Source organism: Eubacterium uniforme (genome assembly GCF_900167115.1).
In the GTDB taxonomy this organism is placed as follows: domain Bacteria; phylum Bacillota; class Clostridia; order Lachnospirales; family Lachnospiraceae; genus Eubacterium_S; species Eubacterium_S uniforme.
This window is the reverse complement of record NZ_FUXZ01000003.1, coordinates 1-352,439: the sequence shown is the minus strand read 5'-3', so window position 1 is coordinate 352,439 and position 352,439 is coordinate 1. Positions and strand designations below refer to the sequence as shown.

Sequence of the window (352,439 nt, the reverse complement as noted above, 5' to 3'; positions counted from 1 at the left end):
ATAGAAACTGTACTCTTACCTTTTGAAACATCAATACCTACTGCGTTCATATATTTGTCACTCCTTAAAAATATAGTGCAATGGATATACACCAGTTTTACTCATTGCCTATTCAATCTACTGTGGTGTGACACGAATGCACCCTATGGTGAAACAACCTGCATAAAACGAACGCTGCTAATGAGGAGCTGGTTATCAGTCTAGTTTACGGACGCGAGGTCCAAGAAAGGAAGCCGATATACCTATTGCTCCCATCATTATACAGCTTAAGCAATAAGATAGATAACATCTTAACTAGATGTTAAGAATATTAACTATAAAACCATTGTAGTAGAAAGGAGGAAAATATGAATATTGTTGTAAATACTAAAAGTGGGATTCCGATATATGAACAGGTTTCAAAGCAGATTAGAGATGAGATAATTGGGGAAAGAATAAAAGAAGGAGAAATGCTTCCTTCAATTAGAGGATTGGCTGCAGATTTAAAAATAAGTGTTATTACAATAAAGAGGGCCTATGAAGATTTAGAAAAAGAGGGATTGATATATTCAGTGGCTGGAAAAGGATTTTATGTTGATAATCCGGATGTACAATACTTAAAAGAAAAGATGACACTTAGTATCGAAGAGAAACTAAGTGGTTGGATTAATGATGCCAAGCAAAGCGGAATGAGTAAGGAAGATGCTAAAGACATGATTGATATATTATGGTAAATAATATAGAAAACATCATAACAATTTAAGATGAGAATTTATAGGAGGATATAGTCAGTAATTGATTATATGATGAATATGATAAAGGTAAGAAATTTAAATTATAAATATAAGAATGATAAATTTGAATTAAGAGATATTAATTTAGATATTGAAGCTGGATTCGTAACGGTTTTAGTTGGAAATAATGGTTGTGGTAAAACAACTCTTATGAGAAACATATATGGATCTCTTATATCAAATAGTGGAGAAGTATATTTGGATGATGAAAAGATATCTTTTGATAATCTTGCAGATTTTCATAAGGATGTAATATATATTGGTAAAAGTATGTATGCGGATTATTATACAGTTGCTGATAATATTGAATTATTTAGAACATTATATGATAGATTTGATGAGGAAATCTTTTTAAAGTTAGCTAATAAATTTGGATTAGGTAACAGAATTGATTCGAAATATAGTATTTTATCAAGAGGGCAGAAAGTTAAGGCTGATATAGCATTTGCTATTGCGGTAAAACCAAAATACATAATTCTTGATGAACCATATGCTGGGCTTGATGAAGTATCTAAGCAGGACATTACGGAGATTTTGCAAAGTAGGGTAAGCGAAGATAATGTTGGTATTTTTATTTCAACTCATATTATTGATGAAATAGAAGATGTTGCTGATTTTATAGTTATGATGAAAGATGGGAAAATTGTAAAAAGTGGAGACAGGGATAGTGTTATTGGTATAGGAAAAACACTTACTGAAGAAACTATAGACTTTATAGAAGATGAGGAAATATAAATGGAAAAGTTTTATAAAAAAATGAGGAAGGATAATAAGCAGAATAAAATATGGATGATTATGTGGATTATTGCTGTATGTTCATTTGTTCTTGAATTAAATAGTAACAGGGTAATTGAATTATTGATTTTTGTTACGCTTTTATCTCTTTCGACTTATGAGTATTTAACAAAATATTTTTTCCTGTATAGGGAAGGAAAATATCAGTTTGAACGATTTAAGTTTTTGGTGTTTTTGAATTCAATCAAGTATTCAAATTTATCTGAAATATTAAGACAGCATGCTTTTTCACTTAAAGAATATATGGGAATATTGATACGTAATTTCGTTCCAGTACAGGTAGTAACTGTTATTGGTGCGATTGTCTATGAATGTTTATATTATTTGGGAAGTGGAGAGATAATCACAATATATGCTATTGTAAAAATAATGAGTATTGTTATTATACCTTTCCTTGTTGTAGGTTTATTTTACCTGACAAAACGTAAGGAATTAACAAGTGATATTTCTAAAACAAATAAATTTTTATTTGGTTTTGGTGATAAAATTCTACAGCTTATAAAAATAGGATTAACGATGGTGTTTTGTGCTGAAGTTGTACTTATAGGATATGCCGTAGTTATTAGCAAATTGATACTAAGTGCCAGTGAAGATAATAAATGGAAATTCGCTATGGTGTATACAAATGAATTTGCTATTGTTTTAATTGTTCTTGTTGGTTTGTTAGTATTCCTTTCCATATCAAGATATAGAACTACAACATTAAGAGTTTTCTTGGGATTTTTAACTATGGCAATGCTTATGGTCATGATAGTATTTATGTTTAAGAAAAACATAATAGTTGATAATGGTGGAATAACTGTTACGATGAAATATAAGAGTATACACTATGGATATAGAGATGTGGATTATTATAAGGAATATGTAAGTGAAGATAGTTCTACTTTACAGCCATCATATGTGTATATGTTATATATGAAAAATGGTAGGAAAGTAAAAATTGATTTTGATGAGATTCTTTCTGAAGATAATATTGAAGAAAACGGACAGATAACAGATGAGGCTAATGAAGAAAAAATAAGAAAGATTTTTGTGAAGACTTTGGAAGACAAGAAAATTCCAAAAAGGCAATAATATTACAAAAAATATTTATATTTGTAATATTAAAAAGCATATTTTAATATTATTTTAATATGTTGTTAACAAGTGAGAAATATGTTGAAAAATAAAGAAAAAATATGCTGGTATCCTCTTGAAATGTTAATTCATTATGCTAGAATTTATAGTTGATGGGTTATGGGGAGATGCTTGGGGCATCTCCCTTTTCGTTTCCATTTTTTAAGAAAGAGTAATAAAAGTGTGTTAATTGTTAGAAATATGTTCAATTATAAACATATTAATGTTATAATATAAAAGCCGTTTATGTGAAAAAATTAACACAACTAAACGAGGAGAGTGTAAGTCTATAAATTGGGGTTACATGAAAAAATAAAAAAAGGAGTATATGTATGAGAAACATGAAAAAATTTGGCAGAGCTGTTTCAAAGATTTCTAAAAAATCTATAGCCATAGCGATTGCATTTGCTATGAGCTTACCTAATGCAGCTTATGCTGAGGGAACACAAATTCCTGAAACTAGTTATACTAGTCAAACACAGGAAGAGAACTTTTTTGTAACACCTGAAGAACATCTTCAGGATATTATTGACGAAGCTAGAGCACTTAACGTGCCAGATGCTTTTATCAGACATTATTTAGCAAGTGATTTACAGGATGAAAAAATTGCTGCTTTTGATAAAAATATGTCTGTAGTAACTAACGACGAGGGCGTTGAAGGCGTTGAAATTAAAAGTGTAAAACTTACTAAGTTTGCAAAGAACAAGATTGATCTTGGTAATTTTGATTTCGGCGAGTATAAGGCTGGTAATATGGTTTATAACTTTATTGCTAGTAGAAAACTTAAAGGTAAAGCTTACCTTTATACTGAAAAATCAGAAGAACCAATTGCTACTTTCGAGATTAAGAGAACAGTTGATGATTCTTGGGGAAAGACAAAGAACTTAGCAGTTGATGTTAGAAAGGCAAATCTTACAGGAGAACAGCATTTATATTTAAAGGTTGTTCCAGATAGTGTTTTAAATACAGATGGAACAATTAATGAAAGTGCTAGTGGAAAAGGTAGTTTATATCTTGAAAGTCTTTTCTTCACAGAGGGAAGCACACCTGTTGTAAGCTTTGATATTGATAAAGAATTTAATACAATTGAAGATATTAATGGGTCGGAAACTCATACTACCATGGGATATGGTACTATGAATATTCAGGTTCCAGATGGCTATAGATCACCTGTTAATGATGAAGTTTTATCGGATAGAACATATGATCTTGATTTTATTAAAGGTAGAGGTAATTCTACATGGAAACAGACTAAGAAGCCTTATAAGGTAAAATTAGATAAGGCAGAAGAGGTTCTTGGGATGCCTAAGAATAAGCATTGGGGACTTCTAGCTAATTATTTTGATTATACACTTATTAGAAATAGATATTCATTCTATTTAGCTGATAAACTTGGACTTGATTATACACCACACAGTGTAGCAGTTGATGTTGTTATGGATGGTGAATTTTATGGAAGTTATCAGTTAGCTGAAACTGTAAGAATTGGTGAAAATCGAGTAGATATTGGGGATCTTGAAGAAGATCCATCAGATGTAACAGGCGGATATTTATTACAGCATTCACCTTCATGGTTAAGTGGTGAGTCACTTCCAGTAGTTGGTGATCCTAAGGGAACTCATCTTGTTGTAGAAAAACCTGAGTATGATGATGACTATGATGAGGATCTTAAGCAGGAACAGCTTAATTATATAGATGGATTTTTAAGAGATATTGATGCAGCTGTTAAAAAGACTGCGGAAAGCGACAGCGATGAAGTATCAGCTGAAGTACCTAATTGGAGAGATGTATTAGATGAAGAGTCACTTATTAAATATACATTAATGCAGGAATTTTCTTTAAATGGTGATGCATATGGTGGAAGCACATATTATTATAAGCCAAGAGGAGAAAAGGAAAAATTACATTGTGGTCCAATTTGGGATTTTGATTTTGTAGCTTGGGGTGCTTATCGTCCAGATTTTGAAAAACCACAATCAGAAGCTGGAGTAATAGACGGAGAAATTGAGATTGAAAATGTTGATGATTCAAAAGCTTCAGTAGCTCAAACTGAAGAGGATGAAGATATGGGCTATGGAGTTAAGAATTTTGGCCCAATAACAAGAGCACCTTGGTTTATGAAGTTATATTACCATGATGCTGATTTTAGAGAGAATGTTATTAAAACATGGGATGAGTTTTCAAAACTTTTAAAAGAAAGTGCTAAAGAAGGTGGCGTGCTTGATCAGATGGCAGATGAGACATATATGTCAGCACTTGCAAATTATCAGGTATCTACATCATATTTAAGTGATGGAATTGATTATTGGACTGAAAGTGAAATTCCTATGATTTCTGATGATGGAAGTAAGTACACACTTAATTACTATAATGAAATTAACAGATTTAAGAGTTTTGTAAATAACAGAGCAGATTGGGTTGATACTCATATTTCTGAATTAGATAAATATATTGGTGAAGAAGTACTTAATTTTGATTTTGATGATGTTGAATTTTATGTAGATGATAAGTTATATGCAACAGCTCCAGTATATATGGGATTTATATCACCTCTTGATATTCCAGCAAATCCAGAAAAAGAAGGATATATCTTTAGAGGATGGTATTACTACGATCAGAGCGGACAGTTACAGGAATTTGATCCATTGGGTGCTCATGTATCTGTAATTTATGATGAAAATGGTGATCTCGTTGATTATTACTCAAGAAAATATTATGCAAGATTTATTCCTGTTTCAGAAGTAGCTGCTGCTAAGGATTTTAAATTCGTTAGAGATACGGTATATGTACCTAAGTATGATAATTATGATGAAGAAGATGAATTTAATGAAGAATATGGATATGCAGTTGGAAATGTACCAGAGGATTTAGAGGATTCTGAAGGTGATGACCTAAATGAAGGTTATAGCAGGGCTGACTTTGATGCAAAGGATTTATTAAAGATTACTCCATTTGATGTAAATCCTGAGGATATTAAATTTGAATTGGTGGATGAAAAAGGAAATCCTGTAGGAAAATATAAGGCAGACTTTGAGTTTGATAATGATTCAGAAGAATTAAATGAAGAGTATGCAAAGATAGACGTTTCAAGAAATGGCCTTGTTGCAGTTAATGATTTAGGTGATTACTACATAAAGGCAACATATCTTGATAAGAGTGCAGTTCTTAAGATTTCAGTAATTGAGGGAAGCGAAGCTGTTTATCCAAAAGAACTTACTGTAGATAAAGAAGTTAAACTTAATGTTGGTGAATATGGTGATGTAAACTTTAAGTATGATGTTGAAGAGAAAATTCCATATTATTATTTCACAGACATTAGATTTAAAGCATTAGATAAGAGCATGGTTGAATTTGGATCATGTGGTTTATTTAAGGCTAAGAAGGCTGGCGAGACATCAGTTATTTCATTTGCCGAGGGGGACGATGAAATGCTTATGGATGTTACTAAGGTTATCGTATCAGAGAAGAATGCCAATAAGCCTTCACAGACAATGAAAAAAGATAAAAAGAGTGATGAAAAGAGAGCTCCTAAAAAAGGAACAAAACTTACAGATAAGACATATATTTATAAAGTAACTAAAGAGGCTTCTGATGATGGAAAGAAGGCTGGCGAAGTTGAAGTAACTAAGTTATTTAAGAAGAATCTTAAGAAGGCTACAGTAAAGAATACTGTAACAATTGATGGATTTAAGTATGATGTTACATCAATTGGTTCAAAGGCATTTACAAATCATAAGAAACTTACAAAGGTTACTATTGGAAAGAATGTAGAAAGGATTGGGACTAAAGCATTCTTTAAATTAAAGAAACTTACAAAGGTAGTTATAAAGAGTAATAAACTTCCAAAATTTGGCAAGAAAGTTTTCGTAAAGAAGGGCAAGAAGTTAACTATTAAGGTTAATAAGAAGCTTATTAAAAAAGCTAAGAAAGCTTTAAAGAAAGCTAAATGTAAGGGATATAAAGTTAAATAATATGTTTTTTAAGTTAGTTTTGAAAATAATATTTATTTAAACAAATAATAGGGAGATGTGATTTTCACATCTCCTTTTTGCTTGTTTCCATAGTATGCTTGTGTTATGAAAATGTTAGAAAATATTTATAAATCGTTTATAAAAAGATAGTACTATGTTATAATTACAGTGGCATATTAACGATTGTTAATATGTGTACAGGTAAGAGTGTAAATCTTTTATTAGGATTACATGAAAAAATAAAAAGGAGGATGTGTAATGAGAGACATGTCAAAGTTTAGCAGAACTGTGGCAGGTATTTCTAAAAAGGCAGTTGCAATTGCTATTGCATTTGCTATGAGTTTACCTAATGCGGCTTATGCGAATAACGTTACGGCAAATTATCAGACGGCTCAGTATGAAGAAGAGTTTGAAGATACTGAAGAATTTCATGCGGATCATATGCAGGAAATTCTTGATGAAGCCGAAGCGATGGGAGTGCCAAATGCATTTATTAGACATTATTTGGCAAGTGATTTAGAAGAAGGAAAAATCGCAAAACCTGCAAAAGCATTGAAGATTAAAAATGCTACAAATGCAGAAGGTGTTGTAGGTCTTTCAACTGGAAAGGTTAATCTTGCAACATTAGCTAACACTAAAATTGATCTTGGTAAGTTTGATTTTGGTGAGTACAGCCCTGCAAATTTAGTTTATAATTTTGCAGCAGGTAAGAAGGTAAAAGGTAAGGTTTACTTCTATTTAGATGGAAGTGATGAGGCATTTGCTGAGGGCGTTGTTAAGAGAAGTAACGATGATCCTTGGGCTAAAACTAAGAGTTTAGCAATAGATGTTAGAGATTTAAAACTTACAGGCGAAAAGCAGATTTCAATGAAGTTTGTTGCTGATAGTGTTCTTAATGGAGATGGAACAATTAACAGCGCTGCTACTGATGAAGGTAAGATTTATATTGAAAGTCTTTTCTTTACAGAGAGCAGTACACCTGTTGTAAGTTTTGACATTGATAAGGAAGTTAATACAGTTGATAGTATTAATGGATCACCAGTTCATTCTACTATGGGTTATGGTATGATGAATATTTCTGTACCAGAAGGTTATGTTTCACCTGTTAGCAAAAATGTAGTAACAGATAAAACATATGAACTTGATTATATTAGAGGTAGAGGCAATTCTACATGGTTACAGAGTAAGAAGCCATATAAGGTAAAACTTGAAAATTCAGAGGAAATTCTTGGAATGCCAGCTAATAAGCACTGGGCACTCCTTGCTAATTACTTTGATTATACACTTCTTAGAAATAGATACACATTCTATTTAGCAGAGAAGTTAGGTCTTGATTACACACCTAATAGTGTGGCTGTTGATGTTGTTATGGATGGTGAATATTATGGTAGCTATCAGCTTTCAGAAACAGTTAGAATCGACGAAAACAGAATTGAAATTGATAATCTTGAAAAAGAGAAAAATCCAACAGATCCAGATAAGATTACTGGTGGATATTTATTAAGTCATGGTTCAGGTTGGCTTAAGGGTGAGTCATTACCTACTGTAGGTAATGGAGATACAAGACTTTGTGTTGAAAAGCCAGAATATGATAGTAATACAGATGAAGAAGTTAAGCAGGCTGAACTTGATTACATGGGAGATTATTTAGCTCAGATTGATGAAGCGGTTGCTAATGCTGGTTCTAATGAGGAAGGTGTAGTTGATTGGAGAACTTTACTTGATGAAGATTCATTAATTACATATACACTTATGCAGGATTTCACAGATAATGGTGATGCTTATAGTGGAAGTACATATTACTATAAGCCAAGAAATGATAAATTATATTGTGGTCCTGTATGGGATTTTGACTTTGTAGCTTGGGGTGCATATGATACAGCTTATTCTGATTTTGAAGGATTTGGTATGTCAAAGGAAGCACCTTGGTTTACAGAACTCTATGGGAAAGATGAAAAATTTAGAGAGAATGTAGTTAAGAAGTGGAATGAATTTTCAGCTTTATTAAAGGACAGTGCAAAAGACGAAGGTTATCTTGATGAAATGGCAAGAGGAACATATATGTCAGCACTCGCTAACTATCAGGTTGTTTCATCATATTTAATTGATGGAATTAATTACTGGAGTTGGGAAGAAGACGAGCACTTTGAATGCTACGATGAAGATGGAAATCCATATACTCTTAATTACTTTAATGAAGTTAATAGATTAAAAGCATTTGCTACAAGAAGAGCTGCATGGTTTGATGAGAACATTGAAGATATGTCAAGCAACTACAATAATAATGATGATTATAAATTTGAATTATATGTAGATGACAAACTTTATGCTACTGTTTCTGTAGACGATTTTGGTGTAATAAAGAAAATGCCAGAAGAACCAAAGAAGGATGGTTATGCGTTCTTAGGTTGGTTCGCAAAGACTCAGGATGGAAATGAAATTGAGTTGAATTCTGATATTTCAATGGCAACATATGTTTATGATGATGAATTGAAAACTAAAATTCCTGCTCCAAGAAAGTATTATGCTAAATTTGTAAAAACTTCAGATGTTAAAGAAATAGAATCATTGAAATTTACTAAGGATACATTATATGTTCCTCTTTACTTTGATGATGAATTTGCATATAAATTCTATGATGGTGAATATGGAGATGACGTATTTGAAGGTGAATATCAGCGTGAAGTAGTTAAATTACGTAGATTCTTAGTAGTAAAACCTGATGATATGCTTAAAAAGAATGTTAAATGGGAACTCGTTGATGAAAAGGGTAATCCTATTGTAACAGAGGGTGCAACTCTTAAAGAGGAAGGTGTTGTAGATATTTCAGCACTTGGTACCTACTATGTAAAAGCATCTTATAAGAATCTTAGTGCTACTATTAAGCTTGTAGCATTTGATTCTAGTGAAGAAGTATATCCAACAAAGATTACTGCAACAAAATCTTTAGATATGGAAGTTGGTGATACTTCAAACATTGAAGTTAAATTTGATAAGGAAGAAAAAGTTTCATATGCTCTTTACGATAAATGTAAGTACATTGTTGCAGATGAAGATATTGTAAAAGTGGATGAGTTAGGTAAAGTTACTGCTAAAAAAGCTGGTGTAACATCAGTTATTACAATGCTTGATTTAGATTATGAGACTGGAGCTACATTAGTTGCTAGTACTAAGATTAATGTTTCTCCTAAGGCAAATGATATTAAGAGTGCTGATAAGAGCGTAGCTCCTAAGGCAGGAACAGTTCTTAAGGATAAGGCATTTACATATAAGGTAACTAAGGCAGCATCTGATGATAAGAAGGTTGTTGGTGAAGTTACACTTACAGGTTTAGTTAAGAAGAACATTAAAAAGGCTACTGTTAAGGGTAGTGTTGTAATTGACGGTTATAAGTATAATGTAACATCTATCGGTGCTAAGGCATTTGCTAAGGCAAAGAAACTTACTAAGGTAACAATTGGTAAGAATGTCAAGACAATTGGTGCTAAGGCATTCTTCGGACTTAAGAAACTTAAGAGTGTTTCAATTAAGTCAAAGAATATTACAAAGATTGGTAAGAAGGCATTCTTCCGTAAGGGTGGAAAGAAAGTTACATTTAAGGTTGTAAAGGCTAAGAAGAAAGCTTATAAGAAGCTTTTAAAGAATGCTAAGACAAATAAGTATAAAGTAAAATAATAGGAGGAATATAGATGAGACTTAAATCTAAGTTTGGTAAGTTGACAACTAAGGCAACTGCAATTGCTCTTGCTTTTGTGATGACTATACCAACAGCGGCATTTGCTAATGTGGATTTTGGCGAGTATAGCGAATATCCATATACAGGAATGCCAGAGGATGATATAACAGTTGATAATTTACAGTCTGTTTTAGATGAAGCTATAGAAAGAGGCGTTCCTAATGCTTTTATTAGACATAATCTTTCAGAGAATCTTGATATTTTAGCTGATTCAAAAATTGATTTAAATGATGGTGAGAAATTACCAAGTATAAAGATTTCTGATGTTGAAAATTCAGCTGGAATGCATGGATTGGAAATTAAGAAGATTGATACAGGTCTTCTTGCAAGAACAAAATTATATCTTGGAGAGTATGATTTTGGAAAATTAGAGGCTAGCCGTCTTGTTTATAATATGCTTGCAAAGAAGAATTTAAAGGCTAAAGCATATTTATATCTTGATGATAGTGAAGATGCATTTGCTGAAATTAAAATCAAGCGTTCAGGTGACAGCGATTGGGAAAAGACTAAGGCTTATACAGTTGATGTTAGAGGCGAAAATTTAAGTGGTAGTCATAAGGTTTACTTAAAGGTTGTTGCTAATGAAGCAGTTGATAATGAAGGTAAAATCATTGCTAAGACTGGTGTTAATACTAACTTATTCTTAGAAAGTTTATTCTTTATAGAAGGAAGCACTCCAGTTCTTGATTTTGATTTGGATTCTGATTTCGCTAGTATGGATGCTGTTAATGCATCAGAGAATCACACAGTTGAAAGTACTGGTGATATGATTACTGAAATTCCCGGTGTTGATAATGACCAGAAATATGAACTTGATTATATCAGAGGTAGAGGTAATTCTACATGGAAGGCAAGTAAGAAGCCTTATAAAGTTAAACTTAATAAGAAGGCTGATTTGTTTGGAATGGGTGCAAATAAGCATTGGATTCTTTTAGCAAATTACTATGATTATACACTTCTTAGAAACAGATTTACTTTTGAAATTGCTAAGGAACTTGGACTTAATTATACACCTGAGAGCGTGTGCGTAAATCTTGTAATTAATGGTGAATATTATGGTAGTTATCAGCTTTGTGAACAGATTAGAGTTGGAGAATCAAGAGTTGATATTGATGACCTTGAGGAATTAGAAGAAGGTGAAGATCCAGCTGATCCAGAAATTGTTACTGGTGGCTACTTAATTAACATGGGTGGATCATGGCTTACAAGTGATGGTAGTGAAGAGAGAATCACAACTACACCTTATGATTTTGTAATTGAAAGTCCAGAATATGATGCTGATTACAGTGAAAAAGGTAAGGAAGCTCAGCTTAAATATATTAATAATTATTTTGCTATTATTAATAAGTTAATATCAGACTTAGAACCAATTGAATCAGAAGAAGAGGAATTTGAACCAACAGCATTTACAACAAAGGATGCTCTTGATGATGCTGAAGAAGTTGATGAGGAAGAACTTGATATTCCTGATGGCGCAACTTGGAGAGATTACATGGATGAGCAGTCACTTATTGATTATTACTTAATTCAGGAATTTTCATTAAATGGTGATGCTTATTATGGTGGTAGTACATATCTTTATAAGCCAAGAAATGGTAAGTTATTCTGGGGTCCGGTTTGGGATTTCGATTTCGTTGCATGGAATGCAACAGAAACAGAAGCAGATAATTTTGATGGATATGGTCTTACTAATAGAGCACCTTGGGTTTCAAAACTTCTTTCAAGTGATGAACAGTTCGCTAAAAATGTTGAAAATAGATGGAAAGTTTTAAAACCAATTTTGGAAGAAATGATTTCAGAAGGTGGTAAACTTGATCAATTTGCAGAGGAAACATATATGTCTGCATTAGCAAATTATCAGGTAAAAAGATCAATCCTTATGGGTGATTATGAAGATTCTGATTATGCTGAAAGCGGTGAAAGGGTTAATTTTGATCCAGAAGGTAATGTTTATACACTTAATTATTTTAATGAAATAAATAGATTAAAAGATTTTGTGGCAAAAAGAATAGTTTTCTGTGATGAAACTATTGATGATGTTTTAGGAAATGCTGGTTCATTTGGCGAAGGTGCAAATGCGAGGTTCTTCTTAAATGAAGAAGATTGTTTCATGGATGTTGATCCATATGCAGAAATTCCAGTTGTTATGGAAGTTAGAGAAAATGGAATTTATGGATACATTAATGAAGAAGATATGCCAGAAGCACCTGAACGTGATGGTTATGAATTTAAGGGATGGTATTATAGAGATGAGACTGGTAATTACGTTAAGTATGTTCCTGGTGATAATATCTTTCTTACTGAAGAATGGGAAGGCCAATTATTCTATTACATTCCTTCGATTTTTGCACAGTATAAAGAAATTGGTGCAAAGGAAGTTGAGAAAGTTGAATTCCTTGCAGATACATTCTACCATTACGTAGAAAAGAGATATGATTCATATTATGAAGAAGATTATTATGCATATAATGAGATTAACTTATTGGATTTGATTAAGTATGAACCAATAGATGCTTTATTAGAAGATATTTCATTCAAGGTAGAAAAAGATGAAAATGCTGATGAATCAGTATATGCAAATATATATGGTTATTATCTTGAAGTAGGAGGTCCTCAGGAATTAACAATTATTGTTAAATATGGTGATAAAGAAATAAGTACAAAACTTGTGGTTATAGATGATAAGTCAAAATTCGTTGATGAAGAAAAATATTCTGTAGATAAAGAAATCAATCTTAAAGTTGGTGAAACTAAAAAGATTGAGGTTAAGTATGAAGATGGTAAATATAGAGATTATACAAATTTAGATTCATATTCATATGCTTCATCAGACGAAAGTGTAGCTTCAGTATCTAGAGATGGTGTAATTACAGCAAAAGCTGATGGCGAAGCAAGTATTGTTGTTGTTAATCATGCAACTTATAATAATAAAGCTAAAATTATAAAAGTAACTGTTGGTAACAAGAAAACTGAAGAAGCTAAGAAGGATGAAAAGAAATCTGAGGCTACTAAGGCACCTGCAGTAGGTACTACACTTAAAGATAAGACATACAAGTTTAAGGTAACAAAGGCAGCTTCTGATGATAAGAAGGTTGCTGGTGAAGTTAAGATTACAGGTCTCCTTAAGAAGAATACTAAGAAGGCTGTAATTAAGAGTACTGTAACTATTGATGGTTATAAGTATAATGTTACTGAAATTGGAGCTAAGGCATTCGCTAAGGCTAAGAAGCTTACAAAGGTTACAATCAAGGGAAATAAATTACCTAAGATTGGTAAGAAGGCATTCTTTAAGAAGGGCAAGAAAGTAACTATTAAGGTTAATAAGAAGCTTGTAAAGAAGGCTAAGAAGGCTTTAAAGAAAGCTAAATGTAAGGGATATAAGGTTAAATAATTGATGATTGCACGAATGTGTTTTATAAAGTTATTTAATATGAATTTGAGGAGATGCGATTTTTCGCATCTCCTTTTAAGTTTTATAATGCTTTTTATGTTTAAATATGTTAATATATAGGGGAATGTGTTTTTTTATATGTTCTATTTATAGAACTTTGTTTGGTGAGATTTATGGAACAAGTTTTGGGGATTGATAATGAAAAGATATTGTGAAAAATGTCAGAAGGAATTTGAATTTAATATAATCAGCATGAAGGATTTAGATAGTTTGGTATGTCCTGAATGTGGAAGTGAAATTGATAAGGAAAGTAGAAGACCAGTTGATCCACGTATTGAAGAGAATGAAGAAAAAATAGGAAGAATGATGTTTGGAATTCTTGGATTTAATTATATGTTTTTTCTGGTATTTGCTACAATTGGCGTAGTTTCATATTTTTTGGAAATATATCCGATTTTATATTTTACAACTGCAGTTAATCTGATTGTGTATTTAGCACATATATTCGGTGGAAGTACTAGGTTTAAAAGTGGAATTTTGTTTATTCCTGTAGGGGCAGCTCTATTTTATCTTTTTTATGGAACGATAGAAAGTGCTTGTCTAGGAGTTCAAGTTGTATTTATCATAAGACATATTATTCGAGATGTTTTATATACTTCAATTATTAAAATTGCAAGATGGGGCGGAAGAAATTAAAGGAGATTATCATGGGAACAGTCAGAAGAAATATTGGATTAAAGGAATATTTGTATATCATTTTTATAATTAATATTATGTATACAGTTCCTACTCTTTTGTATAAGGAATATAGAAGTTCTAATAATAATCCAAAAGATGCGGCAGCAGCAATGTATCTTTTTGTGATACCTATAGGGATTTTTATTGTTACATTTTTATATACGATATTTACAGGTGAAATACGTAAGGTTGTCATAGTATTTGCTGTAATTTATCTATTTTCAATTGTTATGCCATATGTTACTATTCAGTCTTTGATTGTAATGGGAATAGGTTATGTTTTAATAGTTTTTTTGGCAGCAGTTGCAGGCAATGTTGTATATGAATCCTTTGGTAGTAAGGTTGTTAATAAAGCGAATGATTTAATGGATAAGGCTGATGAAAAGAGCCTTGAAAAGCAGAAAAAGAAAATGGCTGTTAAGATAAAGGAAGAGGGCAAGTCTGAAGGTATTAAGGATAAGGCTATGAAGAATATAGATAATAAAAAGAAGAATAAGTAGAATATTGTTATTTTTTATAACAAGTTTTAGATATGTTAAGTAGCATTATGATACTAAGTCTAGAGTAGGGTTAATGGTATTGGGTGATTAATTAATCGCTTTAAGGAGAATAATAATGAAACGTGTACTTACAATGCAGGATATATCATGTTTAGGAAAGTGTTCAATTACTGTTGCATTACCTGTAATTTCAGCAATGGGTATAGAAACAACAATTCTTCCAACAGCTCTTTTATCCACACATACGATGTTTAAAAATTTTACGTTTAAGGATTTAACAGATGAACTTGTTCCGATTACAGAACATTGGAAATCTCAGGACGTAAAATTTGATACAATATATACAGGTTATTTAGGTTCTAAGGAAGAAATTGATATAGCCAAGAAAGTTATAAATGATTTTAAAACAAAGGATACTTTAGTTTTTGTAGATCCTGTTATGGGTGATAATGGAAAGTTATATCCTAATTTTGATGAAGACTATGCTAGGGAAAATGCTACTCTTTGTGCATATGCGGATGTGATTGTCCCTAATATAACTGAAGCGTGTTTCATGACAGGTATGCCATATAAGGAAAAGTATGATGAGGCTTATGTTTTAGAACTTATTGAAAGACTTTCTACATTTGGTAGTGATGTTGTAGTAATTACTGGTGTTTCTCTTTCTGAGGGGAAGACTGGTGTTTACGGGTATAATAAGAAAACTGAAGAGTATTTTATGTATCAAAATGATAAGGTTGATGCAGTATTTCATGGAACTGGCGATATATTTGCTAGTGTTTCAGTAGGGGCTCTTACTAGAGGATTTTCACTTGATGAGGCATTTAGTTTAGCAGCTGATTATACTGCTCTTACTATCGAAGCTACCAAGGATGATCCTAAGAGACCTTGGTATGGTGTTAACTTTGAAAGCACTTTACCAGAACTTATTAAGAGAATTGAAGATTAGTTTTAATCTTTTTATGTTTGTATTTATGCAGGGGGCATTTTTTAAAATATTTATTGCTAAAAAAGGAGGAGCTATGTTTCAGAAAGAGTTAAAGAAAAAAGAGATTCTTTCAATTAACTTAAGTGTTAAGGAAGAAGAAAAAGTTAGTGGTGTTAACGAAGAGATTATTAAGTTATCTCTTGATGGTAACACAAAAACAGAAACATACGAAGGAAGTGTTGTTAGTGGTAATGCAGTTATAACTAAGGCTAAGAGTTTATTTGCTAGTTACCGCTTCGGTATTGTTCTTAAAGGTAATGATGGTAGTAACGTATATGTTAATGCTACTGCTAATATTAAAACAAATGAAGAATATAAACTTATGGAGGATGATATCTATGATTCTTTAGGATATTATCCATGTGATGAAGATAAGTTTTTATCAAGTAGTGATAAATTGACGGAAGTATTTGCTAAGGATGCAAAGGCATATCTTGAGGTTAAGGGTAGTGATTATGTACTTCATGTTTATGTGATTGAAGGTAAGAAGCAAGCTGTTAATCCATACCTTCCACATTTTGAATATGTACCTGATGGAGAGCCATATGTTTTTGATGGACGTGTTTATGTTTATGGTTCACATGATATCTATAATGGTGCAGTGTTCTGTATGGGTGACTATGTATGTTATTCAGCACCTATTGATGATCTTGGTAATTGGAGATATGAAGGTGTGATTTATAAGAAAACAAAGGATCCAGCTAATACAGATGGAACTATGTGTTTATATGCGCCTGATATTACAATTGGACCTGATGGAAAGTATTATTTATACTATGTTTTAGATCATCTTCCAATTGTTTCAGTTGCAGTTTGTGATACACCTGCAGGTGAGTTTGAATTCCATGGTTATGTTCATTATGCAGATGGAACTAAACTTGGTGAGAAAGAAGGCGATGAACCTTCATTTGATCCTGGCGTAATTACAGAGGGTGATAAGACTTATCTTTATCTTGGATTCTGTGGCCCTGGAGATACATCAAGAACAGGTTCATTCGTTACAGTTTTAGATAAGGACATGGTTACTATTATTGAGAATCCAAAGCTTGTTGCACCTGGTTGCATGAACAAGGAATTTGCTCCAGATTTTAATGAGCATCCATTCTTTGAAGCACCTTCAATTAGAAAGCGTAATGGTAAGTATTATTTTGTTTATTCATCAGCTGCTATGCATGAGCTTTGTTATGCAATGAGTGATAGCCCTGTTGGTCCATTTACTTATGGTGGTGTTATTGTAAGTAACTGTGATTTGGGAATTGATACATACAAGGATGGTAAAACTCCAGTTGCTCCTGGTGCTAATAACCATGGTAGTATTATTGAAATCGGTGATGAATGGTATATCTTTTATCATAGACATACAAATAATACTTGGTACTGTCGTCAGGGATGTGCTGAAAAGATTTCATTCAATGAAGATGGTACAATCAATCAGGTTGAGATTACTTCTTGTGGTCTTAATGGTGGACCACTTGTTGGTAAGGGAAAGTATCCAGCATACATAGCTTGTCATGTATATAAGAAGGACATGGGAGTTTATATTGGTCAGTCAGAAGTTCCATTTATTAAGCAGGATGGAGCTGATGGAGATAAGAGACTTTCATTCGTTCATAATGTTACTGAGAATTCAGGTATTGGATTTAAGTATTTTGAATTTAATGGAGTTAAAAAGGTTAGAGTTTTTGCCAGAGGTTATGGTATGGGCTTTATTGAAATTAGAACTTCAATGGATGGTGAAGTTTTAGGCAAGGCTCAGGTACATCATACAAATCACTGGCAGGTTTATGATATTGATGCAGCAATTCCTGATGGTGTAAGTCCACTTTATATTACTTATAGTGGCGGTGGAAGTATTGAAATCCAGGAATTTGAGTTGGTGTAGATTCTTGATTTTGTGGCTTAGATCTTAGTTGGTTTAGAGCCAGGTTCAAAAAAGTGCAGTTTTTACTGCACTTTTTTGTTATAATATTTGTAAATAAGGAGGGACCCACTTGTGGGAGGTTTCCTTGTTTGCCCTGTGCATGGTTGATATTCTTACTTTTGACTGAAAAAGCATAAGAAGTAAGAAAAAGCAACTTGCTAATGATGAGTGGAGGTTGAGAAAGCCTTACTTTTGATTGGAAAATCTCTAAAAGTAAGAAAAAAACAACTTGCTAATGATGAGTGGAGAATGAGAAAGTCTTACTTTTGATTGGAAACTCTCTAAAAGTAAGAAAAATAAACTTGCTAATGATGAGTGGAGAATGAGAAAGTCTTACTTTTGATTGGAAACTCTCTAAAAGTAAGAAAAAACAGCTTGCTAATGATGAGTGAAGGTTGAGATAGTCTTACTTTTAGCTGAAAAAGCATAAGAAGTAAGAAATGATAACTTGGAAAATATATTATGGATGGTGGAAGATATGCACTATAGTGTTTTGATTGTTGATGATGAGGTGGAATTAACTGAATATACAGCGAAGTATTTTAATATGTCAGATGTTACTGCAAGTTATGCGTTTGATAGTAAGGGAGCACTTGAGTTTTTTAAGGAAAATACTTGTTCATTAATTTTACTTGATATAAATTTGGGTGGTGATTCTGGATTTGAATTATGCCAGGAGATTAGAAAGAGTATGGATATTCCTATATTCTTTATTAGCGCGAGAACATCTGAAGATGATATGTTACTTGGGCTTAGTATAGGTGGAGATGATTATATTTGTAAGCCATATTCACTTGGTGTTTTACTCGCAAAAGTAAAAGCAACACTTAAGAGATATGAAAGTGATGGTGTTAATACAGGTAATTCAAGTGGTAATGAAAATAGCACAGATGGAAATATAAATAATTTGGATACTAATACAGATAACAGGGATAGTAATATAAATAAATCTGAAAATGTTAATGACTATATTGTTGATGTTGGTAATGCAAAACTTGATAAGAGAAAAGCTTGTATTATAAAGAATGATGAAAGCATAATGCTTAAGGCAATGGAATATAAGCTTTTACTATATATGATAAATAATAAGAATAGAGTTCTTACTAAGGATGAATTGTTTGAAAAGGTCTGGGAAACAGATTATGTTGGGGATGTTACACTTAATGTTCATATAAGACATCTAAGGGAGAAGATTGAGGATAATGCCAGTGAACCAGAGTTTATAAAAACTGTATGGGGAAGAGGTTTTATGTTGGAGGATAAGAATTGAAGGTAAAGCAGGTTGTGATATTTGCTGTGTTGTGTATCTGTGCAATTATTGGTATGACCATTTATATTGAACAGAGTAAAAGCTGTTTGAAGCAAAGTGTTTATACCGTTGATATTAATAGGCAGATACAGGACATTGAAAGATCATGGGATGATTATAAAAATAAGAATAATGAATTAATTGATAAAACTACTAAGTATGATTACTGTATTATAGATAGTAATAACATGGTTTTAGAATATACAGATGCAGATGTTGCTAATAATATTCAGACTGCTACTTCAAGATTTGATGTTGTTAGAAATATTGAAGTTGATGATGAAGTTGTTGGATATCTTATTATCAAAAATGATTTAAGAGATAGATATAACAGTAAGATTGATAGTATTGCTTTATTCGCTGTATGCATATGTGGTGCAATGCTAATAGTATTTTTAGCAGGGTTCTATTATATAAATAGCAGAATGCTTAAGCCATTTGATAAGCTTAAGAAGTATGCAACAAGAATCGCAAGTGGAGATTTAGCAGTTCCGCTTGATATGGATCGAAATCATATATTCGGTGAATTCACTGAAAGTTTTGATATTATGAGAGAAGAACTTTTAAAAGCTCGTGAAATTGAAAAAAAGGCGGATGCTAGTAAGAAAGAACTTGTTGCTCAGTTATCTCATGATATTAAAACACCAGTTGCTTCGATAAAGGCTATGACTGATGTTTTATCTCTTGGTGATTTGAATGATGAGGAAAGAAAGACAATTAAATCAATAGATGAAAAGGCAGATAAGATTGATAGTCTTATTTCAAACCTTTTCCATGCAACACTTGAAGAACTCGAAGAATTAAATGTAACTGTCGGAGAAGTTAGTAGCAAAGAATTACTAAGTATACTTGAAGAGTCGGATTACCTTGATAAGGTTGTTGATGAAAAGGGAAACAGCATTAAGAAAGAAGGTTTTTTACCTATTAAAGACAGTATAGTAAATGTTGATAAGCTGAGAATATCTCAGGTCTTTAGTAATATTATTACTAATTCTTATAAGTATGCTGCATCTCAAATTGTTTTGAAATCAGAATATAAGGAAGGGTTCCTGCTTGTTGAATTAACTGATAAAGGCAAAGGTGTAAATCCTGATGAACTTGATAGTATAATGGAAAAGTTTAGCAGGGGTACTAATGCAAAAGGCAAGGATGGATCAGGCCTTGGGCTCTTTATTTCTAAGTATCTTATGGAAAAGATGGATGGAAGCATAGAGTGTGAAAACGTGGTTGATGAAAAGACAAACGAAGTAGCAGGATTTAGAGTGAAACTTTATATGAAGCTTTCCTAAGGTGAACTGAATATATATTAAAAGAAATACATGTATGATTTTGATGTAACGTTATAATAAATCTTTACCTAAAATGAGGACAATTATGAAATACAATTTTGATAAGATTATTGATAGAAAAAATACGGATAGCATAAAGTGGGACAGGGCAGGCGATGCACTTCCTATGTGGGTTGCTGACATGGATTTTGAAACATATCCTGACATAAAGGAAGCACTTGTGAATAGAGCAACTCATGGCATATTTGGTTATACCGAAAACAAAAAAGAATGGTATGAATCATATATGTACTGGTGGAGAGAAAAATATTCTTTTGACATAAAGAAGGAATGGTTGAATTTTTCAAATGGAGTTATGCCTGCATTAGCATGCGCTGTTAGAGCTCTTAGTGAAAAGGGAGATAATGTGCTTGTTCAATCACCGGTGTATTCTGCGTTTTTCAGCACAATATTTGGAAATGAAAGAAATGTTGTTGAAAATAAACTAATCTATAATGAGTTATCATATGATATAGACTGGGTGGATTTAGAAGAAAGGCTAAGTGATTCAAAAACCAAACTAATGATTCTTTGTAATCCTCATAATCCGACTGGTAATATTTGGAATGAGCAAATACTTATTAGAATCGGAGAACTATGTAAAAAGAATGGAGTAATAGTTATTTCTGATGAGATTCATTGTGATATAGTTGCACCTGGTGAAAAGTATGTGCCATTTGCTGCAGTATCTGAAGTTAATAAAGATATTTCAGTAACTTTGATTTCACCAGCAAAGACCTTTAATGTTTCTGCGATTCATTCGGCTGCGATGATTATAGCAAATGATGAGATTAAGAATAAGGTGAAATATGAAGTTGGTATAAGTGGAGTTGGAAGAGCTAACAGTTTTTCAATAGAAGTGGTTAAAGCAGCTTATACTAAAGAAGGTGCTGAGTGGGTTGATGAACTTTGCGAGTATATTTGGAATAATAGGAACTTTGCAGAAAAGTACATAAAGGAAAATATACCTAATCTTAAAACTGTCCCATCTCATTCAACATATCTTTTATGGGTTGATGTATCGGCGGTTGCTGATAATAGTGATAAGTTTGTTCGCTTCCTTGAAAAAGAAGCAAAGCTAATGCTTAATTCTGGAAGTGATTTTTTGGGCAATGGAGATAAGTTTGTAAGAATAAATCTAGCTTGTCCAATGGAAGTCTTAAAAGATGGACTTAATAGATTAAAAGAAGGAACAGAATCATATAAAGAAAGATCTTAAGTGAAAACTTAAGGTCTTTTTTTGTTTACACGACGAGGAAAATGCAGTAAGCTTGCTTACTAGCATTTGACGACCGTGATACAATCCCGAAACAAGCGTAGCGGTTTCGGTGATTATTCCAGTTAAAAAACAGTTAAAGATTTAATCCAATTTAAAAAATAATTAAAGATTGGACAAAGATTAAAAAAATAAAGATGTATATAATGAGTTTATAGAATCAAGTAGTTGGATTTGAAAGGAGCCATAACTTATGGGAAAAGATAAGGAAAAGAAAGAGGTAGTTATTAAGACTGATAAGCTTTCTAAGAGTTTTTCAATTGAAGGAAAGCAGCAGCACATTATTAAAAACATGGATTTGGAAATTTATAAAGGTGATTTTACTGTAATTATGGGGCCTTCAGGTGCTGGCAAATCGACATTATTATATGCACTTTCTGGTATGGATAAACCAAGTCTTGGAAAGATTATATATGATGGTGAAGATATTTCAAAGATGAATGATGATGCGCTTGCAGTGTTTAGAAGAAAGCATTGTGGTTTTGTGTTTCAGCAAATACATTTGGTTGAAAATCTTTCAATTATGGATAATGCGATTAGTACTGGAATGCTTACGGGACAAAAGCAGAAGTGTTTAGCTAAAAAGGCAGCGGAATTATTTGAAAAAGTTGGACTCGATGAAAAACTTCATAAGAAATTTCCAGCACAGTTGTCAGGTGGAGAAGCACAAAGAGCAGCGGTTGTAAGAGCTGTTATAAATAATCCGATGGTTGTATTTGCTGATGAGCCAACTGGTGCACTTAATAGTGCTGGCGTTAAAGCGGTGCTTGATATTTTGACCGATATTAATGAAGAGGGACAGTCAGTAGTTATGGTTACACATGACATGAAGTCTGCAAGACGTGGTAACAGAATTCTTTATATTCAGGATGGTGGAATAATTGGTGAGTGTAATCTTGGAAGATATGTAACTGGAGATAAGGAAAGACATGAAAAAGTAAGAAAGTTCTTGGGAGAGATGGGATGGTAAAATTAGTAAAAGCTAATATTAGAAAAGATAGAAGTATTCTAGCTATGTTCTTTTTAATCATTTTTGTCGCAACTATTCTTGTGAATTTTACGCTTTTCATGAGAGGTTATGGATCTTATTATAATGATAAACTTGATGAAAAAAATGTTGGTGAATATTTCAATTACGTGGATGCAAGTAAGGAAGATAGTGAAGAATTATTAAAAGATTTTAAGTGGATAAAAGAGATAAAATATACACCAATAATTGTAATGCAATCTTTTAAGATAAGCGTTAATGATGGTAAGGATACTGATGAATCTGGATTCTATCAAAGATACTCTGATGAAGTGCGTTTTAATAGAGTTGATTGGTATGAAAAAGATGAAAGTATAAAGGGTGAAAAGATATACGTTAACATGTATGTAGCTGCTTCTACAGGAATTAAAGTTGGTGATAAGGTAACTGTAGATACGGGAATGTTTGGTAAGGATGATTATGTGGTGGCTGGTATATACGAGGATTACATTGATGGTGGTATATACACATATGAATCTTTTATGATTGGTGATTCGAAGTTTGAAGAAATTAAGAATAGATTACCTGAAGGTAGGGATCAAAATCGTATTGAAATAATGAGTGATGGCTCACAGAATGATGAACGAGCTGTAAGGGAAATTAATGATGCATTTATTAAAAAAGGATTTACACCAAGAGCATGGGATAGAAGTATATTTAGATCAAGTTATATTTCAATTGTAGATATTGTGGCTGGTTTTATAGTAGCAATTGCAGCTGTCATTATGATAGTCTGTGTTGTGATGGTTATATTTACAATTAATAATAATATTAATAGAGACATTAAAAATATTGGTGCTCTTAGAGCGGTTGGATATACAACTGGACAGATTCGTAAATCTATTGCACTTGAATATAGTGTTGTTAGTGGATTAAGCGTGATTATTGCTACAATTATAGCACACATATTATTTCCACTTTTGGAAAGAAACTTTTTAAGAGGTTTGGTTGGATTTAGATGGAAAAATTCATATTGTTTGGGAAGTATGCTTATTGTCTTATCAATAATATTTGTTGTAGCAATAATTGCTTTTTTAGCAAGTGCAAAGATAAAGAATTTACATCCAGCGACTGCACTAAGATTTGGTCTTGCAGCAAATTCATTCAAGCATAATTACTTACCGCTTGATAAGAGTTTTGGTAATCTTAATATTTTGCTAGCTTTAAAAAATATGTTCCACAATAAAGTTCAAAATTTTATTATTTTTCTTGTAATATTAATGGTTTCATTTTTAACTATATTTACTGGTGTTTTATATTATAATTCACAGGTTGATACGACTCATTTGCAACGATTAGTTCAAGGTGATGTTCCACATGCAATTGTTGAGTTTGATTCACATGACATGAAAAAAACTAAAGAAAATATGAAAACCATAGAAAATATTGATGGTGTAAAAGAAGTTTATGGACTTGGTGGCATTGATGCCTATGTTGGAGATATGAAAACTATGGTTTTATTTAGCAACCATATGAACTACGTAAATTGTGAGATTTATAAAGGAGAAAATGTTAAGGAAGATAATGAAGTTATTATAGGTAGTGAAATTGCAAAGTATGCTAAGGTTGATGTTGGAGATAGCATAACAATTAGTACAGGTAAAGAAGCTAAAGATTATGTCGTTGTTGGTCTTTGCCAAGCAGTTTATAGTCAGGGTAAGAGAATCTACATGACAGAGGCTGGTGCAAAATCTATTTTTGAAAACATAGAATATAATAATGTTCGTATTAGAATGAAGACTAAAACAGTGGATTTTATCAATGATTGTTTGGATAAAATAAAGGATGAACTAGGTAGCAAATGTATTGATACACATAACTATTGGAGATATCAAAACAGTAGTGCTAATGAAATAGTTTATACTATTGGAACGGTTATTTATATTTTTGTTTTTATAAATATATTCATTATATTGTTGGTAATAAGAATGCTTATGAAAACAATCTTTGTAAAGAGTGAAAAAGAATTTGGTGTTAAAAAGGCAATTGGATATACAAGTAGACAGTTAAGAATTCAACTATCTCTATCATTAATTCCAGTTACATTTATAGCAGCTACTTTGGGTGGAACTATAGGATATTTTGGAGTTAATAAGGTATTTGATTTTGTATTTGCTGGATTTGGTGTTAAAAAGGCAGATTTGATAGTTAGATTATCTTTTGTACCTATTTCACTTATTTTGGTTACGTTATTAGTAGTAGTATTTAGCTACTTACTATCAAGAAAGATGAAGAAAATTTCAGCATATAAACTTATAACAGAGTAAAAAATGGGATTCAGATTAAATCTGAATCCAACTTTTTTTATATGCATTAGGCGTAAGGCCTGTATATTTTTTAAAGATTTCTGTAAAGTAACTCTGACTTGGAAATGCAAGTATTTGAGCTATTTGACCTGGTTTGTAATCTGAATAAAGAAGCATGTTTTTAGCAGTATCAATCTTTTGCTTTCTTATGTATTCACTTATTGAAATACCAACTTCTTTTTTAAATAATCTTGAAAGATAAGTTGGATTTATATTTACATATTTAGCCAGTTCTTCAACGGTAATTCTATTATGAAGATGGTCATATATGTAGTCGATGCATTTGACAATAGGTTTTGAACAAATTGTACTTTTCTTTAAATCCTTCATTCTTTTTGTATAGTCGAGACACATCTTTTGATGTAAATCTGAAACTTCTTTGGCGGTTTTACATTTGTCCGCTTTTTGAATGTAGTAGTCACTTAGGTTATAAGCAGTTTGTAAATCCATACCACCGTTTATGCAATATCTTGCCGCAAGAGCAGTTGTAACCACAAAGTGATATCTTATGTTTTGAACCTCGTTATCTGATAGTTTTCCAAGGCCAGATTTTTCAAGAAGTGTTTCTTTGCATAATTCGGTAATGGTTTTTACATCACCATTTTTAATTGAATTATAGAAGTTAATTTCTGGGTTGTATGGTGCGCGAAGAAAGTTGTTTTCTCTTTGTATGAAATTCTTATAAAACAATTCTTTTTTATATGATATTTCAGGATTTGAATTCTTATTATTTGTATTTTTCATATTTTTCTCCATATCCAAAGAATAAAACTAAAATTGAATAATTAATTTACAATTTTTCCCACAAATTTGGAAACTATTTTTATAAAAATATTGTATCATAAAAACGTAAAAAAAGATATGAAAATGATATAAATATATTTTTTATGTAATTATAATGAATTTGTAATTAAAGAGTAAAGACCAAACAATTAGGAAAGAAGTTTCATTAAAAAGAACAAAGAAAAAAGAAAAAAGAAAAATTTTTATTTAAAAAGGAGAAGATTATGGAGTTAAAGAAGGGTATAAACTTAGGCGGTTTCTTATCACAGTGCGTACATACAAAGGAGCATTATGATTCTTTTATAGTTAAAGAAGATATTGAAAGAATTAAAGGTTATGGCTTTGATCATGTAAGACTACCTATTGATAGTGAAGTTATAGAGTATTCTAATGGAAATGTGATTGAAGAAGGATATGAAAGAATAGAAGAAATCATAGGATGGACAAGAGAAGAAGGTTTAGATATTATTTTAGATCTTCATAAGGTTCAGGGATATGATTTTAATGATGCTAATAATGATAGTAAAAATAACTTATTTACAAGTGATTTGCTACAGGAAAGATATTTAAATATTTGGAATGAGATTTCAAAGAGATTTTCAAAATATGATAATGTAGCATTTGAACTTTTAAATGAAGTTGTTGAAGATAAGAATGCAGATGCTTGGAATAAGCTAATCATGCAGGCAGTTAAGACTATTAGAAATAATACTGTTGATAGTTATATCATTTATGGTGGTATTTTATGGAATAGTGCTTCTACATTAAAACTTTTAGATCCACCAGCTGATGATAAGATTATATTTACTTTCCATTTTTATGAGCCATTGTTATTTACACATCAGAAAGCATATTGGGTAGAAACAATGGATCCTAATTGGGAGATTTCTTATCCAGGAGATAAGGAAGAGTACATTGAAAAATCTGCAATTTTAGGTAATCAGGGACTTGCTGTTTCTGGCAGCAAATACGAATACTTCGGAATTGAGTTTATTGAAGATTTTGTTTTAGAAGCAATCAAGGTAGGAAAGGAAAGAAATGTCAGATTGTATTGCGGTGAATTTGGAGTAATTGATCAGGCACCAGTTGAAGATACATTAAGATGGTTTGATGATGTGTTTACAGTGTTTGAAAAATACGATATTGGATATGCAATCTGGACATATAAAGAAAAGGATTTTGGTCTTGTTGATAGACATTATGATCCAATTAGAAACAGACTTATTGCTAGAATTAACAACGAAATCTAGTCAAAAAATAATGGGTTAGTTCGGATAATGGGATAGTACGGAATGACAATTTAACGCCTCCTGTATGAGTGTGGGGGAGTGCAAAGTGGGTTGCACTCCCTGGCACTTTGGAAGTGTTAGTTTTCATATATTTACATAAACGAAAGGAGAGTACTATGAATCTTATGAAAAAGAACGGAAAAAGATTCAGTGCCCTTGCTCTTTCAGCAGCTATGATTCTTAACATGGTTCCTGCTGATAATATTTATGCGGCTGCTAAGAAGAGTAAGGCAGTAGTGTCCGTGACAGTAAAAAATGTTAAGGGCAAAACTTTAGTTTTGAAAAAGGGTAAAACATTTAAACTAAAGGTTAAAGTTAAGACTAGTGGAAAAGTGAGCAAGAAGGTTAAGTTTAAATCATCTGCTCCAAAGGTTGTTAAGGTTAGCAAGAAAGGAAAAATTAAAGCTCTTAAGAATGGTAAGGCAAAGATTACAATTACTAGTGTGGCTAACAAAAAGAAGAAAGTTACATTAAAGATTGTAGTTGGTACACCTGTTAAGAAAGTAGTCCTTGATAAGACAATACTTTCTGGTAAGGTGGGAGAAAAACTTAAGGTTCAGGCAACTGTTACACCTAAGAAAGCAAGCGTTAAGAAAGTTAAATTCTCAAGTAGTGATAAAAAGATTGTTACTGTTGATAATAAAGGTAACATCACCTTAATTGGGAAAGGTGAGGCAAAGGTAACTGCTACAGCCATGGATGGACATGGTAAAAAGGCAGAGGCTTTAGTTATTGTAGTTGAGAATAAGTCAGACGATTCAAAAAATAATGGGAAAACGGATGATAAAAAGTCTGATGAAAGCCAACTTTCTTACAAAGGTTATGAACTTAAGTGGGAAGATGAGTTCAATGGTAAAGAATTAAACAGAAATGATTGGAATGTAGAACTCCATGAACCTGGTTGGGTTAACAGTGAGTGGCAGGAATATGTTGATAGTGAAGAAAACATTTACGTTAAAGATGGTGTTCTTCATCTTGTGCCAGTTAAGAAAACTGTAGGTGAAGGTGAAAATGCTAAAACAACATATACTTCAGGTCGTGTTAATACTCAGGGAAAACATGATTTCAAATATGGTATGTTTGAAGCAACTTTAAAAGTTCCAACAGGTAAGGGTTATCTTCCAGCATTCTGGATGATGCCAACAGATGAAAACTTATATGGTCAATGGCCAAAATGTGGTGAAATCGACTGTATGGAAGTTATGGGTCAGGATACAAGTAAGTTATACGGTACACTTCACTATGGTGAACCACATGCTGAACAGCAGAATACATATGTTACTGCTGCAGGTGAAAAGGACTTTGCAGAAGAATTTCATAAGTTCTCAGTAGAATGGGAACCAGATCATATTACATGGTATGTTGACGGTGTTAAGTATCATGAAGTTACAGATTGGTTTACAGCAGCAGAAGGTTCGGATGAACTTACATTCCCTGCACCTTTTGATCAGGATTTCTATGTTATTTTAAACCTTGCAATTGGTGGTTCATGGGTAGGTTATCCAGATGACAAAACACCATTTGAGAATAATGATTTTGAAATAGATAACGTTAAGATTTATCAGAAAGATGCAGCTTACTATGCTGAGAAAGAAGCTAATGTAACTAAGCCTGAAAAGGAAGTTATTATTAGAGAACCAGACGAAGAAGGTAACTATGTGGTAAATGGTTCATTTGCTAAGGATATTAATGCTGATACTGATTTTGAACTTCATTTAGAAGCAGATACAAGCAAATCAACATATGATATAAAGAATAATACAATTAAGATTTACCCTAGTGCAGAAGGGGAAGTTACATACGCAGTTCAGTTAAAGCAGCCACATATTCCTTTATATCATGGTGCTGAATATACATTAACATATGATGCATACGCAGCAAATGATAGAACAATGATTGTTGACATTGAAGGTCCAGATAGAAACTGGAAGAGATATTTTAATGATACAACAGTTGAACTTACAAGGAATAAAAAAACATATAAGCATAAATTTACAATGAATGATAAGTTTGATGCTAATGGTTGTCTTGAATTTAATCTTGGTGCTCAGGGTAGTACAGCTCCTGTAACAATTAGCAATGTTAAACTTAAGATTACTGGTGGTGAAATTATTGATGATAGCAAGATTAAGGAAGTTAGACCTGATGGTAACTATGTTTACAATGGTAAGTTTGAAGAAGGTACAGGAAGACTTAAATACTGGGAAATCTCAGATGAAGAAAGTGATGCTGTATCAGTAACTAATGTTAATAATGTAAGAGAACTTAAGGTTGTTGCTCCTGAAGGAATAAGTGAAGAAAATCCTTTCATTATTAAGCAGAGTGGACTTCCACTTACAGAAGGTAAGTATAGATTAAGTTTTGATGCTTATAAGGAAAATGCAACTGAGGGTGATACATCATTAGAAATTAATCTTGATGGTAAGTCATATGGTGGTGAATTAAAATCTGAATTATCAACATATGAATATAAATTTGAATATTTAGAAAAAGATGGCGGAGATGGAAGCAATAAGGATTTATATATTGTTATTACAGCTCCAGGTACATATTATATTGATAACATTACAGTTAATGAAGATGCTATGATTAAGAACGGTTCATTTAATGCTGAAAAATCAGGATTTAATGAAGGTTTTTATGGTGAATCAAATTGTGCAGCAGTAGTTGATAACCAGAAAGAAGATCATGCATATTCAATTGATATTTATGATACAGGTGCAGAAGATTGGAATATTCAGCTTATGCAGGAAGGTATCACACTTGAAAAAGATAAGTGGTATAAATTTACATTAAAAGCTAAGTCAAATCTTGAAAGAGATATTTCAGTAGCACTTGATGGTTGTGAAGATAGCAATTGGGCTTGTTATAACGGAGATTCAAACAAGATAATGCATCTTGATGGTCAGAATGAATGGCAGGATTATGAAGTTGTTTTCAAGATGACTGGTGAAACAGACAGTACATCAAGACTTAGTATTTCAATGGGCGCTGTAAATAGCACAAGAATTACTGATTTACATAGAATATTTATTGATGATATTAGTTTGGTTGAAACAGAAGCAGTTGAAACTGAAGATGTTGAAGCAGGAGTAAACTTCTTAGTAAATCCAACATTTGCTGGTGAAAATCCAATGGATGGTTGGGTAGATACAATTGCTAACTGGGGTAGTGATGGCGCAACAGCTGAAGCTACAAAGTCATATGATGATGGTACTATTACTTATGATATTACAAATGTAGGTAATGAAGATTGGCATGTACAGCTTAAGCAGAATGATTTATCGCTTAAGGCTGGCAATACATATGAAGTAAGTTTTAAGATTAAGTCAAGCGTTGACAGAGTTATAAAAACAGGTGTTATGAGTGCTGCATACAAGTGGTATGGTGGAAGCGACGTAACATGTAATGCTAATGAAGAACAGACTGTAACATTTACATTCACTATGGATGGTGATGATCCAACAGCTTTCTTCTATGTATCAATGGGAAAAATCGCTGATGTAGATACTCCAGCAGGAATTATTGCATTATCAGATTTTTCGATTATTAAAAAATAGCAATTTTCTAAGGTTTGATCCTTTCCTAAATGGGCGGAAGTTTATCTTCCGCCTTTTTTGTGGTATAATTATAGTCATAATAAACGAATTAGTGAGGGTATTTGGGGCAAGATATCTTATTGCTAGTAGGGAGGTTTTACTATGAGTAGAGTTATATGGATTGTTTTAGATAGTGTAGGTATGGGAGAAGCACCTGATGCGGGAGATTTTGGCGATATAGGGTGCAATACACTAGGACATATTATGGAGAAATTTCCAAGTTTAAAAATTCCAAATTTAAAGAGTTTAGGTCTTGGAAATATAGATGGTATGATGGGGATTGACCCCGTTGAAAAACCACTTGCTTCTTTTGGTAGATTAACAGAAATTAGTGCTGGTAAGGATACTACAACTGGACATTGGGAGATGATTGGAATTCATACTAAAACTCCATTTCCAACTTATCCGAATGGATTCCCGGAAGAGGTTATTAAAGCATTTGTTACAAAGACAGGTGTACCTGGAGTTCTTTGTAATAGTGTTGCATCTGGAACGGAAGTTATTAAGCAATTTGGAGATGAACATAGGTTGAGCGGAAAGCCTATTATTTATACAAGTGCGGATAGTGTTTTTCAGATTGCTTGCGATGAATCTGTTTATAGTGTTGAACAGTTATATGAGATGTGTGAAGCAGCAAGAGAAATACTTGTTGGTGAACATGGAGTCGCAAGGGTTATAGCTAGACCTTTCGTTAAGGATATTATAAAGGGTTATGTTAGAACACCTAATAGAAGAGATTTTTCATTAAAACCTGATCCTGAGAATTTACTTACAGAGATTATGAAGAGTGAGTACATGAAACAGGAAGAAGGTAGAATTCTTCGTAAAAAGCAAAGTGTTTATGCAGTTGGTAAGATTGAGGACATATTTGCTGGAGTTGGAATTTCCGATGCCGTACATACTGTAAGTAATGATGATGGTATGGTAAAAACTCTTGAGGCGCTTGATATTGTTGAGAGTGGTTTGATTTTTACAAATCTTGTTGAGTTTGATTCTACATGGGGCCATAGAAGAGATGTTGTAGGTTATGCAAGAGGTCTTGAAGAGTTTGATGTAAGACTTGGCGAACTTATGAAGAAGATGGGAAGAATAGGCGATAAGAAATCAGATGATATTTTAGTTATTACAGCAGATCATGGATGTGATCCGACATTTAAGGGAACAGATCATACGAGAGAGTATGTTCCATTTTTGATTTATGGAAAGAAGATTTATCAGGGTCATAATCTAGGTACGCTTCCAACATTTGCTGATGCAGGTGCAACAGTTGGTGAACTTTTGGGAATTCCTGGAAGTACAAAGATTGGTGAAAGTCATTTTATGGATTTATATACTTTTTAATTAATTAAGAACTTCTTAATATCTTTTGTTGTATTATTAGTGCATAAGGGAAAGAAAGGAAGTTGTTTAAATGAAAAAAACAGTTTTATCAGCAAGGAACTTATGCAAAAGTTTTGCACATAACGGTGGGCAGTTACATATTTTAACGCAAGTAAATTTAGACTTATATGAAGGCGATTTTACAGTTATCATGGGGCAGTCTGGTTCAGGAAAGTCCACGCTACTTTATTCGTTAAGCGGTATGGATAGGGCAACATCTGGCGAGGTTATTTATAAAGATGAGAATGTTGTTAAGATGAATGAAAAGAAGTTGGCTACTATAAGACATGAGGATTTTGGATTTATATTCCAGCAAATGTATTTGGTTAGTAATCTAACATTGTTTGAGAATGTTGCTGTTCCAGGTTATTTAAACAAGGAGAAAACTTCAAAACAAGTTGATGAAAAGGCTAGTGGATTACTTGATAAGGTTGGCCTTACAAAAGTAAAAACACATTTGCCAAAACAGGTTTCTGGTGGTGAACAACAAAGATGTGCAATAGCAAGAGCGGTTATTAATGAACCAAAGTTGTTATTTGCTGATGAACCAACAGGGGCCCTTAACAGAAAAAATACAAAAGAGGTTTTAGATTTACTTACGAATTTGAATGAAAATGGACAGAGTATATTAATGGTAACTCATGATATGAAGGCAGCGCTTAGAGCTAACCGAGTTATATATTTAGAGGATGGAAATATAGTTGGAGAATTATCACTTCCACCGTATAAAAAAGAAGATGAAAAAAGCCGTGAAACACAACTTAATGCATGGTTGACATCTTTAGAGTGGTAAGATATTAAAGCAGTTGTTTAGACAGCTGCTTTAAAAAATTTTTGAACCTTTTTTTAAGTTATGAAAATATATAATGAAAGATTAAAAAATATAGGGGGGACGTATGTTTGAAGTTATAATAAAAAGGTTAAGTCTATTAATAGTGGTCATTAGTGTTTTGGTGGTAATTATTCAGCCTATAGCAAATGATATGGGAGAAAAAACAGAAGTATTAGAGAATAAAAAAACGGCTGAGATTTTTAGAAATCTTGTGGCATATGTTGATAGCAAAATTATGGATGATAGCTATGATATATATCCTTATTTTAAGTACCTTGAAAACCATGGATATTACGAAAGAACTTATACAACTTTTGACTATATGAAAAAAAGCCAAGGGGTTAAATTTATGGATGCATATGTTGATTCTATAAGTAAAGGTTTATCGACGCGTGCAGCACAAAGGATATATATGAGATATATGGATGATAAAAATCATAATTATTTTATTTGTTTTACTTATAGTGAAGTTTTTTTGGATGATATTGATTGGGTAACAGAACGATTGAAGACTAGGAATATAGTTCTTTCAGAGGAATATGATGATGTTATATTGAGAGAGATTTTTGATCCGAGTTGGTATGAAAGCCTTGTGGTGTATAGTGATTATGATGACGAGTTTTTAGGTATAGAAGAGGAGTATGAGGGAGCTAAGAATTATGATGAGTTTAAGGAAAATCATTTCGATAAGAGTTATTTTGGGGAAATTAATAGAATGAAAAATGAAAATGATAAGATAAGTAATTGCTATTATGAACTTACTGATCGTAATGAAGAAAACTTGATAATTACAAGAGAAAGCTTAGATGATGTTTGTATTGATAATGATTATATAAAGTATGCAAAAGATAGGTATGAAAAAATAAGGGAGTATGAAGAGAGATTATTAAAGAAATCTGCTAGGAATGAAAAGAAGATAGGAACTAAAATAAAGAGATTGGTATTTAAACTATATAATGAAGACCATAGTAAATATGCACCGAATGAAGAGGCTTACTATGCAGGTTTTATTGATGATTCATCGTCTCAAAAGGACGATGGAGTAGAACAGGAGAAAGACAGAAATATTGTCGTATTATTAAATCCTGAAAGAGAAGTTGATATTATGTTTTTATTTGATTTCTTTCAAATTATAGTAGTGGGAGTTATATGTGGACTACTTTCAAAAATGGTACCTAAAATTTTTGGTTATGAAAAGACTTCTTTTGGAGAAGGAATGCTATATGGGGGAATATTATTTTTTGTTGCTATATTACAATATGATAGACCGCATTTATATCTTGAGTATTCATTTTTATTAGGTATTGTACCAATGATTAAAGGAATTTTATTGGGAATCGCTGGAAAAAAGAAAAAAATGTCACACTAATATTTCTTTATGTGTATATATAGTGTAAGGGATAAATGATAAGGGGGCGTATTTATCATTTATTCACATAAAAAGCTCATTACAATTAAAAAGTTTTTTATTTTTCTTTTTTCTTTTTTCATAAGGAGGAGCAGTTGTTTGACTGCTCCTTTAAAAATTTTTGTAACGTTTTTAAATTATAGTTGTTAATATAGTATGAAAGAGATTTATAAAGTATTATAGATAGTAGAAAATTTATAATGATGTATTTTTGATGGGATGGGATATGTACTATGGAAAAAAAGTTAAATTGGATAATTAGATCGATTTTAATTGTGTTTTTATTGTTTGTAGTCGTTAGGTATGCGATTGTTAATGGTGTGTCTAGTCCACGTATAGAACAGAAGGAAAAAGATGAAAGCGTGGATATTTTTAAGAAGGTAGTTGCTCTGGTTGATAGCCGTATTACAGATAAAGAATGCACAATCGATGAAATATATGGTATTGGATATGGTAGAAACGATGATGGCGATGGAGAAATGACCAAGAAAAACTTTGAGAGAATGAAGAAATCTGCCCTAAAGCTTGTGGATGCAAAAGTTGAACATTTATTTAATTTTTATACTATGAGAGGGGCAGATATTTGGATTAGATACGTGGATGAGAATAATAAGAATTTTTATGTATATGTTAATTATTCTGAAGATGCAATGACAAAACGAGTAATGGATGATACAGAAGATAATTTTTGGAATGCTGTAGGAAATGGTTTGTTTATTTATAGCGATTATTATGAAATGACAGATAGAAGTTATGATTTAGCGTATCCAAGATTTCTTGATTATGAAAGTAAGCAAGATCCGGATACTGAATTCATAGAACTTGATGATATTAATAGTATTAAATCAGCAAATGATTATTTAGATCTTGCCAAAACAAGAACTAGTGAAATAAGAGATTATCTTAAAAGTGCTACAAAGAAAACTTCTAAGAATGAAAGACGAATTAGTAGTCGTATAAAAAGAGCAGTTTTATCAGCAATAAATAATAAGTCTTATGGTGATTATGCAGCTAACGAAGGTGTTTTTGAAGATTCAGGTGAAGAATATCATGTGGATATAGATAAAATAAAAATCATTAAATTTGAAGATCAGATTGAAAAAAGAAAAAATTATACATATCCAATTGGTGCAAAAGCACAGGAGAGTGTAAGAATTTTACTTATAGTTCAACTTGTAATATTTGGAATATTCTGGGGATTATGCACTAAGTTAATTCCTAAGTTATTTGGAAATGAATATTCATCATTTTTTAAAGGATTTTTATATGGTGCAATTCCTTTTTTACTAGCCATATTCTTGACTAATGAAATTCATTCATGGTTAGCTTATGGATTTTGGCTTGGAATTTTACCAGTAATAGAAGGTATTATATTAGGAATGAATAAATATGCTACATTCTCTTTTCTTAAAAAAATTGTGTAAGAAAATATGGAAATTGTTAAATATTTATTGTATTATAGCACTTGAAAAAGTCATGAAGGGATTAAAAAAAGGAGCATAAAATGTTTAATATCAAGAAAAAAGCGATTAGCTTGACAACGGCTGTAATGCTAGTGGCTACAGCAATGGTTCCGATGGGAACTCCGGTTTTCGCAGAAGAAAACCAACCAAAAATTAAGGAGGTTGTAGAATCAGATTGGACGATGGGTCTTTATTTATGCGGTTCGAATCTTGAAAGTGAAGGTGGTAGCGCAACGAGAGATCTTATCGAAATACTTGAGGCTGATGTACCAGAGCATTTTTCAGAACGAGTAAACATACTTATTCAGACAGGCGGTAGTTCATCGTGGCATTTTAAGGCGTTGTATGGTGATAAGCTCGAAAAAGAAGGCTTCAGTAAGAACGAAATTGATCAGATTATTCCAGAGGAAATTGATGGAAATAGGATTCAGGAATATAAGGTTAATTTTGAACATGAATATACGACAGACGAGGGTGAAAAGAACACAGTTCCAACTATTGAATTAGTTAAGGATGTTGCAAAATATCCTGAAGTTGGTAAAAAAGAAGAAATTCATGTAGATGAAAATACAGTAAGTATGGGCAATTCAAAATATCTTGAATCGTTTATTGAGGATATGGATAATGATTATCCAGCTAAATACAGAATGCTTGATTTATGGAATCATGGTGGTGGTATTACAAATGGTGTATGTTTGGATGAAAAACTTAGAGGTTTAGATTCACTCACTTTAAAAGAATTATTATCTGCACTTGATAATGCACAGGTAGAAGACAATAGATTTGAAATTATCGGATTTGATGCATGTCTTATGTCTAATTATGAAACATGGTGTAGATTAGCAGAATATGCATATTATGGTGTTGGTTCATTAACAGCTGAACTAGGATATGGATGGTATTATACACCGTTTATTGAAGATTTGGGTAAGAATCTTGACAATATAAATTATAATGGATTAGAACTTTCACAATCTATCGTAAAAGCATTTAAGAATTTTTACGATTTTGGCGGTGTATATGATAAGATGAAAGAAGATGGCATTATTCAAAGAATTAATTTAGAAGTCTATAATTCATTTTTGTGTGCTTTGGATTTAGATGAGTTCGCTAAGACATATGTACCATTTGCTGAGTTATCTGATTGTCTTGTTAAATTATATGCTGACAGAGAAGGAACTGAAAATCTAAAAAAATTATTAGAGAATTCAGAAGTATTTAAAGATTATAATATTACAGGCCTTGATAGTTTTGTTGATGCTGTAATTGCTAATGCAGAAAGTAGAATAGAGCATTATACCAAAGATGTTGATGATAATGATGGGTTCGCTAAATATGTTGTAGAGTTATATACTAGGGAAATAGAAAGTGCAAAAGAATTTAAAGAAAGAGTTAATAGTAATATTATTGAAGAATTTAGTGGTCGTAGATTTACTGATTATGAAGGTTTTGGTGTAATGTCATTATTCTATCCAGATCATGCTAAAACCACTAGTGAACTTGCATTCTTTACAACTGAAGAATATCCTGAGTATTCATTAAATGATAACTATTCATTATTTACATATTTCATTGCTTTAGAAAATGATTCATATGTAAAAGAAATGGCTAGAATGGAAATTGAAATTGATTTTGAAAATGAAGAGTTTACAACTGTATGTCCATTAGATGAAAAGGGATATGGTGCGTTTTGGGTTAAGAGATACCTTTATAAGGATGGTAAATACTATCATAATGGTTTCCCACATGATAATGGAAAAATCGTAGATGATGAATTTTACTCGACTTATGAATCTATGGATTATCATTTTGAAATTAATGATGAGCCTTTTGCAACTGAAGTAGTAATAGATTATAAAAGTGATGATAATTCGTATGTAGTTACGGGAACGTTGAATGGAAAGAGTGGAAATTTCTATTTTAGATGGAATGAGGAAGAACAGAAATGTACATTTTATCAATTCTTTAGTGATGATTTTACTGTATTGTGTAGTGATTTCAAAGAGAATGATGTAATTACATTTAAATCAGAATTATTTGATTCACTTGATAGAAAAAAATTGTTTTTTGCTTCAGAACAATTTATTGAACACAAATTTACAGTTAAGGAATCAGACTTAGTAGAACGAGATGGCAATAGACATGGTTGTATATTACCAGTGTCAAGAGTCGTAGATGATGGAAAAAATGTATCATATGTTGGAACGGTAGTATATAATGCCAGTGCAGTCTTTTCATATGACATTGATTTTGAAGATATGGAATATGAATATGTTTGTATCGATTTTAATAAGTATAGAGACTTTGAAAACGCAAATGTGTCTATAGCAGAAAAAGAATATGAACTTTCAGGTTACGCAATTGAACCTGAAATCATTTTTGAAGGTGTTGAAAGTAATCTTGAAAAAGACGTTGATTATGAAGTAATCTACAAAAATAACATTGGAATTGGTAGAGCAACAGCAACTGTTAGAGGCCTTGGTGTATATGCAAATATTCCGGATAGAGTCATTGAATTTGATATTGTTGAGGCTAAGAAGGAAGAGGCTAAAGAGGTAATTAAGACTGTTGAAGTAAAGACAGTTGAGGTTAAAACTGTTGAAGTTAAAAAAGTTGAAGTAAAGACAGTTGAGGGTAAGACAGTTGTAGTTAAAGTACCAAAACAGGTTAAGATTAAGTCAGTTAAGAATAAAAAGAAGAAAGCTCTTACAGTTAAGTGGAAGAAGATTAAGGATGCTAGTGGATACGAAGTTTGTATTGCTCGTAACAAGAAGTTTACAAAGGCTAAGAAGGTTAAGACAATTAAGAATGTTAATAAGGCATCTCTAAAAATTAAGAAACTTAAGAAAAATAAAACATACTTTGTAAAGGTTAGAGCATATACTTTTGATCCAAGTGGTAACAAGGTATATGGTGACTGGAGTGAAGTTGAAAAGATTAAAATAAAAAAATAGGTATAATAAGGAGCGGTCGTAAAGGCCGCTCCTTATTTGCTTATGGATTACAATTCTGACATGGATCATAACCCATACTTATAACTTCTTCTCTAGTTCCATAGTATTCAAGTTTGTTTCGGTCACTCATTTGTCTAACGCTTCTACAGTATTCCTCGTGGAATTTATATGTATTAGTATTAAGGACATAATGATGTTTGCTTGAATTATTGCTCCTATCTACAGCCTGATTGTCGGTTGAAGAGTTGTTATTTCTATTTGCTTGATTTGCCTCAGATTCTTTCTGAGCAATGATTCTTTGACCTTCCTTATTAGCTTTGGATTCGCCAGTTGCATAATCAATAGTTATGTATTTTTGAACATTATAAACAAATACACAGAACTTGATTTTATCGCCATTATCTTCAACAGACATGGCCTCTATTAAAACTCCACGAGCAACTAATTCAGATTTCTTATATATAGGCGTTACTCTATAAAGAACATGAACATCTTCTTTTGAATTTCTAACATAATCTAAAACTTTAAGTTCAAATGGCTCCATACCATCACAGTTCATGGAACGTGTTCCAGTGATTAAATTTTTCTCATTATCATTTTCACCAGCAAGGCTATAAGCAATTAGGTGACATCGATTATAAAGATATCTGTCCTCAATAAGCTCTGGGTATTTAACAGTGTGCCAGCCACTTGGCTTGATGTGTCCGATTTCGCCTCGCTCTTTGGTAGGCATAAGTTCCTTGCAGATATTAGCGTAGGCAACCTGACATCTTCCAAGGGAATCTAAATCACTATATTTTTCAAATGCAGTAGTAGTTAGTTCATCATCACTAAAATATGGAATGTTTCCATTTATTTCCACATATGGTTTTTTATCATATTTTGGAATTTTCTTATATGTGAATTTTTTGTTTTTGTTATTTGCTTTTTTATTATTCTTACTACTTTTTGAGGCCTTGTCTTGTTCGGTATTTTTTTCTTTTGTTTTAGTGTTTTTTTCTTCAGATTTAGCAGTTTCTTTTTTAGGCTTAGTAGTCTGCTCTTCTGACTTAGTAGTATTTTGAGACTTATTATCTTCTGTTTCAGGAATTGACTTGCTGATTGCAGAACTTGTTTCTTCTTGAGTTACAGTTGTTGTTTTATTTGTAAATTCACTTGTATCGCATGCAGTTGTAGTAATTATAATTAACATTATTACAGCAAATACATTTGAAATTTTTTTAAAAATTTTATTATTCATATTATCACCTCGGATGATAAAAGTGTATTTCTAGAGTGTTAAAAATTTCGTTTCCAAAACTATTTGAAAAGTTTGTTAATTTATTAATTTATATAATAATGATACCATATTTACATAATAAATGATATAATGTAAGACAAAGTTGGTAGAACGTAATTTACAAAGAAACTGATGGGGATAGGGGTATTTCACATTTATATTTAGGAGAGGTGTTATACTATGAAAATTGTTTTGGTTGCATTGAATGCAAAGTACGTTCATTCAAATCTTGCAGTTTATGATTTAGAAGCCTACTTTAAAAAGCATAATCCACAAGTGGATTGTGAACTTGAAGTATGTGAATATACAATTAATCATAATCTGGATTTGATACTTCAGGCACTTTATAAGCAAAAAGCGGACGTGTATGCTTTTTCGTGTTACATTTGGAACATAAAGGAAGTTCTTACGTTAACACATGAACTTAAAAAGTTATTGCCTGAAAGTCTCATATGGTTAGGGGGACCTGAGGCGTCTTACGGAGCTGATAAATACCTTAAGGAGAACAAAGAATTAGAAGGTATTATGGTCGGTGAAGGTGAGGCAACATTTGCTAAACTTATGAAGATATGGGTTAAACTTGGAATAGATGGTTTAGCAAGTGAAAATAGAAAAAAAGATCCTTACGAGAAGATAAATGGCATAGTCTATAGGAAGGATAACGGAGGAATAACAGAGAATAAAGGTACGGAAAGAATTGATTTAGATGATATTCCTTTTGTTTATAAGGATCTTTCAAAGTTTGAAAACAGAATAATCTATTATGAAACTAGTAGAGGATGTCCGTTTTCGTGTAGTTATTGTTTGTCTTCTATTGATAAGGCTGTTAGATTTAGAAGCTTTGAAATTGTAAGAAAGGAACTTGATAGTTTCTTGGAAAGAAAAGTTCCACAGGTTAAGTTTATAGACAGAACATTTAACTGTAATAAGATCCATGCAAGGGAAATATGGAGATATATTTCTGAACATGATAATGGAGTAACGAATTTTCATTTTGAAGTTGCTGCGGACTTAATAGAAGATGAAGATATTGATATCTTCAAGAACATGAGAGAGGGTCTTATTCAGTTAGAAATTGGATTACAGTCAACTAACATACAAACAATAGAAGCTATAAGAAGAAAGATGGATATTGGATCTGTAAAAGATACGTTACTAAAGATTAGAAATCTTGGAAATATTCATCAGCATCTTGACCTTATAGCTGGACTTCCATATGAGGGATTTGAATCTTTTAGAAAGTCATTTAACGATGCAATGGAAATGAAACCTAATCAATTACAATTGGGATTCCTTAAAGTATTAAAAGGTTCTTATATGGGAGAAATGACAGAAGAGTACGACATAAAACATAGTGATGTTCAACCATTTGAGGTTCTTAGTACCAAGTGGATTGATTATGATGAAATTATGGTTTTAAAGAATATAGAAGAAATGGTCGAAGTTTATTATAATAGCGACCAATTCGAGTATACGTTACCATATGTAACTTCGTTCTTTAAATCTCAATTTGATTTTTACAAGGAACTTGGAGATTACTATGAAAAGAAGAATCTTTTTGGAATAGGCTTTAAACGCGAGAATAGATATATTACATTAATAAAGTTTATGGAAAAGAAGATTGATGATGCAGAGAAACATAATGGAAAATCCAAGAGCTTTAAGATGATAACTCATTCCATAAATAAAAATGTTTCAATTGAATTTGATTATGATTTATTCATCGAACTTCTTACGTTTGATTATTATCTTAGAGAGAATGCTAAGAGTAGACCTATGTGGCTTAAGAGTAAGTCAATATATAGCAAGGATAAAACAACACACATAGAGTCAATGAGTGATGAAACATATAACTTTATTATGAGTTTAGGAGAAGTATATATTGAAATAGATGATGAGACAGGTGAAAAAGAAAAATCGAATCATCATGGAGAGTATGTACTTGCTGAATTTAATTATAATAAACGAAGCAGGTTGAGTCATAATGCTGCTGTTAAGTTTTACAAAAAATAAAATTATGAAAATGATTGCTATTACTAAATAATATATACGCTAAAGGAGGGGTTAAATATGGCAACACCACATAATAATGCAAATCCAGGAGATATTGCAAAAATTGTAATTATGCCGGGAGATCCGTTAAGAGCAAAATTTATTGCGGAGAATTTCCTTGAAGGAGCAGAAATGTTTACTGATGTAAGAAATGTATATGGTTATACAGGTACATACAAGGGTAAGCAAATTTCTGTTATGGCACATGGTATGGGTATGCCTTCAATTGGTATTTATGCATACGAATTATTTAATATGTATGATGTTGATGTGATTATAAGAGTTGGCTCAACAGGTGGACTTAAAGATGAAGTTCAGGTTAAGGACATTATTTTAGCACAGGGCTGTAGTACTGATTCGAATTTTGCAGATCAGTATGAAATGCCTGGAATACTAGCTCCAATTGCTGATTTTGGTCTTTTGAATAAGGCATATAATAAGGCGCAGGAATTAGGAATTAATGTTAGAGTTGGTAATGTTCTTACTTCAAATCATTTTTATAATGGATTTACAAATGCATATGAGAGATGGAGAAGCATGGGAGTACTATGTACAGAGATGGAATCAGCTGCTTTATATTATTTAGCAGCACAAGCTAATAAACGTGCTCTTTCAATACTTACGGTTTCTGATCACTTATTTAGAGACGAAGAAATGAGTGCAAAGGAAAGAGAACAAGGATTTACTGAAATGATTAATTTAGCTTTAGAAACAGCACTTGAAATATAGGAAACTATATTTTAAAACAAGTTTCTTGATTGGTTATAAAAATGGCTTATTTATAGTAAATCTTTATAAATATTGCGTTAGTTTTTTATCAATATTTTTTATTGTATGAAAGCTTTAAAATTGGTATAATATGTTTATGATGCAAAAGAAGGAATGGTTTGCGTTAAATAAAACTAAGTGAGGTAATGTAAAATGATTTGTAAGTATTGCGGGAAAGAAATTGCAGATGATTCTGAATTCTGCCCAGAGTGCGGACAGACTTTAGGAGAGGAAGTAGAAAAGCCAGAAGAGGAGACTCCAAGTAGCAAGGCTCAGGCTGTAAGCGCACCTGGTGAACCCCATATGGCATGCGTTTTATTACTTGACTCTTCATATTCAATGAACGGAAAGGCAATGGACAGTTTAAATAAAGCTATTAACATGTTCCAGAAGCAGACAGCTTTGGATGAACTTGCTCAGAAGAGAATTGATATTGCTATTATTGAATTTAATGAAGGCGCAAGAGTAGTTCAGGAGTTTACTCCATTATCACAGATGAAGCCAGTTAGACTTGTTCCAACAGGTGAGACATCAATGGGTGCTGGTATCAACTTAGCAATTGATAAAGTTAAAGAAAGAAATAGATTTTATGCAAGTATGGGTACACCTTGTTTCAAGCCTTGGATCTTTATGATTACTGATGGCGAGCCTACTGATGATATCTCTGTTGCAAGAGATAGAATCAGAGAGGAAGAAAGCAAGGGCAGACATGGAAAACTTAAGTTCTGGGCTGTAGGCGTTGGCGATTACAGTGAAGATGTACTTAAGTCACTTACAAATAGATGTATTTCTCTTGATGAAGCTAACTTTGAAGGCATCTTTAATTGGTTAAGTGAAAGTATGGTTGCAATTTCAGTTAGCCGTGTTGGTGACGAACCAGAAGCTGGTGGCTTACCAAAAGGTGCAAAAGCATTATCAACTGAATGGTAGAATGAATTAAATTATGCTTATGTAAGTTTATGTTATGTAAACTTACATAAGCATGTTTGTGTTTTAATGGATAATTAGATATTTGTGTAATTTTAGTACAGATAGTAAGAATACATACACGGTTTAATTACGAATAGAGGTTAATTACGGAGAGATAGGTATGATTTTTAGTTACGGTGTAAGCTTGAAGGGAAAATCGCACCAGAAGAGTGGTGTTGAATGTCAAGACTCACATCGAATTTTAAGAATGGATGATGGGAGAATCATTGCAGCCATCGCTGACGGCGTCGGAAGTGCTGATAATTCGGCGATTGGTTCGAGAATTGCAGTTGAGACAGTAGTGCAATTCTGCAAGGAATATATGCCGGTTGATAACGATCCTATAAGTATCAAGTCAATGATGAGAACGGCATTTAATTATGCATTCAAGAAAATCGTAGAAGAGTCAGAGAGTAGTAGAAGACCCATAGAAAGCTTTGATACTACATTATCAGTGGTTATATATGATGGAAGTAGGATTGTATATGGTCATTCGGGAGATGGGGCCATTATCGGCCTAAATGAATATGGTAATTTTGTGGAGATAACAAGACCACTTAAAGGCGCGGACGGATTTACCGTTCTTCCACTTAGAAGTGGTTACGCAAATTGGATGATTGATACTTATGATGAAAATCTCGTATCAATTTTGATGGTTACGGATGGTATGCTAGCTACGATTTGTCCATATTTACTAAGGGATATGGATAATTATGCAAATAGAGCATATGTTCCTTTGGGTTCATTCTTCGTTGATCCTCATGGTGTTCCAGGTGGAAAGAACGAAAGAAAGAAAACAAAGAGAGCCATTGAAGAATTTATGGTAGGATCTGAGAATTACAATTCAGATGATTTTTATGATAGGCTTTTAAAGATTTACAGAAAGCATATTCCAGATCAAGCGGAAGAAGTAATTGAAGATTTAAAGAAGGACAATTACCCTGTGGTAATGATGCAAAACGAGCAGGATGATAAGACGGTAGTAGGTATTATCAATACCAGCTTAGAACTTGATGATAATGAACCTGAGTACTATGCAGATCTTGATTGGGAAAAACTTCAGGAGGCATGGAACAGAAAGGCTTATCCTCACATGTATCCACAGGATGAGAGTGCTGCAAATGCTGAAGATGATGATTATAGCTATGAGAGAGACAGGAAGCGCAGCAAGAAGAGAACCATTATCGGTATAATAAAATTTCTCGCAACTGTTGCACTTACAGCATTAATTATTTTCGGTGTTATGTATTTTACTGAACAGGGATTTTTTGAAAAACGCTATAAGGATAGTAATAGTACTAGCACGGAAGAATCTTTAAACGAATTATTAGACGAATGCAATATTAAAATTTAGTTAATTTAATAGTGTGGGAGAATTAAAATAATTAGAAATAGTTTTCGTGAGATAAGGAGAAAAAGATGTCGATAGCATATGCAGGAATAAATGGAGAACCTTATGTTGCTGACGATGAGCCATTAGGGAAGGGTGGCGAAGGCACAGTATATAAGATTTTAGGTAAACCTGACTTAGTTGTTAAAGAGTTTAATGAAAATATCAGAACTGAAACAAGACATAGAAAACTTTTAGCAATGGCTCAGGCGAATCTTTCGGGCAATATGTTAAAGCAGCTCTGTTGGCCAATAGACGTTGTTTATTTAAATAAAAATTTCGTGGGCTATGTAATGCCTAAACTTGAAAACTTTATAGAACTTAATGTTATGTATCTTGATGATAGTGGCTATAATCTTGAGGAAAGACTTATGGTTGCTAAGAATCTATGTGCGGCTATTAATGCAGTCCATAATTCGGGTCAGGTATGTGGTGATTTAAATCCTAAGAACATTGTTGTTAATCCTGAGACATCAAGGGTTACACTTGTTGATACGGATTCATATCATATTACAGATGCAAGAAGTGGTAAGATTTATCGATGTGAAGTAGGACTTCCTGAATATCTTGCAGCAGAGATTCAGGAAAAGATGATGAATAATTATAATCTTATTAATGCACCGCTTCCTACATTTACTAAGGAGACAGACCTTTTCGCTTTGGCAATTCATATATTTGCATTGCTTATGAATGGTTGTCATCCATTTGCTAGTGCAGTTGATTATTCTGCAGCACTTAGTGTTATGAGTATGAGTAGAAGTTCTGTTGCTGCTCCACAGCCTATTGATAACATAAGAGGTGGACATTTTATATTCTATAAGGAAACAGGCGGATTAGTTAAACCTAAGTACGCTCCGGATTTTAATATATTGCCAGATTATATTCAGGAATTGTTTGTAAGAACATTTGTTGATGGTCATAATGATCCAACAAGAAGAGCGGATACATTAGAGTGGTATGATGCTTTATCAAAGATGCAGGATGAATTATCAGTTTGCCCTGATCATGAGGATCATATGTATTGGTCGCATTTAAAGGAGTGCCCTTGGTGCGCATTACAGAGAAAATTACAGGAATATGTTGCACCGGTTACGCCGGTTGATTCAAGATATGCCGCAGTTATAGAAGCTTCAAGAAAGGGTTATTCAGGACCTACGGCTGATGAGTTATTTGCTAGAGAAAAAGAAGAACTTGAAAAAGCTCTTAATACAACATGGTACCAGCAGATTGGTAACAAGGTTGGAGATGTTCTTTACGACTTTTCATTTGCTAAGGATAAGGTTGTTGATATAGCTGCTAAAACAAAAAAGGCTATATCAAACGGTAGAAAGGATGAGGCTTATGGTAGTGGACCGGTATCTGATAGATATGAAAAGGATCCATACTCATCGTTTTATCCAGTTAGTGATGGCAAGGTAGATGATAATAGTGAAGCAGCTAAAAAGGCAGCTGCTGAATTTAAGAAAACGAACGATGATATAAGAATTGAAAGTTATCGTAATGAAAGAATAAATGTTAGAGCTGAAGCTAAGAAAGAAGCTTGGGAACGTGAAAAAGTTCATACCGAAAGAACTGATATTTATGCCTTAAGAGATGAAAAGAGAAGTTCAAGTGATAGAAAACTTGAGCAGAAGATTTACGAGGAAGAATTAAAAGAAGAAATTCAAAAAGAAAAAGAAGGTAAGAGACGAGCTCAGGAGATTAGAAAGAGATATATTGCTTCTAAAAAGAGACAATATAAAAAGAAAGGTATAGCAGGTGTTATTCAAAGCATGGCATTGGCTTTACATGAAATTCTTGAAGCTCTTCAAAGAAAAGGAATATACATAAAATTAGTACTTCTTTGTTCTGTATTAATTCAAATAGGACTTAGAATGCTTGATGAAGAAAAACATTTTAATACAATAGCATTTTCTATTTGTGGTGTTGTCGGAGCTGGTATTTATATTTTCAAGAAGTTATGGACGAATACGGTGAGATTTAAATTAATGGATTATGTTTATGCTTTTCTTTATTCGGTTATAGGTCGATATGTTGGGACTTTTATTATTATATCCTTCTTTGGAGATATGATAAAATAATAAGATTTAAAAAAATATTACTTAATAGGTAAGCATGAATTTTTTTCATGCTTACCGTTATGGTTTTAGGGGATTAAGAGATTTGTAAAAATCTGATATTGTGTTTTGTAAAATATTTAGAAATAGGAAAGGATTTATTTTTTACGGGAGGATGAATATGAATAATAAGGCAAGAAGATTCTTAGCACTTTTCTTAAGTGTGGTAATGGTATTATCACTTCTTAATGGATTTGTGTTACCAGCTAAGGAGGCGCATGCTGCACCTACAACGCTTAATGGTTACACAGATTTTTCCGACAAATTAGTCAGTCATGAAATCATAGTCGATGGTAAAAAAATTAATAGCGGAGATACAATTAATCCAAGTGAAAGTTTTTCTTTAAAACTTAATTTTAAGATTGGTGATATAACTGATATGGCAGAAGGTGGACTTAAGTATTTCTTAAAGTTACCTGAGCATATCTCAATTGGCAATCAGGGATCAGTTGATAATCAAAAGACATTATATAATTCAAAACATGATGCCATTGGCTCATATTATATTTTGGATGATGTAATCTATATTGAATTTCCAGGTTACTATGATGGCGTTAATGCATTCTTTGAAATGGAAGCCTCATGGGAAGATACTGAAGGAAGATCAAAGGTTTCAATTCCATGGCCTGATGTTACTGATGAATACATGATTGATTTTAGCGATTTGGCTGTTGTTAAAAATCAATCTGGTTACGTTAATCAGGATGATGGAAGTCTAAAAAATAACTTTAATATTATTATCAGAGGCAAAAGAGATGATGTTGCAATTGATAATATTAAATTCGAAGATGTTTATAATCACACAGATAATGTAAAAATTTTAAAAGATGCATATGGTAGCGGAGCTGATATTAAGGTTTCATATTATGATAAAACAAATGCCTTAATTAGTAGTGAAACATATAAGTTATCAGATGTTGGTGATGATGAAGGATTTATCATAAATGGTTTATCCTTAGTTTCTGGTGGTTATATTAAGATAGAATACTGCGGTGTAATGGCATATGATAAACGAATTGAACTTGATGGAAAGCAAAAATCGGATTCATATAATAATGTAGCAAATGCTTCATATGATTATGATAATCCTGTAACAGGTGATGTAGAAACATTAAGTTCAAAGTCAGAAGTAAGGGGAACATATGAAGGCGGTACTGACTGGATTATGAAGGATGCAGGGGATGTTACCAAAATTAAACAGGATAAACCTGGTAAAACAATTGTTCCTTATACAGTTAATGTTAATAGACACCGTTTCTACAGTTTAGGTGGAAGTGCTGTTCATGATGAGATAACAGGTTATGTAGGTGGAGATGTTGTATATGATACTTCAAAGAATCCTACAGATTCTAGAGTAGAACCAACATCATATGTAGATAGAGTAGTGGATTCAAATAATAATCCAAATGGTGAAAGAATATTACAGGAATGGGTTATTTTAGATGATGAAACATATGCTGCTTTACAGGATTTATGTCAGAATGCTTCAGCTAAAACAGAGTATGAAGAAATAAATGATGATGCAACACTTAAAGCTAAATTAATTAGTGCAATTAAAACTCAGCAGGATTCAAGTGTTTCTGATTTTGATGAAGATACAGCACTTAAATATATTTTTACAGATGCTGGTAATCATAATTTTGTTTGGATTACTCCACCGGATAGTGAACCAACAACATATATAATTCACTATAATACATTAGCAGATACTGATATTGATACATTTAAGAATGGTGCATCACTTTGGTATACAGAGTATGATGTTACTTATCCAGATCCAGGTAATGGATGGCATAGACCAGTTAAAAAGGTATTAAATTCATCAAAAACAAACTTTGGTGTATATATTGGTGATGACGGAAATTATTACGTAGATTATAAAGTTACAGTTGGACTTGAAGCAGGTAGTGCTGGATTTGATGGTATTGCAATTGTTGATGAGTTTGCAAATCACAATGTTAATATTAATGGAAAAGATTATAAAGTTTATGACTTTTTATCGGGATTTAATGCAGATGATGTTGATTTTGCTAATTTAACGGGTGAAGAGAATAGACAGTTAGTAACTCCATGTTTTGAAATAACAACTGATAGCGATAATCCAAAAGTACAGGATGTTTGTAATAATGCATATGCAATGTTTTATCATAATGTAAATGGTGATATAAGTGCAGATGATTTTTACGATGGATACGATGCTTATGCTGAATTATTATTACGTGATTATAACTCTACAACTTATCATGGTGATGCAGTAGAAGCTGGTCAGTTTATCTTATATAGTGATGTATATAATTATGATAGAAGTTATTTGATAGCGAAAAAAGGTGAAACAGTAGCACCTAAGTCTACTATTGTCTGGCTTGGAGATTTACCAGCAGCAGAAGAAAGTAAAGGATATAATATTATCCTTAGATATACAATGCAGATTAATCCTGTATTAATTGAAAAAATACCAGAATTATTAGAACAAAGCGTAGATACTTATGTATCTAACGAGAACGTGGCTCATGTTTATGAAAAGTACTGGTATAACGGAAGATACATTGTTAACTTTAGAGGCTCAGGACATATTCAAAGTTCAGCTAGTTCATATTGGTTAGGAATTAATGATGATCATCCAGGACTTGTTAAAAATTTGGATGGATTAGCTTCTGATAATTCAAAAGCAAGTTACAATGTAACAATTGATCCTGATGAATCAATTGATGCAAAAGATGCTACTAGTGTAATAAGTGCTAAATATGAAATAGAAGATGTTTTAAATGTTCCAGGACTTAAGTATATAAAGAACTCTTTTGTTATTAAAGATAAGGATGGTAAGGTTGTTTGGACTAACAAGTCGGGCGTAAGCGTTGATGCTAGTTATTCTTCATATGAAGATAGTATCAATTTAGAACTAACTAATGAGGATTCTGCATCTAATAGATATAAGATTTTACTTGATAATAAGGATGGTAAATTTACAGATGCTAATGGAAAGCTTATGAAACTTACCATTTCATATGATATTGATACATCTGTAATTTCAACAGAAGAAACAATTATTAATAATTCAACTTTAGCTGAGTTAGTTAAGGATACAGATAGTGAACCTGAAAAAAAATCTGTTTTGGGTGAAGATAGCGTTGAATTTGCTATAGATAAGGCACTTGAAAAGAAGTTATCTAATAAAGCTAATGCAAGTAATGATTTTGTTTCATCATATTATGTTGATGTAAATCCTAATTCAGAAAATGCTAAAGAATTAAAGGATATTAATGTTGGCGATAAGATTACTATTGAGGATACTTTATCAGATACATTAGAAGTTATACCAGGTTCAGTTAAAGTATATCAGTATAAGGGTAGAGATTTTGTAAATGAAACAGAAATAACTAATAGTAGTGAAATCGCATATCATACAAATGATAATAATTTAGTTGTAACTTTAACGGTAGAGGATAAGGATTGTAGATATAGAGTTACTTATGATGCTAAGGTTTTAGGTGGCTCTAATGAATATGTTAAGTGTATAAATACTGCTAAGGTTAGAGGAACAACAGTTACTCTTGATCAGACTATAGATAAGGTTTTAATTCATGATTACAGAGAGGGTTCAGAAGCTGTTGTTAATCAGGTTAAAATTGAAAAGTTTGATGAATATGATGCAAGAAAACATTTAAATGCAACATTTGATTTATATAAAGGTACTGTTGTTAATAATCAGGTTACATGGGAATTACTTACAGATGAAGCTGTTACAGGATATGGACCTATAAAAACAGGTGATGACGGTATTATTTTAGTAAAGAATAAGGTTGAAAATTCATCTGCAATTAAAATTGTTGATGATAAAACATGGTATAAACTTGTGGAAACTGATGCTCCAGAAGATTACATGCTTAGAGAGGAACCTATTTATTATTATGTATCTTCAGATGGGGAAGATGCTGATGGCTTAAGTATTCCAGAAGGAATTGATAAGTATGTTTTAGCAAGAATGACTCCAGAAGATTTAAATGGAGATAAGGCCCCTGTCATTCGAGTATCAAATCAGAAGTTTGGATTTGATGTTAATAAGGTTTTAAAGGGAACAAGTAGAAATCTAAAAGGTGCAGAATTTGCTGCATATTCAGATGCTAATTGTACTTCATTAATCCAGAAGGTAAAGGATGGTGAAGGTCAGTACGATTTAAATGAAGATGGAATAATAGAATTTAGAAATATTGATATTTCACTTGATTCGGATGTTATTTACTTAAAGGAAACTAAGGCACCGGAAGGATGCGTATTAGATAGAAACGTATATGAAATAAGGATTTCAAATGGTTATGTAAGTAAAGTATCTGATGAGGATGGAAATAGCTTTACATATAGTGGACAGAGTATTTCAACTGATGGATGTGGACAGTTAGTTAAAATTGATGGTGAAAAAGAATTACCTACTTTTGAAATTTATAATGAAGAAAGTAAGGGACGTTTAGTTGTTAAGAAAACAGTAGAACAAGCAAGTGAAGAAACACTTGAAAAGAGTTTTAACTTTGGCATAACAATTAAAGGTGAAGATGGTAAAGAATCAGTAGATTCTTATGAAGCCATTAAGACAGATTCTGAAGGAAAAGAAACAGTTTCAACTTATTTAAGTAATCAAATTATTAGTCTAAAGAATGGTGAACAATTTGAAATTGTTGGAATTCCTGATGGATTTACATATGAAGTTAAGGAAGTAGTTGATAATGCTTTTGAAACTTCAATTAATCAGAGTGATTCAAATGGAAATGATAATAAAACTGTAGGCGGTAATGTTGTAAGTGGTGATATTGATGAATCTGGTATTGATACAGTTGAATATGTTAATAAGGGTACTATTGAACTCGATTTAACTAAGACTTGTGTTGATGGGGATGGTAATGAAATCGACATTCCAAATGGTTTTACTTTTGAACTTAAGTCAGGTTCAGATAGTTACTTTAAGATTACTTGGGATGCAGTAAGTAAGAAGTTTAAGTTACAGGAAGAATTTCCTGGTATTACTTTTAAGAATACTGATAATGGTGTAGTTATAGGTGGAATTCCTCTATATAGAAACAGATTATATTATTTATCAGAAAGTGGCGCAGACATAAGTGGGTTAGCTTGTGAATTGTCATATACAATTAATGGTTATAAAAATACTGTTTTAAATAATAATACAATATCTTTCTATCCGACTAGTAGAAAGAATTCTGCTGCAAGTGAGTATCCAGTTGATAATCATGTAGAAATTAAGGCTGTAAATAAATATGATAATAAGTTTACAGAAACTAATTTTGAAGCAGAAAAAGAATACAATAAGACATTAAAAGGAAATGAATTTGCTTTTGATTTATATCAGATTGGAAGCATGTATGGTAGTTTCGATGATGCAAAAGCCGTTTTACTTCAAACAGTTTTTGCAAAAGCCGATGGCAAGGTTTCATTTGATAATGTTAAGTTTGTAAAGACAGGAACATATTATTTCGGAATTAAGGAAAGAGTTCCTGAAGATGTTGATAGACGGAATAGGAAAGACGGAATTACATATGATAATAGTTTCAAGAGAATTAAAGTTGTTGTAAAACGTACTTCAAGTGGTGATCTTGATGCTAGTGATGTTACTTACGTTGATGAAAACCTTAAATTTGTAAATAAGTATGAAGCAAATGGTGATATTACTTTAGAAGGAACTAAGTCATATAATAAAGCTCAGGATAGGGATGCATTTAAGTTTAAACTTACTGAGTACACAGATAATACTTATGCAACTGTTAAGAAGGATAGCATGGGTGCAGATATAGTAAGGACAACTGGTAATACATCACAAACTTTAGCAAATGCTAATTCGACATTTGAGTTTGATTTGGATTTCTCATATGATGCAGGTGATGTAGGAAAGCATTACTATATCATTAATGAGATTGATCCAAATGAAAATGATGGAATAACTTATGATGATAGAGAAATAAAAGTTGTTGTTACTGTAAGTGATAATAATGATGGTACGCTTAATGTTACTAAGGAAGTTAGTGGCGCAAGTGGAATTCATTTTGATAACACATATGATGCAAATGGTAAGATTGCATTTGCTGGTACAAAGACATTAGTAAATCATAATATTGCTGATGATCAGTTTGAATTTGTAATTACTGAGTATACAGATGATACATATGCAACTCCTAAAATGGATAGTAGCAATAAGAATATAACTTATACTGCAGGTGTTGAAAGCGCAAATCTTTCAGATACTTCTAAGAGCGCAGTTGCTGATATTAAGTATCCAGAGATAAGTTACTCATTTGATGATATTGGAAGTCATTATTACATTATTGAAGAAAAGATTCCAACTGGTGCAACTAATAATAGTTATGAAGGTATCACTTATGATAGTACAAAGAATAGAGTAAGAGTTGATGTTACTGATGCTGGTAAAGGAAAACTAAATGTAAATGCTAATTATGTTTCTGGTGATGCAAACTTCACTAATACATATAATGCAACAGGTAAGTTAGTACTTAGTGGCAAAAAGATACTAAATGGCAGAAACATTAAAGATAATGAATTCTTGATTTATGGAACTAGAAAGGATGTATCAGCAGGCACTACATCGGATACTTCAATTTATGGTAGAGTAAATAGTGATGGAACAATTAGTTTTGACGAAATAACTTATGATGAAAATGATATAGGAAAGACATATGAGTATACTCTTTATGAGAATGAACCTAATGTTAATCCTGGTGGTATTACTTATTCATCTGAGGAATATAAAGTTACTGTTAAGATTTCAGACGGTAATAATGGTAGTTTAAGTATTTCAAAGACTATTGTTGATAAAGCAGGTAAGTCGGTAGATTCAATTGATTTTATTAATGAATATGATGCAAAGGCTTCAATTTCATTTACTGCTAAAAAGGCATTAAAGGGTCGTGAACTTACTGATGGTCAGTTTACTTTTGATATATATGAAGGAGATGAACTTGTTTCATCAGGTAGCAATGATGCTAATGGAAATATAGCATTTGCTGAAATTGAATATTATATTGATGGAAGTCAGACTGGCGTTAAACAAAATATTGGAACTCATAATTATATTGTTAAGGAAAGAGTTCCAAATCCTAAACCTGAGGGATACACATATAGTAATAAGACATATGAAGTTAGTGTTAATGTAACTGATAATGGTGATGGTACTCTTAAGGTGGTTGTTTCTGGTGCTTCTATTAAAGATGGAAGTGTTAGCTATGAAATTACTAAGAATGATGAAGATGAAGCAACATTCATTAATAGTTATGAAGCTTCTGGTAAATTATTATTAGAAGGAAAGAAAACTCTTATAGGCAGAAGTCTTGATGATAAAGAGTTTAAGTTTGAAGTTACTGAGTATAAGGTTTCAAGTAATGCAACAGGTGAAGAAGTATTAAATTTAACTGGTAGAACATATACTGCTTATAGTGATGCTAAAGGAAAGATTAATTTTGATAACATTGAGTATATTAAGAATTCTACTAAGAATGATGAAGGCTTATACAAATATGTAGTTAAGGAAGTTGTACCTGATGTTAAAGCTGGTGGTGTAACTTATGATGATACAATTTATGAAGTTTATGCTAATGTAGAGGATGCTGATGGTGGCAAGTTAAATGTTACTTCAACATCACGGTCAGGTGAAATTAACTTTACAAATACATATGAAGCTAGTGGAACACTTACAATTAAGGCTAAAAAGATGGCTATGATGTTTGATAGCAAGAAAGTCTATGATGATGTAAATAGCGACGGAAAGAATATGGGCAACGTATTTACATTTGAAGTATATGAAATGCTTGATAAGAATTCAGCAAATGCAACAGGCGGTGTGGCAGATAGTGATGATAGATTTGTTAACAAGCTTGTTAGTGAAGGCTCTTGTAAGGTTTCAGAAGAAGTTGATTTATCTGATATAGTTTATTCACTTAGCGATGTTGGAAATCACGTATACAAAGTGGTTGAAAAAGCTGGTAATGCTAAGGGATATGTATATGATAAAACTGAATATTATATCTTTGTTGGAATTGAAGATGGCAGAAAGGGTACTCTAATCATTACTGTTGAGGAAGATACTAAAGAGGAAGTTGTTAATAAGTTATTAGGAAATACATCTGGTTATTCAAGAAACTCAGTTGAGTATGGTGTTAATGCAGATGATAATGAAGGTGTTAATGACCCTAATGATCCAAGTCTTATTTCTAGCGGAGCAACAGTATTTGTTGATGGTAAGGCAAATTATGAAACTGAATTTGTTAATACATATAAGGCTGAAGTTAATTTAGAGCTTAAAGGTGAAAAAGAAGTTGAAAATCTTTCATTAAATAACTTTAAAAATAATATTATGAAAGATGGAGCGTTTAGATTTAGCTTTAAGGAATTTGATAAGTCAGGAAAAGAAATTAAGTCCAAAGAAGAAATATCTGGTAAGAGTTTAAGTGATGGTAGTATTTTATTTGATGCTATTCATTATACACTGCAGGATGTAGGTACACATTATTACCAGATTACAGAAGATACTGATAATCAGATTAGCAATGTACTTTACACAGCTAAAACAGTTTGTGCAAAGGTTGTTGTTAAAAACGAAGGTGATGGAAATCTTAGTACTGAAGTAAGTTATGCAAGAAATGCTGACATTAAGGACTTTATTAGTAATAATGAAAGTGGAAAATTAGAGAAGGCAGAATTTGTTAATAAACTTACAGAAGTTAAAATAAAGAAGATTACTGAGGATGGTAGTGGACTTGCAGGTGCTAAGATGGCAATTCTTAATAAGAAGGGTAAAGTAGTATTTAGATTTACATCTGAAGTTAAAGAGACCGTATGTTATGGACTTTTAAAGGATGTTGAATATACTCTTCATGAAGTAAAAGCACCTAAGGGATATGAACTTGCTGATGATATTAATTTCAAGATTGATGAAAAAGGAAATGTTCATATTCTTAATGAAAAGAAGTCGAAAAAAGTTGAGACTGTAAAGATGACTGATAAGAAATCAGTTAACTCTAAGAAGTCAAAGGATAAGGCTGATGGCGATAATGATGAGGATGATGACGACGATAATCCAGAAGATACACTTGATGCGCACAGACACAAGAGAGATAATGATAAAGACGAAAACAATGAGAGCAGAACAGTTGAAACTGGTGATAACTCTAGAATCGCATTAATGTTAGTAATCTTCATTATGTCAGGTTCAGCAAATGCATACTTATTAAGAAGTAAGCGTAGAAACAAAAAATCCATTAAAAAATAAATAAGAACTATTTTAAAAACTTTTTGGCAGGCACTCGTATTTGCGGGTGTCTGTTTTGCTTTTATGTATTTTCTCCATAATCCTTCTCGTTGAACTATAAATTCTGTAGTGGTAAAATATATATTATACGTATACTTTTATTAGATAGGAGAAGGATTATGGAGAAAATACAGGAATTAGCACAGATTTTAAGGGAAAGTGATAACATTGTTTTCTTTGGGGGAGCAGGTGTTTCAACAGCTAGTAATATTCCGGATTTTAGAAGCTCGGATGGACTTTATAGTAAAAAGTTGAATGCACATTTTACCCCAGAACAGGCTGTATCACATAGTTTTTATGTTAGACATACTGAAGAGTTTTATGATTTTTATAAGAAGAATTTAATTTATGAGGATGCTCTTCCTAATGATTGCCATAAGGCACTTGCTAAGTTAGAAGAGATGGGGAAACTTAAGGCTGTTGTAACACAGAATATAGATGGCCTTCATCAGGCAGCAGGTAGTAAGGTTGTTTATGAACTTCACGGAAGTGTAAAGAGAAATTACTGCACATCATGTCATAAGTTTTTTGACGAAAAATATGTGGTTAATGCAGAAGGTGTACCTACTTGTGATGAGTGTGGTGGGATTATTAAGCCAGATGTTGTCTTATACGAAGAAGGCTTGGATGATGAAGTTATAAGAGGAGCTGTTAATGCCATAGCAAATGCAGACGTTTTGATTATAGGTGGAACATCACTTATAGTTTATCCTGCTGCTGGATTTATACATTACTTTAAAGGTAGCAAACTTGTCATGATTAATAAATCAAAAACATCTGCAGATAAGGAATGTGATCTTGTTATTAATGATGATATTGCCATGGTTATGAAGAAAGCTTTAGAACTTATGTAATTATAAAGTGATTACTTCCATAACTGGTATGTCAAAATCTTCAGATTTTATAAAGTCAATTAATTGGAAATTGTAACATGGTGCAAGTGTGTATATTGAAGATGTGGTTTTATCAGTTATCTTTGTTTTAGTAGATTTATTATTATATTTATCAAGTAGATTTGAAAGATATGTATCATAGAATCCACCACCATAGCCTATACGATTTCCTGATTTATCAAATGCAACACCAGGAACTATTACAAATATTTGATCTGTTTCAGATATTTGTAATGGTTCCTTTTCTTTTGGCTCTAATATTCCAAAGTTACTAATTTCTAAATCATCTTTATTTGTATATCTATAAAATTCCATAGTATGTTTTCTTAGTACTTTTGGTATATATACTTTTTTGTCTTTACTTATTGCATCTTTCATTAAAACTTCTAAATCAATCTCACCATCTTGAGCCATATAGGCAAGAATGATGTTAGCATCCTTATATTTTGGATGATTAATTATTTTATTACACAGAAGTTCTGATGTATTTGCTATTTTATCTTTTGAAAGAGATTTTCTCTTATTTAAGATTTCATTTCTAAGTACAGATTTGTTTAAAATATTTGATGTATTTAATTGCATTTGATATAATTTCTCCTTGCTTGCTTAGATATAATAAATGTTTACGTTTATGTAAATATCATGAAATAACCTCAGATAATATATATTATACTAAATTTGATGTTGGATGATATGAATATTTAAAAAAATTTTTTCAAAGTAACTTACGTGTAACTTTACATATGTATAATTCATATTGTAAGGTGAAAAAAAGAGAGAAATTTATAAAGAGATTAAAGAATGAACATGAAAAATTAAAGAGGTCATGAAGAAATTATAAAGAGATGAAAAGAACGAAATCATAAAATTTATAATGAAGGAAAAGAACCGTTTTACCTTACAGAGAAGTTGGTAAGAATAAAAAGAAAAGATAGGAGATAGTGATGGAAATTTTAAAAGTTGAAAATCTTACAAAAATATATGGAAAGGATGAGGCTAAAGTTGTTGCGCTAGATAATGTTTCTTTTTCAGTGGAAAAGGGCGAATTTGTTGCCATTATCGGAGCATCCGGAAGTGGTAAATCAACACTTCTTCATCTTTTAGGTGGCGTTGACAGACCAACGAGTGGAAAGGTTTATATTGATGGAAAAGATATTTTTAGTTTTGATGATGAAAAGTTAGCTATTTTTAGAAGAAGACAGGTAGGACTTGTGTATCAGTTCTATAACTTGATTCCAGTTTTAAATGTTGAGGAAAATATAACACTTCCATTATCTCTTGATGGAAGAAAAGTTGAACAGGATCAGATAGAATCAATGCTTGATGTACTTGGATTAAAGCAAAGAAGAAATCATCTTCCTAATGAACTTTCTGGTGGTCAGCAGCAGAGAACAAGCATTGGTAGAGCGCTTATTACAAGACCTACAATTGTACTTGCAGATGAACCTACTGGTAACCTTGATACTAAGTCTAGTGATGAGGTGGTTGCTTTACTTAAGAAAACTAATAGAGAGATGAAACAAACTATAGTTATGATTACACATAACATGGAAATTGCCAAGATGGCAGATAGAGTTATTAAGATTGCTGATGGTAGAATTGTTAATGAATAGATGAAAAAATTTATATTAAACAATTAGATTGAATTGTAGAGGAAGATTGAAATGAAATTTTTAAAGATGCTTACTAAAAAGAATATGAAACTAAATAAAAAGAGAACAATAGTAACTATTATTGGTGTTATCTTGTCTGTTGCACTTATTACAGCTGTGGCTGATATGTATATGACGGGAGTTAATTCATTAGTTGAATTTGAAAAGTCAATTAAGGGTGCATTTCATTATAGTATAAAAGCAGTTGATTATGAGGATTTAAGTTATATTGAAAATAATCGACAGGTAAAGGATTATGCATATATAAAAAGTTTAGGATTTGCTGAACTTGAAGATGCAGAAAAACCATATGCAAATATTGTTAGTGTTGCTAAGGATGATTTTGATGTGTTAAGAGTGAATGTCTGTAAAGGTAAAATTCCTAGTGGTGATAATGAAGTTTTGATTCCTGAAAACTATAAAAATAACGATAAGAAGGTTGAGATTGGAGATACTATTACATTAGATGTTGGTCAGAGAACTAATTATAAAGGAGATGTGATTAATTATAATTCAGATATTGAACATCCCGATGAAGAAGAGAAAGTCGAAAATGATGTAGATGAAGAAAATGGCGACGAAAAGATCATCAATGCAGAGAAAAAAGAATACAAGGTAACAGGTTATTATTCTGGTTTATCTAATTATGTTGAAGCTTATGGAGCAGCTGGATTTACATTCTTTACGACTCCAAATTCAGCAAAAGTAAATATTACTGAAGGTGATAAGGTTGATGTGTATGTATATTTTAAGAAAAATGCTTTAAAAGAATCATATGATATCATTGGTGAATTGTTAGGTATTGATGGTGAAAGTTTAGAACTTGTAGTAACTGGAAATCTTGAAGGTAAAACTTCAGAAGATTTGGAAAAAGCAGAAAAAGATATAGATAAAGCTAAATATTCAATAAATGTAAATGCATATCTTATTAATTTGGAAATAGATCCAATTAAAGGAGCGGGTATCGAGATATTACAAAATTTTGCACTTATTATTTCTCTTATTGTTGTTGCGGCTTCTGTATTTTGTATTAAAAACAGTTTTGATATTTCAGTTACAGAAAAGACAAAACAGTATGGTATGCTTAGAAGTGTTGGAGCTACTAAGGCACAGTTAAGATTTAGTGTTTTATATGAAGCATATTATATTGGTATGATAGGTATTCCATTAGGTGTTATACTCGGACTTGTGGCTTCATTTATTTTATCAGTAATAACTAATACTTTATTACCAGCTGAGATGTTGCAAAACATGAAGTTAACATTTATTGTTTCAATACCAGCGATAATATTTGCTGTTGTATTAGCGATAATAACAATTTTATTGTCATCATTTGGAAGTGCAAGAAGAGCTACTAAAATTTCTCCGATAGAATCTATCAGAAATAGCGGAGATATTAAGATTAAAGGTAAGAAACTTAAGGTGCCATTTTTAGTAAGAAAAACTTGTGGTATTGGCGGAGAATTATCATATAAGAATTTAAAGAGAAATAAGAAGAAATATAGAACCACAATAATTGCAATGGTTATCACAATTATTTGTTTTATCATATTAAACAGTGTTGTTGGATGGTTATATAAATCGGTTAGAGATCAGGTTGGTAATGATAAGTATAATATTTCAGGTAGGATTTCCTATGAGAAATCTAATAAGAAAAATATTAAGGAAATTGCCAAATTTAAAGGTGTTGATGAAGTAGTTTATGCTATAAACTTAAATGTTTATGATTTTGATAAAGATTATTTCAGTGATGAGTATATGTATAAACTGACTCAGGATGCAAAGGATGCTGACTTAGATGTTTCAGAATTTATAAATCAGTTTTCAGAGAATTCAATTGAAGTAAATTGTGTTGATGAAGATACATTTAAGGATTATGCTAAGAAAATAGGCAAGAGTTATGATGATATAAAAGATGGAGCTATATATCTTGATGGATTAGAGTATTCTGTTTTAAATGAAAAAACAGATAGATATGAAAATTCTAAATTCAATATGCTTAATCTTAAAGCTGGAGATGAATTAAAGGCTAAAGTAGATATATATTCAGAAAGTGATATCGAGGAAGATTCTAGTGAAAATCCTAGTGAAAATCCTAAAAAAGATGTTACTATAAAAATAAGTGCATTAGCGTATAAGGAACCGGATTATATGAAGAGTCCATATTCTTATTCACCAACGCTTATTTTATCAGAAAAAATGTTTAAAGAATTATTTGCTGATACGGGGTATGATTATGATGTGAATTTTTATATTGCTTGCAAAAATGATACTGAATTAAGCAAAAAAATAGATGATTTTGTGAAGGATAATTATTCGTATAATTACATAAATGACCAGAATAAACAAGTTAAAATGATTAAAAATCTTTTGCTTATTATTTCAATCTTTTTATATGGATTTATCATTGTAGTTACTCTTATTGGTATTACTAGTATATTTAATACAATTACAACAAGTATTGGATTAAGAGCCCAGGAATTTGCTATGCTTAAATCTGTTGGAATGACTAAGAAGGAATTTAAGAGAATGATTCGACTTGAAAGTATATTTATGGGAATGAAGGCATTATTCTATGGATTGATATTAGGTATAGGCGCTTCTATCGTAACCTATAAGTTACTTGGTGGAGATAAGGAACTTGGTTATTATACACTGCCATACAGTGGAATTGGAATATCTATTGTAGCTGTTATAGTTATTGTTTCAATTATCATGGGATATGCGGTTAAGAAGAATAGTAATCAGAATATCATTGAAACAATTAGAAATGAAAATATTTAATTTATGGTAATTATTTAAATTGAATAAAGTGATTAGGTGTTAGATAAAAACCTCTAGTTTAAGAAATGGCTTAAACTGGAGGTTTTCTTATGATATGGAAAATAAAAAAATATTTTTTTATAAAAAGTGTTGACACTGATTTGGGGATATGTTATATTTACTACGACAGATATAGTACGACAGATAAAGTACGACAGATAAAGTAAAACTTGAAAGAAAAAAGGAAAAGAAAAGATACATGAAATAATTTAAAAGAGTAGAGTAAAAAAAGGAGGAAAGAAATGTTACAGATTAGTAGTGATGTAATTAGAGGATATAATGATACAATTATTCTTTATATCTTACAGAAAAATCCGTCATATGGTTATGAAATTTCAAAACAGATAAAACAGTTATCTGATGAGAAATATATCATAAAGGAAACAACGTTGTATTCGGCGTTTACAAGAATGGAAAAGAATGGTTACATTGAAAGTTTTGTAGCTGAAGCCGGAACAGAAGGTAATAGTAAAAGGAGAACCTATTATAGGATCACAGAGGCTGGAATAAATTATTATAAAGAGAAATGTGAAGAATGGAATCTCACAAAGGATGTAATTGAAAAATTCATTGAGAGTAATTAGGAGGGAAAATCATGGAAACTATAAAAAATTATCTTGATAACATGTTTGCAAATCTACCACATACTGATGAAGTTCTTAAAGCAAAGAATGAATTATCACAGATGATGGAAGATAAGTATAATGAACTTATCGAGGAAGGAAAAACAGAGAATGAGGCAGTTGGAATTGTAATTTCTGAATTTGGTAATTTGAATGAAATCGCTGATGATTTAGGAATTAATGAAACAGTAAAACAGGTTAATGAAAATCCAGTTTATGCTAATGCAAGAAAGTTAACACCTGTAGATGCTAAGCAGTATTTAAAGGATAACCATAAAGCATCCTTCTTAAGAGCATTTGGTGTATTCTTATGTATAATTGCTTATATTCCAGCTATTACTGTTAGTGCTTTAGTTGATGCGGATTATCTTGAAGAGTGGATAGAAGATGTCGTAGTTGTAAGTACTATTTTCCCAATTTTTCTTATCGCGGTAATACTTTTTGTTGTTTCAAGTTCAATTATGAAGAAATGGAAATTCATTAAAAATGAGTTATGTGTTTTAGATTATCAGACAGCTAGTCAGATTAAGTTTGATATGGATAGTAATTCAAAGGTATATGCAGTTATTAGAGCGATAGGAATTGTATTTTGTGCTATTTGCTGGTTCCCAGCAGCAGTTCTTTCAGAGATAGATTTTGATAAGGATGTAAGAGTTTTTACTGAGGAGATTGCTTCACCAGTTGCATTGTTTTCACTTATTGCATTAGGTGTATTACTTATAATCGTAGCAAATGGTGTTATGAAAGGATATAAGAATTTAACAAAGGCAAGTGATGGTAATACAATGGTTGGCTCTTATGTAAATGAAGGAGTTAAGGTTTATAAGGATCAAAAGACAGAAGATATCATGAAGTTATACTGGCCAACAGTTACTTGTATTTATTTAATTGAATCATTTTTAACTTTTAACTGGGGAACATCATGGCTTATATGGCCAATAGCTGGAGTTATAAAATATTTAATTGACACAGCAACTATGGAAAAGAAGAAATTTTAATTTTGGAGGGATGAACAAATGGAAAAGAAGAAGAGTGGATTTGGAAGTGTTTATATATTTGTATTAGGAATTGTTACGGTAATATGTGTTATAGTTGGAATTAAGATCCATGTAGTTGGTGCAGACTTAGGAAAACAAAAAAGTGGTAACATTGAAATTGGTGCATGCGAAGATTTAGATATTGATTTAGATAGATCGAGTGTTGAAATTGTAAAGGGAACAAAGTGGGATATTGAATATAAGAATGTACCAGAGAAATTGATTCCTAAGGTTTCGAATAATAATGGTAAGATGAAAATCACTCAGAAGAAAGTAAAAGGTTTTGTATTCAATTTTGGATTTATTGGTAATACGAATTCAGGTGGAAAGGTTATTATTTCTGTACCAGATGATGCTAATAAAATTGAATTAGATGCTAAGTTAGATGTGGGTTCTCTTAAGCTTAGTGATATTGCATTTGCTGATGTTACAGCTGATGTTGATGTTGGAAAAGTTAAAATTACAAATATTGAAGCAGATAAATTAACAGTTGATGCAGATACAGGAGAAATTCATATCGCTGATTCAACAGCTGTGGATTCAGAAATAAAAGCAGATGTTGGAAATATAGAAATAGAAAACTTTAAATGTGAAAAAATAGACGCTGAAGGAGATGTTGGTAATATTGATATAGAGGCTGCGTTTAAGAAACTTGAAGCTAAAGCAGATGTAGGTTCTATAGATGTACAGTTTAAAGATGATCTTTGTAGCGAAGATGAAGTAAAGGTTTCACTTAAGTCAGATGTTGGCACTGTAAAATATAACGGTGAAAAATATGGAAAGAAATTTGAAAAGTAATATATAAATCATATAAAACCACAGGAAAAATTTAAAAGATACATAAATAATATTGTAAAGATAAAGGGATAAGGGTTATAATCAGATGTACTTAGGTACATCTGATTTTTTATATGGTAACGAGTCAGGCACAATGGATTTTTATAAGAAATTGGTGGGTTGATAGGGAAGAAAGAAAAGGTGAAGTGATGAAAAAAGAAATAACAGTTCAGATGAAATTCTATATGTTTAAGTTTATGCTTAGAATAACAGCGTTTACGATAGTTTTGTATTTTTATGTTTTTCATAAGCAAATGTTATGGGAATTTGTTAATACACCTTTCTGGAAGGTGGTTACACCTATTCATGTGTTATGGTTATGTTTTATGACAATTATGATTTTACATATATTTCCATTTGATAAATTAACTATGGCTCTTCTTAAATCAAAGAAAGAGAAGTTTGTTCCAGTAGATAATTTAGATCATTATAAACTTTTGAAATTTGTTCAAGATATGAATATAAAAGCTTGGAGAGTAATGCTAGTTTGGTTACTTGGTAACGGTGTTTTAGGTGTACTTTACTTGGCTGGAATATTAGAAGATGTTGATCTTGTTATGGCAACAGTGTTCTTTTTTATATGCGATTATATTTGTATTTTAATATTCTGTCCATTTCAGACATTTATTATGCACAATAAGTGCTGTGTAAATTGTAGAATATATGATTGGGGACATTTTATGATGTTTACTCCAATGCTTTTTTTAAGAAATTTCTTTAGTTGGAGTTTGTTTTTTACATCATGCGTTGTTCTTATACACTGGGAGATAGTATATGCAAAACATCCAGAACGATTCTGGGAAGGAACAAATAAGAGATTACAATGTGGAAATTGTAAGGATAAAACGTGTAAACTTAAAATAAATAGAGTTAAACCTGATAAAATAGATTAAAAAGGAAACTTCTTAAAAATAATATAAAAATATGGTTTACATAATGCAAAAATCAGAATAATTTTATATGGTTGTTTAGTAGTAACAATCACTAAAAAAATCGCCCTATTTTAGACAATAAGACGATTTTTTTGAAATAGTTTCCAGGTTATTGAAAAATCAACATAAAATTGGTAAATTATAATTGAGGAGATGCGTGGTTAGAAATTTTAGTTTTACGCATTTGCTATAGTTGTGGATTTAAAGAAAGAGAATTGGAGGTACCTTATGTACAGAAGAAGGTTAACTACTAAGGTAATTACTACAATAATGGCAGCTGCACTTACTATGAGTAACGTGCCAGCATTTAATATGAACGTAAGAGCGGATGAGTCTTACGTTTCTTTTGATGGAGAAAGGGAAGCTGCTGAAGGTGAAGGTCTTGTAGAAGGTGAAGAAGAAAAATCACTTGATGAACTTAAGGAAGAATTAGAAGGAAAAAATAATGAATTATCAGATAAGACTAAAGCTTATGAAAAAGCTAAGTCAGATTTTGAAGCGGCTGATAAAGATTATACTGATACATTGAAAACTATTTCCATTCTAGAAAAGAGTATAGAGAATCTTCAGAAGGTAATAAAGGAGTATCCAGATGAAATAGAAAAATTAACAGGTCTTTTGGAAACTTCAGATGCAAAACTTACTGCTACTCGTGAAGAGAATGAAACTGAAATTACAAGACTTCAGGAATTACTAGCTCCTATACTTGAAGAATTAGGACCTAAGGAAGAAGTTTATAATGATGCAAAGACTGCTTATGATGAAGCAGCACTCGCAGTTACAAATAAGCAGACAGAAGTTGAAAATCTTGAACAGGCATGTGAGAATGCAGAGGAGGCTTTAAATAACGCTAATGATGCATGTAAAACAGCCAAAACAAATAGAGATAGTGCAAAGGCAGAATGGGATACTGCAAAAGCAAGTGTTACCGAAAAAGAAAATGCAGTAGAAGATTATCAGACAGATATTACAAATAATAACGCTGCATATGAAAAGGCATTAAGTGATAAGGATACATATGAGAGTAAAAATATAACATTAAATGGTGAGCTTGAAACCCTTAATGGTGAACTTGATGAATTGCTTGAGGCAAAAGAAGATAGTGATAAGGTTTTAGCTGTTAAGAATGCTGCCATTGAAAAATATAACAGAGGTAGTATAGCATTCTTTGAAGAAATTGGACCTGATGATGTATACACATACAAAGATGAAAATAACGTTAATGTAGATTGTGATAGTATTAAGACATTACTTGAAAATTGTAAGAAGAAGGATTTTATTCATATTATTGATACAGGTGCGACTGTTGAAGAAGCGCTTCAAAGTGCAACAAGCCTTGAACACATGAAAGTGTCATTTGACTATATTAGAAGTGCAAATGAGATTCGTAAGAAAGAAGGATTAAGTGAATTAAAGATTACAAACGAGTTAATGTTATATGCTCAGATTGATGCAGATTACTACGATTATAAGGGACATAGTCATCCACAGCAGTTTAAAGTAAATGAAAACCTGGCAAAGGGTAGTGAGGATCCATTCTCTAGATGGTATGATAATGAAAAAGAAATTTATGAAAATGCTTTGATAGAAACAAAGACTGATGAGCAGACAGGCGAAACTGTATTAGTATATCCAAATCTTGCAGAATTGTCTATGTTTGATATTCAGAAAAAATATCCTGATTTGCATAAGAAAATTGGGCATTATTTAAATCTTATATATGAAAAGAATACATGTACTGGATTCGCATATAGCGAAGGGGTTAATGATATATATAAATATATTTATGCCCAGGAATTTTGGACAGGTACAAGTAATGCATCATATACAGTTGATGAATACGAAGAAAAATTTAATGAGTATTATAATAAACTTGTTAAAGACATGAATTTGCCAGTTGAAGTTGTTGATGAGGATATTACAAATAAAGAAGCTGAGATAGAAGCTAAAAAGGAAGAAATACGTATTTGTAGTGAGAAATATACTGAATGTCTTGAAACTATAAGTGCATGTCTTGATAAAAAGATTGAACTTAATGATGCATTGAAAGATGCTAATGATGAGCTTACAGAAGCTAATACATATTTAAGAGTAGCTGAAGGTAATTATGAGATAAGACAGGATGAGTATTCAAAGGCTCTTACAGAAGTGCTTAATGCTCAGTCAAATGTAAGTGCTTGCAATGAAAAATATAATACTGCTTGTAATGAATTAAAAACTCTTAAATCAGCTAGTGCTGAAAAGAAGGGTGCATATGAAGATGCAAAGGCGGTTTACGATGAAATATCTGAAAGAGCAGATGAATATAGAAATCCTATTCAGGAATTAGAAAATCAAATTACTGAATTAGAATCAGATAATATGGCACTTAGTTCAGAACTTTCTGATAAGAAAGAACAACTTGAAAATGCTCCAACTGAACTAGAAGCAGATAGAGCAGAACTTAAAACATTAAATGAAGTCATTGAAGGCAAAAAGACGTTAAGAGATGAACTTGAAACTTCAGCAAATGCTTTAAAGGATGAGGTTGATACACTTAAAGAAGAGGTTACTTTACTAGCTACTACTGTGGCAGAAATTGAAGAAAGCGAACAGAACCAGGGTGGAAATCAAGGTGAAGGAAGTGAACAAGGCCAGGGTACAGAATCTGGTGAAGGTAATGAACAGGGGCAAGGTGGAGAATCCGGTGAAGGTAATGAACAAGGTCAAGGTGGAGAATCTGGCGAAGGCACCGAGCAGAACCAGGGTGGAGAATCTGGCCAAGGTAATGAAAACAGTCAGGGTGAAGAAAAACAGAATACTAACCAGACTGTTAGTGATACTCAGGATAAAACAATAGATAAAAGTATAGTAAAGGGTGAAAGCAGAACAGAAGATCAGAAAAAAACATCTACTGATTCTAAGAGTAAATCCGTAAAGGATGAATCAATTGATGGAATTAAACTTTCTGATATGACAAATGGTTTTGTATTTACTGACAGAGCAGGTGGCGTTAATTATGAAGTAAATAAAGATGGTTCTGTTTCAATTACAAATATTATTAAGAATGATGCAGAAACTGTAATTAAGGATTCAATTTTCGTTGAAGGAAGGAAAATTGTAGTTTCTGAAATCAAGGATGATGCTTTTAAGAGTAAGAAGAAACTTAAGAAAGTTGTTTTAGGAAAGAACATTAAGAAGATTGGTAAGAGAGCATTTTATAATTGCAAGAACTTGAAAGTTGTTGTAATAAAGACTAAGAAATTAAAGAGCGTTGGTAAGAATGCATTTGCTAAAACTTCTAAGAAAATTAAGGTTTATGTTCCTAAGAAATCCTTATTGAAGAAGTATAAGAAGATACTATCCAAATCAAAGATTTATAAGAATGCTAAATTTTTATACAATAAAAAGATGTTAAAGAATAGTTAGATTAAGCAATAAAAGAACTTATGATTATTCATAGGTTCTTTTATTATGAGATTTTAAGCGAAAAAATATATGAAAAATTATGATTTTAATGAGAATTTTTATAATTAGTTCTGAAAATGAAAAAATAGACTAGCATTTTTCCTTATATTGGTGTAAAATGGGACACAAATGTGTTATAAGAATAGGATGCAGTAGGGATTCCTATGATTCCTATAATACAAATAAAAATTAAAGATGAAAAAGTGAGGTTAGAAAAATGGCAAACATCGATTTAAGTAAGTATGGCATTACAGGTGCTACAGAGATCGTTTATAATCCTTCATACGAAGTATTATTCGAAGAGGAAACAAAAGAAGGTCTTACAGGTTATGAAATCGGACAGGAAAGTGAACTTGGTGCAGTTAATGTTATGACAGGTATCTACACAGGTCGTTCTCCTAAAGACAAATTTATCGTTATGGATGAAAATTCAAAGGACACTGTATGGTGGACAACAGATGAATATAAGAATGATAACCATCCAGCATCTGAAGAAACATGGGAAGCTGTTAAGAAGCTTGCTATCGCTGAATTATCAAATAAGAAACTTTTCGTAGTTGATGCTTTCTGTGGTGCTAACGCAGACACAAGAATGGCAGTTAGATTTATCGTAGAAGTAGCTTGGCAGGCACATTTCGTAAAGAACATGTTTATCGTTCCTACAGATGAAGAACTTGCTAACTTTGAACCTGACTTCGTAGTATATAATGCTTCAAAGGCTAAGGTTGAAAACTACAAAGAACTTGGTCTTAACTCAGAAACAGCAGTAGTATTCAATATTACAAGCCGTGAACAGGTTATTTTAAATACATGGTACGGTGGAGAAATGAAGAAGGGTATGTTCTCAATGATGAACTACTACTTACCACTTAAGGGTATTGCTTCAATGCACTGCTCAGCTAACACAGATATGGAAGGTAAGAACACAGCAATCTTCTTCGGTCTTTCAGGTACAGGTAAGACAACACTTTCAACAGATCCTAAGAGATTACTCATCGGTGATGATGAACATGGTTGGGATGACAACGGTGTATTCAACTTTGAAGGTGGTTGTTATGCAAAGGTTATTAACCTTGATAAAGAATCAGAACCAGATATCTACAATGCAATTAAGAGAGATGCTCTTTTAGAGAACGTTACTCTTGATGCTAATGGTAAGATTGATTTCGCTGATAAGTCAGTTACAGAGAATACTCGTGTATCTTACCCAATTCAGCATATCGATAACATCGTTAAGAATGTTAACCCAGTTTCAGCTGGTCCAGCTGCTGAGAACGTAATCTTCTTATCAGCTGATGCTTTCGGAGTACTTCCTCCAGTATCAATTCTTACACCAGAGCAGACTAAGTATTACTTCCTTTCAGGATTTACTGCTAAGCTTGCTGGTACAGAAAGAGGAATTACAGAACCAACTCCTACATTTTCAGCTTGTTTCGGTCAGGCTTTCTTAGAGCTTCACCCTACAAAGTATGCTGAAGAACTTGTTAAGAAGATGGAAAAGAGTGGCGCTAAGGCTTACCTTGTAAACACAGGATGGAATGGTACAGGTAAGAGAATCACAATCAAAGATACTCGTGGAATCATCGATGCTATCTTAAATGGTGATATTAAGAAAGCTCCTACAAAGAAAATTCCTATTTTCGATTTCGAAGTACCTACAGAACTTCCAGGTGTTGATACAGGTATCCTTGATCCTAGAGATACATACGCTGATGCTTCTGAATGGGATGCTAAGGCTAAGGATCTTGCTGAAAGATTTATCAAGAACTTCAAAAAGTATGAAGGTAACGAAGCTGGTAAGGCATTAGTAAGTGCTGGTCCACAGTTATAATTTGAAATTAAATATTTTATATATAAGAATCCGGTTTTTTAACCGGATTCTTTTTATATAAAAAGACTTAAACGAATTATGTAAACTGGTACGAATGTGTTAAAAAAATGACAAAATAAAAGTGGCTAAAATTTTGAACAAATATTGTAATTAGGATTTACAAAAAGGTTTTAAAATAGTAAAATAAATAAGGTATTTATTTTAGGAGGATGAAATTGTGAGAGGAAAAATAGGTGTTTTATTATTAATAATATTCTTATTAGCAATATTTGTTGCACCATCTGTTTGGTTTATTAATGAACACATGCAAGAGTTAAAGGAAGCAACAAGAGATCAAGTTGAAACAGAAAAAGTCATTGAGCTTGATAAGCTTGCTGATGTTAGTTATAAAATAGAGAACGGTATTTTAACACTTAAACCTAATGCTAAATATGGTAGACTTACATCTAATACAATTAAAGAAATTAAAAAAGGAAAGAAGAAGAAGACTACAGAGCTTGTAAGTTCAGCTCCTTGGGGTGAAAAGTCAGATACAATCTTTAAGGTTCAGGTTGAAGAAGGTTATACAGTATTCTTAGATCCAAGTGCTGAAGGTTTATTTATCAATTGTAAGTATTGTAAGGAAATGGATTTGAGTGGATTTGATACCAGATTCTGTACAAACATGAGTAGAATGTTTGAAGGATGTGCAGCTCTTGAAAAGGTTAATGTTGAAGGTTGGGATACGGATAATGTTCAGAACTTCACAGATATGTTCAAGGGATGTGATAAGTTAACAGAAGTTAAAGGTGCTGGTGAAAAGATTGATACAGCATTTAAGTCAAAATAAAAAATGGCTTTGGTTTATCCAAAGCCCTTTTTATTTATAGAAATATGTATAGCGATTTAATTTAAACAACAATAAAGTGAGATAGGTATATGGAAAACGAAAAAGTAGAATTAACAGAAAAAGTTGAAACAACAGAAAAAATAGTAAAAGATAAAGAGTCTGTTAATAGGAATAACAGATTACTCAATAATAAATTATTTTTATATTTGACAGAGTTCTTTTCCGGCATGGCCGTAATGGCTGTAGAACTTGGAGCAAGTAGATTGTTAGCTCCTTACTTTAGTTCATCACAGATAGTTTGGACAATTATAATTGGAACTATTATGATAGCAATGGCACTTGGAAATATCTATGGTGGTAGATATGCGGATAAGAATCCAGATCCAGATAAATTATATGGAAGAATAATTATAAGTGGAATTTGGATTGCCTTAATTCCAGTTTTAGGAAAGTACATAATCGTGGCAATTTCTGCAATTTTAATATTTACAGTTAATAGCAATTTCCTTATAATTGCTGGATTTATAGCGTGTATGGTTATTTTTGTATTCCCGTTATTTTTACTTGGAACGGTAACACCATCACTTGTAAAATATACAACAGATAGCCTTGATGATAATGCAAAAGTTGTTGGCAATCTTGGTGCAGCGAATACAATCGGTAGCATAATCGGAACTTTCGTTCCAACTTTTATAAGCATTCCGGCTGTGGGGACTAGCATTACTTTCTTGGTATTTGCTGGGATATTACTTGTGATATCTTTTGGATATTTTTTAATAGGAAAGCAGAATAATTCAAAAAGAAGACTTACATCTCTAACTATTTTTGGAATAGTTTATATTGTTGCATGTATATTTGGACATAATAATTCATATGCTTTTTGGGAAAATAAATTAACATATGAAGGCGAATCCATATATAATTACCTTCAGGTTTATGAGGATGAAGATGAAGTTGCATTATCAACAAATGTACTTTTTGGAGTGCAGTCGGTTTATATGAAAGATAAGAAATTGACTGGCATGTATTATGATATTGCAATGGCGTCTTTGTATTTTTCAGATGTAAAAAGAAAAGAAAACTTGGATATTTTGGTCCTTGGAATGGGCACAGGTACATATGCAACACAGAGTAATAGATATTTTGATAATTTAAATATTGAGGGCGTTGAAATAGATAAAAAGATAATTGATTTATCTAGAAAGCATTTTGATCTTGATAAGAATGTTAAGGTTACTGAATATGATGGAAGAGCTTTCTTAAATGTTAATAAGAAGAAATATGATGTTATCATGGTTGATGCTTATCAAGATATAACAATTCCATTTCAAATGTCATCAGTTGAATTTTTCGATAAGGTTAGAGAGCATTTAACAGACGATGGTGTGATGGTTGTTAATATTAATATGAGGAGTGATAAAAAGGGCAGTATAAATAATTATTTGGAAGATACTATTGCACAAGTATTTAAAAATGTGTATACTGTAAAGGTTGACAACAGTACGAATGTTGAATTATTTGCTGGAAATAATAAGGATATGCTAAAAGTCTTTAATGAAAATGTTTCATTAGAAGATAACGAAGAACTTATAGAATTACTAGAAAGTATTACTAACAGACTTGAAGAGTACGAAGCAGGTAATCTTATTCTTACTGATGATAAAGCTCCTGTTGAACTTTTAGGAATCGATATCATTGATGATTTGATTAAGGATGAAGTTGAATACTATAGGGAGATTTATAAAAAGGATGGTATAAAGGGATTAATTGACCAACTATAGTACTACAAATAAAAGGAAGAGAAAGATGAAAAAAGGTTTGCATAAAACAATACAAGCATCTTTTTTAGTTGCTAGTATGTGTTTTACTACAATTGGTGTAAATAGTTTTGATATTTTTGCCGATGACGCAGTTATTATTAAGGATAATAGTGGATTATATACTGTTTCGGTTGAAGAGAATTTAACAGATGGTAAACTTTATGAGTGCCCATATGAGAAAATATTAGTATCTGATAAAGTTGATAGCATTGGAAAGTATGCATTTGCTAAGAGCCTTAGTTTAAAGGAAATAGAACTTTCAGATAAGATAGAACTTGTAGTAAATGGCTTATGCTTTGGTTGTGAAAACTTAGAATCTATTAATTTAGATAGTGTTAAGGAAATTGGAAATTATGCATTTTCAGATTGTAAGAATTTGAAGGATGTTAAGTTTTCTAAGGATATAAAAAGAATTGGAGTTAGAGCTTTTTATAATTGCTCAAGCATAAAGAGTATTGAGGTTTCTGGAAATGTTGAAGAAATTGAAGATGAAGTTTTCAGTGGTTGCTCTAATTTATCAAACATTAAGTTAAATGAAGGAATAAAAACAATTGGTAAGGGAGCGTTCTTTGATTGCGATGGTCTTACTAATGTAAAAATTCCGGATGGTGTTTTAAGTATTGAGAATGTTTCATTTAAGAATTGTGATAACTTATATAATGTTGTGATTCCAGAAAGCGTAAACTATATTAGTGCGAGTGCATTTGCTGAATGTGGAAAGAAACTTGTAATTGTTGCAAAGAAAGATTCATATGCATATAAGTATGCGGTTAATAATGATATTAAAGTTTCTGAAAACATTGTGGTTGAAGCTAAGAAGGATGAAAAGATTGATATAAGTGATGCCAATGTTTCACTTGATTCTAACATCTATTATTATGATGGCAAGAGACATGTACCAAAAGTTACTGTTAAGATGGGTGGATACATTTTAAAACAGGGCATTGATTATAATCTTGTTTATACTGGTAATAAAAAACCTGGAATATGGAAGGCACAAGTTCTTGGGAAAGGTGATTATGAAGGTTCATTAAGTAAGGACTATAAGATTATTGTTACTCCTGTTAGAGGATTTCGAATCAAGAATGTTAAAAAGAGAAGCATTAAGATTTTTGCAAAGAAGCGTAATGCAAGTAAAAATATTACTGGTTATCAGATAGCATATAAGGATATTAAGAATAGAAGATTTAAGAGGATTAACACTCTTAATACTGGTAAACTTGAATATGTACTTGGTAGATTTAAAAAGTATAAGACATATCAGGTTAAGGTTAGATGTTTTGTAAACACTAATGGAAGAATGTCATATTCAAAGTGGAGTGGCATAAAACAGGTTAAAATTAAAAAATAGTTATAAAAACGACTTTGATTGGTTAAGTGATTAACTGATTAAGGTCGTTTTTTTTGGAATTATATCAGAAAGATTAATATGATATATGCCAATTAATTAAAGTCTTTTTATATAACGAGAAATGTCGGTATATTATTATCGTATAGCAAATATATATTGACAAAAAATATTCGGAGTGTTAATATCTTTTTTACAGAGCCCCGTTGCAAACAATTTAATGACAAGATTGGAGTGATGGGTATGATTAAAATGAGAAGGTTTGGTTTAGGAGGTTTTTGTAAAAGGGCCATAGCTTTTATGGTTATGTTGTGCTTGCTTTTATCTGACATGCTAGTTTTTAAGGTAGAGGCAGCAACGTTTAGTTATAAGTGGATTGGCAGTGCGAGCAGTAGTGGAAGTTTTAAATTCTCTGATGGAACAACGGATAGCGCAGGATATGGTTATTCCATATCTGGAATTGGCAAGGTGTTTTGTATAAATCAGGGATCGGAAATTTATAATAATGATAATTACACTGACAAGGGTAGTGCCAAATTTAAAAGTGAAGGAAAGAATGATTTTTCCTATGATGCTGTTATCGCTAAGATTTCTTACTACTGGGTAAGTAATAAGGACGATGATTTTGCAAGAAGTTTAGTTCAAGCACTTATATGGCAGACTATGGATAAGGGTTACACTTCAAAGTCTGCGCTTAAAAATATTATTAAACAGTCAAAGACAAAGGATGCAGATAAGTTATTTAAGGAAATCTTTGAAGTCGATGATGAAATAAGTGCTACACTTACAACGTATAAAAGTAGTAATTATGGAAGTACTCAGCGTATGGCTTTACTTAGTGCAAAGGCAATTGAGGATAATACACAGTTTAGCTTTGCAACATATAAAAGAAGCATGACTTATAGACAAATATTAAGTTTACATAAAACTGACTTTGATAATAATCCTGTAGCAAATGTCGTTTATGAAATTAAGCTATCTGAAGGTTTTGATAGGATGATTTCTCTATCAATGCAGAAGGGTGTTTTGTTAAAAGCTAATGATGTTAATGATTTAGCGAAAGGATTTGCTGAAGTTTTAGAAAGGGACGCGGAAGGTAATGCTACAGGTAGTAAGGTTACAAAGTCAGCTGACCAGTTAAGGGATATGTATCCAGGAAATGTTATTTACTTAAAGACTGATGCAAATGGTGATATTAGATTTAGAGTAGCTTTTAGGACTGAATCAAAAACATATGCCTATGGTAAGTACAAAAAGGATGGTAAGTGGATATATGTTGAAACTTATAAGCAGATGGAGAAATTATCTGATAATACGGATTCATCTGTTATGAAGGATGGACATACATATTACTATTGGATGAAGAAAGCGCATAGTGATTCAGGAGATGAAAGTGGATGGGCTGGATTTAAGGATAGAGCTAGAAACAATGCTCATGGCAAAAATCGTATGGATGCTGACGGAGAGATTATAAGCGATAAATTAAGTGATCTTAGAAATGAATATGAAAATGTTTCGACTTATTTTGGCATAAGTGAGTTAAAGGGAGTGTATGGAAATACATACTTTGATAATACACTTTCCATTAATCCATCTCTTGATGGTAATTATAAATGGGTTAACATAAAAAAGAATGAGAGTAGTATTTCTGTTGATGGAGCTGTAGCTGAAAGTAATAAGAAAAATGTAAACTATAGTACAATTGGAAATTATAATGGTAAGTCTGGTGGAACTTATACAAATTCTGATTATGTGGATGCTTCTAACAATAGTTGGCTAAGTTTAGCTAAACAGGAGAATAATGAAAATAGTTATTCTGTTGATGGTGCGAGAGTTACCATGATTGGCTTAAATGGACGACAGAATATTGTAAATGCATATTATAAATATGGTGTTGGAGCTGTAAGTCAAAATAAAAGTTATGATAGAGAATTTTGTTTACATAAAATAGATGAAGATGGAGCTCCTATAGCAAATGCTAAATTTGATTTAAAGGTTGATTTATTAAAATATGCATCGGAATTAAAGAGTGTTTATGTGAATGATAAAGTGTTTTATCTAGATGATAAAGAGATTTTTGTGAATGATAAAAAAGTTGATGTTAATGATGAATCAGATGGAGAGAAGAATAAAAAGGTTGTTATTAGCGATAAATCAGTTGATGAAAATGTAAAATTAGATGGTTCAATTTTTGAATTACAAACAATGTCCGATAAAAATGGAGATATAAAGGTAAGACTTGAATTTGAAAAGAAGTATGATAATTATTCATATGGATATGGAAAATACTTTGATTATAATACTTTTAAATATGTTGATGTGGTGAGTGCTGATAGTTATGTAAACTTAAGCGGTGCAGCAAAATCAGGGATTGCTCAGGTTGTAAATAATGCTTATATCAATAAAATGTTTAGCTATTATGATGATAAGACCTTTGATATTAATGGAGGAATGGCAAAGGCTAATGAGGCCATAGATAATGACTTTGATGGATTTTTGAAGGTATTTGCTGAAGAAAAAATAAAGGTTTCTATTAAGGAAGTTGATGTTGTTGGTAAGGACTATTATGCAATTAACAAGAATTATGCAGATTATAGGGACTGTAATTTAGCTGATAAGCAAATGGTTGAAATTGTTGATAAGCATAAATGTTTTTCAACGAAGATCATAAAGGTTGGACCGGATGGTGTTAAGAAACTTGATGGTGCAGTATTTGAAATATATGAGGATGCTGATTTTAAGATTCCGGCTAAGTTCTATGATAAGAATGGAAAGCTTATTAATAATGATGGTAAGGCGATTGCTTATACAACGAAGGATGGAGAGTTAGTTACTGATTACCTTAGATGTAGTATAGATGAGTATTACTTAAAAGAAGTTAAGGCACCTTTAGGTTATGTAAGTATTTATGAGGATTCTAATAAGGATAACGATGTTTTAAAGATAAAATGTGATGGGAGCAAAATAGCTGATACTAAGTATATGATCGATGAGACTGTTAACGTTGAAGTAAAGAATCAGGGCATAACTATTAGGTTTGAAAAAAGAGATAAAGAAACTAAGAAATATGTTGAAGGTGCTAAGATTGAGGTAAAAGATAAAGACGGAAAAGTTGTCAGCACTTTTGATTCAGTAATTGGTGGTAATGAGTTTGAGGGAGTATTTGCTAGTGGAGAAGAATATACATTTCATGAAGTGAAAGCTCCTAATGGATATGATGATGCCAATGATATAAAGATTATAGTTAAGGCGACGGATAAGATTCAGGTTGTTACCATGTATGATGAAAAGATTAGTATCGTTAAGACGAGTAAACGTGTTAGAGAAAAAGAAGATGAAGGTGGAGGAGAAGATATTATTACTCCAAAAACTGGTATTTTTATTGATGATTGTAGAGCTGTTACTAAGGCAGAAATTAGTAAGAAAGTACCTAGTAAAGATATGAATATGTACGTTGGGACATTTGCTTTTATGTGTAATATGATTGTTTATCTTTATAATGTTTATGGTGGAATGTTTGTTTTGATTGGTATGCTGTTATCTTTGTGCGTTTTTGCTGTAAATAGAAGGTTTAAGGGTAAAACATATGAAAATCAATAAGGTGATATCTCCATTAATTATTCTTATGATAGCCACAGGATTAGTTCTGTGGCTATATAAAACTAGTGAAATAGATGGTTTACATAAATTTATTGCTGGCGGCTTTAAAGGGATGGTTTGTGGAGAGGATAATAAAGAAAAGAATAATAAGGATAATAATGATAATAAAGGGAAGATTGTTAGTTATGGGGATAAGCTTAGTGATAGCAACTTAGGTGTGAGGAAGAAGATTAATAAAAACTATTTAGATTTTGAAGGGAGAGATGAAAACATTTCTGAAATATTTGCTGATATAAAAGATGAGTATGAGGAATTCAAGAATATAAATGATGATCTTTTTGGAATTGTTGATATAGAAGGGATGGATTTTAACTATCCGGTTATGATGAGTAAAACACCAAACTACTATTTGAATCATGACTTGTTTAAGAATTATAGTTTGTTTGGCTGCCCGTATATGGGGGAAGGGTATTCCTTGATTAATAACAATATAGTAATCTATGGGCATTGTATCAATAAGGATAAGATGTTTGGTAAATTGCTTTCTTTAAAGAATAAAAGCGTCTTGGACAGGTTGAAGCGTATATGTTTATATAGTGATGGAAAGTTATTTGAATATGAAGTAGTTGCGTTATTAAGCATTAATGTGGATATTACTGATTATAGGTATTGGGAGATTAAGGATTTTAAGGATGAAGAGGCATTTGCTGAATATGTGGATGGAATTATTGAAAATGGAATATATGTTAGTGAAGAAAAACTGAAGTACGGAAATTATCTGATGTTGTCGACTTGCGATAATGAACTGGGTGGCGGCTATAGAATTGTGCTAGTTGGCCGGATGCTAGAAAATGGTCTATAATGTTGACATTTAAATTTGATATGATAATATTAAGTAAGTGGTGAGTCCTACCGATTTAAGTGGAAACCATAACAGATAGTTCACGCTGATTGTGTGACTATAAAGATAAGACTACGTACAGAGTGCGTGGTCTTATTTTATATTGAAGAAAAGGCAGAAACTAGAAAATAGTATTTAACTGTGATATAATTTTTAGGTAGTAAAAATTGACAGGAGTTAAATATGGAGAATTTAAGGTTTGCCGTTTTGATTGATGGTGAGAATATTTCATCAAAATATGTTTCAGTTATGTTTGATGAGTTGACAAAGTATGGGGTTATTACATATAGAAGAATTTATGGTGACTGGACAAGTAGAAATACTGCCAGATGGAAAAGGGTGTTACTTGAAAATTCAATCACACCAATTCAGCAGTTTTATAATACAGTAGGAAAGAATGCATCTGATTCAACACTTATCATTGATGCTATGGATATTTTATATACTGGCAATGTTGATGGCTTTTGTATAGTTTCAAGTGATGGCGACTTCACAAGACTTGCAAGCAGACTTCGTGAATCAGGTATGTTTGTTGTAGGTATGGGTGAAAATAAAACACCTAGATCATTTAGAAATGCATGTAATGTATTTACTTCTCTTGAAAACCTTATTGAAGATGATGGTGCTGAAGTAGATAATGATGAAGTTCTTGAAAATGAACATGAAGAATTAGTAAGCTCTGAGAGTGAGCACGAAGATAAGAGTGGTAAGTCAAAGAAGAAATATAAGGAAGAAAAATCTCATATTGTTAGTAAGAAGGAAGTTGAAAATACAATTATTACTATGATTATGGAGAATGAAAATAAGGGTAAGCTTACAGGCCTTGCCGAAATTGGAAGCAGACTTCAGAATAAGTATCCTGACTTTGACGTTCGAAATTATGGATATAGTTTGTTATCGAAGTTCCTTGAAGAAATAGATAGTGTTACTGTAATTAAGAATAACAATATTGTTAATGTTGAGCTTAAGGAAAGCAGGAATGCTAGAGAAGAAGTCGATGAATATATTATTGATGTATTAAAGAAGCATGATAATAAGTTAGGTGTTACAGAAATTGGACATCTTATTCATCAGAAGTTTTCAAATTTTTCACCTAAGGATTATGGCTATTCACAGCTTACTAAGTACGTTCAGTCAATCCCGGGTATTAAGATTACTCATGATGACAAACAGAGAAAACTTGCTAAGTTGAAGAAGTAGTGAGTGGTCTATGTTGATTCAATATAGATTTAATATAGATTTAATATAGATTCAATAAGATAATAGTAGTTGGACTAGTTGTTGTGCTAGTAGGAAGTGAGGAAACATTCCTTTCTAGAAAGAAATTGTGATAATAAATATTTAAGTAAATAATTGTAAGAATAGTTTATGAAAGTAAGAACATGTTGATGTATAAAGAGATGTTACATTGATGTGTTCTTACTTTTTGTTTGTTTTTTGGTGGAAGTAAGAATTGGTATGGTGTGGGATGTGGTGTTTGTTTGGTTTATTTCTTACTTTTAGGGAAATTTTAGCTAGAAGTGAGAATTGTTGTATTGTGAGGTATGGGGTGTATTGGGTTGAATTCTTACTTTTAGGATATTATTAGTTAAAAGTAAGAATGTTAGGTTGAAATATCAAGAAAACTAGTTAGGAAGATTCTTACTTTTGGAGTATTTTTAAATAGAAGTAAGAATTTAAGGGATAAAGCTCAACTGGCCGGTTAGTAATAGTCTTACTTTTGGGCGTTTTTTGACTAGAAGTAAGACTTCGAGGAATTGAAACAAGAAAGCAAGTTGGTGAAAAGGTTACTTATCAGGGAGTTTCAGCTCAAAAGTAGCCAACTGAAGAAGAAAAAAGGAAGACACACTAAGACAAACAGAAAAGAACACTAAGAAAAGCTGGAAATGGTGTTATTTATAGCAGAAATAATAGGAAATCATAAACCAATATCCCAAGCATAATTCCAAATGTCATAACTTCTTCAAATATTTGACTTTATACCACTAATATGGTAAATTTTATGGGTAATACAGATGATAAGATGGAGGAAGAAAATCGATGAAAATTTATGACGAATTAGTTGAGCGTGGTCTTATAGCTCAGGTTACAGATGAAGACCAGATTAAAGATTTAATTAATAATGGAGGAGCAAGATTTTATATTGGTTTTGACCCAACAGCTGATTCACTTCATGTAGGACACTTTATGGCATTATGTCTTATGAGAAGACTTCAGCAGGCAGGTAACAAGCCAGTTGTACTTATTGGTGGTGGTACAGGTTATATTGGTGATCCATCAGGTAGATCTGATATGCGTCAGATGTTAACACCTGAGATTATTCAGCACAACTGTGATTGTTTCAAGAGCCAGATGGAAAGATTCATTGAGTTTGGTGAAGACAAGGCTATTATGGTTAATAATGCAGATTGGCTTTTAAAACTTAATTACATTGAACTTTTAAGAGATGTTGGAGCATGCTTCTCAGTTAACAATATGCTTAGGGCAGAGTGCTACAAGCAGCGTATGGAGAAAGGTTTATCTTTCTTAGAATTTAACTACATGATTATGCAGTCATACGATTTTTATTATCTTCATCAGAATTACGGATGTAACATGCAGTTCGGCGGCGATGACCAGTGGAGTAACATGCTCTTTGGTACTGATCTTATTAGAAAGAAGACAGGCGAAGATGCATACGCTATGACAATCACACTTCTTATGAACTCAGAAGGTAAGAAGATGGGTAAAACAGCAAATGGTGCCGTTTGGCTTGATCCTAACAAGACAAGTCCATTTGAATTCTTCCAGTACTGGAGAAATGTTGATGATGCAGATGTTATGAAGTGTATCAGAATGCTTACATTTATTCCACTTGAAGAAATCAAGGAAATGGATAACTGGGATGCATCTAGAATAAATGAAAAGAAAGAAATACTTGCGCTTGAACTTACAACATTAGTTCATGGTGAAGAAGAAGCTAAGAAAGCCCTTGAAGCAAGCCATGCTTTATTCGCAGGTGGTGGTGATGATTCAAATATGCCTACAACTGAACTTGAAGAAGGTGAAGTTCCAGCTGAAGGCTTTAACATCATGGACCTTATGGTAAGATGTAATCTTGTTTCAAGTAAGAGTGAAGCTAGAAGACTTATTCAGCAGGGCGGTGTATCTGTTGACGGTGAAAAGGTTTCAGATATTGGCCTTTGTTTTGATGCTACTAAACTTAAAGAAGGCATCAAGATTAAGAAAGGTAAGAAAGTATTCCATAGAGCTATTATTAAATAAATCTGGAATCAAATAAAAAAAGGTATTATGTATGATTAGGTATAAAGTTATAAAATACATAATAGAGAAGATATAATAGAGAAGATAATGGTTGATGATTAATAGTAATCATCATTGGAGGTTTTATGAAAATTAAAAAGTATTGTGCGTATGCTCTTATTGCGTCATTAAGTCTTACATTGACAGGGTGCGATAGTTCATCAAAAAAGGATAAGGCTGATAAGGAAACTAAGAAGACAGTTGTCCAGAAAGATGAAGAAGTTGAGATTGCCAGAAATCAAGGTGTTGATTTAAAAGAAGGTGATGTGGCCGTTGATGTAAACTTTGATGATGATAAAACAGATGGGTTTACTACATACATAAATGGTGGTAAAGCTAAACTTTTTGGAGAAGACGGTAAACTAGTTGTAGATATTACAAGTTGTGGTAGTAAGGATTATGCAAACCAAGCATATTGGGATGGATTTTTCTTATGTAAGGGAGCTGTTTATACATATAGTTTTGATATTAGTTCAGATATAGATAGACAGGTTGAGTATCGTCTTCAGATGAATGGTGGAGATTACCATGCGTATAAGGGTGAGAAGATAAAAGTAGGTAAGGATGTTACTCATTTTGAAACAGAATTTACTATGGAGGAAGATTCTGACCCAGCTCCTAGACTTGTGTTTAACATGGGTCTTATGGAGGATATGAAGGAAGACCCTGGCGCACATAAAATATACATTGATAATGTAAAATTAGTAGTCAAAGATGCAAGTAATGCACAGGTTATGGAAGGACTTCCAATATATAATAAGGTTGCTATTAATGAAGTAGGTTATTTACCTAATGACAAAAAGACTGTATTTGTTCAGTCAAAGACAGATACAAAGTTTGAAGTTATCGATAGGGAAACTAATAAATCTATTTTTGAAGATAAGTTACCTGAAGCTGTTTTTGATCCTGCAACTGATGAATGGATTCAGTTAGGAGATTTCTCACAATTAACTACACCAGGTAGTTATATTGTAAAATCAGAAAGCGGTGAATCTTATCCATTTGAAATAACAGATGGAATTTATGATAACTTATACAAAGATACAGTTCTAATGCTTTATTCACAGAGATGTGGTATGGATGTTAATGTTGAATCTGTTCCAGAGTTTTCTCATAAAGCATGTCATATGGATAAGGCAACAGTATATGAAAGTGATGAGACTAAGGATGTTACTGGCGGATGGCATGATGCAGGTGATTATGGTAGATATGTTGTTGCAGGTGCAAAAACTGTAGCTGATTTATTCCTTACATATGAGGATTGCAATGCTGATAGTGATGAACTTGGAATCCCTGAAAGTAAGAATGGAATTCCTGACATTTTAGATGAAGCAAAATATGAACTTGATTTCTTCTTTAAGATGCAGGATGAAAAAACAGGTGGTGTTTATCATAAGGTTACATGTGCTAACTTTCCTGAAACAGTCATGCCAACAGAAGAGAAGGATCCTTTAATCTTAGCGCCAATTTCCGATGCTGCAACAGGGGCATTTGCTGCAGTAATGGCTAAGGCTTCTGTTATTTACAAAGAGTATGATGAAGCCTATGCTACTAAGTGTTTGGAAGCGGCTAAAAAAGCCTGGGATTATTTGAAAGATAAGGATAAATATTCAGGATTCTATAATCCAAAAGATATTGTTACTGGTGAATACAGAGACGGTATTGCTGAGGATGAAGTATACTGGGCAGCAGTTGAACTTAATATCGCTGCTGATATGAAGATTGATCTTAGTAAGTATTTAACAGATAGAGTTTCAGTTAATCTTGGATGGGCAGACATTGGTGGATATGCAATGTATGATCTTATTGAAGCTGACATTAAGGGAAGCGATGTGGCTAAGGAGAAATTCTTTACACAAATCGATTTACTTAAGGATAAAGCTTCTAAGGACATGTATAACATTACTCTTGATGGTAAATATCCTTGGGGTAGTAATATGAGCGTAGCGAATGCAGGTATGCTTTTTAGAATGGCTGCACGTATTACTGGTGATAAGGAATATGATGTTCTTGCAAAAGAACAACTTGATTATTTACTTGGAGCAAATGTTATGTCATATTGTTTCGTTACAGGTTACGGTGAACTTTCACCAAAGCACCCACATCACAGACCTTCACAGGTCGCAGGTAAAACAATACCAGGTATGCTTGTAGGTGGACCTAACGATGCCAAGGAAGATCCATATGCAAAAGCAGTTTTGTATACAGAACAGGAAGCTAGATGCTATGCAGATAGTGACCAGAGTTTCTCTACAAACGAGATTACTGTATATTGGAACTCACCACTTATTTATCTGCTTGCATCTTCAATGAAATAATGGAAAGATGATAACGATGAATATAGTAAATTTTTTAGCAGATTTTTATTTGCCAGCGAAATCATTAAGTAAAATGATTATTGCTGCGCTTGCAATATTTTATATACATAAACAGGCTTATATTTTAATAGGCCTGTTTTTTACGCGTAAATTTAAACATACAAATAATTATCATAAGTACGCAATTTTGATTCCAGCAAGAAATGAAGAGATAGTTATTGGAAATTTAATTGATAGTATAAGTAAGCAGGATTATCCTAAGGAGTATTTAACTATTTTTGTTGTTGCTGATAACTGTACGGATAACACAGCTAAGATTGCTAGGGAAAAAGGCGCTATAGTTTATGAACATAATAACCCTGATGAAAGAACAAAGGGTTATGGACTTAGATATCTTTTTAATGAAATTGAAAGAGATTATGGAATAAAGAGCTTCGAAGGATATTTTATTTTTGATGCTGATAATCTTTTAAAGAAGGATTATATTAGTCGAATGAATGATACTTTTGATAGTGGTGTTAAGGTTGTAACTTCGTATAGAAATACAAAGAATTTCGATGAAAACTGGGTTGCATCTTCATATGCACTTCACTGGTTACATTCAATTAGATTTAGACATAGAGCAAGATCTGTACTTAGACTTGCAACGAACATTCAGGGTACAGGATTCCTTTTCGCTAATGAGTTAGTTGAAAATGGTTGGCCATATGTATCTCTTACTGAAGATAGAGCATTTACTGCAGATGCAGTAGCTAAAGGATATCAGATATCCTATAATGATGAAGCGATGTTTTATGATGAACAGCCTACAAGTATTAGGATTTCAATTAGACAGCGTATTAGATGGTCAAAAGGTCATCTTCAGGCATTTGTTCAGACGGGACCGCTTCTTGTTTATAAGATTATTGTAGGAAATATTCCTATGCAGATTAAGCTTTGGAAGGAAGAAAGACAAAGAAGAAAAATTGAACCTAAACTAATAGGTGTTAATGATAACGAGGAAGATAATATACCAAAGACTTGCCTTCAATCTGACATTGCAGGTGTTAGTTATAAAAAGATTCCTTGGTATTCAGTTATAATTGAGGAAATAAGAGTAAGATGGGCAGCATTTGATACACTAGCTCAGTTGTTCCCTCAGGTTATTATAAAGGCGTTCTTATGGATTTTCATATCGTTAATTTTATATTCCTTCTATAGAGGAGCAAATGGTCTTGATAATATATTTGTATTTAGTGGTGGAAATTGGCTCGCTAAGTTTATTAGAGATAATATATTTGGAGTAAAAGTTTCAATTGGGCCAGGATTTAAAGCAATGTGGGTTGCATTCGTATTGACAATTCTTTGGAGAATTATCATGCGAATTTCACTTGATTTGGAAACAGCACTTGCTGGTGCATATCTTTTCATTGTTGAAAGAAAACGAATAAAAAAGATTCCACTTATAAAGAAAATATTATATTGTTTTACATGGACTACATTCGACATTATGTATCGTTATTCCATGTATATGGCTTTATTTATGAAAGTAGAGTGGAAGGTTATTCCACATACAAGTAATATTAAAATTGAGGATATATCAGATTAGCTAAGGTGCGTAGATAATGAAAAAGTTCAAGGATAAATTAATTGATTTTTTGAAAAACAGGGCATTTGTTTTTGTTAAGGAAAATATAATTGAGTATTTTTTACTTATTTTACCTTTCTTTTTGATGGATGTTTTTATTAGAATAAAAGCACTTAAGATTGATTATGACAGAAAGGGTGTATTGCAGGCAAGTATTCTCTTTAGTGTTGTATTTGTTACATTTATGGTGTGTATTTCTAAATATTTAAAAGGATGGATTGGTAAAGCAGTTTATATATTATTTTATGGAATATCTTTATTTATGTTTTTAACTAATATGATTTATTACACTCTTACAGGATATTTCTTTAAGTTTTCGTTGATGTTTATGGCAAGCGAAGGAAGTGCATATATAGGTGATACTATTAAGTCTACTGATAAATCCATTTGGATTATGGCAGTGCTTATCATAGTAACAGGTGTTATTGCCATAGCTAAGTTTAAACGAAGTGAAAAGTATAATGTTAAGGGCATTATACTTGTTGCGATAGTATTTGCTGTAGGGCAGATTTTTATTCCAAATGTTTTAGGAAAGGGTAATGCTAATCTTAAATGGGATAGTTTTAGAAAGCCAGCAAATGTCTACAAAGAATTTAATGATGCAAATAAAAATATAAAGATATGCGGATTTTTTAAGTATACTGAAAGAGATTTTGTAAAAACTTTCTTTAAGGGTAAGACAAAAAAAGACCCTGATGAAATTAATTTTTTAAAGGATTGTTATAAGGATGAAAAGATTCATCAGAATAATCCTTATACAGGAATGTTTAAGAATAAAAATATTATCTTTTTACAGTTAGAAGGAATTGACACATGGCTTTTGACTAAGGAAGATATGCCAAATCTTTATGGACTTATGGAAAATAGTCTTACATTTAATGAGCATTATTCATATTATAATGGTGGTGGTTCAACTTTTAATTCTGAATTTGCTATTAATACAGGACTTATTACTCCTATTTCATATAACCAGAATGCATATACTTTTAGTTCAAATACATTTAAGGATACGCTTCCTATGTTATTTAAAGATGAAGGATATGAAGTTTATGCATATCATATGAATTCAAAAGAGTATTATAACAGAGGTTTGAATTATAAGGCTTGGGGATATGATGATTATTTTGGACTAAAAGATGAAGTAGAATATGATGAGGATGACTATGTATACGAGATGGATACCGAGTTGTTTGATAATGAGACTTTTAGAGAATTATTCTTTAATCCACCTAAACCAGAAAGAAAAGATGGAATTAAGCTTAATGGAAGATTCGTAAAATATCTTATAAGTTATACACCTCATACACCATTTGTTACAAATAAGGGTGTTGGTGAATATTTAGCTAAGAAAGTTTATGGAGATAATATTCCGGATATGGATGAGGAAGAGGTTGCTAGAATGATGGCAACAGAAACTGACAGAATGGTTGGACAGTTGATTGATGGTTTAAAGGAACATAACTTATATGAGGACACAGTGATAGTAGCGTATGCGGATCACTACCTATATACAATAAATGATAAGTCTGTTCTTGATAAGTATAAAACTACTTCTGATAATAGAATTAATAATACACCATTCTTTATTTGGAGTAATGATATTAGGGATTGCCTTTTAAGGACTGGAGTTGATAATGAAAAACTTATGACTGTTTCACAAAAGGTAAACTCGCAGCTTGATATTATGCCTACAATTCTAAATATGTTTGGAATCAAATATGATGAAAACAAGTATATTGGAAATGACATAATGGATGATAATTATAGTGGATATGTTTTCTTTGACGATTATTCTTGGTACGATGGTAGTGTGTATTTTGATGGCTCTGCAGGCGAGAAAGTTGGCGATAATCCAAACTCGAATGGAAATTCCATAGAAAATACGAACGGTTCCATTACGAAATCGATAAAGAAAAATGACTTGACACTAAAATATAATTGGTATAAAATGGAAATGTCGAAGGAATAGTAAACTATTTTTCGACTGAATCATTAGGTAATCCTAATGATGTCAATCTCTTTTTCTCTCTTTTTTAAATTGATGGTCATATAGTTTCTATATGACCACTTTTTATATTTATAGGGACTTGCAGTGCAAGTCCCTATAAATATAAAAAGTGATAGAATATGAAAAAATAAAGTATGAAAAGATGTAGTGATTTCGAGGTGTTTCTTGTTATGTCAAAAGTGCATAAAAAACACTTTGTCATTTAATTATAGGTATAAATGTTGAGTGTGACAAATTTTGTAAACTTTTTTTAAATCGTTAAAAATAACAAAAGAGGATAAACGATTAAGTAATTTTCTAGTATTTTCACTAATTGAAATTATTATATAGATTATATATAATATATAAGGACGTTGAGGGCGTCAATTGTTTTTATAAATAAGGAGGAAGATAATGGAAATCATTAAGAAGAGAGTAACTAGTGTTAAGTTACTTGCATCAATTGTAATGGCATTTGCATTCATGTACATTTTTAGTGTTAATGCATTTGCTGGAAACTTAAAGCAGATTGGAAACTCAGACAATTCTGTAACAATGAACTGGGAAGGCGTTAAGAGTTCTTGGACTTCAACAAGTACAACAACTTACACTTATGAAAATGTTAGAATCGGTTATGCTGAAATTCCTATTGGCGCTGATTATGCAACTCAGTCACAGTGTGAAACAACAGCTAAGAATAATGCTATTAACGGACAGATCGTATTACCTAATCCTAACGAATTTACATATACAATTCCAGGATTAAGAGCTCAGTCACAGTATATTATTTATGTTGCTTATAATGTACGTTCTACAAGTAAATATGGAACAACAAGAATGTATGAAAACAACTATCTTAGTTGTTATGCATTAACAAAGATTTCAAAAATTAATAATGTTGCACAGAAAAAATGGTGGAAATATGCATTAAGCGTTGACGTTTCATGGGATCAGGTTCCAACTATTGCTAGTAGTGATGTAACTTATGAAGTAAAATTCATGGATGTAAAGGGTAGAGATATTGAAACAAAGACTTCTAACTACATTGGTTATAGTCACGCAATTAAAAACAACAAGATTTATACTGTAAAGGTTCGTGCTACTCGTAGAGCTAATTCAAATTATCAGATGAATATGGGTGATGAAGTAACAGAATGGTCAGATGTTCAGTACTTATTTACACAGCCTACAGTTAAGTATGCTAAGTTAGCTAAGGGTAAACTTACAATTAGCTGGAACAAGATTTCAGGTGTTACAAGCTATGATGTATATGTTTCAACAAAGCAGAGCAAGGGATACAAGAAAGTTAAAACTTTAAAGGCTAAGAAGAAATCTTATACAATTAAGAAGTTCAAGAAAAAGAAATTAAAGAAGAGACAGTATTTTGTATATGTTGTTCCTAACAAGAAGGTAGCTGGTAAGGTTATTAAGAAGGACGTTACATATGTATACAAAGTACAGAAGGGTGTTTCAACACCATCAGAATGTTATAAATAAAATATAATTTATTAACATATAAAAGGCATGTGGTTTATCCACATGCCTTTTAATATTATTATGGAAATGAATACTTTATTTGAAAAAAATAAAAAAATTAAAGTGAAAAATAAATAAGTTAATGTTTTTTTATTTATTTTATGATATAGTAATATTCGTAGGTGTTAAGTTATAGTTAAGATATAGCTTTGCAAAAGGGTAGTATAAAATTTGATAGGGTTTTTTATACTACGGAATATGAAAATAGAAATTGGAGGAATGAACATGAAGTTATTTAAGAAGTTTGGACTTCTTGCAACAACTACAGTTGCAACAGTTATGTTTGGTTGCATGGCTTATGGTATGGAACAGACTGGTTCGTCAACAAGTCAAGCTACAGTTGAATTTGGATCAGCTAATAGGATTGTTTGGCAGTTGGCTGATGATAGCAATTTTTCTAGTATTACTAGACAGTCTGGTAGTAATGGGAAAAATACGGCAGAAAGAATATATGGTGGAAAGAAAACGTTTAATGATTTACAATCAGGAAAGTCTTTTTGGGTTAGATACAAAACCGAAAATGATGCAGATTGGCGTGAGTCTATAGAAATTGTTACAGCTCCAAAATTCGCTAGCGGTTCTAAATTATCAGAAACTGGCTGTGCAGTTGGATCAGCTACATTAGGTTGGGATGAGGCTAGTGGTGCAACAAGTTATGAAGTTATTTCTAATAACGTTGTTTTAGCTACTACACCAACTACAAGTGCGACTATAAATATTAACACTTCAACAGAAGTTAAAGTATATGCTATGAGAAAGTCATCTTCTAACTATGTTGCTAAAAATAGTAACTATTTATCATTAAGTGGTGTAAAACCAGTACCTGGTAAAATATCAAAAGTTAAATATGATGGTACAAACAGTTCTGGAATTAATATAAAGTGGGATTCTATCCAGGGTGCTGATGGATATGAAATGCAGTATTGTACTTATAAGGGTAAAGGTAAAACAATAGTAGATAGAACTAATTGGTATAATTATACATATGCATCTATTTCAAAGCCAAAGAGAATTCTTTATAGAGTAAAAGCAAGAGCTTATGTAAAAATTGCAGGACAGAAGTTCTATGGCGAATGGTCACCAGAAAAGTATGTTTGCAAAGATTTAAATTATGAAGATGTAAAATTAAAATCAGCATCAACTAGAAAGAGTAATAGAATAAGTGTTTCTTGGAATAAAATGTCAGGTGCTAAGAAGTATGTAGTATATATGGCAAAAGATAACGCAGCTGGTTTTAAGAAGATTAAAACTACTAAGAAAAGAGCTATAGTTGTAACTAAGTTTAAAGGTAGAAAGTTATCTACAAATACAAGTTATTATTTCAGAGTTATTGCAGTTGGAAAAGCTGGAAAGAAAAAATTTAAAACACCTAAAGATCTTTCAAAGGGTGGAACATTATACAGATATTATTATTAAAAATATTTTAAGAGGCTATGTAAAAGTAGCCTCTTTTTTGTTGCAAATAGTATGATAAATAAGGTATAATTTATGGTGGAGTGTAAATGATTATTAATACTTTGTGGGGCCGAGTATATATGATTTATTTTTGTATAAATGGGAATGTATAAAGCTACTACAAATTAGATTGGAGGATGAATATGAAAAAAATTAAAAAAGTAAGTATGGTGCTTACAACTATTGCTGCATCAGTATTATTTGGTTGTGCAGTATCAGCAACACCTACAGGATTAAAACAGATTGGTGATACTACTAATGCAGTAGCTATTGATTGGGATGATACTACGATAGCTGGTATTTCAAATTATGCTGTATTTGTTTCAACGGATAAGGACAGATGGGATGAAAGTACAATTGTTGAAAAATCTAGTGGATTTGTAAAATCGTCAGAAGCTAGTATAACAAATTTAACACCAGGATCAAGTTATTATGTTAAAGTTACAGAGGCAGCAGTTGATTCAGATAATAACTTACATTTAGGTAAATGGTCTGATTATATCGAAATTGTTACAAAACCAGATGATGCATCATTTACTGGTGCAACTGTTAAACAGACAGCTGCCAAAAAGGGTAAAGTTAGTATATCATGGCAAGCTGTTAATGGTGCAACAGGATATGAAGTTAAAGTCTCTAAGAATGATACAACTGCAGATGCGACTGTATATGCTGATGTAACAGGAACATCTTTAGATATTAGTACTAATAGTCCTACATATGCAGGAGTTTATTACTATAGAAAATCAAGCACAGGTTATGTTGCTAAGTGTAGTGAAGGGAAACAGGCTTATAGAGTTTCACTTAAGCCACTTCCAGGCAAAGCTAAGAAACCTAAGATTGTTAGCGAAAATGTTGTTGGTGGTGTAAATGTTAAATTTAGTGCTATAAACAATTGTGATGGATATCAGGTTCAGTATTGTAAGTATAACGGTAAGGGCAAGAAGAATAAATATACAGCTACATCACAGATTTCATTAAGTAGTTTAAACAAAAAAATGTTTTATAAAGTTAGAGCAAGAGGATATGTTGTTCTTTCAAGCGGTAAGAAGGCTTATGGAAAGTGGTCAAAGGCAAATGTATTTTGTATGGATCAGACTAGACATAACTGCAAAATAACTGATGCAAGTTCTTCAACTACAAAGAAGGTAAAACTTGCTTGGAAAAAAGTTAAGGGCGCAAAGAATTATACTGTTTACATGTCAAAGAGCAGATACAGTGGATATAAAGCAGTTGCAACTACTAAGGGTACAAGCGTAACATTATCAAGCTTTAATGGTAGTGGATTTGCTTATGATCAAAATTACTATTATTATGTTGTAGCGAATGCCAAAGTAGGCAAGAAAACATATAAGTCATTAAAATATAATAGAGATGGATTCCATTTCTATAGAAAATATTATTAAAATTTACATATTGTTTTAGGAGGTTGGTATGCAATATAACATTAAAGGAACTCCACTTCCAGTAGTGGAATGTATTTTAGAGGCTGGAGAATCACTTATCTGTGAAGGCGGAGCTATGAGTTGGATGAGTCCAAACATGCAGATGGAAACAAGTGGTGGCGGATTAGGCAAGATGGTTGGAAAGGCTTTCTCAGGCGAAAAGATTTTTAGTAATATTTATACAGCAATGGGTGGTCAGGGACTTATCGCATTTGCTTCAACTTTCCCAGGTCAGATTATGGCTATTGAAATTCAGCCTGGTCAGGATATTATTTGTCAGAAATCAGCATTCCTTGCTGCAACACCAGGAGTTGAACTTTCAGTATTTTGGCAGAAAAAGATAGGCACTGGTTTCTTTGGCGGTGAAGGTTTTATTATGCAGAGACTTTCAGGTAGCGGTTTAGCTTTTATTGAAATTGATGGATGCGTTGAAGAAAAATACTTAGAAGCTGGTCAGCAGATCGTTGTTGATACAGGCTATCTTGCAATGATGGACAATACATGTTCAATGGATGTGGTTACTGTAAAGGGTATTAAGAATAAGCTTCTTGGTGGTGAAGGTTTCTTTAATACAGTTGTAACTGGTCCAGGTAAAGTAACATTACAGACTATGCCAATTAGTCAGGTTGCTAAAACAATGATTCCATTTATGCCTGTTTCAGGTAGATGAACTGGAGTGTTTGAAGCGGTATCTGACAACCTATAATTTAGGTTCCAAATGGAAAATTGGTTCCAATAATTGGAAGATGTGCTAAAAAAGTGAGATTTTTGTTAAAAAACAAAAATACGAAATCGTTTAAATACAAGCGTTTTTGGAAACGCGATAGCATATAATTGCAAAAAACAGGTGGTACTATAACAAAATAGTGCTACCTGTTTTATTTATGCCATATGTCATAAACAATAATTAAATGATTCTAGCAAGTATAGTTTGAAAAAATTGTGGTAGTATTTAGTCGTGCGATAGATAAGTATTAAAATTTGTTTTGTGTGGGAGTCGAAGTTTTAATATAACGCACTAGGAAAAGGAAAAAAGACAACGACGTAAAAAGGAAGGATCAAAATGAAGAACAAAAAGATTATTGCCACATGCTCTTTAGTTGCATGTATGGCAGTTACTGGCGTTGCGTTCTCTACGATTAAGCATTTTATCGGTGCAGACTCTAACACAGTAACAGTTGAGTTTAAGAAAACAAGTGAAGGTAAAAAGGATATTACTGCAGGCTTAAAGAAAGCTATTGAAAATGCAAGCAGTGGTACAAAAATTGTAATTCCAGAAGGTGATTATATTATCACAGAAGGATTTGTTGTAGATAAGGGAGTAACAATTACTGGTGAAGGTAAGGTTGAATTAAATGGTCAGGGTGTAATTGCAAAAACAGCTGGATGGAAAAAACCAGCAGCTGATAAGGTTGTTACTTCAAAGAATTATGTACCTGAGTATTATGTGGTTAATAATTCAGATGATTTATTTAAAAAGGGTAATACAGATTATGATGTATTCCAGGTTGAAGCATCAGGTGTAACTATTGATAATATTCAGATTACAGGTGTTTATAATGATAGCACTTCAGTAGTTCCAGTTGGTATTAGAGTATGTGAAGGTGTTAAAAACACAACAATTAGAAATTGTAAAATACATGATATGGGTTGTGTATATAAGAAATTTAGTGAAGATTACAACGGACATGGAATTATTGTTGATGGAGCTGAAAAAGCTTCAAAATCTAATGTGATTATAAATACGGTTATTTCTAACTGTGAATTATATAATTTATATCTTGGACAGAGTGAAGCACTCGTTCTTAATGGAAATGTAGAAGGATTTGATGTAGTTAATAACTACGTACATGATTGTGATAATATTGGTATTGATATTATTGGATTTGAAAAGAATCAGAATAAAGATTTTGATCTAGCAAGAGGAACTGAAGAAAAGTATGCTACTGTAAGAAATAATGTAGTAATTAACATTTCATCTGGATCTAATACAGCGTATAGAGCTGATGAGGATGAAGATGGTACGGAATCTTGCTGCGCAGGTGGTATTTATGTTGATGGTGGTAAGTATGTAGATATTACTAATAACTATGTTGAAAACAGCGATATAGGTTGTGAACTTGCTAGTGAACATTATGGATTAGCAACATCATATGTTAATTTAGTGAACAATACTTTTGTAAAAAATGATGAATTAGCAGGTGTTAGTTTAGGCGGTTGTGATAAAGGAAATGGTGGTGCGAACAATTGTACTATTGCATATAATACAATTTATAATACTAGTGAAGCATGTTTAAATTTCCAGAATGATTGTTATGGTAGTGATAATAATATTAATAATAATATCATTATCGCTCCAAAGGAAAGTAAAGTATTTAATATTGAAGCAGAAGGTAAAGTTGATTTTAATATTGTTTTAAATAATAACTTATCAAATTATAAATTACCTAAGTCAGGTAGTAAAAACGTTACTGATTCAATTGAGGTTGAAGACTATAGTAATACAGATGTTATTCTTAAGACAAAAACAGCAATTAAAGATGGCGGTAAGAATATCTATGGTTCTAGTGTAACAAGAAGAAACACAGATGCAAAAACTGTAGGTGAAAAAGAATCAGAAACACAGAAGGCTACAGAAAAAGTAGAAAAAGAAAGTAGCACAAAGGAAAACATAGAAACAAAGCCATCAGTTAAAGAAACTGAGAAGAAAACAGAGAAGACTTCAGTTAAAGAAGAAACAACTAAAAAAGAAGAGAAAACAACTAAAAAAGAAGAAAAGACAACTAAAAAAGAAGAAACAAGCAAGAAGGAAGAATCATCACAGTCAGTTGTAGAAACAACAGGTAAGAAAGATGATGTTGTTGACAATGGTGGTGAGATTACAATTCCAGAAGCAATTATTAGCTCAAGTACTTCTTTCTACAACTTAGAAGAAAGAACTAAGGGCATGAGAATTAAATATACAAAGAGAAAGAATAAAGAAAACTGGAAGCATGTTGATTTGACATTCTCAAACCTTGATTTAACAAAATATAGCAAGGTTAAAATATATGTTATTCCTTCAAGAAATGGTATGAATTTAGGTGTAACTAACATGGATGAAGAAAATCCTATATTCTACAGAGACCATTGGACAAAAGAAGGAAAGTTTACTTCTACAGAAGAACAGGTAGTAACTGTTGATCTTAATGAAGATAACATCGATGGTTTATATTTATACTTTGATGCAACTAAGAAAGATGGTGCATCAGATGCTCAGAGATGTTACATTACAAAGATTGAGTTCGAGTAGAATGTAAATTAATTAATTTAGACTCCCCATTATTTTTTAGGTGCATGGAATCCCCCAATTAAAGGTTCCATGTGCCTTTTTTATGTTATAATGATATGCAAAGCATATCATTATGTTTTTACGAAAGTAAAATCATAAAATTGTGGAGCAAAATAAATCCGTGAAAATGTTTACATTTTCAAAGGATTTATTGCGGAACAATTTAATAACATATCGAAAAAACGACGTTTTTGAGATATGTAAATAAGGAGGGGCCCACGTAGTGGGAAGTTCCTTTGTTTGCCCTGTGCACGCCCAGTTTAGACTTCCAATAAAGTGAATTATTATTGTATAATAGGCGTAGGGATATTTGAAAGAACAGGAGGTATTATGAGGCTTGATAAATTTCTTTCAGAGACGGCAACTGAAAGCAGAAGTGAATTGAAAAAAATGATTAAGAAGGGTTGGGTAAAAGTTAATGGAGAAATCATTAAGGATCCTTCGGTACATATAGATGAGAATAGTGATGAAATTAGCATAAATGGGAAAGTTTTTGAATATAGGAAGTTTGTTTATTATATGCTTAATAAACCTCAGGGTGTGGTATCAGCTACTAAGGATAATCTGCATAAGACAGTTATTGATCTACTAAATGATGAGGATAAAAAGAAGGGAATATTTCCTGTTGGAAGGCTTGATATTGATACAGAAGGTTTGCTTATTCTAACAAATGATGGAGAGTTTTCACATAATCTTTTAGCACCCAATAAGCATGTTTCTAAGAAGTATTATGCAAAGGTAGAGGGTAAACTTGTCAGTGATGCAGTAGAAAAATGCAAGCAAGGAATTGATATTGGTACAGAAGAAGAACCAGAAGTTTGCAAGAGTGCAGAACTTGAAATTATAAGTGTAGATGAAGGAAGAAGTACAACTGAAATTTATCTTACAATTAGTGAGGGAAAGTTTCATCAAGTTAAAAGAATGATTAAAAAACTTGGTGGAGAAGTTGTATATTTAAAAAGATTATCAATGGGAAAATATGAACTTGATGATAATCTTAAATTAGGAGATTATAAGGAATTAGATAAATAGAAGTATATTTCAATTAGGAGTAATATCATTAGGCACATTTATGTAATGGGAAAACATATAGTTAACTTAGTCATTTAAAGTTATAAAAATTTAAATTAAAAAAATTATAAAAACCTATTGACAAGTTAAAATCATAAGAGTATAATTTGGAAACATAAAAGGCAACGGCGTCTTAGATGAAAATCTAAGGCGCCTTTTTCTTTGTAAATATTTTAAGAAAAATTTTATTAAACTGCGCAGAACATTTAAAAAAGTAAGGAGCTTAAAACTATGGAAAAACAAAATGTACCAGAATTGTTTGGATCACTTGTTTTCGATGATAAAGTAATGAGAGCAAGATTATCTGATGATGTATATTCATCACTTAGAAAAACAATTGACGAAAATGTAAAATTAGATGAAACAATTGCAGATGCAATTGCAAAAGAAATGAAAGATTGGGCTATTGAAAATGGCGCAACACATTTTACACATTGGTTCCAACCTCTTACAGGTGTTACTGCGGAGAAACACGATAGCTTTATTACACCTTCACCAGACGGTGGAGTATTGATGGAATTCTCAGGTAAGGAACTTATCAAAGGTGAACCTGATGCATCTTCATTCCCATCAGGTGGACTTAGAGCAACATTTGAAGCTAGAGGATATACAGCATGGGATCCTACATCATATGCATTTATTAAGGATCACACACTTTGCATTCCAACAGCATTTTGTTCATATTCAGGAGAGGCACTTGATAAGAAAACACCACTTCTTAGATCAATGCAGGCCATCAATAGAGAAGCAAAAAGAATTTTAAAATTATTTGGAAATGATGATGTTAAATATGTAAGAACAAGCGTTGGTCCAGAACAGGAATACTTCTTAGTAGATAAAGACGTTTTCAATAAGAGACCTGACTTGGTATATACAGGAAGAACACTTTTTGGCGCAATGCCACCTAAAGGACAGGAGTTAGATGATCATTACTTTGGTGTAATTAAACCTAGGGTTTCAGATTTCATGGAAGACTTAAATGATGAACTTTGGAAACTCGGAATCTTAGCTAAGACAGAGCATAACGAAGTTGCTCCTGCACAGCACGAACTTGCACCAATTTATTCAACAACAAACATTGCTACTGATGCAAACCAGTTAACAATGGAAATTATGAAGAAAGTTGCAAGCAGACATGATATGGTTTGTCTCTTACATGAGAAACCATTTGCTGGAGTTAATGGTTCAGGTAAGCATAACAACTGGTCAATCGCAACGGATACAGGTATCAATCTTTTATCACCTGGTAAGACACCATATGAAAATGCACAGTTCTTATTATTCCTTTGTGCAGTAATTCAGGCTGTTGATGATTATCAGGATCTTTTAAGATTATCAGTTGCTACAGCAGGTAACGATCACAGACTTGGAGCAAATGAAGCTCCACCAGCAATCATTTCAATCTTCCTTGGAGATGAACTTTCAGCTATCCTTGATGCAATCAAGAATGATACAGTTTACGAAGGAATGGAAGATACAAAGATTAAGCTTGGTGTTCATTCACTTCCAAGATTTAGTAGAGATACAACAGATAGAAATAGAACATCACCATTTGCTTTCACAGGTAATAAATTTGAATTTAGATCACTTGGTTCAGCAAATAGTATCGCATGTTGTAACATTATGCTTAACGCAGCAGTTGCAGAAAGCTTAAATCAGTATGCTAATGAACTTGAAAAGGCAGATAACTTTGAAGATGCACTTCATGAACTTATTAAGAGAGTTATCACAGAACATCAGAGAATCCTCTTTGATGGTAACGGATATAGTGATGAATGGGTTAAGGAAGCAACAGAAGTTAGAGGGCTTTCAAATCTTAAGACAACAGCTGATGCAATGCCAAAACTTCTTGATAAGAAGAATGTTGAAATGTTAATTAAGCATAAGGTATTTAATGAAGCTGAAATTCAGTCAAGATGCGAGATTATGCTTGAGAATTATGTTAAGACAATTAACATTGAAGGTCTTACAATGGTTGATATGGTAAGAAAGAATTACTTACCAGCAATTGAAAGATACTTATATAGACTTGCTCAGACTACATCACTTATGAAGTCAGTTAGCAGCAATGTTAAATGTAATTATGAAGTATCTACAATGGAAAGACTTTCAGAACTTACAGATCACATTTTAGAATCTGTAACAGAACTTGAGGAATCACTTGCTAAATTTAAAGAACTTGAAGATGTATTCAAATCATCAGCATTTGTTAGAGATGACATGCTTCCTAAGATGGAAACACTTAGAACATATGTTGATGAAGCTGAAATGCTTACATCTGAAAGAGATTGGCCATTCCCAAGTTATGGTGAATTATTATTCAGTGTTAAATAGTTTTAAGGTTAATTCATAGTTTTTAAGATTACATAGATATAAAGAAATTAAGCAAAGGCGCTTTGAGTAGTACTCGAAGTGCCTTATTTTTAAGGAAATATTAGGTATAGAATTTAAGGAAATGATTTAAAAAAAGAATTATTAAGATCGGAGGAAAGCATATGAAAGATGTTTTAGAACTCGTCAATGGACAATTATTTGCTGTATGGTTTTTAATTGGTGCAGCGTTAGTATTTTGGATGCAGGCTGGATTTGCGATGGTTGAAACTGGTTTTACTAGAGCAAAGAATGCAGGTAACATCATCATGAAGAACTTAATGGACTTCTGTATTGGATGTGTAGTATTTATCTTAATTGGTTTTGGATTATTATTAGGTAAAGATTTAGCAGGATTTATTGGAAAACCTGGATTTGATATTTTTACAAATTATAAAAATTTTGATTGGTCTAATTTTGTATTTAACTTGGTATTCTGTGCTACAACAGCAACAATCGTATCAGGTGCCATGGCTGAAAGAACTAAGTTCTTAAGCTACTGTGTATACTCAGGAGTTATTTCAGCACTTGTTTATCCAATCGAAGCTCACTGGATATGGGGCGGCGGCTGGTTAGCTGAAATGGGATTTCATGATTTCGCAGGATCATGTGCAATTCACATGGTTGGTGGTATCTCAGCATTAGTTGGTGCAACAATTGTTGGAGCTAGAATTGGTAAATTTGAACGTGATAAGAACGGTAAAGTAACAAAAGTAAATGCTTTCCCAGGTCATAACTTAGTAATCGGTGCTTTAGGTGTATTTATTCTTTGGCTCGGTTGGTACGGATTTAACGGAGCTGCTTGTACATCAGTTGAACAGTTAGCATCAGTATTTGTTACAACAACAATCGCTCCTTCAATTGCAACATTTGTATGTATGGTATTTACATGGATTAAATACGGAAAACCTGATGTTTCAATGTGTTTAAATGCATCACTTGCAGGTCTTGTAGCAATTACAGCAGGTTGTGATGTTACAGATGCAACAGGTGCAATCATAATTGGTGCGGTAGCAGGTGTGTTAGTAGTATTTGGAGTATGGTTCCTCGATTATGTACTTAGAATCGACGATCCAGTTGGTGCAGTTGCAGTACATATGATGAACGGTATTTGGGGAACAATTGCAGTTGGTTTATTTGCAACAAAGACAGCACCAGATAGTGAACTTGAAGGTTTATTCTATGGTGGTGGTGTTACACTTCTTAAATATCAGGTAATTGGTGTTGTTTCAGTAGCAGCATGGACAGTAGTTACAATGTTTATTGTATTCTCAGTAATTAAAGCAATCTTCGGTCTTAGAGTTTCAGAAGAAGAAGAACTTGAAGGTTTAGATAGTACAGAACATGGTCTTTCATCTGCATATTCAGGATTCTCAATTATGGATATGTCTGATGCAACATTGATTGAAAATGAAAACACAAGTCTTGGTGTTGCTGAATATGAAGAAGCTTCAGAAGCTAAGAAGAATGCTTCAGTTCCAGTAGTAAATACAGTTGGTGATATGACTTCAGCAGGAATTCCTGATTCAGGAATTTATAAAGTAGTTATCATTACAAAACTTTCAAGATATGACAAGATTAAGAAAGCTCTTAACAACTTAGGTGTTACAGGTATTACAGTAACACAGGTTAGTGGTTGTGGTATCCAGAAGGGTTCTGGTGAAAGATATCGTGGTGTTGAAATGGACGTTACATTACTTCCTAAGATTAAACTTGAAGTAGTAGTAAGTAAGATTCCAGTTGACAGCGTTATAGAAACAGCTAAGAAAACTCTTTATACTGGTAAGATTGGCGATGGTAAAGTATTCGTATATCCAGTAAGCAGAGTTGTTAAGATTAGAACTGGCGAAGAAAACTACGCAGCATTACAGGATGTTGAATAATCATAAGGATGATTGTTCAATAAAGAGTGATAGTAGCTCTTTACTACTAAGTGTTATCGAAAAGCAGAGTTTGTGTTGGCATAGTTTTACATACTTTGTTTTTCAATGGCACATAGTTTAGTGAAAGTTATTGTGATAAAAACATGATAAGTAAGTAGAGTTTGCGTTATGCTAACTTTACTTGCTTTGATTGTGTTTATAAATACTATAAAAAATAAGAGGAAAAAATATGTTTAAAGAATGTAGTTTGAATGACTTATCAAAAATGGACATAAGTGAAACAGAAATCAAGAATGATAAGCTTCATGAAGAGTGTGGTGTCTTTGGCATTTATTCACCATCTGGTGGAGAAGTTTCAAAGGATGTCTATTATGGACTTATAGCTCTTCAACATAGGGGACAGGAAGCATGTGGAATTGCCGTTTCTGATACTAGTGGTGAAAAGGGTAATTTAAAACTTAAAAAGGACATGGGTCTTGTAAGTGAAGTTTTTCATAAGGAAGATTTTAGTAATTTAAAAGGAAATATTGGAGTCGGGCATGTAAGATATTCAACGACTGGTGGTAGTGTTGTTGAGAATGCTCAGCCTATAGCAATGAATTACATAAAAGGAAGTTTAGCGCTTGTTCATAATGGAAATATTGTTAATGCCAATGAGCTTAAAGAGAAGCAAATGTATAGAGGTCTTGCTCATTATACTACTACTGATTCAGAGGTTTTAGCATATGAAATTATTGGTGACAGAGTTAATAGTGGTAGCATTGAGGAAGCGATAAAGAAAAGTGCTTCTAAATTAAAGGGTGGATTTGCTGTGGTTGTAATGAGTCCAAGAAAGTTGGTGGGAATCAGAGATCCATTTGGTATTAAACCATTAGTTTTAGGAGTTAAGAATAATTTCGTTGATGGAAAAGGTGAACAGGGTAGTCTTTTTGATAATGAAAAATTTGATAAGCATAATACTTATATTTTAGCATCTGAGAGTTCTGCTATAAGAGCTGTTGGAGGTAAGGTTATAAGGGATATTAAACCTGGTGAAATTATAAGTATTACAAGTAAGGGCATAACATCTGATTATGATTTATGTCAGGAGAAAAAAGCTCATTGCATCTTTGAATATATTTATTTTGCAAGAAATGATTCTGTTATGGATGGAATTGCAATTCATACTGCAAGGGAAATGGCAGGAAGAGCACTTGCAAGAAAGAGTAAGGTAGATGCTGATATAGTAGTCGGCGTACCTGAATCTGGAATACCTGCAGCAATGGGGTATTCAAAGGAAGCTAATATACCATATGTACAAGCGTTTTATAAAAATTCATATATTGGAAGAAGTTTTATAAAACCTACGGATGAAGAGAGAAGAGATGCAGTACATATGAAGTTGAGTGTATTAGAGGATGAAGTAAAGGATAAGAATATTGTTATCATAGATGATTCAATTGTAAGAGGAACAACTATGAAGCAACTTATTATTATGTTAAAACAGGCAGGAGCTAAGGCAGTACATGTACGAATTAGTTCGCCACCGTTTTTATATCCTTGCTACTATGGTACAGATGTACCAACATCAAAACAGCTTATAGCATCAAAGCATTCTAATGAAGATGTAAGAAAAAACATTGGTGCTGATTCACTTGAATATTTAAGCATTGAGGATTTTAAATACATGGTTGGTGATTTACAAATCTGTAAGGCTTGTTTTAATAACGATTATCCGGTATAGGAAAGAATGAGAGGAACTATATGAATAAATTAATGAATGAAATAGAGCAAAAAGGTTTATATAATCAAAATTTTGAGCATGACAATTGTGGTATAGGTGCAATTGTTAATATAAAAGGTAAAGCAAACCATGCACTTGTTGAAGATGCGTTAAGTATAGTAGAGAATCTTGAACATAGAGCAGGTAAGGATGCTGAAGGTAAAACTGGTGATGGCGTTGGTATTTTAACACAGATTCCACATAAGTATTTTAAAAAGATTTTAAAGAAGGAAGGTGTTAATCTTCCTAATAAAAGAGGATATGCTGTTGGTATGTTTTTCTTTCCACAAAATGACCTTGAAAGAAAACAGGCTAAGACAATGTTTGAAATCATTGTTAAAAAGGAAGGTTTTAATATCTTAGCTTGGAGAAAAGTTGAGGTATGTCCTAATGTACTTGGTAGCAAGGCTCTTGAGTGTATGCCAGTTATTGCACAGGTATTTATTGAAAGACCTGAAGGATTTGATACAGACTTAGATTTTGATAGAAAGTTATATGTTATAAGAAGAGAGTTTGAACAGAGTAATGTAAATACTTACGTTCCTTCATTATCATGTAGAACAATAGTATATAAGGGTATGTTCTTAGTTGGACAGTTACGTACATTCTTTAAGGATTTAATGGATAGTGATTATGAATCTTCAATTGCAATGGTTCATTCTAGATTTTCAACTAACACAAATCCAAGTTGGAATCGTGCTCATCCTAATAGATTTATGGTTCATAATGGTGAAATTAATACTATTAAGGGTAACGCTGATAAGATGATTGCAAGAGAAGAAACAATGCATTCTAAGTTATTTAATGAAGAAGACATGACAAAGGTATTACCTGTTATTTCATCAAGTGGATCTGACTCAGCTATGCTTGATAATACTTTAGAATTTCTTGTTATGAGTGGAATGGATTTACCACTTGCAGCAATGATTGCTATTCCAGAACCATGGTCACATAATGAGACATTATCACAGGAAGAAAGAGATTTCTATCAGTATTATGCAACAATGATGGAACCTTGGGATGGTCCTGCATCAATCATGTTATCAGATGGTGATATCATGTGTGCAATCCTTGATAGAAATGGCCTTCGTCCATCAAGATATTATATTACAGATGATGACAGACTTATTCTTTCATCAGAAGTTGGTGTGTTAAAGATTGATGAAGAACATATCATTAAGAAAGAAAGACTTCATCCAGGTAAAATGCTTTTAGTAAATACTGTTGAAGGTAGAATTTACAGTGATGAAGAAGTTAAGGAAAAATATGCTCATAAGAATCCATATGGTGAATGGCTTGACATGAGTTTACTTGAACTTAAGAATATAAAAATTCCAAATGAGAAGGTTGTTTCTTATACAAGAGAAGAAAGAAAGAAACTTCAGAAAGCATTTGGTTATACATATGAAAACTATTATGAAGGTATTAAGAATATGGCCATGAATGGTACTGAAAGTATAGGTTCAATGGGTGTTGATACTCCTATTGCTGCACTTTCAAATGAATACCAGCCATTATTTTATTACTTTAAGCAGTTATTTGCTCAGGTTACAAATCCACCTATCGATGCACAGAGAGAAAAGATTGTAACACGTACAACAGTTTATGTTGGTAAGAATGGTAATCTTTTAGAAGAAGATGCAAATAATTGTAGAGTACTTAAGATTCATAATCCTATTTTATCTGATCTTGATATGTTAAAAATCAAGAACATGAATAAGGATGGAATTAAGGCAGCTAAGGTTTCACTTCTTTACTATAAGAGTACTCCAATGAAGAGAGTTTTAGATCATCTTTTTGTTGAAGTTGATAAGGCATATAAGGAAGGAGCAAATATCTTAGTTCTTTCAGATAGAGGTGTTGATGAAAACCATGTTGCAATACCTTCATTATTAGCAGTTTCGGCAGTTCATAAGCATTTGGTAGAAACTAAGAAGTGTACAGCAATGTCAATCGTACTTGAATCAGGTGAACCTAGAGAAGTACATCACTTTGCAACACTTTTAGGTTATGGTGCATCTGCAATTAATCCATATCTTGCACATTCAACAATTGAGGAAATAATTGAGGATGGATTACTTGGTAAGGACTATTATGCAGCAGTAGAAGATTATGATGAAGCAATTTTACAGGGTATTGTAAAGATTGCATCTAAGATGGGTATTTCAACAATTCAGTCATACCAAGGTAGTAAGATTTTTGAAGCAATTGGTATTTCAAAAGAATTAATAGATGAATATTTCCCAGGTACAGTTAGTAGAGTAGATGGTATTACTCTTGACGGTATCGCAGAGAATATTGATAAACAACATAGCAAGGCATTTGATCCATTGGGACTTAGTAGCAATTTGGAACTAACTGAACTTGGTCGTCATAAGATGAGAGCTCAGGGTGAAACACATAGATATAATCCTAGAACAATTCATATGTTACAGACATCAACAAGAGAAGGTGATTTTGATAAATTCCTTCAGTATACACAGATGGTTGATGATGAAAAAACAGGATATATTAGAAGCCTTTTAGATTTCAATTTCGCTGATAAGGAAATTCCATTAGATGAAGTTGAAAGTGAAGAAGAAATTGTTAAGAGATTTAAAACAGGTGCTATGTCATATGGTTCAATTTCAGAAGAGGCACATACAACTTTAGCAATAGCAATGAATCATTTACATGGTAAATCAAATAGTGGTGAAGGTGGAGAAAGTGATGAAAGAATCGCTTCTGCTGGAACTAAGAATGATAGAAGTTCTGCAATTAAGCAGGTAGCTAGTGGTAGATTTGGTGTTACAAGTACATATCTTGTTTCAGCTAAAGAAATCCAGATTAAGATGGCACAGGGGGCAAAACCTGGTGAAGGTGGACACCTTCCTGGGAAGAAAGTATATCCTTGGGTTGCTAAGACTAGACATTCAACACCAGGTGTAAGTCTTATTTCACCACCACCACATCATGATATTTATTCAATTGAAGATTTAGCACAGCTTATATATGACTTAAAGAATGCTAATAAATATGCAAGAATTTCAGTTAAACTTGTTTCAGAAGCTGGTGTTGGTACAGTTGCAGCAGGTGTTGCAAAGGCAGGTGCTCAGGTAATCTTAGTTTCAGGTTATGATGGAGGTACAGGTGCTGCACCACTTAGCTCAATTCATAACGCAGGTCTTCCATGGGAGATGGGTCTTGCAGAAACACATCAGACACTTGTAGCAAATGGTTTAAGAAACCAGGTTGTTATTGAAACAGATGGTAAGCTTATGAGTGGTAGAGATGTTGCTATCGCAGCAATTCTTGGTGCTGAAGAATTTGGATTTGCTACAGCTCCACTTGTAACAATGGGATGTGCAATGATGAGAGTTTGTCAGAGTGATACATGTCCAATGGGTATTGCTACACAGAATCCTGAACTTAGAAAGAGATTCAGAGGTAAGCCAGAATACGTTGAAAACTTCATGATTTTCGTTGCTAGAGAATTAAGACAGTACATGGCAAAACTTGGTGTAAGAAAAGTTGATGAATTAATTGGTAGAACTGATCTTTTGAAAGTTAAGGATAACTTAAGTGGAAAAGAATCATTAATTAACCTTGATAAAGTTTTATATGACATGTCAAAGGTTGATAGAGAAGAACAGACATTCCATAGTGAAAAGGTTTATGATTTCAAACTTGATGAAACAAAGGACGAAGCAGTACTTCTTAAATCAAGCAAGATTCAAAAATCTATTAAAGATGGAAGTAAGAGCAAGATTGATATTGAACTTACAAATATAGATAGAACATTTGGTACATTACTTGGTGCTGAAATTACTAGAAACCATCCAGAAGGACTTACAGAAGATACAATTAAGATTAATTGTAAGGGTTCTGGCGGACAGAGTTTTGGCGCATTTATTCCTAAGGGCTTAACACTTGATTTAACAGGTGATAGTAATGACTACCTAGGTAAGGGCTTATCTGGTGGTAAGATTATAGTTAAAGCTCCAGCAAATGCTAAGTATAATCCAGATGAAAATATTATTATCGGTAACGTTGCATTATATGGTGCAACATCTGGTGAATGTTATATATCAGGTATGGCAGGTGAAAGATTCGCTATAAGAAATTCTGGCGTATCAGCTGTTGTAGAAGGTGTTGGTGAACACGGATGTGAATATATGACTGGTGGTAAGGTTGTTATTCTTGGTGAGACTGGCAAAAACTTCGCAGCAGGTATGAGTGGCGGAATAGCTTATGTTCTTGATGAAGAGAATAAACTTTATAAGAACCTTAATAAAGAAATGGTTAGCATGGAAAAAATTGAAAATAAGGCTGACTATGATGGACTTAAAGAAATGATTGAAAAACATGTTCGCTATACAGGTTCAAAGAAGGGTAAGAAGATACTTGATAATTTTGATGAATATATTGATCATTTCAAGAAAGTTATTCCTGTAGATTATAAAGAAATTCTTAGACTTATTGCAGAATTTGAAGAACAGGGTATGAAGTTAGAAGATGCTCAGATTGAAGCGTTTACAAAATTTGTAGGATAGATTAGATAGTATTAAATTACTACTAAGTGATAGCCATAAGAAAGATTTTTTGGCAAAGGATAGGAGGAATTATGGGTAAACAAACCGGATTTTTAGAATATGAAAGAGTAGATGGCCCTGTTGTTAGTGAAGCAGAGCGTATAAAGAATTTTGATGAATTTCATGGATTACAGAATATAAATAAGCAGCAAATACAAGCTGCAAGATGTATGAATTGTGGAACACCATTCTGCCAGGCTGGTACAATTATAGCCGGCATGGCAGTGGGATGCCCACTTAATAATCTTGTTCCTGAACTTAATGATTTAGTATATCAGGGATGTTTTGAACAGGCATATAGAAGACTTGAGATGACAAATAGTTTTCCAGAGTTTACTTCAAGAGTTTGTCCAGCACTTTGTGAACATGCTTGTACTTGTTCGCTTGATGGAGAGGCAGTTTCAACTAAGGAAAATGAAAAGACTGTAATTGAGTATGCATTCGAGCATAATCTTGTTAAGGAAGTTAAACCAGAATACAGAACAGGTAAAAAGGTTGCTGTTATTGGTAGTGGTCCTTCAGGGCTTGCTTGTGCGCAGCTTCTTAATAGCCGTGGACATGTAGTAACAGTTTATGAAAGAAATGATAGAGTGGGCGGATTACTTAGATATGGTATTCCTAATATGAAACTTGATAAAAAGATTATTGATAGAAGAATTAAACTTATGGAAGATGTAGGTATTAAGTTTATTGTTAATGCGAATGTATCTACTAAAAATGAAAAGAAAGAAGTTGCTTGTGCACATGTTGTAAGTGATAAAGTTAAAAACATTGATGCAAAAGAGATTTTAAATGAATATGATGCTGTTGTTTTAGCTTGTGGTGCTTCTAATCCAAGAGATATTAATGTGACAGGTAGAGATGCAAAGGGAATATATTTCGCTGTTGATTTCCTTTCAAAAGTAACAAAGAGTTTAGAAGATAGCAATTATGAAAAGTTCCCATTTGAACTTGCAAAAGATAAGAATGTAATTGTTATAGGTGGCGGTGATACAGGTAATGACTGTGTTGGTACATCGATTCGTCTAGGAGCAAAATCAGTAACACAGCTTGAAATGATGCCTTGTCCGCCAACAGAGAGACTTGAATCAAATCCATGGCCAGAATGGCCAAAGGTTTTAAAAACTGATTATGGCCAGGAAGAAGCTATATATAAGTTTGGTAATGATCCTAGAGTTTATCAGACAACGGTTAAAGAATTTATTAAGGATAAGAAAGGTAATCTTAAAAGTGTAATTACTGTAAATGTTGCGTTTAAGAAAGATAAGAAAACGGGATGTATGGTAATGAAAGAGGTTTCCGGAAGTGAGAAAGAAATTAAGGCTGAATTAGTATTAATCGCTGCAGGGTTCTTAGGAAGTGAAGAATACGTTACTAAGGCATGTGGAGTTGAAACTAATGAAAGAACTAACGTAAAAACAGCTGAAGGTTCTTTTGAAACTTCAAAGAAAGGTGTGTATGTTGTAGGTGACATGCATAGTGGTCAGTCATTAGTTGTTAGAGCTATTGCAGAAGGTAGAAAAGCAGCTAAGCAGATTGATTATGACTTAATGGGATATACTAATTTATAAGATTATTGATAATCACATTTATTTGAAGATTTATACATTTGCTCACTTAGTAGTTAAATGCTACTAAGTGGGAGACAAGAAAGATTCTTATATGAAGAATCTCTGACTCTTTTTTAAAATGCGGAGGAGTTCCCTAAAGTTGATTAGGGTGATTAAAGGAGGAAATATGACTAAGTATATATTTGTTACAGGTGGAGTAGTATCAGGATTAGGAAAGGGAATTACAGCAGCATCTCTAGGAAGATTATTAAAGATGCGTGGACTTAAGGTGGCAGCACAAAAATTAGATCCATATATTAATGTTGACCCTGGAACAATGAGTCCATATCAGCATGGTGAAGTTTATGTAACAGAAGATGGTGCAGAAACTGACCTTGACCTTGGACATTATGAAAGATTCATTGATGAAGATTTAAATAAGTATTCTAACCTTACATCAGGTAAGGTATACTGGAATGTACTTAATAAAGAGCGTAGGGGCGAATATTTAGGTTCAACAGTTCAGGTTATTCCACATATTACAAACGAGATTAAGGAGTTTGTATATAGAGTTGGTAATGAAACTGATGCAGATGTTGTTATAACAGAAATCGGTGGAACAATTGGTGATATCGAAAGTCAGCCATTTATTGAGGCTGTAAGACAGATTTCACTTGAAGTTGGTAAGACAAATAGTTTGTTTATTCATGTAACATTAGTACCATTCCTTAAAGGTTCTGATGAACATAAGACAAAACCAACACAGCATTCAGTAAAAGAACTTCAAGGTATGGGAGTTAGTCCAAATATTGTAGTTTTAAGATGTGATGAACCACTAGAAGAATCAATATTTAAGAAGATTTCTATGTTTTGTAATGTTAAAGAAGATTGCGTAATTGAAAACATTACTCTTGATAGTTTATATGAAGCACCAATTATGTTAGAAGATGCTGGATTAGCAAATGTCGTATGCCGTGAACTTGAGCTTAACTGCGCTAGACCAAATCTTGGTGAATGGAAAGACTTAGTCGATAGAATAGAAAATAGAACTAAAGATGTAACTATTGGATTAGTTGGAAAATATGTACAGTTACATGATGCATATCTTTCTGTTGTTGAAGCACTTAATCACGCAGGATTTGCTAATAATGCACATGTAAATATAGAATGGATTGATTCAGAAGAATTAAACGAAGATAACTATAAGGAAAAACTTAGTAAGGTAAGTGGTATTATTGTGCCAGGTGGATTTGGTGATAGAGGTATAGAAGGAATGATTCTTTCAGCTAGATATGCTAGAGAAGAAAAGATACCGTATCTTGGAATATGTCTTGGTATGCAGATTGCTGTTATTGAATATGCAAGAGATGTTGCAGGAATTACTGATGCGTGTTCAGGAGAATTTCATGATCCATCAAATAACAGAGTAATTGACTTTATGCAAGGTCAGTCAGATGACATCAATAAAGGTGGTACATTAAGACTTGGAAGTTATCCATGTGCCATTAAAGAATTAACTATGATGAAAGAGTGTTATGGTGAAGAATTGATTCATGAACGTCATAGACATAGATATGAGTTTAATAATGATTTTAGAGATGTTTTAACAGAGAATGGACTTGTGATTTCTGGACTTTCACCAGATGGCCAATTAGTTGAAACTGTTGAAGTAAAGGATCATCCTTTCTTTGTAGGTGTACAGTTCCATCCTGAATTTAAGTCAAGACCAAACCGTCCACACCCACTCTTTAACAAATTCGTTGAAAGCTCGTTGAAATAATTAATCAATAAAGATTGTTGCTTGTATGGACGATTCCATATATAATTATATTCAAAGCATACATAAATTACTTGCTATGCGAATATATATTATCTAGCTGGGACCATCGCGGGTCTCTACACTTAGTGAGAAAGAGGTTTACCACTTTCGAACTTAGTGTGGCTAGGGGTACCCGCAATGTGCGAGAGCAGTGTCCAAGATAGATAATATATATTTGCATAGCAGGAAACTGTGTATATTGCTTTGAATATAATAACAATAATGGAGGAAGATTTATGGCAGTAGTTAAGGTAGATAAAACAAATTTTGATGAAGTGGTGTTGAATAATGATAAGCCAGTGATTGTTGACTTCTGGGCATCATGGTGTGGACCATGTAAGATGTTATCACCAGTTATGGAAGAAGTAGCAGCAGAGAACGATACATTTGTTGTAGCAAGTTTAAATGTAGATGATAGTATGGATATTGCACAAGAATATGCAATAACTAATATTCCATGTCTTGTTGTTTTTAAGGACGGAGCAGAAGTTAACAGATCAATTGGAGTTATTTCTAAAGAGGAAATTGTAGCTTTAGTATAAAAAAATTTAGTTTCTAATAATAGACTATTTTAAGCCACCAATTTTTATTGGTGGCTTAATGTGCTTTAAAAACGTATAAAATTGGAAAATATTAGATTTGACATAGTTTTTTTGCTGTGCTATAATCCACTTTTGTAGACTAGAAACTAAGTATTTTCATGTTCGATAATTAGATATTTAGTTTTGTGTGGACACACTCGATTTTTTATTTTTTATGTGTGGTTAAATTGTCGGTGAATAAAAAATATGAGGGGATATCCATGAGTAAAGATTTTATTTTAAAATTTCAAAGGAGTTTAATAATAGGCATCGGTGTTGTGTTAGCGTTTGTGTTTTGGCTAATGCATGTATCTCAATATGGTATTTTTAACGACTTTTATTTAATTTTAATATATAATGTCGTTATCCTTGTTTTGTGGATGTTATTTGCTGCTAGTAGATGCGTTACAAAAAAGATGGATGATAAGATTAATTCTATTTTTGAGATTATGATTGCTGGGGAGATATTTTTCTTTATATATGCCCAGTTACGTGTATGTTATGACGATGCAGATTATTTGATAGCAATTCCTATAATTGCCGCGGGACTTTCAGTTTTATGGTTATATGCTGGTAATAAATTATCTGTTAATAGATTGCTTGTTACATTTATGTTCTCGCTCTTAGCACTTCTATTAGTTAGTGGAGCAGAGTACCATTTTGTATATTTATCTGGTGATACTCATAAAACTCATCATTTTAGTACAGATGATAATTATAAGAGATTTAAAAAGTTATATAATAAAGGTAGTGGAAAAGCATATATAATCGATAAGTATACTGATGATACATTAGTATTAAGAGATTTAAGAACTGATGAAAAGTCTTATCAGACATTTGATTCAAAAACAGATTATGATGATTTCATCCTTTATAATACGATGGGTAAGGATAATTATTTACCAGAAATTGGTGATAAATGTACATTTGATGATAAAGAAAGATGTATTCATTTTGAAATTGAAGAGGCAGCTATCACTAAAGAGCATAGACTTAAGGAAAACCATATATTCTATTATAGTATATGGGTAGGGGTTATGATTGCATTATGCTTGCTTTTTGGTATTGGCATAAGGACTGAAGTGGAAAAACCAATTCTTGATAATAAGAAGTTGGTAAATGAATGAAGTGAAGACGACAAAGAAGAAGTCGTCAAAGAAGCGGAAAAAGAAGAATTTGAGGTTGATGAAGAACCTAAAGATAATTATAATAAAAATAAGGAGTCGTAAGACTCCTTATTTTTATGTATAAAAACCAAATCTTTATAAATCTTTGTGGTGGAATTTCTTTTCACCACTAGCATAGTCAGCAACGATTTCTCCATCACCTTCAAGCTTATATTTATAAGTGATAAGACCGTCAAGACCTACAGGTCCTCTGGCATGAATCTTACCAGTACTAATTCCAACTTCTGCGCCGAATCCATATCTGAATCCATCAGCGAATCTAGTTGAAGCATTTACATATACGCTTGCTGAATCAACCATTGTTGTAAAGTAAGCAGCTCTATCTTTGTCTTCTGTAAGAATACAATCTGTATGATGTGAGCCATATGTATTAATATGTGTAACAGCTTCATTGATGTCTGAAACGAATTTGAGTGATACAATTAAATCATTGTACTCTGTACCAAATTCATCATCATGCATAACTTCAACATCAAATTCATTACCAAGTACTTCAGCAATATCTCTTGATCCACGTAGTTTTACATTAGCATCAATAAGTGCCTGTGCAATTGCCTTGATGTAGTTTTTATCAATCTTTCTGTTAAAGAGAATAGTTTCTACAGCGTTGCAAGCTGCTGCATACTGAATCTTAGAATCAACAATTACAGGAATTGATTTCTTTAAATCAAAGAATTCATCAACATAGATGTGGCAAATGCCGCTTGAATGTCCCATAACTGGAATCTTTGTATTCTCCATAATATAACGTACAAATGAATTAGATCCTCTTGGGATTAATAAATCAACGCTTTCATCACATGATAATAATTCATCGATTTCACTATGAGCTTCAGCCTGAAGTAAGCAGTTATCTGGAAGTCCTGAAGCAGAAGCAGCGTTTTTTATGATTTCAAAAAGTGTTCTGTTTGTATTAGTTGTTTCCTTGCCACCTTTAAGGATTGCACAGTTACCACTCTTTAAGCAAAGAGAAGAAATCTGAACAAGTGCATCAGGTCTAGCTTCAAATATAACACCAATAACTCCAAGTGGAACAGATACCTTGGTAAGAACAAAGTCCTTATCTAATTCTCTTTTTAAAAGTACCTTTCCTAATGGGTCTGGTAAATTAATTAAATCTTTGATACCTTGAATGGCATCGCGTAATTTAACGTCGTCAAATTTAAGTCTTTTAACAATTGAAGCAGCAATATTATTCTTTGCAGCTTCATCTAAATCAATTTTATTAGCAGCAAATATTGCGTCTTTTTGTTTTTCAAGTTCTTTTGCAATGTTTGCAAGTGCTTCGTTTCTCTGCTCAAGTGTAGTAGCAGCAAGAATTGGAGCAGCAAGTTTCATTGCTTTTGTTCTGTTTTTGATATCCATATAATCCCTTCTTTCTTTTTTTCCTTCCTTATCGTGAATATCTTTCTTCTTATGATAATGTATATGGTTTTAAACCAAGACATTGTAAAATATATAACTTATATTGAGTAAAATGTCAACAAAAAAATTTTTGTTATTTGTAGCAAATTCTTGTTATGTGTAGTTTTTTTATTGATAATTCATATGTTAAATTTGTTTTAAGAAATATTATAGAAAATAAAATTATGTTCAAAAAAGGCTTGATTTATAAGAGCTTTTAATTTGAAATTAATATTTGAGTACGTAATAATTTAGTAACAAATAGAAAAAATAGGTATTTACTGAGTAATGTGGTTTACATAAAACGGATTTACATTGCATTTTTAATGTGATATAATGTGCATGGTTAGGGAGATATATATTAGTGGATTAATTAAGAAATTTATAAGGGTATTGTATGTTTTATATTTAAGGTGGTAGGAGAGACATTATGAAACACATATACATAGTAATATCGCAAACAGAAACTGGGTTTGCAAAAACAATTAGAAAATTTGGTCATGTAAGATATAATCACGCTTCAATCGCACTTGATAAATCATTGTATCGTATGTATGGATTCGCTAGAACTGAACAATACGGATACTTATGTGCAAAGCTTGTAAGAGAAACAACTGATAGATTTATGGTTGGAGCTACTGATGGAATTCCGGTTGTTATTTTTGAAATTCCAGTAACGGACATTCAATATAAATGGGTGGAAGATGAGATTATCAGAATTAAAGATGATCCAACATATAGATATAATTTATTTTCTGTATTATCTTATCCAGTATTTAAGGGATTTTCATCATATAAATCATTTACATGCATAGAGTTTGTATTATATATACTACAGGAATTAGGTAAAGATTTTGATGAACCAATTGCAAAGTATACTCCAGATCAGTTACTTGAACTATTAAATAGTTACATATGTTTCGAGGGTGATCTTCTTAAGTACATGCCAGTATATACTAGAAGTGAAGATTATTTTAATCCAGTATCATTTAAATTACTTAAGGCATCAATTAAGGCATTTGGTATTATGTCTTATAGGTCATTAGGAACACTTAGAAGATATATACATAAAAAAATATCAGCATAGATAAAAATAAAGCAGATACAAAAGTATCTGCTTTATTTTTAATTAATATTTATGGACTTCTTTATCAAGATTTAAAAGGTTAAGTCTAAGTGCATTTGTTACGACACAGAAACTTGATAAACTCATTGCAGCAGCTCCAAACATAGGATTTAGTTTAAGTCCAAAGGCTGGATAGTAAACACCAGCTGCAAGAGGAATACCTATAATGTTATATATGAATGCCCAGAATAGATTTTCCTTAATGTTAGTCAAAGTTTTTCTGCTTAGAATAATTGCCTTTGCCACATCCAAAAGTGAATTTTTCATAAGAACAACATCCGCTGCATCAATTGCAATGTCTGTTCCAGCACCAATGGCAATTCCAGTATCAGCACTAGTAAGAGCAGGTGCATCATTAATTCCATCACCTACCATGGCAATATTTTTGTATTTATTCTTAAGTTCTTTTATGTGTTCTTCTTTTCCTGTAGGTAAGACACCGGAAATAACTTTATCTATATTACTTTTTGCAGCAATTGCTTTTGCAGTTTCTTCATTATCTCCAGTAATCATGACGCACTCAAGATTTAAGTTCTTTAAAGTATTAATAGCTTTTGCACTGTCTTCTTTAATAGTATCAGCAACAAGAATTACACCAAGTAGTTTATTATTTAGAGAAAAGAAAAGAGGTGTTTTTCCTTCGGCTGATAAATCTTTAATTCTATTTTTTATATCATCGCTAATAGGAGCAAATGCCTCTACATATTTTTGTTTCCCAGCGTGAATATCATTATCGCCGTCTTTTGCACTAAGGCCATTACCAACCTCAGTTATAAAATCAGTTAATTCATTTTTCGCTATGTTATTATTATTTGCGTAATCACATATTGCATGTGCTAAAGGATGCTCTGAATAGCTTTCAATTGAATAAGCATATTTAATTAATTCATCCTTACTAACTAAGCATTCAATTATATCTGTAACAACAGGAGTACCGTTAGTTATGGTGCCAGTTTTATCAAGAGCAACAATATTTGTATGTCCCATTTGCTCAAGTGATGTAGCATTTTTAAAAAGAATTCCGTGTTTAGCACCAACGCCACTACCTACCATAATTGCAACAGGCGTTGCTAAACCAAGGGCGCAAGGACAACTAATAACTAAAACAGAAATAGCTCTTGATAGTGAAAAACTAACAGAATATCCAGCAAATGACCATACAATAAATGTAATAATAGCAATTATAATTACACATGGAACAAATATAGCCGAAACCTTATCAGCAATTTTTGCAATTGGAGCCTTGCTTGAAGATGCATCACTTACCATTTGTATTATCTTTGAAAGAGTAGTATCTTTACCAACATTCGTTGCTTTACATTTAATAAATCCAGAAGTATTAGTCGTTCCCGAATACACAGTAGAGTCAACTGTTTTATCTACAGGAATGCTCTCGCCTGTAAGAGCCGATTCATCTAAACTAGCAAACCCTTCTAAAATTAGACCATCAACAGGGATGGCATCGCCGGCTTTTACAATGAAGATATCATCAACCTTAACATCCTTAATAGGAACACTAACTTCTTTATTATCTCTTATTACTAATGCTGTTTTAGGTGCAAGATTCATAAGTCCTTTTAACGCATTTGTAGTTTTTCCTTTTGAAATTGATTCAAGCATTTTCCCAATGGTGATTAATGTAAGAATCATTGCTGCGGATTCAAAATAGAAATCGTGAATTAGTTTATGAGCGCCGTGCATATCGCTACTTTGCTTCATTATAATTTGAATTAAAACGGCAATACTATAAACATATGAAGCTGATGATCCAAGAGCAACAAGAGTATCCATATTTGGAGACATATGAAGAATGCCCTTAAATCCATTAATAAAGAAATTTCTATTTATAATCATTATTATGCTAGCAAGAAGCATTTGTAATATGCCAATTGCAGCAGGATTGTTGGCAAATACTTTAGGTATCTTAAAATGAAACATTGTATGTCCCATTGAAAAGTACATAAGCACAAGCAAAAATCCAACAGATGATAATAATCTATTTTTTAATTTTTTTGTTTCTAATTGGTATGAGTCTAAATTGTTTTCATCGGATGAAGAAGACTTTTCATTAATTAATTTTGCACCATATCCTGCATCTTTAACAGCTTTAATAACATCTTTGCTATCAACATTACCTTCAACTGTCATAGAATTAGTAAGCAAGTTAACATTAACTTCATCAATCCCATCTAACTTACACACAGCTTTCTCAACTCTGGCCTGACAAGCCGCGCAACTCATCCCAGTCACCTTATATTTATCCATAAACTACCTCGAATGTATATTATCAGTTGTTTTATATTTTCTCATTTGTCAAATTAATATTATCTATCTGTGACTCAGCTCTCGCACATTGCGGGTACCCCTAGCCACACTAAGTTCGAAAGCATTCTCACTAAGTGTAGAGACCCGCGATGGTCCCCGATAGAGAATATAAAATTTGCCAAATGCTTACATATTAAAACAACTGATAATATACATTATACATTATAAATGGGAAAAAAAGATGAAATTATTTATCATTAAGGGAAAGGGTTAAGAAAAAGTTAATTTGCGTATAATTTGATTAGATGGTAGAATTAGATAGGATTGAATTGTAAAATGTGGGAAAGAGGATAGATATGAAGAAAGGTATTGTTATGGTGCTTTTGGTGTTACTAGGAGTTAGTAGTATAGCTTATGGATTATATGTTAGAAGAGCAGCATCAGGAACATCTTTTTTTATGGTGTGGATCTTGATGGGAATTGCATTGTGCTTTGTAGGAGTTTTGGCATATGTGGGTGTATTTGCTAAAATACCTAGTGTAGTTAAGGTGATAATTGGCGTGATGGTTACGCTTGGCTTAGTTATGTTAGTTGTAATTAATGGTTTGCTATTTTCGACATTTGCTAGTAAAGGAGATGACAATCTTGATTACTTAATTGTTCTTGGTGCACAGATGAAGAATAGCGGACCTAGTGTAGCGCTTAGATATAGACTTGATGCAACAATTGAATACATGGAAAAGAATAAGAATACTAAGTGCATTGTTTCAGGTGGACAGGGTTCTAATGAGCCTGTTTCTGAAGCAGAGGGCATGGAAAAGTATTTAATTGAGCATGGGATTGATGTTTCAAGAATTATTAAAGAAGATAAGTCAACAAGTACAAAGGAGAATTTTGATTTTTCAATGAAGGTTGTTGATTTAAAGGATAAGAAGGTTGGAATTGTAACTAATAATTTCCATACATACAGAGCTAGGGCGATTGCTAAAAAGTGTGGACTTGAGGATGTTAGTACAATTGCAGCAGGAAGTGTTAAAACATATCTTCCAAACAATATGTTTAGGGAAGATTTGGCATTTATAAAGGATTTCTTAGTTGGAAATATTTAAAGGTGAAGTTATCTAACTTATAAAAGGAGAAAGAAGAATATTATGGCAGAAACTAAAAAAAATGATTTGATGATTATGAAGAAAATTAAAATTTCAATTTTCATGTTTATATGTGCTTTGGTTTTGTGTTCGTTTACAAATGCGGAGAGTGCATATGCTGGAGAAACATACGTTATTAATAGTGGCGATGCTAAAGAGGCTAAGCATGTTCATAAAGTGTTATACAAGGGTAAGCCTATAACATTAAAACTTAAGGGAAATAAAGCTTTAGCTATTGGTAGAGTTAATAGTCTGGCGGTGAATTTAGCTAAAGCTAATAAGTATGGCGTTTGTTCAAAATTAAGTGTTGAGAATATTAAGGTAAATAAAAAAACAATTACCATTAAGTTTACTAAGGAAAATGCGAAACAGTATAGAGAAGTCATCTTATTATTAAAGAAGATGAAGAAGTTTTATCTTAATAAGAATGTTAAGTCTTTAAAGAGTAAATTAAAGTATTCAGAAAATTATGATAAATATGACTTTAGAAAGTCAGAGGATAATAGTGCTACACCTGAGCCAGGTACATATAGTGAAGGTGATAAGTTTGAAATCTACAACTTATATTATGGAGATGATAACAGTTTATTATCAATCACTTATTTTGTAGATAAGGGATATTATGATTTGGCTGATTATGGAAATTATTCCGATGACTTTGAAAATGGAAAGTATCTTGAATGTTTAAAGGATATAAAGAATTATTATTATACAACAGGTAGTAATGCTAAGCATTATAAAGTAGATCAGGCATATATTGATAGAATTAAGTTAGAATTAGAAACAGCAAATGCTTTAGTAGATGAAAAAGTAAAAACTGATAAGGCTAGCATTGATAATTTATCGGAGGATGCTGTTAAGTATTTAAAAGATAAGAGTTTAAAGGATGAATATATTGCATGCTCTAGAATTAAGAATAATGAATTTTGTGATGTAAGTGATGCTTTAAAGATATATATGATTTCAAAGTGTTTCGTATATGATGATGGAGCTAAGGAAAATTATAACCCATTTATCAAGTATGATTTGATTTATAGTGGCAGTGCAGGTGGCGTTGTTTATCATTATGATAGAAATCCTAATAAGTATTATTTTAAGGATTATTTCTATGAAGGTAACGATAGATTCTTCAGAACTCAGAAGAATGGTAAAGTTTCAACTGTCTTAAAGAAACTTAGAAAGGGCACATTAAAGGGTGTATGTCACGATTATACAACTGCTCAGGGTTATATCTATAGTTTATTAAATATTGAACACTATTATGGGTATTCAAAAATAGCAAATCATGCCATTTCTATTGTTAAGGCAAAGAATACTGATGGTAAGACATTTTGGGTTTACCAAAATTACAATATGTTAGGTGATGCTGACAAGACAGTTATGATTGATGGACTTTGTCTTAAGGGTAAACAGTATAGCGCAATAGGTTCAAAAAAGAAGAAACAAAAAATTATTAAAAAAACAAAATTCACAATGAGTGATATTAACTAAAAGCATTTGCGGATAGGTATAAAAAGTGTTGTTCTAATTATGTTAGAATGACACTTTTTTGCTTATATCAATAATTACTTTGCACTTGTGCTTTGATGGAAATTTTTATATAATATAACGTGAATGTTTAGGAAAAAAGGAGTAAAAGCTATGCCAAAAAGAACAGATATTAACAAAGTCCTTATTATTGGCTCTGGTCCTATTGTAATTGGTCAGGCGTGTGAGTTTGACTATTCAGGAACACAGGCATGTAAGGCACTCAAAAAGTTAGGGTATGAGATTGTACTTGTTAATTCAAATCCGGCTACTATCATGACAGATCCGGAGACAGCAGACGTTACTTATATTGAACCTCTTAATGTTAAGAGATTAGAGCAGATTATTGCTAAGGAAAGACCTGATGCATTGTTGCCAAACCTTGGTGGACAGTCAGGACTTAATCTTGCTTCAGAATTATATAAGGAAGGCATCTTAGATAAGTATAATGTTAAGGTTATCGGTGTTCAGGTTGATGCTATTGAAAGAGGCGAGGACCGTATCGAGTTTAAGAAGACTATGAATGAACTTGGTATTGAGATGGCAAGAAGTGAAGTTTCATATAGCGTTGAAGAAGCTTTAGAAATTGCCGACAGACTTGGTTATCCAGTTGTTTTACGTCCAGCATACACTATGGGTGGTGCCGGCGGCGGTCTCGTTTACAATAAAGAAGAATTAAAGACTGTTTGTGCAAGAGGTCTTCAGGCTTCACTTGTTGGACAGGTTTTAGTTGAAGAATCAATTCTTGGTTGGGAAGAATTAGAACTTGAAGTTGTAAGAGATAGCGAAGGCAACATGATTACAGTATGTTTCATTGAAAACATCGATCCACTTGGAGTTCATACAGGTGATTCATTCTGTTCAGCTCCAATGCTTACAATTTCAGAAGATGTTCAGAAAGAACTTCAGAGACAGGCATATGCTATTGTAGATAAAGTACAGGTTATCGGTGGAACTAACGTTCAGTTCGCTCATGACCCTGTAAGTGGAAGAATTATTGTAATTGAAATTAATCCACGTACATCACGTTCATCAGCACTTGCTTCTAAGGCAACAGGTTTCCCTATCGCTTTAGTTTCAGCAATGCTTGCAACAGGCCTTACACTTAAGGATATTCCTTGTGGCAAGTATGGAACACTTGATAAGTATGTTCCAGATGGTGATTACGTAGTTATTAAATTTGCTAGATGGGCATTTGAAAAATTCAAAGGCGTAGAAGATAAACTTGGTACTCAGATGAGAGCCGTTGGTGAAGTTATGAGTATCGGTAAGACCTACAAGGAAGCTTTCCAGAAAGCAATTAGAAGTTTAGAGACAGGTCGTTACGGTCTTGGTCATGCTAAGAACTTTGATCAGCTTTCAAAGGAAGAACTTTTAAATATGCTTATTACACCTTCTTCAGAAAGACACTTCGTAATGTACGAAGCTCTTAGAAAGGGTGCTACTGTAGATGAAATCTTTGAACTTACAAAGGTTAAACATTACTTCATTGAACAGATGAAGGAACTTGTTGAAGAAGAAGAGGAAATCTTAAAGAGCAAGGGTTCACTTCCAAGTGATGAACTTCTTACACAGGCTAAGAAGGATGGTTTTTCAGATAAGTATTTAAGCCAGTTGCTTGAAGTATCTGAGGATGAAATCAGAAATAAGAGAATTTCTCTTGGTGTTGTTGAAGCTTGGGAAGGTGTTCACGTAAGTGGTACAGAAGATAGTGCTTATTATTACTCAACATATAATGCAGATGATAAGTCTACTACAACTGATAATAAGAAGATTATGATTTTAGGTGGTGGTCCAAACCGTATCGGTCAGGGTATCGAGTTTGACTATTGTTGTGTACATGCAGCACTTGCACTTAAGAAGATGGGCTTTGAAACTATTATCGTTAACTGTAACCCTGAAACTGTTTCAACAGACTATGATACATCAGATAAATTATACTTTGAACCTCTTACACTTGAAGATGTTTTAAGTATTTACCATAAGGAAAAACCACTTGGTGTTATCGCTCAGTTCGGTGGTCAGACACCACTTAACTTAGCTGCAGATCTTGAAAAGAACGGAGTTAAGATTTTAGGTACATCTCCAGCAGTTATCGATCTTGCTGAAGATAGAGATTTATTCCGTGAAATGATGGATAAACTTGAAATTCCAATGCCAGAATCAGGAATGGCTACAACAGTTGATGAAGCTAAGGCTATTGCTAATAAGATTGGTTACCCAGTTATGGTTAGACCTTCTTACGTTCTTGGTGGTCGTGGAATGGAAGTTGTTTATGATGATGACGCTATGACAGACTATATGAATGCAGCTGTAGGTGTTACACCTGACAGACCAATTCTTATAGATAGATTCTTAAATCATGCTCTCGAATGCGAATCAGATGCTATTGCTGATGGTGAGCATGCATTTGTTCCAGCTGTTATGGAACATATCGAGCTAGCAGGTGTTCATTCAGGTGATAGTGCTTGTATTATTCCTTCAGTTCATATCTCAGAAGAGAATGTTAAGACTATTAAGGAATATACAAGAAAAATCGCTGAAGAGATGCATGTAAGAGGTCTTATGAATATGCAGTATGCCATTGAAAATGGTAAGGTATACGTTCTTGAAGCTAATCCAAGAGCTTCTCGTACAGTACCTCTTGTTTCAAAGGTATGTAACATTCGTATGGTACCTCTTGCTACAGAGATTATTACTTCTGAACTTACTGGTAAGGAATCACCAGTTGCTAAACTTAAGGAACAGAGCATTCCTTACTATGGTGTTAAGGAAGCAGCATTCCCATTTAATATGTTCCAGGAAGTTGACCCTGTACTCGGACCTGAAATGAGATCAACAGGTGAAGTACTTGGACTTTCAAAATCATATGGTGAAGCTTTCTTTAAGGCTCAGGAAGGTGTTGGTTCATTATTACCACTTGAAGGAACAGTATTAATTTCTGTAAACCGTAAGGATAAGGCAGAAGTTGTTGAAGTTGCTAAGTCATTTGCTGATAATGGATTTAAGATTCTTGCAACAGGTACAACATTTGATCTTATTACAGAAAGCGGAATTGAAGCTACTAAGATTAAGAAATTATATGAAGGCCGTCCAAATATTTTAGATGCTATTACTAATGGCGAAATTGACATTATTGTTAACTCACCAGTTGGTAAGGATAGTGTAAATGATGATTCATATCTTCGTAAGGCAGCTGTTAAGGCTAAGATTCCTTACATGACAACTATCGCAGCAGCTAAGGCAGCAATTGAAGGTATCGCTGCAGTTAAGAAGAATGGTAATGGAGAGATTAAGTCTCTTCAGGCATTACATTCTGAAATTAAGGATGCTGAATAATATAAATTAATGTACGGAGGTGTTTTTATGGACATTAAGAAAATAATTGAAGAAATCGTTGAGAAAATCAAAGGAGATAAGTCAATCGCTGACAAGTTCACATCTGATCCAGTAAAGACAGTTGAAGACCTTGCAGGTGTTGATTTACCAGATGGCGTTGTTGACCAGGTTGTTGAAGGCGTTAAGGCTAAACTTGGCGATGGTGGTGTTATCGGTGGTATCGTTGATAAAATCAAGGATATTTTCTAAGAATATATAGTTTACATAACTGAAGATATAGAGACATTGAGTTAGATTAGAAAATCTGATTTGATGTCTCTTTTATTTTGGATATTTAATAGTAATAGGGTTGTAAAAGGAGTATAATATAATTGTAGAATAATAAGTATAGCAGACATATACGTTTATAGTGTATTAGGATTTAAGGAGGATGTAATGAGAAATATTTTAAAAATATTTGGTAGTAGTCTTATTACTTTAATGCTTTTATCAACAGCAAATGTATATGCTAAAGATATAGATGTTAACAAAAAGAATTTTCCTGATGAAAAGTTTAGAAGTATAGTAAAGACATTTGATAAAAATAAAGATAATAAGCTTTCAAATAGTGAGATAAAAGAAGTTAAAAGTTTAAATGGAACTGTAGATTCATATGATGATGAGTACATACTTACTTTTCAATCTTTAAAGGGTTTGGAATACTTTTATAATTTGGAAAGTTTTAATTGTTGTACTGATGGCGTGAAAAAAATAGACTTAAGTTCAAATAAAAAAATAAAATCTATTATTATGGAAGATGCTACTGGATTAACTTCGATAAATATAAAAGAATGTAAAGATTTAAAAAATGTTTATTTGTGCTCGAATGATTTAAAGAATTTAGATGTAAGTCATAATGTAAAACTAGAGAGTCTTTCTGTATATGGAAAGATAGGTAGTGTGAATCTATCAAATAATAAAAAATTAAAAAAACTTGAATTAATTAATAATAATATTAAAACAATAGATTTAAAGAATAATACTGCACTTGAAGAATTAAACCTTGATGTGAATCCAATTGTAAATCTTGATATAAGCAAAAATAAAAATTTATATAAACTTAGTGTTCAGAATTGTAAATTGAGTAGTTTGAATCTAAGTAAAAATATAAAGCTTAGAAAAATCTTTTGTGGTGATGATATTTTTAACGCTTATTCGAATTATGATAAAACATATAATAGCATAAGGAATCTTGATTTAAGTCATAATAAAAAATTATTATATCTTTATTGTTCTGATAATAAAATTGAAAAATTAGACTTAAGTCATAATAAAAAACTTAAGGTGGTTTATGCTGAACGGAATAATATTAAAAAAATCAATTTGCGAAATTTAAGAAGTGTTAAAGAAATTATTTTAAATAATAACAAATTGAAAAAGATAAGTCTTAGTAGTTGTAAGAATCTAAAAGAACTTAAATGTGATAAGAATCTTTTAAAGAGTATTAATGTCAGAAGTTGTAAAAATTTGGAATGGCTTTCTGTATCAGGAAATGAATTAAGAAAACTTGATTTAAAGAATAACAAGAAACTTTCGCTTTTATTTTTTAATAATAATAAAAAAGACGTAAAATATTTAGATTTAACAAGTAATAAGGAAATGTTTAAGCTTTCTGTAAGAAATAGCAATCTTAAGAAGATTAATTTATTAGGATTAGAAAAACTATTTGAAGCTGATTTAAGAGGTAATAAAATAAGTAAACTTGACTTAAGTACAAACAAAGATATATATAGATTAAAGATATCTAAAAATAGTTTTAAGTATTTAGAACCAGGTTCATTTTTCCCAGCAGAAGATATAATGTATAGAATTAAGGATGATAATACTTTAGAAGTTTATTCACATAATCCAAGAGCTAAAAGACATATAGACATTAAGGATGAGATTAAGATTAAGGGAAAAATGATTAAGATTACATCTGTAGCGGATAATGCTTATGCTTATATTGAGGATAAAATTTTCAATGAAATAACAATAGGAAGCAATATTACAAGCATTGGGAAAGGAGCATTTACTAATTGTAAAAGGATTAAGAAGATTACAATAAAATCAAATAAAATTACTGACATTGGTGAAGGAGCATTTGCTGGATATAACAAGAATTTAGTTATAGAAGTGAATAAAGGCTATCTTGATTATTATAAGAATGTTTTAAAGGATGTATTTGATTTTAATGTAATTACAATTACAGAAATTTAGATTAATATATAAAAGAATCCATTTTGCGGGGGTTAGAGTTATGCAAAAAAAGAAAATAAGTATTTTATATCCAGATGGGGATATTGAAAAGTTTAATGAATTGCCAGATGTTACTATTCATGATTTGGCATTAGATAGTATCACAAAGAAACTAACTAAGGAACCAGAGGAGCAGCAACATATTTTAAGAATTATGTCGAGGATGAGTGGGGATCCTAGAGTTACAGATTTTAGATGCGGAGTTTTTGATGATATATATCATAATAAGGAAATGAGAAAGGATTTGATGGTAATTCTTGAAAAGATAAATTTTCTTAGAAGTTATGGTACATTTCGTCATGATTATGAGGAAAGTTCTAGTACATGGGATTTGCTCCATAGATTAGAAGAAATAAATGATTATATAGAGTGTGTTGAGGCTATGTCAAAGTGTCTTGAAGGTGTTGAGTTAAAGTCAGAAGGTTTGATTAAGTTAAAAGAATACGTTGATGGAATCTATAATGATAATGGATTTATTGAACTTAAGAAGGACATTAAGAATCTTCGTGCTACGACTAAGAATATTAAGAGTGTTACATTAGGGATTAATTTAAATTCAAGATTTGAGGCTTCAGAGATTGGAGTAGTATCTATTAATAGTAAGGCATTTACAAAGTCGGGTATTATTGATAATTTTCATGATAAGATTGTTACAAAGGAAGGGATTAAGCAGGATAATAAGTGGAATGGAGATTATAAGTTTACTACTTTTGACGTAGGTGATTCTAATACGGTAACAACAGGTGGAACTGGTAGTTTTTCAGGGATGATGGCAGCAAGGGCGAATCCTGTTATGGCGGCTTCAATGGCTAATGTTTCAAATGATATTCAGTCAAGAGAAGTTACTAAATACATGGATAAGATTACGAATAGACTTCTTGTTACCATAGTAAAGAAACTTAGAAGCGTTTTGACTAAGTATGTGACTATTACAATTACAGATATTACTGATTTGATTCCTGAATTTTTATATTATATAAGGTGGGCTGAATATATAGAAGCGTTGATTGAACAGGGCAATGTATTTAACAAGGCAAAGGTTGTAGGTGAAGGTGATGAATGTTTCATGGATGCAAAAGGACTTTATAATTTAAAACTTGCATCTTTCCAAACAGAGGAACATGAAAACATTGTTACTAATGATTTGGATTTTACAAGGGAGCATTTGGTTTACATTCTTACTGGAGCTAACAGAGGTGGTAAGACTACAATTACTCAGGCGGTTGGGCTTTTGTTTGTACTTGCTCAGGGGGGAATATATGTCCCTTGTGATGATTTTATATTTGCTCCAGTAGATAATATCTATACGCATTTTCCGGCTGATGAAGATAAGACAATGGATCTTGGTAGACTTGGAGAAGAGTGTAAGAGATTTAAGGAGATATATGAAAGAAGTACAAAGCAGAGTTTATTATTATTAAATGAGACGTTCTCAACTACTTCTTTTGAAGAAGGTTTTTATATTGCAAAGGATGCAGTGAAGGCCATTATAAGGAAGGGTGTTAGAACAATTTATAATACGCATATGCATAAACTTGCTTATGATATTGACGAAATAAATGCTGATTTTGAATATAAGGCAGCATCTCTAGTTGTTAAATCAGATGGTGGTAACAGATCATATAAAGTCGAAGTTGCACCACCACAGGGTATGTCATATGCTATGGATATAGCTAAAAAATATGGAGTTACTTATGATATGTTAATGGAACTTGGTAAGTAGATTATAAAATCGAAATTTGAGTTTGTTCTCAAATTTCGATTTTTTTTAAATAGTACTTGACATATTCGGTCTACAACTGTAAACTATACATAGGTTTACAGTTGTAGACTAATGGTGATTGATATTGCTTTTAGCATGCAGAGTGATGATATCACCTATCGGCCGAATAAAAAAGAATGGAGAATGATACGATGGAAGAATTATTATTAAGCGAAAGTGAGTATAAGTTAATGAATATAATATGGGATAATGCTCCTATTGAATCAGGTAAGCTTGTAAAACTATGTGAAGCTAATCTTACTTGGAAAAAATCAACGACATATACTATGCTTAAAAGATTATGTACTAAGAATATCGTTACTAATAAGGATTCTGTCGTTGAATATGTTATTCCAAGAGAAAAAGTACAGAAAGTAGAAAGTAAACATCTTATTGACAGAAGTTTTGGAGGATCTCTTCCAGCATTTGTTAGTGCCTTTTTAGGTGGTAGCAAGATTACTGAAGGAGAAGCTGATGAACTTATTGAATTGATTGAAAAATATAAGAATAATAATGAAAGATAAATAGTAATCCCCTTTACTAATATTGTTTTTTATGGAGAATAATATGAAAGATTTTTTTGATACTATAATTCAAATGAATATTTATGCAAGTATTGCTATTATATGCGTTATTTTATTAAGGTATATTTTTAAATCCATGCCTAAGAGATTTATCTGTTTATTATGGATTGTCGTAGCCGTAAGATTAGTTTGTCCATATAGTGGTGAATCAAACTTTAGTTTGTTGAATTTTAAATCAATATCTAGTTTTGTAGATAAATGTAAAGGTTCTAATTCTAAGGTTGAAAAAACAACTGATAATGAAACGACAGCTAGTAGTGGCAGTATATCTTTAAATAGAAGTAATACTGGTAGTGATAATGCTAATAGTGGTAAAAATTCTTCGCCTATTATGATGAAAAAATTATCAAGTGATTTTGGCTTTTCTTTGAAAAAAATAAACTATACTATTGTATGGCTTGTTGGAATGATGATGCTTTTATTACTTTATGTAGTTAATTATATAAGGATTTCTATTAGGTTAAAAAAGATTGATAAAACTGTTTGTGATGGTTATTTTGAATCTGAATATATAAATACACCATTTGCTGCAGGTATAATCAACCCTGATATTTATATACCAAAGGGTATTGAAGATGTTGAAAAAAGATACATTTTGTTACATGAAAAAGTACATATAAAGAATAAGGATTGTTTGATCAAAACTTTTGGTATGGTATTACGTTCGGTTAACTGGTTTAATCCACTAATATGGCTTGCTTACAAGTTGATGTGTGATGACCTTGAAATGAGATGTGACGAGGAAGTTATAAAGAGCATGGATGCTGATGTTGTGCAGGAATATTGCATTTCGATAGTTATGCATTCTATAGATTCGAAAGTTTCATATAAAATACCGGGTGTATGTTTTGCGAAAAAGAGTTTTGGTGGAATGGAGGTAAAAATGCGAATTAAAAATATGTTTTCAAAGAAAATATCTAAGTCTTTTGCTGTGGTTGCATTAGCAGCATCAGTTCTAACAGCGACTGCTTTATCAACTCAGGCTAAGACAGATGACAAAAAAGGTTCAGCAAATGAAACTGTGGTTAATACTCAAAACTCAGAAGAAGTAGAAACAAGTGTTGATACAGAGAATACTTCAAGTGAAGTATTAGAAAAATATGTTAAGGAATATCAGGATAATGGATATGTTTTATCAGAGGATTATAATGAAGGAGATACTGATATTTTCTTATTTGATAGTTTAACTAATAATAATGAATCAATTAACATTAAAATTTCTGATGAACAGTTTGATAGTTTAGATGCTTTTAAGGCAGGTTTTGATGAAATTGAGGGTACAGTTCTTAAATCAGAGTTTTCTGAAACAGATGATTGCTATGTGATGACAGAAAAAGATGATAAGTTAGGCTATTGTATGGAATATAAGTATTACAAAAATGATAATGTAATTGTTGTTTATTCTACAGGCTTACAGAATGGCGTTGGTTGATAATAGAATTTGATTTAAAAAGGGTTTGCGTATGTGCGCAAACTCTTTTTATATTGAAAATATGGAAATATAAGTTTATAATGGTAGGTGCGTGTTATCGCGGAATATAAGAATGGTTAGGAAGGAGAGCATGGCGAAATATAATCTAGAGTAGCTATGCGTAAGTAATTATGAGTAATTCACATGATGAAGTAGTTAAAAAGATGAGTTTTCAGACACAGGCAATTCATGGAGGTGTTGAAGCGGATCCTGCAACAGGAGCTATTGAACCATCAATTTACATGGCAAATAGTTTTGCGCTTCCTTATGATCCATCTTCAATGAACTGGTCAGCTTCTGAAGATAATATATATACAAGAAATGGTGGTGTTAACCAAGGAGCGCTTGAAAGAAGAATTGCAATGCTTCACGGAGCAGAGGATTGTGTAGCTTTAGCAAGTGGTGTCGCTGCACTTTCAGGTTTATTCTTCTCAAGATTAAAGAAGGGTGATCATGTTATATTCTCAACAGTAACATATGTTGCTACATATAGAATTTTTAATGAACTTTGGACAGAAAAGTGGGGCATTGAAACTTCAATTGTTGATTGTACAGATATTGAAAAGGTTAAGGCTGCAATTAAGCCTAATACAAAGCTTATTCATTTTGAAACACCTGGTAACCCTACACTTTGCATTTGCGACATTGAAGCAATTGTAAAACTTGCTCATGAGAATAACATTCAGGTTTCAGTTGATAATACATTCTCATCACCATATAATACAAAACCTTTTGAATTTGGCGTTGATTATGTTGTTGAGAGTCTTACAAAGTATATCAATGGTCATGGTGACTCAATGGGTGGTGCAATTTTAGGACCTAAGGCTGATATGGATAAGGTTAGATATGAATCACAGGTTAACATCGGTGGTGTAATCAGTCCATTTAATGCTTGGCTTATTCAAAGAGGTTGTCAGACATTCCCTCTTAGAATGCAGGTTCATAATGATAATGCATTATACGTTGCTAAGTGGCTTGAGAAACAGCCATGTGTAAGCTTTGTGGCTTACCCAGGTCTTCCATCATTTAAGGGACATGAACTTGCTAAAAAGCAGATGAAGCACGGCTTCGGTGGTGTTTTATCATTTGGTCTTAAGGGTGAACATGATTTATATAATAGAGTTGTTACTCATCTTAATGTGTTTACTTCAGCGGTTTCACTTGGTAATGCAGGAAGTCTTATTGTATTCCTAGGTGAAGATGATGAAAGAATGTATCTTTACCCTGAAGAATTCCATAATGGTTTTTATAGAGTAGCAATTGGTATTGAAGATAAAGATGATTTAGTTAATGACTTAAAACAAGCATTTGTTGCAGAAGGATTAGAAGTAGTTGATTAAGTAAATTATAAGTAAAAGGTGATTTATGTTTAACATGGATTACCTTTTATTTTTTTAGTAAAAAAAGTGAATATATGTTATAATATTTGTATTGGGGGGTGGAGTTTTAAGGTTTTGACAGGAGGATTATTATGGGTGAAAATAGTAGAGAAAAAGTAAGACACATATTAGCTGTTGGATATGAAAAAAACGAACGACCAAAGATATTTTCTAATTTCTACAAATTAGCACGTAATGATGGCAGAATAGTAATATCTATTGATACTAGCGATCTATTTAAAGATGTTTCAGAAATTGATGATATTTTGGTAGATGATTATTACTTCCAGTTCGATGAGGTTGAAGGTAAATCATATTTTTATATTCCTATAGACAGATTTGGTTGTGATAATCTATGCGAGATTATGAATTTAACAGAAGCGCAGAAAGATATTATGAAGATAATATATGATGTTGCTAAGGGTGAAAATTTAAAATTCGATGGCATTGATGATGTTAAGGATGTGCTTGATTATGCAGTTAAAAACGCAGCCAGTGTAGCTCCTAAGTATGGAAGAATTAACATGCTTGGTAAGGCGACATTTATTAAGGCAGTGGATGAGTTTAGTAAAACCCCAACAGGAAAGATTTTTAAAGAGTGTGATTTTGATATTGATGCTCTTTTTGATGTTGATAGTGATGATGGAATTACAATTATAAGATGTAAGGAATTATCTTTTAATGCACCATTATTTAAAAAGTGTATATTATGGTTATTAGATGAGATGAATCAGTTACATGAAGATGATGATAAAGAAACTAATATTTTTGTTTTGATTGAAAAATCTCATGAAGTATTTGCTGGGTTAGACCAGGAGTTTGATGCTAAGATGAAGACTGTATTAAATAGTCTATCAGATAAAGGAATACAGGTTTGTTTATCGGCACATTACATTACAGAAATTCCTGAAGAGATTGTACCTGATTTAGAATGTGTAGATGATGTTTATTCATACCTTACTGCACATGGTGTTGAGACAGTTAAGGAAGCACCAGGTTATGAGTATGATGTTGAAGGGATGATTGCAAAGATTAAAGCTGCAAGTGCTGAACATGATGAATACATAGCTGAACAGCGTGCAAATAAGAAGAAGAAAAAGAAGAAAAAGTCAAAGAGAGCTCAACAGCTTGAGGCTTTACAGAATGGACAGGATATTTCTTTAAGTAATAATGATAAAGAAGAAAGTGAAGAAGAATCGGAGAGTGAAGAAACATCTTCAGATTCTTTAATATAGAAGTTTTAGACATAAATATTTTAAACTGATATAAAAGGAGAAGTAAAATGATATTTGATGGAAAGATTTGGGTTGCTAATGATGATAAGGGTGAAAAGATTTTTTTAGATCCTAAGTATGCAAACAGACATGGACTTATAGCTGGTGCAACAGGTACTGGTAAAACAGTAACTGTTAAAGTGTTAGCAGAAAGTTTTTCAGAAATGGGTGTCCCAGTATTTTTAGCAGACGTTAAAGGCGACCTTGCTAGTATTGCTGATGCAGGAACTGAAAGTGAAAATATGAATGAACGTATTCAGAAATTTGGTCTTGCTGAAACAGGATTTAAATACCAGGAATATCCTGTAAGTCTATGGGATTTATATGGGCAGAAGGGTATTATGCTTAGAACAACTATTTCTGAGATGGGACCATTACTCTTATCAAGACTTATGGGACTTAATGATTTACAGAGTGATATTTTATCTATTGTATTTAAGATTGCTGATGATATGGATTTATTACTTGTTGATACAAAGGATCTTAAGGCGTTGCTTAATTATGTATCGGAGAATAACAAGGATTTTGAAATGCAGTATGGTAAGATGAGTCCTGCATCTATTTCGGCAATAGTAAGAGCTTTAGTTGCAATAGAGATTGCTGGTGGTGAACAGTTCTTTAATGAACCTTCACTTAACATTAGTGATTGGTTTACAGTTAATATGGAAGGAAAAGGTCTTATTAATGTATTAGATAGTGAAAGCCTTATTTCAGATGGAAAAATGTACTCAACTTTCCTTTTATGGTTATTATCAGAATTATTTGAAAATCTTCCTGAAGTTGGAGATTTAGATAAACCTAAGATGGTATTCTTCTTTGATGAAGCGCATCTTTTATTTAATGATGCACCTAAGGTTTTACTTGATAAGATTGAACAGGTTGTTAAGCTTATTAGAAGTAAGGGTGTTGGTATTTATTTCTGTACTCAGAATCCAAGCGATATTCCTGATGGAGTACTTGCTCAGCTTGGTAATAAGATTCAGCATGCACTTCATGCATATACACCTGCAGACCAGAAAGCAGTTAAGGCAGCAGCAGCTTCATTTAGAGAGAATACTGAGTTTGATACATATGAAACTATTATGGCTCTTGGTACTGGAGAAGCAGTTGTGTCATTCTTAGAGGAGGGTGGCGTTCCAGGTATTTGTAAGAAGGCTAGTATCTTACCACCTAAATCAAAGTTTGGTAGTATAGATGATACAAGAAGAGAAGCTCTTATTATGAGCAGTATATTATATAGTAAGTATTCTCAGAGTTATGATCCTGAATCTGCTTTTGAATTGTTAGGTAAGAAAGTTGAAGCTGATGCGCAGGCAGCTGAAGAAGCAAGACTTGAAGCTGAAGCAGCTAAGCAGGCTGAAAAGGAAGCAGCCGCAGCAGCTAAACAAGCTGAGAAAGATGCAGCAGCGGCAGCGAAAGCAGCAGCTAAGGAGAAAGAAAAAGAAGAGCGCGAGAAGAAAAAGGTTGCAGCTTCAGTTGGAAACACTGTTGCTGGTACTGTTGGAAGAGAGGCTGGAAAATCTGCACTTTCAGGATTTGGTAGTCTTGGTAAGAAGATTGGTGGTAATGCAGGTGCTGCTCTTGGAAGAGGTATATTTGCTACACTATTTAAGAAGTAAGAAAGAAAATATATTTATATGCAATATATAAAAATTTAATTAAAAAAATAATAATATTGTTTAAGATTAAGGGTGGTATTAAGCCACCCTTTTTGATATAATTGATATTTGGTGAAAGTTTTCTTTCACAGTTAGGGATTTATAATAAGAGGACTTAAATAATTATTATATCTGGAGGAAAAAAATGAGCGGATTATTTGGTGTTGTATCAAAAAAGAATTGTATAGTTGATGTGTTCTTTGGAACAGACTATCATTCACATCTTGGAACTAGAAGAGCAGGTATTGCAATGTTTGATGGTGAGAGATTTGACAGATCAATCCATAACATTGAAAATACACCTTTTAGAACTAAGTTTGACAAAGATGTTAAAGAGATGGAAGGTATTATGGGTATCGGTTGTATTTCTGATTATGAACCACAGCCACTTATCATACGTTCACATCATGGAACATTTGCTATTACTACTATTAGCAAGATTAATAATAAGGATGAAATTATTGAAGAAATCTATGCTAACGGAAATGTACATTTCCTTGAAATGAGTGGTGGCGAGATTAATTCTACAGAACTTGTTGCAACACTTATAAATCAGAAAGAAAATATCATTGATGGTATTAGATATGCTCTTGATAAGATAGATGGTTCATTAACTCTTATGGTTATGACACCAAAGGGAATATATGTAGGTCGTGATAATTATGGTCGTACACCTATGTTAATAGGTAAGAGAACAGATGAAGATGGTGATTCATATTGTGCTTCATTTGAAGATTTTGCTTATCAGAAACTTGATTATGAAAACTTTAAGGAACTTGCTCCTGGTGAAATTGATATTATTACACAGGATGGAGTTAAGGTATTATCAAATCCAGAAACAAAGATGAAGATTTGTACATTCCTTTGGGTTTATTATGGATATCCTTCAAGTTCATATGAAGGAGTTAACGTAGAAGAGATGCGTTATAGATGTGGTGCATGTCTTGCAAAGAGAGATGATGCAAAACCTGATATTGTAGCTGGTGTTCCTGATTCAGGTACAGCTCATGCTATTGGATATTCAAATCAGTCAGGTATTCCATTTACAAGACCATTTATTAAATATACACCAACATGGTCTCGTTCATTTATGCCAACAGCACAGAGCACTAGAAATATGGTTGCTAAGATGAAACTTATTGCTGTTACAGATTTAATTAAAGATAAGAAGTTATTATTAATAGATGATTCTATTGTTCGTGGAACACAGCTTCGTGAAACAACAGAATTCTTATATCAGAATGGTGCTAAGGAAGTTCATATAAGACCAGCCTGCCCACCACTTGTATATGGATGTAAGTACGTAAACTTCTCAAGATCAAATTCAGAAATGGATTTAATTACAAGAAGAGTAATTGCTCAGCTTGAGGGAACAACAGATGTTGCTGATGAAGTTCTTCAGAAATATACTGATCCAGATTCAAAAGAATATGAGGCAATGGTAGAAGAAATCAGAAAGCAGCTCAATTTCACATCGCTTAGATTTAACAGACTTGACGATATGTTAGAATCAGTAGGTATTGGTGCTGATAAGTTATGTACATATTGTTGGAATGGTAAAGAATAAAAAATATTAAGATAAATTATTAAAAAGATGGTAATAAATTAACGTTTGTTACCATCTTTTCTTTATTTTCGTAATAATTTGTTCATAATTTAATTGTATAAAATTACCTATAAATAACGAAAATGGTTAACATAAAAACGAACGTGACATACAAAATGCACAAAAAATGTAACTTTTCATCTTGAAAACTTGAAATTTTTCAAATATTTGGTATAGTATACATAGCGAAAAAATGTAACAATTTTGTAATAACTTTACGGGTGAATGAAATTCATGAGGGATGAACGTAAAGGTAAAAGAAAGGAATTATAAAACAATTCTTACTTACGGTAATGATTATTTCATTATTAAGGGTATTAATTGCGAAGTTATGAAGAAGATAAGAGAAAGTATTAAAACAGTTGGTATTTGTATGGTAGCATGTGCATTAGTTGCACAGTGTAATGTAACAAAGGTTTTTGCTGATGATTTTGAAATTTCAAAGATGGCTGATGAAGAAACAGTTGTTGGAAGTTCAAACGTGGTAGAAAGAAAAACTGAAGACAGTAAAGAAGTTAATGGTGATGACTCAATAAAGATGGCTAAAGCAACTAAGGTTGGTAAAGTAGTTAATAAAGTTACTGATATTAAGAAAGTTAAAAAAGTTATTAGAGTAAATCAGAAGATTAATCTTAATTCTGTTAAATGCTTAAAATCTAAAAAGATGAAGAATCTTAAATTTAACTTTAAAAAGAATGGTCTTATTTCTGTTTCTAAAAATGGAGTTGTTAAAGCTAATAAAGTTGGCGTCGCAATAATTAATGTTAAAGAAGATGGCGCTGTGATCGCTAAAGTTAATATTGAAGTAAAAGAGTCATATAAAGAAGAACAGCTTAGATTATTATCATCAATTATATTCTGTGAGGCTAATACAGAATCATATGCTGGTAAAAAAGCTGTAGGTATCGTCGTGATGAATAGAATGGCTTCATCAGCTTACCCAAGCAGTATGAAGGCTGTTGTATATCAGAGAGGACAGTTTGTACCTGCTCATACAGGTTTCTTAGATAGAGCATATAAGATGTATGATAATGGTTCAATTCCTAAGGATTGTGTTAAGGCTGCTAAAGATGTATTAAGCGGAAGTAGAAGTGTTATAATCAAGGGTAAGGAAAAGAGCATGAAAGGCTATTTATTCTTCTCAAGATATGTACCTAATAAGAAGTTGCAGATTGGTGCACATCAGTTTAAATAATTGAATATAGTTTATTAGAGTCCTGAATACCAGGACTCTTTTTTTACGATGAGGAAAGAACTGAAAGCTTGCTTTCTTGATTATCAAAATAATGTCATATATTTACATACCTTAAAAATGAGGATATAATCATATTAATGGTAGGAACGGAAGGAGAAGTATGGGTAAAATAATTGAAGTATTTTGCAAGTTGATTCCAAAAATCATTCCAGCAAATGTATATTTGCTGTGCGTAAATCTTATGGCATTAAGGAAAGTGCCTGAAGAAATTAGGCAGGAGCATTGTTTAAATAATAGGAAAATATGGAGAAGAATGTATGAAAAAAAATGGAGTGAATTGGATTTCGGCAAGTCCAATAATGTTATACAGCAATCAGAAGAAATCGTTGCAAAAGATAGTAGCAAAGAAATGGAAGAAAAAAAAGAAAGATTTAATAAAGCATGGAAAGTTTACGTATCTTTTATCGAGGAAAAAGAGAGAAAAGAAGCGAATAAATGGAGAAAAAAGAAAGAAGAGAAAAATGGCTTTATTAAAACTGATAAAAGTAATTATGAAGCCGATAATGATATTAGTAAAGATTCTAAGGGTGATAGTAAATATTCTAGTGAAGATATTGAAAAAGCTATAGTAATAATAAATGAAACGCTTAAACATAATAAAGATAAATTTTACATTGAAAGACAACCAGATTTAAAAGATTTATTATATGGAATGCAAAATGATAAATTGAGTAAAAAATATATTGATGGTAGGGAATTAAGAGCAAATGAAAACTCGTGCGAAGTTATTGCAGTGTATAATGCTTCTTTGGATGTTTTTAAATTTGAGGGTTTGCTATCAATAGACTCTTTTGTTACATATTTAGAATTATTCGAAAGTAAAGGGATTGTTAAATCGGGATATTTTGGAACATCAGGAATGGCAATATATAGATATTATAAAGATATATACAATTCTAGAGACAAATATTCAAAAGAAATATCTAAAAATAGAAATATAAAACTAGGTGTGGAAAAATTAACGGGAAGAAGAATAAACAAAAAGAATCTTGAAAGATTTGAAAAGGAATATAAATCATATATCTTGATGTCATATAATAATGCAAGAGATATAAGCGAAATGGTTCATACAATTTGCATTAGTAAAACTAAAGATAGATATAAGGCACATAATGATTATGAAGGATCGAGAGAATCGAAGACGCTTTACGATGCAGTATTTGGATATAATGAATATGCAAGTAAGCCTATTATGCTAATTGGTTTGGATGAGTATGATTAAATATAACTAGTTTATGTAATATAAATATAGAATATTAGTATAAAAAGAATAGTGACAAAATAAATATTGAGTGGTATAATGGTTGTGACAATAAATTTTATATATGTTTATTGATTGGAAATTTATATTTATTGTATTGGTTTATTGTATGATGCGGGCAAGTTTAATAAGTTTATAAAACGGAGGATATTTATGAATTTAGAAGAAGCATTAAAAGAAATAGAAAGATTGAATGAAGTAATAAAAGCAAAAGATGAAGAGTTAGAGATTTTGCGTAAAAAGAAAAATGCAGGCCGTCCACCTAGAGGTGCTAGTTGGCAGAAGACATATAATGAGTTTGTTAAGCTCTATGAAAAAGGACTTCCAATGGTTGAAATCGTTGCTAAGTCAAGTAGTAGTAGAAGAACATGTTATCGTTATAAAGCTTATTACGAATCATTAAAGAAGGAACAACAGGAAAAGGAAAACAATTAATATAAAAAAGACTTTCAATTGAGGTTAACTCAAAATGAAAGTCTTTTTTATTGTAATTATATTTATGATAATTCTAACATCTTATCAATACATTTTTTAGCTTTGATTCTAACATCTTCATCCATTGTGATTTCTTCGCCAGTTTTTCCTAAGAGAGCGTTATAAACATCAGCAAGGGTTGTAAGTTTCATGTTGTGACAAACGCAATCCTTTGAAAGTGGATAGAATAATTTATCAGGACACATATGCTGTAAGTGGCTTACGATGCTATTTTCAGTTCCTATGATAAATTCCTTCTTATCACTATTCTTAGCGTAATCCATAATGCCTGTTGTGCTTCCAGCGTAATCAGAAAGTTCTGTAACTTCCGGCTGGCACTCAGGATGAACAAGTAAGAGTGCATCTGGATGAGCCTTCTTAGCTTTGATAGCTTCGTCTTTCATAATTCTACAATGAGTAGGGCATCCGCCATTTACAAATTTGAATTCCTTTTCAGGAAGCTGTTTTGCAACCCATTTTCCAAGATTTGGATCTGGAATAAATAAAATCTTATCGTTATCAATGTTTTTTACAATACGAAGTGCTGCAGATGAAGTTACGCAAACATCACAGATGGTTTTAAGTTCGGCTGTTGTGTTAATATATGCAACAACTGTATGATCTGGATACTTTGCCTTAAGTGCTTCTAATAATTCAATGTCTAACTGTTCAGCCATTGGGCATCCGGCATCAGGTGCAGGTAATATAACCTTCTTTTCAGGTGATATGATTTTTACTGTTTCTGCCATAAATCTTACACCGCACATAAGAACGGTCTTTTTATCATCGTCTCTTGCGTTAAGTGCAAGTCCATATGAATCACCAACATAATCAGCAATTTCTAAAATTTCATCTGCCTGATAGGCATGAGCTAATATACAAATGTTTTTTTCTTTTTTAATTCGAAGAATCTCTTCTTGCATTTCAGCAATTGTCATTTTCTTATTTTATGACGTATAGTTACATCATAATCCTCCTAAAATATATTTAACATCTTCCATATATATTATTTAAATACGGAACAAATGCTTTCACTTAATAATATAGTAGATATATATTCTTGTCAATGCAAAAGAACATTAAAAAGTGCATAAAGATATTGAAAATATTAGCAAATGCTAGTGTATATTCACCTAACTTTACAGTATATACGACAGGTGTCTTGTCAGCTGTATAAACTTGTGATATACTGATGGATATTTATACAAGGGAGAGTGTCCTATGAATAATGAAAATGACATTATTAAAACTGATGTTTTAATAATAGGTAGTGGATGTGCAGGACTTATTAGCGCACTTCATCTTCCAAAGGATAAAAAAATTACAGTTATAACAAAAAGAAATGTTGAAAGAAGTGATTCATTTCTAGCTCAGGGTGGAATGTGTATGCTTGATGATGAAAGTGATTATGATGCATATTTTGAAGATACCTTAAAGTCTGGTCATTATGAAAATGATAAAAAGTCAGTTGAATTAATGATTAAGAATTCAAAAGAATTAGCTGAAGAGTTAGTTGGTCTTGGAGTAAGATTTACAAGAAATGAAGATGGCTCTTTTGACTTTACGAGAGAGGGCGGACATAGTAAGCCTAGAATTCTTTTCTATAAAGATATAACTGGTAGGGAAATAACTGAGAAACTTTGGGAAGAAGCAAAGAAGCGTCCTAACATCGAAATAGTAGAATATAAGAAGATGGTTGATCTTTTAATAAAGGATAATGAGTGCTTTGGTGCTGTTATAAAGGATAATTCTGAAAGAGCAACAGAAGAAGAATTTGTAAATAGAGATCATGGAAAGATTTCTGTTGTATTTGCTGATTATGTTATTCTTGCAACAGGTGGGATTGGTGGATTATATGTTAATTCGACTAATTTTAGAAATCTTACTGGTGATGCTGTGGCTCTTGCTCTTATTCACGATATAAAGACAAAGGATATTAATTATATTCAGGTTCATCCAACAACATTCTTTACAGAAGAAGTTGAAGATAGAAACTTCTTGATTTCTGAATCTGTAAGAGGAGAAGGGGCTAAGCTCCTTGATAAGAATGGTGAAAGATTTGTTGATGAGTTATTACCAAGAGATATTTTAACTGCAAAAATATTAGAGCAGATGGAAAAAGATGGAACTAAGCATGTATGGGAAGACTTACGTACAATTCCCGAAGAGGAACTTAAATCACACTTCCCTAACATTGTAAGACACTGTAAGGAAAAAGGTTATGATGTATTTAAAGAACCTATTCCTGTTGTTCCAGCTCAGCACTACTATATGGGTGGTATTGCAGTTAATTATAATAGCAAAACAAGTTGTGATAGATTATACGCTGTTGGTGAAACAGCATGTAACGGTGTTCATGGTAAGAACAGGCTTGCAAGTAATTCTTTGCTTGAGAGTATGGTATTTGCTAAGAATGCTGCTTTGGAAATTAGTGAAAGCTATAAGGAACAAAGAAGTGAAATTACACTACCTGACTTGAGTTTATATGAAGATAGTGAGAAACTTGAAAGAATCTATGGTGAGAAAGTTTTAAGAGCCATAGATGAAGCTGACAAATATGATAATGATGAAAATGCTAAGCTTGTTAGAAGTAAGATTAGCAGAAAATATAATTATTAGGAGGAAAATTATGTTTGATAAAGCAACACTTTTATGTAATGTAGATCCATTAATATTATCTGCTATTAAGGAGGATATAACAAGCGAAGATGTTTCAACTAACAGCGTTGTTAAGGGACCTGTTAAGGGAACAGCTGATCTTATCTGTAAGGAAGATGGTATCATATGTGGGCTTGATGTATTTAAGAGAGTTTTTACTTTGATTGATAATGAAATTGAAGTTGACTTAAAGAAAGAAGATGGTGATAAAGTAGCTGTTGGAGAAATACTTGCAACAGTTACAGGTGACATGAGAGTTATTTTAAGTGGTGAACGTACAGCACTTAATTACTTACAGAGAATGAGCGGTATCGCTACTTATACAAATAAGACTGCAAGTTTACTTGAAGGAACAAAGACTAAGTTACTTGATACAAGAAAGACAACACCTAATAACAGAGTATTTGAAAAATATTCAGTTAAAGTAGGTGGTGGTAATAACCATAGATATAATTTATCAGATGGAGTATTGCTTAAGGATAACCATATCGGTGCTGCAGGATCTGTAGCAAATGCTATTAAGATGGCAAAGGAATATGCTCCATTTGTTAGAAAGATAGAAGTTGAAGTAGAAAACTTTGACATGGTTAAGGAAGCAGTTGAGGCAGGTGCTGATATTATTATGCTTGATAATATGAAACCAGAACAGTTAAAGGAAGCAATTGCTTATATAGATGGAAGAGCTGAAATTGAAATTTCAGGTAATGTAACTAAGGAGAATTTAAACTTATATGTTGAGATGGGAGTTGATTACATTTCAAGTGGTGCACTTACACATTCAGCACCAATCCTTGATGTATCATTGAAGAATCTTCATCCAGTAGAATAATGTGAGGTAAGCCATGAATGCAATAGAAAGACAGGAGCAGATAATTAACATTTTAAATGAAAATTATGAATCTATCTCCGGAACTGATTTGGCAAAAAGATTATCAGTTAGCAGACAGATTATTGTAACTGATATTGCAATCTTAAGAGCTAAGGGTTTTGACATAACTTCAACTACAAAGGGGTACGTATTAGCATCAGAAAAAGTATGCCAGAGGATTTTTAAAGTTCATCATGATAAGGAAGCTTGTGAGGAAGAACTTAGTATCTTTACAGATTATGGTGCAGTAATTGTTGATGAGTTTATTAGTCATAAGGCATACGGGTTTATTAGAGCCGAACTTAATTTACGTTCAAGAATAGATGTTAAGGAGTTCCTAGAGCGAGTTGATGAAAGTAAGGGTATGCTTTTATCAAGTATGACAGGAGGTTATCATTATCATACTATTATTGCGCCATCAGTTGAGGTTTTAGATAAGATAGAGAACAAATTATGGGAAAAGGGATTTTTAGCGAAGATGCTTGAATATGAGCCGGAAGTATTTGCTAAGGATTTATCTAATAGACAGAATAAATAGTTTGTAAAAATAGTGATAAATACATATAGAAATGCTGAAAAAGACAGAGAAATCTGTCTTTTTTTTGTGAAAGTTTGACAGAAAAATAACGAAAATTAAGTCAATTTGTCGGGTATAAAAGTCAATTTGTCGGGTAAATTTCGTTAGATTTTTGTGATAAAGTGGATTTATCTTTATGAAGAAGGAGGTTTTTATATCATGAAGAAGATGTATAGTAAGGCGCTAGCGGTAATGTGCGCAGTTACTATGGCGCTTCCTTCAACAGTTTATACAAATGTATATGCTGATGGGGAGGTTACAAACAATCAAAATCCTGAGGAAGGAGGAAACGAGGAAGCCGAAGTTAAATATGAGAACGGAACACATGAATTGAGCTTGGGCAAATTTGGTGTTGCAGGAACACACAACGCTGAAATCGAAGTGGACGAAAACAAAGTACCAGTGCTTGATGATAAGGGAAATGCAAAAATCGATTTTAGTGCACAGTATGGACAAGTATATTTTTCATTACCTGAAGGAATTGATCCTAAAAGAGTAACAAATATTGAATTTCCTGATCTTGAAAGTGTAGCTGTTAAAGTTCAGCAGACACAGGGTGATGATGATAATGGTTGTCTAGTTAACTATTCAAATTCATTAAGTTTTGAAGAAGGAACTGATTTTTCAGTAATAGTACTTATGAATATGGCAGAAGGTGCCGTATCAAAGAATGTAGGTACTATAGTTATTACTTTAACAGATGCTCCAAATGACACTAGAGTAGTTACATACAAATTAAGTGAACTTAACTTAGCACTTAATGGTGGAGCTAAAATTGAGGATAACGAAGTAACATTTACAAATAGTTATCAAAGTGTATTCTTTGATTTTTCTTCAATATTTGAAGATGGTATGGCCCCAATTAAGATTGATATCAAGGGTGATGCTAACACATTTAACTATAAGGTTATGACAGAAGAACAGTTTGAAGATGAATCTGAAAGATGGGGCAATGGACTTGCTGTATCATATGGAAATCCAACAATTGAATTTGATGATGCTAGTGCAAAATATCTTATTGTTATGAGTGGTGATACACCAGATGATCCAGAGGCTGAGAATAAGACATATGGATCATTTGCAATGAATAGTGAAGTTGAATTTACATTAGCTCCATCTTATGGAGTACAGATGGATATCCCAGATTTAAGAAGTGTAGTTGCTACAGAGGAAGGACTTGGAGAAGATGCTTATGTTGGTTGCGCTGTTACAGGTACAGAAACGGCAGATGAGAAGGTTATGCAGCTTGCAACTAAACATTTTAATGCGGTTACATTAGGTAATGAACTTAAACTTGATTGTATGTTAGGATACAATAACGCAAGTTCAAAAGATGTTGAATTCACATATGTTAATAAAAATACATTTAAAGCATGTGATGAAGGCGACGAGAATGCTATGAAGGTTCCTGTATTAAATTACAAAAATGCTGAAGAAAGACTTGATATGTTCCTTAAGTGGAATGAGGAAAATCCAGATAAGCAGATTAAGGTTAGAGGACATGTTTTAGTATGGCATTCACAGGCACCAGGTTGGTTCTTTAAGAAAGATTATGCTGGATTATTCCAGGATAATACGGGTGCACCTGAGTTAAAGACTTCAGATGGTGTTACTGAAGATAAAGAAAATGGTACATACGCTGAAGATGCAACTAAAGAAGAAATGGATAGACGTCAGGAATGGTATATTAAGACTATGCTTGAACATTTCACAGCTCCTGGTAGCAAGTATGAAAATCTCTTCTACGGATGGGATGTTGTTAATGAAGCAGTTAGTGATAACTCAGGTACATACAGAAATGCTGCTGAAGGTTCTAGATGGTGGAATATTTATAAAGATCAGTCATTTATAACTAATGCATTTGTTTATGCTAATAAGTATGCACCTAAGTCACTTAAATTATATTACAATGATTATAATGAAACTGTTGCTACAAAGGTTAAAGGTATTGTTAAGTTGTTAGAGGACGTAAAGGCAACTAAAGGAGCTAGAATTGATGGATGTGGTATGCAGGCTCATTATGGTATTGATAACCCTACAATGGGACAGGTAGAAGCAGCTGTTAGAGCATATAGTGCAGTAGTTGATGAAGTTATGCTTACAGAACTTGATGTAAAAGCAAGTTCAGAATATGATGGTACAAAGGCTACAAGAGTTGCTGAATATACAAAACAGGCATATTTCTATAAGAATTTATATGACACATTAGTAAAACTTGATAAAGAAGAAGGAATCAATGTATCTGGTATTGTTGTATGGGGTACAGTTGATAAATATTCATGGTTAAATGATTCAAATAATGTTGGTGGTGCAGCAAATGGTGGTGCACAGTGTCCATTGTTATTTGATAGTAATTATCAGGCAAAACCAGCTTATTGGGCATTTGTTGATGCTGATAAGTTAGAGCCATACATTCAGAATGTATTTGTTGTTGAAAGTGCTGATGGTTCATTCGATAACGCTAATACATATTCATTTGGTAATGATAAAGTAATTTGTGAATTCTCACCAATTTGGGATGCAAAGAAATTAACAGTTAAGGCTTTAGTTAAGGGTAAACTTGCTGATACTGATAAAGTAACTTTATATTACTTTGATGGTGAAACAAAGAAAGTTGAAGTTGCTGCTAAAGATATGAAAGCAGTTGAAGGTGGTTATGAAGCAGTTCTTACACTTGATGGTGCTTATGCAGTAGGTGAAGCTAAACTTGATGTTGTAGTTTCAGTAGGCGAAGACAAGGTTGCATTTAACGATGTTAAACTTACACAGGAAGAAAGTGATCAGTACTATGCAAATGCAAACTTCAGACCATTTGCTGAAATTACAAAGGGTACAGTTAAGATTGACGGTGAAGTTGATGATGCATGGAAAGATGCAGTTTCAGTTCCGCTTACAATTAATTTAGGAGCAAATGTTACAGCTGAAGCTAAATTACTTTGGGATGAAGATAATCTCTATGTAAAAGCTGATGTTGTAGATCCTGTTCTTAATAAGGATAGTAATGATGCTTATCAGCAGGATTCTGTTGAAGTATTCATCGATGAAAACAATCATAAATCAGATTCTTATGAAGAAGATGATAAGCAGTATAGAATTAACTATGAAAATACACAGTCATTTAATGGTGATAAGTGTGTAGCTGATAATGTTAAGTCATTTGCTGTAGTTCCTAAGGATGGTAAGGGATATAGCATTGAAGCTGCATTTAAGTGGACAGATATTAAGGCTGCTGAAGGTAGCTTAATTGGTCTTGAACTTCAGGTTAATGATGCTGATGAATCAGGTAAGAGAATTGGTACATTAAGCTGGTATGACAAATCTGGTATGGGTTGGTCAGCTCCATCAGTATTTGGTACAGCTAAACTTGTTGGTGAAGCTAAGAAAGCTGATAATAAAGTTGATGAAAAGAAGACTGATTCTAAGACAACAGTTGAAACAAAATCAGTTGATGGTCCTAAGGTTGGAACAAAGGTTGAAGATAAGAAGTTCAATTATGTTGTAACTAAGGCTGGTACAACAGATGGTAAGACTGTAGGTGAAGTTGCTGTTGTAGCTTCAAAGAATAAGAAAGCAAAAGCTGTTACTGTTTCAGCATCAGTTACAATTGATGGTGTTAAATATAACGTAACAGAAATTAAGGCAAAAGCATTCTATGCTAATAAGAAGCTTACAAAGGTTACTATTGGTAAGAATGTTAAGAAGATTGGCTCTAAGGCATTCGCTAAATGTACAAGTCTTAAGACAGTTATCGTTAAGTCAAAGAAACTTAGAACTATTGGTAAGAGTGCATTTGCTGGCGATAAGAAGTTAAGAAGCTTCAAGATGAAATCAAATAAGAAACTTAAGAGTGTTGGTAAGAAAGCATTTAAGGGCGTTTCAAAGAAATGTAAATTCTACGTTCCTAAGAAGTTAAAGAAAGCTTATAAGAAGACTCTTAAGAAGGGTGGTTTCAAAGGTAAAATTAAATAGTTGATAATGGACTCACCGTCTAAATAGGCGGTGAGTTTTTTATGCATAACTTTGGTTGTTTTAGTAGAAAACTAAAGGAAGTCGTGTTATACTAAATTAGTGGGAGTGTGTCTTTAGATACGATGTGAAATATAGCTTAAAATTGTATTAAATCGTTAAAACCTTTATTGAGTATAAAGGTTATAAGAGGATAATATGGATAATAAGGAATTAGAAGAAAAAATCAAACAATTAGATTTCATGGCTAGCAATTTGGAAAGTCAGATTTATTCATTGAAATCGGAAATTAATATTCTGAAAATAAAAAAAGAACAGTTGATGCGTGAACAGAGTGAGCAGGCTAACGATATTAATAATGTTAGTAATCCTGCATATAGACAAGCGAGATATAGCAGCGGACAGTATAATGTTAACAATAATAATCCCGATCAAAATGTTAACTTAACTACGAATCAAACTCCAACTATGAATCAAGCATTAAGTTTAAATCAAAATCCAAGTTTGAACCAAAATCAAAATTTGAATCAAAATCCAGGTTTAAATCAAAATGTTTATGGATATGGAAATCCGATAAATGTAGTTAATAGTGGAAAAAGTAAGGATTTTGAAGATTGGTTTGGAAAGAATATGATGAGTGTTATCGCATCAGTTCTTATATTTATAAGTATTATTATATTTTCAACTGTATTTTATCCAAATTTAACAGATGAAATAAAGGTTGCTTCAATGTTTATTTTTAGTTTTGGATTAGAAGCATTTGGATATTTTGGAGTTAAGAAGAATAATAAAGATGGATTTAAATTGGCTATAATGGCATGTGGCGTTGGATGTATATTTGTTTCGTTATTAGTTACAAGAATACATTTTGAAATGATAACTGACGGCATTTTATTAGTTGGTGTATTATTATGGGCCATTGTGGTTATGTATCTATCGAGATATGCTAATACATTATTTGTTGTTATAGGTCAAATTGGAGTATTTATAACAATAAGTGTTGGCGTTAATAGGATAATAGAATTATCTGATGAATTGACTGATGGAAATATAATATATGCCTTGGTTATAATGTTTATATTAGGGCAAATAATACTATTTTTCGCTGGTAAGACAATAAAGTATAGTGTTTTAGTGAATTACATTGGAGCCAGTTTAGGATCAATAATATTATTCTTTAATTTTAATGGATTTGAATTAGCACTTTTAAAAGCGTTTGAATCTAAACAGCAATTAGTTGATTTGCTTTTGCTTATAGGAATTGTTGCTTTACTCGCATTTATTATGATTAATAATAAAGATGAATTAGTAAATATTAATTCCATATTTGTTTGTATAAATAGCGTAGAACTAATACTTTTTATATTAGGATTAATGCCAAATGATATTGATGTTTTAGTTGTATGTTTGATTATTGCGATTTGTATAACAGGACTTTTGATGATTTATACGTACAGATATAATAAGCATAAATCGGTTTATTCAGTTGTTGTTGTTTTATTGTGTGTTGAGAGTATAGTAGCTCTTGGTATTATAAATGAGTTATGGTCTTTAGCACTTATATCTTTATGTATTCTATTATATGCATATAAGGGATTTGTGAGAGATGATAAGACATTCCAATGGATTACAGTTTGGTCACCTTTTGCATATTGTATAAATATGGGAAGTTATCCAGGAACAACTTTATTATTTATTATTATAATATGTTTCGCAGTACCATATTTTATGTATAAGTATAAAAAAACATATCGACAGATTTATAAAATAATTTTATATGTAGAATTTTTATACTTCTTTGCAGTTTTATTTGAAATATTTGGCAAGAAGGTAGATATTACAAGAGTATATTTATCACTGATTAAATATATAATCGTATCAGTTGCAAGTGTATTTGCTATGAAGACGGACTATGCTAAGAGTTTTATTGATGGTTCGGATGAAACTGGATTTAGAAATACTGCATTTGCTATTAATGCAATAATAATGTTTAGTGGATTAACTCATATTTTAAGATACAATGATAATCCATTAGTTCATATTATGTATGTATTAGTTGTTTTAACATTATATTCAGTTAATTCGGTTTCGTTGTTTTACGAGTATGAAAGTAGATGGGTTCATGCATATGTGGGATTTAAATATACAGTTTTACTTATGGTTATTTTAAGTTCATTTAATGCACCAGATATAGTTATCAGTCTTGCATGTATTTTATTCGCTAGCCTATGTATAATATTTGGATTTAAAATATATAAAAAGGGTCTTAGAATATATGGATTATGGCTATCAATGATATTTGTATTTAAGTTGATTTTAGTCGATTTAGCGATAGATGATGCTATTTCTAAGGCTGTTGGATTTTTGGCAGCAGGTTTAATATGCTTTGCCATAAGTGCGTTATATAATTACGCAAAAGATAAGATAGGATAAAGATGAGGTAATATAAAAAGAAAAGAAAAAAGAAACTAAAAGGAGAAAAATAATGAAAAAGAATGACATCAAATTAAGTTTTGACAACAGTTGCAGTTTCAATAATTATGTTGATAGTTGTATTGGAACTGGACGTATGGGTCTTGCTCTTTTTAAAGAGTATCAGGATCAGTTAAAGCTTTGCCAGAAAGAAATCGGATTCAAGTACATAAGAGGACATGGACTTTTCTGTGATGATATGGCAATTTATCAGGAAAGAGATATGACAAGATTCGGTGGTGAAGTAACAATTGATTATAATTTTACTTACCTTGATTTGGTTTTTGATTTTTACCTTTCGATTAATTTAAAGCCTTATCTTGAACTTGGATTTATGCCATATAAGATGGCAAGTGGAGAACAAACTATATTCTATTGGAAAGGTAATACAACACCTCCAAAGGATTATGATGCGTGGAAGAAGTTGATTCAGGTTACATTAAGACATTTAATAGATAGATATGGCAGGGATGAAGTTATAACTTGGCCAGTTGAAGTATGGAATGAACCTAACTTACCAGGTTTCTGGGAGAATGCTGACATGGAAGAATACTTTAAATTATTTGAAGTATCATTCAATGCAGTTAAGGAAGTTGATAAAGACTTTAAGGTAGGTGGACCTGCAGTATGTGGTGGCTCAGATAGAAAGTGGATTAAGGCATTTCTTGAATTTTGTAAGGGAAAGAACCTTGAACCTGATGTTATTACAAGACATCATTACGCAACAGAATTACCTGAATATACAGGTCATTATGGATATGCAAAACTTATGGATCCTATGAATGAGGAAGATGGTTTTCCAGGACTTCATTCAACAAGAGAGATTATTGATAGTTTTCCTGAATTTAAGGGAAAGGATATTCATATTACAGAATTTAATACATCATATATTCCAATCTGTCCATTACATGATACAAACCAGAATGCAGCTTATATAGCTAATCAGTTATCAAAACTTGGTGATGATAATAAGCTATATTCATATTGGACATTTGGTGATTGTTTTGAAGAAATGGGTGTACCATATTCATTATTCCACGGTGGATTTGGCCTTGTTACATATGGTAATATTCCAAAACCTACATTTTGGACATTTGCATTCTTTAAATATTTAAAGGATAATTACAAAACATGTATTCAGAAGGATGATACAAGTATTGTAGTTATAGATAATGAAAACACAGTTAAGGGTGTGTGTTATAACGTGACTCTTGAACGTAGTGGAAATGACTTTATTAATTCATATGAAATCAATGTTAAAGATGGGAATTATGTACTTCTTACTAAGAGAGTAGATGAAGAAGTATGTAATCCACTTAAGGTATGGCATGATCTTGGTGAAAACAGAATTCTTAAGAAGGAAGATATTGAACTTATTAAGAGTGCTTCTTATCCACAAGTTTCTACTAAGGTTATAAGTGCAGTAGATGGCAAAGTAAGTTTTGATATTGAACTTAAAGAAAATGCTATGGTTTACTTTGAACTTAGGAAAGTATCAGTTATTTCTGATACAGGATATGATTATAATAGGGTTATGCAGTATAAATAAAAAGGGCTTTTATGATAGACAATACATATTTAAAACTGACACAAAATTAAGATGAGCGTTGATTTCAGTTTTAAAGGAATGGAGGATAATTATGAAAATAACAGCGATTGTTCCTTGTTATAACGAACAGGAAGCTCTTCCATATTTTTATGATGAAGCTACTAAGGTTTTATCAGGTATGGATGTCGAATATGAGTTATTATTTGTTAATGACGGTTCTAAGGATGGCACACTTTCAAAATTAAAAGAATTAGCAGGTAAGGATGAGCATGTAAAATATATTTCTTTTTCAAGAAACTTTGGAAAAGAAGCTGCAATGTATGCTGGTTTTTGTAATGCAAAAGGAGATTACGTAGCAGTAATGGATGCTGACTTACAAGATCCACCTTCACTTTTGCCTGAAATGGTAAAAATCCTAAAAACTGGAGAGTATGATTCAGTTGCAACTAGAAGAGAAACTAGAAAAGGCGAACCGCCAATTAGAAGTTTTTTCGCTAGAAAATTCTATAAAATAATAAATAAAATTTCGGATGCGGATGTTGTTGACGGTGCAAGAGATTTCAGACTTATGAAGCGAGAAATGGTTGATGCTATAGTTTCGATGAGTGAATATAATAGATTTTCAAAGGGTATTTTTGGATGGATCGGTTTTAGAACATACTGGTTACCATTTGAAAATATAGAGCGAGTAGCAGGTACAACAAAGTGGAATTTCTGGGGATTATTTAAGTATGCACTTGATGGTATAATTAATTTCTCTAACGCTCCACTTAGTATTGCATCATTATTTGGTATTATGATGACATTTGTTTCGTTTATCTTGATGATATTTGTATTTGTTAGACGTCTTGTATTTGGAGATCCTGTTGCTGGTTGGGCATCTTTAGTATGTATTATTGTATTCATAGGTGGAATGCAATTGTTCTGTTTGGGTATTATTGGTCAGTACATATCTAAGATTTATATGGAAACAAAGAACAGACCACACTATATTGCAGCTGAAACAAATGTAGAAGACGCTAAGATGTTATATTAATTAAAAAAAGCAGTATCAACTGTGTTAATGCAGAGTTTATACTGCTTTTTAATTTTGCGATTTGTGAGATTAGGAGATTAAAAAATGAAAAAAATAAAGAAGGTTTACGGTACTAATCCAATTACAAGAATGGATTATCCTGATCCGGATGTTATTAGAGTTAATAATACCTACTATATGGTTAGTACTACAATGCATTTTTATCCGGGATGTGAAATATTAAGGTCGTATGATCTGATTAACTGGGAACATTTTACTTATGTTTATGAAAGTATAGAGGGTACGGATGCCCAGAAACTTGAGAGTGCTAAAGATAATGATAATACATATAAGCATATATATGGCCAGGGTATGTGGGCACCTTGTATTAGATATCACGAAGGCTATTATTATATTATTTTTTCTTGTAACGATACTAAGAAAACATATTTTTATAAATCAGATAAGTTAAATGGTAAATGGAGCCGTGGAGAAATAGAAGGATTTTATCATGATCCTTCTGTGCTTTTTAAGGATGGTAGTGTTTATATTGTATATGGAAATACGGATATTCATTTAACACAGTTAGAAGAAGATTTGTCAAAGCCTAAGGAAGGTGGAATTGATAGAATCATTATTAGCGATAAGGGAAATCCTAATCTGGGATATGAAGGCTCTCATATATATGAGATAGATGGCAAAATATATGTATTCTTAATTCATTCAAAGAAAGAATTTTGGAGAAGGGTTGAAGCGGTATATTGGGCTGATTCCATAGATGGTGAATTTATGGGTGGAGATATACTTGATGAAGACCTTGGATTTAGAAATAGTGGACTGGCACAGGGAGGCATCGTTGATGATGGACTTGGAAATTACTATATAATGGTTTTTCAAGATAGTGGTTCAGTTGGTAGAGTCCCGAATTTAGTTCCTTGTGAAATTGAGAATGGTAAGATTTTGGTTAGGTATAAAGGTGAAGAATTAAAGAATATTGAAACGTATTATATAAAAAATATTAGTAATGTAGTTAGTAGTAAAAGTACTACTAAGTCGAATGAAAATAGTGATATGTATGCGTATGAACCACTTATAAGTAATGATGATTTTTCTTATCTTACTAAGTTAGAAAAAGATAAATATAACGATAGATTATATGGATGCTTTGGCCTTAAGAGTATGTGGCAGTTTAGTCATGAACCAAATCTTGAATTGATTAGTGTAAATGAAGGTCGATTAAGTATAAAGACTGACAGAGTTGTAAATAATCTTTTCTATGCTAAAAATACACTAACTGTTAGAATGGTTTATCCGGGATGTGATGCTAGTGTATTACTTAAAGCAGATTCACTAAATGATGGTGACTTTGCAGGATTAGCAACTTTCCAGGGGGATTATGCATTTGCTGGTATTATGAAGGTTGATGGAAAACTTTATAAGGTGATGTGTGATTTTTATAGTGATGAGGATACTTGGATATTAGCTGATAAGCCATGCATAATAAGAGAAAAAGTGTTGATTGATAAGGATGAAGTATTGATAAGCTGTAGAACAACATTTGCTGATGAAAAAGATGAATGTGAGTTTGCTGTTGATGGTGAAAGAATCGGAGATGTTCATAAACTTAAGTTTAGACTAGATCATTTTACTGGCGTTAGATATGGATTGTTTGTTTATTCGACTAAAGAAGTAGGTGGAGTTGCAGCTTTTTCTGATTTTAGAATTAACATTTTAGAAAAATAATTTTAAAATATTGAAAAATAATAGAAAGAGAAGTATAATACTTCTTGGTTAAATAATAATGAAAACGGGGAGCTGGTGTAAACTGGCTGAGAACAGAATGTATCTTCTGGACCCATAACCTGATTTGGATAATGCCAACGTAGGGTAATAACGAGAAATTTACTATGGTTAGTAGTAAATTGATACTAAGATTATTAGCAGTTATGCCTATGTGCGTAACTGCTTTTATGTTTAGCAACGAGTCAAGTACATCAAGCTTGCTTGAATGTATTTGACGACTGCATACAATCCCGAAACAAGCGTAGTGTTTTCGGTGATTTGATAGGTGAATAAAAATGAATGTAAAAAAAGAAGATATGCTTTTATATGGAATAACAGATAGAAGCTGGTTAAATGGAAGAACATTATCAGAAGTTGTAAAAGAAAGTCTTGAAGGCGGAGTTACAATTTTACAGATAAGAGAAAAAGATATAGATGAAAAGAACTTTTTAGAAGAAGCAAAAGAGATAAAAAAAATATGTGAAAAGTTTAATGTTCCGCTTATTATTAATGATAATGTAGAAATAGCAAAAATGGTAGATGCAGATGGAGTTCATCTTGGACAGGATGACATGGATATAGAAGAAGCAAGAAAGATTCTTGGTCCTGAAAAGATAATTGGAATTACTGCTAAAACTATTGAACAGGCTAAAGAAGCACAGATGAAAGGTGCAGACTACTTAGGAAGTGGAGCAATTTACACTAGCGGAACAAAACAGAATGCAAAACGCTTAACAGTTGAAGACTTAAAAGCAATTTGTGCATCAGTAGAAATACCAGTGGTTGCAATAGGTGGCTTGACTTATGACAACATTGACGTTTTAAAAGATAGTGGAATATCTGGAATCGCAGTAGTAAGCGCCATATATGCAAGCACTGATATAAAGACAGATACAATTAAACTAAAAGAAAAAACTCGTAATTTGATAGACGCATAAGTTGTGAACATCATTTACGGTTTTATATACAGCCCATTCCGCTCAGGGCAAATGGGCGTCATAAAAGCGGCAGGCTGGGGGCACCACTTCAGGTCGCTATAAAAAATTAATGTTTGATAAGGAGGATTCACCTAAAAGTGAATCTTTGACTTCGCGGGGAGCCGCGAAGGGCTCCCCTGATATAAAATCAGGGGCAGTAAAGGAGGATAATATGAAAACAGCATTAACAATCGCTGGAAGTGATTCTAGCGGAGGCGCCGGTATCCAAGCGGATATAAAGACCATGAGCGCTCTAGGCGTGTATGCCATGAGTGTGATAACGGCTTTAACTGCGCAGAATACGACCGGTGTACTAGGAATACTAGAAGTTAATGATGAGTTCGTTGGAAAGCAGTTAGATGCCGTATGTACGGACATCTATCCTGATGCCGTTAAAATAGGTATGGTATCCGATGGAAGAATCATAGATATAATTTCAAAAAAACTTCTAGAGTATAAAATTAGTAACATAGTTGTTGATCCGGTTATGGTATCAACAAGTGGAGTAAGATTAATTAATGAAGAAGCAATTGAGGTATTAAAAAAGAAATTACTTACAATTGCTACAGTTGTTACTCCTAATATTCCTGAGGCAGAAATACTTGCTGATATGGAAATAAAAAATAAAGATGACATGATTAAAGCTGCAAAGATTATTAGCGAAACTTATAAATGCAATGTTTTACTTAAAGGCGGACATAGCGTTAATGATGCAAATGACTTGCTATATATGAGTGGTGAGGGTAAGTGGTTTATGGGTAAAAGAGTTAATAATCCAAACACTCATGGAACAGGCTGTACATTATCATCAGCAATTGCATCAGGCCTTGCCAAAGGCGAAAGTTTAGAAGAGGCAGTTAAACACGCTAAAGAATATATTACTAATTGTTTAAATGCTGGTTTGGATTTGGGCAAAGGCTCAGGCCCTTTATGTCATAATTATATGCTTATAAAATAACAAAAATATTAATTAAATTCGATTGGTGTTTGCTTGGGTGAGCATATTTATAATATCTAAGCAAACAATTTGAGTTTTCCGTTAAAAATTCAAGTGAACGTTTGGATTACCTATGATATGTAATATCATAGGAGCCCTCCGCGGCTTTGAGCGGAGTCAGAGATTCTTCGTAGAAGAATCTTCTGCTTGCTATTTTTCATAAGCGTAGAACGTGTTTGAGCGCGAAGCGCGAGTTTTCGGAGCTTATAGAAAAATCCCAAGAGTGAACGCAGAATTTAGGAAACACTCAACCGTTTGCGTGATATATAAATATGCTCACCCAAGCAAACATCTTGAAAGTTTCAAATATTTTTTTGTTATAGTTTATATGAAAGGTAGATTCTCTTACAGAGAATCTTTGACTCCGCTCAAAGCCGCGGAGGGCTCCCCTGATATAAAATCAGGGGCAGAGAAAGGAATAGAAGAATGAGAAATTATAGTACACAGATGGAAGCAGCTAGAATGGGAATTATTACACCTGAGATGAAGGCTGTTGCTAAGAAAGAATACAGAACAGAAGAAGAAATTAGAGATTGGGTTGCAAAGGGACAGGTTGCCATTTGCGCAAATAAATTACATACATGTATTGAACCAGAAGGTGTAGGTTCAATGTTAAGAACAAAGATAAATGTTAATCTTGGTGTTTCAAGAGACTGCAAAGATTATGATATTGAAATGCAGAAGGTTATGGCTGCAGTTGATATGGGTGCAGAAGCAATTATGGATTTATCATCTCATGGTAATACTCAGCCATTTAGAAAGAAACTTACAAGTGAATGTCCAGCTATGATCGGAACAGTTCCGGTTTATGACAGCGTAATTCACTATCAGAGAGACTTGGCAACATTAACAGCTAAGGATTTTATTGATGTAGTAAGACTTCACGCAGAAGATGGTGTTGACTTTGTAACACTTCACTGCGGAATTACAAGAAAGACAATTGAGCAGATTAAAAAGCATAAGAGAAAAATGAACATTGTATCAAGAGGTGGTTCATTAGTATTTGCTTGGATGAGCATGACGGGTGAAGAGAATCCGTTCTATGAATACTACGATGAGATTCTTGAAATTTGTAGAGAGTATGATGTTACAATTTCACTTGGTGATGCCTGCAGACCAGGATGTCTTGCAGATGGATCAGATGTTTGTCAGATTGAAGAATTAGTAAGACTTGGAGAACTTACAAAGAGAGCATGGGCAAGAGATGTTCAGGTTATGGTTGAAGGTCCTGGCCATATGCCAATGGATCAGATTGCAGCAAATATGAAGATGCAGCAGACTATTTGTAATGGAGCTCCATTCTATGTACTTGGACCAATCGTTACAGATATTGCTCCTGGATATGACCACATCACATCAGCAATTGGTGGTTCAATTGCCGCAGCAAATGGCGCAGCATTCCTATGTTACGTTACACCAGCTGAACACTTAGCGCTTCCTAATGTTGATGATGTAAAGCAGGGAATTATAGCATCAAAGATTGCAGCTCATGCAGCAGACATTGCAAAGAAGATTCCTCATGCCATGGATAAAGATAATGAAATGGGTGATGCTAGAAGAACATTTGACTGGGATAAGCAGTGGGAGTTATCGCTTGATCCTGAAACAGCAAAGGGCATAAGAGATGACAGAGCACCAGAACATGATGATACTTGTTCAATGTGCGGTAAGTTCTGTGCTGTAAGAAGCATGAATAAAGCGCTTGCTGGAGAATATATAGATATACTATAAATAAAAAAGGACGTAAAAATCAGATATTAAATCTGACTTTTACGTCTTTTAATTTGTTAATAAAGATGAGCTATATTTTCATATACTGGAAGTCCATCTCTATAGTTTATAATAATTTCACCCATAATAAGTGGTTTTAAATATTGTACCATTTCATCTGTTACATCATTACCTTTTTCGGTAATCCATTTTCTTGGTACAAGGCGTTCTTTGTTAGCTATTTCAGATAATTTACTAAATTCAATTTCACATTTATAAGGATTGTTTGATAATCTTTTAAGTACAGGCATAATTCCGCTTTCGCCTTCTAATGCAAATTTTACAGCCATACGTCCTAAGTTTTCACTTTCATCAAGGTCAGTTTTTGATGATATATGAGCTGCGCATCTTTGAACAATATTAAGTTCTACGGATCTACATTTCAAACCGAGTTCTTCTATAACTAAAAGTTCTAAAGCTTTACCAGCCCCAGAAAGTTGAGTATGTCCAAACTTATCTTGAGTGGCGGTATCGTTTTGAATATAATTTCCATCTTTATCCTTGATACCTTCTGACACCGCAATAACAACGTTATTAGTTTTAGATAGTTCTGCTTTTACGTCGTTAATGAAAGCTTTTTTATCAAAAGGAACTTCTGGTAAATAAATAAGTTGTGGAAGAGTGTTATATTCATTTCTTGCAAGTGCAGCAGCTGCTGTAAGCCAACCTGCATTACGTCCCATAATTTCCACAATTGTTACATGTGGTACTTCATAGATTGCAGTATCATGAGCCATTTCAAGCATTGATGTTGCAATGAATTTAGCAGCAGAACCAAAACCTGGTGTATGATCTGTACATATTAAATCGTTATCAACAGTTTTTGGAACACCTACGAATCTGATAGGACTTCCTATGGAATCTCCATAAGCTGCAAGTTTTGAAATGGTATCCATTGAGTCATTTCCACCGATGTAAAAGAAAGCGTCAATTTCATTTTTTTCAAATGTTTTAAATAATTTTTTGTAGATTTCTAAATCCTCGTTGTGATTTGGTAATTTTACTCTGCATGATCCAAGGAAGCATGCAGGTGAAATCTTAAGTCTCCCTAAAAATTCTGAAATAGTCTCTGAGTAATTATTGAATTCAATGAAGTTTTCGCTTAAAACTCCACTGATTCCATGGAGCGCACCAAATACCTTGTTACAGTTTTTTAAACCTTCACTAAGAACGCCTGAAAGTGAAGCGTTAATTGCTGTAGTAGGGCCACCTGATTGCGCTACTATAATATTCCTCATCTTGTCTCCTCTCTGTGTGAAAACACACGATGACATTTTATTATTTATATATACTAATGTCAAGTGAATCACTTTTCATCTATTTGAATAAAAATACTTGCCGATTTTAATATGTATGTGGTAAAATTATACAGGTGTATATATGTCTTGGATGAACCATTTTTAAATGGAAGATGTATATATTCGTTTTTTTGACAACATTGATAATGCGGGTAGTATGTTAGAAAGGGACTATTGGGTGAAATAGGAATATGATAAGAATAATAAAGGGTGATATTACAAAAATATCAGATGTAGATGCAATTGTTAATGCTGCTAATGTAAGTTTACTTGGTGGCGGTGGTGTGGATGGAGCAATCCATGCAGCAGCAGGTAAAGGACTTTTAAATGAATGTTTTTTACTTAATGGTTGTGCTGTTGGACAGGCAAAGATTACTGGAGCTTATGATCTTCCTTGTGAGTATGTTATTCATACAGTTGGACCTGTATGGAAAGATGGTACAGAGGGAGAAGCTGATTTATTAACATCATGTTATAAGGAATCTTTAAAGATTGCAAAAGAGAAGGGAATTAGAAAAATAGCATTCCCATCAATTTCAACAGGATCATATAATTATCCTATTTCTTATGCGGCATTTACAGCTATGAGTGCTGTTAAGGCTTTTATAAAAGAAAATCCTGATTCATTTGATTTGATTGAATGGATTTTATATGATGATATGACTTATTCAATATACAATGCTGAATACATTAAGTTTAACGAAGGTTTTTATGATGATGTAATTCCAGCTGAAAAAAAGGATGAGTTGCTTGAAAAATATTCAGAGTTTACTACAAAAATTCATACTAATGAAGAAGAAGAATATGAAGAATTACTTGATGGAGCATATATGATAGAGTTCCATAAGGGAAGAAAGATGTTTAAGTTAACTCTTGGAAGAAGTTTTAAATTAGAATTCGAAGGATTAGAAAAGAGATATCAACCATATGTTAAGGATTACGATATTATGCTTCATGACATTGATGGATTAATTGCAGGAAGCAGATATGCAATAGCTTGTTACATTAATGATGAATGGGCATTGTCATTTCTTGGAAAAGGTGATTGCAATAAGGAAAAAATCAGAGATATTATTGCAAGCAACTTAATGGCTAGGGATATGGCAACTAAGTATCTTATTAATAGGATTCATCAGTATGGTTTGTTAGCTAAGTGTAATTTCTGGAAAACAAAGATTAATAAAAAGTATACATTTGTTAAAGAGGATTTCCTTGATGCACAGGATCTTGAAGGCGAATAAATAATAATAAAAATAAATTGAATCTGTACCTGCCTAGGCGGGTACAGATTCTTTAAGGAGAAAGAAAATGTTTATCAAAATTCTAATGCTAGTTATATTTTTTGTAGTTACTATCGGAATTGGTATTTACTCAAGAAATAAGGCTAAAAACGTCAATGATTATGTGTTAGGTGGAAGAAGTGTCGGACCTTGGATTTCTGCCTTCGCATTTGGTACATCATATTTCTCTTCAGTTGTATTTATTGGATACGCTGGTCAGTTCGGATGGAAATATGGTTTATCATCAACATGGATTGGTATTGGTAATGCATTTATTGGAAGTTTGCTTGCATGGCTTGTACTTGGACGTAGAACAAGACTTATGACACAGCATCTTAATGCTAGAACAATGCCAGAATTTTTTGGAAAGAGATTTGAATCTCAGTCACTTAGAATAGCGGGTTCAATAATTGCATTTGTATTTTTAGTTCCATACACAGCGGGTGTATATAACGGTTTATCAAGACTTTTTGGTATGGCCTTTAATGTGGACTATAGATATTGTGTTATTGTAATGGCAATTCTTACGGCAGCTTATGTAGTAATTGGTGGTTATATGGCTACTGCACTTAACGACTTTGTACAGGGTATTATAATGTTAATAGGTATTTGTGCTGTTATAGGTTCTGTACTTGCAGGACAGGGTGGATTCTTAAGTGCAATTAATAAGCTTTCTGTTATTGAAACAGATCCAACTGTTACAACTAAAGCACTTGCGGATAGTAAGGGATTATTTGCTAGTTTCTTTGGACCTGACCCACTTAATCTTTTAGGTGTTGTAGTTCTTACATCACTTGGTACGTGGGGACTTCCTCAAATGGTTCATAAATTCTATGCTATTAAAGATGAACAGGCTGTTAAGACTGGTACAGTTGTTTCAACATTTTTTGCGATGGTAGTAGCTGGTGGATGTTATTTCCTTGGTGGTTTTGGTAGGTTATTTGGTGATAAAAAAGGTATTATAAATGAAGTTGATGGAATAACTAAAGTAGCATATGATAATATTGTTCCAACGATGTTATCAACTTTACCAGACATTTTAATTGGTGTAGTAGTAGTACTTGTTTTTTCTGCATCAATGTCAACACTTTCATCACTTGTACTTACATCAAGCTCAACACTTACTCTTGACTTGATTAAGCCTATAGTTAAGAAGGAATTAAAAGATAAAGTTCAGCTTCGTCTTATGCAGATATTTGTTGTTTGCTTTATTGCATTATCTGTTATTATTGCATTTAACCCACCAACATTTATTGCTCAGCTTATGGGTGTATCGTGGGGAGCACTTGCAGGTGCATTTTTAGCACCATTTATGTATGGACTTTATAGTAAGAAGATTACTAAGATCTCAGTTTGGGCAAGTTATATTTTTGGCGTTGGATTTACAATTGCTAATGTAATTACTAGTCAGAATGGTAATCCAATTATAGCATCACCAATTAATGCAGGTGCATTTACCATGATTGTTGGTCTTATTATTGTTCCAATAGTAAGTATTTTTACACCAAAGCTTGATTCTAAGAAAGTTGATAATATGTTTGCATGTTATGACATTATGGTAACAGTACCTGAAAAAGAAAACTTAGGTAAATAATTTGGAGTATATGCTTCATTAATTTAATAAAAAGAAGAAAAACCTGTAACTAGTTGCAGGTTTTTCTTTTTATGATTATAATATAATATTGGAGTAAAAGGTAAAAAAGAACTGATGGTTCTTTACATTTGGAGGGAGATTTTTATGGCAGAACTTAAATGTCCACATTGTGGACAAGCATTTACTGTTGATGATACAGAACTAAGTTCAATCGTTAAGCAGATTAGAGATAAAGAATTTGAAAAGGATTTAAATAGTCGTTTGTCTGAAATTGAGAGTCATTTAAAGAAAGAGCATGAGCTTGAAATTGAAGCAAAGGACAGTGAACATAAACTTCAAATTGAAGCAAAAGAAAATGAAATAAAGCTTAAGACTAAAGAAGAATATGAAAAAGAGATTTCAAGATTAAAAGAAGAATATGATACTTTAAAAGTTCAAATGCAAGAAGCAAAACATGAATTAGATTCTGTGGATGAAAAGAAACAGATTGCTATTTATGAAGCAGTTGAAAATATAAAGAATGAAAAGCAAAAAGAAATAGATAAATATAGAGAAGAAATAGATAAGATTAAGGAATCTAAACAGGGAGAAATTAGCAAACTTAATAACATAGTTAATGATTATAAATCAAAACTTGAAGCTGAAAAAACATCTAAGCAATTAGCAGTTTTAGAAGTTGAGAAAAAAGCATCTGAAGAAAAGCATGAGATTGAAAACATGCTTAATCAGGAAAAAGAAAGAAGTAAGATTTTGCTTCAGGAAAAAGATGAACAGATTGCGCAGTATAAAGATTTTAAGACTAGAATGTCAACTAAAATGGTTGGTGAATCTTTAGAAAGATATTGTGAAGATCAGTTTAATGCACTTAGAGCTACTGCTTTTAGAAATGCATACTTTGAAAAAGATAATGATGCAAAGTCTGGTAGCAAGGGTGACTTTATATATAGAGAGTCAGATGAGAATGGTGTAGAACTTATATCCATTATGTTTGAAATGAAAAATGAGATGGATACAACAGCAACTAAACATAAGAATGAAGATTTCTTTAAAGAACTTGATAAGGATAGAAGAGAAAAGAATTGCGAGTATGCAGTATTAGTATCTATGCTTGAAAGTGACAGTGAGTTATATAATGGTGGAATAGTTGATGTATCTTATAAATACGATAAGATGTATGTTGTAAGACCTCAGTGCTTTATCCCGATAATAACATTACTTAGAAATGCAGCTACTAATGCACTTAGTTATAAACAAGAACTTCAGATTGTAAAAAATCAGAATATTGATATTTCCAATTTTGAGGATAGTCTTCTTAAGTTTAAGGAAGGATTTGCTAAGAATTATGAGTTAGCTCATAAACATTTTGAAACTGCAATTGATGAAATTGATAAGACTATCGATCATCTTGAAAAGGTGAAGAAATCCTTATTGGGTTCAGATAGACAGCTTAGATTAGCAAATGATAAAGTGGAAGATGTAAGTATTAAGAAACTTACTAAGAATAATCCAACTATGCAGGCTAAGTTTGATGAGATAAATAATAGTAAAGAATAATTTAAAAGGTATAGGTGAATAAGGTGTCAAAGTCAGAAGAAGTTAAGGTAGAAGGAAAAACTGAAGAAGTTAAGATTGAAGCAGTTAAGGCTGAAGAGACTAAAACTGAATCAACTAATGTGAAGGCAGAAGAAAAAAAGTCAGAAGAAAAGAAAGTTGAAGCAGAGGATAATAAGAAACCTGAAGACAAGAAAGAGTCTGATGATAAAAAGAAATCTGAAGACAAAAAAGAAGAAAAAACAGAGAATAAGAAGACTGACGATAATAAAACAGAAGATAAAAAAGAAGAAAAAAAGACTGACAAAGAAGACACTAAAAAAACTGAAGAAAAAAAAGAACCTGAAAATAAAAAGGATGAAAATAAAAAGACTGAGCAGAATGATAATGAAGTAAAAGTTGATTATGTAAACCATGCTGCAAGTGAAGAAAGCGATGAGGAAAAAGGAGCTAAGGCTAAGAAGAAAAAGAAATTTATTATAGCTTCTGTTTCATCAGCTGTAGCTGTGCTTGCTGTGACAGTTGGCGGAATGATGTTTTATGTAAACTCGAATTCTAAATATTTTGATAAAGGATCAAAGATTAATAACATTGATATCGGTGGAATGACAATTGAAGAAGCTAAAAATACATTAGTTGATTTTGAAAACAATTATAAGATTTCTGTAGTTTTTAATGATAGTAAAAAAGTCATTGATGGTTCTAGTATGGGATTTAAGTTTGTTGATGAATCAAATATTGACGACTGTTTAAAAGAGCAAAATAAGGATACATTTTTTAATAAATTACTTTCAAAGGGTAAGAAGAATTTTGATCTAGAATATAGTTTTGAAGATGCTAAATTAAACAATATTCTTGATAAAATGGAAGAATTTGATAAGGCTAAAATGGTTGCACCAGTTGATGCACATCTTGAAATGGAAGATGGTGATTTTGTAATTGAAAAAGAGATTCTTGGAAATACAATGGATATTACAAAAGCCACATTGGCTATAGATGAAGCTATAAGAGAGGCTAAGGAAGAAGTAGATTTAAATGAGTTTTATGAAAAACCAGAAGTTTATTCTGATGATGCTAATTTGATTAAGAAAAAGGATAACTTAAATGAGTTAATTGGTGTTAAAATTACATATAAACTCCCAAATGATAAGGAAAAAGTTCTTGATGGTAAAACTCTTAAGAAGTGGCTTAAGAAAGATGAGGATGGAAATTACTACAAGAATAAGAAAAAATGGAATAAGAAACTTACTGAATATGTTGATAAATTAGCATCAGAAGTTGATACAGTTTATAAGGAACATGAGTTTAAGACTAATGCTGGAGATGTTATTTTCTTACGAGCAGAAGGATATTATGGTTATTTGATAGATAAGGAAAATGAAGTAAAACAGTTAAAGAAGGAACTTAAAGAAGGAGTAAATGTTGAGAGAGAGCCTGTTTTTACTAGAAAAGAAGCAGCTCCATACGATGATAATTATGGTTTTGGTAAAAACTATATTGAAATTAGTATAGCAAAGCAACATATGTGGATTTACAAAGATGGAAAAGTTGCTTTAGAAACAGATGTTGTTACAGGTAAGAATGATGGTAAGCATGAAACATCAAAGGGTGCATTCTATGCATTTGATAAGAGAACTAATAAAAAACTTACTGGAGAAATAAAAAATGGCAGACCTGAATACATAGTCTGGGTTAAAAACTGGATTAGAGTTACAAATTATGGAATCGGTATTCATGAAACGTCTTATAGAAATAGATTTGGTGGTAATATTTGGAGAAGAAATGGATCCCATGGTTGTATTAACTGTCCAGCTAAAACAATGCCAAAGATATATGAAATAGTAGATACAAATATGCCAATAGCAATTTATTAATTTAAAAGTCATCAGATTATTCTGATGACTTTTATGTTATAATTAACCTAGTGTGGTGAAAATCTGGAGGTACGAATGAAGATGACAGACACAACAAAGAATTTTGATGGTTATGCAAAGGATTACACAGTTGGAAGACCAAGTTATGCTAAGGAACTTCTTGATAGCTTTTATGATGTTTTTGGAATTGAAAAATCATCAGTGATAGCTGACATTGGTTCCGGTACAGGCAAGTTCGCAAGGCATTTGCTGGATTATGGAAATGATGTTTACTGTGTTGAACTCAATGAAGACATGAGAAATGTTGCAGAGGATGAACTTAATGGATTTGATAATTTTCATTCAGTGGGAGGTGGTGCTGAAAACACGACACTTAAAGATTCCTCGGTTGATTTTATTACGACGGCTCAGGCATTTCACTGGTTTGATGTAGATAAATTTAAAAGTGAGTGCAGGAGAATATTAAGGAAAAATGGAAAGGTATTTCTGATTTGGAATGTTAGAGACATGGACGAAAAACTAAATCAGGAATTATATGATATATACAAAAAGTACTGTAAGAACTTTAAGGGATTTAGCGGTGGAATTGTGAAAGACGATGAACGCATAAAGAAGTTCTTTGATGGTAAATATGAATATGTGGAATATGATAATCCGCTGTTCTTCGATAAGAATAAGTTTATTGCAAGAAGTCTTTCAGGTTCATATTCCCTTAAAGAAGGAGACGATAAATACGAAGAATACTTAAAAGAGATAATTGATGTCTTTAACAGGTATTCAAAGGATGGAATTCTATCCATGGGAAATAAGTCGGTTGCATATGTTGGATGCGTTGACTAGAAAGAAAGGATATTGAAAATGGAATTATTAAAAGGAAGACCAGAGACTACAGAGGGACGTCTTGAAAGAGAAGTTCGTACTTACGATTATCTTGATTCTCTGGGAATTGAATATTATAGAACTGATCATGAAGCAGCAGGTGACATGGAAGCCTGCAGTAAAATAGATGCAATACTTGGTGTTATCATCTGTAAGAATTTGTTTTTATGCAACAGACAGAAAACAAACTTTTATCTTTTGACGATGCCGGGTGATAAGAAGTTTAAAACAAAAGAGTTGTCAGCACAGATTAACTCATCGAGATTGTCATTTGCTGGAGCTGATGATATGTTGGAACATTTAGATATTGAGCCTGGCGCAGTTAGCATTATGGGGCTTATGAATGATAAGAAACATATGGTAAAACTTCTAATTGATGAGGATGTTTTAAAAGATGAAAATATAGGATGTCATCCTTGTGTTTGTACATCAAGTCTTAGATTAAAAACTAAGGATGTTATCGAAAAGTTTTTACCTGCAACAGAGCATGATTACATGACGGTGCATCTTGTTGGAGAGGATTAATGAGTAAGATTGTATTTGATGATGAGTATGTGATTGTTGTACCTACTTTTGAGGAGGTTCAGATACATATTTATGTTTTATGGAAGACATAGCATGAATCGAAACGTGAAAAAAATAAGAAATGGAAAAGTGTAAATGGGTTTGGTTAATGAAATAATTAATAAGAATGGTGAAAAAGTAGTAATCGAAACGATGAACTGTCTTCAGGTGACAGAGGCGTTTAAAAGAATAAAAGGATGGGAAATTATTAGTAGTTTTTCAGTTGGTGGTTTTTTATACCTTGGGTTTTCAAAAAACATGCCAGGCAAAATGATAGTAATATCTGATTCGAAAGCAAAAATATTGGATTGCAATGATGGTAGTTTGGTTGAGTGTAATGCAGAGTATGACGAAAGGGAATATGTGGCTATATGTGATATGATAGAGGATGAATATATTACTCTTGTTGGTCCATATGGAGGAAGCATTTCGCACGAAACTACATCGGGAGAAAGAGTAGAAATTGAATATCTTGGTGAAAAAGTTACACCATATAAAACATTAAAGTATGAGCAAATATTATTTGTTGATACTATGGGAAATAGAGAAATAATATATAGAAGTAATCCACCATATTTGTATGGGTTTAGTGATGATGGTAATTATTTTGTTTTGGCTGATGATGGTGGTATAGATGTTTTACGTAGAATATAAGAATAGAGGTGGCGTAATGGGTATTACAACAAAACAGTATCAGAAGTTATCCGATATAAATATGGTTTGGTATTTCTATAAGAAGGGCTGATTAGAGTACGGAGGAAAAGAATGTATTATGGCAGATAAGGCATTATATGTATTAGCAGGTTACGATGATAATACAGAAGAAAGACTAGCAGGAATGCAGAATGAATTATACAAAAAAGGATATGATGGAATTCAGACAAAAGGAATTCCAATGCATTTTACTTTGGGTTCATATGACAGTGATAGAGAAGATGAATTAGTAAAGCGTCTTAAAGAAGTTGCTAAGATGCACAAGGCTTTTGATGTATCATTTAATCATATTGGTATGTTTAATCTTCCTGATAATTATGTGTTATTTGTAAAACCTGAAGTTAGTAGCGAAATGCTACTATTAAAAGATGAATTTAGAGATGATAATAGCATGTTTAACTGGTCATCTCATACGACATTACTTATAGATAAACCAGAGATTATTCATAAGGCCATACCTGAAGTATTAAATAATTTTTCAGCATTTGAAGGTAAAGTTACAACTCTTCATTTGTATGAGTTTTGGCCAACAAGACATATATTATCTGTTAAACTTAAATAGGAGTATTTTTGGAAAAGTAATTATAAGTGAAATAATGTAATAATAAATAATTGAAAGGGATTAAGAAAAAATGGAGTATATTACAAAGAGTTTTTATGACATTAAAGACATTGATTCAAATATTATTATATTTAAGGATGAATCAACAATTGAACTTGAGGAATGTGCAGGTAAAAAGTATAACGTAGATACATGTGTTGCCGATAGAGACATAAATGTTATGCCAGCTTTTTTCGAGTTCTTTACAGATTATCAGAAGACAAGGGTAGTATTTGATAAAAGAGGACTTAGAAGTAAGCAGAAGAATAGGGATAATTTTATTAAATTACAGATTAAATTACAGGAACTTGGATATTCAACTTATGACATAAGTTAATTGCTAAATGAAGAGGGAATAAAAATGAACAAACATGAAAAAATTAAATTAGTAGAAGAACTAGCAGCAAATGCTCACGTTGCATTAAAGTTAGTACAATTTGATGGGTGGATATTAAGATTCTCTGAAGGACATACTGGTCGAGCAAATTCAATTAGTGTAATCTATCCATCAAGTTTTGACGCAGAACAGAAAATTCCATACTGTGAAGAAATGTATGCAAAACAGAATCTCCCTTGTATTTTCAAACTGACAGATGGTAATGAAGATTTGAATGATATATTATCTAAAAGAGGATATGAAGTTGTTACACCGACAGATGTTTGCTTTTGGAATATTAGTGATATTAATATGCCAGACGGTAATATTATATTTTTTGATGAAGTAGAAGAAGAGTGGTTAGCTGCATATTTTAAACTTGAAGGTTTTAGTGAAAAACAAATGAACATATATAGACGTATGATAGAGAAAGTATGCGTGAATCAAAAGTATGTTGCAATTAAAGATAATAATGAGATTATTGCAGTGGCATCGTTAGTATCAGAAGGAGACCAGATGTTAATGCATAATGTTGTTGTTGATAAAAATCACAGAGGGAAAGGCTATGGTAGAAAAGTATGTAATGCACTTTTAGCCAAAGCAAGAGAATGTGGTATAAAGACATGCTGGCTTCAGGTTGTTATAGATAATGTGCCTGCTTATAAATTATATGAAAGCATAGGATTTAAAAAGGAATACACATATTGGTACATGAAGAAAAATTCATAAAACAAAAATAGGTATATAAGGAATTCGAAAAACGTTTGTATAGAGGGTGTGTAAAAAAGTATGAAAAGGAGTACACGCTATGAGTAAAGTAAAATGGGGAATACTTGGTACAGCAAATATAGCTAAAAACTGTATGATACCTGGTATGAAAAAATCTGAAAATTGTGATATGTATGCAATTGCAGGAAGAAGTTTGGAGAAGGCAGAAAAGTTTAAAAATGAGTATGGATTTACAAAAGCATATGGAAGTTATCAGGAATTGCTTGATGATAAAGAAGTTCAGGCAGTTTATATTCCACTTCCAAATCATATTCATCTTGAATGGGTAGAAAAAGCACTTAAGGCAGGTAAGCATGTATTATGTGAAAAGCCACTTGCGCTTAATGCAGAAGAAGCAGAAAGAATGTATGCTACGGCGAAAGAATGTGGTGTTAACTTGATGGAAGCTTATGCATATCTTCATAGTGAATATGTAGAAAGTTTGAAAAATGATGTTAAAAGTGGAATAATCGGTAATGTTGATTATATTGAATCAGCATTTGTTACACAGGGTTATGATGAAGATTTTCGTTTATATAAAGAATATGGTGGTGGAGCTTTCTATGATTTAGGATGTTACTGCACAACTATGTTCTTATCGCTTATTGATTCAGATGTAGATTTTGTTAAGGCAGTTGCAGAGTTTTCAGATAGAGATGTTGATTTTAATACAAGTGCTATCTTTAAATTTAAAAATGGAACTCGTGCTTCATTAAATGTTGGTATGATTTTAGACCAAACTTCAAATTCTAGATTTGATAGATTATATATTCATGGAAGCAATGGTTGTATAAAATCAGATGTTGAATATAACCAGAGTGGAGATGTTGAATATAGAATATTTACAAAGGACGGAATTGTAAATAGAAAAATAACAGTAAGTGATAATTATAGCTTAGAAGTTAATCAGGTTAATAGTTGTATTTTAAATGGTGAAACACCTGATATTACTCCAGAGTTTTCAATTAAGAATGCGAAACTCATGGATCAGGTATTAAGTGAGATTGGATATTATTAGGAGATTAGTATGCATTTTGTAGATGCAAAGGGGATTCTATCCGCGCAGAATGCATCTGAACTTCTTGAAAAAGCTCTTCGCTCAAAAAGAAAGAAGTGCATGATTGGTCATTGTTTTGGGTTGGACGATAACAATTCTAATACTCACAGCATTATGAGTCAAGCAGGAGCAAGAAGAGCGGTTAATACCGTTCAACAATGCGATAATGATGCATTTAATCTTAAACACCCATAGGGATACTTTGTTTTAGAAGGAAAGAGGTGTCATGTATGAAAAATAAAAAAATTATATTTGCGGGACTTATATGTTGCATATTTTTATCTGGTTGCGGTAGTGATAATGTTGTTTCAAATAATACATATAAGAAACAGATTGAAGCTACTACGAAACGTGTGAGTTTCAATAATAAAGAGGAACAGTCAACAGAGGATGAACAATCAACTGAAAATGAAAGTGCTCTAAATCAAGAAGATAAGAAAGTATTATATATTGGAAAAGAGGCTGATTATAGATCCACAAAACCAGAGGATTTATTTAAGGATGCAAAAGTTGTGATTAAAGGCAAAAAAATCAAGGATGTTAGTTGCTATGTAGCTGATAACTCGCTTCCTGTACAGCAAGTTGAAATTGAAGTACAAGAAGTATGTAAGGGTGAAGGGATACCTGATAAGATAATAATTGGTTATTATGGAGGAGAAGTTCCATTTAATGAATATGCAAAAACATTGGATAAAGAAGAAATAAAAAAAGAATTTCCTGATTATAACGAAGAAGAATATAAAAATGTGTATATAGGAATAGAAGATTCTGACGAAAATGTTAAACTAGAAGATGATGAATCTTATATGTTGTTTTTAGCAAATGATTCCGATAGTAAAGGAAATTATTTTGTCTTGGCTGATGGATATGGAGCTAGAAAAATGAAAGATGGAAAACTCTATGATTTTAATACAAATGATTATATAGAATTTGATTTTAATAAATGATGCTAATATATATTTCAAGGAAGGGTACATTCGCAATGGAATGTACTCTTCCTATTTTATATTCTATTCCTTTAAAGCTTTTATCATATCAATCTTTCTAATCCTCATAGATAGTAGCAAAATGATAATAAGTGAACATATTGTTATTGTTGTGCAAACAATTAACAGATTAACACCTAATATGTTTGGATAGATTTTTATAGTATCATTTGAAAATGTATCACAGTAAACTTCAAGGAATTTAAATCCAAATGGTAGTCCTAGTATCGCACCGAAGACTAATATTAGAATACTTTCAAATGATGCTAATTTACGTATTTCATCATAATGAAAACCAAGTACTCTGAATGTATTATATTCATTGGTTCTTTCAAGAAAACTTAGGACACCCAAGTTATATAAAACAATAATTACCAAGATAAAAGCGATTACTTTCATAAGAGTAAATACACCAGAAATTGCATGACTAAAATCAATGAGATTATCTTCCTGATGCTTAACACTAATAGTCTGAGAAATTCTGCCATCGTCTTTAAAATCAATATACTTTTTAGAAAGTATGCTTGTAGGTTTAAACGTTGCACCAGAACTCATAAAGCATTTATCTTTAATATAAAGAGACTGAGGCATTGAAGATGGTATTATTCCAGCAATTTTAAATGTATAAGTCTGATTTGAGAATGAAGGAAATACTTCAATGTAATCACCTTTCTTCGCATCAACTGAATTAGCCATTCCTTCAGTTATATAAATACCACCATCACTAAGTGGTTCACCATCCACAGTTTTTAAGTTGATAAAATCCCCATCAGAGAAAATAGTGATTGGTTTATGATAAACATCATTCTCAGCAAATGCCACGCGCGCCTGAAGTGTTTCAATTAATTGTCCATCAAGTTCCTTATTAAGTTCATTTACGCTTCTTTGATCAACAGCAGGATTTAAAGTATATTTGTATGAATAAGTAAATTCATCACTATAACTTTTCTTGGTAAGTGAGTTGATTGAATCAGGTGTACCAAAGCCTATCATAAGAAGCATAAAACTTCCGCATACGCTTATAATTCCAAGAATTATTCGAGTCTTATGATATGAAGCATCTCTAATGGTCCACTTCATGCCAAAACCGAATTTATTCCATATGTGTGGAATCTTCTCAAGGATAGATGTTTTATTGTGTTTTCGCTTATCCTTCTTATCTTCAGCAGGAAGACCAGTTAATGTTTTTCTTGCTGCACTCATTGAAGTTAATACGGATAAAATAATTATAAGCATAATTACAATTAAAGTATTAACTGTATGCATGATTGGCCACTCTGGCAGTGCAATAATTTTCTTTTGTGATTGTTGTATTGCCTTTGTAAATGGAAATGAAAGTATAAAACCTAAAACAGTTCCAATTACACTTAAAAACAAACCATACATCGAGTAGTAGATAAGTAAACTAATATTTGAAAATCCCAAAGACTTTAATGTATTTATATCAGCACCCTGTGCGTCTATTAATCTTTTGATGGTTGTACGCATCGATAATAAAGAAAGTAGAATAAACAGTACCGAGAATAGAAGTGATACTCTTTTTAAATTATCGACCTGGTTTGAAACAAAAGAAACATCCATTAATGTATCCCTGTTAAAATATGCAATAAATCTTTCACCTAAAATTTCATTTATATTCTCTTTAAGATTTGAATTCTTACTTTTGATTTCTAAGAGGTTAAAAATACCTTGTGGATTAAATGCATTAACAACATCATTACTCATGTATCCATAACCATAGTTTTCATGTGCAGGCATGTAGTAATCAGAAGAACCTACAAAGTGAGCTCTTTCTGAAGACATTATTAAACCTGCAACAACTGGATTAACTGAAATATTATTATAGTTAATACTTATAGAATCACCAACGGAAATCTTATTAGCCTTTGCATATTCAGGATCAATCCAGATACTGTTATTACTATTTGAATCATAATTCTTACCCTCTAAAACTTTTACGGATGAAATATTCGTATTATCATTTGAGTCAAGTATGAGGTAAGAATCATCGCTAACAGAAGCAGTAATTCTAATACGCTTTGTAATATCTTCAATACCTTTTGTTTGTTTTATCTTTGCAATATCCTCATCAGTAAAATATGTAGCCTGAACCCATTCATCAGCAAGGTTTGTATCTTTATTAAATGTATCAAATTCATGCTTCATACCATAATAAACTCCCTCTAATCCACTAAAGATAATTACGGAAAGCATGGCAAGTAGTACAACACTTAAAAACTGAAACTTAAATTGCTTGATACTTCTAATCATTTTTTTAAATAAGAAAAACATATCTAAATCCTTTCTATGTTCTATTTTTCATCTGAATAAATCTTTCCATCCTGAAGTCTTATAACGTGATCAGCAATCTTTGCAACTTCAGGATTATGAGTAACAACAACGACCGCAGTGTCTTCATTCTTTGAGTATTTCTTCAGCAAATGAAATATCTTATCGCCGGTTGCTACATCTAAAGCTCCAGTTGGTTCATCGCATAGAAGTAGTTTTGGAGATTTAGCTACAGCTCTTGCTATTGCAACACGTTGCATTTCACCACCGGATAATTGATTTGGAAAATTTTTCATTCTTTTTTCTAGTCCAACATCTTTTATTATTTCTTCAACCTTATCAATGTTACCGTTAAGATTAGCTGCGATTCCTACATTTTCATATGTATTTAAATTTTCTACTAAGTTGTAAAACTGGAAAACAAATCCAACATTTTTTCTTCTGTAGTTTGTAAGTTGTTTGTCTGAAAAATTTGATAAATCTTTATTGTTTATTAGTATTTGCCCACTTGATGGTCTGTCCATGCCACCAAGAAGGTTAAGCATTGTACTTTTCCCAGAGCCGGATGGACCAAGTATAACTGTTAATTCTCCTGATTTGATTTCTGCTGAGACATCGTTAAGAGCGGAGATTTCCTCACTACCTGATTTGTATTTTTTTACTATATTTTTTAAATAAATCATAAATCCTCCTTAAATCATTTATATAAATGTGACACACTTGTATATTTTTGTAATTATATTTATAATAAAAAATGTATCAAGTCAATGAATTTGCTAAAAGAGACACGAATTTATAGGATGTGTGTCTTTTTCGAAAATAGACCAAAAAATAAGGTTTGGGAGGTATATTTATGAATGAATCCAGTAATCCTAGCGCCATAAGATCAAAGCAGGAGATAACTGAAGCGATGCTTAGACTTATGGAAAAAGAATCATATAATGACATAACTGTTAAGCAGATAGTTCTTGAAGCAGGAGTAGTTAGAAAGACATTCTATAGAAATTTTGATTCGAAGGAAGATCTTCTCGATGCGATTATAAATTCAGTAATGGATGACTATATAAAAGAACTATTTTTTACATCATATAAATCAGTTCCAGATGTGCTTGTGAAATTTTGTATTACGCATAAGAGAGTAATAAAGTTACTTGATAAGAATAACCTTATGTATAAGGTAGTTAATAAGATTAATGAATATATTTTAAGACGTCATAAGGAGATTGAATTATCAGGAATGGTTCCGGATACATTCTTTGAGGGCCTTGATGTAAAATACATTATTATGTTTAATGTTGGTGCAATATGGAATGTTGTTTGCGCCTGGGTTCATGGAGACATGAAGGATGATCCAAAAGAAATAGTAAAAACTCTAACCATATACTGTGCACGTATTGGCCAGTATGCTGAGAAAACTATGAAAAATAAAGGGTAATGATACACAAAAAATAAAGATGTATACATAATAGCAGCAAATGATGTATAATATTAGGATAAATAATGGACGGAAAAATTGATTACTAGTCAATTGTAAAAAAAATGGGAGATGTAAAATTAAATGAAAGCTTTAATAATTAATTGTAGTCCGGTTAAGACGGGGGCGACTGCAGAAATTGTAAAGACTGTTTCAGAGGAGATAGCAGATAGATATGATGTAAAATCTATCTGTATTGAGGATTATAAGTTTGATTATTGTAGAGGTTGTCGAGCTTGTCATGAAACAGGTGAATGTATTATGCATGATGATGTTCAGATTCTTATGGATGAATTCGAAGATGCTGATACTATTATTTCGGTATCACCTTCATACTGGGCAGATGTACCGGGTCAGTTTAAGGCCTTTATCGACAGATGTACACCTTGGTGCAATACTCATGAACCACATGCATCAATTAGTGCAGGTAAGAAAGGATATTCTATTGCATTAAGAACAGGTCCAAGCATGAGAGAGTGCGAAAGAATTATTCAGAGTATTGAACATTTCTATGGACACCTTGAAATAGAATGTAGCGGAAATTTAGGTTTCTGTTCTGTTGAGTTTAAGGAAGACCTTGAACCAAGAAAAGGAGAGTTATTAGAGTTTTGTAAGCAGATAGTATAACCAGAAAACTGGTTTTACATATAATAAATTTGAAAGGAAGTAGAATTATGGTAACATTTTTAAGATTAAGAAATATCTAATTGCATGAAGCTGTTTGGTAAATGGTTTCATGCTTTCATGCGCAATTAAGAAACATATTTATCAAAAGGAGAAAAATTATGATATTTCAGGACAATGTAATTAAAAAATATTTAGAGAACGTTTATTATGTATCAGGTACACCAACAGGAGGTAAGTCAACTGTTTCAAAGGCACTTGGAAAGAAGTATAACATTCCAGTGTATGATGTTGATGAACACTTTGATCTTCATAAGGAGATGTCGGATGAAAAGTATCAGCAGGCTATGAATACGGAATTTGCTGATGCGGATGAATTCTTTGGAAGAACTGTTGAGGAGTATAAGAGCTGGTTAATTCAGAATGCGAGAGAACAGTGGGACTTTATAGTGCTTGACCTTATAAGACTTTCAGCAAATGGACCAATTATCTGTGATTGCAATCTTCCTATTGAGGAAGCTGAGGAAATTACAGATCCATCAAGAATAGTTTTTATGATTAAGGATCCAAAGCAGTTATGTGAGGATTACTGTAACAGACCTGACCATCAGGGATTTAATGATTTTATTCATAGTGCTACTGATTTTGAAAAGGCTAAGGATACGGTTAATAAGACATTATATTCATTGAATTTTAAGGCTTATACTGATATAAAGAAAAGCTCATACTTCTGGCTTGAGAGAGATAATAAAAGAAGTGTTGAGGAGACGGCGAGACTTGTTGAGGAATACTTAGGATTTGATAAGGAACTCTCTAAATAGTTTATTAGGATATTTATGGCCCAGGGAGAAATCTCTGGGCTTTTCTTGGATTTTATATTCTGTTACATATTTCTTGAAGAGGAAATATAATGTTTTATCTGCTTTGGTTTAATGAATGATATAGACAAACATATGTTCTTGTTGTATAATTAAATATGTATTATGAGGAAGAACTTAAATGGCTAATGTAAGGAGATATTTAGACAATGGATAATAAGGGCGAAGTAGTTATCTACCAGACGGAGGACGGATTGAGTAGATTAGAGGTTAGTCTACAAAATGAGACGGTATGGCTGACGATAGACCAAATGGCTGAGCTGTTTCAGAGAGATAAATCTACGATTTCTAGACATATTAATAAGATTTTTAAAGAAGGAGAACTGGTTCGTGAGTCAACTGTTGCATTTTTTGCAACAGTTCAAAACGAGGGGGGAAGAAAGGTAGAACGTAATCTTGAATATTTTAATCTTGATGTCATTATTTCTGTGGGATACCGCGTGAAATCTCAGAGAGGTACCCAGTTTCGAATATGGGCAAATTCTGTATTAAAGGAATATATTATCAAAGGATTTGCCATGGATGATGAACGGCTAAAAGGAAACGGTGGTGGAAATTATTGGAAGGAACTTTTAGATAGAATACGTGATATCCGTTCTTCCGAAAAGGTACTTTACAGACAGGTTTTAGATCTTTATGCAACTAGTGTGGACTATAACCCTAGAAGTGATGAATCAGTACAGTTCTTTAAAATTGTTCAGAATAAGTTACATTATGCAGTACATGGTCATACTGCAGCAGAAGTGATATATGAAAGAGCAGATGCTGAAGAACCATTTATGGGATTAACTTCATTTGCTGGAGAGTTACCAGCATTAAAAGATATTGGAATAGCGAAGAATTATTTAAAAGAGGATGAACTGAAAATTCTTAATAACCTTGTATCTGGTTACTTTGACTTGGCAGAAATCAATGCTATAGAGCATAAACCGATGTATATGAGCGATTATGTAGAACAGTTGGATGCTATTCTTACTTCCGGAAATCGAAAACTATTAGAGGGACCAGGAAAGGTTAGCCATGAAGAGGCTATGAAGAAGGCGAAGACAGAGTATCGAAAGTATCAGGAGATTACCTTGTCACCGGTAGAAGAAGAATATTTAAAGAGTATTAAAGGTGTGGAGAAAGAAGTCAAGAAAAGAAAGAGAAACACAAAATAAGGAGGTAGTATATGCAGTTTGGAATGCCAACATTAATTGAAAATCGTACACTTGAAGATAATGTAAATTTGTGTAAAGAGTTGGGACTTAAGTTCATTGAATTAAACATGAATTTCCCTGAGTATCAGATTGATAAGCTTGAAGATACAGAGAAGTTTATTGAACTTGCTGAGAAAACTGGAATTTACTACACTATTCATCTTGATGAAAATTTGAATATTGCTGACTTTAATAGACTCGTTACAGATGCTTATCTTGAAACTGTGAGAAGAACAATAGAGGTTGCTAAAAAGTTTTTAGTTTTAAAGAATAAGTATGGGGATAGAAGTCAGCCTCTTACATTAAATATGCATATGAATCATGGTATATATATTACTCTTCCTGACAGAAAGGTTCAAATGTATGATAGGGACTTTGAAACTTACATGAAGTCATTTGTTGAGTTTAAATGTAAGTGTGAAAAATGGATTGGTGATAGTGATATCAATATTGTTATTGAAAACACTGATGGTTTTAGAGAATACGAAAAAAAGGCAATTGATTACATGCTTGAAAATGATAAGTTTGGTTTAACTTGGGATATTGGTCATTCAAAAGGAATAAAGGAAATTGATGTTCCATTTATTACAAAACATGAAGATAAACTTATGCATTTTCATATTCATGATGGTTCAGAAGAACCACCAAAGAATCACCTTGCACTTGGTGATGGTGAGATAAATTTACATGCAAGATTGCAGCTTGCAAAGGGTGTTAATGCAAGATGTGTTCTTGAAACAAAGACAATTGAGGCTTTAAGAAAGTCGGTTGATTGGCTTAAGGAAAATTTATAAGGTGGAGATTTATGAAGACATTATATGTATCAGATCTTGATGGTACACTTTTAAGAACGAACCAGAAGACATCTGATTTTACAAATAAAATTATTAATGAACTTGTTGAAGAAGGCTTACTTTTTTCATATGCCACAGCACGTTCATATAATACATCTCATAAAGTAACTGAAGGGATGACAGCGGATTTTCCTTTGATTGTATATAATGGAGTATTTGTTAGAGATAATGCTTCTGGTGAAATGCTTTTGAAGAATTTCTTTGATGAAGAAATTAAAGAAGTTGTTTTAGAATTGATTGAACATGATTTGTCACCTATTGTTTATGCATATGTTGATGGAGTTGAAAGATTCACATTTAATATTGATGAAGTTAATGATGTAACTTTAGAATTTGCATTAACAAGGGAAAATGACAGTAGATATAGACCGATTAAAAGTTTAGAAGAACTAATTGCAGGCGAGATTTTTTATCTAACACTTATTGATGATGAGAGTAAACTTAAGCCATTCTATGATAAGTATAAGGATAAGTATCATTGCTTTTTTCAAAAGGATATGTATACGGGAAATCAGTGGCTTGAAATTATACCAAAGAATGCATCTAAAGCAAATGCAATAAAACAGTTAAAAGATATGCTTAACTGTGATCGCCTCGTTGTATTTGGTGATGGTGTTAATGATATTGATATGTTTGAAATTGCTGACGAAGCATATGCTGTAGAGAATGCAGTTGATGAACTAAAGGAAATAGCAACAGGCGTTATAGCATGTAATGATGAAGATGGTGTTGCTAAGTGGTTATATGAAAGGGTAAAGGGAGAAAGCATCAAATAGGAATTAAAAGAAATGGATTAAAACGCAAGGATCTTTATAGGAGATTTGATTAGAGTAAATGATTTATTTTGAAGACAGAGTTCAGAAGTATATTGATATGAGATATAAATTGTAGGAGGTGTTCGTATGGCAAATGTATATGATGTATGTCCTGGTTTTGAAAGTGATAAGTGGTTATTACGATTAACAAAGAAAGAAGATTCAGAAGAATTATTAAGCGTTTATTCTGATAAGAATGCGCTTCCATTCTTTAATAGCGATAATTGTCATGGGGATAATTTCTATTATCCTACAAAGGAGAGGATGGATTCAGCAATTGATTTTTGGATTTATTCTTATGGTGAAGGTTATTTTGTAAGATGGACAATTATTGATAAAAGTATAGGAAAAGCAGTTGGTACAATTGAATTGTTCCACAGAGAGTCGGATGGTAATTTTGGTGAAGTTGGAGTATTAAGACTTGATCTTGGAAGTGCATATGAAAGAGAAGATGCTATTAGCGAAATCCTTTCAATCATTATTGAACCAGCATACGAGCTTTTTGATTGTGATGAAATTATTTCTAAAGTTCCAATTTATGCAGTTGAAAGAATTGAAGCATTCAGTAAGTTTGGCTTTACAAAAAGTGAAGTTTGTTTGAATGGACTAGAGAATAAAAAATTTTATGACTATTGGATTGTAAAGAAGTAAATGGAGATTGTTTATGATAAGAGAAATTACAGAAGATGATTTTGAAAAATGCATAAATGTTATAAGAGAAAGTTTTATGACGGTGGCAGAAGAATTTTATATTACAAAGGAGAATGCACCAGCATTCACTGCTTTCGCTACTGATGAAAATAAAATGAAACAGTGGAAGTATGAACAACACAGACCTATGTATGGATATTTTGAAGATGGGAAACTAGTTGGTTATTATAATTTAATGATTAATGAAGATATGTGTGAAGTTGGAAGTTTATGTGTACTTCCAGAGTATAGACATAAGAACATAGGAAAAGCATTACTTGATGATGCTATCAGTAAGGCAAAAGAATTACATAGTAGTAAAATGATACTAAGTATTGTTGAAGAAAACAAAGTTTTAAGAAAATGGTACGAAGATCAGGGATTTGTTCATCTAGGGACTAAGAAGTTTGACTTTTTTCCATTTACATGTGGTTACTTGGGGATGGAATTGACAGAATAGGAGAAGACTATGGAAACAATTAATAACGCAAAAGATGTTAAGAATCAGTATGCTACATCTGGAAATTTAAATACAAGAATATCAATACATGATAAGTATTCGACTAATAAACAGGGATTTAGTAATTTTATAGTTTCAAATTATAAAATTGAAGAAGGAATGAAAGTGCTTGAATTAGGTTGTGGTACAGGAAGCATGTGGAAAGGTCATGAAGATTTAATCAAGAAATGTTTAAAGATTGTATTATCTGATTTCTCTGAAGGCATGGTTGATACAATTAGAGATAATATTGGCGAAGCAGATAATATTGAGTATAAGGCAATTGACATACAGAACATCCCATATGAGGATGATACATTTGATATTGTTATAGCAAATATGATGTTATATCACGTGCCAGACCGTAATAAGGGCTTATCAGAAGTAAAAAGAGTTTTGAAGAATGGTGGACTTTTTTATAGTGCAACATATGGAGAACATGGTATAATAGAGTATCTTTCGAAGGTGCTTGGTAAGTATGGTGTAGAGGATACTGTTGATAAGAGTTTTACTCTTCAAAATGGTGGAGAGACTCTATCAAAGTTCTTTGGCGAAGTTACAAAAGTTAATTATGAGGATTCACTTGCAGTAACTAATCTTGATGATATAGTGGATTATATTTATTCACTTTCAAATATGACATCGCTAGAAAGTATACCTAGGGATGAGATTAAGGATGCTTTAGCAAAGCACATGAAAGATGGCATATTAAATGTTCCAAAGGAATATGGATTATTTATTTCAGTTAGTATATGAATGATTTATAAAAGATTTATTGGAGGAAAGAAAGATAATGAATGAATCTGTAAAGGAAAAGATTGAATTGTTTGTTGAAAACAAGGAATTTGATACATTTACACAATCTAATATGAGTCTTTTGATTCCAATATCTAAAATCGGTAAGGATTCGGAAGTTTTTAATGATAAATTAGGGTTTTATAGAATAGTAATAGATTTTAATTTACAAGCAAAACATCATAATCATTATGTATCTATAATCTGTTCACCGTATATAAAATTTCATGAAGAATTATCAAATGATTATTATGTTATTTTGATAGAGAAAGATTTTTTTGAACAAATTTATTTTATGTATGATGTGGATTCAAAGGTGATTCCTAAATATGATAATATTTATGTTGAGATATGTAATGATATTCTTAAATATTTGAATATGTTTGCATTTGAATCTTCAAAGTCTATGCCAAATTCAAATGTTACTATAGGAGCACATGAAACTCTTATAGGCCATTGGATTATTAGAAGTATGCTCGGTGAATCGGTGGATATGAGAGCAATTTCTTCAGATTATTCTGTGGCTAGAGCACAGCATTATATAGAGCAACATTATTCTGAAAAAATCACTGTGGAACAGCTGGCTAGATTAACTTATATATCTTCATCAAGTTTATCACATAAGTTTAAATCTGAGATTGGAGTGTCTCCGATTGATTATCTGTTAGAAGTTAGACTTCAAAAAGCTCAAAATATGATGCGAAGAAAAAATGTATCATTGACGGATGTTGCAGAATCATGTGGGTTTTCAAGTTTATCACATTTCTCAAAATATTTTACAGATAAGATGGGGATGTCACCTACAGAATATCAAAAACATTATGTTTAGAAGATGATATGAAAAAATTGCAGGATTATATAAATTCGAAGCAGGATTCATAAAGCATATTGAAATTATGTTTGTTATAATATTCAAAAATTGATAGGAGGAAAATATTATGACAAAAGAAGAAATGATTGCTTTTATGAATGCAAATCCTGTAATGCAGGTAGCTACTGTTGAGGATGATAAACCTAGAGTTAGAGCTATTTTACTTTTTAAAGCAGATGAAGATGGAATAGTATTTCATACAGCTAACACAAAGGATTTTTGTAAGCAACTTATGAAAAATCCAAATGTTGAGATATGTTTTAACAGTCCTGATACTCAATTACGAGTAAGAGGTGTTGCACATATAGATGATAGCCCGAAACTTAGGGAGGATATTTTTGCACATCCAACACGTAAATTTTTACAGGCATGGAAGGATATGGGGATAGATAATTTACTTACTGTTTTTCGTGTGACAAATTGTGTTGGTACAACTTGGACTATGCAAACAAATTTTGAGGCTAAGGAATATATAGAGATAACTAAACATTAAGTATGATGTGAATTAGAATTGTGGAAAAACAATCAAAGGAAAAAAATATGGATTAATAAAAACAATGTCCTAAAAATATGGGACATTGTTTTTATGTGTGATATAATGAAAAAGGTATAGTTTATACTATGTAACATATGGAGGTAAAAGAATGAAAGAAAATGTAAAGAGTAAAATTGATTTGTTTGTTGAAAACAAAGAGATACTTAGGAAGGGTAACAAACTTGAATCAGAGTTAATGACAGTTGCATCAAGTCTTGTTTACACATCAGCTAGGGCTAAGGTTGATATTGAAAAATTTAAAGAGTGTAGAAAGATTTTAAAAAAGAAAGCGGGGATGTTTTCGTCTTTTAGATCAACATCTGAACTTATGGTTGTAAGTAAGATGGCAATTGCGGATAATCCTGAAAAGTATATTGATGATATTCAGGCTATTTATAAAGTTTTAACTAAAGGAACTTTAAGTGATTCTGGTTATTTTATTTTAGCAGCCATGAGTATATATGAAACTCATAAGATTGATGATAGAAATGATCTTTCTGAGTTGGTTGATATTATAAATAATCAGAAAGATTTATTTAAAAAGTTAAATAAGAAACATCCTATTTTAACTTCAACAGATGATGTTCCATTCCAGATGCTTGGTGTTCTTGAAGGTAAGGAAGTAGATGTTTTATTTGAAGAAATTGAAGAAGGATATAATTATTTAAAGAAAGACTATAAGAAAGATAAAGTTGATTCAGGCATGGCTTATAATTTAAGTCAGGTTTTAGCTGCATCAAGAGGTGATATTAAGGAAAAATGTGATAAGGCTATGCAGATTTATAAGGCATTTGCTGCACATGGTACAAAGTATGGTAAGTCATATGAGTTTGCTTCAATTGGTGCATTGGTAGATGTTGATGAAGATGTTGATAAATTAGTTGAGGAGATTATTGAGGCTAATGAGTATCTTGAGAAAAAGAAGGGTTTTGGCAATTGGTCTTTAGGCGCTACAAAGAGATTAATGTTCGCCGCAATGCTAGTTGCAGATGAATATGATAAGGATGTAAATGTTACAGGTAGTGCAGCGCTTACAGGTACTCTTGCAACAATTATAGCTGAGCAGGTAGCTCTTATGATGGTTGTTATTTTAGCAGCATCAGCCGCAGCTTCATCGAATAATTAATAGTTTACATAAAATATAAAAAGCTAGATTAAATGAGGTATGACATGAATGTTTCATTAGAAGAAATTAGTACTTGGAATAAAGATGATGTAATATATGTTGATACGAGAGGTGAGATCGCGTATAATCACGGACATATTGATAGAGCGGTTGCACTTGAAAAGGTGACAGATGTGGAAGATAAGCTTCCACTAGATGTCACAAAGAAGTATGTAGTTTATTGTACATACGGGAAAAATAGTAAACCTATTGTTGATGAATTGAGGAATTTGGGTTACGATGCGTATAACCTTGAAGGTGGATTTAGATCATGGCTTCTAGCGTATGCTACAGGTTACGATGAAGATGAACTTTTAAGATATGATCGTCAGATTATTTTGCCTCAGATTGGAAGCGAGGGTCAGAAGAAACTTAAAAATGCAAAGGTTTTAATTGTGGGGGCTGGAGGCTTAGGGTCACCAGTTGCCTTATATCTTGCAGGAGCAGGCATTGGTAAGATTGGAATTATGGATGCTGATAATGTTTCTATGACTAATCTTCAAAGACAAATTGCTTTTAATGAAACGATGTTAGATGAAAATAAGGCAGAAGCAACTAAGAAGGTTTTAGAAAAATTAAATAGTAAAATTAGAGTACAAGCTTATAAAGAATTTTTAACTCCTGATAATGCTGAACGTATAATATCGGATTATGATTTTGTTATTGATGGAGTTGACAATTTTGAAACCAAGTTTTTGATTAATGATACTTGTGTTCTATTAAAGAAACCATTTTGTCATGCAGGCATACTTAGATTTGAAGGTCAGGTCATGACTTATGTCCCAGATAAATCTTCGTGCTATAGATGCATATTTGAAGAAATACCTGATAAGGGTAGTATTCCAAATTGTTCTGAAGCCGGTGTGATAGGTGCTATGGCTGGTACCATCGGAAGTATTCAGGCACTTGAGGCCATTAAGTATTTTACCGGTGCTGGAGAACTACTAACTAATAGGATGTTTGTGTTTGATGCGCTTTCCATGAATACAAGAATTGCAAAACTTCCTAGCAAGAACCCTAATTGTCGAGTATGTGGTGAGCATGCAGACATTATTAATATAAAGGAAAATCGCGAAGAATATTTAATAGAAGGTTGTAGTGTAAAGTAAGGTAAAAGTATTTGCTATATGAATAAGTAATTGCAAGTAATATATATTAATAATTATACAATTTTATTTTAGAATGATAAAATATGTATGGTACATAATTTAGAAACTGACTAGGAAAACAGAGGTTTATTTTATAGCCTCTGTTTTCTGCAGTAATGAGGTAGTAATATGAGCAAATATGAAATAATAAAATCATGTGATGATATTGATTTTGAGCAAGTAAGAGATATTTTGAATTTTTATGGATTAAGCAATTTTGATACGAAAACCCAGCAAATGGTGTTTGAAAATAGTTATGCAGTAGTTTTTATAAAAGATAAAGATAAAATTATAGGAGTTGGTAGAGCTATATCTGATGGGATATGTCAGGCTTCTTTGTTTAATATAGCGGTAAGGGATGAATATCGAGGAGTTGGTTTAGGTAAGGTTGTTTTGGATAATTTAATAAATCAGTTAGAGGGTTGTACCATTACGCTTTATACTCATCCAAAACATTTTGGTTTATATGAGCATTGGGGATTTTCTAAAATGAAAACAGGTTACGCTATGTATCATGATGAAGAGTATTATAGAAAAGAAGGATTTATAGATTAGAAAATAAGATTTATAGAAATATAATAAAATACTTGTAATTTTTAAAAAATTAATTATAATTGTATTTGCACAAGAGTGCCAAGCAGTTCGGGTCCGATATCCTGCTTGTAAAATATTAAAACCAAAGGAGAATTAATATGAAAACAATCAAACGTGAGTGGAAGGAGTTTAAAATCCTTCTAAACAATGTACCAACATTGGTGACAACTATCTTTATTCTGTCCGTTGTGTGCATGAACTTAGTGGCTAGTAAGGAACTTTATAGTTCTAGGTTTGTATGCATCAATTGTGGTCTGGCTTTATCATGGATTCCATTTCTTTGTATGGATTGTATCTGTAAGAGATTTGGAGCTAAAGCGTCTACAAAAATTTCACTTTTAGCAATTTTATTTAATGTTGTAACAGCTATTGCTTTTAAATTATTATCAATGACACCAGGTCGTTGGGCTGGCTATTATAGTGCTCCAGATGAAAAAACTGGTGATTATATTAATGCAAGTCTTAATGGAGCATTTGGTATGGCATGGTATGTCGTATTAGGTTCAGCTGTTGCTATGTTTTTATCTGCAATAGTTAATTCATTAGCAAATGAAGCCGTTGGTCGTATGGCAGATAAGGGTGATTTTAAGGGCTTTGCAATTAGAAGTTTCTTATCAACTGGAATCGGACAGTGGGTTGATAACTTTGTATTCTCAGCACTTGTTTCACATATGTTTTTTGGATGGAACTGGATGCAGGTATTTATATGTTCAATAACATCTATGCTTATTGAACTTGCAGCTGAAGCTATATTCTCACCACTTGGATATCGTATTTCTAAGAACTGGGAGAATGAAGGTGTAGGCGTAGAATATATTAAATTAGTAGATAATACAAAAAAGGCTGCATAAGCCTTTTTTGTGATTTTAATGGAAGGTATATATATGAAGTTAGAAGAATTATCAGGTATTGAACTAGGTAGGGAAGTGAATAGTGGTAATATTACACCAACTGAAGTGATTGATTATTTCGCTGATCGAATAGAAAAGAGAAATCCAAGTATCAATGCCTTTACTTATACTAAAATTGAAGAAGCTAAAGTTGAAGCGAAAAAGCTTGAAGAGAGAATAGCGAAAAAAGAAGATGTGGGACCATTTGCTGGGGTTCCTGTAGGACTTAAGGATTTTTTACCATCTAAGAAAGGATGGACTAATAGTCATGGTGGCGTTAAGTCTTTAATTATGGAAGACCCTGAAGATTCGGCTTTTTATGCAGCAGCAAGGGAGGCTGGTGCAATTGCAATTGGTAAAACTAATGCACCTGCATTTGCTTTTAGAGGAACTTGTGATAATAAGCTTTATGGACCAACAAGTACACCTTTTAAAGTTGGTTATAACTCAGGTGGCTCATCAGGTGGAAGTGCAGCAGCAGTTGCAGATGGTATGCTTCCTATGGCAGAAGGTTCTGATGGAGGTGGCTCAATTCGTATTCCATCATCATGGTGTTCATGTTTTGGATTTAAGGCATCAGTTGGAACTATTCCAAGTGTTTGTAGACCGGATGGATGGACGGCGACACATCCATATTGTTTTAATGGAGCAATCACAAGAACTGTTAGCGATAGTGCAATGATGCTTAATTATATGGCAAAGTACAATCCAAGAGATCCACTAAGTCTAGATCATGGCAAGAAGGATTTTACTGAACTTATGAAAAAGCCTATTGCTGATTGGAAGATTGCATTTACTACTGATTTTGATGTGTTTACTGTTGATAAGGAAGTAGCGCAAATAGTAGAGAGTGCAGCTTTAAAACTTAAGCTTGCTGGAGCATGTGTTGATTACGTTCATTTTAACTTTAAACATAGTCAGGAAGAATATGCTAATTTGTGGTGCAGAAGTATATGTATTGATACGGCAATTGATATGGAACTTTGGAAGAAGGATGGTTTTGATTTGATTAAAGATCATCGTGAGGAACTTCCAGAGGAATTTATATATTGGAATGAACTAGCACTTAAATCAACTATTATGGATTATAGATATTTTAATGATTTAAGAACGGAGATTTTAGATGCGCAGCAGGATGTGTTTGATAAATATGATATTATTATTGCACCTGTAACGATTTGTCCGCCCGTTAAGAACGCAAATGATTTTAATACAAAGGGACCTGAATGTGTTAATGGGGTTAAGGTGGAACAACTTATAGGATTTTGTGAAACATTCTTTGAAAACTTCACTGGTAATCCTGCTGCTTCTGTTCCAGCTGGATTTACTAAGGATGGGCTTCCGGTTGGAATGCAGATTATTGGAAAGAAATTTAGAGATGAAGATGTGTTTGCTGTAGCTTATGCCTTTGAGCAAATAGCTCCTTGGAGTTATGAAAAGGCATATAATAGAAAGATAGATTAATCTAAATATTTGTATGTATAAAAGGAGATTACTCATATATTTGAGAATCTCCTTTTTATGTAATAAAGGTATTCTATAGTTGTTTTAAAAATAATTCGTGTATTCGTGTGTCGATACCTATTTCTGGATGAAAAGATAATCCGATTTGATTTTTATATTTAACTCCAACAATTTGTTCATCAACTTTAGCAAGAATTTTAACATCATCAGAAACATCTTCGATTATTGGAGCACGTATAAAAGACATTTTAAATTCAGGAAGTTCACCAACTTTTCCAATTGCATTAAAACTTCCAAGTTGCCTTCCGTAAGCATTTCGTTTAACTGTAACAGGAAGAGTACCAAGATAAGTGTTAGGGTCATTTGCTATACGCTCTGATAAAAGTATAAGGCCAGCGCATGTTGCAAGGACTGGTATGCCACTGTTGATTAGTTCTTTTAGTGGATTATACATATCAAGCTCACGGATGAGTTTTCCCTGAACGGTGCTTTCACCACCAGGAAGAACTAGCGCATCAATATTTTTGATATCATCCTTTTGTCTTAATAGGATAGTCTCTGCACCTAGCTTTTTTAGAACATCTTCATGTTCAGCAAATGCTCCCTGAACTGCAAGTATTCCAATTCTCATTTTACTGACCTCTTTCTTCCATGATTAATTTGATTTCATTTTCATTAATACCAACCATTGCTTCACCTAGGTCTTCTGAAAGTTTTGCAATTAGTTCTGGGTCATTATAGTTTGTAACTGCCTGAACAATGGCAGCAGCTCTTTTAGCTGGATCACCAGATTTAAAAATTCCTGAACCAACAAATACACCCTCAGCACCTAACTGCATCATAAGTGATGCGTCGGCAGGAGTCGCAACGCCACCAGCTGCAAAATTTACAACTGGAAGTCGTTTGTTCTCATGAACATATTTAATTAAATCATAAGGAACACGATATTCTTTAGCAGCTTCATAGAGTTCATCTTCTCTTAAAGAAGCAACTCGGGCTATTTCTGAATTCATTTTCCTTATATGTCTTACAGCTTGAACAACATCACCAGTTCCTGGTTCTCCTTTAGTTCTTATCATAGATGCACCTTCGTTGATTCGTCTAAGTGCTTCGCCTAAATCTCTAGCTCCACATACGAAAGGAACTTTAAACTCTTTTTTATCTATATGATAAACATCATCTGCAGGAGAAAGAACTTCTGATTCATCTATATAATCTATTTCTATAGCTTTTAATATTTGCGCTTCAGCGAAATGTCCAATTCGACATTTTGCCATAACAGGAATTGAAACTGCTTCTTGTATTCCTTTTATCATTTTAGGGTCACTCATGCGTGATACACCACCAGCTGCTCTTATATCTGCTGGAATTCTTTCAAGTGCCATTACAGCACAGGCTCCAGCTGCTTCTGCAATCTTTGCCTGCTCAGGAGTAGTTACATCCATAATAACTCCACCTTTTAACATTTGTGCTAATCCTTTGTTTAATTCATATTGTTCTGACATTTCTCTACCTCCGATTGAATTATGATAGTAATTATGTTATAACTAAAGTGGCATATTTAAAATATCCAAAATAAAGGTTTTTGAGATGCCAGATTGGAGGTTCACATATGTTAACTTATGATTTGTCTTGTGCTTCTGGGCCGATATATGTTTATTTGTATCAGTGTCTTAAGAAAGATATTTCAGAAGGCAGAATTGAGCCGGGAACAAAGCTTCCATCGAAAAGAGCATTTGCTGGGAATTTGGGAGTAAGCACTATTACAATTGAGAATGCATATGGCCAGTTAGAGTCAGAAGGATATATCCAGTCGGTACCCAAGAAGGGGTATTATGTTGTGGATATTCCGAATTTAGGCATTAAGAAAGGTACGGTTAAGGCCGTTAATAATAGATCTGAAAGTAAAGTGGCGGATTACTTATTTGATATTTCGTCGAATAAAGCGGATGCAGGAAGTTTTCCTTTTTCGGTTTGGAGTAAACTTATGAGGGAGACACTTTCAGAGAAAACTGAACAGCTACTTGATAATTCTGAAAAGACGGGTGTCTTTGAACTTAGGGTTGCGGTTGCGGAGCACCTATCTTCTTATAGAGGTATGGACATTAATCCTGATCAGATTATTATTGGTGCAGGAACTGAGTATCTTTATGGTGTGCTTGTGAATCTTCTTGGAAGGGATAAGGTATTCTGTGTTGAAAATCCTGGGTATATGAAGCCTAAGCAGATTTATGAGAGTAATAATGTTAAGTGTGTTTATGCTGATATCGATGAGCAGGGAATTAGTGTTAATAAGATAAAGGAAAAGAAGGCTGATGTTATTCATATTTGTCCGACGCATCATTTTCCAACAGGTATTACAATGCCTGTTAGCAGAAGGTATGAACTTCTTGCGTGGGCGAATGAGAAGGATGGAAGATATATTATTGAGGATGATTACGATAGTGAGTTTAGGGTTAATGGTATGCCGATATCTCCATTCTTTAATATTGATGCGTGTGAAAAGGTTATATATATGAATACTTTTTCAAAGTCGCTTGCTTCAACTATGAGAATAAGTTATATGATTTTGCCGGAGCATTTGCTGAAGAAATATAAACAGGAACTTGGATTTTATTCATGTACGGTTCCAACATTTGAACAGTATACTTTGGCGTCATTCATATCAAGGGGATATTTTGAAAAGCATATTAATAGAATGAGAATTTATTATGGCAAGAAGAGGAAGGCGCTTATTGATGCAATTGAGCATGAACTTCCAAAGGATAAATATGAAATCATTGAGAATGACTCGGGGCTTCATTTTAATTTGAAGTTAAACATAAAAATGAGTGATTGTAAGTTTAAGGAATTACTTAAGAGTCATGGCATTATAGTTCAGGCGGTAAGTGATTATTATATGGATGAAGTGAAGGATTATCATATATTCATAGTTAATTATTCGAGTATTGATATTGATATGTTGATGGAAAAAATTAAAATGCTTAAGAAAGTTTTATAAGAATTAAAAAGTATTCATTTTGGTTAAATAAAATCTGTAAGAAATAGAATATGCAGTGCAAATTTGTTATAATAAAAATAATTGGAGGAGTATACTGATGAAGAAGAAATTACTAGTTACATTATGTACAGTTGCTGCTTTAAGTGTTTCAGCTTGTGGCAGCAGTTCAAAGAATGATGTGGAGAGTACTAAAGCCACAGTAAGTAAGAATGAAGAAGTTAAACAGACCGAAAATACAGATGCTGAAACAATAGAGGCTACTACTGAAAAAGAGACAGTTGAAGAAACAACAGAAGCAACTTTTTCAGAAAGTGATGTAGCAGCAATTGAAGTTAAATCTAAGGATTTGCACGATGGAGTTTGGGATACCAAGATTACAAATACAGAGGAGGGCTCAAATGTATCACCACAGCTTTCATGGGAAGCAGTTGAAGGTGCTGATTCATATGTTGTATATATGGTTGATAACACAGCAGGTAGCTGGATGCATTGGAAGTCAAAGGATGTAAAGAAAACAAAATTGAAACAGGGATGGGCTGATTCTGAAGAATATGTAGGTCCATATCCACCGGGTGGTACACATGAATATGAGATTTATGTTATTGCATTAAAGAATCCTGTTTCAGAAGTATATGGAGAGTTTGATAAAAGCAATATTGGATTTAGAGATAATAAATTTAACTGTAATATAACGGATGATGGGGAAGAAGGTAACATTCTTGCTATAGGAACTATAAAAGGAACTTATACAGCAGGAGAATAAGTGAGGAATAGTTTATGATAAAAGTTTTATTCATCTGCCACGGCAATATATGTAGGTCTACAATGGCGCAATTTGTCATGCAGGATATGGTTAATAAATTGAATATAGCGGATAAGTTTATAATAGATTCAATGGCTACAAGTACTGAGGAGATTGGAAATGGACCTCATTATGGTACGGTTAATAAAATGAGAGAGGTTGGAATTGCGGTACTTCCTCATAGGGCTACTCAGCTTAAGAAATCTGATTACGCTAATTGGGATTACATTATAGGTATGGATAAATGGAATATAAAAAACATTAATAGAATTATTGGAGAGGATAAAGATAATAAGGTATCGATGTTGCTAGATTATACTGATAATCCAAGAGATATCGCAGATCCATGGTATACTGGAAATTTTGATAAAACATATGATGATATCGTGGAAGGACTTGATGCATTTTTAGACTTTGTACTAAAAAGAGAAGGTTAGTAGATTGTTTGTTTAGTGTATTTATGGGGGACAAAATATGGTAATGGATATGATTTATAGACATCTGATTACGGTGTTTATGATTATTTTATTTTCATTGAAACTATGGTACAGGAAATCATTTAGGGATGTAGAAACTAAATTCTTTTGGGTAACAGTAGTAAGTTGCATTGTTTTGGTGATAGAAGATTCTTTTGAAACTATGACTGCTAATTATGAATCCCTGAGGTTTTGGAGAACCTTGCTTTCAGTTATAGGTTATACATTTCGTTCAGTTGCAGCTGTTGGATTGTTGCTCGTTGTTATGCCAAAGAAAAAACAAAGCCCATTGGTATGGATTCCGTGTTTTATAACGCTGTTAGTTTCAGGGACAGCGTTCTTTACAGACATAGCCTTTGGGTTTGATGAAAACTATGCTTTTTACCGTGGCCCTTTGGGATTAGTAGCATTTGCTGTTCCTATTCTTTATTTGGTTATGATTTTATGGACTACTCGTAAATTTGTGATTGAAGAAAAAGGATATGAAAGATTAGTTATTCCGATATGTGCATTATTGTGCTTGGCATCTTCTCTTGTTGATGCTTATGCAGGTGGTATAAGACTTAATGAAGCTATTATGATTAGTAGTATTTCGTTTTATGTTTTTTTATACACTCATGATAATAGAAGAGATTCATTGACGGGGCTTTTAAATAGACAGGCGTTTTATGAGGATAGCGTAGTATTTGCTAAAGATATAAAAGCAGTTGTGTCTCTAGACATGAATGGACTTAAGGAGATAAATGATAAACAGGGACACCAAGCTGGAGATAAAGCGTTAGCTACAATTGGTTTATGTATTGAACAAGCACTAGGTTATGACGCTCAAGCATATAGAGTAGGTGGGGATGAATTTTTGATTCTGGTATTTCATAATAGTAAGGATAGAATTAAAAAAGCAACTGACTCAATAAAAGAAAGTATAAATAATAATGGATATTTTATTTCTGTGGGATATTCACTTGTGGAAGGAAATGAGGATTTAGAAGAAACTATTAAGAAGTCAGATAAAGCTATGTATGAAGATAAGGCTTTATTTTACAAACAACGAGGAAACGATAGAAGAAGTAGGTGATTTTTTATCTTTTTTAGAAAAATAAAAATTTATGCAATTTGCATAATCTAAATTTATTGAGATATTATAAAAAAATTATGTTTACTAAATCGTTAAAGTGAAATAAGGCAAAAATTCTTATTATATTAAAATAAATCAAAGAAAAATGACATATTTTTAAGTTAACGGAAACTATAAGGAAAAAATAGTTTCCGTTTTTCTTGACTATTTTTTAACGTACATATATTCATTGTTAATGTTGCACAAAACGAGTATTTTCTATACATTAAAATAAATAAATACTTCTGAAAAAAGCCGAAAATGCCCTAGAATGCTTGAAATTCCGTAAAAATAGTTTATAATTAGAGAAGGTTGTGTGGTAACGATGATTAAATCGTTCATGCAATTATAATTTATACAGTTTGCTAAGAGATTTTTACTGGAGAGTAACAGGTAAATAGTTTAAAAAAGAAAAAAAGTGAGGATGAATATGAAAAAGGATTTGAGAAACAAAATCTTAGCGACAGCAGCAGGGGTGACATTATTTACAACTATGGCATTAGGCCATAACACACCATGGGGAATCTTTGGTGGATCAGAAAGTTCTGGTAAAGTGACAACATACCAGTATGCAACAGCTGATGATTTAGGAAGTGCAAACAGCTTCGCAGTAGTTGCAGAGGAGTTTAAAAAAGATAACCATATGGAAGGTACATTTGCTACAGGTAGTTTAATTACTAAAGGTGATATTTGTGGTATCACAGGTAATGTACAAGGATATATTAATCCAAATGAAAATCTCATTTATATCGGTGATGTAGATGATATTAGTAATTTACAGACTAACAACGGTGTTGATACTGATCTTTTAGTTCTTCCTAAGGGAACAACTTTTGATTATTCTTTTAATAATAACACTGGTGTTTCAGTTTCATACAATGGAAAGACTGCAAATTATAATAGTCAGGCTAGTATGAATGTAAAAGAAATTACAACAACAGATAAAACAGATTATAAGATTGATTTTTCAAAGGCTATGAGTTCACTTTCTACATATGCAAATGCTAGAATGGGTGAAGATACAGTTGGTAAAAATACAACAGTAGTTAAAGATAGCATGGATGTTGATTTTAATAATAGAAAGATTGTCGTTGACTGTGGAGCAGGCAAGAATGTAATTACAATCACAGCTGATGAACTTGAAAATTACATGATTGATGTTAAGGGTCCATCTAATGAAGCTTTTTCATTAGTAGTTAACGTAACAGATGCAAACAAAGGAACATATAACTTTAATAGAAGAGTAACTGTAAATGGAAACAATGATGGTTATGGTGTTTGTGGTGGTTTAGTATTATTTAACTTTGCTGGATCAGAATCAACACTTACTTTCCAGCAGGAGAATATCGGTGTTGTTTTAGCACCTAAGGCTGATGTAGTAGTTCAGTCTACACATAACGGTTCAGTATTTGCTAAGACAGTTAAGAATGATGGTTGTGAAATTCACCAGAATCCATTTAAGCAGTTCGTTGAGAAGCAGGAAGAAACAACAACTGTTGAAGAAACAACAACAGTTGAAGAAACAACAACAGAAGAAATTACAACAGAGGCTACAACTGAAGAGACAACTACAGAGGAAATCACAACAGAGGAGCCTACAACAGAGGAAGTTATAATTGAAACAGAGGCTACAACAGAAGAAACAACAACAGAAGAAATCACAACAGAAGAGCCTACAACAGAAGACGTTATAATTGAAACAGAGGCTACAACAGAAGAAACAACAACAGAAGAAATTACAACAGAAGAGCCTACAACAGAAGAAGTTGTAATTGAAACAGAAACAACAACAGAAGAACCTACAACAGAAGCAGTAGTAATTGAGACTACAACAGAAGAGACAACAACAGAAGAAATCACAACAGAAGCTCCTACACAGGATGTTGTAATTGAAACAGAAGCTACAACAGAAGCTCCTACAGAAACAACAACAGAAGCTACAACACAGCAGAAGACAACAGAAGCTCCTACACAGGACGTTGTAGTTGAAACTCAGACAACAACAGTTAAAGCAACTGAAGAAGAAACAGAAATGGTTCTTGATGAAGAAAGAGAATCTGAAGAAGATTACGAAGAGGAATCTGAAGAAGAAGAGGAAGAAACAGAAACAGATTCTTCAGAATATGTAGAAGATACAACTCCTCAGACAGGTGATAACGCTAATATTCCACTTATGGCTATGGTATGCGTTGTATCTCTTGCTGGTGTTATAGTTCTTAAAAGAGTTAAAAAAGAAAACTAAAATAAAATATAAAACCAAAGGAGAAAAGAAATGAAATTTTTCATTGACACAGCTAATGTAGAAGACATTAAAAAAGCAAACGATATGGGTGTTATTTGTGGTGTTACAACAAATCCATCACTTATCGCAAAAGAAGGTAGAAATGTAACAGAAGTATTAAAGGAAATCACAGAAATCGTTGATGGTCCTATCAGTGGCGAAGTAAAAGCTACTACAGTTAAGGCTGAAGATATGATCAAAGAAGGTAGAGAAATCGCTGCTCTTCACAAGAACATGGTAGTTAAGATTCCTATGACAGCTGAAGGTCTTAAAGCAACTAAGGTTTTAGCTAGTGAAGGTATCAAAGTTAATGTTACACTTGTCTTTTCAACTAATCAGGCTATTTTAGCAGCAAATGCTGGTGCAGCTTATGTATCACCATTTATTGGTAGAATTGATGACATCAATATGGATGGTATGGCTCTTATCGAAGAAATTGCAGAAGTATTTGCTATTTATGGATATGAAACAGAAATAATTGCTGCTTCAGTAAGAAACACAACACATGTTACAAAGTGTGCTCTTGCTGGTGCTGACATCGCAACAATTCCTTATGGAGTAATTGCTCAGATGGTTAAGCATCCACTTACTGATCAGGGTATTGAAAAATTCATTGCAGACTACGTTGCTGTATTTGGTGAATAAATTAGAACTTAATAATTCTTTTTTTCATAAATGAATTTCCTTAAAAAGGGTTATCCAAAATTTTGGGTAACCTTTTTTATGTTTGCATAGTATAACAATTAACCTTGAATTTATTGATTTTATATAAGTATTTGTTGATTTAATTTATTGACTTTACTTGAAAAAAGTCTATAATATTTATTAGAGTAAATAAATAAAAGACGGAGGAACTTATCATGGAAAAGAAAAACATTGATTGGTCAAATATTGGATTTGGCTATGTTAAGACGGATAAGAGATTTGTTTCAAATTTTAAAAACGGTGCATGGGATGGCGGTGTACTTACAGAAGATGACACAATTACAATATCAGAGTGTGCAGGTGTTCTTCAGTATGCACAGACTGTATTTGAGGGATTAAAGGCATATACAACAGAGGATGGTAGAATTGTAACATTCAGACCTGACCTTAACGCATCAAGATTTGCTGATTCAGCTAGAAGACTTGAGATGCCTGTATATCCAGAAGATAAATTTGTTGAAGCAGTATTAAATACAGTAAAGGCTAATGAAGCTTATGTACCACCTTATGGAACAGGTGCTACACTTTATGTTCGTCCTTATATGTTTGGTAGTTCTCCAGTTATTGGTGTTAAGCCAGCTGAAGAATATCAGTTTAGAGTATTTACTACACCAGTAGGTCCTTACTTTAAGGGTGGCGCTAAGCCTATTACAATTAGAGTAAGTGATTTCGATAGAGCAGCTCCTCATGGAACAGGACATATCAAAGCAGGTCTTAACTATGCTATGAGTTTACATGCTATTGTAACTGCTCATGCAGAAGGCTTTGATGAAAATATGTATCTTGATCCACAGACTAGAACAAAGGTTGAAGAAACAGGTGGAGCTAACTTCTTATTTGTAACTAAAGATGGTAAGGTTGTAACTCCTAAGTCAAATAGTATATTACCATCAATTACACGTCGTTCACTTATGACAGTTGCTAAGGATTATTTAGGACTTGAAGTTGAAGAAAGAGAAGTTTTATTTGATGAAGTTAAGGATTTCGCTGAATGTGGATTATGTGGTACAGCTGCAGTTATTTCACCAGTAGGTAAAATCGTAAATAAGGATCAGGAAATCGTATTCCCAAGTGGAATGGAAGAGATGGGTCCTATTACTAAGAAGTTATATGAAACTCTTACAGGTATCCAGATGGGTAGAATTGAAGCTCCAGAAGGATGGATTGTAGAAGTTAAATAATTATAAAATGTTTTAAACGCAAAAAGGATGTAGCTTATGCTACATCCTTTTTTATACTATTTAATTCTTTTTATTTTACTAAATGAACCAAATACTTTATTCTTTCCAACTGTATAATATGCTCTTACTTTGTAGTAACCTTTATCAGTTAGTTTTACTTTTAAGTTTCGCTTTTTAGCCGAATTTGTATTCTTTATTGCTTTGTAACGACCATTCTTTTTGCTTGCTTTATAAATTATATACCCGCTTGTTGATTTATCCTTAGCCCATGTAAGTTTATATGAGTCTGCGTTTTTAGTAATTTTAAATTTCTTAACTGTCTTAGGAACATATACTGAAATTGGTTCTGTTCCGTTACTTGAATCAATTTCATTTTTTGCATATGCGCGAATACTATATAAATATGTATGTCCTTCTTTAGCTTTTTTATCTATAAATTTTGTTGAAGAAGTAGTACCAATAAGTTTATAAACTCCATTAGTTCCTGTGCTTCTGTATACTTTATATTTTGATGCTTTTGAAACCTTGCTCCATTTAATTGTAAGTTTGTTTGTAGGTCTACTTACAGTAGTTTTTTTTATGTTGGCAAGTTTATTCTTTCCTGTTTTTATGTATTTATAAGTTTTGAATGAATCAAACATTTGCTGAACATTTTTTGATCTATTAGCAAATAACGATATTTTGTTAGTTGGTGTTTGTCCAAATCCGTAACCTTTTCCGTTGATATCTAAATAATCGCTAGCAGCTTTTGAAGCCCAACCTGTACCATATTTATCCCATTGTTTTATTTGTGGCCAAGCAGGTTCCCAGTAAAATACGCCAATACCATCAGATTTATTATCAAAATTATAATCGATGCTATTAACAGTGTTGATTAATGCTCTTAGAAATGAGGCCTGTCCCTGAACTGAAACACCATATGGATATTTTGTTTTGTCGTTATCTCCATATGTTGGATAGTTTGTTTCGGCAACCATAATCTCTTTCTTTGTGGTATCACCAATTTGTGAAAGAGTAGAGTATAAGTTCTCTAAATCACCGTGAATATCAGGGTAATATGATGTAGCAAATACATCGTAATCAGTAACACCGTTTCTTTCTAGTTTCGCATATATTGTTCCACAACCTTTATTAGGCTCAGTGAAATGAAGAACTCTTTTAATAGAAGCCTTATTCGCATTATTAAAATCAGTAACTGCTTTTAAACCTGCATTTAAATAATTACAGTAGTTTTCATTTAATAATCCACCACTTCCAGGTTGCCATGTACGTTCAGAAACAAAACCGTTATTAATTTCATTTCCAATTTGAATCATACCAACATTGATTTTATCTTTAGCAAATGCATTAAGTACAGTTTTGGTCCAACCATAAATTCTATCAGACACTTCGTTAGGGTTTAGTTTTGTCCAATCCTTAGGTGCAATGAACTTGCTAGGGTCAGTCCAAAAATCAGAATAATGTAAATCAATTAGGACTTTCATATTAGCGTTGGTAGCTCTTTTTCCTATTAAAAGAGCAGTATTTAAATCGTTGTTACCACCGCCATAATATTCACCGTTTGCATTTTTAGGATTGTTCCATATTCTGACACGAATGTAATTAGTTCCACTTTCGTGACAAAGTTCGAAAATATCTTTCTTATTACCATCTTCATCACAATATGTAACACCACCTTTTTCTAAGGCGATAATACTTGAAATATCCATTCCAAGTGCAAAGTCATCATTGATGTTGACTTTATTAACCTTAACGCTTTCATTAACTGGTTCAGCGCTAACAGTTACTGCACTAGCAAATACTAAACTGCAAGCGCAGATTAATGGTTTAATGTAATTCTTTTTCATAAATTCTCTCTCTTTCTATTAATTGTTCTCCCATCTTCCTGATGCACCACAAGGAAGTACTAATCCGGTATCCTTAACAGGAAGTCCAAGTTCATCACTGTGTGTATGTCCACCGAATTTCTTTCCGACTTCAGTTTCAATCATATATGTGAGAACTGAAGGTGCGAGACCTGTCGTATATGAGTTAACTAGGAAGAAGAGAGGTTTGTCTGAAAGAATCTTTGTACAGAGTTTGATAAAATCGTGAATGTTATCTTCGATTTTCCAAATCTCACCTTTAGGACCTCTTCCGTATGAAGGTGGATCCATAATAATTCCGTCGTATTTGTTACCTCGTCTGATTTCTCTTTCGACAAATTTCTTACAATCATCAACAAGCCAACGTATAGGCTTATCTGATAAATTGCTTGAAGCAGCATTTTCCTTAGCCCAGTTAACCATACCCTTTGATGCATCAACATGAGTTACAGCAGCACCAGCAGCTGCGGCGGCAATTGTAGCACCACCAGTATAAGCAAATAAGTTTAATACTTTAACTTCCTTATCAGGATTCTTTTTCTTTTCCTTCTTTATTATAGAAGAAAACCAATCCCAGTTAGCTGCCTGCTCTGGAAATAATCCTGTATGTTTAAAACTAAAAGGTTTTAAGTTGAATGTTAATTCTTTATAATTGATAGTCCAACTTTCGGGTAAATCAAAGAATTCCCAGCTTCCGCCACCTTTAGCACTTCTGTGATAATGTGCATTAGGACTTTTCCAAAATTTATTACTTTTAGGTGTATTCCATATAACCTGAGGATCAGGTCTAATCAACATAAAATCTCCCCATCTCTCAAGTTTTTCACCACCTGAAGTATCAATTACTTCATAATCTTTCCAACCATCTGCAATAATCATTAATGTTTCTCCTGTATATTTAATAATTTGAAGTATTATATAGAGAATATACAAATACTTCAAAAATGCTTTGCATTATTTCAGTATGTTATCAAATCACTTCGTGATTTACAGATTTATTGCATAAGTCTGTGGAACTTGCAAAATGCAAGTTCTGATAACATATATAATTTTACCTATTGGAGTTATTAAAGTCAACTTGAACATATTGAGAAAAGATGATATGATAGAAAATGTTTAAGGAAAGGTTTCCATAAACAAAAAAGAGAAGGAGAAATTGGCTAAAAATGAAGAAGAGAGATGTTTTAAAACTGAAAATAAAAAAGAATGTAATAATGGAGTTGGTGCTATGCACAATGTCTGTATTATGTATAACTGCCTGTAGCGGTAAAAAGAAGGGAAATGCTAGTTATAAGAAAGACGAAAGTAATAAGGAAACAACTTCAAAGGTATCGGATGATGGAGATGAGAATAATGTTCTACCTAAGATGTATGATATTAATAATGGTGAATATCATAACCTTGATGATAAGTATGGTACCTGCTATGAGGTATTCTTGAGAAGTTTTTGTGATGGTAATGGAGATGGAATAGGTGATATAAAAGGTCTTATTAGTAAACTTGATTATATTAATGATGGTAATTCTGAGACTGATGATGATCTTGGCGTTGATCAGATTTGGCTTATGCCAATTCATCCATCGCCTTCATATCATAAGTATGATGTTGTAGATTATATGAATATCGATGAAGTGTATGGAAATCTTGATGACTTTGATAACCTTGTCAATGAGTGTAATAAGAGAGGAATTAAACTTATCCTTGATATGGTTTTCAATCACACATCCTCAGAACATCCCTGGTTTAAGGAAGTGTATAATGAAATAAGTGCACTTAAGCATGGAGAAAAGATTGATAAGAATAAATGCAGCAAGTTTTTTTCATACTATAATATAACAGATGAAAAATCAGGTAGCGGTTATAGACAGATTGGTGAAAGTGATTATTATTATGAATGTCAGTTCTCAGGTGGAATGCCTGACTTAAATCTAGCAAATGCTGATGTAAGAAAAGAACTCGAGAAAGTTATGAAGTTCTGGCTTGATAAAGGTGTATCCGGATTTAGGTTAGATGCTACTACATATTATATGAGTGGTGATTTAGATGGAAACATTGATGTGTTAACATGGCTTAATAATTATGTTAAATCTGTAAAGGAAGATGCTTATATAGTTGGTGAAGCATGGACTAATGAACCAACTTATTCAGCAATGTATAAGAGTGGAGTAGATAGCTTTTTTAACTTTGAATTTGCTGATAAGGGTGGAGTGATTTCTTCTATATTAAATGGAAGTAAAGATGCATCTTATTTTGGTGAGATGGTTTGCAAGTTTAATGATGATTTTGAAAGTAATAATGAGAATTTTATTGATGCTCCATTTTTAAGTAATCATGATACTGGAAGGGTGGCTGGATATTTCGCTGGAGATGAAGCAGATGAAAAGATTAAGATTGCCTGGGCTATGAATATGCTTCAGGGTGGAAGAGCCTTTCTATATTATGGAGAGGAACTTGGTATGAAGGGTTCTGGTGCTGATGAAAATAAGAGAGTTCATATGTATTGGAGCGATGAAGAGTATGCAGGCATGACAGGAGATCCTGAAGGTTCAACATTTAAAATGAAGTATGAATCATATGAAAAACAAAAGGATGATCCATATTCAATTTATAATTTTATGAAGCAAAATATTAAGCTTAGAAATATTTATCCTCAGATAGCCAGAGGAAAGAATGAACTTTTAGAAGAATTATCAGATAAAAACATATGTGCTCTTAAGAAAGGTGGATTAGAAAGTTTTAAAACTTTTGAGGATGGAGCAAATGCCCTTACAGATGAACAAAAGAATGAATATGCAAAAGAGTTATATATAGTAATAAATACTTCTGAAGAAGAAACAGAAGTTGATATAAGCAAATGCGGTTTCATTTTGAAAGATAATAAGGTAACGGATGAAGAGACAAGGAAATGGATAGTGGGAATTTTACAAACAAATGAAGAATATCCTGATATGAAGGATGGAAAGTTAATTATGCCAGCATATTCGATTGCTATTTTATCTAAATAGATATTATTTGTATATAGAAGAAAAAAGTATGGTTATATTTGCCGGAGTGAGAATTAATTGTTTTATGCTATTGATTTTTGCTTCGGCATCTTTTATATTTATAGGTACGGAATTTATAGTTATACTAATAAGAAAAAAATTAATTTATTTTAAAATAAGGGTTGCAATTATTTGCATTTTATGTTAAAGTAATTTTTGCTGTGGCATGATAGCTATGAAGCGTGAGGTTGCTACATTAATAAAATGTAGGTTTTCCGTGGAGCGAATGTCAAGTTCAGGAAACTGGCGACAAGTCACTGTACTAAACAAGAATGTCCACTTGAGGTAAGTGGAAACAACGTGATGTGTTTTTTTTATTAACGAAAAGGACACACACGGAAGTGTGTACAGTCACCGCTTGTCGTACTAAGTTCAAAAGTACGAAAAGGAGGCGACTTTTTTTATGGCAAGTCAAGTAATGAGAATTACACTTAAAGCTTATGATCATGCATTAGTTGATCAGTCAGCTGCAAAAATTATCGAAACTGTAAAGAAATCAGGAGCAAAAGTTAGCGGACCAGTTCCACTTCCAACAAAGAAGGAAGTTGTTACTATTTTAAGAGCCGTTCATAAGTACAAAGACTCTAGAGAACAGTTCGAGCAGAGAACTCATAAGAGACTTATCGATATTGTAGAGCCTACACAGAAAGTTGTAGATGTTCTTACAAAGTTAGAAATGCCAGCAGGTGTTTATATCGATGTTAAAATGAAAAACAAATAATCCAGTGTATTTAGAATGATCGCAGAGCGATCCGCTGTAGATTAACAGGAGGAATTTAAAATGAAGAAAGCTATTTTAGCTACAAAAATTGGTATGACTCAGATCTTCAATGAAGATGGAGTTCTTACACCTGTTACTGTACTTACAGCTGGACCATGTGTAGTAACACAGGTTAAGACAGTTGAAAACGATGGATACAGTGCAGTTCAGGTTGGTTTTGTTGACAAAAGAGAAAAATTAGTTAACAAGCCAGTTAAAGGTCACTTTGACAAAGCAGGAGTTTCTTACAAGAGATATGTAAGAGAATTCAGATTTGAAAATTCAGAAGAATACTCAAATGGTGATGAAATCAAAGCCGATGTATTTGCTGCAGGAGATAAGGTAGATGCTACTGCAATTGCAAAGGGTAAAGGATTCCAGGGTGCTATTAAGAGACACGGTCAGTCAAGAGGTCCTATGGCTCACGGTTCTAAGTATCATCGTCATGCAGGTTCAAACGGTGCTTGTTCAAGTCCAAGTAAGGTATTCAAAGGTAAGAAGATGCCTGGACACATGGGTGCAAAGAAGGTTACAACACAGAATCTTGAAGTTGTTAGAGTTGATGTAGAAAACAACATCATTTTAGTTAAGGGTGCTGTACCTGGACCAAAGAAAGCTTTAGTAACTATAAAAGAATCAGTTAAAAGCGGTAAGTAGTATTTGGAAGGAGGATAACACAGATGGCAAAAGTATCTGTTTATAATATGGAAGGCAGTGTTGTTGGCGACATTGAACTTAACGACAGCGTATTTGGTGTAGAAGTTAATGATCATCTTGTACATTTAGCAGTTGTTAATCAGTTAGCTAATAATCGCCAGGGTACACAGAGTACTAAAAACCGTTCAGCAGTTAGAGGCGGCGGTAAGAAGCCTTGGAGACAGAAGGGAACAGGTCATGCAAGACAGGGTTCTACAAGAGCTCCACAGTGGACTGGTGGTGGCGTAGTATTTGCTCCACAGCCAAGAGATTATTCATATAGTATTAATAAGAAAGAAAAGAGAGCAGCTCTTAAGAGTGCTTTAACATCAAGAGTTAATGAAGAAAAAATCTTCGTACTTGATGAACTTAAATTTGATGAAATTAAGACAAAGAAATTTGTTGAAGTTCTTAACAACTTAAAAGTAAACAAAGCATTAGTAATCATTGGTGAGAACGATGCTAACGTTGTTAAGTCAGCTAAGAACGTTGCAAACGTAAAGACAGCTTTAACAAACACAATTAACGTATTTGATATTCTTAAATATGATAACGTTGTTATTACAAAAGCTGCTGTTGAAAAAATCGAGGAGGTGTATGCATAATGGCAAATATTCAGTATTATGATGTAATCCTCAAACCTGTTATCACTGAGAGAAGTATGAACGCTATGGCAGATAAGAAATATACTTTCTACGTACATGTTGATGCTAACAAGTCTCAGATTAAAGAAGCAGTTGAAAAGATGTTCGAGGGAACAAAAGTTAAGAGTGTTAATACAATCAACTTAGATGGCAAAGAAAAGAGAAGAGGCAGAACAGTTGGTAAGACTGCTGCTAAGAAGAAAGCTATCGTAACACTTACAGAGGACAGCAAGGACATCGAAATTTTCGAAGGTCTATAAAAAGTCCATTTATACGCAATAAAAGCGTGATAACAAATTGAAACTGAAAGGAGAAATAAAATGGGAATTAAAACATATAACCCATATACACCTTCAAGAAGAAATATGACTAGCTTAGATTTCGCTGAAATCACAAAGAGTGTACCAGAGAAATCACTTACAACTTCACTTAAGAAGACAGCTGGTCGTAACAATCAGGGTAAAATTACAGTAAGACACCATGGTGGTGGATCTAGAAGAAAATACAGAATCATCGACTTCAAGAGAAGAAAAGATGATATTCCAGCTGTTGTAAAGGCAATCGAATACGATCCAAATAGAACAGCTAACATCGCACTTATCTGCTATGCAGATGGTGAAAAGACATACATCCTTGCTCCTAACGGATTAAAGGTTGGACAGAAAGTTATGAATGGTGCTAACGCTGATGTTAGAGTTGGTAACTGCTTACCACTTGAAAACATTCCAGTTGGTACAGAAGTTCACAACATTGAGCTTTATCCAGGTAAGGGCGGACAGCTCGTTCGTTCAGCTGGTAACAGCGCACAGCTTATGGCTAAAGAAGGCAAGTTCGCTACATTAAGACTTCCTTCAGGCGAAATGAGAATGGTTCCAGTTATCTGCCGTGCTTCAATTGGTACAGTTGGTAATGGTGAACACAACCTTGTTAAAATCGGTAAAGCAGGACGTAAACGTAACATGGGTATCAGACCTACAGTTCGTGGTTCCGTTATGAACCCTAATGACCATCCACACGGTGGTGGTGAAGGTAGAGCACCTATCGGACGTTCAGGCCCTTGTACTCCTTGGGGTAAGCCAGCACTTGGTCTTAAGACTCGTAAGAAGAACAAGCAGTCTAACAAGATGATCATCAGAAGACGTGATGGAAAGAACATGAAGTAAGGAGGTAGTACACTATGGCAAGATCATTAAAAAAAGGTCCATTTGCGGATGAGAGCTTATTAAAGAAAATTAACGCTATGAACGAAAGCGGTGACAAGGCTGTTGTTAAGACATGGTCACGTCGTTCAACAATTTTCCCACAGATGGTAGGACATACAATTGCCGTTCATGACGGTAGAAAGCATGTTCCTGTATATGTTACAGAAGATATGGTTGGACATAAACTTGGTGAGTTTGTTGCTACTAGAACTTACAGAGGACATGGTAAAGACGAAAAGAAGTCTCGTTAGTTAATCGAATTTTGAAAGGAGGTCTCATCTCATGGCTAAAGGACATAGATCCCAGATTAAGAGAGAGAGAAATGCTAATAAAGATACAAGACCATCAGCAAAATTATCATTTGCTAGAGTGTCTGTACAGAAAGCATGTTTCGTATTAGATGCTATCAGAGGTAAGGATGTTGAGAGTGCATTAGGTATTCTTGCTTACAATCCAAGATATGCATCAAGCGTAATTGAAAAATTATTAAAATCAGCTATAGCAAATGCTGAAAACAATAATGGTATGAATGTTGATAATCTTTACATTGAAGAATGTTACGCTAACAAAGCAACTACAATGAAGAGAATTAAACCAAGAGCACAGGGTAGAGCTTACAGAATTGAAAAATTAACTAGTCACATTACTATCGTGCTCAACGAAAGATAATAGGAGGTAAACATGGGACAGAAAGTAAATCCTCATGGCTTAAGAGTCGGTGTAATCAAAGACTGGGACTCAAAGTGGTATGCTGAGAGCGGTGATTTCGCAGATAACCTTGTTGAAGATTACAACATCAGAAAATTTGTTAAAAATAAATTAAAGAATGCCGACATATCAAAGATTAATATTGAAAGAACTAATGATAGAGTTAAAGTTATGATTTCAACAGCTAAGCCAGGTATCGTTATCGGTAAGGGCGGTGCTGAAATCGAAAAGTTCAAAGCTGAACTTAGTAAAGTAGTAACTGATAAGAAGTTACTTGTTGAAATTGTTGAAATTAAGAGACCTGAAAGAGATGCACAGCTTGTTGCTGAAAACATTGCAAAGCAGCTTGAAAACCGTGTATCATTCAGAAGAGCTATGAAGTCAACAATGTCAAGAACAATGAAGGCTAGAGCACTTGGTATCAAGGCTGCATGTTCAGGACGTCTTGGCGGTGCTGATATGGCACGTACAGAGTTCTATAGTGAAGGAACAATTCCACTTCAGACATTACGTGCAGACATTGATTATGGATTTGCTGAAGCAGATACAACTTACGGCAAAGTTGGCGTAAAGGTTTGGATCTACAACGGCGAAGTTCTTCCTACAAAGAATAATAGTGAAGGAGGAAACAACTAATGTTAATGCCAAAAAGAGTTAAACATCGTAAACAGTTCCGTGGTTCTATGAGAGGTAAGGCACTTAGAGGTAATAAGATTACTAATGGTGAATTCGGTATCGTAGCTTTAGAACCAGCATGGATTAAATCAAATCAGATTGAAGCAGCCCGTGTAGCTATGACAAGATACGTAAAGCGTGGTGGTAAAGTTTGGATTAAGATTTTCCCAGATAAGCCAGTTACAAAGACACCAGCTGAAACTCGAATGGGTAAAGGTAAAGGTGCTCTTGAATATTGGGTTGCAGTAGTTAAACCAGGCCGTGTAATGTTTGAAATTGCCGGTGTTCCTGAGGAAACAGCAAGAGAAGCGTTAAGACTTGCTACACATAAACTTCCTATTAAGTGTAAAGTTGTTTCTCGTGAAGATTTAGAAGGCGGTGATAACAGTGAAAATTAGTAAATATGTAGAAGATTTAAATACAAAGTCAACTGCAGAGCTTAACAACGAATTAGTAGCTGCTAAGAAGGAGCTTTTTAATCTAAGATTCCAGAACGCTACTAATCAGCTCGACAATACAAGCAGAATTAAAGAAGTTAGAAGAAATATTGCAAGAATTCAGACAATTATTGTTGAAAAAACAAAAGCTGCTGAATAATCCTTAGAAAGGAGAATTGTTGTGGAAAGAAATTTAAGAAAAACACGTACAGGTAGAGTTGTAAGTGATAAGATGGATAAGACTATCGTAGTTGCAGTTGAAGATCACGTAAAACATCCATTATATAACAAAATCGTAAAAAGAACATACAAGCTTAAAGCACACGACGAAGAGAATCAGTGCGGTATTGGCGATACAGTAAGAGTTATGGAAACAAGACCTTTATCAAAAGATAAGAGATGGAGACTTGTGGAAATCATTGAAAAAGCAAGATAATTTGCAATTGATTAGTAATTAAGGAGGAATTCGGCATGATTCAACAGGAAAGTAGACTTAAAGTTGCTGATAATACAGGTGCTAAGGAAATCCTTTGTATCAGAGTATTAGGCGGATCTACAAGAAGATATGCTACAATAGGCGACGTCATTGTTGCTACTGTTAAAGATGCAACACCAGGCGGAGTTGTTAAAAAAGGTGATGTAGTTAAAGCGGTTGTAGTTCGTACTGTTAATAAGACACGTCGTAAAGATGGTTCTTATATCAGATTCGACGAAAATGCTGCAGTAATTATAAAAGATGATAACACCCCAAGAGGAACTCGTATTTTCGGACCAGTTGCAAGAGAGCTTCGTGAAAAGCACTTTATGAAGATCGTATCTCTTGCTCCGGAAGTATTATAAGGAGGTAGAGCAGTGTCAGCTATGAAATTAAAAAAAGGCGATACAGTTAAGGTAATCGCTGGTAAAGATAAATCAAAAGAAGGTAAAATCCTTTCTGTAAATAAAAAGAATAACACTGTTTTAGTTGAAGGTATCAATATGGTATCTAAACATACAAAACCAAGCGCAGCTAACCAGGCTGGTGGTATTGTAGAGCAGGAAGCTCCTATTGATGCTTCTAACGTAATGTACGTTAGTGGTGGTAAGGTAACAAGAATCGGATACGAAATCAAAGATGGTAAGAAGGTTCGTGTTGCTAAATCAACAGGAAAAGTTATTGATTAATAGGGAAGGAGGCCAAAACGTTGAATAGACTTAAAGAGACATATAAGAGTGAAATTATAGATGCTATGACCAAGAAATTTGGTTATAAGAATGTTATGGAAGTTCCAAAACTTGAAAAAATCGTAATCAACATGGGTGTTGGCGAAGCTAAAGAAAACGCTAAAATCCTTGACAGCGCTGTTAAAGATCTCGAAACAATCGCTGGACAGAAGGCAGTTGTTACAAAGGCTAAAAACTCAGTTGCTAACTTTAAACTTAGAGAAGGCATGCCTATCGGATGTAAAGTTACACTTAGAGGTGAAAAGATGTATGCATTCCTTGATCGTCTTATAAACCTTGCACTTCCACGTGTACGTGACTTTAGAGGTGTTAATCCTAACTCATTCGATGGAAGAGGAAATTATGCTTTAGGTATTAAAGAACAGCTTATTTTCCCTGAAATTGAGTATGATAAAGTTGATAAAGTTAGAGGTATGGACATCATATTTGTTACAACAGCAAAAACAGATGAAGAAGCTCGTGAATTATTGACATTATTTAATATGCCATTTCAGAAGTAATTAAGGAGGAATATCCATGGCTAAAACCGCTATGAAAGTTAAGCAGAGTCGTAAAGCAAAATTCTCAACTCAGGAATATAGCCGTTGTAGAATTTGTGGTAGACCACATGCTTATTTAAGAAAATACGGAATTTGTAGAGTATGTTTCCGTGAATTAGCATATAAAGGACAGATACCAGGCGTTAAGAAAGCAAGCTGGTAATCGAGTACTAAAGGAGGAAAGTTAAAATGACAATGAGTGATCCAATCGCAGATATGCTTACAAGAATTCGTAATGCAAATACTGCTAAACATGATACAGTAGATGTTCCATCATCAAAGATCAAAGTTGAAATCGCTAAGATTCTTCTTGACGAAGGATACATCAAAGCATATGACATCGTTGAAGATGGTAACTTCAAAAACATCCATATTACACTTAAATATGGTGCAGATAAGAATGAAAAGATCATTACAGGTCTTAAGAGAATCTCAAAGCCTGGTCTTAGAATTTATGCAGGTAAGGATGAACTTCCAAAGGTACTTGGAGGACTTGGTGTTGCAATCATTTCAACAAACCAGGGTATCGTAACTGATAAGCAGGCTAGAAAAGCAGGTGTAGGTGGAGAAGTATTAGCATTTGTTTGGTAATAGTGAAGAATTCCGAAGGAATTCTTTGCCTGTCGAGCCCAAATTTGCGTAGCAAATTTCTTTAAATGGGCGAGACTACCGCTTATTATGCAACGCTCTATAAATAGAGCAAAACCACTTACATAAAAGTAACTAATAACTAATAGCTAAGGAAGATTCTATTCAGAGAATCTCTGACTTCGCGGGGAGCCGCGAAGGGCTCCCCTGATACAAAATCAGGGGCAGAATAAATATTAGGAGGTAAACGGCATGTCACGTATAGGAAGAATGCCTATCGCTGTACCAGCAGGTGTAACTGTTGATATTGCAGAAAATAATAAGGTGACTGTAAAAGGTCCTAAGGGTGAACTTACAAGAGTTCTCCCAGGAGAAATGGAAATTAAGTTAGACGGCGAACAGGTCGTTGTTAACAGACCAAACGATTTAAAGAAAATGAGATCATTACATGGTCTTACAAGAACACTTATTGCTAACATGGTAACAGGTGTTACAGAAGGATATGAGAAAGTGCTTGAAGTTAACGGTGTAGGTTACAGAGCACAGAAACAGGGTAAGAAATTAGTGTTATCACTAGGTTATTCTCATCCAGTAGAAATGGAAGATCCTGAAGGTATCGAAACTGTTCTTGATGGACAGAACAAGATTACTGTTAAAGGTATTGATAAAGAAAAAGTAGGCCAGTATGCTGCTGAAATTAGAAGCAAGAGAGCTCCTGAACCATATAAGGGTAAGGGAATCAAGTATGATACAGAAGTTATCAGACGTAAAGTTGGTAAGACTGGTAAGAAATAATATAGGAGGTACATAAGATGATTAATAAGAAATCAAGAAGTGAAGCACGTGTTAAGAAACACAAGAGATTACGTAATCGTTTTGCAGGAACATCAGAGATTCCTCGTTTAGCTGTTTTCAGAAGTAATAATCATATGTATGCTCAGATTATTGACGATACAGTTGGACAGACTCTTGTATCAGCATCAACACTTGACGCTGATGTTAAGGGTGAAGTAGAAAAGACCAACAACGTTGATGCAGCAGCATGTGTTGGAAAAGCTATCGCAAAGAAGGCATTAGATAAAGGTATTAAAGCTGTAGTATTCGATAGAGGTGGTTTTATTTACCAGGGTAAAGTTAAAGCATTAGCAGATGCAGCTCGTGAAGCTGGATTGGAATTTTAGTTAGGAGGAAGAGCACATGAAACGTCAAATTATTGATGCTAGTAAGTTAGAATTAGAAGAAAAAGTAGTATCAATCAAACGTGTTACTAAGGTTGTTAAGGGTGGTCGTAAGCCAAGATTCACAGCTTTAGTAGTAGTTGGTGATGGTAACGGACACGTTGGTGCAGGTCTTGGAAAAGCAATTGAAATTCCTGAAGCTATCCGTAAGGGAAAAGAAGATGCTATGAAGAAACTTATCCTTGCACCTACAGATGAAGTATTAAGTATTCCACATGACACTATCGGTAAGCATGGTAGTGCATCTGTATTACTTAAGAGAGCTGCAGATGGTACTGGTGTTATCGCTGGTGGTCCAGTGCGTGATGTATTGGAACTTGCCGGCATTAAGAACATTCGTACAAAGTCATTAGGTTCAAACAATAAGCAGAATGTTGTACTTGCAACAATCGAGGGCTTAGCTGGACTTAAGACTCCTGAAGAAGTAGCTAAACTTCGTGGCAAATCTGTTGAAGAGATTTTAGGTTAATAGGAGGACATGAAAATGGCTGATAAATTAAGAATAACATTAGTAAAATCTCCAATTGGAGCAATTCCTAAGCAGAAAGCTACAATTGAAGCTTTAGGACTTAAGAAACTTAATAAGACTGTTGAACTTCCAAACAATGATGCTGTTAAGGGCATGGTTTGGCACGTTAGACACCTAGTTAAAGTTGAAGAAATTTAATTAGGGTAAGGAGGTACAGAATGGATTTATCTAATTTAAGACCTGCCGAAGGTTCAAAACATAGTGATAATTTCAGAAGAGGCCGTGGACACGGTTCAGGAAATGGTAAGACTGCTGGTAAGGGTCATAAAGGACAGAAGGCTCGTTCAGGAAGCCCAAGAGTTGGTTTCGAAGGTGGTCAGATGCCATTATATAGAAGACTCCCTAAGAGAGGATTCACAAATATTAATACAAAGAATATCGTTGGTATCAATGTTTCAGCACTTGAAAGATTTGAAAACGGTAGTGAAGTAACAGTACAGACTTTAATTGAAAGTGGAGTAGTTAGCAATCCTAAAGATGGCGTTAAGATTTTAGGCAATGGCGAACTTACAAAGAAGCTTACAGTTAAGGCAAATGCATTTAGTCAAGCAGCTAAAGAAAAGATAGAGGCACTTGGTGGAACTTGTGAGGTGATTTAATGTTTAAAACCTTTCGTGATGCAATGAAGGTTAAGGATATTCGTAAAAGATTATTCTATACTTTCATAATGTTAATCGTAGTGCGATTTGGCTCACAGTTACCAGTTCCATTTGTAGACAGAGATCAGGTATCAGGTATCACAGATCAGTTTACAAAGGGTGCATTTAGCTTCTTTGATGCCATCACAGGTGGTTCAATGGAAAGCTTCTCACTGTTTGCTTTAAGCATTACACCATACATCACATCATCCATTATAATGCAGCTTCTTACAATTGCTATTCCTAGACTTGAGGAATTGCAAAAAGATGGAGAGGACGGCAGAAAGAAGATTGCTGAATTTACAAGATATGTAACAGTAATTCTTGCACTTATTGAAGGTAGTGCAATTGCAATCGGATTTGGTAACCAGGGGTTATTTGGTAACAGAAACGATATGTCAAGAGTACACTATATTGGTGTGGTTGTTACAGCTATAGCAGCTTTAGTTGCTGGTTCAGCAGTTCTTATGTGGATTGGTGAGCAGATTACTGATAAGGGTGTTGGAAATGGTATTTCAATTGTTCTTTTAATTAATATCGTTTCAAGAATCCCACAGGATATTACAAATCTTTATCAGAAGTTTGTTGGTGGTGCCAGCTCAATTGGTGGTAAGGTTACAGCAGGTGTAGTTATCATCGCAGTAATTATTGCCATGGTTGTAATGATTGTAGTTCTTCAGGATGCTGAAAGAAGAATCGCTGTACAGTATTCAAAGAAAGTACAGGGTAGAAGAATGGTTGGTGGAAATAATTCATATATTCCACTTAAGGTTAACACAGCAGGTGTTATTCCAATCATCTTTGCTTCATCACTTCTTCAATTCCCAGTTGTAATTGCATCTTTCTTAGGAAAGAAAGGCTCATGGACAAACTATCTTACATCAAATGAATGGTGTAAACCAGCTCATCCAGAGTATTCTATTGGTTTTGTTGTTTACATTATTCTTTGTGTATTATTTGCTTATTTCTATACATCGATTACATTTAATCCATTAGAAATTGCAGATAATATGAAAAAGCAGGGTGGATTTATACCTGGTATCAGACCTGGTAATCCAACTGTTCAGTATTTACAGAATTTATTAAATTATATTATATTTATTGGTGCTGTTGGTCTTATTATTGTAGCAGCAGTTCCAATCGTTATCACTGGTTTGACATCTGCTCAGATTTCATTCGGTGGTACATCAATGATCATCATCGTAGGTGTTGTTCTTGAAACAATCAAGATGATTGAATCAATGATGGTAGTAAGAAATTATAAAGGTTTCTTAGACTTATAAGATATGCGGGGACAGCTTTATAGGCTTGTCCCCTATATGTCTTTTATTTGATACATAACAAAAATACTTAGATTTTAGAGTTAAGTAGGAGAAGATAATATATGAAAATTATTATGTTAGGTGCTCCTGGTGCTGGAAAAGGTACGCAGGCAAAAATGCTTGCAGATAAATATCAGATTCCACACATCTCAACAGGAGATATTTTTAGAGCAAATATTAAGAATGGTACAGAACTTGGAAACAAAGCTAAAGAGTTTATGGATAAGGGTTTATTAGTACCTGATGAATTAGTAGTTGATCTTGTAATTGATAGATTCAAAGAAGATGATTGTAAAAAGGGTTACATCTTAGATGGATTCCCAAGAACAATTCCTCAGGCTGAAGCTCTTGATAAGGCTCTTAGTGATATTGGTGATTCAGTAGATTTCGCTGTAAATGTTGAAGTACCAGATGAAAATATTATCACAAGAATGGGTGGTAGAAGAGCATGCGTAGGATGTGGTGCTACATATCATGTACAGTTTAACCCAACTAAGGTTGAAGGTGTATGTGACAGATGTGGTAAGGAACTTATCTTACGTGATGATGATAAGCCAGAAACAGTTAAGAAACGTTTAGATGTTTATCATGAACAGACACAACCTCTTATTGATTACTATACAAATAAAGGTATCATTAAAGAAGTTGACGGAACACAGGATATGAATAAAGTATTCGATGATATTGTTGATATTTTAGGAGAATAATAATGGCAGTTACGATTAAATCGAAAAGTGAAATTGCAATAATGAAAGAGGCTGGCATAATACTTGCAAAAGTTCATAAGGAACTTGAAAAGAGTGTCAAAGCAGGAATGTCAACTTTGGAAATAGATGCTCTTGGAGAAAAACTCATTAGAGGATATGGAGCAATCCCATCGTGTAAGGGATACGAAGGATTTCCTAATGCATTATGTATTTCAGTAAACGATGAGATAGTACATGGTATACCTAATAAAAATAAAATTGTAAGAGATGGAGATATTGTAAGTCTTGATTTTTGTGTTCTTTATAAAGGATGGCAGTCAGATGGAGCAAGAACTCTTATGATTGGCGAAGTTTCACCAGAAGCTAAGCAATTAGTTGAAGTAACTAAACAGTGTTTTTATGAAGGTATTAAGTACGCTAAAGCCGGAAATCATCTTTATGATATTTCAGCAGCAATAAATGATTATGCAGATAAATATGGTTATGGAGTTGTTAGAGAGTTAGTTGGACATGGTATCGGAAAAGAAATGCATGAAGATCCACAGATACCTAACTTTAGACAAAGACGAAGAGGTTTAAAATTAGAACCAGGTATGACACTTTGTATCGAACCTATGATAACCATGGGCAGACCTGAAATTGTTGTTCTTGATGATGACTGGACTGTACTTACAGAAGATGGTTCATTAGCATCACATTATGAGAATACAATTCTAATAACTGATGGTGAACCGGAAATCTTAACGCCGGTAGAGAATTTATAAAATATTAATGATTTAAATGGAGGAATTTAGATGTCTAAAGCCGATGTAATTGAAATTGAAGGTGTTGTAATTGAAAAGTTACCAAATGCTATGTTTCAGGTAGAACTTGAAAATGGTCATAAGGTTTTAGCTCATATAAGCGGAAAGCTTCGTATGAACTACATTAAGATTTTACCAGGTGATAAGGTAACTATTGAATTATCACCATATGATCTTTCTAAGGGTAGAATTATCTGGAGAGATAAATAAGGCATGTAACTTTTATTTCTAATAAAGAAGTAAATAAATAAATTATAATATCTACTTGCACTTTACAATAAAGTATGATATTATATAAGACGGACTTTTTTGAAAGGAGGATTTAGCAGATGAAGGTTAGAGCATCAGTTAAACCAATTTGCGAAAAATGCAAAGTCATCAAAAGAAAGGGAAGCATTAGAGTAATTTGCGAAAACCCTAAGCACAAACAGAGACAGGGCTAAGCCTTTAGGAAGTGAATGATAGTCATTCACTTATTTGTGCGTTTAAAAATCCTTATTAAAGGACATGCGGCTGCAGCAACGAAAGTTGCTTTACAATAAGAAACAGATTATCGATATTTGCTGATAAGATAATCTAAATCACTGATTTATATGGGTGCGTACATCATTTCAGACGTCTATTGGACGGGCTACGTTATTTATATATGTCAGATACTCAAAATTTTATGGAGGTGCATAACACATGGCTCGTATTTCAGGTGTTGACTTACCAAGAGAAAAGCGTGTAGAAATCGGTCTTACATACATCTATGGTATAGGTGTTGCTAGTTCTAAGGTTATCTTAGATAAAGCTGGTGTAAACCCAGACACACGTTGTAAAGATTTAACAGACGAAGAAGTTAAAAAGATTAGTGAAGTAATCGATGCTGATCATATCGTAGAAGGTGATCTTCGTAGAGAAACAGCTATGAACATCAAGAGATTACAGGAAATCGGTTGCTATAGAGGAATTCGTCATAGAAAAGGACTTCCAGTTCGTGGTCAGAAGACAAAGACTAATGCAAGAACTAGAAAAGGTCCTAAGAGAACAGTAGCTAATAAGAAAAAATAATAAGAACCCATAAGGGAGGTTAGTTTAAAATGGCTAAAAAAGTTACAAAGAAAGTGACAAAAAAGCGTGTAAAGAAAAACGTTGAACACGGACAGGCACATATTCAGTCATCATTTAACAATACAATTGTTACAATTACTGATGCACAAGGTAATGCTTTATCATGGGCAAGTGCTGGTGGTCTAGGATTTAGAGGTTCAAGAAAATCTACTCCTTATGCAGCTCAGATGGCAGCTGAAACTGCTACAAAAGCAGCTTTAGTATATGGTTTAAAATCAGTAGATGTTATGGTTAAAGGACCTGGTTCAGGAAGAGAAGCAGCTATCCGTGCACTTGGTGCATGTGGTCTTGAAGTTACAACAATTAAGGACGTAACTCCAGTACCTCATAATGGTTGCCGCCCACCAAAGCGTAGAAGAGTCTAATTAGGAGGATAATGCAAGATGGCAGTTAATAGAACTCCTGTTCTTAAAAGATGCAGATCTCTTGATTTAGATCCTGTATTTTTAGGAATAGATAAGAAGTCAAATAGAAAGTCTGGTAGAGCTAACAGAAAAATTAGTGAATACGGACTTCAGCTTAGAGAAAAACAGAAAGCTAAATTTATTTATGGTGTATTAGAAAAACCATTTAGAAATTACTATAAAAAAGCAAAACAGATGCCAGGTATGACAGGTGAAAATCTTATGATTTTACTTGAAAGAAGACTTGACAATGTAATTTTCCGTATGGGATTTGCAAGAACAAGAAGAGAAGCAAGACAGATTGTTGACCATAAGCATGTTTTAGTTAACGGCAAGTGTGTTAACATACCTTCTTACTTAATCAAAGCTGGCGACGTTATTGAAATACGTGAAAAGAGCAAAGATTCTACAAGATATAAATTAGTATTAGATGCTACAGCTGGAAGAATTGTTCCAGAGTGGTTAGACGTAGATGCAGAAGCTCTTAAAGGTAGTATCAAAGAATTACCAGCAAGAGAAATCATCGATGTACCAGTAGATGAAATGCTTATTGTCGAATTATATTCTAAATAAGCTGAAATTCCCAAATAAAAGGAGGGACTATAAGTGTTCGATTTTGAAAGACCAAATGTTGAGATTGTGGAAATCTCTGATGATAAAAAATATGGCAAATTCGTTGTTGAACCATTAGAGCGAGGATATGGAATTACACTCGGTAATTCACTTAGAAGAATTATGTTATCTTCACTTCCTGGTAGTGCAGTAAGTCAGGTTAAGATTGACGGTGTACTTCATGAATTCAGTTCAATTCCAGGTGTAAAGGAAGATGTAACAGAAATTATCTTAAATATTAAGAATCTTGCTATTAAGAATAACAGCGAGTCAGACGAACCAAAGACAGCTTACATTGAGTTTACTGGTGATGGTGTTGTTAAGGCAGCAGACATTCAGGTAGATTCAGATATAGAAATCTTAAATCCAGACCTTACAATCGCTACACTTAGTGGCGGCCCATCAAGTAAGTTATATATGGAACTTACTATTACAAAGGGTAGAGGTTATATTAGTGCAGATAAGAACAAGAATGATAATCTTCCAATTGGAGTTATCGCAATTGATTCTATCTACACACCAGTTGAGAGAGTTAACTTAACTGTTGAAAATACTCGTGTAGGTCAGGTTACAGACTTTGATAAACTTACATTGGATGTATATACAAATGGTACATTAGAACCAGATGAAGCAGTAAGTCTTGCTGCTAAGGTTTTAAGTGAACATTTAAGCTTATTCATCGATTTATCAGAAAGTGCTAAGCTTGTTGATGTAATGGTTGAAAAAGATGAAGATGAAATCGAAAAAGCAATCGTTATGAATATCGATGAACTTGAATTATCAGTTCGTTCGTACAACTGCTTAAAGAGAGCTAATATTAATACTGTTGGTGAACTTATCAACAAGTCAGAAGATGATATGATGAAGGTTCGTAACCTTGGACGTAAGTCTTTAGATGAAGTTATTAATAAGCTTAAAGATTTAGGACTTAGTCTTAAAAGCGGAGACGAATAATTGATTAAGGTTATTAGTACCTATTATTAATGGAGGTTAGAAAAATGGCTGGATATAGAAAACTCGGTAGAACTGCTGCTCAGAGAAAGGCATTAATCAGAGGCCAGGTAACAACTCTTTTACAGAATGGTAAAATTGTTACAACTGAAGCAAGAGCTAAAGAAATTCGCAAAGTTGCAGAAGGTCTTATCGCTTTAGCAGTTAAAGAACAGGGTAACTTTGAAGAAGTTACTGTTACAGCTAAAGTTGCTCGTAAAGATGCTGATGGCAAGAGAGTAAAAGAAGTTGTAGACGGTAAGAAAGTTACAGTATTCGACGAAGTTGAAAAAACAATTAAAAAGGACAATCCATCAAGACTTCATGCTAGAAGACAGATGAAGAAAGTTCTTTATAATGTAAAAGAAGCTACAGAGAATCAGAAGAATCCTAAGGCTGTTGATCTTACAAACAAGTTATTTGATGAGATCGCACCTAAGTATGCTGACAGAAACGGTGGTTACACTAGAATCGTTAAGATTGGTCAGAGAAAAGGTGATGCTGCTATGGAAGTTCTTCTTGAACTTGTATAATAGTAAGTTAAAAGGATGTCCTTTAGGACATCCTTTTTCTAAATATATAAATAGTAATTAATATATATATATAATAATACAGTATAGGTGAATTATGGATTTTGTAAAGCATATCATTGAAAGTAAAAATTTAGTACATAAATATGTTTCTTATGATGAAAATGATAAGAAGGAAACAACAATAGCGCTTGATAATATTAACATTACAGTTAATGAGGGGGACTTTGTGGCTATTTTGGGTAGAAATGGTTCGGGTAAGTCTACATTTGCTAAGCATATTAATGCCCTTTTATCGCCAGATGAAGGTACACTTTTTATAGATTCAATGGATGCTACTGAAAATAAGAATAGAATTCCTATTAGAAGGACTGCAGGTATGGTTTTTCAAAATCCAGATAATCAGATTATTGCGCAAATAGTTGAAGAAGATGTGGGATTTGGTCCTGAAAACATAGGTATTGAAACCGATGAAATATGGCGTAGAGTTGATAAAGCTTTAGAAGCAGTTGGAATGACTATGTATAGAAAGAATTCACCTAACAGATTATCCGGTGGCCAGAAACAGAGAGTTGCAATAGCTGGTGTTATGGCTATGGAACCTAAGTGCATTGTTTTAGATGAACCTACAGCAATGCTTGATCCAATTGGAAGAAGAGAAGTAATTAAGACAGTACATGAACTTAATAAAGAAAAGGGAATAACAATTATTTTGATTACTCATCATATGGATGAGACCATAGATGCTGATAAGATTTTTGTTTGTGATAAGGGAAAGATTGCACTAAGTGGAACACCAAGAGAGGTGTTTAGTAATGTAGAGCAGATAGAAGGGTTTGGTCTTGAAGTTCCTGTTGCAACGAAATTAGCTTATTTGCTTAGAGAAAAAGGTATTGATATACCTAAAGACATAATATCACGAGAAGAACTAGTGGACTTTGTGGTAAGCAGAGGAGGTAATAGAAATGATAGAAGTTAAAAATCTAGAATATCTATATGGCCCTGGAACTGCTTTTGAAACAAAGGCACTTGATAATATAAATTTGACGATTAATGATGGTGAGTTTATTGCCATTATTGGACATACAGGTTCTGGAAAATCAACATTTATTCAACACTTAAATGGACTATTAAAAGCACATAGTGGTCAAATTTTATATAACGGAAAAAACATTTATGATGAGGATTATGATATAACAGCACATAGATGTAAGGTTGGTTTGGTTTTCCAGTATCCAGAATATCAGTTGTTTGAAACAGATGTTTTAACAGATGTGGGATTTGGTCCTAAGAATCAAGGTTTATCAAAAGAAGAAATAGAAAAGGTAAGTATTAAAGCATTAGAAGATGTTGGAATGGATGAAAAGTATTATAAGAAATCGCCATTTATGCTTTCAGGTGGACAGAAGAAACGTGCTGCCATAGCTGGAATACTTGCTATGAATCCTGAAGTGTTAATCTTAGATGAACCTACTGCAGGGCTTGATCCAAAAGGGAGGGATAGGATACTTGAAAAGGTATCTGAACTTCATAAGGAGAGAGGCATTACTGTTATATGGGTAAGCCATAGTATGGATGATGTTGCAAGATTTGCAGAAAGAATCATCGTTATGAATGAAGGTAAGGTTGCATATGATGGTGAACCTAAGGAAGTATTTAAAAACTATATTGAACTTGAAAAGATGGGCTTAAGTGCTCCACAGGTTACATATATTTTAAATGACTTAAAGAATAAAGGCTTTGACGTTGATGATTCACTTATCGATGTTGAAGAAGTCGCCGACGAGATATATAAGTGTTTAATATAATTATTTAGCCGGTCATCGTGGTTATGGCCAAAAGGAGATTAGATTGAAAGATATAACTATTGGGCAGTATTATCCTGCAGATTCAATTTTACATAGATTAGATCCAAGAGTTAAATTATTTGGAACACTTATTATGCTTATATCTTTATTTGTTTCTAATAATTTCCTTAATTATATACTTATAACAGTTGTGTTAATAACATTAATAAAACTATCTAAAGTCCCTTTTAAAATGCTTATGAGAGGACTTAAGGGCATAATTATTATTTTACTTATAAGTGTTATATTTACCATGTTTTTAACACCAGGAAGTACATTGATTAAGGTTGGATTTATAAAGATTACAAGGTATGGACTTAAGAAAGCTTGCTATTTAGCTATTAGACTTGTTTATCTTGTAATTAGTACATCAATTATGACTCTTACAACAACACCTAACGATTTAGCAGATGGTCTTGAAAAATCATTTTCATTACTATCTAAAGTTGGTGTACCAGTTCATGAAATGGCAATGATGATGTCAATTGCACTAAGGTTTATTCCAATTCTCATGGAAGAAACGGAGAAAATAACTATGGCACAAAAAGCAAGAGGTGCCAGATTTGACGATGGAAATATCATTAAGAAAGCAAAGAGCATGGTTCCAATATTAGTTCCGCTTTTTATGTCTGCAATTAGAAGAGCACTTGATTTAGCAGATGCCATGGAAGCTAGATGCTACAATGGTGGAAAGGGTAGAACTAAGATGAAACCACTTAAATATAGCAAGAAGGATTATAGCGCTTATGTGTTGATTTTAGTTTATTTTGTCGCAATCATAGCTTTAAGCTTTATTATTGGAAGAACTGAAGAATTAGAAATATTAATGGTTAGAAGATAAGTAATTATTTTGAAAATATAATTTGAAATAGACGAGAATAGTAGATTATAGGTAGAAGTATGAGAATTTTGTTAGTTGTTTCGTATGATGGAACAAATTATTGTGGATGGCAAAAACAGAATAATTGTATAACGATTCAAGGTGAAGTTGAAAAAGCTATTTCTGAAGTGTTAAAAGAAGATGTAGAGATTATTGGTGCGAGCAGAACTGATAGTGGTGTTCATGCAAATGGTAATCTTGCAATTTTTGATACTGATTCAAGTATTCCTGCTGATAGATGGAGTAAGGTTCTAAATCAGATTTTACCTGATGACATTGTTATTCAAGAGTCAAAGGAAGTTGCTGATGAATTTAATCCTAGATATATGAAGTTTAGCAAGACTTATGAATACAAGATTTTAAATCGAAGTTATCCACTGCCAACATATAATAAAAGCGCATATTATGTCTATGGAAATCTTAATGTTGATGCTATGAAACTAGCAGCAAATGCTTTAGTTGGTGAACATGATTTTATTGCATTTGCTGGAGCGGGAAGTCAGGTTAAGACGACAGTTAGGACGATTTTTAGTATTGATATAATTGAAGAGAAACTAGATCCGACAACACTTGGTGATAGTGATGATTTATTAAAGACTGGAAGGCTTATAAAGATAAGAGTAAGAGGGGATGGATTTCTCTATAATATGGTGAGAATTATTGCAGGTACTTTGGTTGATGTTGGAATGGGTAGAATTAAACCTGAAGATATCAAAGGTATTATTGAGTCTAAAGATAGAACGAAGGCTGGTAAGACAGCTCCTGCTCATGGACTTACATTGTTGGAAATAGAGATATAAATAATAGATATTCTTATAATTTTTCTATTGACAATAATAAGGATGTTTACTATAATATTTTATTGTGACGGCTTATGTTCGAAAGTTTTATGGTTTGAGCCATTAGCCCCGGTTAGAACTGTAAAGATTTGAAGAAAGCCAAAACTTATGAATAAGAAAATAATAATTGATTAAAATTTGGAGGTAAACCGATGAAAACTTATATGGCTAGTCCAAGTACAGTTGAAAAGAAATGGTACGTAGTTGACGCTACAGGATATACACTTGGTCGTTTAGCATCAGAAGTTGCTAAGGTACTTAGAGGAAAGAATAAACCACAGTTCACACCTCATATCGATACAGGCGATTTCGTAATTGTTGTAAACGCAGATAAAATTAAAGTAACAGGTAAGAAACTTGATCAGAAGATTTATTATCATCATTCAGATTATGTTGGTGGTATGAAAGAAGTAACACTTAGAGAAAAACTTGCTAAAAAGCCTGAAAGTGTTGTAGAGCTTGCTGTTAAGGGCATGCTTCCAAAAGGACCTTTAGGAAGAGAAATGTTCAAGAAACTTTACGTTTATGCTGGACCTGAGCATCCACATGCAGCTCAGAAGCCAGAAGAGTTAACATTTTAGTAAGAAGGAGGATTTTTAGCAATGGCAAATAAATTTTACGGAACAGGTAGAAGAAAAAGCAGTATTGCAAGAGTATATATTATGCCAGGAACAGGCAAAATTACTATTAATAAAAGAGATATCGATGAGTATTTCGGTTTAGAAACACTTAAAGTTATCGTTAGACAGCCACTTGTAGCTACAGGTAATGAAGCTAAATTTGACGTTTTAGTTAACGTACACGGTGGTGGATATACAGGACAGGCTGGCGCTATCAGACATGGTATCGCTAGAGCACTTCTTCAGGTTGATAGTGACGAATTCCGTCCAACACTTAAGAAGGCTGGTTACTTAACAAGAGATCCACGTATGAAGGAAAGAAAGAAATACGGTCTCAAAGCAGCTCGTCGTGCACCACAGTTCTCAAAGAGATAATTATATTTATTTTGAGATTATATTTAGACTTTATACACCTCAGGACTACGGTTCTGAGGTGTTTTTATATTTGTTTATAAGTATTTAAGATGAGTAGTGTTACAAGTTTTTGGTTATAGTCTTTTATTTGATAGGTATATTTACTAGATATTTTGCAGAAACTGTATTTATAGTGGAGGGATTATGTTTTTAACAAAAAAATATATAGGAGATAAAAAGTTTTATAAGATGCTTCTTGCTGTAGCATTTCCTATAATGGTTCAGAATGGTATATCTAACTTCGTTAGTTTATTAGATAATATCATGATCGGAAAACTAGGAACTGAGCAAATGAGTGGCGTAGCCATAGTTAATCAGCTTATGTTTGTATTCTGGTTATGTATGTTTGGTGGCCTTTCAGGAGTAGGTATTTATACAGCACAGTATTATGGAAGCAAGGATGACGAAGGTATAAAAAATACCATGAGATATAAGTTGTGGTTAGGCGTTATAGTGTGTCTAGTTGCAACTGCTATATTTTTAATATTCGGTAAAGATTTAGTTCAGTTTTACCTTAAAGGTAATAATGACGGCGGAGATTTAAAAGCAACATTACGATACGGCCTTGATTATATAAGGATAATATTATTTATGCTCCCAGCTGTCTGTATAGGAATGGTTTACACAAGCACTATGAGAGAGTGTAGTGAGACATTTATTCCTATGATTTCTGGACTTATTGCAGTATTTGTAAACTTGTTTTTAAACTATCTTTTGATATTTGGTAAATTTGGATTTCCAAAATTAGGAGTTAGAGGTGCTGCAATTGCAACAGTTATTTCGAGATATGTAGAAACCGCATTTGTTCTTATATGGATAAGACTTCATATGAGTAAGTACTCTTACTTTAAGAAAGCGTTTAAAAAAGTTACATTGTCATTTGAACTTGTTAAGAAGTTTTTCGTTACAAGTACACCACTTCTTTTGAACGAAGGATTTTGGTCACTTGGATGTGCGCTTTTAGCATATTCGTATTCTAAGAGAGGACTTAATGTAGTAGCAGGACAAAACATAGCAAATACAATCAATAATGTATTTAATATTGTATTTATTGCAATGGGTGATGCAGTTGCCATTATTATTGGAAAGCACTTAGGTGCTGGTGAAATGGAAAAAGCAAGAGACACTGATAATAAGATTATAGCAGCAGCAATGATGACATCTGTAGTTATTGGAAGTATTATGTTTGCTACTTCGGGACTTTTCCCACAAATATACAACACTACGCACAAAGCAAAAATAATAGCAACACACTTTATGATGGTACAGGCTTTATTTATGGTAAAGGATTCATTTTTACATACGACATATTTTACAATAAGAGCAGGAGGAGATACGATTATAACATTCTTCTTTGATAGTGTGTTTATGTTATTAGTATCGGTACCAGTAGCATATTTATTAGTTGAGTTTACATCTCTTGGAGCAGCAGTTATATTTGCTATAGTTCATGCAGCTGATTTTATTAAGTGTATAATTGGATTTATACTTGTTAAGAAAGGCATATGGTTAAAGAATATTGTTAGCGAATAACAAAAAAACATATTGTCAACCTGAAAACAATAATATGGTTGACAGTATGTTTTTTTTGGTTTACAATGAATCACGAAGCGCGCAAATTATTTAGGAGGTATGTATCCAATAAAAAGGATATATGAAGAAATGGAAACAACTATGGATAATGAAAAGAGATTACTTACAACTAGAGAGATGACACTTATTGCAATGTTTGCAGCAGTAATAACTGTTTGTTCATTTATTAGAATACCGCTTGGATCAATTCCATTTACTATGCAGACGTTTGCTGTATTTACAGTGATTGGAATTCTTGGAATAAAAAGAGGTGTTATAACAGTTGTTCTTTATGAACTACTTGGACTTGTAGGACTTCCAGTATTTGGTGGAAAGGGTGGCCTTTCAGTAATAACTGGTCCAACAGGTGGATATATAACAGGATTTATATTATCAGTTCTTATAGCAGGAAGCATTATAAAATATGTTAATGTTAATGGAATATGGTTTAAAAGAATTGTAATGTTTATTGCACTTTTACTTGGAGATGCTGCTTGTTTTATAATTGGAACATTTCAGTTTATGCAAGTTAGTGGTAATACTTTAAACACATCAATGAAATTTTGTGTTACACCTTTCATAATTCCTGATATAGTAAAGATGATTTTAGCGATTGTTATTATAGAAAGAATTAAACCATTCACTGATAATATTTTCAGCAAATAATCACTGATAAGTTTAACTTTTCACCAGTAATAGATTTTGCTTATAACAAGATATAAAATTCATATATTGGTAATTTGCTTAAGATTCCTTTAAAATCAACTATGGATTAAATACAGTTTATAACTAGAAATAGAAAAAGATTATAACATAGATGAAAGGAAAAGATATGAGTAATTACAAGATTAACACAAAGTGTGTACAGGGTGGTTATACACCAACTAATGGAGAACCTAGACAGATTCCAATAATTCAGTCTACAACATTTAAATATGATACAAGTGAAGATATGGGTAAGTTATTTGACCTTGAAGCAGCAGGTTATTTCTACTCAAGACTTCAGAATCCAACATGTGATATGGTAGCAGCTAAGATTGCTGAACTTGAAGGTGGAGCTGCAGCTATGCTTACAGCATCAGGACAGTCAGCTAACTTCTTTGCTATGTTTAATATTTGCGAAAGCGGAGATCACATGATTGCTTCATCAAGTATTTATGGTGGAACATTTAACCTTATTGCTGTAACAATGAAAAAGATGGGTATTGAAACAACATTTGTTTCTCCAGATTGTACAGAGGAAGAACTTGCAGCAGCATTTAAGGATAATACAAAATTAGTATTTGGTGAGACTATTGCAAACCCAGCACTTACAGTTTTAGATATTGAAAAATTTGCTAAGGTAGCACATGAACATGGAGTACCACTTATTATTGATAATACATTCCCAACTCCTGTTAATTGTAGACCAATTGAATGGGGTGCTGATATTGTAACACACTCAACAACTAAGTATATGGATGGTCATGGTAGTGCAGTTGGTGGTGCTGTTATCGATTCAGGTAATTTTGATTGGATGGCACATAAGGAGAAATTCCCAGGACTTTGTACACCTGATGAATCATATCATGGACTTACATATGCAGAGAAATTTGGACAGGGTGGAGCATTTATTACTAAGTGTACAGCTCAGCTTATGAGAGACTTAGGATGCAAACAGTCACCTAACGATGCATTTATCTTAAATCTTGGACTTGAAAGTTTACATGTACGTATGGCTCGTCATGTAGAAAATGGACAAGCTTGTGCAGAATTCTTAAATAGTCATGATAAGATTACAAAGGTTTCATATAGTGGACTTAAGGGTGATAAATATTATGAACTTGGTCAGAAGTACTTACCAAATGGTGGATGCGGTGTTGTTTCATTTGAACTTAAGGGTGGAAGAGCAGAAGCTGAAAAATTCATGAAAGCTCTTAAACTTATTGCAATTGAAACTCATGTTGCTGATGCTAGATCATGTTGTTTAAATCCAGCAACTTCAACACATAGACAGCTTACAGATGAACAGCTTAAGGATGCAGGTATCCCAGCAGGCTTAGTTCGTTTATCATGTGGTCTTGAAGATAAAGAAGATTTAATTAAGGATCTTGAACAGGCACTTGCTACAATATAATAGGTGAAGGTTTTTAAATTAATATAAATGTAGTATAATATAGAGAGTTGGAAAGTTCTGACTCTCTAATTTTATGTGAACTAGTAAAAGGGGTAAGTATGGCTAAGAATAATAACGAAAATACAAAAGTAAAAGAAGATAAACTTAGAAAGATTGCAGAGGATGAAGATGCAAGCATATTTAAAAGAGTTGCAATACTTGTGGGAGTTATTGCAATAGCATTTGTTGTGGTTTTGGTTGCAATTAAAATTTTCTTTGAGGTTAAATATAATTTCGATAAGGATGATATTAATGTAATTAGTAATGCCAAAGAATATGGACTTATGCTTGAAAACATTGATTTACTTGATAGTTATGCGACAATTGATTCGGATACAAAAAATCAATTAAAGAAGAATGCAAAGAAAGCTGTTAAGAATTATGATAATACATTAATGGATTCAGAAAAACTTGCAGGTTTGTTACTTGCTGATAAATATCTTGAACTAGGTAATAGTGAAAAATTAATTAAGGAAATGAAAAAGTACTATGATGAGAATACTAAGTTAATTAATAATACCAAGATACGTGAAGGTGAGTCATTAGATAAAGATGAAATGGTAGTGAATACTGTTTCTATTGCATATATGTTAAGACGTTATGATGATGTATTTGCTGAAATTGATATTTATAGTGGGCTTGCTGATTACTTTAATGAGAAAATAGAATTATCTGATAATGAAAATTATTCTGAATACTTAAGAGAAATCTTTTTCTTTATGTACGAGGAAAATAAGCAAAGTATGATTAAGACTGAAAAATTAAAGGATATTCTCGAAAAAACAATGAGTGATTATAAAATTAAAATTGATAATGAGAATATGCTTTATACAATTAACGATATTATGATGGCAAAGAGATTATCAGAATATCGACAGTTCTTTTATAATGATTTGGGATATGCAGACAGTGCACAAGAAATATATGAGGATATAAATAATGATGGTGCATTTATGACTGATACATATGAAAGCTCATATATGTATGCTTTGGATAATGCATTGTTTAGTATATCAGATATTGAGGGTAGTGAGTATTTCACAACACATGTTGGAGAAACATTTAAGGAGTACTACGATAAGTACTTAAATTTTTAATGGAGAAGAAAAATGATTCAGTTTTTTTATGGTGATGGTAAAGGAAAAAGTACAGCACTTTTAGGCGGAGCAGTTAGAATGGCTGGAAGTGGTGGAAAGGTTTTATATGTACAATTTTTTAAAAATAATGATTCTTCGGAAGTTATCATGTTAAAAAATATGGAGAATGTTACTTATCTTCCTCAGGATGTTTTATATACCATGGCATTTGATAATAAGGAAATGGAAGAACAGATGAAGAAGATTAAAGAAGGTTATAATAAAAAGATTGAAGAAGTGTATGAATTACAAAATAAAAATTCATATGACATGATTGTGTTAGATGAAGTGGTTTATGCATATGAGAATGTATTTGCTAAGGATAAGTTTATCAAGTTTTTAGAGAAGAATAGAGATAAGACTGAAATTGTAATTTCTGGACATGCTTATGATGGAAAACTTGGTGGAATTGCAGATTACATTTCTAAGGTTGTTAAGGAGAAACATCCATTTGATTTAGGAGTGGATGCAAGAAGAGGTATAGAGTATTAGAAATAAAAAAATACTATTATTTGTAATAGAAAAATGCAATTTGTAAAAGAAAGTTATAACTTAAAAAAATAAAGTGAAAATGTTATAATATTAAAGTTGTAAAAGCATTAGGTTGCCATAAGGCAGTAACGAGGAATCCGGATCGCCGGAGCTGTTGCCACAACTGAGAGTGGAGCAGTTTTCATCAAGAAAACTGCGGAACGAATTGGCAAGTGCTAGCACTTGTCTGACGAAGTCAGATTTGCATGTGTTTACAGGACACATGCAAACCCTGAAAGGAAAGAAGTTCCGCGGAGGAAAAAGAAAACTGCGGAACGAACTGGCAAGTGCTAGCACTTGTCTGACGAAGTCAGATTTGCATGTGTTTACAGGACACATGCAAACCCTGAAAGGAAAGAAGTTCCGCGGAGGAAAAAGAAAACTGCGGAACGAACTGGCAAGTGCTAGCACTTGCCTGACGAAGAAGGTAAAATCCACTGAGGGGTATTGGGTGCAAATACACCTTGGGAAGGATGAGACATTCCACAAGCCAGGAGACTTACCTAATGTTTGACATAAAACGGGCTTGGCAAAGTCTAGTATGAATATTAAGGAGAGTAAGCCAATGAAATTAAAAGAAAGAATATTATCATTGGTTCTTTCTTCTGCGCTTGTTATTAGTCTTGCACCAACTAATATTTTTGCAGAAGAAGAACAAGCGAATACTGTAAAAACAGCTACAGTTGAAGTATCAGCTCAGGCAGAATATCAGTTTATAGTTCCACATCATGAAATAACTGTATCAGCTGATAAAGCAGAAAGTTATGGTTATGTTGATAATCCAAAAGTTGAAGGTGATGTTACAGCACTTGATGCATTAGTAGCAATGCATGAAGAAACTTATGGAGATGATTTTACAAAAGATACTAAAAGCAATTATCTTGATGTAAATGGTGGATATGTATCTAAAGAATTTGGAGTAGAATCATATTATTGGATTTTTGATGTTAATGGTAAGGCACCACATGATGGTGTGCCTGTAGAAGCATATGGTGGACAGTGTACAATGGATGCTGTTAATCAAGCAGTATTAAAAGATAATGACGAAGTAAGATTTGTTTTGGCACAGGATACATTTGCATTTATGGATTATAAATTAAATGTATCTTATAATGGAAAAAAATTAAATGGATCAACATTTGTTGCAGGTGTTGATCAACATCTTAATGTAACAGGTTATGGAGCACTTTGGGAAGGTTATCCTGATGAAGTGATTGAAGAAAATGGTAGAGAAAATGTCGCTGATGTACAGTTGGCATTAGTTGGTGAAGATGGTTATACTATTACACCAATTGAAGATGCTATTACTGATGACAATGGTGATGTTACTATTAGTTTTGGTAAACCTGGTACATATCATATTACAGCAATTGGATCAGAAGATATGGAAGATTATGGTAGCTATGTTGTAATGCCATATTACACAGTTAATGTAGTAGAAGATGATTCAGTTGCTAATGTCTACGATGATTTATGGTTACAGTATGATTTCAAGGAATTAAAAAAAGGCGATTCAGCAGAAATATACCCAAGAAGAGTAAATCAGATTAATAAGAGTGATGTAGCACCAGTTGCAGATGTAGTAAGACCAAATTTCAATTTTGAAATTATTAGTGGTGATAGTATCAAGTTATCAGCAAATGATAGTTCACAGAAAGTATCTGTAAAAGCTGTTAAGGAAGGAACAACTATCGTTAAGGTAAGTTATGATCCAGTTTTTGCTTATGATAAAGTATGGGCAGGAACACATGATAGTAACGTTACATATGTAGTTTTTGATGTGAATAGCAACCCAGCAGATATTAATATTGAATCAGGTATTGATTTAAGTAGCTATGATACAATTTACTATATAGATGAAAAAGAATTAGAATTTGCACCTACTTGCGATGAAGGTCAGATCTTTAAGGTTACAGCAAATAATGAAACATTAACATCAGAGGATGGAAAATATAGTTTTAAACTTAAAGAAGGTGCTAATGTTATTGGAATTACTGCACAGGATGAAGAAGGTAAATTCAAAACATTATATAAAGTTGTTAAAGCTAGAAAAGTAAGTTATACAGTGACAAATTTATCACGTGAAGGCGAGGATATTTATCAGGGTGATGAAGTTGAAATAAAATTTAATGGTATTTCTCTTCCTGTTTATAAACTTGCAGGAATTTATAATCCAACAATGTTTAACCCATCTTGGGGAGCAAAGGGTAGTTTTGTTAGTTATTATGTAGGTAATGCCGAAGAAGTTACATATGTTGATGGAGCAGGTAAGGATGCTGTTGCTCAAAACGGAGAAGTAAAAGGTTTTGGTGAGCAGTATAACATTACTGATAATTCAATGATTTTGAAATTTAATGCCAAGGGAACATATACATTCACTAAAGGATCTATTTTTGAAAGTTGGTGGGGTTCAGGCCTTGGAGCAGATAAGTTGGTTGAAAATGGTGGAAAACCAAATTTAGATGCACCAGTATTGGAAAAATATTTTAGTGAACTACCTGAATTTAAGCTTGAAGTAAAGGATGTTGTTCCACTTCTTAAAAAAGAAATAGAAGACTTAAATAGTCAGATTGAAACTTTAAATGGTCAGATTGAAGATTTAAATACAGAACTTGACAGTGCAAATGGAAGTAAAGAAGTTTTAACAGCACAACTTGAAACTGCAAAAGAAAACTTAGAAAAAGCACAGGCTGATTTAGAAAAATATACAAAGGATAAGGAAGCATCAGATGCTGAGCTAGAAAAAGTTAAAACTGATTTAGCTAAGGCTACAAAAGAATTAGAGGCTGCAAAAGCTACAGCTACTAAGAGTAGTGAAACTAAAGATAGTAAAGCTGCTTCTGATGATAAAGAATTAGTTAAGAAGATTGTTAAGTTTGCAAATTCAAATGTTGCAGGACTTAAGGTTAAACGTGGCAAAAAACAGGCTAAGTTGTCATGGAAAGCTGTAGATAATGCAGATGGATATATTATCTATAGAAAAGTTGGTAAAGGTAAATTTAAGAAAGTAAAAGAAGTTAGTTCTAAAACTCTTAAATTCACAAATAAGAAACTTAAGAAAAAGAAAACATATACATATAAAGTTGTGGCATTTATGAATGTTGATGATTCAAAGGTATTCAGTTTAGAATCAAAGACTAAGAAAATCAAAATTAAAAAATAATTAGAATGTTGAATTCACACTTAGTATTATTTTGATACTAAGTGTGAATTTGATATATAAGAGTGATGGATATGAATAAAAATGGATTTTTCGCGAAGATTATAATTTTTGTATTAATAATAAATTGCATATTTGTTGATAATGGAGTGGTTACATCTGCTAATGATAGCATTGATGTTTATTTTACATGCGAAAAATCGATTATTGGACAAAATTTAATTATAGAACCATGCAAAATTAGTGTTTCAAAAAACACTAGAGTTTCAGAAATACTTGATAAGGTATTTTCTGATAATAATATTACATATGTTTATAATGGAAGTTTGACAGATGGTTTTTATTTATCAAGAATAAAAAAATGTGATGATGGAACTTTTGATATTCCACAGATTATAAAGAATAGTGATGTATACAATAGAAGAGTTAATTCGAATAATGTTAATGCACCAGATTTAGCTGAACGTTCTTTTATTGGTACTTCTGGATGGTATTACTTTGTTAATAACAGTGCGCCTAATGTTGGAATGTCAGATTATAAAGTAAGCGATGGGGATGTTATTAGAATTCAGTTTACTTTATTCGGATTAGGAGAAGATTTAAAAGTTCCTGCTAATAGAGATAAACTTATAAAAACATTAGCAAATAATAAAGATAGTGAGCACTATAAAGAAGGTTTAAAAGTCTTAAAAGATTTAGATAAGGATAAGGACGATATTAAGTCTATTATAAAAAAGATTGATCCTAATAAGGATGATGGTCAGAGTGAAACAGTACAGAAGGAATCATCCCATGATGATAGTCAGCATGAAGGCGATCATGATGCTAAAAAGAAAGAGCATAATAATTATCATAACAACAGTGATAATAAGTATCAAAATGAGACTAACTCAAATGGTGGAGAAGAAAGTGGTCATAAACATAAAAGAAAAAATAAACATAGAAATAAGAAAATACATAATGAGGAAAATGATAAATCAACTCAAGATAATAAGAATAGTGCTAACGAAGAATCAAACTCTGATTCAAAATCAAGTCATGTAAATAATAAGGATTCGAATAATAAGGATTCAAATAATAATACTATAAATAAAGAATCTAATAATGATAATTTAAAAGATAACAATAATAAGAAAAATAATAAGAATGAAAATAACAATTCTAATGAGAATGATTATATAATTGGTATTGCTTCAAATGAAGCAAAAAGCATAACTGAATTAATAGATGTAGAACATATAAGAAAGATTGATGAGGAAATAGAGGAATATAAAAATAGAATTGAAGAAATTGATTATAAGGACGTTGCATTAGAAATGCAATGGGAGATGATTTCTCTATTATCATCTGGAAAAGAAATAGATAGTGAATACTTAAATGGCTATAAAAAAGAGTTTGTTAAATCAATTAATTCATATAAGGGGACTCTATCTAACAAGGGAACCGATTTTTCAAAGGCAGTTATAACAATGAGTGCCTTAGGTATAAGTCATAATGAGGATAAGTACAATATAACTAATAATCTGAAAAATCAAGATGATATATGTTCCCAGGGATTAAATGGTCCTATATGGGCTCTTATAGCTTTATCATCTTCGGATGAAATAAAAGATCAATATGAAAAAGAAAGAACTGATTATTATAATATATTAGCAAATGAGTGGAAAGATAAAGGATGCTTTGCTCTTATGGGTGATAAGGGTGATGTGGACTTAACTGCAATGGCAGTTTTAGCTGGAAGTTTATATAGTAAGGATATGGAATGCGATAAAGAATTCTTAAAGGAAGCCGTTAAGTTTATTGAAGAACAGTCTGATGATAACGGTGAATTTAAAAGCATGGATAATATTAATTCTGAAAGTTTAAGTTATGCTACAATGGCTATGCTTTGCGTTAAGGACAAGAATTATGATTTTAATCGTGCAATAGATAATATTCTTTCATATAAGACTAAGGATGGGTTATATGCTCATTTATATGATGATAAAAATGCTGATACAGGTAATGCTATTGCAACGCAGCAAGCTATGCTTGCATTTTGTATGATTAGTAATGCATATTACAAAAATGAAGATAAATTATTTAATTATGGAGATAATAATAAAACAAATGTTAATTTCTTAAATGAAGATAACGTAGTGAATTATGAGAAAAATGAAACTACTACAGAAATTGAAACAAAGACGAATAATAAAAATAAGGATAATGGTATATGGTTAAAAATCGTATTTATAGGTTTATTAGTTGTTTGCTTATTATGTGCATGCTTATATTACCTACTTCGTGCACTAAGAAAGAAAAAGGAAAGCAAATAGATGTAACCATTGAAATAAACTGTACACAAATTTTAAGTCATATGGAAGATTTTAATAAGGATAAGGAAAAGTATCTTCCAAAGGATGGTTATATTTTTAAAAAGGAACATATAAAAATGCATGAAGGTGATACTGTATTTGATGTATTAAAAAAAGTATGTAAGGACGAAAAGATACATATTGAATCATCAACATCACCAGTATATAAATCTGTTTATGTTGAAGGTATAAATCAGCTTTATGAGTTTGATTGTGGACCTCAGTCAGGATGGATGTATAAGGTTAATGAAGAGATACCTAACTATGGTTGTAGTGCATATAAGATTAAAGACGGCGATGAAATAGTTTGGTATTATACAGTTACATTGGGTGATTTTAAGTAATTAGTAGATAGGTCTACTTTTATAATAGAGAATATATTTGGGAGTTAGGTGATAATATGAAAATAAAATTACATCCAATAATTTTGATTTTATATTTTGGATCAATGCTCACATTTACAATGTGTACATTACATATATACATGCTTATAATATCGCTTTGTCTTGGCATGGTTTTCTTATCATGTCTTGTTGGAGTTAAGAAAGTAGCAAAACACTACTTACTACCAATATTTCCACTATTTTTATTGATAGTATTTGTTAATGGTGCATTTAATCATTATGGAGAGACTTCACTTTATATGATGGATAATGGTAATAGCATAACCTTAGAATGTATATTATTTGGTCTTGTTATGGGATGTATGGTTATGGCTTCGTTATTGTGGTTAGCATCATTTAATATAATTATAAAATCGGATGATGTTTTATATTTAACTGGAAAAATACTACCAAGTATTTCTCTTGTTATATCTATGAGTTTAAGGTTTATTCCGTTATATAAAAAGAATTATAGGGAAATAAAAAAATCATCTAAGTTATTAGGTGCTTATAATGATAAACGAAAAATAAGTAGAATAAAAACAGCTTATAATAATTTCTCAATTCTATTTTCAAGATGCCTAGAGGAATCAGTTGAAACAGCATCTAGTATGCAGAATAGAGGTTTTGGTGTAAGAAGTAGAACAATGTATCATAACTTCCATTTTGGAATTAGAGAAATAAGACAACTTTTGTATTTGCTTATATTTATTGGAATTGTATTTGCTGGATATTTTAAAGGACTATGTTACGCTAATTATAATCCAGCTGTAGAAATTAGAAGTAATGTATTTATATTTGTAGCTTTTATATTGCTTGGGATATTCCCGATTGTAGTTAATGTATTTGAACGAAAAAGAGGAATGTAGATGTTAAGGTTTGAAAACTTTGGTTTTAAATATGAAAATTCGGAAAATTCAATATTTTCAAACGTGAATTTTGAAGTTAATGAAGGTGAAGTGACTCTTTTGATTGGCAAGAGTGGCTGTGGTAAAAGTACGCTTATTAGGAGTATAAAACCTTACATGGCAAGAAAGGGCATTGTAGAAGGCACGATTTACTATAAGGGTAAGGATGTTAAAACTCTTTCAGAAGAAGAATTAGCGCATATTGGATATGTTAGTCAGGACATAGAGAATCAAATTGTTACTGATAAGGTATGGCATGAACTTGCATTTGGCCTTGAAAACTTAGGCATGCCTCAAAAAGAAATGAGACTTAGATGTGGTGAAATGGCTGCGTATTTTGGAATTGAAGATTGGTATAATAGAGATACGGATAGTTTATCAACTGGTCAGAAGCAGCTTCTTAATTTAGCATCAGTTATGGTAATGAAACCTGATTTATTAATTCTTGATGAACCTGTATCAACGCTTGATCCGGTAGCAGAATCAGAGTTACTTGAAAGAGTATTTAGACTTAATAGGGATTTCGGTACAACTATTTTAATAGTTATGCATGAACTTGAAGAAGTTTTTAATAGAGCAGATAAAATTGTTTTTATAAATAATGAAAGCGATACTTCTGTAGTTGTTAATGACAAGAGAAACATGGCTAGATACTTAATTGAAAATAATAATAATCAGGTATATGGACTTCCTAGTGCTAGCAGAATATGTTCTGAACTTTATAAGCGAGAAGATGTTAGCTTGAGTGATGTTCCTATAAGCATTGCAGATGGTAAAAGGTTCTTAAATGATAATTTTGAATTGATTAATTCGTATTACGAAAATAATAAATATAATATTGATAAACTTAATGGAAATAGTTTTAACGAAGTAGCAAATGCTATTGAATTAAAGCATGTGTATTATAAATATAATAAAGACTCTGATTTTGTATTAGAAGACTTTGCACTTACAGTTAAGGAAGGTGAAGTCTATACCATTATGGGTGGAAATGGTTGTGGTAAGAGTACAACGCTATCAATTATATCTAAATTGATTAATCCAAATGATGGTAAAGTAATTTTGTTTGGTAAAGACATAAAAAAAATAAAAGATGAAGATATATATGGAAAGTTGATAGGATTTATTCCACAGGAACCTAGAAATCTATTTTCAAAGGATACAGTTTTAGAAGAATTATTAGGCAAGGTAAAAGGCTTTTCATATGATGATTTAAAGGCTGATGATGGCTTGCTTAAAAAGATAGAAGATGAAAATAAGAATTTATATGATTATATTACCTTCTTTGAAATAGAGAATGTTTTATCACTTAATCCATTTGATATAAGTGGTGGTGAGATGCAAAAGGTTGCTATGATTAAGGTACTTCTTTTGAATTCTAAAATCATAATTATGGATGAACCTACAAAGGGACTTGATGCATTTGCTAAATCTAAAATGGCATCTTATATTAAGAAATTAAAGGGCATGGGCAAAACGATTCTACTTGTAAGTCATGACATAGAGTTTAGTGCTAGTGTAAGTGATAGATTAGGATTCCTTTTTAATAGAAGAATTATTAGTGATGCCATACCGACACTTTTCTTTACGGATAATCATTTTTACACAACTGTTACCAGACGAATTACAAGGGACTATTTTAAAAATGTTATTTTGATTAAAGATATATTCGGTGAAGATGATAATGATAATAACCTTAGTATATGCAATAAGAAAAAATCGCAGGATAAGAATATTGATAAAACTGTAGAAAATGCTAAGCATAAGAATACTAATAAGATAGATAGTAATAGAATTGTAAATTCTGAAAATGAAAAATTGGATTCACATTTAATGTTTAGAAAACTTAGAAATTACATTATAGTTGCTGCATTAGTTTATGGAATTATGCTTGGCATAAGTAAGACGTATGCTGATCAAAGGTATTTTCTTATGAGTGTAATTGTTTTATTAGTTTCTATGATTGGTTTAGCTGTATTTTTTGAAAAGAAGAAGATAAGTGGAAAGCGTTTGGTTTTAATAGCAGCGCTTACTGCTCTTGGAGTTGTTGGAAGAGTATTATTTTACATGATACCAGCTTTTAAACCAGTGGGAGCGATTTCTATTATTGCAGGAGTAGCTCTAGATCCGTTTAGTGGTTTCTTATGTGGAAGCTTAATGGCCTTTTTATCAAATGCTTTCTTTGGTCAGGGCTCATGGACGGCATTTCAGATGTTTTCATTTGGACTGGTCGGATTTTTAGCTGGAATAATAGGCAGTTTATTAAGACGCAGCCTTAATAAAGGTAAAAGTGTTAGCAGAAAATACATTGTTGCAATAGCGGTATATGGTTTTATTTCTATCTTTTTAATATATGGTTTTATTATGAACTTTTTTACAAGCCTTACGGCTGGAAAAGCAATAAAGGAAACATTATTGATTAACATAATATCTGGAATTCCGCTTGATATAATCCATGGAGTTTCAACAGCTGTGTTTATATTGATATTAGGTAGACCACTTATTAGAAGAATATATAGAATCAAATATAAGTATGAGATATAGATGTATGTATGATATAAAAATTGAATTATAAACTGAGTGTTATACTTGGAAAGAAAGCAAATATGGGACATTATGGGAACGTAATGTTCCATATTTATGTGATTTTAAGTTACATAATATCTGTAAAAAATGGTTAGAAATACCAAACACGATATATTGTGGTTTGCATAGAGGCGGTCATACCATATGAAGTAAAAAAATTGTAAAAAAATTGTAATAAAAATCTGAGTAAAGAAATTTGGCACAAAGTTGTGAAAGGCTTGTAAAATAAAGAAGTTTGACAATTTGTGTCAAAAATATTCGTAGAATAGTTAATTTAATAACGGGGAAAAAGTGTAAAATATCTATTTACTTTTGATACTTTATGTTCTATAATAAGTAACTAGATGTAGTGTCTGAGTCATTTACATAACACAAAATATTGCGAATGCAATGAATGCTTGATAACCACCTAAAATAAACGTAATTTGGTGGTTATTAGTGTCATTAAATATAGACATAGGAATAGGATAGGAGGATGGATTTGTAATGAGTACACTAAAAGGGGCAAGGATTATCAAGCGAAACGGTGTAGAGGTTGAATTTGATCGTGAAAAAATCGAAAACGCCGTTGGAAAAGCGAATGCTGCTGTAGATATTCAGTTACAGCTTAGTGATAATCAGGTAAAAGCGGTTGCGGATATTGTAGAGAAGAAAGTTTATGAAAAGACACATGCTTTAGGCGTTGAAGATATACAGGAGATTGTAGAGCAGGGTATCATGGAAATGAGAGGTTATGAGGTTGCTCAGAAGTATATCAGATATAGACAGAAACGAGAACTCGCAAGAAAAGCTAATACTACTGATGAAGGAATCTTGGCTCTTATAGAAAGAGATAATGAGGAAGTTAAACAGGAAAATTCAAATAAGAATCCAATTATTAACTCAACACAGCGTGATTATATGGCTGGTGAGGTTAGTAAGGATCTTACAAAGAGAGTTTTACTTCCAGAAGAAATTATTGATGCTCATGAAGAAGGATTAATTCATTTCCATGATTCAGATTATTTCGCACAGAAGGAACACAACTGTGATCTTATTAATCTTGAAGATATGCTTCAGAACGGAACAGTTATTAGTGAGACTATGATTGAAAAACCACATAGTTTCTACACAGCATGTAATGTAACAACTCAGATTGTTGCACAGGTTGCAAGTAACCAGTATGGTGGACAGAGTTTTTCTCTTGCTCATCTTGCACCATTTGTTGATATTAGTAGAAAGAAAATTGCACAGCAGGTATTAGAAGAAAGACAGGCTTGCGGTGATAGCATTGATGATGATAAGGTTTCATTTATCGTCGAGAAGAGACTTAAGGATGAAGTTACTAGAGGTATTCAGACTATTCAATATCAGCTTATTACACTTATGACATGTAATGGTCAGGCTCCATTTGTTACAATGTTTATGTATCTTGATGAAGTAGAAGAAGGTCAGACAAGAGAAGACCTTGCAATGATTATCGAGGAAGTATTAAAGCAGCGTATTCAGGGTGTTAAGAATGAAAAGGGTGTTTGGATTACTCCAGCATTCCCTAAGCTTATTTATGTACTTGATGAAGATAATGTACATAAGGATTCAAAATATTTCAAACTTACAGAACTTGCTGCTAAATGTACAGCTAAGCGTATGGTTCCAGATTACATTTCAGCTAAGGTTATGAAGGAACTTAAGGGCGACATTTATACATGCATGGGTTGTAGATCATTCCTTACACCTGATAGATTCACAGAAGCAGGTGTTGGAAATATTGCAAATGCTAGAAATTATGTTGAAGGTAAACATAGATATTATGGTAGATTTAACCAGGGTGTTGTTACAATCAACTTAGTTGATGTTGCATGTTCATCAAAGGGTGACATGGATAGATTCTGGGATATCTTAGATGAAAGACTTGAACTATGTCATAGAGCACTTAGACTTCGTCATGAAAGACTTTTAGGTACACCTTCAGATGTTGCTCCAATTCTTTGGCAACATGGTGCACTTGCAAGACTTGAAAAAGGTGAAACAATTGATAAACTTTTATATCACGGATATTCAACTATTTCACTTGGATATGCAGGTCTTTATGAAATGTGTAAGTATATGACAGGTAAATCACATACTGATGAAGAAGCAAGACCATTTGCTCTTGAAGTTATGCAGAAGTTAAATGATTCATGTGCTAAGTGGAAAGCAGAAGAAAATATTGATTATTCAGTATATGGTACACCACTTGAAAGTACAACTTATAAATTTGCAAAATGTCTCCAGAAGAGATTTGGTTTAATCCCTGGAGTAACAGATAAGAACTATATTACTAATAGTTACCATGTACACGTAACTGAGGAAATTGATGCATTCAAAAAACTTAAGTTTGAATCTGATTTCCAGAAACTTTCACCAGGTGGAGCAATTAGTTACGTAGAAGTTCCAAATCTTCAGAATAATATTCCGGCTGTTCTTTCGGTTATGGAATTCATCTATGATAATATTATGTATGCTGAACTTAATACAAAGAGTGATTATTGTGAAGTATGCGGATTTGATGGTGAGATTCAGATTGCTGAAGAAGAAGGAAGTAAGAAGCTTATTTGGAAATGTCCAAATTGTGGTAACACAGACCAAAACAAAATGTCAGTTGCAAGAAGAACTTGTGGTTATATTGGAACACAGTTCTGGAATCAGGGACGTACACAGGAGATAAAGGACAGAGTATTGCACTTATAGATTAGAATACCGGCGAAGCCGGAAGTTTCTAATCTCCAAAAATAGATTAGGGATGTCCGAAGGACAGAGCCCCTAATCTCCAAAAATGGATTAGAATAAAAACCGACCGTGAAGCGGTCGGTTTTTATGTTTTATGTTACCTTGTAATAAAGGTAAAATTATTATATAATAATATGGATTATGATATTCTGTCATAAGTATGTTTAAATGAAAAGAAAAGGAAAATTTTATGAATAATTTAAAGAGAAAAATAAGTAAGTTGATGGTAGCAATAATGGTTGTTTTATCATTGGATGTTTCTGGATATTCTGGATTTGCTATCAATGGTAATGAAAAAGTTTATGCTGCAGCAGCGAAGACAAAAAAAGGAATCTATGAAGGATTTGTGGATCGACTAAATTTCCCTAATTATGCATTGGAGTTATATGATAGTTTATATGATAATTCATTAGATGCAGGTGGATATCTTATTGATGAAAAGAATGTTGATAGAGTTGAAGAAGGTTGCTATGTTCATGATGTAACTACAGAAACTGGAGTGGTTCCAGCAAGTTCAAATTATGCTATAGAAAGTTTCATTCAGAATCAGGTTGGAAAGAGTGATGTTCCTTCAAATATTTATCAGGTTTATTTCGCATTCTATTTTGATCATCCAGAAGTATTCTGGATCAAACAGTCACCAAAACTTAGATATAGTTATAGTGTAAAACTTAATAAGACAACAGGTAATCTTGAATATACAATTATTTATTCAATTGTAATTAAGGATACATATGCAAACTTTGATTTAAGGGATACTCAGAAATATAAAACACCAGCTGATATAATTAAGGCTATGGCAAAAAGAGATTCTTTGGTAAAGAAGATTTCAAAGAAGGTTGCTAGAAAAGATTCTTATTCAACAGTTTGTGCACTTAACAAGTATCTTGTAAAAATAAATAATTATAATTCATTAGTATTAGCAAATGTTCCTGGTGAATCTTTATATACTCATCAGGCTATGTGTGCATTAGAAGGTAACAAGGGTAAGAATGGTCCGATTTGTATGGCATATGCATCTGCATTTAAGCTCATATGTGATAACTTAGGGATACCATGTATTAATGTTTGTGGTGATGCTACAACTGCTAATGGTACAACAGGTGGTCACCAGTGGAATAATGTTAAACTTGATGATGGTAAGTGGTATGCAATAGATGTTACATGGAATGATACTGGACATAAAGTAGATGCTTATCTTTGTGTTGGTAGTGAAACTAAGACTGCTGAAGTAGCTTTTAGAAAGTCTCATAAGATGACTAATAAAGGTTATACAATTTATACTGGTTTTACAAATCAGCCAGAACTTTCAAAAGGCAAGTATTCACAGAATGCATGCAAGATTGTTCTTGCTAAAAAGGTATATAAATATACAGGTAAAAAGATAAAAGCAGCATTTAAAGTATATGATAAAAAGAAAAAATTAATTAAAAGAAAATTCTATAAAGTTAAATATAAAAATAATAAAAAATGTGGTCGTGGAGAAATAACAATTAAGTTTAAGGGTAAATATAAAAACCTTAAAACAAAAAAAGTTTATTTTGACATAGTACCAAGAACAGGTAGTATTGATAGTATTATGCCATTTAAGAATTCAGCATATGTTAAGCTTAAATCTGTAAAGGGTGTAAGTGGATATGAGATTAAATGTAGTAGTGATTTATCATTTAAGCGTGCATCATCTAAGACTGTTACAGTTAAGAAAAATGCAACGGATACTTTAGTAGAAGGACTTGAAAGTGGTAAGACATATCATTTTAGAGTTAGAACATATGTAAAGAAAAATGGAAAGAGATACTATTCAGATTATAGCAACGTAAGCGGTGTTGTAATCAACTAATACTAAAACATGATTTGACTGTAATATGTATGTGTCAGCATGCATAATCAGATAGGCTTTATCTATTTAGATAAGGAGGTGTTAATATGTATTACGGGAATATTAAAGAATTTAGTGTTGAAAATGGAACAGGGGTTAGAGTATCATTCTTTGTTTCAGGGTGCAGACATGGTTGTAAGAACTGCTTTAGTGAAAAAACATGGAATTTTGAATATGGAAAGCCATATGACAGAGCGGCAGAAGATAAGATTATGGATGCACTTAAACCTGACTACATGGAAGGAATTACCATTTTAGGTGGAGATCCACTTGAACCTGAAAATCAGGCGGAGGTTCTTGGCCTTATTAAAAGAATAAGAAGAGAACTACCTGAAAAGAATATTTGGTTATTTACAGGATTTGTTTTTGAGGAATTAATTTATGATTATTCAGTTAATCAGAAGATTGGTATCAGTAAGGAAGTTGATGCTCGTAACACAATTAATTTTTATGAGCCACTCATTAAAGATGAAAAATCAAGAGCAAATACTGAATATATAAGAGAGATTCTTGAAAATATTGATGTCTTAATAGATGGCGAATTTATGGAACCTCTCAAAAATCTAAATTTAAAATTTAGAGGCTCTTCAAATCAGAGAGTTATTGATGTCAGAAAGAGTTTAGAAAGCGGACAGGCAGTAACAATCGAAGAATTTATGAATTAATGACAGGAGATGTAACATGAAGAGAGTATTATTAAAATTAAGTGGCGAAGCTCTTGCAGGTGATAAGAAGTTTGGTTTTGATGAAGCTTCTTGCGTTGCAGTAGCTAAGCAGGTCAAAGTACTTGTTGATCAGGGGGTGGAAATCGGCATTGTTGTAGGCGGTGGAAATTTCTGGCGCGGAAGAACAAGTGAAAAGATTGATAGAACAAAGGCTGATGGCATAGGTATGCTTGCAACAGTTATGAACTGCATGTATGTTTCAGAAATCTTTAGAACAGAAGGAATTAAGACAGATGTTTTCACACCATTTATATGTGGAACATTTACAAAGCAATTTTCAAAGGATGCTGTAAATGAAGCATTTGCTGAAGGTAAGGTATGTTTCTTTGCAGGTGGTACAGGTCATCCATATTTTTCAACAGATATGTGTATGGCACTTCGTGCAATCGAAATTGAAGCTGAGTGTATTTTAGGTGGCAAGGCCATTGATGGTGTTTATGATTCTGACCCACATAAGAATCCAGATGCTAAGAAGTTTGCAACAATGAAGATGAGTGATATTGTTGATAATAAGCTTGGCGTTATTGATTTAAGTGCGGCAGTTTTATGTATGGAAAATAAAGTTCCAATGATTTTATTTGGACTTAATGAAGAAAATAGTATTATAAATGCAGCTACTGGTAAGACAACCGGTACAGTTATTACAGTAGATTAGGAGGATATCATGGATCAAAGACTTAATGTTTACGAAGAAAAAATGGAAAAAACAATTTCAAATTTACAGGAGGAATATAGCACAATCAGAGCTGGAAGAGCTAATCCTCATATCTTAGACAAGATTACTGTAGATTATTATGGAACACCAACAGTATTACAGCAGGTTGGTAATATTACAGTTCCAGAAGCTAGAATGATTTGTATTGCACCTTGGGATGCAACACTCCTTAAAGAAATTGAAAAGGCTATTTTAGCATCAGACCTTGGACTTACACCAACTAACGATGGTAAGGTTATTAGACTTGTATTCCCAGAACTTACAGAGGAAAGACGTAAGGAATTAGTTAAGGACGTTAAGAAGAAGGGCGAAAATGCTAAGGTTGCAGTTAGAAATATTAGAAGAGATGCAAACGATGCTTTCAAGAAACAGAATAAAGCTAATGAAATTTCAGAAGATGAATTAAGTGATATTGAAGATGATATTCAGAAACTTACTGATAAGTATGTTAAGAAAGTAGAAGATATTATCGAAGATAAGTCAAAAGAAATTCTTACAGTTTAATTATAAGGCGGTTTTAAATGTCAGAAGAATTAAATGTGCCACAGCACGTGGCAATTATACTTGATGGAAATGGCAGATGGGCTAAGAAAAGACATCTGCCTAGAAATATGGGGCATGCAGCAGGTGCTAAGACAGTAGAACAGATATGTGAAGATGCTTGGGATTTAGGTATTAAGTACTTAACTGTTTATGCGTTTTCAACAGAAAACTGGAATAGACCTGATGATGAAGTAAAAGCACTTATGAAACTTTTAAGAAATTATCTTAAGAACTGTGAAAAAAGAGCAAATGATAATGATATGAGAGTTAGAGTCATTGGTGATTTATCACGCCTTGATGAAGATATTAGAGATACTATTCTTCATCTTGAGGAAGTTACTGCAAAGAACGGTGGCCTTAATTTTACAATTGCCATTAACTATGGAAGCAGGGATGAGATTATTAGAGCCATAAAGAGAATAAGTGCAGATGGTAAGGATGGCAAAATCAATATTGATGATATTGATGAAAAGATGTTTAGTTCATATCTTGATACAGATGATATGCCAGATCCAGACTTACTTATTAGAACCAGTGGAGAAGAAAGATTATCTAATTACCTATTATGGCAGTTAGCATATACTGAGTTTTATTTTACTGATTGTTTATGGCCTGATTTTAATAAGAAAGAGCTTGAAAAAGCAATAGAAATTTATTCGTCTAGAAACAGACGATTCGGAAAGGTATAAGGTAATTCTTATGTCTGCAATTGGAAAACTTTTTAGCAAGTCCACTATGGTAAGACTATTTAGTGGAATTATACTTGTTTTAATTGCAATACTTACAGTTCATTTAGGTGGAGATGTTTTATATGTAACAACACTTTGCGTTTCATTAGTAGGTTTGTTTGAATTATATAGAGCATTTTCAATTGAAAAAAAGAAGATTGCATTTGCTGGATATGCAGCAGCAATTATGTATTATTTTTTAATTAGGGATAGTGCGTACAATGAATATACAATGATTCTAATGGTATTATCTCTTATGTTTGTATGTGTGTTATATGTTTTAACGTATCCAGAATTTAAACCAGCTGAGATAGCATTTGTTATGTTTGGTCTTTTATATGTACCTGTTATGCTTTCGTATGTATATAAGGTTAGAATAGCAAATGGTGGAAGATATATCGTATGGCTTATTTATTTATGTTCATGGGGATGTGATACCTTTGCATACATATTTGGTGTTATGTTTGGAAAGCATAAGATGGCACCAGTATTAAGTCCAAAGAAAACAGTTGAAGGAGCAATAGGTGGTGTGTTTGGAAGCTGCTTATGTGGATTCTTATATGCTTTATATGTAGGAGATAAGATTAATTCAACTGTTGATATTAGAATTATGTTTGTTGTTGTATGTTTCTTTGGATCATTCATCTCAATGGTTGGAGATTTAGCTGCATCAGCTATTAAGAGACATATGCAAATCAAGGATTATGGTACATTAATCCCTGGACATGGTGGAATTATGGATAGATTTGATAGTGTCATTTTTACAGCTCCACTTATTTGGATATTAGTGGAATTTATGAAATAATTCTTAGTTGCAAAATGATACTAAGTTAGTGTGGAATTATAATAAGTTTAGTATATAAACATAATGGTGGAACAATGAATATTAAGAAGAATATTTCAATCTTAGGAAGCACTGGTTCAATAGGAACTCAGTGCTTAGAGATTGTTGATGATAATGATGATTTAAATGTGGTAGCTCTATCAGCAGGTAGTAACGTTACATTGCTATGTGAGCAGGCCGTTAAGTATAAACCTGAAATTGTTTGTATTTATGATGATAGTAAGGTTACAGATGTAAAGGATAAATTAAAAGATACTGATATTAAGGTTGTATCTGGAATGGATGGTTTAATTGAAATTGCAACAGTTGAAAGTGCAGATGTTGTACTTACATCTGTTGTTGGAATGATTGGAATTAAACCAACAATCGCAGCTATTAATGCAGGTAAGGACATAGCTCTCGCTAATAAGGAAACTTTAGTTTGCGCAGGGCATATTATTATGCCTTTAGCTAGAAAAAAGGGCGTTAAGATTTTACCAGTTGATAGTGAACATAGTGCTATTTTCCAGTCGTTAAATGGAGAAAGCAATGAGAAAATAGATAAAATTTTACTTACAGCTTCAGGTGGACCATTTAGAGGTTATACAAGAGAACAGATGAAAAATGTTACACTTGCAGATGCGCTTAATCATCCAAACTGGAGTATGGGTAAAAAAATTACCATTGATTCTTCTACAATGGTAAACAAGGGACTAGAAGTCATGGAGGCTAGATGGTTGTTTGATGTTTCTATTGATGACATAGAAGTTGTAATTCAGCCACAAAGTTTAATTCATTCCATGGTTCAATATGTTGATGGTGCCATAATAGCACAGCTTGGTACACCGGATATGAGATTACCAATTCAATATGCGCTTTTCTATCCAGAAAGAAGATTTTTAAAAGGTGATAGAGTAGATTTTAAGACTTTAAAATCAATAACATTTGATACACCTGATCTTGATAATTTCAAAGGATTATATTTAGCACTTGCTGCGGCAAGACGTGGTGGTAATATTCCAACTGCATTTAATGCAGCGAATGAACTTGCAGTTAGTAAGTTTTTAAATGAAGAGATTAAATATCTAGAGATTGTTGATCTTATTGAATATGTTATGAATAATATTGAGTTTATAGATAATCCAGATGTTGATCAGATACTTGATACAGAGAAGAAGGCATATGAATTGATTAATGAGAAATTAGATAACAATAGGAAATGATTAATAAATGAAAAAAATGAAAATTAGGATTAAAGAGGAGATTTAATGCTAAAGTAAGGAGCAATGATGCAAAGAATAATTAGTATACTAATAGCAATTTTGATTTTTAGTATTCTTGTAATATTCCATGAATTTGGTCATTTTATTGTGGCTAAAAAAAGTGGGATTAAGGTACTTGAGTTTTCGGTCGGAATGGGACCAAGAATTTTTTCAAAACAGAAAGGTGAAACACTTTATAGCATAAAGGCATTACCACTTGGTGGTTCTTGTATGATGTATGGTGAAGATGAGGATGAGGAAAAACTGGATTCCGAGAAAGACCGGGCATTTGGTAGTAAGTCCGTATGGGCAAGAATAGCAGTAGTTGCAGCAGGACCTGTATTTAATTTTATTTTAGCTCTTGTTGTTGCTATTGGACTTGTTATTGCAGGCGGAGTTGCAAAACCTTATGTTGTTGATGTTGAAAAAGATAGTCCAACATACGAAGCTGGAATTCGTAATGGTGATGTTGTTTTAAGATATGATGGAGCTAAAATTTTTACTAGTGATGATGTTATGTTAAGACAGTATACAACTACAACCAAACAATCTGAAAATATTAAAGTTGTATATAAGAGAAAAGGTAAAAAGCATACAGCTACAATTAAACCAAAAGAGAAACAAAGAATATTATTAGGTATTTCATATTCACCAACTGATTTACCTGTAACAGCACTTGAACCTGTATTAGAGGATGGCGCATTTGCTAAGGCTGGTGGTAAAGCAGGAGATACTATTCTTAGTATTGATGGCGTTGAAATGAAAAATGGAAAAGAATTTGCAAAATATACATCAAATCATCCATTTACAGAAGGTAAGAAACTTTCAATTGTTATTAAACGAGGAAATAAGGAAAAAACTATTGAAGTTGCGCCTAAGATGATGACAGTATATGAAACAGGATTTGATGTTAATGGTATTAGAAAGAAAGTAGGTCCACTTGGATGCGTTAAATATGGTTACGCTACTTTTAGATATAACATTAACATGGTAGTTCAAAGTCTTAAGTTGATTTTTACAGGCTCGGTTAAGAAAGAAGAAGTTTCAGGACCAATCGGAATAGTTGGAGCTATTGGAGATACATATGAGCAAAGCATAATTCAGGGTATTAAGGTTGTTATTATGAATTTAGCAAGTTTACTTGTTATGCTTAGTGCAAACTTAGGTGTTATGAATCTTTTACCGATTCCAGCACTTGATGGTGGACGACTAGTATTCTTATTTTTTGAGGCAGTAAGAGGTAAGCCTGTTGATAGAGAAAAAGAAGGATTTGTTCATCTTGTAGGATTTGCGTTACTTATGGTATTAATGGTATTTTTATTCTATAATGATATTTCAAAAATCATAGCTGGTATGTAAAGAGGTGATTTTATGCATAGAGACAGTACGAAAGTAATTAAAATTGGAAATAAGGTTATAGGTGGAGGTAATCCAATACTTATTCAGTCTATGACAAATACAAAAACTGAGGATGTTGAAAGTACAGTAGCTCAGATTAAGGAATTAGAAAAAGAAGGTTGTGAAATTATAAGAGTTGCCGTTCCAACTATGGAGGCTGCTGAAGCTATTTCAAAAATCAAACCACAGATTAATATTCCTTTAGTTGCTGACATACATTTTGATTATAAACTTGCAATTGCTGCAATGGATAATGGAGCGGATAAAATTAGAATTAACCCTGGTAACATTGGTTCAATAGAGAATTTAAGAGCAGTAGTTGAAAGAGCGAAAATAGACAATATTCCAATTAGAATAGGTGTAAACAGTGGTTCGCTTGAAAAGGATATCTTGGATAAGTACGGTAAGGTTACACCAGAAGGTATTGTTGAAAGTGCTTTATTAAAGATTAAGATTATTGAAGGACTTGGTTATGATAATCTTGTAATTAGTCTTAAGTCATCAGATGTAATGATGTGTCTTAAAGCGCATGAGATGATAGCTGAAAAAACAAATTATCCATTACATATTGGAATAACTGAATCTGGAACTTTACGTACAGGAACAGTTAAATCATCAGTTGGACTTGGTATTTTAATTCATGAAGGAATTGGAGATACCATGAGAGTTTCACTTACTGGTGATCCTGTTCATGAAGTTAGAGTTGCAAAGGATATTTTAAAGAGTTTAGGACATAGACAGGATGGTATTACTGTTGTATCATGTCCTACTTGTGGAAGAACAAAGATTGATTTAATAAACCTTGCTAATAAAGTTGAAGAGGCTGTTAGAGAGTTTGAAGATTTAGATATTAAGGTTGCAGTAATGGGTTGCGTGGTTAACGGACCTGGTGAAGCTAGAGAAGCAGACATAGGAATTGCTGGTGGAGATGGCAAGGGTGTACTTATAAAAAAAGGCGAAATTATTAGAACGATGGATGAGAGTGAATTATTAAATGCACTCATTGAAGAACTAAGAAATTGGAATAATAATTAGGAGAGTTAGTTGTGGGAAGACGTAAGTTTTATGATGTATTTCCAGGAATAAAACTTAAAGATAATTATAAAGATGTTTTCAATGAAGTTGAAGTTGAAAGAGCCACAGTGAACAAGGAAAGAACTAAGTATAACATTTATATTGTTACGCATCGATTAATTGGAAGAAAGATATTCGATGAAGTTGAAGAAACAATTAATGAGCAATTCTTTCCAAATGTAGTGGTAGATGTTAACATCATTGAAAACTATGAATTATCAAGTCAGTATAATCTAGGGATTATATTTACTGAATATAAGGATAGCTTTGCACATATTTATGCGCAAGGAGGTCAGCTGGATAAAGCTTTTTTTGATAGAATCAAGTTTGATGTTGAGGGAGATGTAATTAAAGCATCAGTTGCTGATAATTTAATAGCCAGGGACAAGGCACCTAAACTTGAATCAATTATAAAAAGTGTTTTTTTAACCAAGTTTAGAATTGCTGTTAATATGGAGTGGAATTTCTTAAGTGAAAAAGATGAAAATAATGACAGTGAATTAATATATGAAAGCTTGGTTAAGACAATTAATAAAAATATTGTGGCATTAAGAAGTAAGGCTGAAAGTGAGAAGGCATCTAGTGAGGAAGAAAGTGCTACAAGTTCAGATTCTTCTAATGGAGGTGAAGGTACAAAGGCTAAAGAAGTAGTTAGTGCGCCTAAGGAAGAAGTTAAGAAGGAAAATAAGGAAGATGGTAGGGCGAAATTTAATGATGGAGGAAGATATAAAAAGAGACTTCCTGATGATCCATCAGTTATATTTGGTAGAAATTTCGCTGATGAAGAAGCTCTTCCTATATGTGAAATACAAAGTGAAATCGGCGTTGTAATAGTTAGAGGACAAATCATTAATTTTGAGGAACGTGAGATAAGAGGTGAGAAGTCCATTGTTACAATTACAATGACTGATTTTACAGATACAATATGCGTAAAAATATTTATTAGAAATGAACAACTTGATGAAATCAGGGATAGACTAGGTAAGGGTACATTCATAAAAGTAAACGGTGTATGTATCATGGATACATATGATAGAATGCTTGAAATATCATCGGTTACTGGTATAAAGGAGATTCCTGATTTTAGAGTAAAAAGACAGGATAATAGTTTAAAGAAAAGAGTTGAACTTCACTGCCATACAAAGATGAGTGAAATGGATGGTGTAAGTGATACTGGCGCGATTGTAAAGCGTGCATATTCATGGGGGCATAGAGCCATTGCCATTACAGATCATGGTGTTGTACAGGGATTCCCTGATGCAAGACATGCTTATGATGACATTGTTGATGGATATAAGAAGAGTCATGATGGCAGCACAGAAGGTCTTGACTTTAAAGTATTATATGGAGTTGAAGCATATCTTGTTGATGATGAGAAGCAAATGGTTACTAACGACAAGGGGCAAAGCCTTGAGGGTACATTTGTTGTATTTGATATAGAAACAACAGGTTTTTGTGCAAAGACGGATAAGATTATTGAAATTGGTGCAGTTAAGATTGTTGATGGTGAAATTAAGGAAAGATTTTCAACATTTATTAATCCAGAGATTCCAATTCCATATAGAATTGAAGTATTAACGAGTATAAATGACGAAATGGTAAAGGATGCAGATACTATTGATGTAGTCCTTCCGAAGTTCTTAGACTTCTGTGGCGATGCAGTTTTAGTTGCACATAATGCAGATTTTGATACTTCATTTATTTGTGCAAAGGCAGAGGAACTTGGTATTGAAACTGATTTTACATATATGGATACAGTTATAATGGCAAGATTTCTAATTCCTGAACTATCAAGATTTAAGTTAGATACAGTTGCTAAGAATTTGAAAATTCCGCTTAATAATCATCATAGAGCAGTTGATGATGCAGAATGTACTGCACTTATATTCCAAAAACTTATTGGAAGATTGCAGGATAGAAATATTAATACATTAAAAGAGGCAAATGAAAAGAGTGCTTCAGATATTGAAATTATTAAGAAAGCACCAACATATCATGCCATTATTTTAGTTAAGAATAATGTTGGACGAGTTAATCTATATAAATTAATTTCAAATTCGCATATAGAATTCTTTAATAAGAGACCAAGAATTCCAAAGAGTGATTATCATAAACTTAGTGAAGGCCTTATGATAGGAAGTGCCTGTGAAGCAGGTGAACTATATCAGGCGATTATTCATGAAAGACCCGAGGCAGAAATTGCAAGATTATGTAATTTCTATGATTATTATGAAATTCAGCCTCTTGGAAATAATGAGTTTATGTTAAAGACGGGTAATCCTGAAATAGATGATAAGAAGAAATTCTTAGTTGATGATATTGAAGTTTTAAAAGATTATAATAGAAAGATTGTTGCGCTAGGAGAGAAGTTTAATAAACCAGTAGTTGCAACTTGCGATGTTCATTTTCTAGATCCAGAAGATGAAATATACAGAAGAATAATTCAGGCAGGTAAGGGATTTAAGGATGCTGATAATCAGGCTCCATTATTCTTAAGAACTACAGAAGAGATGCTTGAAGAATTCGATTATTTAGGATATGAAAAAGCAGAAGAAGTAGTAATAACAAATACTAATAAAATTGCTGATATGATTGAAAATATATCACCTATACATCCTGATAAGTGTCCACCTGAAATTGAAAATTCAGATGTTATGCTTAGAGAAATATGCTATAAAAAGGCTCATGAGATGTATGGTGAAGAGTTGCCAACAATAGTTAAAGAAAGACTTGATAAGGAACTAAACTCTATTATTGGTAATGGATATGCAGTTATGTATATTATGGCTCAGAAACTTGTTTGGAAGTCAAATGAAGATGGATACTTAGTTGGTTCTAGAGGATCAGTAGGTTCATCATTTGTTGCCACCATGTCTGGTATTACTGAGGTTAACCCATTAAGACCACATTATTATTGTAAGCATTGTAAGTATTCTGATTTTGAATCAGAAGAAGTTAAAGCTAATGCCGGTGGTTGTGGATTTGACCTTCCAGATAAGGATTGTCCTGTATGTGGTAATAAACTTACTAAGGATGGATTTGATATTCCGTTTGAAACATTCCTTGGTTTCTACGGAGATAAGGAACCGGATATCGACCTTAACTTCTCAGGTGATTATCAGGCAAATGCTCATGCATACACTGAAGTCATGTTTGGCAAGGGACATTCATTTAGAGCAGGAACAATTACAGGTGTAGCTGAAAAGACTGCATATGGATATGTTAGAAAGTATTTTGAAGAACGAGGCATTAACAAGCGAAATTGTGAAATAGAAAGACTTGCAAAGGGATGTGAAGGAATTAGAAGAAGTTCCGGTCAGCATCCAGGCGGTATGGTTATTGTACCAGCGGATAAGGAAATATATGATTTTACACCAGTACAGAAACCAGCAAATGATATGACAACTGATACAATTACAACTCATTTTGAATATCATGCAATTGATGCAAACCTTTTAAAACTTGATATTCTTGGACACGATGATCCTACGATTATCAGAATGCTTGAGGATTTGACAGATACAAATGCGCAGGAGATTCCACTTGATGATCCTACGGTAATGTCTTTATTTGCTAATACTGATGCACTTGGAATAAAACCTGAAGATATAGCAGGAACACCACTTGGAAGCTTAGGTATTCCTGAATTTGGTACAGACTTTGTTATAGGAATGCTTCAGGATACAAAGCCTACTAAGTTCGCTGATTTGGTTAGAATATCCGGACTTTCTCATGGTACTGACGTTTGGCTTAATAATGCTCAGTATTTCATAGAACAGGGGTATTGTACTCTTTCAACAGCTATTTGTACACGAGATGATATTATGACATATCTTATTTACAATGGAGTTGAAAGTGGTCTTGCGTTTAATATAATGGAAGCTGTTAGAAAGGGTAAGGTTGCTAAAGGCAAGGAAAAGAAGTGGCCTGAGATGGAAGCAGCCATGAAGGAAGCTGGAATAGAGGATTGGTATATTGAATCCTGTAAGAGAATTAAATACATGTTCCCTAAGGCACACGCAGCAGCTTACGTTATGATGGCATATAGAATAGCTTATTATAAAGTATTTTATCCACTAGCTTATTATGCAGCGTATTTTAGTATTAGAGCTAAAGCATTTGATTATGAAACTATGTGTTTAGGTAAAGAAAAACTCATGGCTAATTATGAGAGACTTATGGCCATGAAAGAGGCAGGAACATTATCGCAAAAAGATGATTTAACAATAAAAGATATGAAACTTGTTATGGAAATGTATGCGAGGGGGTTAGAGTTTTTACCTATAGATATATATAATTCTGATGCTAAAAGGTTTAAAATAGTGGATGGTAAACTACTTCCGCCATTTAATAAAATTAAGGATATGGGAGATAATGCCGCAATATCCTTGAATGAAGCAGCAAAATGTGGTAAATTCTTATCTAAGGAAGATTTACTTAATAGAGCGAAGATTAGTAAAACTAATGTTGAATATATGACGGAACTAGGGTTATTAGAGGGCCTATCAGAGAAAAATCAGATTTCATTATTTGATTTAGGACAGTTGTAAAGGAGAATGGATATGTTGGAAAAGTTCGAAAAGTTAACAACAGAAGTTAAGATAATACTTGGTATGATTGTAGCCTTGTTTATTGTCTCATTTATTCTGATTTTTAACGGAAATAATACCTCTAACAAAAAGAACGGTAAGGAGACTGTTAATCTTACTGTTGATGAAGGTATGACTAAAGAGACGGAGACTCAGACAGAACCAGTGACAGAAGAAGGAAATCAAAAAGAAGCGTCACTTAATGCTAAGAATGATGCTGAAAAGTTGATGAAAGATATGTCACTTCATGATAAGATTTGTCAGATGTTTATTGTTTCTCCAGAGGAATTAACAGGTGTTAGTTTAGCAACACTTGCTGGTGATACTACAAAGGCATCAATAGAGAAGAATCCAGTCGGCGGTATTATTTATTTTGAAAAGAATATTAAAAAACGAGATCAGATTAAAGAGATGATTGAGGGAACTAAGAAGTACGCTAAGGATTATAATAATGTTCCATTATTTGCATGTGTAGATGAAGAAGGTGGAAAAGTTTCTAGAGTAGCATCAGCACTTGATGATGTTACAAAACTTGATAGTATGTATTCTTATAAGGATAAAGGAACAGACACAGCAAGAAGCAATGCAAAAACAATAGCTGAAAGTATTGCAGAACTTGGATTTAATGTTGATTTTGCACCAGTTGCTGATACATTCTCAAATTCAAGTAATGACGTTATTGGAGATAGATGTTACAGTGATTCATATGAGGAATGTGCTTCATTAGTATCTAATGCAGTTAAAGGATTCGCTGATGGTGATGTGCTTTGTACATTAAAGCATTTTCCGGGACATGGTGATGCATCAGGAGATTCACATGATGGTGCGGCTAAATCTGATAAGACATTAGAAGAACTTAAGAAGGAAGATTTAGTACCATTTGTATCAGGTATTAAGGCAGGAGCACCATTTGTTATGGTTGGTCATATTACAATGTCTGATGTTGATAATGAAATTGCATCTTTATCAAAAACAATTATTACTGATACACTTAAGGGTGAATTAGGTTATCAGGGGATTGTTATTACAGATGCACTTGATATGGGAGCAATCACTTCAAGTTATAAGAGTGATGAAGCTGCTATTAAGGCAATTGAAGCTGGAGCTGATATGCTTTTATCACCAGCTAGTCTTGAAGATGCTGTTAAGGGCGTTGAAGCAGCAGTTAAAGATGGCAAAATTTCAGAAGATAGAATTAATGAAAGCGTACTTAAGATTTTAACACTTAAGTGTGATTCATTAGATCAATAATAGAAAATTATTAAAAACACCGGGAGTTTAACTTCCGGTGTTTTAATGTATAAAAACCACTTGCATTTTATATTTTTTCTGTTATAATACTCTTTGTGACTAATATATATGGCCAGTTGGTCAAGGGGTTAAGACGCCGCCCTCTCACGGCGGAATCAGGGGTTCGATTCCCCTACTGGCTGTTAAAAGGATTCGCATTTGCGAATCCTTTTTATTGGGTTATTTGCGTTAGTGTATGGAAAATACTTGCAAATATATTAATAAGTGTTATAATACTTACAGAAAGTTAATATTACTAGAGTAAAAGTGGACTTCCTAAGAGGTCCACTTTTCTATTGATTAAAAGGAGGAATAGTAATTGGCAAAGAAAGATATTTACGAAAGTAAATGTGAAGAATTAATTACTCCAATTATTGAAGAAAACAAATTTGAACTTGTTGATGTGGAGTATGTAAAAGAAGGCAGCAATTATTATTTAAGGGTTTATATTGATAAACCAGGTGGAATAACAGTGGATGACTGTGAAGTTGTTAGTAGAAGCTTTAATGAAATATTAGATAGTGAAGATTTTATTGAAGATTCATATATTTTTGAAGTTAGTTCACCGGGACTTGGTAGACCACTTAAGAAGGACAGAGACTTTGAAAGAAGCATTGGAGAGGAAGTAGATATTAAACTTTATAGAGCAATTGATAAATCCAAGGATTATACAGGTGTTCTTAAAGCATATACTGAACAAACAGTTGATGTTGAATTTGAAGATGGTCAGGTTAAAACTTTTGATAGAAAAGACATTGCTCTTATTAGATTGTCTTTTGACTTTTAATTAGAACAATTAAAGGTGATACATATTACCTTATAAATAAGTTAATAATCATTTAGATAAAATTAAATATAGTTAAAGGAGGAATTTTGGAAAATGAATAAGGAACTAATTAATGCACTTGATTTACTTGAGAAGGAAAAGGATATAAGTAAGGAGGTTTTATTTGAGGCTATTGAGAACTCACTTCTTACAGCTTGTAAAAATCATTTTGGTAAAACTGAAAACATGAAGGTTACTGTTGATAGAGAAACAGGTGACTATCATGTTTATGTTGAAAAGGTAGTTGTTGATGAGGTGATGGATAATGTTACTGAAATTTCAAAGGAAGATGCAAGAGAAGTTGATGCAAAGGCTGTCCTTGGCGATACAGTAAAAATTGAAATTAGCTCAAAAGATTTTGGTAGAATTGCTACAACAAGCGCTAAAAATGTTATTTTACAGAAGATTCGTGAAGAAGAAAGAAAATCTTTATATCAGATTTTTAGTGAAAAAGAAAAAGATGTTGTTACAGGTATTGTTCAGAGAATCAATGGTAAGAACATCAGTATTGATTTGGGCAAGGTAGATGCTGTTCTTACAGAAAAGGAACAGGTTCCAACAGAAAGCTTTAAGCCAACAGAAAGAATTAAGTTATATATTGTTAAAGTAGAAGAAACAAGTAAGGGACCAAGTATTAAGGTTTCAAGAACACATAAGAATCTTGTTAAGAGATTATTTGAAAATGAAGTTGCTGAAATTCAGGATGGTGTAGTAGAAATTAAGGCTATTTCTCGTGAACCGGGTCAGAGAACAAAGATGGCTGTTCATTCAAATAATCCAGATGTTGATCCAATAGGAGCATGTGTTGGTGTTAACGGTGAAAGAGTAAATGCAGTTGTTGCTGAACTTTATGGTGAAAAGATTGATATCATTAAGTGGGAAGACAATGATGCATTATTTGTTGAAAATTCTCTTAGCCCAGCAACTGTACAGTACGTTGAAGTTGATCTTGATGAAAAGAAAGCTTTAGTAGTTGTACCTGATGATCAGTTATCACTTGCAATTGGTAGAGAAGGACAGAATGCAAAACTTGCAGCTAAACTTACAAATTACAAGATTGATATTAAGAGTGAATCACAGGCTCAGGAAGCTGGAATTGAGTACAGAACAGAGTATGAAGATGAAGAATACTACGATGAAGATGAAGAGTATTATGACGAAAATTCAGAAGAGTATGATGAATATGAAGATTCAGAAAGTTCAGTGGAAGAAGACGAATAATTGAAAGTAGGAATGAACATGTCGGGTAAAAGAAAAGTTGGACGTACCTGTGTAGGTTGTAGAAATGTAAAAGAAAAGAAAGAGCTTATTCGAGTTGTTAAGAATAATGAAAATGAAATTTTCATTGACAAGACAGGCAGGGCTAATGGTAGAGGAGCATATATTTGCAATGATCTTAATTGCCTTAAACTTGCAAGAGAAAATAAAGGACTTGAAAAATCTTTTAAATGTAAGATTGATAATGAAATTTACGAAAAATTAGAAGGTGAGTTTAATGAATAGTAATATTTCTTTTTTGGGAATAATAACCAAAGCAGGAAAAGTAGTAAGTGGAGATGAATCAGTACTAGATACCATTAGAAGTGGTAAGGCTAAACTTGTTTTAGTAGCATCTGATGCATCAGATAATACAATTAAAAAATACACTGACAAATGTTCATATTATAAGGTTGACATTAAGGTTGTTTCAACAAAGGAGGAACTTGGAATGTTAACGGGTACTTCAATTAGAGCGGTAGTTGCTATTGTTGATGAAAATATGGCAAATACGTTAAAGAGTAAGATTGAAAAAGTTTGAATGTAATTTTGAATTATAAAATGGTAAGAAATGAGAATCGCATATTCGATTAATTAGGAGGATTTAAATGGCTAAAATGAGAATACATGAATTGGCAAAACAAATAAATGTTGAAAATTCACAGATTATTAAAGTATTGCAAGATGCTGGCGTAGAAGTAAAGAGTCATATGAGCAGTATTGAAGATAAAGATATTGAATTTGTAAAAAAGAAATTAGGCATTAGTGGCGCTTCTACTAGTAGCGATGTTGCTACTAAGGAAGAAAAACCTAAAAAAGAGGCAGAGAAGAAATCAGAGAAAAAAGCTGAAGATAAAAAGGAAGTAAAGGCAGAAGAAAAAGCTGCTGAGGCTAAGGTTGAATCAACTGAAGATGAGCCTAAGAAGAAAAGAATCTTAGTTGCAAATCATAGACCAGATGCTGCTAAAAAGAAAAGACCAGATGATAGAAAGAAGAGACCTGAAGGTGCTAAGGTTGAAGGTAACAAGCCTGCAGAAAGCAGAGATGATGAAAACAGAAATTCTGTTAATAGGCCTGTAAATAGAAATGATAGAAATCAGGGTAAGCCAGGTAATGACAGAAATGGTCGCCCAAATGATAGAAATCAAAATAATGATAGAAATCAGAATGGTGATAGAAATAATAACCGTGATAGAAATAATAATCGTAACGGTGATAGAAGAGATAACAGAGATAACAGAAACTTCGATAATAGAAATAACAACCGTAATGGCGATAGAAACTTTGATAGAAATCAGAGATTTGATAAGAGAGATGGCGATAACAGAAATAATGATAATCGCGGTGGTAAGCCATTTGATAAGAGAGATAATAGAGACAACAGAGACAATAGAGATAACAGAGGCGGAAGAAATGACAGAAATGACAGAAGATTTGACAGAGACGATAAGGTTTCAGCAGCTGATGTTATGACTGATAAGAACAGAAAAGGCAGAGAAGATAAGCTTAAATATGATAAGGAAAAGAGAAGAGATAACGATAATGGCGATTTCGTAAAGGGTAAAGGTAAGAACAAGGGCAAGAAGAAAGAACAGCCTAAACAGCCTGTACTTGAAAAGCCAAAGCAGAAGGTTGAAGAACCTAAGGAAGAAATTAAGGTTATCACAATTCCTGAAAGCCTTACAATTGGTGAGCTTGCTTCAAAGATGAAGATTCAGGCTTCAACTCTTATTAAGAAGTTATTTATGGAAGGTAAGATTGTTACTCTTAATACAGAGATTGATTTTGAAACAGCTGAAAACATTGCAATTGATTATGAAATCATTGCTGAAAAAGAAGAAGTTGTTGATGTTATTGAAGAACTTCTTAAGGAAGATGAAGAAGATCCAAACACAATGGTTAAGCGTTCACCAGTAGTCTGCGTTATGGGTCACGTTGACCATGGTAAAACTTCACTTCTTGATGCTATTAGAGAAACAAACGTAATTTCAGGCGAAGCAGGTGGTATTACACAGCATATCGGTGCGTACGTTGTTGAAGCTAATGGCGAAAAGATTACATTCTTAGATACACCAGGTCATGAAGCATTTACTGCAATGAGACTTCGTGGTGCTAAGTCAACAGATATTGCAATTTTAGTTGTAGCTGCAGATGATGGTGTTATGCCTCAGACTATTGAAGCTATTAACCATGCTAAAGCAGCTGGTATTGAAATTATTGTTGCAATTAATAAGATAGATAAGCCAAGTGCAAACATTGAACGAGTTAAGAAAGAACTTACAGAATATGAACTTATCCCAGAAGATTGGGGTGGAAGTACAATCTGTGTACCAGTTTCAGCTCATTCAAGAGAGGGTATTGATAACCTCCTTGAAATGATTTTACTTCAGGCTGAAGTACTTGAACTTAAGGCTAATCCAAATAGAATGGCTAGAGGTCTTATCATCGAAGCTAAGCTTGATAAGGGTAAAGGTTCAGTTGCTAACATTTTAGTTCAGAAGGGTACACTTCATGTAGGTGATCCAATTGCCGTTGGTTCATTCTATGGTAGAGTTAGAGCAATGACAGATGACAGAGGTAACAAGATTAAGACTGCAGGTCCATCAACTCCTGTTGAGATTCTTGGTCTTAATGGTGTACCTAATGCTGGTGATACATTTGTTGTAACTAAGAACGAAAAAGAAGCTAGAAACTTCGCAGAAACATTCATTAGAGATAGCAAGATTAAGATGATTGAAGGTACAAAGAGCAAATTATCTCTCGATGATTTATTTGATCAGATTCAGGCTGGTGACGTTAAAGAATTTAACGTAGTAGTTAAGGCTGACGTTCAGGGTTCAGTTGAAGCTGTTAAGCAGAGTCTTTCAAAACTTTCAAATGACGAAGTTGTTGTTAAGATTATTCACGGTGGTGTAGGTTCAATTAATGAATCTGACGTTATATTAGCATCAGCATCTAATGCTATTATCATTGGTTTTAATACAAGACCAGATAATCAGGCAAAGGAAATTGCTGAGAAGGAAAAGGTTGATGTAAGACTTTATAGTGTAATTTACAAGGCTATTGAAGATGTAGAAGCAGCTATGAAGGGATTACTTGATCCAGTATATGAAGAAAGAGTTATTGGTCATGCTGAAATTAGACAGACATTCAAGGCTTCAGGCGTTGGTGTTATCGCTGGTTCTTATGTTCTTGACGGTTTCTTTGAAAGAGGATGTAGCGCAAGAATTACAAGAGAAGGCGAGCAGATCTTTGATGGCCCTGTAGCATCACTTAAGAGATTCCAGGATGATGTTAAGGAAGTTAAGAGTGGATTTGAATGTGGTATTGTTTTTGAAAAATTCAATGATCTTAAGGAAGGCGACATGATCGAGAGCTACAAGATGGTTGAGGTGCCTAGATAAATGAGAAAAAACAGTATAAAAAATACGAGAATTAATAGTGAGGTTGCACACGAATTATCTAATATAATTCGTGGTGACCTTAAGGATCCTAGAATTAATCCGCTTACAAGTGTTGTATCTGTTGATGTAACACCTGATTTAAAACATTGTAAGGCTTATATTAGTGTTTTAGGTGATGAAAAATCACAGAAGGATACATATGATGGTCTTATGAGTGCGGAAGGATATATTAGAAGACAGTTAGCTAAAAACATTAATCTTAGAAATACACCAGAGATTACATTTGTTATGGATCAGTCTATTGAACGTGGTGTATATATGTCTAAGAGAATTGATGATGTTACAAAGGCTGACAGACACGAAGATAGTGTCGATGAAGATACTGAAGAATAAAAGTTAGTATCAAATCGATACTAAGTGATTGTTAGGATTATTATGAGGAATTAATATGAATGATATATTAATTAAAAATCTTGAAAATGCAAAAAGTGTTGGAATAGCAGGACATATTCATCCGGATGGTGATTGTATTGGTAGTTCATTATCAATATATAATTATATAAAATTAAACTATAAAGATGTTGATGTTGATGTTTATTTAGAAGATTATCCAGACAAGTTTCACTTTATAAAAGGCAGTGATGAAATAACTAATAATGATAAAAGCGATAAGGTTTATGATTTATTTATTGCAGTTGATTCTAGTAGTTTGGATAGACTTGGTTATGGTATTAAGTACTTTGAAAGTGCAAAGAAAACAATTTGTATTGATCATCATATTAGTAATGAATATTACGCCGATGAAGTAGTACTTGATGCTAAAGCTAGTTCAGCATGTGAAGTCATTTTTGATTTATTAGATATTGATAAAATAAATAAGGATATTGCTGAAGCACTTTATCTTGGTATGGTTACAGATTCTGGTGTGTTTAAATATGAACAGACTAGTAGAAAAACCATGGAGAAAGCAGGAAGACTTCTTGATTTTGGTGTTGATACAACAGCTATTATCGATGGAGCCTTTTATGAAAAAACATATAGACAGAATCAGATAATGGGTAGAATTCTTCTTGAAAGCATGCTTTTGATGGATGGAAAGTGCATACTTGGTTATTGTACAAAAAAACTCATGGATTTTTATAACGTGGGTAAGGAAGACATGGATGGTGTTGTTGATCAGTTACGTCTTACCAAGGGAACAGAATGTGCAATATTCTTATATGAAACAGGAGATTTAGAATTCAAGGTGAGTCTTCGCTCAAAGAGATATGTTGACGTAAGTAAAATAGCCGTTCACTTTGGCGGTGGTGGACATATTAGAGCTGCAGGATTTACCATGAATGGAACAATGCATGACATTGTAAATAATATTACAGAGCAAATTGAATTACAGATATGATAAACGGAATAGTAAATGTGTATAAAGAAAAAGACTTTACTAGTCATGATGTTGTTGCAAAGTTAAGAGGCATTTTAAAACAAAAGAAAATAGGACATACAGGAACGCTTGATCCACAAGCTGTGGGAGTGCTACCAGTATGTCTTGGGAATGCCACTAAGTTGTGCGAGTTGTTAACTGATAAAGAGAAAACTTATAAGGCAACAATAATACTTGGTGTTACTAGTGATACTGAGGATATGACTGGAGAAGTTAAGAGAATAACTTCTGAAGATGAAGTAAAAAAGCTTGATAAGGAAAAAATCATTGAAGTAATAAAGTCATTTGTTGGTGAGTATAATCAAGTTCCTCCAATGTATAGTGCTCTTAAAGTGAATGGTAAAAAACTTTATGAGCTTGCTAGAGAAGGAAAAGAAATTGAAAGAAAGCCAAGGAAAGTGGAAATACTTGATGTTAATGTGAGTATAGTGGATTTGCCGAAAATAGTTTTTACTGTAACTTGCTCAAAGGGAACATATATTAGATCTCTTTGCAGGGACATAGGTGAGAAACTTGGTGTTGGTGGATGCATGGATGAACTTATAAGGACAAAAGTATCAAGCTTTTGTATTGAAGATGCATATAAACTATCTGAAATTGAGGAAATGGTTAAGAATGAAAAAGAATTTGTTACTTCAATTGAGGATATGTTAAATATATACGAGAAAATAAAAGTTATTAAAGAATATGACAAATTGGTAGTAAATGGCAATAAGTTAGAAATTCAAAGTTTGATTGATTCTAGAATAATAGATATGAGTGTACTTGTTAAGAATAATACAGATACAAAAGTAAAAAGTGAGTCTTTTATTAAAATAAAAGAGAATTATTATAGAATATATGATTCAAATGATAAGTTGATTGGGTTGTATAAAAAAGAAAACGGTTTTTTAAAACCATATAAAATGTTTACTTAAAAATCTAACAATTTTTAAAACTTATTGAAAAAATAACTGATTTTGTGGTAATCTAGACAGTGGATGTAGAATGAAAATATATAAGAACTTAACAGATGTTAAATTAGAAAAATCAATAGTGTCAGTTGGAAAGTTTGATGGCCTTCATATGGGACATAGAGAAATCGTCAGAAAAATGAAGGAAAAAAAGAAAGCTGATACAAATCTTGTTGTTATAACATTTGCTGATATGCCGGGAAATGTACTTGGCGATAATGACGTTAAAATGATATTAACTCAGGATGAAAAAATAAGATTTTTTGAAATGCAGGATATCGATGTGCTTATTATGATTGAAGATGTTAAGGATTTTCTTATGATGAGTGCAGAGGATTTTGTAAAAAAAATACTTATTGATAAACTAGATACTATTTGTTTTGTTTGTGGTGATGATTTTAGATTTGGAAAAAATCGAATAGGAAACGTTGAATACTTAAAAGAACACAATTATAATCGATTTGAAATTATAAGTTTAAAAAAAATCATATATGAACATGGTGAAGTATCAAGTTCAAGAATTAGGGAGTGTATAGTGACTGGGGAAATAAAAAAGGCTAATGAGATGTTGCTCTCTAAGTTCTCCTTTATAGGAGTTGTTGAACACGGAAATCACATTGGTACAGGTATGAAGATGCCAACAGTAAATGTCATACCGGATGAGAATAAGATATTACCACCGTTTGGCGTATATGCTTCGACCGTTGTGATTGGAAAAGAAGAGTATAAGGGTATTACGAATATTGGTAGAAAACCAACAGTTTCGAGTAAGGAAAAATTAGGGGTTGAAACACATATTTTTGATGTTAATCTGGACTTATACGATAAGATAGTAGAGATTAAACTTTATGATTTTATTAGACCTGAAAAAAAGTTTGATAATCTAGATGAGTTAAAGACACAGGTTGATAAAGATATGAGTATAGTTAGAAATATGATTCTATAAATGATTAATGAATTATGTAAGAATCTATCAGATTGATTAAGCTTAAGGAGGAGCAGATTTTATCTGCGAAAAATTAAAAATGGGTAATTCAGCTATTTCAGCAATGATTTTAGGACTTTGTGCAGGACTTGGGTTTTTCCTGTATGGTATGAAACTTATGAGTGTAGGGCTTGAAAAGGTTGCTGGCTCGAAGATGAAGGATATTCTTAATTGGTGTACTAAGAATACCGGTATAGGTGTTGCGGTTGGCGTGATTTTCACAGCGGTAATTCAGTCATCGTCAGCTACAACTGTCATGGTAACTAGTTTTGTTAATTCAGGATTATTAAGTATTTATCAGGCAATTGGTCCTATTATTGGTGCCAATGTAGGTACAGCTGTAACAGGTCAGTTGGTATCATTTAAGTTAGATGCAGTTGCTCCAATATTTATTCTTGTCGGTGTTATTATGATTAACTTCATGAAGAAGCCTATGGTAAAAAATGTTGGTGAAGTATTATTCGGTTTTGGGGTATTGTTCTTTGGTATGAGTACACTTAAGAGCTCTATGGCAAGATTAGAGGATTTACCAAGTGTTGTAGATGCAATTAACTCAGTAAATAATCCAGTTGCAGCAATTGGTATTGGTCTATTAATTACTGGAGTTTTACAAAGTTCATCAGCAGCTGTTGGTATTGTGATTGGTATGGCAGCATCTGGTATCTTTACTAATCTAACTACAGCAAATTATTTTATTCTTGGATCAAACATTGGTGCAACAACACCAGCTGTTTTAGCATCATTACAAGGTAATAAAAATGCAAAGAGAGCTGCGTTGTCAGACGTTTTATATAATGCAATAACGGCACTTGTTTTTGCTTTTGTATTTATGGTATTTGGTGATAAATTTAATAGTTTTATCATGGATATTTCAAACGGAAGTGGAAAATATCAGATGTCAAGAGCAGTTGCTAACTCACAGTTAACCATCAAGGTGGCACAGATGATTGTTGCATTTCCGATAGCAAAGTATATTGTTAAATTATCAGAAACAATAATCAAAGGTGCTGATAAGGAAATTGAACCTTGTGAACTTAAGTACATTAATAGGGGGGCAGCTATCCTTCCAACGACTTGTGTACTTCAGGCTACAAGAGAGATTAATCGTATGGGTGTACATGCGATAGAGAATCTTGATAGAGCATTTGATGCATTGATATCAAAAGATTTATCAAAAATTGATGAAGTATATGAGACTGAAAAGCAGATTGACTATCTTAGTAAGGAAATTACAAATTACTTGGTTAAGATAGCTCAGACAGATATGCCTATTAATGATGCAAAATATATTGATGGATATTTCCATGTTGTAAGCGATATAGAGCGTATTGGCGATCATGCTGAGAATATTGCAGAATTTGCTCAGACTAGAGTGAAAGATGACATTCATTTTTCAGAAGTAGGTGTTTCAGAACTTACTGGAATGTATAATAAGGTGAAAAATTTACTTAAATTGTCACTTGAGGCATTTGTTAATAAAGAAAAAACACACCTTTTAGAAATACAGTTACTTGAAGATGAAATTGACGGATTAGAGGTACAACTTGAAAAGAATCATGTAAAACGTATGACAGAAGGAACTTGTTCTCCGAAGTCAGCTATTTATAGTGATTTAGTTTCTAACTTCGAACGTGTGGGTGACCATTCAATTAATATCGCTTATGCTATTTTTGAAGATGATGAAGATAGTGTAGAAGAAAAATTACAGAATGCATAGATATAAAATGTTACGGTTAGTATGAGACTTACCGTAACATTTTAATTTAGACTTGCTTTTTATTGGGAAAAGTGTTATATTATTTAGGTGTGTGAAATCACATAAACCAATACAAAGGATTTGGATACTCCAACCGATTCTTTAGTATTTGGCGAAATATTATTATTAGGAGGAAAGAATAATGATTACATCAGAAAAGAAAGCAGAAATCATTAAAGAGTATGGTAGAAAGGAAGGCGATACAGGTTCACCTGAAGTACAAATCGCAATTCTTACATACAGAATCAAAGAACTTACAGAACACCTTAAGGAAAACCCAAAGGATCATCATTCAAGAAGAGGTCTTCTTAAGATGGTAGGTAAGAGAAGAGGTTTACTTGCATATTATAAGGCAGATAATCTTGAAGGATATCGTGAACTTATTACTAAGCTCGGTATCAGAAAGTAATATAAAATTAACAATAGACTGGGTAGAACTATCCGGTCTATTGTTGTATTTGAATTTTTTACAAAATTAGTCTTGAAAAATATTATGTAAACCAAAGATTATAATCTTGGAAAACATATAAGGAAATTCCCGAGACCACTGAAGAACTCATAATAGTGTATGAAAGATAATACTGATTAATATGTATTAGTATGATTTCTTCAGTAGTTTCGGTACATCAAATCCTTATAAATGTTTTCCAGATTTAAATATATTTTAAAGGAGAATGATATGAAAACATTTACAATGGATCTTGCTGGTAGAACTTTAAAAGTTGAAATCGGCAAAGTTGCTGCACAGGCTAATGGCGCAGCTATGATGTTTTATGGTGACACTTGTGTGTTATCAACTGCAACAGCTTCAGATAAGCCTAGAGAAGGTGTTGACTTCTTCCCACTTTCAGTAGAATTTGAAGAGAAGATGTACGCTGTTGGTAAAATCCCTGGAGGATTTAATAAGAGAGAGGGTAAGGCTTCAGAGAACTCAATTCTTACAGCTCGTGTAATTGACAGACCTATGAGACCTTTATTCCCTAAGGATTATAGAAATGACGTAGCTCTTAATAACATGGTTATGTCAGTTGATCCTGAATGTAGACCAGAACTTGTTGCTATGTTAGGTTCAGCTATCGCAACATGTATTTCAGATATTCCATTCGATGGCCCATGTGCTATGACACAGGTAGGTATGATTGATGGTCAGTTTATAATTAACCCAAGCCAGAAGGATTGGAAGGATGGAGATCTTAAGCTAACAGTAGCTTCAACTAAGGAAAAGGTAATCATGATTGAAGCTGGTGCTAATGAAATCCCTGAAGATAAGATGATTGAAGCTATTTATATGGCTCATGATATTAACCAGACAGTCATTGCTTTCATCGAGCAGATTGTTGCTGAAGTTGGTAAAGAAAAGCACACATATGAAAGTTGTGCAATTCCAGAAGAACTTTTCGCTGCTATTAAGGAAATCGTTCCTCAGGAAGAGATGGAGAACGCAGTATTTACTGATGAAAAGCAGGCTAGAGAAGAAAACATCAAGGCAATTACTGAAAAGTTAGAAGAAGCATTTGCTGAGAATGAAGAATGGCTTGCAGTACTTGGTGAAGCTATTTACCAGTATGAAAAGAAGACAGTTCGTAAGATGATCTTAAAGGATGGTAAGAGACCTGATGGTAGAGCTATGAACCAGATTAGACCTCTTGCTGCAGAAGTTGATTTAATCCCTAGAGTACATGGTTCAGCTATGTTTACTAGAGGACAAACTCAGATCTGTAATGTATGTACACTTGCTCCACTTTCTGAAATTCAGAAGGTTGATGGACTTGATGAAAATACAACAGCTAAGAGATATATGCATCATTATAATTTCCCATCATACTCAGTTGGTGAAACAAAGCCATCAAGAGGACCGGGACGTAGAGAAATTGGACATGGTGCACTTGCTGAAAGAGCATTATTACCAGTTCTTCCATCAGAGGAAGAATTCCCATATGCAATAAGAACTGTATCAGAAACATTTGAATCAAATGGTTCTACATCAATGGCTAGTACATGTTCATCATGTATGTCACTTATGGCTGCTGGTGTCCCAATTAAGAAGATGGTTGCAGGTATCTCATGTGGTCTTGTGACTGGTGAAACAGATGATGATTATGTTCTTCTTACAGATATCCAGGGTCTTGAAGACTTCTTCGGAGACATGGACTTTAAGGTAACAGGTACAACTGATGGTATTACAGCTATTCAGATGGATATTAAGATTCACGGTCTTACAAGACCTATTGTTGAAGGCGCTATTGCTAGAACAAGAGAAGCTAGATTATTCATCATGGATACATGTATGAAGCCAGCAATTGCTGAGCCAAGAAAAGAACTTAGCCCATATGCACCTAAGATTGTTCAGATTATGATTGATCCAACTAAGATTGGTGATGTTGTAGGACAGAGAGGTAAGACAATCAACGCTATCATCGAAGAAACAGGCGTTAAGATTGACATTACTGATGAAGGCGCTGTATCAGTTTGTGGTACAGATAAAGAAGCTATGGATAAGGCTATTAAGTACATTGAAATCATTACAACAGACTTCGAAAAAGATCAGATCTTCGAAGGTAAGGTTGTATCAATTAAGGAATTCGGTGCATTCGTCGAATTTGCACCTGGTAAGGAAGGTATGGTTCACATTTCTAAGATTTCAAATGAAAGAATTAAGAATGTTGAAGATGTACTTACACTTGGTGATAAAGTTAAATGTATCTGCCTTGGCAAGGATAAGATGGGAAGAATCAGCTTTTCAATTAAAGATTGCCCTAAGTAGAAATTAGATAAAATATAAATTAACCCGAAAGATAATTATTCTTTCGGGTTTTTTATTGTTAATCCCCTTGTATTTAGCAAATTATGATATTATAATATTTACGTTATACTTTAGGAGGAAAAAATAATGAGTATTAAAGTTTTTATTGATGGTAGTGAAGGTACTACCGGGCTTCGTATAAATGAAAGAATTTCTGTTAGGGATGATATTGAAGTATTGACAATTAATCCAGAACTTCGTAAAGATCCAGCAGAAAGAAAGAAATTAATAAATGCATCTGATGTTACATTTCTTTGTCTTCCAGATGTAGCAGCTATAGAGGCAGTAAGTTTGATTGATCCTGATAATAATCATACATGCATTATTGATGCTTCAACTGCGCATAGAACTAATCCTGAATGGGCATATGGATTTCCAGAACTTGATAAGGAGTTCCGTGACAAGATTAAGAATAGCAAGAGAATCGCCGTTCCAGGTTGTTATGCATCAGGATTTATGATGATGGTATATCCACTTATTAAGATGGGCCTTATGGGTACGGATTATCCAGTAGCTGTATCAGCGCTTTCAGGTTATAGTGGAGCTGGCAAAAAAGCAATTGCTGTTTATGAATCAGATGATAAAACAGAAGATTTATTTGCGCCAAGAGAATATGCTCTTACTCAGCAGCATAAGCATTTAAAGGAAATGAAAGCAATTACAGGTTTAGATAGAGAACCATTATTTACACCTGTTGTTGATGATTATTATAGTGGTATGATTGTTACACTGCCAATTTATACGCATTTGCTAAAAGAAAAAGTAACACCTGAAGAACTTCATAAGAAGTTTGAAAATTACTATGAAGGTGAACAGTTTATTCAAGTTATGCCTTTTGGTAGTGAATCAGAGACCAATGGATTCTTCTCAGCAAATGCTATGTCTGGTAAGGATTATGCTAAGATTTACATTACAGGTAATGAAGATAGAATTTTAATTAATGCAATTTTTGATAACCTTGGGAAAGGAGCTTCAGGTGCAGCAATGCAATGTCTTAACGTTGTTTTAGGTTGTGATGAAGCTAAAGGATTAGTTTTATAAAATAAAAACTTATGATGCCACCACAGTTATGTGGTGGCATTTTATATTTAATGATTATTTAAGATATTTGTGATATTCTATACATATGAAGTCTAGGTTAGAAGATAAGATGATTATCTTTCAAGGTAGTTATTAAAGGAGGCGGATATGAAAACATTAGTAGTTTATTATTCACTGGAAGGAAATAGTAAATATATAGCAGAAAATATAAAGAGTTACGATGAGGAAAATATTACATTACTTGAATTAATACCAGTTAAGAAGTATCCAACAGGTGCAGTATCAAAGTTTTTCTGGGGTGGAAAGAGTGCTATGATGGGAGAAAAGCCAGAACTCGAAAGTTATAGTGTAAATCTTAGTGAGTATGATAGAGTGATATTTGGTTTTCCGGTTTGGGCAGCTAGATTCACACCGCCATTAAGGACATTTATTGATGAGAATAGAGATGCGCTCGAAGGTAAGAAGATTGCTGCTTATGCATGTATGGCAGGAAGTGGTGGAGATAAAGCATTATCGAAATTAAAAGAAGAACTTGGAATTAGTGAATTTGAAGAGCAAATGATACTAATTAATCCTAAGGAAAATGATAATGAAGAGAATAATAAAAAGATAGTAGCATTTTGTGAAGGGTTGTTTACATAAAGTTGTAACAAAGTTAAAAGGACCATTGTATAAAATATATACAAGTAGGTCCTTTTATATTATTTTATTTGGGATGTATAATCTAAAATTATATAGTATAATGAAAATGGAGTAATTTGTTTGAAGAATAGGAGATGTAATGAAAGTATACAAGTTTTATGGTAATGAATCAAAGGATGTTTTACCTATAGATGATAAATATAAAAAAATAAAAAATCAGAGACATTTATATGATATATTAGATAATCTATGGGAGAAAAAGACATGTGCTCCAAGACTTCAGGATGGATGGAGTGAGAGTAATAAAACATTAGGACAGTGTTCTATAACAGCTTTTCTTGTTCAGGATATATTTGGTGGAGAGGTTAGAGGCATACTTAGACCAGCTGGAAATTATCATTGTTACAATGTTGTAGGTGATTCTTTATTTGATTTAACTAGTGAGCAGTTTGGTGATGAAGTATTAGATTATACTGATAATCCAATTCAAACTAGAGAAGAACATTTTTCTAAACAAGAAAAATATGAAAGATATTTATATCTTAAAGAAAAATTAGATGAAGTATTGAAGAATATGTAGAGGAATATACATAATTACTTTGAAAATGAGTAATTGTGTTTTTTATAAATGTTTGTAATAGATGAGCGGGAGATTATAAAAAAGGATAAAGGTGAGAAATGAGTTTTGTAGAATTTAAAAATGTTGTAAAAGAGTACAAAGTCGGTGAAGTTAAAATCAGAGCTTGTGATGGTATTGATTTTGCTTTTGAAGAAGGGGAGTTTGTTGTAGTAGTAGGTCCAAGTGGAGCTGGTAAAACAACAGTTCTTAATATTCTAGGTGGAATGGATAAACTTACCACAGGAAGCGTTGTTGTAGGTGATAGAGATATAAGTAAGTATTCATCTAAAGAATTAACAACATATAGAAGATATGATATTGGATTTGTATTCCAGTTTTATAATCTTGTGCAGAATCTAACTGCTAAAGAGAATGTAGAACTGGCAAATCAGTTAAGTAATAATCCATTATCAGCTGATGAAGTATTAGATGAGGTTGGTCTTTCAGAAAGAAAGATGAACTTTCCATCACAGTTATCAGGTGGTGAACAACAGAGAGTTTCAATTGCAAGAGCTCTTGCGAAGAATCCAAAATTACTTCTTTGCGATGAACCTACTGGTGCACTTGACTATGTTACTGGTAAAGAAATTTTGAAATTATTATATGATACATGTAAAAGTAAGAATATTACCATTGTTTTAATTACTCATAATACAGCAATAACTCCTATGGCAGATAGAATTATTAAAATAAAAAATGGTAAAGTTAGTAGTAATGTGATTAATGAGAATCCTATTAACATTGATGAGATTGAATGGTAAATAATAGTAAGTTGCAATATGATACTTACTATTTGCTTAATAAGGAAATAAGATTTTAAGAGAAAAGGTGATTATATGAAAGCACTTAGAAAAGACTTTTACATGCAGATTAAAAAGACTCTAAATAGATATTTATCAATAATGGCAATTGTATCACTTGGTGTAGCTTTCTATGCAGGTGTTACAAGTGCAGAACCTGACATGAGATATACAGCTGATCATTTTTATGATGAGAATAATATGATGGATATTAGGGTTGTTGGGAAAAAAGGTTGTACAGATGATGATATTAATAAACTAAAAGAGATTGATGAAATAGAGGATATTGCACCATCTAAAACTATGGATTTGATTGTTGAATTAGAAGATAAAGAGGAAACGTTAAAAGCCATGAGTCTTGAGGATGATATAAACCTTGTAACGATTAAAGACGGAAGATTACCAAAGAATAAAGGTGAATGTGTAATTGATAAACAACTTGCGGAAGATAAGTATAAAATTGGTGATGTAATTAAAGTTAAAGATAAGCTATTAGAATCAGATGAAATGAAAATCGTTGGTATATTTACTTCACCTTTATTTACGGCAAGAGATAAAGGTCAGACTACTGTTGGTAATGGTAAAATAAAAGGTCTTTTTGTTATTAAAGAAGATGAGTTTAAGACTGGTTATTCAGAAATTTATTTAACAGTTAAAGGTGCTAAGGATAAAATGTCTGCTTCATCTAGTTATGATGATTTGGTAGATGAAGTAAAGGAAAAAGTTAAAGATAAACTTGGAAAAGGTTATTATGTTCTTGATAGAAAATCAATTGAATCATATGTTGAATATGATATGGATGCATCAAGAATAGGTAATATCGGTAAGGTTTTTCCTATATTTTTCTTTATCATTGCAGCAATGGTTTGTCTTACAACCATGACTCGTATGGTAGAGGAAAATAGAACAGAGATTGGAACATATAAGGCATTAGGTTATGGTAAGTTTGCAATAGTATATAAGTACATTATTTATGCTGCTTCAGCTACTTTGATTGGAGGCATTATTGGAGCTATTGTAGGAAGTTATATATTCCCTTATATAATAATTAAGGCATATGGTATACAGTTTGCAAATTTAGAACAACTGGTATTAAAACTTGATCCATTTTATATAACTATTTCTATTTTAATAGCAGTGGTAAGTATTACAATGGCAGCGCTTATGTCTTGCATTAATGAACTTAGAAGCACACCAGCTTCTCTTATGAGACCACTCGCACCTAAAATGGGAAAGAAAGTTTTACTTGAAAGAATACCTTTCATATGGAACAGATTAAGTTTTAACATGAAGTCGACCATCAGAAATTTATTTAGATATAAAAAGAGGTTGTTCATGACTCTTTTTGGTATAAGTGGATCATGTGCACTTATGCTTGTTGGATATGGTATTAATGATGCGGTTAAGGGAATTGTTTATAAGCAGTTTGGTGATATTTCAAATTATGACATGACTGTAAATATTAATGTTGAGGCATTAAGAATGCAACCACTATACATGTTAAGTTCTGATTCTACTAAACCTTTAACTGAAAATCCAGATAATAAGAATATGCTTGATGATTTTGCAAAAGAAAAAATTTCAGAAATAATGTCTCGATTGGATGCTGATGATAGAATTGATGAATACATGGAAGTATTTCAATCATCATCTACAATAAGACGAAGAAAGAAGGATTATTCTGCAAATATATTTATTCCGAAAGATACGGACAAACTAGGAAAATACATTGATTTGAGAAATAGAAAAACCAAGAAAAAAATAGAAATATCAGACGATGGTATTTTGATAGATGAGAAACTTGCTAGTTTAATTAATGCTAAGGTAGGTAGTAATATTGCTGTTAAGGATGCTAATGGTAAAAAGGCAAAATGTAAAGTGAAGGGCATATTTGAAAATTATACTAATCATTATATTTATATGTCCCAAAAATATTATGAGAATAATTTTGATACAGATATAATTTTTAATGCGGCAATTACAAAAAATAAAGAGGGATATAAGGAATATAATGATAAGCTTTCAGAAGATTTACTTGCGATAGAAGGAGTTGCATTAGTATCTTTCTTAAGTACAACAGAGGATACTGTACTTGATATGTTTGCAAGTATGAATGGTATAATTATGGTATTAATTGTTTGTGCTGGTATACTTGCATTTATAGTTTTATATAATCTAAATAATGTTAATATAGAAGAACGTAAAAGGGAACTTGCAACACTTAAAGTGTTAGGATTTTATGACGGAGAGGTATCAGGATATATTTACCGAGAGAATATCATAATTACTTTTATGGGTATCGTATTAGGATTTATATTTGGTAGAATATTACTTACATTTGTTGTAAAAACAGCTGAAGTTGATGCAATGATGTTTGCAAGAGAAGTTAAAATGCTTAGTTATGCATATAGTGCAATATTTACAGTATTATTTGCTGTTATAATTAATTATGTGATGCATATCAGACTTAAAAGTGTTGACATGGCAACGTCGCTTAAGAGCGTTGAATAATAGGAGGAAGTATGAGATTCAGACCATGCATAGATATTCATAATGGAAAAGTTAAACAATTAGTAGGTGGAAGTCTTAAGGATGAAGGAGATGTAGCGAAAGAGAATTTCGTGGCGGAGAATGATAGTACTTATTTTGCAAATCTTTATAAGGCTAATGATTTAAAAGGAGGCCATATTATAATACTTAATAGCAAGGATTCAGATTACTTTGAGGCAAGTAAGAAGCAGGCCGTTGACGCATTAAAGGCATATAAAGGCGGTATGCAAATAGGCGGAGGAATTAATGCAGCAAATGCAAAAGAATTCATCGATTATGGTGCAAGTCATGTTATAGTTACATCATATATTTTTGAAAATGGTAAGTTATCTTATGAAAAACTTATGAGATTAGTTGATGCCGTTTCAAAGGAAAAAATAGTCCTTGATTTAAGCTGTAGAAAGAGGGATGGGGACTATTATGTAGTAGTTGATAGATGGCAGACTTTTACAGATATGGAGTTAACTAAGGAATCATTAAAAGAATTAGCAAATTACTGCGATGAATTTTTGATTCATGGAGTTGATGTTGAAGGCATGGGTGCTGGAATGGAAGAAGACTTGGTTAAGATATTAGTTGAATATGTTAAGGACACTAAATCAAGTGAAGTTGCATCAGAAGGAAAACTTAGTAAAGTTACTTATGCAGGCGGCCTTGGAAGCTATGAAAATATAGAGAAATTTAAAGAGATTTCAGAAGGTCTTTTGGATTATACAATTGGAAGTGCGCTAGATTTGTTTGGTGGAGATTTAGAATTTAAGAAAGTATTAAAGTATTAATATATTTAGTGAGATATAATAAGTGTTGGAGGTAAGTCTTCAACACTTATTATGTTTAGTAAATATAATAACTTTAGCAAAACTAAAGGTTTACATAAAAAGCAAAAATAAACTTGATAAAAAGTAAAAAAAATAGTAAAATATACTTATCTATGCGTGGACGCAAATATAGCAGTCTTAAGGAGGGTAATAGAAATGAAAATATGGCAAGTTATTCTATTTGCAGTATTACAAGGAATAACAGAATTTTTACCTGTAAGTAGTTCAGGACATCTAGTATTATTGAAGAATTTATTAGGATTGGAGACAACTGTAAGTGTTAGCTTTGATGTGATGCTTCATGTTGGAACACTATTTGCTGTATTTGTATGTTATTGGAAAGACATAAAGAGATTAATTGTAGAAGGAATCGGTATTTTAGTTGATTGCTGTTACAATGTTGGTGTATATTTTAATAATAAAAAAATCCTTAGCGCATCTCAGAAGGACGGAGTTGATTGGGAACTTAAGGGATATAGAAGAGTTATTAAAAGTGCATATAGAAAGTTTGCACTTCTTGTTATAGTTTCAAGTATACCTACTGCAATACTTGGTGTTATTGAAAGAAAACTTATTGAGGATAGAGTTGTTACGTCAGCACTTGTTCCAGGTATCTTTCTTTTAATAACAGGTCTTATGTTATTGCTTATTGACCGCTTAGAAGAGGGTAATAAAACACCAAAGCATACTACTTATTGGGATGCAGTTTTAGTTGGTATTGCTCAGGGGATTGGAACATTACCTGGCATTTCAAGATCAGGTAGTACAATAACAGCTGGTGTGGCTGTTGGTATGAAGAGAGAGTTTGCAATCAAGTATTCATTTATTATGTCAATTCCTGCAATTATAGGTGCAGCAATTTTTGAAATTGGTGACATGAAAAACGAGCATTTAACTAAGTTAGATTTAAGAAATTATGCAATCGGCATGGTTGTAGCAGCCATGGTCGGATTTATATGTATTAAGTTATTAGTGGCTCTTATTAGAGACAAAAAAATGTTTTGCTTTACATATTATTGCTTTGCGATAGGTTCAATTGCAATAATATCAAGCATTATATTATAATCGGAGGATTTTGAGTGGCAACACAAAGAGCTGGAAACAGCAGTAACGCTAGAAACAATAGAACATCGAAAAACAATACTACTTCTAGGGGAAATTCCTCTAGAAGTAATACTGCGTCTAGAAGCAATAATGGAACTAGAAGTAATGGTACTAGATCCAAAAGCTCTTCTAGGAATAACGCACATAGAAGAAAAAAGACAACAAAGGCACAACGTGTTAGAAGAAAAGCAATATTTAATGAAAGTGCAACAATTATCTCAGTTGCTATTGCTTTGCTTGTTTTTTTAAGTAACTTTGGCTTATGCGGAAAGTTTGGATCAGTCGTAAGTGATTACATGTTTGGATTTTTTGGATTGCTTGCATACATATTCCCAATATTTTTTGTTATAAGTTTAGGATTTGCAACAGCTAACAGAAATGATAGAACTGTTGTGAACAAGGTAACAGTTGCATATGTCTTATTTGTATTTTGCTGTGCGGCATTTCATTTATTATTTATGGACGCTGGTAATAAAGCAATTAAGACAAGCAAGTATTTTGAAATATGTGCTAACGATAAGTCAGGCGGTGGTGTGCTTGGTGCAGCCATTACTGAAAGCTTATTAAAAGTATTTGCTATTTCAGGTACATGTATAATTGAAGTTGCAATTATTATTGTGTGTATAGTTATTATTTCAGAAAAATCAATTATCAATGGTGTTAAACGTGGTGGTTCTCATATGGCTAGAAAAGCAATGGAACTTAGAAACTACGATGAAGATGAGATTGATTTAGATGAATATTTAAAAGAAACAAAACCTGCAAGATTTTTAAAGAAAAGACAGAAGAGACGTGGGGTTTCGATGGATACAAAAATTGGGCAGGATAAGACAAATTTAGATATTCATGAGATAGATGGTAACTTAGATACTCCAGAAGTATTTGCTGATAATATTAAAATTGTTGATAGTGGAGATTTAAGAAGAACAAGCGAGGATGAAAACCCAGCATTTGCTCCAGCTGACTTTACTAAAGTTAGAGAGAGCATGAATGGTGAACATAAGGATTCAACTAAGGAAAATAGTTATGATGAAGAAGGTCTCTTTAAGCCTAAGGAGAAGATTGAAGTTTCAAAGAAGGCTAAAGAGGTTATGAGTAGACCAGCGTATGCAACTACACAGCCTTCGGTTCAGGCTATGGCTAGTAACGAAGAAAAGACAGCTAAGGAAGTTGTTAATCCTGATATGACAGAAGTTAATCCTAGTCCTGAAACTAAGAAGGAAAAGATTAACACTGCACTTGAAACTAATAAGGTTACAAGTGAAATCAGTAAAAAGAAAGAAGTTAAAAATTATGTTCTTCCACCTATTAGTTTACTTAAGAGTGGATCAAGTGGAAAGCATAAAGCTTCTAAAGATGAACTTGTTGAAACAGCTAAAAAACTTGAGTTAGTACTTGAACAATTTGGCGTTAATGCAAAAGTTACTGACATATCAAGAGGTCCATCAGTTACTAGATATGAACTTCAGCCAGAGTTTGGTACAAAGGTTAGTAAGATTACATCACTTTCAGATGATATTAAACTTAATTTGGCAGCTGAAGATATTAGAATAGAGGCTCCTATCCCAGGTAAGGCCGCAGTTGGTATTGAAATACCTAATAGTGGAAGGGATATGGTTTCTTTAAGAGAATTACTTGAAGATGAAAAGTTTAAAAATACACAATCTAAGATTGCATTCCCGGCAGGTCTTGATATAGCTGGTGAAGTTATAATTGGTGACATTGCAAAGATGCCTCACTTACTTGTTGCTGGTACTACTGGATCAGGTAAATCTGTATTTACTAACTCAATTATTATGAGTGTGTTATTTAGAGCGAAACCTGATGAGGTTAAATTATTAATTGTGGATCCTAAGGTTGTAGAATTTGGAGTATATAATGGTATTCCACATTTATTACTCCCTGTAGTTACAGATCCTAAAAAGGCAGCAGGTGCTCTTTCTTGGGCAGTTGGTGAGATGACAAAGAGATATAAGAAATTTGCATCAATTGGTGTTAAGGATTTATCTTCATTTAACCAGAGAGTTACATCAGAAGAATTAACTGATGATGAAGGTAACACACTAGAAAAGATGCCACAGATTCTTATAGTTATAGACGAACTTGCAGACCTTATGATGGCAGCAGCTAAAGAAGTTGAAGAATCAATTTGTAGACTTGCTCAGCTTGCAAGAGCAGCAGGCATACATCTTGTTATTGCAACTCAGAGACCTTCTGTAGATGTTGTTACAGGTCTTATCAAAGCGAATATTTCATCAAGAGTTGCATTATTAGTTTCATCAGGAACAGATTCAAGAACAATTATTGATATGAATGGCGCTGAGAAACTCTTAGGCCATGGTGATATGTTATTCTATCCAAGTGGATATGTTAAACCAGTAAGAGTTCAGGGGGCATATGTTTCTGAAGAAGAAATATTAAAGACTGTTACATATCTTAAGAATAAGAATGGTGAAACAGAATATGATAATGAGATGACACAGAGTGTTGTAAGTGGCGGCTCTGGTAATATGGCAGGCTCAGATAATGATAACGACGAACTTTTCGTTGAGGCTGGTAAATTTGTAATTGAAAAACAAAAGGCTTCAACAAGTATGTTACAAAGAGTATTTAGAATAGGTTTTAATAGAGCAGCAAGGATTATGGATCAGTTATATGAAGCTGGTGTTGTTGGTGCTGAAGAAGGTACAAAACCTAGAAAAGTTATTATGAGTATGGCTGAATTTGAAGAATTAATTAGTAAGTAGATTGGTTAGTATCAATTTAATACTAACTATATAAATGTATATATTTAAAGTATGTACTAGAAAGGAAGTTGATATGACACAGATTATTGATGGAAAGAAAATTTCTAAGGAAATCAAGGATGAATTAAAAGAAAAAGTAGCAGCTCTTAAGGCTGAAGGTAAGGAAATTTCACTTGCAGTAATTCAGGTTGGTGAAGATCCTGCATCAACAGTTTATGTTGGAAATAAAAAGAAAGCTTGTGAATACATTGGAATTAAATCACTTGCATATGAACTTCCAGAGAGTACTACAGAAGAGGAATTACTTAACTTAGTTAAGGAACTTAATGAAAGAAAAGACGTAAATGGTATTTTAGTTCAGTTACCTCTTCCAAAACATATTGATGAATCAAAGGTTATTGAAACTATTGATAGAACAAAGGATGTTGATGGATTTCATCCAGCAAATGTTGGTGAACTTGTTATAGGTGGACCTGGTTTTGTATCATGTACACCTGCAGGTATTATTGAACTTCTTAAGAGAAGTAATATTGAAATTGAAGGTAAGAATTGTGTAGTAATTGGTAGAAGTAATATTGTAGGTAAGCCTATGTCATTATTACTTTTAAGAGAAAATGGTACAGTTACAATCACTCATTCAAGAACAAAGAATTTAAAAGAAATTACAAAGCAGGCTGACATCTTAGTAGTAGCAATTGGTAAGCCTAGATTTGTTACAGATGAATATGTAAAAGAAGGCGCAGTTGTTATTGATGTTGGAATTCACAGAAATGAAGATAATAAGCTTTGTGGTGATGTTGATTATGATAAGGTTGCTCCTTTAACATCAGCAATCACACCAGTTCCAGGTGGAGTTGGTCCTATGACAATTGCAATGCTTATGAATAACTGTGTAAGGAGTATTGAATTACAGTAATTATTTAAATAATTGTATTAATAATATGGAATTAATAGGAAGGATTGTTTAGTGTGGATAGAAGATTTGCTGATATCATAATTGATATAACACATGAAAAATTAGATAGAACTTTCCAATATATTATTCCTGATGAATTATTAGATACTGTTAAAATTGGAAGCGTGGTAAGTGTTCCATTTGGTAGAGGTAATAAAGAAACGAAAGGATATGTAATTAATATTACAGATAAACCTGAGTTTGATGTTAATAAAACCAAAAGTATATTAAGGATTGATGTTGGAAGTGATAATTCACAGACAAAATTAATAGAACTTGCTGCTTTCATAAAACAGACATATGGTGGAACTATGAGTCAGGCTCTTAGATGTGTTCTTCCAGTGAAAACTAAAACAAAGCCTATAGAAAGTATCATTTTGAAACTAAGTATTAGTGAAGAAGATGCAAAGGCGCTTATTTTCGAATCAGAACGAAAGAATGCAAAAGCCAGAGCAAGGTTTTTACGTGAATTAATTGATGTAAAAGAAATACCACAGAACATAGTTTTACAAAAGTTAAACATTGGTAGACAAACCATCAATAAGTTAGTTGAGATGGGTGTTGTTGAAAAGATAGTAATTAGTTCATATAGAAATCCAGTTTCAGGTGATGTTAGTAAGTATGATGTTGTACTTAATGATGAACAAAGACAGGTTGTTGACGCAATTGATAAGTCTGAAAGAAAAGTTCACCTGGTACATGGAGTTACAGGAAGTGGAAAGACTGAAGTATATATTGAACTTATTGATAGAGTTATAAAAGAAGGTGGAGAGGCTATAGTCTTAATTCCTGAAATTGCTTTAACATATCAAACGGTTATGCGTTTTAGAAGAAAGTTTAATGATTTGGTTTCAATTATTAATTCAAAACTTTCACAGGGTGAAAAGTATGATCAGTTTGAAAGAGCAAAGAATGGAGAAGTTAAGATTATTATTGGACCAAGATCTGCATTATTTACTCCTTTTAAGAATTTGAAGTTGATAATTATTGATGAAGAACATGAAAGAACATATAAGAGTGAGCAGGTACCAAAGTATCATGCAAGAGATGTTGCTATAAAGAGAGCAGAACTTGAAGGTGCTAAAGTTGTATTAGGATCTGCTACACCTTCAATTGAATCATATTACCATGCACTTGGTGGAGAGTTTGTTCTTCATGAATTATCAAATAGAGCAAATGGAGCAACACTTAGTGATGTTTCAATTGTGGATATGAGGGATGAACTTAAAAGTGGTAATAAACTTATGTTTTCAAGAAAACTTCTTTCGCTAATGGAAGATAGACTTTCAAAGAAAGAACAAACCATGATTTTTATAAATAGACGAGGATATGCATCTTTTGTATCATGTAGAAGTTGTGGTTTTGTATATAAATGTCCGCACTGTGATGTGGCACTTAAGTATCATACTAATGGTAAGTTGATTTGCCACTATTGTGGATATGAAACTGCTACTAGTAAGATATGTCCTGAATGTGGTTCTAAGTATATAAAAACTTTTGGTACTGGAACACAGAGAGTTGAGGGAGAAATAAACAAACTATTCCCGAATGCTAAAACCCTTCGAATGGATTTTGATACAACCAGAAAGAAAGGGGATTATGAAAAAATATTATCAGCATTTGCTAATGGTGAGGCTGATATATTAATTGGTACTCAAATGATTGTTAAGGGGCATGATTTTGCAAATGTTACATTAGTTGGAATTATAGCTGCGGATCTTTCGTTATATGCGCAGGATTTTAGAGCAAGTGAAACTACCTTTGAATTGCTTACTCAGGCCGCAGGAAGAGCAGGAAGAGGAAGTAAGAAAGGTGAAGTTGTAATACAAACTTATGATCCTGATAATTATAGTATTACACTTTCTAAAAAACAGGATTATAAAGCGTTTTATAACCAGGAGATTGCGTATAGAAAGCTACTTAAATATCCTCCGATTTATAATATGGCAGTCATACTAATTACTGGGGAAGATGAAGATGTGGTTTTCAATAATGCAAAATTGATTTTTGATTACCTAGATGGAAGAAAAGGTGATTCTGAACTTTTCGGACCAACATGGGCAAATATTAAGATGTTAAATGATAATTATAGATGTCTTATTTATTTAAAAGATGAAAATGTAGATAATCTTTCTGAAATGAATGATATTTTAGAAAGGTATGTTGAAGATAAAGACATAAAAAATATTAATATACAATATGATTTAATACCGATGAGTGGTTATTAAGATGGAGGTTAGTTATGGCGCTTAGAGCGATTAGAGTTTTAGGAGAATCTGGTGATGCATCACTTAGAAAGAAATGTAGAGAAGTTACAAAGATGACTCCAAGAATAAGGGATTTGATTGATGACATGTTTGATACAATGTATGATGCACAGGGCGTTGGTCTTGCAGCACCTCAGGTAGGTGTTCTTAGAAGAGTTGTTGTTATTGATATAGGTGATGGTCCTATAGTTTTAATTAACCCAGAAATAATTGAAAGAGAAGGCGAGCAGAGAGAGTATGAAGGTTGCTTAAGCGTACCTGGAAAATCTGCTTATGTTATAAGACCACAAAGAGTTGTATTCAGAGCTTATGATGAAGAAATGAATCAGTTTGAATCTGAAGCTGAAGGCCTTTTAGCAAGAGCTGTATGTCATGAACTTGATCATCTTGATGGTGTTATGTATGTTGATAAATTAGATGGACCTCTTCTTAATAACGATGAGATATTCTTAGAGGAAGAATTGGAAGATGAAGAAGAAACTAAGGCAGAGTAAGTAGCATTCTGGTACTAAGGAGAAGTAAGGTATATATGAAATTAGTATTTATGGGAACACCGGATTTTTCGGTTCCAACACTAGAAAAATTAATAGAGTCAAAGCATGAAATTGCATTAGTAGTTACTCAGCCTGACAGACCAAAGGGAAGAAGTGGGAAACCAGCATTTAGTCCTGTTAAGGAATGTGCTATAGCACATAATATTAAGGTTAGTCAGCCAGAACGAATTAGGGGTAATGAAGAATTCATTAATGAATTAAGAGAAATTAATCCTGATGCTATTATTGTAATAGCATTTGGTCAGATTCTTCCAAAGGAAGTAATTGAAATGCCAAAGTATGGATGTATTAATATTCATGCATCAATCCTACCAAAGTACAGAGGAGCTGCTCCTATACAGTGGGCAGTTATTGATGGACTTAAGGAAACAGGTGTTACAATTATGGCCATGGATGAAGGACTTGATACAGGTGATATATTAGAAGTTGGAAAACTTGAACTTGATAAGGAAGAAACAGGTGGAAGCCTTTTTGATAAGTTATCATTTATGGGCGGACCACTTTTACTTGAAACATTGGACAAGTTTGAAGCAGGTACTATTGAGAGAGTAAAGCAAAATGATGAAGAAAGTACATATGCTAAGAAGTTATCAAAACAGACTGGTGAGATAGATTTTAATATGAGCGCTGTTGAGATAGAAAGACTTGTAAGAGGATTAAACCCTTGGCCAAGTGCTTATACTCATATGAATGGGAAAATGTTAAAAATCTGGAAATCAGAAGTTGTTGAATCAATAGATGATATTAATGGTTTTGTTAAAAAAGAAGGATTTAACAATGAACCATCTGAAGTTGCAGGTAAAACAAAGAATGCATTATATGTAAAATGCAAGGATAATTACTTAGCAATTTATGAACTTCAGTTAGAAGGTAAAAAACGTATGGATACAACGAGTTTCTTATTAGGATATAATTTAGAAGATATACCTAATAAGCTTTCGTAAAACGAAAGGAGATAGATATGAATTTATTAGCAATTGCGAATTTTTTAGCATATCATTATGGCAGTTATAGCAGAGGAATGAGAGGATATTATCATTTCGACTGGACTTATATTTTAGTATTGATTGGATTTGTTTTTTCAACCATTTGTTCATCGAAGGTAAGTTCTACATATAGAAAGTATGATAAAGTTAGAACTAATAGTAATAAAACAGGTGCACAGGTTGCTGAAGAAATATTAAGAGCTAATGGAATATATGACGTTCAGGTAAATCATATTCCTGGTAATTTAACAGATCATTATAATCCACAGACAAATGTTGTAAATCTTTCGGATTCAACATATGCAAGCACATCAGTTGCAGCAGCTGGGGTTGCTGCTCATGAAATTGGTCATGTTATTCAGCATCATACTGGTTATGTTCCAATTAAGATTAGAAATACAATCGTACCTTTAGCAAATATCGGTACATATGCATCATATATATTTATTATACTTGGTTTATTATTTAGAGGTAATTCAAGTCAGTTATTCTTAAATATTGGTATATATGCATTTCTTGGAGTTGTATTATTTCAGTTAGTTACACTTCCTGTAGAAATAGATGCTTCAAGCAGAGCTCTAAGAACACTTAGAGATAGAGGTATTCTTGGTGAGGTGGAAACAAAACAGGCTAGAAAAGTGCTTACTGCAGCTGCAATGACATATGTTGCAGCATTAGCTACAGCGCTTTTGCAGTTCATTAGATTATTATTATTGTTTAGTAATAGGAGAGATTAGTGACAGCACGAGTTAATGTTAGAAACATAGCAGTGAATGCTTTGGTGTCTATTTTAGAAGACGAAGAAAAAAGTCATATAGTAGAAAGAAACTACATGGATAAAAATGAATTATCAGATGTTGATAGATCATTTTTTCTAAGACTTGTTGAAGGAACTGTTGAAAGAAAGATAACTTTGGATTATGTTATTTCTCTTTATTCAAAGACAAGTATAAATAAGATGAAGAAAGTTATAAGAAATGTTCTTAGAATGAGTATTTATCAGATTTTATACATGGAACAGGTTCCGGATAGAAGTGCTGTTGATGAGGCGGTAAAGATTTGTAAAAAGAGATCATTTGCTCCTCTATCTGGTTTCGTTAATGGAGTTTTAAGAAATATAGTTAGAGAAAAGGAAGACGTTCTTAAAAAGATTAATGAAGCCGATGATTCTATCAAATATTCAATTCCTGAAGAAGTATTAGAATTATATGGTGATAAAAAAGATAAAGTGTTAAGCTCTTTATTTAATGAAAGACATATTAATGCAAGACTTAATTTATCAAAACACAGCAAGGCAGAAATAATAGCAATGCTTGTAGCAAGTGGAGTTAAGGTTTATGATAATCCATATGTTGACAGCGCTGTGTATATTGAGAAATTTGGTGATATAACAAAGAATCCTGTATATGCCATGGGACTTATAACAATAATGGATACAGCTTCTATGATTCCAGGACTTGTAAGTGGAGTTGAAAATGGTGACATTGTTGTTGATGTGTGTAGTGCTCCAGGTGGAAAGGCTATACATATCGCTGAAATGCTTAATGGTACAGGTACAGTATTTGCTAGGGATTTAACTGAAGGTAAAGTTAGCTTGATTAATGAGAATATTAAAAGAACTGGTGTTAAAAATGTACAATCAAAAGTTTTTGATGCTAGAAATACAGATAAATCATTAATTGGAAAAGCTGATGTTTTAATATGTGATGTTCCATGTTCTGGACTTGGCGTTATAAATAATAAATCAGACATTAAGTATAGAATTAAAAAGGAAGATGTATTAGAACTTTCTAAATTACAAAAAGAAATTGTTGATAGTAGTATTCCATATGTTAAAAAAGGCGGTACGTTGGTATATAGTACATGTACACTTACTGAAGAAGAAAACATGGGAATGGTAAAATATATATTGGATAATTATGATTTTAAGTTATCAAGTTTAAATCCGTATTTAAGTGAGAATATGAAAAATGAAAATACGGATAAAGGTTATTTGGAAATTATACCAGGTGAGTTTGACATGGATGGTTTCTTTATAGCTAGATTTATTAGAGGATAAGAGAGATATTATGAGTGAGTCTATTAATAAGGTTGATATTTTATCAATGACTTATGGTGAACTTGAAGAATATTTTTTGAATATAAATGAAAAGTCATTTAGAGCAAAGCAGACTTTTAAATGGCTACATTCAGACAGAGTAAAAACTTATGATGAAATGAGCAATCTTTCTAAAAATCTAAGGGAGATTCTTAAAGAGAATACATATATAAATAACATTGAGGCCATTGATGTTTTAACATCTAAGGAAGATGGAACTAAAAAGTTTTTATTTGAACTTATGGATGGAAATGTTATTGAAAGTGTATTCATGAGATATCATCATGGTAATAGCGTATGCATATCTACTCAGGTTGGCTGTGCGATGGGATGTAAGTTTTGTGCATCAACACTTGATGGCCTTACAAGAAACTTAACTGCGTCTGAAATGTTATCACAGATATATGAGATTACTAGAATTACAGGTGAGCGAATTTCAAACATTGTATTAATGGGAAGTGGTGAACCACTTCATAATTATGATAATGTTTTAAAATTCATAGAATTAATTACAGATGAAAATGGGTATAATCTAAGTGGTAGAAATATTACATTATCCACATGCGGAATTGTACCTAATATATATAAACTTGCAGATTGTAAGCTGCAAATCACATTAGCTATTTCGCTTCATTCAACAACGGATGAAAGAAGAAAGACGCTTATGCCAATAGCTAATAAATATTCTATTGATGAAATATTAAAGGCGACAGATTACTTCTTTGAACAGACAGGACGAAGAATTTCATTTGAATATTGCTTAGTAGCAAATGAAAATGATACAATGGAAGATGCGAATCGTTTATCAAAACTTTTAAATGGACGAAATGCACATGTTAATCTTATTCCAGTTAATCCTATTAAGGAAAGAGATTTCAAGAGCACAAATATGGAGTTTGTACATAAGTTTAAAAATGTTCTTGAAAAAAATGGAATAAATGTTACTATAAGAAGGGAAATGGGCAGGGATATAAATGGTGCCTGTGGACAGCTTAGAAAGAGTTATATTGACAGTAAAGGAGGGAAAAACAGATGATATCATATGGTAGAACTGACGTCGGTTCTAAAAGACAAATGAATCAGGACTATGTATATTATAGTGATAAGCCTGTTGGAAACCTCCCTAATTTATATATTGTTGCAGATGGTATGGGTGGACATAAAGCAGGTGATGTTGCTTCTAGATATACAGTAACTCAGTTTGTTAGCCACATAAAAGAGAATAATGGAAGAAATCCCATTTCTATTATTGATGATGCCATACTTAAAGCGAACGAAGAGCTTATAGAACTTGCTAACACTAATGAAGATTTTGATGGTATGGGTACAACATTGGTTGTATGTTCATATATAGATAAATCATTATTTATAGCAAATATTGGTGATAGCAGATTGTATTTGATTAATAAGGAAAAAATCAAACAGATAACAAGAGACCACTCCTATGTTGAAGAGATGGTTAGTAATGGAGAGATTTCAAGAAGTAATGCAAGACTTCATGAAAAGAAGAATATAATTACAAGAGCTGTTGGTGCATCGATGGATGTTATATCTGATATCTTTGAGATATCCTACCATCATGGAGATATAATACTGATGTGCACTGATGGACTTTCAAATATGGTTGATGATGAAACAATAAAGGATATTGTTCTTAACCATCAGGACTTAGAATTAGCAACTAAAAAGCTTGTAGACGAGGCCAATAAAAATGGCGGAAAGGACAATATTTCGGTATTAATTGTAAGACCGGAATAAAGGGATTAAGATATGTTAAAAAGCGGAACATTTATTAGTGATCGCTATGAAATTTTAGAAAGAGTTGGATCTGGTGGTATGGCGGATGTATATAAAGCTAAATGCCATAAGCTTAATAGATTCGTTGCCATTAAGGTTTTAAAACAAGATTATAGTGAGGATAAGAGTTTTGTTGCAAAGTTCAAAAATGAAGCACAGTCAGCAGCAGGACTATCCCATCCTAATATTGTTAATGTTTACGATGTAGGTGAAGATAATGGTCTTTATTATATCGTAATGGAATTAATAGAAGGAATTACTCTTAAGCAGTACATTGAAAGAAAGGGTAGACTTACAATAAAGGAAAGTGTAAGTATCGCCATTCAGGTTGCACAGGGTATAGAAGCAGCTCACAATAATCATATTATTCATAGAGATATTAAACCGCAGAATATTATTATTTCAAAAGAAGGTAAGGTTAAGGTTACAGACTTTGGTATCGCTAGAGCCACAACAGCTAACACAAATACTATTAATTCAAATGCTGTTGGTTCAGTTCATTATATTTCTCCTGAACAGGCTAGAGGTGGATATATTGACGAAAAGAGTGATATTTATTCACTTGGTATAACACTTTTTGAAATGCTTGCAGGAAGAGTTCCATTTGAAGGGGATAGTACTGTAACTATAGCACTTCAGCATATTCAAAATGATATTCCAAATCTTAAGGCATTGGTTCCGGATATTCCAATTAGTGTTGAAAAGATTGTATATAAATGTACACAGAAGAAGGCAGATAGAAGATATTTAAAGATAAATTCTTTAATTGCAGATTTAAAGAGATCATTAGTTACGCCTGACGAAGATTTTGTTGTTTTATCAACAGTAGGAAATGATGGTACAACGATTGTTATTTCAGATGATGAAATTTCAACAATTAAAAAAGCATCGGCACTTACAGATGATGACATTGATACAATCCAGAGTGGTGATACTAATGATGAACTTAGTAAGACTCAGATTTTAGAAAATGAAAATGATGATATAGATGCAGTTAATCCAAAGTTTGATAAGATAATTGCAGTTGGAAGTATTGCAGTAGGTATAATTATTCTTATATTCCTTATTGTTTTAGTTTCAAAGATAATGAAGAATTTTGGTATTAATACATCTATGAATAATAGTGTAACAGTTAAGACAGAAGAAACTTTAGATGATATGCATACATATGTACCTAATGTAATTGGTCTGACTGAAAATGAAGCCATGGAAAAACTTAATGAAAACGGCTTAGGTGTTGCATATGAATATGATTTCGATGAAACCATTGAAAAAGGTTTAGTATGTAAGCAGTCTGAACTTGCTGATACAGTAGTTGAAAAGCACATACAGGTAGTTATTACATTAAGTAAAGGTCCTGAAGTGCATGATATGATTGATGTTGTTGGACAGGATCTTACTACTGCAATGCAGAAACTTGAAGCATTAGAATTAAATGTTACGGTTGAATATGATTTTAGTCCATCAGAAGTTAATAAAGTAATCGCTCAGAGTAAGTCAACAAGAGTAGATGTTAGAAAGGGTGATGAAGTAACTATTACATGTAGTAGAGGACCTGAATATAAGGCTACTACAACAGTACCAAGCTTAGTTGGTGCAAAACAGAAAGATGTGTCTGGAAAACTTTCAGGTGCAGGTTTAAAACTTGGTAAAGTAATTGAAGTTTATAGTGATACTGTTAAAAAGGACAGAGTAATTGCTCAGTTAGCTAAGTCTGGTAGTCAGCAGCCACTTGGATCTTCAGTTGATATTGTTGTTAGTTTAGGTAAGAAGGAAATTCCTACTGAAACTGAAACACAGGAACAGACTGAAACACAGCAGGAATCACAGTCAGATCAGAACTGGGGTGAACAGCCATCAGATCAGAATTGGGGCGAGCAACCATCAGATCAGAACTGGGGTGAACAGACTACACCACCAAATCAGGGTGAACAGCCATCTGACCCAAATCAACAGGATCAGCAGAATCAGCAGAATCAGCAGAACCAGCAAAACCAAGGATGGCCACAGGGTAATTGGCCACAACAGGGGAACTGGCCACATTAAAGGAATGTAATGCAAGGTAAAATAGTAAAAGGTATAGCAGGTTTTTATTACGTTAATACAAAAGAAGATAAACTTTATGAATGTAAAGCTAAAGGTGTGTTTAGAAATAAATCACAAAAGCCTTTGGTTGGGGATAATGTCTGTATTGATATTATTGATGAGGAAGAATTAAAAGGTAATATTACAAAGCTTCTTCCAAGAAAGAATGAGTTAATAAGACCTGCTGTAGCAAATGTTGATTTAGCTTTGGTTGTTTTTGCTATATCTAATCCAAAACCAAATTTAAACTTACTTGATAAGTTCTTGGTCATGATGGAGTATATGGATGTTAAGACTATTATATGTTTTAATAAGGTTGATGAAACAACTAAAAGCGATATAGAAGATTATAAAAAAATATATGAACCAGCTGGTTATAAGGTATTATTTACAAGTACTTATAATGGTGAAGGAATAGATGAACTTAAGAGTATTATTAAGGGTAAGACCATAGTATTTGCAGGACCATCAGGTGTTGGTAAGTCATCAATACTTAATAGTATTATGGATGATGAACTTATGGATACTGGTGAGATTAGTAAAAAGATTGGTAGAGGTAAGCATACTACAAGACACTCTGAAATTTTTAGACTTGGTCATGATACTTATATATTTGATACTCCAGGATTTAGTACCATTTTTGTTCCACAGATAGATGAGAATAATTTAAGGTTTTATTATCCGGAATTTGCTCCTTATGAGAATCAGTGTAAGTATAATGGTTGTGTTCATGTAAATGAACCAGGATGCGCACTTAAAGAAGCTATAGAAAGTGGTGAAGTATCCAAGGTTAGATATGAAAATTATAAAGAGATTTTTGAGGAATTGAAGAATAATAAGAAGTATTAATGTTTTGTATTGGTTTACAAAAATTATGGGGAATTTTTTAGTGTGAGGAAATAAAAATGAATATTTTAGCACCTTCGATATTATCGGCGGATTTTACAAAACTTGGTGAAGAAATTAAGAGTGTTGTAGAAGGCGGAGCAGAGTATATTCATATTGATGTTATGGATGGTATGTTTGTACCTTCGATATCTTATGGTATGCCTGTCATTAAATCAATACGAAAAGTAACAGATAAGGTTTTTGATGTTCATCTTATGGTTACTGAACCTATTAGATATATTGAAGATTTTAAGAATAGTGGAGCTGATCTTATTACTGTTCATATTGAAGCATGTAAAGACTTAAAGGCTACCATTGAAAAAATAAAAAGTCTTGGAATGAAAGCTTCTGTTGCACTTAAACCAAATACACCGATAGAAAGCGTATTTGAATATGTTCCTATGATTGACATGGTTCTTTGTATGTCAGTAGAGCCGGGCTTTGGTGGTCAGAAGTATATTGATAGTGTTACAGATAAGATAAAAACATTAAAGAAATACATAGATGATAATGGATATAAATGCGACATTGAAGTTGATGGCGGCATTAACTTTGACAACTTGGAGATGGTTCTTGAAGCTGGTATCAATGTAGTTGTTGCAGGATCAACAGTATATTCTGGAGATGTAGTAGCAAATACTAAGAAAATGTGTGAAATCATGCATATTAATTAGTTTAATTAATTTTTTGACATGAATGGAGGTAATATGGATCGAAATGATAATTTATTTGGATTATATGGGTTAATTCAAATGATTCTTGGATTCGCCACATTTGCTATTGTGGTATCAGATATGTTTGGATATAAGCTTCCAAAAAATGCAAAATATGTTGTTATTCCAGTTTACATTATTTTGTTTATTGTATATCTTGTTTTATTAGTAAAATTAAAGAATGCAGGGTATTTTAAAGTTTCTGAGGAAAAGAAGGAAAGCATTAAAGAAAAAGTTAAGGGAAAGAAATAATATATTAGTATATTATTTGATATTAGTATAAATAATAAAAAAGTTGATGGATTCAGGCATAATGAAACGTCGACTTTTTATTATGTAAAAAGAGCGGTAAAGAACAAGGGTATAATTATAAGGTTTTGGCAGGTTTTAAAATTGAAAATGGAGTGTATAGGAAATGAAAAAAGATAAGCTTAAACCAATGTTGTTTAGTGTAATGAAAACCTATGATGGAAAGAAATTTGTAACGGATGTTATTTCCGGTATAATTGTAGCCATTATAGCATTACCTTTATCAATTGCACTTGCACTTGCTTCAGGTGTAGGACCTGAAGAAGGTATTTATACTGCAATTATCGCTGGATTTATTATTTCGTTTTTAGGCGGAAGCCGAGTACAGATTGCTGGACCTACAGCAGCATTTGCTACAATTGTGGCAGGTATTGTTGCTAAAAATGGTATGGGTGGACTTGCACTTGCAACTGTACTAGCTGGTATTTTACTTATGGTTATGGGACTTTTAAGACTTGGTTCTTTAATTAAATTTATCCCATATACAATAACCACTGGATTTACGGCAGGTATTGCTGTAACCATATTAGTTGGACAAATCAAGGATTTTCTAGGATTAAAATATCCTAAAGGAACAGTTACAATTGAAACGATGGAAAAAGTTGAGGCAATTGTAAAGAATATAAAAACAATAAATTATGAAGCTTTAATTGTGGGAGCTGTATGTTTAGTAGTACTAATTATATGGCCATATATTTCTGAGAAAATCCCTGGTTCACTTATTGCTGTGTTTGTTGGAATTGCAATGGTAAAGGGATTAAATATGCATGTTAATACAATTGGTGATTTGTATAAAATTTCTAATAAATTACCATCATTTAAGATGCCTACTATGTCAATTTATGCTGTTAAGAATGTAGCATCTGATGCAGTGACAATTGCTATTTTAGCGGCTATTGAATCACTTTTATCATGCGTAGTTGCCGATGGTATGATTAACTCACATCATCGTTCAAATATGGAACTTATAGCTCAGGGTGCAGGTAACATAGGTTCAGCACTTTTCGGTGGTATTCCGGCAACGGGTGCCATTGCAAGAACTGCAGCGAACATTAAAAATGGTGGTAGAACACCTATAGCAGGTATGGTTCATTCAATAGTGCTTGTGCTTGTACTTATTATTTTAATGCCATATGCGGCACTTATTCCAATGCCTACTATTGCAGCAATTCTTTTCATGGTTGCTTATAATATGTGTCAGTGGAGAACTTTTGTACATCTTTGTAAGACAGCGCCAGTAAGTGATGTTATAGTACTTGTTGTAACATTTATTCTTACAGTGGTATTTGACCTTGTAGTTGCTATTGAAGTTGGTATGATTATGGCTTGCGTACTCTTTATGAAGAGAATGAGTGACGAGTCAGTTGTATCAGGTTGGAAGTATTATGATCCTGAAGAAGATCCAGATGGTATTGATCTAAAGGAACTTCCAAAGCATGTTCGTGTATATGAGATTTCAGGACCTATGTTTTTTGGTGATGCTGATAGACTTGCAGAAGTTCATTTTAAGGATTTTACAGAAGTTATTATCTTTAGAATGAGAGGTGTGCCAGCGTTAGATGCATCAGCTATGCATGCCATGGAAGGTCTTTTTGAGAGATGTAAGGAAGCAAACATTCAGATGGTATTTTCTCATGTAAATGAGCAGCCTATGAAGACTATGGAAAGATGCGGATTTGTTGATAAGGTTGGAAAAGAAAACTTTAAGCCACATATTGATGATGCCATAGCGTGGGCTAGTAGTATTAGAAAAAAATAATATAGAATAGTAAAGTCTTCTATGATAATATATTTTATTATAGAAGACTTTTTTCTTTGGAGGATTAGCACATATGAATATTTTAGTTATTGGTGGAACAAGGTTTTTTGGAATTCCAATGGTGGATGATTTATTAAAGAAAGGCCATGAAGTTACAATTGCAACAAGAGGAATGGCAAAAGATAAATATGGTGATAAAGTTAATAGAATTATATTTGATAGATGTAATGCAGATAGTATCAAAACGCAACTAAGTAATAAGCATTTTGATGTGGTTATTGATAAAATTGCATATTGTTCAAATGATGTTAAAAATCTATTGGATGTTATTGATTGCGATAAATATATTTATATGTCTACTACAGCAGTATATGATCCGAAACATATTGATACTTCAGAAACAGATTTTAATGCAGCAGAAGGTGAGCTTATATGGTGTGATAGAGGAGATTATCCATATGATGTAATTAAAAGACATGCTGAATATGCACTATGGCAAAAGTATTCAGATAAAAAGTTTATTGCTGTTAGATATCCCTTTGTTATAGGTAAAGACGATTATACAAATCGAATCCGTTTTTATGTTGAACATGTGATGGAAGAGAAACCTATGAATATTGATAATGTAGATTATCAGATGGGATATATAAGATCTGATGAAGCAGGTGATTTTATATCGTTCTTGGTTGATAAGGAATTTGAAGGTGCGATTAATGGTGCTTCAAATGGAACTATTTCACTTAGAGAGATTATAAACTATGTTGAAGATAAAACTGGTAAGAAAGCAGTAATGGATAAAAATGGTGATGATGCTCCATATAATGGAGAAGTTGAATATAGTATTAATACAAAACTAGCCCAAAGTCTTGGATTTAAGTTTAATAATTTAAATGATTATATCTATGATTTGATAGATTATTATATTGACGAAATAAATAGAAGTTGGTAAATTATCGGGAGATTAAATAATGAATAAAGATAGTATTAATGCTAATTTAATAGCTAATAAAGAATGGAATAAAACATATGATAATCTTTGGGATAAAGAGATTAAGTATGATGATTGGTTAGATTCATTTAAGGAATACATAGAGAATACTAATAAACCCATAATTGATTTAGGATGTGGTTTTGGAAATGATACTTTATATTTAAGAAAGATGGGTAAGGAAGTAATACCTTGTGATTATTCAGAAATTGCAATTAAGAATGTTAAAGAGAACTTTCCTGATATTAAAAGAGTTGAGTGTTTTGATATGACGAAAGGATTACCATTCACTGATAATTGTACAGATGTAGTAATTGCAGATTTAACATTACATTATTTCACTAAGGAAGATACCTTTATGATTTTAGATGAAATAAAGAGGGTGTTAAATAAAGGTGGTGTGTTGTTTTTAAGAGTTAATTCGGTGGAAGACGTAAATCACGGAGCAATGCAGGGGGAAGAAATTGAATATCACTTATTTAAAACAAGTGATGGTAGATATAAACGATTCTTTGATGAAGATGATATTGATTTCTTCTTCAAGGATTGGAAAAAATTATATGTAAATGAAGAAAGCATGAAACGCTACAAGGAAGAAAAGATTCTTTGGAAGTGTGCTTTTGTACAACTTTAAAAATACAATATTATCAGTTGGTAGAAGTTTAATGTTATCCAAATTTTATTTTCTATCTTGGACTCAGCTCTCGCACGGTGCGGGCTTCCCCTAGCCACACTAAGTTCGAAAGATATTGTTTTTTATATGATTTATTAATTTTATCCGTATAATACAAGTATTACATAGTAAAATCAGGAACAACTAGATTTGAATGCAAGCATTCATCTAGTCATTCCTGATTTTATTACATAACGCTTAACGTTATGCGAATAAAATTCATAAATCACAAACAACATCTTTCTCACTAAGTGTAGAGACCCGCAACGGTCCCAGATAGAATAATAAAATTTTCCTAACTCTTAAACTTCTACCAACTGATAATACACATTACATATTATTTAATCTTTACGTCAATTTTTGATTTTAAGTGTCTTCCTGAAATCATAAAATTATAAGTACCGTCTTCCTTGATGGTAAAATTGTCATGTTTTGAATTTTTGTAGTCTGCAAAGAAGATTGATTTCTTTTCTTCTGGACTAATGTCAATGTGTAAGAAACCTTTATCCATCTTTATATTAAAATCTATTATATCACCTTTTTTTAATTCGTATGTTTTACTAAGTGATTTATTTAATGTATCTGCATCAACAGTGTATACACCATCAGTATCTTTAATTTCATAAGTTGATTTATGTGAGTGATAATAAATCAAACCAGTTGATACGAATCCAAGAATAATTAAACCATATAATACTATATATTTAGCTAAATAAGCTTTGCTATCGGAGTGTACATTTTTTTCGTGTTTGTGCCACTGGAAAATAAAAAGTGAAAACATAACTAAGTAAATGACATTTAACACAGTAAATATATTAGCGAATATATTATCCATTTTAATACTTGTTGTACTAACGCCGAAAGATGTTCTTAGAAGCTGTGGAAATAAAATACAGAAGTATATTATAAGTAATGGAATAACTCGTCCTGTATATACTCTTTTTTGTAAATCAAATTTTGATTCAGCATCATTAAATATATCTTCTTCATCAGCTTTTCCAGTCTTACGAAAATAACTATATCCAACAAAGTCAGTTATATGTTCCCAACCACAGTCTGAAAACATCTGAAAGTAGTCGTTTTTGTTCTTTAAGCCTTCTTGATTGTAATCTAATTTATAAGAAACTTCCTCTGGATTACAACGGCTAAAGTGATAAAATCCGAGTAAATGTACACTTTCAAACTTCCAACCTTTAGCATGCATTTTGCTTAAGAAACGTTCTTCTTGTTCTTGCTGTACGATTGTAAAATATTTAAAAACTGTTTTTGTATTTCCCATCTATTTCATCTCCTTCATGTTCTTATATAATCTTTCGATTCTTTTCATTTCAAGATCTAAAACTTCTTGTCCTAATTCGGTAATGGAGTAGAGTTTTCGCTTTTCTTCTTCACGTACAAATTTAATAATCTTATCTTTCTTCATTTTAGAAAGACTTCCGTACATGGTACCTGGAGCAAGAACTATTTCTCCATTTGTCATTTCTTTTACAGCCTGAACAACTCCGTACCCATGATTTGGAGTTCGTAAACATAGTAGAATGTAAAACGAAGTCTCCGTCATTGGTACATAAACTTTTTTGATATGAGCATCCATAATTTTTCACCTCTTTATAAATTTTTTCAATATTTTTAAAGTATACTTTATGTTTCGCAGCAAATGCATATGAATTCGCCATGTTGTATCGAACTTTGATATATCACAGTAAGATGTATCGCACTTCGATATAATCATAATATCGCACTGCGATATATATGTCAATACTAAAAATAAATTTTTTTTAATATGTTTTTGTATGCGAATATCATAATATATTGTATAATAAGACAAATGGGAAAATTACTCATTGAAAAATTATGTATTGATTTGTTTTGTTTAAAAAATTGAGGAAAACATACGATATGGAGGTAATGTTTATGAATGAAACAATTAAGGTTTTGGAAAGCAGAAGAAGTTGTAGAAATTTCAAATCAGACATGATTAAAGATGAGGAATTAAAAACAATTCTTGAGGCTGGAACATACGCTGCAACAGGTATGGGAAAACAGAGTCCTATAATTATTGCAGTTACAGACAAGAAACTTCGTGATGAAATATCAGAAGAAAACAGAAAAATCGGAGGATGGGGAGAAGACTTTGATCCATTCTATGGTGCACCTGTTATCTTGATTGTATTAGCTGATAAGGAAGTTTCAACTCATGTTTATGATGGCTCACTTGTTATGGGTAATCTTATGAATGCAGCTGAAAGCCTTGGAATTGCAAGTATTTGGATTCACAGAGCAAGAGAAGAATTTGAATCAGAGTTCGGAAAGAACCTTCTTAAAAAACTCGGTATTGAAGGCGATTATGAAGGCATAGGGCACTGTGCTTTAGGATATGCGGCAGAACCTTTAAAAGCACCAGTAGCTAGAAAAGATAATTATATATATTATGTATAAATCGCACGGTAGAGAGAATTAGGAGGTTATTATAGTATGAAAAATTATGATATTGTTAATGGACCTAAGAATGTATCTGCTATTGTACAGGGATGTATGAGAATGCCATCTCTTTCAAAGGAAGATGCAGCGAAGGTTATTAGAACAGCATATGATTGTGGTATTAATTTCTATGATCATGCAACTTGTTATGGTATGGGGGATGCTGAAGTAAGATTCGCAGAAGCCTTTCCATTAACAGGTCTTAAGAGAGAAGATATTTATATTCAGAGTAAGTGCGGTATTTGCCCTGAAAGAAGTGAATTTGATTGGACAAAGGAAAACATCATTTCAAGTGTTGATGGAATTCTTGATCGATTAAAGGTAGATTTCCTTGATACATTATTACTTCATAGACCGGATGTTTTATTTGATCCTGAAGAAGTTGCAGAAGCATTTGCTGAACTTGAAAAGAATGGTAAGGTAAAATATTTTGGTGTAAGTAATCTTGTACCAATGCAAATTGAATTATTAAAGAAGTATGTTAAGCAGGATTTGATTATTAATCAGGTACAGTTATCACTTGAGCAATCACAGCTTATTGATCAGGCTCTTTATATGAATAATAAAACAACTGATATGTCAGTTAATAGAGATGGTAATGCACTTGATTATTGCAGGCTTAATGATATTACTATTCAAGCATGGTCACCACTTCAGGTTGGTATGTTTGGTGGTACATTTATTGATAATCCTGACTTCCCAGAACTTAATAAAGTTTTAGGTGAATTAGCAGAACGTGAAGGCGTATCAAAGGCTGCAATTGCAATAGCATGGATACTTAGACATCCTGCAAAAATGCAGGCTATTATTGGAACTATGAATCCAGAGCATATTAAGGATATATGTGCAGCTACAGATGTTAAATTATCACATAATGACTGGTATAAATTATACTTATCAGCAGGTAAGTTTTTACCATAAAGTTTAAAAAAGAGGTAATAAATGAATCAAAATGTTATGATTACAGGAGCCGGTAAAAAGGTTGGTCTTGGTTTTAATCTTGTATTAAGATATCTTGAAGCTGGCAATAAAGTTGTAGCAACCGTAAGAAAAGAATCACCTGAACTTGAAGAACTAAAAAAAGAATATGGTGATAATTTAATTATTCTTATGATGGATATAGGCAATACGGAATCAGTTGAAAATGCAGCCAGAGAGTTGTCAGAGAAAGTTGATCATCTTGATCTTTTAATTAATAATGCTGTTACAGTTTCACCTGATTGTGACAAGGGATTCTTTGATGCAAATCTTGATTACATTGCAAAAACTGTTGATGTTGCTGCAGTAGGACCAATGCGAGTTATAAAAGCATTTTATGGTCTTTTGAAAAAGAGTGAAATGACTTCACTTATTATGAATATTTCTTCTGAAGCAGGAAGTATTTCAAAGTGTTACAGGACTAACATGATAGATTATGGAATGGCTAAGGCCGCGCTTAATATGGCTACCATGAATCTTGTAAATACATTTAAGGACGATAAAAAGATTAATATCTTTTGTGTTCATCCAGGTTGGATTAGAACGGACGGAAGAGAAGATAATCCAGCACCACTTTCTTCGTATGAAGCAGCACAGATTCTTTTAGAACTTTTTGAAAAACGAAGAAATGATTTTGATGGACATAGATTTATAACAAATGAGGATGTTGATTATCCATTCTAAATAACTAGTAATAGAGGTGTAAAATGATACAGGATATATTCCCAAGTAACTTAAATATAGAATATAAGACTATAGAAGCAAAAGATGATGATTACGTACTTGTTTTTGATGAAAAAGGTAGATTATATGTAGGTGGAGATAGTAGTAAAGTGATACTAACTACTAAAAAGGAAGTAAAATCTAATAATATAATTTATCTTTTTAGTATTGATGATGAAAAATATTTTTTATGTAATGAGTATGTTGAAATTAGTAAAGAAGGTTTTTCTTATTATACTATTAGAGAACTTAGGGATAAATATTCTGGTAAGGACATAATGGCAATGTTTACAGCATACCACTTGTGGAAGTGGTATGCTGATAATGTGTATTGTGGAAAGTGTGCAGGAAAACTTGAGATAGATAATAAGGAAAGAGCTCTTAGATGTAGTTGTGGAAATGTTATATATCCAAGAATTAATCCAGCGGTTATTGTTGGTGTTTTAAAAGGAGATTCAATTCTTATAACAAGATATAATAGAGGATATGCACATAATGCATTAGTCGCAGGATTTGCTGAGATTGGTGAAACGCTTGAAGAAACAGTTAAGCGTGAAGTGATGGAAGAAACCGGCGTTAAGGTTAAAAATATAAGATATTATAAATCTCAGCCTTGGGGTATGGCACAGGATATTCTTGTTGGCTTTTATTGTGAAGTTGATGGTGACAGTGAAATAAATATGGATAAGGATGAGTTAAAATATGCAGAGTGGGTTAAGCGTAAAGATATTGTTTTACAACCAAATAATTTAAGCTTAACTAACGAAATGATGAAGATGTTTAAAGAAAGTAAAATATAATTGCAGACTTAGATTAGGAGGGCTTTTACATGCATTACAGAAATTTTAAAACAGTAGTTTATTTACCAGCGTGGATTGCTAAGAACATGACTAGTGAAAAACTTGCAAGTGATTATGAGTTTTTAGAAAAATACATTGGACTTGATAAGATATATTTAGAGACTCATAGAGAAGATATAGACATAGACAAAGAACAGATATTAATGATTAAGAATTTTCTTGAAAGTAAAGGCGTGGAGGTATCCGGTGGTATTACAACTGTAACACCTGATTTTGAAGGCGCGGGGGGTGGTAAGAGGAGATTATTTAATACCATGTGTTATACAGATCCAGCAATGAGAGAAAAGGTTAAGGAAATTTCAGAATATACAGCTAGTCTTTTTGATGAAGTTATTTTGGATGATTTTTATTTTACAAATTGTTCTTGTGAAAGCTGTATTAAGGCAAAAGGAGACAGAGACTGGGTTACTTTTAGAAAGGAACTTATGATTGATGTTTCAAAGAACTTAATTGTAGATCCTGCAAAAAAAGTTAATCCAAAAGTTAAAATGGTAGTAAAATACCCTAACTGGAGGGAGTCTTATCATTTTACAGGATATCTTCCAAAAGAAGAACAGGATATATTTGATGCAACATATATTGGAACAGAAACAAGAAGTCCTAAATATGCCGATCAGCATTTGCCAGAGTACCTAAGTTATTCACTTGTAAGATATATGGAGAATGCTTGGCCTGATAGAAACGGTGGAGGCTGGTTTGATATTTTTCAATGTTGGTCTTCAGATAGATATCTAGAACAGGGGTATCTTACAGCATTTGCTAAGGCTAAGGAACTTATGCATTTTGAATGGAGTAATTTGATTGATAATCGCTTCGTTGGAGGTATGGGAATACAGCTTAAAAAGATTGATGATATGCTTGATAATGTTGGAAATCCAACAGGTGTGGCTACATATATTCCATATGAATCTAGTGGTGAAAATCATCTTGAAATGAGATTTGGAATGATTGGTATTCCGATTGAAGCAACTCCAAATTTCCCATCTGATAAAAAGAACATTTTACTTACGGAAAGTTCAGCTTGCGATAAAGATGTTGTTGAAAAACTAAGTGAGTATGTTAAGAATGGTGGGGAAGCTGTTATTACAACTGGTTTCTTGAAAGAACGTGGAGATGAATTAAGAGCGGCTGGCCTTACAGAAGCTATAGTTACAGATAGAAAGATAAATGTAACGAGATATCAGATGACTGGGGATTGGGCAGGATATATAGATGATGTGAAACCAATTATATTCCCAGAAATAGTACATGGAAATAATGAGTCGTGGTCACTTCTTAATGGTGGCGATGGTGATTATCATACATCACTTGTACTTATGAGTACATATGGAAAGGGAAGAATATTTATAGTTTCTATTCCTGATAATCAGGCTGATATTTATAGAATTCCTAGACTAGCAAATGACGTGTTAAAAAGAATAGTTCGTACTAATACATATGCATCTGGTAAGGATTTTTCAATGTTTACATATGATGATGGTAGTATGATTTTTTATCGATATGTAAAGGAAGATGTTAGACCTGCTCACATAAAAGTATATAATGAGGGTGATGTTAGCATATTTAAAGATGAAACTAACGATAGAGAATACAAAGTAGAAAGTTGTGAAGTTTGGGAAGATTTTGAAAAACATGAATATAAATATGTGGACATAATCTTATTCCCAGGAGAATTCATAAAAGCTAGATGGAAATAAGATGGTTTAATTGGCATATAATTTTATATTATATGCCAGTTAAAATTTTAGGAGATATAAATGAATGGATTAAAATTTTTACTAATATATATTATAATAATGAATGTGGTTGGCTTTTTTATTATGGGTATTGATAAGAGAAAGGCCAAAAAGCATGCTTGGAGGATTCCTGAAAAGACTTTATTTTTAGTTAGTCTAATAGGTGGAAGCATTGGGACACTTTTAGGGATGTATGTGTTTAGACATAAAACAAAGCATTGGTACTTTGTAATAGGTATGCCACTTATTCTTATTGTACATATTATTTTGGCAGTTATATTTATATAGGAGATGGGTAAATGAAACAACCAAAAATGATCATTTTTGATTATGGACAGACATTAGTTGATGAGGAAATTTTTGATGGAGTAAAGGGGACTGAAGCAGTTCTTAAACACGCTGTCAAGAATAAATATAATCTTTCTGCAGAACAAGTTCAGGAGGAAGCACAGAAGATAAATGCTGAAATAGGACGTTTTAATCCTAATATACATCCTAAAGATGCTGATTTAGAGGTTCATAATAGAGTTTTTTCAAAATATTTGTATGAATCACTAGGCATTGAATTAGATATAGATTTTGATATGATTGATAGAATTTTCTGGGATAATGCATCTCCAGGAAAGCCAACAGATGGGATAGAAGAGTTTTTAGATTATTTAAATGATGAAGGAATTCGAACCGGTGTGTTAAGTAATATTTCATATTCAGGAAAAGTTGTTGAAGAAAGAATTTGCAATTTAATTCCTGGTAATCATTTTGAATTTATTATTTCAACAAGTGAATATTTATTTAGGAAACCAAATAAAAGAATTTTTAATTTGGTAATGGAAAAGGCTGATTTAAAAGCTAGCGACATATGGTTCGCTGGTGATAATTTTGAATGTGATATTGAAGGTGCTAAAGAGGCTGGAATGACTCCTATATGGTATAGAGGAGCAAGTGATAAAAGTAAAGATCATGGGGACGTTTTAAAGATTAGCTCTTGGACGGATCTTAAAAATATAATTGAAGAAACAAAAAAATAATGGTTGAAAGAAAAGGAGAAAATATTTGATAGGAGAATTTGTAAAAGTTACGGTGGATAGACCACTTGGAAGTTACCATCCGGAATATAAGGATATGTATTATCCCATTAATTATGGATACATAGAGGGGATAATTGCACCTGATGGGGAAGAACAGGATGCTTATATTCTAGGAGTTGATGAGCCATTAAAAGTGTTTAAAGGAAAAATTATTGCTATTATTAGAAGAAGTGATGATGTGGAAGAAAAGTGGGTTGTTGCACCTGAGGGGGCAGAATATACTGCTGATGAGATTATGAAACAGGTAGAATTTACAGAAAAATTTTATGATTCAACAGTTATAATGTAAAAAAGGAGAGAAAAAAAAGAAATGAAGGAATATTTTGAAGAAAGGTTTGATGAGGAGAGAGCTTTATACGGAAGTAATAACATTCAGGTTATAAAGTGTTCTTTTGATGGACCGGCAGATGGTGAAAGTGCCATGAAGGAAAGCAATAACATATTTGTTAGTAATTCATATTTTAACTTAAGATATCCATTTTGGCATGATGAAAATGTAAAAATAATTGATTGTGAGATGACTGATAAATGTAGAGCTGCTTTATGGTATTCAAATAACATAGATATTGAAAATACAAAAATGCATGGCATAAAAGCACTTAGAGAGTCTGGTAATATTCAAATAAAAAATAGTGATATTGTATCACCAGAGTTTGGATGGTTTATTCATGATTTTATTATAAAGGATTCAAGGATAGATAGTGAATATTGTATGATGAAATCAAATAAACTTAGGTTTGAGAACATTAAGATGTCAGGAAAGTATTCATTTCAATATATTGAAGATTGTGTCTTTGAAAATTGTGACTTAGATACAAAGGATGCATTTTGGCATGCTAAGAATGTTTATGTGAAAGATTGTAAGGTGAAAGGTGAATATCTTGCCTGGTATTGCGAGAATGTTACATTTGAAAATTGTACAATAATAGGAACGCAGCCTTTATGTTATTGTAAGAATCTTAAACTTATTAATTGTAAAATGATAGATACTGATTTATCCTTTGAAAAATCAGAAGTTGAAGCAGATTTAATTGGTGAGATTATAAGTATTAAAAATCCTAAGAGTGGATACATAAAGGTTGATAGCGTTAATGATATTATAATGGATGATGAAAATGCTAAGGCTGAAATAATTATAAATAAAATATGATGAATATTAATAATACATTTAGATAGTATCAAATTGATACTATCTAAATGTATGTATATATAGGAGAAAGAGTTATGGGAATTACACATGTTGCAATGTATGTTAATAATCTTGAAGGCGCAAGAGAATTTTTCTTGAAGTATTTTGATTGTAAATCTAATGATGGATATCATAATAAAAAAACAGATTTTAGATCCTATTTTATTAGTTTTGATGATGATTCAAAACTTGAACTTATGAATAAACCAGGTATGGTTGATGATGATAAAAATATAAATCGCACTGGGTATATTCATATTGCAATATCTGTGGGTGATGAGAAAAATGTTGATAGTATAACTGAAAAATTCCGAAAAGATGGATACGAAGTTATTAGTGGACCAAGAACTACAGGTGATGGTTATTATGAAAGCTGTATTGTTGGATTTGAAGGAAATTTAATTGAAATAACTAAGTAGTATTTGTAAGGATGCAAATTATGAAATATGATTTTGATAGAATAATTGATAGGAAAAATACATATTCTGAAAAATGGAAAGTTAGAGCAAATGAACTTCCAATGTGGGCTGCAGACATGGATTTTGAAACTGCACCTGAGATTAAGGAAGCCATGATTAAAAGAGTTAATCATGGTATATTTGGTTATACTTACGTTCCTGATGAATGGTATGATGCATACATAAATTGGTGGGATAGAAGATACGAGTATATGATGGAAAAAGAATCTCTTATGTTTTGTACAAGTATTGTTCCGGCTATTACAAATATCATAAAGAAATTAACTAATGCTGGAGATGGAGTAATCATAATGACTCCGATATATAATGCATTTGCTACAAGTATAATTAGTAGTGGAAGAGTGGTTAAGGAATGCCCGCTAAAATATATTGAAGATCCTTTGTTTGCATTAGATTCACCGCATAGTGGAGCAAGCAATGGACATTATGAAGTGGATTGGGATTTATTTGAAAGTTTATGTAAGGATGAAAAAAATAATCTTTTGATTTTTTGTAATCCACAAAACCCAACGGGAACATTGTGGTGTAGAAAAGAATTAGAACGAATTGGCGAAATATGTAGTAAGTATGGCGTTGTTGTTATAAGTGATGAAATACATTGTGATTTAACTGTACCTTACGTTAATTATACACCATTTGCTCGAGTTAATGAGGTTAATAAGAATATAAGTATTATGTGTATTTCACCAACTAAAACTTTTAATCTTGCTGGTCTTTTTACGTCGGCAGTTTCGGTGGCTAATAAGAAACTAAGAGAAAAGGTTTTTGATGCATTATATTTAAGAGAAATTGGAATGCCAAATCCTATTTCCATAGAGGCTACAATCGCTGCATATAATTATGGTGAAGTCTGGCTCGATGAACTTAGAAAGTATATTTATAAAAATGTTGAGTACGTAAGGGATTATATATTGCAAAATTTTGATAATATAAAGGTTGTTCCAAGTGTTGCAACATATCTTGTATGGATTGACATAAGTGGACTTGGAGATGGAGCGTATGCATTTGCTAAGAGGCTTAGAGATAAAACTGGACTTTGGGTTATCGATGGAGAAACTTATGGAACAGGTGGCAAAAATCATATTAGGTTAAATGTGGCAGCTCCAAGAAGTGTTGTTGAAGATGCTATGAATAGACTAAAAGAGGTATTGTGATGAAAGAGATAACTATAGAGGAATTAAGTAAGCTTGATAAAAAATCTTATCAGCTTGTTGATATAAGGGATGAGGGATTGACTCTTTATGGTATGATGCCAGGAGCAATTAGAATCGAATTAGAGGATTTGGATACTAGTGAAGAATTCAAGGCAATTCCTGAAGATAAAAAAATAATATTTTATTGCCAAATTGGAAGAAAATCAAAAGACATAGATGATGGATTAGAGTGTCTTAAAGATAGAGAGTGTTATAGCTTGGCAGGTGGATTTTTAGAATTTGTAAAATCTAGTTATGCAAGTGATTTAGATAAAGAAGAACGTAGAAAGAAAGCTGAGAGAAGTATTCAGAAGAAGTTTCATAAACAGGTTTTTTCTCCGTTTGCAAAGGCATGTAAGAATTATAAGTTAATTGAAAATGGAGATCATATTGCAGTATGTATTTCTGGTGGTAAGGACTCCATGCTTATGGCTAAACTTTTTCAAGAAATAAAAAGACATAGACAGGTAGATTTTGATCTTACATTCTTAGTTATGGATCCTGGATATAACAAAGAAAATAGAGCGTTAATTAAAAGTAATGCAGATGTTCTTGGAATTCCAATTACCATTTTTGAAAGTACGATATTTGATACGGTTGATACAATTGAAAAAAGTCCATGTTATTTATGCGCAAGAATGAGAAGAGGATATTTATATAGTAAGGCTAAAGAACTTGGATGTAATAAGATTGCATTAGGACATCATTACGATGATGTTATTGAAACTATTCTTATGAGCATGATTCATGGTGCACAGATTCAGACTATGATGCCAAAACTTCATAGTACAAACTTTGAAGGTATGGAACTTATTAGACCACTTTATCTTGTAAGAGAAAGTGATATTTGTGCATGGAGAGATTATAACGAATTACACTTCTTACAATGTGCATGTCACTTTACAGATACATGTAGCACTTGTCATGAAGATGGAACAACATCTTCAAAAAGACTTGAAACAAAGAAGTTAATAGCAGAACTTAAAAAGACAAATCCATTTGTGGAATCTAACATTTTCAGAAGTGTTGAAAATGTTCAGCTTGATACAGTTATTGAATATAAGAAAGATGGAGTTAGACATAACTTCTTGGATGAGTATTAATAAAAGAATATATACTTGAAGTATTGTTGAGAAAAATGTATAATGTTAACTTGTGGCGGAAAAATAAAAGAAAAAAAGGAGATAATTATGACCAAGGTTACATTAAGATTTATAGCGATAGCAATAGCATTTGTTATGTGCGTTGAGGTTGCTTTATTAAGAATGGATAATAAGGTTTATTCGGATGAAGTGATTTCAAGTACAGAAATCAAGAATTCTTTAGATAAAGCGATTGAGTGGATTGATAATACACAAAATGCGGATGGAAGTTTTAAAAAGGGAATGGAGATATATGACGAGGAGATAGTTTCTTATTATTTATCTTCTGTAAAAGAAAGTAAACAAATAGTAAATAAAACAATAAAGTATTTAGATACAAAAGAAACAAGAAATAATGATGATTTATTTAGAATGAATCTTGCAAAATATATGAATAATATAAATACCGCCAGCATGGATTTTGAAAAATTACAAAACTATGATGGCGGATTTTCTATTTCTAAGGGGTATGAAAGTGATGTTTTAGATACAATTTTAGCACTTGAAAATATGTATTTAAGTGATGATTATGCACAGAAAGTTGTTGAAAAAACATTAAAGTATATAAAGAAAAACCAAAATACAAATGGTAGTTTTTCATATAACAATGAAGAAGAGAGTATCTTTTTAACAGCATATGTATATAGAGTATTAAAAGAAAATCTTGAATTAAATGACGGAAGTGCTTATAAAGGTATTATCGATAAAGCGTATGATTATTTATTGAAAAAAGAAAATACAAAGAATGCATGGGGACTTGATAAAGCAAGTATAAAGAATACTTTAATTTGTACAAGTGCCTTACTTGGAAATGATGATAATACAAAGAGTAGAATAAAAGAAATAAATGATAAGTTATCTAGCGATGGAAGTTTATATGAAGATGTTGAACTTACTGCAATGTATATTTCTATAGTTAGTGATTACTTACAAATGATTAATGAAAAAGACGTTGATTCATATATTAAGAATATAGTATTAGCAACAGAAGATGGAAAGATAAAAGCATATACAGATATTTTATTTAAGCCTGTTGTTATAGGACTAAAAGAAGGTATGAGTATTAGTGCTGTTTTGTATGATGAAAATGGAAATAGTGAGGTGTTAGAAAACAAGGAAAACACCTTTATTTATAATACAAAAAATCGCATTGGAAAATACCACATTTTAGTAAATCTAATTGATGAGAATGGAGAGGTTATTTCAAGTAAAATAAAGAAATTTAATATAGATGAATATTTTGAGGTTTCAGAATTAAATGTAGAAGTAACTCCAAAAGCATATAAAATTGGATCTAAAAGAAGAATTGAAATAACTCCAAAGGTATATGTTTTAGCAAATGCAGATAGAAAAACAAGTGCATATATAAGTGTAGAAGATAATGACGGAAATACTATTTATAGTAACGTAAAAGAATTGGTATGTGGAAAAGATAATCGATGTGTTTCTTATGATACAAGTGAATATGTTCCGGCGGTAGAAGAAAAAGGATTATTGAAAGTTAATGTTGCTATTAAAGAAGGTATTAAGAGTTTAATTAATAAAAGTACGTTCGTTAAAATGTTTGAGACTGAAGATGAAAATAGAATTGACTTTGATTATAAAACAAGTGTAGACTTTATTGAAGAAGATACAAAGAGCGTTAATGTTGATTTGAATTTGTCGGGTAAAGGACTTTCAGAGAATATTAAAAGAAGACCTATGGACATAATAATTATTTTAGATGATTCTGGAAGTATGAATGGTGATGATTGGAACGAGGCTCTTGATGGCGCTATTAATATTGTTTCAAAAATGCAACCACAGGATAGAGTTGAGTTTAGATTTATTACAAAAAGTTCAGTAATGCATGAGTTTTCTAGTGATAAAGAAGAAATCTTTAAATGGATTGAAGGAAAAAGAAGATTCTTTTTATGGGGTGGTACACCAATTTATAGAAATCTTAATGCTTGTGTAAAAGACTTTAAAGATGAGGAAAGAGATAAGGTTATTTATTTGTTCAGTGATGGCGTAAGAGAAGGGGATGAAAAAGTATTAGATGAAGAAGGTTTAAAAGAAAAAGAGATTACAATATATACAGTTTTACTTGAAAGTAATATTCATCCAAGGAATTTATCAAAAGCTATAGAAGATATGACATATTTTGCGGACTTAACAGGTGGTAGATTTATAGGAGTAGAAAATAGAGAAGATATTACAAAGTGCGTTGATGATTTGGTTGGAGATATCTTTAAGATGGCAGGAAGAGATGTTACAGTATCGATGACTTTGGGTAAGGATATTCCTTATGAAAATATCTCATTTGAAATTGAACCGAATGAAGTGATTGAAAATGAAGATGGAACTAAAACAGTTAAGTTCTTAAAGGATTATGTAAGTGTTGGTGAGGAATTTGGATTAAAAGTTTCATGTGGTGGATTAGACGAAATTGAAAAGAATGAAAAGATTAATTTAATTAAAGATATTAAACTTGAATATTCAAATGAAAATGATGAAAAAGTTGAACGTATTTTAGATGATATCGATTTAGAATGTGTTAAGAAAATCCGAAAATTTAATACTGAAGATAATGAAGATTCAGAAGAAAGTAATTTAGATGAAGATGTAAATAAGTTAACTGATGATGAAAAGAATCTATTATCGCATAATAAAGAAATTGATGATGACGAAGAAAATATAAAACTATCAGGAAGTGTTGGTTTTACCGATGGTAATCATTATCTTGATGATAATATTACGGCTAAGATTAAAATGAATCTTGAAGGAAATGGTACGATCCAAAATGTTGATAGTAGCATTGTTTTAGTTAATGTTAACGATGAAAACATCAAAAAGGAAACAGATAAGAATATTATTCTTGATGCAAAAGGAACAGCTTCTACTGAGGTTGATGTAAATGTTGATACATTAGGAGAAGGTGAATATATTGCAGTTCTTATTGCAAAAATTGATGGTACGTATCACACACTTGATGTTACAACAATAAATCTTGAAGAGAAGAGATATAATTTATATGTTAAAGTAAAAAATGGCGGTAAAGTTAGTTGTGAAAGCGGATTATATAAATCAGGAGAATTGGTTAAATTAAAAGCAGAAGCTAATGATGGATATGTGTTTGATAAATGGGTATCAGAGGGAGATGTTCTTGATTATAATCAGATTAATAAATCTGAAATAGAAATTGTCATGCCAAAATCAGATGTTATTATTACTGCATATTTTGTTCAGAAAGAAGATGAAGAAACAATTGAGCACAAGAAAGAGACTAATAAGAGATTAGAAGAAAGTGATACTAGTAACAAAACTGATAAAAGAAAATCTTCAAAGAATAAAAAGTCTAAAAAGAAGTATATAGTTAAAGGCAAACATAGAAACAGTGATGATAAGAAGACAAATATTAATATTGTAAATAAAAAGAATGATGGAAACAATAGCAAAGATTATAACAGAGAGAAAAGTGATAAAGAAGAATTAAATAATAGTAAGTATCAAAATGATACTAACAAATCAACACCTAAGACTGGAGATTATATGAATAAAGACTTGATAAGAATGTTGTTATTAATTCAAAGTATGTCACTTATAATGGTTTGTTTATTGTTAAAGAAGAAAGAAAAGGATTGTACAAATGATAAGTAAAATATTAAGAAATAAATATAATAGAATTATTGCTGTTAATCTTGCGGTCATTTTAGCTGTGGTTTCTTCATATGTGCCTGATGCATTTGATAAGGAAAGAGTAAAAGCACTAAAAGAAGCAAGTAAGCAAAAGATATACGAGGTTGAGGATTATGAACAACCTGAATTAAAGATAGAAACTGCAAAAAGTATTGTAACTTTAACAGAAAAATCAGAAGAGTTAGGTGGAAGTTTAAAATCAGAAAGATTAGATAAAATTTCTGAACTTGAAGACGTTTTAAATGAAACTAAAAAAACAATTAATAAAGAGTATGAAGAAGTACATAAGTATACTAATTCTAATGTGATTATTGAAAGAGCAGAGGAATATAAAGGTAATCTAAATAAAACGATAGATGAGTTAGATAAAGATGTACTTAATATAAAGAGTGGAATTAAGAAGGGTGTTTCAGATAAAGAAACTAAAAAGAACATTAAAAATCTTAATGATGAGATTAAGAAATTAACTAAAAATACAGTTAATGATACGTTTAATGATAATGATTCACATGGAATGATAGATGGATACGAAGTGGCTGATATTGTTGGCGAAGAATTACCAGAATCGGAGATTAGCGTAAAGGATAGTACAAAAAAATCTTCTAATCCATCATACCTTATTCTTAATGACGAACTTAAAAAGAAAGCAGATGAGTTAAAAACACCTGTAAAGATATATGAATATGTACATAATAATTTTGATTTTAAACCATATACAGGATTGAGATTAGGTTGTAATGGTACATATGATCAGAAGGCGGGAAATGATTATGATCAGGCAGCGCTTTTAATTGCTATGCTTAAATATAAGGGATATGATGCTAAGTTTGTTATAGGTTATGTTGATATAGACATAGAAATGGCAAAAGAGTGGTTAGGTGTAAATACTGATGAAGCAGCTGTAGATGCGATGAGTATGTTAGGAATACCTACACAGCATGGCTCTTGTGATGGTAAAGTTTCAAAAATTAGAATAGAACATGTTTGGGTAAAAGCCTGTGTTAACTATGAAAGCTATAGAGGTGTTGATAGAAATAATGGAAAAAAGATGTGGATAAATTTAGATCCATCATTTAAAGAATATGAAGAAGTTGAGAAAGATGAGGATGTAGAAAAGTTAATATCTGAAAGTATGTCTAAATATGGTAAAGCTGAAAGTGTAAATACTAATATATCAGATGATGTATCATATGAGGATTTTTCGGGTGTTCATAAATTTGTAGATGTTAATAGTGATGATTCATTAGATTTTATAGAAGATGAATTATCAAAAGGAAAGATTGACACTAAAGAAATAGGTAATTCAATAGGATTTAGATATATTAAGAAAGAGGAATTAGGATATTTACCTTCTGAGTTAAAATATTATGTGGTTAATGAAAAATACGAGGGTGCAACTTTACCTGATGATTGTGTAGATACAATTTCTTTTTCGTTAAAAGGAGCGTTATATGCAAATATTTTTGGCGATAAGTCAGATGCAGATATTAGTATTAACACTTCAGATTTATATGGTAAAGAAGTAACATTATCTTATGAACCGGAAACAAAAGAAGATAAAGCGATTATAGATAAGTATGGGGATATTTATAGTACACCTGCCTATCTTATTAGAGTATGTCCAGTCATAACTATAGATGGAGAAAAAACAATAAAAGGTAAAGCTCAAATTCCTGGAGAATTTACTAACTTGATATTAAACATAAAGGAAGCAGGAATTGATAATGTTAAAGTTGAAAATAGTTTAATAGCAGGTGGAGTTTATTCTGTTATATTTGACTATAATATTATGAGTGAGTCTATTTTAGATGAAGCAACTACAAATATGACTTCATATGCTAATGACTTTAGTGATGGTAAAGTAACTAATGATGTTATGATTTCAAAGATGCTTAATGCAATTGGAACATCATATTTTGGTTATCTTGATTATTACGATACACTTTTAGCTAATGCTAATAATGTAAAGTATGGTAGATGTATTAGTGAGTGTATTATAGGATATACACCTAAGGTTAGTACTATGTTAGGTGTACCTATGGCCATTACAGAAGGAAGTTTTTGTGTTGACGTAGATACAGATACAGTAGGTTTATCATATCTTGGAAATAAAAGTGATTTTGATAAAGATATAGATAAGAGTAAATATATAACTGATGATAAGGAATCAATTAATAATTATATGTTGATGAGTGGGCTTATTGGTTCTTATCTTGAAGGTTTTGTTTTAGAAAAATCATTTGATGTAAAAGGAATTTCAACTGTTTCTGTATTTGAAGAAGCTGGAGAAAGAGGCATCGAATTAAAAGTTATTTCGAAAGAGAACAAAGAAGAAATTGATAATTTAAAAATTGAATCAGCAACAAAGAATGAAATAAAAAGAGCTATAAATAATGATAAGGTTGTAGTTGTACCAGAAAAAGATATTTATTATTATCAGTGGTATGGAACAGGATATATAGCACTTGATGCAAATACTGGTGAAGCATCATATATGATTAGTGGTAATTTGTGTGGTGGTGAATCATGTAAGGATTTTGGTATGACATTTGTTACCATTTTAATGGCGGTAGCAACTATATTTACTTTAGCCGTTATGGCGCATTTCTTAATTGGTGCAGTAGGTATGATTTTAGGTGCTGCAACAGCTTTAACAGGTGCGTTCAGTGTATTACAGTTGGCAATATTAATTATGGGTGTTGTTGGAGCTGTATTCTCAATTATGGAAATGGGAGATGCATTCGGTAATTGGATAGATTATCTTAAGGATCCAAGTGCTGATAACATAATAGAGATTTTAAAGAAGGCACTGGAAACAGGTTTATTATTATTCTTGTTTGAATATGCTCTTCCAAGAGTAATTCGAGGCTTTGAAAATAAATTTGATACTGAAAAGTTCAAGGATTTCATTAGGAGAAAGTGGGAAGGTAGAGTTAAGTTTGATTTCGCTGACGAGACAGGTGAGTTTAGTTGGGGAAGCGGAGAAGGAGCCGGAGAAGGAGTCGGAGAAGGTGCTGGAGAAGGAATTGGAGCCGGAGAAGGTCCGGGAGTAGGAGAAGGCGGAAAGCCAGGCGAAGGTGGTAAACCAGGCGAAGGTGGAGAACCAGCTGAAGGAGCTGATGCTGGAGATGGCCCAGATGCTGGTGAAGGAGAAAAACCAGGTGATAATGCTAAGCCAGAAGAAGGTAAACCATCAGATGAAAATGTAGGAGGAGATACAAATACTGGAAAACCAGAAGAAGGTTCAGGAGAGCATGGAAACAATTCTGGAAATCACGGAGATGCAGGAGAATCAGGTAAGCCAGGTAATGGTGGTTCAGGAAATAGTGGATCAGGTAATTCAGGAAGTGGCTCAAGTACAAAAGAATTCTGGAAAGAACAAAGTGAGAAATATGGAAAAGATGTAGCAGATTTATTTGAATCATATGGTGAAGACGGAAAGAAGATGATAACAAAATATGGTGACGATATAGTAAATGCTATAAAGGATTTAGCTAAATCAGATGCAAAAGAAGCTATAGAGTTAATAAATACATATGGCGATGATGCATTAAAAATGGTAAAATCAAAACAGACTGGTGATTTAGTAAAGAAAGTCTGTGAAGGCTTGAAGGAAAATAATATATCATTTGATGAATTTGATAAATTAAAACTTAAAGATATTAATGAATTAAGACCGGATGAAGTTGATATTTTGTATAATATCAGAGAAAGAATAAAAATTGATAAAGGTAATAGACTGAAGAAAGTTTTTACGGATGCGGATGCTAGAAACTTTTATATTGATAAAACAACAAGTAATAATGAAATCTCTGGCTTCGTATCGCGAGCAGAAGATTCAAAGTATTTAAGTCATAATTATAAGGATGTAGTAGAAACATACCGATTAGATTATACAGTAAAGGGAAAAAGACCATTTCCAGATGGGGGTAATTGTCATTGGGAAATGGAATTTAATCTAGAATCTTCAAATGATATATACAAGTTTGAAAAGCCATATGGTAGTAAATTTGGAGGTACTAAAGAAGTTGAGTATCCTTGTACTGGTAATGCGTTTACTGGAGCGGAAAATGGAACTACTATTCCGGAATGGGAATGGGGTTTAGAAGAGAGAGTTAAAATAAAAGATGGAGCTACTCTTAATAAATATGTAGATGGTAAAATAGTAGAACAATACATATTTAAAAGTAATCTAGGAAGGTGGATAAAACTATGAAACATATAAGAACTGGAATATATGTTGGCTATAAAGATAAGGATTATTATTTAAGTAATTATGGTTATATTGGTGATGAAAAGGATAGAGATAAGCCAGACGGTTTTTATATTTGTCTTGATGATAAAGAGGAAGACTGTTATGAGGAATTAAGTGGTACGGAGTATGTATATTATTCTAAACCAGCAAAATCTAACGAAATAGAGTATTTATATGAAATTAATCATTACGTCATATGTAATGGTAGAAAGTATAAATCTTTTATAGATTTTCCTGAAAAAGGTGAAATATGGGTTTATGTTGTTTGTTATAGCTTAAGAAATACAGTAGAATTTGATTCGAAATATAAGGTTGCAAGAGAAGATAGAGATGGAGTATTTTTAGCTGTACCATTTGATGAAGTTACATTATACGAAACCAAAACATACTACGACAAAGACAAATTCATAAACGAAGATATTCGAGAAGTGTTAAGTGAAGAAACATACTTAATAGATGAACCATGGTGGTTGGAAGAATCGGATAATAAGTAATATTAATCCTGCAGTAGATGCTAAAAGCATTTGCTGCAGGTTTTTTATATATACTAAAGTAAATGATCTGAAGGTGCAACAGTTGCTTTGTCAGCATCGTTTAGTGTACTACAGTTAGCAATATTAATTATGGGTGTTGTTGGAGCTGTATTCTCAATCAAGGAAATGGGAGATGCATTCGGTAATTGGATAGATTATCTAAAGGATCCAAGTAAAGATAACATAATAGAGATTTTAAAGAAGGCATTAGAAACAGGTTTATTATTATTCTTGTTTGAATATGCTCTTCCAAGAGTAATTCGAGGCTTTGAAAATAAATTTGATACTGAAAAGTTCAAGGATTTCATTAGGAGAAAGTGGGAAGGTAGAGTTAAGTTTGATTTCGCTGACGAGACAGGTGAGTTTAGTTGGGGAAGCGGAGAAGGTGCTGGAGAAGGAATTGGAGCCGGAGAAGGTCCGGGAGTAGGAGAAGGCGGAAAGCCAGGCGAAGGTGGTAAACCAGGCGAAGGTGGAGAACCAGCTGAAGGAGCTGATGCTGGAGATGGCCCAGATGCTGGTGAAGGAGAAAAACCAGGTGAGGGTGATAATGCTAAGCCGGAAGATGGTAAACCATCAGATGAAAATGCAGGAGGAGATACAAATACTGGAAAACCAGAAGAAGGTTCAGGAGAGCATGGAAATAATTCTGGAAATCATGGAGATGCAGGAGAATCAGGTAATAGTGGACATGGAAATAGTGGATCAGGTAATTCAGGAAGTGGATCGAGTACAAAAGATTTCTGGAAGGAACAAAGTGAGAAATATGGTAAAGATGTAGCAGATTTATTTGAATCATATGGTGAAGACGGAAAGAAGATGATAACAAAATATGGTGATGATATAGTAAATGCTACTAAGGACTTAGCTAAATCGGATGCAAAAGAAGCTATAGAGTTAATAAATACATATGGCGATGATGCATTCAAAATGGTAAAATCAAAACAGACTGGAGATTTAGTAAAGAAAGTCTGTGAAGGTTTAAAGGAAAATAATATATCATTTGATGAATTCCAGAGGGTAAAAACTTTAAAGGATGTTGAATTGATTGAATTAGAAAAAACAAATAGGGCTGAATATGATAGAATTTCTAATTTGATGAGGGATATAAGAGAAAAGATAACAATTAATAAAGGAACTAGAATGAAAAAAGTTCTTCCGGATGAGGATGCTTTAGAATACTACATAAACGGTTCAAAGGCTACAAGAAATCAAGTCAGAGGTTTTGTATCACGTGCTGAGGATTCTAGATATTTAAGTCATAATTACAAAGATGTAGTAGAAACAAATAGACTAGATTATATTGTAAATGGAAGAAGACCATTCCCGGATGGAGGTAATACACATTGGGAGATGGAATTTAATGTGGCAAATGAAGGTGATATGTCAAATATTGAAATACCTTATGGTACACACTTTAAGGGAACAGAAACTTCACCTGAACCATTTAAAGGAAATGGATTTACAGGAGGGGAAAATGGAACAACTATTCCAGAGTGGAAGATAGATGGTGGGATTCAAATAGAAGAAGGTTCTGTACTTAGAAAGTATAAAAATGGAAAGGCTGTAGAAGTGTACAGATATGAAAATGGAGAGTGGGTGAGAAAATGATAGATACTAGTAATGGAGTATATGTATATTATAGTAATAAGAAATTAAGATATGCTAGAATAAATGATGTGCTTTGTGAAGTGCCAGTTGATAATTACATATATATTAGTAATGATGAAGATATAGATGATAAGTGTACAAAATGGGGGAATAATATAATTAGGCCAATAACATCTGAAGAAATAGAATATTTATATGAAATAGATCATTATGTCTTATGTAATGGCAGAAAGTATAAATGGTATCATGTGAAAAAAGAAGAAAATATAATTCAGGTGGATGCAGACGAATATGAGGATGTAGATACAAAATATAAGTATGTAATACATGATAGGGATGCACATTTTTTAGAGGTACCAATTGATGAAGTTACATTATACGAAACTAAAACATATTACGACAAAGATAAATTCATAAACGAAGATATTCGAGAAGTATTAAGTGAAGAAACATACTTAATAGATGAACCATGGTGGTTGGAAGAATCGGATAAGAATTAAAACAAAAGCCTGCAGCAGATGAATAAATCATTTGCTGCAGGCTTTTGTTTGTAAAAATTTTTATTATGTGTTATTATATTTTTTGTTAGCATATGCTAACTAGAAACAACCTTATATTAAAATTGAGAGATATGTTATGTATCGAAAGGAGAAAGAAATGGATATAACTTTAGGTGATGTACAAACTACTGCGCTTATTCCACTTGTTATAAAAGCAAATGAAACAATGAGTAAAAAGCCACGTATAAAGGATGAAAAAGCAGTTGAAATAATTAAGACTTTAGGAATCGATACTAAGCCGTATGATAAGTTTATGTCGCATGAAGGAGTTGTTGCTCGTACAATTATGCTTGATAAACAGTTAAAGAATTTGATTAAAAAGAATCCAAATGCATGTATTGTAAATATTGGTGCAGGATTTGATAATAGATTTTCTAGAGTTGATAATGGAAAAATAGTATGGTTTGATTTGGATTTGCCTGATGCTATTGCAACTAGAAAGAAGGCATTTAATAATCGTGATAGAGTAATAGAAATTTCAGGAAGTGCTCTTGAAGATGAATGGTGTGATGTTGTGAAAGAATCAATCCGAGATGAAAATAGAAAGATGATTTTCATAGCAGAAGGATTGTTTATGTATTTTACTATAGATCAGATAAAGAGTTTTATGCAAATATTGAAAAATAACTTTTCAAATGGAATTTTGATTGCTGAACAAAATTCAAAAATTTTAGTTAAGAATGAAAAGTATCATGATACAGTTAAAAAGACAAATGCTCAATTCCTATCGGGTACAGATAGTGGACAGGAAATTGCTGATTTAGTTGATGGAGTAAGATTAGTTGAAGAACATAGCTTTAATGAAGAAATGAAAAAATATAGTATTAGAGCTAAGATATTTGCTAAATTCTTCCCAACATTTAACAATAGATGGGCAACATTTGAATGGTAAGAATAAGTTGTTTTGGTGCAAATAATATATAAGTAAAACAGTACCTTAAGCGTAGACGTTTATATGTTTACATTTAAGGTACTTTTTTATTACATTTGTCACTCTGATTTATTACAGTTTGCACTATAAAGTTTTGAGAATTTGTAGTATAGTTTATATTATGGGAAACGAATTTGGAGGACTTATAAGTGCGAATTAGATATTTTTGTTCATTTGTAGTTTGTTTGTTGATTGAAGTGATAATAGGGAAATATGCAACTGGGATAGTGCGTGGATATTTGGGTGATATCTTGGTTATACCAACACTATATTTTATGCTTAGATTTATTTTCTTCGCAAAAAATAATATCTTTTCTGTGTATGTATTGCCAATACTTTGTTATTACATGGGATGGATGGCTGAAATTCTTCAGGCGGTTAATATAACAGGTAAATTAGGAATTGATAAAAGATCTTTTATAGGTATCGTTTTAGGTGGATTTTTTGATATTAATGATATAGTTGCATATCTGCTCGGATTATTTGTTATAGGCATATATTTAGCAGTAGAAACGAAGTGGGTTAATGATAGACAGTGGTGGTATCCAATAGGCGTATTTATTCATTTGACATGGGGATTCTTGCAAACATGTGCAGGCTTTTATATTTATCTTAGATTTTTAAAGTGTAAGCATAGATATTATAGAGGTGTGATTCAAACAGTTTGGCCAGCAAATTCAGGATTATCCATGGGCTTATTCATATTTACACCTAATGAAGAGGACAAAAAAGGTCGACTTGATTACTGCAATAAGGTAACAGTTCACGAGTACGGTCATACCTTTCAAGCATTGCTCCTAGGACCACTTTATCCCATCATAATTGGTATTCCATCAATAGCTTGGGGAAGTATCCCAAAATTTCAACAAATACGTAATAAATATAAATTACGATACACATGGTTATTCTGTGAAAAATGGGCATCTTTTTGGGGTGAAAAAGTGACGGGAGAAGATGCAATCTGGGATTAGAAAATAATTAATATTTTTGCATTATTTTTATATATTCATAAGGGGTTTTATGGTATAGTAGGAAGAGGTAAGAGTTTGTATTTTGATGAAGCGTTTTAGAATAAAACGAAAGAAGAAAAGGAGTTTGTTATGGCTATTACAAACGAAGAATTAAAGAAGATTTATTGTGGTGTTTATTCATTTGAGGAAGTGGAAGATGGATATTTAAGAGCATATCAGTATTCTAAGCCACAGATGGAGTATTTTGAAGGCACTTTTGAAATGTGGTTTGAAAGATGTGATGCATCAACGGGTAAAACAATAGAGTTTATTTCTGATGCAACACAGGTTTCATTTGATTATAAGTTTGTTTGGAAATGTTCAGAAGATTCTTTTGAAGTATTGGTTGATGGACTTATAACAGAGATTGTTTATGTGAAGGATTTAAAGGAAGAAGGAAACATTAGTTTTTCATTACCAGAAGGTAAAAAGAAAGTTGCTATTTATCTTCCTGTAGATGCTACAGTTTTAATCAAAAACTTTGATATTAATTCTGAATACGAAACAGTATCAAAGAATGAGAAAGTTTTGTGGTTAGGTGATTCGATTACACAGGGATATGGACCGCTTAGATCATCTCAGACATATGTTAATGTAGCAAATAGAATTTTAAATTATGATATTTTAAATCAAGGTATAGGTGGATATATCTATGATAAAAAATCATTAATGAAGATGGATGGATATAATCCAGATAAGATTATAGTTGCATTAGGAACTAATCAGTATGGTGAGGAGAATGCACTTAAGGATGTTGAGGAATATTATGAAACATTATTAGGCATATATGGAGAAGAAATTCCAATTATATGTATTACTCCGCTTTGGAGAGGTGATTCTGAAGATGGCTTACCAACACTTATTAAGTTTTGCGATGGTATTAAGAACATAGTAAGTAAGTACAAAAACATTACAGTTGTTGATGGATTTAAGTTAGTTCCACATCTTAGTGAGTATTTCCTTGATAATCTTCATCCTAATTGCCTTGGAACTGAAGTGTACGGAAGGAACTTAGTTGAGGAAATTAGAAGAATAAATTTTTAGTTTGAGCTTTGTATTTAGATGATGTGTTTAAAATAAATGAAAGAGAGAAAACACATGGATAAGAAATTTGAAAAACCAGCAGTAATTAATGATAATAAGTATAGATTTGACTCCTTTAAAAATGGCGAAGTTTTATATGGTAATAAGGGAAGATTACCAGCTATGGGATGGAATAGTTGGAATGCATTCGGTAGTGGTAATACTGAAGAATTAACAAAAGCCATGGCTGAAAAGATAGTAGAATTAGGTCTAGATAAATTAGGTTATAGTTACGTTATATTAGATGATGGATGTTATAAGGCAACAAGAGTTGATGGACATTTAGCATCAGATGGAAAGAAGTTTCCAAGTGGCTTTATGGCTTTATCAGATTATGTGCATGATAAAGGCTTAAAGTTTGGTATGTATAATGATGTTGGATCACATTTATGTTCTGGACTTGAAGTTGGAACTTGTGGATATGAAGATGTTGATACTAAGGATTACATCGATTGGAAGATAGATTTCCTTAAGGTTGATAATTGTTATAATGTTTGGGATAATGCAACATTTTCAAACCCAGCAAATGCAAAGTTCACATTTGCTCCTAAGATTAAGGGAGTGAAAATAGAAGCAGTAGATGATTCAAAAACAACAATTGAATTATCTGCAGTTAAAGATGGAATTATAACAGGAAGTCGTGCATTTGTTCAAGGAGAATATGTAACAGGAATTGGTACATTCGATGGTACTGGACCTGATGCATCACCAGTAGGTGAACTTAGTAGTGAATTGCAACTAAGTGTAAATGCACCTGAAGATGGAGAATATAATTTATCTGTTGATTGTATTCTTGGTGAAACAGAAGGATGTGGATCATGGCTTCAAGTTGCAGTTGGAAAAGATAATACAAAGTACTATTTTGATGATTTATATAATGGTGAAAATATAAAGATAAAATTAAATAAAGGTGAAAATGTTTTACGTTTAATGAATCACAGACGTCAGGAGAATACACTTACTTCTTATGCAAGAATTAAGGAAGGTTTTGAAAAAACAGGATCTGATAGAGATATAGTATTTTCTATCTGTGAATGGGGAAAAACGGGTCCTCATAACTGGGGATATAAAGTTGGTGATTCATGGAGAATTCTTAATGATATAACATTCCAGGTTGGATCAGATGGTGATAGTGGTCATGGTTCATGGGAAGGAGCTTATACAGTAAGTGTAACTTCTCAATATAACAAAGTTGTTATAATGGATGAATTTGCTGGACTTGATAAGGGATGGAATGATCCAGATATGTTAATGATTGGCATGGATGGTCTTAACGAAACAATGTGTAAAACACATATGACAATGTGGTGCATGGTGAATTCACCTCTTATGCTTGGTATGGATTTAAGAAACGTTTCTAAGGGAGACTGGATTTATAATATAATTAGTAATGAAGATGTTATTGCACTTAATCAGGATAAACTTGGTGTACAGGCGAAGCGAATTTATACAACTAAGGCTGTAGCGCCAGATACAACTTATATTCGTGACAACGATAGACTGGATGTTTTAGCTAAACCACTTGCTAATGGAAGTATTGCTTTATCATTTATTAATGTTGGTATGGGTGATAGAGAAGATGAAATAAAAGTAAGTCTTGATTTGATAAGAGAATATATAGGAAACAAGATGGTTAATGCGGATATATTTTTTGATGCTTCAAAGTTTGAAATAATGGATGTTTGGACTAAGGAGAAAAAAATTATAGAAGCTGATTATTTTACTAATAAGATTTATGGGGCAGAAAAACTTTTAGCAACTGATAATTTAACAATTGTAATTACACCAGTAGAAGGTTAGGTGTAAGGAGAAGGAGGATTTATGGCTACAGTTTATGATTTTACAGTAAAAGACAATCAAGGTAATGACGTTAGTTTAAAGGATTATGAGGGCAAGGTATTATTAATAGTTAACACTGCAACAGGTTGTGGATTTACACCTCATTATGATCCATTAGAAGCAATGTATAAGGAACTTAAAGAACAAGGATTAGAAATATTAGATTTTCCTTGTAATCAATTCGCAGGTCAGGCACCGGACTCAGATGATAAAATCAATGAGTTTTGTACTATGAAATTTGGAACAGAATTTCCGAGATTTGCTAAGATTGATGTCAATGGTGATGATGCAATTCCTTTATTTGCTTTTCTTGCAACTGAAAAACCTTTTGAAGGATTTGGTAAAGGAGTAAAGAATGTTGCACTTAATACATTCGCTAATGCAAATAATAAAAAGTATGGTGATAAAGCATACATTAAGTGGAATTTTACAAAGTTCTTAGTTAATAGAGCAGGTGAAGTTATTGCAAGATTTGAGCCAACAGTTGACATGGATGAAGTTAAGAATGCTGTAGTTGAGGCTTTGAAAGGATAGATTTGTTTTGACTATAAATGAATTTATGATAAACTTAATTGGAGAAAAATGGACTGAAAAAAGTTGGGTTGAAGAACAGGATTTGATTAATAAGGATAATCAGATTGATAGAAGAAATTCAGCTAGAATTCTCCATATGTATTTGCTGAATGAATTAAACATAAAGGATGCAGATGATATAACACCTGCATATGTTCTTAAGGATTTATTTGATTGTCGAGTATGTGCAAATCATATAGCACAGGTCTATTTAAGAGGATTAATGGAATCAGTTAAGATTGGTGAAATATGCATATTTGATTTACATGGTGATGTTAAAGATGAAGATATAAAAAACATAAAGTGTAAATTAAATGATATAATACATGAATAATAAAGGAGGAATTGAAACATGATTTCAACAACAACACCTTCAATTGAAGGTAAAACAATTGTAGAGTACAGAGGAATTGTATTCGGTGAAGTAGTAGCAGGTGTAAATGTAATAAAGGATTTTACAGCTGGTTTATCAAACTTTTTCGGAGGCCGTTCAACAACTTATGAAGATGAATTAATTAACGCAAGACAGCAGGCTGTTACAGAGATGGAGCAGCGAGCTTCACAGCTTGGAGCAAATGCTGTTGTTGGTGTTGATATTGATTATGAAGTGTTAGGCTCAGATAATGGTATGTTAATGGTTACTGCTTCAGGCACAGCAGTTGTTATTCAATAAAGTATAAATGAAACCGAGTGGCAAGTGATGTCACTCGATTTCTTTAAAATGGAGGTAGTTATGGACACAACTAAGAAATTTGACGGATATGCAGATGATTACACACAGGGAAGACCAAGTTATGCCATGGAATTAATTGATTGTTTTTATGAAAAGTTTGGACTTTCAAAAACATCAGTTATAGCTGATATTGGGTCTGGAACAGGTAAGTTTTCAAGGCATCTTTTAGATAGGGGGAATGAGGTATATTCTGTAGAACCGAATGATGACATGAGAAGAGTTGCATGTGATGAATTAGGTGGTTATGAGAAATTTCATTCAGTTAATGGTGGAGCGGAGAATACCACGCTTACAAATGATTCTGTTGATTTTATTACGACAGCACAGGCTTTTCATTGGTTTGATGTTGAAAAGTTTAGAGATGAGTGTTCAAGAATAATAAAGAATGATGGTAGAGTTGCTCTGATATGGAATGTCAGAGATGAATCTGATCCAATAAACAAAGATCTTCGTAATGTCTATGAAAAATATTGTCCGAACTTCAAAGGATTTGCTGGTGGAATAGTTAAAGATGACCAGCGTATTAAAGATTTCTTTAATAATCAATATGATTATGTCTCATTTAGTAATTCACTTTTTTATGATAAAGATAAATTTATTGCTAGAAGTTTATCGGGCTCATATTCGATTAAAGAGGGTGATGAAGGATATGAAGAATACATGAAAGAGATAATAGAGATATTTGATAAGTATTCGGATGGTAAAATTGTAAAAATAGATAATGATTCGGTTGCTTATATAGGCTGCGTAAAGTAAAATAATAATAGCGTGTTTATTTTCCATGAAGGAGGCTTAATGAAGAAGGTACTATTAATAAATTGTAGTCCAGTGAAAACTGGAGCTACAGCAGAAATTATTAGAATAATTTCTGAGGAATTAATAAAAAAATATGAAGTTAAATCAATATGTATTGATGATTACAAATTTGATTTTTGTAGAGGCTGTAGAACTTGCCATAATACTGCGAAGTGTATTATGGATGATGATGTTAATGTAATCATGAATGAACTTGATAATGCTGATATTATTATTTCAGTTTCGCCATCATATTGGGCCGATATTCCTGGACAGTTTAAGGCTTTTATTGATAGATGTACACCTTGGTGTAATACACATGAACCTTATGCAAAGATAAGCAGTGGAAAGAAGGGGTATGCTGTTGCACTAAGAACAGGACCAAGTATGCTAGAGTGTGAACGAATAATCCAAAGCATAGAGCATTTTTATGGTCATTTAGAAATTGATGCTTGTGCACATATGGGCTTGTGTTCAGTTGAATATAAAGATGATGTTGCAGGAAGAAAGCAGGAGATAGTTGAGTTCTGTAAAGGTATATAGAGCTAGTTTGAGAGGGAAATGTAGATGAATTATAGATTGGCTGAAAAGAAGGACATTGATAATGTATGTTATATAATAGCAGCTGCTATTGATGAGATGGAAAAGAATGGCATATATCAGTGGGATGAAGTTTATCCAGCTAAAAGTGATTTTCTTGATGATATAGAGAAAGGTATTCTGTATGTTGGAGAGATGGATGGGGAAATTGCAGTGATATATGCAATAAATAAAGAATATGATGAACAGTATAATAATGGAAAATGGAAATATTTAGATAGTGAATATCGAATTATACATAGGTTATGTGTAAATCCATTATTTCAAAATAAAGGGGTAGCAAAACAAACGTTAAGTTTTGTTGAAAAAGAATTGAAGGGTGAAGGTGTTGAAACTATAAGGTTAGATGTTTTTAGTGAGAATCCATTTGCGTTATCACTGTATCAAAAAAACGGATATGAAGAAGTTGGTATAGCAAATTGGAGAAAGGGTAAATTCTACTTAATGGAAAAGCATTTATAGTTATTGGAGGGCGAAAAAATGGAAATAAAATTCTACGAAAAGGTTGATGACGAATTATTGAAATTCGCGGTTATCATTTCTAAAACTGATGATAAGTGGGTATTTTGTAAGCACAAGGAGAGGGATACTTATGAAGTACCAGGTGGACATAGAGAAGATGGTGAATCAATTGACGTTACAGCCGAAAGAGAATTACAGGAAGAAACAGGTGCAGTTGATTATTCGATTGAACCTGTTTGTGTTTATTCGGTCACAGGTAAAAATAGAGTTAATGAATCAGGCGAAGAAATGTATGGCATGTTGTACTTCGCAAACATTACTGAATTTGAAAACGAACTTCATTCAGAGATGGAAAAAGTTTGCATATTTGAAGATTTACCAACAGATTGGACTTATCCGTTGATTCAACCTAAATTAATAGAAGAAGCTGGCTTGAGAGGATATTTTTAACTAGTTAGGAGAGGAAAGATGAACATAAGAACAAAACAATTTCAGTTATTAACAGATATAGATCTGGTTTGGAAACTTATGACTGATGTATATAATCATGAAGAAACTAATGGACCTGCAGCACCATTTTTTGAATATGCGGTTATTAGTTCATGGATTGATAGAGATTATTTTAGATTAAACAGATTTTGGTTAGATGGTGACTTACCAGTTGCCTTTGTTTTTTATGAGAATCCTGTTACGGCAATGTACTTTGTACTTCGCCCAGGTTATGAGTTTTTAGCAGGAGAGATGATAGAATATGCAGAAAATGCATATCCAAAATTTGAAGAACCTATAGAACTTAATTTTGTAAGTGGACAAACTGCACTTATAGAAGAGGCTAAAAATAGAGGTTATAAAGTTGAGTACGAAGAACCGGATCGTTATTTTGATTTTAGAAAGGGAAAATTGGATTATCCACTTCCAGAAGGATATCACTTTGTTGATTCAAAAGATTCAGATCCTTTAAAATGCGCTAAGTGTTTATGGGATGGGTTTAATAGTTATGATTTTGGTGAGTTTAAAGATTGGGATATACCTACAAAGAATGGAGGTATAAGTGCTCATGAATTATATCAAAATGTTTTAGGAGCAACACTATCTCCATCACCACATGCAACATATGATTACACCGTTATAATAGCTGATGAAAATGAAGAGTATGCATGCTTTTCAGGTATGTGGTGGGTACCTGAAAATAAATTAGCGTATATGGAACCACTTTGTACAGCACCAGCTCATCAGCACAAAGGACTTGCTGCAGCAGCACTATCACGACATGATAAAGTTATGCGTGAACTTGGCGCAGAAGTTATGACTGGTGGAGGTAATGAATTCTACGAAAAGATTAGATACCAAGGAGTTCATACTTGGTTACATATGAAGAAGTAATATATATTTAGGAGTACTTAATGGTAACTTTAAAGAAAATTACCCAGGATAATTTAGAAGAAGTTCTTGCACTTGATATAAAGGAAGAACAGAAAAAATATGTATCTTCAACAGCTGTGGCACTTGCACAGGCTTATGTGTATTTTGATACCGCATATCCATTTGCTATATATGCAGATGAAACTGTGGTTGGATTAATAATGATGGGTTATTACGAGGCTAAGGGTTATTATACGCTTTGGAAGTTTTTGATTGATTCACAATATCAAAGTAAAGGCTATGGAAGAAAGGCATTAGAATTAGGAATCAAGTTTTTAAAAGAAGAATATTCAGCTAAAGATGTATATACAGGTGTAATTCCTGGAAATGCAGTAGCTAAAAGTTTATACGAATCAGTAGGTTTTGAAAGCACTGGATTAGTTGAAGATGGCATGGAAGAAATGTGCCTTGAACTATAAATGAATTGGAGAGAAGTATGAATGTTATTTTGTTAAATGGGCCAATGGGAATTGGAAAAACTACAATAGGTACATATATAGCAGATAAGTTTAATGGTACAGCATTTATAGATGGCGACTGGTGCATGGATTTACATCCATTTGTTGGTAATGATGAAACTAAAGAGATGGCAATAGATAATATTATACATATGATTAGAAATTATAAGAGATGTTCATATTGTAATATGGTTGTTGTTGCTTGGCTTATGGATGATGAATGGGTTATAAAGAAATTAATTGATGGAATTAATAAATTAGATTGTGATGCAAAAAATATAACATTAGTTAGTAGCGAAATGCAACTAAGGAAGCAATGGATGAATGATAAGAATTGCCCTTGGAGAACAGAAGAATGGCTAGATATTAGTATTAAGTCTTTGGATAAGTTTTCTAAGATGAAAGAGGCTATAGATATTACGAATTTGTCTATTAAAGAGATTGCAAATTTAGTTATTAAAAAATGTCAGTTTGATAATTAAAGGAAATAAAATTATGAACTTAAAAATCAGAAAAGCAGAAAAGAGTGATTTCAATAGAATTAATGAGTTGTTTATAGAAATGTTGCAGACTATCTATAATACCGATGATGTTAATGGGTATGAAGAAGGTTGCTTAGATAGATTTTTTGATGGTGGAGAAGAATGGATTAGCTTAGCTGTAGATGAAAATGAAATAGTTGCATTTTTATCTATAGAAGTCCATCACGAGGATAGAGAGTATATTTATTTAGATGATTTTTCAGTTACAAAAACTTATAGAAATAAAGGCATAGGAACAATGTTAATTAATAATGCTGAAGAATTTGCAAAAAAGATAAATATAAATAGTATATGCTTACATGTTGAAAAGTCTAATGATGCAGCTTTTAGATTTTATGAACGACTAGGTTATAGAATTTTTGATAATCAAGGTGAAAGATACTTGATGGTGAAAGATTTATAGAAACAGAAGGATTGAATGGATAAAGAGGCTATATGAAAATGAATAAAACAGCAATAATTTTTGACTTGGATGGAACGCTATGGGGTACATCAAAAAAGGTACTTCCGGCATGGAATATTGTTTTAGATAGGTATCCTGAATTAAACAAGAAGTTAACACAGGAAGAGATGAATTCATTTTTCGGTAAGACATTAGATGAAATAGCAGAGATGATGCTTCCTAGTGTAGATGAAAAGAAGAGGCTTGATTTTTTTATAAAATTAGAAGTTACATAGGAGGTATGCATGAATTATTTTATCGAGGGTTTACAAGGTAGTGGTAAGAGCACTTTAGTTCAAAAATTATCAGAAAAGAAAAATGGATATGTAACTGTTAGAGAAGGTGATTACTCACCAGTAGAACTAGCATGGTGTGCTTATGTTGATTGTAATACATATGAAAATATTATAAATAAGTATTCTGAAATTAGTGATTTGATTAAAGAAAAAACATATTCTGAAAATGATATGAAGATTATATGTTATACACAGATTATGACTGATGTTCCTGGATTTCATAAGGATTTAGAACAGTATGAAATCTATAATGGACGTAGGGAGTTTGATGAATTTAAATCTATAATTCTTAGTCGATACAGTGCATGGAATAGTAATAACATGATTTTTGAATGTTCTTTATTTCAAAATACTATTGAGGATATGATTCTTTATAGATGTGCATCAGATGAAGAAATAATAAATTTATATAGAGAAATTAGAGATGTATTATCTGATAAAGAATTTAAGATTTTATATCTTAAGGCAGATGACCTAAAAGGAAATTTAGATGTTATTCGAAAAGAAAGATCTGATGAAAATGGAAATGAATTATGGTTTCCTTTAATGATGAATTATTTTAATGAATCACCATATGCAAAGAGTAAAGGCGTTAGTGGTGAGGAAGAGTTGATAAATCATTTTAAACATCGTCAGGAATTAGAACTTAAAATTTGCAATGAGTTATTTGCTGATAAGGTTGTTATTTTAGAATCAAAAAAATACGGTGATAATTATGACTAATGAAGAAATGATAAAGATATCAATGAAACAATCGGCAGAAGATATAGGTTGTAAAATTGAAGACTTTTTGAATGATAAGAATGTTTACGTTCCATTTAAACTTGGAGCAAATGCTAAGAAATATTATAAGCTTCCCATAGGCTGTAATTTTATATCTTATGGTAGTAATGTTGTAGCAGCATCAGCTGAAGATTTTTATGATATTACAAATGAATATATTAATAAATTTTTATTCTATCATTGTTTTGAAACACCTAATATATACTGGCTTAATGAACGATTAGAATCTAAGGGATATAAAGTATGTTTTATGGCGGAATATTTTCTACCAGATGTAAATAAACTTAAAGAGTTACATTGTGATTATGAATTACGTGTTCTTGAAAAAGAAGAGTTTAGCGATTTATATAAGAGTGAATGGTCAAATGCATTATGCAGTGATAGAAAAGAATTGGATGTGCTTTGTGTTGGAGCATATGATGGTGATAAATTAATTGGGCTTGCAGGATGCTCTGCTGATGCAGATGATATGTGGCAGATTGGTGTTGATGTTTTACTAGAGTATAGAAAAAGAGGAATTGCTTGTGCCCTAACATCTAAATTAGCTATGGAAATTCTTAAAAGAGGAAAAGTTCCTTTTTATTGTTGCGCATGGTCGAATATTAGATCAGCGAAAAATGCAATTAAGAGTGGATTTGTTCCTGCATGGGCTGAAATGACTGTTAAGCCAATAGATGTAATTAATGAAATGAATAAGTAATTAGGAGAAGTGCTTATGACTGTATATGAAATGTTATTAGAAGTTAAGGATGATAAATATAAGGAATTTCAAGCAAAACTTGTTCCAAATATTGATAGTAAAACTATTATAGGTGTTAGAACACCACAGATGAGAGCGGTTGCAAAGGAAGTTTTTAATAGTGATATTAGGGATAAGTTTTTAAATAAGTTACCTCATAAATACTATGAGGAAAACCTTGTGCATTTTTTTATTCTTGCAATGATTAAGGACTTTGATGAATGTGTAGAAAAAGTTGAAACATTCTTACCTTATGTTGATTGTTGGCCAGTATCAGATCAAGCTACACCAAAATCATTTAAGAAAAATCATGATAAACTTTTACCATATATTAAAAAGTGGATTGCATCAGATCATGTATATACATCAAGATTTGGTATGCGTATGTTGATGAATGAATATTTAGGTGATGATTTTAAGGAAGAATATTTAGATCTTGTTGCATCTAAAAAAGGTGATGATTATTATTTGAAAATGATGATTGCTTGGTATTTTGCTACAGCTCTTGCAAAAAAATATGATGAAAGTGTTAAATACATTGAGGAACGTAAACTTGATGAATGGGTTCATAAAAAAGCTATTCAAAAAGCCGTTGAAAGCTATAGGGTTAGTGACGAGCATAAAGAATATTTGAAAACATTCAGATAGTATCAGGAAAAATATAAAACAAAAAAAGAAAAACTGGAGGTTACTATGATTAAAGCAGTACTTACAATTGATGATATTTCATCAAAGAACACACCACAGATTGTTGATTATCTTGTTGAAAATGGAATTAAGGCAGTTATGTTTGGCTGGGGAGAAAATATGGAAAAACTTCCTGAAGAAGCAGAATATGCACTTAAGAAAGGAATGATTATTGGAAATCACAGTTATTCACATCCTCATTTTTCAGAATTAAGTTTTGAAGAATGTGTAGAAGAAATTGAAAAGTGTGAAGAAGTATTAGATAAGTTATATGAAAGAGTTGGAGTAGAAAGAAAGTATAGACCTTTTAGATTTCCATATGGTGATAAGGGTGGAGAGAACAAAGAAGCTCTTCAAAAATATTTTAAAGAAAAAGGTTTTGATAAACTAGATGATACTAGTATTCCATTTGCTACATGGAAAGAAATGGGACTTGATAAAGATATTGATACATTTTGGACTTTTGATTTCGGAGAATATTGTATTCGAAAAGGTAGTGATTTTACAATGGACAATGTAATGCAAATGATTCATTATGTTGATCCTGAAAGTGGCGCAGGTTTGTTAGTAGATGGTACAGAACATCTTCTTATTATTCATGCTCATGATGAGACAGAGGAGTTAGTACCAAATTACTACAAACAAATTCTAGGTTATGTAATGGAAAAGGGTGTAGAATTTATAGAACCTAAATTTTTATAAGATAGTTAAACAGGCTACGGAGTAGTTTAAATTATACATGTTAAAATTTATGATAGAAGGGTAAGAATTAAAGATGGTAGGAGTTTATTTTAGTGGAACAGGAAATTCAAGATATGCTCTTGAAGTTTTTTGTAAGGAATATGATAAGGATGTAAATATATATTCAATAGAAGATGATAGTATATGTGAAAATATTAAAGATGAGGATATGATTGTATTTTCTTATCCTGTAATGTATAGTACAGTACCAAAAATCCTTAGAGATTTTATTATTGATAATAAAGAATTATGGAATAATAAAAAAGTATTTGTTATTGCTACTATGGGATTGTTTAGTGGAGATGGTTCAGGTATGCTTGCAAGACTTCTTAAAAAATTCGGAGCAGAAGTAGTAGGTGGTTTGCATGTACAAATGCCTGATAGCATCGGTGATGTAAAACTATTAAAACATCCATTAGAAAAGAATAAAGAAACAATCAAAAAGTCTGAAGAAAAAATAAAAACTTCCGTTGTTAAATTAAAGTCGGGAAGTCCGACTAAAGAAGGCTTGGGATTTTTTTATAGAATGGCAGGACTCTTTGGACAGAGATTATACTTTGGACATCATACAAAGGAATATTCATCTAAGTTAAAGATAGATGGAGAATCCTGTGTTGGATGTGGGAAGTGTGAAAGTTTATGTCCGATGAATAATATAAAGATGGTTGATGGAAAGGCAGTTTCAAATAATAGATGTACTATGTGTTATAGATGTGTTAATAATTGTCCAAAGCGAGCAATTACACTTCTTGGTAAAAAGGTAGTAGTGCAAAGCTTGATTGAAAATTATTTGGATTAATTCATAGATTGAAAATAGGGGTAAGATAGTATTATTTTGATACTAAGTGTTTGATGAGGTGTTGTATGAATGATTATAAGGACTTGATTCCTAAGGATAAACATGATGTTTCTGGAATTGGGAAATTAATGTTGTTAAGTGATGAGGAGATTGAAGGAGTTGTTTCAAGTCTTTTGAATTGGATACAGGATATGAATTGGCCTGTAGCAAAGTATGTAATTAAAGTGTTAGGGGTGCATAAAAATGTTGTTGAAAAGCATTTGCTGAAAGTTTTGAAGGTAGAGCAGAAAGACGCGGAATGGAAGAAAAATATTATTAGTGAATTGCTTTATGAATGGTCTTTATATCCAAGTGACGAATTGGTGTTAGAAGAAATTAGGAGAATTGCTAATAATCCTACTAATGAAGAAAAGGAAGAATTAGTTGACGAAGCAGCTAGAACATATTTAGAGGATTATAAAAATCCAGATAACATTACTACAGTTATTTTTGTAAGACATGCAAAATCTGTGTATGGCGAGGATGATAGAAACAGACCGCTTTCAGAGGAGGGTATTGAAGATAGTAAAATTGTACTGAAGGTTTTGAATGGTAGAAACATAGATGTATTTATGTGTAGCCCATATAAAAGAAGTATGGATACAATTAAGGAGGCGGCAGACTACTATAAAATTAATATTTTAGTTGATGAAAGATTAAGAGAAAGAAAATGTGGTAGTTATGATTCAGAATCTTTGAAGAAAAGATGGAATGATTTTACATACGCTGAAGAGAATGGTGAATGTTTAAAATCTGTACAGGATAGAAATACTGAAGCTCTTGGTGATATCCTTACAAATTATAAAGGAAAGACTATTGTTATTGGTACACATGGGACGGCACTTAGTACTATTTTAAATAAATATAATTCCATGTATGACTATGATTATTTTCTTAGAATTGTAAATTGGATGCCATATGTTGTTGAAGCAAAGTTTAGTGGTGATAAGTTGATAAAGATTTCTGAAATCGCATATGTGAATAAAGAAGTATAATATGGATAAAAAAAGAACATCTTTGTACAGCATTAGTACAGAGATGTTCTTTTTTAAAAAAAATTAATTATCTAAGTTTTCTTCAAGTAAATTTTTAGCTATATAATGTGATACATTGAAATTTCTGATTCCAACCTTGTCGAGTTCATGATTATAGTAATAATTATCTGATATCATGCCTGAATATAAAAACTCATCGTAATGATCGTGAATTACTGGAGCAGCATCTGTTGATAAATTAGATATGTATTCTATATCAACGTGATTATCGAAAAAATCATAGCCACTTCTATACAGTTTATCACTATCATACATATTGAAGTTATAATATGCAATAAAGTAATCAATATGTCCAAAGGATAGTAAGAGGTAACACATAGATGTTATGATTACTGAATACTTAAAGAAATTAAATTCTTTATATTTAATTTGAATTGTTAGACCAGTCATAATAAATACAAGAAGCATAAGGAACCATAATACAAATATTCTTGTAGTACTAAGTCCGTATTCGTTTATGTACATTAACATTCTATATGTGCTTGATGCAATCATAATAAATGTGCAAATGCTTATAGCAACATTTATATATGATAGAACCTTATTACCCTTAAAAAATTCATTACATATAAGAACTATGATTACATTTAAGAAACAAACGCATAGTAACTGGAAAAATCCTTCTCTTGCATATTCAGCATATGTATAGTTTTCTGGTAACGTACCTGCATGGAAAAATAAATAATAAACTTGGATTGCACAGAAAACCATATACATTAATGAAATAGATGAGTTAACTATGATAGCAATGATGGGTTCGAATTCATGCATTTTTCCTTTGTGAGGAGCAAATTCTTTTGTAGAAAGATATGTTACAAATAAATACGAACCAAGATAAGTAGCTATAGCAATATAAGCAAGTCCCATTATATGTCCATATAAATAATCAAAATCAAAAAACATAAGTACAGATTCAAAAGAATTACTAAATACTTTATCAGCACTAGATAATAAAGAACCTGTTAAAAGAATAGTAGGTATAGTAATAATAATACCAAGTATTACGTATAATATTTTTGAATCTTTTTTAACTTTAATTAGTTCTCTTGATGATATCAAATCGCCTATAGGACTAGCAATATGTGAAATTGGTTTAATAGCAGTTGATATTAATAGTTTTATGTGTTCTGTAAAACTTACATTTTCCAGATTAGCAAAAAGATATAAGCCATTAACTAATGTTAATAATAGTATTCCACAGTAATTAAAAAATATAATCATTTCATTACCAGTAATAAAATTTGAAATAGATAGTAAAATACTAATTGTACAATTAAAGTATATAAACTTTCCAATTTTTTTGTTAAATGTATGCGCTGCATGTAATGTATAACAAACAGTAGCTATAGCAGCAAATACTGAGAAGATTCCGCTGTATGCTTTATAAAGTGATATGGCGCATATAAAACCATATAGAAGAGAAGGAATGCCTATAATACGGAATCGCAAAATTGCTTTGGTTTTATTTTCTTCTTTTATTTTATCCATATCCTGAATGGTATTATTTATATTAGGATTATATACATCGTTCATGTTAATTCTTCCTTTCATATTTAATGATATCCCCAGGTTGACAGTCGAGGACATTGCAGATCTCGTCAAGGGTTGAGAAACGGATTGCTTTTGCTTTATTGTTTTTTAAGATGGATAGATTAGCAGGTGTAATTCCAATTTTTTCGGCTAATTCGGAAACACCTATCTTTCTCTTTGCCATCATTACATCTAAATTTATATTAATTGCCATAAAGATTTCCTCCTAAATAGGTGATATGTTAAATAGTAAAATCATTTTCAGTTTTATATGCAATAGCACTTTCAAAAACTGTTGCTAGAATTCTGCTGAATAATGATGCTATAAGAAATGTTAAAACCATTGCCGCTGAGGCTAATGTTGGTTTTATAAGCAAACGTATAAACATAGCTATTGATATAAGAATAGAGTATATCGACATTTTGTTAAGACTTTTAACGTTTTCATTTACAAAGCAATCATTTGAAATTACGGTATCAAATATTTTTTTTAATTGCCATAGTATTAAAAGAGCCATAACTCCACAAAAAGCTATTATTATAAGGATTGGATAGAAGTGCTTCGACAATCCGTTATAGTCATATTTTTTACACATGTTTAAAGTGAATGGTAGAGTTATAAGTACTACAACCCCACTTACTAGCATAAATAAAATAAGATATCGTGTGAAAACTATTAATTTATTCTCTGAGTATTTTTTATTCATATTAATCCTCCAAATGTTTAAAAATTTATTTTTTTTAATATTAACCGATAAAATATCATTTGTCAATAAAAATATATCGAAAAACGATATGAAAATGATGAATAACGATAAAATGGGTGGCATTTGCTGAGTGTAAAAGAATACTTTAAAGATTGTTAAAATATTGTTTGCTGAGTTATAGAATATATTGCATAGAGTAGTTTTTAACTATTCTATGCAATTTTTTTATTTTAAAGGTGATGTAGAATGGCAAAGATTAATTACGAGATTCGTAAAGAAATTGAAGCATTAAATAATAAAGGTATATCTCAAAAAAAGATGGCTTCAATATTAGGATTGAATCAAAGTAGTATAAGCAGAGAAATGAAAAGATGTGATCCGTATAGTGCTGATATAGCAGAAAAAATATCAAATAAGAGTAAATCTCAAAATGAATTAATAATAAGTCAAGTCTTGTTATTAAGAAAACAGGGAATGTCAATTAAAGCTATATCAGATAGATTGGATGTATATTTTGATGCTGTGAAGAAAATAATTAATGATAATACTAAAGGAGAGATAGATGGAAATAAGAAATGATACAGTTAAGTATTATTTATCTCATCCTGATTTAGAACAAAAAATATGGGATGCAACCATGTTATTAAAACGTAAGATACTAGATATTGAAGAGAAAGATGAAACATTAAGAGAAGACTTATTTAGTTCATTACAAATGAAATCACCACTAGCTAGTACGGACAAAATAAGTTCATCTGGAAGTAAATCAGATTTGTTTGACATTATTGATAAAACAAATAAGATTCTAGAAGAATCTAAAAATCAATATTTAGTTATGTACGAAGATTATTTAGATAAGCTAGAAGAAATAAAAAGAGTTGATATTTGTTTTTCGTGTTTAGATCTGCTAACGCAGGATGTATTGAATAAAAAATATAGATTAAAGTATTCTTGGTATGAACTAGAACATGATGAAAACAAATTATCACATAGGCAAGTAATGAATATTCTAAATAATGGTATTGAAGACATTGTTAAATTATTTAATAGTCAATATAACAATCTTCATTTAGCCAGGAATAAAGATAAAAAAATAATATTTAACGAAGAAAAAGAAAATATTCAAAGAACTATATTTGACGTTGAAAAGGAGAATTTTTATGATTAAGAAAAATGAGAAGACTTATATCGGCATAGATCATGGATATGGTTTCATGAAAACTAGTAAAACTATTTTTAAATCGGGAATTAAGGAGCAACCAATTGAACCGCCTTTTTCTGATGATATTTTAATTTATGATAATAGAGTTTTTGTAATAGGGCAGAATAGAACCGAGCATGGAGCTGATAAGACTACCAATGAAGAATACTTTATCTTAACATTAGCTGCTTTAGCTCGTGAATTAAAAAAAGAGCGTATGGCTAAAGCCTCTAATGTGGTATTATGTGTTGGTTTACCATATTCATTTTTTACAGAACAAAAGGATAAATTCAAAAAATATTTATTAAAAAATAGACATTTAGATTTTAAGTTTGAAGGTAAAAGATATTTAGTTGATGTAAAAGAGGTAAAAGTGTTTCCACAAGGATTTCCTGCAATAGCAGAAAAGTTTGGCGATTATCTAAGTGATAAGATTTCAATAGTTGATTTTGGAAGCAGAACTATTGATGTGATTACATTTAATGAAGGCAAAGCACTTCATGATCAATGTTTTTCTGTAGATAAAAAAGGGACATTGGAGTTAATAAATGAAATAAGAAAATTTTATATGAATAAATATGCTGAAGATATTTCTGAAGATATGGTACAGGACATTTTTCAAAACAAAAAAGTATCATTATCAGCAGACAAAGTAAAATTTGTTCAAAAATTAATTCGATTATTCTTGAATAATTATTTAGAAGAATTAAGAGCTAAGGGAATTGCTGATAATGTAATATATTGCGGTGGTGGAAGTACAGTAATTAAGAATTATGTTGAAACTAATAAATCAACAACTGATTTCGTTGAAAACATATTTTTTAATGCATCAGGATATGAATTGTTAGCATCGAGGTAATAAATATGAATAAATATGAAAATATTACTATAAGATTTAATTTAGAAAACCCTGAAGATAGACTTTTATGGAATAAGGTATCGTCTCAAAGTCATAAATCAAGATATATTAAAGATTGTATAAAGATGAATGAAGATATTAAATTACAAAGTATTTCTAATAAATTGGATATTATCATAAAAACATTAGGTAAAAAGACAGTTTATGAAACTATTGATGAAATACCAGAAGATAAATCAATTGATGATGTTATAGAAACAATATCAGAAGAATACGAAGAAAAAAGTGAAGGCGATAAGATGATGGATGATTTTCTTAATTCACTTGATGTTTAGGAGAATTTATGGAATATAATGTAAAGATTAAGATTAGTAAAAGTAAACATGAAGAATTGCTTGATATTATGGAAAAATTAAGAATATTAGAAGAAAATGATAATATCATGGAATTACCTAAAACAGAAGAAGAACTATTTCAAAAAATAGTTAATATGGGAATGAATAAGTATGTTTCCGATAATATAAAATTGTATAAAAAAACTATATATGAATTTTTGAATATTCCAGAAGAAGAACCACATAAATGTAAAATAAAAATAATAGAAAGAAATGACGACGTGGTTGCTGAATTTAATTCAGAAAAGGATGCACAAGCTTTTGTTAATTTAAGCATGGCATATGGAAAAAAATATAAGCTCGAAAAGGAATAATGAATACGATGGATAAGTTTAATAGAAGAAATATAGATAATTTAATAAAATCAAAAGTTACAAAATCAGAAATAATGCTATATATGTTTTTAGTTAAATGCCAGGATACATTTGGATGCGTTAAAGCTGTTAGAATGACAGAAACTATAAATGCTCTTAATATAACTAAAAAAAGCTTTTACAATGCAATAGAAGGGCTTGAAAGAAAAGGATTAGTTATTCATTCTAAAAATACTAAGAATGAGTACTATCATGATTTTATAGTAAGAAATAATAATGAAGAAGATATGGATAATGGATATATTGATATTTCAAAAAAGGCATTATCTTTATCTAATCTTAACAGATTAAAAGCAGGAGAGATTCTTCTCCTTTTAAAGTTATTATCTTTTTCAGGTACATCTAATAATTCGGTAGTATCGTATCGAAAAAAGACAAAAGAGTTTTTTAAGTTGATAAAAGAACTATTTATGATCAAGAGTAGAACCATTAGATTGTATATTAAAAAATTAATGGATTCAGAGTTGTTTTATGCTGAAGAAAGAAATCATGTAATTCATTTCCATAAGCTTGGATTCATGGAAGAGAATGGTAATTATGGAGAGACATACAATATACACCTAATAAGAAGGCTTATAAGCCGTTTTAAGATTAAAGCAGAGGAAACTGTTATAATTGATGTTGCAGGCCTTATAAGGCAATATGCAAAGCGTATAGAGGGTAATATAGAAACTTTCTTCAACAATATCTTTGTACAATATCAGGAAAAGGAATTAAATAGTAAATTATTCCATAGAATACTTACATCTAATCTATAATTAGTTAGGTGTAAGTCTATTTTGCGTGTCTGAACATGAGTTATTTAATGATGATATAAATGCTATCAAAACAAAAATAGAATTTTTATGTATAAAAGGCTGCGATTTGCTCCAGAAAGTAGATGGTAGTCTTTTTTATTTTGTAAAAAGGGTGTAAATCCATGCAGGGTAAATTAAAAAGAGTGTAATTCTATGTTTTATAAAAATAATAAATGGTGTAAATTTATGTAGGGTTATATAAAAATGGTGTAAATTTGAGAAATACAAAAAATAAAAAGTGTTGAAAATAAAAGAAAAACAGATACTTCTAATGGTCTATAAAAGTATCTGTTTATAAATTATCTTATTATTAAATATATCTAAATATAATATATACCTCTAAAAAAGAAAAAACATATAATATTTATTATAGGTAAATTTGGCAATAAAAAAAGGAAAGCAATAATGCTCTCCTTTTTATAAACTCGAAAAGTGCATTAAATCTGGATAAATTTAATATGCACATCTATAAAATAGCATAAAAGCTTAAAAATAGCAATGATTTTTATAAAAAAATTCAAAAAGCGGACTAAATGTACTAAACTTGTACTAAACGGACTAAAATTTTGTGGTATAATTAAAATGTAAAAGTATGAGATATAAGAAATTCTCATTCGTTAAATATTTTTTATCTATTGGAGCTGACCTTTTGGTCGGCTCCTTTTGTATACCTAAAATTAAAGAAAGGAGAGCACATGGTTAGTAAGAATATTATTGAATCGAAAAATTATTATGCTGTAATAACCGAAGATGATGAAGTGATAATCTATTCAAGACATTCACCCAGGCGTAGTGGTAAGGATCCGTAAACTGGTTGGAGAGGATGAAATAAAGTTTTGTTTAAATTATTTTGAAAGAAAGTATAGGAAGAAGCATAAGGAGGTATTAAATGTTAAGTATAGATGAATATAAGGAATATGTAAGAGAACATGTATTAGATTATTTACCTGAAGAATATAGTAATGCTAAGCTGGAGTTTGAATTAGCTTTAAAAAATAATGATGTGAGAAGAGAGACACTTTTAATAAATAACGGTTCGGTAATTATACCAACAATTTATTTAGATCAGTATTATAAATTTTATAAAGATGGTGATTCAATTGATAATACATTAAAACTCATGTCTAAGCATTATCTTGATGCAGCAAAGGATGATGATATTAATTTTATTAGTAAGGATTACTTTAATTTTGAAAATTTAAAAGATAAAATTGTTCCTGTATTATGTAATGCTAAAAAGAATGCAGATAGGTTAAAATTTGCTCCACATGAATTATATTCTAATGATTTGGCTATTACATACAAAATCATAGTAAAGGACTTTAAAAATGACGAAAAAGGAGTAGCTAGTATTCATATTAATAATAATCACATGAGCTTGATTGGAATTAATTATGAAACATTAAAAAAGACAGCTGAAGCTAATTTTGAAAGCCACTATAAGCCAACATTTAAATCTATGCATGATGTGTTAAAAGATATGTTTATTAATAGCATGAGCGATTCAGGAATGGAGCCTGCAATAGCTGAAATGATGTTTAACGACGAATATGGAAGATTATCTAATGATTCAGTTATTCCTATGTATGTATTATCATCAGCAAATGGATATGATGGTTCTGTTTGCATAACATCACAGAAAGTAATGGATGAAATTTCAGAAAAACTTGAAGGTGATTTTATGATAATTCCTTCATCTATCCATGAGGTGATTATTATTCCATTAAAGGATAATAAAATGATGGATAGTGAAGAAATTAATGCAATGATTAACGAGATTAATGAATCTTGCGTAGAAAATACAGATTATTTATCAGATCATGTATATAAATATGATTCAGAAAAGAAGCTTGTATTAGAGTGGAATAGTCGAGAAAATTATGTTAAATCTATGGATGACAGAAATATTGGTAATAGAGGTAAAAGCATTTAGAAAGGTTAAAAAATGGCAAATTGTTGTACTTTTCAAATGAGAGTTAGAGGAGAAAAGGATAATTGCGAATCATTTATTAATGCTCTAAAACAGAAAGGAATATACTGGATAGGAAGAGGAGCTTCAGTAAGTGAAGAATTATTAGATAGTAATGATAATCAATATTTATATAGCCTGATTGGTGAATGTAAATGGTCATTATTTTCAGCATTATATGATAATGCAGTAAGTATGCAAATAGCACCAGAACGTTGGGATATAAATGATAGATTAAAAAATAAGGAAATAATACCAATAACGTATAAAGAAGCGTGTGATATGTTTAATGTAGAAATAGAAGCATGGTCTGATGAATGTGGTATGGAATTTGCTGAATATTTACGATATGAGAAAAATAAAATAGACAAACTTGAATGTTATGATTACGAAGAGGAAGAAAATGAAGAAGGTGAATATGTGATAGTTGAAGAACCAGATGGTTTTTATGAATTTGAACTATGTGAAGTAGAACATGCTATTCAACCTGAACGAAATAATAATCTTATTCTTCGTGGTAGATCAAGATGATTAAAAAGAGCAGACTAAAAAATAGAAAGGAAGTGAATAGAATGAAAATAACTGTTGAAAAAATGGATAAAAAAGCTCAGGAAAACAGATTAAAGAAATATCTTGAAGCCTTAAAAAAGACAAAAGAAAATAATAAATAATCTAAAAAGAAAACAATATCACTATTAAAGGAGCTGTTCATAATCAGCTCCTTTTTAGTTGGTTCGAACGAAGATGACGAATATGAAGAATCGGAATACTTCACAGATAGAAAGGAAGTAAAATGCACGGACAACTTGTTATGAATGATATAGGAGCGATACCCAAAGGGAAAGGCTGTATCATTTTTGATAATGTATTTAGAATATGCTATAAGTTTTCACTACCACCGAAAATGGTAGTAGTGACAGGAAAATAAAATCATAATTAAATATAAAAAAATTAGAGGAATAAAAATGGAAATATATATATTATTAATTATAATTAGTATTTGTATTGTTCTGTATTGTATTTTACGAAATCCCTTTATATACCCGTATTTTTATCGCTATCATGATATTACAGGAAAGAGAAACGTAGATATAAATGACGAAATAGATAAATTTCTATGTAGTGGTGGATTTAGATTAATACAAGAGCATGAAAATAAAGTTATTAATTGGAAAAAAGAATGTACAGAAAAAATTAATAAAAGTATATTAAAAAAATATCGAAAAGGGCAATTTAATAAGATATTAGATGATAGTAATACTTATCAATTACTACTAGTAAGAACAGTAACTAAATTGAAAAACTTATATAAAGAAGAGGTACTTCAATCACAATGGTCTGCATCATACGAAACATTATTAAAAAGAGAAGAAGAACTACGCAGCATTAACTATGAATGTACCCTAAAACAATATCATCAAAAAAATCAAAGAAAGCTCTTAACACCAAAATTAAAACAAAAAGTAAAAATACGAGATAATTATACTTGCCAAATTTGCGGTAAATATATGCCAGATGAAATTGTTCTTAGTAGAAAAACTATTGGTGTTAAAGAAGATGAAGATAATAATTGTAATATTACAATTATAGATGATGAATTTGGTATTAATGATGCAATAAAGAAAGTTATGGAAAGATATCCTGAAGGAACAGAACTTTCTATTCTTGAAGTTTTTGAATTAATGGATGATCCTGTAGAAACGAGAGGTAAAAAAACGAAGACGAGTAAAGCAGATAAAAAATTGTAAAGGAAGGTATAAAACATGAATAAAATAATTATAAGTGGGAGACTTACAAAGGATCCAGAAATAAGATATACAGAAAAAGGAGAATCCCAGGAGCAAAGATGCATAGCAAGATATACTCTTGCTGTAGATAGAAAATATAAAAAAGATGGTGAAAACAATACAGATTTTTTATCATGTGTATCATTCGAAAATAATGCAAAAGTAGCTGAAAAGTACTTGAAAAAAGGCATGAAGATAATAGTAGAAGGAAGAGTTCAGACTGGTTCTTATACTAACAAGGACGGTAAAAAAGTATATACAACTGATGTTGTAGTAGAAAGTTTTGAATTTGCTGAAAGTAAAGCTTCTGGTTTGGAAGAATCGGTTAATGTAAATGATAAAGTAGATGAAGAATATCCGTTTTAGATGCATTAATATGGCCTCTTGATATGTGAATGTTAAGAGGCTTTATCATGAAAGAGGAGAAATGAATGAAGATAGCACAGTGTACAGATGTAAGAAATAACATAAAAGATTATTGTAAATATGTAGTTGAAAATAATGATGTGGTAGTAATTACCAGAAAAGATAATAAGAACGTAGTTCTTATGGATTTTGAAAGATATAATAATCTTTTAAAAATGGAAGAATTTTATTTCGATAAGATAATGGAATTTTTGGGAGAAGATACTCAAAAAGAGCGTGAAATAAAGGCAAATCAAATATTAAATAATAAGAAAAAATAAAATAATGGTTGAAGTTCTGTACAGAATAACGTACAATTGAAGTATAAAGATATGCAAAAAATTGTATAAATTTAGGAGGATATTGGTATGAAAATTGCACAGTGTACAGACGTGAGAAATAATATAAAAGAATATTGTGATTATGTAACTGAAGAGAATGACGTTGTAATAATTACTAGAAAAGATAATAAGAATGTTGTTCTTATGAATTTTGAAGAGTACAATAATATTTTAAGATTGCAAAGATTGGAAGCATATAATAGTTTATTTAATAAAAAGTAGTATAAAGATAAAAAGTATTTAACGATAAGAAGGTGAAGAGTATGGAAGAATTTAAAAAATTAACATTAATGGAAGCTATAGATGAATTAAGAAGGGAATTTGAACAGCAAAACGGTAGATTATTAACAGAGGAAGAAGCTGTTGAACTGACAGAAACAATAAGAAAGGACATTAGAGAAAATGGAGAAAAATATACATTTGAAAGTATTCGCAGTCGTAGACACTAATGTATTAATATCTTCAGTTTTGTCAAATGGAGCACCACATGATATTTTGGAATTAATACAAAATCAAAATGTAATTCCTGTATTTGATAAAAGAATGTTAAATGAATATTATAAAGTTTTTCATTATGATTCTTTTAAGGGTTTAGATGAGGATATTATTGTTAATGTTTTATATGATGTCATTTCTAATGGAATAATGGTTAATGATATTGAACATACAAAAATGGTTTTAAAAGATAAAGATGATATTCCTTTTTTTGAAGTTAAGGAAAATTCAAAGGAATTTAGCACATATTTGGTAACTGGTAATCTTAAGCATTATCCAAAAGATGCATTTATAATTGATTCAAGAATGTTTTTAAGCATAATTGGTTATTTAGATAGATTTGTAGGAAATAGATTTGTTTACGAAGAGAATATTAAAAGGATAATTGAGACTAATGTTATTAAACCTAAATATTCATTGGGTAAAGAAATGCTTAATGATATATTCTGTATAAAGGAAAAGTTATTTATTAATGAAGAATACTTTAATAAATCAATTAATAGTGACGAACCTATAAAGAATAAAGGTAAATCTCGATAAAACGAAAGGAGTAACATTATGAAAAAGTTTTTATCAGTATTATTAATTACAATTATTACAATTTTATCTTTTCCAGTAACAGAATATGCAGATGAAAACTCTAACATATATGTTACAAAGCCAGGAACTAGTTATAAAGATTATGGTTATGATGTAAGTATTTCAATAGATGATGGTTCTGCAGGTATTGATATTATAAAGTATAGACCTGGGGATGCATTTAATGAAACACTTGATTATGCAACATTTTATTTTAGTACAAAAAAAAGATACATATCAAATATTTTAATAAATGGAACATCGGTTTATAGTTGTAATTTATCTTATTTAGAGGTAGAAAAAGGTAATCATAAGAAAATTAAAGCTAAGGATTTAAATCTTAATACAGGAGATCAGCTTAATTTAAATTATGATTCAGATTCAAAAGAATATAAAGGTTCTATTAAATGTTTTAAAGTAAAGGCAAATAATAGAAAAATTGATATTAGTATTAAAACTAGTAAAGCTATGATTCAGGTAACAAATGTTACAAGGGATATTAATAAGGTTGTTGTTCCAACAAGTAAAACAAATTATTTTACTACTCCAAAATGGAAAACAAAAGGAAAGTATAAAAACTACAGTAAGAAGAGTAAATATACTGGAACCTATTGCTTGTTTACCTGGAAAAAAGCAAAATTAAATAAGCTTGGTAAATCGGCAGGAGTTAAATTTAAAGGTTATGAAGTATATCGTAGAGAAAATGCAAAATATTGGTATGAAAATGGAAAAAAGAAATATGCCTGGACTAAAGTTAAAACCGTAAAAAAGAAAAATAATAGCTATAAACTTTTACAGGCAATTAATGGCTCTAAAGTTAGATTAAAAGTTAGGGCATATGGATTAGATAAAAATAATAATATCGTTTATGGCAGTTTTTCAAAAATATGTAAAAAAAGTATTTTTTCATCACACTGGAGTGTTCCTAAAATTACTTATTACATGAAGAATTTTTCTAAACATACATATTTTTTAGATAAATTTGCTTCAGAAGATGCATTTAATTATCAAAATAAAATTCGACAAAAATATGGAAAAAAAGAATTAATATGGTCTGATGTTATTTATGCGTTATCAGTAAAGAGATCAAAACGAAAAAACGGGTTAACACATGAATATTTAACTGATGATATAGTAATAATTGAAAATCAGTTCAAAAATAAGTACAATAATGCTGTAGTTGATGATTTTTTAGGTCGTTCAGAAAATGCTAGTAGTGTATGTGAAGATATTTATTTTGTTGTTGATTTTTGGATGGAATCTAAAGGACATAGGAATAATATTTTATCTAATATGACTTATGGTGCTATTAGTATGGGAGAAAACTATATTAGTTATGCTAATTTTAGTTCAGCCGATAGCATGAAGGCACTTAATTATATTGCAGGTATCAATATAAAAACTATTGAAGCTGAATGGTAGAAAGGAGTAATTATGGTAACAATAAAATTTGAATTAGATGAGGAAAAAATATTAAATGAGGGAAAAACAAAAGATGAAATTGAAAATAGAATTAGAACATTTTATAAAAATGTAAATGTTCCAGAAGTAGATTACCTTGTATTTGAAAGAGATGATAAGGATTCAATGGCAGAAATAGGTTTATTTATATGGGAAATAAAAAATGATTCAATTTTAAGAAAGTCTTTAAAAAAATGTGTGTGGTATATTGATGGTACTAAGGAAGATGTTTTAGATGGCCTGAAAGAATATGAAGAAAAATATGAAAATAGAAAATGGAGAAAATCAAGAGCGCATGGTTAATAATAATAAAAATGAGACACGTAAATCTATAGCTTTCGATATTGATACTAAAGTTGGAGATGAAATTTGTGGCGATTATAGGAAAATACATAAAATTATTCAAAAATATTTTGAATCAAATGATTTTATGCATCCTCAATATTCAGTGTATGAAAGTAAAGAACCGATGAAATATTTGGTTATTGAAGTGTTGTTGAAAGATTTTTTATATGAATATCCAGATATATCTAAATGCATTAGAGATATTCGAGTGACAGAAATAGGAGAAACACACGAGTTGAATAGATTGTTTGATTATGATGGAACACCAGGAAAATATAAGGATGCATATAAAAAAGATAATATAAAATTAAATAAAGGTAAAAGTAGATAAAACAATTCTAAGAACTTCTTAGAGTTGTTTTTTTATACAAAAAAATAAGGAAGGAGTGTTGATTATGATTACATGAAATTTTATCAAGGAACTAAGAAACAAATTTTTTAAAGTAGAAAGGAAGCAAAAGAATGAGAGTTTTAAAATTTAAAAGAGTTATTGCTTTTATTATGGCAATAGCATTGATTTTTAACATGAATTTTATCAATTGTACAAAGGTTTACGCTGCGGAGTTTAATTTACATTTCGAAAATTATAATTCCGCAGATGTGACAGGAACAGCTAAGTGGAAATACGATTTGGGTAATAAGATGGTATTTTGTATCAATAATGGACATGATGTAGATCAAAACGATGGTTATAATACATATGATATATGGAAGTATAAATCAAAAGGCAAATCTGACATGACTAGAGCTGGTGCTGTTGCAAAATTGGCATTATATTGGACTAGAAGTAATAAATCAGATAAAATAAGAAGTCGCGTTCAGGCTATTATCTGGGCAATTTATAATTCGAATGATAAGACAGATGTAACTGATGAGATACAAGCTGTTATAGGTTCTGGAGCAATTTATAAAGAGATATTTGATGTCGACGGTAAAATAAATTCCGTTGAAAATGTTTATCAATCAGAAAAGAAAAAATCTAATCAGAAAATGATGGATTTATTTGCTGAGAATAGCACCACAGTAAATGCTTCAGTCGATATTGAAACATTTAAAGCTTCATTAACATACTATCAGAGATTAAAGCTTCGTAAAGTAGATCAGGATGGAAAAGCAATTCCTAACTTTGTTTTTCAGATTACATTAGCTGATTTTGGACATGCCATTGATAATGATAGAAATTGCATGGGATTTAAAAATCTTGAAGAAATTGAAGTAAACAATGGTACATGGTTAGTTCCAACGTATGATTCTAATGGAAGATTAACAAAACTAACTCAAGAAGTTGCAACTAATCAAGGTGGAGCTGTTAGAAACAGTTTTGAACGTGATGAAGTTTCAACGAATGGAAGTAATAGAATCATTTACGTAAAAACAGATAGTAATGGCTATATTCAGTTAAGATTTAAGTTTTCTGTAGATTCTAATGAATATGCCTGGGGTAAGTATAAGTTAAGTGGAGATAGTTCATGGACTGAACTAGTAACATATAATGATTACGAAAAATCATTAACCAAATATGCTTATAAGGATTCTGATGGAAAATTAGTTCAATGTGAATCATCAGATAGTGGAGCGCATACTATGTGGTACTGGATTAAAAAGGCATTTGATGATGAAAATAGTGAAGCAATACTTGTCAGAACAAAGAACATTGCTTATTCAAAAGCAAGAGGTACATGGTCTAGAGATAATGAAGGTATTCTTTTAAACGGAACTAATGGTACTAGATCAGATATTTCTAAAATATGGTGTGATACAGGACTTCTTAATAAACCAAATTTCTATGGTATTAAGGAAGTAGAAAATGCTTCAGGTAATGCATGGATATTCGGTCAGGAATCTTCAAATACTCTTTCAAGAAATAGTGGTCTTGATGGTTATTGTAGATGGGTTAAAATTTATCGTGATAAGACAGAAGTATCAAATGTAGACAATTTAACAGCTACAGATTCATATACATATAATGGATGGACTAATGCAGGAACATATGTTAATGAAACTGGTGGTACATACACTAGTTCAAAATATGTTGATAAAACAGCAAATGGTAATAATAAATATATTGCTAGTAGTAGTTCAGATACAGATGAATTATCAGCAAAAGGTTTTGTTTTAACTCCAACTAGCAGATTTGGAATTAATAAAAATGGAAATTTAATAGTAGCTACAGCTAAAGGTTCTGCAGATCCAACTATAGTTGATGCATATTATTCATATGGAACAGGAAAACTTAGTGCTAATAGAGTTGTTTCAGAAGAATTTGTTATTAAGAAAACAGATGAAGATGGAAAAATTCTTCCTAATACAGAATTTAAATTATCTCTTAATATGGGAGAATATAAAAATAATGTTGATTCAGTTGTTGCAAATGGTAAAAAAATTACAACGGATGAATTTAACGTAAAAACAGATGAAGATGGTTTTATTAAAATTAAAGTATCATTTAAGAAAGAAGTATCTGGTAACTATATTTATGGTAAATACTTTGATTATGGTACAGGAACATATAAAAATGTAGAAAATGCTTCAGTATATAATAGTTTATCTTATGCTTATAAAGTAGGTATTAAACAAGTTGTTGAAAATGCTAATACCTCATTAAAATATCATTATTCAACAACATATGACATTGAAAATGGTAAAAAAGCTGTAGATAATGATTTGAAAAATCAGCTTGATAAATGGGAAAATGATTTTAATAAGAATAAAAATCTTAAATTAGTAATTACTGAAATTGATACAGAAAGTGATTATTATACTATTAATGAAGCTTATGCAAAGGGAGTTGAATTTAGTATAACTAATGGCAAAAAAATACTTTTATTAAATGAAAAAGAAGTAGAGGTTGAAGATGAAATTTTAGTAATTGATAAATATAAATATGTTCAGCCAACATTAATAAAGAAAAACCAGGATACAAATGAAGCTATTAAGGGTGCTGTTTTTGGAATATATGAAGATGAAGAAGGAAAGATTCCTGCATTAATGTATGATGAAAATGGTAATTTAGTAAATAAATTAGATGATTCTGGTAAAGTAAAAGAAGTATTATATACTACAGATAAAGAAGGTAAGATTAATTTTGATTATGTAAGATGTAGTGATAAGAAAACATATTATGTAAGAGAAATAAAAGCACCTGAAGGATTCTTTAGTATTTATGAAGATTACATTACAGATAATGATATTTTATCTTTTAAGGCTGATGGTAAAGATATTGATGATTTAAATGTGTTAAGTGCTAATTATATTAAGTTTGATGTTACAAATAAAGAAAAACCATACTTAAAAACAACGTTACTTGATACAGTAACTAATAGTCATGTAGCTTCTTCTGAAGGTAAAATTAAATTAGAAGATACAGTAAAATATAAAAATTTAAAACCAAATACTGAATATACAGTAACTGGTGTGCTTATGGATAAATCTGATGAAACAGGAAATACAAAAATCTTAGATAAAGATGGAAATGAGATTACAGCTCAGACTACATTCAAAACAGATGATTCTGGCGATGGAACAGTAGTTGTTACATTTGAATTTGAACTTCCTGATGATATTGAAGGCTTAACAGCAGTAGCATTTGAGGACATTAAGGATGTATGTACTCATGCTGATATTAAGGATGAAGAACAAACAGTTCATTTTCCAAAAATTCATACAACAGCTGTTTCAGGAGAAACAAAAGAACATACAGGATTTATTACAGATAATATGATTACAATCATTGATACAGTAACATATGAAAACCTTATTCCAAACAAGAAATATACATTAACTGGATATTTAGTTGATTCAAATACAGGCTCATATCTTTATGATGATAAGGGTAAAATCAAAAAAACAGTAAACTTTATTCCAACTGAAGCAAATGGTTCAGAAGAAGTTGTATTTACCTTTAAAAAAGATAAAATCTATACAGAAGATAAGAAGGCATTTGATTTAAATGGAAGTAGCATAGTTGTATTTGAATATTTAACAGATACAAATAATCATAGAGTATCAAAGCATGAAGATAAGGATGATGAAGATCAGACAGTTAATTATCCAAAAGCTAATACAACAGCAACAGATAAATTAGATGGAGATAAAAAGGTTTCAGGAGACATCGCAACAATAGTTGATAATGTTAGATTCGAGAATTTAACTCCAGGAAGAAAATATACAGTAACTGGTGTGCTTATGGATAAGAAAACAGGCAAGGAACTCATGGTAGATGGCAAAAAAGTTACAGGTTCAACTACATTTACATGTAAAAAGGAAAATGATGTTGTTGATGTTGAGTTTAAATTTAATATTAGCAATGTAAATGTAGGCGATTATGTAATATTTGAGGAAGTAATAGATTATAAAACTAAGGCTAAAGTAGTTGAACATAAGGATATTACTTCAGTAAGTCAGACTATTACAGTTGAAAGACCACCTCATTATATACCACCACAAACAGGAGATACATCTAAAATTCCAGTAATGATGGAAATCATGTTATTATCTCTTTTAGGTTTGATTAGCATGATTTTATTAAAGAAAAAATATAATAAAAAATTTAATTAAAAACAATGAATATTAAGACGAAGAAATTCGTCTTTTTTTAATACCTGAAATTAGAGAAATTTTTCTCTTTTTTCAGGTAAGAAAGGAAGGATAATATGAACAAATTAAAGAAAAGAATAACATGCATTTTAACAACATTATGTATTTTATTAGTAAATAGTATTTACGTATTTGCTGAAAAAGAAACAGAAGTAGATGTTTCTAAAGTTACAAAAGGTATTGATTCTTTTAAGAATATTATAATTTCAATTGCAGCTGCAGGTGGCGGTATTTTTGCAGTTATTGCAGTTGTGGATTTGGCATCCAGTATATCTGGTGGTAATGGAACAGAAATAATGCAAAACATTAAGAAACTTGCTGCAGCATCATTAATCATCTCAGTTTCGCTTT

294 protein-coding genes, 1 tRNA gene and 1 pseudogene are annotated in these 352,439 nt (G+C 32.2%); 278 read left to right on the top strand and 18 right to left on the bottom strand.

All coding sequences use genetic code 11. The annotated features are described in order from the left end of the window. Positions 1-347 precede the first annotated feature (347 nt). The 15 genes from B5D16_RS02985 to B5D16_RS02915 all read left to right on the top strand — a co-directional run bounded on the left by B5D16_RS02985 (position 348) and on the right by B5D16_RS02915 (position 25,136). Positions 348-713, top strand: coding sequence for a GntR family transcriptional regulator (locus tag B5D16_RS02985; protein ID WP_078765483.1), 366 nt, complete (start codon positions 348-350; stop codon positions 711-713). Positions 714-791: 78 nt separating this feature from the next. Beyond that, the gene (locus tag B5D16_RS02980; protein WP_159444265.1) at positions 792-1,508 is read left to right on the top strand and encodes an ATP-binding cassette domain-containing protein; all 717 of its coding nucleotides are present in this window, start codon (positions 792-794) and stop codon (positions 1,506-1,508) included. Then, positions 1,509-2,642, top strand: a complete 1,134-nt coding sequence (locus B5D16_RS02975; protein ID WP_078765481.1) for a hypothetical protein — start codon at positions 1,509-1,511, stop codon at positions 2,640-2,642. 374 nt (positions 2,643-3,016) lie between these two features. Then, positions 3,017-6,655 (top strand): CotH kinase family protein, encoded by a 3,639-nt coding sequence (locus B5D16_RS02970; protein ID WP_078765480.1) that lies wholly within the window; start codon positions 3,017-3,019, stop codon positions 6,653-6,655. A gap of 258 nt (positions 6,656-6,913) precedes the next feature. Beyond that, positions 6,914-10,330 carry a CotH kinase family protein gene (locus B5D16_RS02965; protein WP_078765479.1) on the top strand — a complete coding sequence of 1,139 codons (3,417 nt, stop codon included), beginning with the start codon at positions 6,914-6,916 and terminating at the stop codon, positions 10,328-10,330. Positions 10,331-10,344: 14 nt separating this feature from the next. Beyond that, on the top strand, positions 10,345-13,782 hold the full coding sequence (locus tag B5D16_RS02960; RefSeq protein ID WP_078765478.1) for a CotH kinase family protein: 3,438 nt from the start codon (positions 10,345-10,347) through the stop codon (positions 13,780-13,782). A 198-nt stretch (positions 13,783-13,980) separates the two neighbouring features. Then, positions 13,981-14,478 carry an FmdB family zinc ribbon protein gene (locus B5D16_RS02955; protein ID WP_078765477.1) on the top strand — a complete coding sequence of 166 codons (498 nt, stop codon included), beginning with the start codon at positions 13,981-13,983 and terminating at the stop codon, positions 14,476-14,478. Between the two features lie 11 nt (positions 14,479-14,489). Then, positions 14,490-15,020: a hypothetical protein gene (locus B5D16_RS02950; protein WP_078765476.1), complete on the top strand. Its 531-nt coding sequence runs from the start codon at positions 14,490-14,492 to the stop codon at positions 15,018-15,020. Positions 15,021-15,135: 115 nt separating this feature from the next. After that, the gene (locus B5D16_RS02945; RefSeq protein WP_078765475.1) at positions 15,136-15,969 is read left to right on the top strand and encodes a pyridoxamine kinase; all 834 of its coding nucleotides are present in this window, start codon (positions 15,136-15,138) and stop codon (positions 15,967-15,969) included. 514 nt (positions 15,970-16,483) lie between these two features. Further along, entirely contained in the window at positions 16,484-17,890 is a 1,407-nt protein-coding gene (locus B5D16_RS02940) for a family 43 glycosylhydrolase (protein WP_242942974.1), read from the top strand. A 517-nt stretch (positions 17,891-18,407) separates the two neighbouring features. Then, positions 18,408-19,199, top strand: coding sequence for a response regulator transcription factor (locus B5D16_RS02935; RefSeq protein ID WP_078765492.1), 792 nt, complete (start codon positions 18,408-18,410; stop codon positions 19,197-19,199). Further along, complete coding sequence (locus B5D16_RS02930; protein WP_078765473.1) at positions 19,196-20,527, top strand: sensor histidine kinase; 1,332 nt, start codon at positions 19,196-19,198, stop codon at positions 20,525-20,527. Before B5D16_RS02935 ends, B5D16_RS02930 begins: the two co-directional genes overlap by 4 nt. 85 nt (positions 20,528-20,612) lie before the next feature. After that, complete coding sequence (locus tag B5D16_RS02925; RefSeq protein WP_159444264.1) at positions 20,613-21,785, top strand: MalY/PatB family protein; 1,173 nt, start codon at positions 20,613-20,615, stop codon at positions 21,783-21,785. 250 nt (positions 21,786-22,035) lie between these two features. Continuing rightward, positions 22,036-22,812, top strand: coding sequence for an ABC transporter ATP-binding protein (locus tag B5D16_RS02920; RefSeq protein WP_078765471.1), 777 nt, complete (start codon positions 22,036-22,038; stop codon positions 22,810-22,812). Continuing rightward, positions 22,806-25,136: an ABC transporter permease gene (locus B5D16_RS02915; protein WP_078765470.1), complete on the top strand. Its 2,331-nt coding sequence runs from the start codon at positions 22,806-22,808 to the stop codon at positions 25,134-25,136. Before B5D16_RS02920 ends, B5D16_RS02915 begins: the two co-directional genes overlap by 7 nt. 15 nt (positions 25,137-25,151) lie before the next feature. Here B5D16_RS02915 and B5D16_RS02910 read toward each other — a convergent pair whose 3' ends face one another. Then, positions 25,152-25,919 carry an AraC family transcriptional regulator gene (locus tag B5D16_RS02910; protein WP_078765469.1) on the bottom strand — a complete coding sequence of 256 codons (768 nt, stop codon included), beginning with the start codon at positions 25,917-25,919 and terminating at the stop codon, positions 25,152-25,154. A 263-nt stretch (positions 25,920-26,182) separates the two neighbouring features. Between B5D16_RS02910 and B5D16_RS02905 the strand changes: the two genes are divergently transcribed. From B5D16_RS02905 to B5D16_RS02875, 7 genes are all read left to right on the top strand, one after another. Then, positions 26,183-27,208: a glycoside hydrolase family 5 protein gene (locus B5D16_RS02905; protein ID WP_078765468.1), complete on the top strand. Its 1,026-nt coding sequence runs from the start codon at positions 26,183-26,185 to the stop codon at positions 27,206-27,208. 155 nt (positions 27,209-27,363) lie between these two features. Beyond that, entirely contained in the window at positions 27,364-30,807 is a 3,444-nt protein-coding gene (locus tag B5D16_RS02900) for a carbohydrate binding domain-containing protein (RefSeq protein ID WP_078765467.1), read from the top strand. A 141-nt stretch (positions 30,808-30,948) separates the two neighbouring features. Next, positions 30,949-32,187: a phosphopentomutase gene (locus tag B5D16_RS02895; RefSeq protein WP_078765466.1), complete on the top strand. Its 1,239-nt coding sequence runs from the start codon at positions 30,949-30,951 to the stop codon at positions 32,185-32,187. A 70-nt stretch (positions 32,188-32,257) separates the two neighbouring features. Then, positions 32,258-33,019 carry an ABC transporter ATP-binding protein gene (locus tag B5D16_RS02890; RefSeq protein ID WP_078765465.1) on the top strand — a complete coding sequence of 254 codons (762 nt, stop codon included), beginning with the start codon at positions 32,258-32,260 and terminating at the stop codon, positions 33,017-33,019. 103 nt (positions 33,020-33,122) lie between these two features. Beyond that, entirely contained in the window at positions 33,123-34,427 is a 1,305-nt protein-coding gene (locus tag B5D16_RS02885; RefSeq protein WP_078765464.1) for a BAR domain-containing protein, read from the top strand. A 272-nt stretch (positions 34,428-34,699) separates the two neighbouring features. Next, on the top strand, positions 34,700-35,890 hold the full coding sequence (locus tag B5D16_RS02880) for a hypothetical protein (RefSeq protein ID WP_078765463.1): 1,191 nt from the start codon (positions 34,700-34,702) through the stop codon (positions 35,888-35,890). An 80-nt stretch (positions 35,891-35,970) separates the two neighbouring features. After that, positions 35,971-38,883 carry a clostripain-related cysteine peptidase gene (locus B5D16_RS02875; protein WP_078765462.1) on the top strand — a complete coding sequence of 971 codons (2,913 nt, stop codon included), beginning with the start codon at positions 35,971-35,973 and terminating at the stop codon, positions 38,881-38,883. 40 nt (positions 38,884-38,923) lie between these two features. Here B5D16_RS02875 and B5D16_RS02870 read toward each other — a convergent pair whose 3' ends face one another. Beyond that, the gene (locus B5D16_RS02870; protein WP_242942971.1) at positions 38,924-40,123 is read right to left on the bottom strand and encodes a DNA/RNA non-specific endonuclease; all 1,200 of its coding nucleotides are present in this window, start codon (positions 40,121-40,123) and stop codon (positions 38,924-38,926) included. 219 nt (positions 40,124-40,342) lie between these two features. On the opposite strand from B5D16_RS02870, the gene B5D16_RS02865 reads away from it, so the two are divergent. From B5D16_RS02865 to B5D16_RS02835, 7 genes are all read left to right on the top strand, one after another. Next, positions 40,343-42,175, top strand: a complete 1,833-nt coding sequence (locus tag B5D16_RS02865; RefSeq protein WP_078765461.1) for a B12-binding domain-containing radical SAM protein — start codon at positions 40,343-40,345, stop codon at positions 42,173-42,175. 57 nt (positions 42,176-42,232) lie between these two features. Then, entirely contained in the window at positions 42,233-42,943 is a 711-nt protein-coding gene (gene deoD / locus B5D16_RS02860) for a purine-nucleoside phosphorylase (RefSeq protein WP_078765460.1), read from the top strand. 192 nt (positions 42,944-43,135) lie between these two features. Continuing rightward, entirely contained in the window at positions 43,136-43,912 is a 777-nt protein-coding gene (locus B5D16_RS02855; protein ID WP_078765459.1) for a VWA domain-containing protein, read from the top strand. A gap of 160 nt (positions 43,913-44,072) precedes the next feature. After that, positions 44,073-45,305 carry a protein phosphatase 2C domain-containing protein gene (locus B5D16_RS02850; protein WP_078765458.1) on the top strand — a complete coding sequence of 411 codons (1,233 nt, stop codon included), beginning with the start codon at positions 44,073-44,075 and terminating at the stop codon, positions 45,303-45,305. Positions 45,306-45,370: 65 nt separating this feature from the next. Next, a complete protein-coding gene (locus B5D16_RS02845; RefSeq protein WP_078765457.1) occupies positions 45,371-47,422 on the top strand; it encodes a protein kinase domain-containing protein in 2,052 nt (683 codons plus the stop codon). A gap of 157 nt (positions 47,423-47,579) precedes the next feature. After that, complete coding sequence (locus B5D16_RS02840; protein ID WP_159444263.1) at positions 47,580-56,741, top strand: Spy0128 family protein; 9,162 nt, start codon at positions 47,580-47,582, stop codon at positions 56,739-56,741. Between the two features lie 155 nt (positions 56,742-56,896). Further along, entirely contained in the window at positions 56,897-57,634 is a 738-nt protein-coding gene (locus B5D16_RS02835) for an NAD-dependent protein deacylase (RefSeq protein WP_143405022.1), read from the top strand. On the opposite strand, the gene B5D16_RS02830 is transcribed toward B5D16_RS02835, so the two are convergent. Continuing rightward, entirely contained in the window at positions 57,635-58,255 is a 621-nt protein-coding gene (locus B5D16_RS02830; protein WP_078765454.1) for a 5-formyltetrahydrofolate cyclo-ligase, read from the bottom strand. Positions 58,256-58,617: 362 nt separating this feature from the next. Between B5D16_RS02830 and B5D16_RS02825 the strand changes: the two genes are divergently transcribed. The 32 genes from B5D16_RS02825 (at position 58,618) to B5D16_RS02670 (ending at position 113,086) form a co-directional block, all read left to right on the top strand. Beyond that, on the top strand, positions 58,618-59,286 hold the full coding sequence (locus B5D16_RS02825; RefSeq protein WP_078765453.1) for an ABC transporter ATP-binding protein: 669 nt from the start codon (positions 58,618-58,620) through the stop codon (positions 59,284-59,286). A gap of 51 nt (positions 59,287-59,337) precedes the next feature. Further along, positions 59,338-62,109: an ABC transporter permease gene (locus B5D16_RS02820; RefSeq protein WP_078765452.1), complete on the top strand. Its 2,772-nt coding sequence runs from the start codon at positions 59,338-59,340 to the stop codon at positions 62,107-62,109. Between the two features lie 281 nt (positions 62,110-62,390). Continuing rightward, the gene (locus B5D16_RS02815) at positions 62,391-62,732 is read left to right on the top strand and encodes a PadR family transcriptional regulator (protein WP_078765451.1); all 342 of its coding nucleotides are present in this window, start codon (positions 62,391-62,393) and stop codon (positions 62,730-62,732) included. A gap of 11 nt (positions 62,733-62,743) precedes the next feature. Continuing rightward, positions 62,744-63,769, top strand: coding sequence for a permease prefix domain 1-containing protein (locus tag B5D16_RS02810; protein WP_078765450.1), 1,026 nt, complete (start codon positions 62,744-62,746; stop codon positions 63,767-63,769). Positions 63,770-63,787: 18 nt separating this feature from the next. Then, entirely contained in the window at positions 63,788-64,606 is an 819-nt protein-coding gene (locus B5D16_RS02805; RefSeq protein WP_078765449.1) for a DUF4097 family beta strand repeat-containing protein, read from the top strand. A 113-nt stretch (positions 64,607-64,719) separates the two neighbouring features. Next, positions 64,720-65,538, top strand: a complete 819-nt coding sequence (locus B5D16_RS02800) for a hypothetical protein (protein ID WP_143405019.1) — start codon at positions 64,720-64,722, stop codon at positions 65,536-65,538. 267 nt (positions 65,539-65,805) lie between these two features. Beyond that, positions 65,806-68,985, top strand: coding sequence for a leucine-rich repeat protein (locus tag B5D16_RS02795; RefSeq protein ID WP_078765447.1), 3,180 nt, complete (start codon positions 65,806-65,808; stop codon positions 68,983-68,985). A 256-nt stretch (positions 68,986-69,241) separates the two neighbouring features. Beyond that, a complete protein-coding gene (gene pckA, locus B5D16_RS02790; protein ID WP_078765446.1) occupies positions 69,242-70,855 on the top strand; it encodes a phosphoenolpyruvate carboxykinase (ATP) in 1,614 nt (537 codons plus the stop codon). Positions 70,856-71,072: 217 nt separating this feature from the next. Next, positions 71,073-71,684, top strand: a complete 612-nt coding sequence (locus B5D16_RS02785; protein ID WP_078765445.1) for a BspA family leucine-rich repeat surface protein — start codon at positions 71,073-71,075, stop codon at positions 71,682-71,684. An 89-nt stretch (positions 71,685-71,773) separates the two neighbouring features. Then, positions 71,774-73,465 (top strand): spermidine synthase, encoded by a 1,692-nt coding sequence (locus B5D16_RS02780; RefSeq protein ID WP_078765444.1) that lies wholly within the window; start codon positions 71,774-71,776, stop codon positions 73,463-73,465. Positions 73,466-73,490: 25 nt separating this feature from the next. Beyond that, positions 73,491-74,855 (top strand): fibronectin type III domain-containing protein, encoded by a 1,365-nt coding sequence (locus B5D16_RS02775; protein ID WP_078765443.1) that lies wholly within the window; start codon positions 73,491-73,493, stop codon positions 74,853-74,855. A gap of 240 nt (positions 74,856-75,095) precedes the next feature. After that, complete coding sequence (locus tag B5D16_RS02770; RefSeq protein WP_078765442.1) at positions 75,096-78,452, top strand: MSCRAMM family protein; 3,357 nt, start codon at positions 75,096-75,098, stop codon at positions 78,450-78,452. Next, positions 78,439-79,314, top strand: a complete 876-nt coding sequence (locus B5D16_RS02765) for a class B sortase (RefSeq protein WP_078765441.1) — start codon at positions 78,439-78,441, stop codon at positions 79,312-79,314. The genes B5D16_RS02770 and B5D16_RS02765 overlap by 14 nt, the downstream gene beginning before the upstream one ends. A gap of 222 nt (positions 79,315-79,536) precedes the next feature. Further along, entirely contained in the window at positions 79,537-80,553 is a 1,017-nt protein-coding gene (locus B5D16_RS02760) for an NYN domain-containing protein (RefSeq protein ID WP_078765440.1), read from the top strand. A gap of 840 nt (positions 80,554-81,393) precedes the next feature. Next, on the top strand, positions 81,394-82,617 hold the full coding sequence (gene tyrS, locus B5D16_RS02755; protein ID WP_078765439.1) for a tyrosine--tRNA ligase: 1,224 nt from the start codon (positions 81,394-81,396) through the stop codon (positions 82,615-82,617). 125 nt (positions 82,618-82,742) lie between these two features. Beyond that, positions 82,743-84,974 (top strand): glycoside hydrolase family 9 protein, encoded by a 2,232-nt coding sequence (locus B5D16_RS02750; RefSeq protein WP_078765438.1) that lies wholly within the window; start codon positions 82,743-82,745, stop codon positions 84,972-84,974. 16 nt (positions 84,975-84,990) lie between these two features. After that, positions 84,991-86,562: a glycosyltransferase family 2 protein gene (locus B5D16_RS02745; protein ID WP_159444262.1), complete on the top strand. Its 1,572-nt coding sequence runs from the start codon at positions 84,991-84,993 to the stop codon at positions 86,560-86,562. A 16-nt stretch (positions 86,563-86,578) separates the two neighbouring features. Next, a complete protein-coding gene (locus B5D16_RS02740) occupies positions 86,579-88,570 on the top strand; it encodes an LTA synthase family protein (protein ID WP_078765436.1) in 1,992 nt (663 codons plus the stop codon). Between the two features lie 432 nt (positions 88,571-89,002). Beyond that, positions 89,003-90,085 (top strand): hypothetical protein, encoded by a 1,083-nt coding sequence (locus B5D16_RS02735; protein ID WP_078765435.1) that lies wholly within the window; start codon positions 89,003-89,005, stop codon positions 90,083-90,085. Positions 90,086-90,349: 264 nt separating this feature from the next. Then, the gene (locus B5D16_RS02730; protein WP_078765434.1) at positions 90,350-91,540 is read left to right on the top strand and encodes a fibronectin type III domain-containing protein; all 1,191 of its coding nucleotides are present in this window, start codon (positions 90,350-90,352) and stop codon (positions 91,538-91,540) included. A gap of 182 nt (positions 91,541-91,722) precedes the next feature. Further along, positions 91,723-92,982 carry a fibronectin type III domain-containing protein gene (locus tag B5D16_RS02725; RefSeq protein ID WP_078765433.1) on the top strand — a complete coding sequence of 420 codons (1,260 nt, stop codon included), beginning with the start codon at positions 91,723-91,725 and terminating at the stop codon, positions 92,980-92,982. 28 nt (positions 92,983-93,010) lie between these two features. Continuing rightward, entirely contained in the window at positions 93,011-93,691 is a 681-nt protein-coding gene (locus B5D16_RS02720; RefSeq protein ID WP_078765432.1) for a TIGR00266 family protein, read from the top strand. Positions 93,692-94,084: 393 nt separating this feature from the next. After that, positions 94,085-96,313, top strand: coding sequence for a right-handed parallel beta-helix repeat-containing protein (locus tag B5D16_RS02715; RefSeq protein WP_078765431.1), 2,229 nt, complete (start codon positions 94,085-94,087; stop codon positions 96,311-96,313). A 369-nt stretch (positions 96,314-96,682) separates the two neighbouring features. Further along, positions 96,683-97,384: a pseudouridine synthase gene (locus tag B5D16_RS02710; protein ID WP_078765430.1), complete on the top strand. Its 702-nt coding sequence runs from the start codon at positions 96,683-96,685 to the stop codon at positions 97,382-97,384. Between the two features lie 270 nt (positions 97,385-97,654). Further along, positions 97,655-99,757: a glutamine synthetase III family protein gene (locus B5D16_RS02705; RefSeq protein WP_078765429.1), complete on the top strand. Its 2,103-nt coding sequence runs from the start codon at positions 97,655-97,657 to the stop codon at positions 99,755-99,757. 161 nt (positions 99,758-99,918) lie between these two features. Then, on the top strand, positions 99,919-101,676 hold the full coding sequence (locus B5D16_RS02700) for an ammonium transporter (RefSeq protein WP_078765428.1): 1,758 nt from the start codon (positions 99,919-99,921) through the stop codon (positions 101,674-101,676). Between the two features lie 229 nt (positions 101,677-101,905). Next, positions 101,906-103,399, top strand: a complete 1,494-nt coding sequence (purF, locus tag B5D16_RS02695; protein WP_341465176.1) for an amidophosphoribosyltransferase — start codon at positions 101,906-101,908, stop codon at positions 103,397-103,399. 20 nt (positions 103,400-103,419) lie between these two features. After that, entirely contained in the window at positions 103,420-107,970 is a 4,551-nt protein-coding gene (gltB, locus tag B5D16_RS02690) for a glutamate synthase large subunit (RefSeq protein ID WP_078765427.1), read from the top strand. 71 nt (positions 107,971-108,041) lie between these two features. After that, on the top strand, positions 108,042-109,580 hold the full coding sequence (locus B5D16_RS02685) for a glutamate synthase subunit beta (protein ID WP_078765426.1): 1,539 nt from the start codon (positions 108,042-108,044) through the stop codon (positions 109,578-109,580). Positions 109,581-109,746: 166 nt separating this feature from the next. Beyond that, entirely contained in the window at positions 109,747-111,339 is a 1,593-nt protein-coding gene (locus B5D16_RS02680; protein ID WP_078765425.1) for a CTP synthase, read from the top strand. A gap of 275 nt (positions 111,340-111,614) precedes the next feature. Next, positions 111,615-111,920, top strand: a complete 306-nt coding sequence (trxA, locus tag B5D16_RS02675; protein WP_078765424.1) for a thioredoxin — start codon at positions 111,615-111,617, stop codon at positions 111,918-111,920. A 260-nt stretch (positions 111,921-112,180) separates the two neighbouring features. Continuing rightward, positions 112,181-113,086, top strand: coding sequence for a hypothetical protein (locus B5D16_RS02670; protein ID WP_078765423.1), 906 nt, complete (start codon positions 112,181-112,183; stop codon positions 113,084-113,086). Positions 113,087-113,221: 135 nt separating this feature from the next. Here the strand turns inward: B5D16_RS02670 and B5D16_RS02665 are convergent, their stop codons facing one another. Beyond that, a complete protein-coding gene (locus B5D16_RS02665) occupies positions 113,222-114,511 on the bottom strand; it encodes a glutamate-5-semialdehyde dehydrogenase (protein ID WP_078765422.1) in 1,290 nt (429 codons plus the stop codon). 469 nt (positions 114,512-114,980) lie between these two features. On the opposite strand from B5D16_RS02665, the gene B5D16_RS02660 reads away from it, so the two are divergent. Beyond that, positions 114,981-115,637 (top strand): hypothetical protein, encoded by a 657-nt coding sequence (locus B5D16_RS02660; RefSeq protein ID WP_078765421.1) that lies wholly within the window; start codon positions 114,981-114,983, stop codon positions 115,635-115,637. A gap of 42 nt (positions 115,638-115,679) precedes the next feature. On the opposite strand, the gene B5D16_RS02655 is transcribed toward B5D16_RS02660, so the two are convergent. Beyond that, positions 115,680-117,941 (bottom strand): heavy metal translocating P-type ATPase, encoded by a 2,262-nt coding sequence (locus B5D16_RS02655; protein WP_078765420.1) that lies wholly within the window; start codon positions 117,939-117,941, stop codon positions 115,680-115,682. A 356-nt stretch (positions 117,942-118,297) separates the two neighbouring features. Between B5D16_RS02655 and B5D16_RS02650 the strand changes: the two genes are divergently transcribed. The 15 genes from B5D16_RS02650 (at position 118,298) to B5D16_RS02575 (ending at position 138,917) form a co-directional block, all read left to right on the top strand. Continuing rightward, the gene (locus B5D16_RS02650) at positions 118,298-119,050 is read left to right on the top strand and encodes a YdcF family protein (protein ID WP_078765419.1); all 753 of its coding nucleotides are present in this window, start codon (positions 118,298-118,300) and stop codon (positions 119,048-119,050) included. A 42-nt stretch (positions 119,051-119,092) separates the two neighbouring features. Beyond that, entirely contained in the window at positions 119,093-120,580 is a 1,488-nt protein-coding gene (locus B5D16_RS02645; protein ID WP_078765418.1) for a hypothetical protein, read from the top strand. 150 nt (positions 120,581-120,730) lie between these two features. Beyond that, positions 120,731-123,955, top strand: a complete 3,225-nt coding sequence (gene carB, locus B5D16_RS02640; RefSeq protein ID WP_078765417.1) for a carbamoyl-phosphate synthase large subunit — start codon at positions 120,731-120,733, stop codon at positions 123,953-123,955. 27 nt (positions 123,956-123,982) lie between these two features. Next, positions 123,983-124,204 (top strand): hypothetical protein, encoded by a 222-nt coding sequence (locus tag B5D16_RS02635; RefSeq protein WP_078765416.1) that lies wholly within the window; start codon positions 123,983-123,985, stop codon positions 124,202-124,204. A gap of 186 nt (positions 124,205-124,390) precedes the next feature. After that, positions 124,391-126,193 (top strand): leucine-rich repeat protein, encoded by a 1,803-nt coding sequence (locus tag B5D16_RS02630; protein ID WP_078765415.1) that lies wholly within the window; start codon positions 124,391-124,393, stop codon positions 126,191-126,193. 40 nt (positions 126,194-126,233) lie between these two features. Continuing rightward, a complete protein-coding gene (locus tag B5D16_RS02625) occupies positions 126,234-127,955 on the top strand; it encodes a MutS-related protein (RefSeq protein WP_078765414.1) in 1,722 nt (573 codons plus the stop codon). Between the two features lie 176 nt (positions 127,956-128,131). Continuing rightward, positions 128,132-128,518, top strand: coding sequence for a BlaI/MecI/CopY family transcriptional regulator (locus B5D16_RS02620; protein WP_242942970.1), 387 nt, complete (start codon positions 128,132-128,134; stop codon positions 128,516-128,518). Positions 128,519-128,561: 43 nt separating this feature from the next. Next, complete coding sequence (locus B5D16_RS02615; RefSeq protein ID WP_159444261.1) at positions 128,562-130,010, top strand: M56 family metallopeptidase; 1,449 nt, start codon at positions 128,562-128,564, stop codon at positions 130,008-130,010. A 170-nt stretch (positions 130,011-130,180) separates the two neighbouring features. Further along, entirely contained in the window at positions 130,181-131,389 is a 1,209-nt protein-coding gene (locus B5D16_RS02610; protein ID WP_078765411.1) for a trans-sulfuration enzyme family protein, read from the top strand. Between the two features lie 131 nt (positions 131,390-131,520). Further along, positions 131,521-132,663: a helicase HerA-like domain-containing protein gene (locus B5D16_RS02605; RefSeq protein ID WP_078765410.1), complete on the top strand. Its 1,143-nt coding sequence runs from the start codon at positions 131,521-131,523 to the stop codon at positions 132,661-132,663. A 47-nt stretch (positions 132,664-132,710) separates the two neighbouring features. Next, entirely contained in the window at positions 132,711-134,321 is a 1,611-nt protein-coding gene (locus B5D16_RS02600; RefSeq protein ID WP_078765409.1) for a helicase HerA-like domain-containing protein, read from the top strand. A gap of 184 nt (positions 134,322-134,505) precedes the next feature. Continuing rightward, entirely contained in the window at positions 134,506-135,927 is a 1,422-nt protein-coding gene (locus B5D16_RS02595) for an amidophosphoribosyltransferase (RefSeq protein ID WP_078765408.1), read from the top strand. Positions 135,928-136,207: 280 nt separating this feature from the next. Further along, the gene (locus B5D16_RS02590; RefSeq protein ID WP_078765407.1) at positions 136,208-137,161 is read left to right on the top strand and encodes a cell wall hydrolase; all 954 of its coding nucleotides are present in this window, start codon (positions 136,208-136,210) and stop codon (positions 137,159-137,161) included. A 160-nt stretch (positions 137,162-137,321) separates the two neighbouring features. Next, complete coding sequence (locus B5D16_RS12340) at positions 137,322-138,443, top strand: hypothetical protein (protein ID WP_143405018.1); 1,122 nt, start codon at positions 137,322-137,324, stop codon at positions 138,441-138,443. A 192-nt stretch (positions 138,444-138,635) separates the two neighbouring features. Then, positions 138,636-138,917, top strand: coding sequence for a helix-turn-helix domain-containing protein (locus B5D16_RS02575; protein ID WP_078765404.1), 282 nt, complete (start codon positions 138,636-138,638; stop codon positions 138,915-138,917). A gap of 62 nt (positions 138,918-138,979) precedes the next feature. On the opposite strand, the gene nadA is transcribed toward B5D16_RS02575, so the two are convergent. Further along, entirely contained in the window at positions 138,980-139,894 is a 915-nt protein-coding gene (gene nadA, locus B5D16_RS02570) for a quinolinate synthase NadA (protein ID WP_078765403.1), read from the bottom strand. Between the two features lie 283 nt (positions 139,895-140,177). On the opposite strand from nadA, the gene B5D16_RS02565 reads away from it, so the two are divergent. The 11 genes from B5D16_RS02565 (at position 140,178) to thiC (ending at position 157,548) form a co-directional block, all read left to right on the top strand. Beyond that, a complete protein-coding gene (locus tag B5D16_RS02565) occupies positions 140,178-141,575 on the top strand; it encodes an L-aspartate oxidase (RefSeq protein ID WP_242942969.1) in 1,398 nt (465 codons plus the stop codon). A gap of 10 nt (positions 141,576-141,585) precedes the next feature. After that, positions 141,586-142,443 (top strand): carboxylating nicotinate-nucleotide diphosphorylase, encoded by an 858-nt coding sequence (nadC, locus tag B5D16_RS02560; RefSeq protein ID WP_078765402.1) that lies wholly within the window; start codon positions 141,586-141,588, stop codon positions 142,441-142,443. Between the two features lie 13 nt (positions 142,444-142,456). After that, entirely contained in the window at positions 142,457-143,020 is a 564-nt protein-coding gene (locus B5D16_RS02555) for a transcription repressor NadR (RefSeq protein ID WP_078765401.1), read from the top strand. A 198-nt stretch (positions 143,021-143,218) separates the two neighbouring features. Next, positions 143,219-147,028 carry an endo-1,4-beta-xylanase gene (locus B5D16_RS02550; protein ID WP_078765400.1) on the top strand — a complete coding sequence of 1,270 codons (3,810 nt, stop codon included), beginning with the start codon at positions 143,219-143,221 and terminating at the stop codon, positions 147,026-147,028. A gap of 195 nt (positions 147,029-147,223) precedes the next feature. Continuing rightward, on the top strand, positions 147,224-149,458 hold the full coding sequence (locus B5D16_RS02545; RefSeq protein WP_078765399.1) for a hypothetical protein: 2,235 nt from the start codon (positions 147,224-147,226) through the stop codon (positions 149,456-149,458). Positions 149,459-149,510: 52 nt separating this feature from the next. Beyond that, positions 149,511-151,046 (top strand): GH39 family glycosyl hydrolase, encoded by a 1,536-nt coding sequence (locus B5D16_RS02540; RefSeq protein WP_078765398.1) that lies wholly within the window; start codon positions 149,511-149,513, stop codon positions 151,044-151,046. Positions 151,047-151,137: 91 nt separating this feature from the next. Then, positions 151,138-152,082 carry a glycosyltransferase family 2 protein gene (locus B5D16_RS02535; RefSeq protein WP_078765397.1) on the top strand — a complete coding sequence of 315 codons (945 nt, stop codon included), beginning with the start codon at positions 151,138-151,140 and terminating at the stop codon, positions 152,080-152,082. 84 nt (positions 152,083-152,166) lie between these two features. Beyond that, positions 152,167-153,804, top strand: a complete 1,638-nt coding sequence (locus tag B5D16_RS02530) for a glycoside hydrolase family 43 protein (protein ID WP_078765396.1) — start codon at positions 152,167-152,169, stop codon at positions 153,802-153,804. 335 nt (positions 153,805-154,139) lie between these two features. After that, positions 154,140-154,781 (top strand): thiamine phosphate synthase, encoded by a 642-nt coding sequence (gene thiE / locus B5D16_RS02525; protein WP_078765395.1) that lies wholly within the window; start codon positions 154,140-154,142, stop codon positions 154,779-154,781. 211 nt (positions 154,782-154,992) lie between these two features. After that, the gene (thiD, locus tag B5D16_RS02520; protein ID WP_078765394.1) at positions 154,993-155,778 is read left to right on the top strand and encodes a bifunctional hydroxymethylpyrimidine kinase/phosphomethylpyrimidine kinase; all 786 of its coding nucleotides are present in this window, start codon (positions 154,993-154,995) and stop codon (positions 155,776-155,778) included. Positions 155,779-156,243: 465 nt separating this feature from the next. Next, positions 156,244-157,548 (top strand): phosphomethylpyrimidine synthase ThiC, encoded by a 1,305-nt coding sequence (gene thiC / locus B5D16_RS02515; RefSeq protein ID WP_078765393.1) that lies wholly within the window; start codon positions 156,244-156,246, stop codon positions 157,546-157,548. 56 nt (positions 157,549-157,604) lie between these two features. Here thiC and B5D16_RS02510 read toward each other — a convergent pair whose 3' ends face one another. After that, a complete protein-coding gene (locus B5D16_RS02510; RefSeq protein WP_078765392.1) occupies positions 157,605-158,825 on the bottom strand; it encodes a 6-phosphofructokinase in 1,221 nt (406 codons plus the stop codon). Between the two features lie 251 nt (positions 158,826-159,076). On the opposite strand from B5D16_RS02510, the pseudogene B5D16_RS12785 reads away from it, so the two are divergent. The 13 genes and pseudogenes from B5D16_RS12785 to B5D16_RS02450 all read left to right on the top strand — a co-directional run. Beyond that, positions 159,077-159,440: pseudogene (locus tag B5D16_RS12785) on the top strand (macro domain-containing protein); the annotation flags it as partial. A gap of 753 nt (positions 159,441-160,193) precedes the next feature. Continuing rightward, positions 160,194-161,759: a sodium:solute symporter family protein gene (locus B5D16_RS02500; RefSeq protein WP_078765390.1), complete on the top strand. Its 1,566-nt coding sequence runs from the start codon at positions 160,194-160,196 to the stop codon at positions 161,757-161,759. A gap of 144 nt (positions 161,760-161,903) precedes the next feature. Beyond that, the gene (locus B5D16_RS02495; RefSeq protein WP_078765389.1) at positions 161,904-163,313 is read left to right on the top strand and encodes a DUF2130 domain-containing protein; all 1,410 of its coding nucleotides are present in this window, start codon (positions 161,904-161,906) and stop codon (positions 163,311-163,313) included. A gap of 23 nt (positions 163,314-163,336) precedes the next feature. Beyond that, positions 163,337-165,184: a L,D-transpeptidase family protein gene (locus B5D16_RS02490; RefSeq protein WP_078765388.1), complete on the top strand. Its 1,848-nt coding sequence runs from the start codon at positions 163,337-163,339 to the stop codon at positions 165,182-165,184. 75 nt (positions 165,185-165,259) lie between these two features. Further along, positions 165,260-166,024 (top strand): class I SAM-dependent methyltransferase, encoded by a 765-nt coding sequence (locus B5D16_RS12335; protein WP_200803911.1) that lies wholly within the window; start codon positions 165,260-165,262, stop codon positions 166,022-166,024. A gap of 18 nt (positions 166,025-166,042) precedes the next feature. Beyond that, a complete protein-coding gene (locus tag B5D16_RS12330; protein ID WP_143405017.1) occupies positions 166,043-166,588 on the top strand; it encodes a prolyl-tRNA synthetase associated domain-containing protein in 546 nt (181 codons plus the stop codon). 135 nt (positions 166,589-166,723) lie between these two features. Further along, the gene (locus B5D16_RS02480; RefSeq protein ID WP_078765387.1) at positions 166,724-167,281 is read left to right on the top strand and encodes a hypothetical protein; all 558 of its coding nucleotides are present in this window, start codon (positions 166,724-166,726) and stop codon (positions 167,279-167,281) included. A 118-nt stretch (positions 167,282-167,399) separates the two neighbouring features. Further along, a complete protein-coding gene (locus B5D16_RS02475) occupies positions 167,400-167,903 on the top strand; it encodes a 2'-5' RNA ligase family protein (protein WP_078765386.1) in 504 nt (167 codons plus the stop codon). A gap of 70 nt (positions 167,904-167,973) precedes the next feature. Next, positions 167,974-168,279, top strand: a complete 306-nt coding sequence (locus B5D16_RS02470) for a hypothetical protein (protein WP_078765385.1) — start codon at positions 167,974-167,976, stop codon at positions 168,277-168,279. A 24-nt stretch (positions 168,280-168,303) separates the two neighbouring features. Further along, entirely contained in the window at positions 168,304-169,047 is a 744-nt protein-coding gene (locus tag B5D16_RS02465; RefSeq protein ID WP_078765384.1) for a GNAT family N-acetyltransferase, read from the top strand. A gap of 79 nt (positions 169,048-169,126) precedes the next feature. Continuing rightward, entirely contained in the window at positions 169,127-170,104 is a 978-nt protein-coding gene (locus B5D16_RS02460) for a Gfo/Idh/MocA family protein (protein WP_078765383.1), read from the top strand. Between the two features lie 9 nt (positions 170,105-170,113). Continuing rightward, complete coding sequence (locus B5D16_RS12625; protein WP_078765382.1) at positions 170,114-170,338, top strand: hypothetical protein; 225 nt, start codon at positions 170,114-170,116, stop codon at positions 170,336-170,338. A 35-nt stretch (positions 170,339-170,373) separates the two neighbouring features. Further along, positions 170,374-171,090, top strand: coding sequence for a hypothetical protein (locus tag B5D16_RS02450; protein ID WP_078765381.1), 717 nt, complete (start codon positions 170,374-170,376; stop codon positions 171,088-171,090). Positions 171,091-171,153: 63 nt separating this feature from the next. On the opposite strand, the gene B5D16_RS02445 is transcribed toward B5D16_RS02450, so the two are convergent. After that, complete coding sequence (locus tag B5D16_RS02445; protein ID WP_159444260.1) at positions 171,154-173,400, bottom strand: ABC transporter permease; 2,247 nt, start codon at positions 173,398-173,400, stop codon at positions 171,154-171,156. 41 nt (positions 173,401-173,441) lie between these two features. Next, positions 173,442-174,101, bottom strand: a complete 660-nt coding sequence (locus B5D16_RS02440; RefSeq protein ID WP_078765379.1) for an ABC transporter ATP-binding protein — start codon at positions 174,099-174,101, stop codon at positions 173,442-173,444. Positions 174,102-174,271: 170 nt separating this feature from the next. Between B5D16_RS02440 and B5D16_RS02435 the strand changes: the two genes are divergently transcribed. From B5D16_RS02435 to B5D16_RS02360, 16 genes are all read left to right on the top strand, one after another. Next, positions 174,272-174,853 carry a TetR/AcrR family transcriptional regulator gene (locus B5D16_RS02435; protein ID WP_078765378.1) on the top strand — a complete coding sequence of 194 codons (582 nt, stop codon included), beginning with the start codon at positions 174,272-174,274 and terminating at the stop codon, positions 174,851-174,853. A 123-nt stretch (positions 174,854-174,976) separates the two neighbouring features. Continuing rightward, entirely contained in the window at positions 174,977-175,519 is a 543-nt protein-coding gene (locus tag B5D16_RS02430) for a flavodoxin family protein (RefSeq protein WP_078765377.1), read from the top strand. A 158-nt stretch (positions 175,520-175,677) separates the two neighbouring features. Continuing rightward, positions 175,678-176,337 carry a P-loop NTPase family protein gene (locus tag B5D16_RS02425; protein ID WP_078765376.1) on the top strand — a complete coding sequence of 220 codons (660 nt, stop codon included), beginning with the start codon at positions 175,678-175,680 and terminating at the stop codon, positions 176,335-176,337. A gap of 206 nt (positions 176,338-176,543) precedes the next feature. Beyond that, on the top strand, positions 176,544-177,554 hold the full coding sequence (locus tag B5D16_RS02420; protein WP_078765375.1) for a virulence RhuM family protein: 1,011 nt from the start codon (positions 176,544-176,546) through the stop codon (positions 177,552-177,554). Between the two features lie 11 nt (positions 177,555-177,565). Then, positions 177,566-178,387 carry a sugar phosphate isomerase/epimerase family protein gene (locus B5D16_RS02415; RefSeq protein ID WP_078765374.1) on the top strand — a complete coding sequence of 274 codons (822 nt, stop codon included), beginning with the start codon at positions 177,566-177,568 and terminating at the stop codon, positions 178,385-178,387. Between the two features lie 11 nt (positions 178,388-178,398). Then, positions 178,399-179,223, top strand: a complete 825-nt coding sequence (locus B5D16_RS02410) for a Cof-type HAD-IIB family hydrolase (protein ID WP_078765373.1) — start codon at positions 178,399-178,401, stop codon at positions 179,221-179,223. Between the two features lie 126 nt (positions 179,224-179,349). Beyond that, positions 179,350-179,913, top strand: coding sequence for a GNAT family N-acetyltransferase (locus B5D16_RS02405; protein ID WP_078765372.1), 564 nt, complete (start codon positions 179,350-179,352; stop codon positions 179,911-179,913). Between the two features lie 13 nt (positions 179,914-179,926). Next, on the top strand, positions 179,927-180,412 hold the full coding sequence (locus B5D16_RS02400) for a GNAT family N-acetyltransferase (RefSeq protein WP_078765371.1): 486 nt from the start codon (positions 179,927-179,929) through the stop codon (positions 180,410-180,412). Positions 180,413-180,421: 9 nt separating this feature from the next. Beyond that, positions 180,422-181,207: a class I SAM-dependent methyltransferase gene (locus B5D16_RS02395; RefSeq protein ID WP_078765370.1), complete on the top strand. Its 786-nt coding sequence runs from the start codon at positions 180,422-180,424 to the stop codon at positions 181,205-181,207. A 37-nt stretch (positions 181,208-181,244) separates the two neighbouring features. Further along, entirely contained in the window at positions 181,245-182,075 is an 831-nt protein-coding gene (locus B5D16_RS02390) for a helix-turn-helix domain-containing protein (protein WP_078765369.1), read from the top strand. Between the two features lie 109 nt (positions 182,076-182,184). After that, entirely contained in the window at positions 182,185-182,610 is a 426-nt protein-coding gene (locus tag B5D16_RS02385) for a pyridoxamine 5'-phosphate oxidase family protein (protein WP_078765368.1), read from the top strand. A 151-nt stretch (positions 182,611-182,761) separates the two neighbouring features. Next, a complete protein-coding gene (locus B5D16_RS02380) occupies positions 182,762-183,778 on the top strand; it encodes a DUF4003 family protein (RefSeq protein WP_078765367.1) in 1,017 nt (338 codons plus the stop codon). Between the two features lie 44 nt (positions 183,779-183,822). Then, on the top strand, positions 183,823-184,926 hold the full coding sequence (moeB, locus tag B5D16_RS02375) for a molybdopterin-synthase adenylyltransferase MoeB (protein WP_078765366.1): 1,104 nt from the start codon (positions 183,823-183,825) through the stop codon (positions 184,924-184,926). A gap of 168 nt (positions 184,927-185,094) precedes the next feature. Then, positions 185,095-185,520 carry a GNAT family N-acetyltransferase gene (locus B5D16_RS02370; protein ID WP_078765365.1) on the top strand — a complete coding sequence of 142 codons (426 nt, stop codon included), beginning with the start codon at positions 185,095-185,097 and terminating at the stop codon, positions 185,518-185,520. A gap of 137 nt (positions 185,521-185,657) precedes the next feature. Then, positions 185,658-186,410 carry a VUT family protein gene (locus tag B5D16_RS02365; protein ID WP_078765364.1) on the top strand — a complete coding sequence of 251 codons (753 nt, stop codon included), beginning with the start codon at positions 185,658-185,660 and terminating at the stop codon, positions 186,408-186,410. A gap of 33 nt (positions 186,411-186,443) precedes the next feature. Then, positions 186,444-187,913 carry an amidase gene (locus B5D16_RS02360; RefSeq protein ID WP_078765363.1) on the top strand — a complete coding sequence of 490 codons (1,470 nt, stop codon included), beginning with the start codon at positions 186,444-186,446 and terminating at the stop codon, positions 187,911-187,913. A gap of 73 nt (positions 187,914-187,986) precedes the next feature. Here the strand turns inward: B5D16_RS02360 and pdxT are convergent, their stop codons facing one another. Then, a complete protein-coding gene (pdxT, locus tag B5D16_RS02355; protein ID WP_078765362.1) occupies positions 187,987-188,544 on the bottom strand; it encodes a pyridoxal 5'-phosphate synthase glutaminase subunit PdxT in 558 nt (185 codons plus the stop codon). A 1-nt stretch (position 188,545) separates the two neighbouring features. Further along, the gene (gene pdxS / locus B5D16_RS02350) at positions 188,546-189,418 is read right to left on the bottom strand and encodes a pyridoxal 5'-phosphate synthase lyase subunit PdxS (RefSeq protein ID WP_078765361.1); all 873 of its coding nucleotides are present in this window, start codon (positions 189,416-189,418) and stop codon (positions 188,546-188,548) included. Between the two features lie 107 nt (positions 189,419-189,525). On the opposite strand from pdxS, the gene pdxR reads away from it, so the two are divergent. The 7 genes from pdxR (at position 189,526) to B5D16_RS02315 (ending at position 197,473) form a co-directional block, all read left to right on the top strand. Further along, entirely contained in the window at positions 189,526-190,914 is a 1,389-nt protein-coding gene (gene pdxR, locus B5D16_RS02345; protein WP_078765360.1) for a MocR-like pyridoxine biosynthesis transcription factor PdxR, read from the top strand. Positions 190,915-191,011: 97 nt separating this feature from the next. Next, positions 191,012-191,677 (top strand): YbhB/YbcL family Raf kinase inhibitor-like protein, encoded by a 666-nt coding sequence (locus tag B5D16_RS02340; RefSeq protein WP_078765359.1) that lies wholly within the window; start codon positions 191,012-191,014, stop codon positions 191,675-191,677. A gap of 14 nt (positions 191,678-191,691) precedes the next feature. Then, complete coding sequence (locus tag B5D16_RS02335) at positions 191,692-192,153, top strand: low molecular weight protein-tyrosine-phosphatase (protein ID WP_078765358.1); 462 nt, start codon at positions 191,692-191,694, stop codon at positions 192,151-192,153. 37 nt (positions 192,154-192,190) lie between these two features. Then, entirely contained in the window at positions 192,191-193,267 is a 1,077-nt protein-coding gene (locus B5D16_RS02330) for a GGDEF domain-containing protein (protein ID WP_078765357.1), read from the top strand. A gap of 469 nt (positions 193,268-193,736) precedes the next feature. After that, positions 193,737-195,548 carry a choice-of-anchor A family protein gene (locus tag B5D16_RS02325; RefSeq protein ID WP_159444259.1) on the top strand — a complete coding sequence of 604 codons (1,812 nt, stop codon included), beginning with the start codon at positions 193,737-193,739 and terminating at the stop codon, positions 195,546-195,548. 30 nt (positions 195,549-195,578) lie between these two features. Then, a complete protein-coding gene (gene fsa, locus B5D16_RS02320; protein ID WP_078765355.1) occupies positions 195,579-196,232 on the top strand; it encodes a fructose-6-phosphate aldolase in 654 nt (217 codons plus the stop codon). A 215-nt stretch (positions 196,233-196,447) separates the two neighbouring features. Beyond that, on the top strand, positions 196,448-197,473 hold the full coding sequence (locus B5D16_RS02315; protein ID WP_078765354.1) for a branched-chain amino acid aminotransferase: 1,026 nt from the start codon (positions 196,448-196,450) through the stop codon (positions 197,471-197,473). Between the two features lie 56 nt (positions 197,474-197,529). Here B5D16_RS02315 and B5D16_RS02310 read toward each other — a convergent pair whose 3' ends face one another. Both B5D16_RS02310 and B5D16_RS02305 read right to left on the bottom strand, forming a co-directional pair. Then, the gene (locus B5D16_RS02310; protein ID WP_078765353.1) at positions 197,530-199,320 is read right to left on the bottom strand and encodes a glycosyl hydrolase 53 family protein; all 1,791 of its coding nucleotides are present in this window, start codon (positions 199,318-199,320) and stop codon (positions 197,530-197,532) included. 18 nt (positions 199,321-199,338) lie between these two features. Then, on the bottom strand, positions 199,339-200,217 hold the full coding sequence (locus B5D16_RS02305) for a class I SAM-dependent methyltransferase (RefSeq protein WP_078765352.1): 879 nt from the start codon (positions 200,215-200,217) through the stop codon (positions 199,339-199,341). A gap of 287 nt (positions 200,218-200,504) precedes the next feature. Between B5D16_RS02305 and B5D16_RS02300 the strand changes: the two genes are divergently transcribed. The 96 genes from B5D16_RS02300 to B5D16_RS01820 all read left to right on the top strand — a co-directional run bounded on the left by B5D16_RS02300 (position 200,505) and on the right by B5D16_RS01820 (position 295,676). Then, entirely contained in the window at positions 200,505-202,343 is a 1,839-nt protein-coding gene (locus B5D16_RS02300) for an alpha-amylase family glycosyl hydrolase (protein ID WP_078765351.1), read from the top strand. 442 nt (positions 202,344-202,785) lie between these two features. Next, on the top strand, positions 202,786-203,103 hold the full coding sequence (rpsJ, locus tag B5D16_RS02295) for a 30S ribosomal protein S10 (protein WP_078765350.1): 318 nt from the start codon (positions 202,786-202,788) through the stop codon (positions 203,101-203,103). Between the two features lie 60 nt (positions 203,104-203,163). Continuing rightward, on the top strand, positions 203,164-203,799 hold the full coding sequence (gene rplC, locus B5D16_RS02290) for a 50S ribosomal protein L3 (protein WP_078765349.1): 636 nt from the start codon (positions 203,164-203,166) through the stop codon (positions 203,797-203,799). Positions 203,800-203,822: 23 nt separating this feature from the next. Then, positions 203,823-204,443: a 50S ribosomal protein L4 gene (gene rplD, locus B5D16_RS02285; protein ID WP_078765348.1), complete on the top strand. Its 621-nt coding sequence runs from the start codon at positions 203,823-203,825 to the stop codon at positions 204,441-204,443. Then, positions 204,443-204,742 carry a 50S ribosomal protein L23 gene (gene rplW, locus B5D16_RS02280; RefSeq protein ID WP_078765347.1) on the top strand — a complete coding sequence of 100 codons (300 nt, stop codon included), beginning with the start codon at positions 204,443-204,445 and terminating at the stop codon, positions 204,740-204,742. Before rplD ends, rplW begins: the two co-directional genes overlap by 1 nt. Before the next feature lie 60 nt (positions 204,743-204,802). After that, entirely contained in the window at positions 204,803-205,645 is an 843-nt protein-coding gene (rplB, locus tag B5D16_RS02275; protein WP_078765346.1) for a 50S ribosomal protein L2, read from the top strand. Between the two features lie 14 nt (positions 205,646-205,659). Next, on the top strand, positions 205,660-205,935 hold the full coding sequence (rpsS, locus tag B5D16_RS02270; RefSeq protein WP_078765345.1) for a 30S ribosomal protein S19: 276 nt from the start codon (positions 205,660-205,662) through the stop codon (positions 205,933-205,935). Between the two features lie 31 nt (positions 205,936-205,966). After that, positions 205,967-206,353 carry a 50S ribosomal protein L22 gene (rplV, locus tag B5D16_RS02265; protein ID WP_078765344.1) on the top strand — a complete coding sequence of 129 codons (387 nt, stop codon included), beginning with the start codon at positions 205,967-205,969 and terminating at the stop codon, positions 206,351-206,353. Between the two features lie 12 nt (positions 206,354-206,365). Further along, positions 206,366-207,028: a 30S ribosomal protein S3 gene (rpsC, locus tag B5D16_RS02260; RefSeq protein WP_078765343.1), complete on the top strand. Its 663-nt coding sequence runs from the start codon at positions 206,366-206,368 to the stop codon at positions 207,026-207,028. Next, complete coding sequence (rplP, locus tag B5D16_RS02255) at positions 207,028-207,465, top strand: 50S ribosomal protein L16 (protein ID WP_078765342.1); 438 nt, start codon at positions 207,028-207,030, stop codon at positions 207,463-207,465. The genes rpsC and rplP overlap by 1 nt, the downstream gene beginning before the upstream one ends. Beyond that, a complete protein-coding gene (gene rpmC / locus B5D16_RS02250) occupies positions 207,455-207,664 on the top strand; it encodes a 50S ribosomal protein L29 (protein WP_078765341.1) in 210 nt (69 codons plus the stop codon). Before rplP ends, rpmC begins: the two co-directional genes overlap by 11 nt. Positions 207,665-207,685: 21 nt before the next feature. Next, positions 207,686-207,940 carry a 30S ribosomal protein S17 gene (gene rpsQ, locus B5D16_RS02245; RefSeq protein WP_078765340.1) on the top strand — a complete coding sequence of 85 codons (255 nt, stop codon included), beginning with the start codon at positions 207,686-207,688 and terminating at the stop codon, positions 207,938-207,940. 35 nt (positions 207,941-207,975) lie between these two features. After that, entirely contained in the window at positions 207,976-208,344 is a 369-nt protein-coding gene (gene rplN / locus B5D16_RS02240; RefSeq protein WP_078765339.1) for a 50S ribosomal protein L14, read from the top strand. Between the two features lie 21 nt (positions 208,345-208,365). After that, on the top strand, positions 208,366-208,668 hold the full coding sequence (rplX, locus tag B5D16_RS02235) for a 50S ribosomal protein L24 (protein ID WP_078765488.1): 303 nt from the start codon (positions 208,366-208,368) through the stop codon (positions 208,666-208,668). A 20-nt stretch (positions 208,669-208,688) separates the two neighbouring features. Then, complete coding sequence (gene rplE / locus B5D16_RS02230) at positions 208,689-209,228, top strand: 50S ribosomal protein L5 (RefSeq protein ID WP_078765338.1); 540 nt, start codon at positions 208,689-208,691, stop codon at positions 209,226-209,228. Positions 209,229-209,244: 16 nt separating this feature from the next. Continuing rightward, entirely contained in the window at positions 209,245-209,430 is a 186-nt protein-coding gene (locus B5D16_RS02225) for a type Z 30S ribosomal protein S14 (RefSeq protein WP_078765337.1), read from the top strand. A gap of 26 nt (positions 209,431-209,456) precedes the next feature. Beyond that, positions 209,457-209,858, top strand: coding sequence for a 30S ribosomal protein S8 (rpsH, locus tag B5D16_RS02220; RefSeq protein WP_078765336.1), 402 nt, complete (start codon positions 209,457-209,459; stop codon positions 209,856-209,858). 249 nt (positions 209,859-210,107) lie between these two features. Beyond that, complete coding sequence (gene rplF, locus B5D16_RS02215; protein WP_078765335.1) at positions 210,108-210,650, top strand: 50S ribosomal protein L6; 543 nt, start codon at positions 210,108-210,110, stop codon at positions 210,648-210,650. A 17-nt stretch (positions 210,651-210,667) separates the two neighbouring features. After that, complete coding sequence (rplR, locus tag B5D16_RS02210; RefSeq protein WP_078765334.1) at positions 210,668-211,036, top strand: 50S ribosomal protein L18; 369 nt, start codon at positions 210,668-210,670, stop codon at positions 211,034-211,036. A 16-nt stretch (positions 211,037-211,052) separates the two neighbouring features. Continuing rightward, the gene (rpsE, locus tag B5D16_RS02205; protein WP_078765333.1) at positions 211,053-211,562 is read left to right on the top strand and encodes a 30S ribosomal protein S5; all 510 of its coding nucleotides are present in this window, start codon (positions 211,053-211,055) and stop codon (positions 211,560-211,562) included. A gap of 15 nt (positions 211,563-211,577) precedes the next feature. Further along, complete coding sequence (rpmD, locus tag B5D16_RS02200) at positions 211,578-211,760, top strand: 50S ribosomal protein L30 (RefSeq protein ID WP_078765332.1); 183 nt, start codon at positions 211,578-211,580, stop codon at positions 211,758-211,760. Positions 211,761-211,780: 20 nt separating this feature from the next. Then, positions 211,781-212,221, top strand: a complete 441-nt coding sequence (gene rplO, locus B5D16_RS02195) for a 50S ribosomal protein L15 (protein ID WP_078765331.1) — start codon at positions 211,781-211,783, stop codon at positions 212,219-212,221. After that, positions 212,221-213,543, top strand: a complete 1,323-nt coding sequence (gene secY, locus B5D16_RS02190) for a preprotein translocase subunit SecY (protein ID WP_078765330.1) — start codon at positions 212,221-212,223, stop codon at positions 213,541-213,543. Before rplO ends, secY begins: the two co-directional genes overlap by 1 nt. Positions 213,544-213,644: 101 nt before the next feature. Continuing rightward, positions 213,645-214,289, top strand: a complete 645-nt coding sequence (locus B5D16_RS02185; RefSeq protein WP_078765329.1) for an adenylate kinase — start codon at positions 213,645-213,647, stop codon at positions 214,287-214,289. 2 nt (positions 214,290-214,291) lie between these two features. Then, the gene (gene map, locus B5D16_RS02180; RefSeq protein ID WP_078765328.1) at positions 214,292-215,053 is read left to right on the top strand and encodes a type I methionyl aminopeptidase; all 762 of its coding nucleotides are present in this window, start codon (positions 214,292-214,294) and stop codon (positions 215,051-215,053) included. Positions 215,054-215,083: 30 nt separating this feature from the next. Then, on the top strand, positions 215,084-215,302 hold the full coding sequence (infA, locus tag B5D16_RS02175) for a translation initiation factor IF-1 (RefSeq protein ID WP_078765327.1): 219 nt from the start codon (positions 215,084-215,086) through the stop codon (positions 215,300-215,302). Positions 215,303-215,421: 119 nt separating this feature from the next. Continuing rightward, positions 215,422-215,535: a 50S ribosomal protein L36 gene (gene rpmJ / locus B5D16_RS02170; RefSeq protein ID WP_075760134.1), complete on the top strand. Its 114-nt coding sequence runs from the start codon at positions 215,422-215,424 to the stop codon at positions 215,533-215,535. 241 nt (positions 215,536-215,776) lie between these two features. After that, complete coding sequence (gene rpsM / locus B5D16_RS02165; RefSeq protein WP_078765326.1) at positions 215,777-216,145, top strand: 30S ribosomal protein S13; 369 nt, start codon at positions 215,777-215,779, stop codon at positions 216,143-216,145. A gap of 29 nt (positions 216,146-216,174) precedes the next feature. Beyond that, positions 216,175-216,570, top strand: coding sequence for a 30S ribosomal protein S11 (gene rpsK / locus B5D16_RS02160; protein ID WP_078765325.1), 396 nt, complete (start codon positions 216,175-216,177; stop codon positions 216,568-216,570). Between the two features lie 18 nt (positions 216,571-216,588). Beyond that, complete coding sequence (rpsD, locus tag B5D16_RS02155) at positions 216,589-217,182, top strand: 30S ribosomal protein S4 (RefSeq protein ID WP_078765324.1); 594 nt, start codon at positions 216,589-216,591, stop codon at positions 217,180-217,182. 33 nt (positions 217,183-217,215) lie between these two features. Then, positions 217,216-218,175: a DNA-directed RNA polymerase subunit alpha gene (locus B5D16_RS02150; protein ID WP_078765323.1), complete on the top strand. Its 960-nt coding sequence runs from the start codon at positions 217,216-217,218 to the stop codon at positions 218,173-218,175. Between the two features lie 44 nt (positions 218,176-218,219). Then, complete coding sequence (locus B5D16_RS02145) at positions 218,220-218,744, top strand: bL17 family ribosomal protein (protein WP_078765322.1); 525 nt, start codon at positions 218,220-218,222, stop codon at positions 218,742-218,744. Positions 218,745-218,838: 94 nt separating this feature from the next. Next, positions 218,839-219,720: an energy-coupling factor transporter ATPase gene (locus B5D16_RS02140; protein ID WP_078765321.1), complete on the top strand. Its 882-nt coding sequence runs from the start codon at positions 218,839-218,841 to the stop codon at positions 219,718-219,720. Further along, positions 219,707-220,549: an energy-coupling factor transporter ATPase gene (locus B5D16_RS02135; protein ID WP_078765319.1), complete on the top strand. Its 843-nt coding sequence runs from the start codon at positions 219,707-219,709 to the stop codon at positions 220,547-220,549. Before B5D16_RS02140 ends, B5D16_RS02135 begins: the two co-directional genes overlap by 14 nt. A gap of 43 nt (positions 220,550-220,592) precedes the next feature. Next, complete coding sequence (locus B5D16_RS02130) at positions 220,593-221,429, top strand: energy-coupling factor transporter transmembrane component T family protein (protein ID WP_078765317.1); 837 nt, start codon at positions 220,593-220,595, stop codon at positions 221,427-221,429. 59 nt (positions 221,430-221,488) lie between these two features. Further along, on the top strand, positions 221,489-222,268 hold the full coding sequence (truA, locus tag B5D16_RS02125) for a tRNA pseudouridine(38-40) synthase TruA (RefSeq protein WP_078765316.1): 780 nt from the start codon (positions 221,489-221,491) through the stop codon (positions 222,266-222,268). A gap of 191 nt (positions 222,269-222,459) precedes the next feature. Continuing rightward, complete coding sequence (gene rplM / locus B5D16_RS02120; protein WP_078765315.1) at positions 222,460-222,888, top strand: 50S ribosomal protein L13; 429 nt, start codon at positions 222,460-222,462, stop codon at positions 222,886-222,888. Between the two features lie 21 nt (positions 222,889-222,909). Beyond that, entirely contained in the window at positions 222,910-223,302 is a 393-nt protein-coding gene (rpsI, locus tag B5D16_RS02115) for a 30S ribosomal protein S9 (protein WP_078765314.1), read from the top strand. A 183-nt stretch (positions 223,303-223,485) separates the two neighbouring features. Further along, positions 223,486-224,874, top strand: a complete 1,389-nt coding sequence (locus tag B5D16_RS02110; protein WP_078765313.1) for an MATE family efflux transporter — start codon at positions 223,486-223,488, stop codon at positions 224,872-224,874. 99 nt (positions 224,875-224,973) lie between these two features. Further along, positions 224,974-225,579 (top strand): biotin transporter BioY, encoded by a 606-nt coding sequence (locus B5D16_RS02105; RefSeq protein WP_242942967.1) that lies wholly within the window; start codon positions 224,974-224,976, stop codon positions 225,577-225,579. 166 nt (positions 225,580-225,745) lie between these two features. Continuing rightward, positions 225,746-227,029, top strand: coding sequence for an O-acetylhomoserine aminocarboxypropyltransferase/cysteine synthase family protein (locus tag B5D16_RS02100; RefSeq protein ID WP_078765312.1), 1,284 nt, complete (start codon positions 225,746-225,748; stop codon positions 227,027-227,029). 98 nt (positions 227,030-227,127) lie between these two features. Then, the gene (locus tag B5D16_RS02095; RefSeq protein ID WP_078765311.1) at positions 227,128-228,165 is read left to right on the top strand and encodes a hypothetical protein; all 1,038 of its coding nucleotides are present in this window, start codon (positions 227,128-227,130) and stop codon (positions 228,163-228,165) included. A gap of 12 nt (positions 228,166-228,177) precedes the next feature. Next, positions 228,178-228,696 carry a cob(I)yrinic acid a,c-diamide adenosyltransferase gene (locus B5D16_RS02090; RefSeq protein WP_078765310.1) on the top strand — a complete coding sequence of 173 codons (519 nt, stop codon included), beginning with the start codon at positions 228,178-228,180 and terminating at the stop codon, positions 228,694-228,696. Positions 228,697-229,276: 580 nt separating this feature from the next. Continuing rightward, a complete protein-coding gene (locus B5D16_RS02080) occupies positions 229,277-231,898 on the top strand; it encodes a hypothetical protein (protein ID WP_159444258.1) in 2,622 nt (873 codons plus the stop codon). 71 nt (positions 231,899-231,969) lie between these two features. Further along, positions 231,970-234,210 (top strand): DUF4430 domain-containing protein, encoded by a 2,241-nt coding sequence (locus B5D16_RS02075; RefSeq protein ID WP_159444257.1) that lies wholly within the window; start codon positions 231,970-231,972, stop codon positions 234,208-234,210. Between the two features lie 41 nt (positions 234,211-234,251). Continuing rightward, positions 234,252-234,593, top strand: coding sequence for a DUF4430 domain-containing protein (locus tag B5D16_RS02070; RefSeq protein WP_159444256.1), 342 nt, complete (start codon positions 234,252-234,254; stop codon positions 234,591-234,593). 56 nt (positions 234,594-234,649) lie between these two features. Then, positions 234,650-235,501, top strand: coding sequence for an energy-coupling factor transporter transmembrane component T (locus tag B5D16_RS02065; protein ID WP_078765304.1), 852 nt, complete (start codon positions 234,650-234,652; stop codon positions 235,499-235,501). Then, entirely contained in the window at positions 235,502-238,084 is a 2,583-nt protein-coding gene (locus tag B5D16_RS02060; protein WP_078765303.1) for an ECF transporter S component, read from the top strand. Positions 238,085-238,612: 528 nt separating this feature from the next. Then, positions 238,613-240,835, top strand: a complete 2,223-nt coding sequence (gene nrdD / locus B5D16_RS02055) for an anaerobic ribonucleoside-triphosphate reductase (protein ID WP_078765302.1) — start codon at positions 238,613-238,615, stop codon at positions 240,833-240,835. A 229-nt stretch (positions 240,836-241,064) separates the two neighbouring features. Next, a complete protein-coding gene (locus tag B5D16_RS02050; RefSeq protein WP_078765301.1) occupies positions 241,065-242,714 on the top strand; it encodes a transglutaminase domain-containing protein in 1,650 nt (549 codons plus the stop codon). Between the two features lie 86 nt (positions 242,715-242,800). After that, positions 242,801-243,418, top strand: coding sequence for an anaerobic ribonucleoside-triphosphate reductase activating protein (gene nrdG / locus B5D16_RS02045; protein ID WP_078765300.1), 618 nt, complete (start codon positions 242,801-242,803; stop codon positions 243,416-243,418). Positions 243,419-243,434: 16 nt separating this feature from the next. Next, positions 243,435-244,133: a UMP kinase gene (pyrH, locus tag B5D16_RS02040; protein ID WP_078765299.1), complete on the top strand. Its 699-nt coding sequence runs from the start codon at positions 243,435-243,437 to the stop codon at positions 244,131-244,133. Positions 244,134-244,142: 9 nt separating this feature from the next. Beyond that, the gene (frr, locus tag B5D16_RS02035; RefSeq protein ID WP_078765298.1) at positions 244,143-244,697 is read left to right on the top strand and encodes a ribosome recycling factor; all 555 of its coding nucleotides are present in this window, start codon (positions 244,143-244,145) and stop codon (positions 244,695-244,697) included. 17 nt (positions 244,698-244,714) lie between these two features. After that, positions 244,715-245,425, top strand: coding sequence for an isoprenyl transferase (locus B5D16_RS02030; RefSeq protein WP_078765297.1), 711 nt, complete (start codon positions 244,715-244,717; stop codon positions 245,423-245,425). A gap of 10 nt (positions 245,426-245,435) precedes the next feature. Further along, a complete protein-coding gene (locus B5D16_RS02025) occupies positions 245,436-246,269 on the top strand; it encodes a phosphatidate cytidylyltransferase (protein WP_242942966.1) in 834 nt (277 codons plus the stop codon). Between the two features lie 74 nt (positions 246,270-246,343). Continuing rightward, positions 246,344-247,510: a 1-deoxy-D-xylulose-5-phosphate reductoisomerase gene (locus tag B5D16_RS02020; protein ID WP_078765296.1), complete on the top strand. Its 1,167-nt coding sequence runs from the start codon at positions 246,344-246,346 to the stop codon at positions 247,508-247,510. Positions 247,511-247,576: 66 nt separating this feature from the next. Beyond that, positions 247,577-248,908, top strand: coding sequence for an RIP metalloprotease RseP (rseP, locus tag B5D16_RS02015; RefSeq protein ID WP_159444255.1), 1,332 nt, complete (start codon positions 247,577-247,579; stop codon positions 248,906-248,908). Between the two features lie 12 nt (positions 248,909-248,920). Then, on the top strand, positions 248,921-249,982 hold the full coding sequence (ispG, locus tag B5D16_RS02010; RefSeq protein WP_078765294.1) for a flavodoxin-dependent (E)-4-hydroxy-3-methylbut-2-enyl-diphosphate synthase: 1,062 nt from the start codon (positions 248,921-248,923) through the stop codon (positions 249,980-249,982). An 11-nt stretch (positions 249,983-249,993) separates the two neighbouring features. Then, on the top strand, positions 249,994-254,571 hold the full coding sequence (locus B5D16_RS02005) for a PolC-type DNA polymerase III (protein ID WP_078765293.1): 4,578 nt from the start codon (positions 249,994-249,996) through the stop codon (positions 254,569-254,571). Positions 254,572-254,583: 12 nt separating this feature from the next. Further along, positions 254,584-255,861, top strand: a complete 1,278-nt coding sequence (locus tag B5D16_RS02000; RefSeq protein WP_159444254.1) for a glycoside hydrolase family 3 protein — start codon at positions 254,584-254,586, stop codon at positions 255,859-255,861. A 110-nt stretch (positions 255,862-255,971) separates the two neighbouring features. Beyond that, a tRNA-Glu gene (locus B5D16_RS01995) sits at positions 255,972-256,043 on the top strand. Positions 256,044-256,219: 176 nt separating this feature from the next. After that, positions 256,220-256,687 (top strand): ribosome maturation factor RimP, encoded by a 468-nt coding sequence (gene rimP, locus B5D16_RS01990; protein ID WP_078765291.1) that lies wholly within the window; start codon positions 256,220-256,222, stop codon positions 256,685-256,687. Between the two features lie 93 nt (positions 256,688-256,780). After that, positions 256,781-257,947 carry a transcription termination factor NusA gene (gene nusA / locus B5D16_RS01985; protein WP_078765290.1) on the top strand — a complete coding sequence of 389 codons (1,167 nt, stop codon included), beginning with the start codon at positions 256,781-256,783 and terminating at the stop codon, positions 257,945-257,947. Positions 257,948-257,965: 18 nt separating this feature from the next. Continuing rightward, positions 257,966-258,229 (top strand): RNase P modulator RnpM, encoded by a 264-nt coding sequence (rnpM, locus tag B5D16_RS01980; RefSeq protein ID WP_078765485.1) that lies wholly within the window; start codon positions 257,966-257,968, stop codon positions 258,227-258,229. Beyond that, a complete protein-coding gene (locus tag B5D16_RS01975) occupies positions 258,222-258,524 on the top strand; it encodes a L7Ae/L30e/S12e/Gadd45 family ribosomal protein (RefSeq protein ID WP_078765289.1) in 303 nt (100 codons plus the stop codon). Before rnpM ends, B5D16_RS01975 begins: the two co-directional genes overlap by 8 nt. 76 nt (positions 258,525-258,600) lie before the next feature. Continuing rightward, positions 258,601-261,387, top strand: coding sequence for a translation initiation factor IF-2 (infB, locus tag B5D16_RS01970; RefSeq protein ID WP_423240940.1), 2,787 nt, complete (start codon positions 258,601-258,603; stop codon positions 261,385-261,387). Next, positions 261,388-261,780: a 30S ribosome-binding factor RbfA gene (gene rbfA / locus B5D16_RS01965; RefSeq protein ID WP_078765287.1), complete on the top strand. Its 393-nt coding sequence runs from the start codon at positions 261,388-261,390 to the stop codon at positions 261,778-261,780. 55 nt (positions 261,781-261,835) lie between these two features. Then, positions 261,836-262,786: a DHH family phosphoesterase gene (locus B5D16_RS01960; RefSeq protein WP_078765286.1), complete on the top strand. Its 951-nt coding sequence runs from the start codon at positions 261,836-261,838 to the stop codon at positions 262,784-262,786. Beyond that, complete coding sequence (truB, locus tag B5D16_RS01955; RefSeq protein ID WP_078765285.1) at positions 262,783-263,742, top strand: tRNA pseudouridine(55) synthase TruB; 960 nt, start codon at positions 262,783-262,785, stop codon at positions 263,740-263,742. The genes B5D16_RS01960 and truB overlap by 4 nt, the downstream gene beginning before the upstream one ends. A gap of 70 nt (positions 263,743-263,812) precedes the next feature. Beyond that, entirely contained in the window at positions 263,813-264,724 is a 912-nt protein-coding gene (locus B5D16_RS01950) for a bifunctional riboflavin kinase/FAD synthetase (protein ID WP_078765284.1), read from the top strand. Positions 264,725-264,803: 79 nt separating this feature from the next. After that, positions 264,804-266,480 (top strand): Na/Pi cotransporter family protein, encoded by a 1,677-nt coding sequence (locus B5D16_RS01945; protein WP_078765283.1) that lies wholly within the window; start codon positions 264,804-264,806, stop codon positions 266,478-266,480. Between the two features lie 181 nt (positions 266,481-266,661). Then, entirely contained in the window at positions 266,662-266,928 is a 267-nt protein-coding gene (gene rpsO / locus B5D16_RS01940; protein WP_078765282.1) for a 30S ribosomal protein S15, read from the top strand. A gap of 270 nt (positions 266,929-267,198) precedes the next feature. Beyond that, a complete protein-coding gene (locus B5D16_RS01935; RefSeq protein WP_078765281.1) occupies positions 267,199-269,283 on the top strand; it encodes a polyribonucleotide nucleotidyltransferase in 2,085 nt (694 codons plus the stop codon). 126 nt (positions 269,284-269,409) lie between these two features. Beyond that, positions 269,410-270,363 carry an N-acetyl-gamma-glutamyl-phosphate reductase gene (argC, locus tag B5D16_RS01930; RefSeq protein WP_078765280.1) on the top strand — a complete coding sequence of 318 codons (954 nt, stop codon included), beginning with the start codon at positions 269,410-269,412 and terminating at the stop codon, positions 270,361-270,363. A gap of 147 nt (positions 270,364-270,510) precedes the next feature. Further along, a complete protein-coding gene (locus B5D16_RS01925; RefSeq protein WP_078765279.1) occupies positions 270,511-271,005 on the top strand; it encodes a flavodoxin family protein in 495 nt (164 codons plus the stop codon). Positions 271,006-271,144: 139 nt separating this feature from the next. Then, positions 271,145-271,585: a YunG family protein gene (locus B5D16_RS01920; protein ID WP_078765278.1), complete on the top strand. Its 441-nt coding sequence runs from the start codon at positions 271,145-271,147 to the stop codon at positions 271,583-271,585. 98 nt (positions 271,586-271,683) lie between these two features. Next, positions 271,684-272,385, top strand: a complete 702-nt coding sequence (locus tag B5D16_RS01915; RefSeq protein ID WP_078765277.1) for an ABC transporter ATP-binding protein — start codon at positions 271,684-271,686, stop codon at positions 272,383-272,385. A gap of 75 nt (positions 272,386-272,460) precedes the next feature. Then, complete coding sequence (locus tag B5D16_RS01910; protein ID WP_078765276.1) at positions 272,461-274,935, top strand: ABC transporter permease; 2,475 nt, start codon at positions 272,461-272,463, stop codon at positions 274,933-274,935. Between the two features lie 11 nt (positions 274,936-274,946). Beyond that, positions 274,947-275,753: a phosphoribosylformimino-5-aminoimidazole carboxamide ribotide isomerase gene (hisA, locus tag B5D16_RS01905; RefSeq protein WP_078765275.1), complete on the top strand. Its 807-nt coding sequence runs from the start codon at positions 274,947-274,949 to the stop codon at positions 275,751-275,753. Positions 275,754-275,948: 195 nt separating this feature from the next. Then, the gene (locus B5D16_RS01900; protein WP_078765274.1) at positions 275,949-276,857 is read left to right on the top strand and encodes an undecaprenyl-diphosphate phosphatase; all 909 of its coding nucleotides are present in this window, start codon (positions 275,949-275,951) and stop codon (positions 276,855-276,857) included. A 14-nt stretch (positions 276,858-276,871) separates the two neighbouring features. Then, positions 276,872-279,643 carry an FtsK/SpoIIIE family DNA translocase gene (locus tag B5D16_RS01895; protein WP_078765273.1) on the top strand — a complete coding sequence of 924 codons (2,772 nt, stop codon included), beginning with the start codon at positions 276,872-276,874 and terminating at the stop codon, positions 279,641-279,643. A 73-nt stretch (positions 279,644-279,716) separates the two neighbouring features. Then, on the top strand, positions 279,717-280,559 hold the full coding sequence (gene folD / locus B5D16_RS01890) for a bifunctional methylenetetrahydrofolate dehydrogenase/methenyltetrahydrofolate cyclohydrolase FolD (RefSeq protein WP_078765272.1): 843 nt from the start codon (positions 279,717-279,719) through the stop codon (positions 280,557-280,559). Between the two features lie 53 nt (positions 280,560-280,612). Further along, a complete protein-coding gene (priA, locus tag B5D16_RS01885) occupies positions 280,613-282,826 on the top strand; it encodes a replication restart helicase PriA (protein WP_078765271.1) in 2,214 nt (737 codons plus the stop codon). A gap of 14 nt (positions 282,827-282,840) precedes the next feature. Then, on the top strand, positions 282,841-283,359 hold the full coding sequence (def, locus tag B5D16_RS01880) for a peptide deformylase (RefSeq protein ID WP_078765270.1): 519 nt from the start codon (positions 282,841-282,843) through the stop codon (positions 283,357-283,359). A 35-nt stretch (positions 283,360-283,394) separates the two neighbouring features. After that, positions 283,395-284,363, top strand: coding sequence for a methionyl-tRNA formyltransferase (fmt, locus tag B5D16_RS01875; protein ID WP_078765269.1), 969 nt, complete (start codon positions 283,395-283,397; stop codon positions 284,361-284,363). A gap of 17 nt (positions 284,364-284,380) precedes the next feature. Then, positions 284,381-285,142: a zinc metallopeptidase gene (locus B5D16_RS01870; protein WP_341465174.1), complete on the top strand. Its 762-nt coding sequence runs from the start codon at positions 284,381-284,383 to the stop codon at positions 285,140-285,142. Then, positions 285,142-286,464, top strand: coding sequence for a 16S rRNA (cytosine(967)-C(5))-methyltransferase RsmB (gene rsmB / locus B5D16_RS01865; protein ID WP_078765268.1), 1,323 nt, complete (start codon positions 285,142-285,144; stop codon positions 286,462-286,464). The genes B5D16_RS01870 and rsmB overlap by 1 nt, the downstream gene beginning before the upstream one ends. A gap of 10 nt (positions 286,465-286,474) precedes the next feature. Then, positions 286,475-287,539 carry a dual-specificity RNA methyltransferase RlmN gene (gene rlmN / locus B5D16_RS01860; RefSeq protein WP_078765267.1) on the top strand — a complete coding sequence of 355 codons (1,065 nt, stop codon included), beginning with the start codon at positions 286,475-286,477 and terminating at the stop codon, positions 287,537-287,539. Next, positions 287,536-288,261, top strand: coding sequence for a Stp1/IreP family PP2C-type Ser/Thr phosphatase (locus B5D16_RS01855; protein WP_078765266.1), 726 nt, complete (start codon positions 287,536-287,538; stop codon positions 288,259-288,261). Before rlmN ends, B5D16_RS01855 begins: the two co-directional genes overlap by 4 nt. A 12-nt stretch (positions 288,262-288,273) precedes the next feature. Next, positions 288,274-290,346 carry a Stk1 family PASTA domain-containing Ser/Thr kinase gene (pknB, locus tag B5D16_RS01850; protein ID WP_078765265.1) on the top strand — a complete coding sequence of 691 codons (2,073 nt, stop codon included), beginning with the start codon at positions 288,274-288,276 and terminating at the stop codon, positions 290,344-290,346. A 9-nt stretch (positions 290,347-290,355) separates the two neighbouring features. Next, positions 290,356-291,234 carry a ribosome small subunit-dependent GTPase A gene (gene rsgA, locus B5D16_RS01845; protein WP_078765264.1) on the top strand — a complete coding sequence of 293 codons (879 nt, stop codon included), beginning with the start codon at positions 290,356-290,358 and terminating at the stop codon, positions 291,232-291,234. A 56-nt stretch (positions 291,235-291,290) separates the two neighbouring features. Next, positions 291,291-291,947 carry a ribulose-phosphate 3-epimerase gene (rpe, locus tag B5D16_RS01840; RefSeq protein WP_078765263.1) on the top strand — a complete coding sequence of 219 codons (657 nt, stop codon included), beginning with the start codon at positions 291,291-291,293 and terminating at the stop codon, positions 291,945-291,947. A gap of 33 nt (positions 291,948-291,980) precedes the next feature. Next, entirely contained in the window at positions 291,981-292,238 is a 258-nt protein-coding gene (locus B5D16_RS01835) for a hypothetical protein (RefSeq protein WP_078765262.1), read from the top strand. A 163-nt stretch (positions 292,239-292,401) separates the two neighbouring features. Continuing rightward, positions 292,402-294,054 (top strand): SulP family inorganic anion transporter, encoded by a 1,653-nt coding sequence (locus tag B5D16_RS01830; protein ID WP_078765261.1) that lies wholly within the window; start codon positions 292,402-292,404, stop codon positions 294,052-294,054. A 73-nt stretch (positions 294,055-294,127) separates the two neighbouring features. Beyond that, positions 294,128-295,003 carry an NAD-dependent epimerase/dehydratase family protein gene (locus B5D16_RS01825; protein WP_078765260.1) on the top strand — a complete coding sequence of 292 codons (876 nt, stop codon included), beginning with the start codon at positions 294,128-294,130 and terminating at the stop codon, positions 295,001-295,003. A 19-nt stretch (positions 295,004-295,022) separates the two neighbouring features. Beyond that, the gene (locus tag B5D16_RS01820; RefSeq protein WP_078765259.1) at positions 295,023-295,676 is read left to right on the top strand and encodes a class I SAM-dependent methyltransferase; all 654 of its coding nucleotides are present in this window, start codon (positions 295,023-295,025) and stop codon (positions 295,674-295,676) included. A gap of 376 nt (positions 295,677-296,052) precedes the next feature. On the opposite strand, the gene B5D16_RS01815 is transcribed toward B5D16_RS01820, so the two are convergent. Both B5D16_RS01815 and B5D16_RS01810 read right to left on the bottom strand, forming a co-directional pair. After that, positions 296,053-296,994, bottom strand: a complete 942-nt coding sequence (locus B5D16_RS01815) for a DUF2812 domain-containing protein (RefSeq protein ID WP_078765258.1) — start codon at positions 296,992-296,994, stop codon at positions 296,053-296,055. After that, on the bottom strand, positions 296,995-297,309 hold the full coding sequence (locus B5D16_RS01810; protein WP_078765257.1) for a PadR family transcriptional regulator: 315 nt from the start codon (positions 297,307-297,309) through the stop codon (positions 296,995-296,997). A 320-nt stretch (positions 297,310-297,629) separates the two neighbouring features. Here B5D16_RS01810 and B5D16_RS01805 point away from each other — a divergent pair, with 320 nt between their 5' ends. From B5D16_RS01805 to B5D16_RS01615, 39 genes are all read left to right on the top strand, one after another. After that, positions 297,630-298,154, top strand: a complete 525-nt coding sequence (locus B5D16_RS01805; protein ID WP_078765256.1) for a nitroreductase — start codon at positions 297,630-297,632, stop codon at positions 298,152-298,154. A gap of 36 nt (positions 298,155-298,190) precedes the next feature. Beyond that, positions 298,191-299,117 carry an aldo/keto reductase gene (locus B5D16_RS01800; RefSeq protein ID WP_078765255.1) on the top strand — a complete coding sequence of 309 codons (927 nt, stop codon included), beginning with the start codon at positions 298,191-298,193 and terminating at the stop codon, positions 299,115-299,117. 21 nt (positions 299,118-299,138) lie between these two features. Next, a complete protein-coding gene (locus B5D16_RS01795) occupies positions 299,139-299,858 on the top strand; it encodes an SDR family NAD(P)-dependent oxidoreductase (protein ID WP_078765254.1) in 720 nt (239 codons plus the stop codon). Positions 299,859-299,881: 23 nt separating this feature from the next. Next, positions 299,882-300,697 (top strand): NAD(+) diphosphatase, encoded by an 816-nt coding sequence (nudC, locus tag B5D16_RS01790; RefSeq protein WP_078765253.1) that lies wholly within the window; start codon positions 299,882-299,884, stop codon positions 300,695-300,697. Between the two features lie 29 nt (positions 300,698-300,726). After that, positions 300,727-302,454: a hypothetical protein gene (locus tag B5D16_RS01785; protein WP_078765252.1), complete on the top strand. Its 1,728-nt coding sequence runs from the start codon at positions 300,727-300,729 to the stop codon at positions 302,452-302,454. A gap of 60 nt (positions 302,455-302,514) precedes the next feature. Then, on the top strand, positions 302,515-302,781 hold the full coding sequence (locus tag B5D16_RS01780) for a DUF1294 domain-containing protein (RefSeq protein WP_078765251.1): 267 nt from the start codon (positions 302,515-302,517) through the stop codon (positions 302,779-302,781). An 11-nt stretch (positions 302,782-302,792) separates the two neighbouring features. After that, positions 302,793-303,521 carry an HAD family hydrolase gene (locus B5D16_RS01775; protein ID WP_078765250.1) on the top strand — a complete coding sequence of 243 codons (729 nt, stop codon included), beginning with the start codon at positions 302,793-302,795 and terminating at the stop codon, positions 303,519-303,521. A 25-nt stretch (positions 303,522-303,546) separates the two neighbouring features. Further along, positions 303,547-303,870 (top strand): inorganic diphosphatase, encoded by a 324-nt coding sequence (locus B5D16_RS01770; RefSeq protein WP_078765249.1) that lies wholly within the window; start codon positions 303,547-303,549, stop codon positions 303,868-303,870. A gap of 21 nt (positions 303,871-303,891) precedes the next feature. Further along, the gene (locus tag B5D16_RS01765) at positions 303,892-304,731 is read left to right on the top strand and encodes a DUF3737 family protein (protein WP_078765248.1); all 840 of its coding nucleotides are present in this window, start codon (positions 303,892-303,894) and stop codon (positions 304,729-304,731) included. A gap of 74 nt (positions 304,732-304,805) precedes the next feature. Beyond that, positions 304,806-305,189: a VOC family protein gene (locus tag B5D16_RS01760; protein ID WP_078765247.1), complete on the top strand. Its 384-nt coding sequence runs from the start codon at positions 304,806-304,808 to the stop codon at positions 305,187-305,189. A gap of 20 nt (positions 305,190-305,209) precedes the next feature. After that, the gene (locus B5D16_RS01755) at positions 305,210-306,403 is read left to right on the top strand and encodes a MalY/PatB family protein (protein WP_078765246.1); all 1,194 of its coding nucleotides are present in this window, start codon (positions 305,210-305,212) and stop codon (positions 306,401-306,403) included. Beyond that, entirely contained in the window at positions 306,403-307,545 is a 1,143-nt protein-coding gene (locus B5D16_RS01750; protein ID WP_078765245.1) for a PP-loop family protein, read from the top strand. The genes B5D16_RS01755 and B5D16_RS01750 overlap by 1 nt, the downstream gene beginning before the upstream one ends. An 87-nt stretch (positions 307,546-307,632) precedes the next feature. Then, positions 307,633-311,223, top strand: coding sequence for an InlB B-repeat-containing protein (locus B5D16_RS01745; RefSeq protein ID WP_159444253.1), 3,591 nt, complete (start codon positions 307,633-307,635; stop codon positions 311,221-311,223). Then, a complete protein-coding gene (locus B5D16_RS01740) occupies positions 311,213-315,478 on the top strand; it encodes a transglutaminase domain-containing protein (RefSeq protein WP_078765243.1) in 4,266 nt (1,421 codons plus the stop codon). Before B5D16_RS01745 ends, B5D16_RS01740 begins: the two co-directional genes overlap by 11 nt. Beyond that, positions 315,475-316,011, top strand: coding sequence for a hypothetical protein (locus tag B5D16_RS01735; RefSeq protein WP_078765242.1), 537 nt, complete (start codon positions 315,475-315,477; stop codon positions 316,009-316,011). Before B5D16_RS01740 ends, B5D16_RS01735 begins: the two co-directional genes overlap by 4 nt. A gap of 129 nt (positions 316,012-316,140) precedes the next feature. Continuing rightward, a complete protein-coding gene (locus tag B5D16_RS01730) occupies positions 316,141-317,658 on the top strand; it encodes a hypothetical protein (protein ID WP_159444252.1) in 1,518 nt (505 codons plus the stop codon). Next, on the top strand, positions 317,655-318,158 hold the full coding sequence (locus B5D16_RS01725) for a hypothetical protein (protein WP_078765240.1): 504 nt from the start codon (positions 317,655-317,657) through the stop codon (positions 318,156-318,158). The genes B5D16_RS01730 and B5D16_RS01725 overlap by 4 nt, the downstream gene beginning before the upstream one ends. A 157-nt stretch (positions 318,159-318,315) precedes the next feature. Next, a complete protein-coding gene (locus B5D16_RS01720) occupies positions 318,316-319,110 on the top strand; it encodes a class I SAM-dependent methyltransferase (protein ID WP_078765239.1) in 795 nt (264 codons plus the stop codon). A 188-nt stretch (positions 319,111-319,298) separates the two neighbouring features. Continuing rightward, positions 319,299-320,120, top strand: a complete 822-nt coding sequence (locus B5D16_RS01715) for a ribosomal maturation YjgA family protein (RefSeq protein ID WP_078765238.1) — start codon at positions 319,299-319,301, stop codon at positions 320,118-320,120. 129 nt (positions 320,121-320,249) lie between these two features. Beyond that, positions 320,250-321,203, top strand: coding sequence for an SGNH/GDSL hydrolase family protein (locus tag B5D16_RS01710; protein WP_078765237.1), 954 nt, complete (start codon positions 320,250-320,252; stop codon positions 321,201-321,203). Between the two features lie 54 nt (positions 321,204-321,257). Continuing rightward, positions 321,258-323,042, top strand: a complete 1,785-nt coding sequence (locus B5D16_RS01705) for an alpha-galactosidase (RefSeq protein WP_200803909.1) — start codon at positions 321,258-321,260, stop codon at positions 323,040-323,042. A gap of 21 nt (positions 323,043-323,063) precedes the next feature. Next, complete coding sequence (locus B5D16_RS01700; RefSeq protein WP_078765235.1) at positions 323,064-323,615, top strand: glutathione peroxidase; 552 nt, start codon at positions 323,064-323,066, stop codon at positions 323,613-323,615. A gap of 25 nt (positions 323,616-323,640) precedes the next feature. After that, entirely contained in the window at positions 323,641-323,988 is a 348-nt protein-coding gene (locus B5D16_RS01695; RefSeq protein WP_143405016.1) for a hypothetical protein, read from the top strand. Between the two features lie 18 nt (positions 323,989-324,006). Beyond that, positions 324,007-324,327 (top strand): putative heavy metal-binding protein, encoded by a 321-nt coding sequence (locus B5D16_RS01690; RefSeq protein WP_078765233.1) that lies wholly within the window; start codon positions 324,007-324,009, stop codon positions 324,325-324,327. 60 nt (positions 324,328-324,387) lie between these two features. Next, positions 324,388-325,143 carry a class I SAM-dependent methyltransferase gene (locus B5D16_RS01685; RefSeq protein ID WP_078765232.1) on the top strand — a complete coding sequence of 252 codons (756 nt, stop codon included), beginning with the start codon at positions 324,388-324,390 and terminating at the stop codon, positions 325,141-325,143. Positions 325,144-325,182: 39 nt separating this feature from the next. Then, complete coding sequence (locus B5D16_RS01680; RefSeq protein ID WP_078765231.1) at positions 325,183-325,725, top strand: flavodoxin family protein; 543 nt, start codon at positions 325,183-325,185, stop codon at positions 325,723-325,725. Positions 325,726-325,749: 24 nt separating this feature from the next. Next, the gene (locus B5D16_RS01675; RefSeq protein WP_078765230.1) at positions 325,750-326,244 is read left to right on the top strand and encodes a GNAT family N-acetyltransferase; all 495 of its coding nucleotides are present in this window, start codon (positions 325,750-325,752) and stop codon (positions 326,242-326,244) included. 18 nt (positions 326,245-326,262) lie between these two features. Further along, complete coding sequence (locus tag B5D16_RS01670; protein WP_078765229.1) at positions 326,263-326,694, top strand: NUDIX hydrolase; 432 nt, start codon at positions 326,263-326,265, stop codon at positions 326,692-326,694. An 18-nt stretch (positions 326,695-326,712) separates the two neighbouring features. Continuing rightward, positions 326,713-327,627 carry a GNAT family N-acetyltransferase gene (locus B5D16_RS01665; RefSeq protein WP_078765228.1) on the top strand — a complete coding sequence of 305 codons (915 nt, stop codon included), beginning with the start codon at positions 326,713-326,715 and terminating at the stop codon, positions 327,625-327,627. A gap of 20 nt (positions 327,628-327,647) precedes the next feature. Then, the gene (locus tag B5D16_RS01660; RefSeq protein WP_078765227.1) at positions 327,648-328,085 is read left to right on the top strand and encodes a GNAT family N-acetyltransferase; all 438 of its coding nucleotides are present in this window, start codon (positions 327,648-327,650) and stop codon (positions 328,083-328,085) included. A 17-nt stretch (positions 328,086-328,102) separates the two neighbouring features. Beyond that, entirely contained in the window at positions 328,103-328,606 is a 504-nt protein-coding gene (locus B5D16_RS01655; protein WP_078765226.1) for a hypothetical protein, read from the top strand. Positions 328,607-328,619: 13 nt separating this feature from the next. After that, a complete protein-coding gene (locus tag B5D16_RS01650) occupies positions 328,620-329,069 on the top strand; it encodes a GNAT family N-acetyltransferase (RefSeq protein ID WP_078765225.1) in 450 nt (149 codons plus the stop codon). 38 nt (positions 329,070-329,107) lie between these two features. Then, the gene (locus B5D16_RS01645) at positions 329,108-329,344 is read left to right on the top strand and encodes an HAD hydrolase-like protein (protein ID WP_159444251.1); all 237 of its coding nucleotides are present in this window, start codon (positions 329,108-329,110) and stop codon (positions 329,342-329,344) included. Between the two features lie 9 nt (positions 329,345-329,353). Continuing rightward, a complete protein-coding gene (locus B5D16_RS01640) occupies positions 329,354-330,127 on the top strand; it encodes a P-loop NTPase family protein (protein ID WP_078765223.1) in 774 nt (257 codons plus the stop codon). Then, the gene (locus tag B5D16_RS01635; RefSeq protein WP_078765222.1) at positions 330,120-330,887 is read left to right on the top strand and encodes a GNAT family N-acetyltransferase; all 768 of its coding nucleotides are present in this window, start codon (positions 330,120-330,122) and stop codon (positions 330,885-330,887) included. Before B5D16_RS01640 ends, B5D16_RS01635 begins: the two co-directional genes overlap by 8 nt. Before the next feature lie 15 nt (positions 330,888-330,902). Continuing rightward, positions 330,903-331,574, top strand: a complete 672-nt coding sequence (locus tag B5D16_RS01630) for a DNA alkylation repair protein (RefSeq protein WP_078765221.1) — start codon at positions 330,903-330,905, stop codon at positions 331,572-331,574. A 45-nt stretch (positions 331,575-331,619) separates the two neighbouring features. After that, positions 331,620-332,315, top strand: coding sequence for a polysaccharide deacetylase family protein (locus B5D16_RS01625; protein WP_078765220.1), 696 nt, complete (start codon positions 331,620-331,622; stop codon positions 332,313-332,315). A 73-nt stretch (positions 332,316-332,388) separates the two neighbouring features. Next, positions 332,389-333,153 (top strand): EFR1 family ferrodoxin, encoded by a 765-nt coding sequence (locus tag B5D16_RS01620; protein WP_078765219.1) that lies wholly within the window; start codon positions 332,389-332,391, stop codon positions 333,151-333,153. Between the two features lie 65 nt (positions 333,154-333,218). After that, the gene (locus tag B5D16_RS01615; protein WP_159444250.1) at positions 333,219-334,187 is read left to right on the top strand and encodes a DUF5071 domain-containing protein; all 969 of its coding nucleotides are present in this window, start codon (positions 333,219-333,221) and stop codon (positions 334,185-334,187) included. A 63-nt stretch (positions 334,188-334,250) separates the two neighbouring features. Here the strand turns inward: B5D16_RS01615 and B5D16_RS01610 are convergent, their stop codons facing one another. The 3 genes from B5D16_RS01610 to B5D16_RS01600 are packed head-to-tail and all read right to left on the bottom strand — an operon-like array spanning position 334,251 to position 336,484. Next, positions 334,251-335,780 (bottom strand): DUF4153 domain-containing protein, encoded by a 1,530-nt coding sequence (locus B5D16_RS01610; RefSeq protein WP_159444249.1) that lies wholly within the window; start codon positions 335,778-335,780, stop codon positions 334,251-334,253. 1 nt (position 335,781) lies between these two features. Further along, complete coding sequence (locus B5D16_RS01605) at positions 335,782-335,991, bottom strand: helix-turn-helix domain-containing protein (RefSeq protein ID WP_078765216.1); 210 nt, start codon at positions 335,989-335,991, stop codon at positions 335,782-335,784. A 28-nt stretch (positions 335,992-336,019) separates the two neighbouring features. Continuing rightward, positions 336,020-336,484 carry a DUF2975 domain-containing protein gene (locus tag B5D16_RS01600; protein ID WP_159444248.1) on the bottom strand — a complete coding sequence of 155 codons (465 nt, stop codon included), beginning with the start codon at positions 336,482-336,484 and terminating at the stop codon, positions 336,020-336,022. 246 nt (positions 336,485-336,730) lie between these two features. On the opposite strand from B5D16_RS01600, the gene B5D16_RS01595 reads away from it, so the two are divergent. The 19 genes from B5D16_RS01595 to B5D16_RS01505 all read left to right on the top strand — a co-directional run. After that, complete coding sequence (locus B5D16_RS01595; protein ID WP_078765214.1) at positions 336,731-337,063, top strand: helix-turn-helix domain-containing protein; 333 nt, start codon at positions 336,731-336,733, stop codon at positions 337,061-337,063. Then, a complete protein-coding gene (locus B5D16_RS01590) occupies positions 337,047-337,652 on the top strand; it encodes a hypothetical protein (protein ID WP_078765213.1) in 606 nt (201 codons plus the stop codon). The genes B5D16_RS01595 and B5D16_RS01590 overlap by 17 nt, the downstream gene beginning before the upstream one ends. Beyond that, a complete protein-coding gene (locus tag B5D16_RS01585; RefSeq protein ID WP_078765212.1) occupies positions 337,645-338,544 on the top strand; it encodes a ParM/StbA family protein in 900 nt (299 codons plus the stop codon). Before B5D16_RS01590 ends, B5D16_RS01585 begins: the two co-directional genes overlap by 8 nt. A 5-nt stretch (positions 338,545-338,549) precedes the next feature. Next, positions 338,550-338,879, top strand: a complete 330-nt coding sequence (locus B5D16_RS01580) for a hypothetical protein (RefSeq protein WP_078765211.1) — start codon at positions 338,550-338,552, stop codon at positions 338,877-338,879. Between the two features lie 8 nt (positions 338,880-338,887). Then, positions 338,888-339,253, top strand: coding sequence for a hypothetical protein (locus tag B5D16_RS01575; protein WP_078765210.1), 366 nt, complete (start codon positions 338,888-338,890; stop codon positions 339,251-339,253). An 8-nt stretch (positions 339,254-339,261) separates the two neighbouring features. Continuing rightward, positions 339,262-340,071 (top strand): hypothetical protein, encoded by an 810-nt coding sequence (locus B5D16_RS01570; protein ID WP_078765209.1) that lies wholly within the window; start codon positions 339,262-339,264, stop codon positions 340,069-340,071. 928 nt (positions 340,072-340,999) lie between these two features. Then, entirely contained in the window at positions 341,000-342,043 is a 1,044-nt protein-coding gene (locus B5D16_RS01565) for a DUF5688 family protein (protein WP_078765208.1), read from the top strand. Positions 342,044-342,079: 36 nt separating this feature from the next. After that, positions 342,080-342,610 carry a hypothetical protein gene (locus B5D16_RS01560; protein ID WP_143405015.1) on the top strand — a complete coding sequence of 177 codons (531 nt, stop codon included), beginning with the start codon at positions 342,080-342,082 and terminating at the stop codon, positions 342,608-342,610. Between the two features lie 434 nt (positions 342,611-343,044). After that, positions 343,045-343,827, top strand: a complete 783-nt coding sequence (locus B5D16_RS01555; protein ID WP_078765206.1) for an HNH endonuclease — start codon at positions 343,045-343,047, stop codon at positions 343,825-343,827. Positions 343,828-343,842: 15 nt separating this feature from the next. Next, the gene (locus B5D16_RS01550) at positions 343,843-344,232 is read left to right on the top strand and encodes a single-stranded DNA-binding protein (protein ID WP_078765205.1); all 390 of its coding nucleotides are present in this window, start codon (positions 343,843-343,845) and stop codon (positions 344,230-344,232) included. A 65-nt stretch (positions 344,233-344,297) separates the two neighbouring features. Beyond that, positions 344,298-344,552: a type II toxin-antitoxin system Phd/YefM family antitoxin gene (locus tag B5D16_RS01545; protein WP_078765204.1), complete on the top strand. Its 255-nt coding sequence runs from the start codon at positions 344,298-344,300 to the stop codon at positions 344,550-344,552. A gap of 87 nt (positions 344,553-344,639) precedes the next feature. After that, on the top strand, positions 344,640-344,834 hold the full coding sequence (locus B5D16_RS01540; RefSeq protein ID WP_078765203.1) for a type II toxin-antitoxin system Phd/YefM family antitoxin: 195 nt from the start codon (positions 344,640-344,642) through the stop codon (positions 344,832-344,834). A 41-nt stretch (positions 344,835-344,875) separates the two neighbouring features. Beyond that, complete coding sequence (locus B5D16_RS01535) at positions 344,876-345,061, top strand: hypothetical protein (protein WP_078765202.1); 186 nt, start codon at positions 344,876-344,878, stop codon at positions 345,059-345,061. Beyond that, entirely contained in the window at positions 345,033-345,647 is a 615-nt protein-coding gene (locus tag B5D16_RS01530) for a putative toxin-antitoxin system toxin component, PIN family (RefSeq protein WP_159444247.1), read from the top strand. Before B5D16_RS01535 ends, B5D16_RS01530 begins: the two co-directional genes overlap by 29 nt. Positions 345,648-345,665: 18 nt before the next feature. Next, positions 345,666-347,108, top strand: a complete 1,443-nt coding sequence (locus B5D16_RS01525) for a CAP domain-containing protein (RefSeq protein ID WP_078765200.1) — start codon at positions 345,666-345,668, stop codon at positions 347,106-347,108. Positions 347,109-347,120: 12 nt separating this feature from the next. Further along, on the top strand, positions 347,121-347,450 hold the full coding sequence (locus B5D16_RS01520) for a hypothetical protein (protein ID WP_078765199.1): 330 nt from the start codon (positions 347,121-347,123) through the stop codon (positions 347,448-347,450). Next, a complete protein-coding gene (locus B5D16_RS01515) occupies positions 347,410-347,823 on the top strand; it encodes a hypothetical protein (protein WP_143405014.1) in 414 nt (137 codons plus the stop codon). The genes B5D16_RS01520 and B5D16_RS01515 overlap by 41 nt, the downstream gene beginning before the upstream one ends. Before the next feature lie 131 nt (positions 347,824-347,954). Further along, the gene (locus tag B5D16_RS01510) at positions 347,955-352,049 is read left to right on the top strand and encodes a VaFE repeat-containing surface-anchored protein (protein WP_078765197.1); all 4,095 of its coding nucleotides are present in this window, start codon (positions 347,955-347,957) and stop codon (positions 352,047-352,049) included. A gap of 95 nt (positions 352,050-352,144) precedes the next feature. After that, positions 352,145-352,439 (top strand): major capsid protein (locus B5D16_RS01505; protein WP_143405013.1); only part of this gene is annotated, 295 nt, incomplete at its 3' end.

Excerpts from the sequence above, each read along its gene's own strand:
- B5D16_RS02795 (WP_078765447.1), top strand. The coding sequence starts at position 65,806 with ATGTACAGAAGAAGGTTAACTACTAAGGTAATTACTACAATAATGGCA.
- rpsE (WP_078765333.1), top strand. The coding sequence starts at position 211,053 with ATGAAACGTCAAATTATTGATGCTAGTAAGTTAGAATTAGAAGAAAAA.
- B5D16_RS02880 (WP_078765463.1), top strand. The coding sequence starts at position 34,700 with ATGGAAAAAAAGTTAAATTGGATAATTAGATCGATTTTAATTGTGTTT.
- B5D16_RS02065 (WP_078765304.1), top strand. The coding sequence starts at position 234,650 with ATGAAAATAAAATTACATCCAATAATTTTGATTTTATATTTTGGATCA.
- B5D16_RS02110 (WP_078765313.1), top strand. The coding sequence starts at position 223,486 with ATGTTTTTAACAAAAAAATATATAGGAGATAAAAAGTTTTATAAGATG.
- B5D16_RS01700 (WP_078765235.1), top strand. The coding sequence starts at position 323,064 with ATGGCTACAGTTTATGATTTTACAGTAAAAGACAATCAAGGTAATGAC.
- rpsC (WP_078765343.1), top strand. The coding sequence starts at position 206,366 with ATGGGACAGAAAGTAAATCCTCATGGCTTAAGAGTCGGTGTAATCAAA.
- B5D16_RS02700 (WP_078765428.1), top strand. The coding sequence starts at position 99,919 with ATGAAAGATGTTTTAGAACTCGTCAATGGACAATTATTTGCTGTATGG.
- rplP (WP_078765342.1), top strand. The coding sequence starts at position 207,028 with ATGTTAATGCCAAAAAGAGTTAAACATCGTAAACAGTTCCGTGGTTCT.
- B5D16_RS01590 (WP_078765213.1), top strand. The coding sequence starts at position 337,047 with ATGGAAATAAGAAATGATACAGTTAAGTATTATTTATCTCATCCTGAT.
- B5D16_RS01585 (WP_078765212.1), top strand. The coding sequence starts at position 337,645 with ATGATTAAGAAAAATGAGAAGACTTATATCGGCATAGATCATGGATAT.
- B5D16_RS02440 (WP_078765379.1), bottom strand. The coding sequence starts at position 174,101 with ATGATTTATTTAAAAAATATAGTAAAAAAATACAAATCAGGTAGTGAG.
- B5D16_RS01900 (WP_078765274.1), top strand. The coding sequence starts at position 275,949 with ATGAAAATATGGCAAGTTATTCTATTTGCAGTATTACAAGGAATAACA.
- B5D16_RS02810 (WP_078765450.1), top strand. The coding sequence starts at position 62,744 with ATGGAAACTATAAAAAATTATCTTGATAACATGTTTGCAAATCTACCA.
- B5D16_RS02670 (WP_078765423.1), top strand. The coding sequence starts at position 112,181 with ATGAGTAAAGATTTTATTTTAAAATTTCAAAGGAGTTTAATAATAGGC.
- B5D16_RS02030 (WP_078765297.1), top strand. The coding sequence starts at position 244,715 with ATGTCAGAAGAATTAAATGTGCCACAGCACGTGGCAATTATACTTGAT.
- B5D16_RS02845 (WP_078765457.1), top strand. The coding sequence starts at position 45,371 with ATGTCGATAGCATATGCAGGAATAAATGGAGAACCTTATGTTGCTGAC.
- B5D16_RS02815 (WP_078765451.1), top strand. The coding sequence starts at position 62,391 with ATGTTACAGATTAGTAGTGATGTAATTAGAGGATATAATGATACAATT.
- rplD (WP_078765348.1), top strand. The coding sequence starts at position 203,823 with ATGGCAAAAGTATCTGTTTATAATATGGAAGGCAGTGTTGTTGGCGAC.
- B5D16_RS02075 (WP_159444257.1), top strand. The coding sequence starts at position 231,970 with ATGAATAAAAATGGATTTTTCGCGAAGATTATAATTTTTGTATTAATA.
- B5D16_RS02145 (WP_078765322.1), top strand. The coding sequence starts at position 218,220 with ATGGCTGGATATAGAAAACTCGGTAGAACTGCTGCTCAGAGAAAGGCA.
- B5D16_RS01765 (WP_078765248.1), top strand. The coding sequence starts at position 303,892 with ATGAAGGAATATTTTGAAGAAAGGTTTGATGAGGAGAGAGCTTTATAC.
- B5D16_RS02140 (WP_078765321.1), top strand. The coding sequence starts at position 218,839 with ATGGATTTTGTAAAGCATATCATTGAAAGTAAAAATTTAGTACATAAA.
- hisA (WP_078765275.1), top strand. The coding sequence starts at position 274,947 with ATGAGATTCAGACCATGCATAGATATTCATAATGGAAAAGTTAAACAA.
- B5D16_RS02405 (WP_078765372.1), top strand. The coding sequence starts at position 179,350 with ATGGCAAATGTATATGATGTATGTCCTGGTTTTGAAAGTGATAAGTGG.
- B5D16_RS02000 (WP_159444254.1), top strand. The coding sequence starts at position 254,584 with ATGTTGGAAAAGTTCGAAAAGTTAACAACAGAAGTTAAGATAATACTT.
- B5D16_RS01560 (WP_143405015.1), top strand. The coding sequence starts at position 342,080 with ATGAGAGTTAGAGGAGAAAAGGATAATTGCGAATCATTTATTAATGCT.
- B5D16_RS02500 (WP_078765390.1), top strand. The coding sequence starts at position 160,194 with ATGTTTATCAAAATTCTAATGCTAGTTATATTTTTTGTAGTTACTATC.
- pckA (WP_078765446.1), top strand. The coding sequence starts at position 69,242 with ATGGCAAACATCGATTTAAGTAAGTATGGCATTACAGGTGCTACAGAG.
- B5D16_RS02805 (WP_078765449.1), top strand. The coding sequence starts at position 63,788 with ATGGAAAAGAAGAAGAGTGGATTTGGAAGTGTTTATATATTTGTATTA.
- B5D16_RS01705 (WP_200803909.1), top strand. The coding sequence starts at position 321,258 with ATGGATAAGAAATTTGAAAAACCAGCAGTAATTAATGATAATAAGTAT.
- B5D16_RS01600 (WP_159444248.1), bottom strand. The coding sequence starts at position 336,484 with ATGAATAAAAAATACTCAGAGAATAAATTAATAGTTTTCACACGATAT.
- B5D16_RS01595 (WP_078765214.1), top strand. The coding sequence starts at position 336,731 with ATGGCAAAGATTAATTACGAGATTCGTAAAGAAATTGAAGCATTAAAT.
- rpsJ (WP_078765350.1), top strand. The coding sequence starts at position 202,786 with ATGGCAAGTCAAGTAATGAGAATTACACTTAAAGCTTATGATCATGCA.
- B5D16_RS02540 (WP_078765398.1), top strand. The coding sequence starts at position 149,511 with ATGAAAAAGAATGACATCAAATTAAGTTTTGACAACAGTTGCAGTTTC.
- B5D16_RS02825 (WP_078765453.1), top strand. The coding sequence starts at position 58,618 with ATGGAAATTTTAAAAGTTGAAAATCTTACAAAAATATATGGAAAGGAT.
- B5D16_RS02615 (WP_159444261.1), top strand. The coding sequence starts at position 128,562 with ATGAAAGATTTTTTTGATACTATAATTCAAATGAATATTTATGCAAGT.
- B5D16_RS02025 (WP_242942966.1), top strand. The coding sequence starts at position 245,436 with ATGTCTGCAATTGGAAAACTTTTTAGCAAGTCCACTATGGTAAGACTA.
- B5D16_RS02980 (WP_159444265.1), top strand. The coding sequence starts at position 792 with ATGATAAAGGTAAGAAATTTAAATTATAAATATAAGAATGATAAATTT.
- B5D16_RS01630 (WP_078765221.1), top strand. The coding sequence starts at position 330,903 with ATGACTGTATATGAAATGTTATTAGAAGTTAAGGATGATAAATATAAG.
- B5D16_RS01725 (WP_078765240.1), top strand. The coding sequence starts at position 317,655 with ATGATAGATACTAGTAATGGAGTATATGTATATTATAGTAATAAGAAA.
- rplN (WP_078765339.1), top strand. The coding sequence starts at position 207,976 with ATGATTCAACAGGAAAGTAGACTTAAAGTTGCTGATAATACAGGTGCT.
- B5D16_RS01610 (WP_159444249.1), bottom strand. The coding sequence starts at position 335,780 with ATGAACGATGTATATAATCCTAATATAAATAATACCATTCAGGATATG.
- B5D16_RS01690 (WP_078765233.1), top strand. The coding sequence starts at position 324,007 with ATGATTTCAACAACAACACCTTCAATTGAAGGTAAAACAATTGTAGAG.
- B5D16_RS02465 (WP_078765384.1), top strand. The coding sequence starts at position 168,304 with ATGAACAAACATGAAAAAATTAAATTAGTAGAAGAACTAGCAGCAAAT.
- B5D16_RS01660 (WP_078765227.1), top strand. The coding sequence starts at position 327,648 with ATGGTAACTTTAAAGAAAATTACCCAGGATAATTTAGAAGAAGTTCTT.
- B5D16_RS02955 (WP_078765477.1), top strand. The coding sequence starts at position 13,981 with ATGAAAAGATATTGTGAAAAATGTCAGAAGGAATTTGAATTTAATATA.
- B5D16_RS01545 (WP_078765204.1), top strand. The coding sequence starts at position 344,298 with ATGAAGATAGCACAGTGTACAGATGTAAGAAATAACATAAAAGATTAT.
- B5D16_RS01650 (WP_078765225.1), top strand. The coding sequence starts at position 328,620 with ATGAACTTAAAAATCAGAAAAGCAGAAAAGAGTGATTTCAATAGAATT.
- secY (WP_078765330.1), top strand. The coding sequence starts at position 212,221 with ATGTTTAAAACCTTTCGTGATGCAATGAAGGTTAAGGATATTCGTAAA.
- B5D16_RS02775 (WP_078765443.1), top strand. The coding sequence starts at position 73,491 with ATGAAAAAAGGTTTGCATAAAACAATACAAGCATCTTTTTTAGTTGCT.
- B5D16_RS02625 (WP_078765414.1), top strand. The coding sequence starts at position 126,234 with ATGCAAAAAAAGAAAATAAGTATTTTATATCCAGATGGGGATATTGAA.
- gltB (WP_078765427.1), top strand. The coding sequence starts at position 103,420 with ATGAATAAATTAATGAATGAAATAGAGCAAAAAGGTTTATATAATCAA.
- rplC (WP_078765349.1), top strand. The coding sequence starts at position 203,164 with ATGAAGAAAGCTATTTTAGCTACAAAAATTGGTATGACTCAGATCTTC.
- B5D16_RS02395 (WP_078765370.1), top strand. The coding sequence starts at position 180,422 with ATGGAAACAATTAATAACGCAAAAGATGTTAAGAATCAGTATGCTACA.
- B5D16_RS02605 (WP_078765410.1), top strand. The coding sequence starts at position 131,521 with ATGGGTGAAAATAGTAGAGAAAAAGTAAGACACATATTAGCTGTTGGA.
- B5D16_RS02410 (WP_078765373.1), top strand. The coding sequence starts at position 178,399 with ATGAAGACATTATATGTATCAGATCTTGATGGTACACTTTTAAGAACG.
- rseP (WP_159444255.1), top strand. The coding sequence starts at position 247,577 with ATGCAAAGAATAATTAGTATACTAATAGCAATTTTGATTTTTAGTATT.
- B5D16_RS02650 (WP_078765419.1), top strand. The coding sequence starts at position 118,298 with ATGAAGAAAGGTATTGTTATGGTGCTTTTGGTGTTACTAGGAGTTAGT.
- B5D16_RS02820 (WP_078765452.1), top strand. The coding sequence starts at position 59,338 with ATGAAATTTTTAAAGATGCTTACTAAAAAGAATATGAAACTAAATAAA.
- B5D16_RS02735 (WP_078765435.1), top strand. The coding sequence starts at position 89,003 with ATGGAAATCATTAAGAAGAGAGTAACTAGTGTTAAGTTACTTGCATCA.
- B5D16_RS02705 (WP_078765429.1), top strand. The coding sequence starts at position 97,655 with ATGGAAAAACAAAATGTACCAGAATTGTTTGGATCACTTGTTTTCGAT.
- B5D16_RS01795 (WP_078765254.1), top strand. The coding sequence starts at position 299,139 with ATGAATCAAAATGTTATGATTACAGGAGCCGGTAAAAAGGTTGGTCTT.
- rnpM (WP_078765485.1), top strand. The coding sequence starts at position 257,966 with ATGTCGGGTAAAAGAAAAGTTGGACGTACCTGTGTAGGTTGTAGAAAT.
- B5D16_RS02660 (WP_078765421.1), top strand. The coding sequence starts at position 114,981 with ATGAAACACATATACATAGTAATATCGCAAACAGAAACTGGGTTTGCA.
- pyrH (WP_078765299.1), top strand. The coding sequence starts at position 243,435 with ATGAAGAGAGTATTATTAAAATTAAGTGGCGAAGCTCTTGCAGGTGAT.
- nrdD (WP_078765302.1), top strand. The coding sequence starts at position 238,613 with ATGAGTACACTAAAAGGGGCAAGGATTATCAAGCGAAACGGTGTAGAG.
- B5D16_RS02435 (WP_078765378.1), top strand. The coding sequence starts at position 174,272 with ATGAATGAATCCAGTAATCCTAGCGCCATAAGATCAAAGCAGGAGATA.
- B5D16_RS01570 (WP_078765209.1), top strand. The coding sequence starts at position 339,262 with ATGGATAAGTTTAATAGAAGAAATATAGATAATTTAATAAAATCAAAA.
- B5D16_RS01755 (WP_078765246.1), top strand. The coding sequence starts at position 305,210 with ATGAAATATGATTTTGATAGAATAATTGATAGGAAAAATACATATTCT.
- B5D16_RS02365 (WP_078765364.1), top strand. The coding sequence starts at position 185,658 with ATGAAAACAATCAAACGTGAGTGGAAGGAGTTTAAAATCCTTCTAAAC.
- nadC (WP_078765402.1), top strand. The coding sequence starts at position 141,586 with ATGTTTGATAAAGCAACACTTTTATGTAATGTAGATCCATTAATATTA.
- B5D16_RS02725 (WP_078765433.1), top strand. The coding sequence starts at position 91,723 with ATGAAAAAAATTAAAAAAGTAAGTATGGTGCTTACAACTATTGCTGCA.
- infB (WP_423240940.1), top strand. The coding sequence starts at position 258,601 with ATGAGAATACATGAATTGGCAAAACAAATAAATGTTGAAAATTCACAG.
- B5D16_RS02545 (WP_078765399.1), top strand. The coding sequence starts at position 147,224 with ATGGATAATAAGGAATTAGAAGAAAAAATCAAACAATTAGATTTCATG.
- B5D16_RS02340 (WP_078765359.1), top strand. The coding sequence starts at position 191,012 with ATGAAGAAGAAATTACTAGTTACATTATGTACAGTTGCTGCTTTAAGT.
- B5D16_RS01665 (WP_078765228.1), top strand. The coding sequence starts at position 326,713 with ATGAACATAAGAACAAAACAATTTCAGTTATTAACAGATATAGATCTG.
- B5D16_RS01535 (WP_078765202.1), top strand. The coding sequence starts at position 344,876 with ATGGAAGAATTTAAAAAATTAACATTAATGGAAGCTATAGATGAATTA.
- pknB (WP_078765265.1), top strand. The coding sequence starts at position 288,274 with ATGTTAAAAAGCGGAACATTTATTAGTGATCGCTATGAAATTTTAGAA.
- B5D16_RS01720 (WP_078765239.1), top strand. The coding sequence starts at position 318,316 with ATGGATATAACTTTAGGTGATGTACAAACTACTGCGCTTATTCCACTT.
- B5D16_RS02665 (WP_078765422.1), bottom strand. The coding sequence starts at position 114,511 with ATGGATATCAAAAACAGAACAAAAGCAATGAAACTTGCTGCTCCAATT.
- B5D16_RS12330 (WP_143405017.1), top strand. The coding sequence starts at position 166,043 with ATGGAATTATTAAAAGGAAGACCAGAGACTACAGAGGGACGTCTTGAA.
- B5D16_RS01815 (WP_078765258.1), bottom strand. The coding sequence starts at position 296,994 with ATGGGAAATACAAAAACAGTTTTTAAATATTTTACAATCGTACAGCAA.
- B5D16_RS02420 (WP_078765375.1), top strand. The coding sequence starts at position 176,544 with ATGGATAATAAGGGCGAAGTAGTTATCTACCAGACGGAGGACGGATTG.
- deoD (WP_078765460.1), top strand. The coding sequence starts at position 42,233 with ATGGCAACACCACATAATAATGCAAATCCAGGAGATATTGCAAAAATT.
- B5D16_RS01825 (WP_078765260.1), top strand. The coding sequence starts at position 294,128 with ATGAATATTTTAGTTATTGGTGGAACAAGGTTTTTTGGAATTCCAATG.
- B5D16_RS02315 (WP_078765354.1), top strand. The coding sequence starts at position 196,448 with ATGGAAAAGAAAAACATTGATTGGTCAAATATTGGATTTGGCTATGTT.
- B5D16_RS02390 (WP_078765369.1), top strand. The coding sequence starts at position 181,245 with ATGAATGAATCTGTAAAGGAAAAGATTGAATTGTTTGTTGAAAACAAG.
- nusA (WP_078765290.1), top strand. The coding sequence starts at position 256,781 with ATGAATAAGGAACTAATTAATGCACTTGATTTACTTGAGAAGGAAAAG.
- B5D16_RS01835 (WP_078765262.1), top strand. The coding sequence starts at position 291,981 with ATGGATCGAAATGATAATTTATTTGGATTATATGGGTTAATTCAAATG.
- B5D16_RS02655 (WP_078765420.1), bottom strand. The coding sequence starts at position 117,941 with ATGGATAAATATAAGGTGACTGGGATGAGTTGCGCGGCTTGTCAGGCC.
- B5D16_RS01625 (WP_078765220.1), top strand. The coding sequence starts at position 331,620 with ATGATTAAAGCAGTACTTACAATTGATGATATTTCATCAAAGAACACA.
- B5D16_RS01935 (WP_078765281.1), top strand. The coding sequence starts at position 267,199 with ATGAAAACATTTACAATGGATCTTGCTGGTAGAACTTTAAAAGTTGAA.
- B5D16_RS01750 (WP_078765245.1), top strand. The coding sequence starts at position 306,403 with ATGAAAGAGATAACTATAGAGGAATTAAGTAAGCTTGATAAAAAATCT.
- B5D16_RS01730 (WP_159444252.1), top strand. The coding sequence starts at position 316,141 with ATGGGTGTTGTTGGAGCTGTATTCTCAATCAAGGAAATGGGAGATGCA.
- B5D16_RS02925 (WP_159444264.1), top strand. The coding sequence starts at position 20,613 with ATGAAATACAATTTTGATAAGATTATTGATAGAAAAAATACGGATAGC.
- carB (WP_078765417.1), top strand. The coding sequence starts at position 120,731 with ATGCCAAAAAGAACAGATATTAACAAAGTCCTTATTATTGGCTCTGGT.
- B5D16_RS02850 (WP_078765458.1), top strand. The coding sequence starts at position 44,073 with ATGATTTTTAGTTACGGTGTAAGCTTGAAGGGAAAATCGCACCAGAAG.
- B5D16_RS01760 (WP_078765247.1), top strand. The coding sequence starts at position 304,806 with ATGGGAATTACACATGTTGCAATGTATGTTAATAATCTTGAAGGCGCA.
- nudC (WP_078765253.1), top strand. The coding sequence starts at position 299,882 with ATGATACAGGATATATTCCCAAGTAACTTAAATATAGAATATAAGACT.
- fmt (WP_078765269.1), top strand. The coding sequence starts at position 283,395 with ATGAAATTAGTATTTATGGGAACACCGGATTTTTCGGTTCCAACACTA.
- B5D16_RS02620 (WP_242942970.1), top strand. The coding sequence starts at position 128,132 with ATGGAGAATGATACGATGGAAGAATTATTATTAAGCGAAAGTGAGTAT.
- B5D16_RS01960 (WP_078765286.1), top strand. The coding sequence starts at position 261,836 with ATGAATGATATATTAATTAAAAATCTTGAAAATGCAAAAAGTGTTGGA.
- B5D16_RS02975 (WP_078765481.1), top strand. The coding sequence starts at position 1,509 with ATGGAAAAGTTTTATAAAAAAATGAGGAAGGATAATAAGCAGAATAAA.
- moeB (WP_078765366.1), top strand. The coding sequence starts at position 183,823 with ATGAATGTTTCATTAGAAGAAATTAGTACTTGGAATAAAGATGATGTA.
- rplO (WP_078765331.1), top strand. The coding sequence starts at position 211,781 with ATGGATTTATCTAATTTAAGACCTGCCGAAGGTTCAAAACATAGTGAT.
- B5D16_RS01675 (WP_078765230.1), top strand. The coding sequence starts at position 325,750 with ATGAATTATAGATTGGCTGAAAAGAAGGACATTGATAATGTATGTTAT.
- B5D16_RS02960 (WP_078765478.1), top strand. The coding sequence starts at position 10,345 with ATGAGACTTAAATCTAAGTTTGGTAAGTTGACAACTAAGGCAACTGCA.
- B5D16_RS02370 (WP_078765365.1), top strand. The coding sequence starts at position 185,095 with ATGAGCAAATATGAAATAATAAAATCATGTGATGATATTGATTTTGAG.
- rplM (WP_078765315.1), top strand. The coding sequence starts at position 222,460 with ATGAAAACTTATATGGCTAGTCCAAGTACAGTTGAAAAGAAATGGTAC.
- B5D16_RS02610 (WP_078765411.1), top strand. The coding sequence starts at position 130,181 with ATGAGTAATTCACATGATGAAGTAGTTAAAAAGATGAGTTTTCAGACA.
- B5D16_RS02090 (WP_078765310.1), top strand. The coding sequence starts at position 228,178 with ATGATTCAGTTTTTTTATGGTGATGGTAAAGGAAAAAGTACAGCACTT.
- rpsD (WP_078765324.1), top strand. The coding sequence starts at position 216,589 with ATGGCAGTTAATAGAACTCCTGTTCTTAAAAGATGCAGATCTCTTGAT.
- rplX (WP_078765488.1), top strand. The coding sequence starts at position 208,366 with ATGAAATTAAAAAAAGGCGATACAGTTAAGGTAATCGCTGGTAAAGAT.
- B5D16_RS02635 (WP_078765416.1), top strand. The coding sequence starts at position 123,983 with ATGGACATTAAGAAAATAATTGAAGAAATCGTTGAGAAAATCAAAGGA.
- rbfA (WP_078765287.1), top strand. The coding sequence starts at position 261,388 with ATGAGAAAAAACAGTATAAAAAATACGAGAATTAATAGTGAGGTTGCA.
- B5D16_RS01635 (WP_078765222.1), top strand. The coding sequence starts at position 330,120 with ATGACTAATGAAGAAATGATAAAGATATCAATGAAACAATCGGCAGAA.
- pdxR (WP_078765360.1), top strand. The coding sequence starts at position 189,526 with ATGTTAACTTATGATTTGTCTTGTGCTTCTGGGCCGATATATGTTTAT.
- B5D16_RS02535 (WP_078765397.1), top strand. The coding sequence starts at position 151,138 with ATGAAAATAACAGCGATTGTTCCTTGTTATAACGAACAGGAAGCTCTT.
- B5D16_RS02715 (WP_078765431.1), top strand. The coding sequence starts at position 94,085 with ATGAAGAACAAAAAGATTATTGCCACATGCTCTTTAGTTGCATGTATG.
- B5D16_RS02685 (WP_078765426.1), top strand. The coding sequence starts at position 108,042 with ATGGGTAAACAAACCGGATTTTTAGAATATGAAAGAGTAGATGGCCCT.
- B5D16_RS01680 (WP_078765231.1), top strand. The coding sequence starts at position 325,183 with ATGAAGAAGGTACTATTAATAAATTGTAGTCCAGTGAAAACTGGAGCT.
- nrdG (WP_078765300.1), top strand. The coding sequence starts at position 242,801 with ATGTATTACGGGAATATTAAAGAATTTAGTGTTGAAAATGGAACAGGG.
- fsa (WP_078765355.1), top strand. The coding sequence starts at position 195,579 with ATGAAATTTTTCATTGACACAGCTAATGTAGAAGACATTAAAAAAGCA.
- pdxS (WP_078765361.1), bottom strand. The coding sequence starts at position 189,418 with ATGTCAGAACAATATGAATTAAACAAAGGATTAGCACAAATGTTAAAA.
- B5D16_RS01950 (WP_078765284.1), top strand. The coding sequence starts at position 263,813 with ATGAAAATATATAAGAACTTAACAGATGTTAAATTAGAAAAATCAATA.
- B5D16_RS01510 (WP_078765197.1), top strand. The coding sequence starts at position 347,955 with ATGAGAGTTTTAAAATTTAAAAGAGTTATTGCTTTTATTATGGCAATA.
- B5D16_RS01565 (WP_078765208.1), top strand. The coding sequence starts at position 341,000 with ATGTTAAGTATAGATGAATATAAGGAATATGTAAGAGAACATGTATTA.
- B5D16_RS01745 (WP_159444253.1), top strand. The coding sequence starts at position 307,633 with ATGACCAAGGTTACATTAAGATTTATAGCGATAGCAATAGCATTTGTT.
- B5D16_RS02575 (WP_078765404.1), top strand. The coding sequence starts at position 138,636 with ATGAATTTAGAAGAAGCATTAAAAGAAATAGAAAGATTGAATGAAGTA.
- B5D16_RS01800 (WP_078765255.1), top strand. The coding sequence starts at position 298,191 with ATGAAAAATTATGATATTGTTAATGGACCTAAGAATGTATCTGCTATT.
- B5D16_RS02300 (WP_078765351.1), top strand. The coding sequence starts at position 200,505 with ATGAAGAAGAGAGATGTTTTAAAACTGAAAATAAAAAAGAATGTAATA.
- frr (WP_078765298.1), top strand. The coding sequence starts at position 244,143 with ATGGATCAAAGACTTAATGTTTACGAAGAAAAAATGGAAAAAACAATT.
- B5D16_RS02060 (WP_078765303.1), top strand. The coding sequence starts at position 235,502 with ATGTTAAGGTTTGAAAACTTTGGTTTTAAATATGAAAATTCGGAAAAT.
- folD (WP_078765272.1), top strand. The coding sequence starts at position 279,717 with ATGACACAGATTATTGATGGAAAGAAAATTTCTAAGGAAATCAAGGAT.
- B5D16_RS02950 (WP_078765476.1), top strand. The coding sequence starts at position 14,490 with ATGGGAACAGTCAGAAGAAATATTGGATTAAAGGAATATTTGTATATC.
- rpmD (WP_078765332.1), top strand. The coding sequence starts at position 211,578 with ATGGCTGATAAATTAAGAATAACATTAGTAAAATCTCCAATTGGAGCA.
- rplR (WP_078765334.1), top strand. The coding sequence starts at position 210,668 with ATGATTAATAAGAAATCAAGAAGTGAAGCACGTGTTAAGAAACACAAG.
- B5D16_RS12335 (WP_200803911.1), top strand. The coding sequence starts at position 165,260 with ATGAAGATGACAGACACAACAAAGAATTTTGATGGTTATGCAAAGGAT.
- B5D16_RS01820 (WP_078765259.1), top strand. The coding sequence starts at position 295,023 with ATGAATAAAGATAGTATTAATGCTAATTTAATAGCTAATAAAGAATGG.
- rpmJ (WP_075760134.1), top strand. The coding sequence starts at position 215,422 with ATGAAGGTTAGAGCATCAGTTAAACCAATTTGCGAAAAATGCAAAGTC.
- infA (WP_078765327.1), top strand. The coding sequence starts at position 215,084 with ATGTCTAAAGCCGATGTAATTGAAATTGAAGGTGTTGTAATTGAAAAG.
- B5D16_RS02510 (WP_078765392.1), bottom strand. The coding sequence starts at position 158,825 with ATGAGGAATATTATAGTAGCGCAATCAGGTGGCCCTACTACAGCAATT.
- nadA (WP_078765403.1), bottom strand. The coding sequence starts at position 139,894 with ATGACAATTGCTGAAATGCAAGAAGAGATTCTTCGAATTAAAAAAGAA.
- B5D16_RS01580 (WP_078765211.1), top strand. The coding sequence starts at position 338,550 with ATGAATAAATATGAAAATATTACTATAAGATTTAATTTAGAAAACCCT.
- B5D16_RS01870 (WP_341465174.1), top strand. The coding sequence starts at position 284,381 with ATGAATTTATTAGCAATTGCGAATTTTTTAGCATATCATTATGGCAGT.
- B5D16_RS01915 (WP_078765277.1), top strand. The coding sequence starts at position 271,684 with ATGAGTTTTGTAGAATTTAAAAATGTTGTAAAAGAGTACAAAGTCGGT.
- B5D16_RS02325 (WP_159444259.1), top strand. The coding sequence starts at position 193,737 with ATGAAAAAGGATTTGAGAAACAAAATCTTAGCGACAGCAGCAGGGGTG.
- B5D16_RS01805 (WP_078765256.1), top strand. The coding sequence starts at position 297,630 with ATGAATGAAACAATTAAGGTTTTGGAAAGCAGAAGAAGTTGTAGAAAT.
- tyrS (WP_078765439.1), top strand. The coding sequence starts at position 81,394 with ATGAAAATTTATGACGAATTAGTTGAGCGTGGTCTTATAGCTCAGGTT.
- B5D16_RS02430 (WP_078765377.1), top strand. The coding sequence starts at position 174,977 with ATGAAAGCTTTAATAATTAATTGTAGTCCGGTTAAGACGGGGGCGACT.
- B5D16_RS01645 (WP_159444251.1), top strand. The coding sequence starts at position 329,108 with ATGAATAAAACAGCAATAATTTTTGACTTGGATGGAACGCTATGGGGT.
- rpsK (WP_078765325.1), top strand. The coding sequence starts at position 216,175 with ATGGCTAAAAAAGTTACAAAGAAAGTGACAAAAAAGCGTGTAAAGAAA.
- B5D16_RS02780 (WP_078765444.1), top strand. The coding sequence starts at position 71,774 with ATGGAAAACGAAAAAGTAGAATTAACAGAAAAAGTTGAAACAACAGAA.
- B5D16_RS01740 (WP_078765243.1), top strand. The coding sequence starts at position 311,213 with ATGATAAGTAAAATATTAAGAAATAAATATAATAGAATTATTGCTGTT.
- truB (WP_078765285.1), top strand. The coding sequence starts at position 262,783 with ATGATAAACGGAATAGTAAATGTGTATAAAGAAAAAGACTTTACTAGT.
- B5D16_RS01780 (WP_078765251.1), top strand. The coding sequence starts at position 302,515 with ATGAATGGATTAAAATTTTTACTAATATATATTATAATAATGAATGTG.
- B5D16_RS02935 (WP_078765492.1), top strand. The coding sequence starts at position 18,408 with ATGCACTATAGTGTTTTGATTGTTGATGATGAGGTGGAATTAACTGAA.
- B5D16_RS02020 (WP_078765296.1), top strand. The coding sequence starts at position 246,344 with ATGAATATTAAGAAGAATATTTCAATCTTAGGAAGCACTGGTTCAATA.
- rplV (WP_078765344.1), top strand. The coding sequence starts at position 205,967 with ATGGCTAAAGGACATAGATCCCAGATTAAGAGAGAGAGAAATGCTAAT.
- purF (WP_341465176.1), top strand. The coding sequence starts at position 101,906 with ATGTTTAAAGAATGTAGTTTGAATGACTTATCAAAAATGGACATAAGT.
- rpsH (WP_078765336.1), top strand. The coding sequence starts at position 209,457 with ATGACAATGAGTGATCCAATCGCAGATATGCTTACAAGAATTCGTAAT.
- rsgA (WP_078765264.1), top strand. The coding sequence starts at position 290,356 with ATGCAAGGTAAAATAGTAAAAGGTATAGCAGGTTTTTATTACGTTAAT.
- B5D16_RS02895 (WP_078765466.1), top strand. The coding sequence starts at position 30,949 with ATGAGTAGAGTTATATGGATTGTTTTAGATAGTGTAGGTATGGGAGAA.
- B5D16_RS01925 (WP_078765279.1), top strand. The coding sequence starts at position 270,511 with ATGAAAACATTAGTAGTTTATTATTCACTGGAAGGAAATAGTAAATAT.
- B5D16_RS02885 (WP_078765464.1), top strand. The coding sequence starts at position 33,123 with ATGTTTGAAGTTATAATAAAAAGGTTAAGTCTATTAATAGTGGTCATT.
- B5D16_RS02745 (WP_159444262.1), top strand. The coding sequence starts at position 84,991 with ATGAATATAGTAAATTTTTTAGCAGATTTTTATTTGCCAGCGAAATCA.
- B5D16_RS02840 (WP_159444263.1), top strand. The coding sequence starts at position 47,580 with ATGAATAATAAGGCAAGAAGATTCTTAGCACTTTTCTTAAGTGTGGTA.
- B5D16_RS01710 (WP_078765237.1), top strand. The coding sequence starts at position 320,250 with ATGGCTATTACAAACGAAGAATTAAAGAAGATTTATTGTGGTGTTTAT.
- B5D16_RS02740 (WP_078765436.1), top strand. The coding sequence starts at position 86,579 with ATGAAAAAGTTCAAGGATAAATTAATTGATTTTTTGAAAAACAGGGCA.
- rplF (WP_078765335.1), top strand. The coding sequence starts at position 210,108 with ATGTCACGTATAGGAAGAATGCCTATCGCTGTACCAGCAGGTGTAACT.
- rpe (WP_078765263.1), top strand. The coding sequence starts at position 291,291 with ATGAATATTTTAGCACCTTCGATATTATCGGCGGATTTTACAAAACTT.
- B5D16_RS02415 (WP_078765374.1), top strand. The coding sequence starts at position 177,566 with ATGCAGTTTGGAATGCCAACATTAATTGAAAATCGTACACTTGAAGAT.
- thiE (WP_078765395.1), top strand. The coding sequence starts at position 154,140 with ATGAATGTAAAAAAAGAAGATATGCTTTTATATGGAATAACAGATAGA.
- B5D16_RS02910 (WP_078765469.1), bottom strand. The coding sequence starts at position 25,919 with ATGAAAAATACAAATAATAAGAATTCAAATCCTGAAATATCATATAAA.
- B5D16_RS01575 (WP_078765210.1), top strand. The coding sequence starts at position 338,888 with ATGGAATATAATGTAAAGATTAAGATTAGTAAAAGTAAACATGAAGAA.
- B5D16_RS01655 (WP_078765226.1), top strand. The coding sequence starts at position 328,103 with ATGAATGTTATTTTGTTAAATGGGCCAATGGGAATTGGAAAAACTACA.
- B5D16_RS02920 (WP_078765471.1), top strand. The coding sequence starts at position 22,036 with ATGGGAAAAGATAAGGAAAAGAAAGAGGTAGTTATTAAGACTGATAAG.
- B5D16_RS02600 (WP_078765409.1), top strand. The coding sequence starts at position 132,711 with ATGATATTTGATGGAAAGATTTGGGTTGCTAATGATGATAAGGGTGAA.
- B5D16_RS02385 (WP_078765368.1), top strand. The coding sequence starts at position 182,185 with ATGACAAAAGAAGAAATGATTGCTTTTATGAATGCAAATCCTGTAATG.
- truA (WP_078765316.1), top strand. The coding sequence starts at position 221,489 with ATGAGAATTTTGTTAGTTGTTTCGTATGATGGAACAAATTATTGTGGA.
- B5D16_RS01520 (WP_078765199.1), top strand. The coding sequence starts at position 347,121 with ATGGTAACAATAAAATTTGAATTAGATGAGGAAAAAATATTAAATGAG.
- B5D16_RS02330 (WP_078765357.1), top strand. The coding sequence starts at position 192,191 with ATGGTAATGGATATGATTTATAGACATCTGATTACGGTGTTTATGATT.
- B5D16_RS01640 (WP_078765223.1), top strand. The coding sequence starts at position 329,354 with ATGAATTATTTTATCGAGGGTTTACAAGGTAGTGGTAAGAGCACTTTA.
- B5D16_RS01735 (WP_078765242.1), top strand. The coding sequence starts at position 315,475 with ATGAAACATATAAGAACTGGAATATATGTTGGCTATAAAGATAAGGAT.
- B5D16_RS02305 (WP_078765352.1), bottom strand. The coding sequence starts at position 200,217 with ATGATTATTGCAGATGGTTGGAAAGATTATGAAGTAATTGATACTTCA.
- B5D16_RS01945 (WP_078765283.1), top strand. The coding sequence starts at position 264,804 with ATGGGTAATTCAGCTATTTCAGCAATGATTTTAGGACTTTGTGCAGGA.
- B5D16_RS02335 (WP_078765358.1), top strand. The coding sequence starts at position 191,692 with ATGATAAAAGTTTTATTCATCTGCCACGGCAATATATGTAGGTCTACA.
- B5D16_RS02905 (WP_078765468.1), top strand. The coding sequence starts at position 26,183 with ATGGAGTTAAAGAAGGGTATAAACTTAGGCGGTTTCTTATCACAGTGC.
- B5D16_RS01810 (WP_078765257.1), bottom strand. The coding sequence starts at position 297,309 with ATGGATGCTCATATCAAAAAAGTTTATGTACCAATGACGGAGACTTCG.
- B5D16_RS02100 (WP_078765312.1), top strand. The coding sequence starts at position 225,746 with ATGAGTAATTACAAGATTAACACAAAGTGTGTACAGGGTGGTTATACA.
- B5D16_RS02445 (WP_159444260.1), bottom strand. The coding sequence starts at position 173,400 with ATGATTAGAAGTATCAAGCAATTTAAGTTTCAGTTTTTAAGTGTTGTA.
- B5D16_RS01605 (WP_078765216.1), bottom strand. The coding sequence starts at position 335,991 with ATGGCAATTAATATAAATTTAGATGTAATGATGGCAAAGAGAAAGATA.
- B5D16_RS02565 (WP_242942969.1), top strand. The coding sequence starts at position 140,178 with ATGAATAATGAAAATGACATTATTAAAACTGATGTTTTAATAATAGGT.
- rpsI (WP_078765314.1), top strand. The coding sequence starts at position 222,910 with ATGGCAAATAAATTTTACGGAACAGGTAGAAGAAAAAGCAGTATTGCA.
- rlmN (WP_078765267.1), top strand. The coding sequence starts at position 286,475 with ATGAGTGAGTCTATTAATAAGGTTGATATTTTATCAATGACTTATGGT.
- B5D16_RS02965 (WP_078765479.1), top strand. The coding sequence starts at position 6,914 with ATGAGAGACATGTCAAAGTTTAGCAGAACTGTGGCAGGTATTTCTAAA.
- B5D16_RS02855 (WP_078765459.1), top strand. The coding sequence starts at position 43,136 with ATGATTTGTAAGTATTGCGGGAAAGAAATTGCAGATGATTCTGAATTC.
- B5D16_RS02400 (WP_078765371.1), top strand. The coding sequence starts at position 179,927 with ATGATAAGAGAAATTACAGAAGATGATTTTGAAAAATGCATAAATGTT.
- B5D16_RS02380 (WP_078765367.1), top strand. The coding sequence starts at position 182,762 with ATGAAAGAAAATGTAAAGAGTAAAATTGATTTGTTTGTTGAAAACAAA.
- B5D16_RS02710 (WP_078765430.1), top strand. The coding sequence starts at position 96,683 with ATGAGGCTTGATAAATTTCTTTCAGAGACGGCAACTGAAAGCAGAAGT.
- B5D16_RS02765 (WP_078765441.1), top strand. The coding sequence starts at position 78,439 with ATGAAAATCAATAAGGTGATATCTCCATTAATTATTCTTATGATAGCC.
- B5D16_RS02750 (WP_078765438.1), top strand. The coding sequence starts at position 82,743 with ATGAAAATTAAAAAGTATTGTGCGTATGCTCTTATTGCGTCATTAAGT.
- B5D16_RS12625 (WP_078765382.1), top strand. The coding sequence starts at position 170,114 with ATGCATTTTGTAGATGCAAAGGGGATTCTATCCGCGCAGAATGCATCT.
- B5D16_RS02985 (WP_078765483.1), top strand. The coding sequence starts at position 348 with ATGAATATTGTTGTAAATACTAAAAGTGGGATTCCGATATATGAACAG.
- B5D16_RS02555 (WP_078765401.1), top strand. The coding sequence starts at position 142,457 with ATGAATGCAATAGAAAGACAGGAGCAGATAATTAACATTTTAAATGAA.
- thiD (WP_078765394.1), top strand. The coding sequence starts at position 154,993 with ATGAAAACAGCATTAACAATCGCTGGAAGTGATTCTAGCGGAGGCGCC.
- B5D16_RS02900 (WP_078765467.1), top strand. The coding sequence starts at position 27,364 with ATGAATCTTATGAAAAAGAACGGAAAAAGATTCAGTGCCCTTGCTCTT.
- B5D16_RS02460 (WP_078765383.1), top strand. The coding sequence starts at position 169,127 with ATGAGTAAAGTAAAATGGGGAATACTTGGTACAGCAAATATAGCTAAA.
- rpsO (WP_078765282.1), top strand. The coding sequence starts at position 266,662 with ATGATTACATCAGAAAAGAAAGCAGAAATCATTAAAGAGTATGGTAGA.
- B5D16_RS02495 (WP_078765389.1), top strand. The coding sequence starts at position 161,904 with ATGGCAGAACTTAAATGTCCACATTGTGGACAAGCATTTACTGTTGAT.
- B5D16_RS01525 (WP_078765200.1), top strand. The coding sequence starts at position 345,666 with ATGAAAAAGTTTTTATCAGTATTATTAATTACAATTATTACAATTTTA.
- B5D16_RS01515 (WP_143405014.1), top strand. The coding sequence starts at position 347,410 with ATGAAAATAGAAAATGGAGAAAATCAAGAGCGCATGGTTAATAATAAT.
- B5D16_RS02425 (WP_078765376.1), top strand. The coding sequence starts at position 175,678 with ATGATATTTCAGGACAATGTAATTAAAAAATATTTAGAGAACGTTTAT.
- B5D16_RS02830 (WP_078765454.1), bottom strand. The coding sequence starts at position 58,255 with ATGCAATTAAATACATCAAATATTTTAAACAAATCTGTACTTAGAAAT.
- B5D16_RS01785 (WP_078765252.1), top strand. The coding sequence starts at position 300,727 with ATGCATTACAGAAATTTTAAAACAGTAGTTTATTTACCAGCGTGGATT.
- B5D16_RS02945 (WP_078765475.1), top strand. The coding sequence starts at position 15,136 with ATGAAACGTGTACTTACAATGCAGGATATATCATGTTTAGGAAAGTGT.
- B5D16_RS02080 (WP_159444258.1), top strand. The coding sequence starts at position 229,277 with ATGAATATTAAGGAGAGTAAGCCAATGAAATTAAAAGAAAGAATATTA.
- B5D16_RS02875 (WP_078765462.1), top strand. The coding sequence starts at position 35,971 with ATGTTTAATATCAAGAAAAAAGCGATTAGCTTGACAACGGCTGTAATG.
- B5D16_RS02480 (WP_078765387.1), top strand. The coding sequence starts at position 166,724 with ATGGGTTTGGTTAATGAAATAATTAATAAGAATGGTGAAAAAGTAGTA.
- B5D16_RS02450 (WP_078765381.1), top strand. The coding sequence starts at position 170,374 with ATGAAAAATAAAAAAATTATATTTGCGGGACTTATATGTTGCATATTT.
- B5D16_RS02475 (WP_078765386.1), top strand. The coding sequence starts at position 167,400 with ATGGCAGATAAGGCATTATATGTATTAGCAGGTTACGATGATAATACA.
- B5D16_RS12340 (WP_143405018.1), top strand. The coding sequence starts at position 137,322 with ATGGGTAAAATAATTGAAGTATTTTGCAAGTTGATTCCAAAAATCATT.
- B5D16_RS02730 (WP_078765434.1), top strand. The coding sequence starts at position 90,350 with ATGAAGTTATTTAAGAAGTTTGGACTTCTTGCAACAACTACAGTTGCA.
- B5D16_RS01910 (WP_078765276.1), top strand. The coding sequence starts at position 272,461 with ATGAAAGCACTTAGAAAAGACTTTTACATGCAGATTAAAAAGACTCTA.
- rpsM (WP_078765326.1), top strand. The coding sequence starts at position 215,777 with ATGGCTCGTATTTCAGGTGTTGACTTACCAAGAGAAAAGCGTGTAGAA.
- argC (WP_078765280.1), top strand. The coding sequence starts at position 269,410 with ATGAGTATTAAAGTTTTTATTGATGGTAGTGAAGGTACTACCGGGCTT.
- B5D16_RS02095 (WP_078765311.1), top strand. The coding sequence starts at position 227,128 with ATGGCTAAGAATAATAACGAAAATACAAAAGTAAAAGAAGATAAACTT.
- rplW (WP_078765347.1), top strand. The coding sequence starts at position 204,443 with ATGGCAAATATTCAGTATTATGATGTAATCCTCAAACCTGTTATCACT.
- B5D16_RS02800 (WP_143405019.1), top strand. The coding sequence starts at position 64,720 with ATGGTAACGAGTCAGGCACAATGGATTTTTATAAGAAATTGGTGGGTT.
- B5D16_RS02970 (WP_078765480.1), top strand. The coding sequence starts at position 3,017 with ATGAGAAACATGAAAAAATTTGGCAGAGCTGTTTCAAAGATTTCTAAA.
- rplB (WP_078765346.1), top strand. The coding sequence starts at position 204,803 with ATGGGAATTAAAACATATAACCCATATACACCTTCAAGAAGAAATATG.
- B5D16_RS01685 (WP_078765232.1), top strand. The coding sequence starts at position 324,388 with ATGGACACAACTAAGAAATTTGACGGATATGCAGATGATTACACACAG.
- B5D16_RS01695 (WP_143405016.1), top strand. The coding sequence starts at position 323,641 with ATGATAAACTTAATTGGAGAAAAATGGACTGAAAAAAGTTGGGTTGAA.
- B5D16_RS02865 (WP_078765461.1), top strand. The coding sequence starts at position 40,343 with ATGAAAATTGTTTTGGTTGCATTGAATGCAAAGTACGTTCATTCAAAT.
- B5D16_RS01620 (WP_078765219.1), top strand. The coding sequence starts at position 332,389 with ATGGTAGGAGTTTATTTTAGTGGAACAGGAAATTCAAGATATGCTCTT.
- B5D16_RS02530 (WP_078765396.1), top strand. The coding sequence starts at position 152,167 with ATGAAAAAAATAAAGAAGGTTTACGGTACTAATCCAATTACAAGAATG.
- B5D16_RS01540 (WP_078765203.1), top strand. The coding sequence starts at position 344,640 with ATGAAAATTGCACAGTGTACAGACGTGAGAAATAATATAAAAGAATAT.
- B5D16_RS02770 (WP_078765442.1), top strand. The coding sequence starts at position 75,096 with ATGATTAAAATGAGAAGGTTTGGTTTAGGAGGTTTTTGTAAAAGGGCC.
- def (WP_078765270.1), top strand. The coding sequence starts at position 282,841 with ATGGCGCTTAGAGCGATTAGAGTTTTAGGAGAATCTGGTGATGCATCA.
- B5D16_RS02550 (WP_078765400.1), top strand. The coding sequence starts at position 143,219 with ATGAAGAAGATGTATAGTAAGGCGCTAGCGGTAATGTGCGCAGTTACT.
- B5D16_RS02360 (WP_078765363.1), top strand. The coding sequence starts at position 186,444 with ATGAAGTTAGAAGAATTATCAGGTATTGAACTAGGTAGGGAAGTGAAT.
- B5D16_RS01775 (WP_078765250.1), top strand. The coding sequence starts at position 302,793 with ATGAAACAACCAAAAATGATCATTTTTGATTATGGACAGACATTAGTT.
- B5D16_RS01670 (WP_078765229.1), top strand. The coding sequence starts at position 326,263 with ATGGAAATAAAATTCTACGAAAAGGTTGATGACGAATTATTGAAATTC.
- B5D16_RS02135 (WP_078765319.1), top strand. The coding sequence starts at position 219,707 with ATGATAGAAGTTAAAAATCTAGAATATCTATATGGCCCTGGAACTGCT.
- B5D16_RS02760 (WP_078765440.1), top strand. The coding sequence starts at position 79,537 with ATGGAGAATTTAAGGTTTGCCGTTTTGATTGATGGTGAGAATATTTCA.
- B5D16_RS02050 (WP_078765301.1), top strand. The coding sequence starts at position 241,065 with ATGAATAATTTAAAGAGAAAAATAAGTAAGTTGATGGTAGCAATAATG.
- B5D16_RS02870 (WP_242942971.1), bottom strand. The coding sequence starts at position 40,123 with ATGAATAATAAAATTTTTAAAAAAATTTCAAATGTATTTGCTGTAATA.
- B5D16_RS02310 (WP_078765353.1), bottom strand. The coding sequence starts at position 199,320 with ATGAAAAAGAATTACATTAAACCATTAATCTGCGCTTGCAGTTTAGTA.
- map (WP_078765328.1), top strand. The coding sequence starts at position 214,292 with ATGGCAGTTACGATTAAATCGAAAAGTGAAATTGCAATAATGAAAGAG.
- B5D16_RS02470 (WP_078765385.1), top strand. The coding sequence starts at position 167,974 with ATGGAGTATATTACAAAGAGTTTTTATGACATTAAAGACATTGATTCA.
- B5D16_RS02105 (WP_242942967.1), top strand. The coding sequence starts at position 224,974 with ATGTATCCAATAAAAAGGATATATGAAGAAATGGAAACAACTATGGAT.
- B5D16_RS02645 (WP_078765418.1), top strand. The coding sequence starts at position 119,093 with ATGGCAGAAACTAAAAAAAATGATTTGATGATTATGAAGAAAATTAAA.
- pdxT (WP_078765362.1), bottom strand. The coding sequence starts at position 188,544 with ATGAGAATTGGAATACTTGCAGTTCAGGGAGCATTTGCTGAACATGAA.
- B5D16_RS02680 (WP_078765425.1), top strand. The coding sequence starts at position 109,747 with ATGACTAAGTATATATTTGTTACAGGTGGAGTAGTATCAGGATTAGGA.
- B5D16_RS02225 (WP_078765337.1), top strand. The coding sequence starts at position 209,245 with ATGGCTAAAACCGCTATGAAAGTTAAGCAGAGTCGTAAAGCAAAATTC.
- B5D16_RS01555 (WP_078765206.1), top strand. The coding sequence starts at position 343,045 with ATGGAAATATATATATTATTAATTATAATTAGTATTTGTATTGTTCTG.
- B5D16_RS02915 (WP_078765470.1), top strand. The coding sequence starts at position 22,806 with ATGGTAAAATTAGTAAAAGCTAATATTAGAAAAGATAGAAGTATTCTA.
- B5D16_RS02595 (WP_078765408.1), top strand. The coding sequence starts at position 134,506 with ATGAGCGGATTATTTGGTGTTGTATCAAAAAAGAATTGTATAGTTGAT.
- B5D16_RS02590 (WP_078765407.1), top strand. The coding sequence starts at position 136,208 with ATGAACGTAAAGGTAAAAGAAAGGAATTATAAAACAATTCTTACTTAC.
- B5D16_RS01615 (WP_159444250.1), top strand. The coding sequence starts at position 333,219 with ATGAATGATTATAAGGACTTGATTCCTAAGGATAAACATGATGTTTCT.
- ispG (WP_078765294.1), top strand. The coding sequence starts at position 248,921 with ATGCATAGAGACAGTACGAAAGTAATTAAAATTGGAAATAAGGTTATA.
- B5D16_RS01920 (WP_078765278.1), top strand. The coding sequence starts at position 271,145 with ATGAAAGTATACAAGTTTTATGGTAATGAATCAAAGGATGTTTTACCT.
- B5D16_RS02890 (WP_078765465.1), top strand. The coding sequence starts at position 32,258 with ATGAAAAAAACAGTTTTATCAGCAAGGAACTTATGCAAAAGTTTTGCA.
- B5D16_RS01855 (WP_078765266.1), top strand. The coding sequence starts at position 287,536 with ATGATATCATATGGTAGAACTGACGTCGGTTCTAAAAGACAAATGAAT.
- B5D16_RS01830 (WP_078765261.1), top strand. The coding sequence starts at position 292,402 with ATGAAAAAAGATAAGCTTAAACCAATGTTGTTTAGTGTAATGAAAACC.
- B5D16_RS02720 (WP_078765432.1), top strand. The coding sequence starts at position 93,011 with ATGCAATATAACATTAAAGGAACTCCACTTCCAGTAGTGGAATGTATT.
- thiC (WP_078765393.1), top strand. The coding sequence starts at position 156,244 with ATGAGAAATTATAGTACACAGATGGAAGCAGCTAGAATGGGAATTATT.
- B5D16_RS02185 (WP_078765329.1), top strand. The coding sequence starts at position 213,645 with ATGAAAATTATTATGTTAGGTGCTCCTGGTGCTGGAAAAGGTACGCAG.
- trxA (WP_078765424.1), top strand. The coding sequence starts at position 111,615 with ATGGCAGTAGTTAAGGTAGATAAAACAAATTTTGATGAAGTGGTGTTG.
- B5D16_RS02630 (WP_078765415.1), top strand. The coding sequence starts at position 124,391 with ATGAGAAATATTTTAAAAATATTTGGTAGTAGTCTTATTACTTTAATG.
- B5D16_RS01975 (WP_078765289.1), top strand. The coding sequence starts at position 258,222 with ATGAATAGTAATATTTCTTTTTTGGGAATAATAACCAAAGCAGGAAAA.
- rpsS (WP_078765345.1), top strand. The coding sequence starts at position 205,660 with ATGGCAAGATCATTAAAAAAAGGTCCATTTGCGGATGAGAGCTTATTA.
- B5D16_RS02070 (WP_159444256.1), top strand. The coding sequence starts at position 234,252 with ATGGAAGATTTTAATAAGGATAAGGAAAAGTATCTTCCAAAGGATGGT.
- B5D16_RS01550 (WP_078765205.1), top strand. The coding sequence starts at position 343,843 with ATGAATAAAATAATTATAAGTGGGAGACTTACAAAGGATCCAGAAATA.